The organism is Salmonella sp. HY31 (assembly GCF_042604575.1).
Taxonomy (GTDB): Bacteria; Pseudomonadota; Gammaproteobacteria; order Enterobacterales; family Enterobacteriaceae; genus Salmonella; species Salmonella diarizonae.
Genome location: NZ_CP170479.1, coordinates 2125532 through 2586904, shown reverse-complemented (window position 1 = coordinate 2586904; position 461373 = coordinate 2125532). Strand labels below are relative to the sequence as shown.

Annotated in this window: 390 protein-coding genes, 1 tRNA gene, 2 other RNA genes, 40 pseudogenes and 1 other annotated feature (2 of these 434 only partly in view); of the genes and pseudogenes, 222 read left to right on the top strand and 211 right to left on the bottom strand. The window is 50.6% G+C overall.

The features are described from left to right. The 4 genes in view from hyaD to hyaA are tightly spaced (at most 18 nt apart) and all read right to left on the bottom strand, a layout consistent with a single transcriptional unit that may run on beyond the window. Nucleotides 1-471: the 5' portion of a hydrogenase 1 maturation protease gene (hyaD, locus tag ACE15A_RS12210; protein WP_000993796.1), read on the bottom strand. Its footprint begins 126 nt before the window's first position; only the first 471 of its 597 coding nucleotides appear in the window; the start codon lies at nt 469-471; its stop codon lies off the left edge, out of view. Beyond that, nucleotides 468-1199, bottom strand: a complete 732-nt coding sequence (hyaC, locus tag ACE15A_RS12205) for a Ni/Fe-hydrogenase b-type cytochrome subunit (RefSeq protein WP_000147066.1) — start codon at nt 1197-1199, stop codon at nt 468-470. The genes hyaD and hyaC overlap by 4 nt, the downstream gene beginning before the upstream one ends. An 18-nt stretch (nt 1200-1217) precedes the next feature. Further along, complete coding sequence (gene hyaB, locus ACE15A_RS12200) at nt 1218-3011, bottom strand: Ni/Fe-hydrogenase large subunit (protein ID WP_053507891.1); 1794 nt, start codon at nt 3009-3011, stop codon at nt 1218-1220. Then, nucleotides 3008-4126, bottom strand: coding sequence for a hydrogenase 1 small subunit (gene hyaA / locus ACE15A_RS12195; RefSeq protein ID WP_001058306.1), 1119 nt, complete (start codon nt 4124-4126; stop codon nt 3008-3010). Before hyaA ends, hyaB begins: the two co-directional genes overlap by 4 nt. Nucleotides 4127-4621: 495 nt before the next feature. Here hyaA and ACE15A_RS12190 point away from each other — a divergent pair, with 495 nt between their 5' ends. Continuing rightward, nucleotides 4622-5887, top strand: a complete 1266-nt coding sequence (locus tag ACE15A_RS12190) for a DUF4427 domain-containing protein (protein ID WP_053507893.1) — start codon at nt 4622-4624, stop codon at nt 5885-5887. 266 nt (nt 5888-6153) lie between these two features. Here the strand turns inward: ACE15A_RS12190 and ACE15A_RS12185 are convergent, their stop codons facing one another. The 3 genes from ACE15A_RS12185 to ACE15A_RS12175 all read right to left on the bottom strand — a co-directional run bounded on the left by ACE15A_RS12185 (nt 6154) and on the right by ACE15A_RS12175 (nt 8785). After that, the gene (locus tag ACE15A_RS12185; protein ID WP_223232402.1) at nt 6154-6870 is read right to left on the bottom strand and encodes an oligogalacturonate-specific porin KdgM family protein; all 717 of its coding nucleotides are present in this window, start codon (nt 6868-6870) and stop codon (nt 6154-6156) included. A gap of 32 nt (nt 6871-6902) precedes the next feature. Then, entirely contained in the window at nt 6903-8462 is a 1560-nt protein-coding gene (locus tag ACE15A_RS12180) for a sulfatase (RefSeq protein ID WP_024149640.1), read from the bottom strand. A 137-nt stretch (nt 8463-8599) separates the two neighbouring features. Then, complete coding sequence (locus tag ACE15A_RS12175; RefSeq protein WP_053507895.1) at nt 8600-8785, bottom strand: hypothetical protein; 186 nt, start codon at nt 8783-8785, stop codon at nt 8600-8602. 374 nt (nt 8786-9159) lie between these two features. Between ACE15A_RS12175 and agaR the strand changes: the two genes are divergently transcribed. From agaR to ACE15A_RS12115, 12 genes and pseudogenes are all read left to right on the top strand, one after another. Then, a complete protein-coding gene (gene agaR, locus ACE15A_RS12170) occupies nt 9160-9936 on the top strand; it encodes a transcriptional repressor AgaR (RefSeq protein ID WP_023247681.1) in 777 nt (258 codons plus the stop codon). Between the two features lie 48 nt (nt 9937-9984). After that, nucleotides 9985-10089, top strand: a pseudogene (locus ACE15A_RS12165) (class II D-tagatose-bisphosphate aldolase non-catalytic subunit); the annotation flags it as partial. A 337-nt stretch (nt 10090-10426) separates the two neighbouring features. Beyond that, nucleotides 10427-10924 carry a PTS N-acetylgalactosamine transporter subunit IIB gene (agaV, locus tag ACE15A_RS12160; protein ID WP_023247680.1) on the top strand — a complete coding sequence of 166 codons (498 nt, stop codon included), beginning with the start codon at nt 10427-10429 and terminating at the stop codon, nt 10922-10924. 47 nt (nt 10925-10971) lie between these two features. Next, entirely contained in the window at nt 10972-11742 is a 771-nt protein-coding gene (agaW, locus tag ACE15A_RS12155) for a PTS N-acetylgalactosamine transporter subunit IIC (RefSeq protein WP_023247679.1), read from the top strand. Then, on the top strand, nt 11732-12622 hold the full coding sequence (locus ACE15A_RS12150; protein ID WP_023247678.1) for a PTS system mannose/fructose/sorbose family transporter subunit IID: 891 nt from the start codon (nt 11732-11734) through the stop codon (nt 12620-12622). Before agaW ends, ACE15A_RS12150 begins: the two co-directional genes overlap by 11 nt. A gap of 101 nt (nt 12623-12723) precedes the next feature. Next, entirely contained in the window at nt 12724-13164 is a 441-nt protein-coding gene (gene agaF / locus ACE15A_RS12145; RefSeq protein ID WP_053507896.1) for a PTS galactosamine/N-acetylgalactosamine transporter subunit IIA, read from the top strand. Then, nucleotides 13148-13297 carry a hypothetical protein gene (locus tag ACE15A_RS12140; protein ID WP_164984581.1) on the top strand — a complete coding sequence of 50 codons (150 nt, stop codon included), beginning with the start codon at nt 13148-13150 and terminating at the stop codon, nt 13295-13297. The genes agaF and ACE15A_RS12140 overlap by 17 nt, the downstream gene beginning before the upstream one ends. Further along, nucleotides 13290-14348 carry a glycoside hydrolase family 105 protein gene (locus tag ACE15A_RS12135; protein WP_129382434.1) on the top strand — a complete coding sequence of 353 codons (1059 nt, stop codon included), beginning with the start codon at nt 13290-13292 and terminating at the stop codon, nt 14346-14348. Before ACE15A_RS12140 ends, ACE15A_RS12135 begins: the two co-directional genes overlap by 8 nt. Before the next feature lie 337 nt (nt 14349-14685). After that, nucleotides 14686-15867, top strand: a complete 1182-nt coding sequence (locus ACE15A_RS12130) for an anaerobic sulfatase maturase (protein WP_164984591.1) — start codon at nt 14686-14688, stop codon at nt 15865-15867. A gap of 50 nt (nt 15868-15917) precedes the next feature. Continuing rightward, entirely contained in the window at nt 15918-17543 is a 1626-nt protein-coding gene (locus tag ACE15A_RS12125; RefSeq protein ID WP_023247673.1) for a sulfatase, read from the top strand. Nucleotides 17544-17731: 188 nt separating this feature from the next. Further along, nucleotides 17732-19213: a DUF2264 domain-containing protein gene (locus ACE15A_RS12120; protein WP_023247672.1), complete on the top strand. Its 1482-nt coding sequence runs from the start codon at nt 17732-17734 to the stop codon at nt 19211-19213. A gap of 765 nt (nt 19214-19978) precedes the next feature. After that, nucleotides 19979-21727, top strand: a complete 1749-nt coding sequence (locus tag ACE15A_RS12115) for a patatin-like phospholipase family protein (protein ID WP_053507899.1) — start codon at nt 19979-19981, stop codon at nt 21725-21727. Between the two features lie 495 nt (nt 21728-22222). Here ACE15A_RS12115 and fyuA read toward each other — a convergent pair whose 3' ends face one another. From fyuA to ybtA, 7 genes are all read right to left on the bottom strand, one after another. Continuing rightward, nucleotides 22223-24244 (bottom strand): siderophore yersiniabactin receptor FyuA, encoded by a 2022-nt coding sequence (fyuA, locus tag ACE15A_RS12110; protein ID WP_053507900.1) that lies wholly within the window; start codon nt 24242-24244, stop codon nt 22223-22225. A gap of 130 nt (nt 24245-24374) precedes the next feature. Further along, on the bottom strand, nt 24375-25952 hold the full coding sequence (ybtE, locus tag ACE15A_RS12105) for a yersiniabactin biosynthesis salycil-AMP ligase YbtE (RefSeq protein WP_053507901.1): 1578 nt from the start codon (nt 25950-25952) through the stop codon (nt 24375-24377). 3 nt (nt 25953-25955) lie between these two features. Continuing rightward, entirely contained in the window at nt 25956-26759 is an 804-nt protein-coding gene (gene ybtT, locus ACE15A_RS12100) for a yersiniabactin biosynthesis thioesterase YbtT (protein ID WP_023247668.1), read from the bottom strand. Beyond that, nucleotides 26756-27856, bottom strand: coding sequence for a yersiniabactin biosynthesis oxidoreductase YbtU (gene ybtU, locus ACE15A_RS12095; RefSeq protein WP_053507902.1), 1101 nt, complete (start codon nt 27854-27856; stop codon nt 26756-26758). The genes ybtT and ybtU overlap by 4 nt, the downstream gene beginning before the upstream one ends. Then, nucleotides 27853-37344 carry a yersiniabactin polyketide synthase HMWP1 gene (gene irp1 / locus ACE15A_RS12090; protein ID WP_053507903.1) on the bottom strand — a complete coding sequence of 3164 codons (9492 nt, stop codon included), beginning with the start codon at nt 37342-37344 and terminating at the stop codon, nt 27853-27855. The genes ybtU and irp1 overlap by 4 nt, the downstream gene beginning before the upstream one ends. 87 nt (nt 37345-37431) lie before the next feature. Next, complete coding sequence (gene irp2, locus ACE15A_RS12085) at nt 37432-43539, bottom strand: yersiniabactin non-ribosomal peptide synthetase HMWP2 (RefSeq protein WP_064055940.1); 6108 nt, start codon at nt 43537-43539, stop codon at nt 37432-37434. Between the two features lie 190 nt (nt 43540-43729). After that, nucleotides 43730-44689 (bottom strand): yersiniabactin transcriptional regulator YbtA, encoded by a 960-nt coding sequence (ybtA, locus tag ACE15A_RS12080; protein WP_053507905.1) that lies wholly within the window; start codon nt 44687-44689, stop codon nt 43730-43732. A 461-nt stretch (nt 44690-45150) separates the two neighbouring features. On the opposite strand from ybtA, the gene ybtP reads away from it, so the two are divergent. Genes ybtP through ybtS form a run of 4 tightly spaced genes read left to right on the top strand, consistent with a single transcriptional unit; the run spans nt 45151 to nt 51269 of the window. Beyond that, nucleotides 45151-46863 carry a yersiniabactin ABC transporter ATP-binding/permease protein YbtP gene (gene ybtP, locus ACE15A_RS12075; RefSeq protein ID WP_053507906.1) on the top strand — a complete coding sequence of 571 codons (1713 nt, stop codon included), beginning with the start codon at nt 45151-45153 and terminating at the stop codon, nt 46861-46863. Continuing rightward, nucleotides 46850-48652, top strand: coding sequence for a yersiniabactin ABC transporter ATP-binding/permease protein YbtQ (gene ybtQ, locus ACE15A_RS12070; RefSeq protein ID WP_053507907.1), 1803 nt, complete (start codon nt 46850-46852; stop codon nt 48650-48652). The genes ybtP and ybtQ overlap by 14 nt, the downstream gene beginning before the upstream one ends. Further along, nucleotides 48645-49925: a yersiniabactin-associated zinc MFS transporter YbtX gene (gene ybtX / locus ACE15A_RS12065; RefSeq protein WP_053507908.1), complete on the top strand. Its 1281-nt coding sequence runs from the start codon at nt 48645-48647 to the stop codon at nt 49923-49925. Before ybtQ ends, ybtX begins: the two co-directional genes overlap by 8 nt. Nucleotides 49926-49952: 27 nt before the next feature. Further along, nucleotides 49953-51269, top strand: a complete 1317-nt coding sequence (ybtS, locus tag ACE15A_RS12060; protein WP_023247659.1) for a yersiniabactin biosynthesis salicylate synthase Irp9/YbtS — start codon at nt 49953-49955, stop codon at nt 51267-51269. Nucleotides 51270-51420: 151 nt separating this feature from the next. Here the strand turns inward: ybtS and ychF are convergent, their stop codons facing one another. Continuing rightward, complete coding sequence (gene ychF, locus ACE15A_RS12055) at nt 51421-52512, bottom strand: redox-regulated ATPase YchF (protein WP_000505853.1); 1092 nt, start codon at nt 52510-52512, stop codon at nt 51421-51423. 116 nt (nt 52513-52628) lie between these two features. Beyond that, nucleotides 52629-53213: an aminoacyl-tRNA hydrolase gene (pth, locus tag ACE15A_RS12050; protein ID WP_023247658.1), complete on the bottom strand. Its 585-nt coding sequence runs from the start codon at nt 53211-53213 to the stop codon at nt 52629-52631. A gap of 276 nt (nt 53214-53489) precedes the next feature. Here pth and ychH point away from each other — a divergent pair, with 276 nt between their 5' ends. Beyond that, nucleotides 53490-53768: a stress-induced protein YchH gene (ychH, locus tag ACE15A_RS12045; RefSeq protein WP_023247657.1), complete on the top strand. Its 279-nt coding sequence runs from the start codon at nt 53490-53492 to the stop codon at nt 53766-53768. Nucleotides 53769-53812: 44 nt separating this feature from the next. Here the strand turns inward: ychH and dauA are convergent, their stop codons facing one another. Together dauA and prs are read right to left on the bottom strand one after the other, a co-directional pair. Further along, nucleotides 53813-55498 carry a C4-dicarboxylic acid transporter DauA gene (gene dauA, locus ACE15A_RS12040; protein ID WP_023247656.1) on the bottom strand — a complete coding sequence of 562 codons (1686 nt, stop codon included), beginning with the start codon at nt 55496-55498 and terminating at the stop codon, nt 53813-53815. Nucleotides 55499-55622: 124 nt separating this feature from the next. Then, a complete protein-coding gene (prs, locus tag ACE15A_RS12035) occupies nt 55623-56570 on the bottom strand; it encodes a ribose-phosphate diphosphokinase (RefSeq protein ID WP_001518537.1) in 948 nt (315 codons plus the stop codon). Nucleotides 56571-56668: 98 nt separating this feature from the next. On the opposite strand from prs, the gene ACE15A_RS12030 reads away from it, so the two are divergent. Continuing rightward, on the top strand, nt 56669-56839 hold the full coding sequence (locus ACE15A_RS12030; RefSeq protein WP_154707545.1) for a hypothetical protein: 171 nt from the start codon (nt 56669-56671) through the stop codon (nt 56837-56839). Here the strand turns inward: ACE15A_RS12030 and ispE are convergent. Both ispE and lolB read right to left on the bottom strand, forming a co-directional pair. Next, nucleotides 56836-57687, bottom strand: a complete 852-nt coding sequence (ispE, locus tag ACE15A_RS12025; protein ID WP_053507909.1) for a 4-(cytidine 5'-diphospho)-2-C-methyl-D-erythritol kinase — start codon at nt 57685-57687, stop codon at nt 56836-56838. The two genes, ACE15A_RS12030 and ispE, sit on opposite strands and share 4 nt — an antisense overlap. Beyond that, a complete protein-coding gene (gene lolB, locus ACE15A_RS12020) occupies nt 57684-58307 on the bottom strand; it encodes a lipoprotein insertase outer membrane protein LolB (RefSeq protein ID WP_000174489.1) in 624 nt (207 codons plus the stop codon). Before lolB ends, ispE begins: the two co-directional genes overlap by 4 nt. A 313-nt stretch (nt 58308-58620) precedes the next feature. Between lolB and hemA the strand changes: the two genes are divergently transcribed. From hemA to kdsA, 6 genes are read left to right on the top strand one after another with little or no spacing between them, the layout of a single operon-like run. Next, nucleotides 58621-59877: a glutamyl-tRNA reductase gene (hemA, locus tag ACE15A_RS12015; RefSeq protein ID WP_000173208.1), complete on the top strand. Its 1257-nt coding sequence runs from the start codon at nt 58621-58623 to the stop codon at nt 59875-59877. A gap of 40 nt (nt 59878-59917) precedes the next feature. Further along, nucleotides 59918-61000, top strand: coding sequence for a peptide chain release factor 1 (gene prfA / locus ACE15A_RS12010; RefSeq protein ID WP_000804703.1), 1083 nt, complete (start codon nt 59918-59920; stop codon nt 60998-61000). Continuing rightward, nucleotides 61000-61833 (top strand): peptide chain release factor N(5)-glutamine methyltransferase, encoded by an 834-nt coding sequence (gene prmC / locus ACE15A_RS12005; RefSeq protein ID WP_129382431.1) that lies wholly within the window; start codon nt 61000-61002, stop codon nt 61831-61833. Before prfA ends, prmC begins: the two co-directional genes overlap by 1 nt. Next, complete coding sequence (sirB2, locus tag ACE15A_RS12000) at nt 61830-62219, top strand: invasion regulator SirB2 (protein ID WP_023247652.1); 390 nt, start codon at nt 61830-61832, stop codon at nt 62217-62219. The genes prmC and sirB2 overlap by 4 nt, the downstream gene beginning before the upstream one ends. Nucleotides 62220-62222: 3 nt before the next feature. Continuing rightward, nucleotides 62223-63032 carry an invasion regulator SirB1 gene (sirB1, locus tag ACE15A_RS11995; protein WP_023185552.1) on the top strand — a complete coding sequence of 270 codons (810 nt, stop codon included), beginning with the start codon at nt 62223-62225 and terminating at the stop codon, nt 63030-63032. A 37-nt stretch (nt 63033-63069) separates the two neighbouring features. Beyond that, nucleotides 63070-63924 carry a 3-deoxy-8-phosphooctulonate synthase gene (kdsA, locus tag ACE15A_RS11990; protein ID WP_000811044.1) on the top strand — a complete coding sequence of 285 codons (855 nt, stop codon included), beginning with the start codon at nt 63070-63072 and terminating at the stop codon, nt 63922-63924. A gap of 52 nt (nt 63925-63976) precedes the next feature. Here kdsA and chaA read toward each other — a convergent pair whose 3' ends face one another. Continuing rightward, nucleotides 63977-65077 carry a sodium-potassium/proton antiporter ChaA gene (chaA, locus tag ACE15A_RS11985; protein WP_053528995.1) on the bottom strand — a complete coding sequence of 367 codons (1101 nt, stop codon included), beginning with the start codon at nt 65075-65077 and terminating at the stop codon, nt 63977-63979. A 267-nt stretch (nt 65078-65344) separates the two neighbouring features. Between chaA and chaB the strand changes: the two genes are divergently transcribed. Together chaB and ACE15A_RS11975 are read left to right on the top strand one after the other, a co-directional pair. Further along, on the top strand, nt 65345-65575 hold the full coding sequence (chaB, locus tag ACE15A_RS11980; RefSeq protein ID WP_023176685.1) for a putative cation transport regulator ChaB: 231 nt from the start codon (nt 65345-65347) through the stop codon (nt 65573-65575). A 196-nt stretch (nt 65576-65771) separates the two neighbouring features. Further along, nucleotides 65772-65849, top strand: a pseudogene (locus ACE15A_RS11975) (gamma-glutamylcyclotransferase); the annotation flags it as partial. Nucleotides 65850-65934: 85 nt separating this feature from the next. Here the strand turns inward: ACE15A_RS11975 and ACE15A_RS11970 are convergent. Then, nucleotides 65935-66288 (bottom strand): DsrE/DsrF/TusD sulfur relay family protein, encoded by a 354-nt coding sequence (locus ACE15A_RS11970; RefSeq protein ID WP_001179794.1) that lies wholly within the window; start codon nt 66286-66288, stop codon nt 65935-65937. Nucleotides 66289-66464: 176 nt separating this feature from the next. On the opposite strand from ACE15A_RS11970, the gene ACE15A_RS11965 reads away from it, so the two are divergent. Continuing rightward, on the top strand, nt 66465-67889 hold the full coding sequence (locus ACE15A_RS11965) for a YchO/YchP family invasin (protein WP_053507911.1): 1425 nt from the start codon (nt 66465-66467) through the stop codon (nt 67887-67889). On the opposite strand, the pseudogene narL reads toward ACE15A_RS11965, so the two are convergent. Together narL and narX are read right to left on the bottom strand one after the other, a co-directional pair. Beyond that, nucleotides 67890-68539 (bottom strand): annotated as a pseudogene (gene narL, locus ACE15A_RS11960) (two-component system response regulator NarL). It abuts the gene before it with no gap. After that, nucleotides 68532-70327 (bottom strand): annotated as a pseudogene (gene narX, locus ACE15A_RS11955) (nitrate/nitrite two-component system sensor histidine kinase NarX). The pseudogenes narL and narX overlap by 8 nt, the downstream one beginning before the upstream one ends. A gap of 340 nt (nt 70328-70667) precedes the next feature. On the opposite strand from narX, the gene narK reads away from it, so the two are divergent. The 5 genes from narK to narI (ACE15A_RS11930) all read left to right on the top strand — a co-directional run bounded on the left by narK (nt 70668) and on the right by narI (ACE15A_RS11930) (nt 79113). After that, nucleotides 70668-72065, top strand: coding sequence for a nitrate transporter NarK (gene narK / locus ACE15A_RS11950; RefSeq protein WP_053507914.1), 1398 nt, complete (start codon nt 70668-70670; stop codon nt 72063-72065). 388 nt (nt 72066-72453) lie between these two features. Further along, entirely contained in the window at nt 72454-76197 is a 3744-nt protein-coding gene (locus tag ACE15A_RS11945) for a nitrate reductase subunit alpha (RefSeq protein ID WP_053507915.1), read from the top strand. Next, a complete protein-coding gene (narH, locus tag ACE15A_RS11940; RefSeq protein WP_053507916.1) occupies nt 76194-77729 on the top strand; it encodes a nitrate reductase subunit beta in 1536 nt (511 codons plus the stop codon). Before ACE15A_RS11945 ends, narH begins: the two co-directional genes overlap by 4 nt. Further along, entirely contained in the window at nt 77726-78436 is a 711-nt protein-coding gene (narJ, locus tag ACE15A_RS11935) for a nitrate reductase molybdenum cofactor assembly chaperone (RefSeq protein WP_023247644.1), read from the top strand. Before narH ends, narJ begins: the two co-directional genes overlap by 4 nt. Continuing rightward, nucleotides 78436-79113 carry a respiratory nitrate reductase subunit gamma gene (gene narI, locus ACE15A_RS11930; RefSeq protein WP_023178830.1) on the top strand — a complete coding sequence of 226 codons (678 nt, stop codon included), beginning with the start codon at nt 78436-78438 and terminating at the stop codon, nt 79111-79113. Before narJ ends, narI (ACE15A_RS11930) begins: the two co-directional genes overlap by 1 nt. 226 nt (nt 79114-79339) lie before the next feature. Here the strand turns inward: narI (ACE15A_RS11930) and ACE15A_RS11925 are convergent. The 5 genes from ACE15A_RS11925 to ACE15A_RS11905 form a co-directional block, all read right to left on the bottom strand. Beyond that, a non-coding RNA gene (locus ACE15A_RS11925) (RtT sRNA) lies at nt 79340-79468 on the bottom strand. Nucleotides 79469-79512: 44 nt separating this feature from the next. Next, a non-coding RNA gene (locus tag ACE15A_RS11920) (RtT sRNA) lies at nt 79513-79643 on the bottom strand. Between the two features lie 43 nt (nt 79644-79686). Beyond that, nucleotides 79687-79771 (bottom strand) — tRNA-Tyr (locus ACE15A_RS11915). Between the two features lie 158 nt (nt 79772-79929). Then, nucleotides 79930-80772, bottom strand: coding sequence for a formyltetrahydrofolate deformylase (purU, locus tag ACE15A_RS11910; RefSeq protein ID WP_053507917.1), 843 nt, complete (start codon nt 80770-80772; stop codon nt 79930-79932). A 50-nt stretch (nt 80773-80822) separates the two neighbouring features. Then, the gene (locus ACE15A_RS11905) at nt 80823-81281 is read right to left on the bottom strand and encodes a YchJ family protein (RefSeq protein ID WP_053507918.1); all 459 of its coding nucleotides are present in this window, start codon (nt 81279-81281) and stop codon (nt 80823-80825) included. 110 nt (nt 81282-81391) lie between these two features. On the opposite strand from ACE15A_RS11905, the gene rssA reads away from it, so the two are divergent. From rssA to galU, 3 genes are all read left to right on the top strand, one after another. Beyond that, a complete protein-coding gene (gene rssA / locus ACE15A_RS11900; RefSeq protein WP_023246941.1) occupies nt 81392-82297 on the top strand; it encodes a patatin-like phospholipase RssA in 906 nt (301 codons plus the stop codon). A gap of 90 nt (nt 82298-82387) precedes the next feature. After that, on the top strand, nt 82388-83401 hold the full coding sequence (gene rssB, locus ACE15A_RS11895; protein ID WP_053507919.1) for a two-component system response regulator RssB: 1014 nt from the start codon (nt 82388-82390) through the stop codon (nt 83399-83401). 202 nt (nt 83402-83603) lie between these two features. Then, nucleotides 83604-84512, top strand: coding sequence for a UTP--glucose-1-phosphate uridylyltransferase GalU (gene galU / locus ACE15A_RS11890; RefSeq protein ID WP_000729452.1), 909 nt, complete (start codon nt 83604-83606; stop codon nt 84510-84512). Between the two features lie 131 nt (nt 84513-84643). Here the strand turns inward: galU and hns are convergent, their stop codons facing one another. Further along, nucleotides 84644-85057, bottom strand: a complete 414-nt coding sequence (hns, locus tag ACE15A_RS11885; protein ID WP_001287383.1) for a histone-like nucleoid-structuring protein H-NS — start codon at nt 85055-85057, stop codon at nt 84644-84646. Between the two features lie 537 nt (nt 85058-85594). Between hns and tdk the strand changes: the two genes are divergently transcribed. After that, on the top strand, nt 85595-86212 hold the full coding sequence (tdk, locus tag ACE15A_RS11880) for a thymidine kinase (protein ID WP_023246938.1): 618 nt from the start codon (nt 85595-85597) through the stop codon (nt 86210-86212). A gap of 195 nt (nt 86213-86407) precedes the next feature. Here the strand turns inward: tdk and adhE are convergent, their stop codons facing one another. Beyond that, nucleotides 86408-89086, bottom strand: coding sequence for a bifunctional acetaldehyde-CoA/alcohol dehydrogenase (gene adhE, locus ACE15A_RS11875; protein WP_053507920.1), 2679 nt, complete (start codon nt 89084-89086; stop codon nt 86408-86410). A 476-nt stretch (nt 89087-89562) separates the two neighbouring features. Here adhE and ychE point away from each other — a divergent pair, with 476 nt between their 5' ends. The 7 genes from ychE (at nt 89563) to ACE15A_RS11840 (ending at nt 97479) form a co-directional block, all read left to right on the top strand. Beyond that, a complete protein-coding gene (gene ychE / locus ACE15A_RS11870; RefSeq protein WP_000616775.1) occupies nt 89563-90210 on the top strand; it encodes an NAAT family transporter YchE in 648 nt (215 codons plus the stop codon). A 761-nt stretch (nt 90211-90971) separates the two neighbouring features. Next, on the top strand, nt 90972-92603 hold the full coding sequence (gene oppA, locus ACE15A_RS11865; protein ID WP_064055934.1) for an oligopeptide ABC transporter substrate-binding protein OppA: 1632 nt from the start codon (nt 90972-90974) through the stop codon (nt 92601-92603). 122 nt (nt 92604-92725) lie between these two features. Continuing rightward, entirely contained in the window at nt 92726-93646 is a 921-nt protein-coding gene (gene oppB / locus ACE15A_RS11860) for an oligopeptide ABC transporter permease OppB (protein WP_000911097.1), read from the top strand. A gap of 14 nt (nt 93647-93660) precedes the next feature. Then, nucleotides 93661-94569, top strand: a complete 909-nt coding sequence (gene oppC / locus ACE15A_RS11855) for an oligopeptide ABC transporter permease OppC (protein WP_000979653.1) — start codon at nt 93661-93663, stop codon at nt 94567-94569. An 11-nt stretch (nt 94570-94580) separates the two neighbouring features. After that, the gene (locus ACE15A_RS11850) at nt 94581-95594 is read left to right on the top strand and encodes an ABC transporter ATP-binding protein (RefSeq protein ID WP_053507922.1); all 1014 of its coding nucleotides are present in this window, start codon (nt 94581-94583) and stop codon (nt 95592-95594) included. Beyond that, nucleotides 95591-96595 carry a murein tripeptide/oligopeptide ABC transporter ATP-binding protein OppF gene (oppF, locus tag ACE15A_RS11845; protein WP_053507923.1) on the top strand — a complete coding sequence of 335 codons (1005 nt, stop codon included), beginning with the start codon at nt 95591-95593 and terminating at the stop codon, nt 96593-96595. Before ACE15A_RS11850 ends, oppF begins: the two co-directional genes overlap by 4 nt. 47 nt (nt 96596-96642) lie before the next feature. Continuing rightward, nucleotides 96643-97479 carry an ion transporter gene (locus ACE15A_RS11840; RefSeq protein WP_023246933.1) on the top strand — a complete coding sequence of 279 codons (837 nt, stop codon included), beginning with the start codon at nt 96643-96645 and terminating at the stop codon, nt 97477-97479. A gap of 47 nt (nt 97480-97526) precedes the next feature. On the opposite strand, the gene ACE15A_RS11835 is transcribed toward ACE15A_RS11840, so the two are convergent. Together ACE15A_RS11835 and cls are read right to left on the bottom strand one after the other, a co-directional pair. Continuing rightward, the gene (locus ACE15A_RS11835; protein WP_000425070.1) at nt 97527-97856 is read right to left on the bottom strand and encodes an HI1450 family dsDNA-mimic protein; all 330 of its coding nucleotides are present in this window, start codon (nt 97854-97856) and stop codon (nt 97527-97529) included. 33 nt (nt 97857-97889) lie between these two features. Further along, complete coding sequence (cls, locus tag ACE15A_RS11830) at nt 97890-99350, bottom strand: cardiolipin synthase (protein WP_053507924.1); 1461 nt, start codon at nt 99348-99350, stop codon at nt 97890-97892. Between the two features lie 142 nt (nt 99351-99492). Between cls and ACE15A_RS11825 the strand changes: the two genes are divergently transcribed. Beyond that, nucleotides 99493-99666 (top strand): YciY family protein, encoded by a 174-nt coding sequence (locus ACE15A_RS11825; RefSeq protein ID WP_023180195.1) that lies wholly within the window; start codon nt 99493-99495, stop codon nt 99664-99666. A 43-nt stretch (nt 99667-99709) separates the two neighbouring features. On the opposite strand, the gene ACE15A_RS11820 is transcribed toward ACE15A_RS11825, so the two are convergent. After that, nucleotides 99710-100006 carry a YciI family protein gene (locus ACE15A_RS11820; RefSeq protein ID WP_023246932.1) on the bottom strand — a complete coding sequence of 99 codons (297 nt, stop codon included), beginning with the start codon at nt 100004-100006 and terminating at the stop codon, nt 99710-99712. A 221-nt stretch (nt 100007-100227) separates the two neighbouring features. Between ACE15A_RS11820 and tonB the strand changes: the two genes are divergently transcribed. Further along, complete coding sequence (gene tonB, locus ACE15A_RS11815; protein ID WP_053507943.1) at nt 100228-100950, top strand: TonB system transport protein TonB; 723 nt, start codon at nt 100228-100230, stop codon at nt 100948-100950. Between the two features lie 69 nt (nt 100951-101019). Here tonB and yciA read toward each other — a convergent pair whose 3' ends face one another. The 4 genes and pseudogenes from yciA to ACE15A_RS11795 form a co-directional block, all read right to left on the bottom strand. Then, nucleotides 101020-101421, bottom strand: coding sequence for an acyl-CoA thioester hydrolase YciA (gene yciA, locus ACE15A_RS11810; RefSeq protein WP_053507925.1), 402 nt, complete (start codon nt 101419-101421; stop codon nt 101020-101022). Between the two features lie 156 nt (nt 101422-101577). Beyond that, nucleotides 101578-102117: a septation protein A gene (locus ACE15A_RS11805; protein ID WP_000808683.1), complete on the bottom strand. Its 540-nt coding sequence runs from the start codon at nt 102115-102117 to the stop codon at nt 101578-101580. A gap of 56 nt (nt 102118-102173) precedes the next feature. Continuing rightward, nucleotides 102174-102917 carry a YciC family protein gene (locus ACE15A_RS11800; protein WP_023246930.1) on the bottom strand — a complete coding sequence of 248 codons (744 nt, stop codon included), beginning with the start codon at nt 102915-102917 and terminating at the stop codon, nt 102174-102176. 25 nt (nt 102918-102942) lie between these two features. Then, nucleotides 102943-103348, bottom strand: a pseudogene (locus ACE15A_RS11795) (YkgJ family cysteine cluster protein). Nucleotides 103349-103685: 337 nt separating this feature from the next. On the opposite strand from ACE15A_RS11795, the gene ompW reads away from it, so the two are divergent. Beyond that, complete coding sequence (ompW, locus tag ACE15A_RS11790) at nt 103686-104324, top strand: outer membrane protein OmpW (protein ID WP_023246928.1); 639 nt, start codon at nt 103686-103688, stop codon at nt 104322-104324. A gap of 80 nt (nt 104325-104404) precedes the next feature. On the opposite strand, the gene ACE15A_RS11785 is transcribed toward ompW, so the two are convergent. The 10 genes from ACE15A_RS11785 to trpL form a co-directional block, all read right to left on the bottom strand. Next, on the bottom strand, nt 104405-105283 hold the full coding sequence (locus ACE15A_RS11785) for a manganese catalase family protein (RefSeq protein ID WP_000488353.1): 879 nt from the start codon (nt 105281-105283) through the stop codon (nt 104405-104407). Between the two features lie 19 nt (nt 105284-105302). Next, nucleotides 105303-105809: a ferritin-like domain-containing protein gene (locus tag ACE15A_RS11780; RefSeq protein WP_053507926.1), complete on the bottom strand. Its 507-nt coding sequence runs from the start codon at nt 105807-105809 to the stop codon at nt 105303-105305. A 73-nt stretch (nt 105810-105882) separates the two neighbouring features. Further along, the gene (locus ACE15A_RS11775) at nt 105883-106386 is read right to left on the bottom strand and encodes a ferritin-like domain-containing protein (protein ID WP_001022826.1); all 504 of its coding nucleotides are present in this window, start codon (nt 106384-106386) and stop codon (nt 105883-105885) included. An 89-nt stretch (nt 106387-106475) separates the two neighbouring features. Beyond that, nucleotides 106476-106658 (bottom strand): general stress protein, encoded by a 183-nt coding sequence (locus ACE15A_RS11770; protein ID WP_000807657.1) that lies wholly within the window; start codon nt 106656-106658, stop codon nt 106476-106478. Nucleotides 106659-107136: 478 nt separating this feature from the next. Then, nucleotides 107137-107943: a tryptophan synthase subunit alpha gene (gene trpA, locus ACE15A_RS11765; RefSeq protein ID WP_023246927.1), complete on the bottom strand. Its 807-nt coding sequence runs from the start codon at nt 107941-107943 to the stop codon at nt 107137-107139. Continuing rightward, nucleotides 107943-109136, bottom strand: a complete 1194-nt coding sequence (gene trpB / locus ACE15A_RS11760; RefSeq protein WP_023246926.1) for a tryptophan synthase subunit beta — start codon at nt 109134-109136, stop codon at nt 107943-107945. Before trpB ends, trpA begins: the two co-directional genes overlap by 1 nt. A gap of 9 nt (nt 109137-109145) precedes the next feature. Then, nucleotides 109146-110504, bottom strand: a complete 1359-nt coding sequence (trpCF, locus tag ACE15A_RS11755; RefSeq protein ID WP_053507927.1) for a bifunctional indole-3-glycerol-phosphate synthase TrpC/phosphoribosylanthranilate isomerase TrpF — start codon at nt 110502-110504, stop codon at nt 109146-109148. 3 nt (nt 110505-110507) lie between these two features. After that, a complete protein-coding gene (gene trpD, locus ACE15A_RS11750) occupies nt 110508-112103 on the bottom strand; it encodes a bifunctional anthranilate synthase glutamate amidotransferase component TrpG/anthranilate phosphoribosyltransferase TrpD (protein WP_053507928.1) in 1596 nt (531 codons plus the stop codon). Then, on the bottom strand, nt 112103-113665 hold the full coding sequence (locus ACE15A_RS11745; RefSeq protein WP_053507929.1) for an anthranilate synthase component 1: 1563 nt from the start codon (nt 113663-113665) through the stop codon (nt 112103-112105). The genes trpD and ACE15A_RS11745 overlap by 1 nt, the downstream gene beginning before the upstream one ends. Nucleotides 113666-113688: 23 nt before the next feature. Next, nucleotides 113689-113784 (bottom strand) — a sequence feature (Trp leader region). Beyond that, complete coding sequence (gene trpL, locus ACE15A_RS11740) at nt 113761-113805, bottom strand: trp operon leader peptide (RefSeq protein ID WP_010989026.1); 45 nt, start codon at nt 113803-113805, stop codon at nt 113761-113763. Its footprint overlaps the feature before it by 24 nt. Nucleotides 113806-113927: 122 nt before the next feature. Between trpL and rnm the strand changes: the two genes are divergently transcribed. From rnm to rluB, 3 genes are all read left to right on the top strand, one after another. Continuing rightward, nucleotides 113928-114809: an RNase AM gene (gene rnm / locus ACE15A_RS11735; RefSeq protein WP_074177919.1), complete on the top strand. Its 882-nt coding sequence runs from the start codon at nt 113928-113930 to the stop codon at nt 114807-114809. Between the two features lie 7 nt (nt 114810-114816). Continuing rightward, complete coding sequence (locus tag ACE15A_RS11730; protein ID WP_023246921.1) at nt 114817-115437, top strand: L-threonylcarbamoyladenylate synthase; 621 nt, start codon at nt 114817-114819, stop codon at nt 115435-115437. A gap of 100 nt (nt 115438-115537) precedes the next feature. Next, entirely contained in the window at nt 115538-116413 is an 876-nt protein-coding gene (gene rluB, locus ACE15A_RS11725; RefSeq protein ID WP_001291233.1) for a 23S rRNA pseudouridine(2605) synthase RluB, read from the top strand. 86 nt (nt 116414-116499) lie between these two features. Here rluB and cobO read toward each other — a convergent pair whose 3' ends face one another. Continuing rightward, complete coding sequence (gene cobO / locus ACE15A_RS11720) at nt 116500-117090, bottom strand: cob(I)yrinic acid a,c-diamide adenosyltransferase (RefSeq protein ID WP_053507930.1); 591 nt, start codon at nt 117088-117090, stop codon at nt 116500-116502. Next, a complete protein-coding gene (locus ACE15A_RS11715; protein ID WP_053507931.1) occupies nt 117087-117848 on the bottom strand; it encodes a YciK family oxidoreductase in 762 nt (253 codons plus the stop codon). The genes cobO and ACE15A_RS11715 overlap by 4 nt, the downstream gene beginning before the upstream one ends. A 237-nt stretch (nt 117849-118085) precedes the next feature. On the opposite strand from ACE15A_RS11715, the gene sohB reads away from it, so the two are divergent. After that, nucleotides 118086-119132 (top strand): protease SohB, encoded by a 1047-nt coding sequence (gene sohB, locus ACE15A_RS11710; RefSeq protein ID WP_053507932.1) that lies wholly within the window; start codon nt 118086-118088, stop codon nt 119130-119132. 41 nt (nt 119133-119173) lie between these two features. Here sohB and ACE15A_RS11705 read toward each other — a convergent pair whose 3' ends face one another. Beyond that, nucleotides 119174-119425 carry a YciN family protein gene (locus ACE15A_RS11705; RefSeq protein WP_000548615.1) on the bottom strand — a complete coding sequence of 84 codons (252 nt, stop codon included), beginning with the start codon at nt 119423-119425 and terminating at the stop codon, nt 119174-119176. A 402-nt stretch (nt 119426-119827) separates the two neighbouring features. Here ACE15A_RS11705 and topA point away from each other — a divergent pair, with 402 nt between their 5' ends. From topA to acnA, 6 genes are all read left to right on the top strand, one after another. Beyond that, complete coding sequence (topA, locus tag ACE15A_RS11700; protein ID WP_023246917.1) at nt 119828-122425, top strand: type I DNA topoisomerase; 2598 nt, start codon at nt 119828-119830, stop codon at nt 122423-122425. 210 nt (nt 122426-122635) lie between these two features. Then, nucleotides 122636-123610, top strand: a complete 975-nt coding sequence (gene cysB, locus ACE15A_RS11695) for an HTH-type transcriptional regulator CysB (protein ID WP_023246916.1) — start codon at nt 122636-122638, stop codon at nt 123608-123610. Between the two features lie 280 nt (nt 123611-123890). Then, on the top strand, nt 123891-124031 hold the full coding sequence (locus ACE15A_RS11690) for a YmiA family putative membrane protein (RefSeq protein ID WP_213083627.1): 141 nt from the start codon (nt 123891-123893) through the stop codon (nt 124029-124031). Continuing rightward, nucleotides 124032-124202 carry a hypothetical protein gene (locus ACE15A_RS11685; RefSeq protein WP_072158643.1) on the top strand — a complete coding sequence of 57 codons (171 nt, stop codon included), beginning with the start codon at nt 124032-124034 and terminating at the stop codon, nt 124200-124202. It abuts the gene before it with no gap. A 110-nt stretch (nt 124203-124312) separates the two neighbouring features. Beyond that, complete coding sequence (gene ymiC, locus ACE15A_RS11680) at nt 124313-124405, top strand: small membrane protein YmiC (protein ID WP_223232400.1); 93 nt, start codon at nt 124313-124315, stop codon at nt 124403-124405. A gap of 182 nt (nt 124406-124587) precedes the next feature. Then, nucleotides 124588-127263: an aconitate hydratase AcnA gene (gene acnA, locus ACE15A_RS11675; RefSeq protein WP_023246914.1), complete on the top strand. Its 2676-nt coding sequence runs from the start codon at nt 124588-124590 to the stop codon at nt 127261-127263. A gap of 56 nt (nt 127264-127319) precedes the next feature. Here the strand turns inward: acnA and ribA are convergent, their stop codons facing one another. Beyond that, complete coding sequence (ribA, locus tag ACE15A_RS11670) at nt 127320-127910, bottom strand: GTP cyclohydrolase II (protein WP_001176284.1); 591 nt, start codon at nt 127908-127910, stop codon at nt 127320-127322. Between the two features lie 195 nt (nt 127911-128105). On the opposite strand from ribA, the pseudogene pgpB reads away from it, so the two are divergent. The 5 genes and pseudogenes from pgpB to yciH all read left to right on the top strand — a co-directional run bounded on the left by pgpB (nt 128106) and on the right by yciH (nt 131756). Continuing rightward, nucleotides 128106-128869 (top strand): annotated as a pseudogene (pgpB, locus tag ACE15A_RS11665) (phosphatidylglycerophosphatase B). Nucleotides 128870-129018: 149 nt separating this feature from the next. Beyond that, on the top strand, nt 129019-129327 hold the full coding sequence (gene lapA, locus ACE15A_RS11660) for a lipopolysaccharide assembly protein LapA (RefSeq protein ID WP_000876280.1): 309 nt from the start codon (nt 129019-129021) through the stop codon (nt 129325-129327). Nucleotides 129328-129333: 6 nt separating this feature from the next. Next, a complete protein-coding gene (gene lapB / locus ACE15A_RS11655) occupies nt 129334-130503 on the top strand; it encodes a lipopolysaccharide assembly protein LapB (protein WP_023246679.1) in 1170 nt (389 codons plus the stop codon). 189 nt (nt 130504-130692) lie between these two features. After that, nucleotides 130693-131430 carry an orotidine-5'-phosphate decarboxylase gene (gene pyrF / locus ACE15A_RS11650; protein ID WP_053507933.1) on the top strand — a complete coding sequence of 246 codons (738 nt, stop codon included), beginning with the start codon at nt 130693-130695 and terminating at the stop codon, nt 131428-131430. Then, entirely contained in the window at nt 131430-131756 is a 327-nt protein-coding gene (gene yciH, locus ACE15A_RS11645; RefSeq protein WP_023246677.1) for a stress response translation initiation inhibitor YciH, read from the top strand. Before pyrF ends, yciH begins: the two co-directional genes overlap by 1 nt. A gap of 119 nt (nt 131757-131875) precedes the next feature. Here the strand turns inward: yciH and osmB are convergent, their stop codons facing one another. The 7 genes and pseudogenes from osmB to fabI all read right to left on the bottom strand — a co-directional run bounded on the left by osmB (nt 131876) and on the right by fabI (nt 139892). Next, nucleotides 131876-132094 (bottom strand): osmotically-inducible lipoprotein OsmB, encoded by a 219-nt coding sequence (osmB, locus tag ACE15A_RS11640; protein WP_000481166.1) that lies wholly within the window; start codon nt 132092-132094, stop codon nt 131876-131878. 257 nt (nt 132095-132351) lie between these two features. Further along, nucleotides 132352-133104, bottom strand: coding sequence for a DNA-binding transcriptional regulator YciT (locus ACE15A_RS11635; RefSeq protein WP_023246676.1), 753 nt, complete (start codon nt 133102-133104; stop codon nt 132352-132354). An 86-nt stretch (nt 133105-133190) separates the two neighbouring features. Then, entirely contained in the window at nt 133191-133370 is a 180-nt protein-coding gene (locus ACE15A_RS11630; protein ID WP_023246675.1) for a hypothetical protein, read from the bottom strand. Nucleotides 133371-133491: 121 nt separating this feature from the next. Continuing rightward, nucleotides 133492-135474, bottom strand: coding sequence for a cyclic di-GMP phosphodiesterase (pdeR, locus tag ACE15A_RS11625; protein WP_064055955.1), 1983 nt, complete (start codon nt 135472-135474; stop codon nt 133492-133494). 262 nt (nt 135475-135736) lie between these two features. Next, nucleotides 135737-137671: an exoribonuclease II gene (locus ACE15A_RS11620; protein ID WP_023246673.1), complete on the bottom strand. Its 1935-nt coding sequence runs from the start codon at nt 137669-137671 to the stop codon at nt 135737-135739. A gap of 244 nt (nt 137672-137915) precedes the next feature. Further along, nucleotides 137916-138905: pseudogene (locus tag ACE15A_RS11615) on the bottom strand (CMD domain-containing protein); the annotation flags it as partial. Between the two features lie 198 nt (nt 138906-139103). Beyond that, entirely contained in the window at nt 139104-139892 is a 789-nt protein-coding gene (gene fabI, locus ACE15A_RS11610; protein WP_063390489.1) for an enoyl-ACP reductase FabI, read from the bottom strand. Between the two features lie 609 nt (nt 139893-140501). Between fabI and ACE15A_RS11605 the strand changes: the two are divergent. Then, nucleotides 140502-141870, top strand: a pseudogene (locus ACE15A_RS11605) (Secreted effector kinase SteC). Between the two features lie 453 nt (nt 141871-142323). Then, a complete protein-coding gene (locus tag ACE15A_RS11600) occupies nt 142324-143031 on the top strand; it encodes an EAL domain-containing protein (RefSeq protein WP_053511130.1) in 708 nt (235 codons plus the stop codon). Nucleotides 143032-143046: 15 nt separating this feature from the next. Here the strand turns inward: ACE15A_RS11600 and sapF are convergent, their stop codons facing one another. From sapF to sapC, 3 genes are read right to left on the bottom strand one after another with little or no spacing between them, the layout of a single operon-like run. Continuing rightward, nucleotides 143047-143853, bottom strand: a complete 807-nt coding sequence (gene sapF / locus ACE15A_RS11595; protein ID WP_023246668.1) for a peptide ABC transporter ATP-binding protein SapF — start codon at nt 143851-143853, stop codon at nt 143047-143049. Between the two features lies 1 nt (nt 143854). After that, complete coding sequence (sapD, locus tag ACE15A_RS11590; protein WP_023246667.1) at nt 143855-144847, bottom strand: peptide ABC transporter ATP-binding protein SapD; 993 nt, start codon at nt 144845-144847, stop codon at nt 143855-143857. Then, nucleotides 144847-145737, bottom strand: a complete 891-nt coding sequence (gene sapC, locus ACE15A_RS11585; protein WP_053511132.1) for a peptide ABC transporter permease SapC — start codon at nt 145735-145737, stop codon at nt 144847-144849. The genes sapD and sapC overlap by 1 nt, the downstream gene beginning before the upstream one ends. Nucleotides 145738-145883: 146 nt before the next feature. On the opposite strand from sapC, the pseudogene ACE15A_RS11580 reads away from it, so the two are divergent. Further along, nucleotides 145884-146916, top strand: a pseudogene (locus ACE15A_RS11580) (tyrosine-type recombinase/integrase); the annotation flags it as partial. A 103-nt stretch (nt 146917-147019) separates the two neighbouring features. On the opposite strand, the gene ACE15A_RS11575 reads toward ACE15A_RS11580, so the two are convergent. After that, nucleotides 147020-148012 (bottom strand): M85 family metallopeptidase, encoded by a 993-nt coding sequence (locus ACE15A_RS11575; protein WP_053511134.1) that lies wholly within the window; start codon nt 148010-148012, stop codon nt 147020-147022. 269 nt (nt 148013-148281) lie between these two features. On the opposite strand from ACE15A_RS11575, the gene ACE15A_RS11570 reads away from it, so the two are divergent. The 9 genes and pseudogenes from ACE15A_RS11570 to ACE15A_RS11530 all read left to right on the top strand — a co-directional run bounded on the left by ACE15A_RS11570 (nt 148282) and on the right by ACE15A_RS11530 (nt 154729). Then, nucleotides 148282-148497, top strand: a complete 216-nt coding sequence (locus ACE15A_RS11570; protein WP_129382429.1) for a DinI-like family protein — start codon at nt 148282-148284, stop codon at nt 148495-148497. 107 nt (nt 148498-148604) lie between these two features. After that, nucleotides 148605-148703 (top strand): annotated as a pseudogene (locus ACE15A_RS11565) (hypothetical protein); the annotation flags it as partial. A 216-nt stretch (nt 148704-148919) separates the two neighbouring features. Beyond that, nucleotides 148920-149217, top strand: a pseudogene (locus ACE15A_RS11560) (phage tail protein); the annotation flags it as partial. 102 nt (nt 149218-149319) lie between these two features. After that, the gene (istA, locus tag ACE15A_RS11555) at nt 149320-150492 is read left to right on the top strand and encodes an IS21-like element IS21 family transposase (RefSeq protein WP_000952373.1); all 1173 of its coding nucleotides are present in this window, start codon (nt 149320-149322) and stop codon (nt 150490-150492) included. Next, nucleotides 150492-151289, top strand: a complete 798-nt coding sequence (gene istB, locus ACE15A_RS11550) for an IS21-like element IS21 family helper ATPase IstB (RefSeq protein WP_000544830.1) — start codon at nt 150492-150494, stop codon at nt 151287-151289. The genes istA (ACE15A_RS11555) and istB (ACE15A_RS11550) overlap by 1 nt, the downstream gene beginning before the upstream one ends. 240 nt (nt 151290-151529) lie before the next feature. Continuing rightward, nucleotides 151530-153467, top strand: a complete 1938-nt coding sequence (locus tag ACE15A_RS11545; protein ID WP_226998564.1) for a hypothetical protein — start codon at nt 151530-151532, stop codon at nt 153465-153467. Nucleotides 153468-153517: 50 nt separating this feature from the next. Further along, nucleotides 153518-153973, top strand: a complete 456-nt coding sequence (locus ACE15A_RS11540) for a hypothetical protein (protein ID WP_129382428.1) — start codon at nt 153518-153520, stop codon at nt 153971-153973. Further along, nucleotides 153970-154269 (top strand): hypothetical protein, encoded by a 300-nt coding sequence (locus ACE15A_RS11535; RefSeq protein ID WP_077950631.1) that lies wholly within the window; start codon nt 153970-153972, stop codon nt 154267-154269. Before ACE15A_RS11540 ends, ACE15A_RS11535 begins: the two co-directional genes overlap by 4 nt. Nucleotides 154270-154282: 13 nt before the next feature. Beyond that, on the top strand, nt 154283-154729 hold the full coding sequence (locus ACE15A_RS11530) for a hypothetical protein (RefSeq protein WP_053509684.1): 447 nt from the start codon (nt 154283-154285) through the stop codon (nt 154727-154729). A 79-nt stretch (nt 154730-154808) separates the two neighbouring features. On the opposite strand, the pseudogene ACE15A_RS11525 reads toward ACE15A_RS11530, so the two are convergent. Next, nucleotides 154809-155834: pseudogene (locus tag ACE15A_RS11525) on the bottom strand (ISNCY family transposase); the annotation flags it as partial. Nucleotides 155835-156954: 1120 nt separating this feature from the next. Between ACE15A_RS11525 and ACE15A_RS11520 the strand changes: the two are divergent. The 3 genes from ACE15A_RS11520 to ACE15A_RS11510 all read left to right on the top strand — a co-directional run bounded on the left by ACE15A_RS11520 (nt 156955) and on the right by ACE15A_RS11510 (nt 160772). After that, a complete protein-coding gene (locus ACE15A_RS11520; RefSeq protein ID WP_380910652.1) occupies nt 156955-157962 on the top strand; it encodes a LacI family DNA-binding transcriptional regulator in 1008 nt (335 codons plus the stop codon). A gap of 143 nt (nt 157963-158105) precedes the next feature. Further along, nucleotides 158106-159557, top strand: a complete 1452-nt coding sequence (nhaC, locus tag ACE15A_RS11515; protein ID WP_001276629.1) for a Na+/H+ antiporter NhaC — start codon at nt 158106-158108, stop codon at nt 159555-159557. Nucleotides 159558-159569: 12 nt separating this feature from the next. Next, nucleotides 159570-160772 carry a MalY/PatB family protein gene (locus tag ACE15A_RS11510; RefSeq protein WP_053509688.1) on the top strand — a complete coding sequence of 401 codons (1203 nt, stop codon included), beginning with the start codon at nt 159570-159572 and terminating at the stop codon, nt 160770-160772. 112 nt (nt 160773-160884) lie between these two features. Here the strand turns inward: ACE15A_RS11510 and glgX are convergent, their stop codons facing one another. The 6 genes and pseudogenes from glgX to ACE15A_RS11480 form a co-directional block, all read right to left on the bottom strand. Then, nucleotides 160885-162960, bottom strand: a complete 2076-nt coding sequence (gene glgX, locus ACE15A_RS11505) for a glycogen debranching protein GlgX (RefSeq protein WP_023249378.1) — start codon at nt 162958-162960, stop codon at nt 160885-160887. 56 nt (nt 162961-163016) lie between these two features. Then, nucleotides 163017-165545 carry a malto-oligosyltrehalose synthase gene (treY, locus tag ACE15A_RS11500; protein WP_064055842.1) on the bottom strand — a complete coding sequence of 843 codons (2529 nt, stop codon included), beginning with the start codon at nt 165543-165545 and terminating at the stop codon, nt 163017-163019. Then, nucleotides 165542-167326, bottom strand: a complete 1785-nt coding sequence (gene treZ, locus ACE15A_RS11495; RefSeq protein WP_053509693.1) for a malto-oligosyltrehalose trehalohydrolase — start codon at nt 167324-167326, stop codon at nt 165542-165544. Before treZ ends, treY begins: the two co-directional genes overlap by 4 nt. A 130-nt stretch (nt 167327-167456) precedes the next feature. Next, nucleotides 167457-168242, bottom strand: a complete 786-nt coding sequence (locus ACE15A_RS11490) for an OBAP family protein (protein WP_064055841.1) — start codon at nt 168240-168242, stop codon at nt 167457-167459. Nucleotides 168243-168382: 140 nt separating this feature from the next. Then, on the bottom strand, nt 168383-168712 hold the full coding sequence (gene hdeB / locus ACE15A_RS11485; protein ID WP_023249382.1) for an acid-activated periplasmic chaperone HdeB: 330 nt from the start codon (nt 168710-168712) through the stop codon (nt 168383-168385). A gap of 255 nt (nt 168713-168967) precedes the next feature. Then, nucleotides 168968-169189, bottom strand: a pseudogene (locus ACE15A_RS11480) (efflux RND transporter permease subunit); the annotation flags it as partial. Between the two features lie 301 nt (nt 169190-169490). On the opposite strand from ACE15A_RS11480, the gene ACE15A_RS11475 reads away from it, so the two are divergent. Both ACE15A_RS11475 and hlyE read left to right on the top strand, forming a co-directional pair. Further along, a complete protein-coding gene (locus tag ACE15A_RS11475) occupies nt 169491-170126 on the top strand; it encodes a hypothetical protein (protein WP_164984590.1) in 636 nt (211 codons plus the stop codon). A 133-nt stretch (nt 170127-170259) separates the two neighbouring features. Continuing rightward, complete coding sequence (gene hlyE, locus ACE15A_RS11470) at nt 170260-171171, top strand: hemolysin HlyE (RefSeq protein WP_023249385.1); 912 nt, start codon at nt 170260-170262, stop codon at nt 171169-171171. 118 nt (nt 171172-171289) lie between these two features. On the opposite strand, the gene ACE15A_RS11465 is transcribed toward hlyE, so the two are convergent. Then, nucleotides 171290-171721: an OsmC family protein gene (locus ACE15A_RS11465; RefSeq protein ID WP_053509697.1), complete on the bottom strand. Its 432-nt coding sequence runs from the start codon at nt 171719-171721 to the stop codon at nt 171290-171292. Nucleotides 171722-172236: 515 nt separating this feature from the next. On the opposite strand from ACE15A_RS11465, the gene bdm reads away from it, so the two are divergent. From bdm to adhP, 4 genes are all read left to right on the top strand, one after another. Beyond that, nucleotides 172237-172452 carry a biofilm-dependent modulation protein gene (gene bdm / locus ACE15A_RS11460; protein WP_000495700.1) on the top strand — a complete coding sequence of 72 codons (216 nt, stop codon included), beginning with the start codon at nt 172237-172239 and terminating at the stop codon, nt 172450-172452. A gap of 94 nt (nt 172453-172546) precedes the next feature. Further along, nucleotides 172547-172690, top strand: coding sequence for a stationary-phase-induced ribosome-associated protein (gene sra, locus ACE15A_RS11455; RefSeq protein ID WP_000841559.1), 144 nt, complete (start codon nt 172547-172549; stop codon nt 172688-172690). Between the two features lie 177 nt (nt 172691-172867). Next, a complete protein-coding gene (locus ACE15A_RS11450) occupies nt 172868-174565 on the top strand; it encodes an NAD-dependent malic enzyme (protein ID WP_023249387.1) in 1698 nt (565 codons plus the stop codon). A gap of 283 nt (nt 174566-174848) precedes the next feature. Then, complete coding sequence (gene adhP / locus ACE15A_RS11445; RefSeq protein ID WP_053509701.1) at nt 174849-175859, top strand: alcohol dehydrogenase AdhP; 1011 nt, start codon at nt 174849-174851, stop codon at nt 175857-175859. Between the two features lie 159 nt (nt 175860-176018). Here adhP and fdnI read toward each other — a convergent pair whose 3' ends face one another. Genes fdnI through fdnG form a run of 3 tightly spaced genes read right to left on the bottom strand, consistent with a single transcriptional unit; the run spans nt 176019 to nt 180613 of the window. Next, nucleotides 176019-176675, bottom strand: a complete 657-nt coding sequence (fdnI, locus tag ACE15A_RS11440; protein ID WP_023249391.1) for a formate dehydrogenase-N subunit gamma — start codon at nt 176673-176675, stop codon at nt 176019-176021. Continuing rightward, a complete protein-coding gene (gene fdxH, locus ACE15A_RS11435) occupies nt 176668-177552 on the bottom strand; it encodes a formate dehydrogenase subunit beta (protein ID WP_000061599.1) in 885 nt (294 codons plus the stop codon). The genes fdnI and fdxH overlap by 8 nt, the downstream gene beginning before the upstream one ends. Before the next feature lie 13 nt (nt 177553-177565). Beyond that, nucleotides 177566-180613, bottom strand: coding sequence for a formate dehydrogenase-N subunit alpha (gene fdnG, locus ACE15A_RS11430; RefSeq protein WP_077918502.1), 3048 nt, complete (start codon nt 180611-180613; stop codon nt 177566-177568). Between the two features lie 277 nt (nt 180614-180890). Here fdnG and yddG point away from each other — a divergent pair, with 277 nt between their 5' ends. From yddG to ACE15A_RS11415, 3 genes are all read left to right on the top strand, one after another. Next, nucleotides 180891-181772 (top strand): aromatic amino acid efflux DMT transporter YddG, encoded by an 882-nt coding sequence (gene yddG / locus ACE15A_RS11425; RefSeq protein ID WP_023249393.1) that lies wholly within the window; start codon nt 180891-180893, stop codon nt 181770-181772. Between the two features lie 527 nt (nt 181773-182299). Further along, nucleotides 182300-183388, top strand: coding sequence for a porin OmpD (gene ompD, locus ACE15A_RS11420; protein ID WP_023249394.1), 1089 nt, complete (start codon nt 182300-182302; stop codon nt 183386-183388). A gap of 145 nt (nt 183389-183533) precedes the next feature. After that, a complete protein-coding gene (locus tag ACE15A_RS11415; RefSeq protein WP_077918505.1) occupies nt 183534-183914 on the top strand; it encodes a GFA family protein in 381 nt (126 codons plus the stop codon). Between the two features lie 24 nt (nt 183915-183938). Here ACE15A_RS11415 and smvA read toward each other — a convergent pair whose 3' ends face one another. Beyond that, nucleotides 183939-185426, bottom strand: a complete 1488-nt coding sequence (gene smvA, locus ACE15A_RS11410; RefSeq protein ID WP_053509702.1) for a methyl viologen efflux MFS transporter SmvA — start codon at nt 185424-185426, stop codon at nt 183939-183941. Nucleotides 185427-185544: 118 nt separating this feature from the next. Between smvA and ACE15A_RS11405 the strand changes: the two genes are divergently transcribed. The 3 genes and pseudogenes from ACE15A_RS11405 (at nt 185545) to ACE15A_RS11395 (ending at nt 187563) form a co-directional block, all read left to right on the top strand. Then, nucleotides 185545-186123: a TetR family transcriptional regulator gene (locus ACE15A_RS11405; RefSeq protein ID WP_023249397.1), complete on the top strand. Its 579-nt coding sequence runs from the start codon at nt 185545-185547 to the stop codon at nt 186121-186123. A 180-nt stretch (nt 186124-186303) separates the two neighbouring features. Further along, nucleotides 186304-186561 (top strand): annotated as a pseudogene (gene narI, locus ACE15A_RS11400) (respiratory nitrate reductase subunit gamma); the annotation flags it as partial. A 108-nt stretch (nt 186562-186669) separates the two neighbouring features. Next, nucleotides 186670-187563 carry a PhzF family isomerase gene (locus tag ACE15A_RS11395; protein ID WP_053509703.1) on the top strand — a complete coding sequence of 298 codons (894 nt, stop codon included), beginning with the start codon at nt 186670-186672 and terminating at the stop codon, nt 187561-187563. 36 nt (nt 187564-187599) lie between these two features. On the opposite strand, the gene nhoA is transcribed toward ACE15A_RS11395, so the two are convergent. The 3 genes from nhoA to ACE15A_RS11380 all read right to left on the bottom strand — a co-directional run bounded on the left by nhoA (nt 187600) and on the right by ACE15A_RS11380 (nt 189878). Continuing rightward, nucleotides 187600-188445, bottom strand: a complete 846-nt coding sequence (gene nhoA, locus ACE15A_RS11390) for an N-hydroxyarylamine O-acetyltransferase (RefSeq protein WP_053509704.1) — start codon at nt 188443-188445, stop codon at nt 187600-187602. A gap of 127 nt (nt 188446-188572) precedes the next feature. Continuing rightward, nucleotides 188573-188806: a tautomerase PptA gene (gene pptA / locus ACE15A_RS11385; RefSeq protein WP_023249401.1), complete on the bottom strand. Its 234-nt coding sequence runs from the start codon at nt 188804-188806 to the stop codon at nt 188573-188575. 112 nt (nt 188807-188918) lie between these two features. After that, nucleotides 188919-189878 carry a hypothetical protein gene (locus ACE15A_RS11380; RefSeq protein ID WP_053509706.1) on the bottom strand — a complete coding sequence of 320 codons (960 nt, stop codon included), beginning with the start codon at nt 189876-189878 and terminating at the stop codon, nt 188919-188921. A gap of 384 nt (nt 189879-190262) precedes the next feature. On the opposite strand from ACE15A_RS11380, the gene ansP reads away from it, so the two are divergent. Continuing rightward, nucleotides 190263-191756, top strand: coding sequence for an L-asparagine permease (gene ansP / locus ACE15A_RS11375; RefSeq protein ID WP_129382426.1), 1494 nt, complete (start codon nt 190263-190265; stop codon nt 191754-191756). Between the two features lie 76 nt (nt 191757-191832). Here the strand turns inward: ansP and ACE15A_RS11370 are convergent, their stop codons facing one another. Then, complete coding sequence (locus tag ACE15A_RS11370; RefSeq protein ID WP_023249404.1) at nt 191833-192054, bottom strand: YgdI/YgdR family lipoprotein; 222 nt, start codon at nt 192052-192054, stop codon at nt 191833-191835. 149 nt (nt 192055-192203) lie between these two features. Next, entirely contained in the window at nt 192204-193265 is a 1062-nt protein-coding gene (locus tag ACE15A_RS11365) for a YncE family protein (protein WP_053509708.1), read from the bottom strand. 263 nt (nt 193266-193528) lie between these two features. Between ACE15A_RS11365 and pqqU the strand changes: the two are divergent. Then, nucleotides 193529-195649, top strand: a pseudogene (pqqU, locus tag ACE15A_RS11360) (TonB-dependent receptor PqqU). A gap of 45 nt (nt 195650-195694) precedes the next feature. Here pqqU and mcbR read toward each other — a convergent pair. Together mcbR and ACE15A_RS11350 are read right to left on the bottom strand one after the other, a co-directional pair. Beyond that, nucleotides 195695-196360: a colanic acid/biofilm transcriptional regulator McbR gene (gene mcbR / locus ACE15A_RS11355; protein WP_129382425.1), complete on the bottom strand. Its 666-nt coding sequence runs from the start codon at nt 196358-196360 to the stop codon at nt 195695-195697. 331 nt (nt 196361-196691) lie between these two features. Continuing rightward, entirely contained in the window at nt 196692-197729 is a 1038-nt protein-coding gene (locus tag ACE15A_RS11350; protein WP_053509709.1) for an NADP-dependent oxidoreductase, read from the bottom strand. A gap of 221 nt (nt 197730-197950) precedes the next feature. On the opposite strand from ACE15A_RS11350, the gene mddA reads away from it, so the two are divergent. Beyond that, entirely contained in the window at nt 197951-198469 is a 519-nt protein-coding gene (mddA, locus tag ACE15A_RS11345; RefSeq protein WP_023249409.1) for an L-methionine sulfoximine/L-methionine sulfone acetyltransferase, read from the top strand. After that, the gene (locus tag ACE15A_RS11340; RefSeq protein WP_023249410.1) at nt 198466-198915 is read left to right on the top strand and encodes a DMT family transporter; all 450 of its coding nucleotides are present in this window, start codon (nt 198466-198468) and stop codon (nt 198913-198915) included. Before mddA ends, ACE15A_RS11340 begins: the two co-directional genes overlap by 4 nt. A gap of 4 nt (nt 198916-198919) precedes the next feature. Here the strand turns inward: ACE15A_RS11340 and ACE15A_RS11335 are convergent, their stop codons facing one another. Next, on the bottom strand, nt 198920-199153 hold the full coding sequence (locus ACE15A_RS11335; protein ID WP_000018717.1) for a YdcY family protein: 234 nt from the start codon (nt 199151-199153) through the stop codon (nt 198920-198922). Nucleotides 199154-199376: 223 nt separating this feature from the next. On the opposite strand from ACE15A_RS11335, the gene srfA reads away from it, so the two are divergent. The 3 genes from srfA to srfC are packed head-to-tail and all read left to right on the top strand — an operon-like array spanning nt 199377 to nt 205829. Continuing rightward, complete coding sequence (srfA, locus tag ACE15A_RS11330) at nt 199377-200702, top strand: virulence-associated effector SrfA (protein WP_053509710.1); 1326 nt, start codon at nt 199377-199379, stop codon at nt 200700-200702. 4 nt (nt 200703-200706) lie between these two features. Next, nucleotides 200707-203688 (top strand): virulence factor SrfB, encoded by a 2982-nt coding sequence (locus ACE15A_RS11325; RefSeq protein WP_053509712.1) that lies wholly within the window; start codon nt 200707-200709, stop codon nt 203686-203688. Continuing rightward, nucleotides 203685-205829: a virulence-associated effector SrfC gene (srfC, locus tag ACE15A_RS11320; protein ID WP_053509714.1), complete on the top strand. Its 2145-nt coding sequence runs from the start codon at nt 203685-203687 to the stop codon at nt 205827-205829. Before ACE15A_RS11325 ends, srfC begins: the two co-directional genes overlap by 4 nt. Nucleotides 205830-205873: 44 nt before the next feature. On the opposite strand, the gene ACE15A_RS11315 is transcribed toward srfC, so the two are convergent. Further along, a complete protein-coding gene (locus tag ACE15A_RS11315) occupies nt 205874-206047 on the bottom strand; it encodes a GhoT/OrtT family toxin (RefSeq protein ID WP_002952378.1) in 174 nt (57 codons plus the stop codon). Between the two features lie 197 nt (nt 206048-206244). On the opposite strand from ACE15A_RS11315, the gene yncL reads away from it, so the two are divergent. Further along, nucleotides 206245-206340: a stress response membrane protein YncL gene (gene yncL / locus ACE15A_RS11310; RefSeq protein WP_001103198.1), complete on the top strand. Its 96-nt coding sequence runs from the start codon at nt 206245-206247 to the stop codon at nt 206338-206340. Between the two features lie 104 nt (nt 206341-206444). Here yncL and patD read toward each other — a convergent pair whose 3' ends face one another. The 5 genes and pseudogenes from patD to ACE15A_RS11285 form a co-directional block, all read right to left on the bottom strand. Next, on the bottom strand, nt 206445-207869 hold the full coding sequence (patD, locus tag ACE15A_RS11305; RefSeq protein WP_053509715.1) for an aminobutyraldehyde dehydrogenase: 1425 nt from the start codon (nt 207867-207869) through the stop codon (nt 206445-206447). Between the two features lie 150 nt (nt 207870-208019). After that, the gene (gene ycdR, locus ACE15A_RS11300) at nt 208020-209429 is read right to left on the bottom strand and encodes a GntR family transcriptional regulator YdcR (protein WP_023249415.1); all 1410 of its coding nucleotides are present in this window, start codon (nt 209427-209429) and stop codon (nt 208020-208022) included. Nucleotides 209430-209573: 144 nt separating this feature from the next. Further along, nucleotides 209574-210325 (bottom strand): annotated as a pseudogene (locus tag ACE15A_RS11295) (M15 family metallopeptidase). Nucleotides 210326-211780: 1455 nt separating this feature from the next. Next, the gene (locus tag ACE15A_RS11290; RefSeq protein ID WP_129382424.1) at nt 211781-212158 is read right to left on the bottom strand and encodes a hypothetical protein; all 378 of its coding nucleotides are present in this window, start codon (nt 212156-212158) and stop codon (nt 211781-211783) included. 447 nt (nt 212159-212605) lie between these two features. Next, a complete protein-coding gene (locus ACE15A_RS11285; protein WP_053509717.1) occupies nt 212606-213574 on the bottom strand; it encodes a hypothetical protein in 969 nt (322 codons plus the stop codon). A 243-nt stretch (nt 213575-213817) separates the two neighbouring features. Between ACE15A_RS11285 and ACE15A_RS11280 the strand changes: the two are divergent. Then, nucleotides 213818-213934 (top strand): annotated as a pseudogene (locus ACE15A_RS11280) (transposase); the annotation flags it as partial. 396 nt (nt 213935-214330) lie between these two features. Here the strand turns inward: ACE15A_RS11280 and ACE15A_RS11275 are convergent. After that, complete coding sequence (locus tag ACE15A_RS11275) at nt 214331-214468, bottom strand: hypothetical protein (protein ID WP_154707915.1); 138 nt, start codon at nt 214466-214468, stop codon at nt 214331-214333. Nucleotides 214469-215136: 668 nt separating this feature from the next. On the opposite strand from ACE15A_RS11275, the gene ACE15A_RS11270 reads away from it, so the two are divergent. From ACE15A_RS11270 to pipB, 4 genes and pseudogenes are all read left to right on the top strand, one after another. Next, entirely contained in the window at nt 215137-215331 is a 195-nt protein-coding gene (locus tag ACE15A_RS11270) for a PagK family vesicle-borne virulence factor (protein WP_071790818.1), read from the top strand. Between the two features lie 335 nt (nt 215332-215666). Continuing rightward, nucleotides 215667-216401 (top strand): non-specific acid phosphatase, encoded by a 735-nt coding sequence (locus ACE15A_RS11265; protein WP_053509720.1) that lies wholly within the window; start codon nt 215667-215669, stop codon nt 216399-216401. A gap of 423 nt (nt 216402-216824) precedes the next feature. Continuing rightward, nucleotides 216825-217243 (top strand): annotated as a pseudogene (locus tag ACE15A_RS11260) (PipA/GogA/GtgA family type III secretion system effector); the annotation flags it as partial. A gap of 437 nt (nt 217244-217680) precedes the next feature. Then, complete coding sequence (gene pipB / locus ACE15A_RS11255; protein WP_053509722.1) at nt 217681-218571, top strand: SPI-2 type III secretion system effector PipB; 891 nt, start codon at nt 217681-217683, stop codon at nt 218569-218571. A gap of 386 nt (nt 218572-218957) precedes the next feature. Here the strand turns inward: pipB and ACE15A_RS11250 are convergent, their stop codons facing one another. Then, nucleotides 218958-219353 (bottom strand): hypothetical protein, encoded by a 396-nt coding sequence (locus ACE15A_RS11250; protein ID WP_053509724.1) that lies wholly within the window; start codon nt 219351-219353, stop codon nt 218958-218960. A 147-nt stretch (nt 219354-219500) separates the two neighbouring features. Here ACE15A_RS11250 and ACE15A_RS11245 point away from each other — a divergent pair. Beyond that, nucleotides 219501-219584 (top strand): annotated as a pseudogene (locus ACE15A_RS11245) (cytochrome ubiquinol oxidase subunit I); the annotation flags it as partial. A 142-nt stretch (nt 219585-219726) separates the two neighbouring features. Further along, on the top strand, nt 219727-219957 hold the full coding sequence (locus ACE15A_RS11240; RefSeq protein WP_023249425.1) for a DUF2554 family protein: 231 nt from the start codon (nt 219727-219729) through the stop codon (nt 219955-219957). On the opposite strand, the gene ACE15A_RS11235 is transcribed toward ACE15A_RS11240, so the two are convergent. Next, nucleotides 219958-221922: a U32 family peptidase gene (locus tag ACE15A_RS11235; RefSeq protein WP_380913758.1), complete on the bottom strand. Its 1965-nt coding sequence runs from the start codon at nt 221920-221922 to the stop codon at nt 219958-219960. Between the two features lie 78 nt (nt 221923-222000). Further along, nucleotides 222001-222537 (bottom strand): helix-turn-helix domain-containing protein, encoded by a 537-nt coding sequence (locus ACE15A_RS11230; RefSeq protein WP_023249427.1) that lies wholly within the window; start codon nt 222535-222537, stop codon nt 222001-222003. Nucleotides 222538-222628: 91 nt separating this feature from the next. Here ACE15A_RS11230 and ACE15A_RS11225 point away from each other — a divergent pair, with 91 nt between their 5' ends. Continuing rightward, nucleotides 222629-223807 (top strand): benzoate/H(+) symporter BenE family transporter, encoded by a 1179-nt coding sequence (locus tag ACE15A_RS11225; protein WP_053509728.1) that lies wholly within the window; start codon nt 222629-222631, stop codon nt 223805-223807. A 53-nt stretch (nt 223808-223860) separates the two neighbouring features. Here the strand turns inward: ACE15A_RS11225 and ACE15A_RS11220 are convergent, their stop codons facing one another. The 3 genes from ACE15A_RS11220 to tehA all read right to left on the bottom strand — a co-directional run bounded on the left by ACE15A_RS11220 (nt 223861) and on the right by tehA (nt 226281). Further along, complete coding sequence (locus tag ACE15A_RS11220; RefSeq protein ID WP_023249429.1) at nt 223861-224529, bottom strand: DUF3313 domain-containing protein; 669 nt, start codon at nt 224527-224529, stop codon at nt 223861-223863. A gap of 155 nt (nt 224530-224684) precedes the next feature. Next, nucleotides 224685-225281, bottom strand: a complete 597-nt coding sequence (tehB, locus tag ACE15A_RS11215; protein WP_053509730.1) for a tellurite resistance methyltransferase TehB — start codon at nt 225279-225281, stop codon at nt 224685-224687. Then, complete coding sequence (gene tehA / locus ACE15A_RS11210) at nt 225268-226281, bottom strand: dicarboxylate transporter/tellurite-resistance protein TehA (protein WP_023249431.1); 1014 nt, start codon at nt 226279-226281, stop codon at nt 225268-225270. The genes tehB and tehA overlap by 14 nt, the downstream gene beginning before the upstream one ends. A gap of 106 nt (nt 226282-226387) precedes the next feature. Here tehA and ydcK point away from each other — a divergent pair, with 106 nt between their 5' ends. Further along, nucleotides 226388-227368, top strand: a complete 981-nt coding sequence (gene ydcK, locus ACE15A_RS11205) for a YdcK family protein (protein ID WP_053509732.1) — start codon at nt 226388-226390, stop codon at nt 227366-227368. Here the strand turns inward: ydcK and rimL are convergent. Further along, nucleotides 227365-227904, bottom strand: a complete 540-nt coding sequence (rimL, locus tag ACE15A_RS11200; protein WP_053509734.1) for a 50S ribosomal protein L7/L12-serine acetyltransferase — start codon at nt 227902-227904, stop codon at nt 227365-227367. The genes ydcK and rimL overlap by 4 nt on opposite strands. Before the next feature lie 215 nt (nt 227905-228119). Between rimL and ACE15A_RS11195 the strand changes: the two genes are divergently transcribed. The 8 genes from ACE15A_RS11195 to aac(6') all read left to right on the top strand — a co-directional run bounded on the left by ACE15A_RS11195 (nt 228120) and on the right by aac(6') (nt 234117). Then, complete coding sequence (locus ACE15A_RS11195; protein ID WP_053509736.1) at nt 228120-229238, top strand: M42 family metallopeptidase; 1119 nt, start codon at nt 228120-228122, stop codon at nt 229236-229238. Continuing rightward, nucleotides 229235-229516, top strand: a complete 282-nt coding sequence (sgcB, locus tag ACE15A_RS11190; RefSeq protein WP_000976132.1) for a PTS sugar transporter subunit IIB SgcB — start codon at nt 229235-229237, stop codon at nt 229514-229516. Before ACE15A_RS11195 ends, sgcB begins: the two co-directional genes overlap by 4 nt. 10 nt (nt 229517-229526) lie before the next feature. After that, nucleotides 229527-230840 carry a PTS sugar transporter subunit IIC SgcC gene (sgcC, locus tag ACE15A_RS11185; RefSeq protein WP_053509738.1) on the top strand — a complete coding sequence of 438 codons (1314 nt, stop codon included), beginning with the start codon at nt 229527-229529 and terminating at the stop codon, nt 230838-230840. A 13-nt stretch (nt 230841-230853) separates the two neighbouring features. Then, the gene (gene sgcQ, locus ACE15A_RS11180) at nt 230854-231660 is read left to right on the top strand and encodes a BtpA family protein SgcQ (RefSeq protein ID WP_053509740.1); all 807 of its coding nucleotides are present in this window, start codon (nt 230854-230856) and stop codon (nt 231658-231660) included. A 131-nt stretch (nt 231661-231791) separates the two neighbouring features. Then, complete coding sequence (gene sgcA / locus ACE15A_RS11175; protein WP_000606451.1) at nt 231792-232229, top strand: SgcA family PTS sugar transporter subunit IIA; 438 nt, start codon at nt 231792-231794, stop codon at nt 232227-232229. A gap of 11 nt (nt 232230-232240) precedes the next feature. Further along, nucleotides 232241-232873 carry a ribulose-phosphate 3 epimerase family protein gene (locus ACE15A_RS11170; protein ID WP_053509742.1) on the top strand — a complete coding sequence of 211 codons (633 nt, stop codon included), beginning with the start codon at nt 232241-232243 and terminating at the stop codon, nt 232871-232873. A gap of 15 nt (nt 232874-232888) precedes the next feature. Beyond that, nucleotides 232889-233680 carry a DeoR/GlpR family DNA-binding transcription regulator gene (locus ACE15A_RS11165; RefSeq protein ID WP_053509781.1) on the top strand — a complete coding sequence of 264 codons (792 nt, stop codon included), beginning with the start codon at nt 232889-232891 and terminating at the stop codon, nt 233678-233680. Then, on the top strand, nt 233680-234117 hold the full coding sequence (gene aac(6'), locus ACE15A_RS11160) for a cryptic aminoglycoside N-acetyltransferase AAC(6')-Iy/Iaa (RefSeq protein WP_000354851.1): 438 nt from the start codon (nt 233680-233682) through the stop codon (nt 234115-234117). The genes ACE15A_RS11165 and aac(6') overlap by 1 nt, the downstream gene beginning before the upstream one ends. A 46-nt stretch (nt 234118-234163) precedes the next feature. Here aac(6') and ACE15A_RS11155 read toward each other — a convergent pair whose 3' ends face one another. From ACE15A_RS11155 to ACE15A_RS11135, 5 genes are all read right to left on the bottom strand, one after another. Then, nucleotides 234164-235366 (bottom strand): lactate oxidase, encoded by a 1203-nt coding sequence (locus ACE15A_RS11155; protein ID WP_053509744.1) that lies wholly within the window; start codon nt 235364-235366, stop codon nt 234164-234166. Nucleotides 235367-235377: 11 nt separating this feature from the next. Continuing rightward, the gene (locus ACE15A_RS11150; RefSeq protein ID WP_072158735.1) at nt 235378-235953 is read right to left on the bottom strand and encodes a YceI family protein; all 576 of its coding nucleotides are present in this window, start codon (nt 235951-235953) and stop codon (nt 235378-235380) included. Between the two features lie 194 nt (nt 235954-236147). After that, a complete protein-coding gene (locus tag ACE15A_RS11145; protein WP_023249436.1) occupies nt 236148-237803 on the bottom strand; it encodes a glucan biosynthesis protein D in 1656 nt (551 codons plus the stop codon). A 220-nt stretch (nt 237804-238023) separates the two neighbouring features. Then, entirely contained in the window at nt 238024-239532 is a 1509-nt protein-coding gene (locus tag ACE15A_RS11140) for a carboxylesterase/lipase family protein (RefSeq protein WP_053509748.1), read from the bottom strand. Between the two features lie 49 nt (nt 239533-239581). Continuing rightward, nucleotides 239582-240925: a VOC family protein gene (locus tag ACE15A_RS11135; protein WP_053509750.1), complete on the bottom strand. Its 1344-nt coding sequence runs from the start codon at nt 240923-240925 to the stop codon at nt 239582-239584. A 292-nt stretch (nt 240926-241217) separates the two neighbouring features. Between ACE15A_RS11135 and ACE15A_RS11130 the strand changes: the two genes are divergently transcribed. Further along, nucleotides 241218-242141, top strand: a complete 924-nt coding sequence (locus tag ACE15A_RS11130; protein ID WP_023249440.1) for a LysR substrate-binding domain-containing protein — start codon at nt 241218-241220, stop codon at nt 242139-242141. A gap of 60 nt (nt 242142-242201) precedes the next feature. Here ACE15A_RS11130 and ACE15A_RS11125 read toward each other — a convergent pair whose 3' ends face one another. The 10 genes and pseudogenes from ACE15A_RS11125 to ACE15A_RS11080 form a co-directional block, all read right to left on the bottom strand. After that, nucleotides 242202-243827 (bottom strand): methyl-accepting chemotaxis protein, encoded by a 1626-nt coding sequence (locus tag ACE15A_RS11125; RefSeq protein ID WP_053509752.1) that lies wholly within the window; start codon nt 243825-243827, stop codon nt 242202-242204. Between the two features lie 169 nt (nt 243828-243996). Continuing rightward, a complete protein-coding gene (locus ACE15A_RS11120) occupies nt 243997-245115 on the bottom strand; it encodes an S-(hydroxymethyl)glutathione dehydrogenase/class III alcohol dehydrogenase (protein ID WP_023249442.1) in 1119 nt (372 codons plus the stop codon). A 31-nt stretch (nt 245116-245146) separates the two neighbouring features. Then, nucleotides 245147-245422: a metal/formaldehyde-sensitive transcriptional repressor gene (locus ACE15A_RS11115; protein WP_001120770.1), complete on the bottom strand. Its 276-nt coding sequence runs from the start codon at nt 245420-245422 to the stop codon at nt 245147-245149. A 222-nt stretch (nt 245423-245644) separates the two neighbouring features. Then, nucleotides 245645-246333: pseudogene (locus tag ACE15A_RS11110) on the bottom strand (terminase gpA endonuclease subunit); the annotation flags it as partial. A gap of 16 nt (nt 246334-246349) precedes the next feature. After that, nucleotides 246350-246419: pseudogene (locus ACE15A_RS11105) on the bottom strand (terminase small subunit); the annotation flags it as partial. 45 nt (nt 246420-246464) lie between these two features. Continuing rightward, the gene (locus tag ACE15A_RS11100; protein ID WP_053509754.1) at nt 246465-246653 is read right to left on the bottom strand and encodes a hypothetical protein; all 189 of its coding nucleotides are present in this window, start codon (nt 246651-246653) and stop codon (nt 246465-246467) included. A gap of 22 nt (nt 246654-246675) precedes the next feature. Beyond that, nucleotides 246676-247150, bottom strand: a pseudogene (locus ACE15A_RS11095) (hypothetical protein). Nucleotides 247151-247478: 328 nt separating this feature from the next. Beyond that, a complete protein-coding gene (locus tag ACE15A_RS11090) occupies nt 247479-247850 on the bottom strand; it encodes a lysis protein (protein ID WP_053509757.1) in 372 nt (123 codons plus the stop codon). Next, a pseudogene (locus ACE15A_RS11085) lies at nt 247847-248322 on the bottom strand (lysozyme). The gene ACE15A_RS11090 and the pseudogene ACE15A_RS11085 overlap by 4 nt, the downstream one beginning before the upstream one ends. A gap of 93 nt (nt 248323-248415) precedes the next feature. Then, complete coding sequence (locus ACE15A_RS11080; protein ID WP_226302666.1) at nt 248416-248604, bottom strand: HP1 family phage holin; 189 nt, start codon at nt 248602-248604, stop codon at nt 248416-248418. A 493-nt stretch (nt 248605-249097) separates the two neighbouring features. On the opposite strand from ACE15A_RS11080, the gene ACE15A_RS11075 reads away from it, so the two are divergent. Beyond that, complete coding sequence (locus ACE15A_RS11075; protein WP_164984578.1) at nt 249098-249244, top strand: hypothetical protein; 147 nt, start codon at nt 249098-249100, stop codon at nt 249242-249244. A 387-nt stretch (nt 249245-249631) separates the two neighbouring features. Here ACE15A_RS11075 and ACE15A_RS11070 read toward each other — a convergent pair. Together ACE15A_RS11070 and ACE15A_RS11065 are read right to left on the bottom strand one after the other, a co-directional pair. Continuing rightward, nucleotides 249632-249736: pseudogene (locus ACE15A_RS11070) on the bottom strand (HNH endonuclease); the annotation flags it as partial. 119 nt (nt 249737-249855) lie between these two features. Beyond that, nucleotides 249856-252012, bottom strand: a complete 2157-nt coding sequence (locus tag ACE15A_RS11065) for an autotransporter outer membrane beta-barrel domain-containing protein (RefSeq protein WP_053509759.1) — start codon at nt 252010-252012, stop codon at nt 249856-249858. A gap of 652 nt (nt 252013-252664) precedes the next feature. On the opposite strand from ACE15A_RS11065, the gene ACE15A_RS11060 reads away from it, so the two are divergent. Together ACE15A_RS11060 and ACE15A_RS11055 are read left to right on the top strand one after the other, a co-directional pair. Further along, entirely contained in the window at nt 252665-253351 is a 687-nt protein-coding gene (locus tag ACE15A_RS11060; protein WP_053509761.1) for a PipA/GogA/GtgA family type III secretion system effector, read from the top strand. A 336-nt stretch (nt 253352-253687) separates the two neighbouring features. Continuing rightward, nucleotides 253688-254263 (top strand): annotated as a pseudogene (locus ACE15A_RS11055) (helix-turn-helix domain-containing protein); the annotation flags it as partial. Nucleotides 254264-254298: 35 nt separating this feature from the next. Here ACE15A_RS11055 and ACE15A_RS11050 read toward each other — a convergent pair. Continuing rightward, a pseudogene (locus ACE15A_RS11050) lies at nt 254299-255015 on the bottom strand (hypothetical protein). Nucleotides 255016-255529: 514 nt separating this feature from the next. Between ACE15A_RS11050 and ACE15A_RS11045 the strand changes: the two are divergent. Further along, nucleotides 255530-256756 carry a type III secretion system effector gene (locus ACE15A_RS11045; protein ID WP_023249445.1) on the top strand — a complete coding sequence of 409 codons (1227 nt, stop codon included), beginning with the start codon at nt 255530-255532 and terminating at the stop codon, nt 256754-256756. Nucleotides 256757-256875: 119 nt separating this feature from the next. Here the strand turns inward: ACE15A_RS11045 and ACE15A_RS11040 are convergent, their stop codons facing one another. Next, entirely contained in the window at nt 256876-257220 is a 345-nt protein-coding gene (locus ACE15A_RS11040) for a DUF1294 domain-containing protein (protein WP_053509783.1), read from the bottom strand. Between the two features lie 901 nt (nt 257221-258121). On the opposite strand from ACE15A_RS11040, the gene ACE15A_RS11035 reads away from it, so the two are divergent. From ACE15A_RS11035 to ACE15A_RS11010, 6 genes and pseudogenes are all read left to right on the top strand, one after another. Further along, on the top strand, nt 258122-258883 hold the full coding sequence (locus tag ACE15A_RS11035) for a transporter substrate-binding domain-containing protein (RefSeq protein ID WP_053509763.1): 762 nt from the start codon (nt 258122-258124) through the stop codon (nt 258881-258883). 6 nt (nt 258884-258889) lie between these two features. Continuing rightward, nucleotides 258890-259538, top strand: a pseudogene (locus tag ACE15A_RS11030) (amino acid ABC transporter permease). Nucleotides 259539-259564: 26 nt separating this feature from the next. Then, complete coding sequence (locus tag ACE15A_RS11025; RefSeq protein ID WP_023249449.1) at nt 259565-260296, top strand: amino acid ABC transporter ATP-binding protein; 732 nt, start codon at nt 259565-259567, stop codon at nt 260294-260296. Beyond that, a complete protein-coding gene (locus ACE15A_RS11020) occupies nt 260293-260973 on the top strand; it encodes an amino acid ABC transporter permease (protein WP_023249450.1) in 681 nt (226 codons plus the stop codon). The genes ACE15A_RS11025 and ACE15A_RS11020 overlap by 4 nt, the downstream gene beginning before the upstream one ends. Before the next feature lie 138 nt (nt 260974-261111). Continuing rightward, complete coding sequence (locus ACE15A_RS11015) at nt 261112-262653, top strand: glycosyltransferase family 39 protein (RefSeq protein ID WP_053509765.1); 1542 nt, start codon at nt 261112-261114, stop codon at nt 262651-262653. A gap of 496 nt (nt 262654-263149) precedes the next feature. Continuing rightward, nucleotides 263150-263812 (top strand): class I SAM-dependent methyltransferase, encoded by a 663-nt coding sequence (locus ACE15A_RS11010; RefSeq protein WP_053509767.1) that lies wholly within the window; start codon nt 263150-263152, stop codon nt 263810-263812. A 286-nt stretch (nt 263813-264098) separates the two neighbouring features. On the opposite strand, the gene cybB is transcribed toward ACE15A_RS11010, so the two are convergent. The 3 genes from cybB to hrpA form a co-directional block, all read right to left on the bottom strand. Beyond that, a complete protein-coding gene (cybB, locus tag ACE15A_RS11005; protein WP_023249454.1) occupies nt 264099-264629 on the bottom strand; it encodes a cytochrome b561 in 531 nt (176 codons plus the stop codon). A 118-nt stretch (nt 264630-264747) separates the two neighbouring features. After that, nucleotides 264748-265548 carry a YdcF family protein gene (locus tag ACE15A_RS11000; RefSeq protein ID WP_023249455.1) on the bottom strand — a complete coding sequence of 267 codons (801 nt, stop codon included), beginning with the start codon at nt 265546-265548 and terminating at the stop codon, nt 264748-264750. A 75-nt stretch (nt 265549-265623) separates the two neighbouring features. Further along, the gene (hrpA, locus tag ACE15A_RS10995; protein ID WP_064055929.1) at nt 265624-269526 is read right to left on the bottom strand and encodes an ATP-dependent RNA helicase HrpA; all 3903 of its coding nucleotides are present in this window, start codon (nt 269524-269526) and stop codon (nt 265624-265626) included. Nucleotides 269527-269726: 200 nt separating this feature from the next. Between hrpA and azoR the strand changes: the two genes are divergently transcribed. Further along, nucleotides 269727-270332: an FMN-dependent NADH-azoreductase gene (gene azoR / locus ACE15A_RS10990; protein WP_023184234.1), complete on the top strand. Its 606-nt coding sequence runs from the start codon at nt 269727-269729 to the stop codon at nt 270330-270332. On the opposite strand, the gene ACE15A_RS10985 is transcribed toward azoR, so the two are convergent. From ACE15A_RS10985 to ACE15A_RS10970, 4 genes are all read right to left on the bottom strand, one after another. Further along, nucleotides 270329-270778 (bottom strand): GFA family protein, encoded by a 450-nt coding sequence (locus ACE15A_RS10985; RefSeq protein ID WP_053509769.1) that lies wholly within the window; start codon nt 270776-270778, stop codon nt 270329-270331. The genes azoR and ACE15A_RS10985 overlap by 4 nt on opposite strands. Before the next feature lie 263 nt (nt 270779-271041). Then, complete coding sequence (locus ACE15A_RS10980; protein ID WP_053509771.1) at nt 271042-271365, bottom strand: YdbL family protein; 324 nt, start codon at nt 271363-271365, stop codon at nt 271042-271044. 7 nt (nt 271366-271372) lie between these two features. Next, nucleotides 271373-271564: a YnbE family lipoprotein gene (locus ACE15A_RS10975; protein ID WP_000784063.1), complete on the bottom strand. Its 192-nt coding sequence runs from the start codon at nt 271562-271564 to the stop codon at nt 271373-271375. Continuing rightward, nucleotides 271564-274200, bottom strand: a complete 2637-nt coding sequence (locus ACE15A_RS10970; protein ID WP_053509773.1) for a YdbH family protein — start codon at nt 274198-274200, stop codon at nt 271564-271566. Before ACE15A_RS10970 ends, ACE15A_RS10975 begins: the two co-directional genes overlap by 1 nt. A 266-nt stretch (nt 274201-274466) precedes the next feature. On the opposite strand from ACE15A_RS10970, the gene ldhA reads away from it, so the two are divergent. After that, the gene (gene ldhA / locus ACE15A_RS10965) at nt 274467-275456 is read left to right on the top strand and encodes a D-lactate dehydrogenase (protein ID WP_023176388.1); all 990 of its coding nucleotides are present in this window, start codon (nt 274467-274469) and stop codon (nt 275454-275456) included. A 110-nt stretch (nt 275457-275566) separates the two neighbouring features. Further along, nucleotides 275567-275977: a heat shock protein HslJ gene (gene hslJ, locus ACE15A_RS10960; protein WP_023249460.1), complete on the top strand. Its 411-nt coding sequence runs from the start codon at nt 275567-275569 to the stop codon at nt 275975-275977. Nucleotides 275978-276020: 43 nt separating this feature from the next. Here the strand turns inward: hslJ and ACE15A_RS10955 are convergent, their stop codons facing one another. Next, nucleotides 276021-276287 carry a DUF333 domain-containing protein gene (locus ACE15A_RS10955; RefSeq protein WP_001200680.1) on the bottom strand — a complete coding sequence of 89 codons (267 nt, stop codon included), beginning with the start codon at nt 276285-276287 and terminating at the stop codon, nt 276021-276023. On the opposite strand from ACE15A_RS10955, the pseudogene ACE15A_RS10950 reads away from it, so the two are divergent. The 3 genes and pseudogenes from ACE15A_RS10950 to uspF all read left to right on the top strand — a co-directional run bounded on the left by ACE15A_RS10950 (nt 276203) and on the right by uspF (nt 281004). Then, nucleotides 276203-276503, top strand: a pseudogene (locus tag ACE15A_RS10950) (reverse transcriptase). The gene ACE15A_RS10955 and the pseudogene ACE15A_RS10950 overlap by 85 nt on opposite strands. A 60-nt stretch (nt 276504-276563) precedes the next feature. Continuing rightward, nucleotides 276564-280088 (top strand): pyruvate:ferredoxin (flavodoxin) oxidoreductase, encoded by a 3525-nt coding sequence (nifJ, locus tag ACE15A_RS10945; RefSeq protein WP_053509775.1) that lies wholly within the window; start codon nt 276564-276566, stop codon nt 280086-280088. A gap of 481 nt (nt 280089-280569) precedes the next feature. Further along, the gene (gene uspF, locus ACE15A_RS10940; protein WP_001082292.1) at nt 280570-281004 is read left to right on the top strand and encodes a universal stress protein UspF; all 435 of its coding nucleotides are present in this window, start codon (nt 280570-280572) and stop codon (nt 281002-281004) included. 52 nt (nt 281005-281056) lie between these two features. Here uspF and ACE15A_RS10935 read toward each other — a convergent pair whose 3' ends face one another. Continuing rightward, nucleotides 281057-281395: an SMR family transporter gene (locus tag ACE15A_RS10935; RefSeq protein ID WP_023249463.1), complete on the bottom strand. Its 339-nt coding sequence runs from the start codon at nt 281393-281395 to the stop codon at nt 281057-281059. A gap of 301 nt (nt 281396-281696) precedes the next feature. Between ACE15A_RS10935 and ACE15A_RS10930 the strand changes: the two genes are divergently transcribed. Continuing rightward, on the top strand, nt 281697-284165 hold the full coding sequence (locus ACE15A_RS10930; protein WP_129382422.1) for an SET domain-containing protein-lysine N-methyltransferase: 2469 nt from the start codon (nt 281697-281699) through the stop codon (nt 284163-284165). A gap of 123 nt (nt 284166-284288) precedes the next feature. Here ACE15A_RS10930 and ACE15A_RS10925 read toward each other — a convergent pair whose 3' ends face one another. After that, nucleotides 284289-287708 (bottom strand): DUF4765 family protein, encoded by a 3420-nt coding sequence (locus tag ACE15A_RS10925; RefSeq protein WP_053511190.1) that lies wholly within the window; start codon nt 287706-287708, stop codon nt 284289-284291. Between the two features lie 437 nt (nt 287709-288145). Next, nucleotides 288146-288253: pseudogene (locus ACE15A_RS10920) on the bottom strand (integrase core domain-containing protein); the annotation flags it as partial. A 36-nt stretch (nt 288254-288289) separates the two neighbouring features. On the opposite strand from ACE15A_RS10920, the pseudogene ACE15A_RS10915 reads away from it, so the two are divergent. Continuing rightward, nucleotides 288290-288385, top strand: a pseudogene (locus ACE15A_RS10915) (hypothetical protein); the annotation flags it as partial. Nucleotides 288386-288444: 59 nt separating this feature from the next. Further along, nucleotides 288445-289380 carry a tRNA 2-thiocytidine(32) synthetase TtcA gene (gene ttcA / locus ACE15A_RS10910; protein WP_023246434.1) on the top strand — a complete coding sequence of 312 codons (936 nt, stop codon included), beginning with the start codon at nt 288445-288447 and terminating at the stop codon, nt 289378-289380. Between the two features lie 43 nt (nt 289381-289423). Here the strand turns inward: ttcA and dbpA are convergent, their stop codons facing one another. The 4 genes from dbpA to smrA form a co-directional block, all read right to left on the bottom strand. Next, nucleotides 289424-290797, bottom strand: coding sequence for an ATP-dependent RNA helicase DbpA (dbpA, locus tag ACE15A_RS10905; protein WP_023246435.1), 1374 nt, complete (start codon nt 290795-290797; stop codon nt 289424-289426). A gap of 486 nt (nt 290798-291283) precedes the next feature. Then, a complete protein-coding gene (gene zntB / locus ACE15A_RS10900) occupies nt 291284-292267 on the bottom strand; it encodes a zinc transporter ZntB (protein ID WP_023246436.1) in 984 nt (327 codons plus the stop codon). A 142-nt stretch (nt 292268-292409) separates the two neighbouring features. Next, nucleotides 292410-293567, bottom strand: a complete 1158-nt coding sequence (locus tag ACE15A_RS10895) for a methyl-accepting chemotaxis protein (RefSeq protein WP_053511185.1) — start codon at nt 293565-293567, stop codon at nt 292410-292412. 412 nt (nt 293568-293979) lie between these two features. Then, nucleotides 293980-294543 carry a DNA endonuclease SmrA gene (smrA, locus tag ACE15A_RS10890; RefSeq protein ID WP_053511182.1) on the bottom strand — a complete coding sequence of 188 codons (564 nt, stop codon included), beginning with the start codon at nt 294541-294543 and terminating at the stop codon, nt 293980-293982. Between the two features lie 463 nt (nt 294544-295006). Here smrA and ogt point away from each other — a divergent pair, with 463 nt between their 5' ends. The 3 genes from ogt (at nt 295007) to uspE (ending at nt 297569) form a co-directional block, all read left to right on the top strand. Further along, nucleotides 295007-295522 carry a methylated-DNA--[protein]-cysteine S-methyltransferase gene (gene ogt, locus ACE15A_RS10885; protein ID WP_023246440.1) on the top strand — a complete coding sequence of 172 codons (516 nt, stop codon included), beginning with the start codon at nt 295007-295009 and terminating at the stop codon, nt 295520-295522. Between the two features lie 195 nt (nt 295523-295717). After that, nucleotides 295718-296470, top strand: coding sequence for a fumarate/nitrate reduction transcriptional regulator Fnr (gene fnr, locus ACE15A_RS10880; protein ID WP_000611914.1), 753 nt, complete (start codon nt 295718-295720; stop codon nt 296468-296470). Nucleotides 296471-296621: 151 nt separating this feature from the next. Next, nucleotides 296622-297569: a universal stress protein UspE gene (gene uspE, locus ACE15A_RS10875; protein ID WP_001262140.1), complete on the top strand. Its 948-nt coding sequence runs from the start codon at nt 296622-296624 to the stop codon at nt 297567-297569. Nucleotides 297570-297623: 54 nt separating this feature from the next. Here the strand turns inward: uspE and ACE15A_RS10870 are convergent, their stop codons facing one another. Then, the gene (locus tag ACE15A_RS10870; RefSeq protein ID WP_023246441.1) at nt 297624-297878 is read right to left on the bottom strand and encodes a DUF2534 family protein; all 255 of its coding nucleotides are present in this window, start codon (nt 297876-297878) and stop codon (nt 297624-297626) included. Nucleotides 297879-298116: 238 nt separating this feature from the next. Here ACE15A_RS10870 and ACE15A_RS10865 point away from each other — a divergent pair, with 238 nt between their 5' ends. Then, the gene (locus ACE15A_RS10865; protein WP_053511180.1) at nt 298117-299148 is read left to right on the top strand and encodes a mechanosensitive ion channel family protein; all 1032 of its coding nucleotides are present in this window, start codon (nt 298117-298119) and stop codon (nt 299146-299148) included. An 85-nt stretch (nt 299149-299233) separates the two neighbouring features. On the opposite strand, the gene ACE15A_RS10860 is transcribed toward ACE15A_RS10865, so the two are convergent. After that, a complete protein-coding gene (locus ACE15A_RS10860) occupies nt 299234-299836 on the bottom strand; it encodes a helix-turn-helix domain-containing protein (protein WP_053511179.1) in 603 nt (200 codons plus the stop codon). A 43-nt stretch (nt 299837-299879) separates the two neighbouring features. On the opposite strand from ACE15A_RS10860, the gene ACE15A_RS10855 reads away from it, so the two are divergent. Together ACE15A_RS10855 and ACE15A_RS10850 are read left to right on the top strand one after the other, a co-directional pair. Continuing rightward, entirely contained in the window at nt 299880-300566 is a 687-nt protein-coding gene (locus ACE15A_RS10855) for a B3/4 domain-containing protein (RefSeq protein WP_023246444.1), read from the top strand. A 26-nt stretch (nt 300567-300592) separates the two neighbouring features. Then, nucleotides 300593-300940 (top strand): antibiotic biosynthesis monooxygenase, encoded by a 348-nt coding sequence (locus tag ACE15A_RS10850; RefSeq protein ID WP_053511177.1) that lies wholly within the window; start codon nt 300593-300595, stop codon nt 300938-300940. A 105-nt stretch (nt 300941-301045) separates the two neighbouring features. On the opposite strand, the gene ACE15A_RS10845 is transcribed toward ACE15A_RS10850, so the two are convergent. The 3 genes and pseudogenes from ACE15A_RS10845 to ACE15A_RS10835 all read right to left on the bottom strand — a co-directional run. Beyond that, the gene (locus ACE15A_RS10845; protein WP_072158795.1) at nt 301046-301603 is read right to left on the bottom strand and encodes a peroxiredoxin; all 558 of its coding nucleotides are present in this window, start codon (nt 301601-301603) and stop codon (nt 301046-301048) included. Between the two features lie 95 nt (nt 301604-301698). Beyond that, nucleotides 301699-302523 (bottom strand): annotated as a pseudogene (locus ACE15A_RS10840) (ZirS family two-partner secretion-like system exoprotein). Between the two features lie 26 nt (nt 302524-302549). Further along, nucleotides 302550-303551, bottom strand: a pseudogene (locus ACE15A_RS10835) (inverse autotransporter beta domain-containing protein); the annotation flags it as partial. On the opposite strand from ACE15A_RS10835, the pseudogene ACE15A_RS10830 reads away from it, so the two are divergent. Further along, nucleotides 303529-303738 (top strand): annotated as a pseudogene (locus ACE15A_RS10830) (SDR family oxidoreductase); the annotation flags it as partial. The pseudogenes ACE15A_RS10835 and ACE15A_RS10830 overlap by 23 nt on opposite strands. A 91-nt stretch (nt 303739-303829) precedes the next feature. On the opposite strand, the gene ACE15A_RS10825 reads toward ACE15A_RS10830, so the two are convergent. From ACE15A_RS10825 to ACE15A_RS10805, 5 genes are all read right to left on the bottom strand, one after another. Further along, nucleotides 303830-304699 (bottom strand): aldo/keto reductase, encoded by an 870-nt coding sequence (locus ACE15A_RS10825; RefSeq protein WP_053511171.1) that lies wholly within the window; start codon nt 304697-304699, stop codon nt 303830-303832. A 304-nt stretch (nt 304700-305003) separates the two neighbouring features. Beyond that, complete coding sequence (locus ACE15A_RS10820; protein WP_053511169.1) at nt 305004-306617, bottom strand: ABC transporter substrate-binding protein; 1614 nt, start codon at nt 306615-306617, stop codon at nt 305004-305006. Between the two features lie 812 nt (nt 306618-307429). Then, on the bottom strand, nt 307430-308005 hold the full coding sequence (locus tag ACE15A_RS10815; protein WP_023246452.1) for a hypothetical protein: 576 nt from the start codon (nt 308003-308005) through the stop codon (nt 307430-307432). Next, complete coding sequence (locus tag ACE15A_RS10810; protein ID WP_024149535.1) at nt 308002-308829, bottom strand: cytolethal distending toxin subunit B family protein; 828 nt, start codon at nt 308827-308829, stop codon at nt 308002-308004. The genes ACE15A_RS10815 and ACE15A_RS10810 overlap by 4 nt, the downstream gene beginning before the upstream one ends. Before the next feature lie 16 nt (nt 308830-308845). Continuing rightward, nucleotides 308846-309658, bottom strand: a complete 813-nt coding sequence (locus tag ACE15A_RS10805) for a hypothetical protein (RefSeq protein WP_071891432.1) — start codon at nt 309656-309658, stop codon at nt 308846-308848. A 398-nt stretch (nt 309659-310056) separates the two neighbouring features. On the opposite strand from ACE15A_RS10805, the gene mpaA reads away from it, so the two are divergent. After that, nucleotides 310057-310785, top strand: a complete 729-nt coding sequence (gene mpaA, locus ACE15A_RS10800) for a murein tripeptide amidase MpaA (RefSeq protein ID WP_023246455.1) — start codon at nt 310057-310059, stop codon at nt 310783-310785. Here the strand turns inward: mpaA and ycjG are convergent. Then, nucleotides 310760-311725 carry an L-Ala-D/L-Glu epimerase gene (ycjG, locus tag ACE15A_RS10795; protein WP_053511165.1) on the bottom strand — a complete coding sequence of 322 codons (966 nt, stop codon included), beginning with the start codon at nt 311723-311725 and terminating at the stop codon, nt 310760-310762. The genes mpaA and ycjG overlap by 26 nt on opposite strands. 115 nt (nt 311726-311840) lie before the next feature. On the opposite strand from ycjG, the gene tpx reads away from it, so the two are divergent. Continuing rightward, the gene (gene tpx, locus ACE15A_RS10790; RefSeq protein ID WP_023246457.1) at nt 311841-312347 is read left to right on the top strand and encodes a thiol peroxidase; all 507 of its coding nucleotides are present in this window, start codon (nt 311841-311843) and stop codon (nt 312345-312347) included. Nucleotides 312348-312428: 81 nt separating this feature from the next. On the opposite strand, the gene tyrR is transcribed toward tpx, so the two are convergent. The 3 genes from tyrR to ACE15A_RS10775 form a co-directional block, all read right to left on the bottom strand. After that, complete coding sequence (tyrR, locus tag ACE15A_RS10785) at nt 312429-313970, bottom strand: transcriptional regulator TyrR (RefSeq protein ID WP_064055767.1); 1542 nt, start codon at nt 313968-313970, stop codon at nt 312429-312431. A 147-nt stretch (nt 313971-314117) separates the two neighbouring features. Further along, nucleotides 314118-315179 carry a YcjF family protein gene (locus tag ACE15A_RS10780; protein WP_053511160.1) on the bottom strand — a complete coding sequence of 354 codons (1062 nt, stop codon included), beginning with the start codon at nt 315177-315179 and terminating at the stop codon, nt 314118-314120. Next, complete coding sequence (locus tag ACE15A_RS10775; RefSeq protein ID WP_023246460.1) at nt 315176-316573, bottom strand: YcjX family protein; 1398 nt, start codon at nt 316571-316573, stop codon at nt 315176-315178. The genes ACE15A_RS10780 and ACE15A_RS10775 overlap by 4 nt, the downstream gene beginning before the upstream one ends. 151 nt (nt 316574-316724) lie before the next feature. Here ACE15A_RS10775 and ACE15A_RS10770 point away from each other — a divergent pair, with 151 nt between their 5' ends. Next, complete coding sequence (locus ACE15A_RS10770; RefSeq protein WP_053511158.1) at nt 316725-317735, top strand: LacI family DNA-binding transcriptional regulator; 1011 nt, start codon at nt 316725-316727, stop codon at nt 317733-317735. Between the two features lie 30 nt (nt 317736-317765). Here ACE15A_RS10770 and ACE15A_RS10765 read toward each other — a convergent pair whose 3' ends face one another. The 15 genes from ACE15A_RS10765 to pspA form a co-directional block, all read right to left on the bottom strand. Continuing rightward, a complete protein-coding gene (locus ACE15A_RS10765; RefSeq protein WP_023246462.1) occupies nt 317766-318671 on the bottom strand; it encodes an OmpG family monomeric porin in 906 nt (301 codons plus the stop codon). 76 nt (nt 318672-318747) lie between these two features. Next, nucleotides 318748-319827, bottom strand: a complete 1080-nt coding sequence (locus ACE15A_RS10760) for an ABC transporter ATP-binding protein (protein ID WP_053511157.1) — start codon at nt 319825-319827, stop codon at nt 318748-318750. A 10-nt stretch (nt 319828-319837) separates the two neighbouring features. Beyond that, nucleotides 319838-320497 carry a beta-phosphoglucomutase gene (gene pgmB / locus ACE15A_RS10755; protein ID WP_053511155.1) on the bottom strand — a complete coding sequence of 220 codons (660 nt, stop codon included), beginning with the start codon at nt 320495-320497 and terminating at the stop codon, nt 319838-319840. Beyond that, complete coding sequence (locus tag ACE15A_RS10750) at nt 320494-322764, bottom strand: glycoside hydrolase family 65 protein (protein WP_136058294.1); 2271 nt, start codon at nt 322762-322764, stop codon at nt 320494-320496. Before ACE15A_RS10750 ends, pgmB begins: the two co-directional genes overlap by 4 nt. Beyond that, nucleotides 322761-323816: a Gfo/Idh/MocA family protein gene (locus ACE15A_RS10745; protein ID WP_023246467.1), complete on the bottom strand. Its 1056-nt coding sequence runs from the start codon at nt 323814-323816 to the stop codon at nt 322761-322763. The genes ACE15A_RS10750 and ACE15A_RS10745 overlap by 4 nt, the downstream gene beginning before the upstream one ends. 10 nt (nt 323817-323826) lie before the next feature. Next, a complete protein-coding gene (locus tag ACE15A_RS10740) occupies nt 323827-324615 on the bottom strand; it encodes a sugar phosphate isomerase/epimerase (RefSeq protein ID WP_053511153.1) in 789 nt (262 codons plus the stop codon). A gap of 18 nt (nt 324616-324633) precedes the next feature. Continuing rightward, nucleotides 324634-325686 (bottom strand): zinc-binding alcohol dehydrogenase, encoded by a 1053-nt coding sequence (locus tag ACE15A_RS10735; RefSeq protein ID WP_053511152.1) that lies wholly within the window; start codon nt 325684-325686, stop codon nt 324634-324636. Nucleotides 325687-325714: 28 nt separating this feature from the next. Next, entirely contained in the window at nt 325715-326557 is an 843-nt protein-coding gene (locus tag ACE15A_RS10730; RefSeq protein ID WP_053511150.1) for a carbohydrate ABC transporter permease, read from the bottom strand. After that, entirely contained in the window at nt 326544-327425 is an 882-nt protein-coding gene (locus ACE15A_RS10725; protein ID WP_053511148.1) for a carbohydrate ABC transporter permease, read from the bottom strand. Before ACE15A_RS10725 ends, ACE15A_RS10730 begins: the two co-directional genes overlap by 14 nt. Nucleotides 327426-327445: 20 nt before the next feature. After that, nucleotides 327446-328738, bottom strand: coding sequence for an ABC transporter substrate-binding protein (locus ACE15A_RS10720; protein ID WP_023246472.1), 1293 nt, complete (start codon nt 328736-328738; stop codon nt 327446-327448). Nucleotides 328739-328751: 13 nt separating this feature from the next. Then, complete coding sequence (locus tag ACE15A_RS10715) at nt 328752-330434, bottom strand: sugar phosphorylase (RefSeq protein WP_023246473.1); 1683 nt, start codon at nt 330432-330434, stop codon at nt 328752-328754. A 190-nt stretch (nt 330435-330624) separates the two neighbouring features. After that, nucleotides 330625-330855, bottom strand: a complete 231-nt coding sequence (gene pspD, locus ACE15A_RS10710) for a phage shock protein PspD (RefSeq protein WP_001097606.1) — start codon at nt 330853-330855, stop codon at nt 330625-330627. 22 nt (nt 330856-330877) lie between these two features. After that, nucleotides 330878-331237 (bottom strand): envelope stress response membrane protein PspC, encoded by a 360-nt coding sequence (gene pspC / locus ACE15A_RS10705; protein ID WP_053511146.1) that lies wholly within the window; start codon nt 331235-331237, stop codon nt 330878-330880. Then, nucleotides 331237-331461, bottom strand: coding sequence for an envelope stress response membrane protein PspB (gene pspB, locus ACE15A_RS10700; protein ID WP_023246476.1), 225 nt, complete (start codon nt 331459-331461; stop codon nt 331237-331239). The genes pspC and pspB overlap by 1 nt, the downstream gene beginning before the upstream one ends. A gap of 59 nt (nt 331462-331520) precedes the next feature. Beyond that, on the bottom strand, nt 331521-332189 hold the full coding sequence (gene pspA, locus ACE15A_RS10695; RefSeq protein ID WP_000510999.1) for a phage shock protein PspA: 669 nt from the start codon (nt 332187-332189) through the stop codon (nt 331521-331523). 170 nt (nt 332190-332359) lie between these two features. Between pspA and pspF the strand changes: the two genes are divergently transcribed. The 3 genes from pspF to sapB all read left to right on the top strand — a co-directional run bounded on the left by pspF (nt 332360) and on the right by sapB (nt 336063). Then, nucleotides 332360-333340, top strand: coding sequence for a phage shock protein operon transcriptional activator (pspF, locus tag ACE15A_RS10690; RefSeq protein ID WP_053511193.1), 981 nt, complete (start codon nt 332360-332362; stop codon nt 333338-333340). A 111-nt stretch (nt 333341-333451) separates the two neighbouring features. After that, nucleotides 333452-335101 carry a peptide ABC transporter substrate-binding protein SapA gene (gene sapA / locus ACE15A_RS10685; protein WP_023246478.1) on the top strand — a complete coding sequence of 550 codons (1650 nt, stop codon included), beginning with the start codon at nt 333452-333454 and terminating at the stop codon, nt 335099-335101. After that, on the top strand, nt 335098-336063 hold the full coding sequence (gene sapB, locus ACE15A_RS10680) for a peptide ABC transporter permease SapB (protein ID WP_023246479.1): 966 nt from the start codon (nt 335098-335100) through the stop codon (nt 336061-336063). Before sapA ends, sapB begins: the two co-directional genes overlap by 4 nt. A 233-nt stretch (nt 336064-336296) precedes the next feature. Here the strand turns inward: sapB and ACE15A_RS10675 are convergent. Continuing rightward, nucleotides 336297-336511 (bottom strand): annotated as a pseudogene (locus tag ACE15A_RS10675) (DUF4113 domain-containing protein); the annotation flags it as partial. A gap of 110 nt (nt 336512-336621) precedes the next feature. On the opposite strand from ACE15A_RS10675, the gene ACE15A_RS10670 reads away from it, so the two are divergent. Continuing rightward, nucleotides 336622-337056: a hypothetical protein gene (locus tag ACE15A_RS10670; RefSeq protein ID WP_164984577.1), complete on the top strand. Its 435-nt coding sequence runs from the start codon at nt 336622-336624 to the stop codon at nt 337054-337056. A gap of 391 nt (nt 337057-337447) precedes the next feature. After that, entirely contained in the window at nt 337448-337693 is a 246-nt protein-coding gene (locus tag ACE15A_RS10665) for a PagK family vesicle-borne virulence factor (protein ID WP_077944463.1), read from the top strand. Nucleotides 337694-337824: 131 nt separating this feature from the next. Here ACE15A_RS10665 and ACE15A_RS10660 read toward each other — a convergent pair. The 3 genes and pseudogenes from ACE15A_RS10660 to istA (ACE15A_RS10650) form a co-directional block, all read right to left on the bottom strand. Continuing rightward, nucleotides 337825-338115: pseudogene (locus ACE15A_RS10660) on the bottom strand (tail fiber assembly protein); the annotation flags it as partial. A gap of 48 nt (nt 338116-338163) precedes the next feature. Beyond that, the gene (gene istB / locus ACE15A_RS10655) at nt 338164-338961 is read right to left on the bottom strand and encodes an IS21-like element IS21 family helper ATPase IstB (protein WP_000544830.1); all 798 of its coding nucleotides are present in this window, start codon (nt 338959-338961) and stop codon (nt 338164-338166) included. Further along, complete coding sequence (gene istA, locus ACE15A_RS10650) at nt 338961-340133, bottom strand: IS21-like element IS21 family transposase (protein WP_000952373.1); 1173 nt, start codon at nt 340131-340133, stop codon at nt 338961-338963. The genes istB (ACE15A_RS10655) and istA (ACE15A_RS10650) overlap by 1 nt, the downstream gene beginning before the upstream one ends. Nucleotides 340134-340438: 305 nt before the next feature. Between istA (ACE15A_RS10650) and ACE15A_RS10645 the strand changes: the two are divergent. Then, nucleotides 340439-341353: pseudogene (locus ACE15A_RS10645) on the top strand (IS4 family transposase); the annotation flags it as partial. 43 nt (nt 341354-341396) lie between these two features. On the opposite strand, the gene ACE15A_RS10640 reads toward ACE15A_RS10645, so the two are convergent. The 3 genes from ACE15A_RS10640 to ACE15A_RS10630 are packed head-to-tail and all read right to left on the bottom strand — an operon-like array spanning nt 341397 to nt 342767. Further along, entirely contained in the window at nt 341397-342005 is a 609-nt protein-coding gene (locus tag ACE15A_RS10640) for a hypothetical protein (RefSeq protein ID WP_129382420.1), read from the bottom strand. Further along, nucleotides 341992-342420: a hypothetical protein gene (locus ACE15A_RS10635; RefSeq protein WP_023247519.1), complete on the bottom strand. Its 429-nt coding sequence runs from the start codon at nt 342418-342420 to the stop codon at nt 341992-341994. The genes ACE15A_RS10640 and ACE15A_RS10635 overlap by 14 nt, the downstream gene beginning before the upstream one ends. Next, nucleotides 342405-342767: a hypothetical protein gene (locus ACE15A_RS10630; RefSeq protein ID WP_053510143.1), complete on the bottom strand. Its 363-nt coding sequence runs from the start codon at nt 342765-342767 to the stop codon at nt 342405-342407. Before ACE15A_RS10630 ends, ACE15A_RS10635 begins: the two co-directional genes overlap by 16 nt. Before the next feature lie 82 nt (nt 342768-342849). Between ACE15A_RS10630 and ACE15A_RS10625 the strand changes: the two are divergent. From ACE15A_RS10625 to ACE15A_RS10605, 5 genes and pseudogenes are all read left to right on the top strand, one after another. After that, nucleotides 342850-343683, top strand: a pseudogene (locus ACE15A_RS10625) (FAD-dependent monooxygenase); the annotation flags it as partial. Continuing rightward, nucleotides 343664-344905, top strand: a complete 1242-nt coding sequence (locus ACE15A_RS10620; protein ID WP_064055775.1) for an MFS transporter — start codon at nt 343664-343666, stop codon at nt 344903-344905. The pseudogene ACE15A_RS10625 and the gene ACE15A_RS10620, both read left to right, overlap by 20 nt. A 69-nt stretch (nt 344906-344974) precedes the next feature. After that, nucleotides 344975-346531 carry a PhoPQ-activated pathogenicity-related family protein gene (locus tag ACE15A_RS10615; RefSeq protein ID WP_072158762.1) on the top strand — a complete coding sequence of 519 codons (1557 nt, stop codon included), beginning with the start codon at nt 344975-344977 and terminating at the stop codon, nt 346529-346531. A 176-nt stretch (nt 346532-346707) separates the two neighbouring features. Then, the gene (locus ACE15A_RS10610) at nt 346708-347997 is read left to right on the top strand and encodes an MFS transporter (RefSeq protein ID WP_023247512.1); all 1290 of its coding nucleotides are present in this window, start codon (nt 346708-346710) and stop codon (nt 347995-347997) included. Then, nucleotides 347969-348994 (top strand): zinc-binding alcohol dehydrogenase family protein, encoded by a 1026-nt coding sequence (locus ACE15A_RS10605; protein WP_053510154.1) that lies wholly within the window; start codon nt 347969-347971, stop codon nt 348992-348994. The genes ACE15A_RS10610 and ACE15A_RS10605 overlap by 29 nt, the downstream gene beginning before the upstream one ends. 59 nt (nt 348995-349053) lie before the next feature. On the opposite strand, the gene ACE15A_RS10600 is transcribed toward ACE15A_RS10605, so the two are convergent. Then, nucleotides 349054-349725 carry a FadR/GntR family transcriptional regulator gene (locus ACE15A_RS10600; RefSeq protein WP_053510157.1) on the bottom strand — a complete coding sequence of 224 codons (672 nt, stop codon included), beginning with the start codon at nt 349723-349725 and terminating at the stop codon, nt 349054-349056. A 165-nt stretch (nt 349726-349890) separates the two neighbouring features. After that, nucleotides 349891-350982, bottom strand: coding sequence for a choloylglycine hydrolase family protein (locus ACE15A_RS10595; RefSeq protein WP_053510158.1), 1092 nt, complete (start codon nt 350980-350982; stop codon nt 349891-349893). 427 nt (nt 350983-351409) lie between these two features. Here ACE15A_RS10595 and ACE15A_RS10590 point away from each other — a divergent pair, with 427 nt between their 5' ends. From ACE15A_RS10590 to hypA, 9 genes are read left to right on the top strand one after another with little or no spacing between them, the layout of a single operon-like run. After that, entirely contained in the window at nt 351410-352513 is a 1104-nt protein-coding gene (locus ACE15A_RS10590; RefSeq protein WP_001194448.1) for a hydrogenase small subunit, read from the top strand. 2 nt (nt 352514-352515) lie between these two features. After that, a complete protein-coding gene (locus ACE15A_RS10585) occupies nt 352516-354318 on the top strand; it encodes a nickel-dependent hydrogenase large subunit (protein ID WP_053530075.1) in 1803 nt (600 codons plus the stop codon). Beyond that, nucleotides 354269-355012, top strand: a complete 744-nt coding sequence (cybH, locus tag ACE15A_RS10580) for a Ni/Fe-hydrogenase, b-type cytochrome subunit (RefSeq protein WP_000924456.1) — start codon at nt 354269-354271, stop codon at nt 355010-355012. Before ACE15A_RS10585 ends, cybH begins: the two co-directional genes overlap by 50 nt. Nucleotides 355013-355017: 5 nt before the next feature. Further along, a complete protein-coding gene (locus ACE15A_RS10575) occupies nt 355018-355626 on the top strand; it encodes a HyaD/HybD family hydrogenase maturation endopeptidase (RefSeq protein WP_053510162.1) in 609 nt (202 codons plus the stop codon). Continuing rightward, nucleotides 355626-355925 (top strand): HypC/HybG/HupF family hydrogenase formation chaperone, encoded by a 300-nt coding sequence (gene hypC, locus ACE15A_RS10570; protein ID WP_023247507.1) that lies wholly within the window; start codon nt 355626-355628, stop codon nt 355923-355925. The genes ACE15A_RS10575 and hypC overlap by 1 nt, the downstream gene beginning before the upstream one ends. Continuing rightward, on the top strand, nt 355922-356332 hold the full coding sequence (locus tag ACE15A_RS10565) for a hydrogenase-1 operon protein HyaE2 (protein ID WP_023247506.1): 411 nt from the start codon (nt 355922-355924) through the stop codon (nt 356330-356332). The genes hypC and ACE15A_RS10565 overlap by 4 nt, the downstream gene beginning before the upstream one ends. A gap of 17 nt (nt 356333-356349) precedes the next feature. Continuing rightward, complete coding sequence (locus ACE15A_RS10560) at nt 356350-357411, top strand: hydrogenase expression/formation C-terminal domain-containing protein (RefSeq protein ID WP_053510164.1); 1062 nt, start codon at nt 356350-356352, stop codon at nt 357409-357411. Beyond that, nucleotides 357399-358286, top strand: a complete 888-nt coding sequence (locus tag ACE15A_RS10555; RefSeq protein ID WP_053530073.1) for an ATP/GTP-binding protein — start codon at nt 357399-357401, stop codon at nt 358284-358286. The genes ACE15A_RS10560 and ACE15A_RS10555 overlap by 13 nt, the downstream gene beginning before the upstream one ends. 12 nt (nt 358287-358298) lie before the next feature. Beyond that, entirely contained in the window at nt 358299-358640 is a 342-nt protein-coding gene (hypA, locus tag ACE15A_RS10550) for a hydrogenase maturation nickel metallochaperone HypA (RefSeq protein ID WP_053510168.1), read from the top strand. Nucleotides 358641-358769: 129 nt separating this feature from the next. Here hypA and ompC read toward each other — a convergent pair whose 3' ends face one another. Then, nucleotides 358770-359888 carry a porin OmpC gene (gene ompC / locus ACE15A_RS10545; RefSeq protein ID WP_023247502.1) on the bottom strand — a complete coding sequence of 373 codons (1119 nt, stop codon included), beginning with the start codon at nt 359886-359888 and terminating at the stop codon, nt 358770-358772. A 720-nt stretch (nt 359889-360608) separates the two neighbouring features. On the opposite strand from ompC, the gene ACE15A_RS10540 reads away from it, so the two are divergent. Next, the gene (locus ACE15A_RS10540) at nt 360609-361136 is read left to right on the top strand and encodes a DUF4440 domain-containing protein (RefSeq protein WP_023247501.1); all 528 of its coding nucleotides are present in this window, start codon (nt 360609-360611) and stop codon (nt 361134-361136) included. A 55-nt stretch (nt 361137-361191) separates the two neighbouring features. Here ACE15A_RS10540 and ACE15A_RS10535 read toward each other — a convergent pair whose 3' ends face one another. From ACE15A_RS10535 to sad, 5 genes are all read right to left on the bottom strand, one after another. Continuing rightward, the gene (locus tag ACE15A_RS10535) at nt 361192-362106 is read right to left on the bottom strand and encodes a bestrophin family protein (protein ID WP_023247500.1); all 915 of its coding nucleotides are present in this window, start codon (nt 362104-362106) and stop codon (nt 361192-361194) included. Between the two features lie 251 nt (nt 362107-362357). Then, on the bottom strand, nt 362358-363809 hold the full coding sequence (locus ACE15A_RS10530; RefSeq protein ID WP_053510170.1) for a tagaturonate reductase: 1452 nt from the start codon (nt 363807-363809) through the stop codon (nt 362358-362360). A 279-nt stretch (nt 363810-364088) separates the two neighbouring features. Continuing rightward, entirely contained in the window at nt 364089-364448 is a 360-nt protein-coding gene (locus ACE15A_RS10525; protein ID WP_053510172.1) for a DUF4186 domain-containing protein, read from the bottom strand. Beyond that, the gene (glsB, locus tag ACE15A_RS10520; RefSeq protein WP_023247497.1) at nt 364448-365374 is read right to left on the bottom strand and encodes a glutaminase B; all 927 of its coding nucleotides are present in this window, start codon (nt 365372-365374) and stop codon (nt 364448-364450) included. Before glsB ends, ACE15A_RS10525 begins: the two co-directional genes overlap by 1 nt. Nucleotides 365375-365446: 72 nt before the next feature. Next, entirely contained in the window at nt 365447-366835 is a 1389-nt protein-coding gene (gene sad, locus ACE15A_RS10515) for a succinate-semialdehyde dehydrogenase (protein WP_023247496.1), read from the bottom strand. Between the two features lie 103 nt (nt 366836-366938). Here sad and ACE15A_RS10510 point away from each other — a divergent pair, with 103 nt between their 5' ends. Both ACE15A_RS10510 and ACE15A_RS10505 read left to right on the top strand, forming a co-directional pair. Beyond that, on the top strand, nt 366939-367811 hold the full coding sequence (locus ACE15A_RS10510; RefSeq protein ID WP_023247495.1) for a LysR family transcriptional regulator: 873 nt from the start codon (nt 366939-366941) through the stop codon (nt 367809-367811). Nucleotides 367812-367926: 115 nt separating this feature from the next. Then, complete coding sequence (locus tag ACE15A_RS10505) at nt 367927-369117, top strand: sugar transporter (RefSeq protein ID WP_023247494.1); 1191 nt, start codon at nt 367927-367929, stop codon at nt 369115-369117. 46 nt (nt 369118-369163) lie between these two features. Here the strand turns inward: ACE15A_RS10505 and ACE15A_RS10500 are convergent, their stop codons facing one another. Next, nucleotides 369164-369829: a MarC family NAAT transporter gene (locus ACE15A_RS10500; RefSeq protein ID WP_023247493.1), complete on the bottom strand. Its 666-nt coding sequence runs from the start codon at nt 369827-369829 to the stop codon at nt 369164-369166. A gap of 258 nt (nt 369830-370087) precedes the next feature. On the opposite strand from ACE15A_RS10500, the gene marR reads away from it, so the two are divergent. The 3 genes from marR to marB are packed head-to-tail and all read left to right on the top strand — an operon-like array spanning nt 370088 to nt 371169. Continuing rightward, nucleotides 370088-370522 (top strand): multiple antibiotic resistance transcriptional regulator MarR, encoded by a 435-nt coding sequence (marR, locus tag ACE15A_RS10495; RefSeq protein ID WP_023247492.1) that lies wholly within the window; start codon nt 370088-370090, stop codon nt 370520-370522. 19 nt (nt 370523-370541) lie between these two features. Then, on the top strand, nt 370542-370925 hold the full coding sequence (gene marA, locus ACE15A_RS10490) for an MDR efflux pump AcrAB transcriptional activator MarA (protein WP_000091193.1): 384 nt from the start codon (nt 370542-370544) through the stop codon (nt 370923-370925). Between the two features lie 28 nt (nt 370926-370953). Further along, nucleotides 370954-371169 (top strand): multiple antibiotic resistance protein MarB, encoded by a 216-nt coding sequence (gene marB, locus ACE15A_RS10485; protein WP_023247491.1) that lies wholly within the window; start codon nt 370954-370956, stop codon nt 371167-371169. Between the two features lie 96 nt (nt 371170-371265). Here the strand turns inward: marB and ACE15A_RS10480 are convergent, their stop codons facing one another. After that, entirely contained in the window at nt 371266-371877 is a 612-nt protein-coding gene (locus ACE15A_RS10480; protein WP_023247490.1) for a LuxR family transcriptional regulator, read from the bottom strand. Between the two features lie 222 nt (nt 371878-372099). Continuing rightward, nucleotides 372100-373002 carry an O-acetylserine/cysteine exporter gene (gene eamA, locus ACE15A_RS10475; protein ID WP_072158764.1) on the bottom strand — a complete coding sequence of 301 codons (903 nt, stop codon included), beginning with the start codon at nt 373000-373002 and terminating at the stop codon, nt 372100-372102. A gap of 226 nt (nt 373003-373228) precedes the next feature. Between eamA and ydeE the strand changes: the two genes are divergently transcribed. Both ydeE and mgtS read left to right on the top strand, forming a co-directional pair. Then, the gene (ydeE, locus tag ACE15A_RS10470; protein ID WP_023248380.1) at nt 373229-374416 is read left to right on the top strand and encodes an efflux MFS transporter YdeE; all 1188 of its coding nucleotides are present in this window, start codon (nt 373229-373231) and stop codon (nt 374414-374416) included. A 248-nt stretch (nt 374417-374664) separates the two neighbouring features. Continuing rightward, a complete protein-coding gene (mgtS, locus tag ACE15A_RS10465) occupies nt 374665-374760 on the top strand; it encodes a protein MgtS (RefSeq protein ID WP_000901531.1) in 96 nt (31 codons plus the stop codon). Nucleotides 374761-375109: 349 nt separating this feature from the next. Here the strand turns inward: mgtS and ACE15A_RS10460 are convergent, their stop codons facing one another. After that, nucleotides 375110-375502: a YdeI family stress tolerance OB fold protein gene (locus ACE15A_RS10460; protein ID WP_023248381.1), complete on the bottom strand. Its 393-nt coding sequence runs from the start codon at nt 375500-375502 to the stop codon at nt 375110-375112. A 426-nt stretch (nt 375503-375928) separates the two neighbouring features. Here ACE15A_RS10460 and ACE15A_RS10455 point away from each other — a divergent pair, with 426 nt between their 5' ends. After that, on the top strand, nt 375929-376456 hold the full coding sequence (locus ACE15A_RS10455) for a 2-oxo-tetronate isomerase (RefSeq protein WP_053510174.1): 528 nt from the start codon (nt 375929-375931) through the stop codon (nt 376454-376456). Between the two features lie 123 nt (nt 376457-376579). On the opposite strand, the gene ACE15A_RS10450 is transcribed toward ACE15A_RS10455, so the two are convergent. Both ACE15A_RS10450 and dcp read right to left on the bottom strand, forming a co-directional pair. Next, on the bottom strand, nt 376580-376762 hold the full coding sequence (locus ACE15A_RS10450) for a general stress protein (RefSeq protein ID WP_000807641.1): 183 nt from the start codon (nt 376760-376762) through the stop codon (nt 376580-376582). Nucleotides 376763-377105: 343 nt separating this feature from the next. Continuing rightward, the gene (gene dcp / locus ACE15A_RS10445) at nt 377106-379148 is read right to left on the bottom strand and encodes a peptidyl-dipeptidase Dcp (RefSeq protein WP_129382419.1); all 2043 of its coding nucleotides are present in this window, start codon (nt 379146-379148) and stop codon (nt 377106-377108) included. Nucleotides 379149-379285: 137 nt separating this feature from the next. Here dcp and ydfG point away from each other — a divergent pair, with 137 nt between their 5' ends. The 3 genes from ydfG (at nt 379286) to ydfZ (ending at nt 381234) form a co-directional block, all read left to right on the top strand. Next, nucleotides 379286-380032: a bifunctional NADP-dependent 3-hydroxy acid dehydrogenase/3-hydroxypropionate dehydrogenase YdfG gene (gene ydfG, locus ACE15A_RS10440; RefSeq protein WP_023248384.1), complete on the top strand. Its 747-nt coding sequence runs from the start codon at nt 379286-379288 to the stop codon at nt 380030-380032. A gap of 130 nt (nt 380033-380162) precedes the next feature. Continuing rightward, nucleotides 380163-380849: a GntR family transcriptional regulator gene (locus ACE15A_RS10435; protein WP_023248385.1), complete on the top strand. Its 687-nt coding sequence runs from the start codon at nt 380163-380165 to the stop codon at nt 380847-380849. A 181-nt stretch (nt 380850-381030) separates the two neighbouring features. After that, a complete protein-coding gene (gene ydfZ / locus ACE15A_RS10430) occupies nt 381031-381234 on the top strand; it encodes a putative selenium delivery protein YdfZ (RefSeq protein WP_000989267.1) in 204 nt (67 codons plus the stop codon). A gap of 66 nt (nt 381235-381300) precedes the next feature. Here the strand turns inward: ydfZ and ACE15A_RS10425 are convergent, their stop codons facing one another. From ACE15A_RS10425 to ACE15A_RS10405, 5 genes are all read right to left on the bottom strand, one after another. After that, nucleotides 381301-382767 (bottom strand): mannitol dehydrogenase family protein, encoded by a 1467-nt coding sequence (locus ACE15A_RS10425; RefSeq protein ID WP_023248386.1) that lies wholly within the window; start codon nt 382765-382767, stop codon nt 381301-381303. A 169-nt stretch (nt 382768-382936) separates the two neighbouring features. Further along, the gene (locus ACE15A_RS10420; protein WP_023248387.1) at nt 382937-384478 is read right to left on the bottom strand and encodes an MFS transporter; all 1542 of its coding nucleotides are present in this window, start codon (nt 384476-384478) and stop codon (nt 382937-382939) included. 26 nt (nt 384479-384504) lie between these two features. After that, the gene (uxaC, locus tag ACE15A_RS10415; protein ID WP_053510176.1) at nt 384505-385908 is read right to left on the bottom strand and encodes a glucuronate isomerase; all 1404 of its coding nucleotides are present in this window, start codon (nt 385906-385908) and stop codon (nt 384505-384507) included. A gap of 47 nt (nt 385909-385955) precedes the next feature. Further along, nucleotides 385956-387170, bottom strand: a complete 1215-nt coding sequence (gene rspA / locus ACE15A_RS10410) for a starvation-sensing protein RspA (protein WP_053510179.1) — start codon at nt 387168-387170, stop codon at nt 385956-385958. Between the two features lie 121 nt (nt 387171-387291). Next, nucleotides 387292-387618 (bottom strand): YnfA family protein, encoded by a 327-nt coding sequence (locus ACE15A_RS10405; protein WP_000921382.1) that lies wholly within the window; start codon nt 387616-387618, stop codon nt 387292-387294. 155 nt (nt 387619-387773) lie between these two features. Between ACE15A_RS10405 and ACE15A_RS10400 the strand changes: the two genes are divergently transcribed. Next, nucleotides 387774-388115: a DUF1283 family protein gene (locus tag ACE15A_RS10400; protein ID WP_023248390.1), complete on the top strand. Its 342-nt coding sequence runs from the start codon at nt 387774-387776 to the stop codon at nt 388113-388115. A 35-nt stretch (nt 388116-388150) separates the two neighbouring features. Beyond that, entirely contained in the window at nt 388151-388711 is a 561-nt protein-coding gene (speG, locus tag ACE15A_RS10395; protein WP_023248391.1) for a spermidine N1-acetyltransferase, read from the top strand. A gap of 40 nt (nt 388712-388751) precedes the next feature. On the opposite strand, the pseudogene ACE15A_RS10390 reads toward speG, so the two are convergent. From ACE15A_RS10390 to ACE15A_RS10380, 3 genes and pseudogenes are all read right to left on the bottom strand, one after another. After that, nucleotides 388752-388982, bottom strand: a pseudogene (locus ACE15A_RS10390) (YnfC family lipoprotein); the annotation flags it as partial. Nucleotides 388983-389068: 86 nt separating this feature from the next. Continuing rightward, nucleotides 389069-392026, bottom strand: coding sequence for an RHS repeat domain-containing protein (locus tag ACE15A_RS10385; RefSeq protein WP_129382418.1), 2958 nt, complete (start codon nt 392024-392026; stop codon nt 389069-389071). Nucleotides 392027-392093: 67 nt separating this feature from the next. Further along, a pseudogene (locus ACE15A_RS10380) lies at nt 392094-392349 on the bottom strand (YnfC family lipoprotein); the annotation flags it as partial. A 104-nt stretch (nt 392350-392453) separates the two neighbouring features. On the opposite strand from ACE15A_RS10380, the gene ACE15A_RS10375 reads away from it, so the two are divergent. The 11 genes from ACE15A_RS10375 (at nt 392454) to clcB (ending at nt 405204) form a co-directional block, all read left to right on the top strand. Beyond that, on the top strand, nt 392454-392762 hold the full coding sequence (locus ACE15A_RS10375) for a DUF1161 domain-containing protein (RefSeq protein WP_077918492.1): 309 nt from the start codon (nt 392454-392456) through the stop codon (nt 392760-392762). 150 nt (nt 392763-392912) lie between these two features. Further along, nucleotides 392913-395351 carry a selenate/tellurate reductase subunit YnfE gene (gene ynfE, locus ACE15A_RS10370; RefSeq protein ID WP_023249037.1) on the top strand — a complete coding sequence of 813 codons (2439 nt, stop codon included), beginning with the start codon at nt 392913-392915 and terminating at the stop codon, nt 395349-395351. A 99-nt stretch (nt 395352-395450) separates the two neighbouring features. Further along, nucleotides 395451-397886, top strand: a complete 2436-nt coding sequence (gene ynfF / locus ACE15A_RS10365) for a selenate/tellurate reductase subunit YnfF (RefSeq protein WP_064055778.1) — start codon at nt 395451-395453, stop codon at nt 397884-397886. Between the two features lie 10 nt (nt 397887-397896). Further along, nucleotides 397897-398514, top strand: a complete 618-nt coding sequence (gene dmsB, locus ACE15A_RS10360) for a dimethylsulfoxide reductase iron-sulfur subunit DmsB (protein WP_080153646.1) — start codon at nt 397897-397899, stop codon at nt 398512-398514. Between the two features lies 1 nt (nt 398515). Then, nucleotides 398516-399370: a dimethyl sulfoxide reductase anchor subunit family protein gene (locus ACE15A_RS10355; protein WP_023249040.1), complete on the top strand. Its 855-nt coding sequence runs from the start codon at nt 398516-398518 to the stop codon at nt 399368-399370. Between the two features lie 42 nt (nt 399371-399412). After that, nucleotides 399413-400027 (top strand): Tat proofreading chaperone DmsD, encoded by a 615-nt coding sequence (dmsD, locus tag ACE15A_RS10350; RefSeq protein WP_023249041.1) that lies wholly within the window; start codon nt 399413-399415, stop codon nt 400025-400027. A gap of 305 nt (nt 400028-400332) precedes the next feature. After that, nucleotides 400333-401043 (top strand): osmoprotectant ABC transporter permease OsmY, encoded by a 711-nt coding sequence (osmY, locus tag ACE15A_RS10345; protein WP_023249042.1) that lies wholly within the window; start codon nt 400333-400335, stop codon nt 401041-401043. A gap of 28 nt (nt 401044-401071) precedes the next feature. Then, nucleotides 401072-401974: an osmoprotectant ABC transporter substrate-binding protein OsmX gene (gene osmX / locus ACE15A_RS10340; protein WP_023249043.1), complete on the top strand. Its 903-nt coding sequence runs from the start codon at nt 401072-401074 to the stop codon at nt 401972-401974. Nucleotides 401975-401983: 9 nt separating this feature from the next. Then, complete coding sequence (gene osmW, locus ACE15A_RS10335) at nt 401984-402631, top strand: osmoprotectant ABC transporter permease OsmW (protein WP_000379677.1); 648 nt, start codon at nt 401984-401986, stop codon at nt 402629-402631. Then, the gene (gene osmV, locus ACE15A_RS10330; RefSeq protein WP_053508039.1) at nt 402631-403779 is read left to right on the top strand and encodes an osmoprotectant ABC transporter ATP-binding protein OsmV; all 1149 of its coding nucleotides are present in this window, start codon (nt 402631-402633) and stop codon (nt 403777-403779) included. Before osmW ends, osmV begins: the two co-directional genes overlap by 1 nt. 135 nt (nt 403780-403914) lie before the next feature. After that, the gene (gene clcB, locus ACE15A_RS10325) at nt 403915-405204 is read left to right on the top strand and encodes a voltage-gated ClC-type chloride channel ClcB (protein WP_064055874.1); all 1290 of its coding nucleotides are present in this window, start codon (nt 403915-403917) and stop codon (nt 405202-405204) included. Here the strand turns inward: clcB and bioD are convergent. The 3 genes from bioD to ACE15A_RS10310 all read right to left on the bottom strand — a co-directional run bounded on the left by bioD (nt 405160) and on the right by ACE15A_RS10310 (nt 408228). Continuing rightward, nucleotides 405160-405855, bottom strand: coding sequence for a dethiobiotin synthase (gene bioD, locus ACE15A_RS10320; protein WP_023249047.1), 696 nt, complete (start codon nt 405853-405855; stop codon nt 405160-405162). The two genes, clcB and bioD, sit on opposite strands and share 45 nt — an antisense overlap. Before the next feature lie 125 nt (nt 405856-405980). Beyond that, nucleotides 405981-407201, bottom strand: a complete 1221-nt coding sequence (mlc, locus tag ACE15A_RS10315) for a sugar metabolism global transcriptional regulator Mlc (RefSeq protein WP_053508043.1) — start codon at nt 407199-407201, stop codon at nt 405981-405983. Nucleotides 407202-407328: 127 nt separating this feature from the next. Continuing rightward, nucleotides 407329-408228 (bottom strand): LysR family transcriptional regulator, encoded by a 900-nt coding sequence (locus ACE15A_RS10310; RefSeq protein ID WP_023249049.1) that lies wholly within the window; start codon nt 408226-408228, stop codon nt 407329-407331. 119 nt (nt 408229-408347) lie between these two features. Between ACE15A_RS10310 and ACE15A_RS10305 the strand changes: the two genes are divergently transcribed. Continuing rightward, the gene (locus tag ACE15A_RS10305) at nt 408348-409601 is read left to right on the top strand and encodes an MFS transporter (protein ID WP_053508045.1); all 1254 of its coding nucleotides are present in this window, start codon (nt 408348-408350) and stop codon (nt 409599-409601) included. Nucleotides 409602-409668: 67 nt separating this feature from the next. Here the strand turns inward: ACE15A_RS10305 and ACE15A_RS10300 are convergent, their stop codons facing one another. After that, on the bottom strand, nt 409669-409761 hold the full coding sequence (locus ACE15A_RS10300; RefSeq protein WP_001068154.1) for a KPN_01571 family protein: 93 nt from the start codon (nt 409759-409761) through the stop codon (nt 409669-409671). Nucleotides 409762-409995: 234 nt separating this feature from the next. Here ACE15A_RS10300 and asr point away from each other — a divergent pair, with 234 nt between their 5' ends. Both asr and ACE15A_RS10290 read left to right on the top strand, forming a co-directional pair. Beyond that, nucleotides 409996-410259 (top strand): acid resistance repetitive basic protein Asr, encoded by a 264-nt coding sequence (gene asr, locus ACE15A_RS10295; RefSeq protein WP_129382528.1) that lies wholly within the window; start codon nt 409996-409998, stop codon nt 410257-410259. Nucleotides 410260-410530: 271 nt separating this feature from the next. Then, nucleotides 410531-411352, top strand: a complete 822-nt coding sequence (locus ACE15A_RS10290) for a serine protease (RefSeq protein WP_023249052.1) — start codon at nt 410531-410533, stop codon at nt 411350-411352. 44 nt (nt 411353-411396) lie between these two features. Here the strand turns inward: ACE15A_RS10290 and mdtI are convergent, their stop codons facing one another. Both mdtI and mdtJ read right to left on the bottom strand, forming a co-directional pair. After that, a complete protein-coding gene (mdtI, locus tag ACE15A_RS10285; protein WP_023249053.1) occupies nt 411397-411726 on the bottom strand; it encodes a multidrug/spermidine efflux SMR transporter subunit MdtI in 330 nt (109 codons plus the stop codon). Further along, nucleotides 411713-412075: a multidrug/spermidine efflux SMR transporter subunit MdtJ gene (mdtJ, locus tag ACE15A_RS10280; protein ID WP_023249054.1), complete on the bottom strand. Its 363-nt coding sequence runs from the start codon at nt 412073-412075 to the stop codon at nt 411713-411715. The genes mdtI and mdtJ overlap by 14 nt, the downstream gene beginning before the upstream one ends. A gap of 417 nt (nt 412076-412492) precedes the next feature. Here mdtJ and ACE15A_RS10275 point away from each other — a divergent pair, with 417 nt between their 5' ends. Next, the gene (locus ACE15A_RS10275) at nt 412493-413527 is read left to right on the top strand and encodes an AI-2E family transporter (protein WP_023249055.1); all 1035 of its coding nucleotides are present in this window, start codon (nt 412493-412495) and stop codon (nt 413525-413527) included. Nucleotides 413528-413701: 174 nt separating this feature from the next. Here the strand turns inward: ACE15A_RS10275 and pntB are convergent, their stop codons facing one another. Together pntB and pntA are read right to left on the bottom strand one after the other, a co-directional pair. Continuing rightward, nucleotides 413702-415090, bottom strand: a complete 1389-nt coding sequence (pntB, locus tag ACE15A_RS10270; protein ID WP_053508046.1) for a Re/Si-specific NAD(P)(+) transhydrogenase subunit beta — start codon at nt 415088-415090, stop codon at nt 413702-413704. A 10-nt stretch (nt 415091-415100) separates the two neighbouring features. Next, entirely contained in the window at nt 415101-416630 is a 1530-nt protein-coding gene (gene pntA / locus ACE15A_RS10265) for a Re/Si-specific NAD(P)(+) transhydrogenase subunit alpha (protein WP_053508047.1), read from the bottom strand. Between the two features lie 526 nt (nt 416631-417156). Between pntA and ydgH the strand changes: the two genes are divergently transcribed. Continuing rightward, a complete protein-coding gene (ydgH, locus tag ACE15A_RS10260) occupies nt 417157-418101 on the top strand; it encodes a DUF1471 family protein YdgH (RefSeq protein ID WP_053508048.1) in 945 nt (314 codons plus the stop codon). Nucleotides 418102-418399: 298 nt separating this feature from the next. Beyond that, the gene (locus tag ACE15A_RS10255; RefSeq protein ID WP_023249058.1) at nt 418400-419782 is read left to right on the top strand and encodes an amino acid permease; all 1383 of its coding nucleotides are present in this window, start codon (nt 418400-418402) and stop codon (nt 419780-419782) included. A 61-nt stretch (nt 419783-419843) separates the two neighbouring features. Here ACE15A_RS10255 and ACE15A_RS10250 read toward each other — a convergent pair whose 3' ends face one another. Further along, nucleotides 419844-420179 (bottom strand): GlpM family protein, encoded by a 336-nt coding sequence (locus tag ACE15A_RS10250; protein ID WP_000524877.1) that lies wholly within the window; start codon nt 420177-420179, stop codon nt 419844-419846. Nucleotides 420180-420305: 126 nt separating this feature from the next. Between ACE15A_RS10250 and rstA the strand changes: the two genes are divergently transcribed. The 5 genes and pseudogenes from rstA (at nt 420306) to tus (ending at nt 426938) form a co-directional block, all read left to right on the top strand. Beyond that, nucleotides 420306-421040 carry a two-component system response regulator RstA gene (rstA, locus tag ACE15A_RS10245; protein WP_053508049.1) on the top strand — a complete coding sequence of 245 codons (735 nt, stop codon included), beginning with the start codon at nt 420306-420308 and terminating at the stop codon, nt 421038-421040. Nucleotides 421041-421511: 471 nt separating this feature from the next. Next, nucleotides 421512-422663, top strand: coding sequence for a porin OmpS2 (ompS2, locus tag ACE15A_RS10240; protein WP_129382416.1), 1152 nt, complete (start codon nt 421512-421514; stop codon nt 422661-422663). Between the two features lie 151 nt (nt 422664-422814). After that, complete coding sequence (locus ACE15A_RS10235; RefSeq protein WP_072158649.1) at nt 422815-424521, top strand: amidohydrolase; 1707 nt, start codon at nt 422815-422817, stop codon at nt 424519-424521. 111 nt (nt 424522-424632) lie between these two features. Beyond that, nucleotides 424633-425934 (top strand): annotated as a pseudogene (gene rstB / locus ACE15A_RS10230) (two-component system sensor histidine kinase RstB). Between the two features lie 74 nt (nt 425935-426008). Beyond that, nucleotides 426009-426938: a DNA replication terminus site-binding protein gene (tus, locus tag ACE15A_RS10225; protein WP_053508053.1), complete on the top strand. Its 930-nt coding sequence runs from the start codon at nt 426009-426011 to the stop codon at nt 426936-426938. Here tus and fumC read toward each other — a convergent pair. Both fumC and fumB read right to left on the bottom strand, forming a co-directional pair. After that, entirely contained in the window at nt 426935-428338 is a 1404-nt protein-coding gene (gene fumC, locus ACE15A_RS10220; RefSeq protein WP_053508054.1) for a class II fumarate hydratase, read from the bottom strand. The genes tus and fumC overlap by 4 nt on opposite strands. A gap of 167 nt (nt 428339-428505) precedes the next feature. Then, nucleotides 428506-430152 carry a class I fumarate hydratase gene (gene fumB / locus ACE15A_RS10215; protein ID WP_053508056.1) on the bottom strand — a complete coding sequence of 549 codons (1647 nt, stop codon included), beginning with the start codon at nt 430150-430152 and terminating at the stop codon, nt 428506-428508. A gap of 199 nt (nt 430153-430351) precedes the next feature. Here fumB and manA point away from each other — a divergent pair, with 199 nt between their 5' ends. Beyond that, nucleotides 430352-431527 (top strand): mannose-6-phosphate isomerase, encoded by a 1176-nt coding sequence (gene manA / locus ACE15A_RS10210; protein ID WP_053508057.1) that lies wholly within the window; start codon nt 430352-430354, stop codon nt 431525-431527. Between the two features lie 102 nt (nt 431528-431629). Further along, nucleotides 431630-433138, top strand: a complete 1509-nt coding sequence (locus ACE15A_RS10205; RefSeq protein WP_053508058.1) for a YdgA family protein — start codon at nt 431630-431632, stop codon at nt 433136-433138. A 57-nt stretch (nt 433139-433195) separates the two neighbouring features. Here the strand turns inward: ACE15A_RS10205 and ACE15A_RS10200 are convergent, their stop codons facing one another. Next, the gene (locus ACE15A_RS10200) at nt 433196-434224 is read right to left on the bottom strand and encodes a Mal regulon transcriptional regulator MalI (protein ID WP_023248123.1); all 1029 of its coding nucleotides are present in this window, start codon (nt 434222-434224) and stop codon (nt 433196-433198) included. A 172-nt stretch (nt 434225-434396) separates the two neighbouring features. On the opposite strand from ACE15A_RS10200, the gene malX reads away from it, so the two are divergent. The 3 genes from malX (at nt 434397) to add (ending at nt 438389) form a co-directional block, all read left to right on the top strand. Continuing rightward, nucleotides 434397-435989: a maltose/glucose-specific PTS transporter subunit IIBC gene (gene malX, locus ACE15A_RS10195; protein ID WP_023248122.1), complete on the top strand. Its 1593-nt coding sequence runs from the start codon at nt 434397-434399 to the stop codon at nt 435987-435989. 9 nt (nt 435990-435998) lie between these two features. Further along, on the top strand, nt 435999-437171 hold the full coding sequence (locus ACE15A_RS10190) for a MalY/PatB family protein (protein WP_023248121.1): 1173 nt from the start codon (nt 435999-436001) through the stop codon (nt 437169-437171). 216 nt (nt 437172-437387) lie between these two features. Next, a complete protein-coding gene (gene add / locus ACE15A_RS10185) occupies nt 437388-438389 on the top strand; it encodes an adenosine deaminase (RefSeq protein WP_053508060.1) in 1002 nt (333 codons plus the stop codon). Between the two features lie 74 nt (nt 438390-438463). Here add and ACE15A_RS10180 read toward each other — a convergent pair whose 3' ends face one another. Continuing rightward, on the bottom strand, nt 438464-439504 hold the full coding sequence (locus ACE15A_RS10180; protein ID WP_053508061.1) for an oxidoreductase: 1041 nt from the start codon (nt 439502-439504) through the stop codon (nt 438464-438466). 207 nt (nt 439505-439711) lie between these two features. On the opposite strand from ACE15A_RS10180, the gene blr reads away from it, so the two are divergent. From blr to gstA, 12 genes are all read left to right on the top strand, one after another. Then, complete coding sequence (gene blr / locus ACE15A_RS10175) at nt 439712-439801, top strand: division septum protein Blr (protein ID WP_170963050.1); 90 nt, start codon at nt 439712-439714, stop codon at nt 439799-439801. Nucleotides 439802-440135: 334 nt separating this feature from the next. Beyond that, nucleotides 440136-440351 carry a transcription modulator YdgT gene (ydgT, locus tag ACE15A_RS10170; protein ID WP_000217947.1) on the top strand — a complete coding sequence of 72 codons (216 nt, stop codon included), beginning with the start codon at nt 440136-440138 and terminating at the stop codon, nt 440349-440351. An 88-nt stretch (nt 440352-440439) separates the two neighbouring features. Continuing rightward, complete coding sequence (locus tag ACE15A_RS10165; RefSeq protein ID WP_000214061.1) at nt 440440-440880, top strand: DUF2569 domain-containing protein; 441 nt, start codon at nt 440440-440442, stop codon at nt 440878-440880. A 76-nt stretch (nt 440881-440956) separates the two neighbouring features. Next, nucleotides 440957-441538, top strand: coding sequence for an electron transport complex subunit RsxA (gene rsxA, locus ACE15A_RS10160; protein ID WP_000133179.1), 582 nt, complete (start codon nt 440957-440959; stop codon nt 441536-441538). Further along, nucleotides 441538-442116, top strand: a complete 579-nt coding sequence (rsxB, locus tag ACE15A_RS10155) for an electron transport complex subunit RsxB (protein ID WP_053508062.1) — start codon at nt 441538-441540, stop codon at nt 442114-442116. Before rsxA ends, rsxB begins: the two co-directional genes overlap by 1 nt. Further along, entirely contained in the window at nt 442109-444127 is a 2019-nt protein-coding gene (rsxC, locus tag ACE15A_RS10150; RefSeq protein ID WP_053508064.1) for an electron transport complex subunit RsxC, read from the top strand. Before rsxB ends, rsxC begins: the two co-directional genes overlap by 8 nt. After that, a complete protein-coding gene (gene rsxD / locus ACE15A_RS10145; RefSeq protein WP_053508065.1) occupies nt 444128-445186 on the top strand; it encodes an electron transport complex subunit RsxD in 1059 nt (352 codons plus the stop codon). It begins immediately after the preceding gene. A gap of 3 nt (nt 445187-445189) precedes the next feature. After that, entirely contained in the window at nt 445190-445810 is a 621-nt protein-coding gene (gene rsxG / locus ACE15A_RS10140) for an electron transport complex subunit RsxG (protein ID WP_064055787.1), read from the top strand. Between the two features lie 2 nt (nt 445811-445812). Continuing rightward, on the top strand, nt 445813-446505 hold the full coding sequence (locus ACE15A_RS10135) for an electron transport complex subunit E (protein WP_001289628.1): 693 nt from the start codon (nt 445813-445815) through the stop codon (nt 446503-446505). Next, entirely contained in the window at nt 446505-447140 is a 636-nt protein-coding gene (gene nth / locus ACE15A_RS10130) for an endonuclease III (protein ID WP_001030318.1), read from the top strand. The genes ACE15A_RS10135 and nth overlap by 1 nt, the downstream gene beginning before the upstream one ends. Nucleotides 447141-447740: 600 nt before the next feature. Next, complete coding sequence (gene dtpA / locus ACE15A_RS10125; RefSeq protein WP_000100918.1) at nt 447741-449246, top strand: dipeptide/tripeptide permease DtpA; 1506 nt, start codon at nt 447741-447743, stop codon at nt 449244-449246. Between the two features lie 105 nt (nt 449247-449351). After that, on the top strand, nt 449352-449957 hold the full coding sequence (gstA, locus tag ACE15A_RS10120; protein WP_053508066.1) for a glutathione transferase GstA: 606 nt from the start codon (nt 449352-449354) through the stop codon (nt 449955-449957). A 58-nt stretch (nt 449958-450015) separates the two neighbouring features. Here the strand turns inward: gstA and pdxY are convergent, their stop codons facing one another. The 5 genes from pdxY to anmK form a co-directional block, all read right to left on the bottom strand. Beyond that, entirely contained in the window at nt 450016-450876 is an 861-nt protein-coding gene (pdxY, locus tag ACE15A_RS10115; protein ID WP_000789736.1) for a pyridoxal kinase PdxY, read from the bottom strand. Between the two features lie 59 nt (nt 450877-450935). Continuing rightward, a complete protein-coding gene (gene tyrS / locus ACE15A_RS10110) occupies nt 450936-452210 on the bottom strand; it encodes a tyrosine--tRNA ligase (RefSeq protein WP_053508067.1) in 1275 nt (424 codons plus the stop codon). 126 nt (nt 452211-452336) lie between these two features. Further along, on the bottom strand, nt 452337-452993 hold the full coding sequence (gene pdxH, locus ACE15A_RS10105; RefSeq protein WP_023248113.1) for a pyridoxamine 5'-phosphate oxidase: 657 nt from the start codon (nt 452991-452993) through the stop codon (nt 452337-452339). Between the two features lie 58 nt (nt 452994-453051). Next, entirely contained in the window at nt 453052-453381 is a 330-nt protein-coding gene (gene mliC / locus ACE15A_RS10100; protein ID WP_023248112.1) for a C-type lysozyme inhibitor, read from the bottom strand. Nucleotides 453382-453468: 87 nt separating this feature from the next. Beyond that, on the bottom strand, nt 453469-454590 hold the full coding sequence (gene anmK / locus ACE15A_RS10095) for an anhydro-N-acetylmuramic acid kinase (protein WP_053508068.1): 1122 nt from the start codon (nt 454588-454590) through the stop codon (nt 453469-453471). Between the two features lie 271 nt (nt 454591-454861). On the opposite strand from anmK, the gene slyB reads away from it, so the two are divergent. After that, nucleotides 454862-455329 (top strand): outer membrane lipoprotein SlyB, encoded by a 468-nt coding sequence (slyB, locus tag ACE15A_RS10090; RefSeq protein ID WP_023248110.1) that lies wholly within the window; start codon nt 454862-454864, stop codon nt 455327-455329. Between the two features lie 47 nt (nt 455330-455376). Here the strand turns inward: slyB and slyA are convergent, their stop codons facing one another. Next, nucleotides 455377-455817, bottom strand: a complete 441-nt coding sequence (gene slyA, locus ACE15A_RS10085) for a transcriptional regulator SlyA (protein ID WP_129382415.1) — start codon at nt 455815-455817, stop codon at nt 455377-455379. Nucleotides 455818-456011: 194 nt separating this feature from the next. On the opposite strand from slyA, the gene ACE15A_RS10080 reads away from it, so the two are divergent. Genes ACE15A_RS10080 through ACE15A_RS10070 form a run of 3 tightly spaced genes read left to right on the top strand, consistent with a single transcriptional unit; the run spans nt 456012 to nt 459150 of the window. After that, nucleotides 456012-456248 (top strand): DUF1656 domain-containing protein, encoded by a 237-nt coding sequence (locus ACE15A_RS10080; RefSeq protein WP_023248108.1) that lies wholly within the window; start codon nt 456012-456014, stop codon nt 456246-456248. Nucleotides 456249-456250: 2 nt separating this feature from the next. Then, nucleotides 456251-457111, top strand: coding sequence for an HlyD family secretion protein (locus ACE15A_RS10075; protein WP_053508069.1), 861 nt, complete (start codon nt 456251-456253; stop codon nt 457109-457111). Further along, nucleotides 457111-459150 (top strand): FUSC family protein, encoded by a 2040-nt coding sequence (locus tag ACE15A_RS10070; RefSeq protein ID WP_023248106.1) that lies wholly within the window; start codon nt 457111-457113, stop codon nt 459148-459150. Before ACE15A_RS10075 ends, ACE15A_RS10070 begins: the two co-directional genes overlap by 1 nt. On the opposite strand, the gene sodC2 is transcribed toward ACE15A_RS10070, so the two are convergent. The 3 genes from sodC2 to ACE15A_RS10055 all read right to left on the bottom strand — a co-directional run bounded on the left by sodC2 (nt 459126) and on the right by ACE15A_RS10055 (nt 460913). Continuing rightward, nucleotides 459126-459647, bottom strand: coding sequence for a superoxide dismutase [Cu-Zn] SodC2 (sodC2, locus tag ACE15A_RS10065; RefSeq protein WP_000826818.1), 522 nt, complete (start codon nt 459645-459647; stop codon nt 459126-459128). The two genes, ACE15A_RS10070 and sodC2, sit on opposite strands and share 25 nt — an antisense overlap. A 79-nt stretch (nt 459648-459726) precedes the next feature. Beyond that, a complete protein-coding gene (locus ACE15A_RS10060) occupies nt 459727-460623 on the bottom strand; it encodes an aldo/keto reductase family oxidoreductase (protein WP_023248105.1) in 897 nt (298 codons plus the stop codon). Nucleotides 460624-460673: 50 nt separating this feature from the next. Further along, nucleotides 460674-460913, bottom strand: coding sequence for a DUF1289 domain-containing protein (locus tag ACE15A_RS10055; protein WP_001663937.1), 240 nt, complete (start codon nt 460911-460913; stop codon nt 460674-460676). Between the two features lie 102 nt (nt 460914-461015). Here ACE15A_RS10055 and ACE15A_RS10050 point away from each other — a divergent pair, with 102 nt between their 5' ends. Further along, nucleotides 461016-461373 carry the 5' portion of a TetR/AcrR family transcriptional regulator gene (locus ACE15A_RS10050; RefSeq protein WP_023248104.1) on the top strand. It continues 242 nt past the right edge of the window, so only the first 358 of its 600 coding nucleotides appear in the window; it begins with the start codon at nt 461016-461018; its stop codon lies off the right edge, out of view.

Below are 461373 nucleotides of genomic sequence, written 5' to 3'. Positions count from 1 at the left end.
CCCCCAGGCGGCCAGTTGTTCCAGGGCGGCCTGTTCCGCCGCCGGTAGCTGGGCGCGAGCTATTTCGGTCAGGCTACCGCCGTAGTCGTCCAGTAGCGCCGGTTGCAGGCCGACTAGCGCAATGTGACAGGGTAGATGGCCGCGGATGTCGGCTAGCGCCAGGACTTCGGAAAAACTGTTTTGATGCAGGCTCATTTTTTTGGCGCTGAGATACGCCGGGATTTTCTCGCCGGCATAGGTTCGCAGACTGCCCGGCGCCAAGCCGTAATCGATCGCGTCAAGGAGCAGGAGATGGCTGGCTTGCTCAACGTAACCCAACAGGTTTAGCCCTTGCGTACCGCCGTCAACAATGTCTACCTCTTCAGGCCAGTGATACCGGGCATACAAACGCTCCGCGACCCGGATACCGAATCCTTCATCGGCCCACAGCAGGTTTCCTAATCCCATCACCACTACGCGTTGCGCATTCATGAGGTCTCCTTGTCGTGCGGTTTGGGGAATTTGTGGCTGCGGTAGCCATTGATCATGGTGGAGATCACCGTATCGTCGGACATAATGTCTTCCCGGATAGCGAGGTAAACGTGCCCGACGATGAAGGCGGCAATCAGCCACATGCCCAGTCGGTGCCAACTGTGAATATCGATGGAGTTGCCGCCGGTCCAGTAGAAAAATTCAACCACATAGCGGAACGGCGCAAAGATGGCGTATTGGCTATGCTCGCCAAACAGAGCGAAACCGGTGAGGATCATAAATACCGACAACAGGAAATAGCCGAACATCGCGGCCTGCGCGACAGGGTTATGTCCGATGTCGCTCCCCGGTTTTTTCTCCAGAAATAGATACCAGCGAACCACGGAGAAAGCGCCTTGCCACCAACTGCGACGCCAGACCGGGACGATAAACAGCTCTCGCGAATAGCGGTTGCCGACACAGGCCCAATAAATTCGCCCCAGCAGTAACACGGTAAAGATCATCGCGGCGGCAAAGTGGATCAGCCGGATATAGCCCATGTAAAACAGATAGGTCGCCTCGCCACTCACCGACGGCAGAGGTCGGCCAATGAAGTAGCCTGTTACCATCAGTACCAACATGCAGGCCACCGTTAGCCAGTGCCACAGGCGTACCGGCGCTTCAAACACATAGTGGCTGACGACAGTATCACGCGCCTCCCCGACGCGTGGAGATTGCTTTCCAGTCATCGTTCTTTTCCTTAACGCTTAGCGTACCTGGACGGCAATCAGTTCGCTGCCGTCGTCGCCAAGCACGTGGGTTGAACAGGCGAGGCAGGGGTCGAAGCTGTGCAGCGTCCTCAGGATTTCTAACGGTTGGTCGGGAATCGCCATTTGCGTTCCCATCAATGCCGCTTCATAGGCACCGATCTGTTTTTTAGGATCGCGCGGGCTGGCGTTCCAGGTGGTGGGGACCACGCACTGATAGAGTTCGATCTTCTGATCGCGTATTGACGCCCAGTGTCCCAACGCTCCGCGAGGCGCTTCGGTAAAACCGATGCCGCGGCAGTGCTGCGGCCAACTGGCCGGTTCCCATTTCTCGGTATTGGCGGTGGCCAGGTCGCCGTTTTTCAGGTTGGTCATAAGCCTGTCGAAAAAATACTGCAGCTTACTGACGGCCCATTGCGCTTCATGCGCGCGGCATAAAATACGGCCAAGCGTAGACTGGATACCGGAGAGCGGCAGTTTAAGGGCGGACATCATGCGATCCACCGACTCTATGGTGGCGGCATCCCCTTTGTGATAGGCAATTAGCGTTCGGGCAAGCGGGCCGACTTCCATGGCATGGCCACGCCAGCGCGGTGCTTTAATCCAGGAGTAGCGTTCCTGCTCGTTGAGCTGCTGGATATGCGTATCGCTGCCTTTGACATCGCCAGGGTTGTACCAGGGATCGGTAATGCCGTCAAAAGGATGACGACCCAGTTGATCGTCCGGATAGCGGTACCAGGCGTGATCCACAAACTCCTGTATCTGTTGCGGATCGGCCAAATCTACCGGCATGACATTTTTAAAATCGCCATTGACCACTGCGCCGCCCGGCATTAACAGGCTTTGCTGGCTGAAGTCGTTGGCAATGTCCGGAAACGCGCCGTAGCTCAGAACGCATTTATCCGACAGTCCGATGCCAATTTGACTCCATGCTTTATTGAACTGGCCGATAGCCAGCGCGTCCGGAACCATCACGTTGTTAATGAAGTCGGCAGTGCGGGTGATGATCGACTGCACCAGGTTGAGGCGCTCCATATTGATAGCCCCGACCGCGCCGCTTTGATCGAGATTGATCGCGCATGGCATACCGCCGACGATCCAGTTAGGGTGGGGGTTCTTACCGCCAAATATGGTATGGATTTTGACGATCTCGCGCTGGAAGTCGAGGGCTTCAAGATAGTGGGCAAAGCCCATCAGGTTAGCCTCTGGCGACAGTTTGTACTGTGGATGTCCCCAGTAACCGTTACGGAATATCCCAAGCTGGCCGCCGTCGACAAATTTCTTCAACCGATTTTGTACGTCAAAGAAGTAGCCCGGCGATGACATCGGCCAGGCGGAAAGGCTTTGCGCCAACTGCGAGGTGGCGCGCGGATCGGCTTTCAGCGCATTCAGAACATCAATCCAGTCCATCCCGGCTAACTGATAAAAATGGACCAGATGATCGTGACACCACAACGTAGCCAGCATGATGTTACGTATAATATTGGCGTTATCCGGCACCTGGATACCGATCGCATCTTCGATAGCGTACACCGACGCCAAAGCATGTACCCCGGTACATACACCACAAATACGTTCAACAAACGCCCAGGCGTCACGTGGGTCACGGCCTTGCAGAATGATCTCCAGACCGCGGAACATCGTGCCGCAGGAAACGGCATTGGTGATGACATTTTGCTCATCAATGTTCACTTCGCAGCGCATATGTCCTTCGATGCGGGTAATCGGGTCCACGATCAGACGACGGCCGGCGTTGTTAACGGTATAACCCTGGGTTTGATACTGGTTACTCATGCCTGCTTATCCTCATTGTCCGGCTGTTGTTCGGCTTGCGCTAACTGTTGTTTGTGGCGTTTACGTTGGTTGAGCGCGCTGGCGACCGCGTGACCGCCAACGCCCGCAGCGACTACGCCCAGCGCGGTCAGACCCACCGTATCGGCGGTTGAGTGGGTACCCATCTGGGGAATATCCACCACGCGGCTATAAAACGAGCCGCGATCCCAGAAACCATTTTCTGAACATCCCAGACATCCGTGGCCGGACTGGATAGGAAAGGAGACGCCGCCATTCCAGCGTGTGGAGGAGCAGGCGTTATAGGTGGTTGGCCCTTTACAGCCCATCTTGTACAGACAGTATCCCTTGCGGGCGGCGTCATCATCCCAGCTCTCGACAAATTCACCGGCGTCAAAATGGGCGCGGCGGTAGCATTTATCGTGGATACGCTGACCGTAGAACATCAGTGGACGGCCCATGCGATCGAGTTCCGGCAGACGATCAAACGTCACTATATAGGTAATAATGGCGCTCATGACATCCGGGATTGGCGGACATCCAGGGACTTTCACGATCGGCTTGTCGGTAATCACTTTGTCGATAGGCGTTGCCTGGGTCGGATTGGGACGGGCGGCCTGGACGCAACCCCAGGAGGCGCAGTTTCCCCATGCGATAATAGCACTGGCGCCAGCGGCGGCTTTCTTTAGTTTTTCAATGAACGGGCGGCCGCCGCTGATACAGAACATCCCTTGCTCTCCTAACGGCGGATTGCCTTCCACCGCCAGAATGTATTTCCCGGCGTAGCGAGTGGTAATATCGTCAAAGACTTCTTCGGCTTGTGCTCCGGCGGCGGCCATCAGGGTGTCGTCATAATCGAGGGAAATCAGCGAGAGGATCACATCTTTGGCTAGCGGGTGCGAGGAACGGATAAAGGATTCGGTACAGCAGGTGCATTCCAGTCCATGAATCCAGACAACCGGAATCCGTGGTTTATTCTCCAGCGCCCAGGCAATCTTTGGCGTCATTCCGGCGCCCAGTCCCAGCGACGTGGCGGCAAGGCTACAGAATTTGAGAAAGCTGCGTCGGGTCACTCCCTTACGACGCATGGCTTGATAAAAGGTCTCCTCGTTATTCATAACGCGTATTTTTTCTCCTTTTTGCACCACGCTCCGCCAGGGGCATAAGGCGCTTTTGCGGGTCCGTCGACGTTCTGCCAGCAAGGTAAATCATCGTGTTACGCGCGAGCGCGAAAACAATCCCGATTCACTTTGCACTGGCGTATATCGCCAGAAATAATGTGAAAAAAGCGTATCTGATTGACCGGGATAAACAATGCAAAGAGTATGGGTATAGCTTATTGCGGTATATTTATGCCCATTATCGTTTTTTCGGCGAAAGGGCGGCGGTAGGGAAGGACGGTTGAGCTTATCCCGGGATGAGGTTTTCAGCGAGGAACCTCGGGTGGATTCAGCCAGGCCTCGCCATTTCAGGGATACGTAAGTTGATGCAAAAGGAGGGGGAGATCTGATGTAATCGTTAAAAGAAGCGTACTTCGTGATGATTTTTATATAAAATAGTGGTGCTGGTTTTAAAGGAATGCAAAAAATAGAATGTTTGAATGAGGAACCCCTATGAAAAACAACATCAGATTTGACTTGTCCGATTATTTGATTCATTTTTTTCGGGATGTTGATTTAGAGACCGGTAGCCATATTTATTTGCCTGAGCACTGTGGTTTTAATAATCAGCACCATTCACGTTTCATTGATGCTAAATATTTACTTAGATTATCTTTACGTAGTCATAAAATTTTCTCGTCCTGGTCATACCGAAATGGGCAACGAACCGTATATGGTGACTCCCCGGTTGTATGCTTTACAGATATGCCGATTGCAGCTTATTTAGAAACTGGGTTGCGCCGATTGGAACGAAATGAAAAAATCGGTTTATATGCAATCGTTTTACCTAAAGAGCAAATGTTTAATTATGGGGCAAGACCAGTAATATATGGATTGGATCAGCATAACAATGCTCGATGCTCGCAAGGCAGAAACGGGGAACGTATCCTCGATGAATCTGTTCTCCCTTTGATTGAACAATATAGATATGTTACTTATGTTCCAGGTAAGATTGACTGGTCACATGAACGCGAATGGCGATGGCCATATCGTGGAGATATTAAAAGTTTCCTTAATCATATTGAAGAGTATGGTATTCCGGAAGACATTGAAAGTACTCCAGGCTTTGATTTTAAATCAAGTAAAATAAAGGGCGTGGGAATAATAGTTCCATTAGCGGAAGATATCCCTACCGTAGCTCATGATATTTTAACCTTAATTGATCGAGGTGTAATTGGGAGGGACACCTTTAGATTTATTATCGCTATTGATAATTTACAGTCATGGTCTCAGATTTCAGAACCAGATAATTTACTTTCTTATATTAATGATAATACATTCGAATTCGAAGCTTTTTTTAATTTATCTGAATCCAAAGTGAAAAATTATGCTGATTCTATTTATAATTATGTAAATGAATTGTATTCGAAAAAGGATTTTTTAAATGATAGTTATGCAATGGAATTTGGAAATGCCTGGGTCTGGATTCATGATAACCAATGCCAGGTGGTACGGGCGTTACTGCAAACTGGAATGATCAAGGTGAATAAAGAAGGAAGGTACTTATTAGATGTTAATTTGGCTTCTGTTGATTGGCCATTAAGAAGAAAAGAAGCTTTCGCAAGTTATGTCGCTGGATGGCTCAAGCATCGTTTTGGTATCGAAGCGGGAAGGTATTCTGTTTGGGGAAAAGATGATTATGATGCTGTCCCAAGTTATGAGACGCCACTAAAGGACCAGTATCCTTTTTATAATCATACAATGAATGTCGACTGGTAATTAAGAAAAGAACTTACTTTTTTAGGTTTGCGTGAAATTTAATTATTTGATTTTTAATGTAAAATTAAAAAATAGACACTAATATAAAAGAGACTGTACTTAAAATTGTGTATCTGTACTAATTTTAGACCAGGATCAATATTTTATGACACTCGCTCAGTTGTGGCAGGAAGAATGGGATAACCGATCGCCAGTTAACCCTTCTCCCACACTCTCCACAGCCGAGCGTTGTACTTATTATCTGAATTCTTGAGAATGTTTAACGGTTACCATGTATATTTGATACCTACACGATAGCGTGTTTGTCGCTCACTGGTATAACGATTCTCTTTAATGTTTCCAATTTCAATAAAAGGGCGCCAGTTCTTATCAAGAGAATACATGAGCCTAATGTTATGCTGATAATCCCATTTGCGATTGTTATAAAGAGGTAACGCATTGGAATCCATTTCCCAAAAAATATCGAACTGATACAGAAAATCCCAGCGATCATACTTATAACCAATGAAACTATCAAACTCCTGAATTTTGGAATGATAGCTATTTCCATCGGCTCCGACCATACCATAATCCCATAATTTCCATTTATAACGGCCTTGCAAACGAAAACCATTGTCAAAGGTATAGTTTAGACGAACATAAGGAATATAAACTAAACCATCAGAGTTATAGTCCAAAGAAAGGCCTGCTAAGCCGACGGTATTCTTATTTAAGTTAGTGTAATAGAAGGCTGATAGCTCAGAGCCATTTAATTGCATCTCGTCATAAGGATTCTCATCTTTATTGTTGTAACGAGCATCAAACTCTAAGCCAATATTTTTCCCTGTGTCGAGGTAGACTTTAAAGCGGTCACCATGTTTTTTAACACCATCACGATAATCATGACGATATTCAATTGTTGTTTTATAATCATTTGCTAATGCCTGTTCTGCAAAAAAAAGACATGAGGAGGCCACGATAAATTTAATAAACGTATTCATCATTATCCTTTGATATATGAAATAAAATTTAATTATTAAATATAAGCGTTTACTGCCTTGGCTGAAACTTCGGTTGGGCGCCAAACATCACCTGAATGTTCCAACCATGGAATCAGCTCTTCTGTAATCAGTTTATTCACCAGGGGCATATTGTCTGATGCGATGTTTTTCATCTGATAGGGATCATTTTTATTATCATGTAAAATATAGGTAAGTGGTTTGCCTATTTTACGGTCAATAACCAGTGTATAACGGTCGGTTCGTACACCGCGTCTACCGTAAGATTGTCCGCCGTAAGGCATAAATGTATAGAATTGTGAGGTTGGACGTTTATCGCCACCATGTCCCATAAGAGTCTTTGAGAAATCAGTACCCTCAACGTTATCTGGAATGTGCTCACCCAAGCCCATCAATCCTAGTAATGTCGGATAAATATCGGGGGCAGAGAAAAGCAAATCATCCTGACAAGCGGGTAGTTTACCGGGCCAGCGGAACATCATTGGAATACGCATGGCCTCTTCATAATGCACATTTTTAGTGGGTTGACCATTCGAACCCATACAACACCCGTGATCGGAGAAGAAGACAACCAGCGTATCTTTATCCAGTTTCAGGCGCTCCAACTCAGCCAGAATACGTCCAAATTGTTCATCGACACCATTAATCATTGCCATATATTCTTTGAAATATTCAGGTCCATAGCCTTCCTGATACGTTTTGTCCCATACTACGTTAGGGCGTTTATTCAAAGTGCGGGATGTCTGATTTTTAAAGCGATCAAGATATTTTTGTGGTACTTGATCGTACGGCGAATGTGGCGGATTCATTGAAACGACCAGCGCAAAAGGTTCGTTGTTATTACGATATTTTCCCCCTTCATTGCGTAGATATTTGATGGCCATATCTGCTTCATGTTCTGGGCTCCATTGGTTTATTTTCAACGGCTTATCACGAGGCGTATCATTGCTCCAATAAATTGGGTTGAGGTGCAAGTCGTAAGTGCCATAGCTGTACCAGAAATCGAAACCGTGGCGTTTTTCTGGTGGTGTCCAGTCATTCCAGTAACGTCCTTCTATTGGGTTATTGTAGCCTGGCACGAAAGGTGCTTCTGGCGCATCAAGGTGCCATTTACCAATGTACCCCATGCTAAACCCTTGTTTCTTAAGAATGTCAGACCAGGTTATGGCTTCTTTTTTGAGCTCAATACCAAAATCTTTCCCTCCAAAATTACCGTTTGCGCCAGTATGACAGTTGCCTTGTAACCCATTGCGATATGGGTATTGGCCGGTCATTAACATACCGCGGAAAGGTGTACATAGCGGGTAGTTCGAAACCGCTTGCCTCAATACGACACTCTGACTCGCAAATCGATCAATAAAGGGTGTAATAGATTGATCCTGACCCATAAAGCCCAGCGACTGTGCCCGCATTTCATCAGGAAAGACGATTAACAAATTAGGCTTCTTGGTTATTTTTTTAGTTGTGGCAACTGTATCGGTAGTGTGTGTAACACTTAAACCGGCAGCTGCTGCTGTTGCGCCTAATGCGCTTGAAGCTGCGAGTCCTTTGAGCAAGTTTCTTCTTGTGACTGACATGTTCTTTACTCCAGATGGATATAGGTCGTTTGTCTTTCAGTTATTGTTTTCATTTCCTTACGATATTGTTTAATCGTAAGAAAACAAAATGAAAAGTCTGAGTTTGTGATCAAGGTGAAAGTTTTTGCCAAAAATGGTCAACGATTCACCATGCATTTTTTGGCTTCTTTTTGAGCATGAGTGTAGTTTTTTTTGTTAGTAAGTTTTTTATATGATTGATTTTCATTAACTATTTTTGTTTTGTCAAAGATTTTACCCTTTAATAGTTGCGTTCTTTTTTCAGCGTAAATAATGGTATTTTCATTTTTTGCTACATTATCCATTGGTGCTATTTGGAATTTCGTTAAAAATCATCTTGTTCCAGGTAACGAACTTTTGTGTTTTTGTTACCATAAATCTGCTCTTTATCAGTAAAAATATCACAATTAACTTATTGTTTATATTGATTTTTGTTGTGGTTGTGACGGAATTGCATCTTTGATCAGATATCGTGGTAGCCGTGCTATTGGAAAGTATGTTAGCTGGCTATATGATAGGGGCCTACGTGTAAGGTTTTGCAAACATATGGTCAAACTGACGAAACTTTGTGAAAGAGATCATAACTTTTGTTTTTTCTGTTTGAAAGTAAACGTAAGTATATTAATCTTAATTCGAGCCCAAACGAATGGTATTTGTTTGGTTTCGTAAGGAGACAGAAGTGAAGGCAGCAATCGAAAGGCGTATGGAAATCCTTGAGGTGATAACCCGGCAGGGGAAAGCTCGTGTCGAAAACTTAGCCGAAAGATTCAATGTCTCAAGTGTCACCATTCGTAGTGACCTGAGTTTTTTAGAAAAAAACGGATATATCGTCAGATCGCACGGTTCGGCTATCCCGAACGTCGGCGTAATTGCTGAACTTACTGTTAATGAAAAGAGTCGTCGTAATTCTGACGTAAAATCCCTGATTGGGCGGGCTGCTGCAAAATTGATTAACAATGGTGATACGGTCATTCTGGATTCGGGAACCACCACGCGTGAAATCGCTGCCAATTTAAAATCAGTAGAAAACGTGGTGGTCATGACAAATGGGCTGGATGTGGCTGTGGAGTTAGCGTCAGCGCCTGGAGTGGAGGTCCTCATTTCCGGTGGTGTGCTACGTAAGAGTGCGATGTCTTTCTCTGGTTCTCAAGCTGAAGCCAGCCTGAAAAACGTGCGTTTTGACAAGGTTTTTCTGGGGGTTGATGGCTTTGACTTGCGAGTGGGTATCACGACACATAATGAGCAGGAAGCCAGTCTTAACCGCTTAATGTGTGATATTTCGGAGCAAGTGATTGCGGTTGCTGACTCTACGAAGTTTGGGAAACGCAGTTGCCATATGATCCGTGAATTTGGTGATATTGATGTGTTGGTGACGGATTCTAATATCCCCGAAGAGTATGTGCAACGCTTGCGGGATATGCGAATCGAAGTCATTATCGCTGAAAAAGAGAAGTAACGCTTTACTCCATAGTGACATTATTAATGTTAATTGTGGAGTAAATTAATGCCTTCGTTAGAAAAGCTTGTTCAGTGCCACAGGGCTGGGGAACAAATTGGAATTTATTCTGTTTGTTCTGCCCATCCTCTTGTTATTGGGGCTACACTGGCGACAAATAGTCGATGAAGGTGACGTAATATTTACAATTCCGCTCGAAAAAGTTGAAACATCTGCCTGTTAGTGGGGTAACGTAATAAATTAAGCAACAATCAACTTACCGGGAGAAAAAAGTGGATTGCGGAAAACAATAATACTGCAAGTAACTATTTATGGCAGAAGCTATTAATTATAGTGAATACCCTCATTATTTACTGAGTATGGTATTCCCGTTTCTTATTGTTTAGTTTTTAAAATAATACACTGAATAACCAAATGCTGACGGAAAAGCTAACCGTATGGCACAAGCTATAACGCTTTATGTTTTAAAATAAAATACAGGAATATTTTTATGACTCAGCCAAATATCGTCTGGACTCGTATCGATGAGCGTTTACTTCACGGACAAATCCGCATTACCTGGGGAAAACATACAGAGGCTAATCTGATTCTGGTCGCTAATGATGATGCCGCCGAAGGCCCAAATGCTGCTTTCATGCAGGCGGGAATGAAAGCTTCTGCGGGCGGTGAATATGCCGTACGTTTCTTCAGTATTCAGAAAACCATTGACGTGATCCATAAAGCCTCCCCACAGCAGAAAGTATTCATTCTGTGTAATAACCCAACGGATGTTGCACGTCTGGTTGAAGGTGGTGTGCCAATTAAACATTGCAATGTGGGCAATATGCATTTCCATGAAGGTAAACGTCAAATAGCCAAAACGGTTTCTGTCGATGAAAAAGATCTCGATGCTTTCAGACGCATTCTCGCCTGCGGTGTAACTTGCACCGTGCAGAACACACCAGACCAGACTCCGGTCAATGTCATAGAACTAGCCGCCAGTGCATGAGTTCATGACGTATCGCATCACGACATACGGCAATAAAGGAAGAAATTATGCTGTTTGAAGCTACTTTAGTTGCAATCTGGGCCTTCTTGTGCGGTATCGACAAGTACGACGTAGCCCTGAATATTCACCGTCCTTTAATTACCGGCCCGGTTGTAGGCCTGATTATGGGCGATATGGAAGTGGGATTGATCGCTGGTGCTACTCTGGAGTTGGCCTGGCTAGGTCTGGTGCCTAATGCTGGCGCACAGCCACCTGATGTGACCATGGGGACGATTGCTGCTGTCGCTTTTGCGGTTATGACAGGGCAGTCACCGGAAGTTGCTATGGGCGTCGGTATGCCAATCGCTGTTCTGATGCAGATGATTGTTATCGGATTCTTTGCAATGACCGCCTTCACAATGGGGAAAGCAGATAGATGTGCTGAACAAGCTGATATGGCAGGGATCTCCCGCTTATTGGTGGGAACATTGATTACGCGTTCCATGCTCTATTTCATTATTGCCTTCGTGACGGTTTATTTCGGTGAGCATGCTGCTGCCTGGATTGATGAAAACACGCCAACGGTCTTGTTAGAAGGTCTGGGGATTGGGGCGAAGATGGTACCGGCAATAGGTTTTGCTATGTTGTTGAAAATCATGTGGTCGAAAGAAGTGGCAGGGGTGTTCTTTATCGGTTTCGTGATGACTACTTATCTGAAGCTGCCAATTATGGCCGTGGCAATTCTGGGCGCATCCATTGCCCTTCTGTACTACTTCTTTAGTGGAAAAAACAGCAATAACGATACCAAACAAGCAGAGGATTTCGAAGATGGCATCTGATATCACCGCAGACAAAGGCCGCGTAGCGGAAGCCAAAACAAGCAGCCTGATAGATAACGTTGATGCTTATCAGGATACCGAGGTTCGTAAAGTGATTTCCCGTAAGGACCTATGGAAGTGTGCGATCCGCGGGCTGTTTATGGAAGGTAACTTCAATTTTGAACGCATGCAGGGGGGCGGTTTTGCGTATTCGATTATCCCGGCATTACAAAAAATCCACGGTAATAACCGTGCGGACCTGGCGAAATCACTGAAGAACCATTTGCAGTTCTTCAATGCCAGTCCAAAACTGTTCACCTTCCTGCTGGGGACAGCGGTTGCTATGGAAGAGAACAAAGAAAAACCGTCGACAATTAACGTCATGAAAGTTGCGGGAATGGGGCCGACCGGTGGTATTGGTGATGCTATAGACCATATGACGCTGATGCCATTGACGTTGGCTCTGGGGGCATCGATTGCGATTGAAGGGTCGATCGCGGGACCATTTGTGTTCTTTATACTGTATCAAATTGTCCATTTTTTGGTCTATTTCGGTTTGATGTTTATGGGCTATCGCGCGGGCACAGCGGCGATGGTGAACATGAGTGATGCCACAGAGAAGTTGGCAAAAGCCGCCAACATCATGGGGATCTTTGTTATCGGAGCGTTATGCGCCACCTTTATCAGGCTACAGACCACTGCGGCAATCGATCTTGGTGGCAAGACAGTGGAGTTACAAACTGCCCTGTTTGACAAGATCATGCCGAATTTGCTCCCGCTGGCGTTAGTGTTCTTTATGTTCAAAATGGTGAAGGGAACAGGCTTTTGGGCAAAACCCCCGGTTCTCATTTTTTCGACACTGGCTGCGGGAGTTATCGGCCATCTGTTGGGCATTGTGTAATGAATTGATTCGTGTCGCCGTATCCGCCTGTGGGCAATCGCAGCATGCGGATATGGTGTAAGTAATATGCATTCAGGATTATTAGGGTAAGGACGTTGTAAATGATTGGGATTGTTGTCTCTGGCCATATTCATTTTGCTTCCGGTATGGAATCAGCGGTACGAGCAATAGCCGGTGAACAGCCGCAAATGGTTTTCGTCGATTTCGTGGAAAATCTGTCTACAGACATGCTGGAAGAAGAATTACGCAACGCTGCTGATCGGGTTGATAGTGGTGATGGCGTACTGTTTTTAACCGACATTCCCGGAGGGTCGCCGTGTAACCGTGCGCTAAATATCCTGATGAGTGGTCGCAATGCTGAGCTACTGGCTGGGGTTAATTTACCGATGATCGCTAACGCGGCTTTTGAGCGTGATGGCGTATCGTTAGCTGAACTGGTGGACATTCTGATGGATATTGGCGCTACCAGCGTACAGAACATGCGTACTGAACTGGCTGCCGCACTGGTTGTTGATAACAGTGATAATGAAAGTGGGCTCTGATGTGTTGTTGCATCTGCTGACGCCGCAAGGCGTTGATGCGGATGCCGCTGCTATTGATTATGTCACCGGTTACATGCGGGTTGTTAATGACAGCCCGGCCTGTGACACAAGGGAGAAAATTCACCATGAGTAACATGGTACAGCAGACTCGCGCTCAGCAGGCGAGTGAAACGATGAAGCGCGTATACCGTTATCAGGCAACGCATCAGACTCGTAGCGTGATCCGCCGGAGCGGTAAAGTCCGTTTTATCAAAGATACCGATTGGGAACGTGGCGTATTTTGGTCTTGTGTGGCGGCCGCCTGGCTGGCAACAAGTGATCAGGAATATCTGGATGGCGTGATAAATTATACGCTGCACACGGGGTTCCGTCCCGGGCCAAACTTACGTTTCGCTGACGATCTAATCTGTTGTCAGGCATATCTGGATGTTTGGCCGGTGATAGCTATCCCGGAAGCTTTGGAACCCACGATTAAGGCCATTTCTGCCATCGTCAACGAACCTAAACCCGGACGTGAAGACTGGTGGTGGTGCGATGCGTTATTTATGGCGCCCGCAACGTTTGCTGCATTAAGTAAATGTACACATGATCCTCGTTATCTGGCCTATATGGATCAGGCTTTCTGGGATGCCGTGGAGCATTTGCGCGATCCTGAAACGGGACTGTTTTATCGTGATCATCGTTATATTCCTGATGGTAACGGCAGTGAATTGCGTGAAGAAAATGGTCAAAAAGTATTCTGGAGCCGAGGTATTGGTTGGGTGTTAGCGGCTATCCCACGTTTACTGGCGCGCATGCCAGAAGATTATGCGGGTCGTCAGCGCTATCTTAATCTCTTTATTGATCTTGCAGATAAAGTGATCCGTTATCAGCATGAGGATGGTTTATGGCGTACCAGTTTGCTTGATCCCCATCGTTTTCCGGCGCCGGAAAGTAGCGCGACAGCATTGTTTTGTTATGGGCTGTGTTGGGGGGTGAATCAGGGGGTGCTGCCAGTTGAAATTTATCTGCCAGTCGTCGAAAAGGCCTGGGATGCTTTGCAGGGCTGTATTCACGATAATGGTATGATCGGTTGGGTTCAATTGCCGGCGTTCAACCCACGTGATGTAAAGTTTGAGCACAATATTGACTATGGCGCCGGGGCATATTTATTAGCGGCAACCGAAGTGATGCGCTTGAAGTAAGGTATAACGAGCCTGTCTCTGATGTGAATCGTGATGAGAGCAAAAGAGACAAAACCTGCGCGTATTTTACGGTCTGTAGTGAATAATGAAATCGAACAGGTGGAATCTGCATCGTACCGTTTATCTGCGGTCAGATAGGGACCGTTAGCGTGTGTTCTATTTCGTCTGGCTAATTTATCGTTCTTCGACGAAGCGTGTTTTAATGCTTACCTTTCGTTTATTTTTGTTTTGCTTTCGTTTTATTTCATTTTTGTGATTTTGCGCATTTCAGCGGTCGTTTTATTTAGGTAAATTAGCCGATATCGTTTCATTTTTTCGGAACTCGTTTTCAATGAATATGTCACCGACTCAACGAGCCTACTTTCACATGATGGCAAAACCTGTCAGCTATCGTTGCAACCTGCATTGTGAATACTGTTTTTATCTTGAAAAGGAGACGATGCTGAATGCGCGGAAAAGCCCGGAGCAGACAATGAGCGACAGTATGTTGCGCCGCTATATCCGTGATTACTTACGTTCTCATGCCGGCGATACGGTGGATTTTGCCTGGCAAGGGGGTGAACCTACGCTGGCTGGATTAGATTTTTATCGTAAGGCTGTGGCATACCAACAGCAATATGCTGAGGGGAAAACGGTTACCAATAGTTTTCAAACCAATGCAATTGCTATTAATCGTCAATGGGCAGACTTTTTTGCCGAAAATCGTTTTCTGATTGGTGTCTCTGTCGACGGAATAGCAGAGATACATGATAAATACCGTATTGCTGTTAATGGTCAGCCAACCTTTGAGCGTGTCAAAAAATCTATTGCGTTGCTACGTGAATACAACGTGGATTTTAATACACTAACAGTCGTGAACGATCAAAACTATGATAAAGGACGGGAGACTTACCAGGCGCTCAAAGCATTAGGTTCCACTTTTTTACAGTTTATTCCCATCGTAGAAGTTGATGCCCGTTGTTTGACTCCTGCAAAGGGTCATTACTCACCACCAGCAGATGCCGTGTTATCACCTTTTAGCGTTCCGGCAGATGGTTACGGGCATTTTATGAATGCGGTATTTGATGCCTGGGTGAAAGAAGATGTTGGTTCAATCTATATACGTGAGTTTGACAGTTTACTGGGCACCTGGATGGGATATCCGGCATCAACCTGTGTGCAAGCTACTACGTGCGGTCAGGCGCTGATCATTGAAACTAACGGCGATATTTACAGCTGCGATCACTATGTCTATCCGGCTTATTTGTTAGGTAATATTGCTAACACATCGCTGGTAAAATTGGCTACATCACGCCAGCAACAGCGTTTTGGGAATGCAAAACAGGAAAAATTGACCCAAATGTGTCAGCAGTGCGAGGTCAAAGCTCTGTGTCAGGGAGGATGTCCGAAACATCGTATCGTCCCACAAGCGGGAGAAAAGCATAAGCACAATTATCTGTGCGCTTCTTACAAGCATTTCTTCTATCACACCGCACCAGTCATGCAGGCCATGAGCAAGATTATTCAGAGTGGCGGCTGACATTATGCCGTTACTGAATAAATTTAATAGCCATTAAGGAGTGAATGACAATGAAGTTATCCGCAGGAAGAAAAACCCTGTTAGCTGGCCTGATTGCCACGGTGTGTTCCACTATAGCATCCAATGTATTGGCTGCACCGACATCCGTTGTCTCAGGTAATGAAAAACCTAATGTGCTGTTAGTCATCATGGATGATCTGGGCACTGGTCAATTAGATTTCACTTTGAATAATTTGGATAAAAAAGTACTAAGTCAGCGTTCGGTTCCCGTGCGATATCAGGGGGATTTGGACAAAATGATTGATGCGGCACAACGGGCGATGCCTAATGTGGCGCAACTGGCACAAAACGGGGTCAAAATGACCAATGCGTTTGTGGCTCATCCGGTGTGCGGACCATCACGTGCGGGAATTTATACTGGTCGTTATCCGACTAGTTTCGGTACTTACAGTAATGATGATGCTATTAAAGGGATTCCATTGGACATCAAATTGCTGCCAGCGCTGTTTCAAGAAAATGGATATGCTACGGCTAACATTGGTAAATGGCATAATTCACGCATTGACAAAAAGAATTATGTTGCTGATGACGTTAAAACCCGTGATTATCATGACAATATGATTTCTGTCAGCGAACCTGGTTATGAGCCCGAAAAGCGCGGTTTTGATTATTCTTATAGTTATTACGCGTCTGGCGCAGCGCTATGGAATTCCCCGGCTATTTGGCGCAATAGCCAGAATATTTCTGCACCAGGTTATCTGACGCATCATCTTACTGACGAAACACTAAAATTTATTGATCGGGCAGGTCAAAAGCCTTTCTTTATCAGTCTGGCATATAGCGTCCCTCATATCCCGTTAGAGCAAGCGTCTCCAGCCAAATATATGGAGAGATTTAATACAGGTAATGTGGAAGCAGATAAATATTTTGCGGCAATCAATGCTGCTGATGAAGGCATTGGCAAAATAATAAATTACTTGAAAGAAAAAAATGAACTGGAAAACACACTCATTTTTTTCATTTCTGATAACGGTGCTGTAAATGAATCTCCAATGCCAATGAATGGTATGGATCGCGGTTATAAAGGTCAGATGTATAATGGCGGGGTACATATTCCGTTTGTGGCATATTGGCCAAAAAAGATCCCTGCGGGTACACAAAGCGATACGTTGATCAGCGCATTAGACATTTTACCTACCGCATTACACGCGGCAGGGATTACTATTCCTGATGAAATGAATGTCGATGGTAAAGATATTATGCCGGTACTGGCGGGTAAAACGAAGACTTCTCCACATCAATATCTGTACTGGGCTGGACCGGGAGCGAAACATTACAGTGAAGAAAATCAACCTTTCTGGTACGGCTACTGGAAGTGGATAACTTATAATAATCCGTCAGCCCCTAAAAATCCCAATTTAGAAAAACTTTCAAAAGCCTCATGGGCAATCCGTGATCAAGAGTGGACTCTTTATTTTTACGATGATGGAACTAATACTCCGAAATTATTTAATGACAAGCAAGATCCAATGGAATCGAAGGATCTGGCTGCTCAATTTCCTGAACGCGTCAAAGTAATGAAAACTGCTTTTTATGAGTGGATCAAAGATAAGCCGAAACCTGTCGCATGGGGGCAAGATCGTTTCCATATATTAGAAGAATCAGCGAAAAAATAAACGACTAATCGTCAGAGGGAAGGACATCAAGTTCTAAACTCTGATGATTTTTATTTGCCCATTTTCAGGTAGTTGAGAAAAGCTATTCCTGGAGAGTGTATCTCGTGATGCATGAGACTCGAATAATGCTAAGTTAAAAAGCAGTCTTGTCATTAATATCTTTATAATATTTTTCAGGTATGTTGACCATGAGTGTGGAAATTAGTGCTAAACCCCGCCCGATAATTCCTTATGAACATCCCGATGCAGCGATGTATTGCCTGTTATTTAAACAACACATCATTCGGCAATGGTACAAAAAATGCCCCTATGACATTCACGACACGCGGTTACAGAAGCTGTTTCAGGATTCTCAGGTTTCGTTGCAATATCAGTGTGATTATTTAGTCCGTTATGTAGCAGAGGCTTTTGATCATTATGCTGTTTGGGGACATACCCATGCCTATTATCCGGGACGCCCCAGCCAGCAAAACGCGCGTACTGATGCCTTAGAAGGCGTGAGTCGGGTGTTACCTACGCTGGCAGTGTGGTTACGAAATCAACCTGCCGGAGAGGGGCGTATGGATGATCTGAAGGGGGGAACGTTGAATATTACGGCGATCATCACTGAGGCGTTCTTAGCGGGAACCGATCCCACGCATCCAGGTTACTGGGGAAAGCTTCATGATTATGATCAGCGTATTTGTGAAAGTGCCGATTTGGCTCTGGCATTATGGCTATGTCGTGAAACAGTTTGGGAGCGGTTAACCTCCGCTCAACAGCAGCAAATTACTTGCTGGTTTAATCAGGTTAATGGTTTACAAACGGTTGATAATAACTGGCACCTTTTTCCGTTAACCGTGCAATTTGTAATGCGTGCCTTGAATGGCTCTGGGGATGTTAGCGACGAAAAATATGAACGTATAAAAGAATTCCATGTAGGTGGCGGTTGGTTTCGGGATGGGGCGCATGGTAATTACGATTATTACAATGCCTGGGGATTTCACTATTCCTTATATTGGCTTGACCAAATCAATCCTGAATATGATCCACAATTTATTCGATCCTGTATGGCGGAGTTTGTTACGACTTATCGTTATTTGATGACGCCGCAGGGCATTCCTTTTTTTGGTCGCAGTGCCTGTTATCGCCTGGCTGTTTCTGCCCCATTACTGGCGGTAGCCAGTCATTCAAAAGATGCGTTACATATAGGGGAGGCGAAGCGTGCTCTGGAAACAACACTGCGTTATTTTATTGGCAATGGGGCGATGCGTTTTGGTGTTCCAACGCAGGGATTATTTGCAGATGACGAGCGATTGGTGGACAACTACAGTGGACCTGCCAGTAGTTTTTGGTCATTACGTGCCCTGAATATTGCTCTGTATTGTGCATCCGATATTAATTTATGGTCGTGTGAAAGTCGTCAATTACCTGTAGAACTCCAGGATTTTAGTTTCACTATTGAGCCTGTAAATCTGTTTGTGATGGGAACTTGCGAAACGAAAGAGGTGGTGGCTACGTTCCGTAGTGATTATACCCAGGAGCAATCCCCATTAACGCGTGGCCTTACCACGCCATCAAGGTCCGCACGTTTTAAAGAGTGGCTTACAGGGCGCGCTGAACGGCCTAAAAATAATTTATTGCGCAAAGGTGTGACAAGTTACAGTTCTAAAATGACGGCCTTTTTTTAGTGGTATTTATACTCGTCATATTTTGCATCATAGCGGACGGATACCGCGGGGCGGGGCTGGAGACGTCTTCAAGGTATGAATCGTGCCGGGAATAATACTACGCTGCTTGCCATATTCACTGGCGTACTCCGTTTAGCTGCATTTCTACGATGCCATCTGAGATACTATGAAAGATAAAATTCACGCAATTGCGTGGATTTTATCGCTTTTTACGACTCTTGTGAGATTCAACGAAACCTCATGAGACAGCAGATTTTATTCGACGCTGAGCCGTGATTTTTTAATTATCATATTGATATTTAATATTTATATTTTTTAATGTTATTTTTATACTCATGTTTGTACTCACTTTTGTTGATGCTGTTAACTGATGCTAGTTATCACAGCAACAGTCAATTCTTGTTCACCAGGATTGTGTGGTACTGTTTTTTCTCTATATTTAGATGCTCATCCCCGAACTGCTGCAGACACAGTTGGTCATTCGTCAGTCCACGTGACTCTATGGTAAGGAGGAGGACGGCATGAATACTCAGTTAATCATGCAGCTAAATATGCTGGCAGAAAACGATGAGGCGGGATATGTGGTACTGAATTTGGCGAGTGAGAAAGTATTAAATAGCGATGTGTTGATTAGCTAATTGATCGTACAATCTTTTTTTTCGATATGTACGCGTAATGCGTAAATAATGCTTCTTCTACGTGGAAGGGGAATGTCTACCAGTCTGACAGTACGACCATGCGTTGTACCTGAGCTCAGGGAAGGTCATGAAAGTCTCAGTTTCATTATTCGCATTTTTGTTTGCATCTGCAATTTTCCTTACGGGGTGTGGACCAACAATATCCGGTAAGCCTGCCGCACGTATTTCGGGTGATTTACCCTTGGTACAACAGCCAATCTGTTCCGCCGATGGGTCGGGGAAGCGTACGGCATTTTTTATGACGATCTCTGGCGGTGGTTCTCGTTCGGCAATCTTCGGGGCGCGAGTCTTATCGGAACTTAAGCATGTTGACGGCGAGGATCTCACTCATCATATCAATGTGATCTCTTCTGTTTCTGGAGGTTCACTGGCGGCGGCGCTGTATGGAATCTCGGAAGACGTGGGGCAGGGTGAGGTGTGGCGTCCGGTTTGGAATGATAATCTGATACGCGAACGCCTGGACGCTAACCTGAGGTTGAGTGCTGCTGCAAAGTTAGCCAATCCAATATTTCTCGGCAGCTATATTTTTGGTCACCAAACCCGGACGGATGCTCTGTTCGCCGTTCTGGATTCAGATGTCTTCAATGTGCCAGGAGAACGCCGTACGCTCACGTTGGGGGATATGAATCCCACGCGCCCTCAAATCATCATTAACTCAACAATCGCCACCCGGGATGATTCTGATGCATTTCGCCCCCGTCCATTCGGTAGCCTTTTTACTTTTACGGAGACGAATCTTGGCTCAATCGGTGTTGATTATCAAAGCATGCCTATTTCCCGGGCTGTCGCCGCCTCTGCAGCCTTCCCTGGAATGATGTCGCCGGTCGTATTAAATCGTTTTCAACGAGGCACTGATGAGACGGAAGCCGGCATACCAAAGTATGTTCATCTGATTGACGGTGGTGCTTCGGATAACCTGGGGTTGCTGGCGGTGAAAAGAGCGCTCATCGAAGATTCTCACCGGATACTAACACAATGCGATCAGGTGATTGTGTTAACAGTGGATGCCTTTGGTATTCAGGGTAACCATAGGGACGATACCCCGTATATGCGCTCACCGCTGGGGCTGGTTATTGATACTAATACGTTACTCACTGCTTTTGATTCACTCCTGGCTGTAAGCAGGACCCGGGCACTGGCGGAGTTCAGGTCGCGAATTTTTGTACCGCCCGCCGATAGCGAGCAGTGCCGTAAAGATGGGCTACCTGACAACATTTGTGCAGGTGGAGTTCGCGCGAACTGGGATGAAATAAACACACTGCTTAAGCAGAAGCTATTTTTTGTCCATCTTTCGTTTGATAGTGAGGAAATAGCCGGGCCGCCACCGCCCATCTATTTCTGTGAATCAATTGATAAAAACGGCCAGTCTTCAGGATGTGACTACCCACCTATTGATTGGACCACACATCACAATGAAGTAAAAGCGCTTCAAAGGCGGTTGAAACTGATTCCAACTACCTTCGGGCTGCCACAAGACGATGTCGCCGATATTACCGCTTTTACGAAACTTCTTTTTTGGCCAGCGAATAGGTGTTTGATGCATATGCGTGACATGCTTGTCAGAGGCGTTCAGCATACGGATGTCTTTTACAAGGACGCGACTAACTCATGTGATGAAACGACATCAGTCACTAAAACACAAATGTTGCGTCTAAGGGAATATAGTGACGTAATCGGTGACAGGATCTTTGACAACAGTAATCAAAAACGGAATGCGTCACGCTCCGAAAAACCTCTGACATCGGAACAACGAGAGGTGTTCTGGAATGAGACGTTATTTTATTATGGCTGGAACGGTCGTATGTACATGCAGTAAATGTTGAGTTCTCTTATACCGCTGCCTGTGCCACTGTCGCTGCAGGATGGTGTCTATGCTGCAGGCCTGTGAGCCGGAGGTCGTAAGCCCTGAATGTCGGGGCGATGACATTGCAACCCTGGCGGAGTTGTAAAGGAGGGGAGGGCTCTGCATCGGCAAGCTTTAGGTATAAAGTTTTTTTCCAAAGCGCGTTAGAAATTCTGTGTCATTCCCGTAATATACGTCAAAAAAGGAATGACACATGCATCATCCCTTCGATTTTGACAAAGCGCTTAGGGCTTTATAACCGATCAGATATTAACAGAAAAGAATGGTAACTTAACGCTAATAAACAATGAGTTAACTCAATGGTCGCAGAACTTGACTCTCATCTGGCTGCTGATGTGGGGTCAGTCCACATAGACGAAGAGGCAGGGGGGGAACCTGGGCGGAGCTGCCCTGGGCGGGATAAGCGCATCAGGGATGCCGTGACGGCATCCCTGTTTATTTAAAGGATCAGAAGAAATCAATTCGCGTATTGATACCGACGGTGCGCCCCATATTCACCTGCGCGACGGCGCTGCTGCCGTTCATGTAGCCATAGGTACGGTAACGACGGTCGAACAGGTTATCGACATAGATGGAAATGTTCATCCGTTCAGTCGCCTGCCAGCCCAGGCTGCTGTCCAGGGTGGCATAGGTGCCTTGCCGCAACTGGTTGTCGCCATCGAAATAATGCGGCCCGACCAGATTAACCGCCAGTCGGGGCATCAGTGCGCCATAGCGCGTATCAATCACGCCGTTCACACTGCTTCCCGCGCCATAACGTGGTACGAACGGCACCCGGTTGCCGTGATACAACTCACTGTCATTGGTGAATTCGGAACGGATCATGTTGCCATTGATATCCCATGACCAGCCTGGCGCAAACCGCCACTTCGCTTCAAGCTCAACGCCGGTGGCGTCGGCTTTACCCGCATTGCTTAATGTCTGCATCCCGACCGGGCCAGAGTAGAGCTGCATGTCTTTGGTGTGGGTATAAAACGTCGCGGCTTGCAGCGTGACGTCAGCAGTTTCGTAGCGAGTGCCAAGTTCATAGTTGATGGATTTCTCGGCGACGAACGGTTTGGCATCAAGACCCGCAGTAGGCACGATGTTGTACCCGGAAGGTTTATATCCCTGGGCTACACGGGTATACACTCTCCAGTCGTCGGTCAGCATATAGCCTGCGGATAGCTGTCCGAGCACCTGATTGTCATTGCTCTTACCCTGGTCGCCAAACGGATTGCCGCGCATGCTGCCGTGATATTGTGTACTGGATTTATCATGCGAGAAGCGCACGCCGCCGCCGATATCAAAACGATCGGTTAAATGCCAGGTCAGGTCACTGTATGCGGCCAGCGTTTCAGCGGTGGTATAGCCGGCGCTGGTCAGATAACGCATGGTAGGCATGTCGTAAGTTGCCTGCATTTGCTCGCGCGTGTTCTGGCGATAGAGGCCAAACACCATATCAACGGTACGCGCATCGCCCAGGGTTGCGGCGCGCAGCTCCTGGACATCCTGATTCCAGCGCTGAGGCATATTGACGATTAACGAACCGGAAGGGAAGGTGCGCGAATAATGCTGCTGCTGCCAGGCGCTGATCAGGTTGAAAACCCAGTCGTCGGTGGTGTATTTCCCACTCAGGGTCTGGCTGTCAGTGCAGCGCCGCATGTACGGGTCTGGTAAACCATCGCTGATCGACAGCTTACGGCCCTTAATATCATTCCATCCCACATAGGCGTCCTGGGTGGCACGGGTACATTCGCGTGAGGCGGCAAAGCCTATTTCCCAGGGCTGATCGTCCGGCGCCAGACGCAGTTTCACATTCCCTATGCTGGCGCGGGTGCCGCCTAAATCATCGCTTCCCGTCGCGGGGTTAATCATGTCGCCGTCATCAACCTGGCGTAATAGGGTGACGCTGCCGTACAGCAGGCCATCCTGAATGGGGCCGCTCAGGTTGAATTTACTTCGATAACTGTCGCGGCTGCTGACGCCGCCTTCAATATAGCCGCGCGGCGTGTTGTCCGGCTGCCGGGTGACGATGTTGATGATCCCGCCCTGAGCGCTTTTGCCATATAACGTTCCCTGTGGGCCACGCAGCAACTCCACGCTTTGCACATCGGTAAGCGCCTGGATGGTGTTGGTAGAAAGCTGAGGGACGCCATCGACATACAGGGTGACGGCGGGGTTATAGAAGTCCTGCGCCGAAGAGACGCCGCGTAGCGAGATTGTCGAAAAAAGCATGTTGCCGCTATTTTCAATATTGAGCCCAGGCAAGACTTTGGGGAGTTTGTCGCTGGCGGTAACGCCGGCGTCGCTTAACTCCGGCGCGCTGACAACGGTAGACGAGACATTGTTGGCTGATGCCGAGCGGGAAGATTGTTTACTGGCGGTAACCACCAGCGTGCTTTCGTCTTGCTGTGAAGTCTGGGCATTAGCAATGGCGGGGAGCAATAATCCCCCCAAGGCCAGAGGATAAAGCCGTGTCATTTTCATTGTTGTGAGTCCCTGTAAGACGGCGAAACGCCAAAAATACCGACAATGGTGAATTGAAAATGATAACTATTTCTAATAGTGGTGCTACCCGAAACGGATTTATTTCAACCTGTTTCGGGTCGGTTTGCGCTTATTGGGCGGAATGGCGATAACGGTCGATGGCGAGAGCCGTCAGGCGTTTTTTGTCTATCTTGCCGACGGCGGTGAGTGGCCAGTGGGCCAGAAACTCGATTTGGTCAGGAATTTTCCACGCGCTGAGCCCCATACGGGTCAGTTGTTGACGCAACTGCTGATAGTCAGTTGGCACCTGCTGCGCGATGATAAACGCGCAAATCCGCTCACCAAGCAGCGTGTCCGGCGCGGCGACTACCGCGCAATCTTGCACTTCCGCTAAACGCATCAGTGCCGACTCCACTTCAGCCGCGGCTATTTTTTCTCCGGCGCGGTTGATCTGCTCTTTTATGCGCCCCTCAACGTGCAGGTTCCCCGCCTCATCCAGCCTGACATTGTCGCCTGTGCGGTAAAACCCTTGCGCGGTAAAGGCCTGCGCGTTGTGGGCAGGGGCGCGGTAATAACCTGAAATGGTATAAGGGCCGCGCGTTAACAATTGCCCTGTTTCGCCCGGCGCGACGTCGTTCTCGTCTTGATCAACGATGCGGATTTCATCCAGAGGGGACAACGGGCGCCCCTGGCTGTGGAGAATAGTGGTATGCGGATCGTCCAGCCGGGTAAAGCAGAGCAGGCCTTCCGCCATACCGAAGACCTGTTGCAGGGTACAGTCAAAGGTGGCGATAACCTGCTCAGCAAGCGTCGGGTCGAGCCGGGCGCCGCCTGCCTGAATGACGCGCAGCGACGAGAGGTCGCTGTCTTCCCACTCCCTGGCCTGCACCCATAATTGCGCCAGCGCCGGAACCAGGGCGACGTGAGTCACGCCTTCCTGCGCGATTAACGGCATCACCTCATCACAGCTGGCGCTGTCGGTCAGCACCACTTTTCCGCCGCAGGCAAGCGTACCCAGAATGCCGGGGCAGGCCAGTGGAAAGTTATGCGCCACCGGGAGGACGGCGAGATATACGCTCTGTTGACTGATGCTGCACAGTTCAGCAGAAGCGCTGAAGTTATAGCTATAGTCGGCGTGTCGGCGAGGGATGAGTTTGGGCGTGCCGGTTGTGCCGCCAGAAAGTAGCAGCAACGCGGTGGCGGAAACATCAGGCTGCGGCCACGCCTGCTGCTCACCGTGAAGGGAGAAGAGCGGCGTAAAATCGTTGCTCACGGTCTCTCCAGCGACCAGAACATGACGCAAGCAGGCGTGTTTGTGCGCCATCTGTCGGGCCAGATCTGCGTGGTTTTCCCCGTGAATAACGTAAGCGACGGGTTGCGCCAGCTCAACCAGCGCGTCGATATCCAGCGCCCGTTGGGAGGGCATCGCCAGCACGGGGATAACGCCCAGTCTTAACAAGGCGAACAGCAGGGTAACAAACGCGTTGTCGTTGGGAAGCTGCACAATCACATGCTCCCCCGAACGCAAACCCAGTGATGACAGACCTGCGGCAAGTTCGTCGACCCGTGCATCAAGCGCGCTGTAGGTTAACGACCCCTTTGCATCAACGACGGCAATTCGCGAGGCATAACGGGCCGCCCAGTGGCGCAACTGTTCGGCAATGGGTAAGGGATACTGTTCAATCAGAGATTCAAAGGAAGAATTCATGCGTCACCTTTCTGAAGTGCTGGGCTGTTTTTGCAAAGCGGTCATTGCAGAAAATGCATGGGGAAAATGGCGGATAATCTGCGTAAAAAAGGACCGGGCTTGTTGAATGGGATAGAAATGATCGCCGTCAATCACCACCGGGCCTGTAACGTGGCTCAGCCACTGACGCCAGGCATCGACCTGCTGCCAGGAGGCTTCGCGATCGTGGCTACCGCACAATAACAGCGCAGGCGTGCGCAGCGGCGGACAGACGTCGGGCGAGTCGTAGTGATAGCTCTCGGTGGCGTCAAAATCAGCGCGCAGAAGAGGAAGAAACAGCGACATTAATTCCTGGTTTTCCCGCAGTTCAGGAGAACATCCGCCAATGTCTATCAGTTCAGCGATAAAGTCGGCATCATCGCGATGGCTGAGCTGGCGTTCAGAATGCAGATGCGGGGCATGGCACCCGGAAATAATCAGTCCTTGCGGCGCATGCCCCCGTTGCTCCAGAAGTCGGCAGGTTTCAAACGCCACCTGCGCCCCCATGCTGTGCCCGGCGAGTAAAAGCGGCGTGTCAGGCGATACGGATGCTTCCAGCTCGTTCGCCAGCAGTGCCGCCAGTTGTGTAATGCTTCTGAGCGGTTCCAGATGGCGAAGGCGATCGCGCCCCGGCCAGATCACCAGAGAAAGCGCGCAATCAGCCAGTTGCTCAGCTTGCCAGTGGCGAAACGCGCTACTGCTGCCGCCAGCGAAAGGGCACATGACCAGATGCGCAGTATTGCCGTTCCGGGCGGGCCACAGCGGGATGCACATTGCAGATTGCGTCACAGCGCCTCCTTATCATCATCGTTGTAGAAACCGGCTAACCGGTCGTGGTGCGGCGGCGTCAGGCGTCTGATCTCCGCATTGCCGGTCTGACGTAGAATCTGCTGCCATAAACGTGATAACGCGATCTGATGTACGCTTTGGCAGGCCGCTGGTGGATGTTCGCCCGCCAGATGGCTGCGCAACTGGTGTAGCAACCAGCTGACACCCTCCGGCCCGACGGTTTCGCAGCAGTCACGCCAGCTCAGGGGGGCCGCGCTGCGCGTCAGACCCGGCGGATCGCGCAGGATTTCCGGTCTGCGATAGAGACTGTGAGCGTTCTCCTGATGGTCTGCGACAAACAGGCTGGATGACCAGATGACGGGGCCGTAGCTCGCCTCCAGCGAAAGATGACCTTCCGGCCAGCCCAGCAGCAGGCGGTGCATGATAAGGCTATGCATATCTGGATCGTCAGGATCGAGATAGCGCTGAAGCAGCAGGCAGGCTTCTCCCTTCGGCCAGAAGAGTCTCAGACAGTGAAAATCGCTAAAGCTGCCAACCACGTCGCACTCCACGGCGACGGCATCAACGCCCAGAGCCAGCAACAACAAATCCAGCGTGGAGTAGAGCAACTGACGGCTGGTGGTGGCGTGGACTACCGGCGGCGTTTTAGCCAGGCAGTGACGCAGTTGCTGCGCATCGCGAAGCCATGTGCGTCCCGCGCGCGTATGCGGATAAAATGTGTTTACCCAATAGCAGCAACCCTGTTTCTGCGCCAGCGTTTGTAAGGAACTGATGTCATCCGGGTGGAGGGGATGCTCCTGAATGACGTGTACGCCGCGCGCCAGAAAGTGTCTGGCAAGCTGCGTACCGGTTCCTCCGGCGACGGTCGAACGCACGACAATACAGGCGATATCCGGCATTCTGGTTATCTGTTCCGGCGAGGTATACAGCGGAATGCCAAACGCATGGGCCAGCTCTCTTGAACGGGCGCTTCCTTGCGCCAGCAGGCCAACCAGTTCCAGCCCCTCCGGGGGCTGCATAAAGGCATTCAGGTACATTTCGCCAAATTTGGCGCCCACAATCAGTACGCGTTGTTTTGGGGAGGCGGACGACATCATAACGTGTTCTCCGGTTGCGTTGAGGTTGCGCAAAGCCAGCGCGTAATGTGTTGCGCACAAGCCTGAACGTGGGGGGCTTCCATCATGATTTGCCAGTGGCTGGCTTCAATCACATAGCCGTCGGCGTTGTTTATCCAGCCCTGCCACTCGGTTTCTGCTGGCGTCCAGCGCGCGGGTCTCCCGGCGGCATACACCATGAGACAGGGGACCGGAACGCTTTCGCCCGGCGTATGCTCAGTCAGTAAACGCAGCAGATGCGCGATGTTGTCGAGCCACGTTTCTGCCGCTTGCAGCGTCAGGTTTTGCGACACCATACCGGCCGTTTTAGCGAGACCGATAAAGTCAGCAAGCTGGCTGTCGGGCGTCTGCTGGTCGAAATGTTCGGGTAGCGCCAGAGGCGTTTGTTCTTCGGCTAACAGGCGCAGCAGGGCCGCCCGGTTGTCGCAACAGAAATCCTGTCGGCACACGGGATCGATTAACACCATGCGAACCTGCTCGCCTTTGGCGTACAGGCGCTGTGCGGCACCCGCCGCGAGAAACGCGCCATACGACCAACCCGCCAGCACATAAGGGCCGTGAGGCTGCTGGCGACGGATGCACCCGACATACTCATCGATCATCTGGTCAAGCGTGGCAAAGCGCAGCGGCGATTTTGCTTGCAGGCCGAAAACGCGCCTGTTCAGCGCGCTGGCGAGCGGTAGCCAGGCGCTGATATCGCCGTCCGAAGCGTGGAAGACAAACAGGGTTTCCTCGCCGTCGCCCTGACAAAGGGGAACCGGGTTGTCCTCTCCTGACGTAGCCGTCTGTAGATGGGCGCAGAAGTCGCTCAGCGTCGAATGGCTGAACAGATCCTGAAGGTTAGCCCTGGCAATCCCTCTCCGGTTTAGCTGCGCGACCATCCTTGTCGCCATCAGGCTGTCGCCGCCCAGTTCGAAAAAGTCGTGATGCCTTGCCACGGGGCGAGACAGCAGCGATTGCCAGAGTTCAGCCACCTGTTTTTCCAGCGCCGGATTCCCCCCGGCAACTGGCGTGGGTTTGGGTGGCTCAATCAGCGCATCAGACGGGGCATGCTGCGGCGTAAATAACGTTTCTCTTTGCCGGATCTGTAAAACGGGCAGACCGATGCCAAAGCGCTGCTGTAAATAGCGGCTCACGGCTTCTTTATTCGGGCGATTTACGCCAGGCGAACGCGCCAGCAGCAGATGCTGGCGCAGCGGCGACGATTCCTGCGTGGGCCACGCCAGCTCGTTTGCAAACCCGGCCTGAACGAGAACCTCCTGCCATGCGGAGCGGGTGAGCATCGGTTTCTCATCCCGGCGGCGGAAATCGCGGTATCCGCTTAATCCCTCAATAAAGCCCACGCTCGCCAGTTGGAATACGCTGTTTCGCTCCGTCGCTTCAACGATCAGCAAACGTCCGCCGGCTTTCAGCAACAGTTTTAATCTGCGCAACGTCTGGACGACATGGCTGGCGTCGTGGAGCACATTGACGGCAACGATCAGGTCGTAACCCGCCTCCGGGTGGGCGGTGAAATCCAGCGGCTGGTTGATGTCGAATAAGGCATAAGACACCCGCGATTCATCATGGAAACGGGCTCTGGCGTCATTGAGGAACTGTGCGGAGACGTCCGTGAAGTGGTACGACTGCCGCGTGTTCCGCGTGGCCTTCAGTACCGGCGCGGTAGTGGCTGCGGTTCCGGCGCCAACCTCCAGAATCCGTTCTGCGCCGCACAAGGCGGCAATCTGCGCGATATAGCGATTCAGACAGGCGCTGGCGGGGTTGTCGCGATACAGCGCGTCGGTCACGCGATGCTGCTCGTTGAACAGCAATTCCAGCGGTGAACACTGCCCGGAGAAGAGGGCGTCGTGCCGGGCGATGCAGGTTTCCAGATACTGCGCCAACGCCTGGCTCCATTGGCTTTGCGGGCACGCTTCCTGAGGCTCAGGAATCTCGCTGAGCGGAACGCGGCAGCGCCAGCTTTCACCCTCGCGGATTAACCACTCTCTTTCCGTCAGACACTGTAGCCACTGGCGCAGCAGACGCTGGTGAGATGCTTGCGCGGACAGCGCCTGTACTATTGCGCTAAAGCGATGGGCGATCTCCGGCGTGGTAAACAGGCTGTGACGATTTAGCGTAGCCGCGATCCCCTGTAGCGCACGCGCCTCCAGCCAGCGCCAGGTCGCCTCCAGTTCATCAAGCTGCACCTGCGCAGGCAACGGCAGCGCCAGTTGGGCGAGATCGTGCTCATCGGGCGTCGCCGCTGATGGCGACGGATCATCGGCCATCACGATATCCAGCGTCAACGCGCCTTGTTCGGCTATTTCCGCTCTGGTCTGCCGGATGCCGGGGTATTCGAGCGTCGCCTGCTCAATATCCCGCAGGTCGTAGTCTGTCTGTGCGTTCAGCGGCCAGCGTCGACGGGGAATGTGCCCGGCGATGCCGCTGGCGAGAGTCTTCAGGCTTTCAGGAGCGGCAATGACGGCTTGCAGGATGGCGCAATAGTCATTAAACATTGCCTCGGCAGCGCCGGGTTCCAGCACGTTGTCCATGCAGTACCAGCTAAACATCAACTCGCCGTCGCTCTCCATGACCTGATGATCCAGCCAGACCTGCGGCGTTTGCGTGAACACATAGCAGGGTTCGCCGAACAGATGGCTCATTGCCTGATCGATAGTCATGCCTTCCAGCGTCATCCCCAGCATACTGGTAAACACCACCGGCATCAGCGGTTGACGTTGTGACCCGCGCAGGCGGCCCAGCTCACGGATCACCTCAACACCGTTCATTTCACTGTGCGCCATGTTTTGCCAGAGGCGCTGTTGGGTCTGTTGCATCTGCTCTTGCAACGTCACCGGCGTTGAGAAGTTAAAATCAACCAGCGTGACGGAGGTAAAATCACCAATCAACTGGTTGATTTGCGGATGGATCGGCTGACGATTGAAGAAAGTCAGGTTCAGCGTAAATGCCGTGGTGCGGCTCCAGCGCTCAAGGGTGGCGGCAAACAGCGTGAGCAGTGCGGCAGACGGTGTGACGCCTTGCTGCTGCCAGCGCTGTTTCACGGCCTGCCATTCTTTCTTGCCGATCGTCGATTTGAAAGTGGTGAAGTGTGGCGTTTCCGGGGGTGTTTCAACCACCGGCAGCTCTGGCGCTAAGGGCAGTTGCGGCAGTTTTTCCTGCCAGTAATCCCAGGCATCGTGCCATGCCGATGTCTGTCGGCGCGCCTGTTCAGCCATCACATAATCACGGAAGGTGATATCGAGCGGCGCCAGTGTTTCGCCGCGCCAGACTTGCGCCAGATCGTCCATCATGACTTTAAAACTCTGCACATCAAACTGCAAAAGGTCGAGGTTCATGTGCAGGCGGTAATGGCAATCGTCGATTTCGCTGACCACCAGCTCAAAAAGAGGCCACTGGTCGGCAGGCAAAACGCGATAGCTCAGTTCATGCCGCCGTTTTTCCAGCGCTATACGCTGTTCTTCCGGGGAAAGCGCGCGCAGATCGTCGCGTGGGATGTGATACTCAGGCGTTGTCGCCAGGACTCGCTGCTGCCCGTCGGCATCAACCACCATACGCAACATATCGTGGCGAGCGATGAGCTGGTTCCATGCTTTCTCCAGTATAGCGAGATCAAACTCATCGTGGCGTTTATCCCACTCAAACAGGACGTGACAGGCGACGCCGCCATAGCCAATGAGGTGGGTTCGCCCCAGCCAGTAGGCGTGCTGAATGGGCGTCAAAGGGAAGGGCGCATAACGCTCGTCGGCGTCGTGCCGCAACACTTCCGGCTGCGAAGCGGCAGGCGTCGTCTCTGGCTTAGAACAGATAAGCTGCGTGAGTCCATGAGGAGACAGATCCTGCCACGCCCGTTCCGCATTGATGCGTACGCCCAGGTAGTGCTGAATATCGCTACTGAGTTCAAGGAAGAGCAGCGAGTCCATGCCGAGTTGTAACAGATCCTGGTTTGGGCGCAGTGATGCCGGATCGCTCAGCCTTAGCTGAACCGAAATCCGCTTTTTCAGCCATGCCATCACCGCCGTTTCATCGCTCAGGCTGCCGTTAAAGGCGTTGTCATCAGCAGGAGGAATGACAGGCGTGGCGGCTTTTTCTGTGGCGCTGATGTTAAACAGAGCCTGTTGTAACGGGGGCATTTTGTCGGTAAAAACGCGCATCGCCAGTCGCCACGGGGTGCCGCGCATCACCGCCTGTTCCAGGTGCCAGCAGCCTTCGGCATCGCTTAACGCGCCCATACCGCGGTTGGCGAGCGTCGCCAGCATTTCCGGCGTGGCCGCCCGACCGCTTTCTCCCCATGCGCCCCAGGCGACAGAGAGCGTTTTCGGCGCATCAAGGGTGGAAAACTGCTGGGCCAGCCCGTCCAGGTAGCCGCAGGCCAGCGCATGGGCGCTCTGACCCGGCGCGCCGAGGGTGGCGGCAGCGGAAGAGTAGAGAATAAGATAGCGTCCGTCGTGGTTGCGCAGGGTTTGCAACAGTTGGTTTGCCGCCTGCGCTTTTACCGCAAAAACGGCGGCCAGCTGGTGGTCATCAAGCTCCTGCAAGGGCGCGTCAGCCAATACGCCAGCGGCATGAATCGCTCCGGCAATGCCGCCGTTGGCCGCCAGATCGTCAAGAACCGTGGCCAGTTGCCCGGCATCGCCCACATCACAACGGCAGACGCGCGTTTGCCCGCCCTCCACATCGCGTAGCCATGACTCATCCACGCGCGGTGCCAGCAGGGCGATGCGTCGCGCCCCTTTTTCTCTGAGCCAGTTCACGGCAAGGCGGCCTAATCCACCAAACGCTCCGGTCACCAGATGCCAGCGGTTATCGCCGGTAAACACGTTTGCCGGTAATTCGGCGGCGCATCCCGTATTGGGCGCCAGTGAAGGGAGCCAGAGGGTGTTACCCCGCGCGGCAAGCCAGCGCTGTGATAGTGAGACTGCGCTCAACCCTTGATGTAGCGTTTCCCACGGGGTGTTTTCGGCGAGATCGATGGCGGCAATCAACCGTTCCGGCTGTTCGTTGGCCGCGACGCGAAGCAAGGCCCATAGCGCGTGATGGGACGCAGAGAGCGCTTCATTTTCCTCGACTCGCCACGCGCGGCGAGTGACCACAATCAATCCGGCTGCGCTGGCGGTGAGCGCTGCTATCACTTTCTCCGCTAAGGCCAGCGTATCCTCGCTCTCCTCAACAATCATCAGTCGCGAAGAGGCGTGCGGATCGTGAATGATGCCGTATTGCGCCAGCTCGTCGCGGCGCGCAAGCATACCGGCGCTGAAGTTGAAGGTAAGCGGATGGTCAACGCTGGCGATGTTGAGGGGCGTCCAGCGCCATTGATAATGCGTTTGCGGTGCAGGAAGAGGCGCGGCGGGCGATAGCGGCAGCCACTTACCATCAGGATGACGGGCTTCAACGCGCATCTGACCGCGGGAAAAGGCTTCGTTTTGCCAGCTTAAGCGAACCTCCCCCAGCCACTCCGGGGCGGCGACGAGGGGCGGTTCCACAGACAGATCGTCGCCATGACGCTGTGAGAGCAGACGCCAGGCCTCCTGCCAGCGGGCGTTAAACTGTTCAGGCTGACCTGCGCAATCAGACCAGTCGGCAAGATAGTCACCGTTATCCGTCAGCGCCTGCCCCAACACGGGTTCTGATGGTGCGGTGAATGTTACGGCACTAACCGCCTGACCGGGCAGCGTGGCGAGAATGATATGTTCGCTCATCCCGGCGGTCGGGCTGTCGTCCTGCGGTAGCCACGCCACTTTGCTGAATCCGGCGTGGCGGCACTGTTGCTGCCACTGAGCGGTGGTGAGGAATAGCTCACCTTCGCGGGCGTCGAGATCCTGTAGCGGAAGAACCAGCGGGCCGAAAACGAAATCAAACAGACGCATTGGCTGGGTGATTTCGCGCATCAGCAGACGCCCGCCCGGCTTGAGCAGGGGGCGCAGATTATCGAGCGTGCGGCCAATATGGCGGGTGGCGTGAATCACGTTCGCCGCCACAATGAGATCGTAAGACTGTGCCTGGAAACCCTGCGATTGCGCCTCTTTTTCGAGATCCAGCTCGCTATACTTCACAAAATCATAGTCGGCGAATTTCTGCTGGGCGCGGCGGGTGAACAGCGCCGAGATATCGGTGAAATGGTACTCCAGCGCCGGAACGCCGCTGAGTTCCGGCAGCAGCCACGCGGTGGTGCCGCCGGTTCCGCCGCCAACTTCAAGAATACGCAATGGCTGGCGGGGCTGACGCGTCTGGACAATGCCGCGTAATACCCCAGCGGCGATTTGGTTGAAATAGCGACCAAAGCTGAATTCCTGATACAACACCTCCACGCCGTCAGAGGCGCTTTGCGGGAAGATAATCGCCACCGGTTCTTCCGCGCCGCTCATCATTTCATATAACCGATCGCCGGCACGGGCGATGGTGTCGGGAATAGCCTGAAAACCTTCACAATAACCGGCAAGTTCCGTCAGCAGTGATTCCCGCTGTTGATGTTCAATGGGGCGGGCGCGAGCATATCGCCCGTCGGTGCAGCGGTAATCGCCGTCGACCACGCAGTTATTCAGCAGGCGCTGGAGTAGCTGCTGGTAGCGGGGCAGCAGACGTCCACGGCGCATGATGGTCATGGCGTCCACACCGTTTTCAATGGCATCGTCGGTACAGCGTTGTACCAGTTGATCGACGTAGATGGCGTGCAGTCGCGTGGCGCACTGTTTAAGCGCTTCCAGACGGGGGAGATCGAGCGCTGTCGCGGCGCGACTCGCCACCTCCAGCCCGGCAGACAGCGCTGCGTCGGCAGGCTCGCAGGCCGGGGAGACGCGCTCTTTCCAGTAACGCTCAGTATCAAACGGATAACATGGCGCAGCGATACGTTGTCCATCGCCCGCCAGTAGGTCGGCCCACGGTAGGGCGACGCCGGCAGCGTAAAGCTGGAGCAGGGCCTGATTGAGGACATCGCTCGCCTCTTTGTTACGCCGGGCGCTGGCTATCCAGTATGCGTTATCGCGGTATTCGCGCTGCCCGGAAGCAACCAACTGGGCATCGGGTCCCATCTCCAGAAAAACGCGGGCGCCGAGCTGATGCGCCATCTGGATACTCTGGATAAAACGCACCGGCTGACGCATGTGTCGGCGCCAGTAATCCGCCTGGTTGAGCGTTGACTCATCAATGACGTCGGCGGTGAGCGTGGAAATAATCGGTATTTGCCCCGGCTCTGCGTGCAGCCCCGCGCAGGCGGCCTGGAACCGATCGAGTATCGGTTCCAGTAAAGCGGAGTGCGCCGCGCCGGTTACGCTCAGGCGACGATAGTCAATGTCATGCTGCGAGAGCGTGGCGCAAAATATCGCGAGACGGGCTTCCGGCCCGGAAAATACCGTATGTTGCGTACCGTTGTTGGCGGCGAGATCCAGCTCAAACTGACGAGCCAGCGGCATCAGCGTGTCTTCGTCTGCAAATACCGCCACCATTGCGCCGCTTGCGCACTGCTGCATCAGTGCGCCGCGTCGACAAACCAGTGGCATGACCTGTTCAATCGTATAGTGTCCGCAGACGACGGCAGCGGCAAATTCACCGACGGAATGCCCAATGGCGAAATCTGGCTTCAGTCCTTCAGCGCGCCAGTGCGCCGCCATCGCGATTTCAAACGCGACAATCGCTGGCTGCGCCCAGGCCATATTGTCCAGCTGCGCCGAATCGGGGTTAAACATCGCTTCGCGCAGTGACGGCGTGAGCATTTCGCTACAGGCGGAAAAACAGCGATCCAGCGTGTCGGCAAACGCCGTTGAGTGCCGGTACATTGTCTGACCCATAGTGCGCCAGTGCGAGCCCTGGCCGGTAAACAGCCACACCTGCTTGCCGCTGGCACCGTGGCCGCTGTAAACCAGCGCCCCCGATTTCTCACCGGCCCAGGCGCTGAGCGCCGCAGCGGTTTCACGGTTTAATGGCGCTGCCAGGCGGAAGGGAAGATCGAGACGGCGCGCGTGCAGGGCCGTGAAGGCCAGAGAGCGGGCATCCGCATTATCCCTTAGCGCTCCGGCATAATCCGTCGCCAGCCGCCGCAACGCGCTGTCGCTGGCGGCGCTGAGCAGCAACGCGGTACTTTTTCTGCCGCCATCCGTGTTGGGGAGGCGCGCGTTGAGCGCGTCGGGCAGCGAGGCGACGATCATATGGCAGTTGGTGCCGCCAATACCAAAGGAGGAGACGCCCGCATAACGCATTTCGTCCTGCCACGCCTGCGCTGACACCGGTATGGTAAAGGGGCTCTCTTCAAGTTTCAGCGCCGGGTTGGGGGTGTGAAAATTCAGTAAGGGTGGAATTTGTCCGCGGCTGACTGCCAGAACGGTTTTTAGCAGTCCGGCAATGCCCGCCGCGGTATCCAGATGCCCCATATTACTTTTCACGGAACCGAGCGCACAGCGCTGATCCTGCGGGCGAGGCGCATAGACGTTGCGTAACGCTTCAATTTCAATCGCGTCGCCCAACGGTGTGCCGGTGCCGTGGGTTTCAATGTAACCTACCTGCCTGTCGTCGATGGCCGCCAGCATTAACGCCTCTTCGATGACCGCCTGTTGCCCTGCGACGGAAGGGGCGGTATAGCCGACCTTTCTGTTGCCGTCGTTGTTGACCGCGCTGGAGAGGATCACCGAGATAATCGGATCGCCTGACAGTAGCGCATCTCTCAGGCGACGTAACACCACGCAGCCGAGACCGTTACCGGCCCAGGTGCCCTCAGCCGAGGCGTCAAAGGGACGACAGTGACCATCAGGAGAGAAAATCATTCCGGGCTGGTAGCGATAGCCTGCCTGCTGGGGGAAAGAGAGCGCCACGCCGCCGGCAATCGCCATATCGGATTCGCCTGCGCGCAGGCTTTCACAGGCCAGATGTACGGCAACCAGCGAGCTGGAGCAGGCGGTCTGTACCGATAACGCCGGGCCGTGCAGGTTCAGTTTGTACGCGGCGCGGGTGGCAATATAGTCTTTATCATTGCCCATCAGAGATTGCAGACCCTTTACCTGCGCGACTTCTGTCACGTTCAATGCTTCGCGACCGGGGTAGGTACTCATCCGGGAAGAGGCGAAAACACCGGTCTTATGGGGGACGGCGCCGGGGGCATAACCGGCATGTTCCAGCGCATGCCAGACCGCCTGCAAAAACAGGCGCTGCTGCGGGTCCATCGACTCCGCTTCCTGTCGCGAATAGCCAAACAGGGTGGCGTCGAAGCAGTCGGCGTTGTCTAACACCGTACCGATATTGACATAATGAGGATCGTCAATGGTGGCGGCATCCAGACCGACGGCCAGAAGCTCTTCGCGCGTAAAGCGTCGGCTGCATTCACGACCTTCCAGCAGGTTTTGCCAGAACGTTTCGCCATCCGGCGATTCAGGAAAATGGCAGGCGTAGCCGATAACCGCGACAGGTTCGCAGTCCGGGTAGTGTTGAGCGATCGATGCATCAATGGAATCTGCTGTCGGCGCAGAAGAGAAGCGCAAGTTATCCATAATCGGTCTCGTTTCCTAAGATTCACAAAGTCAATGGAACGCCATGCGTTCGCGATGGCGTTTTGGGGAAAATCAGTTTGCTTCGCGCTATATCCGCCGCTGACGACGGCGAACAGGGCGAGGATGTTTTGTTTTTTCCACCGTGGCGACGCCGGCCAGATAATCGGCCAGGGCGGCAGGAGAAGGGTGGGTGAAGAGGTCAAGCAACGTCAGGGTGGAAAATTCGTGACGTTGTAACAAAACGTGTAGTTGCACCAGATTCAGTGACGTTGCGCCCGCCTCAAAGAAGTTTTCTGCGGGCGTGACAGACTCGCCAACCACCTCGCGGAAGGCGTCGCAAATCAGGCTGACGGTGCTCTCGTCCGCCGCAATGTGTGGCTGAGAGTGCTCAGGGCATACGCGCGGTGAGCGCTCTGCGCATTGCCCTGCGAATTTAACGGGAGGCACCAGCACGGCGAGCGGCAGTTGCCAGCCGCTTTCATCCTCGGCCATTCGGTTTAGCAATGCGCAATACTGTTCAAACTGGCGCTCCACCTGCCCGGCAGGAAACAGCGCGGCGACAAAATCCCAGTTAAAGCGCAGTTCGCCTTCGGATTCATAAACCTGGTGATCGAGCCAGACCTGCGGCGTCTGGGAGATGCCCCAGACCGGTTTGAGCAGATTACACCGGGCGAGGAAGTTATCCTGCTCAAAGCCCAGCGCGCTGGTAAAGACGACGGGCATCGGAATGGCTGGCACGTTTTGCCGTTGCGCCAGTTGACGCATCACGCGGATGGCCGACACATCGCGGTGGTTGAGGTTCTGGCTCAGCCGCTGCTGTAGTGACTGCGCGGTGTGCAGCCAGCTTTCGCCGGGATGCCAGCTCAGCAGCATCAGCGAGGTGAAATCGCCCAGAATCTGGTTGATTTGCGGGTGCAGCGGCCGCCTGTCGAAAAGCGTAAGGTTAAGCGTGAACTCAGGCTGCGCACTCCATGCAGAGAGAACCGTTGACCACACCGATAACAGTACGGCCGACGGGGTGAGATGGGCGTCAGCCGCCCGTTTTTTCAGACGATGCCAGCGCGTGCTGTCCAGCGCGCCGTTCAGGCGGGTGAAGCGCGGTGTTTCAACCTCCTGAGGCAAGCAGCGCAGCGGCAACGCAGGCGCCGGAGGAATATCATCAAGCTGCGCCTGCCACCATGCCAGAGAATCTGGATTGGGCGACTGTAGCGAGGGGTGTTGCAGATAATCCCTGAAGGTGACGGGCAGCGGCGGAGGCAACTGCTGCGGGTAGCGGTAGCCGTGCTCCAGCTCCGCCAGCAGGATCTGCATGCTCAGACCGTCAAGCAACAGGTTATCCAGACACAGCCACAGGCGGGCGGGCATCCCGTCCACGTATCCGACCTGGAGATCGAATACCGGCCACACTTCGGGGTTGAGTACCTGATGCGCCAGTTTTTCGCGCACCCGCAACGCCTCTTCAGGCGTATGGAGGGTGTGTGCGGTTATCACCCAGTGGGGCGTCTGTTCGAGCACCTGTTGCTGTCCATCACGTACGACGGCTCGAAGCATATCGTGGCGGGCGATTAATCGGTTCCAGACCGTCTCCAGCCGGGTGAGGTCCAGATCGGCAATTTCAAATTCAACAAAGAAATGTGAGCCGACGCCGCCCAGGGCAAAGCCCGGCTGACGCCCCACCAGGTAAGCCTGCTGCACGTCGGTAAGCGCAAAGGGCTGGTAGCGATCTTCAGGGGTGTGGACGAATGGTTGTTCGACCGGAACGTCGATTTTACGCAGCGTGGCGGCAAAATCCGCCAGCCGGGGATGATTAAACAGGTCGCTTAATTGCGCTTCATAACCTGCCTGATGAAGTTGTCCGGTCAGACGGGTCGCCAGCAGGCTATCGCCGCCTTGCTGGAAGAAGTCGGTTTCTCTGGTGACATTGCCAGTCGATAAGAGTTGCTGCCAGAGGGCGGCAACCTGTTTTTCAATGTCGCCCTGGGGTAAATCCGCTTCGGCCTGGTTTTCTGCTTCAGGAGTATGACGACGCTTCAGCGCCTGATAGTCAATCTTCCCGTTAGCCGTCAGCGGTAAGGCGTCGAGGAAGACGATCCGTTGCGGCACCATCCACCCCGGCAGGCGTCCGGCGAGGGCGGCCTGAAGTTGACGGGGATCGCGGCGCACCTGGCTATCGGGACATTGTACGAGGAAGCGTTGTAACCCCGCGACCTCATCGCCATGCTGACAGTTGAAGGCGGCTGCGCTAAATAACGCCGCCCAGTCGGCACTGTTATGCAGCAGGGCCTCCGGCTGTCCATCGGTTAACAGGAGCGTGCTGAGCAAGGCGGACGGCGTTAACTGGCGAAACTCCATCACGTAGAGCAGCGCGCCGGGAACGGCAAGCTGTTGTAATGTCGCAAGGAGCCCGGGATCTTCCGGCAGCAGACGATGCAGGGCGTTATTAAGCCAGATAATGTCCGCCGAGTGAGCGTGCGCCGCCAGCGTGTCTGCATTCCAGGGGGACAGACGGGCACCAGGCCAGGGGACGAGCCTCTGCCGGGCGCTCAGGAGCATCTCCTGGCTCTGCTCAAGCCCGACATACTCAACCTGTCCGGCGTTGAGCTGTACTAACAGCGATTCTGCGGCGCGGCCGGTGCGGGTTCCCACCTCAAGCAGGCGTACCGGGCGCTGTAAGCGCTGTGCAAGCTGTTGGCAAATTGTCGCCAGTTCCTGAATATATGGGGCGCTGGCCGGATGGTTGAAGGCCAGGCTTTCCGGCGACCACTGCACGTCGTTCAGTAACGACAGTTCGTCGCGGGTGCCGCGAAGAATTTGCGATAACGTTAAATCATGTCCGCTGAAATTCGGGTGCTCATCCTTGCGTTCTTCACCAGCGCAGACCTGATAACCTTCAGCAGCGGGCTTCAGTCGCCGTTGCGTCACCAGAAATGCTAACCAGCGTTCCACCACGGCCTGCCAGCGCGGCTGGATAGCGAGTGAGTTCATCAGGGGGAGAGGATCGGTGCCAGCGGTGTGACCCGGCTTCAGTTTTAACAGGCGATGCTGAAGGAAATCGGCTACCTGTTCTGCGGAGATCTCTGGCGAGATAGCACAACAGGGCAACGTTCCCGCAAGCGTGTGCCACGCCTGCGGCAGTGCCGGGTCCCGATGATCGGTAACGCAAAAAGCCTCGCCCTGAGGAACCACGTATGCCGCCAGCGTTTTTTCTTTTTCGCCGATCGCCAGAACGGTTGCTTGTTTCACCCCCGCCAACTGGCTGAGTGCGCTTTCGATTTCGCCCAGCTCGATGCGATATCCTCCGACTTTGACCTGCTTGTCGCGACGACCGAGGAACTCTATTGTGCCGTCTGGCCAGTAGCAGCCGAGATCGCCGGTGCGATACCAGCGCTCGTCCGGGTGCGTCAAAAATTGCTGCTCGCTGCGCAGGGGATCGTTGAAATAGCCTTCCGCGACCCCGATGCCGCCAATCCATAATTCGCCCGGCACCCAGTCAGGGCAGTCCCGGCCCCGTTCATCCACCACCCGGTAGCGTTGGTTGGTTAGCGGGAAACCGTAAGGGATGGAACGCCAGTGGGCGGGGACGTCGTGAATTTCGCAGGCGTTAGACCAGATAGACGCCTCGGTAGCGCCGCCCATCGCGATAAATTGTCCTTGTGGCCGGAAGGCCCGATAACGGGCGGGGAGGTCAAGCCCGATCCAGTCGCCGGAAAGCATCACTGCGCGCAGATTTTCCGGCGTGGCGTCGGCGAAACCTTCACACCAGGTCAGCAGCATATCGAACAGCGCCGGGACGCTGTTCCAGAGCGTGACCTGATGGCGCTGGATCAGCTCACACCATGCATGAGGATCGCGCCGTTGATTTTCCATCACCATCACCAGCGCGCCGCCCGCGCGCAGTACGCCAAAAATGTCGTAAACCGATAAATCAAAATGCAGGGCGGAGAGGGCCAGCACCCTGTCACCGGGGCCAACCTGATAGCGGGTATTGATATCGCAACAGGTGTTGAGCGCTCCCCGGTGAGAAATGACCACCCCTTTCGGCGTGCCGGTAGAGCCGGAGGTGTAGATAATGTAGGCCGGTTGCGTGGGGGCGCGTACCACCGGGTTGGCGATCGGCTCCGCCTCAATGGCCTGCTGCCAGGCAAGGACGGGAATATCGTCTGACCAGGCGCTGGCGTCGTGCTGGCAAATGAGCACCAGCCGGACGCTGGCGTCAGCGTAGATTTTCTCGCGCCGTGCGGCAGGCTGGTCCAGCGAAACCGGAACGTAAACCGCCCCGGCCAGCAGGGCGGCCAGAACCGCAACAAGTTGTCCTGCGCCTTTCGACATCGTGATAGCCACATTATCGCCGGGCTGAACCCCGCACTCGATTAACCTGCCCGCGCAACGGCGGGCATAGTCTGTCAGCTCATAATAATTCCACTGATAACGCATGTCCGTTACCGCCAGCGCCTGCGGCTGTTGCAGAGCGATACGGAAAATGCCTTCATGCAGCAAGCCTTCGGGAATGGGGGCACCGGTGGCGTTGACCTGTTCGCGTATCGCGCGCTGGCGGGCGGGCATCATATCTGCAAACGGCTTTTGCCAGGCGCTCTCGTCATCGCAGAGTTGGTTAATCAACTGGCAGTAGGCGTCGAACAACGTTTCGACTAACGCCGGAGGGAACAGCGCGTCGTTGCTGTCCCATTGCAGCCAGACCTCGCCGTGATGCTCGAACGCCAGATGATCTATCCAGACCTGCGGCGTTTGCGAGATGCCCCATTCCGGCTCGCCCAACGGCGATTCTGCGCGGCTGCTGTAGAGGGAACGTCCCAGATTGCTGGTAAATACCACCGGGGCACCGTGGGGGTAGCGCTGCTGGCGTCTGAGTTCACGGAGTAATTCGACGCCGGACCAGTGGCGATGCTCCCAGTCCTCCGTAAACGTGAGCTGGTTTTTACGCGCCAGGTTGCTGACGGTATCGCCATCGCAGGCGGTATCCAGCAGAAGAATATTGGTGAAATCGGCAAGCATCGCGCCAACTGCCGGGTGCAGCGGCTGGCGGTCGAATAAGGTGATGTTAAGCAGCAGACGCGTCAGGCCGCCCCAGCGAGCCAGCACGGCAGAAAAACAGGTCGCCAGCGCCATTGTCGGCGTCACGCCATACTCGCCGGCCCGGTTGCTAAAGGCGTGCCAGCATGTTGCCGGGACAATCATGCGGCGCCGGGTATTACGGACTTCGCGCAGTGTGGCGGGTTCGCAGGCCAGCGGCAAGACGGGTGCGGGGGGAAGCGTCGATGCTTTCGCCAGCCAGTAAGCGCGTGCGTTGTCTCTCAGTGGTTGATTGATCTTCTGCTGGTGCAGCAAATACGAACGGAAATCATAGCGGGTGTCGATAGCCGACAGCGATTCTCCGGCCAGCAGGGCGTTAAGCTCATCGAAGAAAAGCGTAAAGCTGGAGGCATCCATAATCAGCAGGTCAATATTGACATGGAGGCGGTGGCGATTGTCCGGCAAGAGCGTCAACTGAAAATCAAACGTTTCGCCGATTTCCACGCGTAAAAGACGGTGGCTCAGGCGCTGGCGCAGTACTTCCAGATAGGCCTGACGGCTTTCAGCGTCGTTATGGCGTAAATCATGAACGGTGACGCCGTTCCAGTAAGGTTGCGGTAGCCAGACCTGCTGCCCGTCGGGGCGAAAGGCGATATGCAGCATTGGGTGGCGTTGCAGCAAGGTCGTGATGGCCTGTTCCAGTTGCAACGCCGTTAGACAATGGCCTTCAAACTCCTGATACAGGTGGCAACCCACGCCGCCAAGCGTCTGCCCCGGCATGCGGCCCGTCAGGTAGGCGTGCTGTACCGGCGTCAATGGGAAGGGGGTACTTTCGGTCATATTCGGCCAGGATGATTCGTCGGGCAGCGTTTCTTCTTCCGCGTTCTCCGGCGACCGGCTGAGCATTAACTGGTTCCATGCCGCCAGCGTGGGGGCGGCATACAGCTCGCGAAGGGTAAGGCGGTAGCCATTTTTACGAAACCAGTGTAACCATCTCATCAACCTTATGGAATCCAGGCCGGCCTGGATCAGATTGCTCTCTTCATGTAACTGCTGCGGCGTTAAATTCAGTTCCTGTATAAGCCGCTCGCGTAATTGTTGGTAATCAGCCGCGTGGCGGTTGTCCGGTAACAGCGAATCCTGAGATGGTGCGCCAGAAATCATTCTTCCTCCTGATGGCACGTCTTACCGAAAAGCATTGTTAATATGAGAATAATAATTATTAACAATTGGACGCTACCCGAAACGGGTTTATTTATGCCCGTTTCGGGTTGGTAACAGGCGGAAAGAACAGAGGCCCGGATGGGGTATCCGGGCCTCTGTCTGGGAGGCGTTTATGGGGGCGCGACCCAGGTTACATCACGCGTTTAAAGGTCGAAGGGGTTACGCCAAACTGTTTCTGGAAGGCGGTAGAGAAATGGCTGGCGTTGGCATAGCCCAGATCGGCCGCCACCGTCATGACGGAGGTATTGCCGTTGGCCAGGCGTCTTCTGGCTTCCTGCATTCGTTCAGCCTGAAACAGGCCATAGACGCTGTTGTTGAACAGAACGCGGAAGCCTCGCTTAATTTTGAGAACGCTCAGACCGGACTCTCTGGCCAGCTCCGCGACGCCCGGCGCTTGCGTCAGATCAGCCAGCAGCAGATCCTTCGCCCGCAGCAGTTTCTGGCGTTCCATCGGGTTGAAGTGGCAGGAGAGGCAACTGGCGTCTTCGCGATGTTCATCCAGCACCAGACTGAGCATGACCAGACTTTGCCCCTGCAACCATAGCGTCGACGGCTTTTGTTCATGGCTGAAGCCGCCGTGCATGCGCATCAGCGCGTGACGCAAAGTCTGAGCCGTTAAGTGGGTTTCAGCATTACAACGCTGCTGCTGGCAACAGCATTGGGAGTCGATCTTATTCTTAATGACCGCGTTAATATCCGGCACCCACTGCGCGAGGGTTTCAGGACTGAAGGAAAGGGTAATGCTCTCGAATCGGCCACAACAGGAGGCGCTGCCGCGGCAGTCTGGTGTATGGGTAATGTAATGGCGATTGCGCGCAAGCTCCCAGTCGGTGTGGCGCCTGAGTCCCTGAATTGCAAAGCGTGATGTGCCTTCCAGGATGCACGAGAAGTTAATCCTGCCCAGATCGTCGTGTAGCTGCAACGTCTCAGGCCGCGCAAAATGGCCCCTCCAGAGCAAAATATCCATACCTTCCTGCAACGAACAGCGCAGCAGTTCACACTGAGCAGGAATATTGCCATCGTTTGCAGGTTTCCCAACCACCAACTGGTGAATAGAGATTTCAGATTGCGTTTGCGGTGACTCCGTCATGACCTGGTTATCTCCCTGTGGCTTAGACCAATGCGGGCATATACCCGTCATATTTCAAGTTGCATGTGCGTTGGCTACGGGTTACTCGGCCCATCCCTGGGCCTCGCCCGCCCTTACGGGCCGCCGCAAGCGGCGTTCAAATCTGTTCCAGACAGATTTGTCACTCACCCCAGTCACTTACTTCTGTAAGCTCCTGGGGCTTCCCTCGCTTGCCGCCTTCCTGCAACTCGAACTATTTAGGGTATAAATAGAACCGAATGGGGTAGAAGAGTTATTGATAATGCTTATTATTCACATTAATTCTCAGAACGCCACCCTGAATTGTCGTTTTTGGCGTCCGTAAAAATTCATCAGGAAATTCAGTCACTCCCATGTCATCTCAATCATCCAACACTGAATCGCTGTCCCGATTTCCTCTCTGGCAGGTGATTACACCGGTTCGCCGGAAGGTTATTTTAGCTATGGCGCTGGCGGGGCTGGCGGCATTAACCAGCCTGGGAGCGCTCCTTTTTCTGGCGTGGAGCCTGCGCGACCTTCGCGCGACGCCTGACGCTATTCCGGCCTGGCCGCTGGGCGGCGTGATCGGCTGCGTGGTCTTAACTTTTGTTCTGCGCTTGCAGGCGTTCAACACCTCTCATTACGCGGCTTTTCATCTGGAGAATATTCTGCGCAGCAGGTTAGCCCGTAAAGCATTGCAGCTTCCGCCTGGCGTGTTACAGCAAATGGGGAGTGGGTCAGTGGCGAAAGTGATGCTGGATGACGTGAAGTCACTGCATATCTTTGTGGCCGACAGCACGCCGCTCTATGCCCGCGCGATCATCATGCCGCTGGCGACAATCGTTATCTTGTTCTGGCTGGACTGGCGGCTGGCAATCGCGACGCTGGGGGTACTGGCGTTTGGCTCGGTTGTTCTCGTGCTCGCCCGCCAGCGTTCGGAAGATATGGCTCAGCGTTATCATAAGGCGCGCGAGCAGGTCAGTGCGGCGGTTATTGAGTTTGTGCAGGCCATGCCCGTGGTGAGAACGTTTGATAGCGGCAGCACCAGTTTTTTGCGCTATCAACGCGCCCTTGAAGAGTGGGGCGATGTGCTCAAAACCTGGTATCGCAAAGCCGGTTTTTCAGCGCGTTTTTCCTTCTCGATTCTGAATCCTCTCCCGACCCTGGTTGTCCTGATCTGGTCGGGGTACGGCCTGTTGCACTATGGCAGTCTCGATTTTACTGCGTGGGTGGCCGTTTTACTGTTGGGCAGCGGGATGGCCGAAGCCGTGATGCCAATGATGATGCTCAATAACCTGGTCGCGCAAACGCGTTTAAGCATTCAGCGTATTTATCAGGTACTCGCGATGCCGGAGTTATCGCTGCCGCTGTCCGACCAGCAGCCGAAAGAGGCGAACATTACCTTTGAGCAGGTGAGCTTTCATTATCCGCAAGCGCGTACTGGCGCCGCGTTGCAGGAGGTAAGCTTTCATGTGCCTGCCGGGCAAATTGTGGCGCTGGTCGGGCCAAGCGGCGCCGGAAAAAGCACCGTGGCGCGCTTGCTGCTGCGTTACGCCGATCCAGACAAAGGCCATATCCGTATTGGCGGCGTGGATCTGCGCGATATGCAGACGGACACCCTGATGAAGCAACTCTCGTTTGTGTTTCAGGACAACTTCCTTTTTGCCGGCACGATAGCCAATAACATTCGTCTGGGCGCGCCGGATACGCCGCTGGAGGCGGTAATAGCGGCGGCCAGAGTGGCGCAGGCCCATGATTTTATTAGCGTGTTGCCAGAAGGTTACAACACGAGAGTCGGGGAACGCGGGGTATTTCTCTCCGGTGGCCAGCGGCAGCGCATCACTATTGCCCGGGCGATTTTGCAGGATCGCCCCATCCTGGTGCTCGATGAGGCGACGGCGTTTGCTGACCCGGAAAACGAAGCGGCGCTTATCAAGGCGCTCGCGGCGGCCATGCGCGGCCGGACGGTCATCATGGTCGCGCATCGTCTTTCAATGGTGACTCAGGCCGATGTGATATTGCTGTTTTCCGACGGACAGCTCAGGGAAATGGGGAACCATACGCAACTGTTGGCGCAGGGCGGCCTGTATCAACGGCTCTGGCAACACTATCAGCAGGCGCAGCATTGGGTGCCGGGTGGAACACAGGAAGAGGTGGTGGAAAATGAAAGACAATAATCCTGCGGATAACCTGGCCTGGCGCGTCATCTGGCGCCAGCTTATCTCCAGCGTTGGCAGTCAGGCCAGGATGCTGAGGCGCAGTATGCTGGCGCTGTTGCTGGCAGCATTCATGCAGGGGATTGCCTTTGCCTGTCTTTATCCGATCATTGATGCGCTGTTACGGGGAGACGCGCCGCAACTCCTTAACTGGGCTGTGGCCTTCAGCGTTGCCACTATTGTGACGCTGGCGCTACGCTGGTATGGCCTGGGCTTTGAATACCGTGGTCATCTGGCGCAGGCCACCCATGAGTTGCGCCTGCGACTTGGCGAGCAATTACGCCGCGTGCCGCTGGAGAAGCTCCAGCGCGGCAGGGCGGGCGAGATGAATGCCTTGCTGCTGGGCAGCGTGGATGAAAACCTCAATTATGTTATTGCGATAGCCAATATTTTGCTGCTCACCATTATCACGCCGCTGACGGCGTCGCTGGCGACATTGTGGATAGACTGGCGGCTGGGGCTGGTGATGTTGCTGATCTTCCCTCTGCTGGTGCCGTTTTATTACTGGCGCCGCCCGGCGATGCGGCGACAAATGCAGACGCTGGGGGAAGCGCACCAGCGACTGAGTGGCGATATCGTTGAATTTGCTCAGGGGATGATGGTATTGCGCACCTGCGGCAGCGATGCCGATAAAAGCCGGGCGCTGTTGGCGCATTTCAATGCGCTGGAAAACTTGCAGACCCGCACTCACCGTCAGGGCGCTGGCGCGACGATGCTGATCGCCAGCGTCGTGGAGTTGGGCCTGCAGGTGGTGGTGTTATCCGGGATCGTCTGGGTGGTGACGGGCACTCTGAATCTCGCCTTTCTGATTGCCGCCGTTGCGATGATTATGCGCTTCGCAGAACCGATGGCGATGTTTATCAGCTACACCTCGGTTGTGGAACTGATCGCCAGCGCCCTGCAACGGATTGAGCAGTTTATGGCGATAGCACCGCTTCCCGTCGCAGCGCAAAACGAGATGCCGGAACGTTACGATATCCGCTTTGACAACGTCAGCTATCGCTACGAAGAAGGCGACGGTCACGCGCTTAATAATGTTTCTTTGACGTTCCCGGCAGCCAGTATGAGCGCGCTGGTGGGTGCCTCCGGCGCAGGCAAAACCACGGTCACTAAACTGTTAATGCGCTATGCCGATCCGCAGCAAGGGCAGATTTCTATTGGCGGCGTCGATATTCGCCGCCTGACGCCGGAACAGCTCAATAGCCTGATTTCTGTTGTTTTCCAGGATGTCTGGCTGTTTGATGACACGCTGCTGGCGAATATCCGTATCGCGCGCCCACAGGCGACGCGACAGGAGGTGGAAGAGGCCGCCCGCGCGGCGCAGTGCCTTGAGTTTATTTCCCGTCTTCCGCAAGGCTGGCTGACGCCATTGGGGGAGATGGGTGGCCAGCTATCGGGCGGCGAGCGCCAGCGGATTTCCATTGCCAGAGCGTTATTGAAAAACGCGCCGGTCGTCATTCTCGATGAACCGACCGCCGCGCTGGATATTGAAAGCGAGCTGGCAGTGCAAAAAGCGATCGATAACCTGGTTCACAACCGGACGGTGATTATCATCGCCCACCGTTTATCCACCATCGCCGGGGCCGGAAACATTCTGGTGATGGAGGAGGGACAGGTGGTTGAGCAGGGTACTCATGCGCAATTGCTCTCCCGTCATGGACGTTATCAGGCGCTGTGGCAGGCGCAAATGGCCGCGCGCGCGTGGCGCGACGAAGGGGTTTCCGCGTCTGGAGAGTGGGTGCATGAGTGATGTTCAGTCGAATGTTAAACCGCTGACGTTGACGACCGGGCGAGTGATTTTTGCTATTGCCGGCGTCTATGTGACGCAGAGCCTGGTATCGGCGCTGTCTATGCAGTCCTTACCCGCGTTGGTGCGCGTTGCTGGCGGTTCGCTGGCGCTTGCCGGTGCGACAACCCTGTTTATGCTGCCCTGGGCGCTGAAGTTTATTTGGGCGCCGTGGATCGAACGCTGGCGGCTTCCGCCCGGTAGCCCGGAACGCCGTTCCCGCATGTTAATCCTGCGTGGTCAGGTCGCGCTAGCGGCGATCCTGACGATTGCCGCAGCGATTGGTTGGTTTGGGCGAGAACGGGGATTTCCCGATACGCAAATCGTCGCGTTATTTGTTCTGTTTATGGTGGCAGGTACGGTCGCCTCCACCATCGATATCGCCAGCGACGGCTTTTGCGTCGATCAACTGACCCGTGCGGGTTACGGCTGGGGAAACAGCGTGCAGGTCGGCGGCAGCTATCTGGGAATGATGTGCGGCGGCGGGGTGTTCCTGATGCTGTCGGCAGCATCCGGCTGGCCTGTCGCCATGCTGATGATGGCGGTGCTGATTATGGCGCTGTCACTCCCGCTGTGGCGCATTACGGAGCCGACGCGAACAGAGACTATCCCGCATGTTCCGGCGTTAGGTTATGCGCTAAGGAGGAAACAGGCGCGCCTGGGCTTATTGCTGGTATTGATGCTGAATTCAGGCATGCGGTTTGTGCTGCCTCTTCTGGCACCGCTGTTGTTGGATCATGGGTTAAGCATGTCCGCGTTGGGCGCGCTGTTTAGCGGCGGCAATATTGCAGCGGGCATAGCAGGAACGCTGGCCGGTGGATTGCTGATGAAATACACCTCACCCGGCAGAGCGCTGTTGACGGCTTATGGCGTCCAGGGGATCGCGCTGCTGGCGGTGGTGATGACGCTCATGATGGCGCCGGGTCATCTGTTGCCGCCGATTCTCCAGTGTCTGGTCATTGTCCAGTCCATTTCGCTGGCCTGCGCGCTGGTCTGTCTTTACGCCACGCTGATGTCGCTTTCATCGCCTTTGCAGGCCGGTGTCGACTTCACCCTCTTTCAATGTACTGACGCGGCAATCGCCATTCTGGCAGGCGTTATCGGTGGCGTTGTTGCTCAACATTTTGGCTATGCGGCCTGCTTCCTGTTTGCCGGGGCATTCACGTTGTTGGCGGCGTGGGTTGCTTATATCCGGCTGCATTCGGCAAGAGAACTGATGACAAGCGCAATTGATTGATCCGGGAATAACACAGAGAGGTAAGGGATGAAAATCAGTGAATTTTTACACCTGGCGTTACCAGAGGAACAATGGCTGCCGACGATTTCTGGCGTTTTACGCCAGTTCGCAGAAGAAGAGTGTTATGTCTATGAGCGCCAACCCTGTTGGTATTTAGGCAAAGGGTGCCAGGCACGGTTGCACATTAATGCCGATGGAACGCAGGCGACATTTATTGATGATACCGGGGAGCAAAAATGGGCGGTGGATTCCATTGCCGACTGCGCGCGTCGTTTTATGGCGCATCCTCAGGTGAAAGGACGTCGGGTATATGGACAGGTTGGGTTCAACTTTGCGGCGCATGCGCGGGGGATTGCCTTTAACGCCGGGGAGTGGCCGCTACTGACGTTAACCGTTCCCCGTGAAGAACTTATTTTTGAAAAGGGAAATGTCACCGTTTATGCGGACTCCGCCGACGGGTGCCGACGTCTGTGCGAGTGGGTGAAAGAGGCCGGTACAACGACGCAGAACGCACCACTGGCGGTGGATACCGCTCTCAATGGTGAGGCGTATAAACAACAGGTTGCACGCGCCGTTGCGGAGCTCCGCCGTGGCGAGTATGTCAAAGTGATTGTCTCGCGCGCTATTCCCCTGCCATCGAGGATTGATATGCCCGCCACGCTGTTATACGGGCGGCAGGCAAACACGCCTACGCGTTCGTTTATGTTCCGTCAGGAAGGACGCGAAGCGCTGGGCTTTAGCCCGGAACTGGTGATGTCAGTGACGGGCAATAAAGTGGTTACTGAACCGCTTGCGGGCACCCGCGATCGCATGGGAAACCCGGAGCATAATAAGGCGAAAGAGGCAGAACTGCTGCACGACAGTAAAGAGGTGCTTGAGCATATCCTTTCTGTCAAAGAAGCTATCGTCGAACTGGAGGCCGTTTGCCAGCCGGGCAGCGTGGTGGTTGAAGATTTAATGTCGGTTCGCCAGCGCGGCAGCGTTCAGCATCTGGGGTCTGGCGTGAGCGGTCAGCTTGCGGAAAACAAGGATGCCTGGGATGCGTTTACCGTGCTGTTTCCGTCTATTACCGCCTCAGGCATCCCTAAAAATGCTGCTCTGAACGCGATTATGCAAATTGAGAAGACGCCGCGAGAGCTTTATTCCGGCGCAATCCTGCTGTTGGACGATACGCGCTTCGACGCGGCGCTAGTTCTGCGTTCCGTATTTCAGGACAGCCAGCGCTGCTGGATACAGGCGGGGGCGGGAATCATCGCGCAATCTACGCCGGAACGCGAACTGACGGAAACCCGGGAGAAATTAGCGAGCATTGCGCCCTATTTAATAGCGGCAGAGCAGGGGTAGTCGGGCGAGATTGTCCGCCCTGGCAGTCAGTGGCTGGTTATTTAATGTGAAGTACAGCGTTATAACAAAAATCCACGCTTTGGCGTGGATTTTATAGAGTTTTACCGTTGTTATGAGATTCAGTGAAACCTCATGAGACAACAAATTTTATTTAGACGTTGAACAGGAAGTTCATCACATCGCCATCTTTAACGATGTAATCTTTCCCTTCCGCTCGCATCTTACCGGCTTCTTTCGCGCCTTGTTCACCTTTGTAGGTAATGAAGTCGTCAAAGGCGATAGTTTGGGCGCGGATAAAACCTTTTTCAAAGTCGGTATGGATTTTACCGGCCGCCTGCGGCGCGGTTGCGCCAACCGGAATAGTCCATGCGCGGACTTCTTTCACGCCGGCGGTGAAGTAGGTCTGAAGGTTGAGCAGACGGTAACCTGCACGAATAACACGGTTCAGTCCTGGCTCTTCCAGTCCCAGTTCTGCCATGAACTCATCGCGCTCTTCATCATCCAGCTCAGCAATATCGGCCTCGACGGCGGCACACACCGGAACCACTACCGAGCCTTCTTTCGCGGCGATTTCACGAACCTGGTCCAGATACGGGTTGTTTTCAAAACCGTCTTCATTGACGTTAGCGATATACATTGTGGGCTTCAACGTCAGGAAGCTTAAATAGCGGATAGCCGCTTTATCTTCATCCGTCAGGTCCAGCGAGCGCAGCATCCCCGCTTCGGCCAGGTGCGGCAGGCATTTCTCCAGCGCAGCCAGTTCTGCTTTTGCGTCTTTATCGCCGCCTTTTGCTTTCTTTTGCACGCGATGGATGGCACGTTCGCACGTATCGAGGTCAGCCAACGCCAGTTCGGTATTGATAACATCAATATCTTCTGCCGGGTTTACTTTACCCGCCACGTGGATGATATTGTCGTTCTCAAAGCAGCGAACAACGTGACCGATAGCTTCGGTTTCACGGATGTTGGTCAGGAACTGATTGCCCAATCCTTCGCCTTTGGACGCGCCTTTTACCAGACCAGCGATATCCACGAACTCCATCGTGGTTGGTAGAATACGCTGCGGTTTAACAATCTCAGCCAACTGGTCCAGACGCGGATCGGGCATCGGTACGACACCGGTATTCGGTTCGATGGTGCAGAACGGAAAGTTTGCCGCTTCAATACCGGCTTTTGTCAGCGCGTTGAACAGGGTGGATTTCCCAACGTTGGGCAGACCGACGATACCGCATTTGAATCCCATGATTTAACTCACCTTAATATCTTAATAATCAACCTGTTATAGAAAACAGATTGCAGAAATGGAAATAACTTCGCCTATTATACACGGCGTGCGGCAAAAATGCCGCACATCACTGGTTATTGCGCCTTAAAGGTATGCAAACGGCTTGTTGCTTTGGCCAGACCTTCTTTGAACCACATTTCCGTACAGCGTGCCGCTTCGTCAATAGCCTCATCAATTAATTTTTGTTCAGAAACAGGGGGCTTACCCAGTACGAAACCAACAACTTTATTTTTATCGCCTGGATGACCGATTCCAACGCGTAATCGATGAAAGTTGGGATTATTGCCCAGCTTGCTGATGATGTCTTTCAGACCATTATGGCCGCCGTGGCCGCCGCCAAGTTTAAATTTCGCGACGCCCGGTGGGAGATCCAGCTCATCGTGAGCGACCAGGATTTCGTCCGGCTGAATACGGTAAAAACTGGCCATTGCGCCAACTGCTTTACCACTGAGGTTCATGAACGTGGTGGGTACCAGCAGGCGAACATCTTCCCCTTCCAGCATGATGCGTGAGGTATAGCCAAAGAATTTAGGCTCTTCACGCAACGGTGCACGCAGACGCTCCGCCAGTAAATCGACGTACCATGCGCCTGCATTGTGTCGCGTCGCGGCATATTCCGCACCGGGATTCGCCAGACCAACAATCAATTTAATTGCCACGTTTTTTTGTCCTGAGTAGATCCATAACTGGCGCGTAGTTTACTGTCTGTCTGCCCGCTTGACAAAATACAGCGACACTCTGAAGTAAATTAAATAATTGCCAGTGAAAATTATTAAAAAAGTAAACTGTTCAGTGTGTTATTTGTAAAGTTTTGTTAAATGAAACTTTACATTTGTGATCGCACCCGCACTTACAAACGGCAGTGTTGTCTATACTTTACACATAAAGTTTAGGGGGATTTCCTTAAAACAACCCAAAAGTTCCGGAGGTGACATATGAAACGCAAAAACGCTTCGTTATTCGGTAACGTGCTGATGGGGTTGGGGCTGGCAGTGATGGTTGTCGGCGTTGGTTACTCTATTTTAAACCAATTGCCGCAGTTTAATTTGCCGCAATTTTTTGCACATGGCGCTGTACTCAGCATTTTTGTCGGTGCGGTTCTTTGGCTGGCGGGTGCTCGCGTAGGGGGGCATGAGCAGGTGAGCGACAAATACTGGTGGGTACGTCACTATGACAAACGTTGCCGCCGTAACGACAATCGTCGTCATAGCTAACCGGTTCAGGCCCGGTAAGCGTTATCGCCACCGGGCATTGCCCATTAACTGCTCAAGTCTGCTAACGCCGCTGTCCTGTTCGGGAAGAAGGTCAGACGGCCTGGAATGGGTTTGATACCGGCGCGCGCCATTGTGCGCAGTGGTTGGAACTCCAGGTTACTGATACGCAATTCGCAACCCTCCGGCAGACGTTTCACAAAACGCTGAAAAGCATCCAGCCCGCCTGCATCCAGCACTGGCACTGCATCCCATTTCAAAACCACGATACGTTTACCGTTAATACGCGACTCAAGCTCGGTAAACAGCCCTTCCGCCGCGGCGAAAAAGAGCGGACCGATAACGCGCAGCACCAGCACATCATCAGGCACATCGACATTGACTGGCGCAAGTCGTGTCATACGCGCAATACGGCGCATAAATAGCAGGGAGGCAAGAACAATCCCCACGCTGATGGCGATGACCATATCAAACAGTACCGTTAATGACATGCACAGCAGCATAACGATGATGTCATCTTTCGGCGCATGGCGTAACAGATCCACCACTTTATGGGCTTCACTCATATTCCATGCCACCATCAGCAGTAGCGCCGCCATCGCGGAAAGCGGCAGCCAGGAGAGTAGCGGAGCCAAGACCAGTAGCGCCAGAATGACCAGGATGGCGTGAATCACCGCCGAGACGGGAGAGGTTGCGCCAGCGCGGACGTTGGCGGCAGAGCGGGCAATCGCGGCGGTGGCGGTGATGCCGCCAAAGAACGGCGCGACCATATTCCCCAGCCCCTGGCCGATAAGTTCGCTGTTCGCTTTATGTTTGGTGCCGGTCATGCCGTCCAGCACGACGGCGCAGAGCAATGATTCGATTGCCCCTAGCATTGCCATCGAGAAGGCCGCCGGCAACAGCGCGCGCAGTGAATCCCAGCTTAGCGTGAAATCGGAGCCAGGAAGATTCCACGGCAGCACCAGTTGCGGCAGGAGCTGCGGGATGCCGTTGCCCCGGGTGCCGTCAGCCAGAACGTAGTGGAACTGTGAACCGATAGTCGCCACATTGCCGCCCAGCAGATTAACGATCCCCATCACGGCGCAACCGGCCAGCAGCGCGGGAAGATGTCCCGGCAGACGAATGCCGAGACGCGGCCAGAAAATCAACGTTCCCAGCGTCACCACGCCAATGGCGGCATCGCCAATATTGACGGTGGGCAACGCCATAAACAGCGCGCCGACTTTCTGCAAATAGTGCTCAGGCACATGTGCCATCTGCAGACCAAGAAAATCTTTAATCTGCATGGTACCGATGGTAATACCAATCCCTGAGGTAAAACCCAACGTGACCGACACCGGGATATATTCAATCAATCGCCCCAGTCTCGCCAGGCCGAAAAGGATCAGGAAGAAGCCCGACATCAGCGTGGCGACCAGTAGACCCGCCAGACCAAACTGCTGCGACACCGGATACAAAATCACCACAAACGCGGCGGTAGGGCCGGAAACGCTAAAGCGCGAGCCGCCGGTTAGCGCGATCACGATCCCGGCGACAGCGGAGGTATAGAGGCCATATTGCGGCGCAACGCCACTGCCAATTGCCAGCGCCATCGCCAGCGGGATAGCAATAATCCCGACGGTGATCCCGGCTATCACATCGCGGGTGAACCGGGAGGCGGTATATTTTTCTTTCCAGCAAGCATCGATGAGAGCGCGGAAAGGCATCACATGTGAGGAAAATAATTTGTTCACAATAATGTTTCATCCATGAGCGCATCATCTGTCAACTAAATGGCAGGTGAAGGAGGCATAAGTCATACAAAAGGGTATTACAGACAAAAAAACCCGCCGCAGCGGGTTTTAGATCCGGGTTCGATCAATGCTCGAACATGGCGGAAATCGATTCTTCGTTGCTGATACGGCGAATCGCTTCGGCCAGCATACCTGACAGGGTCAAGGTACGCACGTTCGGCAGTGCTTTGATTTCGTCGGTCAGCGGAATGGTGTCGCAGACAACGACTTCGTCAATGACGGAGTTGCGCAGGTTGTTTGCCGCATTGCCTGAGAAGATCGGGTGCGTCGCGTAAGCAAACACGCGTTTAGCGCCACGTTCTTTCAATGCTTCTGCTGCTTTGCACAGAGTACCGCCGGTATCGATCATATCGTCAACCAGCACGCAGTCACGGCCAGCGACGTCGCCGATGATGTGCATCACCTGAGAAACGTTCGCACGCGGACGACGTTTATCAATGATAGCCATATCGGTATCGTTCAGCAGCTTAGCGATAGCGCGGGCACGAACCACGCCGCCGATATCCGGGGAAACCACGATCGGGTTATCCAGATTCAGTTGCAGCATATCTTCGAGCAGGATTGGGCTACCGAACACGTTATCAACCGGAACGTCAAAGAAGCCCTGGATCTGTTCAGCATGCAGGTCTACGGTGAGAACGCGGTCAACGCCGACGCTGGACAGGAAGTCAGCGACAACTTTTGCGGTAATCGGCACACGGGCGGAACGTACGCGACGGTCCTGACGTGCATAGCCAAAGTAGGGGATAACGGCGGTGATACGACCTGCGGAAGCACGACGCAGGGCATCAACCATAACGACCAATTCCATCAGGTTGTCGTTGGTTGGGGCACAAGTGGACTGGATGATGAAAATATCACCACCGCGTACATTTTCGTTGATTTGTACGCTGACTTCGCCGTCGCTAAAGCGACCTACGGCGGCGTCGCCGAGAGAAGTGTACAGGCGGTTGGCAATACGTTGTGCTAGTTCCGGGGTGGCGTTACCAGCAAAAAGCTTCATATCAGGCACGAGAAGAACCTCAGGCATGCGTCCATTGGTGGAAAAGATTTGCCGAAAACTGTGCGGGCCAGGCAAAATCCTATCCAGGCGGTGTATTAAAGAGCGCGATGCAACGTCTGGAACAAGGTGACGTTGTCACCGAAGCTCAGCTTGCCCGGCTTACTCATCTTCATTCACGTTTCATGTGCGCTGGCATCGATGCCTCACACCAGTCAAATACGGCGTATATGACTGGCGACTCGTCATTTCGCCATCTTCCTGAAACCCGAATGCTTTAAAGTAACTCTCGATGCAATGGGGAGAGGTTGACACCCTTCGCCACAAAAGCATTGAGCCATTCCGGGGCTTGCTCAAGCACCTGGCGAGCACAAGACTCTGTATCGAATTCAGCAAAGACACAGGCCCCTGTCCCAGTCAGGCGCGACGGCGCGTATTCTAACAGCCAGGAAAGCGCCGCATCAACCTCGCGAAAACGTTTTCTTGCGATAACCTCGCAATCATTGCCGAATTCACATTTTAGTAACGTATCTATTGACCTTTTTGGCGTATTACGCGGCAATTGAGGATCTTTAAAGATAACCGGCGTCGGAATGCTGACGCCAGGGTGCGCGACCAGATACCATTTTTCCGGTGGATTCACCGGCGTTAATATTTCGCCTACGCCTTCGGCAAAGGCGGCGTGGCCACGAACAAAGACCGGGACGTCGGCGCCGAGCGTCAGGCCGAGCGTCGCCAGTTCATCAATGGAAAGCCCGCATTGCCAAAGATGATTGAGCGCCACCAGAACGGTCGCGGCGTTAGACGAACCGCCGCCCAGACCGCCGCCCATCGGCAAACGCTTCTCAATGCTGATATCCGCACCGCTTCCGGCGGGCAGGCGTCCACTCTCCGAGGCGGTTTTCATCAACAGCCGTGCGGCGCGGACGATCAGGTTGTCTTCATGTTCAACGCCGTTAACCGGAGTTAATAAATGGATTTCGCCATCGTGACGCGGTTCGATGTGTAGTGTGTCGCCATAATCCAGAAACTGAAACAGCGTCTGCAGCGTGTGGTAGCCGTCCGCACGCTGTCCGGTGATATATAAAAACAGATTTAATTTTGCCGGAGAAGGCCAGTGGGTCATCATTTCACAATCCAGTTATCCATTTTCAGCTTAATGCGCTGACTGCCGTCTGAAAGCTCCATATTGGCAGGCATGGCAGGCTGCGTTTTGCTGTCATAGCCACCGTACACCACTTTCCAGTTTTTACCGTCCTGGCGGTAGTTCACTTCGCTCAGGCGATACTGATCGTCCAGTTTATAGTCGGTGGCATCGCCAGGCAGACCGAGAATCCACTGCCGCAGGCTGTTTAACGGAATCGGCATCCCGGTGAGTTTGCCGATCATCTCTTCGGCGTCATCGGCGGTATAGCGCTGACCTTTGTTATCCACCAACTGGACGTTCCCCGGCTGGGCGTTAAGCTCCAGCTCGGTGCTGCCCAGCGGGTTGGTGAGCAGCAGACGGTAACGATCCTGTCCGGTCTGTTGCCAGAAGAAACGCGCATAGACTTTCTGATCATCAGATATGTAAGCAAAGGCGCCGCGCGTCTGGTATTGATTCAGATGGCGCACCTCTTGCTGATGCTGGCGCCACTGAGGGGAATCCGGGCTCTTACCCGGGCCTTTATGCACAGGAAGCGTACAGGCGGTGAGAACCAGGCTTGCTAACGGCAGTAGACGAATCAGGCGAAAATCGGGCAGGGTCATAGTGATGACGAATCCTTGTGATACGGTGCAATAATTACCTGATGGCGTTACGCTTATCAGGCCTGAAAACTGAACCTGCAGGCTGTAAAAACGTTCGCGCCGCGATTCGGCAAATTTTTGCTATCGGTTACAGTTATAGCCTTTAATGCTAGCGCCGCCTGGTAACATCGTCTACTTTCAAGTTGTCTTAAATCATCAAATTAGCGAGCGCTGCCAATTACTCCAAAAGGGGGCTCTCTCTTTTATTGACCACGCGCATCCTGTATGATGCAAGCAGACTAACCATATCAACGCTGGTACTACTCCCGCAGACATGACCCTTTTAGCGCTCGGTATTAACCATAAAACGGCACCTGTATCGCTGCGAGAACGCGTAACGTTTTCGCCGGACACGCTTGATCAGGCGCTGGACAGCCTGCTTGCGCAGCCAATGGTGCAGGGCGGGGTCGTGCTGTCAACCTGTAACCGTACAGAGCTGTATCTGAGCGTGGAAGAGCAGGATAACCTGCAAGAAGCGCTGATCCGCTGGTTATGCGATTACCATAACCTGAACGAAGACGATCTGCGCAACAGTCTGTACTGGCATCAGGACAATGACGCCGTCAGCCACCTGATGCGCGTCGCCAGCGGTCTGGATTCACTGGTGCTGGGCGAACCGCAAATCCTCGGTCAGGTGAAAAAAGCGTTTGCGGATTCGCAAAAAGGCCACCTTAACGCCAGCGCGCTGGAGCGAATGTTCCAGAAGTCTTTTTCCGTCGCCAAGCGAGTGCGGACTGAAACTGATATCGGCGCCAGCGCCGTCTCCGTCGCGTTTGCCGCCTGTACGCTCGCCCGCCAAATCTTTGAATCGCTCTCGACGGTCACTGTACTGTTAGTTGGCGCGGGCGAAACTATTGAACTGGTGGCGCGTCACCTGCGCGAGCATAAAGTACAAAAGATGATTATCGCCAACCGAACCCGCGAGCGCGCGCAAGCCCTGGCGGATGAGGTAGGCGCCGAGGTTATCTCGCTCAGCGATATCGACGCCCGTTTGCAGGATGCCGATATTATCATCAGCTCGACCGCCAGTCCGCTGCCGATTATCGGCAAAGGCATGGTGGAGCGCGCATTAAAAAGCCGTCGTAACCAGCCGATGCTGCTGGTGGATATCGCCGTACCGCGCGACGTTGAGCCGGAAGTCGGCAAACTGGCGAATGCTTATCTTTATAGCGTCGATGATTTACAGAGCATCATTTCGCATAATCTGGCGCAGCGTCAGGCTGCGGCGGTAGAAGCGGAAACGATTGTTGAGCAGGAAGCCAGCGAGTTTATGGCCTGGCTACGTGCCCAGGGGGCCAGCGAGACCATTCGGGAATACCGTAGTCAGTCGGAGCAGATTCGTGACGAACTGACTACCAAAGCGCTGTCAGCCCTTCAACAGGGCGGCGATGCGCAAGCCATCTTGCAGGATCTGGCATGGAAACTGACCAACCGCCTGATTCATGCGCCAACGAAATCACTTCAACAGGCTGCCCGTGACGGGGATGACGAACGCCTGAATATTCTGCGCGACAGCCTCGGGCTGGAGTAGCAGTACACACCACACTTTTTTACAGGGTGAATTTACGCCTATGAAGCCTTCTATCGTTGCCAAACTGGAAGCCCTGCACGAACGCCATGAGGAAGTTCAGGCGTTGCTGGGCGATGCGGGAATTATCGCCGACCAGGACCGCTTTCGCGCATTGTCGCGTGAATATGCGCAATTAAGCGACGTTTCTCGCTGTTTTACGGACTGGCAACAGGTTCAGGACGATATCGAGACGGCTCAGATGATGCTCGACGATCCTGAAATGCGAGAAATGGCGCAGGAAGAACTGCGCGAAGCGAAAGAAAAAAGCGAACAACTGGAGCAACAGTTACAGGTACTGCTGCTGCCGAAAGATCCGGACGATGAACGAAACGCGTTCCTTGAGGTTCGCGCCGGCACCGGCGGCGATGAAGCCGCGCTGTTTGCCGGCGATCTGTTCCGCATGTACAGCCGTTATGCCGAAGCGCGCCGCTGGCGTGTGGAGATCATGAGCATGAGCGAAGGCGAGCATGGCGGTTATAAAGAGATCATCGCCAAAATCAGCGGCGACGGTGTGTATGGCCGACTGAAATTTGAGTCTGGCGGACACCGCGTACAGCGTGTTCCGGCGACCGAGTCGCAGGGGCGTATCCATACCTCCGCCTGTACCGTCGCCGTGATGCCGGAGCTACCGGAAGCCGAGCTGCCGGATATAAACCCGGCGGATCTGCGCATTGATACGTTTCGTTCTTCCGGCGCGGGCGGTCAGCACGTCAACACCACCGACTCCGCTATCCGTATTACCCACTTGCCGACCGGGATTGTCGTGGAATGCCAGGACGAGCGTTCGCAGCATAAAAACAAAGCGAAAGCGCTCTCGGTGCTCGGGGCGCGTATTCACGCCGCCGAAACGGCAAAACGCCAGCAGGCCGAAGCGTCAACGCGCCGCAACCTGCTCGGCAGCGGCGATCGCAGCGATCGTAACCGGACCTATAACTTCCCGCAGGGACGCGTGACCGATCATCGTATTAATCTGACGTTATATCGCCTTGATGAAACGATGGAAGGTAAGCTGGATATGCTGATTGAGCCGATTGTTCAGGAACACCAGGCAGATCTGTTAGCCGCGTTGTCCGAGCAGGAATAATGGATTTTCAGCACTGGCTGCGTGAGGCGGTAAACCAGCTCCGGGATAGCGACAGCCCGCGGCGTGACGCCGAGATCCTGCTTGAGTACGTTACGGGCAAGGGGCGGACGTATATCATGGCCTTTGGCGAAACGCCGCTTACCGATGTCCAGCAACAACAGCTCGCGGATCTGCTGCAGCGGCGTAAACAGGGCGAACCGATTGCGTACCTGACGGGCTTACGCGAATTCTGGTCGCTGTCGTTCTTCGTTTCTCCTGCCACGCTAATCCCGCGCCCGGATACCGAATGTCTGGTTGAACAGGCGCTGGCGCGATTGCCGGTAAAAAACTGTCGTATTCTGGATTTAGGCACTGGAACCGGCGCGATTGCGCTGGCGCTGGCCAGCGAGCGACCGGATTGCGAGGTGACTGCGGTCGATCGTATGCCTGATGCGGTCGCGCTGGCGGTACGTAACGCGAAACATTTGGCTATCCGGAATGTCCGTATACTGCAAAGTTGTTGGTTCAGCGCGCTATCGGGGCAGCAGTTCGATATGATTGTCAGTAATCCACCCTACATTGACGCGCAGGACCCGCATCTTAGCGAAGGCGATGTACGCTTTGAACCGCTCTCGGCGTTGGTGGCGGATGAAAACGGTATGGCGGATCTTACGCATATTATCGACCACGCCCGCCAGATGTTAACGCCCGGCGGCTGCCTGTTGCTGGAACACGGTTGGCAGCAAGGCGAAGCGGTAAGAGCGGTTTTCAGGCGGTCTGGTTACACGGATGTGGAAACGTGTCGTGATTATGGTGGTAATGAACGCGTGACCTGCGGACGTTTTACGCTATGACAATTGCGATGTTGCTCACGTTTCACCTTATCTGCGTTGCGCTCTCCGTCAGTTTGTTTGTCGCCCGTTACTGGTGGCGCTATTGCGGTCACGCGTTGGCCGCCGCGCGCTGGACGCGAATCGCGCCTCCCGTCATAGATACCCTGTTACTGCTTAGCGGCATCGGGTTAATCGTTAAAACGCACATCCTGCCATTCACGGAGTCGGGCTCATGGCTGACTGAAAAACTGTTTGGCGTTATCATCTACATCGTTTTGGGTTTTATTGCGCTTGATTATCGTCAGGCGCGCAGCCAGCAGGCGCGTTTCATCGCCTTCCCGCTGGCGCTGGTGGTGCTGTACATCATCATTAAACTCGCCACCACAAAAATACCGTTACTGGGGTAAGTCATGAGGTCGTTAGCTGATTTCGAATTTAACAATGCGCCGCTGTGTGATGGCATGATCCTGGCATCAGAGAGGATTCGCCTGGATTTTCCTACGCAGTTTGTCTACGACGAACTGGAACGTCTGGTCAGTCTGGCGCAGGAAGAAATTAGCCAGCTCCTGTCTCAGGATGAGCAACTGGAAAAATTGCTGGCACTTTTTTACGGCGAGTGGGGGTTCACGGACTCCCGCGGCGTCTACCGTCTTTCTGATGCTTTATGGCTCGATAAAGTCCTGAAAAACCGCCAGGGTAGCGCGGTATCGTTGGGCGCTATTTTATTATGGATAGCAAACCGTCTTGATTTGCCGTTGGTGCCCGTTATCTTCCCGACGCAGTTGATTTTGCGTATTGAATCGCTGGAAGGGGAAATGTGGCTGATTAACCCGTTCAACGGTGAAACGCTTGATGAACATACTCTGGAAGTCTGGTTAAAAGGCAATATTAGTCCGGTCGCCGAGTTGTTTAACGAAGATTTGGACGAGGCCGATAACGCTGAAGTGATCCGTAAGCTACTGGATACACTGAAATCCTCTCTGATGGAGGAACGGCAAATGGAGCTGGCGCTGCGCGTTAGCGAAGCGTTGTTGCAATTTAACCCGGAAGATCCTTACGAAATCCGTGACCGCGGGTTGATTTACGCGCAGCTTGAGTGTGAACACGTTGCGCTGACTGATTTAAGCTACTTCGTTGAGCAGTGTCCGGAAGACCCGATCAGCGAAATGATTCGTGCGCAGATCAACACCATTGCGCACAAGCAAATTGTTCTGCATTAATTAACCGACATTTTACCTATAAGTGTAAGGCGATCCTATGAAACAAAAAGTGGTTAACATTGGCGACATTAAGGTGGCAAATGACCTGCCGTTTGTGCTGTTTGGCGGTATGAACGTGCTGGAGTCACGCGATCTGGCAATGCGCATTTGTGAGCACTACGTGACCGTTACCCAGAAGCTGGGTATCCCTTACGTGTTCAAGGCCTCTTTTGATAAAGCCAACCGTTCCTCTATTCACTCTTACCGTGGGCCGGGTCTGGAAGAAGGGATGAAGATTTTCCAGGAACTCAAGCAGACATTTGGCGTAAAAGTGATCACTGACGTCCATGAGGCCAGCCAGGCGCAGCCTGTGGCTGATGTGGTTGACGTGATTCAGCTCCCGGCGTTTCTGGCGCGCCAGACCGACCTGGTGGAAGCGATGGCGAAAACCGGCGCTGTGATTAACGTGAAAAAGCCGCAGTTCGTAAGCCCAGGTCAGATGGGCAATATCGTGGATAAGTTCCATGAGGGCGGTAACGATAAGGTGATTCTGTGCGACCGCGGCGCGAACTTTGGTTATGACAACCTGGTTGTGGATATGCTGGGTTTTGGCGTGATGAAGAAAGTCTCCGGCAACAGTCCGGTAATTTTTGATGTTACCCATGCGCTGCAATGCCGCGATCCGTTTGGCGCCGCCTCGGGTGGTCGTCGTGGTCAGGTGACCGAGCTGGCGCGTGCCGGTATGGCTGTCGGTCTGGCGGGGCTGTTCCTGGAATCGCATCCGGACCCGGCTAACGCGAAGTGCGACGGTCCTTCCGCGCTGCCGCTGGCGAAACTGGAGCAGTTCCTGACCCAGATAAAAGCGATTGATGATTTGGTGAAAAGCTTCGACGAGCTGGATACCGAGAACTGATTGCGGTTTTTTGCTTGTGTAGGCCGGATAAGACGCTATCCGGCTTTTTATCTCAGGCAAAAATCGTCATCAGATAGGCGGCAAACAAAGCCAGATGCGCTGCGCCGTTTAGCACGTTGGTGCGTCCGGTAGAGAACGATATATGGCACAGCACTAACGAGGCCACCATCACTACCATTTCCGGCGCGCCTAAACCAAACACCAGATCATTACCTGTCGCCCAGGCGATAAGCGTGACGACCGGCACGGTTAATGAAATCGTCGCCAACACCGATCCGAAGAATAGATTCATTGCCCGCTGAACCTGATTATTCAGTACCGCCTTCAACGCGCCCAGTCCTTCCGGCGAGAGAATTAACAGCGCGACCAGGAAGCCGGTAAAGGCGACCGGGGCGTTCATGCTGGTCAGCAGCGCCTCCAGCGGGCTGGCATTCATTTTGGTAACGGCAATGACCGCAATTAAATGAATGAGTAACCAGACAGTATGCCAGCTGCTACTGTGCGCTGAGGGTTTACCGTGGTGTGGATTGCCATCATCGCCTTCATCTTCATGTTCATAGATAAATAAGCTCTGGTGCGTTTTGGTTTGAATCAACAAAAATACGCCGTACATCGCGGCGGAAATTAACGCGACCAATAATGCCTGACCGGTAGAGAAATTGGCTTGCGGCAATGCCATTGGAAAAACCAGCACAATAATCGCCAGCGGAAACAGCGCGATAAGATACTGCTTAATCCCGAATAAATTCATATATTGCGTTGCGAATTTACGCCCGCCCAACAACAACGAGAAACCGACCAGTCCGCCGGTGACAATCATAATAATAGAGTAGAGCGTATCGCGCATAAGCGTTGGCGCAGCATCGCCGGTGGCCATTAGCGCTGAAATTAAACTTACCTCAAGAATAACGACGGACAGGCTTAAAATAAGCGATCCGAAGGGTTCGCCGAGTCGGTGCGCTAATACATCCGCATGGCGGACCACGCTAAATGCACTGCTTAAAATACCAATAAGTGCAAGGATATTGATGCCAATAACCACTGGTAGTGACTGGCTGCTTCCCCAAAGGAACAGCACTACCAGCGCAAGAACCGGGAAAATAAGCGAAGTCTCCTTATGGCGGGTTTTCACCGCCTCACAGGCATGTGTCATTAGGGTCTCCCTTGTGCAGGTGTTAATATTTTTGGAAATAGTAAAGAAGGTAAAAATAGCAGAACTTTGTATTTTTTCAGTGGTTTTTTACGTAATTTTACGGCATAGACTATCTTTTTCTTTCAAAACCCTAAAAAAAAGCATCTTGTTTTAACCGTATTTAAATAACAAAAAGTTAATTTCCGTAAAAAGCAAAAATATCCCTCGACTGGCGTGATAACGCATTGTTTACCACACTTAATGTTTTCCCTGAAGACGGAGGCGCTGATGCCGTATAAAGCCAAAAGTGATTTACCCGATAATGTGCGGAATGTTCTCCCAGCCCATGCCCAGGAAATTTACAAAGAAGCGTTTAATAGCGCCTGGGAGCAATATAAAGATAAAGCCGATCGTCGTGATGACGCCAGCCGGGAAGAAACCGCACACAAAGTCGCCTGGGCGGCGGTTAAAAACGATTATGAAAAAGGCGAGGATGATAAATGGCATAAGAAAAAATAAATGCTGCATTACTCACGTGTTAGCCTGATTTTCTTACTGAAATTCCGCTACCCGCGCGGTGCTTAACACCAGACGGCTTGCAACCTGGCGGTGAATTGCCTATGGTCCAGCAGGTGGTTGCAAAATAAGCAGCAAAAGCGCCCGAAAGGCGTCAGAAAATGTCGTGCAGGAACGCGGGCAGTGGCGGAGATGTAAGGTGTTAACGCGTGATTTTTTAGTCAATGCCGATTGTAAAACGGCATTTGGCGCGATTGAAGAATCGTTGCACTGGTCGCGAACGTTAAAGCGTTGCCTGGCGTGAAGGAAGAGCAGGGGATAGCGAGTTTATCCTGACGCGGGAGGTTTTCCCGCGTACGGATTTAAAATGTCAGCACTTTGTCCGCAGCCAGCGTCCATTGCGCCAGCTCGACCAGCGTTCCGATTTCCACACCGTCAATCAGCGGCAGGGGGGTGATACCACGCCCATCCGCACAGGTTTTGCATAATTTTACCGGCACGTTTTGTGCGGTCAGAATTTCCAGCATTTGCTGAATATTATAGCCTTCGGCTGGTTTTTGACCGCGTAACCCTGCGGTTACGGCATCTGACATCAAAAACAGACGTAAATCGAGATGGCTTTCCTGCTCGCGCAGCGCAATGGCCAGACGCAGGCTATTAAATAATGATTCGCTGCCGTAGGCGGCGCCGTTAGCGATAATGACGATATTTTGCATGGGTAACCCTCCTCCTGGAGAAATTTTGTCGGCAATGGCGTTATGTTACCTCGGGAACCGAGTGCCGCCAAATGCGTGGATAAAATCCCGGGACGCCCTGCGGAAGAAATAAGGATATTCCTGGAAGCACGAGAAAAGGCTGCAAAACCTGTCTCGACACGTTATGGTTTACTCTGATGCCATTCCTCTCATTTTTTGTTGTAGAAGTTGCCGACACGTTGAGCCGTATTGTTTTTCGTTCATTCTCACTCTCCCTTCTCTTGCTGGCTGTCAGCGGTACGATCTGTGCGCAGGCGCAAGACCCTTTCGATCAAAACCGTCTGCCGGATTTAGGCATGACGCCGGAATCCCACGAAGGGGAAAAGCATTTTGCCGAGATGGCCAAAGCGTTTGGCGAAGCCAGCATGAAAAATAACGCTCTGGATACCGGTGAACAGGCGCGGCAATTTGCTTTCGGACAGGTGCGTGATGTGGTCAGCGAGCAGGTTAACCAGCAGCTTGAAAGCTGGCTGTCGGCCTGGGGCAGCGCCAGCGTTGATGTTAACGTCGATAACGAAGGTCATTTTAATGGCAGTCGCGGAAGCTGGTTTATCCCTTTACAGGATAAACAGCGTTATTTGACCTGGAGCCAGCTTGGTCTTACGCAACAGACTGACGGACTGGTAAGCAACATTGGCGTGGGGCAGCGCTGGGCGCAGGATGGCTGGTTTCTTGGCTATAACACCTTTTACGATAATCTGCTGGATGAAAACCTGCAGCGCGCCGGCTTTGGCGCGGAGGCGTGGGGAGAATATTTGCGTTTATCCGCCAACTATTATCAGCCTTTTGCCGACTGGCAGACGCATACAGCGACCTTAGAACAACGAATGGCGCGCGGGTATGATATCAACGCGCAAATGCGGCTGCCGTTTTACCAGCATATCAATACCAGCGTTAGCCTGGAGCAGTACTTTGGCGATAGCGTGGATCTGTTTGACTCCGGTACGGGGTATCACAATCCTGTCGCGTTAAAACTGGGTCTCAACTATACGCCAGTACCTTTGCTTACCGTGACCGCCCAGCACAAACAGGGCGAGAGCGGGGTCAGCCAGAATAACCTGGGACTGATGCTTAACTACCGCTTCGGCGTGTCGCTCAAAAAGCAGCTTGCCGCCAGTGAAGTGGCGCAAAGCCAGTCATTACGCGGTAGCCGCTATGATACGCCGCAACGTAACTCGCTGCCGACAATGGAGTATCGACAGCGTAAAACGTTAACGGTTTTTCTGGCGACGCCGCCCTGGGATCTTACGTCTGGCGAGACGGTGGCGTTAAAATTACAGGTGCGCAGCGTGCACGGCATTCGCCATTTGAACTGGCAGGGCGATACACAGGCATTAAGTTTGACGGCGGGAGCGGACACCGGCAGTACCGAGGGCTGGACAATCATTATGCCGGCCTGGGATCACCGCGAAGGCGCGGCAAATCGCTGGCGTTTATCGGTGGTTGTTGAAGATGAAAAAGGTCAGCGTGTCTCTTCCAATGAGATCACGCTCGCGCTGACTGAACCGTTTATCACGATGCCGGACGATAATCCGCATTGGCAACAGTTCCGGGAGCAATAATTAAAAGATGCGTTCCTGATGCACCCAGACGGCGGCTTCCACGCGCGACTTCAGCTTCATTTTTTTGAGCATATGTTTCACATGCACCTTGACCGTACTTTCGGTGATATCCAGACGCCGGGCAATCATCTTATTCGGCAATCCCTGCGCGATGAGCTTCAGAATATCGCGCTCACGCGGGGTGAGTTGCGTCACATCGCGATCGGTGGTGGCGCGGTTGGCCCGCAGGCTGGCCGCCAGTACCGGCGTTAACGCTTCACTTAATACCATTTCTCCGGCGGCGGCCTGTTGTAACGCTTTGAGCAAGTCCTCAGGCTCCATATCTTTCAACAGATAACCATCCGCGCCGCGCTTTAGCGCCGTGACGACATCTTCTTCATGGTTGGATACGCTGAAAACGACAATACGCCCTGACAGCGCTTTTTCGCGTAATTTATCCAGCGTTTCGAGACCATTCATTCCCGGCATATTCAAATCAAGGAGGATAAGGTCGGGATCGAGCGATTCCGCCAGGTCAATACCCTGCTCACCGTTGCTGGCTTCTCCGACCACGCTGATATCGGGCCCATACTCACAAGCTGCTTTACACCCGTCCGTAGCATCGGATGGTCGTCGATTAACAGGATGGTTGCCGATTCCTGATTATTCATGGGTATCTCCCTGGGTTTCTGTGAAGTTTGTTTCTGGAATAAAAGTAACAGTGATCTCTGTTCCGCCAGTCTCACGTCGACGTACCTGGCAATCGCCGCGCAGGCTTTGCGCCCGATCGCGCATGATGATCATGCCGTAGTGATTACTGCGTTCAGCGTTTTTCGGGACGCCGCAGCCATTATCCTGCACTTTTAGTTTGACCTGTTTGTCACATTGCGTCATGTCACCACCACATCGTCGGCATGAGAGTGTTTAAGGGCGTTGCTGAGGGCTTCCCTGGCAATTTGCAGCAGGTGTATCGCCTGGTGTGACGGCACCAGACGGGGGGGAAGCTGATAATCCAGTTTTACCGTAAAGCCAAACCGGGCGCTGAACTCCTGGCAGCTTGCCTCCAGCGCCGGACGTAGCCCGGGTTCCGTCAACTGTAACCGGAAAGTGGTTAACAGTTCGCGCAGTTGCGCCCAGGAGCAGTTCAGCTCGTTGCGAATTTGGCTGAGTAACTCACGGCTGCTTTCCGGTAACGCGTCGCCCTGCATTTGAAGGCAGCTTACCTGCATCTTCATACATGAGAGCGACTGGGCAATAGAATCATGCAGTTCGCGGGCAATGGTGGCACGCTCTTCCATGACAATCAACTGCTGCTGGCGCTCCTGATGCCTGTCGAGTGCCAGAGTCGCGGTAAGCTGTTCAACCAACGTATCCACCAGTTGCTGCTGATCGTGGTTGAGATGGCGTCCATAGGGCAGCGTCGCCAGCAAAATACCGTATTGGGTGTGAGAGTCGGTGAGCCGCCATTTTAAGGTTGTGCCGCCATTTATCATCGGCAGGGCGCTACGTGGGCAAAGATGGCAGCCTTTATCATCGCAACTGATGTCCGACTGACAGGTAAATTCCTGGTGATTATCTTCATCTTCCAGGTCATAGACTCGCAGTTCAATATCATGCAACTGGGTTAAATTTTGCAGGCCATTCAGTACCGGTGAAAGACGTTCACATAGCGGAGCCTGTGAATGCAGTCGGCGGTTGGCTTGCCACAAAAACGAGAGAATCAGATTTTTTTGTTCCAGACCGGCTGTTTTTTCCTGTACGCGCTGTTCCAGTACCGCATAGCTTTCGGCCAGTTCTTCAGACATATTATTAAGCGCTGAACCCAGCGCTGCCATTTCATTGCGTCCACTGATATTGGCACGTTGGGTAAAATCGCGCTGACTGACGGCGCGCGCCATCGATAACAACTGTTTCCACGGCTGCAAAAGGCGAACACGTAGCCAGATAATCGTAAATACCAGCAATAGCGCCATAAAGATCGCCATGACCCGGTGAACTAACACCACGCGTTCGATACGCAATTCAGTAGTATGGTCAAAGGACGTCACCAGGCGATCCAGGCCCGCTACAAAGCGCGTGACATCATCTGCGACCACGTACGCGTTTTGCGCGTGCTGTAGCCCTGGCGAAAGTTCGTTATGCCAGTAATCCTGCAACGCTTTAAGCTGCTCCTGCTGCCCGTCTCGCTCAGCGGCGCGGGTTAGTTCAGGGCTGAATGCTGTCTGTTCCATCTCATCCAGCAGCTTTTGATCTTTAGCATCCAGCGGGACGGCGGCCAGTAGTCGATAGCTTTGCATACGCAATGAACCCGCTTTGTTAATCGCATGAGCGCTACCCTGTACGCCCTGAACTAGCCAGCCGGAAACCGCCATCCCCGCCACGCCGATAGCGGTAGAGAGCATGACAATAAGCGCCAGTTGGTTGACCAGCGTAAGAGGAGAGAAACAACGTTTAAACATGTCACCTTCTTTCTTCGGGGTAGTGTCGCCGAAAAACTCTGGCAAACAAGAGGGGCGTCAATCGGCTGTGCCGCTATTCTCAACGATACAGCGGAGTATACCCATACCTATAACGAGTTACTCCTTAATTGCCGCCGTAGAGAGGTATCTACGACGGGAAGGGGTAGATAGACACAGTATGGTGAAAAACCACAGCTTTTTTGCCGATAAAGCCTACTCATTAAGGGTAATAACTATTTTTAGCCGTCCGTGACGACGACTTTTCCTTTGATTTATATCAACTTACCTTCGGCAGTAAACCCTAATGTGGCAGACATCAAATCAAGAATCAGAGGTGTCTATGAGTCACTCATCCGCCCCGGAAAGGGTAACTGGCGCTGTTATCACGGAATGGCGTCCGGAAGATCCGGCGTTCTGGCAGCAGCGCGGTCATCGTGTCGCCAGCCGTAATCTGTGGATTTCTGTCCCGTGTTTACTGCTGGCGTTTTGTGTCTGGATGCTATTCAGCGCAGTGGCGGTGAACCTGCCGAAAGTGGGATTTAATTTTACGACCGATCAGCTCTTTATGCTGACTGCGCTGCCATCTGTTTCCGGCGCGCTGCTACGTGTGCCTTACTCCTTTATGGTTCCGCTATTTGGCGGACGTCGCTGGACAGCGTTCAGTACCGGTATCCTCATTGTGCCTTGCGTATGGTTAGGCTTTGCCGTTCAGGATACCAGTACGCCATTTAGCACTTTCATCATTATTTCCTTGCTGTGCGGTTTTGCCGGCGCGAACTTTGCCTCCAGTATGGCGAACATCAGCTTTTTCTTTCCTAAACAAAAGCAGGGCGGTGCGCTGGGTCTGAACGGCGGTCTGGGTAATATGGGCGTGAGCGTGATGCAGTTGGTTGCGCCGCTGGTGGTTTCGCTCTCTATCTTTGCCGCCTTTGGCAGCCAGGGTGTAGAGCAGCCGGACGGTTCTCAGCTCTATCTGGCGAACGCGGCCTGGATTTGGGTGCCTTTCCTGGCCATTTTTACGCTGGCTGCGTGGTTCGGCATGAACGAACTGGCGACGTCTAAGGCCTCGCTAAAAGAGCAACTGCCGGTGCTCAAACGTGGTCATCTGTGGATCATGAGCCTGCTGTATCTGGCGACCTTCGGATCGTTTATCGGTTTCTCCGCTGGTTTCGCTATGCTGTCTAAAACGCAATTTCCGGATGTGCAGATCCTGCATTACGCGTTTTTCGGTCCGTTTATCGGCGCGCTGGCGCGTTCGGCAGGCGGCGCAATTTCTGACCGTCTGGGTGGGACTCGCGTCACGCTTATCAACTTTGTCCTGATGGCGATTTTCAGCGGTCTGCTGTTCCTGACATTACCTACTGGCGGCGTTGGCGGCAGCTTTATTGCATTCTACGGGGTGTTCCTGGCGCTGTTCCTGACGGCGGGACTGGGGAGTGGTTCTACCTTCCAGATGATCTCCGTTATCTTCCGTAAGCTGACGATGGATAGGGTAAAAGCGGAAGGCGGTTCGGAAGAAAGAGCCATGCGTGAAGCGGCGACCGATACGGCGGCGGCGCTGGGCTTTATTTCCGCGATTGGCGCGATTGGCGGCTTTTTTATTCCGAAAGCGTTTGGTTCATCTTTAGCATTAACCGGTTCGCCGGTCGGCGCGATGAAAGTCTTTCTAGTTTTCTATATCGCCTGCGTCGTTATTACCTGGGCGGTATATGGACGTCATTCTAAAAATAAAAAGTAACATTTGATTATCCTTTGCGCGGCGTTAGACCGCGCTTTTTTTCTGTCCGCATTTAGTTACAACATACTTGTCGCAAAAAAAAGCGGTGCGGCGTATCTGACCATGTGCATCTCTACCGTCCATCCAGGGGAATACCCCTTAATACCCACTTATGGAAAATTTAACATTCGTGTCGTGCGTAAATTTAATTTTATGTATTTAAATCAGTAAGATATATAAATAAAACTCCTCCTCCAAAAGGAGTATGCAGAAGGTTTGCGCGCCATTTGCATCCCTGTCCGCCTTGATCGTTATCAATTCTCACGCCCATTCAGCGCGTTACCTTCGCCCTTAGTTAAGCAATGTCGATTTATCAGAGAGCCGTAAGGTTCCACACAGGAGAAACCCGATGAGTAAATTCCTGGACCGGTTTCGCTACTTCAAGCAGAAGGGCGAAACCTTTGCCGATGGGCACGGCCAGCTTCTCGAAACAAACCGGGACTGGGAGGACGGATACCGCCAACGTTGGCAGCATGACAAAATTGTGCGCTCAACCCACGGGGTGAACTGCACCGGTTCTTGTAGCTGGAAAATTTATGTCAAAAATGGTCTGGTGACCTGGGAAACACAGCAAACCGATTACCCGCGTACCCGTCCTGATATGCCAAACCATGAACCTCGCGGCTGTCCGCGCGGCGCAAGCTATTCCTGGTATCTCTACAGCGCTAACCGACTGAAATATCCGCTGATGCGCAAACGTCTGATGAAGATGTGGCGCGAGGCGAAAAAACTGCATCGCGATCCGGTAGAGGCATGGGCCTCTATCATTGAAGATGCGGATAAAGCAAAAAGTTTCAAACAGGCGCGTGGTCGTGGTGGCTTTGTCCGCTCTTCATGGCAGGAGGTTAACGAACTGATCGCCGCTTCCAACGTGTACACCGTGAAAACCTACGGCCCTGACCGGGTGGCTGGCTTCTCACCCATCCCGGCGATGTCGATGGTCTCCTACGCTTCCGGCGCACGTTATCTTTCGCTGATTGGCGGTACCTGCCTGAGCTTCTACGACTGGTACTGCGACCTGCCGCCAGCCTCCCCGCAAACCTGGGGCGAGCAGACTGACGTGCCAGAATCCGCCGACTGGTACAACTCCAGCTATATTATCGCCTGGGGCTCTAACGTGCCGCAAACCCGTACACCGGACGCCCACTTCTTTACCGAAGTACGTTACAAAGGCACCAAAACCGTCGCGGTGACGCCGGACTATGCCGAAATCGCCAAACTGTGCGATTTGTGGCTGGCGCCGAAGCAGGGGACCGATGCGGCGATGGCGCTGGCGATGGGTCACGTCATGTTGCGCGAATTCCATCTGGACAACCCACGCCAGTATTTCACCGATTATGTCCGTCGCTATACCGACATGCCAATGCTGGTGATGCTTGAAGAACGTGATGGTTATTATGCCGCAGGCCGTATGCTGCGCGCTGCCGATCTCGTTGATTCGCTGGGGCAGGAAAATAACCCGGAATGGAAAACCGTCGCCATTAGTAGCAATGGCGAGATGGTGGTGCCGAACGGTTCCATCGGCTTCCGCTGGGGCGAAAAAGGCAAATGGAATCTCGAACAGCGCGACGGGACTACTGGCGCAGAAGCAGAATTGCAGCTTAGCTTGCTGGGCAGTCAGGATGAGATTGCTGACGTGGGCTTCCCGTATTTCGGCGGCGAGGGTTCAGAGTACTTTAATCATGTGGCGCTGGATAACGTACTGCTGCATAAACTGCCGGCTAAACGTCTGCAACTGGCCGATGGTTCTTCAGCGTTAGTCACCACCGTGTATGACCTGACTATGGCGAACTATGGTCTGGAACGCGGCCTGAACGATGAAAATTGTGCCGCCAGTTATGACGATACCAAAGCGTATACGCCAGCATGGGCCGAGCAGATCACCGGCGTGCCGCGGGCGCAGATTATCCGTATCGCACGGGAATTCGCTGATAACGCGGACAAAACGCACGGGCGTTCAATGATTATCGTTGGTGCCGGTCTGAACCACTGGTATCACCTCGATATGAACTATCGCGGGCTGATCAATATGTTGGTGTTCTGTGGTTGCGTTGGCCAGAGCGGTGGCGGTTGGGCGCACTACGTCGGCCAGGAAAAACTGCGTCCGCAGACCGGCTGGCAGCCGCTGGCGTTTGCCCTTGACTGGCAGCGTCCGGCGCGTCACATGAACAGCACCTCTTACTTCTATAACCACTCCAGCCAGTGGCGCTACGAGACGGTGACCGCCGAGGAATTACTGTCGCCGATGGCGGACAAATCCCGCTATAGCGGTCATCTGATTGACTTCAATGTGCGCGCCGAACGTATGGGTTGGTTGCCGTCGGCACCGCAGTTAGGCACCAACCCGCTGTACATTGCGCGAGAAGCGGAAAAAGCCGGCATGACGCCGGTGGATTATACCGTCAAATCACTGAAAGACGGTTCGATTCGCTTTGCCGCCGAGCAGCCGGAAAACGGCAAAAACCATCCGCGCAACCTGTTTATCTGGCGTTCTAATCTGCTTGGGTCTTCCGGTAAGGGCCACGAGTACATGCTGAAATACCTGCTGGGTACTGAGCATGGTATTCAGGGACTTGATCTGGGCAAACAGGGCGGCGTGAAGCCGGAAGAAGTGGAGTGGGTTGATAACGGCCTTGACGGCAAACTGGATCTGGTGGTGACTCTGGACTTCCGTCTCTCCAGTACTTGCCTGTATTCCGATATCGTACTGCCGACCGCCACCTGGTATGAAAAAGACGATATGAATACCTCGGATATGCATCCGTTTATTCATCCGCTGTCTGCTGCCGTAGATCCGGCCTGGGAATCGAAAAGCGACTGGGATATTTACAAAGGTATTGCGAAGAAATTCTCTGAAGTCTGTGTGGGTCATCTGGGTAAAGAGACTGACGTCGTGACGCTGCCGATCCAGCACGATTCTGCCGCTGAACTGGCGCAGCCGCTGGACGTGAAAGACTGGAAAAAAGGCGAATGCGATCTGATCCCAGGGAAAACCGCGCCGCACATCATGACCGTCGAGCGCGATTACCCGGCGACTTACGAACGTTTTACCTCTATCGGCCCGCTGATGGAGAAAATCGGCAACGGCGGGAAAGGGATTGCCTGGAACACTCAGAGCGAAATGGACCTGCTGCGCAAGCTCAATTACACCAAAGCGGATGGTCCGGCGAAAGGCCAGCCGATGCTCAACACGGCGATTGACGCGGCAGAGATGATCCTGACGTTAGCGCCGGAAACCAACGGTCAGGTGGCGGTGAAAGCCTGGGCGGCGCTGAGCGAGTTTACTGGTCGCGACCATACGCATCTGGCAACCAATAAAGAAGAAGAGAAAATCCGCTTCCGCGATATTCAGGCCCAGCCGCGCAAAATTATCTCCAGTCCGACCTGGTCTGGTCTGGAAGACGAGCACGTTTCCTATAACGCCGGTTATACCAACGTTCACGAGCTGATCCCGTGGCGTACGCTGTCTGGTCGCCAGCAGTTGTATCAGGATCACCAGTGGATGCGCGACTTCGGCGAAAGTTTGCTGGTGTATCGTCCACCGATCGACACCCGCTCGGTGAAAGCGGTGATGGGCCGTAAATCCAACGGCAACCCGGAGAAGGCGCTCAACTTCCTGACGCCGCACCAGAAATGGGGTATCCACTCGACCTACAGCGATAACCTGTTGATGCTGACCTTGTCGCGTGGCGGCCCGATAGTCTGGATGAGCGAAACCGACGCTAAAGATCTGGGTATTGAAGATAACGACTGGATTGAAGTGTTTAACAGCAACGGCGCATTGACCGCACGCGCAGTGGTCAGCCAGCGCGTACCGGCGGGCATGACCATGATGTACCACGCGCAAGAACGTATCGTAAACCTGCCGGGGTCGGAAATTACCCAGCAGCGCGGCGGCATTCATAACTCGGTGACGCGCATTACGCCGAAACCGACCCATATGATCGGCGGCTATGCGCAGTTAGCCTACGGTTTTAACTACTACGGCACCGTCGGTTCTAACCGCGATGAGTTTGTGGTGGTACGTAAGATGAAGAACATTAACTGGTTGGATGGCGAAGGCAATGACCAGGTACAGGAGAGCGTAAAATGAAAATTCGTTCACAAGTCGGCATGGTGCTGAATCTCGATAAGTGCATCGGCTGTCATACCTGTTCAGTCACCTGTAAAAACGTCTGGACCAGTCGCGAAGGTATGGAATATGCGTGGTTCAACAACGTAGAAAGTAAACCGGGCGTTGGTTTTCCAAATGACTGGGAAAACCAGGAAAAATGGAAAGGCGGCTGGATCCGCAAAATCAACGGCAAACTACAGCCGCGCATGGGCAACCGGGCGCTGCTGCTGGGTAAAATCTTCGCTAACCCACATTTGCCGGGCATCGACGACTACTACGAACCGTTTGATTACGACTACCAGAACCTGCATACCGCGCCGGAAAGCAAACATCAGCCGATCGCCCGTCCACGCTCGTTGATTACCGGCCAGCGGATGGACAAAATTACCAGTGGGCCAAACTGGGAAGAGATTCTGGGCGGCGAGTTTGAAAAACGCGCCAAAGATCAGAATTTCGAAAATATGCAGAAGGCGATGTACGGCCAGTTCGAAAATACCTTCATGATGTATCTGCCGCGCCTGTGCGAGCACTGCCTCAACCCGGCGTGCGTGGCGACCTGCCCGAGCGGTGCGATTTATAAGCGTGAAGAAGACGGCATCGTACTGATCGACCAGGACAAGTGCCGCGGCTGGCGGATGTGTATCACCGGTTGCCCGTACAAGAAGATCTACTTCAACTGGAAGAGCGGCAAGTCCGAGAAGTGCATTTTCTGCTATCCGCGTATCGAAGCCGGTCAGCCGACGGTTTGCTCGGAAACCTGCGTGGGGCGTATCCGCTACCTCGGCGTATTACTGTATGACGCGGATGCTATTGAAAGCGCCGCCAGTACGGAAAACGAAAAAGATCTGTACCAGCGTCAACTGGACGTGTTCCTCGACCCTAACGATCCGGCAGTGATTGAGCAGGCGCTGAAAGACGGCGTGCCGCAGAGTGTGATTGACGCCGCGCAGCAGTCGCCGGTGTACAAAATGGCGATGGACTGGAAACTGGCGCTGCCTCTGCATCCGGAATACCGCACGCTGCCGATGGTCTGGTACGTGCCGCCTCTGTCGCCGATTCAGTCAGCGGCTGACGCGGGTGAACTGGGCAGCAATGGCATTTTGCCGGACGTGGATAGCCTGCGTATTCCGGTGCAGTACCTGGCAAATCTGCTGACCGCAGGCGATACCCAGCCGGTACTGTTGGCACTGAAACGGATGCTGGCGATGCGCCACTACAAACGTGCGGAAACCGTGGACGGTAAAGTGGATACGCGTGCGCTGGAAGAGGTGGGTTTAAGCGAAGCCCAGGCACAGGAGATGTATCGTTACCTGGCGATTGCCAACTACGAAGATCGCTTCGTGGTGCCGAGCAGCCACCGCGGACTGGCGCGTGACGCGTTCCCGGAAAAAAGCGGTTGCGGCTTCACCTTCGGTGACGGTTGCCACGGGTCTGACAGCAAATTCAACCTGTTCAACAGTCGCCGCATTGACGCTGTTGATGTGACCAGCAAAACGGAGCCGCACGCATGATTGAACTCGTCATTGTTTCGCGTCTACTCGAATATCCGGATGCTGCCCTGTGGCAACATCAGCAGGAGCTGTTCGATGCGCTCGCCTCATCTGAACATCTGGATAAAGAAGATGTCCGGACGTTGGTCGTTTTTCTGCGCGATTTAACCGCGCAGGAGATACTGGATGCTCAGGCAAGCTATAGCGAGTTGTTCGATCGTGGTCGTGCAACCTCATTGCTGTTGTTTGAGCATGTACATGGTGAATCTCGCGATCGCGGTCAGGCGATGGTCGATTTGATGGCCCAGTATGAGCAGCACGGCTTACAACTCGACAGCCGCGAGTTACCGGACCATCTGCCATTGTATCTGGAGTATCTGGCGCAGTTACCAAAAAACGAAGCGCTCGGTGGTCTGCAGGATATCGCGCCTATTCTGGCGTTGCTCAGTGCCCGCTTGCAGCAGCGTGAAAGCCGGTATGCGGTATTGTTCGACCTGTTATTAAAGCTGGCCAATACGACGATCGACAGCAACAAAGTCGCCGAAAAAATTGCCGATGAAGTTCGTGATGATACCCCACAGGCGCTGGATGCGGTCTGGGAAGAAGAGCAGGTGAAATTCTTTGCCGATCGGGGCTGCAATGAGTCTGAAATTGCCGCCCATCAGCGTCGTTTTGCCGGTGCCGTGGCACCGCAATATCTAAATATCACCACCGGAGGACAGCACTAATGCACTTCCTGAATATGTTCTTCTTTGACATCTACCCGTACATTGCTGGATCGGTATTCCTGATCGGTAGCTGGTTACGTTACGACTACGGCCAGTACACCTGGCGGGCGGCTTCCAGCCAGATGCTGGATCGCAAGGGGATGAACCTGGCGTCAAACCTGTTCCACATTGGGATTCTGGGTATTTTCGCCGGTCACTTCCTGGGAATGTTAACGCCGCACTGGATGTATGAATCTTTTCTGCCGGTCGACGTGAAGCAGAAGATGGCGATGATTGCCGGCGGCGCTTGCGGCGTGCTGACGCTGGTTGGCGGTATTTTACTGCTCAAGCGTCGTCTGTTCAGCCCACGAGTTCGCGCCACCACTACCGGCGCAGATATTCTGATTCTCTCGCTGTTGGTGATTCAGTGCGCGCTGGGGCTATTAACCATTCCATTCTCAGCGCAGCATATGGACGGTAGCGAGATGATGAAACTGGTCGGCTGGGCGCAGTCCGTAGTGACATTCCACGGCGGGGCGTCTGAACATCTTGACGGCGTGGCATTTATCTTCCGTCTGCATCTGGTGCTGGGGATGACCTTATTCCTGCTGTTCCCGTTCTCGCGTCTGGTACATATCTGGAGCGTGCCGGTTGAGTACCTGACCCGTAAATATCAGCTTGTTCGCGCACGTCACTGATTCCCTTTAACAGGATACTAAACCCTACTTCGGTAGGGTTTTTTTACGCCTGGTTGCCGGATGGCGGTTACGCCTTATCCAGCCTACAGGGAAGCAGGGTTATAGTTTGATGGCGCGATCAGGCGTAGCCGCCATCGGCAATGAGTTCAGGCAATATAATCCAGGTGGGGGATGAAGAAATATGATGTCGTGTGCTTAACGGGGATAACATACGCGACGGAAGTGATGGTGGTGGGGGAAGGATTATTCGTCGCTCCGCTCCTCACCCTTCGGGTCGTTGCCTGCGGCAACGCTTTCTCGCTGCGCTCGAATCGAACCTTAGTCGAAGCTTCTTCCTTCCCCGTACGGAGAGATATGAGGCAGTGTGCTTAATGGGGATAATCTACGCGACGGAAGTGATGGTGGTGGGGGAGGGATTATTCGTCGCTCCGCTCCTCACCCTTCGGGTCGTTGCCTGCGGCAACGCTTTCTCGCTGCGCTCGAATCGAACCTTAGTCAAAGCTTCTCATCCTTCCCGTACGGAGAGATATGAGGCAGTGTGCTTAACGGGGATAATCTACGCGACGGAAGTGATGGTGGTGGGGGAAGGATTCGAACCTTCGAAGTCGATGACGGCAGATTTACAGTCTGCTCCCTTTGGCCGCTCGGGAACCCCACCACGGGGTAATGCTTAATACTGGCCGGCTTCCTTTTGGGAAGCGGGGCGCATCATATCAAATGACGCGCCGCTGTAAAGCATTCCTTTGCCTGAAATGAACTGTTTGCGTACTTTTCATCCGTAACGGATTAAAGCTAATCAATTCATATTACTGACGATTAAAGAATAATCGTCCGGTTGCCGTAAACAAAGACCCGCTGCGCCAGAACCTGATACAGCGCGCGGCTTAACACGTTTTTCTCAACGTCGCGCCCGGCACGCATCATATCTTCTGCGGTGTAGGTGTGATCCACGTGAATCACATCTTGCATAATGATCGGACCTTCATCCAGATTGTCATTCACATAGTGCGCGGTAGCGCCGATGATTTTCACGCCGCGCTCATAGGCCTGGTGATAAGGACGCGCGCCAATAAACGCAGGCAGAAATGAGTGGTGGATATTGATAATTTTGTTCGGGAAGCGCGCCACAAAATCTGGCGTTAAAACACGCATATACTTGGCCAGCACCACATAGTCTGGTTGATGGGCATCAATGGCGTCCGCCATCTTCCGGTCGTGCTCTTCACGCGTTAATCCCTCATGGCTGACCAGTTCGAAAGGGATCTCAAAACGCTCAACCAGTGAGCGTAACGTCTCATGGTTGCCAATGACCGCGGCGATTTCAACCTCCAGTCCGCCATAGTTGGCCTTCATCAGCAGATCGCCCAGACAATGGGCCTCTTTGGTTACCAGAATCACTACCCGACGGCGTCCGGCGGGATTGAGTTCACGAACAGATCCTTCGGGTAAGGCGCTATCCAGATCGGCCAGGAGAGTGGAATCATTGAAGATGCCTTCCAGCTCGGTCCGCATAAAAAAGCGTCCGGTACGATGGTCAACAAATTCATTGTTTTGCACGATATTAAGCTCATGCTTATAGCAAATGTTGGTAATCCGCGCGATAAGACCTTTTTGATCGGGACAAATAGTACGCAGAACTTTACGTTGTAGTGATTGCATTGCCGGAAAAATCCTGTTGAGAGTGTTTGCTGTATCGATACTGTCAGGCGTCACTGGCCGCAGCACTTTTTAAATTTTTTGCCTGAACCGCACGGGCAAGGATCATTTCGACCCAACTGCGGGCGGGTACCGTCAATATAATACCACTTACCGTTTTCTTTGATAAAACGGGAGCGTTCCATAATCGCCCCGGTTTTCCCTTGTTCGGAAAAACGCGCGATAAAACTAACATACCCTGTATTTTCTGCTTCTGACCAGGTATGTTCAAAAATAGTCAGGCCGAGCCACCTGGTATTGGCAAATCCGGCGATGATATCATCGCGAAACGCGGCCGCATTGCAGGTTGGATGCCAGCTCTTAATTAAGTAATCTGCGTCTTTCATCACAAAAGCGCAGTAACGAGAGCGCATGAGGTGTGACGGATCGGGTGCTACTCGTTCTCCGGACACAATACGACCACAACATAGGCTATACTCGTCAGCGCTACCACAGGGACAAGGCTGAGACACAATAATCTCCCTGAATATAAAAAACGGCGTTGAACGCCAGGGTGGCGTTATGTTAACTGAGCAGTGGCGATGTTGCTACGTCTTGAAGCCAGGGGAAATCGTTAAATACGATGAGAAAAATGAAAATAGGGCTGGCGCTGGGGTCTGGCGCGGCGAGAGGATGGTCTCATATTGGGGTCATCAAAGCCCTCAAGCAAACAGGCATTGATATTGATATCGTTGCAGGATGCTCAATAGGTTCACTGGTCGGTGCCGCGTATGCCTGTAATAAATTATCGGCGCTTGAACAGTGGGTATGCTCATTCCGCTACTGGGATGTTTTACGCCTGATGGATTTATCATGGGGCAGAGGAGGGTTGCTTCGCGGCGAACGCGTATTTAATCACTATCGGGATATTATGCCCGTTACGGATTTTGACCACTGTTCAAGACGTTTTGGCGCGGTCGCGACGAATCTTAGCACTGGACGAGAGTTATGGTTTACTGAGGGCGATCTACACCTTGCTGTACGTGCGTCGTGCAGTATGCCAGGGCTGATGTCTCCGGTTGAACATAACGGTTACTGGCTGGTGGATGGCGCGGTCGTCAATCCGGTTCCTGTTTCGTTAACCCGGGCGATGGGCGCTGATATCGTTATTGCGGTAGACCTGCAACATGATGCCCACCTCATGCAGCAAGATTTGCTCTCTGTAAATGTAGGGCATATAAATGAAGAGAGTGATGATTCGCTGCCCTGGCATAAGCGTTTAAAAGAACGTTTCAGTAGCCTGACTTCACGCCGTGGCGTGAGCTCGCCTGGGGCAATGGAAATCATGACAACGTCCATTCAGGTGTTGGAAAATCGTCTTAAACGTAACCGTATGGCTGGCGATCCGCCTGATATTCTTATTCAACCTTTCTGTCCGCAAATCTCTACGTTAGATTTTCATCGCGCCCATGCCGCTATTGCGGCGGGTCAATTAGCCGTAGAGAAAAAGATGGACGAACTTATACCCTTGGTGCGTACCGTCGTTTAATGTACCTTTTACGATCACTTAAGCAAATTCTGACAGGCGTGAGCGGCAATACCATGCCACTATTGATCAAAGCCAGTCAGGGGAGAGAACATGACGCAGCCATTGGTCGGAAAACAGATTCTTATTGTTGAAGACGAGCCTGTATTTCGCTCGCTTCTGGATTCGTGGTTTTCCTCTTTGGGAGCGACAACGGCATTGGCAGGCGACGGGGTAGATGCCCTGGAGTTGATGGGGAGTTTTACGCCCGATCTCATGATATGTGATATCGCCATGCCGAGAATGAACGGTCTCAAACTGGTAGAAAACTTACGTAATCGCGGAGACCAGACGCCTATTCTGGTTATTTCTGCAACAGAAAATATGGCCGATATCGCCAAAGCATTACGCCTTGGGGTTGAAGATGTCTTGCTGAAGCCGGTAAAAGATCTCAACCGCTTGCGGGAAACCGTATTCGCTTGCTTGTACCCCAATATGTTTAATTCGCGGGTTGAAGAGGAAGAACGTTTGTTTCGTGACTGGGATGCGATGGTGAGCAATCCGACTGCCGCAGCGCAATTATTGCAAGAGCTACAGCCCCCGGTACAGCAGGTGATTTCCCACTGCCGCATTAATTACCGGCAGCTTGTCTCTGCCGAGCAGCCTGGACTGGTGCTGGATATTGCGCCGCTTTCTGATAACGAACTGGCATTTTATTGCCTGGACGTCACCCGGGCGGGTGATAACGGCGTGTTAGCTGCATTGTTGCTGCGGGCGCTATTTAACGGTTTATTGCAGGATCAGCTTGGTCAACAAAAGCACCGTTTACCGGAGTTAGGTGCCCTATTAAAACAGGTAAATCATCTGCTCAGACAAGCTAATTTACCCGGTCAATTCCCGTTATTTGTCGGTTACTATCACAGTGGACTCAAAAATTTGATTCTCGTCTCCGCCGGATTGAATGCCACCTTAAATACGGGCGCTCATCAGGTTCAAATCAGCAATGGCGTGCCGTTAGGAACATTGGGCAATGCCTATCTTAACCAATTAAGCCAGCGTTGCGACTCATGGCAGTGTCAAATATGGGGCGCAGGAGGACGTCTGCGATTGATGTTGTCTGCGGAATGACCAAACGGGAGAACGGGAGAAAATTGCTTTACCGGCCTTTCCCGACGAGTGTTACTATCTGCGGCAGATTTATAAGTATTTGTCTTAATTATACCAATATAAGTCCTTTTTGGACCTGAGGCTTGTTCTGGTACTGATATACTGGAACACGATACAGATTAATGAACACGTTCAATACATGAACAGTCCAGGAGAATTTTAAATGGCTGCCCTTAATTCGAAAGTCAAAAAAGCCGTTATCCCGGTTGCGGGATTGGGAACCAGGATGCTGCCAGCGACCAAAGCTATCCCGAAAGAGATGCTGCCGCTGGTTGATAAGCCATTAATTCAGTACGTCGTGAACGAATGTATCGCTGCTGGCATTACTGAAATCGTGCTTGTTACGCACTCGTCTAAAAACTCCATTGAAAACCACTTTGATACCAGTTTTGAACTGGAAGCTATGCTGGAAAAACGCGTTAAGCGTCAGCTTCTGGAAGAAGTTCAGTCTATTTGCCCTCCGCATGTCACTATTATGCAGGTACGTCAGGGGCTGGCAAAAGGCCTGGGTCACGCCGTATTATGCGCACATCCCGTTGTCGGAAACGAACCTGTCGCCGTTATTCTGCCAGACGTTATTCTTGACGAATATGAGTCCGATCTGTCTCAGGATAACCTCGCTGAAATGATCCGCCGTTTCGACGAAACCGGAAATAGTCAAATTATGGTTGAGCCTGTAGAAGATGTGACTGCTTACGGTGTTGTCAATTGCAAAGGCGTTGAGCTGGCGCCGGGTGAAAGCGTGCCTATGGTTGGCGTAGTTGAAAAACCCAAAGCGGATGTCGCGCCGTCTAACCTTGCGATTGTCGGGCGTTATGTACTGAGTGCGGATATCTGGGCGTTATTAGCGAAAACCCCTCCGGGTGCCGGGGATGAAATTCAGTTGACCGATGCTATCGATATGCTGATCGAAAAAGAAACGGTTGAAGCTTACCACATGAAGGGTAAAAGCCATGACTGTGGTAATAAGTTGGGATATATGCAGGCATTCGTTGAATATGGCATCCGTCATAATTCATTGGGGGCTGAATTTAAAGCCTGGCTTGAAGAAGAAATGGGTATTAAGAAGTAACGTTACGTTATAAATTTTTTAACAGAAGCGCTGGAAAATCCGGCGCTTTTTTTATGTATGTTTGCGTCAGGGGAGAACGCAGACAAAAAAAATCCCGCCAGCGGCGGGATTTTAAGCAACCAGGGAGTAAATTATTCCTTGATCAGGAAGTCTTCCAGCTGCTTACCTTGTTCTTCCATTGCTTTTTTGATTACAGCCGGTGTACGACCCTGGCCAGTCCAGGTTTTAGTTTCACCGTTTTCGTCAACATAGCTATATTTAGCCGGACGAGCTGCGCGTTTAGCTTTGGTACCGGATTTAGCGGCAGCCATGCTATTCAGCAGTTCATTCGGGTCAATGCCATCGGCAATTAACATTTCACGGTACTGTTGCAGTTTACGAGTGCGCTCTTCCACTTCAGCAGCAGCAGCGCTTTCTTCTTCACGACGCTCGTTAACGACAACTTCTAATTTCTCCAGCATTTCTTCAAGCGTTTCCAGAGTGCATTCTCTTGCCTGCGCACGAAGAGTACGGATGTTGTTCAGAATTTTAAGTGCTTCGCTCATTGTAGTAATCTCAAACTTATATTGGGGTGGTTTGTTGAGCTAATAATAGAGCGATAAATTCAGTTGTGCAATAGCCAGGAATGTAAGGAATTCAAAATTACGCTTTATTAAGTACACGTCTTAATTATCTCAACTTAAATTTTCCTTGAAGCGACGCACAAAAAAGAGCTTATTGACAGGGGGGATACTCACCTCCGGTCACTAAAAATTTAGGATTCAGGTCACATTTTATCACGATGAAATACGATCTCATTGCAGAGATATCAACCCTTTGTATTAGCTTTCCTTACAAGAAACACCTATTACTTTGCACCAAGTATGAGTAACGGTAACAATAAGTGCAAGGTTTTCATATTGGTGAGGGATGTTAAGCATTGTTGATGAATTTTAACGGCATAATTTGTGAAGGAATGTGTATAGTGAACGATGTTTGCACAATTCTTAATACTCACCGGAGCGCGAGCCGCGCTGTCGCGTGGGTAAATTATGGTACAATCCCGCCAATCTTTATTTCACTCAGGTGAGGTCCTGCGACCAATGGCACAGCTATATTTCTACTATTCGGCAATGAATGCGGGTAAGTCGACTGCACTGCTGCAATCTTCATACAATTATCAGGAACGCGGGATGCGTACCGTCGTATATACGGCAGAAATCGACGATCGTTTCGGCGCAGGCAAAGTCAGCTCTCGTATCGGTTTGTCGTCGCCGGCAAAATTGTTTAACCAAAATACATCCTTGTTTGAAGAGATTCGTGCCGAGAACGCGCGACAGACAATACATTGCGTGTTAGTCGACGAAAGCCAGTTTTTGACTCGCCAGCAGGTTTATCAATTATCCGAGGTTGTCGATAAATTAGATATTCCGGTACTTTGCTATGGGCTACGAACAGACTTTCGTGGGGAGCTTTTTGTCGGCAGTCAATACTTACTGTCATGGTCAGATAAATTGGTGGAATTAAAAACCATCTGTTTCTGCGGTCGTAAAGCCAGTATGGTTCTGCGCCTCGATCAGGATGGCAGACCTTATAACGAAGGCGAACAGGTGGTTATTGGTGGGAATGAACGCTACGTTTCGGTTTGTCGTAAGCATTATAAGGACGCGCTGGAGGAGGGCTCACTGACGGCGATTCAGGAGCGCCATCGGTACATGTGATACCAGGACAGCGTTAGGCTAATAAAATGCCCTGTAGCGCTTTGGGCGTTATTATTCAGGCATACTGGTGGCAGGGGAGTGGCGTGAACACGTAGGTCTGATAAAGCGCAGCGCCATCAGGCATCTGATAAACAGGTAAAACAAAAAAACGGCCTCAATTGAGGCCGTTATAGTCATGCTAAAGCGGATAACGAATTAAGCGGATTTTTTCGCTTTCTTCTCTGCTTTCGGTGAGGCAACGACATCTTTCTTCGCTGTAACTTCACCTTCGGTGAAATCACGACCGTAGTAGGTGTCCAGCAGAATCTGTTTCAGTTCGGAGATCAGCGGATAACGCGGGTTCGCGCCGGTGCACTGGTCATCGAAGGCATCTTCAGACAGTTTGTCCACATTTGCCAGGAAATCAGCTTCCTGAACGCCTGCTTCACGAATGGATTTAGGAATGCCCAGTTCAGCTTTAATATTTTCCAGCCATGCCAGCAGTTTTTCAATCTTAGCGGCAGTACGGTCGCCCGGCGCGCTCAGACCCAGATGGTCAGCGATTTCCGCATAACGACGGCGTGCCTGCGGACGATCGTATTGGCTGAAAGCGGTCTGCTTAGTCGGGTTGTCATTCGCGTTGTAGCGGATAACATTACAAATCAGCAGCGCGTTCGCCAGACCGTGGGGAATGTGGAACTGAGAACCCAGCTTGTGCGCCATTGAGTGACATACACCCAGGAAGGCGTTCGCAAACGCGATACCGGCGATAGTGGCTGCACTGTGTACACGCTCACGAGCTACCGGGTTCTTAGAACCTTCATGGTAGGATGCCGGCAGGTTTTCTTTCAGCAGTTTCAGTGCTTGCAGAGCCTGACCGTCAGAGAATTCAGATGCCAGTACAGAAACGTAGGCTTCCAGGGCGTGAGTTACGGCATCCAGACCACCAAATGCGCACAGAGACTTCGGCATTTCCATGACCAGGTTGGCGTCGACAATCGCCATATCCGGGGTCAGCGCGTAGTCTGCCAACGGATATTTCTGACCGGTGGCGTCGTCGGTGACAACGGCGAACGGCGTCACTTCAGAACCAGTACCGGAGGTGGTGGTGACGGCGATCATTTTCGCTTTCACGCCCATTTTCGGGAACTTATAGATACGTTTACGGATGTCCATAAAGCGCAGCGCCAGCTCTTCGAAATGGGTTTCTGGATGTTCGTACATTACCCACATGATTTTCGCCGCGTCCATCGGGGAACCGCCGCCCAGCGCGATGATCACGTCTGGTTTGAAGGAGTTAGCCAGCTCAGCGCCTTTGCGAACAACAGAAAGGGTCGGGTCAGCTTCAACTTCGAAGAATACTTCGGTTTCAACGCCAGCCGCTTTCAGAACAGATGTGATCTGGTCAGCGTAGCCGTTGTTGAACAGGAAGCGGTCAGTCACGATGAGCGCACGTTTGTGGCCATCGGTAATCACTTCATCCAGCGCGATGGGCAGAGAGCCGCGGCGGAAGTAGATAGATTTCGGAAGTTTGTGCCACAACATGTTTTCAGCTCGCTTAGCAACGGTTTTCTTGTTGATCAGGTGTTTCGGACCAACGTTTTCAGAGATGGAGTTACCACCCCAGGAACCACAACCCAGAGTCAGGGAAGGTGCGAGTTTAAAGTTGTACAGGTCGCCGATACCACCCTGAGAAGCCGGGGTGTTAATCAGAATACGCGCGGTTTTCATCTTCTGACCGAAGTAGTTAACGCGATCCTGCTGGTTGTCCTGGTCGGTGTACAGGCAAGAGGTGTGACCGATACCGCCCATAGCGACCAGTTTTTCTGCTTTTTCTACCGCTTCTTCGAAATCTTTCGCACGGTACATCGCCAGAGTCGGAGACAGTTTTTCGTGTGCGAACGGTTCACTTTCGTCAACAACCGTGACTTCACCGATCAGAATCTTGGTGGTCTCTGGTACGGAGAAGCCTGCCAGTTCAGCGATTTTGTAGGCTGGCTGACCCACGATAGCGGCGTTCAGCGCGCCATTTTTCAGGATAACATTCTGAACCGCTTTCAGCTCTTGACCCTGCAGCATATAGCCGCCGTGGCTGGCGAAACGTTCGCGAACGGCGTCATAGACGGAGTCAACAACGACCACAGACTGTTCAGAAGCACAGATTACGCCGTTATCGAAGGTTTTGGACATCAGAACAGACGCAACAGCGCGTTTGATATCAGCGGTTTCATCAATAACAACCGGGGTATTGCCTGCGCCTACGCCGATAGCAGGTTTACCGGAGCTGTATGCTGCTTTAACCATACCCGGACCGCCAGTGGCGAGGATCAGGTTAATGTCCGGGTGGTGCATCAGCGCATTAGACAGTTCTACGGAAGGTTGATCGATCCAGCCAATCAGATCTTTTGGCGCACCGGCAGCGATAGCAGCTTGCAGAACAATGTCTGCCGCTTTGTTGGTCGCTTCTTTTGCACGCGGATGCGGGGAAAAAATGATGGCGTTACGGGTCTTCAGGCTAATCAGAGATTTGAAGATAGCGGTAGAGGTCGGGTTAGTGGTTGGAACGATACCGCAAATAATGCCGATAGGTTCTGCGATGGTGATGGTCCCGAAGGTGTCGTCTTCAGACAGCACGCCGCAGGTTTTTTCATCTTTATAGGCGTTGTAAATATATTCAGAAGCGAAGTGGTTTTTAATCACTTTATCTTCGATGATACCCATACCCGATTCGGCAACGGCCATTTTGGCCAGCGGAATTCGGGCATCAGCGGCTGCCAGAGCGGCGGCGCGGAAGATTTTGTCGACCTGTTCTTGAGTGAAACTGGCATATTCACGCTGGGCTTTTTTTACACGCTCTACGAGTGCGTTAAGTTCAGCGACATTAGTAACAGCCATAATGCTCTCCTGATAATGTTAAACTTTTTTAGTAAATCATCTGCGCGATACGTGAGTATAGACAGATCGACGATACTTTGTATAAATACCTGAAATTCAGGTGGTTACTTAACGTCCGTTTCGCTCTGATTTACTAAAAGAGCTTCTGCGTCAGTATCGTTTAACGCTAACGCATTACGTCCAGGTGGCGTTAGCAAGATTACTCACTTCTGAGTAGTGATTGTGTGATCTAAATCAAGTTTACGCAAAGCTGACACCTTTCAGCAGGCCATTTCAACGTTTTACGTTAAGTGTTAATAAAATGTTGTCATGAAGAGTGGGGGGATTAGCATAACTAGTACATATTAATAACAGCGAAGAATGGATGAAATTAGGTGTAGATAAGAGGTGAACTATGCGAATAAAAGGCGTATCTTCTGCGCGTTTTGATCATTAACGAACATTGACTTCATCCGGCTAACGCTTCGGAGCTAACCGTGATTCAAACGCTTTTTGATTTTCCTGTTTACTTTAAGTTTTTTATCGGGCTCTTTGCGCTGGTTAACCCGGTGGGGATTATTCCCGTTTTCATCAGCATGACCAGCTACCAGACGGCCACGGCGCGTAATAAAACTAACCTCACCGCGAATCTGTCGGTGGCGATTATCTTGTGGAGTTCCTTATTCCTCGGAGATGGCATCCTGCAGCTATTTGGCATTTCTATTGATTCGTTCAGAATTGCGGGCGGTATCCTGGTTGTCACCATTGCGATGTCGATGATCAGCGGTAAGCTGGGGGAAGATAAACAAAACAAGCAAGAAAAATCAGAGACGGCCATACGCGAGAGCATTGGCGTTGTGCCGTTAGCGCTACCGTTAATGGCGGGGCCTGGGGCGATTAGCTCCACTATCGTCTGGGGGACGCGTTATCACAGCATCGCGCATTTGCTTGGTTTTTCAGTTGCCATTGCGCTTTTTGCGCTTTGCTGCTGGGGCGTGTTCCGTATGGCGCCGTGGCTGGTCCGTTTGCTGGGGCAAACCGGTATCAACGTTATTACCCGAATCATGGGGTTGTTGTTAATGGCGCTCGGCATCGAATTTATTGTCACAGGAATAAAAGGCATTTTCCCCGGCTTGCTCAATTAAACTCCCTCATTGATTTACAGGCGGCGCCCTAAGGGGCTGCCTTGTGACATTCCCACGTAACACTTCTTACTTTGATACGCATTCAGCATTTAAATGATAAAGAATATTAATATAGCCTAATGCTATTTATTTTTATTAATCAAATCATTATGAACATTACTCAGTCCGTGAGAAGCGGTGCGTCTGTTATTTTATTCACATCATACTCTGGGGCTTGATGAAGGATTATTGAAATGTTATTAGTTGTTTCAGCGCCATCCTAGATTAATGTGCTAAATAATGAGCATTTGTTAAATTTGTGTGTTTTTTTGAGGCGAGCATATCACTACAGAGTGATAAAGAGAGGTTTTTCTACCAACTCATTGATTAAAAATAATAAATTAAAATTTTTTAACATTTTTTAGCCGTTTTTCGGGGCAGAGAATTTTCCATAAAAGAGAATTGGTTAACAAATTTGTAAAATGAATTGGCGGTTCAGAAACGCATTTGATACTTTCCGGCCAAACATTTTGCAGAAGATTTTACATTGTTGATAACTATTTTCATTTAGATGGTTGTCAGGAATAACGTGCGACGTGGGCAGGTACGTCGTATACCGAATCGACGAAAGGCGATCGAACGAATCGTCAGAATAAATAAAGTCGGTGATAGCAAAAGCAGTGACAGACCTGGCAGTACACCACCAGTGCTGTACAGGAACCCTGACGGGATTAAACAGGCTGGTAAAAACCAGTAATTATAATGAGTGGAGTACAAACACAATGTCTAACATCACGAAAAAAAGTTTGATTGCAGCGGGAATACTCACTGCGCTCATCGCCGCCAGCGCCGCGACTGCGGCAGACGTGCCCGCCGGCGTTCAGTTAGCCGACAAGCAAACGTTGGTACGTAATAATGGCTCGGAAGTGCAGTCTCTCGACCCGCATAAAATTGAAGGCGTGCCGGAATCGAACGTCAACCGTGACCTCTTCGAAGGCTTATTAATTAGCGATGTAGAGGGACATCCTTCACCGGGCGTTGCGGAAAAATGGGAAAATAAGGATTTTAAAGTCTGGACATTCCATCTGCGTAAAAATGCGAAATGGTCAGACGGTACGCCCGTCACCGCCCATGATTTTGTTTATAGCTGGCAACGCCTGGCCGATCCTAATACGGCATCGCCGTACGCCAGCTATCTGCAATACGGTCATATTGCTAATATTGATGATATTATCGCCGGTAAAAAACCCGCCACCGATCTGGGGGTAAAAGCGCTTGATGATCACACCTTTGAAGTGACCTTAAGTGAGCCGGTGCCTTATTTCTACAAATTGTTGGTTCACCCTTCAGTGTCTCCTGTACCAAAATCAGCGGTCGAAAAATTTGGGGATAAATGGACGCAACCAGCCAATATTGTCACCAACGGTGCCTATAAGTTAAAAAACTGGGTAGTGAACGAACGTATCGTACTGGAACGTAACCCGCAATACTGGGATAACGACAAAACTGTCATCAATCAGGTGACTTATTTGCCTATCTCTTCGGAAGTGACGGATGTGAACCGCTATCGCAGCGGCGAGATCGACATGACTTATAACAACATGCCGATCGAGTTATTCCAGAAACTGAAAAAAGAGATCCCGAATGAAGTCCGTGTAGACCCTTATTTGTGTACCTATTATTACGAAATTAATAACCAAAAAGCGCCGTTTAACGATGTCCGCGTGCGTACCGCGCTGAAACTGGCGTTAGATCGCGATATTATTGTTAATAAGGTTAAAAATCAGGGCGATTTACCCGCTTATAGCTACACGCCGCCGTATACCGATGGCGCGAAACTGGTAGAGCCTGAGTGGTTCAAATGGTCCCAGGAAAAACGTAACGAAGAAGCGAAGAAATTGTTGGCTGAAGCCGGCCTTACGGCAGATAAGCCCTTAACATTCGACCTGCTGTATAATACCTCCGATCTGCATAAAAAACTGGCGATTGCCGTGGCGTCTATCTGGAAGAAAAATCTGGGCGCCAATGTGAAGCTGGAGAATCAGGAATGGAAAACCTTCCTGGACACCCGGCATCAGGGCACGTTTGATGTTGCGAGAGCCGGGTGGTGCGCAGATTATAATGAACCGACCTCATTCCTCAACACCATGTTATCCGACAGTTCAAACAATACTGCGCATTACAAGAGCCCTGCGTTTGACAAGCTGATTGCCGACACGCTGAAGGTGACGGACGACGCGACGCGCAGTGAACTGTACGCTAAAGCGGAGCAGCAGTTAGATAAAGACTCCGCCATTGTGCCGGTGTATTACTACGTTAACGCGCGCCTGGTGAAACCCTGGGTGGGCGGGTATACCGGTAAAGACCCGCTGGATAATATCTATGTGAAAAATTTATATATTATCAAACATTAATGGCAAGACATGGGACAACAGTGGTTGTCCCATAGTGTCTTTTTTCATCGCACTATAACTTTCCCTGGCGGACCTGTTTGTCACGCCCGGGAAGTAAAGGCACACGCCAGAAGGTACGGGCAATGTTGAAATTTATTTTACGCCGCTGTCTGGAAGCGATTCCGACGCTATTTATTCTTATTACCATCTCTTTCTTTATGATGCGCCTCGCGCCGGGCAGTCCTTTTACCGGCGAGCGCGCATTGCCACCGGAAGTACTGGCCAATATTGAAGCAAAATATCATCTGAACGATCCCATCATGACGCAGTACTTCAGCTATTTGAAACAGTTGGCGCATGGCGATTTTGGACCCTCATTTAAATACAAAGATTACACGGTCAACGATCTGGTTGCCGCCAGTTTCCCCGTTTCGGCGAAACTTGGCGCCGCCGCTTTTTTGCTGGCGGTCATTATTGGCGTCAGCGCTGGCGTGATTGCCGCGCTAAAGCAAAATACGCGATGGGATTATACGGTCATGGGATTTGCCATGACCGGCGTCGTTATCCCCAGTTTTGTGGTGGCGCCGTTACTGGTGATGGTCTTTGCGATAACCTTGCAATGGCTGCCTGGCGGCGGCTGGAACGGCGGGGCGTTAAAATTTATGATCCTGCCTATGGTCGCGCTTTCACTGGCCTATATTGCCAGCATCGCTCGTATTACGCGCGGCTCAATGATTGAAGTTCTGCATTCGAACTTTATTCGTACCGCGCGGGCAAAAGGATTACCGATGCGCAGAATCATCTTCCGCCATGCGTTAAAACCTGCGCTGCTGCCGGTTTTATCCTATATGGGGCCAGCCTTTGTCGGCATTATTACCGGCTCAATGGTGATTGAAACTATTTATGGCTTACCGGGCATTGGGCAGCTTTTCGTTAATGGCGCGCTCAACCGCGATTACTCGCTGGTGTTAAGTTTGACCATTTTAGTCGGGGCGCTGACCATATTGTTTAACGCCATTGTCGATGTGCTCTATGCCGTTATCGACCCGAAAATTCGCTACTGATACTGGAGCTCGCGATGATGTTAAGTAAGAAAAACAGCGAGACGCTGGAAAATTTCAGTGAAAAGCTGGAGGTGGAAGGCCGTAGCCTTTGGCAGGATGCCCGCCGACGCTTTATGCATAACCGCGCGGCGGTGGCCAGTCTTATTGTCCTGTTCCTGATTGCCTTATTCGTGACAGTGGCGCCTATGCTGTCGCAATTTACCTATTTCGATACCGACTGGGGCATGATGTCCAGCGCGCCGGATATGGCGTCCGGCCACTATTTCGGCACTGACTCTTCCGGGCGCGATCTGCTGGTACGCGTTGCCATCGGCGGGCGTATCTCATTGATGGTCGGTATTGCCGCCGCGCTGGTGGCGGTCATTGTCGGAACGCTGTATGGCTCGCTGTCCGGGTATCTGGGCGGCAAAATTGATTCCGTGATGATGCGTCTGCTGGAGATCCTCAACTCGTTCCCGTTTATGTTCTTTGTTATTTTGCTGGTGACGTTCTTTGGACAGAACATTCTGTTGATTTTCGTCGCCATCGGCATGGTCTCCTGGCTTGATATGGCGCGTATCGTGCGTGGTCAAACCCTAAGTCTTAAACGTAAAGAGTTCATCGAAGCCGCGCAGGTTGGCGGTGTGTCGACCGCCAGCATTGTGATCCGCCATATTGTGCCTAACGTCCTGGGCGTAGTGGTAGTGTATGCGTCGTTGCTGGTACCCAGCATGATTCTGTTTGAGTCTTTCCTCAGTTTCCTGGGGCTTGGGACGCAGGAGCCGTTAAGTAGTTGGGGAGCGTTGTTGAGCGATGGCGCGAATTCAATGGAAGTCTCACCGTGGCTGCTGCTGTTTCCGGCTGGCTTTCTCGTGGTGACGTTATTCTGTTTTAACTTTATTGGCGATGGCCTGCGTGATGCCCTCGACCCGAAAGATCGTTAAGGAGTACAGCCATGAGCTTATCAGAAACTGCAAGCGTGACTCAGGCGCAGCAACCGGCGAATGTACTGCTGGAGGTAAAAGATCTTCGTGTCACGTTCACCACGCCTGATGGCGATGTAACGGCGGTCAACGATCTGAACTTTACGCTTCACGCCGGAGAAACGTTAGGCATTGTTGGCGAGTCTGGATCGGGGAAATCGCAAACTGCGTTCGCATTAATGGGATTGCTGGCGACTAATGGCCGAATCGGCGGTTCTGCGACCTTCAACGGACGTGAAATTCTTAATCTACCTGAACGCGAACTGAATACGTTGCGCGCGGAACAGATTTCGATGATTTTTCAGGACCCGATGACCTCGCTAAATCCTTATATGCGCGTTGGGGAGCAGTTAATGGAAGTCCTGATGCTGCATAAAGGGATGAGCAAAGCGGAAGCTTTTGAAGAGTCCGTCAGAATGTTGGATGCCGTAAAAATGCCGGAAGCGCGCAAACGGATGAAAATGTACCCGCACGAATTTTCCGGCGGAATGCGTCAACGTGTGATGATTGCGATGGCGCTGTTGTGCAGGCCGAAACTGCTTATTGCCGATGAGCCTACCACCGCGCTTGATGTTACCGTGCAGGCGCAGATTATGACCTTGCTTAATGAGCTAAAGCGCGAATTTAATACCGCCATTATCATGATTACCCATGATCTGGGCGTGGTCGCAGGCATTTGCGATAAGGTCCTGGTGATGTATGCCGGGCGTACAATGGAATACGGTAAGGCGCGCGATGTCTTTTATCAGCCCGTTCATCCGTATTCGATCGGCCTGCTTAATGCGGTGCCGCGTCTGGATGGCGAAGGGGAGGAAATGTTGACGATTCCGGGCAACCCTCCCAATTTATTGCGTTTGCCTAAAGGTTGTCCGTTCCAGCCGCGTTGTCCTCATGCGATGGAGATCTGCAATAATGCGCCGCCACTTGAAGCGTTCAGTCCTGGTCGGTTGCGCGCCTGTTTTAAACCGGTGGAGGAACTGCTATGAGTGCTGTGATTGAACAACGTAAAGTCCTCCTCGAAATCGCCGATCTGAAAGTACATTTCGATATCAAAGAAGGAAAGCAATGGTTCTGGCAACCGCCGAAAACCCTGAAAGCGGTGGATGGCGTTACGCTACGTCTGTATGAAGGCGAAACGCTGGGCGTGGTGGGCGAATCCGGCTGCGGTAAATCGACGTTTGCGCGTGCCATTATTGGTCTGGTGAAAGCGACAGACGGTAAAGTCGCCTGGCTGGGGAAAGATCTGCTGGGCATGAGAGCGGATGAGTGGCGCGCGGTGCGCAGCGATATCCAGATGATTTTCCAGGACCCGCTGGCGTCACTTAACCCGCGAATGACGATTGGCGAAATTATCGCTGAACCGCTGCGCACTTATCATCCTAAGCTTTCGCGCCAGGACGTGCGTGACCGCGTGAAAGCCATGATGCTGAAAGTGGGGCTCCTGCCGAATCTCATCAACCGTTATCCCCATGAGTTTTCCGGGGGGCAGTGCCAGCGCATCGGTATCGCCCGGGCGTTGATCCTGGAACCTAAGCTCATTATTTGCGATGAGCCGGTGTCGGCGCTGGACGTTTCTATTCAGGCGCAGGTGGTGAATTTGCTCCAGCAGTTACAGCGAGAGATGGGGCTGTCGTTGATTTTTATTGCGCACGATCTGGCGGTCGTAAAGCACATATCCGATCGTGTATTGGTGATGTATCTCGGTCATGCGGTAGAATTGGGCACCTATGATGAGGTGTACCATAATCCACTGCATCCTTATACCAAAGCGCTGATGTCGGCGGTACCGATTCCCGATCCCGATCTGGAGCGAAATAAGAAGATACAATTGCTGGAGGGCGAATTACCTTCGCCCATTAACCCGCCTTCTGGCTGCGTGTTCCGTACACGCTGTCCGCTAGCCGGACCAGAATGTGCGCAAACGCGACCGGTGCTGGAAGGGAGTTTTCGCCATGCCGTTTCCTGCCTTAAAGTAGACCCGTTATAATCGCAAGGGCTGACAATTCGTCAGCCCTTCTTTTAGGTGAGGTTACCGTGTCACTTTCTTTGTCGTCGGTTCGCCGTCGTCTTTATCATAATCTGTTCGATCTGACTACGCGCTCAGGCCGCCGTTTTGAAGGGGTATGCGCGCTGTTTGCGCTGCTTAGCGTACTGGTCATTTTTGTTGAATCCGGCGTAGGAACGGAATATCACCTGACATTTGATGAATGGCATATTTTTGTCTGGCTGGAGCTCTGTATTACCCTGATCTTTACCGGCGAATACTTGCTCAGACTGTTTAGCTGGCCCGCCCCGGCACAATACGTTTTTAGTTTCTGGGGATTTATTGATCTGGTGACGATTTTGCCGCTGTACGTCATGTGGCTGTGGCCGGAAATTAGCCTGAACTATATGTTTGCCTGGCGCGCTATGCGAGCGATTCGCGTGCTGCGCATTCTTAAACTCCTACGCTTTATGCCATCCCTGCGGGTATTCTGGAGCGCCATTATTAGCGCGCGTCATCAGCTTATTCTGTTCTATTCATTTATTGCGATCGTGATGATTATTTTCGGTGCCCTGATGTATCTTATTGAGGGACCGAAATATGGCTTCACGACGCTTAATGCCTCGGTGTATTGGGCGATAGTGACAGTCACAACCGTGGGGTATGGTGATATTACGCCGCATACGCCGCTGGGACGTATTGTCGCGTCGGTGCTTATTTTGATTGGTTATTCGGTGATTGCGATTCCTACAGGACTGATTACCACGCACATGAGCAGCGCGTTTCAGAAACGTCACTGGCAGCGAAAATGTCCGCAGTGCCAGCAAAGCCAGCATGAACATAGCGCGCAATATTGTAACCGATGCGGCAGTAAGCTACCGGATTAAGTACGCTTGCCGGAGGGCGCAATCAGACGCCATCCGGCCTGAACCGCTTATTCGCGCCAGAGAATATGGCACAGCTTGTGGTCCTTTTCCCGGCACAGCAGAACGCGGGCGAAAATGTCGTTAATTTCGCCGTCTTCGGTATCCGCCAGGCCAATAACCACCTCGGCAAAAAAGTCTGGATTCAGGTCAAAATCGACGTGCTCTTGCCAGTCTTCTGCCGGATCAAACAATTCCGCGCCGCCGCGCTCTTCGAATTGCAAATTGAACAGAATGATGTCAGCCGGATCAAGATTATCCGCTGCCAGCTCAAGAAAAATATCGTAAGCCTGCTCAAGCGTTTCGTCTTCAGTCAGGCGATTGTTCAGATCCATTTCCATAGTGACTACCTGTTTACTCATGTTGGTCACGTTTTACAGCAATGGACTAAAGAAGTAAAACAATCGCTCGGTAATCCGCTGCCATAGCGGACGTTTTACCCACAAACGCGCATCTAACAGGCGGGAGCGCGAAATATAATCGTCCTGCACCGCAGCCAGATCGGCGCCGAAACCCGTATCATCAATGACCAGCGTAATCTCGAAATTAAGCCACAGGCTACGCATGTCGAGATTCACGGTACCGACCAGGCTCAGTTCGCCATCGACCAGCACGCTTTTGGTATGCAACAGTCCGCCTTCGAACTGATAGATTTTCACGCCCGCCGCCAGTAACTCGCTGAAAAAGGCGCGACTGGCCCAGCCGACGAGCAGTGAATCATTTTTACGGGGCAGGATAATACTTACGTCCACGCCACGCTGCGCGGCGGTGCAAATGGCATGCAGCAGATCGTCGCTGGGGACGAAGTATGGCGTGGTCATAATTAAATATTCACGCGCGGCATAGGTGGCGGTTAATAATGCCTGGTGAATGAGATCTTCCGGAAAACCAGGACCGGAGGCAATGGTATGAATGGTATGCCCGCTGGCCTGCTCAAACGGCATAATATTCACATCCGGCGGGGGAGGCAGAATGCGTTTACCCGTCTCGATCTCCCAATCGCAGGAGTAAACTATCCCCATTACTGTCGCGACGGGGCCCTCCATCCGCGCCATCAAATCAACCCATTGCCCAACGCCGGCATCCTGTTTGAAAAAACGCGGGTCTACCATATTCATACTGCCGGTATAGGCGATGTAATTGTCAATCATCACCATTTTACGGTGCTGGCGAAGATCCATACGGCGTAAAAAGACGCGCATCAGATTCACCTTCAGCGCTTCTACGACTTCAATGCCAGCGTTACGCATCATGGCCGCCCAGGGGCTGCGGAAGAAAGCGACGCTACCCGCGGAATCCAGCATAAGCCGGCAGTGGATGCCGCGGCGGGCGGCGGCCATTAACGATTCAGCGACCTGATCCGCCATGCCGCCTGGTTGCCAGATGTAAAACACCATTTCGATATTATGCCGCGCCAGTTGGATATCGCGAATAAGCGCCTGCATGACATCATCGGAGTCGGTAAGCAATTGCAACTGGTTGCCTTTGACGCCCGCAATCCCCTGACGTCGTTCGCACAGCTTAAACAAGGACGATGCGACGCTACTGTTTTCTTGCGCGAAAATGTGTTTGCAGGCTTTGAGGTCATTGAGCCATTTGGCGGTAGACGGCCACATAGCGCGGGCACGCTCGGCGCGACGTTTACCTAAATGCAATTCGCCAACGGACAAATAGGCGATGATCCCGACCAGCGGAAGGATATAGATGATTAACAACCAAGCCATTGCGGAGGGAACTGCGCGCCGTTTCATTAGAATACGTAATGTGACGCCGGCAATGAGAACCCAGTATCCCAAAATGACCAGCCAACTCACCACGGTGTAGAAGGTTGTCATAACTTTAAAAATCCTTTAGAAAGCGTGTTGTTAAGAGTTTACGCGTCAGGATTCACATGGCAAATAAAAACACGGGAAAAGCGCTGGTCTGCATCCTGCGAGGGGGTATAATGGCGCTTCTGTTACAGTGAGAGTCGTAAACATGAAGCGTAGTAGAACGGAAGTGGGGCGCTGGCGAATGCTACGTCAGGCTGGCCGCCGTAAAGCGCGTTGGCTTGAAGGGCAATCACGCCGTAATATGCGTATCCATACCATCAGGAAATGTATCTTTAATCGTCAGCGTAATTCATTACTCTTTGCGATTCACGGTGTGTAAGCCAGAAAGGGCACCGTATGCGGTGCCCAACAGACCCTTCTTTTTAAAAAACCTTCTTATACGGTTTGACCGAAACCTGCGCATAGACGCCCGCTGCGACGTAGGGGTCCGCATCAGCCCAGGATTGCGCCGCTTCTAAAGATTCAAATTCAGCGATCACCGTTGACCCGGTAAATCCGGCTACCCCAGGATCGTTGCTGTCCACCGCGGGCATCGGTCCGGCAGTTAATAATCGCCCTTCATCATGCAGAAGTTGCAGGCGCGCCAGATGCGCTGGCCGTACCGAGAGGCGTTTTTCAAGCGAGTTGGCATTATCCTGAGCGTAAATGACATACAGCACGGGTAGAGCTCCTTAATCGGTAAAAGTCGCTGATTACGTTATTGGAAAGGGCATTTGACTGCAATGTAAAGATAACGACTTTGTTAAACATGCACATTTTGTGGTGTTTATGTACGATATCATCTTTTAAATGCCTCTATCGGCAATGCCTTATTGAATATGATTGCTATTTGCATTTAAAATTCAGCTCTGGTTTTTCAACTGAAACGATTATGACTTCAATGACCCTTGATTTACCTCGTCGCTTTCCCTGGCCGACGTTACTTTCCGTAGGCATTCATGGTGCTGTAGTGGCAGGTTTGCTCTATACCTCGGTACATCAGGTTATTGAATTGCCTGCGCCAGCGCAGCCTATCACGGTGACAATGGTTTCACCCGCCGACCTGGAGCCGCCCCAGGCGGTTCAGCCGCCGCCGGAGCCGGTGGTCGAACCAGAACCGGAGCCAGAGCCGATCCCTGAACCGCCTAAAGAAGCGCCCGTGGTGATTGAGAAACCCAAACCTAAGCCAAAACCCAAGCCGAAACCGAAGCCGGTGAAAAAGGTTGAAGAGCAGCCGAAGCGCGAAGTCAAACCGGCCACGCCGCGTCCAGCCTCACCCTTTGAAAATACCACGCCAGCGCGCTCAACAAGCAGCACCGCGTCGGCGACCAGCAAGCCTGCGGTGAGCGTGCCGGCCGGACCTCGCGCTCTGAGCCGTAACCAGCCGCAGTATCCGGCGCGGGCGCAGGCGTTACGCATTGAAGGACGGGTAAAGGTGAAGTTTGACGTGACCTCTGCCGGGCGAGTGGAGAATGTACAGATTCTGTCCGCACAGCCAGCCAATATGTTTGAGCGTGAAGTTAAGAATGCGATGCGCAAATGGCGCTATGAAGCAGGCAAGCCGGGTTCCGGGCTGGTGGTCAATATTATCTTCCGTCTGAACGGTACGGCGCAGATTGAGTAACTCTGGTGCCGCCAGCGGGAATATAACATCACCTGCTGGCGGTGTAAGTATGTTACCTGACGGGCATACTTAACCCTGAACCGGGAGCGGGCGGGGTTTACCGTCCGGATCGACGGCAACATAAATGAACAGCGCCTCGGTGGCCTTGTAGCGCTGTCCAATCGGTTCTGACGCCACTTTTTTCACCCAGACTTCAATATTGATGCTAATAGACGTCGTACCGCGTTTAACGCAGCGCGCGTAGCAGCATACGACATCGCCAACCGCGACGGGGCGCAGAAATGTCATTCCTTCCACGCGAACGGTGACAACCCGACCGTGCGCGATCTCTTTGGCCAGTATCGCGCCGCCAATATCCATTTGCGACATCAGCCAGCCGCCAAAAATATCGCCGTTCGCATTGGTATCGGCAGGCATGGCCAATGTACGTAAAACCAGCTCGCCCTTAGGGGTATTATCCATTATTGTCATTGTAAACCGACTATCAGAAAAAATTACAGCCGCGATGCTACTATGAATTTTGTGTGGAGAATAGTGGGAATAAAGGTACTGAAGGGAAAGCGCAGGGCGTAAAGGCGGAAAAAATATCGCCAGACGTTCTCAGTCTGGCGATAAGTAACGGGAGGATTATGATTTATCTTCCTGTGGCAGATGCCGGTAGATATAGACGCCGCTCAGCAGGGTAAAAATGAGCGTCAGCGCCGTGAGTCCGAAGACCTTAAAGTTGACCCAGATATTTTGCGGCAACCAGAAGGCGATATAAATGTTAGCCAGACCGCACACAATAAAAAACAGCGCCCATGCCAGGTTCAGCTTTGACCAGACCTGTTGCGGCAGTGCCAGTTCTTTACCTAACATACGTTGGATTAACGGTTTTTTCATCACCCACTGGCTTATTAACAGCGCGCCGGCGAACAGCGCATAAATAACTGTCACCTTCCATTTAATAAACTCATCGTTATGGAAAAAGAGCGTCAGACCGCCGAAGACGGCAACCAGAACAAAGGTAATCAGCGCCATCTTCTCTATTTTCCGATAGCGTACCCAGCTATAAATCAGCACGATTGCCGTCGCGACAATCAGTGCGGAGGTCGCCGCATAGATGTCATAAAGTTTATAAAACGCAAAAAAGACAACCAGCGGTAAAAAATCCAGAAACTGCTTCATTCTTCGATTCCATCATCAACGAGCGTCGAATGCGCCGCGTAACGGCGCATTGCGGATTATTGGCGAATCAACATATACAGGCGGAATAAGTAGATAAGCAATACTGCGGAAATCAGATTGCTCAACGTATTCGCCAGTACAGCGCCTACATTTGGGGTCAGTACAGCGAAGCTGGGCGCGAATAACAATAGCAATGTTTTAGCCAGTAACCAGCCTATCACCGCAGGCGCGACCAGTCTCATGTTAGCCCAGGCCAAACGCATACTATTGCGCATTGCGGCAAACACGCCCATTTTCTCTTCAACCAACATCACTGGCGCAAGCGCCAGCACAATGGCCATAATAATCCCCGGAACGACAATCAGCATTATACCGATTTGCACTAACAGGGTAGTGAGAAAAATGAGAATAAACAGTTTAGGTAATGCAGGGGCGCTGGCGCCGATAGCGCGCAGCGCGCTAACCCGATGTCCCGCTGAAACTAACTGAATCATCAGGATGATACCGCCAGCCAGAATAGCGTTGCCAATAAGCCCGGAAAACGTCGAGGCGGCAGACGCGCGCAACAGGATTTGCTGCTGCTCCGGCGTCATATTTTGTACCAACTCAAACAGGCCAGCGCTGCCTGCCAAATGTTCTCCTTCACTGAGTTGCGCGATTTGCGCATCGCTGGGCGAAAAGGCATGACCTAAGATCACCGTGATAAATGCGCACAGCAACGAAACCAGCAAGATAGTAATAAATTGATTTCGGAAAAAATTTCCGGCGTCACGGTAAACGGACTTCGCCGTGATAGACATGCACTCTCCTTGAGTTTTGCAGGTGTTAATTTGCGGGCAATTGTACCCTGGATAACTCTACAGTGGCAGTATCAGCAGTTGTATGGAAAAGCATATCTTTGTAAAGCGGCGGTAATCTGTATCGCGCGCGGGCGCGATTACACGCCTCATTCACTTCGCCTCCTTCGCCCGATCTCGAAAATTCACGACAGGTTGAAGGGCGGTTTTCATAAATAGCGCAACTGACGTTGTCGCCCGGTGTTCCAGGTAGTGCTTTACAGTGCGGCTGTTTATGGTTGATGCCGGCCATACAACGTAAAAAAGGGGGTAACAGGTTCGGTTAATGACGCCGGAACGCGTCCGCTGGCATCGTCGCCTTCAGCCCAGTAAAAAGAGACACGAAAACAGGCACAACAGGCACCGCATGTCATGCATGGGTTAAGAATGCTCATGATTCACCTGCAAAAAACTCACGTATCAATAGATTACAACGGAAATTAATCTGTCCCGCAGTGTTCGCGAATCTTAACGCCACGCGCCATTGCGGAACATTGATTACCTTAGCCAGCCTTTATCGCCAGGGCAACAGGAGCAGGCAAATATTTGCATAGCGTGAATATGTCAAAATTGATCTGAATTCCTATAACCAGGATTTTTAATGCAAGTTCTAAATTAATCTGGATCAATAAATGTTAAATTATAAGAACAAATGTGATCTGTGTTAGATCACTTATTACTTCATTGTGGGTATATTCATCACGCTTTTATAACCATAACGATGGAGCGGGTATGAAAAAATTCACAGTGGCGGCACTGGCATTAACAACTCTTCTCTCAGGCAGCGCGTACGCGCACGAAGCCGGAGAATTCTTTATGCGCGCAGGCCCGGCAACCGTCAGACCTACAGAAGGGGCGGGTGGTACGCTGGGGCATTTAAACGGGTTTGATGTGAGTAATAACACGCAACTCGGCCTGACATTCACTTACATGGCGACGGACAATATCGGGGTTGAATTGCTGGCGGCCACGCCGTTCCGCCATAAGGTGGGTACGGGCACGACGGGCGATATCGCCACGGTTCACCTGTTACCGCCAACGTTAATGGCGCAGTGGTACTTCGGCGATTCCAGCAGCAAAGTGCGTCCTTATGTCGGCGTAGGGGTGAACTACACCACCTTCTTCGATAACGACTTTAACGATAATGGTAAAAATGCCGGGCTGTCCGATCTGAGCTTTAAGGATTCCTGGGGCGCGGCAGGGCAAGTTGGGGTAGATTACCTGATTAACCGCGACTGGTTAATTGGCGCCTCTGTCTGGTACATGGATATTGATACTACCGCCAATTATAAAATGGGCGGCGTTCAGCATCATGACAGCGTGCGTCTGGACCCATGGGTATTTATGTTCTCGGCAGGCTATCGTTTCTAATCGCGCCATGTTGTGATGAAAAAAGACCCCGCCAGGCGGGGTCAAAAAGGACATGACACACGGATTTTACTTGTCGGAACTCACTTGTCTTCTTTCGGTTCGCCGCAGCCTAGTTCTGCGCCAGTGAGAGGATCAACGGTGGGGTCCGATTTCGTTCTTTCTGCCATCGCTTTGAGCAGCGCCAACTGCTCGCGCGGCAATTTCACTGTCGCCAGGCCATCGCCGCCATCAACAGCAGGCATCGGTTCTGCGACATAGTTGAAGTTCTCATCGCTATTCCAGCTACCTCGCGGATCGTCGCCTTGCGACATGTTGTAGTACACGTCGGTATACTGTTCTACCGGCGGTAATTTACCCGGCGGGAAGTTGTTACGAATCGAATACAGCGCCTTTTCAAAAGAGAGCTGGTGCGCGACTTCACGGGTCATTAAGAAGCTGAGCGTGTCTTTTACGCCAGGATCGTCGGTCAGATTAATCAGGCGTTCATAAATAATCTTCGCTCGCGCCTCTGCCGCGATGTTTGAGCGTAGATCGGCTGTGACTTCGCCGATAGTATCAATATAAGCCGCGGTCCACGGTACGCCGCCGGAGTTCGTCAACGCAGGGCCGCCGCCATACAGCAGAGAGGTGATATGGCTGTCATTACCATTCTGCGTCAGCGAGCGATACAGTTCCGCTTCGCTTTCGGTGCCTTCCGCCAGCTCGCCTTTAGCGCCTTTGTTAAGCATCCCTACCAGTGAGCCGATAATTTCCAGATGACTCAGTTCTTCGGTGGCGATGTCCATTAACATCTCTCTACGACCGGCATCATCATCGCTTAAACCTTGAGTGAAATAGCGACATGCAGCCGCCAGTTCGCCCTGCGGGCCGCCAAACTGTTCCAGCAGCAGGTTCGCTAATCCAGGATTAGGCTCGCTCACTCGCACTGTATATTGAAGTTGTTTTACGTGTCGAAACATATTGCCTCCTGCTTATTATTTATTTCTTGGCTTCAACGCCATCTGTTTCAGATCGCAGTAAAAATTGTTCCGTAGTCTGCGGAATATGTTTGATAAGCCAGTCAGCCATTTGCATTTCTTCTTTCAGAATGGCTTCAATCGTCGGAATTGAAGCGGTATCGCCCGCTTTTTTTGCCGCCGCCAGCAGGGAGGTATAACAAGCAATTTCGAACTGCTCGAAAACATAACCGCTAATTGAGCCTTTGACAATTTCGTCGGAAGGGAACATGCCACCGATAGATTGTCCCATTGCTGCCATTTTACTCATGGAGTCTTTCAACACCGAACGGGAAATGCCATTACGGTCCAACACTTCCTCGAGCATGGTAATTTGATGTTTGGTTTCACTAATATGTTGTTCAATTCTGGCTTTTATATCAGGATAATTTTCAATACGGCTGGCCATAGATTCAAGCATCGATTCTGCCTGTTTTTCCATGGCATGGGCGTCACGAAGCCAGTCATGATAATGTTCAGTATAATTCATTTTAAATTCCTCAATGCGTGATAATCTGCTCCGATAATAAAATCGGAATCATGCAAGCTGATAATTAAAAATATTATTTCGATTTGCGTTCAGCACTTTTATTAACATTGCTGACTGCTAAGTCGGTAAGTTTTAAATCAGTTTGTTTTTCCTCGTCGAGGGTTTCTTTGAGCAGTTTTAATGCCTTGCTATAGCCGAGCTGCTCGGCCAGGGTAGCTAACGTGCCGTAACTGGCGATTTCATAATGCTCGACTTTTTGCGCCGCGGCGATAAGCGCTGCATCGCGTACTTCGTTTTTCTCCGTACTTTCGATGACTTCATTGGCTTCTTCAATCAGCCCTTCCATAGCGACGCATTTCATTCTTTTCAGTTTAATGCCAGATTCAGATTCGACGATCTGATCAATACGTTCAATCTGACCTTGGGTTTCTTCAAGATGAGATTGAAAGGCCTGGCTTAATTTTTCATTGGACGTGGCTCTGGCAAGTTTAGAAAGAGCCTTGGTTAATTGTTTTTCTGCACTATAGGTGTCTGAAAGTAGATGGATAAAAAGGTCTTCAACGGTTTTGATATTCATAAATCTAATTCTCCTGGGCAAAATACTGCGAGCCAGAAGACTCGCAGATTTCTTGATAAAATCACGCGATATATTTACGTTACAGTAAATCAGGAATTATCGGATTTACGTCCGCCGTGACTATTCTGGCCACCTTTTTTACCGGCTTCAGAAGCTCGTTGCGGATCGTTTTTGAAATTCCCACCGCTATGTTGACCGCCTTTGCGGCCTGCTTCAGATGCTTTCTCACGATTTTCGGCGAAATTTCCTGAACCACCACGATGTTCGGCCATATTATTTCTCCTGTCTCGTTGATTACTGAAAAATTCGGTTTTTAACCGTGTCGACACCCTATTAAAATTAGTTGGTTAAGCCGATTAGTCAAATTGGCGGAATTAGTTGTGATTTACCACGTAAATAACGTATAAAAACAGGTTTAGTGATAATATATTCTATATTTTCTTTTAGAATAAGCGATTTAAAAGAAAATGCTTTGCATTGCTATTAATAACAAGAGTCACTATCTGCGGCAATAGAAACATTAACGTATCGTTTGCTGACATTTCTTTACATAAAGAAGGGGAAACTGACGTGAAAACGATAAATTTATCGGCGTGATTAGGAGTTTTCTTAGCAAAACTTCGCTTCAGACTTTCTGAAAGCCGGACAGGGAATATCACCAAAAAGATTGATGATGTACTTCTGAAGCATGGCTATGGCTCAGCACAACCAATAATTAAGCCGCCAGCGTTATGCTGACGGCTTTACTCGTTATACGCGACTGGCGGCTTTCATGGCTGAGACAAAGGACCTGAGTTCCGCCAACATCTGCTCTGAAGACGAGTGGTTTTTCTCGATAATGTTGACAATGGCTGAACCGGAGATTGCGCCAGCCGCCCCGGCACGAACGGCCGCAGACACCTGTTCCGGCGAGGAGATGCCGAAGCCCTGTAACGCAGGCGCGGCATGGTACTCTTTAAGCTTCTCAAGTAGATGATGCAACGGCAATGCGCCACGGTTTTCTGCGCCGGTGACGCCCGAGCGGGAAAGCAGGTAGGTATAACCGCGGCCGTAAGATGCGATCTGGCGCAGAAGATCATCATCCGCATTTGGCGGGCAGATGAAGATCGGCGCGATATTATGCCGTAATGCCGCCTGGCGGAAGGGTGCCGATTCTTCAACCGGGACGTCCGCGACCAGCACGGAATCTACGCCAACCTGTTCACAACGGGCATAAAACGCATCTATGCCGTTATTGAACACCAGGTTGGCGTACATTAGCAGGCCAATCGGAATGGTCGGGTGTTTTTCACGAATCAGCGCCAGCATTTCAAAACACTGAGCTGGCGTGACGCCAGCGGCAAAGGCGCGTAAGTTCGCATTCTGGATAGTGGGGCCATCGGCCAGCGGATCGGAGAAGGGAACCCCTAACTCCAGAGCATCGGCGCCAGCATCAATCAGCGTATCGATAATTTTCAGTGACTGTTCAATGCCAGGGTCGCCCAGGGTCACGAAGGGGACAAAGGCGCCTTCCCGGCGATCGTTGAGCTGTGCAAATAATTTTTCGTAGCGTTCCATCAGATTTCCCCTCGCGCTTTCAGGATATCGTGTACGGTAAAGATGTCTTTATCGCCGCGGCCAGAGAGATTGACCACCAGTAGTTGCTCTTTTTCCGGCTGCTCGCGCATCATTTTCAGAGCGTGCGCCAACGCGTGGGAGGATTCCAGCGCCGGGATAATTCCCTCATGGCGGCACAACGTTTTGAATGCTTCCAGCGCTTCATCATCGGTAATGGAGACATAATCCGCGCGTCCGATGCTGTTCAGGTGCGCATGTTGCGGCCCAACGGACGGGAAATCGAGCCCGGCGGAAATGGAATAGGACTCTTCAATTTGCCCGTCTGCTGTCTGCATCATCGGCGCTTTCATACCGAAATAGATGCCAACGCGACCATGTTTAAGCGGCGCGCCATGCTCGCCGGTTTCAATACCGTGGCCGCCCGGTTCAACGCCTATCAGCCCGACGCTGGTATCATTAATAAAATCCGCAAACATCCCGATAGCGTTTGACCCGCCGCCGACGCAAGCGATAACGGCGTCTGGCAGACGGCCCTCTTTGTCGAGGATTTGCGCTTTCGTCTCTTCGCCAATCATGCGTTGGAACTCGCGAACGATGGTGGGATAGGGATGCGGGCCTGCCGCCGTACCGAGCATATAGTGCGCGGTTTCGTAACTACCGGACCAGTCGCGCAACGCCTCGTTACAGGCATCTTTTAGCGTGGAGGAGCCGCTATGAACCGGGATTACCTCAGCGCCCATCAGACGCATACGGAAGACGTTCGGCGACTGGCGCTCAACGTCTTTAGCGCCCATATAAATACGGCATTTCAGACCCAGCAGGGCGCTGGCGAGCGCGGAGGCGACGCCGTGCTGACCGGCGCCGGTTTCAGCGATAATCTCGGTTTTACCCATCCGCTTAGCCAGCAGTGCCTGACCCAGTACCTGATTGGTTTTGTGCGCGCCGCCGTGCAGTAAATCTTCGCGCTTTAGATACAACGTGGTACGCGTACCGGCGGTAATGTTCTGACATTTCGTCAGTGCGGTGGGGCGCCCCGCGTAGTTTTTTAGCAGATCGGCGAATTGCGCCTGAAACTCAGGATCTTTTTGCGCGCTGACGAAGGCCTCTTCAAGCTGGTTCAGCGCAGGCATCAGGATCTGCGGCACGTACATGCCGCCGAATTCACCAAAGTAGGGATTGAGAAGTGTTGTCATGTTTTTTCCTTAATATGCGCGCAGTGTCTGAAAAACCGAGGCCAGAAGACGAGCATCTTTGATGCCCGGCTGTGACTCCACACCAGAATTAAAATCGAGACCGGCACAGCCGACTTGCGCCGCCTGGACGCAGTTATCGGCCGCCAGTCCGCCCGCCAGTAAAACATTATCCAGCGGTTGCCCCTGTAGTAGCGACCAGTCGAAGCGTTGTCCGCTGCCGCCTTGTCCATTGTCGAAAATGTATTTATCGACATGGTGATAATCGCGCGCGGGAAGGGTATCGCCGACGCTCAGCGCTTTCCAGATTTGCACATCGCGCGGCAACGCCTCGCGCAATGCGTTGATATACGCCTGGTCTTCGCTGCCATGTAGCTGTACGGCAGAAAGCGACAGGACGGCGGCTTTCTGGCAAACATCGGCGATATCAGCGTTCTGGAAAACGCCGACGTACTGCAATGGCGCAGCGGCGATCGTCTCCCGCGCCTGGTCGATATTGACGACACGAGGCGAGGCGGGAGCGAAAATCAGTCCGCCGTAGACGGCGCCAGCGTCATAGGCGGCTTTGGCGTCCTGGGCGCGGGTCAGGCCGCAGACTTTATTCTCGCCAAGCAGCACGCGACGGACGGCGGCGTTAAGATCGTCATGCGCCATTAACGCGGAACCAATTAAAAAACCGTTGGCGAAATGGCTCAGCTCGCGTACCTGACCGTAGGTGTTAATCCCGGACTCGCTGATGACAGTCACGCCGTGGCCCAGTCTTGGCGCCAGCTGGCGGGTGCGATTCAAATCAATCGACAGATCGCGCAGATCGCGATTGTTGATACCTACCACTTTTGCGCCTAATGCCATCGCGCGCTCCCGTTCTACGTCATTACTGACTTCCGTGAGTACGCCCATTTTCAGACTGTGCGCGACGGCGGAGAGTTGGCGATACTGCTCGTCATCCAGAACTGAGAGCATCAGTAAACAGGCATCGGCCTGATAGTAACGGGCAAGGTAGATCTGATAGGGATCGATAATAAAATCCTTACACAGAATCGGCTGCGGCGCGCTTTGGCTAACGACCGGCAGAAAATCGAAGCTCCCCTGGAAATATTTTTCATCGGTGAGAACCGAGATTGCCGAGGCGTAATGTTTATAAGTACTGGCAATACGCGCCGGATCGAAATCATCGCGAATCACACCTTTTGATGGAGATGCTTTCTTACACTCCAGAATAAAGGCGGTACGCGCGCCCTGGAGCGCATCATAAAAATGGCGTGTACTTGGCTGGATCTCATTTTGAAAACTGGCCAGCGGCTGTTGCTGTTTGCGGGCTTCTACCCAAATCGCCTTGTCTGCGACGATTTTCGCTAAAACGGTTTGCATTATTTACCCTCTTGCCGCCAGTGCGGTGACTCTGTCATATGCGGTGCCGTTGCGTAGAACATCAAGCACGGTTTGCGCATTGGCTTTGAGATCTTCCTGACCATGCAGACGCATCAGCATCGCCACGTTGGCGGCGACGGCAGCCTCATGCGCGGCGTCGCCTTTACCTTGTAATAACCGCGTCAGAATGTCACGGTTTTCTTCCGGCGTGCCGCCAGCCAACTGCTCCTGATGGTAAGGCGTCAGGCCAAAATCCTCCGCCGTAAGTTGATAGCTTTTAATTTCGCCGTCATGCAGCTCCGCGACAATCGTCGTCGCATGGAGCGAAACCTCATCCATGCCGCCGCTGTGTACCACTGCCGCGCGCTGATAGCCCAATACCCGTAAGGTTTCCGCAATCGGCAGCACCAGTTCCGGTCTGTAGACGCCAATCAACGCCAGCGGCGGATGCGCCGGGTTGATCAGCGGGCCGAGTACGTTGAACAGGGTTCGCGTTTTTAACTGTTGGCGAACCGGCATCGCGTGACGGAATCCGGTGTGATATTTCGGCGCGAACAGGAAACAGACGCCCAGTTCATCTAACGCCTGACGTGATTTATCGGCGTTCATATCCAGATTAATACCGAACGCCGCCAACAGATCGGATGATCCCGATTTGCTGGACACGCTGCGGTTGCCGTGTTTCGCCACTTTCATTCCGCAGGCCGCCGCGACAAAGGCGCTGGCGGTAGAGATATTGATACTGTTACTGCCGTCTCCGCCGGTACCGACGATATCCGCAAACAGATAATCCGGGCGCGGGAACGGGGCGGCATTTTCCAGCAGCGCAGTGGCGGCGCCGGCAATTTCATTGGGATGTTCGCCGCGAATTTTCATGCTCACCAGCGCGGCGGCGAGCTGTTCAGGTTTAAGTTCGCCGCGGACGACCGCCGAAAACAACTGATGGCTCTCTTGTTGCGTTAGAGTTTGCGCCTGATAGAGTTTCTCCAGAATCGGCTGCAGGGTGTTTGTTGGTTCCAGCTTTTGCTGCGCCCAGGCTAATGTCTGCTCCAGCAGACGCGCGCCCTGTGTTGTCAGGATGGACTCAGGATGGAATTGAAAACCGCAAACGCGATCCGCATCATGACGTACCGCCATCACCATGCCGTTGAAATGGGCGTTAATGGTCAGTCCGGCAGGAACATTACTGCCGACCAGTGAATGATAACGCGCGACCGGCAGCGGATTCGCCAGACCGGCGAACATCGCCTGACCGTCATGTTCAATGCTGGAGGCTTTGCCATGCAGGATTTCTCCCGCCTGACCGACATAACCGCCGTAAGCTTCGACAATGGCCTGATGCCCCAGGCAAATGCCGATGATCGGTAACTTGCCGCGTAGTCGGGTCAGCAGCTCCGGCATACAGCCTGCCTCGCTGGGGACGCCCGGGCCGGGGGAGAGCATTAGCACCGGATTTTTCATCGTCGCCAGGCGATCGATAAGCGTCTGCGCCGGAATATGATTACGGTAAATCACCACGTTATGACCGTTGGTCCGTAGCTGATCTGCCAGGTTCCAGGTAAACGAGTCGATGTTATCGAGCAGCAGAATATCAGCCATCAGAAGGTCTCCTGTGCATGATGCGCGGTGGCGATAGCACGCAATACGGCGCGCGCTTTATTACGGGTTTCATCGGCTTCAGACTGCCCAACAGAGTCCAGCACAATTCCGGCGCCCGCCTGCACGGTTGCGATACCGTTCTCCACCAGCGCGGAGCGGATAACAATACAGGTGTCCAGATCGCCGTGGGCGGTGAAGTACCCGACAGCGCCGCCATAGCTGCCGCGGCGCTGTCCTTCCGCATCGGCAATCAATTGCATGGCGCGTACTTTCGGCGCGCCGCTCAGGGTGCCCATGTTCATGCAGGCGCGATAGGCGTGCAGAGCGTCGAGATCGTGACGCAGTTCGCCCACCACCCGGGAAACCAGATGCATCACGTACGAGTAGCGGTCAACTTTTGTCAGATCGGCAACGTAGCGACTGCCCGGCGTACAGATGCGCGCCAGGTCATTGCGCGCCAGATCGACCAGCATCAGATGTTCGGAAAGCTCTTTATGGTCGGTACGCATGTCCAGCTCAATACGGCTGTCGAGATCTCTGTCCAGCGTACCATCGGCGCGACGACCGCGTGGACGGGTACCCGCGATGGGGTAAATCTCAATCTGACGGCTGGCGGCGTCATATTTCAGCGAACTTTCCGGCGACGCGCCGAAAAGCGTGAAATCATTATCCTGCATAAAGAACATATACGGGCTGGGGTTGCTCTTTTTCAGCACGTAGTAGGCAGCCAACGGCGACGGGCAGGGCAGCGAAAAGCGGCGCGACGGCACCACCTGAAATATCTCGCCCGCGCGGATGGCTTTTTGTAACTGGCGTACAACCGCGCCGAACGCGTCATCGCTCTGATTGCATTCGCAGCGCATGTCCGGCACCGGCGTCACCGGCAACGGCGGCGCAGGCTGGGTTAACTGTTGGCTAAGGTACGCCAGGCGGGCGTTCAGGCGCTGTTTTTCCCGGTCGCTGGCGGTGAACAGACTGGCCTGAATACGGGTGCTTTTTTTCTGATGATCTATCACCATCAGCGTTTCCGCTAAATAAAAGCAGTAGTCCGGGCAGTTATTGCCAGCCTCAAGGTGTGGAAGCGCTTCAAAGCCAGCCACCAGGTCGTAGGCAAACAAACCGCCGAAAAACATAGCTTCCCGCTCTTGTGTCGGTATGTTCACCACCCCCTGTATCAGGCGGAACGTATCAAATACCGACAGGGAGCATAAACGGGCGTCTTCATCTAATAATGGGCTGACGGGCGGAAAGCGCAGGACGCGACCGGCAGGCAGGGCTTCGTTCTCCACGCCAGCGGGCAGGGCGGTATCCAGTAGCGGCAATAACGAGGCGCCATTATCAGACAACGCCTGAATAGTGACGGTGTCACCTAATGCGGTAATGCGCAGCGCGCTATCCACCAGCAGCAGGCTTTTTAAATCGTCTTTACTGTCGATATCCGCGGACTCCAGCAGCAGCGTTGCCGGGCGGTCGCCGCAAACCTGGTGAAAAAGCGCCGTCGGGTTTTCCCGGTAGGCGGCATCACAGGTCAACAGTTCGAGCGTAGGTTTTTGTGTTTGCATGGTTGTTCTCATTAATTTTGTTCAAAAAAAAGCCCGCTTAACAGGCGGGCCGGGTATCTTTTGGCTTATTACATCTGTTCATACACCGCCCGCTATCAGGAAGTGCGCCACCAGCCGTGTAATGCAAATGTCGCTGCCATTTTTAGATACCTCTTCATGTGAACTTTCGTACTAGTTAACTGGTTCGGTGGAATAATGTCAACACCTATTTCAGTATATTTGCCGGAACCGTTATGATGTACACGACATACCTTTTATCTCTATGGGAGCCGCCTTGAGCGACACGAATTACGCAGTGATTTACGATCTGCACAGTCATACCACGGCGTCCGATGGACTGTTGACGCCAGAAACGTTAGTACACCGTGCGGTAGAGATGCGAGTCGGCACGCTGGCGATTACCGATCATGACACCACAGCCGCGATTCCTGCGGCAAGAGAAGAAATTTCACGTTCAGGGCTGGCTCTGAATCTTATTCCCGGCGTGGAGATTTCAACGGTCTGGGAAAATCATGAGATTCACATTGTGGGTCTGAATATTGATATTGCGCACCCGGCAATGTGCGATTTTTTGGCGCAGCAGACACAGCGGCGTCAGGCGCGCGGTCGGCTCATTGCGGAGCGTCTGGAAAAAGCCCATATTCCCGGCGCGTGGGAAGGGGCATTGAGATTGGCGAATGGCGGCGCAGTGACGCGCGGTCACTTCGCCCGCTTTCTGGTGGAGTACGGCAAAGCCGCGACAATGGCGGATGTTTTTAAAAAATATCTCGCGCGTGGGAAAACCGGTTACGTTCCGCCGCAGTGGTGTACAATAGAACAAGCTATTGATGTCATTCATCATTCTGGCGGTAAGGCGGTGTTGGCCCATCCGGGACGCTACGACCTTAGCGCTAAGTGGCTGAAAAGATTAGTGGCGCATTTTGCCGACCATCACGGCGACGCGATGGAAGTGGCGCAGTGCCAACAATCGCCCAATGAACGCACCCAACTGGCGACGCTTGCGCGTCAGCATCATTTATGGGCATCGCTTGGATCTGATTTCCATCAGTCCTGCCCGTGGATTGAATTGGGGCGTAAACTCTGGCTGCCCGCTGGCGTTGAAGGCGTATGGCAGACATGGGAACAGCCGCAAATATCACAGTGAGGGAAGTATGAGCCAGTTTTTTTATATCCATCCGGATAACCCACAGCAACGGCTGATTAATCAGGCCGTCGACATTGTGCGTAAAGGCGGTGTTATTGTTTATCCAACCGATTCCGGCTATGCCCTCGGTTGTAAAATTGAAGACAAAGGCGCAATGGAGCGCATTTGCCGTATTCGTCAGTTGCCCGATGGTCACAACTTTACATTGATGTGTCGGGATCTGTCCGAACTGTCGACTTATTCATTCGTGGATAACGTGGCGTTTCGCCTGATTAAGAACAATACGCCGGGTAACTACACCTTTATTCTGAAGGGGACAAAAGAGGTGCCGCGTCGTCTGTTACAGGAAAAACGTAAAACCATCGGCCTGCGCGTGCCGTCAAATCCGATTGCGCTGGCGCTGCTGGATACGCTGGGCGAACCGATGCTCTCGACGTCATTGATGCTTCCGGGCAGCGACTTTACCGAGTCGGACCCGGAAGAGATTAAAGATCGGCTGGAGAAGCAAGTGGATCTGATCATCCACGGTGGCTACCTCGGTCAGCAACCCACCACGGTAATCGATTTGACTAATGACTCCCCGATGGTGCTGCGCGAAGGCGTCGGCGACGTTACACCTTTCTTATAAGGGCGTAAGTCTGTATACTACGCGGCCTTAAAATGGCGCGGCAACGCGCCGTTCATTCTCCTGTTCGACGCCTGTGAAGGCGACACCTGAAGGAAGCTCTATGAGCGAAAAGTTACAAAAAGTGCTGGCGCGCGCCGGCCACGGCTCTCGTCGTGAAATCGAATCCATTATTGAAGCGGGACGTGTCAGCGTTGACGGTAAAATCGCCACGCTTGGCGATCGCGTTGAAGTCACTCCCGGTTTGAAAATCCGTATCGACGGTCACCTGATTTCGGTGAAAGAGTCGGCGGAACAAATTTGCCGCGTTCTGGCCTATTACAAACCAGAAGGTGAACTGTGTACCCGCAATGACCCTGAAGGGCGGCCAACCGTTTTTGATCGCTTACCGAAACTGCGCGGCGCGCGGTGGATTGCGGTAGGACGTCTGGATGTCAATACCTGCGGGCTACTGTTGTTTACCACCGACGGTGAACTGGCGAACCGCCTGATGCATCCTAGCCGTGAAGTTGAACGTGAATATGCCGTGCGCGTGTTCGGTCAGGTGGATGAATCGAAACTGCGTGATTTAAGCCGTGGCGTACAGTTGGAAGATGGTCCGGCGGCATTTAAGACCATTAAATTCAGCGGCGGCGAAGGCATTAACCAGTGGTATAACGTGACGCTGACGGAAGGGCGCAACCGCGAAGTTCGCCGACTGTGGGAAGCGGTAGGCGTTCAGGTCAGCCGTTTGATCCGCGTTCGTTACGGCGATATCCCGCTGCCGAAAGGCCTGCCGCGCGGTGGCTGGACTGAGCTCGACCTCGCGCAAACGAACTATCTGCGTGGTCTGGTAGAGCTCCCGCCGGAAACCTCGTCGAAGGTTGCCGTCGAAAAAGACCGTCGTCGTATGAAAGCGAACCAGATCCGTCGGGCGGTAAAACGCCACAGCCAGATAGCTGGCGGACGCCGCTCCGGTGGGCGTAATAACAACGGGTAATCTCTACCGTGGCTTATAGGCCGAGAATCATCAGACAAGAGGGTTTGTGCCGGATGGCGGCGCAAACGCCTTAATCCGGCCTACGGTTAATAATCAATTCCCATCTGGGCTTTTACGCCCGCGTCAAAAGCATGTTTAACCGGACGCAGTTCGCTGACGGTATCCGCAAGATCAAGAATATCCCGGTGACAGCCGCGACCTGTAATAATCACCGTCTGGTGACCAGGGCGCGCGTTTAGCGCGCTTATGACCTCTTCCTGCGGCAAATAGTCATACGCCACCATATAGGTCAGCTCATCCAGTACCACCATATCAAGCTGCGGATCGGCCAGCATCCGTTTCCCATGCTGCCAAACGGCCATACATGCTGTAGTGTCTGCCTCGCGATTTTGTGTCTCCCAGGTAAATCCCGTCGCCATTACCTGAAATTCGACACCGTGTGGTTCCAGTAGATTACGCTCGCCGTTGGGCCAGGTGCCCTTAATAAATTGCACCACGCCCACCTTTTTACCGTGCCCTACGGCGCGGGCGGCAGTCCCGAAAGCGGCCGTGGTTTTACCCTTACCATTGCCGGTAAACACGATAATAATACCGCGCTCTTCCTGTGCCTGGGCGACACGGGTATCAACTCGATCTTTTACCTTCTGCTGGCGCTGCTGATAGCGTTCATTACTCATTGGGCGATTCCTGGTTTACGGCCCGGCTGGGCGTCAAAGGTCATACCGGTCTTACGGCGACTGTCGTCGCCCATGAGCCACAGGTAAAGCGGCATAATATCGGCAGGCGTTTTTAATTTCTGTGGATCTTCCGTCGGAAAGGCGCTGGCGCGCATACTGGTGCGCGTGCCGCCCGGGTTAATGCAGTTAACGCGCAGAGAACGGTTTTGATATTCGTCCGCCAGCACCTGCATCATTCCTTCAGTGGCAAACTTCGAGGTGGCATAGGCACCCCAGTTGGCGCGCCCCTGACGACCAACGCTTGACGACGTAAAGACCAGCGAGCCGGCATCGGATTTCAGTAATAACGGTAACAGCGCCTGGGTGAGCATAAAGGTGGCGTTAACGTTTACCTGCATGACATCCTGCCAGACCTGCGGATCTTGTTCGCTCATTGGAGAGATTTCCCCCAGTAGCCCGGCATTATGCAGGACGCCATCCAGGCGGGGGTAGTGGGCGGCGATGCGGTCGGCTACTTGTCGGCACTCTTCAGCGGTGCAGGTCAGCAGATCGAGCGTAAGCCATTGTGGTTGAACATGTTGCGCGTCGGCAATGTGCTGCGCGACCCGACGCAATTTCTCTTCGTTGCGTCCCAGGAGAATCACCGTTGCGCCGTAACGCGCATACGTGAGCGCGGCTTCCCGCCCAATGCCGTCGCTGGCGCCAGTGATCAAAATAATGCGGTTTTGCAATAGATCTTGTTTCGGTTGGTAATGCATGGCTACTCCTCAACGGCGTGGTGAACCGTCCTGCCAGGTTGTCTTAGCTTCGCGTTAACTTTTCGGGTTTATGCCTGAAAGCGCCTCTTTTTTCAATCAGCCAGGGGCGATAACGCCGTAAAATGAACACCTTGTCATACTTTTTCTTCCTCAACAGGCATACGGATGAAGAGAGACTGACTTCGATGCCTGTTGTACACTGAGCGCAAGTCGCGTTATTTAATCAAGGTGGGAGTCGTGGAATTGTTGTCTGAATATGGCTTATTTTTGGCAAAAATCGTCACCGTTGTGGTGGCCATTGCGGTCATTGTGCTGCTGATCGTGAACGCTACGCAACGCAAACGTCAGCGCGGCGAGCTGCGCGTGACCAATTTGAGCGAGCAGTATCAGGAGATGAAGGATGACCTCGCTGCGGCATTGATGGATGGCCATCAACAAAAACTGTGGCATAAGGCGCAGAAAAAAAAGCATAAGCAGGAGGCGAAAGCCGCCAAAGCAAAAGCGAAGCTGGGGGACATTGCGACATCGGACAAACCGCGCGTATGGGTGATAGATTTCAAAGGCAGTATGGACGCTCACGAAGTTAATGCGTTGCGCGAAGAGGTCACGGCGGTGCTGGCAGTGGCGCAACCAGGCGATCGGGCGGTGGTGCGTCTGGAAAGTCCCGGCGGCGTTGTGCACGGCTATGGCCTGGCGGCATCGCAATTGCAGCGCCTGCGCGATAAAAATATTCCGCTGACCGTGACGGTGGATAAAGTCGCGGCAAGCGGAGGCTACATGATGGCCTGCGTGGCGGAGAAGATTGTCGCGGCGCCGTTCGCTATTGTGGGATCAATTGGTGTTGTCGCGCAAATCCCAAACTTTAACCGCTTTCTCAAAAGTAAAGACATTGATATTGAACTGCATACCGCAGGACAGTACAAACGTACCCTGACATTGTTAGGCGAGAATACGGAAGAAGGGCGGCAGAAGTTTCGTGAAGATCTCAACGAAACGCACCATCTGCTCAAAGATTTTGTGCAGCGGATGCGTCCGACTCTGGACATTGAACAGGTCGCCACGGGCGAACACTGGTACGGTCAGCAGGCGCTGGAGAAGGGGCTGGTTGATGAGATTAACACCAGCGATGAGATTATCCTCGGTCTGATGGAAGGGCGCGAGGTGCTAAATGTGCGCTATATGCAGCGTAAAAAACTGATCGATCGTGTTACCGGCAGCGCGGCGGAAAGCGCGGATCGGCTTCTGCTGCGCTGGTGGCAGCGTGGACAAAAGCCGTTGATGTAAACGGCTATTGCCGGATGGCATTCAGCGCCATCCGGCACGGATTAATCAATCAGGTGATACTTCTCAGACAGCACATGCGCCAGGTGTTTAAACATGTTAAACACCGCAGTGCTTTTAGGGGTTGGTAATCCTTGCTCGTCTAAAAAGTAATCGCCGCTGAAAACCAGCACGCCATTTCTCTGCGTCACGCCGGTGGCGACAATACCTGCCATCGTGTCTTCATGTTCCCGAATAATTTTGTTGGCTTCAAGCAACAGTGTTTCGCGATCGATAGGTTGCGTCTCTTTATGCATTTTTTACTCCTTAAACAAGGAGATTAGTCTACGCTGAGCACTTCTGATGGGTAAATATTCTTGTAGGAAATTGGTGGATTTGCCATGTTGCGTTCACTGGCAAGATTTGTTTTTGCATGCTAATAAAGTTGCGTATCGAATTTTATCAGGTACAGTGTGACGCTTTCGTCAATCTGGCAACAGAATTGCTTGACATTCGACCAAAATTCCGTCGTGCTATAGCGCGTGTGTGCAAAAAAGCCTGTTAACTCAGTCACCTGAGTATTACATTTCGTACACAAAGCCAGTACAAGGGGTTGATATCCGCAGACGCAGAGACCATATATCGTTGTCTCGTCGCCAGTGGAAGGTGAATCAACGTGCGACGCATTCCTGGAAGAATCAACTTAGGTAAAGGTGAATATGGGTAAAGCTCTTGTCATCGTTGAGTCCCCGGCAAAAGCCAAAACGATCAACAAGTATCTGGGTAATGACTACGTGGTGAAATCCAGCGTGGGTCATATCCGTGATTTGCCGACCAGTGGCTCAGCAGCTAAAAAGAGCGCCGACTCTACCTCCACCAAAACGGCTAAAAAGCCCAAAAAGGATGAACGTGGCGCTCTCGTCAACCGTATGGGGGTTGACCCGTGGCACAACTGGGATGCGCACTATGAAGTGCTGCCTGGTAAAGAGAAGGTCGTCTCTGAACTGAAACAGTTGGCGGAAAAAGCCGACCACATCTATCTCGCAACCGACCTTGACCGCGAAGGGGAAGCTATTGCATGGCACCTGCGGGAAGTGATCGGCGGCGATGACGCGCGCTACAGTCGCGTAGTCTTTAACGAAATAACCAAAAATGCCATTCGCCAGGCGTTCGAACAACCAGGCGAGCTGAACATTAACAGGGTTAACGCTCAGCAAGCGCGCCGCTTTATGGACCGCGTGGTAGGCTATATGGTCTCGCCATTGCTGTGGAAAAAGATCGCCCGTGGTTTGTCGGCAGGTCGCGTTCAGTCTGTCGCGGTCCGTCTGGTCGTTGAGCGCGAGCGCGAGATTAAAGCGTTTGTTCCGGAAGAGTTCTGGGAAATTGACGCCAATACATCGACGCCGTCTGGCGAGGCGCTACCGCTACAGGTGACGCATCAGAACGACAAGCCATTCCGTCCGGTAAATCGCGAGCAGACGCTTGCCGCCGTCAGCCTGCTGGAAAAAGCGCGCTATAGCGTACTGGAGCGTGAAGATAAACCGACCAGCAGCAAGCCTGGCGCGCCGTTTATCACCTCAACGCTACAACAGGCGGCCAGTACCCGGCTGGGCTTTGGCGTGAAGAAAACCATGATGATGGCGCAGCGTCTGTATGAGGCGGGCTACATCACCTATATGCGTACTGATTCCACCAACCTGAGTCAGGATGCGGTCAATATGGTGCGCGGCTACATCGGCGATAATTTCGGTAAGAAATACCTGCCGGATAACCCGAACCAGTACGCCAGTAAAGAGAATTCACAGGAAGCGCACGAAGCGATCCGTCCTTCCGACGTTGCTGTCATGGCGGAGTCGCTGAAAGACATGGAGACTGACGCGCAGAAGTTGTATCAACTGATTTGGCGTCAGTTTGTCGCCTGTCAGATGACGCCAGCGCAATATGACTCTACTACGCTTACCGTTGGTGCGGGCGAGTTCCGTCTGAAAGCGCGCGGGCGTATTTTGCGCTTTGACGGCTGGACAAAAGTGATGCCGGCGCTGCGTAAAGGCGATGAAGATCGCACATTGCCTGCCGTGAATAAGGGCGATGCGCTGACGCTACTTGAACTGACGCCTGCTCAGCACTTCACTAAACCGCCAGCCCGTTTTAGCGAGGCTTCGCTGGTTAAAGAGCTTGAAAAGCGTGGTATTGGTCGTCCGTCTACCTATGCGTCGATCATCTCGACTATTCAGGATCGCGGCTATGTTCGCGTTGAGAACCGTCGTTTCTATGCGGAAAAAATGGGTGAAATCGTCACCGATCGGCTGGAAGAAAACTTCCGCGAATTGATGAACTACGATTTTACCGCGCAGATGGAAGATAGCCTGGATCAGGTTGCGAATCACCAGGCCGAATGGAAAGCGGTGCTGGATAACTTCTTCAGCGATTTTACTCATCAGCTTGATAAAGCTGAGAAAGATCCGGAAGAAGGGGGGATGCGTCCTAACCAGATGGTACTGACCAGCATCGACTGTCCAACCTGTGGCCGTAAAATGGGAATTCGTACTGCCAGTACGGGGGTCTTCCTCGGTTGTTCAGGTTATGCGCTTTCGCCGAAAGAGCGCTGTAAAACGACCATTAATCTGGTGCCGGAAAATGAAGTTCTGAACGTGCTGGAGGGCGACGACGCCGAAACCAACGCCTTGCGCGCCAAGCGTCGCTGTCAGAAGTGCGGTACGGCGATGGACAGCTATCTGATCGATCCGAAGCGTAAGTTGCATGTGTGTGGTAATAACCCAACCTGTGACGGCTACGAGATTGAAGAAGGCGAGTTCCGCATCAAAGGGTATGACGGTCCGATCGTTGAGTGTGAGAAATGTGGCTCCGAAATGCACCTGAAAATGGGGCGTTTTGGTAAGTACATGGCCTGCACTAACGACGAGTGTAAAAATACCCGTAAGATCTTGCGTAATGGCGAAGTTGCGCCGCCGAAGGAAGATCCAGTCCCATTGCCGGAACTGCCGTGTGAAAAATCGGACGCGTACTTTGTGCTGCGCGACGGCGCGGCAGGGATATTCCTGGCGGCCAATACCTTCCCGAAATCACGCGAAACGCGCGCGCCGTTAGTCGAGGAGCTTTACCGGTTCCGCGATCGCCTGCCGGAAAAACTGCGTTATCTGGCGGATGCGCCGCAGCAGGACCCGGAAGGCAATAAAACCGTTGTTCGCTTTAGCCGCAAAACAAAACAGCAGTACGTTGCGGCGGAAAAAGAGGGGAAAGCGACAGGATGGTCAGCGTTCTTCGTCGACGGCAAGTGGGTTGAAGGCAAGAAATAACCCCTGTCTGTCACCACAATAGTAAACCGGGCCGCGTAAGCGGCCCTTTTTTATAGCACCCTTATTATTTTATCGCGCCTGCTATACAGTTCAGATATAAATGATATAGTGGTTATAGTTAACATCTTTTTTATTATTAAATCGTATTAGCAGCTCAATGAAGCCTGCGGATAAACGATGGTCTGATGGCGCTAATCTGGATGATGTATTATGAAATTGCAGCAGCTTCGCTACATTGTTGAAGTGGTTAATCATAACCTTAACGTCTCCTCTACCGCTGAGGGGCTGTATACTTCCCAGCCGGGGATCAGCAAGCAGGTTCGGATGCTGGAAGATGAGCTTGGCATTCAGATTTTCGCCCGCAGTGGTAAACATCTGACTCAGGTGACGCCCGCAGGCCAGGAGATTATCCGTATTGCGCGTGAGGTGCTCTCCAAAGTTGATGCCATTAAGTCGGTCGCAGGTGAGCACACCTGGCCGGATAAAGGCTCGCTCTATATTGCGACTACCCATACTCAGGCGCGTTACGCATTGCCAGGTGTGATTAAAGGCTTTATCGAGCGTTACCCGCGCGTTTCGCTGCATATGCATCAGGGGTCGCCAACGCAGATTGCGGAAGCGGTATCGAAAGGGAACGCCGATTTCGCGATTGCCACAGAAGCGCTGCATTTGTATGACGATCTGGTGATGTTGCCATGCTATCACTGGAACCGTTCGATAGTGGTGACGCCGGATCATCCATTGGCGGCAAAGCCTTCCGTAACGATTGAAGAGCTGGCGCAGTATCCGCTGGTGACGTATACCTTTGGCTTTACCGGACGCTCCGAACTGGATACCGCCTTTAATCGCGCCGGGTTAACGCCGCGGATCGTCTTTACCGCGACCGATGCGGATGTGATTAAAACATATGTCAGGTTGGGGCTGGGCGTTGGCGTCATTGCCAGCATGGCGGTAGATCCGCTTGCCGATCCCGATTTAGTGCGGGTTGACGCGCACGATATTTTTAGCCACAGCACCACGAAAATCGGTTTTCGCCGTAGTACTTTTTTACGCAGCTATATGTATGATTTTATTCAGCGTTTTGCGCCACATCTGACGCGTGACGTGGTGGATACGGCGGTGGCGTTGCGTTCTAATGAAGAAATTGAAGCGATGTTTCAGGATATAAAGCTGCCTGAAAAGTAATGGCACCGTCGGTTTGCGTTGTATTTGCATGCCAGCCAAAGACGTCTTTTGAAATATCCCTCGAAGTATTGCGGGTAATTCTCAGCAAAATAGTGCTGAATTACCCGCCCCGCAAATTTCTTTTTCCAAATAGTTATCTTGAGTCAAAAGATTGATTTATTCACTGGAAACGATTCGTAAATTGACTGGATTTTTGACTAAAGTTTATTTAGGATTTGTCTCATCTGATGATTAATTGTACCGATTGTTTGGTGCTAAAATGATAAGTGATACCGATAGCATGAGGTTAGTAATGCCTTCTGAAAACCAGGAACCGCACCGCGACCCTGAGCTCAAACGTAAAGCATGGCTGGCGGTTTTTGTGGGTTCTGCGTTGTTCTGGGTAGTGGTAGCGCTTGTTATCTGGCATTGGTGGGGCTAAGTGAGCAGTACATCGGAACACGAGCACGTCGTCGCGTCCCCGATTCAACCTCGTGACGATGATAAAACACCGAATACGACCGTTTTCCGGTCTGTTCCGCAAAACTGGACGCTCACGCCGCAGCAGCGGGCATTTATTGATGCTTTTGCTGACGATGAACCACAAAAATAATATCCGTCTTTTTATTGGCGTTACTGTTTTTATTAACGCTGTCTTATTACACCGCAGCAACCGTGTGCTGAGCGCCTCTCAGTATTGATTAAACACAGTTGGTGTCGCCTATGTTAACGTCAAATATAAAGTATTGGTCATGGACTGGCGCGTTTATGTTATCGCTACTGTTCTGGGCTGAGTTAATCTGGATTGCCGTCTAATCTCGCCGAAGCCCGATAATGCGTTATTTATCGGGCTTTTTCATGTTCGGTTCACGCCTGTTAGGTTTCTCCTCTTTTAGCAATTTGGGTTGTTATCAAAACGTTACATTTTGTTTGTGTTATCTTTAATACAACCCTGTGGAGAATCAGGGTAACGCAACCCTGTCATTTAAGGAGGAGCTATGTCGTCAACCCTACGAGAAGCCAGTAAGGATACATTGCAGGCCAAAGATAAAACGTATCATTACTACAGTCTGCCGCTGGCTGCCAAATCCCTGGGCGATATCGCCCGTTTGCCCAAATCACTTAAAGTGTTACTGGAAAACTTGTTGCGCTGGCAGGACGGCGAGTCTGTGACTGATGAGGATATTCAGGCGCTGGCTGGTTGGCTTAAAAATGCCCATGCCGATCGTGAAATCGCCTGGCGGCCCGCCCGTGTCCTGATGCAGGACTTTACCGGCGTGCCTGCCGTTGTCGACCTGGCGGCGATGCGTGAAGCCGTTAAACGCCTCGGCGGCGATACGGCGAAAGTGAACCCGTTATCGCCGGTCGATCTGGTTATCGACCATTCTGTGACGGTCGATCATTTCGGCGATGACGATGCGTTTGAAGAAAACGTGCGGCTGGAAATGGAACGTAACCATGAGCGTTATATGTTCCTGAAATGGGGACAGCAGGCGTTCAGCCGTTTCAGCGTTGTGCCGCCCGGAACCGGCATTTGCCATCAGGTTAACCTGGAATACCTGGGCAAAGCTGTCTGGAGCGAATTACAGGACGGGGAGTGGATTGCCTACCCGGACTCGCTGGTGGGGACCGACTCCCATACGACTATGATTAATGGTCTGGGCGTATTGGGGTGGGGCGTGGGCGGTATCGAAGCGGAAGCGGCGATGCTTGGTCAGCCCGTGTCGATGCTTATCCCGGATGTCGTCGGTTTTAAGTTAACCGGTAAACTCCGGGAGGGGATCACCGCCACTGACCTGGTGCTAACCGTCACGCAAATGCTGCGTAAGCATGGCGTAGTGGGTAAATTTGTTGAATTCTATGGCGATGGTCTGGATTCACTGCCGTTGGCGGACCGCGCGACCATCGCTAATATGTCGCCGGAATATGGCGCAACCTGTGGTTTCTTCCCAATTGACGCCATCACCCTGGAATATATGCGATTAAGCGGACGTAGCGACGATCTGGTCGAGCTGGTTGAAACCTACGCGAAGGCGCAGGGAATGTGGCGTAATCCCGGTGACGAACCGGTATTTACCAGTACGCTGGAACTGGATATGGGCGATGTCGAGGCCAGTCTGGCCGGGCCGAAACGCCCGCAGGATCGTGTGGCGTTAGGCGATGTGCCGAAAGCCTTTGCTGCCAGCGCTGAGCTGGAACTGAATACCGCGCAAAAAGATCGCCAGCCGGTTGACTATACGATGAACGGACAGCCATATCAGCTTCCGGATGGCGCTGTCGTCATTGCCGCAATCACCTCCTGTACGAACACCTCGAATCCCAGTGTGCTGATGGCGGCAGGATTACTGGCGAAAAAGGCAGTAACGCTGGGGTTGAAGCGTCAACCGTGGGTCAAGGCTTCTCTGGCGCCGGGTTCAAAAGTGGTGTCTGACTATCTGGCGCAGGCCAAACTTACGCCTTATCTGGATGAACTCGGTTTTAACCTGGTCGGTTACGGCTGTACGACCTGTATCGGTAACTCCGGCCCGTTGCCGGAGCCTATCGAGACCGCGATTAAAAAAGGCGATCTGACAGTAGGAGCCGTGCTTTCCGGTAACCGAAATTTTGAAGGGCGTATCCATCCGCTGGTGAAAACGAACTGGCTGGCGTCGCCGCCGCTGGTTGTAGCGTATGCGCTGGCCGGAAACATGAACATTAACCTCGCGACAGATCCGCTGGGGTACGATCGTAAAGGCGATCCGGTATACCTGAAGGATATCTGGCCTTCGGCGCAGGAAATTGCCCGTGCCGTTGAACTGGTGTCATCGGATATGTTCCGTAAAGAGTATGCGGAAGTGTTTGAGGGCACGGAGGAATGGAAATCGATTCAGGTTGAATCGTCCGATACCTACGGCTGGCAATCGGATTCAACCTATATTCGCCTGTCGCCTTTCTTTGATGAGATGCAGGCCCAGCCTGCGCCCGTCAAAGATATCCATGGCGCGCGTATCCTGGCGATGCTGGGGGATTCGGTGACGACCGATCATATTTCTCCGGCCGGCAGCATCAAGCCGGACAGTCCCGCCGGACGTTATCTGCAAAACCACGGCGTTGAGCGGAAGGATTTTAACTCCTATGGCTCACGGCGCGGCAACCATGAAGTGATGATGCGCGGCACGTTCGCCAATATTCGTATTCGCAACGAAATGCTGCCTGGCGTCGAAGGTGGGATGACGCGGCATTTGCCGGGTACGGAAGCGATGTCGATTTATGACGCTGCGATGCTTTACCAGCAGGAAAAAACGCCGCTGGCGGTGATTGCCGGGAAAGAGTATGGGTCGGGATCGAGCCGTGACTGGGCGGCAAAAGGTCCGCGGCTGTTAGGTATCCGCGTCGTGATCGCCGAGTCGTTCGAACGTATCCACCGCTCAAACCTGATTGGGATGGGGATTCTGCCGCTGGAGTTTCCACAGGGCGTAACGCGTAAAACGCTGGGACTGACCGGGGAAGAGGTGATTGATATCGCGGATCTGCAAAACCTGCGCCCTGGCGCGACCATTCCGGTGACGTTAACGAGACCGGACGGTAGTAAAGAAACGGTGCCATGCCGCTGTCGCATTGATACCGCAACCGAGCTTACTTACTACCAGAATGACGGCATATTGCACTATGTTATAAGAAATATGCTGAACTAAGGCCGTTTATCGGGCCTGCCGTGAACAGGCAGGCCCGCGCTTTAATAAACGGAGGTTTACTTACTTAGCAGGTGGCCCATTTTGGCGGCTTTAGTATCCAGATAATGCTCGTTATTAGGATTACGGCCCACAATGAGCGGAACGCGTTCAACGATATTAATTCCCGCTTCGGTCAGTATTTCGACTTTCTTCGGATTATTGGTCAGCAGGCGAACTTCATCCACGCCCAGTAATTTGAACATATCCGCGCACAGGGTGAAATCACGCTCATCGGCGGCAAAACCGAGCTGATGATTGGCCTCCACTGTGTCATAGCCTTGATCCTGTAACGCATACGCACGAATTTTATTAAGCAGGCCGATATTGCGGCCTTCCTGGCGGTGATAAATCAGAATACCGCGTCCTTCTTCCGCAATATGCGTCAGCGCGGCTTCCAGTTGAAAACCACAATCACAACGCAGACTAAAAAGCGCGTCCCCGGTAAGACATTCGGAATGAACGCGAGCCAGTACCGGCGTTTTACCTGAAATATCGCCAAAAACCAGCGCGGCATGGTCGTGTCCGGTTGCCAGTTCTTCAAATCCCACCATCAGAAAGTCACCCAATGGGGTTGGCAGTTTGGCTTCTGCCACACGTTTAAGCTGCATGTATTTCTCCAGATTATGCTGACGCCTGCGGTGTCGTCGCCTGTTGGCCTGTATCCCACTATTTTGCCATAAGGCGGCGGACATCACCTAATCACTACCACGTAATTGCTCAGGAATGGCACAAATTTGTCAATTTTCCAGTCCGGCGAGAATTTTCAGTTATGATTGTGATACTTACTTATAAAAGGAGCATCCATGCTTTCAATTGCGAGGCGCACTGCGGCAGGCGCCGCACTGTTGCTTATCATGCCGCTCGCCGTATGGGGATCAGGCTGGCAGTGGCAGCCAGGACATCAGATCTGGTGGCTAAAAACGCTATTCCGGATAACGGAAACCGTGACCCAACCCTGGGGCGTTATCACGCATGTAATTCTTTGTGGATGGTTCTTATGGTGCCTGCGATTTCGCCTGCGCGCCGCCATTATGCTGTTTGCGATCCTCGGCGGGGCGATTATCGTCGGGCAGGGCGTGAAGTCATGGGTAAAAGAACGCGTACAGGAGCCACGGCCATTTGTGGTCTGGCTTGAAAAAACGCACCATATTCCCGTCGATGAGTTCTACACTTTAAAGCGTACAGAGCGCGGATATTTAGTGAAAGAGCAGTTGGCCGGGCAACAGAACATCCCGGTTTTCCTGCGTCAGCACTGGCAAAAAGAGACGGGCTTTGCGTTTCCCTCCGGACACACCATGTTTGCAGCGAGCTGGGCGCTTTAGCCGTTGGTCTGTTATGGCCGCGCAGACGTACTTTCACCATCGCGTTTTTGTTAGTCTGGGCGACCGGTGTAATGGGCAGCCGTTTGCTTCTGGGAATGCACTGGCCACGAGATTTAGTGGTCGCCACGCTCATCTCCTGGTTATTAGTTACCCTGGCGACCTGGCTGGCGCAGCGAATTTGCGGGCCGCTTACGCCGCCTCGTGAAGAAGCGCAAGAAATTGCTGAACGGGAGCAGGAACGCTAACAACGGTTGATTTTCTGTCAATTGTCCTTAAATCATCTGATGGCGGGCGCTTTTCCATTTCGCGCGAGGCGTGAAAATGGTAATTTAGAAGGCTGGATGCGGTAAGTTGGATACGATTTATTCGCGCAAACCACATAACGGGAAGTAATGTGAAATATCTACTCATTTTCTTACTGGTATTGGCGATTTTTGTTATTTCAGTGACACTGGGCGCGCAGAATGATCAACAGGTGACGTTTAACTACCTGCTGGCGCAAGGGGAGTATCGTATCTCCACGTTACTTGCTGTGCTATTCGCCGCCGGTTTTGCGATTGGCTGGCTGATTTGCGGCCTGTTCTGGCTACGGGTCCGCGTTTCCCTTGCCCGCGCTGAACGCAAAATTAAACGACTGGAAAACAAGCTCTCGCCAGCAACCGACGTTGCGGTCACTGCCGATTCGTCGGTTGTAAAGGAATAATCATATATGTTGGAGTTGTTATTTCTGCTGTTGCCTGTAGCCGCTGCCTATGGGTGGTATATGGGTCGCAGAAGTGCGCAACAAACAAAACAGGATGAAGCTAACCGCCTGTCGCGCGATTATGTCGCAGGGGTTAACTTCCTGCTGAGTAACCAACAAGATAAAGCGGTGGATCTGTTCCTCGATATGCTTAAAGAGGATACCGGCACCGTTGAGGCTCATCTCACCCTCGGTAATTTGTTTCGCTCTCGCGGCGAAGTCGATCGCGCCATTCGTATTCATCAAACGTTAATGGAAAGCGCTTCATTGACCTATGAACAGCGTTTACTGGCCGTTCAGCAACTGGGGCGCGATTATATGGCCGCCGGTTTATATGACCGCGCGGAAGATATGTTTAACCAACTTACTGACGAAACGGAGTTTCGCGTAGGCGCGTTACAGCAGCTCTTGCAAATCTATCAGCTCACCAGCGACTGGCAAAAGGCGATCGAAGTAGCAGAACGGCTGGTGAAACTGGGCAAAGATAAACAGCGTATCGAAATCGCCCACTTTTACTGTGAGTTAGCTTTACAGCAGATGGGCAACGACGACATGGATCGCGCGATGGCGTTGCTGAAAAAAGGTGCCGCCGCAGATAAAAATAGCGCCCGGGTGTCTATCATGATGGGGCGCGTCTATATGGCGAGAGGGGATTACGCCAAAGCGGTCGAAAGCCTGCAACGTGTTATCGTCCAGGATAAAGAGCTGGTCAGCGAAACGCTGGAAATGTTGCAGACCTGCTATCAACAGCTCGGTAAAAATGCCGAGTGGGCGGAGTTCTTACGTCGCGCCGTTGAGGAGAATACCGGTGCTGGCGCTGAGTTAATGCTTGCCGATATTCTGGAAGCGCGCGAAGGTAGTGACGCAGCCCAAATCTATATCACTCGTCAGCTACAGCGACATCCCACCATGCGGGTATTCCATAAGCTGATGGATTACCATCTCAACGAGGCGGAAGAAGGGCGGGCGAAAGAAAGTTTGATGGTACTACGCGATATGGTTGGCGAGCAGGTGCGCAGTAAACCGCGATATCGTTGCCAGAAATGCGGTTTTACCGCCTATACCTTATACTGGCACTGTCCATCCTGCCGGGCATGGTCGACCATTAAACCTATTCGTGGACTTGATGGGCAGTAGCATATAAAAAAACCTTCACTTTAGTTACAACATACTTAATGAAATATTATAAGAAACGACGCTGACATCGGCGGCCAGGGTTTCGCAGGTTGTCAATCGAACCTGTTAATTTCCCTGCACCGCAGGTAGAATGCACGCCGTTTACCCAATTTGCGCCACTCCGGTGCCCATTATCAAGAAGGTCTGGTCATGACGTTTACTGCTTCATCTTCTTCCTACGCTATTACTGAATCGCCTGTCGTTGTGGCGTTGGATTACCATGAACGCGATAAAGCCCTGGCGTTTGTCGACAAAATCGATCCTTGCGATTGTCGCTTAAAAGTGGGCAAAGAGATGTTCACGCTGTTTGGTCCACAACTCGTTCGGGATCTCCAGCAACGTGGGTTTGATGTCTTTCTTGATCTAAAATTTCATGATATTCCCAACACAACGGCCCGGGCAGTCGCCGCTGCGGCGGATCTGGGCGTCTGGATGATAAACGTGCATGCGTCTGGCGGGGCGAGAATGATGGCTGCAGCGCGCGACGCGCTGGCACCATTCGGTAAAGATGCGCCACTGCTCATTGCAGTGACCGTGTTGACCAGTATGGAAACCAGCGATCTGTGCGATCTGGGCATGACGTTGTCACCGGCGGAGCATGCGGAGCGGCTGGCGCGTCTGACGCAGCAATGCGGGTTGGATGGCGTGGTCTGTTCTGCTCAGGAAGCTGTCAGATTTAAACAGGTCTTTGGCTCTGCATTTAAGCTGGTGACGCCGGGCATTCGGCCTGCAGGCAGCGAGGCGGGCGACCAGCGACGCATTATGACGCCCGAACAGGCATTATCCGCCGGCGTCGACTATATGGTGATTGGCCGTCCGGTCACGCAATCGGTTAATCCGGCGCAAACGCTGAAGGATATTAACGCGTCACTGAAACGGGAGGTATAATGAGCGATTCCAATAGTCGTCTGGTTTATTCAACGGAGACGGGGCGCATTGAAGAACCTAAAACGGTGCTGGTTCGTCCAAAAGGGGATGGTATCGTTCGCATTCAGCGTCAAACCAGTGGCCGCAAGGGTAAAGGCGTATGTTTGATTACCGGTATTGAGAGGGATGATGCGGAGTTAACCAAACTGGCGGCTGAACTGAAGAAAAAGTGCGGCTGCGGCGGGGCAGTAAAAGAAGGGATTATTGAAATTCAGGGCGATAAACGCGACCTGATAAAATCGTTGCTGGAAGCTAAAGGAATGAAAGTAAAATTAGCTGGCGGTTAATAAAAACGCCACGGTTGTAAATTACCGTGGCGTAAAAGTCAACTTTGTCTATTTTTGTAATCCAGACCTGAAAAGAATAATCGTATTATTTTGAACCGTTCAATATTTAAACGTCTGGATTATTTTCCGACCTGGTGACCAATAACGCCGCCGACCGCCGCGCCGCCCAGGGTGCCTAAGGTACTGCCGTCTGTTAACACTGCGCCGCCCAATGCCCCAGCACCTGCGCCAATAGCCGTGTTGCGATCGCGCTTGGACCAGTTTGAGCAGGCGCTCAGAGACATTGCTACGGTGATTGCCAGCACAGCAGCGGCCATTTTTTTGCTCGTCATAAACATAATACTTTCTCCTGAATTAACGATTCACGGAATTAAGCTCACTTTAACTATAGTTAAAATAAAACCTGTTAAGAGATTTTCCGTAAAACCTGATTGCGCAGGGATATATCACGCAGGTGATAGTCACTTCCTGTTATTTCGCTAGTATTAATTTTACGATGTTGCGCTCGTTACAACAGGTAAATAGTCTTAATTCGGGGGCGGAAAAGTCTTAGAGAGAGGATGATTTGCCATAGGGCAAATCATCGGGAAATATTTTAACTGGATGAGCCAATAACATTGACTAGCAGCCCGGCATGTTCTAACTGCATTTGATCGCTGGCGGAAATTCTGGAATCTGTAATGACACGATGGAAGCGAGAGAGCGGGCCCAGGGTATAGGGATGCACGCAGCCAAATTTGGAGCTATCGGTGAGGACAATCGCTTCTGAGCCTTTTTCCAGAACCGCGTTAACCACATCCGAGCGCATCATGTCGCGTCCAGTAAAGCCGGTATCAGCCTGCCAGCCATCAATACCGATAAACGCCTTGCTGAAATGCACTTGCTGGATAAACTGTCGCGTCAACGGCCCTACCATGCTTTCACTTTTTTTCTGATAGATTCCACCGAGGAGAATGACTTCGCAAGGGGTTTCTTTAAGCAGGTGTGCGATATAACTGCTCACGGTGATGATCGTAACATCTTTTTGTTCTGCCAGCGCTCGGGCCAATAGCGCATTGCTACTGCCATTTTCAATAAAAACGGATTCTCCTGGACTGACCAGCGAGGCGGCGAACTCCGCCAGTCGGCGTTTTAGTGTGTAATTAGTCATCATGCGAGTCTCTACGTCATCGCTCTCAAGCGAAACAGCAAAACCGTGCGCACGGCGTAAATAGCTCTGTTTTTCCAGGGTATTCAGATCCTGACGAATCGTGACTTCAGATACGCCGGTAATTTTCGCCAGTTCAGCAACGCTCATCTGGCCTTTATCAACCACCATTTGCAAAATTGATTGTTGTCGGGAGTTCATAGTATTAATTTTATACGTTAAAAGGAGTTACAGACATTCAGAGAACCGGGAAGGGCTAACGGCCACCCCGGAGCAAATAATCGCTATCAGATTTCCCAGGGTGACCCGGGAGCACGGGGTGGCGAGATACCGTCTTTAACCTGATCTAACAGCTCTGCTCTCAATATTTCAAGGTTATTGATGGCCGAATGGTAATCGCCAGCAACAAGGATATCCAGCACGGTATCAATGCGTTGGGCAATTCGTTGTGCTTCGATATCAGACATGTTTGTCATCCTTAATGTCAGAAAAGGTTTAAATTCATGATGCAGAAATTAATCTGAAAAGAGAAGGGAAAAATAGGGTTAGGCCTGTCTGCATAGGCTGTTCTCTCTATTATCGCCGTCATTAACGCATTTTTTTCGTCTGATAACGTTTGTACCAGCGTTCAAAAGAAACGGCGGGCATAGGTTTGGCGAATAAAAAGCCCTGTCGTTCATTGACGCCGTTTTTTGTCAGGAAGGCATCTTCTTTAGCATTTTCTACGCCTTCGGCAATCACTTGTAAATTTAGTGCCTGAGCCACCGCGACAATCGCCCGAACCAGAGATTGCGACAGCGGTTGCTTATGGATGTCTCTGACGAAAGCCTGATCCAGTTTAACGGCATCAATAGGGAATCGGGCGAGTTGGGAAAGCGAAGAATAACCGGTGCCGAAATCATCCAGATGAATCTGAGCGCCGAGCTGACTAAATTGCTGGATAACCGATAGCGCCAGCGTGTCGTTTTCAATCAGGCAGCTTTCTGTTAGCTCGACATCGATCGGACAATACTCAAAATTCAGATCGTACAAAACCTGCTTAAGCGAGGTAAAAAGCGTCTGGTCGGCCAGTTGTCGCGCCGAAAAGTTAACGGCTACGCGCAAATTAATCCCTTTATCGCGCCATTTCGCAATCTGGCGAACCACATCCAGAATCACCCAGCGGCCCAGCGGAACGATGAGTCCTGACTCTTCGGCGTATGAGATGAACTCCAGCGGCGGAATTAATCCGCGTTCCGGCGATTGCCAGCGTACCAGCGCTTCCAGGCTACGTACTTCGCCGCGCCAGGTAATTTTGGGTTGATAGTGAATAAGTAACTGGTCGTTTTCCAGCGCTTTTCGCAGGTTTGTGTCCAGCCAGTGGTAGTCAAATACGCGCTGATTCATTTCCGGCGAAAAAACGCAAAACTGACCGCGGCCGCCTTCTTTGGCGTTATACATTGCGGTGTCGGCATTACGAATGATACTTTCGCTATCCTGTCCGTGCTGGGGGGCCAACGAAATGCCAATGGCGCATCCCGTGTAAACTTCAATGAGTCCAATACGAAACGGTTGCCGCAGTCGGGTAAGGATTCGTGAGGCTACGGCTTCCAGCGCGCCCTGAGACGTATGGGCAGCGAGGACAATGAATTCATCCCCTCCCAGTCTGGCCAGCAATTGATCTTCCTCCAGACAACTCAACAGCGCCAGTGAAACGGCCTGTAAGAGCTGATCGCCAAACATATGCCCGTAGGCGTCATTAATTTTCTTGAAGTTATCCAGATCGAGATAAACGATACCCACCTGCGACTCGCCAGCCGCGGCAATAGCATTGTTAATAAATTCATGGATAGCATTGCGATTAGGCAGGCCGGTGACGGTATCTGTATTCGCCAGTATGCGTAAACGCTCCTGAGCCCGCCTTTCTTCGGTAATATCTGTGCCGGCGCAGATCAGGAAAATTTCGTTTTTACCGCTACCGCTATGGACGAATTTATTACGAAATAAGAACAGGCGTTGGCCTTTACGGGTCTTTATCCAGCGTTCGATTTCATAGGCATTGCCATTGCGAAAAAAAACCTCAATGTAGTGCCGGGAGGCGGCAGCCTCCCGGCGACTCATAAATAATTTAAAGACGCTTTGACCAATCACATCTTGCTCTTTTAAGCCCGTGTACTCTTCGCATAACCGATTAAATCGACAGATTTTTCCCTGGCTATCCAGTATCGCAATGACTGAGCTGGCTTCTGATACGATTTGCTCGGCAAAAGAGAGTTCCTGCGCCTGCGTTGGTACGACAGCGGGCGTATCAGGCCAGGTTGAAAGGCTGCCCGCCCATTCACGTTTATTAATCTTACGGCCTACCAGGTGCGCAGAGATAGCCTGTTTTTCTATTAACAACGTTATCAGCATGCTGGAGGTAATTGCCGTCATTTCCCGGATACGCCCGGCTTGCTCCGGCGATAACTCAACCGTTTTTTCTGCGTCCGTTTCACCTGCCGGAGATAGATGCAGCACGTTGCGATCATCTACCAGGCGCCAGTAAGTATGAAGGGGACTTAGCGCCGTTTGTTCCTGAATCTGTTTGATCATGCGTACCATCCCATTTAAGCGCCAGATGCCCGAAAAGAAAGGTTAGCCATGTTATACATAAGGTTAATTATGGCTGAACGTATTGTTTTATTTATATATTCATATGTAATCCAGATTCTGGAAAAAGCATAGTCGCCAGCTAAAAATAACAAGAAATGGGGCACCTGGATAAGATTAAACGCCGAGCGTGCCGGAGGGGATAAGAGGGAAAGAAAACGGCCTTTGCTGAAAAGGCAAAGGCCGTTGAGAACGCTATGCGTAGTTACGCTGCCGGTCGGGCAATAATGCTACGTGTTTCCATGCGAACCTCGGCAATAGTGACATCAATAACATCCGTCACTTTATAAACCGTCTCACCTTTAATCTGTACCGTACCGTTTTCCTGGCTGCACACCAGTTCATCGCGGACGGCGTGCAGGAACGGGGCAGGGATAAAGGCGACAGCGCCGTTATCGACCAGTCGCACACGCATACCACCGCGGCTGACGTCAATAATTTCTGCCGCGAAACGGGTATCCGTACCCGCCTTATCGTTAAGGAAGCGCGCATATAACCAGTCGCCGACATCGCGCTCCGCCATACGGTTCAGGCGGCGGCGTTCCGCCATTTGCTGGGTGATGTCTTCCTGTGGGCGCGCAATGGTCTCACCCTTGATGACCGCTTTCAGCAGACGATGGTTAATCATGTCGCCATACTTACGGATAGGAGAGGTCCAGGTGGCGTAAGCCTCAAGACCGAGACCGAAATGCGGCCCCGGTTCGGTGCTGATTTCCGCAAAAGACTGGAAGCGCCGAATGCGGCTGTCGAGGAAACCGGAGGACTGCGCATCCAGTTCGCGACGCAGTTTACAGAAGCCTTCCAGAGTCAGCACCTCTTCGGCATCGATATGTAGACCATGCGTTTTCAGCAGCGCCGCCAGAGCGTCGGCATTAGCGGGATCGAAGCCCGTATGTACGTTGTAAATACCAAAACCGAGCTTATCGCGCAGTACGCGCGCGGCGCAAAGGTTGGCGGCAATCATCGACTCTTCTACGATACGGTTAGCGATACGGCGCGGTTCCGCCACAATATCCAATACTTCGCCTTTTTCGCCAAGCACAAAGCGGTAATCCGGACGATCTTTAAAGACTAACGCATGATGATGACGCCACTCACCGCGGCTCAGACAAATACGGTGCAACAGGCGAATCTGCTGGGCAATGCCTTCGTTATCCGGCTGCCAGGTGCCGCTATTTTCCAGCCAGTCGGAGACATTGTCGTACGCCAGCTTGGCCTTCGACTCGATCGTGGCCGCAAAAAAGGCGATATCATCGTCAATGGCGCCGTCCGCGGCGATGATCATGCGACAGGCGAGCGCCGGGCGCACTTCGTTGGCGCGCAGCGAGCACAGATCGTCAGACAGCTCACGCGGCAGCATAGGAATATTGAAGCCCGGCAGGTAGTTGGTGAAGGCGCGAATTTTCGCTGCGTTATCCAGCTTACTACCTTCGGCAATCCAGGCGGTAGGATCGGCGATAGCCACCGTTAACTGAAGTCTGCCGTCCGCCAATTCCTCGGCATAAAGCGCATCATCCATATCCTCGGTGCTGGCGCTATCGATAGTAACGAAATTCAGCGCGGTCAGATCCTGACGCTCCAACCCTTCGTCAAGCATTTCCGTCGTTACGCCATTTGGCGCTTCTTTTTCCAGGTTGTGGCGGGCAAGCGTAACCCACCAGGGAACAAAGTGATCGTCGGCAAAGGTGATGTACTGCGTTAAATCGGCGTAAAACGAACGGTCACCTTTAAGCGGATGGCGGCGCATTTCGGCAACCGCCCAGTCACCTTCTTTGAACTCATGCTGAACGCCGCGCGCGGCGCGGCAGGGAATCGCGTCTTTCAGCAACGGATGATCCGGCACGATGGATAGACGGTCATTTTTACCCTGAACTTTTCCCACAAAACGCGTCAGGAACGGTTCGATCAGTTCTTCCGGCTCGGCAGACTCACGTTCTTTTTCTGTGTGGATGACCGCGACGATGCGATCGCCATGCATCACTTTTTTCATCTGCGGCGGAGGAATGAAATAGCTTTTTTGCGCGTCAACCTCGAGGAAGCCAAAGCCTTTTTCCGTGGCTTTTACGACCCCTTCAGCGCGCGGCGTCTGGGAATGCAGTTGCTGTTTAAGCTGCGCTAGCAGCGGGTTGTCCTGAAACATATTCGTCTATTTTCGTAGCCAAAAGAGCGGCTGACAGTTTTACGCGATTCTGCCTGGCGCAGCAAGCGCTCTTTCAGTAATGGATGGGTTAATGGGTTTCGCCCAACGCGATTTTTAAACGATTTAACCATCCGCACACGCTGCACCAGCCTAACATATTAATAACCTGTTCCGATGAGCCCCCCCTATTAAGTAGCGGGGAAAAATGCACGGCGCTAAAACGATCGGGCGCTCTGGTGAGCCATTGTATCGCCTGTGTCAGTGCGGGCTCAACTGAATGTTGTCGTTCCCAACGTGCGATATCGTCTTCTTCCAGGCGTAACGTAACTACTGCGCGGCGCCACGCGCCAGGTTGGGTCGCCTGTTCATTAAAGCAGGAGGCGCTGCCGTTGATACGTGATGTGAGGAGCGTAATAAGTGGAAGTAAAGAGGGGGGTGAAGCTGTGCGTATTGTGCTGGTCAGTATGCGTTCGAGTAACGCGAATGAAGACGGATCGCGCAGGAGTACCGGCGCCAGCATTTGGCATTGTGAAGGCGAATATTGTCGGCGAACTTTGGCGTGGGCAGCGGGATATTCTACCAGACTGGCGGCGGGCCGCCATGTCGCCTGGGGGTTTTGAAACGACACGGCTCCGGCAAAGCGCTGCATCTCCAGGCCGGGCAGCTCGCGTACGGGCAGACGGCAAAACGCCTGGAATACCGCCGATACCCGCGCCTGAAAACCGATAAACCCAATGATCTGATTGATGAGTACGGTATCCCAGGCGGTTAATCCCACCTCTGCAAGCTGTTCACGGGCACGCGTATTGATAACGGAGGGGGAACCGGCAAGCTGACGGGCATATTGCGTAATTTGCGCCAGCCGTTGATTGCTCTCTCTTGAAGCGTCAGGTCCAGGCAGCGGCGCCAGACGTGCGGCATAATGACGGCATAAACGCTGCACCCCAAAAACCTGAGCGGCGGTCAGCGCGGTGCTCATACGTTCATAGGCGCTAAACGTATGAAGCCGATCGTTGATAACTGTGGGAGGAAATAAGATATTCGCCAGTTGGCGAGCTGGATTTAACCATGACTCAAAGGGTACCAACGCTGTTTCAGATATCGCTAAATCGAGTAAAAAACGATCGTTAACATACGCGGCTTCCGGCATCAGCGGAAGCGTGGTTTGTGACGACATACTGGATTGTGTTTCATGATACCAGTGGCTTTTACCCGCTTTTCGGCATTGTTCCATAGGTTTTCCCGAGGATGAAATGGCCATCGATAATGATTCGGCGTCGGATCGTTTATGCTGGCTTATCCTGCCGTATGCGGGAAAGGGGTGAAAGATTGTTAGGTGATAACAAATATCAGAACGCTATATAGCGGGATGAGCGGTGTGTCGAGAAATGGGGCAGCACAGCCATGCCGCCCGCTAATAGACTTAATGCGCTTACTTCAGTTCCAGCTCATTCATTGCCGCAATGCTGAATCCGCCGTCAACATGAACGACTTCGCCAGAAATGCCTGCAGAGAGATCGGAGCACAGGAACGCTGCTGAGTTACCCACATCTTCAATGGTAACGGTGCGACGAATTGGCGTAACGGCTTCACAATGCGCCAGCATTTTACGGAAATCTTTAATGCCGGATGCTGCCAGCGTGCGGATTGGACCCGCAGAGATGGCGTTGACGCGAACGCCTTCCGGTCCCATTGCATTTGCCATGTAACGCACGTTGGCTTCCAGAGAGGCTTTCGCCAGACCCATGACGTTGTAGTTCGGGATGGCGCGTTCCGCCCCCAGATAAGACAAGGTCAACAACGCAGACCCCGGATTCAGCATGGCGCGGCAGGCTTTCGCCATGGCAACAAAGCTGTAAGAGCTAATATCGTGAGCGATTTTAAAGCCTTCGCGGGTAACCGCATTAACATAATCGCCGTCCAGTTGGTCGCCAGGCGCGAAACCGATTGAGTGTACGAAACCGTCAAATTTCGGCCAAACGTTACTCAGCTCCGCAAACATAGCGTCAATGCTGGCGTCTTCAGCGACGTCACACGGTAAAACGATGCTGGAACCCAGTTGGGCAGCAAACTCCTCCACGCGGCCTTTCAGTTTGTCGTTCTGGTAGGTGAACGCCAGTTCAGCTCCTTCGCGGTGCATCGCCTGCGCGATACCGTAGGCGATGGACAGTTTACTGGCCACGCCAGTGACCAGAATGCGCTTACCGGAAAGAAAACCCATAGCTTTAATCCTTATAGTCATTGCTTGTTTTTTGCTTTTAATATCAGTAAGTTAAAAGCAGTATTTCAAAATTATTCGAAATTAGCCTGAAATTATATCCCACTCCCGGCCCTGTGTGTCACGCTATTTTTCCGCCGCTATCACTGAAGCGAGCCCGGCAGGCGGTGTTCTGAAACAGCACGGTAAGTCACCAGAAGGAAAACGGCGTATTAAGAGCCTAATGTGATAGACGCTAAGGTGCAGTATACCAGCTAGTGTAAGGTTCGCCTCATCCAACCAGAGGCACCGGGACGGACAGTAAGTGTTACAGCGACGTGCCTTACACCAGACAAATAACGGTAATGTCGGAAGCCTGAATATTTATCTGTATTATCGTCCCACTTTAATACCCCATCTATGGATGATGTTATAATAGATTTGTAACTTTAATAATCGAGTTCTTAACCAAAATAATTTCTTTTTTTGATATTGAGTGATTGCTTCATTTGTTGGTAACAGTATGAATGCTGTATATGAGAATTTTTGAAAATCAGGTGATTACAGTAGTTACAAATATGGTTTTTATATGTTTGTATGTATATCATAATGATCTCTTAGAGGACGACATGTATGCAGTTTGTATTTCATATTGGAAATCATAGCTGTCATATATCGGAAAACCATCTAAGAGATATTGTTGATAATAAAAGAGAATACATTTTTTCAACATGTGAGCGATTTATAGATTTTTTCAGGAATATATTCACCAATCGCAGTTTAATTTCTGAGTATAAAGAAATATACAATCTTTTGTGCCAAAATAAAGAGCATCCCGATATTAAGGGACCTTTCTCGCCAAGACCATTTTCAACACGAGATGAAGACTGTACACGATGGCGACCCCTTCTCGGATATGTTAAACTTATTGATGCCTCCAGACCTGAAACAATAGATAAATACACTGTAGAAGTATTAGCACATCAAGAAAACATGTCACTGTTAAAATTATATTACGATGGGATATTAATTTCCGAGACAGAGTGTTCTGAGCGTTGTCTCGGTTTTTTAAAAGAAACGATGTTTAATTACAATACGGGTGAGATTACGCTTGCTGCTTTGGGTAATGATAGCCTGACGCTGAGCGAAGCAGGTGGGAATGGGCGCTATGACGCTTTTGAGCAACGTTTGATAGAGTACTTGTCAACGCTGCCTGGGGCGTCAGGCGATGATCGCGGCGCTATTGATCAGGTGGATTCCCAACAACCAGCGCCGATAGAGGTGTTTATTACCTCGCAAGAGTTTAAGAAAAAGATTTGCATATCTGATATTGAAAAAAATAAAATAGGTAGCGGAAGCTATGGGACAGTTTATTTATTAAATGGTAAATATGTTATTAAGGTTCCAATTAACGAACAGGGGGTAAAAATCGATTTTACCTCTCCAGAACATTGTAATTGTCATCCAGAGCGTGTTAGTAAGTATTTGAATATAGCCAATGACGATAAGAATTTTTCTCGGTCTGCCACCATGAATATTAATGGCAAAGATGTCATGGTTTTAGTTTCAAAATACATTCAGGGTCTGGAGTTCGATATTGAAGATGACGAGAACTATAATAGGGCTGAGGCACTTCTTGAATCCAGAGGTGTTTATATGCATGATATGAACGTTTTTGGTAATATTCTGGTTAAAGAAGGGGGGCTTTTCTTTGTAGATGGTGATCAGATCGTGCCTTCAAAAGAATTCCGGCATCAGCGGAGAGTTTCTCTTGCAACAGCGCAACTGGAAGAACAAATTAAGGCCCGTCACATGGTAAAATTAAAGCAGGCCGAGACCGAAGGAAATGCTGAAGATATTGAATATTATAGTTCACTTATTACGGATATTAATGAATTAATCGGAGAGAAAACGCGCCAGGAAGACGTTTTAAACTAGCCTCGCCTGAGGAGGGACTCTTGTTGCTAACGTATTAAAAGATGAATTAAAGAATAGCATTTAGTTCAGTTCTTTTCTGCGAGTCGCCGAGAGCTCATTCACGACAAATTTACCGATCAACTATTGCGTATTGCTATTCATTGAAGGGCCGTCTGAGGAGCCCGGACAGAGTGAAGCAGACATGCTACACGTTGGTATGGCAACGCAACGCTGCCATACCTGGCGAAATGCCTCGCTATTGCGCAATAACATTGACTCGCCTTAATTTCCCCATCTGCCAGACAAGAAGAATTCGGCCTGCCGAATTTTCTCATGCTTTCACATAAGCGCTGCTTGCGTAGTGTGTGAATCTATTTATAGCAATACAAGAACATTCTCAAAACATAAAATTTACATGTTATCATCAAGTTAACATATATTGTTTTTTTCGATCATTTTTTATATATTGATCGTTTTTATTGATTGATTTGCGTTAAAAGCGCATTATCAGGGAGTTAAGAGCAAGTGGAGTGGTCATATGCGCTATTTTTTCATTGCAGAACCGATAAGGGGAATGGAAGGGGATTTACTGGGCGTTGAAATTATCACTCGTTTTGCATCGTCGCTCTCTCGTCCGCTGCACCCTGAGTTTGTTATTTCGTCATGGGACAATACGCAGAAGCGTTATTTTCTGCTCGATCTACTGCGGACTATCGCTGGCAAACGTCGCTGGTTTCTACGCCACGGCTTGTTTTGTACCATCAATATCGATCGGGATATGGCGAAGCTTGTCCTTCAGGACAAAGACATTCGCGCGTTACTACACGCCATGCTATTTATGGGGCTGCAGGTCGCAGAACATTTTTCATGTCAAGATAACGCCTCAGTCGAACCCTGGATTAACATGCTTCATAAGCAACCTAACCCATTATGGCTGGGCGACCTGGGCGCAGGGAACGCGACCGCGGCACCATTAGTTTGCGGGTGTTTTAGCGGCGTAAAACTTGATCGTAGTTTTTTCGCCTCACAAATCGAAAAAACGACGTTTCCACTGCTTGTCAAACATATCCGGAGCTATTGTGACAAAATTGTTGTGGACGGTCTGGAAGACTCACGCTATTTTCCGACGTTAAAAACGGCAGGCGTTTGGGCAATCCAGGGCACGTTGTTTCCTTCCGTTGCGTTAGAAGAGGTTGAAACACTACTGTTGGGCAGTCGCGTGAACACCCTCAGAGAGTCGATCTGAGGGTATTGGTTTGGGTTAGCGATCCTTTCGCCATGCGTCAGCAGTCAGCGCCTCGCCGAAATGGCCCGAAATTAAACGACGGGTAAGCTCATGTAGCGGAGAGGCGAGCACATCTGCGGTGCTGCCGCGTTCAACCACTTCCCCCTGATGCATCACTAATACCTGATCGCTAATATGTTTCATCATGCCGATATGCTGCGTGACATAGATATAGGAGATGCCCTGTTTTTCCTGCAATTCCAGCATCAGATTGATGAGCTGCGAACGCATGGACATATCAAGAGAAGCTAGCGCTTCGTCCGCAATAATGACCTTAGGACGTAAAATCAGCGCGCGGGCCAGGCCCAGACGTTGTTTTTGCCCCGGCGCCAGCATATGCGGGTAATAGCTAACGTGATCGGGCAATAGCCCTACCATACGCATCGTCTCGACAATCTGTTTGCGCCGCTGTTCCGGCTCCAGATCGGTATTAAGGCGCAGTGGGAAGTCAAGAATCTGTGAGATGCGTTGACGTGGATTCAGTGAGGTTGAGGGGTCTTGAAAAATCATTCGAATACGTTGGCTTCGAAACGAGTAGTCGCCGTAATGCAGGGGATGATCGTCAATAAAAAGCTCGCCATTGGTGGGTTCAACCATGCCGGCCAGCATTTTCGCCAGTGTGGATTTGCCGGAACCGTTTTCGCCGATAATGGCCAGTGTCTGGCGCTCGCGAAGCGTAAAACTCAGTGGTTTTACTGCTTCGACGGTCTGGCGACGAAACCATCCTGTCCGGTAGCGAAAGGTTTTACTCAGGTTGCGGACTTCAAGCAGAGTTTCCACCATCTCACTCTCTCTCCATATTCAGCGGAAAATGACAGGCATAGAGATGATTTTTCGCGCCGGTCAAGCGTGGCGTGATAATGCATTCTCGTTGCGCGTAAGGGCAGCGCGGCCCCAGACGACAACCTATCGGTAACTGCTCCAGTAGCGGGATCGCACCCGGCAGCGTATTCAGACGGCTTTTATGCGGCATCGCGCTGCCAAAATCCGGAATCGCGCGGATAAGCGCCTGCGTATAAGGATGGTGTGGCGTCGTCACCAAATCTTTACTTAGCGCCGTTTCTACTGTCTGGCCACAGTATAAGACGTTGATTTTGTCAGCCCACTGACTCAGCATTTGCAGGTCGTGGCTAATCAACAGAATGGTGGTATTACTGTTTTGATTCAGTCGGGTCAGCAGGCGAAAAATTTGCGCCTGTGTCGTCGGTTCCATTGAGTTGGTTGGTTCATCAGCGATCAGTAGTCGCGGCTGATTCGCCAGCGCGATAGCGATCATGACTTTCTGACACTCGCCATCGGTCAGTTCATAGGGAAAACTGCGCATCGCATCTTTATGATCTTTAATCCCCACCCGGTGCAGTAATTCAATTGCGCGCCGTTTACGCCAGCCTAAACGCTGCCACCAGCGGCCTTTATAGGTCCAGGCGGGAATATTTTGCATTAACTGGCGACCGACGCGTTCAGAAGGATCAAGGCACGACTGCGGCTCCTGGAAGATCATCGACACGTTATGCCCGACCAGCTTACGCCGTTCACGAGAGGAGAGGCGCAGCAGATCGATATCATCAAAACGCATACGGTCGGCAGTGACTCGCCAGTTGTCTTTCGCGACGCCGCAAATAGCTTTAGCAATCAAGCTCTTCCCGGAACCCGATTCACCTACCAGGCCGCGAATTTCGCCTTCGCTTAATGTCATACTGACGCGATCGACCGCTTTTACCCAACCTTCGCTGGTTTTAAATTCAATGGTGAGATTGCGGATATCCAGTAACGGCATTATTCCACCCCCGCAATAATCGCACGACGAATCCCATCTCCGAGCAGGTTCACCAGTAAAACACTGAGCGTTATCGCCGCACCGGGTAGCATAACGGTCCACGGCGCGACATAGATTAGCTCCAGCGCATCCCCCAACATGGCGCCCCATTCGGGAGAGGGAAGCTGCGCGCCGAGATCTAAAAATCCCAGCGCGGCGATGTCCAGAATCGCCATCGATAGTGCCCGGGTAATTTCGGTGACCAGACCGGCGGTAATATTCGGTAAAATGGCGAACCACAGAATATTCAGTGTTGTCGCGCCATCCAGACGGGCGGCAATGACGTACTCTTTTTCCAGTTCGTCATGCACCATGCTGTAGACGGAACGTACCATTCGCGGCAACAGGGCCAGCCAGACGGCAAACATCGCGTGTGACAGATGTGGGCCGGCAAATGCCACGACGATAATCGCCAGCAAGAGCGAAGGGATGGAAAGCAGCGTGTCCAGAATATGGTTCAGTACGGCAGAGCGTAAACCGTGCGTCGCGCCTGCTACTACGCCGAGGACTAATCCACATAGCGTAGCCGCCAGCGTTACGATAAACGCGCCGCCGACCGTGGGCGCCGCGCCGCTTAACAGGCGGCTCAGCACATCGCGCCCCAGATCGTCAGTCCCCAGAAAAAAGGAGACTTCGCCATAGCGTGACCAGGAGGGCGGCAGTAGCTGATAGCCCAGAAATTGCTGATCAATGCCATAGGGCGCGATCCAACCGCCAAAAATACACAGCAACGCCAGACCGGCACACCCATACAGGCCCACCATCGCAGGCGCGTCGCTATAAAATGTGCGCCAGGCAGTGCGCAGGGTGCCTGGCGGGCGCTTTTCGCTGTATACGCTATCGTAAGGCATATTTACTCGTTTTATTTTTGTTTACCATGCTTTATGTCTTTTTAAATTTTCAAGCAGTATCAATTTGTTATCGACCGTTGGTGTTTTAATTTTGTGTATTTTGCATTAATTTGAAGGTTATCAATTTACGCAAAATGTGTACGCTGATGTGTATATCCTCTCAGGGAGTGTACACATTGCTTACCGATACAAAATTAAGAAAGGCTCTTGGCAAAAAAAGAGACCAAATCAAGGTCATCTCAGACGCTCATGGTCTAAATGTCAGGCTCTCTACATCCGGCAGTATAACATTCTTTTACCGATACAGATGGAACGGGAAAGCGGCTTAACTGACGATTGGCGATTATCCAACCATATCACTATCTCATGGCAGGGAACGCCGGCAGCAGTTTAGATCATGGTTAACTGAGGGACTCGATCCTCGTCGCCAGGTGGTACTGGAGAAGAAGAAAACAGAAGCGTTAACCGTAAAAGAAGCATATGACGACTGGGAGTAGTATTACGGCATCCCTGAAGGCTTGGTAAAAATCAAGGTTAATCGCCGGGATTTTGACAATCATATCAACCCCGTACTCGGGAATATGATTGTAGATCAGACAACCAAGGCTCACTGGCTTAGTCTTTTTGATGGAATGGGGAGAAGGGGCGTTACCGGGCAAATGCTTGGATCAATGCAGCGTACATTCCGCTTCTGTTCTAATAGAGGAGTAATTAATGTAAACCCTATTGAGAACCTGAGGCACTCAGGCGTGGGGCTTACTGCAGCAGTTAAAGATCGCAAATTGAGCGATGAGGAAAGTAAGGCGGTTTGGAATGCGCTGTCAGAAATGAAAGACCGGCAGCAATTGATAATGAGGTTCCTTATCCTTACTGGTTGCAGGAGTACGGAAATCAGAACGGCGAAGTGGGAGTGGTTTGATTTTCAGGATAAAACATGGACCCATTCCGGCCAGTGATTATAAAACTGGAAAATCAGTCAGAAGGGCCTTACCTGACGCTGTAGTTAAGATGATGGAGTCTATAAAAGGAACAGCAGTGTCAAAGCATGTTGTTACGCTGTCACGCCATAAGGGGCCAGAGGATGATAGACCACCACTTCAACCAAATGTTGCTCTCTTTTCTGCCCAGATTATAGCCAAAGCTGGCATGAAAACATGGTCGCTCCATGACCTTCGAAGATTCGCAATAATAAATTCATCGAGAAAATTGAGGATAAACTTGATGGAGACCACTACACTATCTGTAAAAATGGATGCGTAGTGATTATAGCTGTAAAGGTATGTCAGCGCTGATTATGTTTGTCTACGAAGGTGAAAATATAAGGTTGACCATGATAAAGTTGGATCTGGTCTGGGTCTGCATCCATTGTATTATCATTGATAACTAACCCGGGAAAATCATGTGGTTTGTTCAGCTCTTTCACCATGTCAGACATAACAGGATACTCTGTGAAATCAGCGCTTGCCTCGTATCCATCGCTAATCACATCCAGCCTTTCGAAAAAAGCCACCTCATTATCTTCATGCCGTGTTGCCGTTTGGCGAAGGGTATTAAGATCGCGCGTCCTAAGATGAGCTACACGATCCGGGGAAGCATACCCTGTGAATTCAGGGATTAACCATCCCAATTCTTGTGCTACACGACGTGCCAGAATTTCAGTGGGTCCTGGCTCAATATTACCATCTTCTAATGGATCGCCGGCTCCAGTAACATGATGAATGATCTCGTGAATCAGTCCTTCCTGCCATGACGGCATCTCGCACGAGTCACTGTCTGGCGCCACACTAAAACTGATATAGGCTTCCTCGTGTTCATCTTTTCTCGCCTCGCAAATAGGCAAAATTGGCTCTTGACCAACCTCGTATTCATACAATTCGCTATGCGTCAGTAAGTGAATAGAATCAACCCCGACGGGGGAATCTTCGTTGATCTCGTATTCGTTTCTGTATGTAATGCAGCCAAGTTGCACTTCCTTATTATGGATGCCATAGATGACGGCATCACGAAAGGTCTGTGATCGGCTTAAGGCATCAAGTACAGTGTTACCGATCATATCGGCCGTGTGCTGATCGATGAGCCTGCTACGACTGCTGTGGACAGCGTAAATGACACTTTGGTAGAGGTTGCTTAAATCTGCGGCGGAAAACGGTATTCGCTTACCTGTCTCCAAAACGTAATCCGCATAGGCATTCTTTGAAGGATGCGGAACAACGGCAGCAGAATATTCTTTCTGTGGAGCAAAGTTTAAACAAGGCGTAGGAGATGAAATTTTCATGTTAAGACTCTATATGGTTTTGTACATTTCAGGTTTGCCATCTTATTCGTAGTGTTGATATGGCGTAAAAAGAGCCATGGTTATTTCTACCATACCTTCGGTGTGAATATCACAACTTAGAAACTCGAGTCCGCTGCGACGGGTTTCCCAGCCTAAAATCTGATATGAAACAACATACTAGCTTTGGCAAAAAGTGCTATCCACTTCTTGAATATTCTTTCTAACAGAGATGCTGTATTTATATACAGTAATTAAATGTAGAGGGAATTATGAGAATTGAGCTTGTTATCAGCCGGACAAAACAGCTTGCGGAAGGTGCTGTTCCTGTACTTGAAAAAGAATTAATGATTTGTCTCCAGAATTTAACCATCCGTCGAGGCAGTCAGGATGGTCTGAGTATCGTCGGTGCTGCTGATGGCGATAAAAAACGTATACAGAGCATTCTGCAGGAAACGTGGGAAAGCGCTGACGACTGGTTTTATTAACATTGCGCTTAATACTGGCATGCATTTTTCAGAATACCGCAATTTGCGTATCCCTTTGATGCTGCCGACAATTTTTAACCGCGTCCGTGTGTCGCTCAGGAGGGGGGATCGGCCCACACGGACACGTAGTTACCGTGGACGCAAACGGTAATGCGGAAACCACAGTGAAGAATATCGCGTTTAATTATATTGTGAGGCTGGCATGACTGAAAACATAAAGACATATTTTTCATCACAGACTGACTGTCCGTATTCCAGAACGAAATATATCGGTTGTGGGGAGTACAGGACATATTGCGTAAAATCAGCTAATGCAGACAGCAGTAACAAGTATTGGGATGGCTCACACACTAATATACTGCATGTCGGTTCGCATGATCATACTGTATACCTGAATACAGAATATTTATCCGGAATAAAAAATGACGCTTAAAATGAGTGATACCATACAGATAATTAAAATTTATAATCTGCGTTCAGATACAAACGAATTTATTGGCGCAGGTGATGCATATATCCCGCCGCGCACTGGATTACCGGCAAATTGTCCTTATAGCCCCTCCTGATATTCCCGCCAGTCATATTGCGGTATTTGACGCTGAAACCAAAACGTGGAGTCTACATGAGGAGCACCGCGACGAAACGGTGGACACGCAAACCGGCAACCCGATTTATATTTCAGAACCCGGCCCGCTACCTGAAAACGTCACATCAGTTTCACTGTCAGCGCCAGTGATATAAGACGGTAATTCACCATTTGGATTGTCCGCTCCACCCAACATGTTGTTTCCTTAAGGTTCTCACACCAGAAAGGACATCAACATGCTGAGCAGAGAGGACTTTTACATGATAAAGCAAATGCGCCAGCAGGGCGCGTACATTGTCGATATTGCGACTCAGATTGGTTGCTCTGAACGGACGGTCAGACGCTACCTCAAATACCCTGAACCGCCAGCCAGAAAGACCCGCCACAAAATGGTTAAGCTGAAACCGTTTATGGATTACATCGACATGCGCCTGGCAGAGAATGTCTGGAATAGTGAGGTTATCTTCGCGGAGATTAAGGCAATGGGTTATACGGGCGGACGTTCCATGCTGCGTTACTACATCCAGCCCAAACGTAAAATGCGTCCGTCAAAAAGAACAGTTCGCTTCGAAACTCAGCCTGGATACCAGCTCCAGCACGACTGGGGCGAAGTTGAGGTGGAGGTTGCCGGGCAACGGTGCAAAGTTAACTTTGCGGTTAATACGCTGGGGTTCTCCCGCCGCTTCCATGTCTTCGCAGCACCAAAACAGGATGCTGAGCATACCTACGAATCACTGGTTCGCGCCTTCCGCTACTTCGGTGGTTGTGTGAAAACGGTGCTGGTTGATAACCAGAAGGCTGCGGTGCTGAAGAATAACAACGGGAAAGTCGTGTTCAACTCCGGATTCCTGTTGCTGGCCGACCACTATAACTTCCTGCCACGGGCATGCCGTCCACGCAGGGCCAGAACAAAAGGTAAGGTTGAGCGAATGGTGAAATACCTCAAGGAGAACTTCTTCGTCCGGTACCGCAGGTTCGACAGCTTCACTCATGTTAATCAACAACTGGAGCAATGGATAGCCGATGTGGCTGACAAACGGGAACTTCGCCAGTTCAAAGAAACGCCGGAACAGCGCTTCGCGCTGGAGCAGGAACATCTGCAGCCGTTACCGGATACGGACTTCGATACCAGTTACTTCGATATCCGCCATGTGTCCTGGGACAGCTATATCGAGGTTGGTGGTAATCGTTACAGCGTTCCCGAAGCGCTGTGTGGTCAGCCGGTATCGATACGAATATCGCTGGATGACGAGTTGCGGATCTACAGTAATGAGAAACTGGTGGCCTCACATCGCCTCTGTTCGGCATCGTCTGGCTGGCAGACAGTGCCGGAGCATCACGCCCCGCTCTGGCAGCAGGTCAGTCAGGTGGAACATCGACCACTGAGTGCCTATGAGGAGCTGTTGTGATGCATGAGCTGGAAGTCCTGCTGAGTCGCCTGAAAATGGAGCATCTGAGTTATCACGTTGAAAGCCTGCTGGAACAGGCAGCTAAAAAAGAGCTGAACTACCGGGAGTTCCTGTGCATGGCGCTACAGCAGGAATGGAACGGCAGGCATCAGCGCGGTATGGAGTCCAGGCTGAAGCAGGCTCGTCTGCCGTGGGTCAAAACGCTGGAGCAGTTCGACTTTACCTTCCAGCCGGGCATCGACCGTAAGGTTGTCCGGGAACTGGCTGGTCTGGCGTTCGTGGAGCGCAGCGAAAACGTGATCCTGCTGGGACCTCCTGGTGTCGGAAAAACTCATCTGGCCATAGCTCTTGGCGTGAAAGCGGTGGATGCGGGACATCGGGTACTGTTTATGCCACTGGACAGACTGATCGCGACACTGATGAAAGCGAAACAGGAAAACCGTCTGGAGCGTCAGCTGCAGCAACTGAGTTATGCCCGGGTGTTGATCCTGGATGAAATAGGCTATCTGCCGATGAACAGAGAGGAAGCCAGCCTGTTCTTCCGGCTACTGAACCGTCGATATGAAAAAGCGAGCATCATACTGACGTCAAACAAAGGGTTCGCAGACTGGGGAGAAATGTTCGGAGATCACGTGCTGGCAACAGCGATACTGGATCGGTTGCTACATCACTCAACCACGCTGAATATCAAAGGAGAGAGTTACCGGTTAAAAGAGAAACGTAAAGCTGGAGTGCTGACCAAAAACACAACGCCAATCAGTGATGATGAAATGGTGAAAAGCGGACAGCATCAGTAACGAAAGTATCTTAGCGGGCATGAAAATGGCAAATAACGGTCAAACATCGTGGCGTTGACAGTGTACAAGCCCGACGAGCAGGATGAATCCTCCTGGCTGACGCTGTACCAGCTTTACATGCACATCGCACCATTATCAGAATTTCCGAAACGCCCCCTTTACCGCGTCACGCAAAAAGGCCACGGGGTGCGAATGCGTAAACATTCCCGCCACGATGATAACCGTGAAATCGTGCCGGACGTGCTGGCAAATAAACACGGCAACGCCAGAACGCTGATGCAAGGTGAAACGCTGGCCGTGCTGCAACAAAAATCGTTTCTGCTGGATCAACGGCTGGAGCCGTTCGCCCTGGTGCAGCGTCTTCAGAACGGTAAACCCGCAGGCGATCTGTTCTGGGTCTCGATGCGCCCGGAATATCTTGAGCTGGACGGGGAATGTTACGTGTGTCTGCCTGACTGGATGCACAGCGCCCTGAATCACGGCGTGTTTGATGATGTGGTAGTGCCTCCTGTGCCGCTGAAAGTGACGGTGAAAGCAGGGGATGCGGTCGGGTTCCTCGGCGCTCAGGATCTGGCCGACGAAGATAACCATCCGCAGATTATCACCACGGACTATAAAGCCCATATCGAGTTGCTGAGTCTCGACGAGCATGTGACGGATGTGGTGGCAAACGTGAAGGGGATCAAAACGGGCAAACAGTTCATTAAGCTGAAGCTGAAACGACCGCTGTACCTGCGAAACGGGGAGGGCGAGGAAAGTACCTTTGAGCAGATGAGCGCCATTACCCGCGCTGATGCAGGGAAAATTATTCCGCGCGATGCCACATACCCGTTTACGGATAAAACCGGGGTCACATACTTTCAGATCCGCCCGCATACGTGGGTGCACCAGGACGATGTGGAACAGCTCAGCCAGCACGATTTAGCCGGGCTAAACTTTGACTGTATTAAAGCTGAACATACAACCGATTTTACCCGCACGCTGGATGAACGCTGGGTTATTGATGCCCTGAAAAGCATCAGCTCGCACTTTGACAGCGAAAAAGGACCCGCATCGGCACAGGCAAAAATGTTTTATGACAGCCTGATCCACAACGCTGAAAACAGAAGACCGCCCGACCCGTATCCCGATAAATCTCAGGACGAACTGCTGTTCGGCGCACTGCATACGAACCAGATGAACATCCCGGAATATGCGCGGCGGCTGATAGTGAAACACGACAGCGACTGGCACAGTACCCGCGAAGATACGCGCTGGTCATCGGTATTTAAGGCCAGGGATGAAAGTCCGGTTGTGCAGCTGGCTAACGGGGGATTTCTGGACGCCACGCGCTGGATGGATAAGGTTCCGCCGTTCGCCAGTCAGCGGTCAGTATGGCATTTTCATCCGCTTGAATTCCTGGAGGCGATTAACCCAAAAGGAAATTGTGCATGTGGCAGGGATATCACTTTAGATGAATTGTGTGATATTGCCCCAAAAGCCGATAAGGACATTTTGGCTCAGTATTTGCCAGCATTTAATGATGGTTTCCGCGAGTTTGGCATTATATCTTGTAGAGAAAAAGCTCATTTCCTGGCTCAATGTTGTCATGAAAGCGGCGGTTTAACACTTACTAAAGAAATTGGAGGAACAAGAGCCAGTTATGCTCCCTGGTATGGTCGAGGATTAATTCAATTAACATGGCAAGAAGTATATACAAAGTATGGTGCATATGTTGGTGAGGATTTTGAATCAGATGACGCCTCCAGAAATAAAATAGCACAATATCCACATTGTGTCCGGTCTGCCTTTTGGTTTTATTGCGTGAATAAAAATGTATCCAAACATGCTAAGAATGATGACTTTAACATGGTCACAGCACTTATTAATGGCGGGTTCAATGGATACAATGACAGGCTTAAATATTTTAATAGAGCTGTGAGCGTTTTTAAAGCTGAACATCTTAATATTCTTAAGAAAGAGGCTAACTTCTCTTTTGAAGATAGCGAAATATATAACTATCGCGTATATGCCTATAGTTGGGGGCGATACCACGATCCGTTAAGAAATGAAAGCGGTACCGATAAGGATAAGACGGAGGCGCTAAAAGCTTACAGAAGGGCGGTAACACTCTATGAACGGCGTGGAGACGCAGGGAAAGTGACTGATATAGAAAATAAAATCAACGCACTTGGTTAACCGGGAAGGGGGTACCCCCTTCTTTCATATAGTTATTTACATTAGGATGAATGATGAAAAAAGTGGTTTTGTTTTTAGCTATTGTATCTTTCTCTTCTGTGGCTGGAATTACTGACATCACAACAAAGCCAGTTGCATTAATAGCATTGAAAAAAAACAGTGCTCAATATGTTGATGTTTGTAAAGCGGCCGATGATTCCTGTAAAGAAGGGACTTCTATCTGGAAAGAAAAAAATGCGGATGGCATCTTTTATTTAACAACATCACATCTTCAGCTAACGAAGCTGAAAAAAGATGGTGATACATATTCTAAAATAGTTTCATGGGATTTTACTAAAGAAACTAAAAATGAGTATATTCCTGATGATGAACTTACCAAAAATGATGTATATATATATCCAGCTTTATATCCTTTAAGTAAAGTTAAAATGGCCGTTGCGTTAGTATCGAAATGGTCAACAAATTATTCCGGGGGGGGCGCGAGGAAGAATACGCAAATTTCATGATGATAAATGATGATGGTACATATCAACCAGCCTTTAAAAACATTCTATTTTCATCAAAAGAAATGATAAAAGCTTGCTTTACCGAGGATGATTATGCAAAACAATCACATTGTCACGATGAGAGTTGGAGCATCCTAAACCTTAAAATCAACGATGAGTCGAAGGATTATTACTCATGGAAATTCATAACAAAATCATATAGCTGGCCTGCATTTACAGACAAAGCATCAACTAAAGTAAGTATTAACGAGAGCGTTGCATATCCATTCCAATCACAGCCACAACATAACAAATAAGCACGCATCAAAAATGGAGAAAAATTATGATTTAGTGGTGTTAATTGCAATGTTTCTATGCGGCTCATCGTTTGCAAACGATGAGTATTTTTCATGCGATACAGCAAAGGGAATCATTAAATTAGATGTAAACAAGGATGAACTACAGTACACCTTAACGAAAGGCCGCAAAAGTGAATTTACCTATGAGTCAAAAGGTAATGATTTTTCAGGATTTAAATACAATCATTATTCGCGATTTCAAACCGATTACTTAAACGTGTCGTTTGTGAATGCCGGGTATAAATACACGATGTTCAGTAATTATGAAGATGAGAATGAAAGTCGTGGGGTTAGTGTTACGAATCTGAAAACCAAAAAAGAATCTGTTTACGATTGTAAGTCCGTTGGTATTGACCGCCTTAGTGATTTGTCGTCAAAACTAGCCTGTGATAAAGACTCTGCTCTTGGTTGTGAGTAGAATCTGAGTAAGGTTCAGATGTTCAATATGAAAGGGGCACGGCGGGGAAGTCTCTCACGCAGTGACCCTTCGCAGAAAATTATCGTCCGGTTCTGGCTCTTTTGCCAAAAATCTCCTCTGACTGCGACTGGAGCTGTTTAAGCGCTTCGAGCATGTCGTCGTTATTCAATGAACGCTGAGATTTTTTCCCTTCCTCTCTGGGCCGTCGCCGGGAAGGGCCATCACCAGAAGGAACGGACTTAGAGCGAGTGTTATCCCGTTTACTCTGCACCAGATTGATAAACTCCAGAGTACGACCAAGTCGTTTATTATCCACAATCTCGCCCTGATCGACTTCTGACAGCCGGTCATAGGTAGAGTAGGGAAGTGCTGCACCATTCAGGCGTAGCTCTTTACGACCATCAGGGTAGTGATACACGTCGATGTATTTACCAATAGCACGACGGCTCAGCTCGCTGTCTTCAATCAGGTACAGCATTTTATCATACTGTATCGTCAGCGATTTTGAGACTTTGCGATGTTCCCGTACCGTGAAAATAAGATCCAGATCTTCGTCATGTTCAACCGCACGATGCACGTCAAAGTCATGTCGGGGCGCTTTACCAAAACGACGGTTATAGTCAGCTATATAGGCTTCAGCAAAGGCATTTGCAGCCTCCATTGAGTTGATACTCTGTAACCGCAGCTCTTTGACCAGGCGATCCTGCAAAGTCAGATGCGCCCGCTCAACACGGCCTTTAGCTTCACTGGTTTCCGCGCAGATAGTCTGGATGTTCAGCTCGTGCATGGCCCGCCCAAACTGGGTATGTCCTTCGCCACCGGTGGCGTGCTTATTGTTCACGCGAAAAACACCGGCTTTATCACTGTACAGCGCCAGCGGCTTGCCATGCTTATCAATATAATAGCATGTGGCTTCGAAGTAAGAAAACGTGGACTCAGATTTGACGAACAAAAGCTCCATGATTTTACTGGTTGCGTCATCAACGTAGACCAGTGCGGTGCAGGCTGGTCCTCGGCCTTCAAACCAGTCATGATCGCAGCCATCGATTTGTATCAGTTCGCCCGTACACGGACGCCGGTAACGTGGCTGAGGGATCCTTGCGGCGCTGAGCTACAGGCGGACATTACTATTGAGCCTCTACAACGTTAGTGCGCATAATGTATATTATGTTAAATATGCTGGGTTTGTAGTTAAGTTCATGAGAACCTCTCTTTCAGGAACTTACCGGCGAATCAGTCGTTTGCTAAAGTTCAGTTGTGGCTTTACGATAACTTCATAACGCAACAATTATGGGGATATCGTTAAGTTCATGACATATTCCATCTTACATTTATCTAGGAACAACCAGAGAACTCATCTCATGGTTGATGACGTGACTACCCTGCCCGTCATGTTCGTCACAATTTATGGAATGAATGAGCTGAGCAAGAAGCATCTGGGGACACAGGAAAACATTCTGACTTGTCTCGAATCTGGTGTAACTACGAGATTTAGTTCTCACAATGAGGCTATGTGTAAATAGGTCGCTGTGGTGCTCAATTCTCGCAGCGGCCTATTCAACATAACGCGTGCTACCAAAAAAAGATGCGTGTCTGGAGCTGTTGTTACGGGAGCATCGCGTCGAAATACTTCATTTCCTCTTGGTAGTATCTTACTAGATTTCTGATTAATACTCGCTAGTTGGCTATTTTCTTCCTCAGAAAATGCGGCAACACTTGCCGCAGAATATGAAGTAAACAAAATATATTTAATTTTCATAAAATCTAACTCTCCTATTACTTTAAATACAGATGATTATATGTTTTATAATGATGTTTTTGATTATGTACATCCCCAAAACCCAGAATAGTTAAATTAAAGATAGTTTTGCGAAGGCGGTCTGTATAAGGCGCTTTACTCCATCGCCCTAAAAACTCTACCCGAAATCATAGCCCTAACCTTGATCCATTTCATAGCGGGTTTCTATTCTGTTACTGAAGGCAATCATCCCGTCTTTCGGCTTTATACCTTCGTCCACGGTCGCGATAAGACCACCACGCCTGCGCACGCAGGTTTTTAAATACTTGTCGCCACGATAAGGGGCGCGGTTTGCAGTTACCGGGATTCAGGATGATTTTAACAATGTTTATAAATTCAGACTGCGCCGCAGTTATTGCACTGATTTCTACGTAACGTGATAATCATTGGCTTTGATACCCTTTAAACGTACAAATATGAGCTTAACATGGCGACAATAAAGGATGTTGCATCCCTGGCCGGTGTATCAACCGCGACTGTATCACGCGTCATTAACCAGACTGCGTGGGTTGAACCCGTCACGCGCGAACGTGTAGAGAAAGCCATGCGCGATCTCAATTATCGCCGAAACGCCGCCGCTATCGCACTGGCGAAACGCAGCGGCGATATGCTCGGATTGTTAACCGGCAATCTGGCCGATCCTTTTTTTGCCCGCCTTGCTCGCGGCGTAGAAGATGTTTCTCGTAAACAGCAGTATCGCCTGATGGTATGTAGCGGCGGCCACGATGAAGACATGGAAAAAGCGGGACTGGATTTCCTGGTTAATCAAGGCTGTGAGGCTATCGTAGTACACGCCAGTCGATTAGCGGATAAAGAGCTGCTGCGCTACGCAGCCCACTTTCCGGCGCTGGTTGTTGTTAATCGTTATATCGCTGGTATGGCCAACCGCTGTATCTGGCTGGAAAATCGCAGCGCCGCCAGGGAAGCGACCCGGTATCTTTTAGCGAACGGGCATCGGCGCATTGCCTGTGTGACATCTGACTTGCCCATTATCGATCGTCAGGAACGTCTTGATGGTTATCGTCAGGCGCTGGAAGAATATGGTATTTCGCCAGATCCCTGCTGGGTGATTAGCGTTCCGTTTAACGAAGAAGGCGGCGAGCGGGCCGCACATCAGCTTATTAATAGCGGGCTTCCCCTTACGGCGTCGGTCACGTTTAACGATGTTATGGCCGCTGGCATTATGCGTATTCTTCATCAACGCGGCGTTCACCTTCCGCAACAGCTCTCTATTGTCGGCTTTGATGATGTGGTGCTGGCCCGGTATCTTTATCCGGCGTTAACAACAATGCATTATCCGGTCGAACAAATGGCGCGTTGTGCCGCGCAACTGGCGATACAGTTATACCAGGGCATTACGCCGCCGCCCAGCAGTAACCGTTTCAATGCTGAACTGGTGATCCGAGATTCTGTCGCGCCCTATTTTTCACGTTGAATGCGTCGTCAACGGTAAAAACTGTGATGACTATCAAATTAACCCTTCTCATGTAATCGGTTACATGGACGAAAGTAATGGATCACAGTAGTGAGAAGCGTATTCCCCTACCCTTGAGCTACCTTACTGACCGGAGCTCCATTATGAGTGCATCACAAAACAAGAAGAAAACGCTGTCATTGGGTTTAGCGCTAATCCCTGTCATTTCCATGTTGTTATTGTTGATAATCGGTTACGGCATCATGGGGCTACGTATCGAACCGCTCCTTCTGTGCTCTGCGGCAGTAGCGGCAGGCATTGCGTGGTGGCAAGGATACTGCTGGGAAGACATCATCAACTCAGTGGTGGATAAACTGGCTAAAGCAATGCCGGTTATCATGATCCTGATCTGCGTGGGCGGTTTGATTGGCACCTGGATGTTTAGCGGCACCATTCCCTACATGGTGTACTGGGGGCTAAAACTGATAAGCCCGGAATATATTTTGATTGCGGCCTTCTTTTTAACCAGCGTGGTCTCCGTTTGTACCGGTACATCGTGGGGGTCCGCCGGGACGGTTGGCGTTGCGTTAATGGGGGTTGCCGCCGGGCTGGACGTGTCGCTTGCGGCGGCGGCCGGCGCCGTCGTTTCTGGCGCTTATTTCGGCGACAAAATCTCACCGTTGTCCGACTCGACTAACTTTGCCGCCATTGTCGCAGACACCACCCTGTTTGAACATATTCAGCATTTACTTTGGACGACCCTGCCAAGTTTCCTGCTAGCCGCCGTGGTTTATCTTATCGCCGGACACAGTAATATGCTGGGCGAAGTGGCTACGCCGCAGCGGGTCACGGACATCATCCACTCGCTGGAGTCGCTATATCATTTTAATATTGTTCTTATTTTGCCACCGGTGATCGTACTGTGGGGCGCAATCCGCAAGAAGCCTGTCATCCCATTAATGTTAAGCGCCTGCGTACTTGCCTTGTTCCTCGGCGTCATCATGCAGGGACTGAGCATCAAACAGGGGCTGGACGCCTTCATTGATGGATTTGATATCGCCATGTTCCCACAAGGCGCTGAAGGTGTCGTGGCCGATGTTCCACGCCTGTTAAACCGGGGGGGAATGTTCTCGATGATGGGAACGATACTGTTGGTTTTCTGCGCTTTTTCGTTTGCCGGAGCGCTAACGTTAACCGGCGCGTTAACGATCATCATTAACCGGCTGTTGACCATTATTCATAGCGTTGGTCAGCTAATTGCCGCCACTATCGGCACCACAATTTTGGTCACCGGGGCGACCAGCGACGGTAAATTGGCATTGTTAGTTCCCGCCGAATTGTTTAAAGATGCCTATCGTCGCATGGGGCTGGATACTAAAAACCTTTCACGTACGATAGAAGATGCCGGTACCGTTATCGAACCTCTCCTGCCGTGGACCTCGGCTGGCGTCTACATGGCGACTACATTGGGCGTTAGCACGCTGGATCTTCTGCCCTGGGCTATCCAGTGCTATGCAGCGATCTTCTTCGCATTAATTTATGGTTTTAGCGGAATTGGTATCGCCAGAACCGCCCCCGCCTCAGAAAAGTCGCCGCAATCGTCAGTGACGGAATAATAAGGAAACAAGATGGATTTTAACCAGATTATCAATCGCAACAATACTGGTTCGGTAAAGTGGGATTTTATTGAGCGTCACTTTGGCGACGGCGCCGGCAAACTGCTACCGATGTGGGTTTCTGATTTCGATTTTGCCTGCCCGCCTGAGGTTCAGACGGCATTGCATCAGCGAATCGAGCACGGCGTATTTGGCTATAGCGAACGTGATGAGGCATACTTTAACGCCCTGCTTCACTGGTTTTTGTCACGCCACCAGCTCACGCTAAAACAGGAATGGGTATGCAGCGTGGAAGGCGTCGTACCAGGGTTGGCACTCTTAGTGCAAATGTTGACGCATCCAGGTGACGGCGTAGTGGTACAGGGGCCATACTATGGCTCCTTCGCCAAAATAATCACGTTTAATGGTAGAAAACTGCTGGAGAATCCCCTTAGCGAGTCGCCGGACGAAGGCTACCAGATGGATTTTTGCCAACTGGAAAGGCTGTTTCGCCATGAACGCCCTCCGCTGATGATTTTGTGTAATCCACATAATCCAACCGGGCGTTGCTGGTCGGCCAACGAACTGGAGCAACTGCTTTTATTATGTGAGACTTATGATGTCACCCTCATCTCGGATGAGATATGGGCCGATCTATTGTTGCCCGGAGAAACCTTTACCTCGGTACTGCATTTAGGGGAGCGTTGGCATAAACGGGTCATCTCCGCCACTGCGGCCAGCAAAACGTTTGGCTTATCGTCGCTGCGAATTTCTAACTTTCTCATTCCCGATCCTACGCTTCGCCAGCGATTCTTATCTCGTCTGGACGCTCATGGGCTGGACGTCTTTAATGCCCTCTCCGTTCAGGCGGCGACTACTGCATGGAATGAAAGCAGACAATGGCTGGATTCACTACTGGATTACCTGGCGGAAAATCGCCGCTGGTTTGTTGAACAGGCGGCAGAGCATCTTCCCTGGGCAAGAATTGTCCCGGCGCAGGGAACCTATTTATTATGGATGGATTGTAAAAAACTGGGACTGGATGACGAACAGCTAAAATGGGTGATGGCGGATGTCGCGGGTATCGCCCCTTCAATGGGCAGCGGCTTTGGCCCGGCGGGCAGCGGATTTATCCGTTTAAATCTGGGATGTCCCCGTACCTACCTTGAAATGGCAATAGACGGCCTGAAGCGAATCTCGGTGAAGTCAATCAAAGGAGCACCAACAGGCGGATGAAATTTTGGACGGTAAACGGAGAACGGTGTTATTTCTGCGACATGATATCGCCTGAGTGGCAGTAAAAAAACCGGCCATAAAGGCCGGTTGGGTCTGGAGCGCAGTTTCAGTATCAGGGGCGTCTGAATAACACGATGCTGCGCCCGGCCAGATCGAAATCTATCTCTTCGGTAATCCGCATTCCCTGCTGCGCGTCATCGTCAGTCGTCAGCTCAAGCACCCAGCCGCCCTCTCCCCACATCGGAATACGGAACGGTACGCTGCCTTCAAACGGATTGAAAAGCAGTAAGGCGTCATGCCAGATCCCCGCTTCCGGCTGGAGATCGGGACGACTAATGCATACGCCTATCGTCGATCCCTCATCCCATTGTTCGGATTGCTGCGGTCCTCCCCCGGCGTTAAACCAGCGGATCTCCAAACCGTCACGCCAGCTCTCCCGACGCAGCAACGGCTGCGTGGCGCGCAGTTGAATCAGATGACGGGTAAACTCCCGTAGCGCATTGGCGGTTTCCGGCAAATTATCCCAGTGGACCCACGATATTTCACTATCCTGACAGTAGCCATTGTTATTGCCCATCTGACTGCGACCAAACTCATCGCCCGCTAATAACATCGGCGTGCCGTGCGAGAAAAGCAAGGTGGTCAGGAAATTGCGTTTCTGTCGCTCGCGTATCGCATTGATGCCTTCATCGTCGGTTGGCCCTTCTGCGCCATAGTTACAGGAGCGGTTATCATTATGCCCGTCATTATTATCTTCGCCATTGGCTTCATTATGTTTGTCGTTATAAGACACCAGATCGTTCAGAGTGAAGCCATCATGGGCGGTGATAAAGTTTACGCTTGACCAGGGGCGACGGCCGCGCAAATCGTAGAGATCGCCGGAACCCAGCAGGCGTGCGGCAAAATCATTTGTGACGTTGTCACCTTTCCAGTATTCGCGTACCGTATCCCGGTATTTATCATTCCATTCGCCCCACCCCGGTGGAAAACCGCCAACCTGATAGCCGCCCGGTCCGATATCCCAGGGTTCGCCAATCAGTTTCAGTTTTGCCAGCACCGGGTCTTGCGTTACCGCATCAAAAAAGCCGCCTCTCTGATCAAAGCCTTCCGGCTCACGTCCAAGAATGGTGCCCAAATCAAAACGAAAACCGTCGACATGCATTGACTCCGTCCAATAGCGAAGGGAATCCATCACCATTTGCAGTACCCGCGGATGAGAGGTATTGACGGTATTACCTGTCCCTGTATCGTTAATGTAATAGCGATGCTGATCGGGCATAGTGCGATAGTAAGAAAAGTTATCGATACCTTTAAATGACAGCGTGGGGCCAAGCTCATTCCCTTCTGCCGTATGGTTATAGACCACGTCCAGTATCACTTCGACACCGGCATCATGGAAAGCGCGCACCATATCGCGGAATCCCTGAATACCTTTTGGACCATAGTAGCGCGTCGCCGGCGCAAAAAAGCCAAGCGAGTTGTATCCCCAGAAATTTTTCAGACCTTTATCGAGCAGATGCTGATCGTCCGGGAACCAGTGAACGGGTAAAAGCTCGACGGAGGTAATACCCAAGCTTTTAATGTAATCCACGCTGGCTTTATGCCCCATACCCTCAAACGTACCGCGTAGAGGCTCAGGGATCGCGGAATTAAGCTGGGTAAAGCCTTTTACATGCGTTTCATAAATAATGGCGTTCGACCACGGTATGGAAGGCCGTTGGCTGTCCTCCCAGTTAGCCTCAGCCGGATCAATCACCCGGCATTTAGGCGTAAATGGCGCGCTATCCTGGTCATCAAAGGTCAAATCTTTATCGTCATGGAGTAATTGATACGCGAAATGCGCATCGTTCCAGTGAATATCGCCCACCAGCTCACGGGCATAAGGGTCAATAAGCAGCTTATTGGGGTTAAAACGATGACCATTTTCCGGGTCATAAGGACCGTAAACGCGGTACCCATACAGCGTGCCGGGCTGCAAATTCGGGACATAGCCGTGCCATATTTCGTCGGTATATTCCGGTAACTCCAGACGAGCGATTTCATGTTCCCCGCTCGGATCGTAAAGACAAAGCTCGACGCGTTCCGCATGGGCGGAAAAAATAGCGAAATTCACGCCTTCGCCGTCATAATTCGCGCCAAGCGTATGGCTGTACCCTGATCTGATTTCAAAAGTCCTGTTTGTTGTCATTCTCTTTCTCCACCCACGGTAAAAGTTGTCCTGTAACGGCACATCAACACATAAACTCAGTCGCTCATTAAAACCAGTACGCCGCCCTGGTGTGAGGCCAACGACAGGTGTTCATCAAGCGTTAACCTCTCTTGGGTAAGCGCATTGCGATAACGACGCTGATTAAGTTGTCCGGGTATAATAATGTCGGCTCCTGCCCAAAAACCGACGTGTGATTGCGACAATAAGCCGTCACATTCGGCGAACACCAGCCGGGGCGCAACGACAATCAGCGCGTCATTATGATTGACTCTGGCGTAAGCGATGACCTTGTCGGCGCGCTGACCAACAGCCCGCAACGGCACATATTCGCCAAAACGGAATAGATCATGATTCTGCTGACGCAGACGCAGTAATGCGGCGGTGGCATACTGATTCACCTGTCCGTTCAGCCAGCTTTCTTCACGCGAGAAAACACTCGGCGCCAGTTGGTCTAACTGCTGCGCCAGCGTGGCGAAATCCGGTTCGCGGCGGTTGTCGGGATCGACAAGGCTAAAATTCAACGCCTCGCTCCCCTGATAGATATCAGGTACTCCCGGCGCGGTTAATTTGATAACGGTCTGCGTCAGGCTGTTAACCAGTCCTGCGCGGATGAAGGGTTGCAAGGAACGATAAAAGTCCTGCAAAAATGTCTGATTATCCGGCGCCAGTAAATAACGGGCGTAATCAAGCATTGCCGTTTCGTAAGCCTCATTACTGTCCACCCAATCGGTACGCAGCTTCGCTTCACGTAACGCTTTCTCCACAAAGGCTTCAAAGCGTGTTCTCAGCGCGTTTAAACCTGTTTCGTCCTGGGGGTTTAGCATCGGGGGCCAGACGCCGGTCAGCGCCTGATATAACATCCACGTATCCGCCGATTTTGGCGCAGTGCCATCATTCAAAAATTTGACATGGGTCTGGTTCATCTGCCGCCAGCGGGCAAGGCATTCGCTCCACTGCTCCGGCGCTTCGGTAAGCGTATACAGGCGTGCTCGCGCATCTTCGCCGCGCTTGGTATCGTGGGTCGAGGTACCGGATAACGCATCAGGCTGTCGCGCCTGTCGGGTTTTCATCTCATGGTGAAAGCGTTCGATGGAGAAATGATGCGCGACGGGCTCGGCACCGACTTCATTTAACGCCAGCCCCATGTTTTGACGAAAGAAAAGCGTATCCTCTACCGATTTCGCCATCAGCGGACCGGTGAGTTGTTGGAACCGAACGCGAAACTGTGTCGCCTCCTCCTGGCTGGAGGTGGGAACATCGCCGGTAAGAAGACGGCTCAGAAGTGTAAGCGCATCTGGCTGCGGAGGGTTTTCAAGCGTCTTTACCCGCTCCACAATACGGTGTAACAGGCAAATATCGGTCGGCGGTAGTCCTTCTGCCGTGCCGTAAGTGCGATATACGGGAAAGGCAATTAATAACTCGCGTAATGCCTGCCGAACGACGCTCTCTTCCTGTGCAATCTGTAGCTCTCTGGCAATCGACAGCGCAAGCACGAGCAGCCGGGTAAATTCCCCCTCGAAATTGCGATCGACCATCAGCAGTTTAGCCGCCCGTAATTCCGCCCGCATATCCACTGGCGTGCCTTTTACGGTCTCGTAAGCCTGGCGCAGATTGTTGATCTGCTCATCGTCAACCAGCACCTCCGCCAGCGAGGCGATAAATTCATAGCCTGTGGTGCCGGAAACCGGCCAGTCATCAGGAAGTTGCTCGCCTTTAGCGAGAATTTTTTCCACGGTGATATAGCACGTCGGCCCCACTGCCTGACGTAAACGCGCAAGATAGGCTTTCGGATCGGCAAGGCCGTCGATATGGTCGATACGTAAACCGTCGACCGCTCCCGTTCTGACCAGCTCCAGAATCAGCCGATGTGTATCGTCGAAGACGGTTTTATCTTCCACCCGCATTCCCACCAGCCCTGTTACCTCAAAGAAACGCCGATACGAGAGCGAGTGAGCGGCATCGCGCCAGGACATTAATTTCCACGGTTGGCGCTCATGCAAATCAGCAATGGCGGCCTTATCGGTAAGCGCCAGTACTTCAGCCTCACGCCCCTGCCACGTCGCCGGAGCAAGCGGGTAATAATTTTCATAATAGGCGAACGCGGGTTTACCCGTAGCGGGGTCGGGCTTGATCGTAATTTCTTCGTTTTCCAGTACGGCGTCAAACGTGTCACCTAAAAAAGGCAGCGTCAGTCGGCGCGACCAGTCAATATCGAAATGGCGCGCGTAACGACTCTCCTTGCCATATTCAAGCACGTCGCGCCACCAGGCGTTTTCCAGCGAGCTGGCCATGTGATTAGGCACAATATCAATGATCAATCCCAGACCTTGCGCTTTAAGCTCGGCCACCAGTCGTTCAAATCCTTCGCGCCCGCCAATAGAAGGCTCAATCTCATTCGTATTGGTAACATCATAACCATGCGTTGACGCTTTGGTGGCGGTAAAGATTGGTGAGGCATAAAGATGGCTGATACCCAGATTTTTAAGGTAAGGCACCAGCGCCGCAGCGCGATCGAAGGTCATGCCATTGCGAAACTGAAGGCGATACGTTGCAGTTGGGATCATGATGCGGACTCTCCCTGGGCTAAGCGGACAATAAGAGAATGTTGGGAAAGCGACCCGGTGGATTCATTAGGCCAGGCGAAGAGGGTCTTACCCGGTAAATCGGGCAGCAATACCGTCGTGGCGCTAATGTTCAGCGCCAGCGACAGCGTTCCTCCCGGAAAATGCCAACTGACGGCAATAAACCCGGGCGCGGTTTGCAATACGGTTCCTGAACTCTCACGGGCAGCGAACAAAAGCGGCACGATATGCTTCTGGCGCAAAAGCAGTAGCTCGCGGGTAAACGCCAGCCACGCTTTACCCTCTTCACTGTGCTGTTGCTTCCAGTTAAGTTTTGAGCGTTGAAAGGTCTCTGGTGCATTCGGGTCCGGAACATTCTCACCCGCATGATCGGCAAACTCTTTTGCGCGACCTTCGCGAACGGCGCGGGCTAAATCCCCATGGAAATCGGTAAAAAAAAGAAAAGGACGGCTCTCGCCATACTCTTCGCCCATGAAAAGTAGCGGAATATGCGGTGAAAGCAGCAACGTGGCGAGCAATACTTTTGTTCGTTCAGCGCCTGCCAGGGTTATCAGTCTGTCGCCCTGGGCGCGGTTACCAATCTGATCATGATTCTGAATAAAATCCACAAAGGCGACTGGGGGTTGTCCGGTACTTTTTACGCCGCGAGGTTCGCCGGTTTGTGGTGAAATTTCTCCCTGATAAGCGAATCCTTCGGCCAGCGCTCTTGCGAGGTGTTTTTCCGGAGCATCAGCAAAATCATTGTAGTAGGCATGGGTCTCTCCGGTCGCAAAAACGTGGACGGCATTATGAACATCGTCATTCCATTCGGCGGTAAACAACGGCGCATTACCACCCTGCTCACGGGGATGCAGGGAGATAATATTGCGGCTATCTTCGGTAGTAAGATGAATGGGCCTGTCGGTAATGTCTTCCCGAATACGTTGTGCGATTTCAACCAACACATGCTTTGCGCTACTGTCTTCGATCTGATCGATGGCGTCAAAGCGTAAGCCGTCGAGATGGTATTCTGTCAGCCAGTATAACGGTGCCTCGATGATATAGCGCCGCACGGCGTCGACATCATAGGCGATACCATTTCCCCACGGCGTCATGCGCTCTTTGTGGAAAAATGTCGGCGCCAATAGCGGTAAATAATTTCCCTCCGGGCCGAAATGGTTCAGCACAATATCCAGGATGACAGAAAGACCATACCCATGCGCGGCGTCAATAAACGCTTTGAAATCATCCGGCGTCCCATAGGCAGAATGCGGCGCGTAAAGCAGCACGCCGTCATATCCCCAGCCGCGCTCGCCGCCAAATTGCGCAACGGGCATCACTTCAATAACGGTGACGCCGAGTTCAGCGAGATAAGGCAGCTTTGCTATTGCGGCGCGGAAGGTGCCTTCCGGAGTGAACGTGCCTGTATGCATTTCGTACACCACGGCCTGCTCCCAACGACAGCCTTTCCACCCGGTGTTGCGCCACGTGTAGCTTCCTGGGTCAACTACATATGACGGACCGTTGACGTCAGTTTTTTGGGCGCGGGAAGCCGGATCGGGGACAATCATGCCATCGCTGAGTACAAAGTTATACTCCGTACCTGGCGCTACCCCGGATACCTCCAGCGTAAACCAGCCGTCACCGCTCGCCAGCATCTCATGATCTTTACCGGCAAGCCGGAGCATAACCTTTTGCTGGCCGGTGGCCCAAAGACGAAAGCGGACAACATCAGCGGCGATATATTCAGCCCCCCAGCTTTTGCAAAAAATTTTTGAACTCATCTGTCGCTCCGTTTAACTCATAACCTCTATAGCATCCGAAGAACAAGCATAGACTATGTGGCTACTCTTTAAGTGACACTGTCACCTAATGGTTGGTCTTTTTCGTATCCGCCTGTAGTAAACCGTGGAATTATTGTCGGGATTGCTCAGATTTGCCGAAATGCGCGGTATCGCCTCGCCCGTGTTCGCCAGAACCCTGAACACGTTGTAGCTGGATAATTTCCCCCTGCTCCCAGGCGTTAGCGCCCTTAATGACGGGGTGCGCTGGCAGATCCTGCCGCGCGTGCTTAATGGCCTGGGTATCAATCCCCAGACGGCGATCGCGATCGGCCAACAGTGCCGGATCAAGCTGCCCTTCGCCAGTAAAGCCCATCATCAGCGCAGGGATACCCATCGGCAGGGTTTTATCCCGGTCAGTATGCCAGGTGTGCCAGGTTTTACCGTAGGTATTAACAATCTTACTCATTAACGCCTTATCAGCGACCTGCGGTAAGCCAGGTGCCACCAGGCTGCCGGATTTCACCTCGTACTGGTGGCTGTGCCACAGTTTTTTCTCCTCGGGTGGAAGCGTTTTAAATAAACGTTCGCTGATAATGTACTCCACCCCCATCAGGCGCGCGTTTTTAGTATTGCCGTCGTAAATTACCGCCTGCATTACATCTTCATTCAGGACGGTAACGTAATGGTGGGCCTCCATCTGTCCGTTTTTATCACCGCTATAAAAATGGAACCCGTCAAGGTAGGTACTGATGGCATCGACAGGAGGTCGGGATTGAATAGCCGCCGCGCCTGTTTCCAGGGTACGTAATTTGGTAGAGGTTTTTTCACCCGGGACAGGCGTTTTAGGCGGCGTATTATTGGCGCCGCATCCGGTCAGAAAAGGAATGATAAAGAGTGCCAGCGGTAAGGTTTTCATTAGATCTCCATATTGAAAGGGCTCTAATGAAAATAGTGCAATACCGCGCAATTGGTAGAAGAAATGGAAGATGTTATTTGTGACAGCGTCACAAACGTCAAAACCCGACACACTTGCCGGGTTTTAATATCAGTTTACTCTTATTTTGCGAGCTCTTTTTTGATTTCGTCTTTTATTTTGCTTAATTCACTCTGTGGGTTTTTCTTACAAAGTTCAACGGCTAATGGCACCGCTGTCGTTTCGGTTTCCTGGAAATCAACGTAGTCCCCGCCTTTAAAATCTTCATCTTCATTCAGCACCCAGAAAGCGACTGGCGCCATAGTTTGTGGATTGAGGTCTACAAACTCCTGGCAGCTCATACCTTTAGGCGTAACATTTGTTTTAGTGGTATCTGTTGCCGCATTCACGCTAACACTGGTTACCAGCGCTGCCACGATAATACCTGCTGTAGCAAGGGAGAATTTATTCATTGTTGTTACTCCAGTAATTATATAAATAACCTCTACATCTGCGCGTTAACCCGTTAATGTAGAACGAAGAAATAATACCCCTCTACTCCCAGGAATAAAGACTACGACGCGTGATATGGCTATTATTGATATTTACGTTGACTGATTTTGATGTTTGATGAATAAAGCAACATGGCGAGCAGATCTTAGGACGAAAAAGTATACCACGACAACAGCAAATGACGTGGTATGCACTGCGTTGAGCTGATGAAAGGGAACTTCGCGCTGACATGCCGTCGCAACGGCGCAATCGCGCGCCAGCCAGACATAAACGGTGGGCAGAACAAACATCGTAAACAGAGTGCCTGTCAGCATCCCGGAAGCAATCACCAGCCCCAGGCCAAAACGGCTTGCGGCGTCTACGCCGCTGGCGAACAGTAGCAGGGCTAAACCAAACACTATTGCCCCGGTAGTCATCAGCATCGGGCGCAATCGGATCTACAATACAATTTCATAGCATTTACAGATAGTCGGACAATTTCAGGTTTCCGTAAGCATAAAAAACACCTTTCGTACACAAACGGTATACTTCCAGTAGATTTATTGTTATTTAGCACTATAACTGCAAGTAGTTGAATCCAAAAGATAATAATTCAGGTATTATTGGGAGGGGAATTTACATAATTAAGATAAATAAATGATTATCGGTGAAGTGAGCGACGTTTACGTTTTGTTGCAACCACGTCTTTATACTTTTTATGAGTGCTATTTTTTTTGGCTAATTAAAAAGGTAAAGTTAATGAAACTATCCGTAACATTGGCGTTTTTCGGTTACATGATGGTATCCAGTATGGCACAAGCTAGCGTTATCAATATGTGGCGTGAACCCAAACCTGTTGTGAAAGAGGGTAAATATTACAGTTTAATCGTGGATCGTGGCGAGTTGCAGAAAGCAGTAAAAAGCAGCAATAACAACTATCTCTTTTCCGAAAAAGGTGCAGGAGTGAAACAGCTGGTATTGATCGGCTCTCCGGTAGAGATTATCGAATTTATGTTGCAAAATAAAACTCGCGGCATTGAAAACCACATTAAAGATCTACCTGATATTTATATGGGAGTGACAAAATATAAGCCCAAACAACGTTTTACCGGCTTATTTCCGCTACAGGATATATTGACTCAAACTGTTGATCAGGTATCGAAATTTGTGCCCGGTTCCGATATCACCGATGCGGCGGGGATCCCCTCCGACCTAAAAGCATTACAGCAAGCCATTTTGGCTATGAAGCAAAAAGATAAAACCAGCAACAATATGCTGTACGTCAAATTTAGCTACTTGCCGGAAGATGGGATGGTGAAAGTAGGAAGCAAAACAGTTTCTTTTGGTCGTATTCTGGAGAAAATGCAGCAGAGTAATCGCGCCCTGCGTAGATAAGTAGGAAGCTGCCAGTATTTCCAGCTTCTGGAATGTTAACTTAAGTACAAAAGCTGTCTGGAGGTAATAGGTAAGAATAAGTTATAAAACAGGAGCTTAATTACAATTTATATATTTAAAGAGGCAAATGATTATGACTGAAATATTTGCAAATCAAACTGTAGAGGTAGTTAAAAGCGCGATCGAAACCGCAGATGGGGCATTAGATCTTTATAACAAGTACCTCGACCAGGTCATCCCCTGGAAGACCTTTGATGAAACCATAAAAGAGTTAAGCCGTTTTAAACATGAGTATTCACAGGCAGCTTCTGTTTTAGTCGGTGATATTAAAGTTTTGCTTATGGACAGCCAGGATAAGTATTTTGAAGCGACACAAACTGTTTATGAATGGTGTGGTGTCGCGACGCAATTACTCACAGCGTATATTTTACTATTTGATGAATATAATGAGAAGAAAGCATCAGCCCAGAAAGACATTCTCATTAGAATATTAGATGATGGCGTCAAGAAACTGAATGAAGCGCAAAAATCTCTCCTGGTAAGTTCACAAAGTTTCAACACCGCTTCCGGAAAACTGCTGGCATTAGATAGCCAGTTAACCAATGATTTCTCGGAAAAAAGCAGTTATTTCCAGTCACAGGTGGATAAAATTCGTAAGGAAGCTTATGCCGGTGCTGCAGCCGGCATAGTCGCCGGTCCGTTTGGATTAATTATTTCCTATTCTATTGCTGCTGGCGTGATTGAAGGGAAACTGATTCCAGAATTGAATAACAGGCTAAAAGCAGTGCAAAGTTTCTTTACTACCTTATCGGCTACAGTGAAACAAGCGAATAAAGATATCGATGCGGCAAAATTGAAATTAGCCACCGAAATAGCAGCAATTGGGGAGATAAAAACGGAAACCGAAACAACCAGATTCTACGTTGATTATGATGATTTAATGCTTTCTTTACTAAAAGGAGCTGCAAAGAAAATGATTAACACCTGTAATGAATACCAACAAAGACACGGTAAGAAGACGCTTCTCGAGGTTCCTGACGTCTGATACATTTTCATCCGCTCTGTGTACTCTTAACGCCCGATAGCGTGAAGAAAATGAGAGGGAGAAAAAGCGATATTCCACAGCCCGATAAACGAGAGTCGTTACCGGGCTGATGGAGTTATCAGGCGTTAAGCTGGTAGTTGAGGGTAATTTCGGCGTTCAGTACCTGCGAAACCGGGCATCCGGCTTTCGCTTTCTGGATAATTTGCTCAAACGTGGCGTCATCAATATCCGGTACGGCGACATTGCTTCGTAGCGCAATTTTGCTGATGGCGAAACCCGCCTCCACTTTGTCCAGCGATACGTTAGCGGTAGTGTCAATCGATGTCGGCGTAAACCCTGCCTCGCCCAGCATTAACGACAGCGCCATAGAGAAACAGGCCGCGTGCGCGGCACCAATTAACTCTTCCGGGTTGGTACCCTGCGCGCCTTCAAAACGTGTATTAAAGCCATACGGTTGTTGGTTAAGGGCGCCGCTTTCTGTTGATACTGTCCCCTTACCTCGTTTAATGTCGCCTTCCCAGTGTGCCTGACCTTTCTTATGGATTGTCATTTCTGCTCTCCTGTTGGCTCAAAAAGGAAAGTATAGACCATCCTGCTAATCTGAGTTGATCTGCTGATGGATGTTGTCAAGCACCCGCATTTCAGATATAGAAAATGACGTTATGCTTTTTGTTTATGTATATTATACCAACAGCTTCACTCTTCTTTAAAGAATATATTCCCTCTTTTACCCTTACTTGTTTTCCTCGAAGAATATTTCTTTTTGTATATTTTTATTCACATTAACGCCTGCCGCATCTCTTTGTAATCAAAGGTAAAAATATTAAAAGTGGCATTTTAAATATATATACAATAGCTGCTATTTGCATGAGGGTATGTAATTAAAAACTCACTTTAACAAGCGCATTATATTTCCTGTCGCGGTAAATAATTAACAGAACTGCCTTGCGTAAAAATAATTCCAGGTCTAATCTTAACCACAGTCGCAACAATATTTGCCATGCTGAATACGAATTAATTTTCTGCGAGCCGTACTAAATAAATACATCTTCACGGAGGCATTATATGTTTACTTATCACTCAGCAAATACCTCAGCAGCACAACCGGCCCTGGTCAACGCAATTGAACAAGGATTACGCGCGGAGTTAGGCGTTGTCACCGAAGATGATATTTTAATGGAGCTGACCAAATGGGTTGAGGCTTCCGACAATGACATTCTCAGTGACATCTATCAGCAGACCATCAACTATGTGGTGAGCGGGCAGCACCCGACTCTGTAAAACCTGCTATGCTGTAACGGCAACCTTAGGGGTTACGTTTCTTTCGCGTAAGCGAATTTGTCCTTAAAACTAGCAACAGGATTGAGGAGTTAACATGAAATCGAACCGTCAGGCTCGTCATATACTTGGGCTGGATTACAGAATATCCAACCAGCGTAAGGTTGTTACTGAAGGCGACACCAGCAGCGTGGTGAATAATCCAACCGGCAGAAAGCGCCGCGCCGATAGCCAAAAGTAATCGTACAGTCCTGAAATGACGTTAAACACCATTGCATCTGCAATGGTGTTTTTGTTTATAGGAATGACCTTAACGTCTCACAATGCTTTATACTCAGGGCCGACTCCCTGGTGGAAAGGCAATATATGATGATAAACGACGGTACCAGGGACAGTTATTCGAAAAAGAGTGAGTGACATGGAAACTACAACCAAGAAAGCGCGTTCCCTTTATATCCCTTACGCTGGCCCTGTATTGCTGGAATTTCCCCTGTTAAACAAAGGTAGTGCTTTTAGCGTAGAAGAGCGCCGCAACTTCAATTTGTTAGGACTGCTACCAGAGGTCGTCGAGTCGATTGAAGAACAGGCCGAGCGCGCCTGGCTCCAGTATCAGGGGTTTAAAACGGAAATCGATAAGCATATTTACCTGCGTAACATCCAGGATACCAACGAAACGCTCTTTTATCGACTGGTGCAGAACCATCTTGAAGAGATGATGCCGGTTATCTATACCCCAACAGTAGGTGCGGCCTGTGAGCGCTTCTCTGAGATTTATCGTCGGGCGCGCGGCGTATTTATCTCTTATCAGAATCGTCACAATATGGATGATATTTTGCAGAACGTGCCTAACCACAATATTAAAGTCATTGTGGTGACAGATGGCGAGCGGATTCTGGGGCTTGGCGATCAGGGCATCGGCGGGATGGGTATCCCTATCGGTAAGCTGTCATTATACACCGCCTGCGGCGGCATTAGTCCGGCTTATACCCTTCCCGTTGTGCTGGATGTCGGCACCAACAATCAGCAGTTACTCAACGATCCGCTTTATATGGGCTGGCGTCATCCGCGCATTATCGACGATGAGTATTATGCGTTTGTCGATGAGTTTATTCAGGCTGTTAAACAGCGCTGGCCAGATATCCTGCTTCAGTTTGAGGATTTCGCGCAGAAAAACGCAATGCCGCTACTGGCGCGCTATCGTGATGATATTTGCTCCTTTAACGATGATATTCAGGGCACCGCAGCCGTGACCGTCGGCACGTTGATCGCCGCCAGCCGCGCTGCCGGCAGTCAGCTTAGCGAGCAAAAAATCGTGTTTCTCGGCGCGGGTTCCGCCGGATGTGGAATTGCCGAACAGATCATCGCGCAGACTCAGCGTGAAGGTTTAAGCGAAGATGCCGCCCGGCAGAAAGTTTTTATGGTCGATCGCTTCGGCCTGTTGACGGACCGAATGCCTAATTTATTGCCGTTCCAGACAAAACTGGTGCAGAAATGCGACAATCTCCAGTACTGGGATACCGAGAATGACGTACTGTCGCTACTGGATGTGGTGCGTAACGTGAAGCCGGATATCCTGATCGGGGTTTCCGGCCAAACCGGGCTCTTTACTGAAGAGATCATCCGCGAGATGCATAAGCATTGCCCTCGCCCGATCGTCATGCCGCTCTCTAATCCCACCTCTCGTGTGGAGGCCACGCCACAGGACATTATCGCCTGGACGGAAGGCAACGCGCTGGTGGCAACCGGAAGCCCATTCTCGCCGGTCATCTGGAAAGATAAGGTTTATCCGATCGCACAATGTAATAACGCCTATATTTTCCCCGGCATTGGCCTGGGGGTAATCGCTTCCGGCGCGTCGCGCATTACCGACGAAATGTTGATGTCAGCCAGTGAGACGCTGGCGAAACATTCTCCGCTGGTGAATAACGGCGAAGGATTAGTGTTGCCAGCGCTTAAGGACATCCAGGTCGTGTCGCGCGCTATTGCTTTTGCCGTAGGCAAAATGGCGCAGCAACAAGGTGTAGCGGTGAAAACCTCTGCAGAAGCACTGCAACAGGCGATTGACGATAACTTCTGGAAAGCGGAATACCGCGACTACCGTCGTACTTCCATTTAATGCGCACCCGGCGGTGAATGCCGCCGGATATCACTTTCTTCCTTAGTTTTGGCGAGTCTGCCGACACGCCGCTTATCCGCGCTGAATTCCTTATCCTGCTTATTTGTCAAGCCACTAACATTAGCTACCTTTATGTATTGAACGGGGATTTATTAGGAAAATCCTGGCTAAACTATTACATTGTATTTCTACCACCTTGCATAACTCATCAGAAATATTAATCCTAAAGAGGTAATAGCGCCTTACCTGCTATGCAGTTCACTATTAATAAAAGGAGAAGGTTATGAAAGCTGCTGTTGTCACACAAGATCATCAGGTTGATGTTACTGAGAAAACGCTGCGTCCCCTTCGCCACGGTGAAGCTTTGCTGAAAATGGAGTGCTGCGGCGTATGCCATACCGATCTACACGTGAAAAACGGAGATTTCGGTGATAAAACCGGCGTTATTCTGGGACACGAAGGCATTGGCGTCGTGGAGGAAGTCGGTCCCGGCGTCACCTCCCTGAAACCCGGCGATCGCGCGAGTGTCGCGTGGTTTTTTGAAGGATGCGGACACTGTGAGTATTGCAATACGGGCAATGAAACCTTATGCCGCAACGTGAAAAATGCCGGTTACACGGTAGATGGCGGCATGGCCGAAGAGTGTATTGTCGTCGCGGATTATGCGGTGAAAGTACCGGAAGGTCTGGACTCTGCGGCGGCAAGTAGTATTACCTGCGCGGGTGTTACCACCTATAAAGCGGTGAAGATTTCTCATATTAAACCCGGCCAGTGGATTGCCCTCTACGGTCTGGGCGGTCTGGGTAATCTGGCATTGCAGTACGCGAAAAACGTCTTCAATGCGAAAGTGATCGCCATTGATGTCAATGATGGACAACTGAAACTGGCCGAGGAAATGGGCGCAGATCTGACCATTAATTCACGCACGGAAGATGCGGCTAAAATTGTACAGGAAAAAACCGGCGGCGCGCACGCAGCGGTGGTTACCGCGGTCGCTAAGGCGGCGTTTAATTCCGCGGTAGATGCCGTTCGCGCCGGAGGCCGCGTGGTGGCAGTCGGTCTGCCGCCAGAAGCCATGAACCTTGATATCCCTCGCCTGGTGCTGGATGGCATTCAGGTTGTCGGTTCGTTGGTGGGAACACGTCAGGATCTGACCGAAGCCTTCCAGTTCGCGGCGGAAGGAAAAGTCGTGCCAAAAGTCGCTTTACGTCCGCTTGAAGATATCAACGTTATTTTTAAAGAGATGGAACAGGGACAAATTCGTGGTCGTATGGTCATCGATTTCCGTCGTTAAACGATTTGCCAGTAGCGTCTGGCTGTCCTGAAGAGTGGTTAAATATGGCGTACCAGGCATCTGTAATCGCCAGTAGGCCTGATAAGCGCCCAGCGCCATCAGGCAGATGAAAACAAGGCGCTACCGGGATAGCGCCTTGTTTATCAGAGCGTGAAAGCATTATCGAATGCCTTCTTCGCTCTCTTTTTTCGCTTCCGCCTTCTCGATTTCACGATACCAGCGTGGATGATGTTTCTTCGCCCAGCGACGGCTGACCTTCCCTTCGATCATGCCTTTAATCGAGCCTTTCACCCAAAATGCCATATACATATGGATGAGGATCGCGTGCATTAAAATAATGCCCGCCGCCGCATGAATTAACAGGCTATAACGCACCACCTGCATTGGGAAATACTGCGCGAAATACGGACGCCAGATAATCACGCCAGTCACCAGCAGCACAAAAATCATGCTCATAATTGACCAGAACATCATCTTCTGTCCGGCATTGTATTTGCCGACATCCGCCACCTTATGCTCATTGCCTTTCAATACTTCGACAATATTTTTCAGCCACGGAATATCTTTTTTATCCGGGATGTTGTGGTGGACGAAACGCACGAACATAAACATCAGCGCGATGAAGATGGCAATACCGAAGAACGGGTGCAAAATACGTCCCATCTGCGGCGTGCCGAAGGTTTGCGTCAGCCATTGTAGCGTCGGGAAGAAAAACGAAATCCCCGATAGCGCCACCAGGAAGAAGCAGATCACCACCGTCCAGTGACAGGCGCGGTCGACAAATTTCGTGCGCACAATCATTTTCGACTTACTCATGATGATCCTCCTCATCGTCGTCCGTTTCTTTATTCGGGCCAATACCGATGTAGTGGTAAATCAGACCGGCGAAAGTGGCGATAAAGCCCGCTGCGGCCAGCGGTTTTAGCGCCCCTTTCCACAGATTGATTGAAGTATCGATCTGCGGATCTTTCGGCAAGCCGTGGTACAACTCCGGCTGATTGGCATGGTGCAGCACATACATCACGTGCGTACCGCCGACGCCCTGCGGGTTGTAGATACCGGCATGTTCAAAGCCGCGCGCTTTTAACTTCTCCACGCGTTGCTCGCCCAGTTCCAGCATCTCTTTTTTGGTGCCGAAGTGAATAGCTCCGGTCGGGCAGGTTTTGACGCAGGCCGGCTCCTGGCCCACGCTGACGCGATCGACGCAGAGCGTACATTTATAAACGCGGTTATCCTCTTTGTTGAGGCGCGGAATATTAAACGGACACCCGGCGATACAGTAACCACAGCCGATACAGTGTTCAGATTGAAAATCAACAATCCCGTTCGCGTACTGGATGATAGCCCCGGCAGATGGACAGGCTTTAAGGCAGCCCGGATCTTCACAGTGCATACAACCATCTTTACGAATCAGCCACTCCAGCTTGCCGTTCTGCTCGGTTTCGGTAAAGCGCATCACCGTCCAGGACTTGGCGCTGAGATCGGCAGGGTTATCGTACACCCCGACGCAATGGCCGACGTTATCACGAATGTCATTCCATTCAGAACAGGCCACCTGGCAGGCCTTACAGCCGACACAGGAGGAGACGTCGATCAGTTTCGCGACTTCGGCTTTGTAATCACGCGCCTGCGGAGGCGGCGTGATGGCGTTTGTTGCAGACCGTTTAATAATGTCCTGCGTTTCCATAGACATATGTTCGCCTCCCCTACGCCTTCTCGATGTTAACTAAAAACGCTTTATATTCCGGCGTTTGCGAGTTTGCATCACCGACATTTGGCGTCAGTGTATTGGCGATATAGCCTTTGCGCGCGACTCCCTCAAAGCCCCAGTGAATCGGGATACCCACCGTTTCAACCTGCTGACCGTTGACATGCAGCGTGCGAATTCGACGAGTTACCACCGCGACCGCGCGAATAAACCCGCGTTTACTGCTCACCTTCACATAGTCACCGTTAGCAATACCTTTCGCTGCCGCCAGCGTCTCACTGATTTCCACAAACTGTTCTGGCTGAGCGATAGCGTTAAGTAGCGCATGTTTGGTCCAGGTATGGAAATGCTCAGTGAGTCGGTAAGTCGTACCCACGTACGGAAACTGTTCCTTCTTACCCATGCGCAGCGCATCTTCTTCATACAGACGCGCAGCCGGGTTCGAGACCACATTCGGGTGCAGTGGGTTAGTGCCCAGCGGCGTTTCCATTGGCTCGTAGTGTTCCGGGAACGGTCCTTCCGCCATCTTATCAATAGCAAACAGACGTCCCAGCCCTTCCGGTTGCATGATAAACGGATTGGTCCCGCTACCCGGTGCCGCGTTGTTAAAGTCCGGAATATCGTTCCCCGTCCACTTCGCGCCGTTCCACTGGATCAGCATCCGTTTCGTATCCCACGGTTTGCCCTGCGGGTCCGCCGAGGCGCGGTTATACAATACGCGACGGTTTAGCGGCCACGCCCACGCCCAGCCCAGCGTATTGCCAAGTCCTGACGGGTCGGCGTTATCACGCCTGGACATCTGGTTACCCTGCTCCGTCCAGCTACCGGTATAAATCCAGCAGGAGGAGGATGTTGTACCGTCATCGCGCAGTAGGGCAAAGCTATCCAACAACTGGCCTTTCCTGGCAAGCAGAGTACCGTTGGCGTCATAGAGATCTTCCAGCGCATAGCCGTTGTTCTCTTTCGCCACTTCTTCCGAATGCGGTTCATCCGGCTGCTTGTAGTTCCAGCTCATCTTCAGTAGTGGTTCGGCGCCTTTACCACCTTCTGCGCGATACATTTCACGCAGACGATGGTAAATACCGGCCAGAATCTCGCCGTCGTTACGCGCTTCGCCCGGCGCATCCTGACCTTTCCAGTGCCACTGTAGCCAGCGACCAGAGTTAGCGATAGAGCCATCCTCTTCCGCAAAACAGGTAGACGGCAGACGGAAGACTTCGGTCTGAATCGTTGTCGGATCGACATCATTAGATTCGCCGTGGTTCTGCCAGAACGTTGAGGTTTCAGTCACCAGCGGATCGATAACAACCAGATACTTCAGTTTGCTTAAGCTTTGCACCACTTTGTTTTTGTCCGGGAAGGACGCTACGGGATTAAAGCCCTGACAGAAATAGCCGGTGACTTTCCCGCTATCCATCATGTTGAAATATTTGATCACGTCATAGGACTGATCCCACTTAGGCAGCCAGGCAAAGCCCCACTCATTCTCTTTCTGCGCCGCATCGCCATAGAAAGATTTCATCAGGCTGACGAAGAACTTAGGATAATTACCCCAGTAGTTGACCTGATCGGCCAGCGTCGCTTTAGGGGTATTCGCTGCCAGATAAGTTCGCAGATCGGTCTGTTTTTCCGACGGCAGCGTCAGATAACCAGGCAGGCTGGTGGAGAGCAACCCTAAATCCGTTAAGCCCTGAATATTAGAGTGGCCGCGCAAGGCGTTCACACCGCCGCCAGCCATCCCCATATTGCCGAGCAACAATTGGATCATCGCCATGGTACGGATGTTTTGCGCCCCGACGGTATGTTGCGTCCAGCCCAGCGCATACAGGAAAGTGGTAGTGCGATCCGGAACACTGGTAGAAGCCAACACCTCACACACTTTCAGGAAGTCCGCTTTCGGCGTACCGCAGATGTTTTCCACGACTTCCGGCGTATAGCGCGAAACGTGCTGTTTCAGCAGATTCCACACACAACGTGGGTGCGTCAACGTTTCATCACGTTTGGCATAGCCGTTTTCATCGAACTGGTAGTTCCAGGAGGATTTATCGTACTGACGCTTTTGGGCGTCATAGCCGCTGAAAAGGCCGTCATCAAAGGCAAAATCATCCCGCACCAGCAGGCTGGCGTTGGTGTAATGCTTAACGTATTCAGCGTTGATTTTGTTATTTTCGATCAGGTACAGCAAAACGCCGGACAGGAAGGTAATGTCCGTACCGGAACGTATTGGCGCATAGATATCCGCCACCGACGCCGTACGCGTAAAGCGTGGATCAACGACAATCAGTGTCGCATCGTTATTATTTTTCGCTTCCATCGCCCAGCGGAAACCCACCGGATGCGCTTCTGCGGCATTGCCGCCCATCACCATCACGACGTTAGCGTTTTTAATATCCACCCAGTGGTTGGTCATCGCACCGCGACCAAATGTTGGAGCAAGACTTGCTACCGTTGGTCCGTGTCAGACGCGCGCCTGGTTGTCTACCGCCAGCATGCCGAGAGAACGCACAAACTTCTGCGTCAGCATACCCGTTTCATTGCTGGCCGCTGAGGCGCACAGCATCCCGGTGGAGAGCCAGCGGTTAACCGTGATGCCCTGCTCATTCTTTTCAATAAAATTGGCATCACGGTCGGCTTTCATTAATTTGGCAATCCGCGTGAAAGCGTCATCCCAGCTAATGCGTTGCCACTTGTCGGACCCCGGCGCGCGGTATTCCGGATAGCGTAGACGATCTTCACTGTGAACATAGTCGAGCAAACCGGCCCCTTTCGGACACAGTGCGCCACGGCTTACCGGATGGTCCGGATCGCCTTCAATATGGTAAATCGCTTCTTTCGCGTTTTTTGCCCCATCGCCCAGGCTATACATTAATAGCCCACAACCTACGGAACAGTATGTGCAGGAGTTACGAATCTCTTTCGCGCGCAACAGCTTATAGTTTCGCGCCTGAGCCAGGGCCATTTTAGGTGTAAAACCCAGCGCGGCCACCGTTGTTCCCGCCATACCGCCCGCGCAGATTTTAAAAAATTGTCTGCGGCTGACGTCCATTGTTTTCCTCTTTTTTCCAGGGATGCACACATCCATCGAACTGCATCAAGACCTCAATCCAGGATGCGCGTATAACTTCGCGAGGAAACTAACAGTAAAATCGATAACTTTTTTGCGTCAAATCAATATTGAAACGGTTCCGCTACTAAATAGCCCTATTTTTAAAGCGCAATAACTCCAGGGAGGTACTAAAAAATGACGCGGCATGGTATCACCCTCGGGAAAAGTGCTATAAGTGGCAGCTTATTTAGCGCGGTATTCAGGACAGTAACAAAGCATGACATCACAAAAAGCAACGCTAATAGGGCTTGTCGCCATCGTTCTGTGGAGCACGATGGTTGGGTTAATTCGCGGCGTCAGCGAAGGTCTCGGGCCGGTAGGCGGCGCGGCCATGATCTATTCGTTAAGCGGCCTGCTGCTGATTTTTACTGTCGGATTACCTGATATCCGTCGTTTCCCGGGTCGATACCTCATCGCAGGCAGCGTATTGTTTGTCAGTTACGAAATATGCCTGGCGCTTTCTCTCGGTTATGCCGCCACTCGCCATCAGGCTATCGAAGTAGGCATGGTTAACTATTTATGGCCCAGCCTGACTATTCTGTTTGCCATTCTTTTTAATGGACAAAAAACTAACTGGCTTATTGTTCCAGGATTACTTATCGCACTTGCTGGCGTTTGCTGGGTTCTTGGAGGTGAGAATGGTCTTAATCCAGGAGAAATTGTCAGCAATGTCGCCAGCAGTCCGCTAAGTTATTTACTGGCATTTCTTGGTGCGTTTATATGGGCGACGTACTGCACAGTCACAAATAAATATGCGCGTGGTTTTAACGGTATCACCGTCTTTGTGTTACTCACCGCCGTGGCGCTGTGGTTCCACTATTTTCTTACGCCGCAACCTGCCATGATATTTAGCCTGCCAGTGATTGCTAAACTTTTTACCGCGGCATTAACGTTAGGATTTGCCTACGCGGCATGGAATGTGGGTATACTTCATGGCAATGTCACTATCATGGCCGTAGGGTCTTATTTTACGCCAGTCATGTCCTCTGCTCTGGCTGCGCTGTTACTCAGCTCACCGCTGTCATTCTCTTTCTGGCAAGGCGCAGTCATGGTATGCGTAGGCTCGCTACTTTGTTGGCTGGCAACGCGCCGGGGCTGATAGCGACAGGCGGGCCGATGTTGATATAAAATCGACCCGCTGCAACTTGACACCCTTCATAACACAACTACGCTTTTATCTATATTGCCTGTTTCATTTGACGGTTTTGCTATTTTTTAAGTGCTAACCTTGCGCCGTACCAGGATTGCGCTGGCAAAAAATACAAATTTTACAAAATGGTTAAACATGTTAATATAATGATATCGATATGATAAAATATATAGTTAGCGCTGATTAACAACGGTATTAGTGCATATAATAATCAGTTGTTACTACCAAAAATAGAACCATAAACAGACCAATAATCCCGCCCGAAAATATATTTTACAAGACAGTCCCTATTTAAATTAATTTTCTCAGATGTATTAAGGCGATCTGGATCACACAAATTAAAATAATTTGTAATCTTATGAAACTTATTATTGAACTTATACCACTCCGTCATTTAAAAATAGTCTGCCATTGACAAACGCCTCGTTTAACAATGGTTGAGGAAACTCGCTAAGAAAATTATAAGGACTATTAAAATGAAACTTAAGTTAGTGGCAGTGGCAGTGACTTCCCTGTTGGCAGCAGGCGTAGTAAACGCAGCCGAGGTATATAACAAAGACGGTAATAAACTGGATCTGTACGGTAAAGTTCATGCTCAGCATTATTTCTCTGATGATAATGCGAGTGATGGTGACAAAACTTACGCGCGTCTGGGCTTTAAAGGCGAAACGCAGATCAACGATCAGTTAACCGGTTTTGGTCAGTGGGAATATGAATTCAAAGGCAACCGTACTGAAAGCCAGGGCGCTGACAAAGACAAAACCCGTCTGGCGTTTGCTGGTCTGAAATTCGCTGACTACGGTTCTTTCGACTATGGTCGTAACTATGGCGTTGCTTACGACATCGGCGCATGGACCGACGTTCTGCCGGAATTCGGCGGCGACACCTGGACACAAACTGACGTCTTCATGACTGGCCGTACTACTGGTGTTGCAACCTACCGTAACACTGACTTCTTCGGCCTGGTTGAAGGTCTGAACTTCGCCGCGCAGTACCAGGGCAAAAATGACCGTGACGGCGCGTATGAAGCTAACGGCGACGGTTTTGGTCTCTCCGCAACGTATGAGTACGAAGGTTTTGGCGTAGGTGCGACCTATGCGAAGTCTGACCGTACTAACACCCAGGTTAAGGCTGCGAGCAACCTCAATGCCGCGGGTAAAAATGCTGAAGTCTGGGCAGCCGGTCTGAAATATGATGCGAACAACATCTATCTGGCGACCACTTACTCCGAAACGCTGAACATGACCACCTTCGGTGAAGATTTAGCTGGTGACGCGTTTATCGCGAACAAAACCCAGAACTTTGAAGCGGTTGCTCAGTATCAGTTCGACTTCGGTCTGCGTCCGTCCATCGCGTACCTGAAATCCAAAGGTAAAAACCTGGGTACTTACGGCGACCAGGATCTGGTTGAGTACATCGATGTCGGCGCAACCTACTACTTCAACAAAAACATGTCCACCTTCGTTGATTACAAAATCAACCTGCTGGACGACAGCGATTTCACCAAAGCGGCTAAAGTGTCTACCGACAACATCGTTGCTGTTGGTCTGAACTACCAGTTCTAATCCTGCATGATGTAATGAAGTCCAGGCCAGCCCATGATGGGCTGGCTTTTTCTCATGATGTTGAACCGGTCATAAGGAGTATGCCGTGCAAACGTTCACAGGACGTTGCCTTTGCGGGCGGAGCCATTTTACCGTTAACGTCGAAATACTCGATGTCTATGCCTGCCACTGCACGCTGTGTCAAAAATGGTCGGGCGGAATAGCCATGTATCTGGAAGCCTGCGGGCAACCACAGCTAGCCCCCCTTTCCCCGGAACCGCCATACTTTTCATCCTCTTCGCGCGGCGAACGCTACTTCTGTTCCGGCTGCGGGTGTCCGCTGTGGTTTCGGCTTACCGATACCGATCGCTATTTTATTCCCTGGACCTTACTGGAACTGAACGAAGTTGATCGTCGTCGGCTGATTCTGGCTGCGGAAATTTATACCGAAACCCAACCTGCCTTCTGGCGACTGACGGGGCAATACGCACGCCTCAGCGGTAAAGAAGTTGAGGAAATGGACTACCCCTGCCAGTTAGCGCATTAAGCACTTATCTCACCAGGCTTTATGTTATCGGCGTTGGGCCTTTGCCAGGCTGAACCACATCCCTACCGCCAGTAAAAGAAGCATACTTCCGGCGCTGCTTAACGCCACGCTATGCGACCAGATAAAGGCTTGTCTGGCGGCGTCCAGTATTGCCTGCCCCAGTGTCGGCGGCAGGTTATTCGCCAACTGCACCGCTTCCCCCATTGAAGATGACGCTCTGATAATCTCTTGCGCCTCAAGCCCGGCAGGCAGACGGATAGAGGCGGAGAAGCTACGGCTTAGTAGCAGACCGAAAATAGCGATGCCCAGTCCCGCGCCCAGTTCATAAGCCATCGTTTCTATAGCGCCGGCCGCCGCCGCTTTTTCTGCCGGCGCAGCGGCCATAATTGCCGATGTGGAAGCCAGTAATGCGCTGGCGGCGCTAAATCCCAGCAGCGCCATCAGCCCCCAGGCCTGCCATTGTTGGGTGCTGAAATCCGTCATCGCCAGGCCATAAAAACTCAGCGCGCTTAACGCCATTCCGCCCGTTGCGACCAGCCGTAGTCCCAGACGCGAGACCAGCACGCCCGCAATCGGCCCGCTGAATCCGCTGGCGACCATCACCGGCAGCATAAATACCCCGGCCTCATAGGGCGATAGCCCGTGGACAAACTGTAACTCTTGCGCCATCAGTAGCTCAAAGCCCACCAAAGTGATCATCGCGGTCATTGCCATCACGACGCCGCTCAGGATAATGCGATGGGTAAACAGTCGCATATCAATCATCGGACGCGATGTCGCAAGCTGTGTGCGGATAAAGAGTCCCAGTAGCAACGCGCCGATAAGTAAGGTCAGCGAGATTACCCCCAGCGATAAATGCCCTTTCAGCGCAGTTTTAGCGCTATAGACCAACAGCAAAATGGCAATAATCAGCATCACCGCATGGCCAAGATTGAGCGGTTGATCGCGACGGCCCGCCTGACGAGGAACATAGCGGGCGGTTAAGCCCATGACGACCAGCACAATCGGCACGTTGATCAGGAAAACCGATCCCCAGTAAAAATGCTCCAGTAATATGCCGCCGATGAGCGGCCCAAACGCCGCTCCGCCCGAACCTACCGCTGCCCAGACGCCCAGCGCCATGTTGCGATGCTTCTCTTCGGAAAAGGTGGCGCGTATCCCGGCCAGCGTCGCCGGTACAATCATTGCCGCGCCGATAGCCAGTAATACCCTGGTGGCAATAAGCCAACTGGCGGTATGCGAAAACGCCGCCGCCAATGACGCCAGGCCAAAGAGCGTTCCGCCCAGCATCAGCAGACGTTTAAAACCGATACGATCGCCAAGCGCGCCCATCGGTAGCACCATGCCTGCCATGACCAAAGAATAAATATCAATGATCCACAGTAGCTCGTTGCCGCTGGCGCCCAGCGTCATACTTAATGTCGGCGCGGCGACATGCAGGACCGTGGCATCAATGGCGACAGGAATATAGACCAGTACAATAATGACTAACGTTAACCACTGACGAAACATAAATCTCCCTTCAAAAAAATCAAATTTGGACGCCTGTCCAGTTTCAGGATCGTACGGTAAGTTGAACGAATGTCCAGCTTTTTGTTACACTGCGCGCATTGGCTAATGTGGGGAAAATATGAGTTACCTTAACCGGGATGAACGCCGCGAAGTGATCCTGCAAGCGGCGATGCGCGTGGCGCTGGCAGAGGGTTTTGCTGCCATGACGGTGCGACGGATCGCGTCAGAAGCCGATGTCGCCGCCGGACAAGTGCATCACCACTTCAGCTCGGCGGGCGAGCTTAAAGCGCTGGCCTTTGTCCATTTGATCCGTACCCTACTTGATGCCGGACAAGTTCCGCCGCCCGCCACCTGGCGTGAACGGCTTCATGCCATGCTGGGTAGCGAAGACGGCGGCTTTGAGCCTTACATTAAATTGTGGCGAGAGGCGCAAATTCTGGCTGACCGGGATCCGTATATCAGGGATGCTTATCTCCTTACGATGCAGATGTGGCATGAGGAAACGGTCACTATTATCAAGCAGGGCAAACAGGCAGGTGAATTTACCTTTACGTCTAACGCCACGGATATCGCCTGGCGGCTTATCGCACTGGTGTGCGGGCTGGACGGTATGTATGTGCTGGGTATTCCGGAGATGGCCGATCCCGCGTTTGAATATCATCTGGATCGTATGATTACGCTTGAACTCTTTGCGTAAACTTACAAAAAGTTTAATAAATTAACTTTTAATCTACAAGTGGTAACAATTAAGAAACACCATATCTCTTCTTCGCGCTGGCCTATTTTTTATCTATTCTTTCACTCAACATTCTAAAAAACTTCAATAAGTTCTCAAAAGAGCGCGTAACGCTCTGTCTCTTTTTTTGTGTTTTACTGCCTGAACACCATTCCGTTTTCGGCGCAATATCCGGATGGCAGCGAAATGATGAAGCTGGTGAGCTGGGCGCAAAGTATTGTTACCTTCCGTGGTGGGTCTTCGGAAATGCTGAGCGGTGTGGCGTTTGTTTTCCGCGTCCATCTGGTACCAGGAATGGCTATTTTTCTGCTCTTCCCGTTCACCCGTCTGGTCCATGTCTGGAGCGCGTCGTTTGAGTATTTCACCCGCCGCTACCCGATTGTTCGTACCCGCCGCTAATTCTCTTTGCCCGGAGGGCGCACGCTTACCGGGCAAAGAAAAACGCATGGGCGTCGTCATTCGGCAACGCACAGGCTATGATGACTCTTCAGCCAAAGGAGAACATCAATGAAACCGCAGATTTATCATGTTGACGCCTTCACCAGCGAACCCTTTCGCGGCAACTCTGCCGGCGTTGTCTTACATGCGGATACACTAAGCGACGCGCAGATGCAACTAATTGCCCGTGAACTTCGTCACTCGGAAACCGCCTTTTTGCTAAAAAGCGAAGAGAGCGATGTACGCATACGCTACTTTACACCGACAGTAGAAGTCCCCATCTGTGGTCATGCCACCGTGGCCGCGCATTATGTTCGGGCAACGGTACTGGGGTTGGGAAACACCACCGTCTGGCAAACCTCGTTAGCGGGTCGTCATCGCGTTGAAATTCATGCCGAATACAACGACTATCGCATCACGCTGGAGCAAGGTAAGCCTTCTTTTGAACTACCGTTTGTCGGAGAGATTCGGGCTGCCATCATCGCCGCGCTGAACCTTACTGAAGATGATATCGTGCCGGGAGCGCCGATTCAGGTGGCTTCAACCGGACATGCAAAAGTGATGATTCTGCTCAAACCAGACGTTGATATTAATGCCCTTTCTCCGGATCTGGCAGCCCTGATGGCAATTGGCCAGCAAATTGGCTGTAACGGCTTTTTTCCTTTCCAGATTCGTCCGGGAAAAAACGAAACCGATGGGCGGATGTTTTCCCCGGCGATGGGGATTGTGGAAGATCCGGTAACGGGAAATGCCAATGGTCCGATGGGAGCATGGCTCATCCATCATGGTCTGATGGCGCATGACGGTAAAACGCTGCAGATTAAAGGTCATCAGGGACGCGCTTTAGGCAGAGAGGGAACGGTTGATGTTACTATCACCATTCGCGATAACCAGCCGGAAAACGTCACCATCTCCGGCCAGGCGGTCATTCTGTTTCATGCCGAATGGGCCATTAATTTTTAATCTTTGTCAGGCCAGCTAACCCTCGGCGGCAAAAAATTATTTTCCTGCCTCCGGATGAGTATCAAATCCAGCCATTACCGCAGTCAGCTCCGCCTCGGTAAAACCGTGCTTTGCATCATTTACGCAGAGACCAAACTGCTGCTGAAGTAACTGATACAACGATGGCACATCCGGTAAATTAACCTGTTCAACGGCATGTCCCAGGTGGTAACGCGTGAAGTGGAAATTCGTTAATGTCAGCTTGCCGCTCTCAGGTAAATGGCGGCACATCAACAAATGATGGCGAAAATGGGATTGCGGCCAGTGAGCCGACCAGAAATTGCCCATCACATGATCGCTCTGCTGCTGTCTCCCCAGATCAAAACAGTACATCGACTGCCAGTGCTCATGGTGGCGGAATTGTAAAATCCATGTGCCCCCCTCCTGCAGCAGGCGGTATTCGCCATGCGGTGTCTGCTGGGCAATTTCCGCCTGCAGACGAAGCGGCGCGGTTAGCGTTTGGCCGCCAAAACCCACGTCAGCGATCCACTGCTCGCCCTCAACATCAACCAGCAGCAAACGGTGCGTGCGCGGCGGTAAGGTGGCAGGATTAGACAGAATTACCCGCCCCAATAAGCTTCGGACGTTAAAACCAATGTCGCGTAGTGCGCGTTCAAGCAGGCCATTCTGTTCAAAACAGTATCCACCGCGTCGGGCATGAAGCAGTTTCTCTTCTAATGCTGTCTCATCAAGCTGTATTTCACGAGGTAGTAGTACATCCAGATTTTCAAAAGGAATGGCGCAGTTGTGCGCTAAGTGAAGCGTTCTAAGCGTTTCAACCGTAGGAACGGTCAACGGCTGACAATTTAACCGCGTAAAATAAGCATGTAAAAAAGAGGTCATCTGAGGCTTCCATTAAGGTATTCCACGTTGAGTCCCCCATCTCAGCGCTGGGGACTCATGGCATTGCGGCGTACAAACGGCAATTAGGTTCTGCTAACACACCGCTAAAACAGCGCGACGAGATAGACTATTTCGACATCGTGTAACCGGGTTTTTTAATTAGCGTTTCCATCTGCGGGGCGATTTCGGTATCCCATACCGCCTGCCACTCTTCGGGCGGTACGTGGTTAAGCGCTACGCTAATGGAACTCTCTTTGCTTTGCAAATGGCGGATGATGACATCGGTAATGTCGGCGGCCAGCGCCAATTTTGCTTCGTCGGTCAGATCGCGGGGAAAACATTTGATATCAACGTGGGGCATAATGATGTTCCTGTGAACAATAGGACGTTAACATTACCTTACCCGTTGATGGGTGTATAGAAGGTAGGGGGAATTACAGCACACCCCGTAAAAGACGAGGCGTGCCAATGAGTTAACCTGGATCTAGACGAGACGAGTCTTCCTCCCTCAGCAGTGGAATCGTCGACATGATGGAACTGGCATCGTCAGCAGGTCTTACCCCTGTTGCAATAGCGCTTCTGGCAACGTCAATGATTCTCTCTTCCAGCGGTTTAAACGTCTCATTTGTTGAGTCAAGGGCAGTAAATATTCTCTCAAACTCCTCAGAAAACTGGACAAAATTGCCCTCAATGGTAATGTCCTCTTGGGTGGCCTCGTTTGTAAGTATTACCTTTATCTGCTCCGTTACCGGGTCCGGAAATTCTATAAACTCAAGAGGGTACTGTTCGCCTGCCTCTTCGCATACGGTCATTCTCACAGTGGTTTTACCTTCAGCCGCAGCCTGGCTTAATTGCCTATGTATGTTATACATACTTCTGACATATAAGTTCTCACCATAGAACTGCGGCTCCGGACCGTTTATAATTGGCGCTATTTTGAAGGCGTTCATTTCTGAAAATGCCGCCAGAGTCTTATAACTTTCGCTAAGAGCATATAATCCTGGCGCTGTTTCAAATTCCTGTTCCAGCTTTACGCAGATCTCTTTGAACGTACCGGGAACCTCATCCGTGTGGTTGTCGTCGGATATTCTTACTACCGACTCGCCATTGGGGCCGACAGAAATTTCTTCCAGTCGCAACTGGCCGCCGCTTTTAAGATTACATTCCACCGTCTTTTTTTGTAACGCAGACGCGGCCATGAGATTAGCGTGTATACCCTCTGCATTAGCACAGAACTCGGCAACTTTAGGTCGAACATTACAATAATGCTCAATCAAGCGAAAAATTCCATAGCCAATTCCCAGCGTGAATACGCCCACCATTCCCTTGGCGAATTTAGTCGCCAGCTTATTTTCATAGTTTCCCGCAGCCTGAGGAAGATTCGTTTCTGCTTTAAATGCCCGCGCGTAGGTTCCAGCTGATGTTAATGGCATCGTAATACTCCGTTGTCAGTTCATGTTTATGCCATAGTGACCTTTAGACGATGGTGGAAACTTTCAAATAATGCCCAGGTCGTGTGCAAGGTTTAACACGGGTTATTTAGGGCGCGACACGCCAGCCATAAGTTTATAATGTCGTCTCTGCTGGCTGAATCGTGACCGCTTTACACCACCTCTGACCACACAAATAGACTCGACATCCTCATTTTGTCCTTTTCGTATATTTTGCGTCATTTAACAATTGCAGGTAGGATGCACCGCCGGCGGTTTTAACAGAATAAGGGAAAAACCGTATTCGCCATTGCAGGTAATCGATTGGTTAGCACCCGTCGCGGCATAAGGGATTTTTCTGTCAGACAGGCCATAACAGGTAACGTAATGAAAACACAGACTACGCACGCCGCAGAGCAACATGCGGCGAAACGACGCTGGCTGAACGCCCATGAAGAGGGGTATCACAAAGCGATGGGAAATCGCCAGGTTCAGATGATTGCTATCGGCGGCGCGATTGGCACCGGATTATTTTTAGGCGCAGGCGCCCGATTGCAAATGGCCGGACCGGCACTGGCGCTGGTCTATCTGGTGTGCGGTATTTTTTCTTTTTTCATTTTACGCGCGCTGGGCGAACTGGTATTGCATCGCCCTTCCAGCGGGAGCTTCGTCTCCTACGCCCGTGAGTTTTTGGGTGAAAAAGCGGCCTACGTCGCAGGTTGGATGTACTTTATTAACTGGGCGATGACCGGGATCGTCGATATCACCGCCGTGGCGTTATATATGCACTACTGGGGCGCATTTGGCGACGTTCCGCAATGGGTGTTCGCGCTCGGCGCGTTAGCCATTGTCGGTACCATGAATATGATCGGCGTAAAATGGTTTGCCGAAATGGAGTTCTGGTTCGCGCTGATAAAAGTACTCGCGATTGTTATCTTCCTGGTGGTGGGCACGATTTTTCTCGGCACCGGTCAACCGCTTGATGGCAATGCCACCGGTTTCTACCTGATTACAGATAATGGCGGATTGTTCCCGCACGGCCTGTTGCCCGCGCTGGTACTGATTCAGGGCGTGGTGTTTGCCTTTGCTTCGATTGAGCTGGTCGGTACTGCCGCCGGCGAGTGCAAAGATCCACAGACGATGGTGCCGAAAGCCATCAATAGCGTGATCTGGCGTATCGGTCTGTTCTATGTGGGATCGGTCATACTGCTGGTTTTACTGCTGCCGTGGAACGCCTATCAGGCGGGACAAAGTCCGTTTGTCACCTTCTTTTCTAAACTTGGCGTACCTTATATTGGCAGCATTATGAATATCGTGGTGTTAACCGCCGCGCTTTCCAGCCTGAACTCCGGCCTTTACTGTACGGGGCGAATTTTACGCTCAATGTCGATGGGGGGGTCCGCACCGAAATTCATGGCGAAAATGAGCCGTCAGCATGTGCCCTATGCAGGTATTCTGGCGACTCTGGTAGTTTACGTGGTCGGCGTGTTCCTGAATTACCTCGTCCCCTCCCGCGTGTTCGAGATCGTTCTTAATTTTGCCTCGCTCGGCATTATCGCGTCGTGGGCGTTTATCATGGTGTGCCAGATGCGTTTACGCCAGGCGATAAAAGAAGGTAAAGCCGCAGACGTCAGTTTTAAACTGCCCGGCGCGCCTTTTACCTCCTGGCTAACGCTGCTGTTTTTGTTAAGCGTGCTGGTACTCATGGCGTTTGACTACCCGAATGGAACTTACACTATCGCCTCGTTGCCGCTGATCGCCATTCTGCTGGTCGCCGGCTGGTTTGGCGTGCGCCGTCGCGTGGCGGAGATCCATCGCACTGCGCCAGTGACTGCGGATTCGACAGTGAGTGTCGTATTGAAAGAAGAGGCCGCGACATAACATTACCCTTCCCCGGCAGCGCCAGACCTGCCGGGGTTAATGCTCGTTGCCACCAACACCGCATCGCGCCCAATGGTTAGTCAGCCTTAATCAACTGCGCCACATCATTGCTGTTAATTTCCCGCTGGTTACCCTCCTGATCGGTATAACGAGTCATTCCCGTCTCTTTATCTAATTGCGGCTTACCCTGAGTTACGATCGTTTGCCCATTCTTCGTCGTCATCACATAGTTGGTTGTGCAACCCGCAAGCATAAAAAACATCATGCCCAAACCTGAGCATATAAATAATTTTTTCATATTTCTCTCGTGAATATAATGAGTTAACTACAACAAAAGGCAGTGTAATTCTCACAGAATCATCAGGCTATCGGCGGGGTGTAACGAGGCGTATCGGTGCGTTTAAAGAGATGACTGGAGGGGTTCCGGTTCCCCCCCTCCATATCTATTTACAGAGCAATGCGGATAACATCATCCGGCTGCGTCGCTTCCTGTTCACGCGTCGATTTCTGCTTCACGCTGACGTAGAGCGTTTTACCGTCTGCCGATAGCGCCAGGCTATTCGGGTATGTCGGCGTATCGAACGTTTTAATAACTTTATAGGTCTTCGCATCGATCACACTGACCTGCCCTGCCTGACGATGCGTCACATAGGCCTCGTTACGCATCGGGTTAAACAGGACGGCCAAAGAGGCAGGCGCCGCTATCTTGGTCAGAATATTGCCATTACGGGTATCGACAACCAGGATTTCAGCCGCCTTCGAGTCGGTGATAAACGCGCGATGACCTGCGGTATCGAGACTCAGGTTAATAAAGAAGTGTTCTTTGCCGTCATCCAGCAACTTCTTGCGGCTGAGAATTTTATTGCTGGCGGTATCGATGGTGATGAATTCGCCATCCGCATTGGTGGTGTACAGGCGTTGCGCTTTACTGTCGATCGCCAGACCCGTACTCATTTTGCCGGTATTTTCAATCGCCGTTTTCAGTTTGATGGTTTCGCCATCCACAACCCAGATGGCGCTCTCTTTACCAACACCGCTAATGTAGACCGTGTTGGTAGACGCATCGGCAACCAGTTCACGGGGCTGTAACGGACGAACCTCTTCGGTACGTTTGCGTGCATCAAGTACCAGACGGCCTTTTATATCGCCAGTTTTGGCGTCAATCGCGGTAACAGCGCTGTTAATGGTATTGCCAAACCACAGTGTTTGGGTCGCGGTATTGATTGTGGCGCCGAACGGCTTGAGATCGTTATGAATCGCTTGCGTGATTTCCAGCGTCACCGGGTCGAGACGATAAACCACGCCGCCTTTATCCAGTTTACGGCTTTGCGATGTAGCCAGCCAGAGCGCGTTTTCTTGCTGACTCCAGGCCATCTCATAAGCGCCTTTGCCTACCGCTTTACGCAGCATGTCTTCCGCCGCCAGCGTGCTAAATGAGGAGGCGACGAGGAGCGAACCTAACAATAAAGAACCACGCAGACGCGGCGAAAAAAGATGACGTAAGTGCATGACGACTCCCTTTGATAAAAACTTATATAGCTGCTTCACACTACTTCACTGTACGGAATCTTCGTTCCGCACTTATTATAAGTTGAGAATAATAATCATTATTCATCAGAAAGTGGAGCTTTTCCTCGCCTGCGAGCGTTTTAGCCCTTAAATACCGCACATTTTCTTAACTTAATGTGCGATTAAAATTTCAAAACTTTACATATTGGCTACCCTTAATGTCACGTTTTCCGTTGATACGCTTACATTTACCCGGCATTTTCATGAAAATTATTTCCGTTAGACAGCGACTTTATCCCGCCCTCTTATTTCCCCTGACCTTTTCCCCGGTCCTTCAGGCCGCCAGCGCACCCAATGAACAAACCATGATAGTCACCGCAACGCCGCAAACCGTATCCGAACTGGATACACCCGCCGCCGTTAGCGTCATTGAGGGGGAAGATATGCGTCTGGCGAGGCCGCGCGTCAATTTATCTGAGTCTTTAACCAGCGTCCCGGGATTGCAGATGCAAAACCGGCAAAACTACGCGCAGGATCTGCAAATCTCTATCCGTGGATTTGGCTCGCGTTCCGCCTTTGGCGTGCGCGGCATTCGTCTGTATGTTGATGGCATCCCCGCCACCATGCCGGATGGACAAGGCCAGATTTCGAATATTGATATTAACAGCATACAAGACGTTGAAGTGTTACGCGGCCCCTTCTCAGCGTTATACGGCAATGCTTCCGGCGGCGTGATAAATGTAACCACTGAAACCGGGAGACAGCCGCCCACCCTTGAGGCCAGCAGCTACTACGGCAGTTATGGAAGCTGGCGCTATGGGCTAAAAGCCACGGGCGCGATGGGCGACGGCACACAGCCTGGCGACGTGGATTACACGGTATCGACTACCCGTTTCACCACCCACGGCTACCGCGATCATAGCGGCGCGCGAAAAAATCTGGCTAATGCCAAACTGGGCGTGCGCCTTGACGATGCCAGTAAACTCTCGCTGATTTTTAATAGTGTGGACATTAAGGCGGACGATCCCGGCGGACTCACCGAATCTGAATGGAAAGCCGATCCGCAACAGGCGCCGCGCGCTGAACAGTACAATACGCGTAAAACTATCAAACAAACTCAGGCTGGATTGCGTTATGAACGTCAGCTCAGCGCGCAGGATGATATCAGCGTGATGGCCTACGCCGGAGAGCGGGAAACCACGCAATACCAGTCTATTCCCCTGGTGGCACAGCTAAAACCGGCCCAGGCTGGCGGCGTGATTACACTGCAACGCCACTATCAGGGCATTGATTCCCGCTGGACCCATCGTGGAGAATTAGGTGTACCGGTCACCTTCACTGGCGGATTAAATTATGAAAACATGAGCGAAAACCGAAAGGGTTACAATAACTTCCGCCTCAACAACGGCACCCCTGAGTTTGGGCATAAAGGCGATTTACGGCGGGATGAGCGTAACCTGATGTGGAATGTCGATCCTTATCTGCAAACCCAGTGGCAGCTTACGCAAAAACTCTCGCTGGATGCTGGCGTGCGCTACAGTTCCGTGTGGTTCGATTCTAACGATCACTATATCGCGCCCGGCAATGGCGATGACAGCGGCGACGCCAGCTATCATCAATGGTTACCCGCCGGATCGCTAAAATATGCGTTAACCGATGCCTGGAATCTCTATCTTGCTGCCGGTCGCGGATTTGAAACCCCCACTATCAATGAGCTTTCTTATCGCGCTGACGGCCAAAGCGGGTTCAACTTTGACCTCAAACCGTCGACAAATGATACGGTGGAAGTCGGCAGTAAGACGCGGATTGGTAATGGCTTGTTGACCGCTGCGTTATTTTAAACCGATACCGATGATGAAATTGTCGTCGCCAGCAGTATGGGGGGACGCACTACCTACAAAAACGCGGGTAAAACTCGCCGCCAGGGCGCAGAACTCGCGTTGGACCAGCGCTTCGCCGGCGACTGGCGTGTGAAAGCATCGTGGACCTGGCTGGATGCGACCTATCGCAGTAACGTTTGTCAGGGGCAAAACTGTGATGGAAACAGGATGCCTGGCATCGCCCGTAATATGGGATTCGCCTCATTAGGCTTTATCCCGGATGAGGGTTGGTACGCCGGAACTGACGTTCGGTATATGGGCGATATCATGGTCGATGATGAAAATACCGCAAAAGCCCCTTCTTATACCGTTGTTGGACTGAATACAGGGTATAAATTTAATTACAGTCAGCTTACCGTCGATATTTTTGGGCGGGTAGATAATCTATTTGATAAAGAATATATCGGTTCGGTGATCGTTAATGAATCTAATGGCCGGTATTATGAGCCAGCGCCAGGGCGTAACTATGGCGTGGGGATTAATCTGGCATGGCGATTTGAATAAACATCCGGCAATAGCGGGGGAGCCCCCGCTATTGATAAGTCATAGTTACATGACGTACTGATTTTTAATCGTCGCTATGTTTTGTTGCAAAACGTCCTGTAAACAGTGGCGGCTGGCTTCTTTATCACCGGCCACTAATGCATTAAGCAATTTCCTGTACAGATTAACGCCATTTTGATAATCATCAAGTTTAAAATTATCATATAAAAAATGCAGACTTGGCCCCAGACATACCCATAATTGCTCGATCATGGCATATAGTGTTGGCATATCCGCGTAGTGATAGATCTCAAAGCGGAATGCGCGGTTGGCCAAAAGAATTTTCTCCATAGCCCCACTTTCCAGCGCCTGTTGAAATTCCTCTAATAACGCATTCAGAGTCTGCTCGCGATCTGGGGTAATCTTACCCGCAGCAGCTACCACCGTCATCTCCTCCAGGGCAGTACGAATCGTATTAATTTCCAGCAAACGTTCCAGCGAGATCTCCGGCACCATAAACGCCTGTGCTGGCGCCACGGCCAAAGCACTGGAAGAGACCAACCTTAACAGGGCCTCACGCACCGGCGTAATACTTACACCTAACTCTTGAGCGATATTTTTAGTGATAAGCCTTGCGCCTGGCTTTAATGCGCCAATAGACAATTGATGCTTTAACCCATTTTCAACCTGTGTGGTCAGGCTTATATGTTGTGTTTTTTCCGTACCCGGCATTTTCCTTCCTTCACCTCTTGGCAGAACAACATCGCAATTGAGTCCCAAAGAAGTTTCGGAACTTAATTGTAAAAAAGATAATCCAGACCTGAACGGCCAAATAAAAGTGATAATTTACTTGCGTGATATTCTCATCTTTTACAACAATACAGGTTTCTTTATGGCAACCGTTTTATCTCCGTCCTCCCCTCACGTATCGAGATTTTTGACCGATTCAGGCTGCTGAAGGAGATAAACTGCCTCACCGCGACCTGTATGATGAATATATAAGTAAAGCCGGAATTTTAAAATTTGCACATTTTTATGGCGACATAATGCCGCCATTTTTTCTTTACGTATCGTCCGCTAAGCGTATCACAACTTTGCCAAAGTTCTTCCCCGCCAGCAGCCCCATAAACGCTTCTGGCGCCTTCTCCAGCCCATCGGTAATCTGCTCCCGATAATGCATTTTTCCTTCTTTGATCCAACGTCCCATTTCTTGCTGAAACTCATGTATCCGGTGACCATAATCCTGGTTGATGATAAATCCTTGTAGGCGGATACGCTTTTTGAGTAACGTCGCCATCAGCAGAGGCAGTCTGTCTGGACCGTCCGGCAACGCTGTCGCATTGTAGCCGCTAACCAGACCGCAGAGTGGAATCCGCGCCGAAGTATTCAGTAGCGGTAAGACGGCGTCAAAGACTTTACCACCAACATTCTCATAATAGATATCGATTCCCTGCGGGCAGGCCTGCGCAAGCTGTTGCGGGAAATCATCAGCGTGATGATCAAGGCACAGATCAAACCCCAAAAGTTCCGTCGCATGACGGCATTTTTCCGCGCCGCCGGCAATACCCACGACCCGGCAGCCCTTCAGCTTGCCAATTTGCCCAACCGTTGCGCCTACGGGGCCGGTGGCGGCTGCGACAACCAGCGTTTCGCCCTCTTTCGGCTGACCGATATCCAGTAACCCCATATAGGCGGTAAACCCCGGCATTCCTAAAATTCCCAACGACCAGGAAGGATGTTGCGGATTATCACCCAGCTTTATCAGCCCATTGCCATCTGAAATGTCATAATCCTGCCAGCCATTGTAACTCAACACCCATTCATCTGGTCGGTAATCAGGATGGTTCGACGCGACAACGCGACTGACCGTACCGCCAACCATAACGCAGCCAGGTTCAACAGGCGGCGCATAAGAAGGTTCATCGCTCATGCGGCCGCGCATATAAGGGTCGAGCGATAAAAAAACGGTACGCAATAGTACCTGCCCTTCACCGGGCGTCGCGACGTCATCTTCTTCGAGGCGGAAGTTATCCATCTGCGGCGCGCCGTGGGGGCGCGAGGCCAAAACCCAACGACGATTTCGGTTGGTGTGTTGCTTCATTCTATTCTCCTCATGCCTGGCATAATCCATCAATAATAGTCGAACATTCGCTATCTGAGGGAGTTAAACACTCTCAGATATCAGGCGCCTTTCGCCGCTGTGCGCTTTTATGAACGACTGCCTCAGCCCCTCGCCCAACGTGAATTCTTGCGCTAATCCGTTGATTTATGCCGCCTTCAATAGTATTTCTAACACTATCGTGAACATTCCCTGGAGTTCCTATGACGATACGCTTTGCCGATAAAGCAGACTGCGCCGCGATTACCGAAATCTATAACCATGCGGTATTACATACTGCGGCCATCTGGAACGATCGGACGGTCGATACGGATAATCGCCTTGCCTGGTATGAGGCCCGTCAATTACCGGGCTATCCGGTGCTGGTAAGCGAAGAAAATGGCGTGGTGACTGGCTATGCATCATTTGGCGACTGGCGCAGTTTCGACGGTTTTCGCTATACCGTCGAGCACTCGGTTTATGTTCATCCGGCGCACCAGGGGAAAGGACTGGGGCGAAAACTGCTCAGCAGACTGATCGACGAAGCCCGACGCTGCGGCAAGCACGTGATGGTGGCCGGCATTGAGTCGCAGAATGCGGCCTCAATACGCCTGCATCATTCGCTGGGGTTTACCGTCACCGCGCAAATGCCGCAGGTCGGCGTAAAATTTGGCCGTTGGTTAGATCTCACGTTTATGCAGCTCCAGCTTGATGAACGCGCCGCGCCGGACGCCTGCGAATGAACCAGTCTCTGACGCTGATCTTTTTGATCGCCGCCGGCGTCGGGCTGGTGGTACAAAACAGTATTATGGTGCGTATTACGCAGACATCATCGACGATTCTGATCGCTATGCTGTTGAACTCGCTGGTAGGGATCGTTTTATTTGTTACGATATTGTGGTTTAAGCAAGGCGCTGCGGGCTTCGGCGAGCTACTCGCCAGCGTTCGCTGGTGGACATTGATCCCCGGTCTGCTGGGGTCATTTTTTGTATTTGCCAGCATTAGCGGGTATCAGAACGTCGGTGCCGCGACGACAATCGCAGTACTGGTCGCCAGCCAGTTAATCGGCGGACTGGCGCTGGATATCGCGCGTAGCCACGGCGTCACGTTACGCGCAATGGTCGGGCCAGCGTTTGGCGCACTGTTGCTGGTCATTGGCGCATGGCTGATTGCGAAACGCCAGTTTTAATAGGTTACAGGATCGTGCCGCCTTTGGTGAGCTGTTCGCGGCGCGCGTCCCGATCTTCTTTATATTGCCTGCCATGATGCGCGATAGCCGTGCGTAAACGCTGCTGCTGCGCATAACGATCTTCGCGACGTAATTCAGCGTCATCGCTCAGGGCAATCAGCAATTCATTCATATGGGCAATAACGCTCTCTGCGATGGCGGCATCCACGCGGGCGCTCACTTCCTCCAGGTGCGACATAAGCTCTCCTACTCTTTATTCTGTAACAGCATGATTCGCCTATTATACGCGTTATTGTCGCCCGATGCGGTAATTCGCCGCCGCCAGCCTGATTTAACTTACGTCAAGTGAAAACACGGGGCTTAATAGACCGAGAATTCGCTCCTTTTTGCCTTTCTTCCGCCGTTTGCTTGCGTATAGACCCCGTAAAGTAGATGCGTGAAGAAGTCTAAGGGATAACAACGTGGCAAAAACTCTCTTGCGCAGCGGCAATCTGGATGACTATCAGGCCGTGGGCGGCGGTGGTCAGGCCGTATTTGAATCAGCATTGCAAATTCGTGAAACGCTTCGTCTGCGTAAACAGCAGGCGATGGTTGACTGTCTGGCGATTCCGCAACTTAACGATAATGGCGATCGGGTTGACTGGTATTCGCCGATTGAAGGTCAGGCGATAGCGTGGAAAGCGGCTGACGAAGAGACACGTTTTCGGGCATTACGTTATTTAGCCAGCACTTTTGAAAGCGCGGCTGCTCTCAGTCGAAAAAGCCTGCAATCCGGTAAAACCGCGCTTCAGCTATTTGGGTCGCTACTTGAAAAAGCGACGCAATTTCCCGGCGAAAATCATGTTTTCCTGGTTAACGGCAAACCGGTTATCACCTTCTGGGGATTCGTTAATCTCAACGAAAATACACGCGATGATGTACTGGACTGCCTGCGGATAACCGAGGCGATCCCTGACATCCCTCTGGTCGAGCCGGAACCGGAACCTGAAGAAAAACCGCTTGTAGAGGCGGCATTTAGTCAGGCGGATGAACCTTTGTTAACGTCTATCATTGAGCCGCCGAAAATGCCGGAAGAACCTGTTGCGCCGCAAGTTATCGCCAGCGAACCGCAGCCGGCCACTTCCATTCCGGTCGCTGAGGCGAAAAGATCTCGCCGTCTACCGCTGTGGAGCTTACCTGTCGCTGCCGTGGTGATCGCCATCGTCGCCACGCCCTTTTTCTGGCAATCCTCATCCGTTGACGGTTCCTCTCCTGCTCGCGTCGCGCCTGTCGCTATCGCGAAAACTAACGTTACCCCATTGCCTGAATTAACCGCTCATTTGCCGCTGCATCGTGCTGATGTGACGCCCGCCCCCAAAGCGGCGCCGCTGCCGGAAGCGCCTGTTATCATTGCCGCTATCCCCAAAGACGCACTGGTGATGGACAATACGCAGATGAAGCTTGGAACCACGCGCTTTTTAAACGGTAACTGGCGGGTCAGTGTGGATGTCAAAGATCCGATTACCGGCAAGCCGCCCTCTCTGCGTTACCAGATCCAAAATAACAAAGGTATCGCGCGCGTAGTACATGGCGATAACGTGGTTTGTCGGGCGGAGATTTTCTCTGGTCTGCATCAAACGGGCGAGCTGATGATTAAAAGCCGCGGCAATGCGCGCTGCACCGACGGCTCACGTTATCCGATGCCGGAAATTACCTGTAAAGCGGGCGTCAATGACGTCGCAACCTGTACCGCCCGTTATGGCGACCACACGGCAATTCCGTTGACGTTTAAAAAGATAGGTACCTGATTTTATGTTGGTCAATCTGTGTGATTACAAACAGAGCGTCACGCTCATTGCAAACAGCGGCGTCCAGTTTCTTGATTTTGGCTTAACGCCGCAAGAGTCGGCCCACTACGGACGTTTTGTGCGCAAAACGGCAAACGGTCCGCTACTGCGCCTCGATTTTGATCTGACCAGCGGGCGCTACACATTGCCAGGACGTGCTGGCGGCCAACCTGAAGTCGTGAAACCGGAAAGTACTCAGACGCTGCACTATTCTCTGGACGTACTCGATGGGATCTGGCTTCCCCTACCATTTCTGCGTTTTAATCCGCCGCGTACCTTTATTGACGGGCCGGATAACTGGGCGCGCATTCAGGTACGTAAACTCAGCGAGCCAGATAGCGCCGGAAACACACACCGGATCACCCTCGCCTTCGACAGTCAACTGGCAAAAAATATGCCTCCGGCGTTGGCGCCTTGCGAAAACGATCTGCTCAATGGCACACGTTTTGCGCTCGCCTGGCGCGATGAAGAAGTTGCCGATTTTCTTGACCAGACATGGATTGACGGCTGGTTGCGCGAGTCGTTTCTTCAGTATGCCTCACAGGTAGAAAACCGTTCGGAACAGGCCATTCAACAAGCGCTGCGTAGCTTTGAGTATCAGGCGCACTGGTTGAATTTACTGACGCTGTTAGGCGAACAGCTTACGGTGCCGGAAGTGAAGTTTGTGACACATACGTTAAGCACGCCCGCAATCCCGGTCGATCTGATTCTGGATGTCGGCAATACGCATACCTGTGGCGTATTGATCGAGGATCATGGCGATGCGAATGACGGGTTACGCCAGACGGCAGAGCTTCAGGTGCGTTCGTTAAGCGAGCCGCAGTATCTGAACGATCCTTTATTTACCAGCCGGGTGGAATTCTCAGAAGCGCGCTTTGGCAAGCAACACTTTTCGGTCGAAAGCGGACGAGATGACGCCTTTGTCTGGCCTTCCATTGTGCGTGTGGGCGACGAGGCTCGCGCCCTTGCTATGCAGCGTGTGGGCACCGAAGGCAGCAGCGGCATCTCCAGCCCGCGCCGCTACCTGTGGGATGAAACCCCCGCCTTGCAAGACTGGCGTTTTAGCCAGATGCACGGTAAAACGCAGCGCGAACCGCTTGCCACCGCGTTTCCGCTGATGAATCTGATGAACGACGACGGACAGCCGCTATTCAGCCTGCCGCATGAAGAAAGACTACCGGTTTTTTCGCCGCAATACAGCCGTAGCACCTTGATGACGCATATGTTGTGCGAAATTCTGGCTCAGGCGCTGGGGCAAATTAACAGCGTCGCCACCCGGCTGCGACTCGGCTTTCCCGCCTCGCCGCGCCAGCTACGTACCCTAATTTTAACGCTGCCTTCCGCCATGCCGAAACAGGAGCGAGAAATTTTCCGCCAGAGAATGTTTGAAGCGCTGGCGCTGGTCTGGAAAGCCATGGGCTGGCATCCGCAGGATGAGGATTTCACCACGCCTAAGCAGCGTGAAAAAAGCGTGATTCCGGTACCAGAAATACAGATGGAATGGGACGAAGCAAGTTGTGGCCAACTGGTATGGCTTTATAACGAAGCTATTTCGCATTACGCCGGGCGTACCGAATCCTTTTTTAACGCGCTGGCCAGACCGGATCGCCAGCCTGAACCCGGCGTAGAACCCGGACGCGCGCTGCGCGTGGCATCGATTGATATCGGCGGCGGCACGACGGATATGGCGATCGTTCACTATCAGTTAGATGACGGCGTGGGGGCCAATGTAAAAATTACGCCTCATCTCCTGTTCCGCGAAGGTTTTAAAGTCGCCGGGGACGATCTGCTATTGGATATCATTCAGCGCTGCGTACTCCCTTCCCTGCAAACGGCATTGCAACGGGCAGGCGTTACGGATGCCGCCGCCCTGCTGGCGACCTTATTTGGCGATTCGGGACGAATTGATACTCAGGCCATTTTGCGCCAGCAAACGGCGCTGCAATTATTTATGCCGCTGGGCCACGCGGTACTTTCCGCCTGGGAGCAAAGCGACATTAACGATCCGTTTGCCGGTTTACATGCGACATTTGGCGACCTGCTGATCCGCCGTCCAACGAATAATGTGATGAACTATATCCAGCAGGCAATCGATCATGCCTTACCGTCTGGTTCGCCGGCATTTGATGTATTCAATGTGCCGTTGCAAATCCAGTTTAGCCAGCTTCAGGAGGCGCTGCTGGCCGGCCAGTTTACGCTAACAACGCCGCTTCATGCGGTCTGCGAAGCGATCTCCCACTACCACTGCGATATCTTGCTGGTGACGGGGAGACCGACCTGTTTACCTGGCGTGCAGGCGCTCATCCGGCACTTACAACCGGTGCCGGTTAATCGCATTGTCTGGATGGATAAGTATCAGGTACATGAATGGTATCCCTTCAGTCAACAAGGGCGTATTGGTAATCCAAAATCCACTGCCGCAGTGGGCGCGATGTTGTGTAGCCTGGCGCTGGATTTACGTCTGCCGCGTTTCAATTTTAAAGCCGCTGATATCGGCGCGTATTCGACCGTGCGTTATCTCGGCGTACTGGATAATACCGTCAATACGCTTCGCGATGAAAACATCTGGTATCACGAGATCGATCTGGATAAACCCGGCGCAACGCTGGACGCTCGCCTGCATTTTCCGCTACGCGGCAACGTGACGTTGGGTTTTCGTCAGTTGGCTAACAGCCGCTGGCCTGCGACCCCACTCTATTGTCTGAGCATTAATTCCGCCGAACTGGCGAAAACCATCGCTGGCGACGGCGTACTAAATGTCCGACTGAAATTACGCGGCAGTAGCAAAGATAGCGCCCCGGAATCGTTCACATTAAGTGATGCCTGGCTCCAGGACGGGACGCCGATCGCCGCCGATGCGCTGACATTAAAATTGAATACGCTGGCTGACCGCCGCCACAGCGGTAGCCACTACTGGATAGATAGCGGGAGTGTATACCTGAAATGACAAAACCGTTAAACGCCACCCAGGCTGTTATCGAGTGGGTTAACAACACGCGCCGTTACGCAACGCGACTGGATGACGAAGCCGACGCTCTGCTGGCGCAACTTACGCTCGCCGCAGCGGATGAGTCAGCGCTCAACGCCGCCTGCGCATCACATGGCTGCGTCGGTCTGTATGGGTATGCGCAATCCGCAAAAGCATATCTGTTAACGACGCTATGCGGTAACGAGAATGGCAAGCTGGAAATTACCACGCCGGACCGTAACTATGATTATTTCAGCCACATCAATCCGGGTCATGCGCCAGCGAATATGGCTATTCGCTTTACGCGCGACGTTTGTTCAAACGAGAGTGGCTGGCCGTTGCGCCTGCGCTTGATCAGTGAAGCCGAACTGGTGCAGCTTTTTATTGCCTGGACCAGCTCGTCCTCCGTTTGTCGCCAGGTAGAAAAATCCATTATCACCTCACGCCTGGAGAAATGGCAATCGCTTCGCCAACCTCAGCCCGTCCCCGGCGTTACCGCTGAAGAGGTAGCCGCCATCGCGCGTTTCTGGCGCTCTTGCCTCCCGTCCGCCAGACAACATATTGATGATGCGACATGGCAACACTTTGCCTCGCTCTTGCCTGCGGTGGATCTCACGACACGGGCGCACGCCTGGGCATTACTGTGGGGAGAACAGCCGGAGATCACCCAGCAATGGCTGGCGCTGGCGCATATGTTGCAACAAACAGGTCATGCGGAGGAACTGGCGGCGCCGCTCAGCCTGTTGGTCGATCATTTTGGCTTACCGGCGGAAAACTTCCTGACGCAAATGGCGCTAACCGCCAGCGATACGCAAAGCGATGTGGTGGTGCATCCGGTTAAGGAGGGCCGATTGCTCAATGCGGTCAGCCTTTCGCTTGATTCTCTGGCGCTGCTTACCCGCGAACTGGTGCTAACCGTTGAAAATAGCGTACTGGATAACGTTGATTTACTGGATATTCCGGTCGCGCCAGGCATTCATCCTCATCCGTTATGGCGGGCGAAATTAGGCTGGATGCTGGCCCATTACCGTCAGCAGGTACAGCCCGATGTTCTGGTGATCTGCAATGCTCTGGCATCCCGCTCACAAACGTCCACCACCGCCCGTCACTTACTGGAGTGGGTTAACGCCACTCAGCCGCAGCGTGAATCAGCGTTACCTGGCGTCGTCTGGGCAATTACTCCACAGGATGCCCGTTTTGCCACCCAGCAAAATCTGGATGAAGCCGTCCAGCAATTGATGGGTAAACCTGGCGTGCATTGGGGAACGTTGCAGGCACTGGATAAACACAGTATGCAGCGTTTGGTAGAATGGCTATCGCAGGCGACATCGGCACCACAGCGACAGGCGCGCTTACAGGCGTTACGCGAACAACTGAGAGACCGCGTGCGCGATCTGTTACCGGTGTTTGATGACGCGCGACTACCAGTTGAAACCGTGATCCGGCGTCTTCAGGCCCAGGCCGCCAGACATGGTGACCTGCTGGCCGGGCTGTTACCACCGATACAGAATTTCGACGCGTTGCTGCGCATCCGACAGTCGCGAGAAGAACAGGTCAGCGGTTTATTTAATGACGCGATCGATCTCTTTGCCGACGAACCAACGCGCGCTTCAGCGTCAGAAGGTCACGAAACGGGCTATCAGGCGCACAAAATGTGGATCAATCATCTGCGCCAGTGGGCCCGCTGCCAGGATAATGCGCAGCGTCTGGGACTGGAACCGCAGATGCTCAACGCCGTGGCGGATATTTTAATTACCGCCAGCTATCGTCTCGGCTTACCTCTGCAGTTACAGAAAACCATGCAGCGTGAGGAGGTGAGCGGTGCTCAGCTCCATGCCATCATCGGTAACTTCATCGCCTGGCTTGGATACACAAATATCGAGGAGGCCCAACGCCCGGCCAGCCGCGTTCAGAAAGGCGCAGCCATTTTCGCCGCAACGCAGCGTTCGACAATGTTGCGTTTAACAAAGCTTGACGAACAGCCCGTTCACGCCGCCAGCCGCTATGTCTATGACTGGCTTGTTGCGCTGTATACCCTGGCCAATGAGAACGCAGGATATCGGCATCCGCAGGACATTACCGACGTAGACAGAGAGCAATTAATTGCCCTGATAACCTGATCTGGCGGAAAAACCATGCCCGGTAACGTTTATCGGGCTTGAGGTCAGAAAAGCGAAAACAGCAATGCCACGGGGAAACTTATCGGCCATGTCGCGCCAACCAAAAAGGCGCTCAGGAAACGAATTCGTTTTTTGTCATGAGTCAAAAACCAGGTGATCAGAAATGATATTACCGCCATGACGGCGTAAAAAACTAACATCTTTTGATAGAGGGACATATCAGGCATCCGCGCCAGCCAGAGGAAAAAACGCGCGCAATATGCTCTTTTTTTTGACACACATCAAGGTTTATCCGCCTTAACAGCAAAATGTTCTCAATGCACTGCTCCGCTCACAGAATGTCCTGTTTAAGTATTATTGCGGATCTCGCCAACCCGTACTATACCCATATGGGTTATGATGAAAGGTGGCAAAAATGAATGTTTCCAGTAAAACCGTAGTGCTGATTAATGTCTTTGCTGCTGCAGGACTTTTGGGTCTGATCTCGTTGAGATTCGGCTGGTTTGCTTGATGTGTTCACCCTTTGAGTACTTGCTGCGCATGTTGGCGGGGAGGTTCCCCTCTCCGCCGACACCCGCCTATTTTTTCATGACTTTTCTGAAGAGTAAATGATCCTTAATGCTTAACCATGATGTGGCGGACAATCGTGTAGTCTTCCAGACCATACAATGACATATCTTTGCCGTATCCCGACTGTTTTTGCCCTCCATGCGGCATCTCGCTAACCAACATGAAATGGGTATTAACCCAGGTACAGCCGTACTGCAATCTGGCGCTAACCCGATGCGCCCGCCCAACGTCCTGAGTCCAGACGGAGGATGCCAGACCATAGCGAGAATCGTTGGCCCACCTCAGAACCTGATCTTCATCATCAAAGACGGTCATACTGACCACCGGGCCGAAGACCTCGCGTTGAACGATGGCATCCTCCTGTTTTGCGTCTGCCAGCAACGTCGGAGCGAAATAGTAACCTTTACCTTCCATTTGATTTCCGCCGGCAATTACGCGGATATGGCCGAGCGCCTTCGCCTCCTCGACAGCCGCTGTGACGCGCGTCAAATGCGCCAGCGAACTTAACGGCCCCAGCTCTGTTGATTCATCCTCCGGCGCGCCCATTTTCAGGCTGCTCACCGCATCTCCTAGCTTTTCGATCAGCGCATCATAGATACCGCGTTGTGCGTATATACGGCACGCCGCAGTACAATCTTGTCCGGCATTATAGAAACCGAAGGTCCGGATGCCCTGCGCCACCGCATCCAGATCGGCATCATCAAAAACAATCACCGGGGCTTTACCGCCGAGTTCCATATGCGTGCGTTTTATCGCTGACGCAGTATGACGCAGAATATGCTCCCCGGTCGCGATAGCGCCAGTTAAAGAGACCATGCGTACTTTTGCATGTCCGGTCAATACATCGCCAACAGTTTGCCCTCGTCCGAACAGGACATTGATCACCCCCGGCGGAAAGATATCCTTCGCCAGCGCGGCAAGTTTAAGCGCCGTCAGCGGCGTGATTTCAGAAGGCTTAATCACCACGCAGTTACCTGCCGCCAGCGCGGGCGCCAGCTTCCAGGCCGCCATCATGAGCGGATAATTCCACGGCGCGATAGAGGCAACTACACCAATCGGGTCCCGGCGGATCATCGACGTATGTCCCTCCAGATATTCGCCCGCCGCCAGCCCATTCAAACAACGGGCCGCGCCAGCAAAAAAGCGAAAGACATCTATGATTGCCGGAATTTCATCATTGATTACGCAGTGCAAAGGCTTACCACAGTTTTGCGATTCCAGCCTGGCGAGCACAAGAGCGTTTTGCTCGATGCTGTCCGCCAGTTTTAACAGACATTCCGCCCGTACTTTGGGCGTGGTCTGCCCCCATGCGGTAAACGCGCTATCGGCGGCCAGCACCGCGTCGTCAACCTGCGCGGGCGACGCTTCCGCAATCTCAAGTATTACCTCGCCTGTCGCCGGGTTATAAACGGACTGCCTTTCTCCCTCGCCGTCCACCAGTACGCCATTAATCAGTAATTGATATTGCATAGCATTTTCCCATATCGTCGTTAATCGATTTTCCGGCGAACAGGCCGCCGCTTTCCTAAAAATAGACGGCGCGCCAGATGCTCACCCGGCACGCTCGGGAAATTTAGCCAGGTTGTGAGCTGGCACGCATTCCACCTTACGGCAAGGTATTTAGCGCAGCATCTCGCGAATCAGACAGCCAAGCTGTTTTACGGCCTGTTCTTCTCGTTCTCCCCAGTGCCATGCGGTGTTAAAACGAAAGAAACGCGTCCAGGCACCGGACGTTGAAAACATTTTCCCCGGCGCGATACTGATATGGTGTTCAAGCGCTTTAGCGCTAAGTTCGCCGGCATCAAGCTGTTCAGGCAGCTCCAGCCAAAGAAAATAACCGCTATCGTTATGGTGAATTTTTACTTCCGCCGGGAGATGGCGCAAAAGGGTTTGCCAGGCTTGCTGTTTACGTTCGGCAAGCTGCCTTCGCAATCGGCGCAGATGCGCGTCATATCGACGTGTCGAGAGATAATCCACTAACGCCAATTGCATGGGGGAACTGGTGGATAATGTGCTCATTAACTGCAAACGCTGAATTTGTCTGGCATGGCTTCCTCCCGCCACCCAGCCAATGCGAAAACCGGGAACCAGACATTTGGAAAAAGACGAACAATGCAACACGCTATCGTCGCGATCCCATGCTTTGGCGGGCAGCGGTTTCTCACGGCCAAAGTAGAGTTCGCTATAGACATCATCTTCAATTAGCATCACGTTATAGTGCGTGAGTAACGCAACCAGCCGCGCTTTTTTCTCAGCGCTCAGCGTAAACCCTAACGGGTTCTGGCTGTTGGTCATTAACCAGCATGCTTTCACCGGATACTCCTGTAACGCCTGTTCCAGCGCCACAAGATCGATCCCTTCTTTGACATCGGTGGGTATCGACAACGCTTTCAGGCGCAATCGCTCCAGGGCCTGTAGCGCACCGTAGAAACAGGGATTCTCTACCACTACCCAGTCTCCCGGCGACGTCACTGCCTGTAAACTGAGGTTCAACGCTTCCAGCGCGCCGGCGGTAATGACAATCTCGTCAGGAGAAACGGTAATTCCCTGCTGTGCGTAACGGCGTGCTATCGCATAGCGCAATTCTGCATTACCCGGCGGCAAGTTTTCGATTACGCTCATTGCCGTCGCAGTTTTACTGACCTGTGCCAGAGAGCGATTCAGTTGCGGCAAGGGGAACAGGCGCGGATCGGGAAACGCTGAAGCAAAGGGTACGACTGAGGCATCGCGGCTGGCCTGGAGCATCTCAAAAATATAGGTATTGATATCTACTGCTTCATCCCGAATAACGTGCGCCGGAGTCGCGACTGACCGACAAACCGGATGCGGCGCGACATAATAACCGGATTGCGGACGGGCGATAATCCGTCCCTGACTTTCCAGCAACTGGTACGCATGACCGACAGTCATAAAACTCATACCGCTACTGGCGACCTGCTCCCTCAGAGAGGGCAGTCGATCGCCGGGTTGCCAAACGCCAGAAGCGATTTGTTCTCTAATTTGCTCCGCCAGACGTTGATATTTTTTCATTATTCGTTCTCATTGAGCGCTACTTGCAGGTGGCAACTGCAGTGTATATCAGTTATTAAAATTAACAACGATTTGCTAACTGTTATGGTGTTTTCCAACAGGCGTAATGATCAGATTTCGCAACAAAACGTCGTTTCAGGGTCTCTACTGAACGAGAAAATCAAACCAAGTCTCCGGGTATGGCTCATTAGTAAGAGAGAAATGCCACCATTCGGTATCCAGTGACGTAAAGCCGGCATCACGCATCAATGTTTGTAATAACAACCGATTTGCGCGTTGCTGAGCGGTAAGCATAATATTATCGGGGTGGGATAACGGACTAAAACAGTCAAAGCCGGTACCAAAATCGAGACTATTATCAGGCGAACGTTGCGCCGCTGGCGCAGTACAATTCACCAGTGGTCGGCCTGGATGGTATATCGGTATCTTACTGTCGAGTGGAACGATCGTTAGATCAAGCGTGCTTCCCCGACTGTGGCTGGATTTGGCGGCAATATAACCTTCCTCAAACAGGCGACTTTTCTCTACATGCGGATAAAATTCGTTTTTCATTTGGTTTTGAGAAGGATCTTTGGCCCAGGCGATAAAGTCGTTCACTGCAGTTTGCGGACGGTAGCAATCATATATTTTTAAGGTAAGTCCGAAGGGATATAGACGATCGGCGACCTGCTTTACCGCGTTCGCGGCTGGCCGTGTTAACAGGCAAACAGGCGCTTTATAACCTTTAATCGGGCGACCAATAAAGTTATGGGAAGTGAAGTATCGCGTACGTCGGGGGCGACCGTAGTAATATCGACAACATCTTTTGGTCGGTGGGAATCAATATGGCTTTCAGCTGGCATTGCCTGAAGAGACAACAGGCTGAACAGGAGGAAAGGAGATACGCATTTTACCATATACTACACCTCGCGGAAATCACAGGGGTGATTATGTATTTGAGCAGGGAAACATTAGCGGACAGCGCTTAAACAGATGGTTAAAATAAGCATCTTTTTCATTACGTAATAATATGAGTTCGTATCGGTAGTTACAGGATAAATGCATCAATACTTTTCCTGCATAATATTAACGGACTGATAAAATAGCCATAAAAAAGCGCCACGTTTTGCTGATGATTATCGCCAGTCGGCCAGAACGGTGTTTACGCCTGGCTCGACTGGCTACAATAACTAATTAAAGGCAAAAGCTATAGGCAAGTGGTATCCAGGTCTGCCCACTGCATACCTCCATACAGAAATCTGGTGGATGCCCTTGTTCTGTACAAATCCACGCCATCGCTGGTGTTGAAAAAACTGTAGCGAACAATATTAAAACAGATGCCAGAACGATAGATTTCACTCGTTTCATCGAGCCTCCAGCAAATTTAAAAGGTCATTTTCATTACCGGATACCATACTCCCGTATAAAGCATATAAGAAATACTCAGTTTTGATAAAAAGATCAGCACATCATTGATAGCGTGTTGATATTCATCACCACCATAAAATCCTTTTGCAATATTGTGTAGGAGTCTCACCTACGCGTTGATACGTTTAAGTTGTTATGAGCCATACCTTCTTGTTAGGCGATGAGCCTGTCTTATCCCTTTGTTTACAGTACATCCTAACATAAAAACAAAACCAGCTATAACACCGTAATGCCATGTACATAACTTAAGCGTATTCCATAATACAATCGAGACATGGTTTAACTTCTCGGTGGTTGCAATAGCCTGTATGAAAGCCGTAGGGTTGAAGAGCAAAACGCCCAGCAATAAGATTCCCAAAACAATAATCGCAACCAACTGAAAAAGCAGCCATCCGATCGCGAAACGGCACAATAGCAGCAATAAAAACCGCAAAGGATTATTTATCAAATCTGATTCCAGTACATACCAAAGTGGCGTTTTTCTATGCGTATAGTTGTCTGACTTCCTCATAATTAGACATCTCATCGGTTTTAATATTTATCATCAGTTAGCTGATTAAATACAGTCAGCTAATACTTACCATTAAAACTATCAAAATTCATAGCTAAATTATAAAGTTGTTTTTAAATTCATATCACCATCCCCTCCGGAATTGGCATGGCACCTGCATCCCTTACCTACATGATATCCTTGTTAATCTAATAATACATTCAGCATTATTTTTCGCAGGGCGATATACATATTGGTTTAGTAAAAGTTTACTTTTAGGAGAAATAGTATCGAGGAGAATTAATGTGTGTAGAAGTTATAAATAAATGTTTGGGGGGGCTGTAACAAACAATAACGCTGTTAATACTTGTCAGAAAAAACATATAAACCAAGCCGTTGAGTGGAATCCTGAAAATATCGATACGTTTCGCTATTCCTGGCATCAATGATGTACTCAATCCCACAGATAGATAGGATCTTTTATTTTGTAACCAACAAGTGATGAGTTATTCAATGACATTATGATATCATTTTTAATAAATTCAGAAATCTCAGCAATTTTTTCATCTGTATCTACCGCTCGAAAAGTTTCAACGCGATAACCAGCAACTGTTACATCAAATGTGTCATAGTCGGTAACATTCATTAAAATACGGATTTTTTCGGCTTTTGGATGATGAGGATCGTCATCTGTTATTGTGTATAAATCGAAATAAGTAATATTGTCTGGCCCTGTTACGATTTCTGCAGGACTACAACGCGCATTTCCATTCGTTATGTAAACGTAGGGATGTTTATCGCCAACAGCATCACACCAATTACCAGAAGACAATTTGAGTGACCTGACATATATCAATTAACTTTTTTGCCATATAACAGACTTTATTCAGGCATGCTTGCGTACATTCTGTTGCTAACTGCTGTTTCGCTTTGATGTCTTGATACGTAATCATAATGTCACTTCTCCTGTACAAGATGATAAAAAAACAGATAGCGTAAACGTTTATAATATATCATTGAAAACCTGTGCTTATCTTTAAGATTATTGTTAACAATAAATTTACTTGCAATAAAAACAATAAGTCGTGGAATTATTAGCAGTATATGGTGAAATTTCTGCCTGTGATGGATAAAAAAGTTAGAATAGCTGTGGGACATGAAAATGAATGATTCATTTCCTCATGGTAATGATAATCCTCTATGGATATGAGCACTTAAAGATACGAAATGACTCGATAAAATAGAGGGTTATCTGTTAATTAATTATCATGCTGCGTATTCACACTTTTCTGTAATGGTCATCAACGAATTTCAGCCGCGGCGCTGATTCGTCAGAAAAATAGTCCTCTATGATTTCACTCGGAGAAATAGCCCCCGTTAAGTTTACATCATCGACTATTTCGCAGGGGTCCGTTAACTGCTTAATCCAGTCATCAACGGATTTAAAGTCATCGTTTGGGTCAAGAGTATGAAATATGGTTTCAAACTCCTGACAAAGATCGCGCAGCCCCCCTTCAACAAATTTAGTAGCTTCTCTGTTTTTAACCAGTACACTATTTCGACTTAGCGCCTCTATAAATTCAACCTCTCCTACATCGTTCAGCCCCTCATGCAACGGAACTATCACATTTGTATTGCCTTCGGCAACGGCTTGACTCAGGCGCTGATGAATAATACGCATATTACTGGTATATATACTTTTGGGACGAACGTCGGACTCAGAAAAGTTAATAACAGGGGCTATTTTGCTGGCACTCATCTCTGACAATGAGGCAAGCGTTCTGTGATGCTCGCTAAGACCATAAAGCCCCGGCATCATTTCAAAGTCTTTTTCCAGTTTTGCACAAATATCATGGAAGGTACCGACAAATTCTTCCGTGTGTTCGCCATCGGATATTCTGACATGTCTTTCGTCGCTTGGCCAGGCGGTAAATTCTTCTAACGTTAAAAGACGACCATCATTAAGCCAGACTTCTACAGTTTTATCGACACTTTGTAAGGCGACCCGTATAGCAAGTGCGGCATAAATTTTCTCTGCATTAGCACAAAACTCAGCCACTTTAGGTCTAACGTTACGACAATCTTCAATTAATCGAAAAATTCCATAGCCAATTCCCAGCGTAAATACGCCCACAATTCCTTTTGCAAACTTTGTTGCCAATGTATTCTCATAATTTCCTGCGGCGTGATGAAGATTGCTTTCTGCTTTAAACGCTCGGGCATAAGTTCCAACTGATGTGATCGGCATATATATACTCCACTATTAATGAGCTTTCTTTACATATTAATAATAGCTGTACTTGTGTGTGTAAACTTTCAAATAATGCACCAAGCCTGGTTGTTAGTCTACTATGTAAAAAATAATCATGAGCAATTTTTGGCGGAGTTTTGGGGAAGACCATGACAGTAGAATGAGCTTCTCCCTGAAAACAGTATCAGTCTAAACTGAAGTATCCGGTCTTCCTTTCACCTCACAGAGAGGCGCATTGCCATGAAAAAGACTCGTTATACCGAAGAACAGATCGCGTTTGCACTGAAACAGGCCGAAACCGGCACCCGCGTCGGGGACGTCTGCAGAAAGACGGGCATTTCTGAGGCCACTTTTTATATCTATGGACTACCTCCGTTTTGCAAGCACTGGTTCTGGTCTTGGGTCATTGCTTATATCTATCCGGCATCAGAAAAACCTGTGTCCAAATGGGTAATCGGCACACAATCACCTCAACAACTGGACGGTCTTGAAAAATCAGGTTCCGATTGTACAGGTGCAACCTGTCACCATCTATCAGTACACTGCAACTTTTCTGGCAGAGTATTAACTTCCGGTAGCCTGATACTCTGTATCATTTTTAAGCATCGACCAGATTATTCTCACGCTCTTGTTTGCTACCGCTACGGTCGTTTTATTAAACCCTCGCGCATACTGTAATGACGCAATAGAGAGTTTTATCACGCCAGGAAAATTTACATTAAGCAGATAAAATTATACAAGGCTGTTTTATGTTCAGAATGGCCAGACAAGATCAATCCTGATCCCCCCAATAAAAATCAACTCCTGCTCCAGACGATCAATTCCCACGTAATACATCGTCAATCCCCCCAGAAAACACGTCAGTAGAAATAACCAGATATACCATTTCATCCTTGCCTCCATTCATGGTAACAGTTAACTGTTGCGTGGCCGGGAGCCTCCCGGTAAATCTTTGCCTGACCCGCCGTAACCCGCGATTGTATCGGATGTGCAGGAGGATTCACCGCAACGCTATTACCATAACATGGTAGTTTACCATGTTTACTATTTTAAGAATTATCTGCTCATCCCAGACAATAAAGACGTATAAATTGTGTGGTGTTATACAGATGCCATCAGTCAGTTTCGCTCTGGTTTCTTCTGGTGAACTGATTTATCTGTGTCGAGGTCCCTTTACCTTCAGTATTTACTGCCCGCTTATTTCTCTTGAGCGGGATTTTTTTATAAGCAGCAAGTGAAAACTCACAATACATTGCCAGTGGGAGAACAAAAATGCCTGGATATTATAAAATCAATCACAGTTGGGCTGACGGGAGACGGCATACCGATGACGATGTCCTCCTTGAAGCAGTGATTACCTCATATGCTGATATTAATATATCAGAAACACTGGCTCGATGGTTGAAGGACAAACCAAAAAGTACTACCGATATTGATTATAAAAATACCATCTGCTGGTACTGTGGTGGAGTATGGTTACATTACATTACGAACAAAAACACTCTGTTTTTATATATGCACTCAAGCGGTGAAGACGCTTTTGATTTACAGGTAAAATTATGATAAATCGTATATTTTTACCATTATTTCTGTTGCCGCTGGCGATAGCCTTTTCGGCATCAGCGATAGCTGCCAGTGATATAAAATCCCCACCGGATAATAAATACCCGCCCCATCCATTCGCCCCCTGGTGTGAAAACTGGCCACCAGATATAGGGAAACCACCGGAGTGGTATCAGATTTGTGGTTGCTAATTTTTTACAAAAGTCTGTTACAGCCACATCAATACTGATGGTGTATCTGATTATTATGTTTCATCAGTTCTTCCTGGGCTTAATATTACTTCAGGCTGGTGTATTTTATTGATGCCAGCCTGATTTTTCATAACTTGATATCACTTCTTACAGGAATCCCCGCCAGTCAGGACAAGATAGCTAGTTTATGAACCATTCGGGAATCAACGAACTCTGTATCTCACCTCTATAGCCAGTAACGTTTCTTTCAGCCTTATGTTGAGTAACCATTGAGACATCCAAATATAAAATCACGCAGGCAAGAACATTCATTATTTTTTAACATGGAGTGATTTATGAAAAGCTATTACTTACTCTTTTTCCTGCCATTACTTATAGTGAAACATTCAACTGCTAACACAGTAGAACCATTTCATGAACCTGAAGAGTCAGTGAACAGTCAGTTTTATTTACCTCCCCCTCCAGGAAATGATGATCCCGCTTTCCGATACGACAAAGATGCGTATTTCAGAGGTTATGCCATGAAGGACTCTCCCCGCTGGAAACAAGCGGCTATAGATGCAGATGTGAGCGTGGAGAATATAGCCAGAATATTTTCACCAGTCATTGGGGTTAAAATTAATAAACATGACACCCCGGAGACATGGAAAATGTTACAAAATCTTCTGACCATGGGTGGCTATTATGCCACTGCTTCGGCAAAAAAATATTACATGCGCACACGACCTTTTGTCTTATTTAAACACTCCACCTGTCGCCCCCAAGATGAGGATACTTTACGAAAAAATGGCTCTTACCCTTCCGGGCATACAGCTTATGGCACACTTTTAGCCTTAGTTCTATCACAGGCCAAACCAGAACGAGCCCAGGAACTTGCCAGACGGGGATGGGAATTCGGACAAAGCAGAGTGATATGTGGCGCTCACTGGCAAAGTGATGTTGATGCTGGCCGTTATGTGGGAGCCGTAGAATTTGCGAGATTGCAAACAATTCCGGCATTTCAGGAATCATTAGCAAAAGTTCGTCAGGAGCTGAATGATAAAAATAATTTATTGAGTAAAGATGAATAATCGGCAATTACTGAGTTAATGAACAGATTATTTTATTGTCTGGTCGTACTCCAGGAAATATTTAACAGTAATCAGATGCTGGTTCTCCAGCTTATAGCGTGGATACCAGCTATCCCAGGCCAAGGGTTGCCAGTCACCTTTTTCCTCAGATAACAGCGAGTACCAGTGAAATAACAACGCCCTTTTGGATAGTTTTCAGACAGTTAATTTATTATACAGCATAGCATATGACTTCGATGGAACTCTGCCCGGACTGTGCCCGCTATGCTCAATCACTAAAATCAAAAGAATATCAGGCCTAACTCACTATCAAAGAGATATCCACCCCGGCATCCAGGCCGGATTTTAACCATTTACTCTCTTGTCTTCTCCCGGTTAAACCTGTTCTTCATGTTCTGCTCAATTATCAGCACCCTGCCAGCCCTATCCTCCGTACTTCAAAATGCGTACACCCAAAGCGAAACATTCCGCAGACTGATGAATTACGCCTATGAAAAAGAACTACATGATGTGGAGCAGCGCTGGTTACTGGGGGCTGGTGAATCCTTTGAAACTACCGTGAGTCCGAAAGATTTCAACCTTTCAGAAGGCAGGAGAGTCATATGTCTTAATCTGGACGATACTGATGAGGATTCATATCCTGAGTATTATGAAAGTAACGAAGGTCCACAACCTTTTGACGCAAAACGTTCATTTATCCATGAAGTTGTCATGCGCTGACCTATCTTCAGGATAAAGAAGAAAATCATCCAAGGGGCCCTGTTGTCGAATATACCAACATTATTCTGAAAGAGATGGGGCATTCTTCACCTCCAGGAATGGCCTACATCTTCAATAAATAGACACATCCGGAAACGCCCCCCTAAAAAACCCGTTTAGTAGCGGACTTGTCTGTACGTACTTCAATATTTTAGCTGATGGTTGTGTAAATAGACCCATTTTAGTTTCAAGCATTTTTTGAGAACCAGGAAGAATTTCCCCTGGCCCAAATTCAGTACAGTATCAGCGAGATAAATTCCGGGACTCTTATCCATGCGGATAGCCGCGAGCCTGTCACGCTTAAAGCTCGATTATGCGGGATACTTACAGCAGGAATTTCAGGAATAACTACTCACGTTCATGGTTTTTATACTTTCCACTTTATAAATCTAAAAATCAAGTCATTACCCTCCCACAAACAAACCCAACCAAAACTCTGAATACAAAAATCACCCTATATCTTTTTTTGATATTCCTTACATAATGTAGCTTGACTCACACCGATCTATAAGGAATAAAAATGCCAATAACTAACACGTCTCCAGAAAATATATTAAAATATTTACATGCGGCCGGTACTGGTACGAAAGAAGCGATGAAAAATTCAACTTCACCACGCGGTATACTGGAATGGCTTGTCAATTTTTTTACCTGTGGTGGAGTAAGGAGAAGCAACGAAAGATGCTTTCAGGAGGTAGTGGAAAAGCTGACTTCAGCGTTATCACATGTAAATAAAGATGCTTTTTATAGAGGTACCAAAATATTTATGGAGGGTATCAACGGGTGTACTACATGCCTGTCATGTGTCACAGTCCCTGAATATGAAAATAAAGCCCCCATGGTCACTATAGAAGTGAGTAAAGATGGAAAAACGATAGCAAGTGAAGTTGATGGTGATACATTTTGGAATGTCTGTCAAATGTTAAAACTGATTCGTAAATATAATATACAACATGAGGATTCACTTTTAACCGAGGAAGGTAAGCTTAACCTACGTGGAGTATACCTGGCTTATAAAGATTTGCGGGATGAAAATTTTGAAAATATAGATGCATCCTCTACAGATTTCTATGGTTCAAATCTTTCTGGCGTAAATTTTTCTGGCGCAAATCTACACGACGCAACAATGGCTTACACAAGTCTAGTTAGCGCAAACATGGCAAACACAGACATGTCTGGTGCAAATCTGACTAATGCAGACATGACCAACGCTAACATATTCTGTGCAGACTTAACTGATGCTATTCTATGCAACGCAAAGCTAACTGGTGTTAATCTAAAGGATGCAAAGGCAGTTTCAGGAAAACGATTACCCGAAGCCGGCCTACCAGATGTTCAACATCGTCTTGACACCCAGGATAACACTAATGAAACGCCTCCCTCTCTTTTGCCAATTTCAGATTGGTTGTGATAGCCGTGACTTCTGGATCACGCCATATTAATAATAAATATCCCTTGTAAAGGATTTTATAGCAAGGAGTATTCAACTAAGAGAATACTCCTTGTTTTTTATTAAAAAAATTACCGACATCTTAATTTCATTATAAAAATAACATTTTCAGCATATTTTTACATTACTGATATAAGGTGAAACCTCCAGCCTTCGCGGGTCCGGATGTACATTATATCCGTGGCCCAACGCTCATTGGGTGCGTCCGGATTAAACTGCCGCTGGAGCCTGTTCGGCGTCACGATACTGGCTTCACTTGACCGCGATTAACAATCTGTTTGACTGCTTCAACTTTAAACTCTTCGGGATAACGCTTACCGCTCATGGGCTCCTCTCTTTAAGCCATCTTAAGGGACTGACCCCACGACAGTAGAAAAACTGTTATGAAAAAAGACAGCAATACGGGTATCCGAAACGGGCGTAATTGCTGGTAATGTCACTCCCAGGTTACGTATTGTCTGAAGGTGGCCTATGGCCTGCACAAGTGATGTGGCATTCACTTTAGTGTTTACCCTCGCCACTTCCGCCAAACGATATGATTCCAAATCCATTATCAATGGAACCTGAAGGTCAGCGATCATGCGGAGAAGCTCAGGTCCGTCAGCCCTGGCACCCGATGCTTTTTCCCGATAAATACCGGCAATATAAAAACCACTGGCGATGGTCGTTTTTTCGATGTCAGCTTGGCGGGCCAAATCCTGCTCTGATGTACGGCCCCTTTCATAGATGCGAGCAATTTTCATTTACGGTAGCCCAAATGATATAGTTAAGTTGGCTAACGTAAAAGAGGTAGCTAAAAATAACAATATGCGATGTATTTGGCTGATTAATTTTTGGCTATTTAAAATGGCTACTTAACGGTGTTTACTGTTCCGTTATTCCCCAAACCCCAATTCCCGAAAGAAGATCGTCCTAACTACACGATGGGGTTCTGGTCTTTTCGCATTATGGCGGGGCTGGGAATGTTAATGCTGTCTAATCATGTACCCGGCTACGTGTTCTCATACAACTTATCGCAATTATTGACAAACCGTTTTCGCTAATTTGAAGTGTTGAATAATAACTCAAATAAATTATTGGCATCATAACCCCACGACATAACTGGAAGGTGGCATGATGTTCACAAAAGCGTTATCAGTAGTTTTACTGACCTGTGCGCTGTTTTCAGGTCAGTTACTGGCGAAACAGCAAGGCCATGAGTTTGTATGGTTTGTGACGGGAGGACACCAGCTCAAACATGAAGCCGACAGCGATGAATTACGGGCGGCAGCGGAAGAATCAGCGGAAGGCTTGCGCGAGCACCACAACTGGCAGAAATCGCGCAAACCAGAGAGCTATTTCCGTTAATTAAACGCCCCTGCGCTTCGGCAGCGTTTTCATCAGCGCTTCAGGGCTCACTGAAGCGACAACGCTGCCGGGCTGGGGCATCTTCAAAATGTGGTTTTTAATTTTACCAATTACATGCATTTCGCAAGGGCGGCAGTCGAATTTTAGTGTCAGCACCTCATCGCCATGCACCAACTGCATCGGTGTGGCTTTCCAGCTCTTAATATTTCCTTTCGCCTGTTTTGGACAAAGGTTGAACGCAAAACGCAGGCAGTGCCTGGTGATCATGACCGGTATCTCGCCCTTCTCCTGATGCGCCTCATAGGCCGCATCGATCAATTGTACGCCGTAACGGTGATAAAATTCCCGTGCTTTGTGGTTGTAGACATTAGCGAGAAAACTGAGATGCGTTTGCGGATAAACGGGCGCAGGCTGCGCCACGGGTTTCCGGCGACCTCGTTGATAATGGGCCAGACGCGCTGCATCAAGCATATCAATCGCCTCCCGACGGAACTGATTGAGCTGGCTACCTGGCACGAATAACGCCGCCGGTAATGTCACCTGCATATCACGAGCGTAGTAGAGCGTTTGTCCCAGCTTCGCCAGTCCAACTTTTAGGTTATTTAACGATTTTTCAGGGTTATTGGCTTCCTCAAACAGCCCGTCAAGTGTATGCGTAATGCAGATGCCTTCTTCACTGGTCAGCGTCAGAATAAGCTGTTCCTGCCAGCCGCCCAGCATGATATCAACCGCCACACGACGCTCACTGGAGGTTTTTGTCAGCGCTTGCTGCCAGTGATGATCCAGATTACGATTCAACGGATGATGCGGACGGACTTTATGCAGATCGGCAGGCATATCATTTGGCCAAACGCGGTAGCGGTTATGACCGGTTTTTTCCACGGTATTGGCGCGGAAACCCACCACTACACGCTTAATCAACACGTTCAGACCATCGCCATTCGCCAACGGCTCCGTAGCCTCCACATCGAGATAGTCCTTCGCCACATTCAGGACCTCGCCTACCGGTAAGCCAATAAATTTTGGTGAATCAAATGCGCCAATATCGCCTTTACGCGCGTTAACAAAATAGTCGGTGCTGCCGCGATGGAAGGTTTTCTCCGTGGAAGGAACAAAAAAGTGCTCGGTCCGACCAGCCGACGCACGCGCCAGATCGCCACGTTGCTCAATAATCGCGTCCAGCATCTGACGATAATGCGCGGTGATGTTTTTGACATAACTCATGTCTTTGTAGCGCCCTTCAATCTTGAAGGAACGTACGCCTGCATCAATCAACGCGCCGAGGTTAGCCGTTTGATCGTTATCTTTCATCGATAGCAGATGCTTTTCGTAAGATACCACCCGCCCCTGATCGTCTTTTAACGTATACGGTAAGCGACAGGCTTGCGAGCAGTCTCCCCGATTGGCGCTGCGCCCGGTTTGCGCATGAGAGATATAACACTGTCCAGAATAAGCGACACACAGCGCGCCATGAATGAAGAATTCAATTGTGGCGTCAGTAGCCTGATGAATAGCCGCTATCTGAGTCAAATTAAGTTCGCGCGCCAGTACAATCTGTGAAAAACCGACATCGGCAAGAAACTTCGCTTTTTCCACGCTGCGAATATCACACTGTGTACTGGCGTGAAGCTCAATCGGCGGGATATCGAGTTCCAGAATTCCCATATCCTGCACAATCAGCGCATCCACGCCGGTGTCGTACAAATCGGTGATTAACCGTTGTGCGGGCTCCAGCTCATCATCATGCAGGATAGTGTTCAGCGTGACAAAAATCCTGGCACCGTAACGGTGGGCAAACGGGACCAGATCGGCGATATCGCGCAGACTGTTACTGGCATTATGACGCGCGCCAAAACCAGGTCCACCGATGTAGACGGCATCCGCGCCATGCAAAATCGCTTCGCGAGCAATTGCGGCGTCACGGGCCGGACTTAACAATTCGAGATAGTGAAGTTGTTGGCGCATACGGTCTTTCTTATCCAAGAGCAGCGAAATGGCGGCTATTGTAGTCAGAAGCGCAAACTAACGAAATAGTTTTCCTGCTTAATCGCGCGGGTAATGGATCAGCGAGTGAAAATGAACCGTCTGATCACTGCTGTTGCGATAGGTATGCGCCGTATCGCCGGCAAAACGCAAACCTTTACCGGCGTCTATTGTTTGCCATACCCCACCAGTACACATGTCCAGCCGTCCCTGAATCACCACCACATGTTCGATAACGCCGGCTTTATGCGGCGTTGATTCGCTGACCGCGCCAGGTGCCAGCAATAGGGAAAAATAGTCAAAACCGAGTTCAGGGTCCCACGGAAACAGTGGTGTGATGACCATCGCTTGTTGCTGGGGATCGAAGGTCGGAGGACATTCAGCCTGCGGAGACGAAATAAACATTGAGAATGGAACATTCAGGCCCGTCGCTATTTTCCACAGCGTTGCGACTGTCGGACTGGACTCATTACGCTCTATCTGCCCCAACATGGCTTTTGATACGCCGGAGATCTCCGCCAGACGCGATAAACTCCAGCCTCGTTGATGGCGTAACGTTCTTAACGTGGTCGCCAGATAATGTGTCAGGTTATCCATTTTTTCCCCCTGTAAGACCATAGCGTATCACTTGTGCGCTATAACGCACAATGCTACATTACTTGACCGTTATAACGCACAAGAGGCGATCATGCGTCTGTTATCACTGCCGTTACCTACTGTATTATCTGGTCTGGTCGCCGTTCTGGTCGGCTATGCAAGTTCTGCGGCCATTATCTGGCAGGCGGCGCTTGCTGCTGGTGCAACTCCCGCAGAGATCGCCGGCTGGATGACCGCCCTCGGTATAGCGATGGGCATAAGCACACTGGCGCTAACCTTGTGGTATCGTGCGCCGGTTTTAACTGCCTGGTCTACGCCTGGCGCCGCTCTGTTGGTGACAGGGCTTCAGGGATTATCGTTGCCAGACGCCGTGGGCATATTCATTGTCGCCAATGCCCTGATTGTGCTGTGCGGCGTCACGGGATTGTTTGCGCGTTTGATGCGGATAATCCCCCATTCTCTTGCCGCCGCAATGCTGGCGGGAATACTGCTACGCTTCGGCCTGCAGGCGTTCGGGACGCTCAACGGAGAGTTTGTAATGTGCGGCGGTATGTTATTGGCGTGGCTACTCCTTAAGGTATTCGCGCCACGCTATGCCGTTATTGCCGCCATGGTAACGGGAATAACGGTGGCGCTCATGCAGGGTAAGATGGCGATGAGCGGTATCCATTTCGCAACTGTGTGGCCCGTCTTCATTCCCCCCCACTTTTCATTCGCTCAAAGCCTGAGCGTCGCGGTACCGCTCTTCCTGGTGACGATGGCATCGCAAAACGCCCCCGGCGTCGCCACAATGAAGGCGTCTGGCTATCAGCTTCCTGTCTCTCCGTTAATGATTTTTACCGGGTTGCTGGCGCTGCTGCTTTCGCCATTTGGCGTTTATTCTATCTGTATTGCCGCCATTACCGCCGCCATTTGTCAAAGCCCGGACGCGCACCCCGATCCAACGCGTCGCTGGTTAGCGGCCGCCGCCGCAGGAATTTTTTATCTACTTGCCGGGTGGTTTGGCAGTTCGATAACCGATCTGATGGTCGCCCTGCCGGTTAGCTGGGTGCAAATGCTTGCTGGTCTGGCACTGTTAAGTACAATTAGCGGTAGTCTGTATCAGGCGCTTACTCACGAAAGCGAGCGTGACGCGGCAGTTATCGCATTTCTCGTCACCGCAAGCGGGCTAACGCTGATGGGCATCGGATCGGCATTCTGGGGGTTGATCGCTGGCGGGATAGGCTACGCAGTATTAACGAGAACGCGCCGCCCATCGTTGTCTGGCTGATGGCGATCGTTAACCTGACGGGGTTTGCGCCATCTTGCGATGGCGCCGCAGAATTATTTTTTGTTAATGTCAAACATAGAGGTATCCGTCGCCATATCATCCACGACCTGTTTCAACGTCTCAAACGCCATTGGCGTACTGGAATTACTCAGGTCTTTACCTTCGCCCTGGCGCACTACCTTGACGACCGGCTTGTTGGTAGCGGCATCTATCAGCTCACCCTCAAAATAGAGATGGGTATCCATTGTCCGGTGGCCCGTCGCCATTTGCGTGCCCGCCACAATCAGCGCCACGGGGATCACCTCATAGAATTGCAGCCCTTCTTTGCTGGTATCCACGCCCGTAATTGCCCCGCGGAAAATCAAACTGCGCGGCCCTGGCGTCGTGACCAGCGGTTTACGCTGTTCAATCGCTGATTTTACTTTAGTGTTGGTATAAGCCAGCAGTTTATCAAGAACTTGCTGTCCGACCTGGGTCGTAGGTTTGGGGACGGGATAATACGTTATTGGATTGTAAACAATACTGTCATAGTTAGAGTCATTGAAATGTGGATCTACCCAGCGCAACACCGGTTTTCCCGTGGCGGAGGTAGTTTCCTGCAGGTCCGAATAATTTTTTAAGAATCCAGAATACTTATCCGGCTGTGTGACTTTGGACGCACAGCCGGATAACGCCAGCAAGCCAGTAAGCACTGCAACTTTAAATAAAGTATGAGTACGCATGAAACGATCCCTTTAGTCTTCGCAATGATGCAAAGGAAATAATAGCAAAACGAAATCATTCTGGATGCACTAAAAATGGTAACGACAGCACAATTTGAACGCGGCGCCCGACAAAAAAATGCCGAACGCAGCGAGACTTACAGAACTTGCATCGCTCAGGCCGTTTTTCTCGCCAGCATCGTAGCAAAGCGCAGTTTGATACGGTTGCCGTTTTCGTCCGTGCGGTGAAGCTCGCCGACATCTTCGTTGTATTTCAGCATGTCCCATCCTTCGTAATAACGGCGTAATTCGCCTTCTTTAAAAGCGAACGGGAATCCCACCGTACAGGGGAAATCCGGCGTATCCATTGCCGCGACGATCAAATTATATCCGCCGGGTTTTGTGCAGCATTGCATATTGGCGATTAAACCGGGAATGGTTTGCGTCTCAAGAAACATCATAACCACTGTCGAGAGAATAAAATCGTACTCGCCGTCAAAGGTCAATGTATTCAGATCGACGATTTCGGTTTGCAGATTATCCAGCCCTTCTGCCGCTTTAATACGCTCAAGATTAGCCATACTGGCCGGATTTTTATCCCACGCGGTAACGTCATAACCGTTCGCGGCCAAATACAGACTATTGCGGCCATTACCACATCCCAAATCCAGCGTTCGACCCGGTGCGATAACCTTTGCCGCCGCCAGCACATCCGAATGCGTGCGGGTTAAACCGTATTTCTCAGTAAAGTAATTTTCGTCACGAATGGTCATTTTTTTCCTCCGTTTTCAACAGTGCAGCGCGCTCAGTGCGAATAAGCAACTTCCCCTGCACCAGCAATAGAAATGTACGGACCAGCAGTAAAGCGATAATAGCGTTAGTGAAAATAAACAGCGGGACGGCCAGAATATGGAAAAGCCCTGATTCACTACCGTGACCAAGATGTAACCCCGTGGTCGCCAGCGCAGAAACGCCGAACGAAAAACTCCAGAAGGAAGCATTAAACGGTTGAGATAAATACCAGGGCATTAATCGCAGCATAAATAAAAGCTGTAACAGACCGTAGCCGAATAGCATTTTCGCCAACGTGTCGCCCTCACCGCCATTGACGCTCAGCCAGGCGCTACAGGCAACCAGCGCGGGCGCCAGTTGGATACCCAGTGAAGTACGCAGCACCGCCGGTAACTCGCCGCAGCTACGCAGTCGCTGCAAAATAACCGGTTCCAGACTTAACCACGAAAAGACGCCTGCGCCTAAAAACACCAGTCCGGCATCATTGTAGCCGAGTGACCCACAGGCCATAGCGCTGATGAAATTATTCGCTACCGTTGGCAGATAAAGCCCTGGGGTCGTCGCTTCTTCCGGATGCGCTCCACGCCAAAGTCCCGCCGTCTGCCAGGCGGCGTACGCCAGTTGTATGACTGCCCCCACGCTGAATAGCGCAACGGCCAATGGTCGATACCAGGGAACGAAGCCGATCGCGACCAGCATTGTGGTCGCGGGAAACAGGCTGACAAAACTGCTCATTACCGGATGTCGCACTTCAGCCAACACACTATGGGGAAAGCGCACCAGACGGCTAAGAAACGCCAGGGTCAATAGTCCCCAAATAATCATCGCCAGGATCACCATGATGTCACCGGGCCAGTGGCTTATTGCCCATATCTGGCTGGCGTAACGCCAGGCGAATCCCATACCGATAGTGCCAAGGACGATCCCAAAATAGCCCGCAGGCAGATTGAGCACGCGATCGCTCTGCTTGTGATTACGCATTTTGTTTAATTTATAAAGTATATTTGAAATGCATTTTATGGAATTTCTGGTTGTTTCGCCAGTACCTTTGCTACGGTTATCTTAATCGTTCACACGGAATTTCCCTATGACAAAATATCGACTGAGTGAAGAACCCCGTGCTTTTACTTATCAGGTAGACGGTGAGAAGAAAAGCGTCTTATTACGACAACTTATTGCCGTAACGGATTTTAACGATGTTAAAGCCGGAACCTCCGGTGGCTGGGTTGATGCCGATAATGTGCTGTCACAACAGGGGGATTGCTGGATTTATGATCAAAATGCGATGGCCTTTGCTGGCACGGAAATTACGGGTAACGCGCGTATCACGCAGCCGTGCACGCTCTACAATAATGTGCGAATAGGCGATAATGTCTGGATTGATCGCGCTGATATCAGCGATGGCGCGCGCATAAGTGACAACGTCACAATTCAGTCATCTACCGTGCGCGGAGCGTGTGCGATTTATGGCGATGCCCGCGTGTTAAACCAGTCAGAAATTCTCGCCATTCAGGGACTAACGCGTGAACATACGCAGATTTTACAAATTTACGATCGCGCCACCCTGAGCCATTCGCGGATTGTTCATCAGGTACAGCTTTATGGCGACGCCACTATCACATACGCTTTTATTGAACACCGGGCGGAGGTCTTTGATTTCGCGTCCATTGAAGGCAACAAAGACAATAATGTCTGGATCTGTGACTGCGCCAAAGTCTATGGCCATGCGCGGGTTATCGCCGGCACAGAGGAAGATGCGATCCCTACCCTTCGCTACAGCTCGCAGGTAGCGGAACATGCGTTAATCGAAGGCAACTGTGTGTTAAAACATCATGTGCTGGTAGGCGGACATGCTGAGGTACGCGGAGGCCCGATTTTACTGGACGACCGCGTGCTGATTGAAGGCCACGCCTGTATACAGGGCGAAATCCTGATTGAGCACCAGGTAGAGATTAGCGGACGGGCGGCGGTGATAGCGTTTGACGGCAATACTATCCACCTGCGCGGCCCAAAAGTGATCAATGGCGAGGATCGTATTACTCGTACCCCCTTAGTCGGTTCCCTTTAAACCGTATCAATAATGCGGGCATACATATTAACGTCGTGATAATCGCCGTTAAGAAACTCCGCCTGTTTCATACAGCCTTCCAGCGTAAAATGGTTGCGCCGTGCGACCGCATTACTGGCCTGATTATCAACCCGGCATTTAATGACAAAGCGCCGAATATCGCCGCGTCGGACATAATGTGCCATCAGCGCCTGTAATGATTGCGACATTACCCCTTGTCCCTGGAGGGACTCATCCAGCCAGTAACCGATATACGCGGCTTTGTTTATCGGCTCGATGACATTAAATGAGAGTACGCCCGCCATCTCATTCTGGCAGAAAATAAGATACATTTTGGCGTAACCACGCTGGTGCAACAGTATATTACCCTGCACATGCTTACGCGTTTCATCCTGCGACGTGACATATTGCGGCCAGTCGAGCGACTGTTGTAGCCACGCTTTATTTTTGAGTACCAGTTGGTGCAGCGCCGGAACATGACTTTCATCTGCCGCTCGCAGTTCCAGCGTCGTGCTAACAGGAATAATTTCCACCATCGCGTTGCCCTTCTTCGTTGTTGGTCGTGATCACATAAATAGCCTGGTTACCGATAACCCGCAGGTGATATGAGCGCTTTTATTGTATCGCCATCACATTATTTTTTATTGCTCATATTTAGCGCGTTTTCGCGTGACACATTTCACACTTATCCAACCATTCTCCGCCTATAAAACGCTCAACAACTGATTGTTTTATCACCACGGAGACGCCAATGACCTTTTCTGTGCAGGAAACGCTTTTTTCTTTACTGCGGCTAAACGGGATTTCAGGACATGAAAGCAGTATTGCAAACGTTATGCAGCATGCGTTTGAACAGCAGGCCAAAGACGTCTGGCGGGATCGCCTGGGCAATGTCGTCGCCCGTTATGGCAGCGACAAATCCGACGCTCTTCGCCTGATGATTTTTGCGCATATGGATGAAGTGGGTTTTATGGTACGCAAAATCGAACCCTCCGGTTTTTTACGTTTTGAACGCGTGGGCGGCCCGGCGCAAATTACCATGCCCGGTTCGGTCGTGACGCTTGCCGGACGTTCAGGCGATATCATGGGCTGCATCGGTATTAAAGCGTATCACTTCGCGAAGGGTGACGAGCGCACCCAGCCGCCCGTGCTCGATAAACTCTGGATTGATATCGGCGCGAAAGATAAAGCGGATGCCGAACGAATGGGTATTCAGGTGGGTACGCCGGTAACCCTGTATAACCCTCCGCACTGTCTGGGCAACGATCTGGTATGCAGTAAGGCGCTGGACGACAGGCTGGGGTGTACGGCGCTACTGGGCGTCGCCGAGGCCCTCGCCTCCACACCGCTCGATATCGCGGTGTTCCTGGTCGCTTCGGTACAGGAAGAGTTTAATATTCGCGGTATTGTTCCCGTTTTACGACGCGTGCGCCCCGACCTGGCGATTGGTATTGATATCACCCCATCCTGCGACACGCCTGACCTGCAGGATTACTCAGATGTGCGGGTCAACCACGGCGTCGGCATCACCTGTCTGAACTATCACGGACGCGGTACGCTGGCGGGACTGATTACGCCGCCGCGTTTGCTGCGGATGCTGGAGACCACCGCACACGAAAATAATATTCCCGTACAGCGAGAAGTCGCGCCAGGCGTCATCACCGAAACAGGCTACATTCAGGTTGAACTGGACGGCATTCCCTGCGCCAGCCTTTCTATTCCCTGCCGCTATACCCACTCGCCAGCCGAAGTCGCCAGCCTGCGCGACCTGGCTGATTGTATTCATTTACTGACTGCGCTGGCCAAAATGTCGCCAGAACAGTTTCCCATTGAGCCTGAAACAGGCGCTACACAAGAGGCACGACCATGATGAAAAAGATCCTTGTGGCATGTGGTACCGGCATGTCGACATCAACCATGATTGCACAAAAACTGCAGGACTTTCTCGCGGAGCAAGGCATTGCGGCAACCACGGCGCAATGTTGTCTGAATGAGATCCCGTTGAACTGTAACGGTATGGATCTCATCGTAACGTCCATGCGTACGCACAGTGACTATGGCATCCCGACGCTCAATGGCGCCGCCCTGCTGACAGGCATCAACGACGACGCATTAAAACAAGAAATCAAGGCGCTGTTAACACAATAAAGGGGGCATTATGTTTGATTACATCCTGTCTCTCGGCGGCACCGTATTTGTGCCCATCATTATGATTATCATCGGCTTAATCTTTCGTATTCCCTGGCTGCAGGCGGTGAAAGCTGGGGTGACGGTCGGCATCGGTTTTGTCGGTATGGGGCTGGTGATTGTCATGGCGATCGACAGTCTCAGTCCGCCGATAAAAGTGATGATTGAGCGTTTTGGCCTGACGCTGCATGTCTTTGACGTCGGCGCCGGACCCGCATCCGGCGTCGGCTATGCGACGGCCATCGGCGCGATGATCATTCCCGTTATCTTTCTGCTCAACGTCGGTATGCTGGTGACTCGCCTGACCAAAACCATGAACGTTGATATTTATAACTACTGGCACTACGCCATTACCGGAACGGTCGTCCAGTTGATGACCGGCAGTCTGATTTATGGCGTACTGGGCGCGATTTGCCATGCCGCCTTGTCGTTGAAAATGGCCGACTGGACGGCGAAACGGGTACAGAACATTGTCGGTCTGGAAGGGATCTCAATCCCGCAGGGGTATGGCTCCAGCTCCGTGCCGTTATTCGTATTGCTGGATGCGATATACGAAAAAATCCCGCTTATGAAAGGACGCAATATTGACGCTCAGGAGATCCAAAAACGGTATGGGATGGTCGGCGACCCGGTGATCATTGGCGTTGTTCTCGGGCTGATCTTCGGACTTGCCGCAGGTGAAGGCTTTAAAGGGTGCGCAACCTTAATGATTACCGTGGCGGCGATTATGGTACTGTTTCCGCGCATGATTCGCCTTATCGTTGAGGGATTAATGCCCATTTCCGACGGCGCACGTAAGTTTTTCCAGAAACACTTTAAAGGACGCGAAGTCTTTATCGGTCTGGATACCGCAGTGACGTTAGGCCACCCGACCACTATCGCGGTCGGACTGCTGTTAATTCCCATCATGTTAATTCTGGCAAGCATTCTGCCGGGCAATAAAGTCCTGCCGCTGGCTGATTTACCGGTCGCGCCGTTTTTTATCTGCATGGCCACGGTTATTCATCGCGGCGATCTGATTCGTACTTTGCTCAGCGGCATCATTGTCATGATTACCGTTTTGCTGATCGCCACCCAGTTCGCGCCGTACTTTACCGATATGGCGCTCAAAGGCGGCTTTAGTTTCGCCGCTGAAAACGCGCAAATTACCGCGCTGTCGGTAGGGAATATGTTTGGCTGGTCAATATCTGAACTGATGTCGCTGGGCATTATTGGCGTGGTTATTGTGGTCGGCATCGTCGCCAGCATCGTACTTATCTTACGTAAACGTGAACTACCGGAATAAGGAGCAACCCAGAATGAGTTGGCTAAAAGAGGTAATAGGAACGGAAAAAGCCGTTATCGCCATGTGCCATTTACGGGCACTACCGGGCGATCCCGGGTTCGATACAAAGAAAGGCATGAACTGGGTGATTGACCGCGCCCATGACGATTTAATGGCGCTACAAAACGGCGGTGTGGATGCGGTGATGTTCTCCAACGAATTTAGTCTGCCTTATTTAACGAAAGTCAGACCGGAAACGACCACCGCGATGGCAAGAATCATCGGTCAGTTAATGAGTGAAATTCGCGTACCGTTTGGGGTAAACGTGTTGTGGGACCCTGTGGCCTCTTTTGATTTGGCGATGGCGACCAACGCAAAATTTATCCGCGAAATTTTCACTGGCGCTTACGCCAGCGATTTTGGCGTCTGGGATACTAATGTCGGCGAAACCATTCGTCATCAGCATCGCATCGGCGCAGGCCATGTGAAAACGCTGTTTAACATCGTTCCGGAAGCGGCGGTGTATCTGGGAAACCGGGATGTCTGTTCAATTGCGAAATCGACCGTATTTAATAATAACCCCGATGCCCTGTGCGTCTCGGGCCTGACGGCGGGCGCTCGCACGGATAGCGCCATACTCAAGCGGGTAAAAGAGACCGTCCCCGACATGGTAGTGCTGGCGAATACCGGGGTGTGTCTGGAAAACGTCGAGGAGCAGCTCAGCATTGCCGACGGATGCGTAACGGCAACCACGTTTAAAAAAGACGGCGTCTTCGCCAACTTTGTCGACCAGGCGCGCGTGGCGAAGTTTATGGAGAAAGTACGCCATATCCGACAATAAAATGGGGATAAGCAAAATGCTTATCCCCTGCAGAGAGCGATAACCCTTCTGCCGATCTCCGTCGCCTTCGCCAAAAGACACGCCGGGGATCGGTTTCAGAGTAACCCGAACCAGCAAGGAGTCAACGATCGATGATTAATGATGTTAAGTGGGTTCAGGCGCAACGCCATGCCAACGACTGGCGACACGCGCTGGATATCGCCGTGCGTCCGCTGATTACCTTCGGCGCGGCGGCCCCCTGCTACCTGGACGGTATTATTGAGAACACCCTTAAATGGGGGCCATATTATCTTATCGCGCCGGGGATTGCACTGCCCCATGCCAGACCGGAACAAGGCGCCAACCATAATCAAATGAGCGTCACTACGCTATCAACGCCGGTCGCTTTCGGCAATGCGGATTGCGATCCCATCTGGCTGTTGCTTTGCGCCAGCGCCACGGACGCTGAAGCACATATTCGCACCATTCAACGCATCAGCCAGTGGCTCGACTCGCCGGGAAGTGTCGCGTTGCTGCAAGATGCGCCAAATGATGCAGCGCTTTTCGCGCAATTAACCGCATTGCGCTGATGGAGGTTCCGATGATCCTGCACCCTTCGCTGGCCTCCGCCGATCCGCTGCGCTATGCCGAGGCGTTGACCGCTTTACACGATGCGCCCCTCGGCTCGCTGCATCTGGATATCGAAGATACCAGTTTCATCAACAATATTACCTTCGGTATGAAAACCATTCAGGCAGTCGCACAATACACTCGCCATCCGCTCTCATTTCACCTGATGGTCTCATCACCGCAACGCTGGCTACCCTGGCTTGCAGCTATCCGCCCCGGCTGGATTTTCATTCATGCCGAAAGCGTGCAAAACCCCTCGGAGATTCTGGCGGATATTCGCGCTATCGGGGCGAAAGCAGGACTGGCGCTTAACCCGGCAACGCCGCTATTGCCCTATCGTTATCTGGCATTGCAACTGGATGCGCTGATGATCATGACCAGCGAACCCGACGGGCGCGGGCAACAATTTATCGCCACGATGTGTGAAAAAGTTAGCCAGAGCAGAGAGCATTTCCCTGCTGCGGAATGCTGGGCGGACGGCGGAATTACGCTTCGCGCCGCACGGCTACTTGCCGCCGCAGGTGCACAGCATCTGGTGATTGGCCGGGCGTTGTTCACGACGGCGAATCAAAACGTGACGTTGTCACAATTCACCGCGCTATAAAGGAGTCATATGTTGATGAGCCAACAGCGCCCCGACCGTATCAAACAGATGTTGCATTATCTTTGGCAACACCGGCACCTCTCAACACAGCAAGCTATTGAGCTTTTTGGCTATGCTGAGGCAACCGTGCGCCGGGATTTTCACTATATTGCCAGCCGTTATCCCGGTATGGTTCGCGGCCATGGTTGTATTGACTTCGACGACAGTACGGAAGATAAAGAATATGTTTTCGACGTTAAGCGAACGTTACAAAGCGAGGCGAAACGCGAAATCGCCGCCCTCGCCCGCACGTTCATCAAGGATGGAGACTGCTTTTTTCTCGACTCCGGCTCCACCTGTCTGGAACTGGCAAAATGTCTGGTCGACGCCAAAGTAAAAGTCATTTGCAATGACATCAAAATCGCTAATGAGCTAGGTGGCTTCCCACACGTAGAGAGCTACATTATTGGCGGGCTGATTCGCCCCGGTTACTTTTCGGTTGGCGAGAGTATGGCGCTGGAGATGATTAACGCCTTTGCCGTTGAACGCGCTTTTATCTCCTGCGATGCGCTGTCGTTAGAAACGGGCATCACCAACGCTACCATGTTTGAAGTGGGCGTAAAAACGCGCATTATTCAGCGCTCACGCGAGGTCATATTGATGGCCGATCACTCAAAGTTTGACACTGTGGAACCCCATGCGGTTGCGACGCTGTCCTGTATTACCACCATTCTTAGCGACAGTGCGCTCCCGTCTGCTATCGCCCGACGTTATCAGCAAGCGGGATGCCGTCTCATCATGTCAGACCTCTCATCAGGAGCGCGTTAATGGACATCAGGCAAATGAACAAAACCCATCTGGAGCACTGGCGCGGATTGCGAAAACAGCTCTGGCCTGGTCACCCGGATGACGCCCATCTGGCGGATGGCGAAGAAATCCTGCAAGCCGATCATCTGGCGTCATTTATTGCGATGGCAGACGGGGTGGCGATTGGCTTTGCGGATGCCTCAATCCGCCACGATTATGTCAATGGCTGTGACAGTTCGCCCGTGGCTTTCCTTGAAGGTATCTTTGTTCTCCCCTCATTCCGTCAACGCGGCGTAGCGAAACAATTGATTGCAGCGGTGCAACGATGGGGAACGAATAAAGGGTGTCGGGAAATGGCCTCTGATACCACGCCGGAAAATACAATTTCCCAGAAAGTTCACCAGGCGTTAGGATTTGAGGAAACAGAGCGCGTCATTTTCTACCGGAAGCGTTGTTGAGGAAAATCACACAGGAAAAGGTCGGGTATAGTACCCGACCTTTATATTACTGGGGCAGCTCTTTTTCAGTTAACAAGCGTGTCGTTTTCACTTGTTCAATATTCCTGGCACCACCCAACATCATGTTAATTGTCAGCTCTTTGTTTAGCTGTTCAATCACCGATGCCACACCCTGAGCGCCGCCAAGATTAAGACCGTATAATACAGGCCGGCCAACCGCCACAATATCCGCCCCGCTGGCTAACGCTTTGAATACGTGCGAACCACGGCGTACTCCACTGTCAAAAATAACAGGCACTCGCTTGTTGACGACTTTTGCAATCGCAGGAAGCATATCGAATGAGGATGGCCCGCTGTCTAATTGACGCCCACCATGATTAGAAACCCATATTCCTGCGGCCCCGGACTGGATAGCAATTTCAGCATCCTCCGGCGACTGAATGCCTTTTACAATAACCGGAAGACCGGAAACACGATGTACATAGGCAATATCCTCCGGCGTAAAGGCTTGTTTAGCCTGCGCGTAAATTTCACTTATCCCTGCCCCTTTGCCGGTTTTTGAACCATCGTCATTTTTTCTGGCGAACATTTCGAGGTTTGCAAAACCCAGCGGGAACTGGAAGTTATTTTTAATATCTTCTTCCCGATAACCACCGACAGGCGAATCTACGGTCAGAATAATTGCTTTAGCGCCATGTTTTACCGCTTGTGCAAGAATAAATTCGTTAAATTGATTATTCTTACTCATATAAAGCTGGAAGAAGAACGGGTTTTTCCCGGAAACGTTAGCCACCTCTTCGATGGTCTTGTTACCATAGGTGCTCAACGAGAAAATCGAACCGACCTGCGCCATGCCTTTCGCCGTCGCCAACTCTCCGGAGGCGTGGGCCAGACCCTGCGCCGCCATCGGTGCCTGGATTATAGGCGTTTTAAGCGGAATACCCAGTAGCTGCGTTGATAAATCGATCTCTTTTAACTCAATGCCCTGTAATACGCGCGGCATAATATATTTTTTGTCAAAGCTTTCGGTGTTGCTGCGAAGGTTATTCTCATCTTCGGCTCCACCGCGAATATAACCAAATGCCCCTTTCTCCATTCTGGCCTGAACGCGCGCTTCCAGTGAGGCGACGTTCGTCATTTTTATTGCTTTTTCGTCCGTGCTGGCTTTGTACTCTTCAGCATAAGCCAGGCCTGATGTTGCCAACATTGCCAGCGAGGCCACTACCCGAATGAGGTGATGAGTTTTCATCATAATCCCCTTTATTGCTTAACCGCTTCTGCCTGGATTTTTATATCGACAACTTTCGTCATCCCCATATCGACCAGATAATCTACACCCCACTGGGTGCGATCTATTTGCGTGACAAAATCACCACCGCAAACCTGCGCCTTGAATATCGGGCTCATATAACAGCCAAACTTCGTGGTGGTTAAGGTGACGGGCTTAGTTACCCCCTTCATTGTTAACAAACCGTCAATAGAAACCGGTTTATTATCTGCAAAATGCCATTTTGTCGATTCAAATACCATTACTGGATATTTTTCCGCATCCAGAATATCGCTACTGCGGATATGTTTATCAAACGCATCCACCCCGGTATTTAAGGCGCTCACAGGAATCGTCACGCGCATCTCTGCGACTTGCTTTTCCGGCTGATATTTCAGTTCGCCGCTAATGGCATAAAATCCGCCGTGATTGGTTGAGGTCTGAAAATGATCGATATTAAATACCGCATTGGTATGCGTATTATCAAATTTATATACATCTGCATGAGCAGCACTTAATAAACCCAGAGACAGGACAGCACCAAGAAGACTCTTTTTCATTATATTCACTTTATATCTTAAATAAGGTGAAGCTATCTTAATGTTCCCTGTCCGCAGGATCGAGAGGGATAAACAGGAAGGACTGTTGCAAAAATAGAACGATGGAAAGGCATGTCACAAAAACAGCGGATCACGAGTGAGTTTATGTCAGAGCTATATCCAGAACCTGTACCGCCTTTGTGGCGGTACAGAAGGCAAACTGACTAACGCATGATACGATCGTCGACATAACGACGCTTATCCGGCGCGGGCGGGAAATACTGATACAGCCAGGTTTCGCTTATAGCCTCCCCCTGGCAACGCAGGAACATACGCATATCCACTGGTGCCGTAGAATCCGAGGTCGGATACCAGTCAAACTGGATACGATAACCGTCGAAAGGCTCAACGTAGAGGATCTCAATCTGCTTCGCCTCACCGCTGGAGAGCGTAATCACCGGCTCAATGCCTTTTGGCGCGGCCGCTTTCAGATCGCCGCCGACAAAATCAATAGCAAAACGGCGCGCCCATTTATCCGGGTAATGTTCGCCCGGCGCCCAGCCTTCGGGAAAACCGCCCATCCCTGTACGGGTCGCCATAACCCGCGCAAGCGGCGATTGCACCGGCGGCTGCGCGCTCCAGTACAAACGATAATTGAACGCCAGCGTATCCCCGGCTTTGATCGCTTTTTCCGGCTGCCAGAAACAGACCACATTATCCAGAGTTTCGCCAGTAGTTGGGATCTCCATCAGGCTAACCGCGCCTTTCCCCCACTTACTGCGCGGCTCCACCCACAGGCTCGGACGTTTGTTGTACCATCCCATGACATCCTGATAATGCGAGAAATCGCGATCGAGTTGCAGCAAGCCGAACCCTTTCGGGTTGTCGTCCATATATGCATTGAACTGCAATTTCTGCGGATTATTCAGTGGGCGGCAAATCCACTCGCCGTTACCCCGCCACATCGCCAGCCGATCGGAATCGTGAATTTGCGGATGAATGGTGTCGCATACCCGGCGTTCATTATTCCCGCAACTAAACATACTGGTCATCGGCGCAATGCCGAGTTGCTTAATGTCTTTACGGACGTAGAGATGGTTTTCTACGTCCATGATCACCTGCGACTTTTCACAATGGATGACAAACTTATACGCGCCCGTCACACTGGCACTATCCAGCAGAGCGTAAACAGTAAACGTGGTATCACCCGGCTTCGCGGTGTCAAACCAGAATGCGGTGAAGTCGGGGAACTCTTCCTGACCGTCAGTATAGGTATCTATCGCCAGCCCGCGAGCCGACAGGCCATACTGATAAGTATCATCTACCGCCCGGAAATAACTGGCGCCCAGAAAGGAGACAATATCGCGCCGCGCCAGTTCCGGCGCTTTAAAGACACGGAAACCGGCGAAACCGAGATCGCTCTGCCCTTCCAGTTGCGTCGTGTCAACGCCGGCATCGTTGTATTTAAACAGTTCCGGGCGAAAATGAATCTCACGAGCAAGATGAGTTGTCGTATCAACGGAAAACATGCGCACGCGACGACGAAACCCCATCCCTACGTGGAAAAACTGAATATCGAGCTGCCGATTGGCAACATTGTTCCAGAGCGAATGTGCCGCGTCATACTGGATACTGTTATAGGCCTGCGGCGTCAGATTGGCGAGCGTATCCGGCAACGGTCTCGGCGCACCATCCCAGGGTTTCTTCGCTAACGCCTGGGCCATTGTTTGCAGACCAGCAAAATCAAAACGGACAGTTTTACCATCCGCAATATCGGATTCCGCGGCAAACGCCGCCTGAGAAAAGAGTGAAGCAATACCGCTGGAACCGCACACGGCGGCCATTGCCATTGAACCTTTAATAAATCGTCTACGATTCATACCTGAAAATGAGTCCTTCTGGTCTTGTGAATGGTCCCGCGCTGGTTTTTTTCAGCAGCAAGAGCGTGCCCGTTTCTGACCGCTCACTCTAGACAAAATTCATTAATAATCCAATTGTTGGTCGCCTGGAAACTGCGCAAAAGCGTAAATATTTTATGTCGATAAGAACCGACCGAATCGGATGTAAACCTCACGCGGCATTCTTCAGGTTATGAAAAGTTTACTCCAGACTAACATGATGTTTCATGACACGCTTAAACAGCGCCAGACGCGCACGCATAAAGCGGTTTTCCACTTTAAAACCGGCAAGCTTGTTCAGTCCAATCCGCAACAAACGATCTCGCCCCCGAATGCTGGCGGGCCAGCGAACCGGGCCGTGCAGCACATCACGCGTGCGGCTGGCATGACGAGCGAAATTCACCCAGTAATCCGCCACCTGCGAGGCAAAGGCCAGGTCATTCTCATTCACATAATGGCATGTGGGCTCAGCCCGCGTTAACGTATCGAACACATACGGTATTTCATTGCCATGACAGGCGCCATTAGCATAGGTGTTATGCTCCGCTTCGGCGACATAATCAAACCAGTAACGCCAGCACGGTTCGCCGATCCGCTGCTGCGCTTGCATGACGACATAACCCAACGTGGTAAATACCATATCCCGACAGACCTGCCGCCCTAGCGCTTCGTCGCCTTTCACACCAGGATAAAGCAGCCGGATTACCCCCAGTCCAACACGCCGCTCACGGCGCATTTTTTGAATTTGACCGGCAATATCAACGCCAAAAACCGCCAATACGCTGGCTTCATCGCTGTTCGAGCCGATCATCACCGGTATCGGATGCTGTTTAGCCGCAAAGAAGGTTTCCAGCATCGGCTGCGGCAATACGACGTCGCCGGAAATCGGCGTCGGAGCAATTTTAAAGGGCGCGTCCAGCGGCCAAAACGTCTCTGCTGGTAAAGCGCGTAGCTGTTCAGCTGTGGCATTGGCTAAGCCAACATGTTCCGCCAGCGCAACACCCTTTTTAAGCGCCACCTCGCGGGGCGTATCCGGCAGCGTATAACCACTCTGAATAATCGCTTTATGAAAAAGCCCCTTAGCCAACGGCGAAGCCATCAACGACAGCACGCTGCGGGCGCCAGCGGACTCGCCAAATAGCGTCACATTCTGCGTATCGCCGCCAAACGCGGCAATATTGTCCTGCACCCAACGCAGCGCGGCGATTTGATCGAGTAAAGCGAAATTATGAATACACTCCGCCTCTTCGCCTTCCAGCGCCGGATGCGCGAAAAAGCCCAGATGGCCAAGCCGATAATTGACCGTCACCACGATCGCGCCGCGCTTCGCCAGCGCATGACCGTCATAGGGCGGCAGACTACCCGCGCCAATGGTGTAACCGCCGCCGTGTAGCCAGACCATGACCGGCAACAGTTTATGACGTACGGCGGGAGCCCAGACATTCAGATAGAGACAATCTTCAGAAAAATTTCCCGGATCGCCGCCGCCAAGTTCGCGACACCAGGTAATGTCCTGCCAACTGGCGCAGGAGAAACAATCCGCCTGGCGCACATCCTGCCAGGACGTAACAGGCTGCGGCGCACGCCAGCGTAGCTCCCCTATTGGCGGCGCGGCATAGGGTATACCGCGCCAGATATGGATTTCTTCCTGTACGACGCCCACGATTTTACCGTGACGCGTTTGCACCAACGGGATGGAGGGATTCAACATAACGCCTTCCTTTTTACAGCATCCTCACAGCCTGTGAAGCTTACCGTTTTTAAAGCAGACCGCAACGGCGTTTACTGCGTTCTTCCGCTTCCTGATATAACGAAAACTCATCCAGTACCGAACATCCCAGCGCCTGTTCAAAGGCATCCTGGCTGGCATTACCGTGGCTTCTGGCCTGCGTTTCATTTCCCAGATTCGACTGGAAAATGCCGGCAGCGCTGACCGGGAGAAAATCTTCATAGGTAATCGGCTGCGCGATCACCCAACCACGCTCGATATGCGGCTGCGGATCGTCACCAGGATGAATCGCCTGACGATGCGCCTCACCGGAAGGCGTTAAGCGATAGCGGAACCAGGCAAGCCCCTGCTGACGGAGCAGAAATTCGCTATCCGGAAAGGCGTTAAAGACCTCCTGTAAATGGAGTTGATGCGTGAAGTTATCCTTACCCGTTTCTGCCTTTTGCAACAATTCGTCATATAACCGACGACCTTTTGGCGTCAGAGCGACGCCGCGTTGCTCAATTTCGCCGAAGCGCGCCGTGTGTGTACCCTGTTTTTCACCAACGAAGAGCACCTGCTCTTCCAGTGCTTTGAAACTGGTTTGCCGCAACAGAATGGGCACTTCGCGGCGAGGCGGACCTTCGATAAGAATTTTAGGCGTAATGCCGCACTCCGGCATCATTGCCTGTACCCGGTCGATATCCAGAGTACGTGGCGTCAGATGGTTAATGTGACATCCTGGAAAACAGACCACGTCGGCAATTAACCGATGTTCACGATGCAGGGCGCGGTACGTTTCTTCATCAACAGTAGCCTGACGATGCCAGCGAAAAGTCTCCAGCGTTTCACGGACGAATTCTTCGGCCTGGGCAGTACTGAAACCGCCCTGCTCGTCGTACTCATCCAGCAATTGTCGGCAGCGCGACGTAAAAATATCCCGCTGCGATAAGATTTCCGCCGCCCGCTGGCGTAATGCCGCATCTTCAATGAGTTCCAGGCGTAATAGCGAAGTGAACACGCGGAAGGGATTACGCGAAAGCGAAGCGTCGTCAATGGGACGAAATGCCGTGGAGTGCACCGGCACGCCCGCCTGAGAGAGATCGTAATAGCTCACCGGGTACATCCCCATGATAGCGAATATCCGACGCAAGGTAGAAAGTTCTTCTGCGGTGCCAACACGAATAGCGCCATGTCGTTCCACGTTCAACCGCGCCAGTTCATCGGCATTAGCCAACTGCTCATGCAATTTGGGATTATTTTCCAGCACCGCCAGATTCACGTCAGCGACAAGTTCCAGTAACGTACCGTACTGCGGAACTTCCTGCTGGTACATTGCCGACATTGCCTGCGAAAAGTGTTCCCGAATCTCATCTGCCGTGATGGTGTTCGCCATAATGTCATGCCTCCAGTGAATGTTACCTGGAGTGTAGAAAACCTCATCCATTCCGGGGAGAAGAATTTACAAACTGTGATCCCGCCTGAATTCATTGTGTGGAACGGATTGACACACGCTGGCGTATCCCCGATCAGAGCGCGGCTTAGCACGCTTAACGGCAGTTGAATCATCAGCAAAATAAAACAGTTGTAACTTTAAATGGTAAAATGTTAATAATATTTTGCTATCAAGTTATCAAAAACAAACAACTTTACTTGTCACCCGCATGGCTCTGTTTTTAACATCGCTTATGGAAAAAAATGGTCTGTTTAGTCAGCGCATTCGGTTGCGCCACCTTCATACGTTTGTCGCCGTTGCGCAACAGGGAACTCTGGGGCGCGCGGCTGAAACCCTTAACCTGAGCCAGCCAGCCCTTTCTAAGACGCTGAACGAACTGGAGCAACTCACCGGAACCCGTCTGTTTGAACGCGGGCGACTGGGCGCGCAATTAACGGTTCCTGGCGAACAATTTTTAACCCATGCGGTAAAAGTATTAGATGCGTTGAATACTGCCGGGCAGGCGCTGAATCGCAAAGAGGATGCCAGCGCCGATGTGGTGCGTATTGGCGCGCTCCCCACCGCTGCGCTGGGTATTCTCCCGGCGGTAATTGGGCGGTTCCATCAACAGCAAAAATCGACCTCGTTACAGGTCGCCACCATGAACAATACGATGTTGCTTGCTGGTCTCAAGTCAGGCGAGATCGATCTGGGTATTGGCCGCATGTCAGACCCGGAATTAATGAGCGGCTTAAATTACGAACTGCTGTTTTTAGAATCGCTTAAATTAGTGGTACGCCCCGGCCATCCCCTGTTACAGGAGACGATCACGCTCAGCCGGGTTATGGAATGGCCGGTAGTCGTCTCGCCAAAAGGCACGGTGCCGCGCCAGAATGCGGAAGCCCTGTTGCAAAGCCAGGGATGTAAAATGCCTGCAGGGTGTATCGAAACGCTATCCGCATCGTTATCACGACAACTGACCGTAGATTACGATTACGTCTGGTTCGTCCCCTCTGGCGCGGTTAAAGAAGATCTTCGCCAGGCGACGCTGGTCTCATTACCCGTGCCGACCCAGAGCGCAGGCGAGCCCATAGGTATTCTTACACGAGTTGATATCCCGCTTTCAACCGGGGCGCAAACGCTGATTGCGGCGATCCGTAAATCGATGCCGCTGTGATGGCGGCCGCCGGATAATAAACGCGCCCGCGGCTAAAATAGCCCGATGGCGCGACGCTTATTAAAGGAAGGATGAACGCATTGTCGCGCCAGTATCCTGTAAACGAAACGCATCAACGGCTTGCGTCAAGCGGGCGGCCTGTTCTTCAAGCGAAGCCGCCGCCGCTGACGCCTCTTCTACCAGCGACGCGTTTTGCTGCGTGACCTTGTCCATCTCAGAAATCGCCTGACTGACCTGGACAATGCCGCGACTTTGTTCATCAGAAGCTGCAGCGATATCAAGCATGATATCAGTGACGCGTTTTACGGCATCCACAATCTCATTCATGGTGCTCCCCGCAGCGACAACCTCTTCAGAACCTAGTTCAATCAGACTAACCGATTCGCCGATCAAGCCTTCAATCTCTTTTGCCGCCTGCGCGCTGCGACTGGCGAGGGTACGAACTTCACTGGCGACCACCGCAAACCCGCGTCCTTGTTCTCCGGCACGCGCGGCCTCGACCGCCGCGTTCAGCGCCAGAATGTTAGTCTGGAAGGCGATACTGTTAATGACGGCGGTAATTTCCGAGATTTTTTTCGAGCTGGTGGAGATATTTCCCATCGTTTGCACGACCCCGGAAACCATCTGGCCTCCACGACTGGCTTTACCGGAGGCGTCTTCCGCCAGTTTGCTGGCGTGATGCGCATTATCCGCATTCTGTTTAACGGTTGCCGTCAACTGTTCCATACTGGCCGCGGTCTGTTCAATGGCGGCAGCCTGCTGTTCAGTGCGAGAAGATAAATCCGTGTTACCGGCGGTAATTTCGCTGGTGCCGCGATAAATTTCCTCCGCCCCCTGACGCACCGTCCCTACCGTTTGCTGCAACGCATGCTGCATCTGCTGAAGATGACAACTCAGGCGACCAATTTCACTGCGTCCTGCGGGCTCGTCGGCCATGGTCAGATCGCCCGCCGCAATGCGTTCGATACGTGACGCGGCCTGCTGTAACGGCCGTATTACCGTACGACGCAGCACCCTAAAGGTCATTAACGTCAATACCAGCGCCAACGTAAACGCGCCAATCATAAACATCATACCAAGCCGGCTACGTTGGTAAGCCTGCTCGCTAAGCAGCCTCGCCCGCTCGGTGCGCAGTTCAATAGCTTTCAACAGGACATGGTTATATGCCGCATCCAGTTGTTTTGCCTGCTCGTTTTCATGATTAATGATCGCTTCGAACATGCCATTTTTGGCAAATTTCAGCATCGGTTGTAGACCATTGATATAGGCGTTGTAGCGGGTGTTTAACTCATTATCCAACGCTTCATCGGCTGGTGTTTTCACCGCTCTGGACATATAAGCGTTAAAACCGTCCTGAGACTGCGCGATCCGAGTTTCCGCGGCGGCAATATTGGCTTTCATTTCATCCATTTCGGCAATCCGGCTCGCCGCGCCAGCGTGGATCATATTGATACGTGCGGTACGTAAGTGGTTAGCGCTGTTGGATAATCCCATCCGTACCTGAATCTCGTCCGTTACATCACGCTGATCGCGATCGGCCTGTAACAGAAAATAGCCAGCCAGCCCGGCACTCAAAGCAAAAAGAAGAAGGATGCCACCGAGAATGGAGGAAAACAGCGGAACCAGCCGAATGTGATGCAGGAAGCCCAGTTTATGCGAGGCTTGCATCGAGAATGTGTTGCCCATGACCGTTGACTCTCTTGTAGGTTTAATGCGTAAAAACACGCCCGTTAGATAGTCATCGGCACTTCATGACGTTTGCTTATCGCGAAAAGCATCGCCTTCGTCACATTTTCACAACATTCATTCCAGAAAATTCAGATAAGCGCCAGCGGATTTTCCGCTGGCGGATGAATCAGTTATCACCAAAGTGGATAACGGTACGGATAGATTTGCCCTGATGCATCAGTTCAAAGGCATTGTTAATCTGCTCCAGCGGCAGACGGTGAGTAATAAAAGGATCTAAACGGATTTTACCGTTCATCGCATCTTCTACCATCCCTGGCAGCTGCGTGCGCCCTTTCACGCCGCCAAAGGCGGAGCCACGCCAGACGCGACCTGTCACTAGCTGGAAGGGACGGGTTTTAATTTCCTGTCCTGCGCCCGCTACGCCAATAATAATGCTTTCCCCCCAGCCTTTATGACAACATTCCAGCGCTGCTCGCATCACGTTAACGTTGCCGATACATTCAAAACTAAAGTCCACGCCGCCATCAGTAAGTTCAACAATAACGTCCTGGATCGGTTTATCATGATCATTCGGGTTAATAAAGTCTGTCGCCCCCATTTCGCCCGCCAGCGTAAATTTGTCCGGATTCGTATCAACAGCTAAAATACGCCCTGCTTTAGCCTGAACCGCGCCCTGAATGACCGCCAGCCCAATACCGCCTAAACCAAAAACGGCAACGGTATCGCCGGCTTTCACTTTAGCGGTGTTATGTACGGCGCCAATACCGGTCGTCACGCCGCAGCCCAGCAGACACACTTTATCCAGCGGCGCCTGCGGGTTCACTTTCGCCAGAGAAATTTCCGCGCAAACGGTATATTCGCTGAACGTACTGGTTCCCATATAGTGATAAACCGGTTCGCCGTTATAAGAAAAACGGGTGGTGCCATCCGGCATTAGTCCTTTTCCCTGAGTGGCGCGTACGGCCTGGCAAAGGTTGGTTTTACCGGATTTACAGAACTTACACTCGCCGCATTCCGCCGTATACAGTGGAATAACATGGTCGCCAGGTTTCAGACTGGTTACCCCCTCGCCGACCCCGACTACCACGCCGCCGCCTTCGTGACCCAGGACTGCCGGGAATACGCCTTCCGGATCATCGCCAGAAAGGGTAAATGCATCGGTATGGCAAACGCCTGTATGGGTGATTTTGACCAGAACTTCACCTTTTTTCGGCGGCGCAACGTCAATCTCGACAATTTTTAGTGGCTGACCGGGACCAAAAGCAACTGCTGCACGTGATTTCATATGTCTCTTCCTGTTACGGTGAGGGAAATTGTTATTTTAGATAAGCGCGAAGGAGATGGCCGATTTCCGCCATCCGAACAGCGCGCTGATCTGGCGTGGTTTCCCCGCTGACCAGCTCATCTTTCAGGTGGATTTCAACCATTTCACTCATCAGGCCATTAGACGCGCCGCGCACGGCGGCAATCTGTTGCAAAATCGCCAGACAAGGCTCGCCGGACTCAAGCGCCCGCTCCAGCGCTTCGACCTGCCCGCGAATACGACGAACACGGGTAAGAATACGTTTTTTATCTTCAGGTGAATGCGGCATACGCCCTCCGTATACTATAGGGGAGTATACTATCAATTTTTTTATGTAATTGTAAAATAAAAGATAATATAAAAATCAATATGTTATAACTTATTGACAAATATCTTAAAAATCAGTTCACCTTCAGCGCAATCCAGCACGCGAGGAACTTTTTCAGGCCGCAGAAAATAAACGCCAAAGTTTCTTTTTAATGATGTGATGCCCGGCTGGCGTACACAGTTAATAATGAATCACTTTTTCCAGCAAAAGCTCATGGCTGAGTTTTTCGGCTACCGCCTCTTCATAAGGCTCGCCCAGGGTGGTGTTTATAAAGGTTTTCACACCATTTGGATCTTTCAGCGCATCCAGCCAGTCATAAACAATCTGTATCCAGGTGGTAAAGGGACTGTAAGCCGTCCAGATATGAAAGGTAATGGATCGTGGCGGCGGAACCTCCTCACCGGACGCGCTGAAATAAGTCAGTCCATCACGTGTCCACATGCCTGTGTTATCGCAAATCCAGCGTCCCGCTTTCTGATCAAGTTCCGACTGACGGATCACGCATCCATTATGTTCACAAAGGTAATACACCGTCTCCGGCTTGCTTTTCTCCCATTTCAGACCGAACGGCGTACTGCATCACCGAATTTAAGGTACCGTTCTTCGCCACAGTGCGGACACGGTACATGAAAACGCATAAAATGCGCCGATTCATTTGCCCCCTTTTCAATCTGGCATGACCCTTTGACTTTTGGTGTGGAGCCCCGAATGGATTTAGGCCAGACAGAACCTTCAATACGTTTATCCCCTAGCAGCGTCGGCGAACCTTCTTTCTCGACATCCGGCTCAAAAGATGACAATTCGTCATAGCAGACCACATCCACCGATTTTTCACGGTAGTTTTTGGCTACTGCACCGCCGAGGCACCAGAACAAGCGGCAAACCCTAGCTTTGCCAGGCTGTGACAGTTCTGGCGTCACAACCAAAAATTTCAGCCAGTTTTTTTGTTCACGTTCATGGAAAAGTCCCCCGGAAACAGGAAAGTATCTGCTGGATAACGTTTTTAGCTAAAAACGTTATCCAGCAGATACTTTTTTTCTAAAAAAACCTTTAAAAACAACCAATAAACGATAAGAAGAACGGATCTGATTTTTCCCTGAAAAATTTCATAAGGAGTGAAATCCTGCGACGCTGCCGCCCCGTAATGTTCCGGACTGCCGGAAAGGACCCGTAAAGGTTGATGTCCTTCCACGGATTAGCCCCTGCTGTAATGCTTACTTACGTAACCGTTCCAGCAAATCTTTCTCAAATATCCCGGTGCTTTTACTCTCAACCGGCTTCACCTTATCGTTACCGTCGGCAGTGCCTGTCACCATTACCGAAACATTACTGCCTTCACCGGAACTCCAGACCTGCGCGACGATACGGTAATGCTCCTGGATATTTTGTGTCTGCGGTAATAGTGAACAGTCCAGATACAACGAACTCAGCTCCGGGTCATCCCCAATACCGGCGATAATCCCTGTGGTATGGTCGTTAACACTGGCTGTGATGGCCTTCTCCCTGAAATACAGCTCCACGGCATTCAGCAACTCATCCGGTTTACGATTACCGATGAATGAGGTTGATATCTGTTCGCTCATCCCTGGCTGCTGCCCGGTCTGGCTGCCCTCCCGTTTTAACCGGACCATACACAGTAATGCAGCCGCCAAGACAAAGTGCGGCAGTGGTGGCTAATATACGGCGCATAGTCATTACCGATAATAAAGCGTTGTACAACCGGCGAGGGACACACATACCAGGGCCAGTACGAATAATTTTGCCTTCATTAATTTTCCTTGTTATCAGGTTTCAGTTCTGTCCGCTCACTTTGTCCGGGGCTCGTTGACAGATGTAAAAAAGCCAGTGGTCAGACTGGCCAATATTTTGTTATGTTATATCATTTATAATCTGGAAATTATTTAACTGGTTATAAACTCCAGAAAAAACTAAATAAGATTTCATGGCGTGCTTTTAATGACGATGCTGAACATGTTTGTCTTCCGCCCGGAGATGCAGGTGTCCATCTCCGGGTCTTTTATTTCAGACACTGCGTCCGAATGTACTCCTGCAAATACTTCAGTTTTTCCTGGTCGCTGATGATCCCGGCGCGGATATCGAGAACATTCCGTCCAGAATCTGGAGAGAGTTCGACGGTGGCAGCATTGCCCACGCGGCTGGCGCTGGTGGTTGCGGTCCAGGTGGGCACTGTACAGCGCCGGCCACCAGCAGCAAGGCGGCGCTGCAAATCAGTATTCCTGGTCTGTGCATCAGCTAATTCCTTCGTGTATTTTGCATCGAGGGCGGCAACGTCACGCTGGCGCTTCGTCATGTCGGTAATTGTCGCGTTCGCCAGCGCCGCGACCACAATCAACAATGAGGCTATTACGCCCGTGGTTATGCGGTTCATTTCTGCCCCCACGTACACACTTCGCGCTCAATCTCGCGACGCGTTACCAGTCCTTTCCACTGTCTGCCACCTGCATACGTCCAGCGTTTAAGCTCGTTGCAGGCTCCGGCATGGTCGCCAGCGTTGAGTTTTTTCAGTAGGGTTGACCTGGCTAACGCGCCAGTGCCAACGTTGTACGCAAAGGAGTAGAGCGCGGCTCTTTCTCTGTTCGGGATACTGGCCTTAATCAGTGGATCAATGCGGGCTGCGACCAGTGCAAGGTCTTTATTCAGCAGTGCATCACACTCCGCATCGGTGTAGTGCTTGCCAGGTACGTATGTCCATCACATACAGTAAGTACGCCAGCCACATCCCGATAGGGTTCGTGGCGCCTGCCTTCCAGACCGTCATTACCGCCCAAAAGCGCCGCCGCTATCACTATTACACTCGCGCCACCAGCCAGAAGGGCTTTAACTTTCGTCCTTAGCGCCATCGTCTCCCTCCGGTTCTTCTGCGGTGAGTACCAGCGATTTCAGCGAACTATCCGGCCTGCTGGCAAGCTGTCTCAGTATCTGATTACGCTTCTCTATCGCTGCCACCTGGCTTTCTGCGCCTGCGCGGATTGCTGTTTGTAGTGGCGATTAACCAGAAACGTTCCGATGCCGAGGATGATGCCAATCAACGCGCCGTAGTCATTCAGCGTCCATTGAGCAAAAAGGCTACTAATAAACGCCCACAGGTAGGCCAGCCACGTAGTGTGCTTTTCGATATTCAAAATGGATGTCCTGTGAATAGAAAAAGAAAAGGCTACGCCCTGGCGCAGCCTGTTGACCTGTCTATCCTGAAATGGTTATGTTTTTACCGTCGTTCATCTTTCCATGTATGAACGTATATCCCATGGTGAATGCTTATATTGAATGATTTTACTCGGTTCTCTGACCGGGCTTTTTTTTGGAGATCTGCTATATGAACTTCTGGGAAAAAGCCCTCACCGCCATCCTTATCACTTACATTGTGTTCGAAGTCTCTTTACTGCGTAATCCTGTCTGGCTGTTCGCATAAATAAGAAAAGGCTACCGAAGTAGCCTTTAAGTACGAGTCTGATTTCTGCTGGGTGTTGCGGTGCCAGGCGCCTCCCTGTGAGTCGTTAGTTGGTTTAACCGTGACTCGCACTCCCCTGATAATCAACTATCCTGAAACCACTTCCGCCCATGCGCATAGCTGGATTCGCCGCAACGAGAAAAAAACCTACAATAAGCAGGAGGTCGATGGCAAGTTTAAAGGACAGATTTTTTCCTGATAAATATCAGAATTTATCTTATATTATCAGCCTGTTCACCATGCAACGTATGACTTTTCCTTTCGAGCAAGTCAGCTATATTGCCTGTCGTAACCCTTTTGCCATTCTCAAGTAACTGGATAACCGTATCGCCAATTTCTTCGGCCATGAAATGATTTCGCACGACTCTCAAATCATTGCCCTTTGTATGGTTATTGGTATTAACGTTGTACATCAGACAAAGAATTGAAGCTAAACAAAAGATACAGACTGGTGTACTGGTTCCGTCTGTAGGTATCACAGGTCTCATAAAGGCACTCGCTTAAACCGTCTCTTCCGGTCGCTGATTCTGCCACAATGCGGACATCTGTCAGAAGGAGATGCCATTGCCATATCGCAGTGGCACCAGATAAGGGCTTTCTTTGGTGCTTTGGCTGTGATTCTGTTTGGTCTCACGATCGCAACGGAAAGGACACTCAGCGCTGGCAGGCGATGACCACTGTGCGCATTTGGTGATCCGGTTCTGCTTCCAGCCTTCGCTTTTGTGTTGTTCGCAATAGCCTGACTGATCAGTGGTGGTATTGCGGCAATCTAGAACACGGCTGGCTTTTGGTGTTTGTTGTGGCATTGAAAGCTTCTCAATGATAGTGCAAGTACGAGGCGTGACATTTCTTTTTTGGCAGGCCCCCCCATAACAGTGGTAATAAAAAGGCCACAATCAGTGGCCTTTTTAACTTCACCTCAAGATTAGAATGCGTATTTTATACCCAACGTGGCCTGGGAATCAGAAAAGCTGTTGCTACCTACTTGCTGGGATACATTCACCCAAACATTGGTGTTTTCTGAAAGCTGTCCATTAACACCCACTTTCGCCTCAAATGCATTTCTGGCGCCAGACTGACTTACTGTCTCATTATTCATTTTGACGCTAAAGTCTTTGGTGTTATGAATGTAATTTACCTCTACATACGGCTCAAAAGTACGGCCACTATTATCATCTATTTTATTATGTCCGTTAGTATAAGCTCTTACACCTAGTCGTGACATGATATTGCCGCTTCCGTTGAATGAAACGTTAGTGCCGTTTTTTTCATTGAGGTTCCTGGTTCTGACATCCATCAGTGCAAGTTGCGCCACTGGTTGAAGCCAATAGGAAGTACGGCCACTTTCACCAACCTTGTAAGCATAACCTCCTTCAATAGACCCAGTAAAACCTTTTGAGGAATATGATTCTTCAGAAATCTGCTCCCCTTTTACTGAGTTATCAAACCAACTATATTGGCCCCAAACATCTACATAAGTCCATGATTTATCATCGTAGCCTTTAATCCAGGTGGCATATAAACCAGCACTGTATCCATTAACAGATGCCTTTGAGGAATAATCAGTAATTGACGAATGAGTACGGCTATGGTTATTACCATACCCACCCATAATACCAATACGAATTGACTCATCGTCACGACCTGCCCATTTAAATAAGTCTCCACCTAGCTGCAGAACATAACGGTTGCTTTGTGTCTTCAACTGTCCGGTGCTGTCATTGAAGCGATTATGCCCCCCCTCTTGTCGCATCCATAGGCTAGAGAACTTATAAGTACCAGATATCGGATCAAAATACTTTACTTCCCCACTTCTGTCCTGAAAATCATTCAGGAACATAGTATTGGAAAAATAATTATTGGCTACATAGCTACCAGCTTCCGGACGCAGAATATTGAAACTGGGTTTCGGTACAGGAGTTGGCTCCGGTGTAGGTGTAGGTGTGGGTTCCGGCGTAGGGACTGGATCCGGTCCCGGTGTCGGTTGTTTTTGACTGGTTAAGTACCAATGATTTTCATTAGCCCCTTCACCTCTAACCAGACTATAATCGTATGCACCAGCGACTATACGCCCAGCCTGTTTAAATGATCCATTAACATTTCCGTCAATGGAAATAATATCAATCCCGTTTAGTGTTTCAGCCCCAATCCCACCAATGTTATTCACTGCCACATTAGTGGTTCCGTCATAATTCCCTTTGATTAACAGTTTATCTATGACTGTATTATCATCAGCCAGAGCACCATTAAAAACCAACGCCCCATTATTACTGGTGTAATTACCAGAAACAGTCACCAACTTACCGTAAGTATTTTGATCTGATAAGGTAATAGTGCCGTCATTAACCAGATTATTATTAAATTTAAAATCATTTGCTGTTAGTAATGCCAGTTGGCCACTTGAAGCAATAGTTACAGAACTATCACCCAAAGCGTTATCATTTAAAACATTAAGAATACTTCCCGCACCAACATTAACCTTGCCTGACATCTTCTTATTATCACCTGTCAGGTTAGTTGTACCGTTAATAAATGTTAAATCACCCATCCCTGAGATTGGTGTTGAAAAATCATAATTATCAGAAGTGTGATTAAACCTTATCTCCCCCGTTCCCGATTTGAATACAATTTCTGATGCGTTTACATACCCTGGTGCTTCTGGCGCTGACTCATCAAGACCGCCAATTGTAATGGTTGCATTTTGCCCTGCTCTTTCGGCCAGTTCAATTTCATTTCTGACATTAACCTCACCACCATTTGAGACAACCAGTGAGGCATTACCAATATATCCCAGGTAAGCGTCGCTGACATTTAAACGGCTATCGGCACCATCAATTTTAATATATGAACTTTTATAATCATCAGCAGATGACATAAAAAAAGTATTTGCAATAACCTCAGAACCACCACTAACCAGCATCGTTGAGTTTGTGTTGGCATTAAGAACTAATGTATTTGTATTCAGCTTGGAATTACCAGAAACAATAATATGAGAGTTATCTAACTGGCTTACCACTTGAGAACCCGCAGTCAATATAGCCTTGTTATCAATTTTAAGCTGAGAGTTACGAACATACAACATCTCTTCAACATTCAGAGCGCTGCCATTACCTTCGACAGTTAAATTACTGCTTTCGATACTTACGTTGCCTGTACCTGTTAAATACGACGAATCTGCAGGATCACTATTGACAGAGACAGTGGCACCATTAGTGATATTCAGAGATGATGGTTTGGGAGTTCCACCAAAAGCGCTAATAATTTCTTATTCACAACGAATTCCTAACGAGTTAAAACGCACACAATATAGTCCATTAGGATTTTACTTAAAATCATTCCGTTATGAAACCGGAAAAACCGAGATGAAAGTTAGCCAGATAAATATAACCACAGAAAATAATAGCCGAAAAACAATCAACAACTCATTTTTAGTGATATACCACTTCATTGTTCAGATATATTTACTGACTCTTACAAAGCCATAATTGTGCTCACAGGTTATTCTGGTACGATAATTTTCGACTGATACGGGGTCTGTGATTCCTCCATTCTTCGGATACCAGCCTTATCCCGGTTACAGGTCGCCAGCGCGGAAAGCAGACTCACATTCAAATCAAATACTGCAAATTTAGCTTTTAGCTTAATTGATTGCGTGCTGAGTGAATTCTGTTTGACAAAATCATACTGCTGATAGAGTGTTAATGATAAGTAATAAAATGGATATATAACTCACCATGCCGACAGGAATTAAGTCAATATTTATCAATGACATGATATCAACCTACGGATTACCCCATCCCCATGACAGCAAGGTATTTCCAGACCTTCCTGAACACAAAGATAATCCTTCGCAATTACGCCTCCAACATGATGGTCTTGCTACTGATGATAAAGCCAGACTGGAACCAATACGCCTTGTTGAATATATGGTCTCAGGACCAGGGGGAATGGATCCCGAAGTTGAAATTGATGATGATACCTATGATGAATGCCGTGAGGTGCTATCACGCATACTTGAAGATGCATACACTCAAAGCGGGACATTCCGCAGACTGATGAATTATGCCTACGATCAAGAATTGCATGATGTAGAACAACGTTGGTTACTGGGAGCCGGAGAAAACTTTGGAACTACCGTAACTGATGAGGACCTGGAGAGTTCAGAAGGCAGAAAAGTGATTGCCCTCAACCTGGATGATACAGACGATGATTCAATACCAGAGTGCTATGAAAGTAATGATGGCCCACAACCATTTGATACAACACGCTCATTTATTCATGAAGTAGTACACGCGTTGACTCATCTTCAGGACAAAGAAGATAACAATCCAAGAGGCCCGGTAGTCGAGTATACCAATATCATTTTAAAAGAGATCGGTCACACATCACCACCAAGAATCTCCTACGAATTTAGTAATTGACACTCATCAAAAAATGCAAAATCCCACGATGCTACAACACAGTAACCAGTTCAGGTCAGCAGTCCATAGATACTGGCCCCGTCAGGACACCACCAGCCAGCCCAGTACCAGAAATCGGATCTGACATCTAACCCCCTCTTAATTGCTTTGACTCCTCTCAAGAATGAGGGGAATAAAAAAGGCCGCCATTTGGCAGTCTGATTAACCTATTAATATTGTTTTACTTTCTTAATTTGTATTAGTCGCGACTTGCTCTGATACATGGCCTTGAAAGGTTGAGAGTTACCGGTTTTGATATGGGTGTCGAATCCTTATACAAAACACGAGGTAACTCTCATGCTTCATACTAACAATCCCGTCATCAAACACAAAGCCGGTTTGCTCAATCTGGCTGAAGAACTCAGCAATGTATCGAAAGCCTGTAAAATCATGGGCGTTTCACGTGATACATTTTATCGTTACCGCGAACTGGCCGACGAAGGCGGCGTGGAAGCGCTGATAAATCGCAGCGCTCCTGACCTTAAGAACCGCACCGATGCAGCCACTGAGCGGGCTGTGGTTGATTATGCCGTCGCATTCCCGGCTCACGGCCAGCACCGGACCAGCAACGCGCTGCGCAAACAGGGCGTTTTTATCTCCGGCAGTGGTGTTCGTTCCGTCTGGTTACGCCATAACCTTGAGAACTTCAAAAAACGCCTGAAAGCGCTGGAAGAAAAAGTGGCCCGTGATGATATTGAACTGACTGACAGCCAGATCGCAGCGCTGGAGCGTAAAGCCAGTGATGACGAGGCCTGTGGTGAAATTGAAACCGCTCATCCGGGTTATCTGGGGTCACAGGACACGTTCTACGTTGGCAATCTAAAAGGTGTCGGGCGTAGTTATCAGCAAACATTCGTTGATACGTACTCCCGGAATCAGCTCATGCCCTCCCCCGGACAATCCGTTTATTAAAGTCTAACTTTTACCAACGCAATTTCATAAGAGAGCCCATCTTCTGGCCTAAAGATAATAAATCTGTTATTATTTTTAGTAAACGACTTCGACAAAACAAAACTATCATGATATCTGGCCAATACGTAGTACCAGCCGCCATCATATAATATCATTTCGTATTCTTTCTTTAATTGCGGCTTATAAAGCCCAACAAAAAAAGAAAACATCCAAAAGTATATAATAAACCCCACCATAATTATGGTAAAACAATATCTTCGCACCCAACTTAGTTGAGTAAAACAAATTACTGGTAGCAGTTTACTGTAAAACCGCATACCCACCGATAAGCATAGGGCCACCAGTAAAACGATAAAAAAAAGCTCCCACAAAAATGACTTTCTTAAGATAGAGAACTAAATAACAATTGGAATAAAGAACAAAACCGCAGCTAAAAAAAGACGTAAAAAGCTAAGATCATTAATGTGTGCTTTTCGCTTTACTACAAAAAACAATAAAATACCAATCCCCCATGCCACTATAAATATAGCCATCGGGCTAATAGCGTGGAATAAACTTCGAGCAATGTTGTCGGGACCAACGCCTACATACCACCATGGGAAACCATAGTATGCGGAGACTCCCCACCCATAAAAATAGGCGCTTCCCCATCCCAAACCACCTAAATAGGCCAAAAGCATCGAAGAGTTTTTAATGATCGAATCATCACTCATTATAGTTAACCCACTTTAAAATATTGACTATAAAAATAGAGTTTAAAAATCACCTAAAAACAACAAGTTAGCAATAACAGGCGAATGCTAAGCCTATAAACGGCTCGCCATTCCTGAGTATCAAGCCAGCTCGTGCTCACGCCAGAGCACTAAAATCAAAAATGCATACTTTTTTAAGTATTTTCCTTAACCAGGCTCACACTCAATAATGATAGCAATCAGATAATATGCACCTGACATTAACATCAGGTTGTTGATGATATATTTACTTTCATAAAAAATAATACGCACTGAATATATTTTTCTTTATTAACTGTAACCATCTGCCAGACCAACTCAATTAGTAAGAAAGCAATAAGCGTCGAGCTAAGATCTTGTAAAATTTATGGCTACATAGAGCTCTCAGCAATTCAATATACAGTATTCACCTGATTACTTTTTTTACTCATATTTGCTAACTAATGTTTTTGCTAAAGTATTTTATCTAATCTTAGTATAGAATAAGGAGGACACAATGCCATTCAGTGTTGGACAGGGTTATTTCAAATCTTCTATCAGCGCTGAAAAATTTGGCGCTATAAAAGAGAGTTCACGCCTTCCGGAAATGAATTTGTGGGAAAAAATAAAAGCATATTTCTTCTCCACATACCATGCAGAGGCACTCGAATGTATCTTTCAACTTTACCACTATCAGGAGCTTAATTTAACAGCGGTACAGGTTCGCGGAGCATACATCAAGCTCCGTGAATTAGCCTCTCAGGGATGTAAGGAACAGTTTATTATAGAATCACAGGAGCATGCCGATGAATTGATTATTAAGGATGATAACGGTATGATTCTTTTATCTATTGAGGTTGAATGTCATCCGGAAGCCTTTGGTCTTGCCAAAGAAATCAATAAATTATACCCGAAGGAAAAAAATATTTCTTTGGGCGATATTACCAGATTTGTGATTTTTGGGGACAGTTTATCTGACTCGATGGGGCGTATGTTTAAAAAAACACATCATATCTTACCTTCCTATGGTCAATACTATGGAGGAAGGTTCACTAATGGATTTACCTGGCCTGAGTTTTTATCATCCCCTCTATTTTTAAGTAAGGAGATGATTAATTTTGCCGAAGGAGGAAGTACATCGGCAAGCTATTCATGCTTTAATTGCATAGGCGACTTTGTATCAAATACGGACAGGCAAGTTGCATCTTACTCCCCTTCCCACCAGGACCTGGTCATATTTCTATTGGGCCCCAACGACTATATGACACTACACAAAGATAATGTAGCAGAGATTGTTGAGCAACAAATTGATGATATTGAAAAAGTAATTTCCGGCGGAGTTAATAATGTTCTGGTTATGGGAATTCCAAATTTGTCTGCGACACCTTATGGCAAACATTCTGATGACAAAAGAAAACTTAAGGATGATAGTATCGCTCACAATGCCCTGCTAAAAAATTATGTTGAAGAATTAAAAGAAAAATATCCACAGCATAAGATATGTTATTTTGAGACCACCGATGCATTTAAGCAGATAACCGATGTGGCTAATGGTATTGGTTATGATACGGAAAATCCTTTTACTCACCATGGCTATGTGCATATTCCTGGAACTAAAGATCCCCGACTAGATATATGTCCGCAATACGTTTTTAATGACTATGTCCATCCAACCCAGGAGGTTCATCATTGTTTTGCCATAATGCTAGAAAGTTTTATAGTTAATCATTATTCTAACGAATAAAATAAATATTTCATCTGCTACTGTATGCCATGCGTGAAACGTTGTTCAATGTCATAACACCAGTAGCACGAGAATAGGATGTTATCTTTGCTGGCGATTGGTCACATAATAGCCTGTGTTCAGTAAGACAAAAATGGATAGAGTTGATAAATCGCCGCTATAACTGAAATACTCACTATCACACTGACGATGAAATATGTTTTGAATGGCTGCTTTTGCGTTTTATGACGGAAAAGTTGTTGGCCAACAATAGCACCAAGCCACCCACCGATAACTCCAAAAACCAGCAAAGTGGATTCCGGCACTCTGCGCCAGGCCTTACGTGCCGCCATTTTGTCCATACCGTAGATCATCAGCGTCATCACGTTGGCGAGCAGAAACCACATCACGATGGGATGCGATGTAAAAATGCTTCCGACCACGGCGGAGATCAGGAGTAAATAACAAAAGCGGTTGAGATACATATCATTGGTCATGGCAATTATTAGGGGTATCGAAACCCATTATACGCAATACATATGCTATGTAGAATTTTCTTTTCACTCAGACCATGAGTCATTGAGGGTTCATTTTAATTACCATGATAATAATAAGACGATTAATGGATTGTGAAGGCGATTAAAATGGTTGAAACCAGCAAAAATGTTACTGTCTTAACCGTTGGCAAGATAACTTAATGAAAAAGCATCTATATTGCCATTTATATCCTGGAGGGAGTTTCAACTCTGGATTTATTAATCGCATGTATGTTTACATAAGATATACAATGTTAATTTAAGAATTTTATACCCACAACAGTATATATTCAGAAGTTTCTGAATGAAAATTATTATCGATTAAAACAAATTAACGTTTTGATAATCATAACAACATAGACTGGTATCTTACTTTGGTTTCGCTTGCTGATATGATAAATAACTTATACTCTTACAGATATAGATAGCGGGCAAATCAATCCAGCTCAAAAAATGTATTTGACAGGCAAAGATAAGTCTTTATATTGGCCGAGGATAGAGTGATAAGATGATAATTAGAGACATTAAAGATACCGTCACTAAAGTACTTATCGGCTTATCATGTAAATATGTATACGTAAATGGAGCATAAACTATGTCCAGTGTGCTAATGTCGATGGTATCTTTATCACAGATTTTCTGTGTTCATATCCAATTGATATATCATAGTATATTTACCTCTTCCTCTTTGATTATTACCATCATTCCTCCTGATTAAATTAGTTATCATCAGTTTAGTCATAAGCAATGAAATACATAACGTTGTGTACTTTACGCCTACAAATGTCAGGCTCGCTCCCTAATACTTAATTTATAATACGTATTACCTTACTACAGGAGAATAGATAGCATGTTATACAAAAAATTCATCTTATCAATGATAGTGTTGGGAATAATGTCATCTTCAGCTTTTGCTGATAGCGTCGTTGAAGGGAAAACACTCAACGTCGCAGTATCACCGGCTTCTCCCCCCATGTTATTTAAAAACGCTGATGGCAAATTACAGGGGATAGATCTGGAGCTTTTTTCGTCTTACTGTCAGTCACGGCATTGTAAGCTAAACATCACCGAATATGCCTGGGATGGAATGCTTGGCGCAGTAGCAAGTGGTCAGGCAGATGTAGCATTTTCGGGAATTTCAATCACTGATAAACGAAAGAAAGTTATTGATTTTTCTGATCCTTATTACATCAACTCTTTTTATCTGGTCAGTATGGCCAATCATAAAATAACCCTCAATAACTTGCATGAATTAAATAAGTATTCTATTGGATACCCTCGCGGAATGGCTTACTCCGACATTATCAAAAACGATCTGGAGCCCAAAGGATACTACTCGTTAAGTAAAGTAAAATTGTATCCAACATATAATGAGACGGTGGCTGATTTAAAAAATGGTAATCTTGATCTGGCATTCATAGAGGAGCCGGTTTATTTTACCCTCAAAAACAAGCAAAAGATGCCGATAGAAAGTCGTTATGTTTTCAAGAATGTTGATCAACTTGGCATTGCCTTTAAGAAAGGTTCTCCAGTACGCGATGATTTTAACTTATGGCTTAAAGAACAGGGGCCACAAAAAATATCTGGCATTGTCGACAAATGGATGAAATAGTAAGCTATGTCATCAAGTAACATATTGACTACCTTTTATTTCTTACTGGAAGGAATTGGTAATACGCTGCTTGGTAACATTCACATGTTTTTTCTCAGCGTTTTTTACCGGGCTTACAGTCGCCGTATTACGGCGACTATCCCCCCTCCCATTACAGAAGATACTCGACATACTGGTGTTTACTGTTCGGGGAATTCCTATACTTATTGCTGTTTTTCTTGTTTATTTTGGATTGCCATCGATTGGTATATATGTTTCGCCCCTGTTGGCTATGAATCTCAGCGTCGGCTTAATCAGCGGGAGTTACCTTGCAGAGGTGTTTAGAGGGGCCCTTAAATTAGTTGAGCCATTTGAAATTACGGCAGCGAAAGTAGCCGGATTGAGTCGGTTACAGATTATAATAAACATTGAACTACCACAGATGCTGCGCTTTTCCGTACCTGGCATTATCAATGAATTTTCTTCTGTATTAAAAGCGACGCCCTTTGCTTATACCGTGGGTATTTCTGAGATAACGAAGCAGGCAATGTCTTTGACAGCCATCACTCTGAACGGGTTACAGATATATACTCTTGCTGCGCTCTTATATTTCATTATTTATAAAATTTTTGTTCTTCTGGCTGGATTCTTTGCGAAAAAGTATCGCATTAGTTGAAGCAAAAAAAAATAGAGGTGATATACATGGCTTTAATAGAACTAAAAAAAATAAGCAAAGAGTACTCAGGAAAAAAGGTTCTTGATACGGTTAGCCTGAAAATTGAACCTGGAGAAATGAAAGTTATTATGGGGCCATCCGGATGTGGAAAAACCACGCTTTTACGCTGTCTGGTTCGACTGGAAAACCCTGATTATGGTAATATTTACTTTCACGGAAGGAATGTTTATGACAAAGAATTTAATATTCTTGAGTTCAGAAAAAAAGTCGGTTGTGTCTTCCAGAACTACGCTTTATATCGTCATCTTAATGTCATAGATAATATTACCCTTGCCCTATGCAAAGTGTTTGATATGCCCGGACAGCTAGCCCGGGAGAAAGCCTTACATGAGCTACAAAAACTTGACATGGCCTCACATAGCGCGAAATATCCTTCGCAGTTATCAGGCGGACAACAACAGCGTGTGGCCCTGGTCCGCACAATGGTCACCGACCCCGAACTCATTATTTTCGATGAGCCGACGTCTGCACTTGATCCGCTCATGACTCGTGAGGTCGGGATGTTGATCAAACAACTTCATGACAATGGCGTCACGATATTATGCGTCACCCATGATATTCGTCTCGCCAGGTTATTAAGCAATGACGTAACGTTTCTTAATCATGGTAAAATTCGGGCTGAAGGCGCTTTTTCCGATCTTGCCTCACGAGAAACAGATCCGGATATTCACTGTTTTTTTAGCGAGGCACAACTATGATCGCTGGCTGGTCTCTCTTCTTTAATGACCTGGCTGAACAGCTTCCACTTGTTGTGGACGGTATTAAAGAAACCTGTAAACTTGCTCTGATCGTTTCCATCACTGGATTTTTGTGGGGAATTATCATTTTTTTTCTGAGCCTTAGCCATCGACCAGCGGTAAAAGCCATAACTCTGATGTACATGGATTTCTTTATCGGTACGCCACTCATTCTTATTTTGTTTGTTATCTATTATGGTTTACCTCAATTTGGCATTCACCTGTCCTCTTTTACCGTAGCAGTAACAGGGTTTACCCTAAATGTCGGCGCATATAATGCCGCGTATATGACAACTGCCTATAACGCATTGAATAAATATGAAACTGAGGCGGCAATCGTTCAGGGTTTTAACAAACGGCAGGTCTTTTTGTGGATTATACTGCCTCAGGTACTGCTGTCTTCCATTCCAGCCTTAACTAATCAGGTGATTAATAATCTTAAAGACAGCACCATCGTTTTTCTTATCCAATATACAGAATTTTTCGCGCGAATTCAGGAAGTTGCTGCAACTAACTTTAAATTCTTCCATGCTTACCTTTTTGCTGCCGTAGTGTATCTTACAGGCGTTACCTTTATTGTCAGTTTAACCCGATTTTTGGAACGTAGATTGCTTCGCCATTACGCTCAGGATTACTGAGTTGAACAGTGTTATTCTGATTAATTCATCTCTGACTATTAGCAAAGTTATTTTTATTTATTGTTGGTTAAGGTTTTACCCTACATTATTGCGTTAGGTATCTATCCTGGTCTGAGTCTTACTCCATTGAGGATATTCATGGCGCTACCACAACTATCAATATGGGAGCCCGGTAATGGGTTAAGAAAAATAAAGTATAAATATCATGTTCGTCTCATTGTCATGTTCTCCGTCATTATACGGTTGTTGTTTTTAACTGACCGCTACCTTTGGTGTGACGAAGCGTCCAGCGTGCTTATTAGTCGCCATAATGTAGATAGCCTGCTCTTCCATGCCGCTTTTGACGTGCATCCTCCGCTTTATTATCTGTTACTACATGACTGGATGATATTATTGGGTGACAGCATTACAGCGGTACGCTCTCTCAGTCTACTTTTTGGGATTCTGACAGTTGCGTTGGTTATCGCACTTACACGCTGGCTGGCGAATGAACGTACAGCGTTATTGGCGGGATGGTTCGTGGCCTTGATGCCGATGGCAGTACATTACAGTCAGGAAACGCGCATGTACGCGTTATTAGGAATGCTAACGCTCGCTGCCGCGTTAGCATTGATGATGTGGGTAAAAACACCCGTAAATAATCGCTATCTTGTAGCGTATGCTTTGCTCATGACATTCAGCTTTTATACCCATTATTTCACCATATTTGTACTTATTGCCCACTGGATCGCAGTAACAATATTATCCTGCCAGAGCCATAAAACGACCTGCTACCTTAAACTTCCTGGCTGGTGGTTTGCTAACCTGGCGATTGCTGTAGTTTATCTCCCCTGGTTGCCCGTATTGTTTAATTTATTGACTCATATGGCGCAGTTGAGAGCCGGTAATGATATCGGTTGGATTGCACCCATAACATGGCGTGATCTGCCTGCTATGTACTGGCATTTTTTTACCGGAAACAACGGACAGGATTTTCCGGCGATCATTCTGTGGCTGGCGGCGGGAAGTTTTATCGGTACTGTGGGGCGAATATCTTTATGCAACGGAGAAAATGAAAGATATCGGCTGATATTATTTTGTAATTTGGTCATCCCTGTGACGCTGGTATTTCTCATTTCCTGGTGGATGCCATTATTTATCGATCGTTATTTCTTCTTCTCATCGCTAAGCATTCCTCCCCTGCTCGCGGCATTGCTCACCCGCGTAAAAAAAGCGTTTTGTGGATTCTGTTTTCTCGTATTTACTTTATTATTCGGTTATGGTTTATATCATAATAATCCTACGCGTAAAGATGAGTTTAAGCCACTGGTAAACTATATCAACACCCGCTACCAACCTAATGATGCCGTGATAGTCAGTAAAATGTTCGATTATTTAAGCTATGTGTATTATAACAGACGAGATTATCGTACGTTTCTTTATACACCGCCTAACGCAGATGGAACATCAGGCAGACCAAACGCCTATGGATTTGGCTCTCTGTTCTATGCGCAAGCCGATCAAACATATATTGATAATCTAACAACGCTTTCAAAACGTCACCATCGTGTCTGGTTGATAAGCGGCGGCAACTTCTGCCGGGATTACCCCTTGCCGCCAGAATGGAAAAATATCGCAAGCTTCAGAAGTGGTAGATTTCAGGTACAATTATTTGTAATACCGGGTCAACAAGCGCGTTAAATTCGATGATTATTGTTTTCTATCCAGTGCGGTGATATACAGTACAGTCACTGCCAGGCCGCCAAACAGTAAACTCCAGGCAAACGCGTCAAAAACCTCAATCATATCTCCTCCGGGTAGGAAATATTTAACTGCCTTATTAACTCAGGATAGGTATGTCTATCTTATCATAACGTTTAAAATATCAACACATGTGCAATAATCGTTTTATATGTGCGAATAAATACTTTCCTCCTGTATTTAATTGGATTGTCGCTGTCGCAAGGATTAATATGTGAATGATAGCGATTATTAATTATCGGTTTATAATAATATGACTCATCGATATCCCTCATCAGCAATCATTATCCTCGACCTTCTTTAAAATCAGATAACAGCTTAATTCACGATCTCGATTTCATGCTGAGTATTAAATTACTCACCCATCTGATTAATGCTTGCCTAACGATTACTTCGTTGCTTTAATCCCACCGCGAAATTATTTAGTGAGAGAACAATGAAGCATACACAACAATCAGGCGCAAAAGTCTATAACCCCTTCACGCTTAGCTTATATGACTGGTGGGTACTAAATATCTCAAACAAATATGCCTGGAAGTGTCCTACTGATACGCGACTACTTCCTTTCTTCCTGCATCACATGGGCGAGACTCACCTGGATATTGGCGTAGGCACAGGTTATTACCTGAAACATGCGCCTGCGACTCATGCCATTTCGCTGATGGATTTAAATCCGGATAGCCTGAAAATAGCCGCCAGCCGGGTGGGTAATACGAAAATCCGCGCCACGCTACAACATGATGTTTTCGACACGTTCCCGGCGGACTGGCACGGACGCTTCGATTCTGTTTCTATGTACTATCTTCTGCACTGCTTACCCGGTGAGATGACAACAAAAGCGAAAGCAATTAAAAATGCCGGTATGGCGCTTAAACCCGGCGGCACGCTTTTTGGTGCCACGATTCTGGGCAAAGAGGTTCCTCACAATGCTTTTGGCAAGAAATTGATGGCTGTTTATAACAAGAAAGGAATATTCAGTAATACCAATGACTCAGCCGATACGTTACGCAGCGTGTTGGTCGAACATTTCGCTAAGGTGACATTGGAGCAACATGGCGCCGTCGCGCTATTTTCCGCCACCACGCCACGTTCATCGTAAGAGTAGGCACTCCCGCCCGGTCGGACAGCGCGATCTTGTGGGTTTAACCCATTGATTAAACATTGGATCACGGGATAGTAATTGTTTATTTTATTTGTCATACAAATAAGTATAATACCCGCTTCCGATGTAGACCCGTTCTCCTTCGCCTGCGTCACGGGTCTCGGTTAGACGCAGGCGTTTTCTGTACTGAATACGCCATCCCCACTGATACATGCCCTGCTCGCCTAAAGCGGCAATTAATCGAAATACCAGACCCGGCGACAAACGCCATAAAAGGGAAGGTTCAGGAACGCTTACGCGGCATCATCCGTAACAACGTATTGTCTTTCCAGAAATAGTGATGTATCAGAGCAGCAACGGCATGAAGTCCAATAACAAAATAGCCCAGATTCGCCAGCGTGACGTGCCAGGATTTCAGCATATCCACACGTTCGAAGTTAGCTTCGGCGGCATGGGGCATGACAATACCAAATGCGACCCAGGGATTGCCGCGGTTATACATCATCACCAGACCAATAACAGGCAGCGCTATAAATAGCAGGTAAATCACCAGATGCCCCAAATGCGCCATTCCGGTCATCATCGGTGTTGGACGGGGAATAATGGGCGGCGTGGGATATTTCAGCCGAATAAACAAGCGCGCCACCATTAAAAGCAAAATAGTGATACCACATGAAACGTGCGTCATATTAAACCAGGGTCGGTAACTACGCGGCGCAAAACCGCGTAGCTCCATCGCGGCATAAGCCACAATAACCAGAAAAAAGACTAACCAGTGAATGCCAATTTGCAGGCCGGAATACTTATTGCCCATAACGCGTCCTGAATGAAAACCGTAAAGCGACAACATAACCAGCTTTTATAAATAATTCATCAAATTTATGAGGTGGTGGTGTCGCACTTGCCCGTTCCCCCTCACAAACGGGCGATTTTTAGCACAACGCTCGCTGATCTAACGCACTGCGCAGTGTAGTATCTGCCTGCAATACCTGCCACGCGGTTTCAACATCGCGTGGGATATCTACGTGAATAATAAAATCTTTACCGCGCGGTCCATATCCCGTTTCATCGTCGCGCAAACGTGGCAATTCGCCCGCAATCAGAGACAGATAACGCTCTACCGTCCAGACGCCCTCTTCAGCATCGGTAAATCCTGTACCGCCATTAAAATGGCGCAGTACCGGAACAAAACCAGGAAAACTCAGCCAGCGCGGCGCATCGGTGTCGTCGTTTGTCACGCGCCGGAAGGTCGCAATAGTGCGCCGCTGCATGGTGGGGTCTTGCACAACGATAGCCGTGTTAATGTTTTCTTTCGCCTGACGGAGCAATGCGCAGGAGAAACGCGCATTTTCGCCGCAATTAGTCGACTGATCTTCCAGCCAAATTCTCTCAGCCGGAATATGCCAGAACTGGTTCGCAATATCAGCGAGGATAGCGGCTTCGGCGCGTCCGGTTGTACAAATAGTGTGGTAGCGCGGATGCCGGGCGATCGCGGCGTACAAAAACGGCGTTGAATGACCAATGCCGCCGCTAATCAGTAAAGGAACACCCTGCGCTTTGGCGATGCGACAAGCCGCGTCGATAGTGGGGATCACCGCATTGCCCGCCAGGACGACGCAATCTGACGAATAAGGTTGTTCGCCGGAAAAATCATTTTGCGCCAGCCACTGTCCGACGGTATTCACCGCCAGCAATGTTGCCCCGGAGAGTACCGGAAATGGCTTTGTATTCATTATTCCTCCTTTTTGTTCCTGACAGGCTAGCGAACTCGTACCGGATCTCTTTGAAAGACGTCGTCGCCTGGCTTTTTAGGCCGTAATTTGATCCATGGCCTGTAAAATACGCTTATCGGAAATAGGATAAGGCGTACCGAGCTGTTGGGCGAAGTAACTGACGCGCAGCTCTTCAATCATCCAACGGATTTGTTTGACATCATCATCCTCGCGACGCGCTGGAGGCAGTTTGTTTATCCATTGTTGCCACGCCTGCTGGACGCTTTCGACTTTCAGCATTTGCGCCCGATCGCGGTGCGGATCGATCGCCAGTTTCTCCAGTCGCTTTTCAATTGCCTGCAGATAACGCAGCGTATCGCCGAGACGTGTAAAGCCGTTGCCAGTCACAAAACCACGGTATACCAGACCGCTCATCTGCGCCTTGATATCGGAAAGCCCCAACGCCATGCTCATATCCACTCGCCCTTTCAGACGCTTATTGATATTGAATACGGTCGTCAGGATCTGCTCAACCTGCTTCGCGATATCCACCACAGTATCATTCAGCTCGGCACGCACCTTTTCATGTAGTGCGGTGAAACCTGCTTCGCTCCACACCGGCCCGCCGTTGGCATCTATCAGTTTATCTACCCCACAGGCGATACAGTCATCAATCAACTCCAGTACTTTGCCGTACGGGTTAAAGTACAGCCCCAGTTTGGCTTTATTCGGCAATTTCTCATGCAGGTACTTAATCGGTGAGGGAATATTGAGCAACAGCAGACGGCGTAAACCGCCCCACATCGCCTGTTGTTGTTCCAGCGGATTATCGAACAATTTGATAGCGACACTGTCACGCTCATCCACTAACGCTGGCCACGCCTTCACTTTATAATTACCGCGTTTCTGTTCGTAGCTTTCCGGCAGCACGCCGAAACTCCAGATATGCAGCCCGCTCTGCTCGATGCCGTCATCCGCCACCGCTGAGAGCGTCTCCTGCACTTTACCTTTCAGCGCATTTTTAAGTTCGGCGAGCGAACGCCCTTCCTGCAGTTTCTTGTTTTTGTCATTCACGACGCGAAACGTGATTTTCAGATGGTCGGGCACCTGATCCCAATGCCAGTCTTCCCGGTCGACCGTGACGCCAGTCATCCGGCGCAGTTCTCGCTCCAGCGCATCCAGCAGCGGTAGCTCCAGCGGCGTTACGCGACCTAAAAACGCTTCAGCATAGTTTGGCGCCGGAACAAAGTTACGACGTACCGGTTTTGGCAGCGATTTAATCAACGCGATAACTAATTCACGGCGTAATCCTGGGATCTGCCATTCAAAACCGCTCTCGTCAACCTGGTTAAGTAGCGGCAACGGAATATGGACGGTCACGCCGTCAGCATCCGCGCCCGGTTCAAACTGATAGCTCAAACGCAGCTTGAGATTGCCCTGATGCCAGAAGTTCGGGTAATCCAGTTTGCTGATTTTTTCCGCGCCTTCTTTAATCAGCATACTTTTTTCAAAGTTGAGCAGGTCCGGCGTCTCGCGGCTGATTTTTTTCCACCAACTATCAAAGTGGCGGGCGGAAATAACGTCATGGCTAATACGCTGGTCATAAAAATCAAACAGGGTATCGTCATCCACCAGGATATCGCGGCGGCGCGATTTGTGCTCAAGTTCCTCGACTTCCGCACGCAGTTTTAGATTTTCACGGAAGAAGGCATGGCGGGTTTGCCAGTCCCCCTCCACCAGCGCATGGCGGATAAACAACTCGCGACACAACGCTGGGTCAATCTGGCTGTAATTCACTTTGCGCGCGGCGACAATCGGCAGACCGTAGACAGTGACCTTTTCCGTCGCCATCACCGCGCCTTGCGCCCGCTCCCAGTGCGGTTCGCTATATGAGCGCTTAATCAGGTGCTGGGCTACCGGCTCTACCCATTCTGACTCAATGCGGGCAGCGATGCGCCCCCACAAACGGCTGGTCTCCACCAGTTCTGCGACCATCGTCCATTTCGGCGGTTTTTTGAATAAACCGGAGCCGGGGAAAATAGAAAATCGGGCGTTACGCGCGCCGGTGTACTCTTGCTTATCGGCATCTTTCATCCCGATATGCGACAACAGCCCCGTTAACAACGCGACGTGAATTTCCCGATACTCTGCTGGTTGGCTGTTTACCGGAATCCCCAGTTCTTTTACCACCTGACGCAGTTGGGTATAGATATCCTGCCACTCACGCACGCGTAAATAGTTTAGATAGTCGGTGCGACACAGACGGCGGAATTGATTCGACGACAGTGCCTTTTGTTGCTCGCCGAGGTAATTCCACAGATTGACAAACGCCAGGAAATCGGACTCTTTATCATGGAAGCGCCGGTGTTTCTCATCGGAAACCTGCTGCTTATCCGCAGGACGTTCGCGCGGGTCCTGAATAGAGAGCGCGGAAGTGATGATCATCGCTTCGCGCACACAGCCATGTTTTTGCGCTTCCAGAACCATACGCGCCAGTCGCGGGTCGACCGGCAACTGGGATAATTGTCGGCCCAGCGGCGTCAGTTTATACACCGTCTGCTGTTCGTCGGCAGTAATCGCCCCCAACTCTTCCAACAAACGCACGCCATCCTGAATATTGCGCTTATCCGGCGCTTCGACAAACGGGAAGGCGGCAATATCACCCAGCCCCAGGGCGGTCATCTGCAAAATGACTGACGCCAGGTTAGTACGCAGAATCTCCGGGTCGGTAAATTCCGGGCGTGACAGAAAGTCATCTTCCGAATACAAACGAATGCAGATCCCTTCCGATACGCGCCCACACCGCCCTTTACGCTGGTTGGCGGAAGCCTGTGAGATCGGTTCAATCGGCAGGCGCTGCACTTTAGTGCGGTAGCTGTAGCGGCTGATACGCGCAGTGCCAGGATCGATCACGTATTTGATACCCGGCACCGTCAGCGAGGTTTCCGCCACGTTAGTCGCCAGCACGATACGGCGTCCGCTGTGCGACTGGAAAACGCGGTTCTGTTCGCTGTTCGACAAGCGTGCGTACAGCGGTAACACTTCGGTATGCCGTAAGTTCAGCTTGTTCAGGGCGTCGGCGGTATCGCGAATTTCCCGTTCTCCACTCATAAAAATCAGGATATCGCCGGGACTTTCACGCCCCAGTTCATCAACGGCGTCGAAAATCGCCTGTAACTGATCGCGTTCAGTGTCGTCGGCTTCTTCAACGATGGGGCGATAACGGACTTCTACGGGATATGTTCGGCCAGAGACTTCGATAATCGGCGCGTTATTAAAGTGGCGCGAGAAGCGTTCCGGGTCGATGGTCGCAGAGGTAATAATCACTTTCAGATCGGGACGACGCGGCAGAAGCTCTTTCAGATAGCCGAGCAAGAAGTCAATATTCAGACTACGTTCGTGCGCTTCATCAATAATGATGGTGTCATACTGCATCAATAGCCTGTCCTGCTGGATTTCCGCCAGCAGGATACCGTCCGTCATCAGTTTGACCATGGTATTGCTACTCACATGATCGCTGAAACGCACTTTATAGCCGATGCAGCCGCCCGGCTCCGTTTGCAGCTCTTCGGCAATACGGTTAGCGACGGTGCGCGCCGCCAGGCGGCGCGGCTGAGTATGACCAATAAGTCCTTTAATTCCGCGCCCCAGTTCCATACAAATTTTCGGCAACTGAGTGGTTTTACCGGAACCGGTTTCTCCTGCGACGATCACCACCTGATGGTCGCGGACAGCTTCCAGAATGTCCTGTTTCTTCTGGCTGACAGGCAGATTTTGCGGATAAGTAATTGAGGGCCGGGCCGCTTCGCGCAGGACGACTTGCGCCGCAGCCTGTTCAATTTCTTTCGCCATCGCCTGGTAAATGGCCTGTTGCGCATCAGGATTTTTCACTTTCTTCACGCCATGCAGGCGGCGCGCAAAGCGCTGTCGGTCGCGCAGCATCAGTGAATTCAGCCGCTGCTGTAACGCCTGAAGCGTCAACGTAGATTGTTCTGTCATAAGGATCTTGGGCAGCATTCTGCCTGTTTAAAATCGTTTTAAATGATAGGTATAGAGTACCACATTGGGGCTTGTTGTGCGTTGTTCAATAATTTCGAACAAAGGGTTCGATATATTGCGCTATCCCTGCGACATATTTGTGAATAAAGTGTCAACAAGCAACGGGGCGCGCCCCTTCAAACACATAAAAGGAAACACCCATGAGCAAGGTATTAGTTCTTAAATCCAGTATTCTGGCAGGGTACTCTCAGTCAGGTCAGTTGACTGACTATTTTATTGAACAATGGCGCGAAAAACACGTCGCAGATGAAATTACTGTCCGCGATCTGGCGGCCAATCCTGTTCCGGTGCTGGATGGCGAGCTGGTGGGCGCGATGCGTCCGGGCGATGCGCCTTTAACGCCACGTCAACAGGACGCCCTGGCACTGTCCGATGAACTCATTGCTGAACTGAAAGCCCACGACGTCATCGTTATTGCGGCACCGATGTACAATTTCAATATCCCGACGCAGCTTAAAAACTACTTTGATCTGATTGCCCGCGCCGGTATCACCTTCCGCTATACTGAAAAAGGCCCGGAAGGTCTGGTAACCGGCAAACGCGCGGTGGTTCTCTCCAGCCGCGGCGGTATCCATAAAGACACCCCGACGGATTTGATTGCGCCTTACCTGAAAGTGTTCCTTGGTTTTATCGGTATCACCGACGTGAATTTTGTCTTTGCCGAAGGCATCGCCTACGGGCCGGAAGTGGCGGCTAAAGCCCAGTCCGATGCGAAAGCCGCGATTGACAGCGTGGTGGCCGCCTAAACATTTTCACCTCCCGTTTCGACGGGAGGTGACGTCTTCGGTTCGTAGCGCAAATATCCTATCACGCCCTTACTGTCGCCATCGCTGGGATGTGTTACCCCATCATTGACGTCAACACAGGCGAAATCAAAAGGCGACACATTTTCAATACATGCCACATTGACCCCATATTGATCGGGATTGGATCGGCGCTGATGAAAAGTATATATTCCGCATACCGAACAGAAAAAATGCACCGCCTTGCCCGTATTGAATCGATATTCGGTAAGCTTATCCTGCCCCTTTACCACCTTAATGCCCGATAGCGGCGCAGAAACCGTCACCGCCCCGCGCATCCGGCAAAACGAACAGTTACAACGCCTGGCAGTATGAAAGCCATCGCTAAGCTGAACGGTAAACACGACGCTGCCACAGTGGCAGGCAGCAGATAAGTTTTCAGATGTCATACCCGGTTACTCCCGCGAATAGTGATACCCGACAACAGTATAGAAAGAGCGTTTCTGGTTTAGCTAATCTAAGTACGCCCTCCGTATGTCTGTTTTGAAGCTCAACTGAGATTGTCCATAAATTGCTTTTTTCGGGATATGAATGCGAGACACTCCATCAGAGATGACGCCGCACGGCTATCCTAATTCCGGCGCAAACGACTAAGTTCAGAGATTATCAATATAAAAATGCATTATGCGGTGAAAAAGGTGTCAGACAGCGGTTATTTACGCATCCATTTACCATTAATTCCCTGTACATATTCTCCCGGCCTGGCGCGCTCAACCAGTTTTTGCCCGGCCATCTTCGCCACCTCGTCCACGGGAAGATGATTGCTATCCGCTAACTGCTGATAACTGGCGCGACGGGCGAGATTAATCTCAAGCACCAGTTTCTGGGTTTCGGCATCATTCTTTAAGGCCACCAGATAACCATTCAGCGTTTCCCCTACCCGGCCCTGCGTGCGCGCCTCCTCCAGGGTTAAGGCCCACACAGAAGGTGTGAACAAACTCAACATCAGCCCCCATAGCATTAAATACTTTTTCATTATGGCCTCAGAATAGATCGCTGCGTGATTTCAGGAGTTCTTCAACATCTTTATCGACTTTGATATGTATTTCATGCTCGATCTTTACATTCATATTGATGGTAATCGGCTGCTCAGGCGCGGCGACTTCAATACGTGGCGTGCAGCCCACCACTATAAATGACGCAAGCGCTGACAGCATGGCAATGCTCATTTTCATTATTTATCCTCACAGTCCTTGTCTTTCCGGCAAGGCGGTTGCGGCAACGCTGTATTTTGTTCAAGCCATGCCTGTAAATTGTCGCCAAAACGCAAACTGCGCCACAGCGTAATCACATTTTCTTCATGGGTATAGTTCAAGTTAACGATCGCGGTTTTACCATCTACCCAGCTTTTGCCGGTAATGGCCGCCTGCATCGTTAATACGCCCAGGTTATCCACGTTAATTTTCGTCCACGAATGCGTAATCTCCATATAACGTAGCCAGTTAATAGCCGAGCCTGCCGTAACATTATCCTTCACCACCGCATCCGCGGTATCTTTATCGATACGCAACGTCATTGGCCCAGGATTGGTAAGCCAGCCATCTTTGATTATCCATTTTTCATTGTTCAGCCACAGCGGCAGCGCGCCGCTGATCGGACCAGACATGGCGAATTGCTTTGGATTTATGGCGCTAATCAATTCGCTGGATGAGATATTTTGTACCCGTAAAAGCGCCGGATCGTGCTGCGGCATCCGCAACTGTTTCATAATGATTTTACCACCCAGCACATCTACGCTGACATCGCTTAGCAGTAATGGATTCGACTCGCTCCAGGGATAACCGCCCTGTAAATCGGCGGTGATATTTTTCGCCGTAACCTGGTTAACTATCTCGGCAATACGCAGCGAGACGGGGCCACGCGTCCCCAATTGCCAGGCGCCCTTGTGAAAGCGAAATGGCAGAATGAAATCGACGCCGTTGATTTTATTATCCGGCATCCAGGCGCTGCCGCCTTTTAACACCCCGTGTCCACCCGCTTCAAACCCCTGCCCCTGTGCGGCGGAAAAAGCGACCTGCGCATACAGTGAGCCTTCGCGCAGCGTCATTTTCCAGTCCGGTGGGAGCAACGGCTGAAAAACGATAAGCGACTGCTTCGGCCACCAAGCCTGTCCGCGAAGGCGTTCACCATCCCAACGCCCATTCAGCCGTACCGGCCCTATCGCCCCCGCCCGAAGGTCTCCTTTAAACTGGAACAGGGTCGGCTCGCGACCTTCGATGCTAAAATTAACGGTAGAAGGCGGCAGCACGCTCCCGCTGGTAAATACGGTTTTCCCCGCCTCCAGTGACAGCGCGCCCTGTAGCGACGGCGTTGCGGCATCGCGAACCCAGACAATGGGTTTATCCAGCGCCAGTCTTGGCGATGTGACGGTCATCGCGCCATATTGCAACTGATCAAAGCCGGTAGACAGGCTGGTCAGCCTGATGGTGTTATCACGCCATTCCCCCTGTCCGGCGATATCCCAACGGGCGCGCATTGGCGTAAAGCTTCCTTGCCCCCAATAGCGCCACCGCCAGCGACCAGCATCGGGGAGAAAATCATTCGCCTGGCCATCAAGATGAAGAACGAAATCGCCCATTTCATTTTCGTGCGCTCGTAAAATAGCCTGTAACCGGCCATCAACGCCGTGCTGCGTCACCTTGACGCCCGCCAGCGGCCAACGAATTTCATCAATATCTAACGCGTCAATCACCCGTCCGCGCGAGCGCAGCAATGCGCCTGGCGCAAAGGTGAGCTGCGGGTCCGCCAGACTGCCGCGGAGCATGGCTGGCAACACGGCATAAAAGATTAAATCCTTCTGTTTAGCCTCGCCGATAAGCTGTAAAGGCATCGCACTGCTATCCATGCTGAGTTTCCCCGGCCCGATGGTCAGTACAGCGTTCGCTTTACCGGAATCGCCCTGGGTCAGAATATTCAGGCGACCGCTGATCCGCGCATTACCCGGCCCTGCCTGCCAGTTATCGATATTAAAAGCCAGACGCCCGCTCAGGGGGAATCCCTGGTATGGCCAGTTCCAGCGGCCATCGCTGATGGTAAGCTGCTGACGCGTCAACGCCCAGGGGAGATCGAGAATCGGGTCAGGATTGCCTCGCGCCATCACGATGAGCTGTCCGGCGTTATCACGCCACTCCAGTTCCGCATCCACCAGCGACGGTTTCTGCGGCAAACGCAACGTCACCGCCGCATGACCGCTGACCGGCAGGCCATCCGGTACCAGCGGCAACGTAAACTCACCCGCCAGGCTAACGGGAGGTTGGTTCGCCAGTGCGGCGATCTCCAGTTCGCTCACCGTCAACGCCTGACCGCGTAGCTGCCCTTGAAATTTTACTTTTTCGCCCTGATAACGTATCTGCTGAATGACCGGCGTCATGGCGATCGCCAGCTTGCCCTGCCATTCCGGCCAGGGTGCGAGAATGACATTATCAATGTTGATCCAGGTATTGGGCAGCATTGACTGCCACTGCGCCAGCGTACGCGGCGCGGCGGGAGATGCTTCCGAGGCTGGTAGTTTCGCCAGGCACGCGGCATCCAGTTCAAGGCTTTTGATGTTCAGCAACCAACGGCTGGGATGCGTCAGTTCCGCCTGGGTAACATGGGCTAACGGACAATCATTGACCAGATAGCGAAGATCGGGAATCACTACCCCATGACGCGTCAGGCGCGGACTTTCTTCCAGGGCGATACGAGTGCCGACGGGTAGCCAAATTCCCGCCAGGGTGGGAACCCACAGCCCCAGGGTCATCAGCAGCGTTAGCGGCACAAGAATCAGCAGTAACAGTAGCGCAAGGGCGGCTTTATATTTACCCTTCATGGGCCAATAATTTCCTGATTTAACGAAGAATTAAGTCGGCTATCTCTTTATTTTGGCATGATTGCCCGTACATAGCCTAATAGTTCATGTTGAAAACGAGTGATGCGTTATGCGCGTTGCAGGGCCACCCTCCTGCTATTTGAGGTATCCTGGAGAAGGATAGCCTAAAATTATTCATTATATGTATTGCTATCAATTATTTTTGATTTTTTGTAAAATAATTTTAATCGTATTTGTGTGATTCTAACATCACTGGAGAAGGTCATATGAAACTTGCCGTCTATAGTACCAAACAGTATGACAAGAAATACCTACAACAGGTGAACGAAGCATTCGGTTTTGAACTGGAGTTTTTTGATTTTCTGCTGACGGAGAAAACGGCGAAAACCGCCAATGGATGCGAAGCGGTTTGTATCTTTGTTAATGACGACGGGAGCCGCCCGGTACTGGAAGAGCTGAAAAAACACGGCGTGAAATACATCGCGCTGCGTTGCGCCGGATTTAATAATGTCGACCTGGATGCCGCTAAAGAGCTCGGTTTGCAGGTGGTGCGCGTGCCGGCTTATTCTCCGGAAGCCGTCGCCGAACATGCGGTTGGCATGATGATGACATTGAACCGTCGTATTCACCGCGCTTATCAACGCACCCGCGACGCTAACTTTTCCCTTGAGGGACTCACCGGATTTACCATGCACGGTAAAACCGCTGGCGTCATTGGTACCGGTAAAATCGGCGTCGCCGCGCTGCGTATCCTGAAAGGCTTCGGAATGCGTCTACTGGCGTTTGATCCCTACCCCAGCGCCGCCGCGCTTGACCTCGGCGTAGAGTATGTGGATCTGCAAACGTTGTTTGCCGAATCGGACGTTATTTCCCTGCACTGCCCGCTCACGCCGGAAAACTACCATTTGCTGAACCATGCGGCATTCGATCAAATGAAAAATGGCGTTATGGTCATTAATACCAGTCGTGGCGCGCTGATTGATTCCCAGGCGGCTATCGAAGCTCTGAAGAATCAGAAAATCGGCTCGCTGGGGATGGATGTGTATGAAAACGAACGCGACCTGTTCTTTGAAGATAAGTCAAACGATGTTATCCAGGATGATGTTTTCCGCCGTCTGTCGGCCTGCCATAACGTACTGTTTACGGGGCACCAGGCATTCCTGACCGCAGAAGCGCTGATCAGCATCTCTGAAACCACGTTACAAAACTTAAGCCAGCTTGAGAAGGGCGAAGCCTGCCCGAACGCGCTGTTCTAATCCTGTCGCTCCCCTACGCTCAGGGGAGCATTTTCGGATAACCCCTGAAGATCTATCCGGTCATATCATTACTATAGTCAGTGTTAACTATCAGATTACAGAGAGTATCAATGAAGAAAATCGTCACGCTGGTCGCCCTGAGTATCATAATGACGGGGTGTGTGAGCAGTGGAAAAGTGTCCGTCAAACGCGAACAACTGGAGCACCACCGATTTGTTCTGGAAAGCGTAAACGGTAAAACGGTCACCGGCCCGGAGCTCAGCTTTGGCGAGGACATGACGGTATCCGGCAAAATGTGCAATCAATTCACCGGCGAAGGAAAATTGTCGGACGGCGAATTAAAAGTGAAAAATTTAGCGATGACCCGAATGATGTGCGCCGATCCGCAGCTTAATGCGCTGGACGGCACCATCAGCGAGGTCTTCAGCAAAGGCGCGCAGGTCGATTTAACCGCAAACCAATTAACGCTGGCGACGGCAGAAACAACGCTAATGTATAAACTGGCGGATTTAGCGCATTAAGCCATTAAGTGAAAAGTTATACGCGCCAGGCGAAACGCCGCGCTTAATAACTCCCACAGCTTCCAGCGGCAAGCGACTGTTCGCTACAACGTTTGCCGTTGGGAAGCGCGCACATACCAATCACTGAACCATCAAGCTGCCGGGCCGCTGAAAGCGAGCCGCCAATCATCGCGCAATTCGCCTCTCCGGCGCTGGACATCGCCGCTTTCATCCCTGGCGAAACATGTGCCGCAGTTGCCTGCTGAACAGGTTCGCTACTGCAAGCCGATAATAATAACGCGGCACATCCCACCCAAAACGCTGCGCGCATTTCTCTCCCCTCTGTTTATTTATCCCAACGACACCGCCCTAAATAATAGGCAGCAGAAACTGACGCGTCGAGAGGCAAAGCACGCATTTATGCGCTTCATTAACATTTATTGGCAATTTTTTTGCGCCTTTTCGGCAAGAAACCGCCATTCTCCTCCCGCCAGGGACACAAAAGCGAAAATGGGGCTTGAAGGGCTTTGCTAAAATAAAAGGATAACTACAGGATGCGCTCACGATTAGGCGTGTCCCTCTTTTTTGCGCAATGTAAGGGTGTCATATGCAAACAATTGACGGTAATGGCGCGGTAGCGTCGGTGGCGTTCCGTACCAGCGAAGTTATCGCCATTTACCCGATTACGCCCAGTTCGACAATGGCTGAACAAGCAGATGCCTGGGCCGGTAATGGGCTTAAAAATGTCTGGGGCGATACGCCGCGTGTGGTAGAGATGCAGTCGGAAGGCGGCGCGATCGCCGCCGTTCACGGCGCGTTACAAACCGGTTCGCTCTCTACGTCATTTACATCATCGCAGGGACTGCTGCTGATGATTCCAACGCTGTATAAACTGGCCGGGCAGCTCACGCCGTTTGTACTGCACGTTGCCGCGCGCACCGTCGCCACACACGCGCTCTCTATTTTTGGCGACCATTCTGATGTGATGGCGGTTCGCCAGACAGGCTGCGCGATGTTATGCGCCGCCAGTGTTCAGGAAGCGCAGGACTTTGCGCTGATCGCACACAGGGCTACGCTGAAAAGCCGCGTTCCGTTTATTCATTTCTTTGATGGTTTCCGTACATCGCATGAAATCAACAAAATTATACCGCTAACGGATGAAACTATTCTGAACCTGATGCCGCAGGCGGAGATTGACGCCCACCGCGCCCGTGCTCTGAATCCGGAACATCCGGTGATTCGAGGAACATCAGCGAATCCGGACACGTACTTCCAGTCTCGTGAAGCGACCAATCCGTGGTACAACGCCGTTTATGATCACGTAGAACAGGCGATGAAGGCATTTGGCGATGCTACGGGGCGCCAGTACCAGCCATTTGAATATTATGGCCATCCCCTGGCTGAACGCGTCATCATTGTGATGGGGTCCGCCCTCGGCACCTGCGAAGAGGTCGTGGATGCGTTACTTGTCCGCGGAGAAAAGGTCGGCGTCCTGAAAGTCCGTCTGTTCCGCCCCTTCTCGGCCAAACATTTGTTACAGGCATTGCCGGAAACCGTTCGCGCTATCGCCGTGCTGGATCGCACCAAAGAACCTGGCGCGCAGGCCGAGCCACTTTATCTGGACGTGATGACCGCATTGGCGGAGGCATTTAATAACGGCGAGCGCGAAACGTTACCGCGCACCATTGGCGGACGTTATGGGCTATCGTCCAAAGAGTTCGGCCCGGCGTGCGTACTGGCGGTCTTTAATGAACTCAGCCGCGCGAAACCTAAGCCACGGTTTACGGTGGGTATTTATGACGACGTCACTAACCTCTCGCTGCCATTACCGGAAAATACCCTGCCCGGTAGCGCTAAACTGGAAGCGTTATTTTACGGTCTGGGAAGCGACGGCAGCGTATCGGCCACGAAAAATAATATTAAAATTATCGGTAATTCTACGCCGTGGTATGCGCAAGGTTATTTCGTTTATGACTCTAAAAAAGCTGGCGGGCTCACGGTATCGCACCTGCGCGTCAGCGAAAAACCAATTCGTTCCGCTTACTTAATTGCCCAAGCGGATTTTGTCGGCTGCCATCAATTACAATTTATCGATAAATACCAGATGGCGGAGCGTCTGAAGCCAGGCGGTATCTTCCTGCTTAACACGCCGTACGGCGCCGACGAGGTCTGGTCGCGTCTGCCGCAAGAAGTTCAGGCGGTGTTGAATCAGAAAAAGGCGCGTTTTTACGTGGTTAACGCGGCGAAAATCGCCCGCGAATGCGGACTTGGCGCACGCATCAATACCGTCATGCAGATGGCTTTCTTCCACCTGACGCATATTCTTCCTGGCAATAACGCTCTGGTTGAGTTGCAGGGCGCGATTGCCAAAAGCTATAGCAGCAAAGGTCAGGATCTGGTTGAGCGTAACTGGCAGGCGTTGGCTCTGGCACAAGCGTCGCTGGCGGAAGTGCCGTTGCAGGCGGTCAATTCCCACAGCGCACATCGCCCGCCGGTCGTCTCCGACGCCGCGCCGGATTTCGTAAAAACCGTTACCGCCGCCATGTTGGCGGGTCTTGGCGACGCACTGCCTGTTTCCGCCCTGCCGCCGGACGGAACATGGCCGATGGGCACCACCCGCTGGGAAAAACGCAATATCGCCGAAGAGATTCCTGTCTGGAAAGAGGAACTGTGTACACAATGTAATCACTGCGTCGCCGCCTGCCCTCACTCGGCGATTCGTGCGAAAGTCGTTTCCCCTCAGGCGATGGAGAACGCGCCGGCCAGCCTGCATTCGCTGGACGTGAAGTCCCGCGATATGCGCGGCCAGAAATATGTGCTGCAGGTCGCGCCAGAAGACTGTACTGGCTGTAATTTATGCGTAGAGGTCTGCCCGGCTAAAGATCGGCAAAATCCACAGATCAAGGCGATTAACATGATGTCGCGCCTTGAGCATGTGGAAGAAGAAAAAGTGAATTATGACTTCTTCCTCGACTTACCAGAAATCGATCGCAGCAAACTGGAACGGATTGATATCCGCACGTCGCAGCTCATTACGCCGCTGTTTGAATATTCCGGCGCCTGTTCCGGCTGCGGTGAAACGCCGTATATTAAACTGCTGACTCAGTTATATGGCGACAGAATGTTAATCGCTAACGCCACGGGATGTTCCTCTATTTACGGCGGTAACTTACCCTCCACGCCTTATACCACCGATGCCAACGGACGCGGCCCGGCGTGGGCGAACTCGTTATTTGAAGATAACGCGGAATTTGGTCTTGGTTTCCGTCTGAGCGTGGATCAGCATCGGGCGCGCGTTATGCGTTTACTGGCGCAATTCGCCGATCGCATTCCCGCGGAATTAAACGAGGCGCTGCATACGGAAGCGACGCCTGATATTCGGCGTGAACAGGTCGCCGCATTGCGCCAACATCTGAAATCGGTTGCAGGCGCAGATGAACTGTTAAAGGATGCTGATGCGCTGGTGGAAAAATCAATCTGGCTGATTGGCGGCGATGGTTGGGCATACGACATCGGCTTTGGCGGTTTGGATCATGTGTTAAGCCTGACGGAAAACGTCAATATCCTGGTTCTGGATACGCAGTGTTATTCCAATACTGGTGGCCAGGCGTCGAAGGCGACGCCGCTTGGCGCCGTCACTAAGTTTGGCGAACATGGCAAGCGTAAAGCCCGTAAAGATCTTGGCGTCAGCATGATGATGTATGGTCATGTTTATGTCGCACAAATTTCGCTGGGCGCGCAATTAAACCAGACGGTGAAAGCCATCCAGGAGGCTGAAGCCTGGCCAGGCCCGTCGCTGATCATTGCCTACAGCCCCTGTGAGGAGCATGGCTACGATCTGGCGCTGAGCCACGATCAGATGCGCCAGTTAACGGCTACCGGTTTCTGGCCGTTATACCGCTTCGATCCCCGCCGTGCGGATGAAGGCAAGCCGCCGCTGGCACTGGATTCCCGACCACCGTCAGATGCACTGGCGGAAACGTTGCTGAATGAACAGCGTTTCCGTCGCCTGAATGCGCAACAGCCTGAAGTGGCTGAACAATTATGGCAAGATGCCGCGATGGATCTGCAAAAACGCTATGACTTTCTTGCGTTGCTGGCAGGAAAAGCGGAAAAACCCGGCGCAGATTAAAAAACATTCTAAGGATTAACCTGGACACAAAAAAAGCCCGAACATCCGTTCGGGCTTGTCAATTTATACGCTGGAAAGCAAAGGTTAACGCAATGGCCCAACGACAAAATGAATATGTGACAATAAAGGCATATAACAGACGTAGAATATCGTAACCGAATGATATTGTATAATTTTTATTTCATATAATACGCCTGAAAGCATTCGTATGAATTATATTTATTTCACTGCGAATTATTTCATTAATTATTCAATTAAACGGTAACATCTCTTTTTAGGTATGTCCCGGCAAGGCGGAAATAGAGTCTTAGCGTCAACCCGCTGATTATTTACAGGGAATACTCTTTATATTACGCCATCATCCCTTGTTGATAGCCCCCTCAGACCACCGTGGAGCAGCACCTAAAATGTGACGTATGTCATTGTACATAAAGTGCCATTAGGGAGTAGAATTTCAGAGGATACTTAAACAGGAGGTTTTATGAACAGAACGATTCTTGTACCCATCGATATTTCAGATTCAGAATTAACTCAACGCGTAATTGCGCATGTCGAAGCAGAAGCAAAGATTGACGACGCTAAGGTGCACTTTTTGACTGTAATCCCGTCTTTGCCTTATTACGCTTCACTGGGGCTCGCTTATTCCGCGGAGCTCCCCGCAATGGACGATCTGAAAGCCGAAGCCAAATCTCAACTGGAAGCGATTATCAAGAAATTTAACCTTCCCGCTGACCGCGTACAGGCTCACGTTGCTGAAGGCTCTCCTAAAGATAAAATTCTGGAAATGGCGAAAAAATTACCGGCCGATATGGTGATTATCGCCTCGCATCGCCCGGATATTACCACCTATTTGCTGGGCTCCAACGCCGCAGCCGTTGTGCGTCATGCGGAGTGCTCCGTACTGGTTGTACGCTAAAAGTCCGAGCCCGCATAATAGAGTGCGGGCTCAAATCAACCATCATCATCGCCTAGTGACTTACGCTTTTTGAAAACAGATTGATCACAATTACGCCGCAGATGATAAGCAACATACCAACGATTGCCGGCATATCCAGTTTTTGGCCCAGAAATAACCATCCCATCAATCCAATAAGTACAATCCCTACCCCAGACCAGATGGCATAAATGATACCAGCAGGGATGGTTCGCATTGGGATGGTGAGACACCAAAACGCAATACAATATCCGATAATGGTAACGAGGCTCGGTACAAGACGTGTAAAACTATCCGATAATTTTAATGAGATCGTAGCGATAACTTCTACCACGATGGCGATAAAAAGAAAGATTACAGCTTCTTTAGTCATACATTTCTTCTTCGTTTCGGTATTTTTAGGCGATGATGATATTTTAAGTAATCCTGGTGACCATTTTTTCCCTCTTGTTCGCTATTTTGCCCCATATTTGCCACCGGGAAAAGTCTTCAACTTGCTTCATCTATGCTCTGCAAATTAGCGGTCGAAAAACATCAAATAGTGACCAGACACTCCTTTTTTGTTGAGCCCGACCGGGCCGTATCGAAGTAGTCCTGATGGTCATAATTTAAAAGAAAATAATAATAAACAATGGTAGAACACTAAAACCAGCTAAGCATCAGCAGGAGGTCCTATGCGGGGGATTGGAGCAGTCATTCATTTTCGTTCACCAACACCTGGCAGCACATCAGTCCCCGATTTCAGCGGGATGTGGAGCAGTATCAGGGACTGGTTCGCCCTGTCTGCTCAGGATGAAGCTGCACAGTGCTTTCGCGCTTTTTATCAGCCGGATGAAGGAATGTCCCCACCGGACAGGCTGAAGCACTTTTTAAGACTGAAGGCGCTGGCATCTCCGGGACGGCAGGCTAACTTCACCGCAGAGCGAATACTCGGTACCGGTGAAACCATCTGCATGATTGCCTCCGGTAAAAATAGCGACTTTCCCTCCGTCACACTTCACCTGAGCGACCAGGAATGGCATTCGACACAACACCAGAAAGAGGCTGTTGACAGCCCACGGTCCTCAGTCAGTGATGACAACCAGGCAGCTACCGTAACAGGGACAGGAGGGAGCGTCGAAGCACGCCCAAAAGGTTCCCCTATTACAAATCTGCAAATTCAGACATGGCGGGACCTGCCACAGGAAGCGAAACGCGAGGCAGGCGGCTGGAAAGTATGGGCGCAGTCACAGGGGATAAACATCGGCAGTGCCGGTGCCTGCCTGACAAACACTGGACTAAGGCCAAAGGGGGCAATACGACTACAGCCGCCCGGGGAGAGAGGTTCTTCCATTACTAACGCACAGATTCAGGTGTGGCGGGATCTGCCACAGGAAGCGAAACGCGAGGCAGGCGGCTGGATAAGGTGGGCACAGTCACAGGGGATAAACATCGGTAGTGCCGGTGTCTGCCTGACAAACACTGGACTGACGCCCAAGGGGGCAATACGGCTACAACCGCCCGGGGAGAGAGGTACCCCTATTATAAATATGCAGATTCGAGCGTGGCAGGACCTGCCACAGGAAGCGAAACGCGAGGCAGGCGGCTGGATAAGGTGGGCACAGGCACAGGGGATAAACATCGACAGTGCCAGTGCCTGCCTGACAAACACTGGACTGACGCCCCGGGGGGCAATACGACTACAACCGCCCGGGGAAAGAGGTACCCCTATTACAAATCAGCAGATTCGAGCGTGGAAGGACCTGCCACTGGAGGCGAAACGCGAGACAGGCGGCTGGATAAGGTGGGCACAGGCACAGGGGATAACCATCGGAAGTGCAGGAATCTTTCTGACCAACCGCGGGCTGACCCCCTTTGGTACAGAGCGCCTGAAACCGCCCGGGGAAAGAGGTACCCCTATTACAAATCAGCAGATTCGAGCGTGGCAGGACCTGCCACTGGAGGCGAAACGCGAGGCAGGCGGGTGGATGACGTGGGCGCAGGCACAGGGCATAGACATTAATAGTGCGAGTGCCTATCTGACAAAGACAGGACTGAAGCCCCAGGTGGTGGTACGGCTACAACCTCCCAGGGAGAGGGGCTCCCCCATTACAGAGGCGCAACTTCTGGCATGGTTGAACATGTCACCGGAGGAACGCCGGACATCAGGTGGATGGGCCACATGGGCGCAGGCCCGGGGGATATCTTATATAAGCGCAAGAAAGTATCTGGCACCGACAGACAGTGAGATGCCATCCAGAGGCACATCACGTCCGTCGCCGCCCTCAACCGTCACGAGTGACAGCCCACAGGCATCAACATCCGCAGCAACAACCACAGGCGATGAGATAGCCATCAGCATGACTGCGCCCCCGGAGCACATCGGGGAAAAACGGTCGCTTCCCTCGACCAAAGAGGATATCTCAGCCCCGCCGGCAAAACAGATCAAGGAAGAGGAAGATGACGTTACCTGGCGAACACACCAGATAAACAATAACTTACCCATTCTGCGGCACTGGCGTGACCCGGCGATATCGGTGATGACCCAGGCGGAAGGCAGGATTGAAACCTTACAGGTTACACGGTGGGGGCCTCTTTTTAACCTGTTATCCCGGCAGACCAAAGCCAGAATTAATCAGGATATTCGCTGGTTTCTGCAAAATGAAGGAAAGCATGATGCGCGAATGAATGCCATGATGTCCGTCGCTATTCCCCTTGATGACAGCGACGGTTACAGGGGGCGCACAGTCTACGCGCGAACCGATCTGGCGGCGTTTACCGTACTGGGCCCCTACTCCGGCCGCCTGCTGGACAGTGAAAAGGTACGGTGTGAATACGAAAAAGAATATGGGAAGGAAGCCGGTAATTATTATTTTGCCACGCGAAGCCAGGAGCGCCTGGTGTCCGCCTGGCCGGAAGGAAATATCCTCAGCCTGATTAACAGTCCGGCATTTACCCACCGGACAGCGGAGACAGAAGCAAGACAGAACGTCAGCGCGGTGCTTGTCGGGAAGAATATTCACTTTTACGTCACCACACGCGACATCAGCGCCGGGGAAGAACTGTGGTTTGATTACGGACCAGACTACCGGCATTTTGAGTCAGGTGAAGCACTACGCTCCGCGCAGGTTAAGGAGGAACCACCTTCACCGGAAGAGGGATAGAAATACATCATCCTGACCTGTAGCCATTCTGTACAAGCTGTTTTTCAACAGACATATACCCGGAAGTGCTGTCTGCCCTTCCGGTCACCATTTATGATGTCCATCCTGGTTCTGAGGCTCTGCTTACTTAGAAGCGTTTGCCTGTCCGATATTTTCTGCATGACCATACGTCCGGTCAATGATACCAACAGGTTCCACTGGTGCAGTATGTGGCATAACCCAACCGCTTTCACTTGTACTGCCTCGCGTAAGATATTTCACTTTTGTCTTAACGATAATAAGATGATGCTCCCTGCTAAATCTATCTGCAACACTAAGATCTGTTGTAAATTCAGGTACCACTCTTCCACTCCGAACCTGCTCCCTGGCGGTTTCTACAGAGACAGGCAATATATTTGGATCGGGCCCCTCCACACCTCCTGCTGTTTTAAACTTAACAATATTTTCAGCCTGCGGGCCAGTTGTCCCCCTGCATAATACAACTTCAATCTCACCTGCTGCAGTATCCCCACTCTGGAGTTTTTTATAGACACTTTGCACATTTTCTTCTGATGTAGGATATAATTCTTCTGACAGGGAAGGCAGCATGTCCTCCAGTAGTGGTGAATCATCGGAAATATCCAGAAGATCCTCATCATAACCAATATCTCCTTCTCTCAACTCCGAATAAGGTTTATCAACATGCCGTATAGGCCCTCCCCCTTTCAGTCCTGATACCTGATAAAATTTACCGTCAGAACTTCTGTAAAAGGTAATACCCGCATTTTTCCCGGTATCAGAAAAGGTTCCCTGATAAATTTCTGATGCAGGGTCTTTAGTCAAAACTATTTCTCTGTCATTATATCTTATTGTATTCGGATTTTCCGCGGACGACGGTAGAAATGATTTTTGCTTTCTGTAAAAGCCTTCTCCTGACTGTTTATAATAACCATGCGTTTCTTTATCAAACCCTGTAGCGCGATAGAGTCCATCACTTCCCTCTGGATTTAACTCAAGAATTTTCCGATTGCTCTTTTGATAAATAAAATCAATATCTTCTATTGACTCTATAACTTTATAATTACTACCTTTTTGAATCGGCGCTTTTATTACACCAGTCTCTATCTTACTTTCAACAAAGCGGAGACCAGTATATTTTGCATTCGACGCCCTTTCTGTAAACTTCGCTTCTGCAACAGGAGCAGCCTCCATACCAATACGTATAACATCCTGAATGTATCCACATACATCAGCAGAGTTTTCCACAATAGCCCGATTGAGAATACTGCTGGTACCAGCTAGCGCATTAAAACCAGGGACAAAACTCATTACAATATTCCAGATAGTTCCTAAAAAATGAAGCCCTGATCTTGATGCTGGACTTAGTGAGGAAACTGTTCGATGATGAGCGGTATCATCAACATCAAAACTCAATTCAATTAATCCCCATAGCCCCTCCTGAATGACTTTATTAAAACCATACACGAAAGCTTGTCCGCCATCCATGGATGAGACTTTCCTTTTGAATGCTTCGAGAGACTGAACCTGTTTTTCATGTTGATCTTCTGCTGTCAGCCAACTCGATTGTACAATATCGCTAATCTCATGAATAAGCCCAACAACTGTATCTCGCAACATTTTATTTATATTCATTAACCCTAATAGATCACAGTCTTGCATATGATCTTTGACATGTGTCTCTGCTCTATAATATTTTTCCGCCCAATTTAGTTGTGTATCGATAGCGGCCTTCATTAAAAGCTCTAAAAATCCGTTCCCTCTGGGAAACAAAGACTTAATATATCTGGAAAATTCATTATTAACCACAATTTTTCTTGATAGGGCATTTATTTTTTTATCATTAACTGGACCAGTTATCTTTGTACACAAATGAATAATATTACGCATGATGCTAAAATTATATTTTATGCCATCAGGACTAAGCAATATTTTATCACCACCATTCCTGGATAAATGATGTATTACTAATTGAACTCGCTTAAAAAGATCTTTCATCTTTTTAGTGTTAAATGTGGACATCCTTTTTTCTTTTCTGTAAAAATTCACAATATTTAATGCTGTAAAAATAGCCTCCTTGCCATAGAAAGTATCAAAGTTTGAACTCGAAACCTCTGGAAATTTTTGATTTAGTACTTTCGTATAATGGCTTTCATTTGCCAGGACAGATGCAATTTGTCTGGTTGCTAAAATTCTGGAACTAATATATAAAGGATGAACCAGCATATCACGAGCGATTAACCCATATATTTTATATTGATGTTCAATATGTTCTTTTACAAAATACTCAAAAGAAACCTTGCTTCCATTATTAAGAAGTATTTCAATCTCATTCAAATGAATTATAAGGCCCTTGAACATATATTCAGCAGCAAGTCTTCTTCCACCATGCGTCCACTGCCCTGTTTGAGAAAATACAAGTAATTCATGATAGCCTCTTTTGTAATCATTCATCAACTGCTCATCTCCAAGTTTTTTGAGCATTTCGAGAAGTGGCAATCCTGCAGCAAATGAAGAATGTTTGACTATTTCATCTATCATCTTACCTAACGGATGAGGCTCCATATTTGGGGCGGAATGATCCTCCGGGAGAGCCCTTGCATATCTCAGTTGTTCTTTATTGGATGGAAAATTATTCTTGTCTTCTGAATTATCATTTTTTAGCCCATTACCGTCTGCTATTGTTAATCTGGATGATAGTAATAAACCCGTTACTGCGATATTTTTTATATTTCTCTCCATCTTATGAACGGTGACTGGCTGAAAATTATTACTCCTTTCAAAATAGGATAAAATTTCTTTTTGTATTTCCTTTCCCTCAAATATGATTTGCTCAGTACTTTTAGGTAGAGTAGTTACGCTGTCAATATTAAATAACTCATGCCCATCGCTCACCGCTGCCTGAGAAAAACACAACGATGCATGTGCCATAGCCGTAGAATCAATTTCCTTATAAATAACATTAGAATATATATTTGTAACATCATGATCCACTTTCAAATCATCGTATAAAATATGCTTCAAAAATAAATCTAACAATACTTTTTCTGATGATATATTATTATCACAGTCGTTAGATTCAGGATCGATAGGAAAACCTTTCTTATTAAACGGCAACGATAAATACACACGACTCCCTTCAGCATTTTCATAACTATAATTTGGGGATACTATTACTTCACACTTACTGGTATCAATATCGTTATTTATACTATAATCGACTCTATAATTAACCAACCGACGAAATGTTGGACTATTCAAATAATAAAAATCTAAAGTTGATTTAATATCTTCACATATAATTTCAGACGTTGACTCAAAAAAGAACTCATAAATATTTAAGCTATATTCTTTTTCATCTCGGGCCATTTCATCCAGATGAATATACTCTTCGGGTAGATTAGATATTTGTTCATGAAAAACAGTATCCTTATGCGCTCCATCCAAAGCTGAAAGGTACTGTATGGTGTCCCAAGTTCTGATACCTTTTGTATTTAACTTCTGCTGTACCGTTCTGGAAGATACATGTTCTAATGTTACGGGCATTATTCCCTCCTGTAAAAATTGCGGATGATATAATAAGAACAAACGCCAGGTATCAGATCTAACTAGAAGTACGTTAATACACAGAGTGTTGATTGGTTTTTAAATAAAAATATCATTATGTTTATGCAATCGTACTTTAACCAACATACAGTCAACAAAAATACAACCCACTGAGTTATCTATTAGATAAACCGCCTGATTTGTTATATACATCACAAATATAAGAGAAAACAGCCATAGATTATATAGTTAACTATTAAATTACATTCAATGAAAGTAATTTAGTTATCCATTGAAAAATGTCCACACAATTAAATTAACTATCAGATTAGTCCAGTTATAAGAAAAGATGACTATCTCTACTTTAACACATTCATTTACATCACCATACTCATCAAGCGGTACTGACCCTGGCCCAAAATCAGTGTAGTGATACATCAGAGATCTTCGTCTTTCTGAAGACTTTGGATAAACCCCGTCGGAGTCATGTCATTTAATGATGAATGCGATCTCTCATGATTATATTCTCTGCGCCACTGGTCGAGAAACGTTATTTAACAGGCGAACTCCATTTTGCCTTACAGAAATCGCATTACCCGGTGAACAGGCTGGGCACCAGATGGAACGCCGCTGTAAAACGTGCTGGCATTCATCGCTGTAATCCGTACCATACGCAAATACTTTGCCTGCCGGCCATCATTTATTATGCCCATTTTTGTTCCTGAGAAAGTAAATAATGCAAGATAATCAGCAAGTTACAAAGAAAGAACAGTACAACCTGAACAAGTTGCAAAAGCGTCTGCGCCGTAACGTTGGCGAAGCGATTGCCGATTTCAATATGATTGAAGAAGGCGATCGCATTATGGTTTGCCTTTCTGGCGGTAAAGATAGCTATACAATGCTGGAAATTTTACGTAATTTGCAGCAAAGCGCCCCGATCAATTTTTCACTGGTCGCCGTCAACCTTGATCAAAAACAACCGGGCTTCCCGGAGCATATCCTGCCAGCCTATCTTGAGCAGTTGGGCGTAGAATATAAAATAGTTGAAGAAAACACTTACGGTATTGTTAAAGAGAAGATTCCGGAAGGAAAAACCACCTGCTCGCTGTGCTCGCGTTTGCGTCGCGGTATCCTGTATCGTACCGCGACTGAACTGGGCGCGACCAAAATCGCCCTGGGCCACCATCGCGACGATATTCTGCAAACCCTGTTTCTGAATATGTTCTATGGCGGAAAAATGAAAGGGATGCCGCCAAAGCTGATGAGCGATGACGGCAAACATATCGTGATCCGCCCGCTGGCTTACTGCCGCGAGAAAGATATTGTCCGTTTTGCTGAGGCCAAAGCCTTCCCTATCATTCCTTGTAATCTGTGCGGTTCGCAACCCAACCTGCAACGCCAGGTGATTGCCGACATGCTGCGCGACTGGGATAAACGCTATCCTGGACGGATCGAGACGATGTTTAGCGCCATGCAGAATGTCGTGCCGTCTCACCTTTGTGACACTAATCTGTTCGATTTCAAAGGCATCGCTCACGGTTCCGAGGTAGTCGACGGCGGCGATTTAGCGTTCGATCGTGAAGAGATTCCATTGCAGCCCGCTGGCTGGCAGCCGGAAGAAGATGACACTTCCTTAGACGCGTTGCGGCTTGATGTTATCGAAGTGAAATAATTTGCAGGCGTCTCAGCACTCCGCTGAGACGCCATGCTATCGATCATTTTAATAGTCGTACCCGGCATGACTTGCCTTTGATCTTCCCGTTTTGCAACTGCTTCCAGGCTTTTTGCGCTACCGCTTGACGTACGGCGACGTAAACGTGCATTGGATGCACGTTAATTTTGCCGATATCCGCCCCGTCTAATCCAATATCGCCAGTCAGCGCACCCAAAATATCTCCCGGACGCATTTTCGCTTTTTTACCGCCGTCAATACATAGGGTCGCCATCTCTGCGACCAGAGGAAGCAACGGCTGCTGGGCGGGCGCATTCAGCCAGTTCAGCTTGAGTTGCAACATTTCTGAAAGAATATTCGCCCGCTGCGCCTCTTCCGGCGCGCAGAAACTGATCGCCAGACCGCTGCTTCCTGCGCGCGCCGTACGGCCAATACGATGAACATGAACCTCGGGGTCCCAGGCCAGTTCATAGTTAACTACCAGTTCGAGCGATTTAATGTCTAACCCTCGCGCAGCAACGTCGGTGGCAACCAGAATGCGCGCGCTGCTATTCGAAAAACGTACCAACGTCTGGTCGCGGTCGCGTTGTTCCAGATCGCCGTGGAGCGCCAATGCGCTTTGCCCTGCCGCATTAAGCGCATCACAAACGGCCTGACAATCTTTTTTGGTATTGCAAAACACCACACAGGAGGCTGGCTGATGTTGGCTAAGCAACGTTTGCAGCAGCGAAATTTTTTCATGCGTAGACGTTTCGAAGAATTGTTGTTCGATAGCCGGTAGCGCATCTACCGTATCGATTTCAATACACATTGGCTGTTGCTGTACACGACTGCTAATCGCCGCGATAGCCTCAGGCCAGGTCGCCGAAAACAACAACGTCTGGCGCGCCGCGGGCGCAAAGCGGATCACCTCATCAATGGCATCACTGAATCCCATGTCCAGCATTCGGTCCGCTTCATCCATTACCAGGATATGCAGGGCATCCAGCGATACGGTTCCTTTTTGTAAATGATCCAGCAGGCGCCCCGGTGTCGCGACAATGATATGCGGCGCGTGCTGAAGAGAGTCGCGCTGCACGCTAAAAGGTTGTCCGCCGCATAAGGTCAGAATTTTGGTATTTGGCAGAAAACGGGCCAGACGACGCAGCTCTCCGGCAACCTGGTCCGCAAGCTCCCGCGTCGGGCACAGCACCAACGCCTGCGTCTGAAACAGGCTGACGTCAATTCGATGCAAGAGTCCAAGACCAAAGGTCGCCGTTTTACCGCTACCGGTCTTTGCCTGCACACGCACATCATTACCCGCCAGAATGACCGGTAATGCCGCAGCCTGAACAGGCGTCATCTCAAGATAGCCCAGCTCATTAAGGTTATTGAGCTGGGCGGCGGGCAGAACATTCAGGGTTGAAAAAGCGGTCACAATTTACTCTCGCGGTAACGACTTATAGTCAGCAGGCGCGTATCCTCGCAGATCCGGGCGTTTGATGCGACATTTTAATCGGTTCTTCGTCGGGCGGCGGATCGGGCATTGGTTGAGGACGAGGAAGCGGTTCGGGAATGGGAACAGGATCGGTGGGAATCGGGTCCGACAAGGACGAGTGCTGATACAATAAGGTCAAAAGATAGCTCATATTACCCTCCGGAATGTCAATCAGACTCTTAAAGGGTAGACGCTGATATCCTGCAGGCAAAAAAAAGCCGACTAATCTAAGCCGGCGTCGTACGAATCAATTGTGCTATGCAGTAATTCAAAAAAGGAAGTAAGACAATATGGAGCGCAACGCCCATCGCTTGACGTTGCATTCACCTGCGAGAGAGATATTGCCCCGAATAGGTAGATGGTTTATTGACTTCGCTCAAATTTCTCGGCCTTTTTTCATCCAGAACGGTCTGAAAAGCGCTGATGTTACAACCATTTACTGCGATGCAACCATAAAGTAACACCACCGATCAGGACAACTAACAGAATACAAAACAGCGAAAAGCCGAACCGCCACCCGCCGCCGGGAATACCGCCCAGGTTGACGCCAAATAACCCCGTTAAGAAAGTGCTGGGCAGAAAAACCATCGCCATAAGCGACATGGTATAAGTTCTGCGCGCCAGAGACTCCTGCATCACCTGGGCAATTTCATCCGCCATGATCCCAGTACGCGCGATACAAGCGTCAATTTCATCCAGCCCTCTTCCCAGCCTGTCGGCGATATCCTGCATTCTGCGCCGGTGATCGTCGCTCATCCACGGCAAACGTTCGCTCGCAAGCCGGGCGTAAACGTCGCGCTGCGGCGCCATATAGCGCCGCATGACAATCAATTGCTTACGTAATAACGCCAGGAAGCCACGCGGCGGGATCTGCTGGTCAAGAAGGTTATCTTCCAGGTCGATAATTTTATCGTGCAGTTGTTCAATAAATTCACTGGCATGATCGGTTAACGCATCGCATACATCGACTAACCAGCCACCGCAATCTGCTGGCCCGGCGCCTTCCTGCAAATCACTGACCACATCGTCCAGCGCCAGAACCTTTCGCTGACGGGTAGACACAATGAGCCGCTCATCCATATATAAACGCATTGCCACCAATTGATCCGGGCGTTCATCAGTACTGCCATTAATACAACGCAGCGTAATGAGCGTCCCTTCCCCCATACGGCTTACGCGCGGACGCGAACTTTCACCTGCCAGCGCATCACGCACGTTATTGGGGAGCAAAGGCGTTGAAGCCAACCAGCGGGCGCTGTCCGGGTGGGTATAATTAAGATGTAGCCAACAGGGATGCTGGCTATCGATCACATCATTATCTTCGAGCGGTTTTACTCCACCACGACCATCCAATAGCCATGCGAAAACGGCATCCGGCACGTTCACATCCGATCCCTTAATGGCTTCCACAGCGCCTCCACGTTACGACTCTCATGCCGTTAGTCTAGCTTTCGAGAAAGGTTAAGCAATCTCTCATTTTCTCATTGCGCAAAAAGAATGACGGGAACGTGCGAAAAAAGCACCTTAGCAACAGGCGCTTACCAAAAATGTATTACCAGGACTGACCGCGACTGGTGATGGTAGAGAGAGACGAAGCATGAGGGCGCGACAGCGCGTGTTCGCTGTAACCCGGCTGACCCAAGCGAAATTTGTTGGTTTTAGTCTGTAACTCGATCACCTGCGCCTTCAAAACATCCGAGGAAGCAGATAACGCTTCAACCATTAAAACATTGCTATGGGTTGCGCTTTCCAGATCACTCAACGCCAGAGTTATCTGGTTTATGCCTTTTTCCTGCTCCCGTGTGGTGGTGGAAATTTCACTCATCAGCAAGTTTAATTGCCCGGAGCCGCCGACAATCTCCTCCATATTTTTTTCAGCTTCCTGCACAATAGCAGCCCCCTGCCGAACATTGTCATGCGTAACGTCGATAAGCGCTTTGATACTTTTTGCCGCCTCGGCGCTACGATGCGCCAGATTACGCACTTCCCCGGCCACCACGGAAAAACCTTTTCCATGATCGCCCGCCCGCGCAGCCTCTACCGCCGCGTTAAGCGCCAGAATATTGGTCTGAAATGCGATACCGTCAATCAACGAAATAATCTCCGTCATCTGCGACGCACAGTCGGTAATAGAACGCATATTTTCTGCAACCCGCACCATTAATTCGCCGCCTTTACGGGCGCATTGAGTTGCACAATCCGCCTGAATGCTCGCCATTCGGGTATTATCCGCATTGTTTTTGGTGCTCACCGCCATTTCATCCATACTGGCGGCAGTTTGAATTAACGAGGCCGACTGCTGTTCCGTCTTTACGGATAGCGCCATACTGCGCGCCGCCAGTTGCTCAGAAAGCGTCATTGCCGTTTGTGAAGAGGATCTGATTTCGTTCACCAGCGCGGAAATATTATCTGACAGGCTATTAATACCGGGAATCAGCCGCCCGGCGCAATTATTGCCAAATTCGGATATATGAATAGACAAGTTTCCTGCCGTGACCTCTTCAATACTTTTCTTAACGGTATTAATAGGTACAACCAGATACCAGGTTATATACCACCAAAGCAGTAATATTGAGGCAAGATAGATGATATTAAACGTAATTAAAATACGAAGATCATTCAAAAAAGTTATTTGTAAAGCATCCACCAATAGAAACGTACATACCATAAATAGAATAATACATGTCCTGACGCTAATATTTCTTAACATTTTTGATAGCCTACAACCAGGATAAGAGACAGGTTTTATTTTTATAGCATTTCAGATATGTATTGCCATTCGTTTCTTTCACATTCTCCATATTCAACACCAGACCATCGCCATTTTGCTTAGTGCGACAGATAAAATCACACACCTTCGCTATACCAGGATATTCATCCATCCTCATTAACAAGTGATGCCGTTATCACCATTTTCTGCTTAACAGTTAAGCTGGATAAGAGTACGTTTTAATAGATGCTTAAATAAGCGAATTAATGTTTTCCGTGCTATTACCGCGGACAGTCTGGTTATAACCCGTTCTCTTGCAGAATCTTAAGCGTTTGGATGAGGCGTTATATCAGGCATGAAACCGGGTTTGCGCGAACCTGCGCTGGCGGTCCTGTCCGCCAGCGGCAACGATTTACCGACTGCGCTTCGCATGACGCTCCCAGTTATCCTGTTTAGCCTGCACCGTTTTACGTAGCGCAACATAACATGCCCCGCCGCCCCCATGGTGCGGCAGCGCCGAACAATAAGCCTGTACATCCTCAAACTCTGTCAACCAGCGAGCCACATAGCTCCGGATGATATTGGCATGCGACTTCGCCTCTCGCCCTTTACCATGAATGATCAGGACATTACGTAAACCTTCCTTCTGCGCCTCCAGGATAAAACGAAACAGCAGTTTGCGGCACGTTCCGACAGGCTGGCGTAGCAAATTGAGGCTGGCCTGCTGAGGGTATTTCCCACTGCGTAATTTGTCGATGACACCTTGCTGCAATCCTTCCCGACGAAATTCCAGCGGTTCATTCAGCGGCAGAATATCCAGAAATCCCGTCGTCAGGAAATTATCAAGCTGAAGCGTGTCGATACGCTGGGGCGTTTTAAGATTACGTGTTGGCTGCCAGTGTACATCAGTATGGCGTTTCAGCGGCTGGACATCCTCCATGGCGTCAAGAAACAGCGCTTTATCGTCAAGGTTCATGATTCATCCTCCAGCGTTTTGCGACAGCCGCTATCATAACCGCGCCCTGTTATACCGACAACGGTTTACAGTTATTTCCAATAACAGCGACAATGTAATGAAATAAACCGCCTCGCCCCAGTGTATTTTAACGCTAATAAAGTCATATTTTAACTCCAGTTAACTCCGTGAGTTTGAGATAAGATTTATTGTAATCAATCACTCATAGTAATAGCGAACGCTTTAAAAATTAGTTATAAATATGTTACACGCCAACCGAAAAATAGCGTGTCTATAGTTAAGGAAAGCGCACGATATCTCCTCTCGGGCCTGGACGATGTCGCCAGGCTCCATTTTTCTCCGCCAACGATATTACTGTCGCTAAATGTGTTATCCCTGACTATCTTTTAAGGAGTATGGTTGCGGGTATTCCCGGCATGATATCTTGTCTCTTACGTTAGACTAAGACGATGTGAGAGAACGGATGCTAAGATTACTTGAAGAGAAGATAGCCACGCCATTAGGTCCGTTATGGGTGGTTTGCGATGAGCAGTTTCGACTGCGGGCCGTTGAGTGGGAACAGTACCGCGATCGTATGGAGCAACTGCTTGACATACACTACCGTCACGAAGGCCATGAACGCATTTCTGCGACTAACCCCGGTGGGCTCAGCGATAAACTTGCAGATTATTTTGCAGGCAATCTCGCCGTAATTGATACCCTGGAGACCGCCACGGGGGGCACGCCTTTTCAACGAGAAGTATGGCAGGCTTTGCGCACTATCCCCTGCGGGCAGGTGATGCACTATGGTCAACTGGCGGAGCAACTGGGACGTCCGGGCGCCGCACGCGCAGTCGGTGCTGCAAATGGCGCGAACCCAATCAGTATTGTCGTTCCATGTCATCGCGTCATCGGGCGTAACGGCACTATGACCGGATACGCTGGCGGCGTAGAGCGAAAAGAGTGGCTATTACGCCATGAAGGCTATCTTTTATTATGAATATACAGGCAAAAAGTGCCTTATCGATCACACTTTCATGTAAAGCAACCACAAATAAGTTACGTATTTTCAAATAGATACAAACATTCATTAAACTTATACTTGAATTATTCCTTCTCCGGGATAGCTCAGACTTACGCGCTCACCAAAAAGATGTTAAAATTGACAAATATCAATTACGGCTTGAGCAGACCTATGATCCCGGAAAAGCGAATTATACGGCGCATTCAGTCTGGCGGTTGTGCTATCCATTGCCAGGATTGCAGTATCAGCCAGCTTTGCATCCCGTTCACACTTAACGAGCATGAGCTTGATCAGCTTGATAATATCATCGAGCGCAAAAAGCCCATTCAGAAAGGGCAAACTCTGTTTAAAGCAGGTGATGAACTGAAATCGCTCTATGCTATCCGCTCCGGAACGATTAAAAGCTACACCATTACCGAGCAAGGCGATGAACAGATTACTGGATTCCATTTAGCAGGTGACCTGGTGGGTTTTGACGCCATTGGCAGCGGTCATCATCCGAGCTTTGCGCAAGCGCTGGAAACCTCTATGGTATGTGAAATCCCCTTTGAGACGCTGGATGACCTGTCCGGAAAAATGCCTAACCTGCGTCAGCAAATGATGCGCCTGATGAGCGGTGAAATTAAAGGCGATCAGGATATGATCCTGTTATTGTCGAAGAAAAACGCCGAAGAACGTCTGGCCGCGTTTATTTACAACCTGTCCCGTCGCTTTGCGCAGCGTGGTTTTTCACCGCGTGAATTCCGCCTGACGATGACCCGTGGCGATATCGGCAACTACCTTGGCTTAACGGTCGAAACCATTAGCCGTCTGCTGGGCCGTTTCCAGAAAAGCGGTATGCTGGCGGTGAAAGGTAAGTATATTACTATTGAAAACAGCGATGCGCTGGCGGCCCTGGCCGGTCATACACGCAACGTCGCTTAAATATCAGCTAAACCATTGATGTCATCTTCTGCCATATCGTTAAATTTTTCTGATTTATTGATCTGGCAGAAGCGCTTCCCTCTGTTTCATTCACCATATTTGAGTTACTCTTTAGTTACAAACTGCGATGACAGTTGTAAGGAGACCCTGTATGGCTATGTATCAAAATATGCTGGTGGTCATCGATCCCAACCAGGACGATCAACCCGCATTACGGCGAGCAGTTTATTTGCATCAACGGATTGGCGGCAAAATTAAAGCTTTTCTGCCTATTTATGATTTCTCGTATGAGATGACCACCCTGCTTTCTCCTGACGAACGTACCGCAATGCGTCAGGGTGTAATAAGCCAACGCACAGCCTGGATACGTGAGCAGGCGAAATATTATCTTGAAGCCGGTGTCCCCATTGAAATTAAAGTGGTCTGGCACAATCGTCCCTTTGAGGCCATCATCCAGGAGGTTATCGCCAGCAGTCACGATCTGGTGTTGAAAATGGCGCATCAGCACGATCGACTGGAAGCGGTCATTTTCACCCCTACCGACTGGCATTTACTGCGCAAATGCCCAAGCCCCGTGTGGATGGTCAAAGATCAGCCGTGGCCAGAAGGTGGTAAAGCACTGGTCGCCGTGAACCTGGCAAGCGAAGAGCCCTATCACAATGCTCTCAACGAAAAGCTGGTAAAAGAGACCTTACAGTTGGCAGAGCAGGTTAATCATACCGAAGTGCACCTGGTCGGCGCCTACCCCGTTACGCCAATCAATATCGCCATTGAGCTGCCGGAATTTGATCCCAGCGTGTATAACGACGCCATCAGAGGCCAGCATTTACTGGCGATGAAAGCGCTGCGCCAGAAATTCAGCATCGATGAGAAAGTTACACATGTGGAAAAAGGCTTGCCGGAAGAAGTTATCCCGGATCTTGCCGAACATCTCCAGGCGGGAATCGTTGTGCTTGGTACTGTTGGACGTACCGGACTCTCGGCCGCGTTTCTGGGAAACACGGCAGAACAGGTCATTGACCATCTGCGCTGCGACCTGCTAGTCATTAAGCCTGATGAGTATCAGACGCCGGTTGAACTGGACGATGAGGACGATTAATCCCTCTTCCGCCCTGCCGGATGGCGCTGCCATCCGGCCAATACCTCATTAATTTTACTCATCTCCGCCGAGGAAATAGATCCCCAAAGGAATAGCCAGCAGAATAGTGAACACCAGACTGTAAACGAAAATCATTGCCGACTGGATGGCATACATGGAACTTGTCCACTCGGACAGCGGAATATGGTATTGCTCAATCACACCGCCGATAGTCGCGCGCGTTACCACCGAGGCCGCAACGATAAACACGACCAGCAGGCATAACAGAAATTTTTTCCCCTTCGCTGATTTCAGCTTCATCATGATCATAGTATCGTCCTTTACAGATGACTTTGTTACCTGATGGCAACAATACCATGACAATCACGCGATGTCTGCCCCATAAAACGTGACATTGTATTTACATAAAAAGTAAACCGCTGAAATTAAAGCTGATAGCACTACTTCTTCTTTTTACTTATCGATGATCTGCGCGTTTATCCTGGGTAAAATACCTGTTAATCAGGCCATTCTGAGCTGTTATCGTAGGAAGGAGCGGAAAACAATAATGTTCACTGAATTTTTTCTCAAAAACGCGTTTAATCTGGCGATACTTTTCAGTTGCGGCATGGCGTTACTGGTCGTGAGATTTTGGCTGAGCCGTAATGTACAGTGGAAGAAAGGATTCACGTTCCATGCTGCGCAGTTTTTTATTTACGCGATTATAATTGGAACCATTGGGAGCATCCTGAATAATGCTATTGAAGATTATAATTTGCGGTTTATCTCTTCCGGGATCATTGATTTTATCTGCACTTCGCTCATTGCGCTTATTCTGACGATAAAACTGTTCCTGATTATTAACCAGTTTGAAAAAGCACAGGTCAATAAAGGTAGAGATGTCACCAGTACCCGTATCCTGGCGCGGGTCATAAAAATTACCATTATTGTCGCGATTGTCTTACTGTATGGCGAACATTTTGGCATGAGTCTGTCCGGTCTGCTGACCTTTGGCGGTATCGGCGGTATCGCTGTTGGTATGGCGGGCAAAGATGTCCTGAGCAATTTTTTCTCCGGTATTATGCTCTATTTCGATCGCCCCTTCAGTATCGGAGACTGGATTCGCTCTCCTGACAGAAATATCGAAGGTACAGTCGCCGAAATCGGCTGGCGAATTACCCGAATTAACACATTCGACCACCGCCCACTGTATGTTCCGAACTCCGTCTTTTCATCCATTAGTGTTGAAAACCCGGGACGAATGACCAACCGTCGAATTAAAACAGTTATTGGATTACGTTACGAAGATGCCGACAAAATTGGCCTCATCGTGGATGCCATCAGAAACATGCTGCAGGCGCACAGTGATATCGATCAGAAACAGACGCTGTTGGTCTATTTTAATGAATTCGCCGACTCTTCGCTGAATATTATGGTGTATTGCTTTACCAAAACGACAGTATGGCAGGAATGGCTTGCCGTACAGCAGGATGTTTACCTGAAAATTATTGCGATTGTCCAGGAAAACGGCGCTGACTTCGCCTTCCCAAGCCAGACGTTATATATCGATGACCCAGAGGCCGCGCCTGCGATAAAATAAAAGATAGTCGGCGCCCGATAACGCTTATCGGGCGCCGAGGCTTCCCTGTCCTGGTGACGGGTTGTTAGCGCCTTCCTCACGGTGATCAACGGCTCTTTTCATTCACTGTCATGGTAAATTCAAGCACCTCCTTAGTGTCGTTAAAGTAGGCATGAGGCATATCGGTTCTGGCTACAGCGGAGCAGCCCTCCCGAATAATAAAGCGTCTATCGTCGACCGTTAACGTCAGTGTTCCCTGATTAACAAACAGTAATTCACAGGTGTCGGCCGGATGTCCTGCCGATTCAAACTGTTCACCAGGATGCATTATCCATTGCCAGAGTTCCAGCATATCCGGCCCGCTGGTTCCCGCTATCAGCTTCGCGCTGCCGCCTTTCTCGCCGCGCCACAATACCGGAATAGCATCCCGGTCGATAAGATGTACTATCGGCTCGCTGGCGACGTTGACAAAATCCGCCACGGACACCCCCATTGCAGCCGCGATCTTACACAACAGAGCAATGCTCGGATTGGCTTTACAGCCTTCAATTTCCACCAGCATTCCTTTACTGACGCAGGAACGCCGCGCAAGCTCATCCAGCGACATCTTTTTTTGGCTACGAAATTGTTTGATACGTTGGGAAACAGCTTCGTTTATTGTGCTGACGTCGGCGCCTGCCGCAGTCGATAAGTTGACTTTTTTGGTCATTGGTCGATATCATAGAATAAAATAGTCATTACAGGATTATGCGATGTCTTCTATGTTACCGTCAATCAGCCCGGAACTGGCCCTTATCGCTCCCGGCTTTCGTGCATTAAGTATTAATGTTATTGCCGCTCCGGTTCGCGATGCGCAGGTTGGAGAAATCGCGTTAAAAGAGGCCTGCCAGACCGTACTTAACGGCCAGCCTGCGTGGGGACAGGCGCATATAGACGCCTGGAATGCGGTGTTTAAAGCATTCGGCGCAAAACCAAAGCGCACCCCCTGCTCGGCAGAAGCGCTACGAAAACGCGTGTTGAAGGATGGAACAATGGCGGCGCTGGACCCGGTAGTTGATCTTTATAACGCTGTGAGCCTGCGCTATGCCGTCCCGGTAGGCGGCGAAAATAGCGCGGCTTATTGTGGATCGCCACGACTGGTTTTCGCTGACGGTAGTGAAACATTTGATACCCTGAAAGAAGGACAACCCGTCACCGAGTCGCCAGAACCGGGCGAAGTTATCTGGCGCGATGACAGAGGCGTCACCTGTCGGCGCTGGAACTGGCGTCAGGGAGTACGTACCCGACTAAGCGCTTCAGATAAAACGATGTGGTTTATCCTTGAAAGCTTGCCGGAAATGCCAGTTGATGAATTGTACGCGGCAGGAAACATGCTGACTGACGGCCTTGAAAAAATGATGCCGGGTTTACGTTTTGAATCCACGTTGATGGGTGTTTGATTGATATGCGTAACAGGAGAAATACTATGTCGCTGTTTCTGACGAGTTTTATTTTCGAAAAAAAAGAGTACGACGAAGAGTTTTATCAACTGGATGGCTGGATTGAGCGCTATACGCAGTCTATTGATGGCTATATTGGTATGGAAAGCTATACCGATGCCGCCAGCGGAAGAGTGATTAACAATTACTACTGGCAGACCCGCGAATCGATGGAGCTCTTGATAAACAATTTACAGCACCAGCAAGCCAAATCTCAAAGTCATAAGTGGCTTTCCGGCTACCAGACGATTATTGCAGAAATTCAGGGGAGCCATAACGTTAACCTGCCCCATCCGCTGGCGTCATTTTCAGTTCCTTATGGCGTTATGCAATAGTATGAGTTTACGCCTTCGTAGTACAGGAAGGCGCATATAAAAGTCTACTCCCCGGAGCTGCCGATAATCCGGCTCACCGTGCAGGAGCTATGTTCATACAAACTATTAGCAGGCAGGAATATGAGTGATATCTCGCGGTACGATGACACGCGTAACCATATTATTTTCATCGCACTCAATCAACGCTCTGGCAAAAATACTGAGCTCATTAATTTTCAGTCCTGAATTATCCAAAAACTGGCGGCAAGCGTAGTCAGAGACAAAGACTATGCCTGGATGAATATCATGATCGCGAATAAAACGGGCCTGGGCAAATGGCGTATCCATACTCAACACATACACCGCCCGATTTGAGTGACTGCCCGCTGATTTAAGGTGGTCACTATACTCTTTTACCTGCCATTCACAAACTGGCGTATCCAGTGATGGGACGACAATAATCAGTTTTTTTATACCCGGGATACAGTAATCCGGCAATAAATCATGACTCACCAGTCCCTTTGTGCAGGGTAATGGTTCACCTTCAGCCAGTATACCGGGTTTGAGCGTCAGTTGCGTTTTGCCAAAGGTCACAGAGTGCTCCTGACCCAATGAGATATAATCTTGTGTTGTTGCTGGTGTCATAAAAATTTCTCCTTTTAACGTTTGTATTATTTTAGCCATAATAATTATTTAGCAATCTGCTAAAGAACCAGGCGAACATCCATAATAAGATAAGTGAGATAAAAGCCAACCCACTATTCATTGCTATTTTCACTCTACTTTTTTATTATCCCGGAGATAGTAAATTTGTCTTTAATCAATTCCCAAAAATATCTATATGTTAATCTCAACTCTCCATTTGAACCTCCATTATAAGTTACCGTCTGAATATACTCTCCGGGATTACCCCCGGTTTTGATATCGCACCGACTATTCCAATTTCCTGTTGGAATATGCCCACACTGGAGATTGAGATTAGTTATGGGATTATTATTTATATCTTTAACAATAATTTTCACATCAGCACTCTCTCCTGGCATCAGTAAATATTTATCTGCACTAATGACAGATAAATCTGAACTCAATTTAACTATACGTTTTGTTTAAATAGAATGGAGTTCAGAAACCATCGGCACAGGCGTATATCCGGGTGCTGAGACCATATCTGTTTCGTTATAATGCTCAATTCTTATCTTCGAACCTACATTATCTTCACTGATAACAATTGCATATTTACATGGTTTTTCACGTAGAAGCTCATGCTGTGAATCATCTTTCTCAACGCGATAATACGTACATACTGTGGTGGCCGTTTCATTAGCTTGATATTTTTAAGTATCAGGATCACGGACTCTCCCAACCATTCTTGATTTTAAAAGCATGCCTGGTATAGGTATATATGATTCAACATACCCATAATACCCATTCAATTCCAACCCATAATCACTCAGCGGCGAGCCAGGTCTGTGCCCAACGCTCGGCGCCGTAGGAGGAGAAAGCATCCCGACGGTTGCCGCGGACGTTGTCGACGAATCCGCCGAGACGCTTATCGGCATAGCCGCCAGAAGTAAGCTATAAATAATAAGATTATGTTTCGACATGCGCACTGTTGATCCTTTTTAAAACATTAATTCGCATCAGAGGTTGCGGTATTACCCTTAGCATTTTCCTGATCAGAAATAATTCTGACGCGGATATATTTATTCTGTAGCGATTCTCCGTTAAGGCTATAAGGAAGAAGCCAGGTGGCCTTTGTCGCCCCCGGTACAGATTTCCAGGATTTCATTTCATCCGAGATTTCCCACTGATAATTGAACGCATCGGTACAGTCCATATTGTTTATACAAAGCGTTCTGGCTCGCATTTCTGTTCCGACGACTGGCGCAGTAACGCTTCCGGTGGCTTCATCAGTTGCCGTCAGCGAAAGTTGTGGGAGGATAAGGTCGCTGCCCAGGCTCCCCTGAAGCTGAAGTCCAGCGATAAGCTCCGCATCACCCGACCACTCAACCTTCTCGATCGGGTAACGGCTATCTACCGTCGCCATTAATGTAACCAGCGTCCCGGACAAGCCTGACACCGGCATTGCCGTAATGCGGATTTTACTGGCCTGCTCCCGATACGCCATGACGATATCGTAATTGCGATCGACAAAGGCACGCCGATTTGTCGTGTTTGACGGCGCCCCAACGTTGCGGTAATCAAGCTGTTCAGGTAACGGCGTACCAAAGGAATAGTTGACTCTCAGACCGCCCTCTGCCTGCGATCCGCCGTTACCGGCGTCCCGATATCCTGCTCTGACTTCAAGCAAAGGGACAGGATTCCAGACCAAAGCCGCACCTGCGGCGCGGGGATTCCGGCTTAACGTACCGTTACCCAACAGATCAACTTTATCCCCGTAATACTGTTCATATGTCAACTCGCCGCTGAACCAGGGAAAATCGGGGAACATGCCTTTTGTTCGCAGATCAAAACCATACGCCGGACGCTCATCATGGAATTCATGCGTTGCTGACGTTTTCCAGCCGGTAAGAGGGAAATAATAGTTGCCGGAAAAGGCCAGACTGTCTTTATAGACTTCCCCGCCAACGCCGCCACGTAAATGGGAAATTACGATAAACGTTGTGCAGCCTGGCCCCATCGATACCGACATTAATCCGGAAGATGGCCCAATGAAAGAGCTGATGTACAGTTTCATGGCGATCAAACGACACGGGAAACCTGAAGAAGTGGCAGGAATGGTGGCATGGCTGGCCGGCCCGGAAGCCTCTTTCGTCACCGGCGCAATGCACACCATCGATGGTGCCTTCGGTGCCTGACGACCAGGCGAATATCACACGGTTGCCGTCTATTCCCCGGTAACCGGTATTATGAATGGCTAATGCGAGAAAACATCAGCAAGCGCCGCGATCAGTCATGGATTTTAACGCCAAGACAACCGCGAACAAATTCAGGATTAAAATGCTTCACCGCTTCGCCAACATAGCCTAAATCAAGAGCGTTGATTTGAGCCATTTCGTTATCCGTCAGAGAGAAATCCCAGATGGCAAAGTTCTCTTCAATACGTTCCTGTCGAGTGGATTTAGGAATGACCGTGACACCACGTTGCACGTTCCAACGCAGGACAACCTGGGCGACGGTCTTTTGATGAGCATCGGCAATCCTTCGGAGCATTTCATTTTCATACGGTGTATGTCTCCCGCCGCCTAACGGTGCCCAGGCTTCAGGCTGAACGTTATAGTGCTTCATGGTTTCCAGCGCGGCAGGTTGTGCAAAGTATGGATGCAATTCGACCTGGTTTACCATTGGCGTAATTCTGACGGTTTCGCAGAAGTTTGCTAACACATGAGCATAGAAATTGGATACGCCAATGGCTCTCAGTTTACCCGCCTCCCAGGCATCTTCCAGTGCACGCCACGCGCTGAAATAGTCGCGCATTGCCTGATGCAGTAAATAGAGATCAAAATATTCTAACCCTGATTTTTTTAGCGACGCTTCAATACCTGCTTTGGCCATATCGTAGTTAGCCATATCTTGCACCCACAGTTTAGAAGTAATAAATAACTCCTCACGGGTACACAGACCTGTCGCGATGGCTTCACGAACAGCGTCACCAACGGCATCTTCATTGCCGTATACCGCGGCGGTATCGATAAGGCGATAACCGGTGCGAATAGCACTTAACACTGACTGCTTACATTCTTCTTTGTCGGTTACCTTAAAAACGCCAAAACCAACCATAGGCATTTTGAGGTTGTTACTTAGTTCTGAATATTCCACGGTAAAACACCCTTTCGTCGTAAAGACGCCATTACAGGAGCAAAATACAGGTACAATGAGTATATTAAATCCGATTATATTTATGCAAAAAGTTCATTAATAACAGTTGTACAAATTTTTTATTGCATCAAAACGCTTAACCAGCAGTGAAGGACAAGGTCGTTGGCTAGCCTACTTCTGGAAGCTGGGAAAGTGCAACGACAGGCAAACCTGTTGCTGTTCTGAAGGAGAAACTGGCGCTGTAAGCCGCGCCAGCTTTGGGTTTAGCTGTGGTCACCTTACATCATCAGGTAGCCGGTACCGATCAGTGTTTCACGATATATATTGTACGGCTATAAGCCACATCTTCCGGGTTAGTAATGGGGTATCCCTTTACCCACGGTTTAATTAACCGTCCATTGGTATACTGATAAATAGGCGCTATAGGCGCCTGTTCCGTCAGGATTTTCTCCGCTGCATTATAATCCGCGTTACGCGCTTCGGCAGTATTTTCCATCGTCGCCTGCATCAGGATTTTGTCATAAGCCGGATTAGCAAAGCGTGAAATATTCCCCGTATGTGTGGACGTTAATAAGGACAAGAAAGTCGACGGTTCGTTGTAGTCGCCAACCCAGGAGGCGCGAATAACATCAAAATTACCGGTATTCCGGCTGTCGATATACGTTTTCCATTCCTGGTTTTGCAATTTCACGTCCACCCCCAGATTTTTCTTCCACATTGACGCCACCGCAATAGCGATTTTCTGATGGTTTTCTGACGTATTGTAAAGCAGAGTTAATTTAAGCGGTTTCTGCGATCCGTAGCCTGCTGCACGAAGTAATGTTTTAGCCTGGGCGTTAAGTTCTTCCTGACTCATTTGCTCAAACGGCGAAAGGTCTGGCGTAAATCCTGCCGTGACATCCGGCGTAAAATGCCAGGCCGGTTTTTCACCGGTACCTAAGACTTTTTCCGCCATCAAACGGCGATCGATGGTCATACTTAGCGCCAGACGAACACGGGAATCCGCCGTCGGCCCTTTCTGCGTATTAAACGCATAATAATAAGTCCCTAATTGCGGCGGCGTATAAACTTGCCCGGGAATATCTTTCAATAATTTCTGGTACATATTTTTAGGGAAAGATTCCGTGATATCAATATCGCCGGCAAGGTAACGTTTGGTCGCAGCCGATTCCTGGTTAATGGGTAAAAATGTCACTTTTTGCAGTACCGTTTTCGCGTTATCCCAGTAATACGTATTAGGTATGACCACCAGTTTTTCATTTACCACGCGCTCTTTAAGCACATACGCGCCATTGCCGATCAGTTTCCCCGGCTTTGTCCAGTCTTTGCCGCTTTCGACATTCGCTTTTTGGACCGGATAAAAGGCAAAATTGGCGGTCAGACTGGCAAACCAGGGTAACGGTTTATCAAGCTGAATACGCAGAGTGTGCGCGTCTACAGCACTGACGCCAAGCTGGTCAGGCGTGGCTTTACCATCGATAATGGCTTGCGCATTGGTGATACCAGCCAGAGCGGCAAACCAGGCGAAGGGGGAAAGCGTTTTGGGATCAACCAGGCGTTGCCAGCTATAGACAAAATCCTGGGCGGTCACTGGCGTTCCATCAGCCCATTGCGCGTTATCCCGCAACGTAAACGTCCAGATACGATTATCATTGCTCTTCCATTGGCTGGCGACGCCAGGGATAATCTCACCCTTTTCGTTCTGGTTAACCAGCCCTTCAAACAGATCGCGGATCACCTGAATTTCAGGCAGCCCAACGGCTTTCGCTGGATCTAATGAGGCTGGCTCATCTTTGATATGACGCACCAGTTCTTGTTTCTCTGCCAGTACCATTCCGTCGGGAACATCCGCAGCATATGCCAGGGAAAAGCTGCTAACCAACAGCGCACAACAGGTTACTGAAACAGAATGCCTCATAGAAGTTCCTCAAAGAAGAAAGTATTTTTACTAATACAGTGAAATATAAGGATTTATCTCATCCAGTGTTTACACAGCGACCCCACTTCGGGTTAATCACTATACCATCAAAAAAGCTCCGCAGATCTTTATACCGCTGGGCTATATTTTTTTGACTTCGCTCATTCCTGTTGGACAGAACCTCTCATGACCGCTATCTTTCACAACCGAATGACTGACGAATACTGAGTGCTCCCCCGTCACTGTTTTCTATTTAACTAGATGGTAAGAACGTCATAAACTCCACGTCTCGTCATCTCATGGAGTCCTGGCATAGCAGAGCGCGCAAGGCTGAAAAAACGAAATAGGGTCTTTATTAGCAGAAGTTTTCAAACTCTTCGTCTTTCTGGCCTTTGGTGAACCTTCTATCAGTGTCGAAGATACTCAAGCATATTTTACATGTGACGACCAGACGCATTCATTCTTCCACACATCACTCTATCGCGGTGTGTAAGATTTTATAGTAGTTAGCTCGCTAATATGTGATCTAAGTCAACGTCTAAACCTTGCTGCATATGACATAAAGAAAATGGCTTTAAGTGTGAAAGCGAGAGTCCGCAGCAATATAATAATGACTCAGGCAATTAACGTTATGCTGGGACTTCGCAAGGAGTCCCTTTTTTTCTTGCTTACTTAAAGCTGTTCATCGTCTATATAATGTGGTGACATCTGTCATGGATGTAGCGGGAGTTTTATCGTCTGCAACTCCCCTTCTACTTGTTGAACAATTACTTTCGAAGGGGAATCACACAAGTAGTTTTCACTTATAAAAACTATATATTGATGGGAGCCATGGAGGATGCAGTGACTGGTGGATTGAGCATCCAAAGATTTTTTTCAGGGACTACTTGTTGTGGATTCTGGATATCAGCGACACAACGACCGAATAGAAAATGATCGGTATTATCCTGATCAATAATACACGTTTTCGAATGCACAGACTGAATTTGCACCGCACCTGTGGTAGATGGTATTAACACAAATAACGATTCTCGATTTTTTAAATCACATGTCCCTTTGGTTAAAGCGACACCGTTTATAGCATTAAGGCACTGTCTGGTAATTGGGTCATGAAATTGAATCCACCCCCCAGGGGTAGTTGCCAATACTTCTATTGGTGTTTCCTGTTGTATCAGTTCCCAGCCACTTTGTTCCCGCCCCTGTTGATCAAGAATATTAGTTATCATAAAGCCACTTTGTATATTACGAATACTAAACAACGATCCATTTTCAGCACCCGATATGTCTTCTCCAGGATTCAGAGAAACTAATCTCTCATTATTAACCGATGAGCCACAACCAGTCAGGATACTTGTAAAGAAAAATAGCATTATTATATTTTTTTTCATCTTGGTTCTCCAGGAGGTGGTAAGAAAATACCAACCGGGTAATGATCTGATGATATCTGAGTCGCTCTTTCCCCGAATAATAATCCGGCCCTCAGCACTGGCGGAATAAATGCAATCGCATTGCCTACAACAGCATAGTCCAGTATCCCTCCGCTGCGCTGCGTAGGATCTGAAGGTGCTAATACGACAGTATTATTTCTTACAGGAGTTTCGATCGCCATTCTGAGGTTATCTGGATTACGATTGAAATCGCCCGCAATCATCCAGTTTGTAGCCTGCATATCCGGCCTTGGGCTATTACGGAAAAACTCAAAAACACTATTTACAACCGCTGGAGCATCTACTCCCCTATTTGCCAGGGCGTGAATAGTGAAAAACGCATCTGAACCTATTCTTATTCCCATTATAGGACGCGATGCTGTCGAAGGAGGGGGAAGAACGATAACCTCATCTGCACGACGATGGCTTACGATAGCAAGATTAACGCGTCCAGCAAAAACATCAAGCTGTGAGAAATAGATAAAAACTTGTTGGGGACGACTGTTACTTCCTAAATTCCATGTAAGTTCACGAACCGGAATACCGGGTGAATTAATAATTCTTCCAGTATCAACCGCACTTGCTGGTGGACGTCCAGCCTCCTGAACCATTAAAATATCAACAGCTCCAGCCCCACTAATAAGTTGCCGTACATTCACATTCCATTTATTTTCGCTTCTTGTAGAAGACCCCTGTAAATTCCATGTGGCAACTTTATAATCAGTTAATGCAGCGTGCGCTGGAAAGGTAAGAAGACAGACGAAGAAAAGTAGTATATTTTTCAATTTTGCAACCTCATTTTTAATAAATTACAGGCTGAATTTGAGTGGCTGATATATTATTTGAATCTGAATCATTTATTGTTAAACCATCAACAAGTGGGGGTGGCGGAGGGGCTGGCCTAATTTCTGGCTTAGAAATAGCTGCAAGAGCAGACCGCAGAGGTTCACTAATAGACCACTGCAACTCAATATTTTTCTCCCCAGGTTTTGGACATTCTGCCTGTAATATTTCAAAAGCATATGGGGAGCTTGCTGTTCTGTCTAAAAATCTTGCCCGAATACAACGATTGAGATCTACTGACTTAATAAAGACATTGCCATTGAGTGTCGGAATTAAGTGAAAATCGAACACAGCAGAGCGTGGATCGCAAGTGGTGTGTATAAATCCACCGTCACCGCTTATTCCAACTCCCCATGTCATGCATGTTCCGGTTCCCTGATTGACGAAGCGCACTGTTCCCGGAGTCTTTCCCGGTATTATTTTCCAGTTACGTAATTCACCAAAACTGTTTGAATCCCAGGGCGTGTAACCCCATAACCATGAGTTTCTATGGCGTCCCCATACTGTCAGTACGGCCCCGCTCATACTCATGATAGATACACTAGGATTATCTTTTGGTACTGGAAGAGGTGCGTTAGAGGAAGTTGTTTGTTTATTGACGCCTCCCGGGCCAGGTATTGCCAATCCTGGCTCCTGCGGGTCAGGAGGGACAGGGCCATTACCGCCAGGTGCTGGAAAAATTTTATAAAACTCATTACCACTAACCAAAGGAGGAGAAGATGAACATCCCGTCAGAGTTGTAATAATGATTAGCCAACTACTTTTTTTCATTGCTTATCCTTATTATTAAATGGAGTTTTTTTAAACATTAATTATCTTATAGTTAATATTTAATTCGGCATTTAACATTTTATAAGTAGAATTAAACTTGTCAATTATAAAATAAGATTTAAATATGTTTATATCAGACCAGACATCTGAACAAATCTATCATTCATATATAATAACTATTGTTAATTTTTTATGTCACTGAAATCATATATAAAAATGCAATAACGTTAGTTCACTCAGCAAACCATAATAAATGATGTTTACTACGGCCAGTCTGTATCCGGCAGAAAGTTGATATAGCGCCCTATGAGATAGTAAATAGAAACCATTTGATAATCGGCGAGTTTTACACAACACTACGACGATTACCCCAATAGTTTCAGCTTCGGGAAACGCGTATGACTATCACCCGCCCCCGTGCCGAGCGCGGCGCATTTCCGCCAGGCACTGAACATTACGGACATTCAGGACTTGGCGCGCCGCTAATCTGGTTTCCGGCGCCCGCCGCCGATCGCGAAAGCGGCCTGATACTGGCTGGCACCCACGGGGATGAAACGTCCTCCGTGGTTACGCTTTCCTGTGCGTTACGAACCTTAAATCCATCGCTTCGCCGTCATCATGTCGTACTTGCCGTTAACCCTGATGGCTGCCAACTGGGGTTAAGAGCAAATGCGAATGGCATTGATTTAAACCGTAACTTTCCCGCCGCCAACTGGAAAGCGGGTGAAACAGTTTACCGCTGGAATAGCAGCACGGAAGAACGTGATGTCGTGCTGTTAACCGGCAACCATCCCGGCTCAGAACCGGAAACCCAGGCGCTTTGTCAGTTAATTCATCGACTTCAACCCGCCTGGGTCGTCTCTTTTCACGATCCGTTATCCTGCATTGAAGATCCTCGTCGCAGCGAGCTAGGCGAGTGGCTGGCTCATGCTTTTGCGTTACCGCTGGTGACCAGCGTAGGCTATGAAACGCCTGGTTCATTTGGCAGCTGGTGCGCCGACCTCAACCTACACTGTATTACCGCCGAGTTTCCTCCTATTTCCGCCGATGAAGCCAGCGAAAAATACCTGCCGGCCATGTCAAATCTGCTGCGCTGGCATCCTAAAGATAGAGTTGACCCGTCGTAAAGCGCAGCGCGGGCTCAACGTCGACCGCCAGCCATGTTGGGCCATCAAGATCGGCGAAACTCACCTGCGGCATAAGCGGCAGCGTGGCGCTAATCGCCCTTGATGTACAGAGCATACAGCCCAGCATCAGGCCGAATCCTTGTTCCCGCGCTTCTGTTGCCAGCGCCAGCGCCTCGGTCAGGCCGCCGGTTTTATCCAGCTTGATGTTGATCATATCGTAGCGCCCCGTCAGGGCTTTCAGACTACTGCGGGTATGGCAGCTTTCATCCGCACAGATGGGCAACGGATGAATAAAATTCTCCAGAGCGGCGTCATCCTGTGCGGGCAGCGGTTGTTCCAGCATCGCGACGTTCAGATCCGCCAGTAACTGACAACGCGCCGCCAGCCCCTCCGGACGCCACGATTCATTGGCGTCCACAATGAGCGTCGCCTCCGGCGCCGCCGCGCGGATCGCCACCATACGCTCGCTAATCAGACGCGCATCCAGTTTAATTTTCAGCAGCGTCGCCCCTTTTTCCCATAATGCCGCCGCACTGGCCGCCATCTGTTCCGGCGTGCCTATCACTACCGTTTGCGCGGTGGTAAAAACAGGGTCCAGCGTCACACCGAGCAACTCGGCAAGGCTTTGGTGCCGCTGGCGAGCCTGCAAATCCCATAAGGCGCTATCCACCGCGTTGCGTGCTGCGCCTGCCGGTAACAGTTTCTGCAATGCTTCGCGGGTTAGCCCATTTTCCAACTGAGGCACAATACTCATGATTTGCGCCATAACCGAGGCATCGCTTTCGCCATAGCGTGGATAAGGCGTACATTCCCCGACACCTTTTACGCCCTCGTCTTCGAGTTCGACAACAACAACGTGCGCTTCGCTTCGGCTACCACGCGCAATAACGAAAGGCGTATGTAACGGCCAGGTTTCCTCGTATACCTTAACAGCTCTCATCTCTTCCTCTCAGATAGCGCCGGACGCGGCTTGCCACAAATAGTATTTGCCGTGTTAACGAATAATGACTTAAACTGGTTTTCGACGTTAACTATAAGTAAACAGGAACATAATTATGTCACAGACTGTACATTTCCAGGGTAACCCGGTCACTGTTGCCAACGTTATTCCGCAGGCTGGTAGCAAAGCACAGGCTTTCACTCTTGTCGCAAAAGATCTGTCTGACGTCTCACTCAGCCAGTATGCGGGCAAACGCAAAGTGCTTAATATTTTTCCAAGCATCGATACTGGCGTATGCGCAGCATCAGTCCGTAAGTTTAACCAACTGGCCACAGAAGTGGAGAATACCGTCGTATTGTGCGTTTCTGCTGACCTGCCTTTTGCACAGTCGCGTTTTTGCGGCGCGGAAGGTCTGAGCAACGTAATTACGCTTTCCACTCTGCGTAATACCGAGTTTCTGAAAAATTACGGCGTCGAAATCACTGACGGTCCGCTGAAAGGGCTGGCGGCGCGCGCGGTTATCGTGATTGACGAAAACGACAGTGTTATTTTCAGCCAACTGGTAGATGAAATCACCCACGAGCCGGATTATGTCGCCGCGCTGAACGTCCTGAAGGCATAGTCCGATGGCGCTACGCTTGTCAGTGCTACAGGCGGTGCTCTTTTGTCACAAGAAGGCCTCCATTCGGAGGCTTTCTTTTCTCTACTCTTCACCTTTCTTCTGGCTCAAACCATACTCACGCAGCTTATTGGCGATGGCTGTGTGCGATACCCCCAACCGTTTCGCCAGCTTACGCGTACTCGGATAGCTACGATAAAGCTGGGTCAGAACAGAACGTTCAAAACGACTGGTAATATCATCCAGCGAGCCTTCCATCGCATCCTCGCCGACGGCCACCGTCGCGGCGTCGTAATCAGGCAGCAGAATATCCTGCGGCCGTAGCTCATATCCTTCCAGTTGCGTCAGCGCCCGATAAATCGCGTTTTTAAGCTGGCGTACGTTGCCCGGCCAGCCGTAACGAGTGAGTACCGTACTCAGATCGACAGACAGTTTCGGTCGCGGAACGCCCTGTTCGTCGGCAAAACGCGCCACGAACAGTTCCGTCAACGGCATAATATCCTGCGGACAATCGCGCAACGGCGGCAAATTAAGCGTCAGAACGTTAAGTCGATAATAGAGATCTTCGCGAAACAGTCCTTTTTGCACCAGCTCCACCAGATTTTTCTGCGTGGCGCAGATAACGCGGACATCAACATGAATTTCGTGATCTTCGCCGACGCGACGGAACGTACCATCGTTGAGAAAACGTAGCAGCTTCGCCTGCATACGCGGCGACATTTCGCCAATTTCATCCAACAGCACCGAACCGCCATTCGCCTGTTCAAAGAAGCCTTTTTTACCTTCCGGCGCATGACCGAATAGTTCGCTTTCTACGGCATCTTCCGGGATTGAAGCGCAGTTCAGCGCCAGATACGGTTTTGCTGAACGAGGGCTTGCCTGATGACAGGCATGGGCGAAAAGATCTTTGCCGGTTCCCGTATCGCCGGTAATCAGCAGCGGCGCGCTGAGCATCGCCAGTTTGCGCGCCTGCTCAACGACGTGTTTCATCTTTGCGCTCACAGCAATAATCTGACTAAACGCGCTCAGATCCTGCACGGACAAATTCTGTAGCTGCCGCCCCATACGAATCGTGGATCGCAGCATCACTACCGCCCCGGTCAACACGTATTCGTCATTTTCGTTTTGTAAATGTACCGGCGTAATCTCCATCAAGAAGTTTTGCCCGTTGATCACCACATGTTCGTTATGGGAACTTTGCGGGTTACCTTCCAGCCAACGCTGAAAATTGAAGCCGTTGATTAATTGCGCGGCGGTATGATGTCGCATTCGCTCCTGACTCTGAGCAAAGAGCTGACAACTCGCCGGGTTCGCCATCTCCACTTTACTTTTCATATCCAATGAGAGCACCGGCTCTGGCAACGCCTCAAGCAACGCGCTCAGGGCCAGATGTTCACGTTCGGACGGCATCCAGGGAACGGTACGGACATCCGTTACGCCGGAAATACGGCGGATTTCAGCCATCAGGCGGCTAAAGTCGGTGAATTCCAGCTCAGCAAAATTAAGATAAATTCGCCCAATGGGATCAATCTCGATTCCGCGTAAATCAATGCTACGTAACACCAGTAAATCGAGTAATTCGCGGGTCAGACCAAGTCGGTCTTCACAAAAGACTTCCAGACGCATGAGAACCTTCACCTGAATAATGAACCATTGAATAGATGATAAGCCACTATTCGGCTGGCAGGAAGGATTCTGTCAACAAATATTGACAGCATGACGGAGAAATGGGCGCTGCGGCGTAAAGCCAGGCAGTCAGCGCCCTGTGAAGGACTATTTTTCAGGCGACGGCTTACTCTTCTGTAGCGTCTCTTTTAGCTGACCGATAAGCTGACGGCGAAAATCGCCGAGGCGTGGTTTATCGTTGTCGATCCACGGCAATGGCCGACATAACTCCATCGCTTTTATTCCCAACCGAGCCGTAAGCAGCCCTGCGCCAATCCCCTGCGCCGCGCGCGTGGAAAGGCGTGCCGCCAGATCCTGAGACATCCAGTCCATACCGACTTCACGCACCAGCTCACTGGCTCCCGCAAACGCGATATTCAGCAACACCAGGCGGAACAGACGAAGACGGCTGTAATAACCAAGTTCAATGCCATACAGCGTTGCGATGCGGTTAATCAGACGTAAGTTACGCCAGGCAATAAACGCCATATCCACCAGCGCTAACGGGCTGACGGCGATCATCAGAGTCGACTCTGCAGCAAAACGGCTAATCTCACGCCGCGCCTGCGCGTCTAGCACCGGCTGCACCAGATGCGCATACAGACCGACGATTTCCCTGTCGTTTTGCGTTTCGTGAATAGCGGCATACCAACGTTGTAATGCCGGGTGTGATTGATCAATCCCCGCCTGCTGCGCCAGTTTTTCGCAAAACGCTCGACCTTTCCCGACGCTATGGCTATGTAACAGTTCACGCGCCTCATCCCGCTCATGCGCCCGTTGGCGCAATCGCCATAATCGTCGCCACTCTGTGACTACCGATCCGACGCCAGCGCCAATGATCAGCGCGCCTGCGGCACAGCCGCCTAAAGCGACCCAATCCTGGGTTTGCCAGGCATTCATTGTCCACTGTACGCCTTGCCCTACCACGCTCGCGCCAAACAGCGCCAGCCCTCCCATCACCATTTTACGCCACAGGCTACGTTTGGGGCGCAGCGCGGCATCGACCACCGCTTCTGCCGCGTCTTCATTTTCCGGGCGCTCATCGATAGCCGCAGGCGCAAATGTGCGCGACTCCGCTTCGCTGAAAGTTTGCTGCGCTTTGAAGGCCGACGTAGGTGCCTCCTTCAGCGGTTCTGCAAAATCAATACGCGGTTTTAACGGTTCGCTCATCGCAGCTTATCTCCTATTAAAAACTCCAGCGCAGCGTCCAGACGAATGTGCGGTAATGGTTTATCAACATCCATCACCTGCGGGCGAAATGCTTCGAACTGAAAACCCTGACTATCCCAAAATGCTTGACCCGGCAAGCGGGAAGGTACTTCGCCGGGGTACACCGTTAACGGCGTGCCGTCACTCAAACGGTTTCCACGTAAAGCCGGGATTTTTTCACCGTTGACCTCAATTACGCCGCTGGTGGTTGCCTGCACTGAAGCCAGCCCCAGGCAATCCATACTAATGCCTTCAAACGCGGCATTTTGCCAGGCGTCCTGAATGAGCTGCTGGAGTAAAGCTACCATATTGGCATGTTGATCAAGGGTAACATGGTCGGCTTTCGTCGCGGCAAACAGCAATTTATCAATTACCGGTGAGAATAATCGGCGAAACAGCGTCCGCTGGCCATAGTGAAAACTTTGCATCAACTGCGTCAAGGCGAGACGCATATCATTAAACGCCTGCGGACCGCTATTGAGCGGTTGCAGACAGTCCACCAGCACAATCTGGCGATCAAAGCGTAGAAAATGATTTTTGTAGAATCCTTTGACCACTTTTTCACAATAGTAGTTAAATCGTTCGCGCAGCATTCCGGCGTTGGTTTGTTTATCCGCCTGCGCCAGTTTTGACTCGCCGAAAGCGTCCACATCCGGCCACGGGAAAAACTGCAACGCCGGCGCGCCCGCCATATCGCCCGGCAAAACAAATCGTCCAGGTTGAATAAAATGCAATCCCTGCGATTTACACTGATGCAAATAGTCCGTCCAGGCGACGGCAATCTCCGCCAGCCGGTTTTCATCGGCGGGCGCCAGCGGATCGAGTCCTTCGCAAAGCAGCCGCCATTTCGCGGCCCACTCAGCCCGTTGCCCTTGCAACAAACCGTTCATCTGACGGGACCAGCTTAAATAATCCTGAGCCAGCATGGGCAGATCGAGTAACCATTCACCAGGATAATCCACGATCTCCAGATACAATGTTGAGGTATCTTTAAAATGGCGCAGCAGAGAGTCGTTTGAGCGATAGCGCAACGCCAGCCGAATCTCACTGACGCCGCGCGTCGGTGTGGGCCAGGCGGGAGGATTGCCATAAAGCTGGAGTACCCCCTCGTCGTAGGTAAAACGGGGAATACCAAAATCACGTTGAGGCACGCGCTTTACGCCAAGCAGACGTTCTTCGCGTACCGCGCTGAACAATGGCAAGCGAGCCCCCGCGTGAACATTAAGCAACTGGTTAACCATCGCCGTGATAAACGCCGTTTTACCGCTGCGGCTCAACCCGGTTACGGCAAGACGCAAATGCCTGTCTACCCCACGGTTGACCAGCGCGTTGAGTTCAGTTTTAAGTCGCTTCATTGCCATCCTGTTGAGCCTGAAGAGAAGAAAATTATAATGTATGCTTATAGAAATGGGGGCAGGTTGTTGATTATCAACCGCCTGTGTTGTCATCCGCGAGTGAACTCCATAAGATGTTCACTATTCGCTCTTGGATGGAGTTTTCAGGAATATGTCCCCCACTATTTATGATATCGCGCGTGTTGCGGGAGTTTCAAAGTCGACGGTGTCGCGCGTTCTCAATAAGCAGACGAATATCTCACCGGAAGCGCGCGAAAAAGTCCTGCGCGCCATTGATGAATTACAATATCAGCCAAATAAGCTTGCCCGGGCACTGACAACGTCCGGTTTTGACGCCATTATGGTTATTTCCACCCGTTCAGCAAAAACCACGGCGGGGAACCCTTTTTTCTCAGAAGTGTTACATGCGATTACCGCCAAAGCAGAAGAGGAAGGGTTTGACGTGATATTACAAACTTCACGTAGTACTGAGGATGATCTGCAAAAGTGTGAAAGTAAAATCAAACAAAAATTGATTAAAGGCATCATTATGCTTAGCTCGCCCGCAGACGAAACCTTTTTTGCACAACTGGATAAGTATGATGTCCCGGTTGTTGTTATTGGTAAGGTTGAGGGTCAATATAATCATGTTTATTCGGTTGATACGGATAATTTTCGCGACAGCATTGCGTTAACAAACGCCTTAATTAATAACGGTCATCACCGTATTGCCTGCCTCCATGCGCCGCTCGATTTCCACGTTTCTATCGATCGGGTTAATGGTTATAAAACCAGTATTACCGCACATAACCTCGTTCTGCATGAAAAATGGATTATTGACGGTGGTTATACGCATGAAAGCGCGCTGTTAGCCGCCAGAGAATTATTAAGTCAACAACCGTTGCCGGATGCCGTATTTGCTACCGACAGTCTGAAACTCATGAGCTTATATCGCGTGGCCGCCGAAAAAAATATCGCTATTCCTCAGCAACTGGCCATTGTTGGTTACAGTAATGAGATGCTTTCCTTCATGTTGACGCCACCGCCGGGCGGGATTGACGTGCCAACGCAGGCATTAGGTGAAGAAAGCTGCCGCTTACTATTTAATCTGATTGCCGGAAAAAAAACAGTCACAAATATTACCGTCAAGACACGCATTTCGTTAACAGGATCGTTGGCTTAAAGACTGGGGCATCAATCTGCCCCAGTTCAATTAAAAGGCGTAGTTAATACCTATCCCGGCATAGTGGAATTTATCGCTCTCACCTTCGTCATGGTCCTCACATTCAAAGGCATATTCCAGCGTCATTGACAGGCCGTTCTGGAAGTCATATGCATATAATAATCCCAGTCGGTTGAAGTCATGGCCTTCACGCTCAGGATCATCCTGCCAGTCCCAGTTAGTCCAGCGATCAAGCCCAATACGAGTATAGGGCGTCAATGTCGTATTGCCTAAGGAGATCGGCAAGTAAGCGCGGATTTCCTGAGTAGAGAATTCGCCGTTATTACGCGACTTATCTATATTAAAACCACGCTCAAGATAATAGTTAGTTACCATCGAGAACATATCATTGATCTTGTACGTAAAACCTGTTTCGCTCTCTACACGGCTGTCGGAATAACCCGTTATCGATAACTCATTGACAAACTGATACATAGCGAGCCAACCACCAAAACGTAAGTCGTCGCTGAGTTTAATATCCCAGTCTGGTTGTACTTTCCAGCGCTGCATATTCGCGGTATCTTTCCCGGGCTCATCTACATAGTGATAGCCATAATTACGAAAACCACCGGTCAAGCCAAAATTAACGTCGTCGCTTTCCAGTAATTGATAGCGAATTTCCAGCTCCGGACGATCAAACCAGGTACCACGTTTACCTGCACTATAATCGACCGGACCTTCCTGGTAATACGCCAGCGAAATTTTCCATGGTCCATTTGCTGCATTAAAATAGATGGAAGGTTCGCCCAGTCCATCCATATCTTCCGCCTGACCTTCGACGTTTTCTATTTCGTACATGGCACCAATATTAAAATGCCAGTCATTTTTTTCGGCAGCTTGTGCGCAAGCCATTCCTGCGCACATAACTAGCGCAGTAGAGGACAGTAAGGTTTTCATTTTTATCCCTTGTTAAAATATAAATAAAAATGACACTAAAGTTGGAGAAGCGAACTCCCCCAGAGATGTTTTATCGTTAAATGGCGACTTCAGTTTCTGCATCAAAGAAATGGCATTTCGCCATATCAAAATGGATGGTGATATTATCTCCTGCATAATAGTCATTCATTGCTCCGGCACGGACCACCAACTCGTGCCCCCCAACTATGGTGTACAACATAAATTCCGCTCCGGTAAGTTCCGCAACGCTAATTTTCGCAGTGGCGTTATTATCGCTACTGGTTTGCGGATGAATATCTTCCGGACGAATTCCCATCACCACGGCTTTATGTTCATATTCCTTCGCTTTTAATATCTGTAATTGTTCTTCAGCAATGGTTAATTTAAGCGTTTCGGTAACAAACTTATTACCGTCAATCGCGCCACGAATAAAATTCATCGCTGGGGAACCAATGAATCCGGCCACAAACATATTCGCCGGATGGTTATAGACGACTTTTGGAGCGCCAACTTGCTGAACAATACCGTCTTTCATAATGACAATACGCGTCGCCATCGTCATGGCTTCGGTTTGATCATGCGTGACATAAATCATGGTAGTATTTAGTTTTTGGTGCAGCTTGCTAATTTCCGCACGCATCTGAACGCGCAATTTAGCATCCAGGTTAGAGAGCGGTTCGTCCATCAGAAATACACCTGCTTCCCGAACTATCGCCCGGCCCAGCGCCACCCGCTGGCGCTGACCGCCGGATAAGGCGCCAGGTTTACGTTTCAGATAATCCCGCAGCCCCAGAATCTGCGCCGCCCAATTGACGCGTTCAGCAATAATCGATGGCGCGATCTTCTGCATTTTCAACCCAAAAGCCATGTTGTCGTAGACGTTCATATGCGGATATAGCGCATAGTTCTGAAAAACCATCGCAATATTGCGCGCCTTCGCCGGGACGTCATTCATCCGCTGGCCGTCAATCAGTAAATCACCTGCGCTAATTTCCTCCAGACCGGCAATCATCCGCAGCGTGGTGGATTTACCGCAGCCGGACGGACCGACAAAGACAATGAATTCTTTATCAGCAATTTCCAGGTTAAAATCTTTAACCACTTGAACCTGGTTATCATATATTTTTTGAATATGTTGCAGTGAAAGTTGTGCCATGTTGATTCCTTTATGCATTTAGCCAGAAAGCCGATAAACACGACCACGTCAGATATTCCGTCGAAGGGAGAAGCAATCCCGCTCCCGTGAGTGATTCGCCAATACCTACGGATCGCATTCCACACGCGTTAATCGCCGTTATCCCCGCTTGTGCGTCTTCAATACCGATACATTTTTCCGGTACGACGCCTAACCCTTTACAGGCGGTAATAAAAATCTCCGGATCTGGTTTTGAACGTGTAATTTGCGACGCATCGGCGCAAAAATCAAAAAGGTCTTCAATATCAAGCGCCTGTAAAATAGCGGGCGCATTAAGCGATATCGAGGCGAGCGCTGTCGGGATCTGCAACCCGGCCAGAGTATTGAGTAATTCCCGAATCCCTGGCAAAACGGAATGGGGCGTCAACTGGCGTAACGAATTGACATAAATTGCGTTTTTACGCGATGCCCAGTGCAGGCATTCACTCTCACTCAATGTCCCCTCTCTTCCGCCATGCCGTAAAATACGCCGCAATGACGCCATCCGGCTAATGCCCTTTAAACTGTCATTGAAGACTTCATCAATAGCTATGCCCATTTCATCGGCAATCTGTTTCCACGCCATAAAATGAAGATGCGCGGTATCAGTAATGACACCGTCTAAATCAAAAATGATGGCCTGAGGTTTCATTCACCCTCCATGGTAGCGGTCCCAATTACAGGTAAAATAACGTTGCGTCGGGAGAAACATTGCTCACCGTCAATCGTCGTCGGCTGGCCGCAGATCCACATCTCGACAGCGCGCGTGCTGCTAACCTGAATGCTTTCCGCGCTTATCGTGATAAAGAGTTCAACGCCTTGCCACTGTAGCGGAAAGGATAATTCGGACCACACTTCAGGCAACGTCGGCTCCAGATGCAATTCTCCCTGGCGGACGCTAAGACCAGCAAACCCTTGTATCGCCCCCAACCAAATGGCCCCCGTTGCGGCGGCATGAATGCCATCGTCACAGCTATGCGGGTCATCGCCGAGATCGATACGCGCCCCATCACGCCAGAATTGATACGCCATTACGGGGTCGCCACAGCGGGCCGCCACGATGCCATGAATCGCTTTACTTAAAGAGGAGTCATGGATAGTACGCGGCTCATAAAAACGAAGATTTGCCAGACATGTCTGCGACGTAAACAGCGTCGGCAGCATATAAGCCAGCATCACCACATCCGCCTGTTTAAGAATTTGCATCTCATTGACTTCTGCGCGGGAGTAATCCAGCAAAATGGTTTGTTTACCCGCCTTCGCTTTATATTGCGCTAAATCGATAACCGGCTTACTGAGGAACGTATCATCCTGTGGCAATACGCCATCTGGTTGAATCTCTGGTAGCCAGAGACGTTGTAAAAAATGTTCGGCGCGGTAAATAAAAGCCTCGTCCGCGCACTTCTGTGAACGGGCGAACTCCAGTGACTGTTCCACATTGTAGCGCGCCATATAATTGGTAAAGGCATTGTTATTGACGTGCTCGGTATATTCATCGGGGCCAATAACGTTATGAATTTCCAGACGACCATTCACCTCTATCGCGCGACTCATCCAGAATTTAGCCGTTTCCATTAACAGCGCCATTCCCTCACGGGACATAAAGTTGATATCGCGGGTGGCGTGCCAGTAATGAATGACCGCCCAGGCGATATCGGCGACGAGGTGATGTTCCGCCAACGCAGAGGCGACTTTTTGCCGTAACCCGGTACGGATATTGATTGCCGCGAATTCCGGCGTTTCTTCCTCTCCGCTGCGCGCGCTTTCCCACGGGAACAAAGCGCCCTGCCAGCCATTGCGCCTCGCCTTCTCGCGTGCGCCAGGCAAATTATGCCAGCGGTAGCGCAGCAGCCGCCTGGCGGTTTCTGGTGAGGTAAGCAGATGGAATGGCAGCAGGAACACCTCGGTATCCCAGAAAACGTGACCTTTATAACCTTCCCCGGTAAGCCCCTTCGCAGCAATACTGCTCCGCTCATCGTGCTCCGGCGTCATGATGCGTAAATGATAAAGCGCGAGATCAAGCATCTGTTGATCGTCACATGCTGTACTGACAACCTTCACACGGTGACATCGCCACCATGAATGCCAGTTCGCCGTTGTCTCTGCCAACAACGCGTCATAGCCCTGCCCGACACAGTTTTCCAGCAGCCGTAGAGACTGACGCCCCCAGCTTTCGAGCGAATTTCGCCTTTCGGAGCTCCAGTTAACCCACGTCAGTTTTTCCAGCACAAGCCGCTCGCCGGCTTTTACCTGCGCGTTGTTATGCTGCATCAGACGGCGATCTTTTGCCGTGAAACAACGCTGCACGCCACCTTTTACGCAGCAGTATGAGGAAATGGCAATATCGTTGCGTCCATCCTGAGTGGTGTAGATCCCCTGCAGATAATGCTGGCCAAAAACCCTGATCTGCGCCTCGTCCAGATGTTGACGACCATGATTAGTCATCGTGGCGTCAATACCGGTGGAAAGGGCGATACTGGCATCAGCGTCCAATGGCGTAATAGTCATCTCCATCGCCAATAACGATAACTTCTCAGCGGAAACGAAACGTCGGCTATCAATCGCAAAGCGCATCCCATTCGGCGCCCGCCAAATCAAGGATCGACGCAACTCACCGCTGGCAAAGTCGATTTCCCGACGCCAGCGCTCGATCGTTCCGCTCAAAAGCGAAAAAATTTCGCCATTCAATGTGATGTCGACGCCAATCACATCGGGGATATTGACCAGTTCATTTATCTCGCCGCTCCCAGCCCGATGATAGAGACCCGCCAGAAACATACCGCGAGTTTGTACCGTATACGCTTCTTCATGGCAGGCGCGAACACCTATATACCCATTGCCTGAAGCCATGAGCGTGGCATATTTATTCAGACGATGCGGGCAAAACCCCGGATCGGTTAATATTGCAGGCTTTATCATAATTCCACGCACGTTCCTGTTTCAGCGGCGTGATACAACGCTGCCACCAGTTGTTGAATGACGAATCCCTGTTCCGCATCCGCAATCATGACGAGCCTGCCCTGCACATGATTAACGAAGGCTTCCATGCTGCGAAGATGGCGATTGTCGTCCGCAGTATCTCGCCTGAACAGGACATTTAATTCGCCATTCAGGTCGTTATATATCTGTGCCGGAAAGAGCGTTGCCCCGGCTATATCGCCGCAAAAGTTCACATTCATCACGGATTGCTCCGGAATATTCAGAGCAAAGGCGGTTTCGAGACGTAAGATGCCCCCGTTGTGGAATTCAATCGTGCCGAACAGTGAATCCTCAACGGTATAAGTCGCGGGGTCCCACTCGCCAAATTGGCCGCAGTGCTTACGCGTACCAATTTTCTGATAACTGTGCGCGCAAACGCGTTTTACTGCCGGAAACCCCAGTACATACATCGCCGCATCCAGCATATGAATACCGATGTCGATCAACGGCCCGCCGCCCTGCAATGCCTTGTTAGTAAATACGCCCCACCCTGGAACGCCGCAGCGACGCAATGCCCGGACGTTGGTAACATAAATCTCGCCGAGCGTGCCGGACATTACCTGCTCACGCAGCAGTTGGGTATCCAACGCAAAGCGATGGTGAAAATCATATGCCAAAACTTTCTGCACCCGCCGCGCCGTATTGCACATCTCCAGCGCTTCTTCCGGCGTCATCGCCGGCGGCTTTTCACACATCACATGACAACCCGCCTTTAACGCCATCATGGTGTGTTCATAATGAAAACGATTTGGCGAACAAATGCTGACGATATCCGGTTGAACATCGTGCAACATTTTTTCCGGATCGTCCCAGACTGAACCGCTACCGTATTTATCTGCCAGCGCTTGCGCCTGAGACAGGCGGCTGTCACAGACAGCCACCAGTTCCAGATCGTCGCGGGTGCAGTAGTACGAAGCATGAACTTTGTCCGCTACCTGGCCTGCGCCGATAATGGCGACCCGCAGCGGAGAGCTTGTCATTGCACTTTTCACGGAGATCCTCTTAGCACGCGCGCAGCCAGGCCAATGACTTACGGTACGCTTCCGGCAGATTTTCCGCCCTGACGCGCCCTTCATACACGACATAACCCTGATAATTGTCCTGACGCAGTTGTTCAAACAGCGCGCTAAAATTCAACGTGCCGGTGCCCGGCTGATAACGATGGTTATCCGCAATATGAACATGCCCTAACAGATCGCGATTATCATGCAACGCTTTCGCCATATCATCTTCTTCGATGTTCATGTGGTAGAAATCGCCAATGATCTGCACATGCTGCAAGTCGTTTTCGACGATATAGCGGCGCGCGTCGGCCAGGGTGTTAATCATATGATCCTGATAACGGTTGAGCGGTTCCAGATACACGTTAGTGCCAGTACGTTCAGCAACTTTATCGAGGTAACGCAGCGAATCGCTTACCGCTTTACGGTCGCCCTCCAGACTGCGTGGCGAGGTCATTGGCGGCAGGCGGAAGGTAAACATTCCCCATGCGGCTGGAACGATAATGCCCTGACCGCCCACATCCGCCAGCGCTTCCAGAATGCGCTCAATCTGCTTCAGGCCGTTCAGGCGGCGCTCTTCAATGAAATCGCCAATCCAGCCATCGTAGCCGCCACAGGCCGTTGTCACCGGCAGCCCTGTTTCTTTAATGGCCGCTTTGACTTCGTCGAGATTATTGACCAGCAATTTGCCGTCTATCTCAAAACCATCAAATCCCATCTGTTTGATATAACGAAATTTCTCCAGGATATTTTCCGGAAAGAAAGCCTGATTTTGTGTGCCAATTTTCATCTTCGACATTCCCTTGAGTTAAAACGTTACGCCCATCTTGATGCTCTTTTCCGGATGCCTGTCGACATACTCCATATAGCTTTCCGGGCTGGAGGCAAATGTCACGACCGGGTCAATGATTTCTTCGCAGTCGAGATAACCGTTCATCAGCAGTTCCCAGCAGGTCTCTTCAATACGCTTACGATTCCAGCGCGGATAGTCCGGATTCGGCTCGCTACAGGCGCGAGCGAAAACAATTTTGGCGTTATTAAAATGTGCTTCGCGTCCCAGGTTGAACCCTGCCGCAAACGGTTTAGCGAAAGCCACGTAAGAGATGGTGCCGCCGTAGGCCAGACCACGAAGGGCTGATTGCAACGCATCCGCATATCCGCTGGTTTCGATGATCACGTCTGCGCCCTGCTTAGCGGTCAGTTTTTTGATCTCCATGCCGACATCGGTTCCGCCAGGGTTGAGGCAGAAATCAGCGCCATGACGGCGTGCGATATCACAGCGATGCGCAATAGGATCCACACCAATCACCACAGATGCGCCGGCTTTTTTCGCCAGTTGTACCGCGATTTGTCCAATAGCGCCTAAACCGACAATGACGACAAAATCGCCCACGCGTACGTTGGCATCCCTAACTCCGCTCATGGCGAACTGGGCCGGGTCATAGCAGACCGCGTTTTTCCACGAGCCGCCTTCCGGCATCTTGCGCAGTTTGTAGTTATTCACCGCGTTAATAATGACCGTCTCAGACAACGGGCCATAACCACATACCCGATCGCCAACGGCGTACTCGGTTACATCGCTCCCGCATTCAATAATGTCGCCTACCACCATGTTACCGAGCTGGAACTTACCGAATTCGATGCCGCGCGGCGCGCCTTCCGGTCTCGGCATAAACATCTGCCACTCAGGGTTGAAGTCTTCATCAATAAACGGGCTGGCGGCGCGGAAATCGACCACCTCGGTTCCATGCTTCGGCGCTCCGTACAGTACGCGAATTTTTACTTCATTCGCTAAAATGGTACGATCTTCATACTCCACCAACGCCGCCACGCGCGGTTGTGTGGCGATTAACTTTTTCATCTATAACTCCTTGTTTAAAATGGCCGCTTCAGCCCTTCACGCCGCCAGCGGTCAAACCACTCTTAATAAAACGTTCGGAAAGCGCGTACATCACCACCACTGGTAATGCTGTCACCAACGACGCCGCCATCATGCGGCCCCAGATATAGTCAGGCGTACTGAACAGCGTGTTCAGACCCACCGGCAACGTGAAGTTGCTGGCGCTGGAGAGAAAAATTGACGCAAAAAGATAGTCGTTCCAGGCCACCATGAAGCAATAGACAAAGACCGATACCAACCCTGACATTGCCAGCGGCACGGTGATGCGAAAGATAATTTGCAGGCGATTCAGCCCATCCATCATCGCCGCTTCTTCGATCTCATCCGGGATGGTGTCGAAGTAGCTTTTCAACATGAACACCGCTGTGGGTAAGGTCTGAGTGACCATGGTGATAATGAGCGCCATTTCGGTATCGTAGATGCCAAGCGCGGTGATAATTTTGAACAGCGGCACCACCAGCAAAATGCCGGAAAACATATACACGGTATAAAAGCTGGCGTTGATGGTCATCCGCCCTTTAAAGCGTAAGCGGGACAATGCATACGCCCCGAGCGTACCTAAAAATACCGCGACAACCGACGACACGACCGAGACCACCATACTGTTGCGGAAGTAGTCGACGAACGGAAAAATCAGCGGGTTAAAAATGTCGACATAGTGTTCCAGCGTCCAGTGCTGCGGGAAAAGCGTCGGATGTAATGAAATGGCTTCTTTTGCGTTCTTAAACGACGTCATCAGCATCACAAAAAAAGGAAAAAGCGTGATGATAAGAAAAACGATCAATCCGCAATAAAAACCGATCTGCCCAGCTTTACGTTTATTTGTTGCCATTGAGATTCACCCGTTTTCTGGTCAGCAAGATGACAGCAAAAATGATGATGAAGAGTACGACGGAGATCGCAGCCGCTTTTCCTAAGTCATTAAATGCAAATGCTGTTTTGTAAAGATATACGCCGAGAATATCGACCTTCGTGGTCAGCAGATAAACATCGGCGAACATATAGAACATCCAGATGGTACGCAGGGTTACAACGGTCGCTAATACCGGCATGATGGCGGGCAGCGTGACGATGCAAAAGCGTTGCCAGGCATTCGCGCCATCCATTTCCGCGGCTTCATAGAGCGATTTATCAATGGTCTGCAAAATCGCCAGAAATGAAATAAAGGCATACGGGAAATAACGCCAGATCGCGAACAACACCACTAATACGAAGCTGCTGCCTGGATTGTCAAACCACAGCGGCGCGCGCTCGTAGAGGTGCAGCAGATCTACGCCAAGATAGTTCACGATGCCGTAGCCGTTGTTGAACATGTATTTCCAGGCAAAAACCAACGAGATTGACGGCGTTACGTAGGAAAGAATCACCAGTGAGCGCGCCGTTTTACGCAGACGGAACTCTCGGTTGAAGAACATCGCCACGCCCAGCCCCAGCGCCGTACTGCCTGCCACCACCAGCGCGGTGTACCAGACTGTCATCCATAACGAATGCCAGAAGCCAGGATCGGAAAGGATGCTGATATAGTTGCTTAACCCGACAAAAGTAGACGCAATCTGCGGATTTAGCGGCAAACGCAAGAAACTGATTTCGATATTCGATATCATCGGCCATGCGACTAACCCGCCCAGCAGTAACAAACTGGGCGCCAGTAGTAACATCGCGAATGGCATATCGGAACGAGCGGAAAAAAACCTATTCATAACAGCTTTCTACGTCCGTGTTAGCGTTGTTCAACAAGGGCATCCAGTTTTTGCTGGCTTTCCTTGATAGTCGAAGACAAACTGGCCTTACCCACCGTCACGTTATGCACCATTGAGCTCACCACGCCCGAACCGGTGACATCGCCCATACGAGTAAAGTTCTTATCTCCTACTGCGCCGAATACCTGGATATTAGGTAGCTCGGCAATCAACTGGTAAGGTAGGTCGCCCAGCGCTTTGATCACCGCGTTTTCCTTCCAGGTTGCCGTATTTACTACGGCTTTATTCACTGGTAATGCTGCCCCCGGCGACATCATCACCCAATCGGCGATGTTGTCCGCCTGCTCCATAAAGGCGACAAATTTTTCTGCTGCCTCCGTCTCCTCTTTTTTCTGCCCCGTGGTAATCGTCAGCGATGTCAACATGCCGTACACCGCGGACGTTTTTTCAGTGGGAACAACAAAGCCCACATTCTGCGGATCGCCCTCTTTAATGACCGCCGGGAGAATATAAGTGGAGTAAATCGCCATCGGCGCCGTACCATTCATAAAAGCATCTTTAACTTCCATAATGTCGTTCGAGCCCGGCATAGTGTTGTCCGCCAGGGAACGGTAATACTCCAGCGCCTGGGACATTTCCGGCGTATCGAGAGTAATCTTACCTTCGGCGTTAAAGACGTTGGCCTGGTTGGATAAGGCGAACTGCGAGAAGGACTGTTCTGTCAATACACTTTCCGCCGTCGGCAACGCAATACCGTATTTCTTATGCGCGGGATCGTTTAATTTCTGCGCAACATTCAATAACTGCTGCCAGTTTTTCGGCTCTCCCAGCCCGGCTTTCGCCAGCACATCTTTGCGATACCAGATACCGCCAATCCAGGCGCTGACCGGAACACCGGTCCATGCGGCACCATCTTCAGTGCGCACAATGCGCAGCACGCCGTCATAGAAAGTATTTTTCCCCAGATGCTGAATAACACTTGCCACGGCGTTACGATCGATCAGTTGCTCTTTATCCATCACTTTGGCGTAATCGTGACTGGTCTCAATAACCTCCGGCAGCGAGCCGCTTCGCGCCAGCGTGATGACTTTGGTGTTATAGGCATCTTCTTCAACAGGAACTTGTTTTACAGTAATATCCGGGTTTTCCTTTTCGAAGCGGGCAATAAGTTCACTAATAACGGCCTGACGCTCTTGCTCCACCGAAGAGTGCATAAACTCAATAGAGACATTCGATTTTTTCTCGTCATTGCATCCTGAAATCAGGGCGCAGGAAACCAGTGCTGATAACAGCACAATTTTAGTTTTGAGCATAAAATGTTCCTTGTTATTTTTTAATCCACAGAACCTGCCAGGGGTGTAGCGTTAATACCTCGCCAGTGAGATTCGTTTCGCTAATTAAATCAGTACCGTAAAACTTTTTACTATTAACAGTATTTATGTTATCGCTGACATTAAACAAAGCGACAACAGACTCTCCTGTTTTTGCCACTCGCTCTATTTGCATAACACAAGGTGATAAATTTTTAATGGAAAATTCGCTTTCCGGATGAAACGCTTTATTGTTACGACGAATGGCAATAAGTCTGGATAAGGCATGATAGACGCGGTGTCTTAACGTAGTCTCATCCTTTAATTCGGTTTCAATTTCCGCGCGCTGATATTTCTTTCTATTAATCGCCCGGTTATACCCCAGTTTTTCCACGCCGTCATAATCATTACGGGAACCCAGAATACTTTGTATATATATTGCCGGCACGCCTGGAAAAGAGAGTAAAATAGCATGGGCCAGAATAAACCTGGCGAGGCGTTGATCGTCAGTACTGTCACGATCGCTAAGCGCATCCATATACGTCACGTTTATTTCATAAGGGCTGCGGCTACCATCCGGGTTATTTTTCCAGTTAACTAGCGCGCCTTCTTGCTGTAAGTCCTCTACCAGCTTCAGGATCTCATCTTCCGGCAGAAGACCGCGCAATGGATTAAGCCCGATGCCGTCATGAGACGCCAGGAAATTGAACCAGGTGGTATTTTCCGAAGGTAGCGTCAGGGATTGAGCCCATGAGCACAGCGCCTGGACATCCTGACCGTGGATAGCATGAAGCACCAGCGGCGGCAGGGAAAATTGATAGACCATATGCGCTTCATCCTCGCCGTTCCCCAGGTACGCAATATTGTCTTTATGCGGCACATTGGTCTCGGTGATAATGACCGTGCCCGGCGCGACGGCCTCAGTAATGGCGCGAAATAGCTTAATCAGCAGATGCGTTTGCGGAAGATGAATACAGGAGGTTCCGGGCGATTTCCACATAAACCCTACCGCGTCCAGACGAATATAATCTGCGCCCTTCTCTAAATAAGTCAGCAGTACGTCGACCATCGCCAGCAATACTTCCGGGCAACGATAATTGAGATCAATCTGGTCATCGCTAAAGGTAGTCCATAGATGATGAACAGAATTGTCTTGCAGGGTAAATGGTGTAAGCAGCGGTAAGGCGCGTGGTCGGGTTACCGCGCTAAGATCGGTTAATGGTGCTACGGCAATAAAAAAGTTTTCAAAGCCTGGTGTTTGTCGCAAATAATGGTTAAACCATTCACTTTTGGCCGACATATGATTGCAAACAAAGTCAAACATAAGTTGACTGGTCTGGCTAAGCGCCCTGATATCCTCCCACTCGCCCGTTTCAGGCGCGACCTGATGATAATCTACGACTGAAAAACCGTCATCCGAAGACCACGGATAAAAAGGTAATAAATGGAGATGAGAAAAAATGGTCGCCAGCCATTGTCGATGAAATTGATTAAGCGTTGGCAACGGTTTGGATGTGTCGCTGTGAAATTGATCGGCGTAAGTAATGAGCACCACGTCCCTTTCATCCCAGTGCGCTTTACGCTGCTTTGAAATTAATAACCGTGCTTTTTCGATACGTGAATTCAGAACCTCGTAATGCCGTGGCGTAAATGTTTTTCCATAGACTTCTGACAGGTATTTCTCGATTTTTTGGTTCACTTTCATTTCTCATGGTAGCGGTCCCATAAAACAAAAGACTACGCCGCGAAAAATAAGCTGTCAATCTGGATGATGCGACGAAAAGTCGCTATAAAAGACTTTTGGCAGCCCAAAAATCATATTTGTGAGCTGCCGCAAATTAAGGAGGGATTTGTGATCTAACTGTTACAGCTAATATCTATTCTGGTAATCAGGTACGATTTCCCCTGTAGCGTTTTGCTATTTTAGCGGCCGCACGATTCAATAACGGCTCCAGTGCAAACGCCAGCAACATTTTCAGCGGACGACGGGCAACGGATTTTACCGCCCATCCCGCCACGCCGGCAGGCCCGTAGCGTAGCGCGGTCAACAGAACCAGCTTACCTGCTATTTTGAAGCCGGGCTTCACCTTCTGCCCGGCGCGTTGCCAGCGAGTATTCATCTTCACCCTCCCGATATATGCCTTACAGTTGACGGAAACGACTACGCAATGTGAACGTATCTGACGTTACGTAGCGTTCCATTTCTCGCAAGCGCTTTTCGCCTGCGGCAAGCTCTCTGTCTACGGTATCCAGCAGTTCGCCGCTGGTCGGCGGCGATTCGCCTGCGGCCAGATTATCCGGCATAGGGTCCAGTACAAAAGAAAGGACGATATAGGCCACTACGGTAAAAAAGGCCAGACCAAAGAAAATCGACAACACGACCAGAATACGCACCAGTTTTACCGGTACATCAAGATAGTCGGCGATCCCGGCGCAAACGCCCCGCACCATGCCCTTTTGCGGAATACGCCATAGTTTTTTATTCAGATTGATTCCACCCATTAGCGCTCTCTCCAGTTCGGATGCTCTGCATCAAGAATGTCTTCCAGCGCCTGAATGCGCTCGCGCATACGTTGCGCGTCGTCTGTCAGTTGCAGTAAGCGTTGCTGCTCGCTTTGCGGCAGTTCTCCCCGACCGGCGCGGTTGCTGTAATGCAGCCACAGCCAAATCGGTAACACAAACAACACAAAAATGGTTAACGGGATGGCCAGAAATAGCGCGCTCATGCGTTCTCCTTACACCTAAAGCTGATGAGCGGCGGCGCGTACCGGCGCCGCCATTGTCGTTATTGATTATCTTGCTTCATTTTGGCTTTTAACTGCGCCAACTGCTCGCTGATTTCATCATCGGCTTTCAGGTTGGCAAACTGTTGGTCCAGCGATTGCTGCTTACCAAAATGATGACTTTCCGCTTCCGCTTCCATTTGATCGATACGGCGTTCAAAGGATTCAAACCGCGCCATCGCTTCATCCAGTTTGCCGCTGTCAAGCTGACGACGGACATCGCGGGAAGAACTTGCCGCCTGATGACGCAGCATCAGCGCCTGCTGGCGAGCGCGTGTTTCGCTGAGTTTGTTTTCCAGCTCGCCAATCTCTTTCTTCATGCGCGCCAGCGTGTCATCCACCAGCGTGACTTCCTGTTCAAGCGTAGCAATTAAGTCGGTCAGCTTCTGTTTTTCAATCAATGCGGCACGCGCCAGATCGTCTTTATCTTTGCGCAGAGCCAGTTCCGCTTTTTCCTGCCACTCGGTCTGCTGAGCCGTAGCCTGTTCGATACGACGGGATAACTGTTTCTTTTCCGCTAACGCACGCGCGGAGTTCGAGCGAACCTCAACCAGCGTATCTTCCATCTCCTGAATCATCAGGCGCACCAGCTTCTGCGGATCTTCCGCTTTTTCCAGCAACGCGTTGATATTGGCATTCACGATGTCGGCAAAACGAGAAAAAATACCCATAATTCAATCCTCACATAATGTTCTGATAACGGGCGATGCCCTGCTACGTGATTAATACAATTTGCGTGCCAACTTTTTATGTTATTGATAATAAAGAAATTGTATTGTTTTACCTCGTCAGTAAAAAAGGATAAAGTGGTGAGAAACACTAACATGTGGCGATTTTCATCATGGTTGAATTTAAAGATAACCTGCTCGGCGAGGCAAACCGTTTTCTTGAGGTCCTGGAACAAGTTTCCCGGCTTGCGCCGCTGGATAAGCCAGTTCTGATTATTGGCGAACGCGGTACGGGTAAGGAACTTATCGCCAATCGCCTGCATTATCTCTCTTCACGCTGGCAGGGACCGCTTATCTCGCTTAATTGCGCGGCGCTTAACGAAAACCTGCTGGACTCCGAACTGTTTGGCCATGAAGCGGGCGCTTTTACCGGGGCGCAAAAACGCCATCCCGGTCGCTTTGAACGCGCCGATGGCGGCACGCTGTTTCTGGATGAACTGGCGACAGCGCCGATGCTGGTACAGGAAAAGCTGCTGCGGGTGATTGAATATGGCGAGCTAGAGCGTGTCGGCGGCAGCCAGCCGTTACAGGTTAATGTGCGATTAGTATGCGCCACCAATGCCGATTTACCCGCCATGGTGAAGGAAGGGACATTTCGTGCCGATCTGCTAGACAGGCTGGCTTTTGATGTTGTACAACTGCCGCCGCTGCGCGAACGCCAAAGCGATATCATGCTGATGGCCGAGCATTTTGCTATTCAGATGTGTCGTGAGCTACGTCTGCCCTTATTTCCCGGTTTTACCGATCGGGCAAAAGAAACGTTGTTGCATTACGCCTGGCCGGGTAATGTCCGCGAGCTGAAAAACGTAGTTGAACGTTCAGTGTATCGCCACGGCAGCAGTGAACATCCTTTGGATGAAATTGTTATCGATCCTTTTCAACGCCATCCCGACGAACCGCCCGCGCCCGCCCAGCCAACGGCATCCGCCACGCCCGCCCTGCCGCTCAAGTTGCGTGAGTTTCAACTACAACAGGAAAAAGCGCTGCTGCAATGTAGCTTACAGCAGGCGAAATTTAACCAGAAACGAGCCGCCGATTTACTGGGACTCACCTACCACCAATTTCGCGCCTTGCTTAAAAAGCATCAGCTTTAGCTATTTCTCCTGCTAATTGACGACATTTACGCCAGTTATCCACCGACATTTTTACGTGGCGGGCCGAAGTGCGATACACTTTGCAAATTGAACTTCAAAAACTTAACTATTATGCGCCTGGTTTTATCGTCTCTGATCGTGATCGCGGGTCTACTGAGTAGTCAGGCTACGGCTGCGACTGCGCCCGAACAAACTGCGAGTGCAGATATTCGCGATAGCGGCTTTGTGTATTGTGTCAGCGGGCAGGTCAACACCTTTAATCCGCAAAAAGCGAGCAGCGGCCTCATCGTCGATACCCTTGCCGCCCAGTTATATGACCGCCTGTTGGATGTCGATCCCTATACGTATCGTTTAGTACCAGAGCTGGCAGAAAGCTGGGAAGTGCTGGATAACGGGGCAACGTACCGTTTTCACCTGCGCCGCGACGTCTCCTTTCAAAAAACCGCCTGGTTTACGCCGACCCGAAAACTCAATGCTGATGATGTCGTCTTTACCTTTCAGCGGATTTTCGATCGTCAGCATCCGTGGCATAACATCAACGGCAGTAGCTTCCCCTACTTTGATAGCCTACAGTTCGCCGACAATGTAAAAAGCGTGCGCAAGCTGGACAATAACACCGTTGAGTTTCGCCTGGCGCAGCCAGACGCTTCCTTTTTATGGCATCTGGCCACGCACTACGCTTCCGTCATGTCCGCTGAGTACGCCGCGCAGCTTAGCCGTAAAGATCGTCAGGAACTGCTTGATCGCCAACCGGTCGGCACCGGGCCTTTCCAGCTTTCGGAATACCGTGCCGGGCAGTTTATTCGTCTACAGCGCCACGACGGGTTTTGGCGCGGCAAACCGCTGATGCCGCAAGTGGTGGTGGATTTAGGCTCCGGCGGTACCGGGCGTTTATCGAAATTACTGACCGGCGAATGCGATGTTCTGGCCTGGCCCGCCGCCAGCCAACTGACCATTTTACGCGACGATCCGCGTTTGCGCCTGACGTTGCGCCCGGGGATGAATATCGCCTATCTGGCCTTTAACACCGATAAGCCGCCGTTGAATAATCCTGCAGTGCGCCATGCGCTGGCATTATCGATCAATAACCAGCGCCTGATGCAGTCGATTTATTACGGCACAGCAGAAACAGCAGCCTCTATTTTACCGCGAGCCTCATGGGCTTACGATAACGATGCCAAAATTACGGAGTACAATCCGGAAAAATCGCGCGAACAGCTAAAAGCGCTGGGCATTGAGAATCTTACGCTGCATCTCTGGGTGCCGACCAGCTCTCAGGCCTGGAACCCAAGTCCGCTAAAAACGGCGGAGCTTATTCAGGCGGATATGGCGCAGGTTGGCGTAAAAGTGGTCATCGTGCCGGTTGAAGGTCGTTTTCAGGAGGCGCGCCTGATGGATATGAATCACGATCTGACCTTATCCGGCTGGGCCACGGACAGCAACGATCCGGATAGCTTTTTCAGACCGTTGTTAAGCTGTGCGGCCATCAATTCGCAAACCAATTTCGCCCACTGGTGTAACCCTGAATTTGACAGCGTCCTGCGTAAGGCACTGTCGTCGCAGCAGTTGGCTTCGCGCATAGAAGCGTATGACGAAGCGCAGAATATCCTGGCGAAAGAGCTGCCGATACTACCGCTGGCGTCATCACTACGCTTACAGGCTTACCGCTACGATATTAAAGGACTGGTGTTAAGCCCGTTCGGTAATGCGTCTTTTGCCGGCGTCTCCCGCGAAAAACACGAAGAGGTGAAAAAACCATGATTATCTTCACCCTGCGTCGGTTATTGCTCTTGCTGGTGACACTATTCTTCCTGACCTTTATCGGCTTTAGCCTGAGCTATTTTACGCCGCACGCGCCGCTACAGGGCGCATCATTATGGAATGCCTGGGTTTTCTGGTTCAACGGTCTGCTGCACTGGGACTTTGGCGTGTCCAGCATTAACGGCCAACTGATCTCCGAACAGCTTAAAGAGGTGTTTCCCGCCACGATGGAACTGTGCATTCTCGCCTTTGGCTTTGCGCTGATGGTTGGCATTCCGGTCGGGATGCTGGCTGGCGTGACGCGTAGCAAATGGCCGGATCGTTTTATCAGCGCGCTGGCGCTATTAGGCTTCTCAATTCCGGTTTTCTGGCTGGCGCTTCTGCTCACACTGTTCTTTTCGCTCACGCTGGGGTGGCTGCCGGTATCCGGGCGATTTGACCTGCTTTATGAAGTTAAACCGGTTACCGGTTTCGCCATTATTGATGCCTGGATTTCAGATTCGCCGTGGCGCGATGAAATGGTGATGAGCGCCATACGACATATGATTTTACCGGTGCTCACGCTTTCCGTCGCGCCGACCACAGAAGTGATCCGCCTGATGCGAATCAGCACTATCGAGGTCTACGATCAGAACTACGTTAAAGCGGCGGCCACGCGCGGCTTGTCGCGCTTTACGATTTTACGCCGTCACGTGTTGCATAATGCGCTGCCGCCGGTCATTCCCCGTCTTGGCCTGCAGTTTTCAACCATGTTGACGCTGGCGATGATTACCGAAATGGTCTTTAGCTGGCCTGGGCTGGGAAGATGGTTAATTCACGCCATTCGTCAGCAGGACTATGCCGCTATTTCCGCCGGCGTGATGGTCATTGGGTCGCTGGTTATTGTGGTCAATGTGATTTCCGATATTTTGGGTGCTATGGCTAACCCTCTGAAACATAAGGAATGGTATGCCTTGCGATAGCAGCTACAGAAATAATAAAAAACAATATTAAATCAATATGTTATGATTTCATTTTTGTGGAAAATTTGTTTTGTAGCACACAAATATATACACATTGTTTCCTACTTTCTCCGGCAGTCCATGTTTCGATGATGATTGCCGGAGATTTACCTTCTCTATCAGAGTCTCCGGGTTACACTTCGTGATGCCTGCAGAAAATGTGAAAAATCAGGAAGCAGATTTAATTAAACCTGTCATTTAACCTGAAGTAGGTCTTCATAGCGGGTGCGAGGCGAAAGCATCTCTCGCTTCATAGCCCACTGTTGCGGTATCCCCTGCCCGGCGAAGTACAGCGTTCCCTTCCAGGATGGCCCAGCACTCCCATCAGCTTCTCGCTACCGGCGCGCGGCGCGTTATCATCGAAAAGGTTGAGTTGCGCTACGCCCTGGCTGAAGAAGTCACCCAGCAGGTTTTCCCTATCATGGTGGCCATCTTATTCTACTACCTTTTAAAGGTTCAGCTTTTTACCCCATTCACAACATGTTTATAGTGACTATCGTGGTTGTCCAGGCACATTTGTTGAGTGAGGTTATAATGCCTTTTTATGTAGGTTCAAGCTGTTTTCCTGCTTGCATAAGCAAGCAAAAAATTACTGATATACTCAATTCGGATATTCCCCTTAAGATGAGCTTATGGGATAGGATTAAAGAGTTTTTCTTTACCACTCATCAGGCTGAAGCACAGGATTGCCTTTACCGGATCTGCCATCCATCTGCTGGAACGACGCCAGATGATGTGAGGAAACTGTTTGAACGTCTTAAGGAATTAGCCCACCCGGGCTATGCGGATAATATTCAGAGTCATCGGTATGGAGGGAAGAGTTTCTGTATCATGGACAAAAATGGCGATGAACTTCTGTCGGTAAGTTTTGCAGATGATTATACTGTTACAACAGGAACCAGGGGGGCATTCTTTGCTGACGGTACTACGCGCATTTATCCTTTACATCCTTAGTTTCCTTTTCAGTGAGGGGGACTGTAAATAACTGGCGAAAAATCCACATTCAGCCTGCCGTAATGAAACATCACTACCACTTTGAACTGTTCCCTGTATACCCTTTTCTTATCAAAGTAATTATTCAGGCCACCGCCAACATATCGCACCGGCCTGAGCTGTCAAAATAATTCAATTCATAGATGATTGTCAGGTTTTTGCGGCCAGTCAGGATTTGAAGAGCACATGAACTCACTCTCATATGAATTAATTTATATAGAAATTAAAATATAGCATTGCTTATCATTTTTATTTAAAGTAAATATTTTTTTAAATGGTTTTTATTTACTCGCCAGATTGTAATGAATAACGTTTAATATCTGTAATAAAGGATGCGGTAACAATAAGGATAATGATTCGCTACTTAACAGGTGATATTATGAAATACGTTAAGAATATATTTTTAATCCTGGTCTTTGCATTGTCGGCTACGGCTTTTTCGACATCTGCGATGGCTGCCAGTGAGACTAAAGCCCCTCCAAAATCGGATGATCTCCCGCAACCTAATCTTCCCGAAATGCCTAAGTGGTGTAAGAAACTGTTAGAAAGTGGAGGATTGTTACCACCTGACTTTTATAAGCTATGCTGGGGACGTTAACTGAGAATTAGTATGTTAGATGCAACTATACTTTATGGTATATGGTTGCGATAACCTTATCAACCAGTAAAATGATTATTCAGACCACCACAATATATCGAGGTGGTCTGAGTTGTCAAAAAAAGTGCAATTTATAAATTACTGTTAGGCTTTTGCGGCCAGTCAGGATTTGAGATATCCACCCGGTTTACCAGTACCCTGTATTTTTTCCATTCGTCAAGCCGCGCTTTCTCATCATCTGTTGCGATTCCAAGATCAACTGCATCCTGCAATGGCGCGATTTTCCCCGATGCCATTTGCAAAAGACGGCTTTTGGTCCCTTCAACTTCAAGAAGTCTGGCCGCTGTTTCCGCAGCTTCATCCTTTACCCACGCCTTACCATCCCATTTCTGGTATTCACCGTCTGGTGATGTCAACGCCACGATGTTTGACCGTTATTTGCCATTTTCATGCCCGCTAAGATACTTTCGTTACTGATGCTGTCCGCTTTTCACCATTTCATCATCACTGATTGGCGTTGTGTTTTTGGTCAGCACTCCAGCTTTACGTTTCTCTTTTAACCGGTAACTCTCTCCTTTGATATTCAGCGTGGTTGAGTGATGTAGCAACCGATCCAGTATCGCTGTTGCCAGCACGTGATCTCCGAACATTTCTCCCCAGTCTGCGAACCCTTTGTTTGACGTCAGTATGATGCTCGCTTTTTCATATCGACGGTTCAGTAGCCGGAAGAACAGGCTGGCTTCCTCTCTGTTCATCGGCAGATAGCCTATTTCATCCAGGATCAACACCCGGGCATAACTCAGTTGCTGCAGCTGACGCTCCAGACGGTTTTCCTGTTTCGCTTTCATCAGTGTCGCGATCAGTCTGTCCAGTGGCATAAACAGTACCCGATGTCCCGCATCCACCGCTTTCACGCCAAGAGCTATGGCCAGATGAGTTTTTCCGACACCAGGAGGTCCCAGCAGGATCACGTTTTCGCTGCGCTCCACGAACGCCAGACCAGCCAGTTCCCGGACAACCTTACGGTCGATGCCCGGCTGGAAGGTAAAGTCGAACTGCTCCAGCGTTTTGACCCACGGCAGACGAGCCTGCTTCAGCCTGGACTCCATACCGCGCTGATGCCTGCCGTTCCATTCCTGCTGTAGCGCCATGCACAGGAACTCCCGGTAGTTCAGCTCTTTTTTAGCTGCCTGTTCCAGCAGGCTTTCAACGTGATAACTCAGATGCTCCATTTTCAGGCGACTCAGCAGGACTTCCAGCTCATGCATCACAACAGCTCCTCATAGGCACTCAGTGGTCGATGTTCCACCTGACTGACCTGCTGCCAGAGCGGGGCGTGATGCTCCGGCACTGTCTGCCAGCCAGACGATGCCGAACAGAGGCGATGTGAGGCCACCAGTTTCTCATTACTGTAGATCCGCAACTCGTCATCCAGCGATATTCGTATCGATACCGGCTGACCACACAGCGCTTCGGGAACGCTGTAACGATTACCACCAACCTCGATATAGCTGTCCCAGGACACATGGCGGATATCGAAGTAACTGGTATCGAAGTCCGTATCCGGTAACGGCTGCAGATGTTCCTGCTCCAGCGCGAAGCGCTGTTCCGGCGTTTCTTTGAACTGGCGAAGTTCCCGTTTGTCAGCCACATCGGCTATCCATTGCTCCAGTTGTTGATTAACATGAGTGAAGCTGTCGAACCTGCGGTACCGGACGAAGAAGTTCTCCTTGAGGTATTTCACCATTCGCTCAACCTTACCTTTTGTTCTGGCCCTGCGTGGACGGCATGCCCGTGGCAGGAAGTTATAGTGGTCGGCCAGCAACAGGAATCCGGAGTTGAACACGACTTTCCCGTTGTTATTCTTCAGCACCGCAGCCTTCTGGTTATCAACCAGCACCGTTTTCACACAACCACCGAAGTAGCGGAAGGCGCGAACCAGTGATTCGTAGGTATGCTCAGCATCCTGTTTTGGTGCTGCGAAGACATGGAAGCGGCGGGAGAACCCCAGCGTATTAACCGCAAAGTTAACTTTGCACCGTTGCCCGGCAACCTCCACCTCAACTTCGCCCCAGTCGTGCTGGAGCTGGTATCCAGGCTGAGTTTCGAAGCGAACTGTTCTTTTTGACGGACGCATTTTACGTTTGGGCTGGATGTAGTAACGCAGCATGGAACGTCCGCCCGTATAACCCATTGCCTTAATCTCCGCGAAGATAACCTCACTATTCCAGACATTCTCTGCCAGGCGCATGTCGATGTAATCCATAAACGGTTTCAGCTTAACCATTTTGTGGCGGGTCTTTCTGGCTGGCGGTTCAGGGTATTTGAGGTAGCGTCTGACCGTCCGTTCAGAGCAACCAATCTGAGTCGCAATATCGACAATGTACGCGCCCTGCTGGCGCATTTGCTTTATCATGTAAAAGTCCTCTCTGCTCAGCATGTTGATGTCCTTTCTGGTGTGAGAACCTTAAGGAAACAACATGTTGGGTGGAGCGGACAATCCAAATGGTGAATTACCGTCTTATATCACTGGCGCTGACAAGGCATCGTTGCTTTTACAAAACGAGCGGAGGGCGCGAAAGTTAAAGGCATAAAAAAGATCTCAAGAAGATCCTTTTGTTTCATCAGGCAGCCCCCTGTAAGTCTGAGGAATCCCCAGAAAAAAAGACAGGCATAGAGTTTTGTGATCTACTGATTGCGCTAACAAATTCAATGAGATCACCTCTATGCCTGCCCGAACATTTTATCGCTGTCGACTGGAGCGGTTACCCGTCCCAGGAATATCACATCCTTCGTGCCAGTCTTATCTGTGATGGGCGTTCAATCCCTCTGCTTAGTCGGCTTGTATCTTCAGCAAAGCAAAATAATTTGCTGATACAAAAAGCATTTCTCGATGAACTTCACCGGCGCGTAAATCCCAAAGCAAAAGTCATACTTATTACAGATGCGGGGTTTCAGAGTGCATGGTTTCGGCACATAAAATCACTGGGGTGGGACTTTATTGGCCGCATAAGGGGAACGGTTCAATTCTGTCTGCTGCATGATGACGAAAGATGGCTGAAAATAACGGATGTTCGGGGTAAAGCAAGCCCGGAATATCCGGGAGCAGGATGGCTTGTCCGGGCGGAATATGCCCGGTGTTCAGGCCATTTTTATCTTCATAAAAGGGAAACCAGAGGACGTAAAAACCAGCGTTCCAGAGGGCGATTATCCAGCCCAACGACAGAAAAGGAAAAACAGGCCTCAGCGAAAGAGCCCTGGCTGATATTTACCAGCACAGAAGAGTTTAAGCCGCGAGAAATCATGAAGTTATATAGCAGAAGAATGCAAATAGAGCAGAATTCCCGTGATGAGAAAAGTGAACGCTTCGGATTCGGCCTGCGGGCCAGTTACAGTCGTTCTGCCGGGCGGCTGTCAGTCCTGAGCCTTCTGGCGACACTGAGCACAATCGTGCTGTGGCTTATAGGATATCATGCTGAAAACACAGAATTACATCTGAGATACCAGGCCAACAGCATTAAATCACGGCGTGTTATCTCATATCTGACATTAGCGGAGAATGTCCTGCGACACTCTCCGCTAATTTTGAAGCGAACAGCATTAGACGTCGTTCTTCATCATCTCGCCAGAACCTACCGAAGTATGGTGCTGGTTTATTAGCACTGGTTTTGTGGGGATCTCTCAGCCTGTAAGTGGTTAAATATCAATCAACGGAACACCCTTGCTTATCCTCAACCACTTTAGAAAATTGGTTATTTTTCAAAATATAATAGGTCGTCTGACACGGATTAGTTATCGGGATACCATTTTCATCGTGCTCTATTTTTTGAGGGATCGCCTGGCCGGTTAATATCATCAAATAGCTACTTTTCCGAGTATCTATCCTGAAATCTTCACCAACAGGAGTACCGTTATCAGCAACTTGCTGATAAACATTGGTTCCAGCAACAGCAGGAAGCTGCACAACAACCGTCCCTGATAGCTTATCTATAACCCAGCCACACACGCCACCTTGATGATCGAGACATTCATTTCCAGTGCTCTTATCATCAGTATATATACGATAATGCCCAGCGAAATTTACTGGTTTTTTTAATTCACTGTTTGTTATTTTCTTCCAGTAACTGGAGTATTTCTCCTGCTCACTAGAAAGATCTAACCTGGTGGTAAATGGGCCTTTGTTTATATCAGCCGGATAATCTTTAAATTCAGGCATACCTTTAACATGCAACTCCGCTGCATGAACAAAGGGGATCATCAGACAGGCTATTCCACTAAGTAAATAGGGAAAAATTCTGTTAGTTAGCGCCACTTTTCGACGCCCTCAATATATTAATCATTTGATTAGGTGTCAGATGTGCATGATTAAGACCATCACCAGAGTAATAAGAACCTCCTTCTACCTGTGCAATCCGCCCTTTACTAATAGTATTCCCCTTGCGAACTCCAGCAGATGCAAACTCTTTAGCCCAGTCATATATTGCATCTTCAACACTACCATTGCCTTCCAAATAGGCAATAATCGCAGGCCGTTTAACCTTAATTATGTACTCCTCAAAAATCTGATCCTGGGCTGCCTCATCATACAAGGAATTAACGTCAAGCTTGAGCCATTTCACCGCATCTATTAACGTTCCCGGTATGATCTGAAAACGACCAGTGGCAAACATAATATTCGTATGCATTTGATTTTGCATGACTTGCTTAATGGTCATAGATAGTAGCATAAATCCCCCCAGTACCACGGCACGCTGAGGTAATCCCGGTTAATCCGGTAGGCCACCACCTCACCGTCCGCCATGCTGCGCACGGCCTGCTCCCCCGGAAACGGTACCGGGAAATCCACCGCCTCATTCATCGCCTGACCGCTGAGCGCACACCACGGCGTGGTGGTGTCACTGATGTGAATGCCGCCGTGCCACATGCCATTGCGGCCGATAAGCCAGTGCCCGGCGGCCTCGCCCTCCAGATGCGCCAGCATCTCCTCCAGGTTACTGAACTCCCCGCCCCGGTTATTTTTCGGCACCGGCCAGCGAATGACCGGGAGCTGCGGGCCGTTTTCCGGATTCGACATAGAAAATCCTTTTAGTTTGTCTGGTTAAGTATCGGTCCATCATACACCGCAGGCATTTTACCGCCGTTTCCGGAGGGACAAACAAATCCAGGCGCCGTTGACCCCGGATGACTCGCAGGATTTCTCAGCCGACGCGCTCACGGCTTTTATCACTGAACGAATCAGGCGGACAGATGTTCGCATCCTTTCAATTCCCTGGGTATCGAAGTACCAGATGAATGCGCGTATAGCGGAACATTACCGCGTAGGTAAAGTATTTTTGGCCGGTGATGCCGCTCATGTGCATCCGCCAACGGGTGGGCAAGGGTTAAATACCAGTATCCAGGATGCCTATAACCTGGGATGGAAAATGGCAGCCTCGCTGCGGGGCGCAGGAGAAGAACTTCTCGATAGCTATGAACAGGAACGTCGCCCGGTAGCCGAATCGCTGCTCCACCTTTCTACCCGATTGCTTGAATCTCAAAAACAGGGCGGCATCAAACGAGAACGCGATGTCCAACAACTTGATATCCATTATACCAACTCCCCCTTAGCCCACACGTTACCCGGACGTCAGCATGGGTTACAAGCGGGAGAAAGAGCTCCGGATGCTCCTCTTTTGGGAGCAGGCGGCCAATCATTACGGTTATTTCAGTTACTACAAGGTCCGGACTGGAATCTGTTGGCCTACGAAACCCGCGGAAAGGTAATCGACGCGCGGCAAGGTCTGCGTATTCATCATATTGGCGAGCAGGACGAGCTCATCGATACCATGGGGCACTTGCGGGAGTCCTATCATCTGGCGCCGGGTGAATGCGTGCTGATCCGACCCGATGGCTATGTCGGTGCATTCTTTCACAGCAACCAGATCAACGATATTGAAAATTATCTCTCTCGTTTTGCCATAGGGATTAAAGATGAATACCACTATCTGTGAGAACACTGACAGTGAAACTATCAAGCCGCTTAACAAGCGGCGGATTTTTCCAGTTTTCCTGATTGTCGGCCTTTACGCCGCCAGTACAGCGGCTGTGATGTCAGTACTGCCTTTTTATATCCGCGAGATGGGCGGTTCGCCGCTTATCATTGGAATCATCATGGCCACTGAAGCTTTTAGCCAATTTTGTGCGGCTCCCCTGATTGGCCACCTTTCCGATCGCGTTGGCCGCAAGCCAATACTGATTGTCACGCTGGCTATTGCGGCGATGAGTTTACTATTACTTGCCAGCGCGCAATGCATCCTGTTTATCCTGCTCGCCCGTACGCTTTTTGGCATTAGCGCCGGGAATTTGTCAGCCGCCGCAGCCTATATTGCCGATCATACGCACGTCAGAAATCGGCGTCAGGCAATCGGCATCCTCGCAGGCTGCATTGGCTTAGGCGGTATTGTCGGCGCGGGAGTTTCAGGATGGCTATCGGGTATCAGTCTGAGCGCGCCAATCTACGCCACCTTTATACTCGTCCTTGCGTCTGCCCTGGTCGCGTTTTGGGGGCTAAAAGACCATTCCACGACATCACTTACCACAGATAAAATAGCGGCGTGCTCTGCCCGCGTTATTTTAAAGATGCCTGTCCTTCGCGTATTAATCATCGTAATGCTTTGTCATTTCTTCGCCTATGGCATGTACTCTTCACAATTACCTGTTTTTCTTTCTGATACCTTCATCTGGAATGGGCTTCCCTTTGGGCCAAAAGCGTTAAGCTACCTTTTAATGGCAGACGGAGTCATTAATATTTTCGTTCAGCTATTTCTGTTAGGTTGGGTGAGTCAATATTTTTCGGAGCGAAAGCTAATTATTCTAATCTTCACCCTTCTTTGTGCTGGATTTCTCACTGCGGGTATCGCCACGACCGTGCCAGTGCTTATTTTTGCTATCGTTTGCATTAGCATCGCCGATGCGCTGGCCAAACCCACTTATCTTGCCGCCTTGTCCGTCCATGTCTCGCCTGCCCGACAAGGTGTCGTCATCGGAACGGCGCAGGCATTAATCGCAATTGCTGATTTTATATCCCCCGTACTGGGTGGATTTATCCTGGGATATGCCCTGTATAGTGTCTGGATCGGTACGACTATCGCTATCGCCATTATTGGTCTGGCGACAGCAATGACTTATCTTTCAAAAAGTTCACCGCTAATAGTGAATCCAGAAACAGAATGAGGTGGCAACGTCACAAATAGCGTCACTCTCTTCTGCAATTATTTATCAAAAGCATTGTACTTATATTGAATGTTTAAGAGGTATTTATGGAAATTACGCTGGTTGACATTTGTCTTTGTAAAGCGCGGGGAAAGCATGAAAAAAAGATATCTCGTTGTTATAGCAGTGCTTTTTATTTCTACAAATGTTTTTACACTACTTCATAACAACATATTATTTTGCCGAAATAGCCCGGAGTGTGATTTGTCTCATGTGCTCCCCGACTACCGTGATCAGATTTCAGGTACACCACTGAAATATACCTTAATTAGTACAGTTCAATTAGCACAAGTGGTGCTCAGACACTATGAGTTATTATCGCAGCACTGGTCGCCAGATGACATGGTAACCCCTGCGCAATGGCGACATAACGTTGATATTTATATCCCTGAAACGGCAAAAGAACGCCATGCCCTGGTGGTTGTAAACAATGGAATTAATTACGAAAAAGGCGTGCAAATCCCTAGCAAAGCCGTTGATTTTACTCAGGAAACACTGGCAAACATTGCCCGTGATACAAATACTATTGTAATATCAGTTAGTGATATACCTAATCAATATTTAACCTTTCAGGGTGACAAAAAACCTCTGAAAGAGGATGAGAGTGTTTCCCGGAGTTGGGCATTATTTATGGAAGCGCCGGAGCAACGTAAGTTAATGCCTTTAAATATTCCTATGGTCGCAGCCCTGTCGCAAGCGATAAGATTAGCAAAAAAGGAATTAACGCAATGGAATATACATTCTTTTATCATTACTGGCATTTCAAAACGTGGATGGACCGCCTGGTTGTCAGCTATTGCCGATCCTGATGTTGAAGCAATTGTTCCCTTCGCTATTGATCTACTTGATATTGATGCTTCGCTTGAGCACATTTATCAATCATACGGCGGGAACTGGCCAATTACATTCTATCCCTACTATCAGCAAGGCATAGATGAAAAAATAAAATCTCCCCCATTTAGCCAGTTAAGACAAATAATAGATCCTTTAAGATATCTCAACACTATTTATCAGCCCCGCCTTGCAATACCGAAATATATTATTAATGCAAGCGGCGATGATTTTTTCGTACCAGATAACACTCGCTTTTATTATAGTAAACTCCCTGGAGTAAAATCATTACGTATAGTGCCCAATATGAGCCACTATTCAATTAAACAGATTACTGAAGAAAGCCTCGTTCCATTTATTAACAGATTTCAAAGTAAAAAAACATTACCACAGTTGATCGGCCTTATTCATCATCATCTTCTTACGATCTATTTCTCAGAAGAGCCGATAAAAATCGTTCGCTGGACAGCCAATAATTCAAATGCACGTGATTTTCGTTATGCCTGTGGTATCCGCTACCAGCCATTTACGATAGATATTCCTATCAATAATAGAATCACTATTACGCTAAATGAGCCTGAAACTGGTTGGGAAGCTACCTATATCGAAGCAACCTTTGATGATGGTTATGTCGCAACGACCCAGGTTTATATTACGCCCGATGATAAATATCCACAGACAGCGCCGCCATCAGCCAACGCCGCATGTCAAACGTTGCCGGGGCGTGGATTAGGGGAAAACGATCGCCTCGATTAAATCTTCAAATAATTAATTGATTTTAAAGAATTTAATCCCTCACGCTTACGATGGATAGAAATCCTATGTGATAAATTTTCGTTACATTGATCACGTTCTAATCACAAGAGAGGTGATTTGAAAATAACCTTAAAATATTGTGGTCAGGCCGCTAGACCACAATAAGAGGATAAATCATGAAAAGAAAAACAATGGGATGGCTTATCGTTTTTCTTCTTTTTATAGTTTACATGCTTAACTATATGGATCGTTCAGCATTGTCGATAACCGCCCCCTTGATTGAAAAGGAGTTAGGATTTAACGCCGCGGAGATGGGGATGATCTTCAGCGCATTTTTTATCGGATACGCCCTGTTTAATTTTATTGGTGGCTGGGCCAGCGACAAAATTGGGCCAAAAACGGTTTTCCTTATCGCAGCGTTACTATGGTCTGTTTTTTGTGGGTTAACCGGTCTGGTCACCGGATTGTGGACAATGCTTATCGTGCGCGTTCTTTTCGGTATGGCTGAAGGACCGGTCAGCGCTGCCGGAAATAAAATCATCAATAACTGGATTTCCCGAAAGGAGTCTGCCACGGCGATCGGAATTTTTAGCGCTGGTTCCCCGCTCGGCGGCGCGGTGTCCGGGCCGATAGTGGGACTGCTGGCGTTATCATTAGGCTGGCGTCCCGCATTTGGCATTATTTTCTTATTTGGCCTGGTATGGGTACTACTGTGGTACTTTATCGTTAGCGACAAGCCAACAATGAGTAAACGCCTGGCGCCGGAAGAACGCATTGATTTTGAAAATCATGAGGACATTATTTTATCTGATGATGGTCGGGCTACGCCTTCGCTCGGCTATTACATGAAACAACCAATGGTATGGGCGACAACGCTGGCTTTTTTCAGCTATAACTATATTCTTTTTTTCTTCCTGACCTGGTTCCCAAGTTATTTGAACCATTCATTACATCTGGATATTAAAGAAATTAGTATTGCCACGGTAATTCCCTGGGTTATCGGCGCCATTGGTATGGTGCTCGGCGGCGTCTGTTCTGATGTAATTTATCGGATTACCGGTAATGCTCTGCTCTCACGTCGACTTATTCTGGGCGTATGTCTGGCAGGTGCGGCGGTATGTGTTGCGGTTTCCGGTACCGTTAGCACTATTGGTAGCGCAATTACGCTCATGTCAGTTTCACTCTTCCTGCTCTATTTAACTGGCCCAATTTATTGGGCAGTTATTCAGGATGTTGTTCATAAAGATAAGGTAGGGAGCGTCGGCGGAGCCATGCATGGTCTGGCTAATATATCCGGCATTATCGGTCCGCTTGTCACAGGTTTTATTGTTCAATTTAGCGGTAAATATGACTATGCGTTCTATCTGGCTGGTGCTATCGCTATCGTTTCAAGCCTGTTGGTCTTCGTATTTGTAAAAAGTAAAGGATTCAAAGCCAATGAAAGTCAAAGCTGTGTTCATCAATAAGCCCGGTGAAGTTGAAACCCTCTGGGTGGATTATCCACATAAGAAAGAGAATGAAGTATTAATTAAAGTTGATGCTGCAGGAATTTGCGGATCGGATATTGGGGCTTTTCGTGGAACGAACCCACTTGTTACTTACCCAAGAATTATCGGGCATGAAGTGACCGGAATTGTTCTTCAGGAAGGCGCAGGAATGCCGGACAATATTAAAAAAGGCGACCGCGTGATTGTTGACCCTTATATTTATTGTGGTCACTGCTACCCTTGCTCTGTTGGCAGAACTAACTGTTGTGAAAATTTAAAAGTCATTGGCGTGCATATCGATGGCGCAATGCAGGAGGTGGTTACTCATCCCGCACATTTAATTCATAAAATACCAGATAATGTGCCTTCTGAAATGGCGCCGCTGGCAGAACCGCTCACTATCGCTCTGCATGCGCTGCATCGGGCAAACGTTAAGGCCGGGGAATATGTTGCTATCATCGGCGCGGGAGCAATTGGTCTTATGGCGGCATTAAGCGCGCGTCATTACAAGGCAACGCCTATTCTGATCGATATTGTGGAAGAACGGTTACGCTATGCGCAAAAGCTTGGCGTTCCCTATGTGCTGAACGCCACTGACGGTCAGGTTATCGACGCTATTAAAGACATCACACACGGCACCATGGCGCAGGTCGTTATAGAAGCCTCCGGCGCAAATAGCGCTATTCGAAATACGCTTGATTTAGCATCGTTTGCTGGTCGCATTTCTTTCACTGGATGGCCAAAGCAGGAAACGTCGCTGCCGACGAACCTGATCACCTATAAAGAACTGGATTTACGCGGTTCCCGCACCAGTGCCGGTGAATTTGACGAGGCATTACGCATGCTATCCGCGCTGGAGATTAATCCGCAAGATGTTGTCAGTAAAGTCGTCAATCTTGATGAGATCCCTGATGCAGTTAAAGAACTTGATCGCTATCCGGAGCGCTACTTAAAGATTAATGCTGTTTTCCATTAATTTTACAGCGAGTTCTACCGCATGGTATGGTCGCCATGCGGTACTATTCACCGACAAATTTAGCCGCCAACAATCTCTCTCACATAGCGTAAATGTTCCAGAGATTCCTGATAGGCGCTGTCAACATCAGACTGGCGCATCGCTTCCACTATCGCTTTATGTTGTTTGTTGAGATTAAGTAAAACATTTCTGTCTCCAGACCGCTCATCAAGCCCGGCATAAGGGATATTAATCCGCTGTTCCCATAACATACGGGACATATCGAACAAGACCCGGTTACGGCTGGCTTCAGAGATCGCCAGATGAAACTCTTTATCCAGCGAGTAAAAGCCGTGGACGTTATTATCGTTAATGGCTTGCTCCATACGATGATAAATCATCTCTATTTGGCTGATGACGTCATCGTTATCGTTTTGCGCTGCTAAGCGCGCGCAATGGCTATCAACCAACTCGCGAGTAGAGAGGATCTCTTCGATGGTATAGTCGCTGGAAGAGTGTTTTTTATCTGAAACGATAACTCCATTCCCAGACTGGATCACGATCCATCCGGAGATCTCCAGTACAATCAGGGCTTCTCGCAAGGAAGCGCGGCTAACGCCAAGCTGTTTTGCCAGTTCGCGTTCTGGCGGTAAAAAACTTCCCGGTGGAAAAATATTATCATTGATCAGCTTAATGATGAGGTTGGCTATCTTCTGATAGAGCCTCTCCTGCCTGACCTCAGGTATAACCATGCGCCCTCCAATCCATATCCAGGGGATTTTGAATGGATTTAGCATACCACCCCGGCGCTGATGATCGTGATAATTAATTACCTCGCACGGCAAAGAGAAGCAACCATCGGTAGTCTCGTATTCCCTTCGCTGAGACTACCGAGGAACCTTACCAGGACGAACGATTTATCCTTTAACGTTGATTTTCTCGAACACGGGCGCAGTCGCATTCTTAAACTGAGAAAGAGACCAGGTTTTATAGTTGATATCATTGTATCCGCGCACCATCATATCGCCGTGCGTTAAGTCAGATAGCGTCGTCCAGACCGTATATTCTGAGACCGGTTTGCGGGTGGCGTTGCCTTCCCCTTCACTCCCCATATAATCAACCGTAATATTTTTCGGACGATCGAAACGGCTCATAATATGCGCAAGGGTATTCATTGCATCGTGGGCGGATGTCGCCTGCGGCGCATATGTGGTGTAATAAACGCCGCGTATAAAGCGGGAAACCGAAGTATCGGATGACGGCAAGTCTGCAATAGCGATCCCGCTGTCAGGTTGCATAACTTTTATCCCGCCCAATGTGCCTGAAGAGCGGTCCACATTGGTTAACTGCGTATAATTATTCAGATTTGTAAGATGCCAGGGAAATGCAGGACCATTTGTCATTACGCGAGTGGGATTGTCATAGACATGAAATTCGCCATTTTCCACTTCAACGACAATGCTTCCCCCTTTCTTGTCATAAAACGCATAATGAAATGGCGATTTCAGATCGCCAAACCGATGCAGTTCCGGTGACCAGAATTTGCCCTCTTTTATCGCCTGTTTTACCTCGCCGACGGTAGCAAAACGGGCCAGCACCCATTCTCCCAGTGAGGTGACAGGAATTGCCTGTTTATATTCACTCGTGGGCAATGGCGGCAATTGCGCATCCATGATCATGTTTTCACTAAATGACAATCCCGCGCTGTTCATGCCTTCAAGTATGTCCCTGCTATCACCATCAGTGATGGTGGACGTAATGGCCAGTATTGGATACTTCGCCTGATAACTTACTCCCTGGCTGCCATCCGGCGTTTTTTTAACAAACTGCGTTCCCGCTGGATAATATGTTAACCATGATGGTAAATCCTGCATATATTCCAGCGTGCGTCCATGAAAAATATCGCCTTGTTTATCCTGAATGGCAAGGGTTGTGCAGGCCTGTGAAGCCAGGGCGTATGAAAACAGCGCCGGAGCGATAAATAACATTGCTTTACTTTTTTTCATCATGCTCTCCTTGTTTGTAAAATAGATTGGATGAATATATTAAATTAAACCTATCAATGGTTATTCGGTACGTAATTTATTGTGATCTTATTTTACAAAAAATAAATTTAACTGACGGATTGAGGAAGAGTTAAACACAGCGAACTGGCTCGAAAACGGGTTATCCATGCGACTATATTTAAATATTTCCATCGCGTTATAAATAAAAAACGAGGTTTTTTATTGACATTAAGATATACCATCACAACGTTATATCTACTCTACATCGGCAATAACATTAAATTAATTTATGTTTTTGAGGCATGGTAGTAGCACACATGTAATCAGTTGTTACGAATTAGAAACATAATTGCTACTAAATCAAGTTGAGAAAGACAAGATATGCAACATATTATGCCCACACTAACTATAGTGGTTTGGGATAAACGTTATGCAAACACAAGATACATTCTATCAAGTTATGCGTAGACACGGCGTGACAAGGCGTAGCTTCCTCAAGTTTTGCAGCCTTACCGCAACGTCTTTAGGCCTGAGTAGTTCGATGATTCCTCAGATAGCTTACGCCCTGGAGAATAAACCCCGTACGCCAGTGATATGGCTGCATGGTCTTGAATGTACCTGTTGTACCGAGTCTTTCATTCGCTCTGCGCACCCACTGGCAAAAGATGCCATTCTGTCGCTCATTTCCCTGGATTATGACGACACCATTATGGCCGCCGCGGGGCAACAGGCCGAGCAGGCGTTGGCGGATGTGATGCGTGAATACAAAGGAAATTATATCGTTGCCGTGGAAGGTAACGCGCCGCTGAATGAAGATGGGATGTTTTGCATACTGGCGGGCGAGCCGTTCCTGGAAAAGTTAAAACGCGTCAGCGCGGATGCTAAAGCTATTATCGCCTGGGGGTCCTGCGCGTCATGGGGCTGCGTGCAGGCAGCCCGTCCAAACCCAACTAAAGCTACGCCGGTTCACAAATTAATTACCGATAAACCCATTATTAAAGTGCCTGGCTGCCCGCCTATACCTGAAGTGATGTCCGCCGTTATCACCTATATGCTGGCATTTGATCGTATCCCTCCCCTTGATCGTCTTGGACGACCCAAAATGTTTTATGGTCAGCGGATTCATGACAAATGCTATCGACGCGCGCATTTCGATGCCGGTCAGTTTGTGGAAGCGTGGGATGACGAAGGCGCCAGAAAAGGGTATTGCCTGTACAAGATGGGCTGTAAAGGCCCAACTACCTATAACGCCTGTTCAACCGTTCGCTGGAATGATGGCGTTTCTTTTCCTATCCAGTCGGGTCATGGATGCCTCGGATGTTCGGAAGATGGATTCTGGGATTATGGATCGTTTTACAGCCGGGCAACGGGCATTCCGCAAACCGGTATTGAGGCTACCGCCGATAAAATCGGTCTGGGCGTTGCCGGCGTCGCGGGCGCTGCCGCCATCGCTCACGCCACGGTCAGCGCCATAAAACACGCCCGTAATAAAAACAACACGTCATCAGAAAACGCTCCGGAAGAGAAAAAATAATTATGTCATATCCTTATCAGACTCAAGGTTTTACGCTGGACAATAGCGGACGACGAATTGTGGTCGATCCGGTTACTCGCATCGAAGGACATATGCGCTGCGAAGTGAATATCGACAGTAATAATATCATTACTAATGCCGTGTCGACCGGCACCATGTGGCGCGGCCTTGAGGTTATCCTGAAAGGCCGCGATCCGCGAGACGCCTGGGCATTCGTTGAACGCATTTGCGGCGTCTGCACCGGTACACACGCTCTGACCTCAATCCGTGCCGTAGAAAATGCGCTGGGAATCGCGATTCCAGACAACGCAAACTGTATCCGTAATATGATGCAGGCTACGCTACACGTTCACGATCACCTGGTGCATTTTTATCATCTGCACGCGCTGGACTGGGTCGATGTGGTTGCCGCCCTGAAAGCCGACCCGCATCAGACCTCCGCCATCGCGCAAAGCCTTTCCGCATGGCCGCTGTCCTCGCCGGGATATTTCCGCGATTTACAAAATCGTCTGAAACGGTTTATCGAGTCCGGTCAACTTGGCCCTTTCCGTAACGGCTACTGGGGACATCCGGCTATGAAACTTCCACCGGAAGCCAATTTGCTGGCGGTCGCCCACTATCTTGAAGCGCTCGATTTTCAAAAAGAGATCGTAAAAATTCACACCGTTTTCGGTGGTAAAAACCCGCATCCTAACTGGCTGGTGGGCGGCGTTCCTTGCGCTATCAACCTTGATGAAACGGGCGCGGTCGGCGCAGTGAATATGGAACGTCTGAATCTTGTCAGTTCCATCATCAAAAAAGCTCGCCAGTTCTGCGAACAGGTCTATCTTCCGGACGTCTTGCTGATTGCCAGTTATTACAAAGACTGGGCAAAAATCGGCGGCGGGTTATCGAGCATGAATCTGCTGGCTTATGGCGAGTTTCCGGATAACCCTAACGATTATTCCGCCAGTAATCTCCTGCTTCCGCGTGGGGCTATCATTAATGGTCGTTTCGACGAAATTCATCCTGTCGATTTAACCGCCCCCGATGAAATTCAGGAGTTTGTCACTCACTCCTGGTATACCTATGGTAACGGCAATAATGATAAGGGCCTACATCCGTGGGATGGTCTGACCGAACCGCAACTGGTCATGGGCGAACACTATAAAGGCACAAAAACCTTTATCGAACAAGTGGATGAGTCCGCTAAATATTCATGGATAAAATCGCCGCGCTGGAAGGGACATGCTATGGAGGTAGGTCCGCTGGCGCGTTATCTGATTGGATATCATCAAAATAAACCGGAATTTAAAGAACCCGTAGATCAACTGCTTAGTGTATTAAAGCTGCCTAAAGAGGCGCTCTTTTCTACATTAGGGCGTACTGCCGCGCGTGCGCTGGAATCCGTATGGGCAGGCAATACACTGCAATATTTCTTCGATCGCCTGATGCGTAACCTCAAGTCCGGCGATACGGCGACGGCAAACGTCACGCTCTGGGAACCCGATACCTGGCCTACATCTGCAAAAGGCGTTGGTTTCAGCGAGGCTCCGCGCGGCGCGCTGGGCCACTGGATAAAAATTGAAAATCAGAAAATCGACAGCTATCAGTGTGTGGTACCGACGACCTGGAATGCCGGACCACGTGACGATAAAGGTCAAATTGGCGCGTACGAAGCGGCGTTAATGGGAACTAAACTCGCCGTTCCCGATCAACCATTGGAGATTTTACGTACTCTGCACAGCTTCGATCCCTGCCTGGCCTGCTCCACCCATGTTATTGATAATCATGGAGGGGAGCTGGTCAGGGTTCAGGTACGATGACGACGATTCGGAGGTCTCAATGCATCTCAAAGAAATAACCAGCCAGGGGTACTATATCTATGAAGCGCCGGTACGTTTATGGCACTGGATCACGGCGTTATCCATTGTCGTTCTGGCTGTTACAGGATATTTCATTGGCCGCCCCCTGCCATCGATTCAAGGTGAAGCGACCTTTATGTTTTGGATGGGCTGGATACGACTGATCCATTTTACCACGGCGTATATTTTTACTGTCGCTCTGCTGTTTCGTATTTACTGGGCATGTGTCGGCAATGAGTACGCCAGAGAGATGTTTCTGGTTCCGTTCTGGCGCCGTGCCTGGCGCAAAGGCGTTATCAGCGAAATCCGCTGGTATTTTTTCCTCGAAAAAGAGGCCCATCGTTACTATGGACATAATCCGGTGGCGGGACTGGCGGTAATGTTCTATTTCTGGATGTCCGTACTGATGGTGTGTAGCGGCTTTGCGCTCTATGGCGAAGGGCTTGGAACGGACAGTTGGGCGTATCAATGGTTTGGCTGGATGATTCGCTTGACTGGCAACGATAGCCTCGCGCTGCATTTCTGGCACCGGCTGGGCATGTGGTTCATTATTGCATTCGTCATTGCGCATGTTTATACCGCTATCCGCGAAGACATTATGAGCCGACAAAGCGTGATTTCCGTCATGATAAGCGGCTGGCGCTGGTTCAGGTGATAACAATGGCAGAAGTAACAATCTTAGGGCTTGGCAACCTGCTTTGGGCAGATGAAGGGTTCGGCGTCAGAGCGGCGGAAAAGCTGTTTGAACAGTATGCCGATAACGAGAAAGTTGACGTTGTTGATGGCGGTACGCAGGGGCTGGCGCTGCTTCCCTGGCTACAACAGACCGAAAAACTGTTAATCATGGATGCTATCGATTTTGGTATGGCGCCAGGTTCGCTGGCGATGTTTCGTGATGAACAGGTTCCCGCCTATCTGACGGCGAAAAAACTCAGTTTACATCAGACCAGTTTTTCTGAAGTGCTGGCATTGCTGCAATTAACCGGCTGCCCATTAGCGGAGATTGTTCTGATCGGCGTGCAGCCGGAATGTCTGGATGACTATGGCGGAAGTCTCACGCCGCAGGTAAAGGCGCAACTGATGCCCACGGTCTATCTCGCACAGCAAGTGCTGGCGCAATGGGGTATCACCGCCTCTTCAGCGGCCTTGACCACTGAAAGACTCAATCATTATAGCCTGTGTATGGAACGCTACGAAGATGAACGGCCAGATGCGCAAAGCGCTTGCCGGGTCGGTGATATTCGGGTGCTACAAAGAGAGAAATCATAATGTGTATTGGCGCTCCTGTGCAGGTTATTTCACCAGGTCAGTGGTTCGCCAAATGCCGCGACCGACACGGCGATCTTATCGACGTTGATATTCGGCTTGTAGCTCCCCCATTAGCTGGCGCATGGCTGCTGACATTTGGCGGCGCAGCACGACGGGAAATGGACGAAGCGGAAGCCATTGAGGTACTGGCAGCGCTGGACTCGCTGGAACAGGCCATGCGCACGCAAAGCGATCCGCTGGCCGGTTTTGCCGATTTATTATCTCGCACGCCTGAATTACCGGAGCATTTGAAAAAATGACTATCTCACCCCAAAAACCTGTTTGTCCTCTGGCGAACAAAGGCTTTCTGATTACCGATGCGCAAACGCTCCCGTCGTTGATTAATGCGCATCCGACTCTTCTGGTTTTGCTGCAAAGCGACCCAAACAAACACCCGGAAGTCGCCGACAGTTGGGTTATTATCCCGGAGATCCTCAAGCAATTTCCGGCGACGTCTTATACCGCGGCATTTGCGGATAGCGAACAGAGTGAACTGATCGCCCGGGAGTATCGCATTCTGAAATATCCGGCACTGCTTTTCTTTCGCCAGCACCGTTTTGTCGGCAGTCTGGCGGGATTATATAGCTGGCAAGAATACTCTCAGCGGGTGGCCGCATTGCTGACCACACCGGGCTATCGTCAGGATATTCCCGTTATCACGCAATAGAATGAAAGGTAACACACGTGAATCATTCCAGAACTATTCCAGTCGTTAATATTGCCGGACCAGGCTCGCAGCCAGAAGAGGAAGACTTTAACTTTCTTCCTATCCCCGCCGGCATTAATCTCCCGCTGACGCCGGTTTTACCGGAACAGGCGCTGCCCGCTGAGCTTCATGTAGCCAGACACGTCCTGACTACGCTTATTGGCGATATGGATACCCCAGTGGCAAGACTCTCATTTCCCCTGATCTATAAGCTGAATGCTTCTGAGCAACAGAATAGCGGTTTGTTGGATCAATTGCTCGGCGAAGGTGAAATATCCGCCCGGGTGCTGTTACCCGATGGAAAAGAACAGCGTATTCAGGAGACGGTTTTTACGGGCGTCTGGCGTATACGTGAATTTAACGCTGACCAGCAACGGGTTGCCGATGAAATTATCATTGGCCCGATCCCTGAGAGCATCTGGCGGACGCATCCGCAACCGCCGATTACGCCAGAATTGCCGCCGCAACCGACGGGATTGATGAATGGAGCCTTTATCGCGCATGAAATAGCCGAACGCGTAAAACAGCCGGTAAAAGAACCGCATATCATTAACTTAACGCTATTACCAGTAAACGATGCCGATCGCGAGTATCTGGATCATTTTTTAGGCGAAGGCTGTAGCGCTATTTTTTCACGCGGATATGGTAAATGCCGGATTGTAAGCACACATTTTCCCGGCGTATGGCGGGTCAATTATTTCAATGATATGAATACGTTACTGCAAGATATGATTGAGATAGCGGATATTCCTGATATCGCCGTCGCAGGTATAGACGATATTGAAGATGCCTGCGCGGGGCTGAAAAATACGCTGGAATGGTTGAAAGAATACCCTGTTACAGAAAATGAGCCAGTGGTGCGCATGGAGTGCAAAGTATGTTGGTGGGTTTACGATCCTGAACTGGGCGATGATGTCTGGCAAATCCCACCTGGCGTGCCCTTCAACCAATTACCTGATTACTGGTGCTGTCCGGTTTGCGAAACCAGTAAATCCGGGTTTATGGTGATCGATGAAGGTAATAATTCGTGCAAAGATTGACCGTCTATTCTCACCCGCTACGGATTATCTGGCAGGAGCCGCCGATCGGTCGTTTGTTACAGGGCGCAACGCCGGTATACGCGAAAACGCTTATTTCACGTTTGTTTACGTTGTGCGCTCAGGCGCACAGCGCGGCGGCGGCTTTACTGCTGTTTCCTGAAGAGGAGCCAGATATGCAGGCCGCACAACAAGAGCTGGCGCGAGAAACGCTCCGGCGCGCGTTGACCGACTGGCTCCCCCTATTTAGCCACCGACAGGCAACCGTTGAAGAATGGGCGTTGTTACGTCGCGGAGACTTATCCCCGCTGGCGAGCACAATCTTTTTCGACGATGATCCTCATATCTGGCTTGCCGCTGGCGTACAGGGCTGGGAAGCATGGTTTTTGCAAGAGCGTTCTGAAGCCGCCCGCTGGCTGGCGGCATTACAGAATATTATTACACCTACACTACCGATGGCGTCGTCCCCGGACCATACGTTAATAACCCATGCTCCCCTGGATGTCTCGCCTCTGGCTATCGAATATCCGCTGCTGTCAGCCTGTTGCCTTAGCGGAAAACCGATTGCGCTACGTCTGCTGGCCCGCTGCATTACGCTCGCCCGAAGTTTGAGCGCCCTTCCCACCCTGCGCTGGAATCGTTTTGATGATGGCGAGTGGAAAATAGCGGTAGTGGAAACCGCGCGAGGATGGTTAGTTCATCAGGCCAGACTGACGACGTCAGGCAATATTCTTGATTACCGTATTATTTCGCCTACCACTCGTCACGCCCAATCTGACGGAGTCATTGCTCGCGAACTGTCTGCTATTCCTGTCTCATTGTGGTCGCGACAATTACAGGTTATTGATCCTTGTGTCGCCGTAAATATTGTTGAATAAAGGACCTGGCCCATGCATGAATTAGCCCTGGCGCAAAATATTATCGAATTGCTGGAGGAACAGGCAGTAAATCACCAGTTCAGCAAGGTAAAGCAAGTCTGGCTGGAGATTGGCGTCATGGCCTGTGTTGAAGTGCCGGCGCTGCATTTTGGCCTGGGTATCGCCGCTCGTCATACTCTTGCGGAGAATGCGCGTTTCCACATTACTATCGCACCGGCGCAAGGTTGGTGTCTGTCCTGTAATCAACCCTTCACCTCGCAAACATCTACACTCTGTTGTCCCTTTTGTCATTCAGGTAAGGTGCAGATAGATGACAGTAGCAGAATGCGTATTCGGGAAATCGAAGTCGAATAGCCAATAAAAAAGGACGCCAGAAGCGTCCTGAAATAATAAAAGAATAAATTAACAATAATAAAGGTTAAGCAGTGACACAGTTTTGGGGAAAGGAGGATATCCCTAAACTGTCTTAATCAGCAAGTTTTATCAGAACTCGTAGACTAAGCCGAGCGCCACGGTGTTGTCTGTATTAGGATTCGATGGGTTGCCATCTTTTAGCAGATTGATTTTATAGTCAACATACGCGGACATATTTTTATTGAAGTAGTAATAGGAACCCACATCAATATATTTCACAAGGTCGAACGATCCGAGACCATTAACATCGTTGGCTCTGGATTGCAGGAACGCCAGTGATGGGCGTAAGCCATTATCAAATTGATATTGCCCTACCATTTCCCAGTTATCTGTTTTATGTGCAAAACCGCCCAATGTATCGCCCATATAGGTCATATCATAAGTACGGGTATAGTTTGCCGCCAGATAAATATTATTGGCATCATACTTCACACCACCAGTCCAGGCTTCAGCGCGGTCGCCATTATCGTATTTATCTTGCGTAATCTGATCAAGCGTGCGTTTGGAACTGGTATAGGCTGCCCCCAGGCTCACCCCCATGCCCAGATCATATGTCGCTGATGCCCCGAAACCATCGCCATTCTGGTACGCGATACTTTTTCTGGCATTATTGCTTAAAGGATCGCCTTCTTTCGACAGGCCGTCATTTTTACCCTGATACTGCAACGCAATATTCAGACCATCAACCAGACCAAAGAAATCATTATTGCGATAAGTCAGAACGCCATTCGCGCGTCCGGTCATAAAATTATCGGAAGCTTCATACGAATCATTACCAAATTCAGGCAGTACGTCAGTCCATGAACCAATGTCGTATAACACGCCATAGTTACGACCATAATCAACAGACCCCATATCGGCAAATGCCAAACCAGCAAAACCGAGACGCGTCCAGCTTTGCGGGGAACCGCTGGAGTCACCATCTTCCGGACGATTGGCGTTGACCTGATACTCCCACTGTCCAAAACCGGTTAGCTGATCGGTAATTTGGGTCTCACCTTTAATACCCATACGGATATAAGATTGATCACCATCCGTACTATGATTACTGGAAAAATAATGCAGGCCGTCGACCTTGCCATACAAATCCAGTTTGTTGCCATCCTTGTTATAGATTTCTGCTGCGTTGGCGGCTCCAGCCATCATTACGGCTGCGGCTACCGCAGATAACACCACTACTTTTTTCATTTTATATGCCTTATTTGTCTTATTTTTGGACTTTCCGCAAAACCTGCTCGCGGAACTGTCCAGGACAATATCACTAACAATTACCGTGCGTTAAGTTTCAAAGTGTAATATTAGCTTGCTATTCATTAGTGATAGTAAAATGCAAGTTAAGCATCACTACATTAATCGGTGCACTATTTTCTGCTGTAATAACAATGGGTTTGCCAGTAGAGAGCGGGCTTAACGTCCGGGATGGCGAGGCCAGAATGGCGCTGAGCAATCTGCTGACGTTGGTTAAGGTGGAGTCACTATCAGGAGAATTCCACCCTTAGTTTTCTATATAATTTGTTACGTTTACATTTATTTTTAAATTAGCGTTATAAAAAATACCGTACTACTGAAATAGCACTTCATCGCTTTGTATATTTTTACCATAGTTAATTATCACATAGCGCAAACGGTCATTTGTGTATCACTATTCATAAGATGAACTGTTTACCGGCGGTAATAAACACAAAAACAAATCAAGGGACAGCAACAATACTGAAACTCTAAATTTTCATATTTTGAGTCATGCCGTTACAAACAAATACGATATTCTTAATTGCGTCATTCCCTTTTCGGGGTAATTCTGTAGAAGAATATTTTTTATTGTTCGTGAGCAATGTCCCCTTTAGCACAAATGTGAACGTAACAGGAAAAATAAAGCGACTTAAAAACAGACTTTATGGGCTAAATATTATGCAAAAAACGTCACTATTTTTCCCAGCCGCCGCGATAACGTTAACTCTAATGGCGTCATCGGCATCGGCGGCAACGCCAACCGCCGCGCAAAATGAAGCTACGTCGGCCGTTAAACAACAAATTACAGAAGGCATTAACCGTTATCTTTATTCAATAGATAAGGCAGATCCAACGTTGGGTAAGCAGCTTTTTTATGTTTCACCGGAAACCAGTTTTATTCATCCACGCGGCCACGAACGCGGATGGCCCCAGATCGCTGAAAATTTTTATGGTACCACTATGGGTAAAACGTTCAGCAAACGCACGTTAAAACTGGACGCTCCCCCTACTATTCATGTGTATGGCAATGCCGCCGTTGCAGAATTCGACTGGCATTTTACCGCGGTACGCCGTGATAATGGACAAACTCAACATACGACAGGCCGCGAAAGCCAGGTGTGGGCGAAGATACCAAACATAGGATGGCGAATCGTTCATATCCACTACTCTGGTCCGGCCAAAACCGGCGTTGGAGAAGGCTATTAAGCTTTGCTCTTCAGGTTATGGCGCAGATGAACATTCTGCGCCAGTTAAGACGAGCTCAGGTCAGTTGATAGCGCTTATCCGGTATCCGTTTTGCCGGAATATCCCTTTCATCATTCATTTGCAGTAAATCGATTTCTATCGCATTGCATATCGCATCCAGCGGTAAATCATTATTTTCAGTACCGAACGGATCTTCCAGCTCTTCCGCTAACGCATCCAGCGCGATAAACGTATAAGAAATAAGCACCGAAATAAAGGGCGTCATATAGTGCAGATCAACCACCAGTGCAAATGGCAACATAATGCAGAAAAGATAAACCGTACGATGCAAAATTAACGTATAGGCAAAAGGCACCGGTGTGTTGGCGATGCGCTCACAGCCGGCCAACACTGACGACATATCATTTAATCGGTTGTTGAGACTATGAAATAAGATATCGGAAAGTTTTCCGCTGCGGCGACGAATTGCCAGCCACTCTCCCATCAGCAATAAGATACGGTTAGCGGGCGAATGGGAAGCGACAACTTTCTGTAACGCGTCCTGGTCAAGATAGTTCCCCAGAACTTGCGTTTGAGGCTGTCGACGCAATGTCATACGCAAACAGTGGGCAAAAGCGATTTGTAAACGAACAAAACCCTCCATACCACGTTCATCAGGCAAGGTTGTTTTCACCTCTCGCAGTATTGAGCGTGAAGCGATCATCAACTGCCCCCACAAATGTCGGGCTTCGACATAACGCGCATAGCAGGCATTATTGCGAAAACCCAAAAAAATGGCGATAGCAACCCCCAGTATGCTAAACGGCGCAAGGGTAAATTTAATACCCAGCATTGTGTACCAGGGCAGCATGATAATAACGGCGATAGAAAGAAGAAAATTAAGTAGCAGCCGTGAAAAGATTTTAGATAGCACGGAACCATGCCAGACAAATATCAGGCGAATCCAGTGCTGTTGTGGTCTAACGATCATGATTATCTTCAGCAGGTGAAAAGCTCTGTCATTAAACGTGATCCAGATCAAGGTTGCAAGCTTCTGTGATACAGGGATTCTCTGCCCTGTTGAGCATTTATTTGCACGGTGCTGACAGGTATTGAAAAAAACAAATAGTATGTATGTTGTAACTAAAAATACTCTTCAGCGCATGAGAAATATGACGGTCAACGGCTTCTATCTGTGGAATATCGCGGTCAATAGGCCCGGCGTCCGCCGGGGCTTTCTGCTTAACAAAGCGGTTTCACTGCGTTACGCATGCCATTTTCGAGGATAGTATCCAGATAGGTTGTAACCTGCTCAACCAAACCAGTGATACACGTCAAATCCTGCCCCCAATGCCCTTTTTCAGCCAGCACGGATTTCACTAACGCCGCGGTGTCGATCGTCTGGTCGCGATGTTGACGCCATAACTGCGCGTAACGTTCGATCCAGAATGCATCATCCTGAATGGGATAGGATTCGCCAGACCGCTCGCCGCGATAAAAAGCAAGTAATGCCGCTAAGGCAAATGTCAGACGCGCAGGTAACTGCCCATTGGCCTGCTGCCCTTCCAGTAACTGCGGCAAAATGCGGGTACGGAATTTCGTCATACCATTCAGGGCGATAGATAATAGTTGATGCTTAATATAAGGATTGCGGAAACGGCCAGTCACTGCGCTGGCGAACGATTCCAGCGCTTCACGAGGCAAATCCAGAACTGGAATAATTTCCTCATAAATTGCTTTTTCGACAAAGGCGCAAATTCCGGCATCGTTCATCGCGTCGCCAACGGTATCAAGGCCAGCCAGATACGCCACCGGAACCAGCGCCGTATGTGCGCCGTTAAGAATTGCCACTTTACGCGCTTTATACGGTTTAATATCGTCAACAATCAGTACGTTTAACGGGTACTTATCCAGACGTAGCTCCTGAGCCAGCGACTGAGGTCCTTGAATCACAAACAGGTAAAAGTGTTCTGCCGTATCCAGAAACGCATCGTGATACCCCAGTTCCGCTTCCAGTCGCGTGGCTTCATCACGCGGATAACCGGTAACAATACGATCCACCAGCGTAGAGCAGAAGACGTTAGCCTGATCCAACCACTGCAAAAATGCAGCCGGTAATGCCCACTCTTCGGCATAACGCACAATTAATTCACGCAGCGCCTCGCCGTTGTAATCAATCAACTCGCAGGGAATGATAATCCAGCCTTTATCCGCCGCCCCGCTAAAATGGTGGTAACGTTCATAAAGCAGTCGGGTTAGCTTAGCCGGATAACTCACCGCTGGCGCATCATCAAATTTATCGCCCGCATGGTAGCTGATGCCCGCTTCGGTCGTATTTGAGAAAACAAAACGGATATCCGGATTATGCGCCAGTTTGAGAAACGCCTCATACTCACCGTAAACGCTAATTTCACGATTAACAGCACGAATAAGCCGCGCGTCACTAACGGCCTCCCCTTTATCATTCAGACCACGAATAATTGTTGTATAAAGGCCATCCTGCGTATTTAAGGAAGGGGGAAAATCGCTTTCTATAGGGCGCACAATAACCACGCCGGCATCAAGATCGGTATGTTCATTAAGCAGCTCGACCTGCCAGTCCACAAAAGCGCGTAGAAAGTTTCCTTCGCCAAACTGAATGATGCGTTCAGAATGCCGCGCACCGGGGAAATCACGACGGTTTAACGTTTTCACAACGGGTTCCCTTTTAAATTAGTCATACAAGATGATTTATTGGTCCAACAGGTTAGCAAACTTTACGACTCTGAACCCCTGTTTTGATCAAGACGTCGTGACTATTTTTGCCCGATTGGTATATCCAGTGAAATGGCGCCGCTCCGACGTCGATAAGAAAACGGCTTCATAGGAGATATGCCCACGTATAGCCCGCAGGACGAAGAGAAAAAAGAAAGGATAAACCGGGAGAGTATTAAGGTAATTCAATCATGAAGCGTCGACGGCAACAAACGTCTCCTACCGCTGATTCATTTGTATAACCAGCCAGTAATGGATAACGCTGACAATATACTGTTGCTGCGCTTCGCTCAGTGCTTCGCCCTGGGGAATGTGATGCCACTTTGCCAGACATCCACGACAGCAGGTCGCCGTCGCGTGTTGCGCGATAAACACCGGGTGTCCCCGCATCGGCGTTTGCTTACCATCATTCGCCGGGTGAGCTGATGCCAGTCGTTGGGCGATAAAATCGGCGGCGTGTTTATCAATCACCTCCGCGCCTTTATCCCAGCAATATTGTCTTTCTTTTACCCTGAGACGAAAACGCGAACGAAATGTCGATCGCGCCAGGCGGGCAAAAAGCGGTTCAAGCGCATTCATCAGTATACCGAGCGTCCTAATGTTTGTGTTAATTGTTCAAGCGCGGCAATACCCGCCAGAGAGTTTCCCGCAGGGTCCAGCTCCGGACTCCAGACGGCAATCGCCATTTCATGCGGCACAATGGCGACAATACCGCCACCCACGCCGGACTTAGCGGGCAATCCTACACGCCAGGCAAACTCTCCGGCGTTCTGATACATACCACTGGTCGCCATCAGCGCGTTAATCTGCCGGGCCTGCATAGGTGTAACTACCGGCTCGTCGAGATGAAATGCCTCGCCCTGATTTGCCAGAAAGACAAACGTCCTCGCCAGTTCCATGCAGCTCATTTTCAACGCGCAGTAGTGGAAGTAATTTTGCAACACGGTAGGCACATCATGATGAAAATTACCGAACGATTTCATCAGCCAGGCAATAGCGGCGTTACGGGCGGAATGCTCAAATTCAGAGCGAGCGACCGTAGTGTCATACGTAATATCCGATACGCCGCAAAGCGCGCGCACAACTTCCAGCATCCGCTGACGCGGCGCGCTAAGCCGTCCTTGCAACATGTCGCATACCACCAGCGCGCCCGCATTAATAAATGGATTACGCGGGATACCTTGTTCCATCTCTAACTGAACCAGCGAATTGAACGGCGAGCCGGAAGGATCTTTTCCGACGCGCTGCCAGATCTCCTCTTCTGGATAATGACGCATCGCCACCACCAGACTGAGCACTTTCGAAATAGACTGAATAGAGAAGCGTTCGTGCGCATCGCCCGCCTGATAATGCTGCCCGTCCACGGTACAAATCGCTATTCCCAGCTTTGAACCCTCGACGGACGCTAATGCCGGAATATAGTCAGCGACTTTGCCCTGGCCAATAAGGGGGCGAACGCGCTGTAAAATCGTCTCTAAAATTGCATTATCCATGGCCCTGGCCACAACATGCTCCTTGCTCGCAGGTCTGAAAAGGCCTGCGAGTATAGCAGAGGGCACGACGCGACGTCAGGACGATTAGACACGGTTCTTCCAAACGGTCTGCACATTGCAAAATTCGTGTAAACCAAAGTGCGAAAGCTCGCGACCGAAGCCGCTTTTCTTCACCCCGCCGAATGCCACACGCGCATCGCTGGCGCTGTACCCATTAATGAATACCCCACCGCACTCAAGACGCACCGCCATCTCCGCGGCCAGCGTATCGTTGGCGGTAAAGATCGTCGCCGACAGGCCAAACTCACTGTCATTCGCCAGCGCGAGGGCGTGCGCCGCATCTTTTGCAACGGTAATGGCGGCAACAGGCCCAAAAAGCTCCTGACGAAATGCAGTCATGTCAGGCGTGACATCAGCCAGAACGGTCGCAGCATAATAGTTGCCTTCCCCGGCGATTTTCTCGCCGCCCAACAGTAGCCGTGCGCCTTCGGCGACAGAAGCCTGCACCTGTTGATGGAGTTCATCACGCAGATCAAAGCGCGCCATCGGTCCCAGGTCATTCTCTTCAACCAGAGGATCACCTATCTTTAATGCCGCGGCAGCCGCCACAAATCGCTCGGTAAACGCCTGTGCAATGCCCTCTTCGACAATAAAACGTTTGGCGGCGGCGCAGACTTGTCCGGTGTTTTGATAGCGTCCTGCAACCGCAGCGTTTACCGCCAGCTCAAGATCGGCATCATTAAGCACAATAAACGGATCCGCCCCACCCAGTTCCAGTACGCATTTTTTCAGCGCCGCCCCAGCCTGAGCGCCAATCGCCGCGCCGGCGCGCACGCTGCCTGTCACCGTCACCGCCGCGATTCGCGGATCGTTAATCATCTGACTCACGCCCTCATTATTAGCGTTCACCCATCCATAGACGCCAGCGGGAGTACCGGCTTCCGTCAAGATTCGGTCTATCATCTGCGCGCAACCAGTGACATTGGGTGCATGTTTTAACAAGTAGCTATTCCCCGCCAGCAGTATCGGCACTGCCCCGCGTAACACCTGCCATAAAGGAAAATTCCACGGCATTATCGCCAGAATGACGCCCAGCGGACGGTATTCAATCACCGCCTGCTGATTTTCTACCAGTGTAGGCTCAGGATTCAGCATTGCCGGACCATGTTCCGCATACCAGTCGCATAACGCGGCGGATTTCATCACTTCCGCACGCGCCTGTTTTATGGGTTTACCCATTTCACGCGTAATACATTGCGCCATCTCTTCTGCATGAGCGCGAAGCGCCTGACCAATATCGCGTAATGTTTGCGCCCGTTGCGCTACCGACGTCATTTTCCACTTTTTGCAACCATTCGCCGCCAGATTCAGCGCATATTCAATCTCTTGCGCGTTAGCCCAGGGCCTTGTCGCCAGCGTCTGCCCGGTCGCAGGATTCATGGATAGCGCCTGTGTTGCAGTCATCATGGTCATGTTCCTTTCTCTCGTTATCAGGGAAGTCATACCATCATGACGCCCTTTACCCTTTCCGAGAAATGAATAATATTAACCAGAACATTCACGAATTGAGAAAACCATGGACCTGACGCAACTGGAAATGTTTAACGCTGTCGCTCTAACGGGTAGCATTACGCAGGCGGCGGCAAAAGTGCACCGCGTTCCGTCTAACCTGACCACGCGTATCCGCCAGCTTGAAGCCGACCTTGGCGTCTCTCTGTTTATTCGCGAAAACCAGCGTCTCAGGCTGTCGCCAGCCGGACATAACTTTTTACGTTACAGCCAGCAGATCCTGGCGCTGGTCGATGAAGCCCGCATGGTGGTCGCCGGAAAGGAACCGCAAGGACTGTTTTCACTCGGCGCGTTAGAAAGTACTGCCGCCGTACGTATCCCCGCGCTGCTGGCGGGCTATAACCAGCGTTACCCTAAAATTCAGTTCGCGTTAACGACAGGTCCTTCCGGCGCCATGCTGGATGGCGTGCTCGAAGGAAAGCTGAACGCCGCCTTTATTGATGGCCCGCTAATGCATCCGGGGCTGGAAGGTATGCCGGTTTACCAGGAAGAGATGATGATCGTCGCGCCGCACGGCCATCCCGTCGTTTCGCGCGCAAGCGAGGTGAATGGTTGTAACATATATGCTTTTCGCGCCAACTGTTCTTACCGGCGGCATTTCGAAAGCTGGTTTCATGCCGATGGCGCGACCCCCGGTACGATTCACGAAATGGAGTCATATCATGGAATGTTGGCGTGCGTAATCGCCGGCGCAGGTATTGCGCTGATGCCAGCAAGTATGCTCAACAGTATGCCAGGACATCATCAAGTGGAAGCCTGGCCGTTGGCGGAGAAGTGGCGCTGGCTTACCACCTGGCTAATTTGGCGGCGCGGGGCGATGACGCGCCAGCTTGAGGCCTTTATAGAGCTACTTAACGCCCAACTGGCGAGCGTCGACTGAAGACGAAACGGCCTGCGAAGTAAATGAGACGCAGGTCACAAAATGATTGTCTTTTCGCCAGTAAACGTTTTAAGATCGCGGCCTCACCTTCTCGCAACTAACCCGAAATATTTTTATGACTATCAATCCAGTTTCCCGCAAGGTCGCGTGGCTACGGGTAGTTACGCTTGCTATCGCCGCTTTTATTTTCAATACCACGGAATTTGTGCCGGTTGGTTTGCTGTCAGACATTGCCGAAAGCTTTCATATGCAAACCGCGCAGGTCGGCATCATGCTAACCATTTACGCCTGGGTAGTTGCCGTCATGTCGCTACCTTTTATGCTTCTTACCAGTCAAATGGAGCGCCGTAAGCTACTCATTTGTCTGTTTGTTCTGTTTATTGCCAGCCATGTGCTCTCCTTCCTGGCGTGGAGCTTTACCGTGCTGGTCATTAGCCGTATCGGCATCGCTTTCGCCCACGCTATTTTCTGGTCGATAACCGCGTCTTTGGCGATCCGCCTGGCCCCTGCCGGGAAACGCGCGCAGGCATTAAGTCTGATAGCGACCGGAACCGCGTTGGCCATGGTGCTTGGGCTGCCGATAGGTCGCGTTGTTGGTCAGTATTTTGGCTGGCGCACCACCTTTTTTGCCATCGGCATGGGCGCATTAATTACGCTGCTATGTCTGATTAAGCTTCTACCGAAATTGCCGAGCGAACATTCCGGCTCACTAAAAAGTTTACCTTTGCTATTCCGACGCCCGGCGCTGATGAGCCTCTATGTACTGACCGTCGTTGTGGTGACTGCGCATTACACGGCTTATAGCTATATTGAACCGTTCGTTCAGAATGTCGCCGGGCTCAGTGCGAATTTTGCTACCGTCCTGTTACTGATCCTGGGCGGCGCCGGAATCATCGGCAGCCTCGTGTTTGGTAAACTGGGTAATCGCCATGCCTCGTCGCTCGTCAGTATCGCTATTGCCCTGCTGGTTGTCTGTCTGCTTCTGTTGCTGCCTGCGGCGGATAGCGAAGCGCATCTGGCCATACTGAGCATTTTCTGGGGAATCGCGATTATGGTGATAGGGCTCGGTATGCAGGTGAAAGTACTGGCGCTGGCCCCGGACGCGACCGATGTCGCAATGGCGCTATTTTCAGGCATCTTTAATATCGGTATTGGCGCTGGCGCGCTGGTAGGAAATCAGGTGAGTTTGCACTGGTCAATGTCGGCCATCGGCTATATTGGCGCCATACCCGCCTGTGCCGCGCTGGTATGGGCTGTGCTCATATTCCGTAAATGGCCAGTGATGCTGGAAGAACAATCGCATTAAGACATTCGTCTGCCGGGAACGCCTTTCCGGCAGACAAAAATGCGCCTTAGTGGTACGTTTTAATAATTTCTACCACGCCGTTGATAATAAATTGTACGCCCATACACACCAGCAGGAATCCCATTAAGCGGGAAATCGCTTCAATCCCCCCTTTACCCACCAGCCGCATGATAGCGCCGGAACTGCGTAAACATCCCCACAGGATCACCGCCACGGCAAGAAAAATAATCGGCGGCGCGACCGTAATGACCCAGTCGGGAAACTCGCCGCCATGACGCACTGTGGAAGCGGAACTGATGATCATTGCAATAGTCCCCGGTCCTGCGGTGCTTGGCATAGCCAGTGGAACAAACGCAATATTGGCCGTCGGTTCGTCCGCCAGCTCCTCCGATTTGCTTTTCGCTTCCGGCGACTCATGCGCCTTCTGCTGCGGGAAAAGCATTCTGAAGCCGATAAACGCTACGATTAACCCACCGGCGATCCGTAGCCCTGGAATCGAAATACCGAAGGTGTTCATGACTAACTGCCCGGCATAGTACGCCACCATCATAATGGCGAAGACATAAACCGAAGCCATGTATGACTGTCGGTTGCGTTCCGCACTATTCATATTGCCCGCAAGGCCAAGAAACAGCGCCACGGTGGTTAGCGGATTGGCTAAAGGGAGCAGTACGACCAGTCCCAATCCAATCGCTTTAAACAAATCCATCATAATACTATCTCTTACCCATCAGCGTTTCATGAACCGGAAGTATAAAGTGAAACTGCCCCGGCGCGCCATTTTGCCAGTGCGTAAGTCAATATCCTCCGTAACCTATAACCTGTAATTATCAATTAGTTACAGGTTATCACAACACATTACCTTGTACGCCTTTTAGCAAATCGTGGCATCGGTTAATTCATTCAGTTGACTTATACTTGCCTGAGAAATAGTATCTGACGAAATTAATTACTTGCCGGGGCAACCATTTTGAAAAGCACCAGTGATCTGTTCAATGAAATCATTCCGCTGGGTCGCTTGATCTACATGGTAAATCAGAAAAAAGATCGCCTGTTAAATGACTACTTATCCCCGCTGGATATCACCGCATCACAGTTTAAAGTGCTTTGCTCGATACGCTGCGCGGGATGTGTTACCCCGGTTGAACTTAAAAAAGTGCTGTCTGTCGATCTCGGCGCATTGACGCGGATGCTCGACCGCCTGCTGTGCAAAGGCTGGATCGAAAGACTGCCGAATCCTAATGACAAACGCGGCGTACTGGTGAAGCTAACGCCGGACGGCGCGGCAATTTGTGAGCAATGTCATCAACGACCAGGGCAAGACCTGCATCAGGAATTAACAAAAAACTTAACGGCGGACGAAGTGGCAACGCTTGAGTATTTGCTCAAGAAAATTCTGCCGTAGACAAAAAAGAGGTATGACGATGTCCAGACGCAACACTGACGCTATTACTATTCATAGCATTTTGGACTGGATCGAGGATAACCTGGAATCGCCGCTCTCACTGGAAAAAGTGTCTGAGCGTTCAGGGTACTCCAAATGGCACCTGCAACGGATGTTTAAAAAAGAGACCGGTCATTCATTAGGTCAATACATCCGCAGCCGTAAAATGACGGAAATTGCGCAAAAATTAAAAGAGAGCAACGAGCCCATCCTCTATCTGGCGGAACGCTATGGCTTTGAGTCACAGCAAACATTGACCAGGACGTTCAAAAACTATTTTGACGTGCCGCCACACAAATACCGGATTACCAATATGCATGGCGAATCACGGTATATGCTGCCGCTGAACCATGGCAACTGCTAGTTTGTTTATGCGCCACGCGAAGGGCACCATGAAAATACTGTTTCCCGTCCTGCCGGGTCTGTTACTTATCGCCTCCGGATATGGCATCGCAGAACAAACACTGTTACCTGTGGCACAAAATAGCTGTGATGTGATGCTTCTGCCCTCCGTGGGCGTTCCGCCAAATGACCTTCACCCCGTGAGCGTGAACAGCGATAAGTCAGATGAATTAGGCGTGCCCTATTATAACGACCAACGCCTTTAACCTATTTGCCCCGTTTAACGGGGCATTTTTTGAGTACCTTCTGGCTATGACGAGTCCGCCGTTATCGCTTCGCGGCGTGGTCTGAAGCCAGTGAGATTAGCATTTATCTTCAATCTTATAATAAAGACCTGCCAGATTATTGACCTGAAATTTCTTGTAGATACTGCGCCGATAGTGGCAAATCGTCTTTTCGCTTAGATCAAGATGCCGCGATATCTCTTTGTTTTTTTTGCCTGTCATAATAAAAGGCAGTACGTTCACCTCTTTTTTCGATAGATTCACCTGTTTTTCAAGGCAATAAAGATTGCTGTTTTTAGTAATCACTCTATTATGTTTAGCCTCTCCATAATTCGCGAGGAATCCGCTAATTTTCTTCAGCGCATCCTTACAATCCACGCTAAAATCGGATAACGCATTAATAAGAATGTTATCAATAGTACTCTCATAGCAAGTATCTCGCGTAATGAGAATAATATAGCTATCAGGGTGATGGGTTTTAAATTCAAACAGCGAGCTTAGCAAATGTATATCTGCCTGACCATAATCAACAATAATCGCTTTCACCCTTTGCAGGGTTTGCTTATTTACACATCCAATGTGCTTAGCATAGACGACCTCAGTAAATGAACAGTACTCCCTCCGGATATCATCAACGATATAACCAAATCCTTTTTTAAAGTATTCACATGTGGTGATGACAATAATCACTATTCCTTACCTTTATCATGGTTTATTTCATAATTCTGACGCATAAATTAAATTCAGAGCAATTCAGAAAAACGCTGCAATGATAAGAAAGTTCTTATCACATTTGTCTCATTTTGTGCGAAAGCGCACAATTTAGAATTTAATTAAAAATATATCCCTATAATAACAAGTCATTAGCCAGTGAATAAGACTTTTCTTAACTCGCAATATGATGCCAATACCTCATCCCCTGACGCACGCAGTACGGCGCACACGAAATCCAAACACATTGATATAGAGTCCAGCCATAATCAGTACTGCGCCTGCAAGTTGCATTGCGGTCAACGTTTCTCCGAGTAATACCGCGGCGCTCGCCAGCCCGACTACCGGCACCAGCAATGATAACGGCGCCACGCGCCAGGTCTCATAGCGTCCCAGTAACGCGCCCCAGATGCCGTAGCCAAGGATAGTGGCGACAAAAGCCAGGTAAAGCAGCGACAATATCGTCGTCATATCAATGGTAATAAGGCTTTGCGTAATGTGATCCGCCCCTTCCAGTAGCAGCGACGACAGCAGGAACGGCAGGATCGGGATCAGCGCGCTCCAGACCACCAGCGACATCACCGCCGGACGCGGGCTATGTTGCATAATTTTTTTATTAAAAATATTGCCGCAGGCCCAGCTAAATGCCGCCGCCAGAGTCAGCATAAATCCCGACATCGCTATATGCTGTCCGTTCAGACTGGCTTCAATCAATACCAGTACGCCAATAATCGCCAGGGTAATCCCCGCCAACTGCTTACGTTGGAACCGCTCGCCAAAAACAAACGCCCCCAATGCCATGGTAAAAAAGGCCTGCGCCTGTAATACCAACGACGCCAGTCCTGCGGGCATACCAAACTTAATCGCGCAAAAGAGAAAGGCGAACTGCCCAAAGCTTATCGTCAGCCCATAGCCCAGCAACAGCGCAAGCGGGACTTTAGGCCGGGCAACAAAGAAAATTGCCGGAAACGCCACCAATAAAAACCGTAATCCTGCCAGCAATAATGGCGGCATATGGTGCAGACCTACTTTGATGACAACAAAATTTAGCCCCCATGCGACAACCACCAGTAACGCCAAAAACCCGTCTTTTCGCGACATCATCGGCCTCTGTTATTATTAAAATTTTGTAAAGAGGTAAGTTATCGAAAATCAGTGCACCATAACAGAACTTTTCTTTTTACCGCGAGCAGGGCATTGAACAACACACGGTGGGCAAAATCCTGCGCTATGGTATGTTAAGGCTGTACTGTAGCGCATAAACATCATGCTTTTGCGGGCACGGAGATTAAAACGCCCCGAAACGTAACCTCCATTTCAGGCAGGAAAAATGAATTCAGGATTGAGACGTTCAACGCTGGCTTTACTCGCCTCATCGCTGTTATTGACGATTGGACGCGGCGCCACACTCCCCTTTATGACCATCTATCTTAACCGCCAGTACGGTTTGGGCGTGGATCTGATTGGTTACGCGTTGACCAGCGCGTTAACAATCGGCGTCGTCTTTAGTCTTGGATTTGGGATTCTGGCGGATAAGTTTGATAAAAAGCGCTACATGCTACTTGCGATCATCGCCTTCGCCTGCGGATTTATCGTCATCCCAATGGTGCATAATGTCGTACTGGTTGTCCTGCTTTTTGCGCTCATTAACTGTGCCTATTCGGTTTTTTCTACCGTCCTGAAAGCCTGGTTCGCCGATAACCTCACCGCCACGACAAAAACGCGGATTTTTTCGCTCAACTATACCGTACTCAATATCGGCTGGACGATTGGCCCACCGCTCGGCACGCTGCTGGTCATGCAAAGCATCAATTTACCCTTCTGGCTTGCCGCCATCTGTTCCGCATTCCCGCTGGTTTTTATTCAGGTATGGGTTACACGATCGGTTGCCGCCAGCGAGGGAAAAAACGCCGCAATCTGGTCTCCCTCCGTTCTGCTGCGCGACAAAGCATTATTGTGGTTTACGTTTTCGGCATTTCTGGCCTCCTTTGTAGGAGGCGCATTTGCGTCCTGTATTTCACAGTACGTTATGGTCGTTGCCGATAGTGGTTTCGCGGAAAAAGTGGTAGCCGTCGTCCTGCCGGTTAATGCGGTTATTGTGGTCAGTTTGCAATACGCCGTGGGCCGCCGACTTACCGCCGTCAATATTCGACCGATGATGACGACAGGCACCGTATTTTTTATCGCCGGGCTCATCGGATTTATTTTTTCAGGCGACAATCTGCTTTTTTGGGGGCTTTCAGCGGCGATATTCACGATTGGCGAAATTATTTATGCCCCTGGCGAATATATGTTGATTGACAACATTGCACCTGCCGGCATGAAAGCCAGCTATTTTTCAGCGCAATCGCTGGGCTGGCTGGGTGCGGCAGTAAACCCGCTGGCCAGCGGCGTGATCCTGACGACGCTTCCCGCCTGGTCGCTTTTCGTTGTCCTGATCATCGCGATTGTATTCGCCTGGGCGCTGATGTTAAAAGGAATGCGGATTACCCCTACGCAACAGGCTATCGCCTGTTAATTATCTGCAACCGATGATGTGCGCAGTTTCTGGCGCACCTGGTTACCCCTATATATTGCAGGCTAATTATCTGCTATTAATGCAGTAATTCAGGAATATTCCTGGGCGCTGACGAAAATATTCTAATACTTTACCCTTCCAGTAAAATAAATAAGTAATTCAGACTTTGTTTAAGTATAAATTAGTACTATAGTCACTACGAGGTTTTTTTAGAAAAGAGGATGCACGCAAAAATAAGGAGAAACGAGATGTTAGGCAGTATCAACCTTTTTATCGTTGTATTAGGAATTATTTTATTTTCCGGATTTCTGGCCGCCTGGTTCAGTCACAAATGGGATGATTAATGAACGGAGATAATCCCTCACAGAGCCGGCCCCTTGCTGCATCGCTGCACAAGGGGCCGATTTTGTCTGGATTTCGGGCAAAAAAAAACCGCCGGTTCACCAGCGGTAAATGCTTGCATGGATAGATTTGTGTTTTGTTTATACGCTACCGGGCAAATTCTTGCGAGGATAACGGATCGCTAATGACTGTAGCACCGTCAATATCAATGAAGGTTAAACAATACGTAACCAGGCCTGAATAAAACATTATGAAACCTTTTGTCCCCCCTGGCGCATTTTACAAGGCCCATCGTATCAGGCCAGCCGCGTCCCCTGCATAACTGACCTGGAGATTGCCGGTTAGCGCGCGTTACTTTTGCAGCCGGTTCACGCGAACAAGCGATTCCTTCGCTTTCTTGTCCAGACTACCGTTTATGTTGATCATTTGATCCGGCTGAACTTCCCGCCCATCAAATACAGCGGAAGGGATTATCACGTTAATCTCGCCGGATTTATCGCGGAACACATAGCGATCATCGCCTTTATGATCAATAAGGTTGCCGCGCAGCGAAACGGTCGCGCCATCATGCAGGGTTTTTGCCTGTTCGATGGTCATTTTTTCTGCATCGTCCGTACCGCGATAACCATCCTCAATAGCATGAGGCGGCGGCGGCGCCACGTCTTTTTTTAATCCCCCTTGATCATCCGCTAGCGCATAAGGCATTATCAGAAAACTTAAAAATGCAGCCACCTGTAGTTTCATGCTCTCTCCTTAATAACGTCCATTTGACGTATTAAGTCTGGTCGCTATTTTTAATTTTTACAAACATGAATTTACCAGCAGAATATTAAGTAACAAAATCAACCCACCCGGGTTAATACACAACAAATATCAACGCGGGTTAACGCTAAAACGCAACGGCGAAATATAGAGTTGGCCACATAGCTGGGGTAGTATACTTCAATGTCTGGATGACAATTCAGAATAATCGGCTTTATTTTTTGAAGATAATGATTTTACGCATACTCAATGACATTTATCACCGTAGAAAAGTAAGCATGTTATGGAGAGGCTGGTTTGCTGGTGACTGGATAAAATGATCACTCGCTGACAATGTCACAAAGTAAATATGCCATACTTGAGAAGAACGAACAGGTTTCTTTTGTCTCTGTAACGGAAAAATAAACGATGAGATTAGATCAGCACGATATTGCCCCCCTTGATGAAGCCGAATCCGTCGATAGCCTGACAAAAAAACTCGGTGATTTACTGGTTAACCAAAAACTCCGTCTGACCACTGCAGAATCCTGCACCGGCGGGAAACTGGCTTCAGCATTGTGCGCAGCGGAAGATACGCCCTCTTTTTACGGTGTAGGTTATGTCACTTTTACTGATGAAGCCAAAGCAAAAATCTTACGCGTACAACGCCGCAGTCTTGCCGAACATACCGCCGTCAGCGAAGCGGTCGTCATTGAAATGGCTCAGGGAGCTAAAGATCAGGCTGAGGTCGATATCAGTATGGCGATCAGTGGCTATGGCGGTCCGGAAGGCGGCGAAGATGGCACTCCGGCGGGAACCGTTTGGTTTGCCTGGAACATTAACAACATAACCTTTACAAGCCGACAACATTTTAGCGGAGATTGTCAGGAAGTATTAGAAAAATGTGTACGATTTGCCCTCGCTGAATTGCTCTTTCTGTTAACAAAGAAAGCATAAAGAATAATTGCACCTGACCGGCCAGAATAACTCACGGTCAGAATAAATAAAAAAATGCGAGCCTTAGGCCCGCATTGTCTACGCAATATTTCAGAATATATTTACAAGATATCAGGAGTAAAATTAATTGTCGGATTTACGTCCGCCACTGTGGCTATTCTGCCCACCTTTTTTACCCGCTTCAGATGCACGCTGTGGATCGTTTTTAAAGTTCCCACCACTATGCTGGCCGCCTTTACGACCTGCTTCTGAGGCTTTCTCTTTATCTTCTGCAAAGTTACCGGAACCGCCGCGATGTTCTGCCATAATATAATCCTCATGATGATGTTGCGTTTTAAATATGATATGTCTTCTCATATCATGTGATACAGTTCTAAATTTAGTCGCCCTGCGCGCAGTGTCAAATTCATTTCTGCATTATTTACATAATACCACCGCTTGCCGGAAAATATATTTTTAAAAATGTTAATAGCGAAGCGGTAATAAATCTTTGGCAATCAATCCACCACGGAAAAATAAGTAGAAAAATCCGAATGCACGTCCTCTTTATATTCAGACAATTTGCCCCCATAAATTTAATTGGCTGTCGTCAGGAGTGCAGGATTCATTTTCAGGCGGTTGTTCGACAATGCCGAACAACCGTATCAGCTTAGTGATCAAGTCCGCGATATTGCAACATGGGATCAATATGCGGCTCATGTCCACGCCAGGCTGAATAAAGCGTTTCTAAATCAGTACTATTCCCCCGGGAAAGGATGTCATCACGAAAACGCTGCCCGTTTTCACGCGTCAGGCCGCCCTGCTCTACAAACCATTGATAACCGTCATCCGCTAACATTTGCGTCCACAGATAGGCGTAGTATCCCGCTGCGTATCCGCCGCCGAAGATATGGGCAAAGTAACTGCTGCGATAGCGGGGCGGCACTGCCGGTAAATCAAGATGCTCAGCGGTCAGCGCCTGCTGCTCGAAATCAGCGACAGACTGCTCCGCTACGCTCTCCTCCAGCATATGCCAGTGCATATCCAGCAATGCGGCGCCGAGCAATTCAGTCATATCGTAACCTTTATTAAATAAACTCGCCTTGCGCATTCTTTCCTGTAAATCAGCAGGCATTTTTTCACCGCTGTCGACATGACGCGCATAACGTTCGAATACACGCGGATGACTCGCCCAATGCTCATTAATCTGGGAGGGAAACTCGACAAAGTCACGGGGCGTGTTAGTCCCTGAAAGCGTGGCATAACGCTGCACGGCAAACAAACCGTGTAACGTATGACCAAACTCATGGAAGAGCGTAATAACGTCGTCCCAAAGCAGTAATGCAGGCTGCCCATCGACAGGTTTCTGATAGTTACATACATTGTATATAACAGGCCGGGTTTCGTTGAGGGGGGATTGCTCTACAAAATTCCCCATCCACGCGCCGCCACTTTTCGAGTCCCGCGCGAAGAAGTCGCCATAAAATAACGCCATACCGACGCCATCGGAATCGAAAATCTCCCACACCCGAACATCAGGATGGTACACCGGAATGTCAAAACGCTCGACGAAGGTGATGCCGAATAGCTGGTTGGCGGTCCAGAAAACCCCCTCTTGCAACACCGTATTTAAGGCAAAATAGGGCTTCAGTTGCGCTTCATCCAACGCATATTTTTCCCGCCGCACCTGTTCGGCATAGAACATCCAGTCCCAGGCCTGAACGGTGTAACCGCCCTGCTCATCATCAATGACGTGCTGAATTTCCGCCTGTTCATTGAACACACGCTGACGCGCTGGCGGCACAATACCACGCATAAAGTTCAGCGCGGCTTGCGGAGTTTTCGCCATCTGATCGGCGATTTTCCATGCGGCATAATTGGGGAACCCCAGCAGTGTAGCCTGACAGCGACGAATCTCTACCAGACGCTGAACGATCGCGCGGGTGTCGTGGGCATCCCCTTTTTCCGCCCGAGTCCATGACGCTGTGAATAAATTTTCGCGGGTCTGGCGATCGCGCAGCGCAGCAAGCGCAGGCTGTTGCGTCGTATTAAGGAGCGGAATGAACCAGCGATTCTCGAGGCCTTTTTCACGCGCCGCATCGGCAGCGACGGCAATATCTTCCGGGCTTAATCCTTCCAGGCAATACGCATCATCTACCGCCAGCCCGCCCGCTTTACTTGCCGCCAGCAGGCGCTGATTAAACTGGCTCATTAAGGTCGCGGATTCGGTATTCAATACTTTCAGTCGCGCTTTATCCTCTTCGGCAAGCTGCGCGCCTGCCAACACAAAACGCTGGTGGATAACGTCGACCAGCCGTAGCGATTCATCATCCAGCCCCAGTGAATGACGCTGCTGCCAGACGGCATCCACGCGAGCGAATAACGCGCTATTCAGATAAATATCGTTGGAGAGCGCCGCCAGTTCGGCAGAAAACGCCTCATCTAACCGCTGGAGTTCATCGTTAGTGTGCGCGGCGGTCATCGCGAAAAAAACGCTGGTGACGCGTGACAGTAACGCCCCGCTTTGCTCCAGCGCCAGAAGCGTATTCGTAAAGTCAGGGGCCGCCGGATGATTGACGATGGCCGCGATTTCCACGCGTTTTTGTCGCACGCCCTCATCAAAAGCAGGACGATAATGGCAATCTTTGATCCGATCAAAACGCGGCGCCTGATAGGGCAACATACTCTGGTCTAAAAAAGGATTCGTCGACATTCTTCACTCCTGAAAATAGGTTGATCATAAGAGTAAGCTTCCCCTATGCTGACCGCAATCGTGTTAACCAGGATTACCCTTTCATAAACGCCGCGTGCTATGGTAATACAACACAAAAAGCGTTGAGGAACAGTGTGATGATCGTTTTAGTAACTGGAGCAACCGCAGGGTTTGGCGAGTGCATTGCACGCCGTTTTGTTGAAAATGGACATAAAGTCATTGCCACGGGACGTCGTCATGAACGCCTGCAAGCGCTAAAAGATGAGCTTGGCGATAACGTATTGACCGCCCAACTGGACGTGCGCAACCGCGCGGCCATTGAAGAGATGATGGCCTCTCTGCCCGCGCAGTGGCGCGATATTGATGTGCTGGTCAATAACGCCGGCCTGGCGTTGGGTCTTGAACCGGCGCATAAGGCCAGCGTGGAAGACTGGGAAACTATGATCGATACCAATAATAAAGGCTTAATTTATATGACCCGCGCCGTGCTGCCGGGAATGGTCGAGCGTAACCGCGGTCATATCATTAACATCGGTTCGACCGCCGGTAGTTGGCCTTATGCCGGTGGCAACGTCTATGGCGCGACGAAAGCCTTTGTGCGTCAGTTTAGCCTGAATTTGCGCACGGACTTACACGGTACGGCGGTTCGCGTGACCGACATTGAACCGGGTCTGGTTGGCGGTACCGAGTTTTCCAGCGTGCGTTTCAAAGGCGACGATGAAAAAGCGGGTAAAACCTACGAAAATACCACCGCCCTCACGCCGGAAGATATTACCGAAGCGGTATGGTGGGTGGCCACACTCCCCGCGCATGTGAATATTAATACCGTTGAAATGATGCCCGTTACCCAATCCTTCGCAGGACTCAGCGTCCACCGTAGCTAAGGGGTTATACCCGGTCTACAGGCCGGGTAATCCATGGCAAACGTATCTGCAACCAGAAACATGATCGGTATGGACCACAACGGAAAAGTGATAGAGTATCCGGGTCAACCGCCTAAAAAAGTAAGAATGAATGACCGTTGAAACGCAGCTTACCCCTACACAGCCTGTCAACCAGCAAATTTACCGTATTCTTCGACGTGATATCGTGCATTGTCTGATCCCGCCTGGCACGCCGCTATCAGAAAAAGAGGTCTCAACCCGTTTTAACGTTTCGCGTCAGCCGGTACGCGAGGCTTTTATAAAGCTGGCGGAGAATGGGTTGATTCAGATCCGCCCTCAGCGCGGTAGTTATGTGAATAAGATTTCGCTTTCTCAGGTACAGAATGGCTGCTTTGTACGGCAAGCTATCGAATGCGCGGTGGTCCGCCGTGCGGCGTCGATGATCACCGACAACCAGTGCTATCAACTGGCGCAAAACCTGCACCTGCAACACATTGCCATCGAGCACAAACAGATTGATGATTTTTTCCAGCTTGATGACGATTTCCACCAAAAGCTGGCGCAGATCGCCGATTGCCAGTTAGCGTGGGATACCATTGAAAATATCAAAGCCACGATTGACCGGGTTCGCTATATGAGTCTGGATCATGTTTCTCCGCCGGAGATGTTGTTGCGCCAGCACCATGATATTTTCTCCGCGCTGGAAAAACGCGACGGCAATGCGGTTGAGAGCGCAATGACTCTGCATTTGCAGGAAATTAGCGAATCCGTCCAGCTTATCCGTCAGGAAAACAGCGCCTGGTTTAGCGAAGACTAACCCCCCTTTAACTTCGGGGTGAGACTCCTTCTCCGCTCTCTCACCCTGCACATTCCTGCTTAAAAAGCCGTGAGCTTGATCAAAAACAAAAAAAATCCGCAACGATAAGCGTATTTATATGTCGCCCGTCATGTGGGGAAACCCACGGGCTTTGGCAGTAAGTTTGAAAGGAGAAAACACCATGATGACATACGATCGTAACCGTAACGCAATCACTACCGGTAGCCGGGTCATGATAAGCGGCACGGGCCATACCGGGATTATCAAAGCCATTGAGAGCGAAGGTCTGGATGCTGGACAAATTCGCCGCGGCAAAACGGTGATTGTCGAAGGCTGTGAAGGTAAATTCGCGCCAGTCGAACTGATTCGTCTTGGCATGAACTGATACCACTGGCCGCTAAGATCCGCCCCGGCTTTCCCGGTAGCATAATGCTACCGGGTACCTGTTGCGCTATTTCAACCGTTCGGCATATTTCGCCACGCTCGCTTTCGCTCCATATGTCAGTAACCTGTCATAGGCTTCTTGCACTTTTTGCGTAAACCGCGCCGCCTGCGGTAAATCGTTGCCGAAAATTTCTGCCATTCCCAGCAGCGCCTCAACACGACTTGCGCCTTCTTCACTGTTTGCCACGGCACGCTGAATAACCGGCAATAGCGGATCGCTGACGTCGATCGCCTTGCCCTGCTCATCCACGCCGCCAACGTAACGCATCCACCCCGCCACGCCCAGCGCCAGCAAATCAAAATCGCTATGATTAGCAAGATGCCAGCGAACGGAGTCCAGCATACGCTGCGGAAGTTTCTGGCTGCCATCCATCGCTATCTGCCAGGTACGATGACGCAGCGCCGGATTACGGTAACGCGCAATCAACTGATCGGCATAACGCTGTAAATCTACCCCCTGGACTTTCAGCGTTGGCACCTGCTCGCGTAACATTAACGCCTGCGCGGTCAAACGATAGTTATCGTCAGCCATACAATCATTAATATGCAGATAGCCGGCAAGATACCCCAGATAAGCCAGGAAAGAATGACTGCCGTTAAGCATTCGCAGTTTCATCTCTTCAAACGGAATCACGTCGGCGACCAGCGTCGCGCCCGCACTCTCCCATCGCGGACGACCGGCCACAAACGTATCTTCTATCACCCACTGACGAAACGGTTCGCAGGCAACGCCCGCCGGATCGCGCACACCGGTCAAATGCGCCATTTTATCCAGCGTCTCCGGCGTGACCGCAGGGACAATCCGGTCAACCATCGTTGACGGAAATGTCACATTTTGCTCGATCCATATCGCCAGTTCCTCATCCACCGCCCTGGCGTAAGCCGTCACCACATGACGCGTCACTTGCCCGTTTTCCGGCATGTTATCGCAGGACATCACGGTAAATGCCGGTAAGCCTGCAGCTTTACGACGCGCTAACGCTTCGACAATAATACCCGGCGCCGTTACCGGTTGATGCGGATTTCGCAGGTCGGCGGCAATCATGGGATGCTCCAGCAGAAGCTGGCCCGTGGCTGGCGAATGACAATACCCTTTCTCGGTAATGGTCAAAGACACAATCGCTATCTGCGGTTCACACATCGCCGCCAGCACACGTTCCAGGCCATCAACCTGTACATGCAACGCCGCTTTGACGACGCCCACCACACGCGCCGTCCAGGCATCAGCCGACATCTCCGCCACGGTATAGAGGTTATCCTGCTGCTTTAGATCGGCAATCTGCTGTTCGCCGCCAATAAGGTTAACCTCATAATAGCCCCAGTCGCTATGATGCTCCGCGGCCAGAATATCTGTATAAACGCCCTGATGCGCGCGATGAAACGCACCAAAACCGAGATGGACAATGCGCGGCACCAATGTGCTGCGATCGTAGGTCGGGAGAGTTGCCTTAGCGGTTAATAGTTTATTCTGCATCTTTTGACTCACTGTAGAGAATGGTGATTGCCATACCTGATTAACGAGTTCAACACGAAAGATTCTGATTTGCATTAATATATGCAAAATTGGTGTGACATTATTTTCAGGCTGTGTAACAGCATAAACAAAAGTCGGCGACCGTTGTTTATGCCGTCACGTCAGGTTGTTAGTTCACTTGTGCCGGTCGATAAAGCCTGGATTCCGCTTTTTGCGGTTCATTCCACAGATTTTCATAAGCGTAACCGGTCAGGTCTTCCACCACACGGCGCGTCTCCGGGGTGACGTCCTGTTTTGAACCGTGCGCTTTCAGACGATCGACCTCGTCGACAAAAACCTTGTGAGTACGCTTGTTGAGGTGAAATGTTACCGCCTGCCACAGTGCAATCAGCAGCAGCCCAGCAGTACCAACAAACAGCAGGATTGCGATGGTGTTTACGGCGCTCTCCGGCTGGATCTGGCTCCCCTTCACAAATCCGCCTTCCTGCAACATAACGCCCACGATAAAGGTTGCAATCGCCACCGTCGTTTTGCGTGAGAAAGTCATCACCGCCGCGAACAGCCCTTCACGACGCTGGCGGGTGATCATTTCATCAATGTCCGGAATGAACGGGAACACATTCCACGGCGTGAACTCCAGAACACAACGCCCCACCTGGTACAGCGCAGCCAGTACCAGCAGAATGGTGACGTTATTGTCGGTCGGGAAGTGGTAAACCATAAACAATCCGGCCAGACACAATATCATCAGGGTATAAGCAAATACATACAGACGCGACGGACCAAATTTAATGATCGCGACACCGGCTAACAGCGTGACCGGCAGGCCGACAATGCTCATCGACAGCAGGGTTCCTGAAAGCGAAGACGGCACGTTCAGGCAGTAAACACAAAAGAAAACGAAAACGGTGTTATAAACATCTTTCGCGGTAAAGGAGAACAGATAAATCGCCAGATGTTTACGGAACGCGCGCACCTTCAGAGTGGAGTAGTACTCTTTAAACAGTTTCCCGGTCGCCACAACCTTCGCCATAAAGGACGTGGGTTGACGAGTGTTTTCCAGCTCGACGAGCATCTCCGGCGTCAGTTCGCGCTCCCAAGTCACCTTCCAGGAAATAAACACGCAGAACATAAACAGCACTGCAAAGACGACGCCATTAATAAAGTACGCATGCGGATCGTGTTCACCAAAATAGCTGATTAACAGGCCCGGAATAAAGGTCGCCAGGAAAGTCCCGGATGCCGACAGGAACATACGACAGGTTGATAATTTAGTACGAGAGTTAAAGTCCTTAGTCATTTCTGACGGCAGCGTTTCCCATGGAATGAGCACCATCGCGGCAATCACTTCGAAAGCCAGATAGACAGCCAGATAGAACCAGAAGCTCATGCCTGTGACCCACAGCAGGATATACACCAGCATCAGCGGCGCACCGGCTAATAAGAAGAAGCGGCGGCGACCAAAGCGTTTGCCCAACGGGTTTTTATAGAAATGGTCAGTAAAGCTGCCCATAAACAGGCTGACGACCGCATCCACAATACGGGCGATGGCGACAATGGATGCTGCTTCGACTGGTGACAAACCGACGAAGGTGGTGTAAAAGAATAAAAGCCAGGCACCAATGACGGTAAACGCGCCGCCCCCCATGATATCTGTTAAGCCATAGCCAATACTGACCGGAATGGTTATTTTTTTATTAGTACGAGACATGTTCTACCCTCATTTAAGGAAGGACGTTAGAATCTGAAATAATTAACTGCATTATCGTGACATATATTTTTAACCATCCGTGTCAAGATCCGCTTATTATCAGGGATTTCACCACGCTCAACCCAGCCACCAATCAAATTACAAAGGATGCGGCGGAAATAATCATGACGCGGATAAGAAACCAGGCTGCGTGAATCCGTCAGCATACCGACGAAGTGCATTAATAACCCCTGATCGGCCAGACTATTTAACTGCTTTTCCATACCACGGCGAGTATCGTTAAACCACCAACCGGAACCAAACTGCATAGGCGACTTCACGCCGTCCTCGCCGGACTGGAAATTAGCAATTGTCGTGGCGACAATGTCGTTATAACTACCATTCAGGTTATAGAGGATGGTTTTAGGCAACCCGTTGCTCTGCAGCATCGCATCCAGCAAACGGTTAAGGCCCGCCGCCAGATTGTTCTGGTCGGTGATGGAATCAAAGCCGGTATTGATTCCCAACTGTTCACACATTTTTCTGTTATTGTTGCGGAGCGCGCCGAAGTGAATTTGCATTGCCCAGCCGCGTTTTTTGTACTCCCGCCCCAGCATGACAAACATGGCGCTGTTAAGCTGTGCCGTCTCGCCGTCGGTGAGCTCGCCACCGCGCCGCTTCTGAGCAAACAGCGATGCAACAGTCAGCGCATCGGCAGGTTGATACTCAACGGCTACCGGGCCGTGGTCGGAGATACGGCAGCCTACTTCGTGGAAGAAATCAATACGTTCGGCCATCGCGGCGGTAAAGTCGGCGTAGGTATGAATATCACGCCCCGTCACCTGCGCCAGCCTATCAATAAAGGTAGCAAGCACCTGTCCTTCGGCAAAAATATCGTCAGGGCGAAAGGTCGGCAGCACCCGTGTGGTAAAGGTCGGGCCCTGTTGCAGCAGGCGATGATATTCCAGCGTATCCAGCGGCGCATCGGTAGTACAAATGACTTCAACGTTGGAGCGCGTAATCAGGCTACGGGGTTTAAAATCTTCTCCACCAATAAGCTGATTACAATGATTCATTATCTCTTGCCAGTTATCACTGTCCAGCATTTCGTTACAGGAGAAATATTTATTTAATTCTAAATGTGTCCAGTGATAAAGCGGATTACCAAATGCCGCTTCAACCGTTTCAGCATAAGCTTTAAATTTCTCTTCTGGCGTAGCGTCTCCGGTAATATAGCGCTCGGCAATACCGTTCGCGCGCATAGCGCGCCATTTATAGTGATCGCCCGCTAGCCATAATTGGGTGATATTATCGAATTTTTTATTTTCGTAAATTTCTTTTGCGTCAAGATGACAGTGATAGTCGATGATCGGTAATTTTGCGGCAACTTCTTTATATAACCGAACACCGACTTCACTATCGATCATGAAACGATCGGTAATGAAGTCCATATTATTTCTCTCGTTAATATAAAATTTATTTCAGGTCGATGATATAATTACCAGCTCCATAACGTGCCGTCTTCCAGGCGGGCCACCGGCAAACAGGCTGGATCGTAGGGATATTTCCCCGCCAGTTTTTCATCGAACTCAATACCCAACCCTGGCTTGTCGCCCGGATGCATATAGCCCCCTTCGAACGTCCAGTTATGCGGGAAGACCTCCAGCATCGGCTCGGAGTAGCCCATAAACTCCTGCACGCCGAAGTTGGGCACCCACAAATCAAAATGTAATGCAGCGGCCATGCAAACCGGCGACAGATCGGACGGCCCGTGCGAACCGGTACGCACCTGATAGAGCGAGGCGAAATCGGCGATACGGCGCATCCCGGTAATGCCACCGGCATGGGTAATCGTGGTGCGGATATAGTCAATTAATTGCTCTTCAATGAGCTGTTTGCAATCCCAGATACTGTTAAAGACTTCGCCTACGGCAATCGGCGTGACCGTATGCTGGCGGATCAGGCGGAAGCACGCCTGGTTTTCAGCCGGCGTCGGATCTTCCATCCAGAACAAACGATAGTCTTCAATACGTTTGCCAAAGCGGGCAGCCTCAATGGGTGTCAGCCGATGGTGCATATCGTGCAGAAGATGTTCATTAAAACCAAACGTATTACGCACGGCGTCAAACAGCTTTGGCGTAAAATCGAGATACTTTTCCGTTGACCACAGTTGCTCTTCCGGCCATTGCCCTTTTGTCGCAGGCTCATAAGCCAGCCCCTTGCTTTTCGCCATACCGTAGGTAGTTTTCATCCCCGGAACGCCGCACTGCACGCGGATAGCTTTAAATCCCAGCTCTTTATGACGCGCATAATCTTCCAGCACATCATCGATGGTGTGGCCTGTAGTATGGCAATACACCATAACGCCTTCACGAGAGGCGCCGCCAAGCAACTGGTACAGCGGCATATTGGCGGCTTTGGCTTTAATATCCCATAGCGCCATGTCCACGGCGGAGATGGCTGACATGGTGACAGGCCCGCGACGCCAGTACGCGCCTTTGTAGAAGAATTGCCAGATATCTTCGATGCGGTGAGCATCCCGTCCAATCAGTTGCGGGCACAGGTGATCGGTAAGGTACGAGGCCACCGAGAGCTCGCGTCCGTTCAGGGTGGCATCCCCCAGACCGGTGATCCCGTCTTCTGTGGTTATCTTTAAAGTGACGAAGTTACGTCCAGGACACGTAACAAAGACTTCAGCCCCTACAATCTTCATTTTTATTCCTTACATCGCATTATGGGATGCAGAAAATTTACCCAACCAAGCTACTACCATACAAGTATGTTTATCAAAAAAGCGATACCAGATCACAAAATGTTCTGGTCGCACGGCAACGTTAAGTACGTCCCCATCCGACGACGATAATCAGCATGCCGCACAGCGCGATCAGCGCGCCGCACCAGTCATAAACCGTGAGCCGGACGCCATCGACAACGCGTAGCCAAAGGAGCGCAGTACAGACATATACCCCACCGTAAGCCGCATAAACCCGCCCACTCGCAGCCGGATGCAAGGTCAAAAGCCAGACAAATAACGCGAGTGATGCCGCGGCGGGCAGAAGCCACCACACGCTGGCGCCGCGCTTAATCCATAGCCAGGGAAGAAAACACCCTATGATTTCACAGAGCGCGGTGACAAAGAAAAGCAGCGTCGTCTTTAGCATGAGATTCATTTGATTACGAAAAGATAAGTGATAATACGACAGAATATCGCTACACGGTTATCCCGTCATTCTTGTGTATATGCCAGGCATAAGGATTGGTGTAGAATTTAAAGGTGTTTTACCGCTTTTTTCCCCTCTTATGAAAGGATATTGTGATGAACAATACGCTGAGCAAACGCCTGTGCCTGACGGCAATGCTTACGCTGGCTGCCGTTGTGTATACCACTTCCGCATTCGCTGAAACCAGTAAACTGGTGATTGAATCGGGAGATAGCGCACAAAGTCGTCAGGAAGCGGCGATGGAAAAGGAACAATGGAACGACACTCGCAGTCTGCGTCAGAAAGTGAATACCCGCGCAGAAAAAGAGTGGGACAAAGCCGATGCCGCCTTTGATAGCCGCGATAAATGCGAGCAGAGCGCCAACATCAACGCCTATTGGGAACCCAATACTCTGCGGTGTCTGGATCGTCGTACAGGTCGCGTTATTACGCCCTGATGCAGGATAACGAAAAAGAAGTGTAAGGATACAGTATGACAAGCGACTACAACGTTAGACTGCGCCCGCTTGAGCGGGAAGATTTACGATTTGTCCACCAGCTTGATAACAATGCCAGCGTCATGCGGTACTGGTTTGAAGAGCCGTATGAGGCTTTTGTCGAACTGTCGGATCTCTATGACAAACACATCCACGATCAAAGCGAGCGGCGCTTTGTCGTCGAATGCGACGGCAAAAACGCCGGGCTGGTGGAATTGGTTGAAATTAACCATGTGCATCGTCGGGCTGAATTTCAGATTATTATTTCGCCGGAGTACCAGGGGAAAGGTCTGGCGTCACGCGCGGCCAAACTGGCGATGGATTACGGATTTACCGTACTCAATCTCTATAAATTGTATTTGATCGTCGATAAAGAGAATGAAAAGGCTATTCACATCTACCGTAAACTCGGGTTTAGAGTAGAGGGTGAGCTGATACATGAGTTCTTTATTAACGGCGAATACCGTAACACCATCCGCATGTGTATCTTCCAGCAGCAGTATCTGGATGAACATAAAACGTCCGGTACTACGCTCCTGAAACCCACCGCGCAATAAACGCGGCGCGGTAGTCACGGAGAGTCGCACAACACCCAGTTTAATAGTAATCGATACGGTTTTTAATTGTGTGATGGTGGGACACTGTCGGCTTAACGCTCTCATCGACGATAACAAGCCGGCAGTCAACGGGATTAGCGTTGGCATCATATTCGCTGCTCTGTCTGACGTTGCCGGCCTGCCGATCATCCACCCAGCTTACTGCCGTATAATCCAGCTTTTTACGGGGGGCCGCGGAGGGTTTTGCCGTCACAGATAGCGTTTTATATGAGACAAAAGCACTCGGTGAGACAGAAAAACTGTCTCACCGGGTTGCCTGCTTTGGGTTTACCTTAATAAGGCATAAAGTCGTTATGATTAATGCATGTTTCGCCGTTTATCAAGAAGTTCAGCGTGTCGGGGAGTTGCAACCATTCCTTTCCCTCTATCAACAAAATCCTGGGACCAGTGTTCAGGAAGAGGGGTGTTTGTAGATTTATAAAAATTAAACAGTTCCTTACTATTGTCAAAAACAGTCCATTCGCCCTGATGTACCATTGCCACAGGGAATGGCCCCGGACGAGCTACCACTCCCAGATAACCATTATCCTTTACAACTTTATCGTGCTCATGTTCCCACATATAGGGAACAAAGTTTACCTGAGGACCATGGCGAATAACGTTCATCGCTGTATACTCAAAGGGTCTGGAAGGATCGACTTTCGCAATACCTTTATTAATTAAATCCTTTACTCCTCTTTCCTCATTACTTTCCGCCATGGGGACATGCCCTTTCCCATGAGAGAATTTAATAATATCGTGCATGTCATAATCACCGGTATAGGGCGTGATGATTTTAAATTTTATCCATGCATTAACAAGTTCATTAGCAAAAGTATTTTCCAGGCTGACTGGATAAGCCAAATCCTCACCACCCAGTCTGTTGTGTGCATAAATTCCCCGTACGCCAGATGCATCCCACTGACCTACTCGGCCAACGAAACCGCTACGTTTTGCCTGACCAAGAATAGATTCAGCGTTATCACTATAGATAGCCTTTAGTGAACCAGGTTTAATAGTCTTCTCAAGAATATTATGGCCTTTTGCTGCCGCACCTTCACCGAGTGCTGAAATAGTATAAATGCCCGCCTCCCTTACGCTCATTGAAAGATTTTCCTCTAAAGAAATTCGTTCAAAGACAGGCATATGCAAAGGGTGAACAAATGCTTCGCCCACTAATTTTCGGGCTTCCCGACCAGTACTGATCAACCCATTGCTGTCAATCAACGTGACGGGATTATTCCGTACCATCCTGAACAGGTTCAGCCCGTCCGCCGTCCCCGCCGGGTCTGCGCCCAGCCAGCGTCCCGCCCACGGCTGGTAATAACGGTATCCGTAGTAATACAGCCCCGTCGCGTCACGCTCCTTGCCCGAGTAACGCACGGTTTTGTAATCCGCCCCGGTCTGGCTGCGCGCCGTCAGAACGGCCGTACCGCCGTACGGATAATACTCTTCCATGCTGATGATATTCCCGTCGCCGTCCAGCTCCAGACCGCTGCTCCCGGTCAGGTTGTCATAGCTGTATCTGGTCTGGTCGCCGGTGAGTTCCGCCGGCCTGCCTGCTGTCCAGTGCAGTACCCGCACCTGCGCACATCCTGCCTCGCCCACCGTGATTACCTCCAGACTCTCCGTTTCCTTACCGCCGCTGACTGTGGTCCGCAGCTCCAGCCCGGGCAGGTACAGCGTACGCTGCGTCTGCGTGCTGCTGCCGGTGTTCTGCACACTCACCTTCAGGCATCGCTGGCTGCCACCGTCATACCGGTAGCTCTCCCGGTCATCCGTACTGCCGTCACGCACCACCGGCGTCACCTTCAGCAGCTCGTTGCGCGGCGTCCAGACCAGGTTCTGCCCCGGCTGGAGCTGCTTCTGTTGTCCCCCCGCAGTGAACAGCGCATCCACCCCTGACGGATTTTCCGTCAGCGTGCTCAGCACGCCCCGGTTGCTGCGGTCGCTCACCGTGATGTCCGTGGTGTAATTGTTGCCCGTGGCCGGGGCGCTGTGGCTTATCTGCGTCAGATTTCCGGCGCTGTCGTAGGTATAGGTACGGGTGTAGTTTGTGTATGCGGAACTGTCTGCGGGAAGGGGAATGGTGGCTGAGGGGAGATTACAGCCCTGCCGACCGGCGTTTGCCATTTCGCGCCCGGTGGCGCTGACCAGCCGGTACAGGCTGTCACAGGTATACCTGTTCTCCGGCACCACTTTCTGGTTGCGCCAGAAGCGGGTCTCTTCCGCGTCGTTGCTGATTTTCAGCACGTTGCCCACCGGGTCGTACTCGTAGCGCAGGTCCTGCAGTACCTTTGCGCCTGCGGCGTGGCCGGCCGGACGTTCCGTTTTAATCCCGACCAGGCGCTGCGTCTGTGGCTCGTATTCGTACGTGGTCACCACGCCGTTGCCGTGCTCCCCGCGCAGCTTCTGCCCGGCGGCGGAATACGTCAGGGACTTCACGATAACCTGTTCCGTACCATCCTTCAGCGTCAGCCATCTGCCCGGGAGCAGGCCTGCCACATCGTATGCCACCCGCTGCCTGTTACCCTGTGCATCCGTCGTGGTCAGCACCGCCCCGGTGGCGTCAGTGGTGGTCAGGGTGGTGACCCCCCCGTCACCGGGCAGCGTGTTCCGGACGGAGGCATCCGTACCCTGCCAGTCGGCCACGATATCGGGGTTGTCCGCATCCTTCAGCAGACGGCGGGTGACGGAGAGCGGTACGCCGGTCAGGGCCACGCTGTCAGTCTGCATCAGGCCTGCGGTGTCGTAATGGCTGACACACTGGCCCGCCAGATTCAGCGCCTTCTCCTCAGGAGAGTTGCCGGCCCAGACGAAGCGCTCCGTGATACGCGCGGCTTCGCCGGAGACCTGCTCCGTAATGCCCACCGGGCGGCCCGGCAGGGAGACACCTTCATACTGCCAGGTGCGGGTCATTGCCTGACTGGCGTCTTCCGTGCCGTCGTCAGCAGTGCCGATATTACTGACGGTCATAAACGGCCGGCCTGCGGCGTCGTTCAGCGCCACAGTGATGCCGTTATCCACCCCGTGCGTGCGCAGGACGTTGCCGGCCAGGTCCGTGAGGAAACTGAAGTTTACCAGCCCGGCCTCATTCAGGCGCGGGTCGGCGCTCTGCGTCAGAAAGCCGCGGGCGTCGTACTGATGGCGGGTGATGCGCTCACTGGTCACATGCGGGGAGTCGGGGTGGCGGTAATACGCGTTGTCGCGCACGGTCAGTCCGCGGTTGTCGAGGACCGTGACCGTCGGGGTGTTACTGAACAACGAAGTGCTCATGGTATTCTCCTGTTTAGGTTATGTTGCCAGTCAGACTGACTGGGCTGGGAATCATAACGCAATCAAGAGAATTATTCTCCAGCTCGTGTAACTCAAGCGTATCAAAACAGCCGTCCTGTGAAAGCGTACCGGTGACCTGCTTCGCCACCTCGCCGTTCTCATTCATCAACGTCTGGCTGAAATCCTTTACCGGACCACGTTGGATCAAAATCAAATTCATTCGAAAAACGGGCCATTTCCGGCGTATAAGACCCAGAGGATTTCGGGTTATCTCAACCTGCTGGCATCATGAACAATAACGTCAGTAAAATGGGTTTCTTCACGCGTGTCACCAGGATGAAACGATATTTATCAATCATATTAGTAAATACAGTTATTTACACGAAAAATGCTAAGCTTAGAACATCGTCATTAATCACAGGAGTTCATGATGAAAATCGCAACTGCAATAGCCGCTCTGGCGTTAATTAGCGCCCCCTCGCTGGTGATGGCGGCACCGGGATCGTGCGAGAGAGTAAAAAGTGATATTGAACAACGTATCATCAATAACGGCGTACCGGCGGATAATTTTACGCTCACTATTGTTCCTAACGACCAGGCCGATCAGCCGGATTCACAGGTGGTGGGTCATTGCGCGAACGACACGCATAAAATCCTTTATACCCGCACCAACAGCGGCAATGCGCCAGCCAATACCCCACCCGCTCAGGACGGTTCATCCGCCGAACCGCAATAAAATCCTCCTACCCTCCGGGTCCGGAGGGTAATGCTCTTTGACATGGATTAATAACCCTTACTCCCAAAGGGGTAAACTCATTATATAATTAGCATGATAATAATTTCGCTATAGATATCAATATATAGCGAAACGATAATGGAGTGAGTGATGCCCGGAGAAAAGCAACAAACAGGCGTTAGCCGCAGGACGTTAGTGAAATCAGCGGCGCTTGGCTCACTGGCGCTGGCTGCCGGAGGCGTATCTTTGCCGTTTGGGATGCGTACCGCGGCCGCAGCAGTACAGCAAGCAGTGCGCGATGAAAAAGATAAAATCGTCTGGGGCGCCTGTTCTGTCAACTGCGGCAGTCGCTGCGCCTTGCGTCTGCACGTAAAAGATAATGAAGTCTGGTGGGTTGAAACTGATAACACTGGCGACGATGTTTACGGCAATCATCAGGTTCGCGCCTGTCTGCGGGGCCGTTCAATCCGTCGGCGTATTAATCATCCGGATCGCCTTAACTATCCCATGAAACGCGTTGGTCGCCGTGGCGAAGGTAAATTTGAACGCATTAGCTGGCAGGAAGCGTTGGACACCATTAGCGCCAGGTTGAAAAAAACGGTGGAGACCTATGGCAATGAAGCTGTCTATATCCACTATTCATCCGGCATCGTAGGCGGCAACATAACCCGCTCGTCACCTGCCGCCTCGCCGGTGAAGCGTTTAATGAACTGCTACGGCGGTTCGTTGAATCAATACGGCTCATACAGTACCGCGCAAATTTCTTGCGCCATGCCCTACACCTATGGCTCCAACGACGGCAACAGCACGTCTGATATCGAAAACAGTAAACTGGTGGTCATGTTCGGCAATAATCCCGCTGAAACTCGCATGAGCGGCGGCGGTATTACCTGGTTTCTGGAGCAAGCGCGTGAACGCTCAAATGCGCGCATGATCGTGATAGATCCGCGCTATACCGATACCGCCGCCGGACGTGAAGACGAGTGGATACCGATTCGCCCTGGTACCGACGCCGCGCTGGTGGCGGGAATTGCCTGGGTGTTGATTAACGAAAATCTCGTCGACCAGCCTTTTCTCGACAACTATTGTATCGGCTACGATGAAAAGACCCTTCCGGCTGACGCGCCTCCAAATGGCCATTATAAGGCTTATATTTTGGGCCATGGTGAGGACGGCATCGCCAAAACGCCGCAGTGGGCATCACATATTACCGGCATCCCCGCCGATCGGATTATCAAACTGGCGCGCGAGATAGGCAGCGTTAAGCCGGCCTACATCTGTCAGGGTTGGGGGCCGCAGCGTCAGGCGAACGGCGAACAAACCGCTCGCGCTATCGCCATGTTGCCGATTCTAACCGGCAACGTCGGTATTCATGGCGGTAATAGCGGCGCACGCGAATCCACTTACACCATTACTATTGAACGTCTGCCTGTCCTGGACAACCCCGTTAAAACCGCCATCTCCTGCTTTAGCTGGACAGACGCCATTGCGCGTGGCCCGGAAATGACCGCCCTGCGCGACGGCGTACGCGGCAAAGATAAGCTGGATGTCCCGATCAAATTTCTATGGAACTACGCTGGCAACACCCTGACTAATCAGCATTCGGATATTAATAAAACCCATGAAATTCTTCAGGATGAAGCGAAATGCGAAATGATTGTGGTCATCGACAACTTTATGACCTCTTCCGCGAAGTACGCCGATATTCTGCTGCCGGATCTAATGACCGTCGAACAGGAAGATATCATCCCCAATGATTACGCCGGTAATATGGGATATCTGATTTTTATCCAACCGGCGACGACGCCTAAGTTCGAGCGCAAGCCCATCTACTGGGTACTCAGCGAAATCGCCAGACGTCTCGGCGACGATGTGTATCAGCGCTTTACCGAAGACCGTACACAGGCGCAGTGGCTGCAATATCTGTACGCCAAAATGCAGGCAAGAGACCCGGCATTACCCGCTTATGACGAGCTGAAAAAAATGGGCATCTATAAACGCAAAGATCCCAACGGCCATTTTGTCGCCTATAAAAAATTTCGTGAAGATCCGCAGGCCAATCCGTTAAAAACACCGTCCGGTAAAATCGAAATCTACTCCAGCAAACTCGCTCACATCGCCAGTACCTGGGAGCTGGCGGAAGGTGATGTGATAAGCCCTCTGCCGATTTATACCCCCACCTTTGAAGGATGGGACGATCCAAAACGGAGCACCTTCCCGCTACAGCTGTTTGGCTTTCACTATAAATCCCGTACCCATTCAAGCTACGGCAATATTGATGTTTTGCAGGCCGCCTGTCGCCAGGAAGTGTGGATAAATCCGCTTGATGCGCAAAAACGCGGCATCGCGAATGGCGATAGGGTTCGCGTCTTTAACGATCGTGGAGAGGTACGTCTATCCGCCAAAGTCACGCCACGTATTCTGCCGGGCGTCAGCGCGATGGGCCAGGGCGCATGGCATAATGCGGATATGACTGGCGATAAAATTGACCACGGCGCCTGCATCAATACGCTCACGACGCAGCGTCCTTCCCCCCTGGCAAAAGGGAATCCTCAACATACAAATCTGGTGGAAATCGAAAAAATCTAAGCCGCCTGCTCCGGGGCGTTTTTGCGCTCCCGGAGCTCCCCGTTTTGCGAACACAACAACATTTAAAACTCTTTTTTTGGATGAGCATAGTGAGCTGTTATGAAAATCACCACCCCTGAGGCATTAATGGCGGCCAGTATCAGCCGACGAAGCCTGGTGAAAACCTCCGCCATCAGTAGCCTTGCGCTTGCCAGTAGCGCTTTCACCCTTCCGTTCTCCCGCATCGCCCACGCCGCAGCAGGCCTCGCATCCGGCAACGTTGCAGAAAAAGCGGTCTGGAGTTCATGTACCGTTAACTGCGGCAGCCGCTGCCTGCTGCGCCTGCACGTAAAAGATGACACCGTATATTGGGTTGAGTCGGATACCACGGGCAACGATGAATATGGCAACCATCAGGTACGCGCCTGCCTGCGCGGTCGTTCTATTCGTCGCCGGATGAATCATCCCGATCGCCTGAAATATCCGATGAAACGCGTTGGTAAACGTGGAGAAGGCAAATTCGAACGTATCAGTTGGGATGAAGCGTTGGATACCATCGGCGATAACCTGAAACGTATCCTCAAGGACTACGGCAACGAAGCGATACATGTGCTTTACGGTACCGGTGTGGACGGCGGCAATATTACCAATTCTAACGTACCGTATCGCCTGATGAACGCCTGCGGCGGCTATCTCAGCCGTTACGGTAGCTACAGCACCGCCCAAATCAGCGCGGCCATGAGCTATATGTTCGGTGGCAATGACGGCAACAGTCCGGATGATATCGCCAATACAAAACTGGTGGTGATGTTTGGCAATAACCCCGCTGAAACACGTATGAGCGGCGGCGGCGTGACATACTATGTCGAACAGGCGCGCGAGCGCTCCAGCGCCCGGATGATCGTGATCGACCCGCGTTATAACGACACTGCCGCCGGTCGCGAAGACGAGTGGCTGCCGATTCGCCCTGGTACCGATGGCGCGCTGGCGGCGGCAATCGGCTGGGTGCTGATTACCGAAGATCTTATTGATAAACCGTTTCTGGATAAATACTGCATCGGCTACGACGAAACCACTCTGCCCGCCTCAGCCCCGCGTAACGCACACTATAAAGCCTATATTTTGGGTCAGGGCGAAGACGGTATCGCGAAAACGCCGCAATGGGCCGCGCAGATTACCAGTATTCCGGCGGAAAAAATCATTCAACTGGCGCGGGAAATCGGCTCGGCGAAACCGGCTTATATTTGCCAAGACTGGGGACCTCAACGCCACTCTAACGGCGAACAGACCGCACGCGCAATCGCCATGTTGTCTGTACTCACCGGTAACGTCGGCATAAATGGCGGTAATTCCGGCGTGCGCGAAGGCACCTGGGATCTGGGCGTCGAATGGTTTTCTATGCTGGAGAACCCGGTAAAAACCCAGATTTCGGTCTTTACCTGGACCGACGCTATCGATCATGGCGCGGAAATGACCGCCACACGCGACGGCGTGCGCGGAAAAGACAAGCTCGACGTGCCGATTAAATTTTTATGGTGCTACGCCAGTAATACGCTGATCAACCAGCACGGCGATATCGCCCACACCCACGAGGTGCTTCAGGACGACAGTAAATGTGAAATGATCGTCGGCATTGAGCACTTTATGACCGCATCGGCAAAATATTGCGACATTCTGCTGCCTGATTTAATGCCGACCGAGCAGGAAGATCTGATTTCCCACGAATCCGCAGGCAATATGGGATATGTCATTCTTGGTCAGCCCGCCACCTCGCCGAAATTTGAAAGAAAGCCCATTTACTGGACGCTCAGTGAAGTGGCTAAACGGCTTGGTCCGGACGTATACCAGACCTTCACAGAAGGCCGCACGCAGCATGAGTGGGTCAAATACCTGCACGCAAAAACCAAAGCGCGTAATCCGGAAATGCCGGATTACGAAGAGATGAAACAGACAGGGATTTTCAAGAAAAAATGCCCGGAGGAGCACTACGTCGCTTTCCGCTCATTCCGCGAAGACCCTGCCGCAAATCCACTGAAAACGCCGTCCGGTAAAATCGAAATCTATTCCGAGCGGCTGGCAACCCTCGCCGACACGTGGGAGCTGAAGAAAGATGAGATTATCCATCCTTTACCCGCCTATACGCCAGGCTTTGACGGTTGGGACGATCCGCTTCGTCAGCGCTACCCGCTACAGCTAACCGGCTTCCACTATAAAGCGCGTACCCACTCCAGCTACGGCAATATCGACGTCCTGCAACAGGCATGTCCGCAGGAGATCTGGATCAACCCGATTGATGCGCAAGTGCGCGGCATTCAGCACGGCGACACCGTGCGGGTCTTTAACCAGAACGGACAGATGCTCATTCCGGCAAAAGTCACGCCGCGCATATTGCCTGGCGTCACCGCTATCGGCCAGGGCGCCTGGTTAAATGCCGACATGTTTGGCGACAAAATCGATCGCAGCGGCTCCATTAACATTCTGACCTCGCACCGACCTTCCCCGTTGGCGAAAGGCAATCCGTCGCACAGTAATCTTGTTCAGGTTGAAAAGGCGTAAGGAGTAACCGATGACAACCCAGTATGGATTTTTTATTGATTCCAGCCGTTGCACCGGTTGCAAAACCTGCGAACTGGCCTGCAAGGACTACAAAGATTTGACGCCGGATGTCAGCTTCCGCCGCATTTATGAGTATGCGGGCGGCGACTGGCAGGAGGATAACGGCGTCTGGCACCAGAACGTCTTTGCCTATTATCTCTCCATTTCGTGCAACCACTGCGAAGACCCGGCCTGTACCAAAGTCTGCCCGAGCGGCGCGATGCACAAGCGCGATGACGGTTTTGTGGTGGTGAACGAAGAGGTCTGTATCGGCTGCCGCTACTGCCACATGGCCTGCCCGTACGGCGCGCCGCAGTACAACACGGCCAAAGGTCATATGACCAAGTGCGACGGCTGTTATGACCGGGTGGCGGAAGGCAAGAAACCGATTTGCGTGGAATCCTGCCCGCTGCAGGCGCTGGATTTCGGCCCGATAGACGAACTGCGTAAAAAACACGGTGAGCTGGCCGCCGTCGCGCCGCTGCCGCGCGTGCATTTCACGAAGCCGAATATTGTGATTAAACCCAACGCCAACAGCCGCCCGACCGGAGACACCATCGGTTATCTGGCCAATCCGAAGGAGGTATAAGATGGGAAGTGGATGGCATGAATGGCCGCTGGTCCTGTTTACGGTGCTGGGTCAATGTGTGGCCGGGGCGCTGATCGTGAGTGGGTATGGCTGGTTAACCACCAAAGACGATGTGGCAAAACAACGTATCGTGCGTAGTATGTTTTTTCTGTGGCTGGTGATGGGACTGGGGTTCCTCGCGTCGATTATGCATCTTGGCTCGCCGATGCGCGCGTTTAACTCGCTTAACCGCGTAGGCGCTTCCGCACTGAGTAATGAAATCGCCGCAGGATCGGTGTTCTTTGCCGTAGGCGGCATCTGGTGGCTGGTGGCGGTACTCGGTAAAATGCCCCCGGCTCTGGGTAAAGTGTGGCTGCTGGTCAGTATGGCGCTCGGCGTTGCATTCATCTGGGCAATGACGCTCGTTTATCAGATAGATACCGTGCCGACCTGGTATAATGGCTACACCACGCTGGCCTTTTTCCTCACGGCATTCCTGTGTGGCCCTGTGTTTGCGGCGCTACTGCTACGCATCGCGCGCGTCCCATTTTGCAGCGTGACGTTTGCCAGTATTAGCGGCCTGGCGTTGGTGGTGTGCGTGACGGTCATCGTCCTACAGGGACTGTCCCTCTCAACCCTTCACAGTTCCGTGCAACAGGCCAGCCATCTCGTACCGGATTACGGTATGCTACAGGTCTGGCGCATTGTCTTGCTTGCTGCCGGATTAGGCTGCTGGCTATGTCCGCTAATCCGTCGCCGCGAACCGCATACTGTTGGTTTGCTGCTCGGTGTCGTGCTGATGCTGGCGGGCGAAATTATTGGCCGCGGACTTTTTTATGGCCTGCATATGACCGTAGGTATGGCCGTCGCAGGTTAATTTATGCGTGCGGGGCGACCCGCACCTTTCGGGATTGTTTGAATGACCACTTTTTTACAACGTGATGATTTTGCAGTAACGGCGCGTGTTCTTGGCGCGTTGTTTTATTATTCGCCGGAAAGCCACGAAACCGCTCCTCTGGTTCAGGCGCTATTAACCGACGACTGGCAGGCGCAGTGGCCGCTTGATGCCGATACGCTTGCGCCTGTGGCGGCTATGTTTAAGACCCACAGCGAAGAGTCGTTGCCACAAGCCTGGCAGCGCCTGTTTATCGGCCCTTACGCTCTGCCGTCTCCGCCGTGGGGTTCCGTCTGGCTGGATCGTGAGAGCGTATTATTTGGCGATTCTACGTTGGCGCTACGTCAGTGGATGCGCGAAAACGGGATTCAGTTTGAAATGCAGCAAAACGAGCCAGAAGATCATTTTGGGTCGCTGTTGTTGCTGGCGGCCTGGCTTGCCGAGAATGGCCGTCATCATGAATGTGAACAACTCCTGGCCTGGCATCTGTTTCCGTGGTCGTCCCGCTTTTTGGACGTATTTATCGATCATGCCGGGCATCCGTTTTATCAGGCGTTGGGGCAACTGGCGCGTTTGACTCTGGCGCAATGGCAAGCTCAACTCATTATTCCCATCGCCGTAAAACCGTTATTCCGTTAATCCCCACAAAAGGCAGGATTTTACCTGCCTTTTCGCCCATTGCGGCCTATTTTCACCTACAATAAGTGACAACGTCACATAGCCATTCTATTTTTAAGATAATTCTTTATCGTGAATGGTCACGCTAAGCCGCGTAAGGGCAAAACACAATTGTTAATAGATGTTTAACAGTGTTAAAAATCACGCCTCGCTGGAATCCTTCCCAACCTGTTGCTATAGCTCAAAGCACCCTGCCGGAACATGGCATAACAACACGCGACGTCTTTACGTCGCCATAACACATGCAAACAGGGAGACACACCGCAATGCACACCTTCACCCTAAAACGCGTACTTGGGTTCACTATCGTCATTTTGCTGTTACTGGCGCTGTTTATCTGGGGAATCGGTCTGGAGACGCTGAAAGCGCGTCAGGTCGATCTGCTGTATCTGGGGCAACGACATTTGATGCTGGTCTTTACGTCCATGTTTTTTGCTTTATTGGTCGGCATCCCGAGCGGGATTTTACTCAGCCGTCCTGCGGCAAAAGGATTTGCTGAATATGTCATGCAAATTTTTAATGTCGGCAATACGTTGCCGCCACTGGCCGTCCTGGCCTTAGCGATGGTGATTATCGGGATCGGCGATACCCCCGCCATTGTCGCGCTATTTTTGGCTTCACTTCTGCCTATCGTCCGCAATACCTATGCGGGTCTCTGCTCCGTTCCCGCCTCACTGATTGAAGCGGCGAACGGGATTGGGATGACAAAATGGCAGCGGCTTCGCCAGGTAGAGCTACCCAATGCGTGGCCGGTAATGCTGTCCGGTATTCGCATCGCGACCGCCATCAATGTCGGCACCGCGCCGCTGGCCTTTCTGATCGGTGCCAGCAGCTATGGCGAGCTGATTTTCCCGGGGATTTATCTCAACGATTTTCCTACGTTGATTCTGGGCGCAACGGCCACGGCGTTATTCGCGCTGGTTCTTGACACCCTGCTTGCCTGGCTTGGGCGACGTCTTAGCCCTCATACCGCCTGAACGCATAAATAACAATAAGGAGCGTTAAATGAGATTCAAAAAACACCTGCTGGGATGGCTTGCCGCAACGCTGTTGTTCAGTAGCCAGACGCAGGCCGCGCCGCTGGTTCTCGCCACTAAAAGCTTTACCGAGCAGCATATTCTCTCGGCCATGACCGTGCAGTATTTGCAGAAAAAAGGCTTTCAGGTTCAGCCGCAGACCAATATCGCCGCGGTAATTTCACGTAATGCGATGGTGAATAAACAGATTGATATCACCTGGGAATACACCGGTACATCGCTGATTATTTTCAACCGTATCGATAAGCGCATGAACCCACAACAAACCTACGACACGGTAAAACATCTGGATGCGAAGCTGGGTCTGGTATGGCTCAAACCGGCTGACATGAATAATACTTACGCGTTCGCGATGCAGCGCAAACGCGCCGAGGCGGAAAATATCACCACCATCTCGCAAATGGTGGCAAAAATCGAACAGGTCCGACAGAACGATCCTGACCACAACTGGATGCTCGGTCTCGATCTGGAATTTGCCGGGCGCAGCGACGGGATGAAGCCCCTTCAGCAAGCCTATCAGATGCAGCTCGATCGCCCGCAAATACGACAGATGGACCCGGGGCTGGTCTATAACGCCGTCCGGGATGGTCTGGTTGACGCCGGGCTGGTCTATACCACCGACGGACGGGTTAAAGGATTTGATCTGAAAGTGCTGGAAGATGATAAAGGCTTCTTCCCAAGTTACGCTGTCACGCCGGTGGTGCGTAAAGAAGTGCTGGAAGCCAATCCTGGCCTTGATGATGCCTTAAACACCCTTTCTGGCCTGCTCAATAATGATGTGATATCGACCTTAAACGCCCAGGTCGATATCGATCATCGCACGCCGCAACAGGTAGCCCATCAATTTTTGCAGGACAAAGGTCTACTGTAAGGAGCGCCTATGGATACGATACATTATATGCTGGATAACGCCGGCTACCTCGCCAGCCTTACCTTTCAGCATCTCTGGCTAGTCGCGTTGGCCGTCGGTCTGGCGATTATCATCGGCGTACCGTTAGGCGTTTTGATTGTACGCCACAAATGGCTGGCAACGCCGGTATTGGGCGCCGCCACGCTACTTCTTACTATTCCGTCTATCGCGCTGTTTGGGTTAATGATTCCGCTCTTTTCGCTGATCGGACATGGTATTGGCGTTCTGCCCGCCGTAACGGCCGTTTTTCTCTACTCTTTACTGCCGATTGTCCGTAATACCCATACTGCGCTTGATAGTCTGCCGCCCGGTCTGCGTGAAGCGGGACGCGGCATTGGTATGACTTTCTGGCAACGGCTGCGCTGGGTCGAAATTCCAATGGCCCTACCGGTTATTTTCGGCGGTATCCGCACCGCGGTAGTGATGAATATTGGCGTGATGGCGATTGCCGCGGTTATCGGCGCCGGCGGTCTGGGGCTGCTACTGTTAAACGGCATTAGCGGCAGCGATATTCGCATGTTAATTGCCGGCGCGCTGATGATCTGTCTACTGGCGATTGTGCTTGACTGGCTGTTGCATCGTCTGCAAGTCGTACTGACACCTAAGGGGATACGATAATGATAAAACTGGAAAATCTCACCAAACAATTTGTACAGAAAAAGGGTCAGCCGCTAAAAGCCGTCGACAACGTCAACCTGAACGTACCGGAAGGCGAAATGTGCGTATTGCTCGGCCCCTCCGGCTGCGGCAAAACCACCACGTTAAAGATGATCAACCGGCTGATCGCGCCCAGCAGCGGTAATATTCTTATTAACGGCGAGAATACCAACGATATGGATACGGTAACGCTACGCCGCAATATTGGGTATGTTATCCAACAGATCGGCCTGTTTCCTAATATGACGATTGAAGAAAATATTACCGTTGTGCCGCGCATGTTGGGATGGGACAAAGCGCGATGCAAGCAACGCGCCGAAGAGTTGATGGACATGGTGGCGCTGGATGCCAGAAAATTTCTGCATCGCTATCCAAAGGAAATGTCCGGGGGACAGCAACAGCGTATTGGCGTGATCCGCGCTCTGGCCGCCGATCCGCCGGTACTGCTGATGGATGAGCCCTTCGGCGCTGTGGACCCAATTAACCGCGAAGTGATCCAGAACCAGTTTCTTGATATGCAGCGTAAGCTAAAAAAGACGGTGATGCTGGTCAGCCATGATATCGACGAAGCGCTAAAGCTCGGCGACCGTATCGCCGTGTTCCGTCAGGGGCGAATTGTACAGTGCGCCAGTCCTGATGAACTGCTGGCCAAACCGGCTAACGAATTTGTCGGGTCGTTTGTCGGCCAGGACAGAACGTTAAAGCGTCTGCTACTGGTCTCCGCGGGCGATGTTACCGACCAACAGCCAACCATTACCGCGCGGACTTCCACGCCGTTAAGCGAGGCGTTCGGCATTATGGATGATCACGATATTCGCGCGATTACCGTCATTGACAACGACGGTAAGCCACTGGGATTTGTGAAGCGCCGGGAAGCGCGGAACGCCAGCGGAACCTGCGCCGATATCACCCATCCTTTCCGTATTACGGGCAAAGCGGAAGATAACCTGCGTATTGTGCTGTCCAGATTGTACGAAAGTAATACTAGCTGGATGCCGATCGTTGATGAAGACGGACGCTATAACGGTGAAATCTCTCAGGATTACATCGCCGATTATCTCAGCTCAGGCCGCACGCGTCGGGCGCTAAATATTCACGAAAGCAGCTAACGCCGCCGCCGGATGGTGTCTCGCTATCCGGCAATATCATTATTGTACGCAATATTATATCGCACATAGTGCTTTTGCGTCTGACGCCATTTCCCCGCAGAATAGGCTATCCTGAAACTCCCTGTTTACCCGCTCATGCATCGTTTACACGCTTACCCGGATCTGCGCGCGATGTTTCGTCGCCTGCTGATCGCTATGCTCATCGGTATTCTCGCGGCGCTGGCTGTCGCCGCCTTCCGTCATGCGATGCAATTGCTGGAGTGGATTTTCCTGAGTAATGACACTGGCAGTCTGGTGAATGCGGCTGAGGGGCTTTCGCCCTGGCGACGGCTGATTACGCCTGCGCTTGGCGGCCTGGCCGCTGGTCTGTTGCTGTGGGGGTGGCAAAAAATGAACCAACAGCGTCCCCATGCGCCCACTGACTATATGGAAGCATTGCAAACCGACGGGCAATTTGACGTTGGCGCCAGTCTGGTGAAATCGCTGGCCTCGCTGCTGGTCGTGGTCAGCGGCAGCGCAATTGGTCGCGAAGGCGCAATGATCCTCCTCGCCGCGCTGGCGGCATCCGGCTTTGCCCGACGCTTCACGCCGCGCGAGGAATGGAAATTATGGATCGCCAGCGGCGCCGCTGCGGGCATGGCGGGCGCTTACCATGCGCCGCTGGCGGGCAGCCTGTTTATCGCAGAAATCCTGTTCGGTACCTTAATGCTGGCTTCCCTCGGCCCGGTTGTCGTTTCCGCCGTCGTCGCCCTGCTAACCACCCATGTATTAAGCGGTAGCGATTCACTACTCTATACCGTACATCTGAACGTTGATCTCCACGCGCGGGAGTACGTCATGATAGTCAGTACCGGCCTGGTCGCCGGTCTGTGCGGCCCGTTGCTGATGTGGCTGATGACGGCCAGCCATAATAGCTTTTTACGCTTAAAACTGTCGCCGCCCTGGCAGCTGGCGTTGGGCGGACTTATTGTCGGAATACTGTCGTTACTGACGCCCACGGTATGGGGAAACGGCTATAGCGTCGTACAATCATTTCTGCTCTCCCCGCCGCTATTCTCTCTGATTGGCGGAATTTTTGCGTGCAAAATTCTGGCTGTGCTCGCCAGCAGCGGCTCTGGCGCGCCGGGCGGCGTCTTTACGCCAACATTATTTGTCGGATTATCAATTGGAATGTTTTTAGGGCGGATATGGGGATTCTGGCTGCCAGGCTCGAATGAAATAGTGATTTTATTGGGACTGGCGGGTATGGCGACGCTACTGGCGGCGACAACCCATGCGCCGATTATGTCTACCCTGATGATTTGTGAAATGACCGGCGAGTATCAGTTGCTCCCCGGTCTGCTGATTGCCTGCGTAGTCGCGTCAGTACTCTCGCGAACGTTACGCCATGATTCTATCTACCGCCAGCACGCTGCCGAGCATTGACAAACGAATATACTGCCCCAGTTCACGCTGCTCAGCGCGCGGCAGGTATGGCAACTCGCCAATCAGCGGCGCTGGCAGTTTTTTTCCAAGTACATCAATAATTTCAGCATAATGCGCCAGGCCAGGATTAATGCGATTCGCCACCCAGCCAATTAATGGCAGTCCATCGTTAGCGACAGCTTGCGCAGTCAGTAGCGCGTGATTAATGCACCCCTCCTGAATCCCTACCACCATCAATACCGGTAATTGTTCCTGTACCACCCATTCGGACAACGGACGTAAATCATTCATCAGACTACGCCAGCCGCCAGTGCCCTCCACAACAACGTGATCCACTTTATCGCTCAGGCTTGCCAGCCCGTTGGACAGCAAGGTGTAATTAATAGGACAGCTATGCGCTACGCTGCTTTCCTCTTCGCTTAACGCGATCGGATTAATCGCCTCATACGGCAATTCCAGAGAAGAGACGCTTTGCAATACCAAAGCGTCTTTGTTGCGCATCCCTTCCGGGGTCTCTTTGCTCCCTTTGGCGACAGGTTTATATCCTGCCACGCTCTTACCACTCGACGCTAACGCTTGTAGTAATGCGCGGGAAACCACCGTCTTCCCAACAGAAGTGTCTGTACCTGTAATAAAGAAACGCTTCAGCATCACTAACTCCACCGTTATGCTTCGAAAATATAAGTCAGGAAAATAATACAGTGGAGAAAGTCTAAGGTATGGCAAGGGCAATCAGCTTGAGTTAGCGCAAATTTTTGTACAACAGTTAAAAAATGTTAACCCTGTAATAGACGAATCAACAAAGAGCCGTTATACATCGCATCTTTTACCAACGCCGCCCCCGCCATCGTGCCCTGGTTGGTAAACTGCGTGCTTTCCACTACCGTGTTCTTACTGTAGGCGGGCAGCGCCTGCTGACGAATACTGTCGGCAATCGCCGGAAAAAGGATATCGGCCGCTTTACTTAGCGGCGAACCAATAAGAATTTTTTGCGGATTAAATAAATTCACCATAATAGCCAGAATGCGTCCAACATGCGCGCCAACGCCGCTAATGATATCTTTTGCTAATAGATCTCCCTGTATCGCTGCCTGACACAGTGAATCTACCGTTAACGGCTGGCCGTGTAGCATTGAACTCATAGACTGATTAAGCCGAAGCTGCGTAAGCTCCAGTACGCTATCGACGCTGGCTATGGTCTCCAGACAGCCATGATTACCGCAATAACAGCGCTTACCATAAGGATCGACCTGGGTATGCCCAATCTCCACCAGGCTGCTACTGCCCGCATGAAGCAAATGGCCGTCGGTGATAACACCCGCCCCCACATTATGATCAATCACCACCTGGATAACGTCGCGCGCACCGCGTGAGGCGCCAAAAAGCGCCTCCGCCATCGTCCAGGCGCTGATATCATGCTGAATGTAAACCGGTACGCCGGTATGACGCTCCAAAGCATCACCTAAAGGCATTTCTTTGACATCCTCATAAAACGGCATCCGATGCACAATGCCGTTTTCGGTATCGATAATGCCCGGCAACGTAATCGCAATAGAGGTCAGACGCTCCAGTTTTTGCTGATGGCGGGTAAAAAACCGATCAACGTGCGTGATAATTCGCTCAAGCAACGGCGTAGCTTCGGTTAACGGCAGCTCCAGACACTCTTCTACCACCAGCTTGCTACTAAGATCGCGCAGCGCAAGGAAAATTTCGCCACGGCTAATACGAATAGATAAATAGTGCCAGGCTTCAGTTTCCACTACCAGCCCGACGGCGGGACGGCCACGACTGCCCACCTCTTTAATTTCAAGTTCCTGAACCAAATGCGCTTCCAGCATTTCGCGGACAATTTTCGTAATACTGGCAGGCGCCAACTGCGCCAGACGAGACAGGTCAATTCGCGATACCGGTCCGAGCTGATCAATCAGGCGATACACTGCGCCAGCATTGGTCTGCTTAATTTGATCGATATGCCCAGGCTGACTATCAGCAACCACCGCTCACTCCCTTTATTTTCGCGCTCCGAAATAATCTGTGTGCTATGGTGAAACACTTCAATACTCGCCGTCAACTTTTTGCTTAGCCGTGTGATTAACTGCACATTTTCACCCTTTTTAAGTAAAATTAATCCTGCCGGGCAGCCATTAATAGCAGTTGGCAAAACCGCTGTACGGCATGACTCTGTTCATGATGCTTTGGCCATACCAGCCACATTTCAGATACGGCGTCTTCTTCCGCCAGAGGGACCCAGCGCATCTCACTCATCTGCACGCGCTTAAAGGATGCCGGCAGAATCGAGACGCCCAGTCCCGCCGCCACCAGACCGATAATGGTCATTGCCTCGCCAACCTCCTGCGTGATGGTCGGCGTCAGGTTATAACGCCGCATCAGGCCGAGAATATCGTCGTAAAGGCCCGTCCCGACATGCGGATCGAAAAAGACGAAAGGCTCTTTCGCCAGCTCTGTCAGACTGACGACCGGCTTTTGCGCCAGCCGATGCTCGCGCGGGATCATTGCCATAAGCGGCTCATGCAAAATCACCTCGCGATTAAGCGTGTCGGGCAGCGGCGTATTACGTAGCAAGCCAATATCAAGTACGCCTTCGTTGAGCGGCGCGATTTGCTCACGCGTATTCATTTCACGCGTTTGCATATGCACCCCCGGGTAGGACTGGCGGAACAGCGAAAAGGTATTCGATACCGCCCGAATAAAAGGCGCTGAAGACGTAAAGCCAATACGGATTTCTCCCGCTTCTCCCTGATGCAACCGCTCGGCGCGAGCGGCGGCGTCGTTTACCAGACTCAGGATCTGTCGGCTATCCGCCAGAAACTGTCGCCCGGCGGCCGTTAAGGCTACGCTGCGGTTGGTCCGCGCCAGTAATCGCGCGCCGACCTGCTGCTCCAGAATTTGTATCTGCTGACTCAGCGGCGGCTGCGAGATATTGAGGCGCGCGGCGGCGCGACCAAAATGCAGCTCTTCTGCTACCGCCACAAAGTAACGTAAATGACGTAATTCGATATTCATATTTTTAACGTCTTATTTGAGACAATTAATATATTAGACAGAATATTTTGCTTTTTCTATGCTTTATCTGTCGGTTATACCCGTCTCCTGTTTACGGAGATGTAAAGCAAGGATTTAACGTGAGTCGTACAACTATTCTCGATGACGCCACGGCGAGCGATATCGATGAACAACGCCCTTCTCAGCCGGTTCAATTTATTAAACGCGGTACAGCGCCTTTTATGCGCGTCACGCTGGCCCTTTTTTCCGCGGGTCTGGCGACTTTCGCGCTTCTTTACTGTGTTCAGCCTATATTACCGGTACTTTCCCAGGAGTTTGGCGTCTCCCCCGCCAGCAGTAGCGTGTCACTTTCTATTTCTACCGCCATGCTGGCCATCGGCTTACTTTTTACCGGCCCGCTTTCTGATGCGATAGGCCGTAAACCGGTGATGGTCACCGCCTTGTTATTAGCCTCCTGCTGCACATTGTTATCAACCATGATGACCAGTTGGCATGGTATTCTGATTATGCGCGCGCTGATCGGTCTATCGTTAAGCGGCGTCGCCGCCGTGGGAATGACCTACCTGAGCGAAGAAATCCATCCCAGCTTTGTCGCCTTCTCCATGGGGCTCTATATTAGCGGTAATTCCATCGGCGGGATGAGTGGGCGTTTATTAAGCGGCGTCATGACCGACTTTTTTAACTGGCGAATCGCGCTGGCGACCATCGGATGTTTTGCGCTGGCGTCTGCGCTGATGTTCTGGAAGATTTTACCCGCCTCGCAACATTTCCGTCCCACGTCGTTACGACCTAAAACGTTATTTATTAATTTCCGTCTCCACTGGCGCGATCGGGGACTACCACTGCTGTTTGCCGAAGGCTTTTTACTGATGGGGGCGTTCGTGACCCTGTTTAACTACATTGGTTATCGCCCGATGCTCTCCCCCTGGGAATTAAGCCAGGCCGTGGTCGGACTGTTATCAGTAGCCTATCTCACCGGCACATGGAGCTCACCGAAAGCTGGCGCAATGACCTCGCGCTATGGCCGGGGACCGGTCATGTTGTTCTCTACCGCGATAATGCTGTGCGGGCTTTTACTGACGCTTTTTACCTCGCTTTGGCTGATTTTTGCCGGAATGCTGCTTTTTTCCGCCGGCTTTTTCGCCGCGCACTCCGTGGCCAGCAGTTGGATTGGCCCGCGTGCGCGTCGGGCGAAGGGACAGGCCTCGTCACTTTATCTTTTCAGCTATTATCTGGGTTCCAGTATCGCCGGGACGCTAGGCGGCGTATTCTGGCATAGTTACGGCTGGAACGGCGTAGGCGGTTTTATCGCGCTAATGCTGGTGCTGGCCATCCTGGTCGGGACGCGGTTACATCATCGTCTTCACGCCTGAAAGAAAGTCACCCGGCGATAGCAACGTACGCTATCGCCGGGCTGGTTTTCACTCCACGACTCACTGTTCACCATAGACCTGTCAGGCTTGATACGCCCATCACTTCTCTGATTGCATCCAGCGCCAGAAGCGTAAATACCACCCAGATTATTGGATTCATATATGGTGTGCTTTTTATTCTGGAGGGCAGATATTACCGTCTCTGAGACTAAAAAAGGGAACGGCAACAAAAAACTACCCATTATGGTGGGCTTACGCCGCGTTATCGCTGTCATTGTACATATCGTTACATGCCGATACCAATCACTCACGGAAGCCCTTTGATAACAGCGATATAGTTATTTCACCGGCCCCGCAGTGGGGTTGAATGAAAAACCAAATCGAGGGTATCAAAATGAAAAAAGTATTAGCTCTGGTTGTTGCCGCTGCAATGGGTCTCTCTTCCGCAGCATTCGCGGCTGAGACTGCGACGCCTGCGAAAACCGCAGCGTCAGCCAAAACAACCCAGCCCACCCAGCACCACAAAAAACAGCATAAAAATACGCATAAGAAACCCGTTGAGCAAAAAGCGCAGGCGGCTAAAAAGCACCAGAAAAAAGATGGCAAAAAAGCCCCAGCCAAATCTACATCAAAAACAACTTCGCAGCCGGCTGCGTAAGTCGTCATAACATGCTGTGGCGCGCCCCCGCGCCCGTTTTTACGGCGCTAGATCATTCTGGTTTAGCGCCGCCGTTTGGGAGGGCAAAAAAGTGTCTCGCTACCGCTTTGAGCTCATTCTTATCGCGCTTATTTTATGCGCCGTTATTGCCACGCATTTCTATCTTTCCTGAGTGTAGTTATCTGATTTTACTCCCACTTTCTTACCGTCACGTCTATAGTAATACTGAGGGTTTGTTGTTAATAATCATAATTACCCACCAGAGTGTGATATGCATAAAACCATTGCTGTATTACTGGGCATAGTGTGTTTTTTACCGGTCATGGCGGATGCCAACGAGTCTGATACCAACGCCACGGATGCCAGCGACGTCAAAACGCTTTTTTTTAACCATGACGATCGGGTGCCCGTCGCCGATCCCACCCAATCGCCGTGGGATGCCATCGGGCAACTAGAGACCGCCAGCGGCAATTTGTGTACGGCAACGCTTATCTCCCCACATATCGCCCTAACAGCAGGCCACTGCCTGCTAACGCCGCCAAAAGGAAAACCGGACAAAGCGGTTGCGCTGCGTTTTGTGGCGCAAAAAGGAATATGGCGCTATGAAATCCACGGCATTGAAGGCCGCGTTGAACCGTCGCTGGGCCGGCGCCTGAAAGCGGATGGCGATGGCTGGATTGTGCCGCCTGCCGCGGCAAGCTGGGATTTTGGTCTGGTAATATTACGCTACCCACCTTCCGGTATCACGCCAGTGCCTTTATTTACCGGCGATAAAGCGGCGCTCACTGCGGCGTTGAAAGCCGCAGACCGAAAAGTCACGCAGTCCGGTTATCCGGAGGATCATCTGAATGCGCTCTATTCCCATCAGGATTGCATCGTGACCGGCTGGGCGCAGAATGCCGTACTCTCACACCAGTGCGACACGTTACCTGGCGACAGCGGCTCGCCGCTATTATTGCACACGGATAGCGGATGGCAGCTCATTGGCGTACAAAGCTCCGCCCCTGCGGCTAAAGATCGCTGGCGCGCCGATAACCGCGCTATATCCGTCACCGGCTTTCGCGATAAGCTGAAAGCGCTGGCGCAGGATTAATATTGTGAGTCGCGGGAATCGCTGCCTAACCGGCAGCGCGTGTATCAGGCAAGTTTTATCATAATCATCCCGGCGAGCAGCAATATCACGCCAACCCAGCCTTTGGGATTTAAGCGCTGGCCGAAGAGCACCCAGCCAGCCGCCAGCGTGGCGGCGATACCAAAACCGCCCCATAACGCATACGCCACCGACAGATCTATCCCTTTTACCGCCTGGGAAAGCGCACTGAAGGCGGCCAGAACAGCGGCAAGCGATAAGATGCCATAGCATTTACGGCGAAAACCGTCCGAAAATTTCAACAATACGTTAGCCGCGATTTCCAGCATTATTGCCAGCCCAAGCCAGGCGCCGTGTACCCATTCAAATTGTTGCACGGGTCGCCTCCTTCACCGGTTTACCGGGTTTACGTGTCCCTGATTTGATCAATACGATGCCGGCGACCAGCGTCAGCAAGCCAGCAATCTTCATGGTTGATAATGCTTCATCAAATAACAGCACGCTAAAAACGGTAATAAATAAAATGCCGATCCCTTCCCATAAGGCATACGCCACACCCAGGGCAATCCTTTTTACCGCAAAAGAAAGAAATATATATGACAGCGTGATCATCACCAGCATTAAAATAAAACCCGCATTACCATTACCCACGCTGGCCCATTTCATTGAGAGCGTGCCGGTAATTTCAGTCGCGATAGCCAGAGCTAATAAAATCCAGTAAAACATGACACTTCTCCTGCATGAGAATATACTCTTTCGAGTCTGCTGCACGCAGCAAACTAAAAAATAAAATCAGTTAGCACAGCGCGTTGCGCCAGCTCAGGCAGAAGTTAGAGACTAAAGCGCGTTACGCCAGTGCTGCTCGCCGATCAGCAGGAAAAAGGAGGTAGAGTGAAGATGCGTTTGAGTGGAGAAAAAAGCGCTGAACATATTGTCCATAATATTACAATTATCCGCAGTGTTGCTTCTCGTCATCGCGGATGATAATTGTCCTCGGTAGTTGAACACGCCTGATTTGTATCATAAGCCAGGAATTAACTCAAAATCTTTTCACTTCTTTACCTGAAGTGTTTGATTTTAACCAGAACAGGTCGACCGGCATCACATTATTATTCGTGTCGGCATCAGAAAACAGGGAATGATATGACAAAACCGATCATCACGCTCAATGGTCTAAAAATCGTCATTATGCTGGGAATGCTGGTGGTTATTCTGAGCGGTATCCGCTTCGCCGCAGATATCATTGTTCCCTTTATTTTGGCGTTATTTATTGCAGTAGTTCTCAATCCTGTTGTGCAACGGATGACCCGATGTCGAATTCCGCGCGTTATCGCCGTGTCATTGCTTATTGTGATTATTGTTATGTTAATGGTACTGCTGCTGGCCTATTTGGGCACATCATTAAATGAACTGGCCCGTACCCTGCCGCAATATCGCTCCTCATTGGTCATACCATTGCAACGTATTGAACCGTGGTTACAGCGGGCAGGCATTGGCGTGTCGGTTGATGAGCTGGCGAAATATATCGATCCAAACGCCGCCATGACTCTGGTAACGAACCTGCTCACCCAATTGTCCAATGCCATGTCGTCTATCTTTTTATTGTTATTGACCGTGGTATTTATGCTGCTGGAGGTTCCACAACTGCCTGAGAAACTGCAGCAGATGATGAGCCGCCCGGTGGAAGGCATGGCGGCGATTCAACGCGCGCTTGATAGCGTTTCCCATTATCTGGTGCTAAAAACAGCGATCAGTATCGTGACAGGGCTGGTCGCATGGGGAATGCTGGCCGCGCTGGATGTCCGCTTCGCCTTTGTCTGGGGGCTACTGGCCTTCGCGCTGAACTATATTCCTAATATTGGATCGGTGCTCGCTGCCCTGCCGCCCATTATTCAGGTGCTGGTGTTTAACGGGTTTTATGATGCGCTGCTGGTGCTGGCGGGCTATCTGCTGATTAATCTGGTCTTCGGCAATATCCTTGAACCACGCATTATGGGACGTGGTTTAGGACTTTCGACCTTAGTTGTATTTTTGTCGTTAATTTTCTGGGGCTGGCTATTAGGTCCGGTGGGCATGTTGCTCTCCGTTCCGTTAACCATCATTGTCAAAATCGCCCTGGAACAGACCACTGGCGGGCAGAGTATCGCCGTTCTGCTTAGCGATTTAAACAAAAGATAAAATGCAATATATACACAAAATCATTCAAGATGCATCGCGGCGGCAAGGGAAGAAATCCCCGGGAGCATAGATAACTATGTGACCGGGGTTTCTGAGCGCAGCCAACAAAGAGGCAGCTTAAAGGATGAAGTGTATAAAAACGGCCTCCAAAGAGGCCGCCGCACATTGAAAAGATTAAAGCGCTTTCAGAATCGCATCCACGCTAGCTTTGGCATCGCCAAACAGCATTTGCGTATTCTCTTTAAAGAACAGCGGGTTCTGTACACCAGCATAACCGGTATTCATTGAACGCTTAAAGACCACGACATTCTGCGCTTTCCACACCTCGAGAACCGGCATACCGGCAATCGGGCTGCGGGGATCGTCTTGCGCCGCCGGGTTCACCGTATCGTTCGCGCCAATCACCAGCACGGTATCGGTATCCGCGAAATCATCATTGATTTCGTCCATTTCCAGCACGATGTCATAAGGTACTTTCGCCTCCGCCAACAGCACGTTCATATGCCCCGGCAGGCGACCCGCCACCGGATGAATGCCGAAACGCACGTTGATACCGCGCGCACGCAGTTTTTCGGTGATTTCCGCCACCGGATACTGCGCCTGCGCCACCGCCATCCCGTACCCCGGCGTAATAATGACGGAGTGGGAGTTTTTCAGCATCTCAGCGGTCTCTTCCGCCGTGATTTCGCGATGTTCGCCAGCTTCCTGATCGTCGCCCGTTGAGGAGCCGTCAGTACCGAACCCACCAGCAATAACGCTGATGAAAGAGCGGTTCATCGCTTTACACATAATGTAAGACAGGATCGCACCTGATGAACCGACCAGCGCACCGGTCACAATCAGCAGATCGTTGCTCAGCATAAAACCAGCCGCCGCGGCAGCCCAACCGGAATAGGAGTTCAGCATTGAAACAACCACCGGCATGTCCGCCCCGCCGATAGAGGCGACCAGATGCCAACCAAACGCCAGCGCGATAATGGTCATCAGCAGCAGCGCCAGAACCTGTAGACCCACGCTTTCGGTGCGGACAAAAACCAGCAGCAACAGGAAAGAAACAACCAACGCCGCCAGGTTCATTTTGTGACGGTTAGGCAACATCAACGGCTTAGAAGAGATTTTGCCGCGCAGTTTACCAAACGCCACGATCGATCCGGTGAAAGTGACTGCGCCAATAAAGATACCGAGGAAGACTTCGGTCAGATGGATATTCACCAGCACCGGCGCCAGACTGGCGTCATGGTACAGATAGCTGTTAAAGCCAACCAGTACCGCCGCCAGGCCCACGAAACTGTGCAGGATCGCGACCAGCTCCGGCATCTCGGTCATCTCAACTTTTTTCGCCATGCGGATGCCAATCGCGCCGCCAATAATCATGGCGACCAGAATCCATGCCACGTTGCCGGTATCCGGCCCGAAAATGGTCGCCAGCAACGCGATCGCCATCCCGGCAATACCGAAGTTATTTCCCTGGCGGGACGTTTCATGCTTTGAAAGCCCGGCAAGACTGAAAATAAACAGGATCGCGGCAACAATGTATGCAGCTATAACTAATCCTCCAGACATGTGTTACCCCTTAGTTTTTCCGGAACATTTTCAGCATACGCTGAGTCACGGTGAAGCCACCGAAAATATTAATGCTGGCGATAAGCACCGCGATAAAGCTCAGGAAGCTGACCCAGCCGCCCTGACCAATTTGCAATAATGCCCCGACAACAATAATCCCTGAAATCGCGTTGGTCACCGACATTAATGGTGTATGAAGCGCATGAGACACGTTCCACACCACGTAATAACCAACCACGCAGGCGAGCGCAAATACGGTAAAATGGCCGAGGAACTCTTTTGGCGCGACATCGGCCAGCCAGCCAAAAAGAATGATCGCCAGCGCCATTAACGCATACTTCCGCCAGGGTGAAGCGGGCTTTTCCGGCTCTTTTGGCGCAGGGACTGCTTTAGGCGCGGCCTGTGGCTGCGCGGAAACCTGGATTGGCGGCGCAGGCCAGGTAATGTCGCCGTCGCGAATCACCGTCACGCCACGGATCACGACATCGTCAAAATCCACGTCAATATTGCCGTCTTTCTCTTTGCACAGCAGCTTCAGCAGGTTAACCAGGTTGGTGCCATAAAGTTGGGATGACTGCGTCGGCAAACGCCCCGGTAGATCGGTGTAGCCAATCACTTTCACGCCATTGTCCGTCGTCACAACCTGATTGGCGACGGTATATTCGCAGTTACCGCCATTCTGCGCGGCCAGGTCGACAATCACGCTGCCGGCCTTCATAGAATCGACCATATCGCGGGTAATCAGCTTCGGCGCAGGTTTGCCCGGAATCAATGCGGTGGTAACAATGATGTCGACCTCTTTGGCCTGGGCGGCAAAGAGCGCCATTTCCGCTTTGATAAACGCCTCGGACATCACTTTGGCGTAACCATCGCCGCTACCGGCTTCCTCTTTAAAATCCAGTTCGAGGAACTCTGCCCCCATACTCTGGACCTGCTCTTTGACTTCAGGACGAGTGTCAAACGCGCGGACAATCGCCCCCAGGCTGTTTGCTGCGCCGATAGCCGCAAGACCCGCAACCCCGGCGCCGATAACCATCACCTTCGCAGGCGGCACTTTCCCGGCGGCGGTGATTTGCCCGGTAAAGAAGCGCCCAAATTCATGCGCGGCTTCTACAATGGCGCGATAACCCGCGATATTCGCCATTGAGCTTAACGCGTCGAGCGACTGTGCGCGGGAAATGCGCGGCACGGAGTCCATTGCCATCACCGTGACCTTACGTTCGGCGAGTTTCTCCATTAACCCAGAATTTTGCGCGGGCCAGATAAAACTGACCAGCGTAGTCCCGGGGTTAAGTAAAGCGATTTCATCTTCTTCAGGCGCATTAACCTTGAGAATAATTTCCGACTGCCAGACGGCATTGCCGTCTACAATATCCGCGCCAGCCTGCGCAAACGCTTTGTCGTCAAAACTTGCCAGTTGACCCGCCCCGCTTTCGATAGCGACGCTAAAACCCAGCTTCAGTAGCTGCTCTACCGTTTTCGGCGTCGCAGCGACACGGGTTTCATTGGGTAACCGCTCTTTTGGTATGCCAATTCGCATAAATGTTCCCTTCCATCGGTATTTTTGATGATGGTTTGTCAGTAAGCGCGGGAAGCGTACGCCTGCCCGCGTTTGAGGTAAATGTTACCCCAGCAGAATAAAACCGTTACAAACTCTCTATAACCTACTGAAAATAACGCCTGTGATCTAGCGCCAAAAAACAGAATTTTTTATCAAATTTGCAAAATATGAACGATTCAGCCGCTAAACAGCCATAATGCCTTGAAAACGGCCTGCGAGGGCTGATAATTCGCTCAAATTTGACAACAAAACATAATTAAACCCCGGGCGCGATCAAGGAATTAACATTAAATTAACTTATTAAATTCATGTGCTTCATCAGCTTAGCCACCCAGCCGCCGTTTTTTTCGACATAGGGATAAATGTTATCATCGAAGATACGGTACATGACACGATGCGTGAAAAATCCCGCAGACATCCATACGGTTTAAATGCAATAATCAGCCACGTTTCTAGTCAATAACAATACCAGTACCTGGTTTGCGCAAGGCGAAGGATTATTTTTATGAAGCTTAAGAACACTCTCCTGGCGTCGGCACTGCTTTCTGCGGCTGCTTTTTCTGTCCATGCAGCAACAGAACTGACGCCGGAGCAAGCGGCTGCACTAAAACCTTATGACCGCATCGTTATTACCGGTCGTTTTAATGCTATTGGCGATGCGGTCTCCGCCGTGTCCCGCCGCGCGGATAAAGAAGGTGCAGCCTCCTTCTATGTTGTCGACACCTCGGAGTTCGGCAATAGTGGTAACTGGCGTGTTGTGGCGGATGTGTATAAAACCGACGCGCCGAAAGCTGACGCGCCCAAAAATCGTGTCATTAATGGCATCGTGGAATTACCAAAAGACCAGGCCGTGCAACTGGAACCATACGATACCGTCACCGTTCAGGGCTTCTACCGTAGCCAGCCGGAAGTCAACGATGCCATTACGAAAGCAGCGAAACAGAAAGACGCATACGCTTTCTATATTGTTCGTCAGGTGGATGCGAACCAGGGCGGGAACCAGCGCATCACTGCGTTTATCTATAAACAAGATGCGAAAAAACGCATCGTCCAGAGCCCGGACGCTATTCCGGCAGATTCTGAAGCCGGTCGCGCCGCGCTGGCTCAGGGCGGCGAAGCTGCGAAGAAAGTCGAAATTCCAGGCGTCGCCACGTCAGCCTCGCCGAGCGCCGAAGTAGGCCGTTTCTTTGAAACGCAATCCACCAAAGGCGGACGTTACACTGTCACACTTCCGGATGGCACAAAAGTTGAGGAGCTGAATAAAGCGACCGCCGCGATGATGGTGCCTTTCGACAGCGTTAAGTTCACCGGCAACTACGGCAATATGACAGAAATCTCCTACCAGGTCGCCAAACGCGCGGCGAAGAAAGGCGCGAAGTATTATCATATTACGCGTCAGTGGCAGGAGCGCGGCAACAACATCACCATCAGCGCCGACCTCTATAAATAAGACGCGCGTCGCCATCAGGTTTTCTCGCCGGATGGCGGCATAACTGCCTTATCCGGCCTACACGATCGTTCAACGGTAGGCCTGATAAGCCACCATCAGGCATTTTCTCGCGGGATTCCAACTCCGTCAAATATCGCGATGAATCTCACTTTTCGCTTTTTTAGCGATAAATCTTATCCAGGCCGTTGCATGCGGTCCCTTCTCTCCGTAAAATCCCGCGCCTTAGTGGCTTTCACCATTTTTATGCGTTTTGCCATAATAATTATTCTTCCAATTTCATTTTTATAGCTGGATACCGATGGAAAAAAAACTGGGACTGAGCGCGCTGACCGCGCTGGTTTTAAGCTCAATGCTTGGCGCAGGTGTTTTCAGTCTGCCCCAGAATATGGCCGCCGTTGCCAGTCCGGCTGCGCTGTTAATTGGCTGGGCCATTACCGGCGTAGGGATACTTCTACTGGCATTCGCCATGTTAATCCTTACGCGTATTCGTTCCGAACTTGACGGCGGTATCTTTACTTACGCCCGCGAAGGCTTCGGCGAACTCATTGGCTTCTGTTCTGCCTGGGGCTATTGGCTGTGTGCGGTCATCGCCAACGTATCGTATTTAGTTATTGTCTTTTCAGCGCTGAGTTTCTTTACCGATACGCCTGCGCTGCGTCTGTTTGGCGACGGTAATACCTGGCAGGCTATTGTCGGCGCTTCAGCCCTGCTCTGGATTGTCCATTTCCTTATCCTGCGCGGCGTACAAACGGCAGCCAGCATCAATCTGGTCGCGACTCTGGCGAAACTGTTGCCGCTCGGCGCGTTTATTGTGCTGGCTATCATGTTGTTCAAACTTGATACCTTCACACTGGACTTTACCGGTGTTGAACTCGGTATCCCTGTATGGGAACAAGTCAAGAACACCATGCTCATTACGCTGTGGGTATTTATTGGCGTTGAAGGTGCCGTCGTCGTCTCGGCCCGAGCGAAAAATAAACGCGATGTAGGCCGCGCCACGCTACTGGCGGTCCTCGCGGCGCTGGGAATATATCTCCTGGTCACGCTACTTTCTCTTGGCGTCCTCGCCCGTCCGGAACTGGCGGAGATGCGCAACCCGTCGATGGCCGGTCTGATGGTGAAAATGATGGGGCCGTGGGGCGAAATTATTATTGCGGCGGGACTGATTGTGTCTGTCTGCGGGGCTTATCTAAGCTGGACTATCATGGCGGCGGAAGTGCCGTTTCTGGCAGCAGCCTATAAGTCCTTCCCGGGAATCTTCGCGCGACAAAATGCGCAAGGCGCGCCTTCTGCGTCGCTATGGCTCACCAATATCTGTGTGCAAATCTGTCTGGTGCTAATCTGGCTTACCGGTTCGGACTACAATACGCTATTGACGATTGCGTCAGAAATGATTCTGGTGCCCTACTTTCTGGTCGGCGCATTTCTGCTGAAGATTGCAACACGTCCCCTACATCGTGCGGTAGGTATCGGAGCCTGTATTTATGGCTTATGGTTGTTATACGCGTCGGGCCCCATGCACCTGTTGCTCTCGGTCGTACTGTATGCGCCTGGATTACTGGTTTTCCTGTATGCGCGTCGGACGCACAAGCATGACAACGTATTAAATCGTCAGGAAGTCGTGCTGATTGGTTTATTGCTGATCGCGGCGGTTCCGGCTACGTGGATGCTGGTGGGATAAATGCTTCCCCATCGTAATACATACGGATATTACGATGGGAAAACCACTGTCTTTGCCAATATTAATGCCATTTAATCCAGCAAAAAATCAGCAGCCACGCGCTTAGCCCCCAGCAGACCACCGCACCACCAAGCGCGACAGGCAGGCGCATCACGCCGCTGAAATACCATAGCGTTGCAAGATAAATAAAATAAGGAATGATCGACCACATACTAAAGACGATGGTGGTACGCATCGCGTCGATGCCCCGCTCGCTGGCAACGATATAGTGCGCGATAAGCGCAAACGTTGGAAACAGAGGGATTAATCCGGCGATATAATAATTTTTCGTTTTTGACAGCAGACCAATCAATACGACAACCAGCGCCCCCAGGGCAGCTTTAATCACGAGTCCCATTACCTTGCCTTAACACGTTAATAACAACAGCGTGTAGCATAACGGAACCGCTCTCGTTTAGAAAAGATTTATGGAAGGGAAAACAGAGGCGGTGTATGTTGGCGTTTTCTATTCTCCATTTATAATATGAACCGCATTGTATTTGTTGAAGACGACGCTGAAGTAGGTTCTCTCATTGCCGCTTATCTGGCGAAACATGATATTGATGTCATTGTTGAGCCGCGTGGTGACCAAGCGGAGGATCTTATCCTCACCACTCAGCCCGATCTGGTTTTACTGGATATTATGCTTCCAGGTAAAGATGGCATGACGATATGCCGCGATTTACGCCACCGCTGGCAAGGCCCGATTGTCTTGCTCACCTCGCTGGATAGTGATATGAATCATATACTGGCGCTGGAGATGGGTGCCTGTGACTATATCCTCAAAACTACGCCTCCGGCCGTTTTACTGGCGCGCCTGCGCTTGCACCTGCGGCAAAACGAACAGGCGCAACAGACAAAAAGTCTACAAGAGCGCGCGCTTACACCGCATAAAGCGCTGCGTTTTGGCGCGTTAACCATCGATCCCCTTAACCGGGCGGTCCAGCTCAATGGCGAGCTCATATCGCTTTCTACCGCCGATTTTGAGTTGCTCTGGGAGCTGGCGACACACGCCGGACAAATTATGGATCGCGACGCGTTGCTAAAAACGCTACGCGGTGTCAATTACGATGGTCTGGATCGCAGCGTGGATGTGGCGATTTCTCGCCTGCGTAAGCAACTGCTGGATAGCGCTGCTGAACCCTATCGTATAAAGACCATTCGCAATAAAGGCTATCTTTTTGCCCCTCACGCCTGGGACGAGACGACAACGGAGTAAATTAGCCGTCAGGTTTTACCCGCCTTTCTCAAGTTATAGTGGCGATGCACGCCGCCACTACTCAAAAAAACACCGTATATATGAATGCGCTTTTTATTGGTCGAAACAGACTCTTTATTAGCATTTTCTCAGCCCTGCGCTTCAGCATTACGTCGTTTTTGCCCCCAGATTTAAATAAAAAAACTCAAAGCCGACTCACAAATTTGATAATAGAATGGCTGCCTTTCAATATATTGCCGTTTTTTCCCGCAAAATGTGAAACCAAAAAAATCATATATATGAATATATTGTCACTAATGTATTCATATAAAATATATTCATTTCCAACAGTAACTTTCGTATTAATTAATAACATATAAAAAAAGTTAGCGTTTGCTGAAATAATATTATTCGGATTAGGATGCCTTTGATTCAACGAATCTGTAGAAGTTCAATCTTTTGCAAAAAAGTTAAGTTTTTAAGGATAAAAAAATGAAAAGAAAAGTATTGGCACTTGTCATCCCGGCTCTGCTGGCTGCTGGCGCGGTACACGCCGCTGAAGTTTATAACAAAGACGGCAATAAACTGGACCTTTATGGTAAAGTAGACGGCCTGCACTATTTCTCTGATGACTCTTCTAAAGATGGCGACCAGACCTATGTTCGTTTCGGTTTCAAAGGCGAAACGCAGATTAACGATCAGCTGACCGGTTACGGCCAGTGGGAATATAACGTACAGACGAACACTTCCGAAGGCGATGGCGCTAATTCCTGGACTCGCCTGGCATTCGCTGGCCTGAAATTCGGTGACTACGGTTCATTCGACTACGGTCGTAACTACGGCGTCCTGTACGACGTAGAAGGCTGGACCGATATGCTGCCAGAGTTCGGCGGCGACTCCTATACTTACGCCGACAACTATATGACCGGCCGTGCTAACGGTGTGGCAACCTATCGCAATGCTGATTTCTTCGGTCTGGTAGACGGTCTGAACTTCGCGTTGCAATATCAGGGTAAAAATGAAAGCCAGAGTGCTGACGATGTAAATATCGGTACCAATAACCGTAATGATGGTGACGACATTCGTTACGATAATGGGGATGGCTTCGGTATTTCCACTACCTATGATATTGGCATGGGTTTCAGCGCAGGCGCTGCATATACCACGTCCGATCGTACTAATGAGCAAGTCAATGCCGGCGGTACTATTGCAGGCGGCGACAAAGCTGACGCGTGGACAGCAGGTTTGAAATATGATGCCAACAACATCTATTTAGCCACTATGTATTCCGAAACCCGTAATATGACGCCTTATGGTAAAACGGATGCAGGTTACGCTGGCAGCGTAGCAAACAAAACGCAAAACTTCGAAGTTACAGCCCAATATCAATTTGACTTCGGTCTGCGTCCGGCAGTTTCCTTCCTGATGTCTAAAGGTAAGGACCTGACCTATAACAACGTTAATGGCGATGATAAAGACCTGGTTAAATATGCTGACGTAGGTGCTACCTACTATTTCAACAAAAACTTCTCCACCTATGTTGATTATAAAATCAACCTGCTGGATGACGACGATCAATTCTATAAAGATGCTGGTATCAGCACTGATGATATCGTCGCGCTGGGTATGGTTTACCAGTTCTAATTTTTATTAATTATTCTCAAGCCCGCTATTTTGGCGGGCTTTTCTATTTTTGTCACTACTGTTCTAAAAACAGAACGCACCGTTCCCCGGGCACGAATTGAACAATTTTTGTTCACCCCATATCTTTTGCTCATCGCCCGAAAAAAGGAACATGCTAATGCTCAGTCTCGTCCCATCTCTGATTTCCAGAACCGCTCTCCTTTTTCTGCTCACGGCCACAGGCGCAGCCGCCGCCGCCCGCCCCGCAGCCGATATTATTTTGCATAACGGTAATATCATTACTCTGAATGATGCCCAGCCGCAGGCCAGCGCGCTGGCGATTTCCGGCTCGCGGATTGTGGCGATTGGCGATGATACGGCGACAGATGAATGGCGCGGCAACCATACCCGTACCATCGATCTACAGGGTAAAACCGTGATACCCGGTCTGACAGATACCCACATCCATGCCATTCGCGGCGGACAAACCTGGACATTCGAAACCTACTGGTACGACAGCCCTTCGCTTAAAGACGCGCTGGATAAATTACGCGCGGACGCTAACCGTCGTCCCCACGATCAATGGGTAGCCGTAGTGGGATCGTGGATACCAGCGCAATTTGCAGAAAACCGGGCACCGACGGTAGCCGAACTTAACCACGCTCTTCCCGAACACCCGGTTTATATCCAGTATCTTTACGACTATGCATTGGTGAATCAGCGCGGTATAGACGTACTTGGCCTTAACGCCGCCCCTCCTCCTGATTTAGCGGGAATCCGCGTAGAGCGCGACGCAAAAGGTAGCGCCACAGGGAAATTATTTGGCGATATCGCCGCATTTAACCAGCTTTTTGCCAGCATAAGTAGTGATGCCGATCATGAGGGCGGTCTGCGGCAATTTTTCGCTGATATGAACGCGCGCGGCGTGACCGGCATCATCGACCCCTCTGCCGGACCTGCCGCCGCTTATGAGCCATTATTTGCAATGCGAAACCAGGGGGATTTACCGCTGCGCGTGGGGTATCGCATTCCGGTACAGCCGGAAGCGAAAGGTCATGAAGCGCAGTGGTTCAGCAACCTCATGGCCTTTCGCCCGCCGCGCGCCGATGATGGGCAACTGGCTTTTCTTGGTCTGGGGGAAAGCCTGGTGGCCGGAATGAATGACGGCGTGCGGATGGCCCCAGGATTTTCTTCCTCAGAGCAGGACAAAACCGCACTTCGCCAGGTCGCGATGTTTGCGGCAAAACGGGGAATACCGCTTGAGATCCACGCTTATACCGACGACAGCGCCGACACGATATTGACGATTTTTGAGCAGGTAGCGCAGCAGTACGATCTGCGCCCTCTCCGCTGGTCTATTGCGCATCTGAATACCGGCTCGCCACAGACACTTGAACGAATGCGTAAGCTGGGCCAGGCATACACTGTGCAAATGGGGCCTTACTTTGAGGGGCTTGCCATCCGCGACGCCAACCCACCCTACGCGACAGACAATTCGCCGCCGGTTCGACTGGCGCTGGATAAAGGGCTTGTCGTGGCTGGCGGCACCGATTCGACGCGTATTGGCATTGCCGGCGTCTGGCACGCTATTGAATATCATATCACGGGCATAGCATCAGGCGGTTCCGTGCGTAAACCCGCCAGCGAACGGCTCACGCGTCTGGAAGCGCTAACGTTATATACACGCCATGCCGCCTGGCTCACCTTTGCCGAACAAAACCGAGGGCAGCTTAGCATCGGCAAACAGGCCGATCTGGCGGTACTCAATCAGCCATTTATGACGATGCCGGAAGACAGAATTGATACCATCCGCGCTCTTTTGACGCTTGTCGATGGACGCATTGTTCACGAAAGTCCGGACCTTAACACCGGACAATGAGGTTGTCAGTTGACGCAAAGCCTGCTTTTATAACCCACCAGCGGCACTGACGGGAAATCTTTTCCGCCAGCGCCGCGATAGAGTTAATGTATTGATATCCGGTGGGTGTTGATGAAAAAGCTGTTTGTGCAGTTTTACCTTTTGCTGTTCGTCTGTTTTCTGGTCATGACATTATTGGTCGGGCTGGTGTACAAATTCACCGCCGAACGCGCGGGCAGACAATCGCTTGACGATCTGATGAAAAGTTCGCTTTATCTAATGCGCAGCGAACTGCGGGAAATTCCGCCGCGTGAATGGGGGAAAACGCTGAAAGAGATGGACCTGAACCTCTCTTTCGATTTACGCGTTGAACCGTTAAATCACTATAAGCTTGATGCCGCTACCACTCAGCGACTGCGTGAAGGCGATATTGTCGCGCTTGACGAGCAATACACCTTTATTCAGCGTATCCCGCGCAGCCATTACGTCCTGGCAGTCGGCCCTGTTCCCTATCTCTATTTCCTGCATCAAATGCGACTGCTGGATATCGCCTTAATGGCACTCATCGCGTTTTCTCTCGCCTTTCCTGTGTTTATCTGGATGCGCCCGCACTGGCAAGAGATGCTCAGGCTCGAATCCGCCGCGCAGCGCTTTGGCGAGGGTCATTTGACTGAACGCCTGCATTTCGATAATGGCTCCAGTTTCGAACGTCTCGGCGTAGCGTTCAACCAGATGGCGGATAATATTAATGCCCTGATCGCCAGTAAAAAACAGTTGATTGACGGTATCGCCCACGAGCTTCGCACACCGCTGGTACGTTTACGCTATCGGCTTGAAATGAGTGAAAATCTGACACAGCCGGAATCACAGGCGCTCAATCGCGATATTGGTCAACTGGAAGCGCTGATTGAAGAGTTGCTCACCTATGCGCGCCTTGACCGACCACAAAATGAACTGATGCTGACCGAACCCGATCTCCCCGCCTAGTTGAGCGCGCATTTGCAGGATGTGCAGAGCGTGAACCCGGAACGCGCCGTAAACCTTCTTACCTGTGTAACCGGCGATTATGGCGCGCTTGATATGCGGTTAATGGCGCGAGTACTGGATAACCTGCTGAATAATGCGCTGCGCTACAGTCGTACCACCGTTCAGGTCAGTCTGTTACTCGACGGTAGTCAGGCAACGCTGATAGTCGAAGATGATGGCCCCGGCATTGAGGCGGATGCGCGAGAGCGCGTATTTGAACCTTTTGTCAGACTCGACCCCAGTAGAGACCGTGCGACAGGCGGCTGCGGGCTTGGGCTCGCCATCGTACACTCTATCGCGCTGGCGATGGGCGGTAGCGTCGCCTGTGACGATAGCGAACTGGGTGGCGCAAAATTTAGCTTTCGCTGGCCGGTCTGGCACGCGATTCCCGGTATGACCACTGCCTGACTTTTTTGCACGCTGGTTGAGCTGCGGAAATTGTGCTATACAGATAGTATGTTGTAACTAAAGTGAATGATACAATGTCCCGCTACGATCTCGTTGAACGCCTGAATGGCACTTTTCGCCAGATAGAACAACACCTGGCGGTGCTGACAGATAATCTACAACAGCATTCGCTACTTATCGCCCGTGTCTTTTCACTGCCTCAGGTGACCAAAGAGGCGGAACATGCGCCGCTGGACACTATCGAGGTGACGCAACATCTGGGGAAAGAGGCCGAAACGCTGGCGCTACGTCACTATCGTCATTTGTTTATTCAACAGCAGTCCGAAAACCGCAGCAGTAAAGCCGCCGTCCGCCTGCCTGGCGTCTTATGCTATCAAGTGGATAATGCAACGCAGTCAGATCTGGAAAATCAGGTACAACGCATTAACCAGTTGAAAACCACCTTCGAGCAGATGGTTACGGTAGAGTCCGGCCTTCCCTCGGCGGCGCGTTTTGAGTGGGTGCATCGGCATCTACCCGGCTTAATTACGCTGAACGCTTACCGCACGCTGACGCTTATCAATAACCCCACCACCATACGTTTCGGTTGGGCAAATAAACATATTATTAAAAACTTAAGCCGGGATGAGGTTCTGAGCCAGTTGAAAAAAAGCCTCGCGTCGCCGCGCAGCGTCCCGCCGTGGACGCGCGAACAATGGCAATTCAAGCTGGAACGGGAATATCAGGATATCGCCGCCTTACCGCAGCAGGCCCGACTCAAGATTAAGCGCCCGGTTAAAGTACAGCCGATCGCCCGCATCTGGTATAAAGGCCAGCAGAAACAGGTGCAACACGCCTGCCCCACGCCGATTATCGCGTTAATCAACACGGACAATGGCGCTGGCGCGCCGGATATTGGCGGGCTGGAAAACTATGACGCAGATAATATTCAGCACCGTTTTAAACCACAGGCGCAGCCGCTGCGACTGATTATCCCGCGACTGCACCTGTATGTGGCGGATTAACGTCCCGGCGTCATACTGCCAACCATCAACTCCGGACGTACCCAGGCGTCGAACTCCGCGTCGCTAAGGTACCCTAATGCCAAGGCTGAGGCTTTGAGCGTCAGCCCTTCTTTATGCGCCTTCTTCGCAATCTCCGCCGCTTTATCGTAACCAATGTGCGTATTGAGTGCAGTGACCAGCATCAGCGACTCATTCAGCAACTGCGTAATACGCTCGCGGTTTGGCGCGATTCCTGACGCACAGTGTTTATTGAAACTCTCCATGCCATCGGCCAGCAGGCGCACCGTTTGCAGAAAATTATGAATAACCATCGGACGATACACGTTGAGCTCAAAGTTGCCTGATGCGCCCCCCATATTGATGGCCACATCGTTACCCATCACCTGGCAGCATAACATCGTTACCGCTTCACACTGGGTCGGGTTCACTTTACCAGGCATGATAGAGCTCCCTGGCTCATTCTCCGGGATAGCAATCTCGCCAATGCCGCAGCGCGGGCCGGACGCCAGCCAGCGAACATCGTTGGCGATTTTCATGAGCGAGGTCGCCAGTCCTTTTAATGCGCCATGCGCCTGTACCAACGCGTCACAGGTTGCCAGCGCTTCGAATTTATTGGGGGCGGTAACAAACGGCGCAGCGGTAATTGTCGCCAGTTCCTCGGCGACGCGCCGGGCATATTCCGGGTGGGTATTGAGCCCTGTCCCCACTGCGGTTCCGCCGAGCGCCAGTTCCGCGACATGCGGTAAACTGTGCTCAATGTGCCTGAGGTTATGTTCCAGCATAGCTACCCAACCGGAAATCTCCTGGCCTAAAGTGAGCGGCGTCGCATCCTGCAGGTGAGTACGGCCAATTTTGACAATATCGGCGAAAGCGTGGGATTTATCGCGAAGCGTATCCGTTAATGCGGATAATTGCGGGATGAGGTGTTCGCGTAACGCCAGCAACGCCGCTACGTGCATCGCGGTTGGGAAAACATCGTTTGAGCTTTGACTCTTATTGACGTCATCATTGGGATGCACCTTGCGTTCCATACCGCGAACGCCACCCAAAATTTCACTGGCGCGGTTCGCTAACACTTCATTCATATTCATGTTGCTTTGCGTACCGGACCCGGTCTGCCAGATCGCCAGCGGAAACTCATCAGCGTGTTTTCCCGCCAGCACTTCATCAGCCGCCTGGATAATCGCGCTGGCTTTTTCCGCCGCCAGCAACCCTAAATCCTGGTTGACCTTCGCAGCGGCGCGCTTGGTCAACGCCAGCGCGTGGATGAGCGAGACGGGCATTTTCTCCGTGGAAATCCGAAAATGTTCCAGCGAACGTTGAGTCTGCGCCCCCCACAGTTTATCTGCCGGGACTTCAATCGCGCCCATTGAATCTTTCTCGCGGCGTACCGTTACCATTACCTGCTCCTTACTCAAGTTGATGAGGTCATGTGTCAACATTGCCCACATGTTTGCGGTCTTATGAGTATTAACGATAACAACACAACGGTGTAGACCGGATAAAGCGCTTGCGCCGCCCTCCGGCAAAATAGCGAATAATGTTACCGCCCCGCAGGGCGGCAATGTTACTTAACGCAGCGTGCGCACTGCGATGTCTGAATCTGCTGGAAGAAATCGTTGCCTTTATCATCCACCAGAATAAAGGCCGGAAAATCCTCCACTTCGATTTTCCAGATAGCCTCCATGCCCAGTTCAGGATATTCCACACACTCCAGGCGCTTGATACTGCCCTGCGCCAGGACGGCTGCCGGGCCACCGATACTGCCCAGGTAGAAGCCGCCATGTTTCTTACAGGCATCGGTTACCTGCTGGCTACGGTTGCCTTTCGCGAGCATGATCATACTGCCGCCCTGCGACTGGAGCTGATCAACATAGGAGTCCATCCGCCCTGCAGTAGTCGGCCCAAGCGACCCGGAGGCGTAACCTTCCGGCGTTTTTGCCGGCCCCGCATAATAGATAGGATGATCTTTGATGTACTGCGGCAAACCTTCGCCTCTGTCCATCCGCTCTTTCAGTTTAGCGTGCGCGATGTCGCGGCCCACAATAATCGTGCCGTTCAGCGACAGGCGCGTTGATACCGGATACTGCGACAGTTGTTGCAGTATCTCGCTCATGGGACGGTTAAGATCAACGCGCACCGCCTCGCCCTCTCCCGCCTGGCGCAGCGCCTCTGGAATATATTTACCGGGATTGCGCTCCAGCTTCTCGATCCAGATCCCTTCCCGGTTGATCTTCGCTTTAATATTTCGATCCGCGGAGCAGGACACGCCCATACCTACCGGACACGATGCCCCGTGACGCGGCAATCGGATAACACGAATATCGTGAGCGAAATACTTGCCGCCGAACTGCGCGCCTAAGCCAAGATTTTGCGCCTCAAGCAACAATTCTTTTTCCAGCTCAATATCGCGGAATGCCTGCCCGTGTTCATTTCCTTCGATCGGTAGCGCATCATAGTATTTTGCCGAGGCCAGCTTAACGGTTTTCAGATTCGCTTCCGCCGAGGTGCCGCCAATGACAAACGCAATGTGATACGGCGGACAGGCGGCAGTGCCCAGCGTACGCATCTTATCGACGAGATAATTTTTGAGCTTACCCGGCGTCAAAAGCGCTTTTGTTTCCTGATAGAGGTAGGTTTTATTCGCCGATCCGCCGCCTTTAGCGATACAGAGGAATTTATATTCATCGCCATCGACGCTGTAGAGATCGATCTGCGCCGGCAGGTTGGTACCGGTATTGACCTCTTTGTACATATCCAGCGCCGCGTTTTGCGAATAGCGCAGGTTGTCTTCGATATAGGTGTTATACACGCCACGAGCCAGCGCCGCTTCATCACCTCCGCCAGTCCAGACGCGTTGGCCTTTTTTGCCGACAATAATGGCCGTACCGGTATCCTGGCAGGTGGGCAACACGCCCTTAGCCGCGATATCGGAGTTTCGCAGGAATTGCAGCGCGACATATTTGTCGTTTTCACTGGCCTGCGGATCGCGCAGAATATCCGCCACCTGCTGCTGATGCGCCGGACGTAGCATAAAAGACGCATCATGGAAGGCCTGACGCGCCAACAATGTTAACGCTTCCGGCGCGACTTTCAGGATCTCTTGTCCTTCAAATTCAGCGACAGAAACATGTTCGCTGGTCAACAAATAATACTCGGTAGCGTCCTTTTTGAGGGGAAAAGGGTCTTGATAAAAGAAGGGTTTGTTTGACATTGTGCTCTCACTTACCGCTCGGTATGGTTATTCTCTGGGCAGGTGTTCCATTGCCCGACTAAAAGCGAGTTACACTATCCTACACAATTTTTTAACAAAAACTGAGACAAGTACGACTTTTTACGCCCGGAGGTTACTTCATGCGGGTTTCTTGGTTTAATACCTCCCATTGATTTCCACATTGAAACAGGGCTTGATAATGCAAAAACTCATTAACTCAGTGCAAAACTATGCCTGGGGAAGTAAAACTGCGTTAACGGAACTTTATGGCATAGCAAATCCGCAGCAGCAGCCACAGGCTGAACTCTGGATGGGCGCGCATCCCAAAAGCAGCTCGCGAATCACCACCGCCCACGGCGAAACCGTCTCCCTGCGTGACGTCATCGAAAATAAGAAAACCGCCCTGCTGGGCGAAGCGGTCGCCAACCGTTTCGGCGAACTGCCGTTTCTGTTTAAAGTACTGTGCGCCGCGCAGCCGCTCTCTATTCAGGTGCACCCGAATAAGCGCAACTCCGAAATAGGTTTCGCTAAAGAAAATGCGGCGGGTATACCAATGGACGCCGCAGAGCGGAACTATAAAGATCCTAACCATAAACCAGAGCTGGTTTTTGCCCTGACACCTTTCCTTGCGATGAATGCGTTCCGCGAATTTTCTGACATTGTCTCTTTACTGCAACCTATCGCTGGCGCGCATTCCGCTATCGCCCACTTTTTGCAGGCGCCGAACGCTGAACGTCTGAGCCAGCTTTTCGCCAGCCTGTTGAATATGCAAGGCGAAGAAAAATCCCGCGCGTTAGCCGTACTCAAAGCGGCACTTAACAGCCAGCAAGGCGAACCGTGGCAAACGATCCGCGTGATTTCAGAGTATTATCCTGACGACAGCGGGCTTTTCTCTCCTTTGTTGCTGAATGTGGTCAAACTGAATCCCGGCGAGGCGATGTTCCTGTTTGCCGAAACACCTCATGCTTATTTGCAGGGCGTTGCGCTGGAAGTCATGGCGAACTCCGATAACGTTCTGCGCGCCGGCCTTACGCCAAAATATATCGACATCCCTGAGCTGGTCGCGAACGTGAAGTTCGAACCTAAACCTGCCAGCGAGTTGCTGACTGCCCCGGTGAAAAGCGGCGCGGAGCTGGACTTCCCAATTCCGGTTGACGACTTTGCCTTTTCACTGCACGACCTGGCGCTTCAGGAGACGAGCATCGGCCAACACAGCGCCGCGATTCTGTTCTGCGTTGAGGGTGAGGCGGTGTTACGGAAAGATGAACAGCGTCTGGTACTGAAGCCGGGTGAATCTGCCTTTATCGGCGCGGATGAGTCTCCGGTTAACGCCAGCGGCACGGGCCGTTTAGCGCGTGTTTATAACAAGCTGTAGCAACATACTGAATTTTTTAACAACTCTTGCTAAGCTTATAAGAGACGTAAAACTCCTCCAGGCGGTTTAATCCGCCTGGTTTCATTTTTATGGACAATTGATATGAAAAAAACACTGGTAGCTGCAGGTGTAGTGATTGCACTTGGCATCGTCTGGACAGGCGGCGCCTGGTATACGGGGAAAAAGCTGGAGAACCATCTTTCAGAAATGGTGACTCAGGCCAATGAACAGCTCAAGCGTACTGCGCCGGAGGCCGGTGTTGAATTAAGTTATCAAAACTACCAGCGCGGCGTGTTCAGTAGCCATCTGCAACTGGTCATCAAACCGGTTGCCGGCGCAGACAATACCTGGTTGAAACCCGGGCAAAGCATTGTGCTGGACGAATCTGTTTCACATGGCCCCTTCCCGCTCGCCCAGCTCAAAACGCTCAATCTGATCCCTTCTATGGCATCGGTAAAAACCACGCTGGTGAATAACGATGCGGCAAAACCCCTCTTTGATATCGCGAAAGGCGACGCGCCCTTTGTCATCAATACCCGCATTGGTTATGGCGGCGATACCCGCTCCGATATCTCTCTCAAGCCGTTAAACTACGAGAATGCCGGTGAAAAGGTCGCCTTTAGCGGCGGGGAGTTCCAGCTTAACGCCGATAAAGACGGTAATGTGGTTTCGCTGTCAGGCGAAGCGCAGAGCGGTCTGGTCGATGCCGTTAACGAATACAATCAAAAGGTGCAACTCACCTTTAATAATTTGAAAACAGACGGTACCAGTAAACTGGCAAGCTTTGACGAGCGTGTAGGCGACCAAAAGTTAACGCTGGATAAGCTGTCCATCGCCATTGAAGGTAAAGAGATGGCGGTGCTGGAAGGGATGGAAATTGCCGGCAAGTCCGATCTGGTCAATGACGGAAAAACCATTAATAGCCAGTTGGATTACTCGCTTAACAGCCTGAAAGTACAGAATCAGGATTTGGGCAGCGGTAAATTAACGCTGAAAGTCGGTCAAATCGACGGCGAAGCCTGGCACCAGTTTAGCCAGCAATATCATGCGCAAACGCAGGCGTTGCTGAATCAGCCGGATGTGGCGCAGAATCCTGAGCTTTATCAGCAAAAAGTCACCGAAGCGTTCTTTAGCGCCCTCCCCGTGCTGTTAAAAGGCGATCCGGTGCTGACCCTGGCGCCGCTTAGCTGGAAAAACGCCAAAGGGGAAACCACGCTGAATCTGTCGCTGTTCCTGAAAGATCCGGCAACCACAACGGCACAACCGCAAACGTTGGCGCAGGAAGTCGACCGCTCCGTGAAATCGCTGGATGCGAAACTGGCAATTCCGATGGACATGGCGGTCGAGTTTATGACGCAGATAGCAAAACTGGAAGGCTATCAGCAGGATGATGCGGAAAAACTGGCAAAACAACAGGTGCAGGGGCTGTCTGCAATGGGTCAGATGTTCAGACTGACAACGCTGAAGGATAATACCATCGCCTCCAGCTTGCAGTACGCCAATGGCCAGATCATGCTCAACGGACAAAAAATGCCGTTGGAAGACTTTGTCGGCCTGTTTGGGATGCCGGCGCTTTCCGTACCGGACGTTCCGGCGTTGCCGCAACAATAATCGCCTTGCCGGGTGCAGCGACGCTGCACCCGGTCTACGCCGAACAACGCTCAGCCTCTACTTTTGCGTCACCAGGCGAGCGGCTATCGTTTGACTCCGCAAATGGTGCTCGTCGTGAGCAATACGCTGCAACATTCGTTCGGCCAGGGTATAGCCTATTTCTCGCGCCGGCGTACTGGCCCAGATAATCGGCAGGTCGTCGAGGGCATTCTCCGCAACATCAGCAAACGCCGCCAGCGACACCTGCTGCTCAAAATAACGATCGACACCGCTCTCGCCACTCTGTCGTCCTGCTCTCAGTAGCCCAAACCACGCCCCCATCGCAATGGTTTCGTTGTAACAAACGACAGCGCTAATGGTCGGATTGTATCGCAACAGCGCGGTAATACTTTCTGCAGCCTGTTTCTGACTGGAAGTGCATTCCACGACCCACTCGCTGTGAAACGGTAGACCGTATTTTAACAACGTCGCGCAATAGCCGCCCACGCGCTCCGCGCGGGTTAAAGATGCGCTTTGCCCTCCCAGCCAGGCGATGCGCTGATGGCCCTGACGAATAAGGTATTCCGTCAGGAGCTGCGCTGCCTGCATGTTATCAGGCCGAACGATATCCGCATCATCAAGATAGCTGGCGCGTGACGCAAACACGACGGGAATCCCTTGTGCGTCGGCCTGGGCTCTCAGCGCTTCGCTACTGCCCGCCACACCGGCGATCACCACGCCATCCACCCCCTGATTGAGCAACATGGTAAAACGTTGGTTTAGCTGTTCGCCATCTTTACCCCCGTGCAGGAGAAAAACCATACGGCCTTGTGCTTCCAGTGCTTCCGTTAATCCTGCGGTCAATTCGGCATAAAACGGTGCCGATAAATCGCGAACGATCAAACCGATAACGCCGCTTTGCCCGCCACGCAGCGCGGACGCCTGGCGGTTACGCACAAAGCCCAGTTGTTCAATTGCCGCGTTCACACGCTCGCCGGTCGCGGACGATATTCGCCCCTTGCCGCTCAGCACTAAGGAAACGGTGCTCACCGACACGCCGGCCGCCAGCGCAACATCGTGGATAGTGATTTTTTTGGCGATAGCCATGGCAACAAATCGCTCCGGAGTCTGACAGATAAAACGTTTTACCTATCTGTTATCTTTATACGCGTTATTATCGGTCAGTAATGTGATTAATGCCGCACTAAAATCTGGTAAAACGTTTTATCTTCTCGCCATCATAACCTGACACCGGTCTTTATTAACAAGGAGTCGTTAGATGACGACGAAAACCACACCAAGAATAACGCTATGGGAATTTTTCCAGCAATTGGGCAAAACGTTTATGTTGCCCGTCGCCTTGCTCTCGTTCTGCGGCATTATGCTCGGTATCGGCAGCTCGCTCAGTAGCCACGACGTTATTACCCTGCTCCCTGTGCTGGGTAATCCATTGCTACAGGCTATCTTCACCTGGATGAGTAAAGTAGGTTCTTTTGCCTTTAGCTTCCTGCCGGTGATGTTTTGTATCGCGATTCCGCTCGGTCTGGCGCGAGAAAACAAAGGCGTCGCCGCGTTTGCCGGGTTCGTCGGTTACGCGGTAATGAACCTTGCGGTCAACTTCTGGCTCACGGCAAAAGGCATTCTGCCGACCACCGATGCGGCGGTGCTGAAAGCCAATAACGTACAAAATATTCTGGGCATCCCCTCGATCGATACCGGCATCCTCGGCGCCGTTATCGCTGGTATTATTGTCTGGATGCTGCATGAACGGTTTCACACCATTCGTTTGCCGGATGCGCTGGCCTTTTTCGGCGGTACGCGTTTTGTACCTATCGTTTCCGCCGTCGTGATGGGGCTTGTCGGCCTGGTTATCCCGCTCGTATGGCCAGTTTTTGCGATGGGAATTAGTGGACTGGGTCATATCATCAATAGCGCCGGCGACTTTGGCCCGATGATTTTCGGCACCGGCGAGCGCCTGCTGTTGCCTTTTGGTCTGCACCATATTCTGGTAGCGCTGATTCGCTTCACCGAGGCGGGCGGTACGCAAGAAGTGTGCGGGCATACCGTTAGCGGCGCGTTGACTATTTTCCAGGCTCAGCTCAGTTGCCCAACGACGCACGGCTTCTCTGAAAGCGCCACTCGCTTCTTATCGCAAGGCAAAATGCCGGCGTTTCTCGGTGGTTTGCCGGGCGCCGCGTTGGCAATGTACCACTGCGCCCGTCCAGAAAACCGCCCTAAAATTAAAGGATTATTGATTTCCGGTTTAATCGCCTGCGTTGTCGGCGGTACAACGGAGCCTCTGGAGTTCCTGTTTCTGTTCGTGGCGCCGGTACTGTATGTTATTCATGCTCTGCTGACCGGGCTGGGCTTTACCATCATGGCGATTCTCGGCGTCACTATCGGCAATACAGATGGCAATATTATTGACTTTGTGGTGTTCGGCATCCTGCATGGTCTGTCAACAAAATGGTATCTGGTGCCGGTAGTGGCAGCGATGTGGTTTGCGGTTTACTACGTCATTTTCCGCTTCGCCATTACACGCTTTAACCTCAAAACACCGGGGCGCGAGGCGGAGATCGCCACCAGCATTGAAAAAGCGATCGCTGGCGCGCCAGGAAAATCCGGCTACAACGTGCCTGCTATCCTGGCGGCATTAGGCGGCACAGAAAACATCGTGAGTCTGGACAACTGCATCACCCGCCTACGTCTGTCAGTGAAAGATATGTCGCTTGTGGATGTCCAGGCATTGAAGGACAATCGCGCGATAGGCGTCGTACAGCTCAATCAGCATAATTTGCAGGTCGTTATCGGCCCGCAGGTTCAGTCTGTAAAAGATGAAATGGTTGGTTTGATGCATACCGTTCAGGCATAAGGAAGAGATATGTTCGATTTTTCACAGGAAGTTGACCGTCGCGGTACATGGTGTACGCAGTGGGATTATGTCGCCGATCGTTTTGGCGAAGCCGATCTGCTCCCCTTTACTATTTCGGATATGGACTTTGCCACCGCGCCATGTATCCTGGAGGCCCTAAACCAGCGCCTTTCCCACGGAGTACTAGGCTATAGCCGCTGGAAAAATGAGGCGTTTTTAGGGGCGATTTCCCACTGGTTTGCGACACGTCATCAGACCACGATTGATACACGCGCCCTTGTATACGGCCCTTCCGTTATCTATATGGCGTCCGAGCTTATCCGCCAGTGGTCCGACGAAGGCGACGGCGTGGTAGTTCATACTCCCGCTTATGATGCTTTTTATAAAGCGATTGAAGGCAACCATCGCATCGTCACTCCCGTCCCGCTGGAGAAAGAAGGCAACGCCTGGCATTGCGATATGGCAAAACTGGAGACGGCGCTGGCGCGTCCGGAAAGCAAAATCCTGCTGCTGTGCAGTCCGCAGAATCCCACCGGTAAAGTGTGGACGCGTGACGAGCTGGAAACGATGTCAGCGCTGTGCGAGCGCCATGGCGTACGGGTGATTTCCGATGAAATTCACATGGATATGGTATGGGGAAACCAGCCGCATATTCCCTGGAGCAATGTCGCGCGCGGAGACTGGGCGCTGCTCTCCTCCGGTTCGAAAAGCTTCAACATCCCGGCATTAACCGGCGCTTATGGAATCATTGAAAATAGCGCAAGCCGTGAACGCTACCTGGCCGCCTTAAAAGGTCGTGACGGCCTCTCCTCGCCAGCGGTGCTCTCGCTCACGGCGCATATTGCCGCATATCAGCACGGCGCGCCGTGGCTGGATGCGTTACGCGTCTATCTGGCGGCTAATATGCGCTATATCGAGCAGGCGCTGAATGACGCCTTTCCGACGTTGAACTGGCAAGCGCCGCCATCGACCTATCTGGCCTGGATTGATCTCCGTCCGCTCGGCATTGACAATCAAAAATTACAGAACGCGCTCATTCACCGGGAGAAAGTCGCCATTATGCCCGGCGATACCTATGGCGCAGAAGGCCGGGGATTTGTACGTCTGAATGCCGGATGCCCTCGCCTGAAACTTGAAAAAGGCGTCAACGGATTAATTAATGCTATCCGCACCGTTCGCTGATACCGTCTACAAGCGGGGGGTTGACCCTTTATCCTAAGATGCGATGACAGCAACTCCCCCTGTGAGCTGACCGGGGCGCGATAAAGAAAATGGTACAAAATTTCTCCCGCGCCCTCGCGAAGTTGCAACGTAATGGCTCCGTTTTTCCAAAATCTCCAGAGGATTACCAATCTGTAGTATAATGGTGCGCACTTTTATTAAAAATTGAGTGCGCCCATGATTGATATTACGCTTCCTTTGACTGACATCCACCGCCACCTTGATGGCAACATTCGCGCCCAAACAATTCTGGATCTTGGTCGCCAGTTCAACATCGCCCTTCCCGCCCAAACGCTGGAAACGCTGATTCCGCATGTTCAGGTCACCTCAACCGAACCCGATTTAGTAAGCTTTCTCTCTAAGCTCGATTGGGGGGTAAAAGTCCTGGCATCGCTTGACGCCTGCCGTCGCGTGGCCTTTGAAAATATTGAAGATGCCGCACGTAACGGCCTGCATTACGTCGAGCTTCGCTTTTCGCCCGGTTATATGGCGATGGCGCATCAGTTACCGATTGCAGGCGTGGTTGAAGCCGTTATCGACGGCGTACGCGACGGCTGTAACACGTTTGGCGTCGAGGCGCGACTCATTGGCATTATGAGCCGTACCTTCGGCGAGGCGGCATGTTTACAGGAGCTTGATGCGCTGCTGGCGCACAGAGAGAAGATCATCGCGTTGGATTTAGCCGGTGATGAGCTGGGCTTTCCCGGCAGTCTGTTTTTGTCGCACTTTAACCGGGCGCGCGATGCGGGCTGGCATATTACCGTTCACGCTGGCGAAGCCGCAGGACCGGAAAGTATCTGGCAGGCAATTCGCGAACTGGGGGCCGAACGTATCGGACATGGCGTAAAAGCCGTTGAAGATCGCGCGTTAATGGATTTTCTTGCGCAGCAACGTATCGGTATTGAATCCTGTCTGACCTCGAATATTCAGACCAGTACCGTCGCATCGCTGGCAGACCATCCGCTCAAAATCTTCCTTGAGCATGGCGTTCTCGCTAGTCTTAATACGGACGATCCGGCTGTTCAGGGCGTAGATATTATCCATGAATATCACGTTGCCGCGCCCGCGGCAGGCTTGAGCCGCGAACAGATTCGCCAGGCACAGATTAACGGTCTGGAAATGGCGTTCCTGAGCGATGGCGAAAAACGTGCGCTGCGCGAAAAAGTGGCCGCGGCATAAGATTGCTTTATTGACGCTAACGCCCTCTCTCCGCCTGCGGTTTAATGCTATCCCAGGCGGAGAAATGCTAAATCTCAGGCAAGACACAGCGTCGCGCGATGTTTTGCCGATTCCATGCCTAGTTCAATTAACTCCATAATTTGAATCGCCTGACTTGCCGGCACGGGATTTTCACCATTACCGTTTAACGCATCGCGGATGGCGGCATAATATGCCGGATAGTTACCCGGCAACGTAAGCCAGTTCTCTTCTTTGCGTGTCTCTCCCTCAACCAGGGTCAATACGCCGTCACGCATATCATATCCCCAGTCTTCCTGCGGTAAACGCTCGCCGTTTTTTAGCCGTTCTTCCTGGGGATCAAGGCCATATTTTACATAGCTGCCGCGCGAACCATGAACGATGTATCGCGCTGACTCCGCTGCGGCAAGCATCGTACCGTGCAAAATCACGCGGCGCTGAGGATAAGATAAAATCGCGTGGAAATAGTCCGTAGATTGCGCGCCCGGACGCAGTTGCGCTAAATCCACCGTCATGCTGACCGGCAGACCAAAAAGTTGAATGGCCTGATCCAACAAGTGCGGCGCCAGATCGTACCAGATACCACTTCCCGGCCCGCCTTGCTCGCGCCAGCGGTCGCGCACCTGAGGACGGAAACGATCAAAGTGGGATTCAAACAAAGACACCTCGCCGAGCACGCCATCCGCCAACAAGGCTTTCAGCGTCAAAAAATCGCTGTCCCAGCGGCGGTTATGGAAGACTGAAAGTACCCGGCCGGTGCTCCGCGCAAGCGCATCCAACTCTCGTGCCTGTGACAGTGTCACGGTAAAGGGCTTATCAACCACCACATGCTTACCGGCTTCCAGCGCGGCTTTCGCCAGCGGGAAATGGGTATCGTTGGGCGTCGGGATCACAATCAGGTCGATATGCGGATCGCTAAATAAATGTCGGGGCTCAGAGACCACGGACACCGCCGGCCAGTCTGCTTTCACTTTCGTTTCATCGCTGCTGGATACCGCCGCAAGTTCTAACCCTGGCGTTCCCATAATTAAGGGCGCATGAAAGGTTTTACTGGCGTAACCATAACCTATTAACCCAACGCGGATTTTGTCATTCATCTCACTGCCTCCGGTTTTAGATATCGCTATTCCACACCATCGTACCATTAGCCGCAATAGCGTCCTGACCAACAACGTAGCATCTGATGATTAACTTGTTACAGAACAGAGTTTGAAATCGTTCCCATCCCTCTTGCCGACCGTTCGCCAGGAAAGTAACATTTACTCTCTGTGTTTATGGATAGATCAAAGCAAATGTCGTCAATAATGAATCGTCTAATTGAATTAACAGGGTGGATAGTTCTCGTTATCTCGGTCATTCTTTTAGGTATTGCCAATCATATTGACAATTACTAACCGCCAGAACCCGTTGCTTCCGTTCAGAAGAAGTAAGCATCAGATAACGCAAAGGCGTTTTCGCACGGCACGGTGAACGGTGTCGTAAGGCGTGCCGGGAAAAGTCAAAAATCGGCCAAAAAAACGAAATATGTTCTATCCTGGTCTGACGTTTATTGCCTGTTGTAGGAAAGCGCGTTAACCTTTCGCCCCAGGCGCCATTTGGCGCCTGACTCTTTACCGGTAAGAATATTCCCGTTTTACCTGCACCCCTGACCTCTCACTGGTGCGATTTTGTTTATTTTTTATCAGTGACTACTCCGTTGGCATTATATTTAATATGGATCAACTTTATATGACTGTTCAGGATTATCTATTAAAATTCCGCAAAATTAGTTCGCTCGAAAGTCTGGAAAAACTGTTCGACCACCTTAACTATACCCTTACTGATGACAGGGATATTGTTAATATGTATCGCGCTGCGGATCACCGCCGTGCCGAACTGGTCTCCGGAGGACGCTTGTTTGATGTAGGTCAGGTCCCGCAATCCGTCTGGCGCTATGTGCAATAAAGAAAGTAGCGTTTGACATTAAAAACCTTATAATATTTGCCCCAAAATGAGCGGCATAACCGTTAACGCGCGTAACCCCGGAGAAGATATGACCACAACACCGCCACAACGAATCGGAGGCTGGCTTCTTGGCCCGTTAGCCTGGCTGTTAGTCGCGTTGTTGAGCGCCTCGCTGGCGTTATTACTCTACGTTATGGCGCTTGCCACACCGCAAACGTTCAAGACGCTTAGCGGACAGGAAACCGGTAATTTACTGCTATGGGGCATTTCATTTATTACCGCTATCGCTATGTGGTACTATACCCTGTGGTTGACGATTGCATTCTTCAAGCGCAGACGCTGCGTGCCGAAGCATTACATTATCTGGCTGCTGGTGTCGGTTTTACTGGCGGTTAAAGCATTTGCCTTTTCGCCCGTATCAGATGCCTTTGCCGTGCGCCAGCTACTCTTTCCACTGTTGGCGACGGCGCTCATTGTACCTTATCTCAAACGTTCAGCGCGCGTCAAAACAACGTTTGTTAATCCGTAATAACCCTACAGTTAACCTGTTGTCGCCTGTGGTAGTTTGACAGATAATAGGCGGCTTTTTTATTTCAGGCCGAAACATGACTGATTACCTGCTGCTCTTTGTCGGAACTGTACTGGTCAATAACTTTGTACTGGTCAAGTTTCTGGGCCTTTGTCCCTTTATGGGCGTATCCAAAAAGTTGGAAACCGCCATGGGGATGGGCCTCGCGACGACCTTTGTCATGACGCTGGCGTCGATATGCGCCTGGCTTATCGACACCTGGATACTTATTCCGCTGGATCTGATTTATCTGCGGACGCTGGCCTTTATCCTCGTCATTGCCGTGGTCGTGCAATTTACCGAAATGGTTGTACGAAAAACCAGCCCGGCATTATACCGCTTGTTAGGCATCTTCTTACCACTGATTACCACTAACTGTGCGGTTCTGGGCGTAGCGTTACTGAATATTAATCTCGGTCATCACTTTCTTCAGTCGGCGCTGTACGGATTTTCCGCCGCCGTCGGTTTTTCATTGGTAATGGTTCTGTTCGCCGCCATCCGCGAACGCCTTGCCGTGGCGGATGTGCCGGCGCCTTTTCGTGGTAACGCGATAGCGTTGATTACCGCAGGATTAATGTCTTTGGCCTTTATGGGCTTTAGTGGTTTGGTGAAGTTGTAATGAATACTGTCTGGATTGCCGTTGGCGCCCTGACCTTTCTGGGCCTGGTGTTCGGCGCCATTCTGGGTTATGCCTCTCGCCGATTCGCGGTTGAAGATGACCCGGTAGTTGAAAAAATCGATGCAATTTTGCCACAGAGCCAGTGTGGTCAGTGCGGCTATCCCGGTTGCCGTCCCTACGCCGAAGCCGTGGGTCTCCAGGGTGAGAAAATCAATCGTTGCGCGCCCGGCGGCGAGGGCGTCATGCTGAAAATTGCAGAGCTGCTAAACGTAGAGCCGCAGCCATGCGATGGTGAAGAACAGCAGGCCGCGCCGGTACGTATGCTGGCAATTATTGATGAAAATAACTGCATTGGTTGCACAAAATGCATTCAGGCCTGCCCGGTTGACGCTATCGTTGGCGCAACGCGCGCCATGCACACGGTCATGAGCGATCTCTGTACCGGCTGTAATCTGTGTGTCGCTCCGTGTCCGACGCACTGCATCGAATTACGTCCGGTGAATGAGACGCCCGACAGTTGGAAATGGGATTTGAACACCATTCCCGTTCGCATCATTCCCGTGGAACAACATGCTTAAACTATTTTCTGCTTTCAAAAAAGATAAAATCTGGGATTTCGACGGCGGTATTCATCCTCCCGAAATGAAGGCCCAGTCAAACGGCACGCCGCTGCGCCAGGTGCCTTTAGCACCGCGCTTCGTTATCCCCTTAAAACAGCACATTGGCGCTGAGGGCGAGCTGTGCGTTAGCGTCGGCGATCGCGTGCTGCGCGGCCAGGCGCTCACCCGTGGACGTGGGAGAATGCTGCCGGTACACGCGCCCACCTCCGGGACGGTTATCGCTATTGCGCCCCACTCGACGGCGCATCCTTCGGCGCTGGCGGAGTTAAGCGTCATCATTGATGCCGACGGCGAGGACCGCTGGATTGAGCGCGAGGGCTGGTCTGATTACCGTGCCCACAGCCGTGAAGCGCTCATTGAACGCATTCATCAGTATGGCGTTGCCGGGCTTGGTGGCGCAGGGTTTCCCACCGGCGTTAAATTGCAGGGCGGCGGCGATAAAATCACCACGCTTATTATTAATGCCGCAGAGTGCGAACCTTACATTACGGCGGACGATCGTCTGATGCAGGACTGCGCCGCGCAGATTGTGGAAGGTATCCGCATCCTGGCGCATATTCTGCAACCGCGTGAGGTATTAATCGGCATTGAAGATAACAAACCGCAGGCTATTTCCATGCTGCGCGCCGTACTGGCTGACGCCCACGATATTTCGTTACGCGTTATCCCAACCAAATACCCTTCCGGCGGTGCAAAACAGCTCACTCAGATACTGACGGGAAAACAGGTTCCCCACGGCGGGCGCTCCTCTGATATTGGCGTGCTGATGCAAAACGTCGGTACGGCTTATGCCATTAAACGCGCCGTGGTTGACGGCGAACCGATCACAGAACGCGTCGTCACCTTAACGGGTGAAGCGGTAAGCCGTCCGGGTAACGTCTGGGCGCGGCTCGGCACTCCCGTTCGTCATTTGCTTAACGATGCCGGTTTCTGCCCTTCCGCCGACCAAATGGTCATCATGGGCGGTCCGTTAATGGGATTCACCCTTCCCTGGCTTGACGTACCGGTTGTAAAAATCACCAACTGCCTGCTGGCGCCATCCGTGACTGAAATGGGAACGCCTCAGGAAGAGAAAAGCTGTATTCGTTGCAGCGCTTGCGCTGACGCTTGCCCTGCCGACCTTTTACCGCAGCAGCTTTATTGGTTCAGCAAAGGGCAGCAGCATGACAAGGCTACCACTCACCATATTGCCGATTGTATAGAATGCGGTGCCTGCGCCTGGGTCTGCCCCAGTAATATTCCGCTCGTCCAATATTTCCGTCAGGAAAAAGCGGAGATTAATGCAATAAGGCTTGAAGAAAAACGCGCCGCCGAAGCAAAAGCGCGTTTTGAGGCTCGTCAGGCAAGACTGGAGCGCGAAAAAGCCGCCCGCCTTGCACGCCACAAGAGTGCGGTCGTACAACCTGCGGCAAAAGATCAGGATGCCATTGCCGCTGCGCTGGCACGGGTAAAAGAGAAACAGGCGCAGGCCACGCAGCCGGTGATTATTCAGGCTGGTAGTCTGCCGGACAATAGCGCCGCGATCGCGGCCCGTGAAGCACGTAAAGCGCAAGCACGCGCTAAACAAGCCGGTCATACGATGGCTGACAGCGCGATATCTGGCGACGATCCGCGCAAAGCCGCAGTGGAGGCAGCTATCGCCCGCGCCAAAGCCCGTAAGCAGGAACAGCAGGCCGTAAAACCTGTCGAACAGGTCGACCCGCGCAAAGCCGCGGTGGAGGCAGCTATCGCCCGTGCCAAAGCCCGCAAGCAGGAACAGCAGGCCGTAAGTGAACCTGTCGAACCGGTCGATCCGCGCAAAGCCGCGGTGGAGGCAGCTATCGCCCGTGCCAAAGCCCGCAAGCAGGAACAGCAGGCCGTAAGCATTCCTGTCGAACCGGTCGACCCGCGCAAAGCCGCGGTTGCTGCGGCGATCGCCCGCGTCCAGGCAAAAAAAGCATCACAGCAGCAGGTTGTTAACGAGGACTAAATGGTATTCAGAATCGCAAGCTCGCCTTATACCCATAACCAGCGCCAGACATCGCGAATCATGTTGCTGGTGTTAATCGCCGCTCTGCCGGGGATTGCCGCGCAGACGTGGTTTTTTGGTTGGGGAACGCTTTTCCAGATCGTTCTGGCTGCCATCACGGCGCTCGTCGCAGAAGCCATTGTCCTTAGGCTGCGCAAACAATCGGTCGCCAGTCACCTGCAGGATTATTCCGCGTTATTGACGGGGCTTTTGCTGGCGGTCAGTATCCCTCCGCTCGCGCCCTGGTGGATGGTCGTGCTGGGAACGGGATTCGCCATTATTATCGCCAAACAGTTATATGGCGGGCTGGGACAAAACCCCTTTAATCCGGCAATGATCGGTTACGTGGTGCTATTAATCTCCTTTCCGGTGCAAATGACAAGCTGGTTGCCGCCTTATGAAATAGCCGCAACAACGCCCGATATGCTGGACACGTTGCGGATGATTTTTACCGGGCATACCGCCAGCGGCGGCGATATGACGCTGCTACGTATAGGAATTGACGGTATCAGCCAGGCGACGCCGCTGGATACGTTTAAAACGTCCTTGCGCGCCGGGCATTCCGTTGAGCAAATTATGCAGTACCCGATATACAGCGGCATGCTGGCCGGCGTAGGCTGGCAGTGGGTTAACCTCGCCTGGCTTGTCGGCGGCGTATTCCTGCTGTGGCAAAAAGCTATCCGCTGGCATATCCCGGTCAGTTTTCTGCTCACGCTGGCGCTATGCGCCGCGTTAGGTTGGCTTTTCTCGCCCGCTACGCTGGCCTCGCCACAGTTGCATCTTCTGTCAGGCGCCACCATGCTGGGCGCGTTTTTTATCTTAACGGATCCGGTTACCGCCTCCACGACCAACCGTGGTCGTTTAATTTTCGGCGCGCTGGCTGGGGTATTAGTGTGGCTGATTCGTAGCTTCGGCGGTTATCCGGACGGCGTTGCTTTTGCTGTCCTGTTGGCGAATATCACGGTTCCTCTGATCGACTACTACACGCGCCCCCGCGTCTATGGACATCGCAAAGGATAAACCATGCTGAAAACGATTCGTAAACACGGTATTACGCTGGCGCTTTTTGCCGCAGGCTCTACGGGATTGACCGCGGTGATTAATCAGATGACCAAATCAACCATTCACGAACAAGCGCTGCAACAACAGCATGCCTTGTTCGATCAGGTATTGCCGCCAGATCGTTACAATAATAATCTGCAAGAGAGTTGTTATCTGGTTGATGCGCCCACTCTCGGCAAAGGCATACACCGTGTTTTTATCGCTCGCAAGGATGATAAACCCGTAGCGGCCATCATTGAGGCCACCGCGCCAGATGGCTATTCCGGCGCTATCCAGCTTATCGTCGGCGCAGATTTCAATGGTACCATCCTGGGGACGCGCGTGACGGAACATCATGAGACGCCAGGATTGGGTGATAAAATTGAGCGCCGTTTGTCTGACTGGATTACCCACTTTAGCGGTAAAACCATCAGCGGTGAAAATGATACGCACTGGGCGGTGAAAAAAGATGGCGGTGATTTTGATCAATTTACCGGGGCGACAATAACGCCGCGCGCCGTGGTGAATGCAGTTAAACGCGCCGGGCTGTACGCCGAATCACTGCCCGCTCAGCTCCCCCATTTAACCGCCTGTGGAGAATAACCATGAGCGAAATAAAAGATATTGTTGTTCAGGGGTTATGGAAAAATAACTCCGCTCTGGTGCAGCTACTTGGCCTGTGCCCATTACTGGCGGTGACGTCTACGGCAACCAATGCTCTGGGGCTGGGTCTGGCCACGACGCTGGTATTAACGCTGACCAACCTGACGGTTTCCGCACTACGTCGCTGGACGCCGGCAGAAATCCGTATCCCGATTTACGTTATGATCATTGCCTCGGTGGTAAGCGCCGTACAGATGCTGATCAATGCCTATGCATTCGGTTTGTATCAGTCTTTAGGGATTTTTATTCCGCTGATTGTAACGAACTGCATTGTTGTCGGTCGCGCCGAAGCGTTTGCCGCGAAAAAAGGACCGTGGCTTTCCGCGTTGGACGGTTTTTCCATCGGCATGGGCGCGACAGGCGCGATGTTCGTGCTGGGCTCGCTGCGCGAGATCCTCGGGAATGGCACGCTTTTCGATGGCGCGGATAGCCTGCTGGGAGGCTGGGCAAAAGTATTACGGGTCGAGATATTTCACACCGACTCGCCTTTCCTGCTGGCGATGCTACCGCCAGGCGCGTTTATCGGCCTGGGACTCATGCTGGCGGTAAAATATCTTATTGATGAAAAAATGAAGAAACGCCGCGCCGAAACCGCGCCTTCCGCTGTTCCGGCAGGTGAAACAGGGAAAGTCTGATGAACAAAGCAAAAAGGCTGGAAATTCTGACGCGCCTGCGCGACAACAATCCGCACCCCACAACAGAACTCAATTTCACGTCGCCGTTTGAGTTGCTGATTGCCGTGTTGCTTTCCGCCCAGGCAACTGACGTCAGCGTGAACAAGGCTACCGCCAAACTTTACCCGGTTGCCAATACGCCAGCCGCGATGCTGGAACTGGGCGTAGAGGGCGTGAAATCCTATATCAAAACCATCGGCTTATTTAACAGTAAAGCGGAAAACGTGATTAAGACCTGCCGTATTTTACTGGACAAGCATAATGGCGAAGTGCCGGAGGATCGGGCGGCGCTGGAAGCGCTTCCCGGCGTGGGACGTAAAACGGCTAACGTGGTGCTGAATACCGCCTTCGGCTGGCCAACCATCGCTGTTGATACGCATATATTTCGTGTATGTAACCGAACGCAGTTCGCGCCGGGTAAAAATGTCGAGCAGGTAGAAGAGAAGCTACTGAAAGTGGTGCCGAATGAGTTCAAAGTGGACTGTCATCACTGGTTAATTTTGCATGGACGCTATACCTGTATCGCCCGAAAACCCCGCTGCGGCTCCTGCCTCATTGAAGATCTTTGCGAATACAAAGAAAAAGTCGATATTTGATATTGTCGGAGTGCGTCCGTCACGCCAGCGCACTCCCACCTTCTGCCTGGATCTATTTTAGCCATTAATCATTCCAGTCTCTGTCCTTTTTCTGATGTAATGTGCTTTCGTTTTCCCCCCACGTCAGGTTAATCATTTTTTAATCGCAAAAATTTCTATCTATCCGTGATCAGGATCACTTTGATAACTTCATGTGAAATTTAGTGACATCTAAGGTTACATTTACAACCGGATAGACTGACGCCCCGTTTTCACTACAAAACATTACTCTGCCATTTTTTCAGATAATGGCCTATATCACTGCCTTTTACCTTAAATAGCAGAAGATATCGCCTTTCACCCAAAATTATGGCCTTTTCGCAGTGTAATAATCTGCCATTCTTCAAATGAAAAAATTTAACTCTGGATAACATTTCTGACGCCGGACGATTCAACCAGAGGAGTTATATGTAACAGATTATTACAAAGGTCTTGTCTGGAGAGGAAAGATAGTGAACATTACCTGCCGTTTCCCCTCCAATATAACAATCGGACGGATGAGTCTGACTCATCACGCGCCAGACAATCCCTGTTAATACGGGGCGTAAAAAAGAGGTAAAAGTGTCTACTGCAAACAATAAACCAACTGAAAGCGTCAGTTTGAACGCTTTCAAACAACCGAAGGCGTTCTATCTCATCTTCTCGATAGAGTTATGGGAGCGTTTTGGTTATTACGGCCTGCAAGGCATTATGGCCGTCTACCTGGTAAAACAACTGGGTATGTCAGAAGCGGATTCCATCACCCTTTTCTCTTCCTTCAGTGCACTGGTGTACGGCCTGGTCGCGATTGGCGGTTGGTTAGGTGATAAAGTTCTGGGTACCAAACGCGTTATTATGCTGGGTGCCGTAGTGCTGGCTATCGGTTATGCGCTGGTCGCATGGTCTGGCCATGACGCTGGCGTCGTCTATATGGGCATGGCGGCTATCGCTGTGGGTAACGGTCTGTTTAAAGCTAACCCGTCTTCCCTGTTGTCTACCTGTTATGCGAAGGACGATCCGCGTCTCGACGGCGCTTTTACGATGTATTATATGTCCGTCAACATCGGCTCCTTCTTCTCTATGCTCGCGACGCCGTGGCTGGCGGCGCGTTATGGCTGGAGCACCGCGTTTGCGCTTAGCGTCGTCGGTATGCTGATAACCGTCGTTAACTTTGCTTTCTGCCAGCGCTGGGTGAAAAGCTACGGTTCCAAACCCGACTTTGAACCGATCAACTTCCGTAACCTGCTGCTGACGATCGTGGGCATTGTCGTGCTGATTGCGGTTGCCACCTGGCTGCTGCACAACCAGGATATCGCGCGTATGGTGCTGGGCGTAATCGCTCTTGGCATCGTCATTATCTTCGGTAAAGAAGCGTTTTCCATGCACGGCGCGGCTCGCCGTAAAATGATCGTCGCCTTTATTTTGATGCTGCAGGCGATTATCTTCTTTGTACTGTATAGCCAAATGCCGACGTCGCTGAACTTCTTTGCCATTCGTAACGTCGAGCACTCTATTCTCGGTATCGCTTTCGAACCGGAACAGTATCAGGCTCTGAACCCGTTCTGGATCATTATCGGCAGCCCGATTCTGGCCGCTATCTATAACAGGATGGGCGATACGCTGCCGATGCCGATGAAATTCGCCATTGGTATGGTGCTGTGTTCCGGCGCATTCCTGATTCTGCCGCTGGGCGCCAAATTTGCGAACGATGCTGGCATCGTATCCGTAAACTGGCTGATCGTGAGCTATGGTCTGCAAAGTATCGGTGAGCTAATGATCTCCGGTCTGGGACTGGCGATGGTCGCACAGTTGGTTCCGCAGCGTCTTATGGGCTTCATCATGGGTAGTTGGTTCCTGACAACGGCAGGCGCTAACATCATCGGCGGTTATGTCGCCAACCTGATGGCCGTGCCGAGTGACGTGACTGACCCACTGATGTCCCTGGAAGTCTATGGTCGCGTATTTATGCAGATTGGCGTAGCAACCGCAGTTATCGCCGTCCTGATGCTGCTAACAGCGCCTAAGCTGAACCGTATGACCCAGGACGATGATACCGCTGAGAAAGGCTCTAAAGCCGCTACAGTTTAATTTTCCGGGAAACAACATTCAGGCCGCTAACTGTGCGTTAGCGGCTTTTTTTTTTGCCCGTCCCCGCACTACCATACTTTAAACCTCAGCAAAAAGGAGTTACCGATGAAACTGTTCTACAAACCGGGTGCCTGCTCTCTTGCTTCCCACATTATCCTGCGCGAAATTGGCAAAGACTTTACGCTTGATGGCGTCGATCTCGCAAAAAAACGCCTGGAAAACGGTGATGATTACCTGGCAATAAACCCTAAAGGACAGGTTCCGGCTCTGCTTCTGGATGACGGCACGCTGTTGACTGAAGGCGTCGCCATTATGCAGTACCTCGCCGACAGCGTCCCCGACCGACAGCTTCTGGCGCCTGTAAGTAGCCTTACTCGCTATCATACGCTGGAATGGCTCAACTATATTGCAACGGAACTGCATAAAGGTTTTACCCCGCTATTCCGCCCTGACACGCCGGAAATGCTTAAACCCGCCGTTCGCGCCGATCTGGAAAAGAAATTTCAGTATGTTGATGAGTCGCTTTCAGACGACCAGTGGATTTGCGGCCAGCGTTTTACCATCGCAGACGCTTATCTGTTTACCGTATTGCGTTGGGCATATGGCGTAAAACTGAATATGGACGCGTTAACGCATATTGAAAGTTATATGCAGCGTGTCGCGGAAAGACCGACCGTTGCGGCAGCGCTTAAAGCGGAAGGACTGAATTAATGTCATGTTGCCGGATAGCTCGCAGTACCGCCATCCGGCATCTTTTCAGCAGCAATAATTACAGCCGCGTTGCGCTGAAGTAATGTTCAGGATTAGCGATCCGATCCTGGGCCGCCACGACCTGCAGTTCGTACTCCTGCATCGTTTTGGTGGCGATCATAATCTCATATACTGCCGCCGTAACGTGCTCCAGCGCCTGCTGCAACGTCGCGCCCTGCAAAAGTTTGACCAGCAATAAACCACTGGTGACATCGCCAACGCCAACCGGCTGACGTGAGCCGAAATCCACCAGCGGACGGCTAATATGCCAGGCTTCCTGCGCTGTCACCAACAGCATTTCAAAGCGTTCTGAACTGTAACCGGCACGGGCGAGATGTTTTACCAGTACAATCTCTGGCCCCTGAGCAATCAGTTCACGCGCCGCCTGCACGGCGTCATTCACATTATTAACGCTATGTTTGCTGAGAATTTCCAGTTCAATCAGGTTAGGCGCGATAATATCGCTGGCGGGTAGCGCATAACGCACATGGAACTCTGCTACGCCGGGCGCCACGATACAGCCCTTTTCCGGATGCCCCATCACAGGATCGCAGAAATATTTTGCCTGCGGATTTGCCGCTTTAACCTGGCGCACAATACCGAGAATGTGTTCTCCCTGCTCGGCAGATCCCAGGTAACCGCTAAGTACGGCGTCGCAGTGCGCTAACTGGCCAATGTCCGCAATCCCCTGGACAATCTCAGTCAGATGGCTGGGCGGCATGACACAGCCGGTCCATTTACCATATTGCGTATGGTTAGAAAACTGAACGGTATTCAGCGGCCAAACATTCGCGCCAAGACGACGCATGGGAAATTCGGCAGCGCTGTTGCCCGCATGTCCGAAAACAACATGGGACTGGATAGCGAGGATATTCTTCATTTTTTTACCTGAACATCAAAAATAAGGGAGTGATTTCTCACTCCCTGTTACTTAATGCCTTATTTCCAGCAAATCAGACAATAGTTCTTTTTGCCGCGACGCAATAAGGTATAGCGGCCAAACAGACGGTCCTCATCGTTAAAGATGTATTCAGGATCGGATTGTTTTTCACTATTGATAGTGACTGCGTTGGAGGCGATAGTCTTACGCGCCTGACCACGCGACGGCTGGAGTTCGGCGTCTACCAGCGCCTGCATCAGATCGGTGCCTTTTTCCAGTTCGATCATCGGCACGCCGTCCTGAGCGAGTTGCTCAAAATCCGCTTCGCTCAGTTCGCCCAGGTTGCCGTTAAAGAGGCTTTCAGTAATACGTTTTGCCGCAACCAGCCCCTCTTCGCCGTGAACCAGACGCGTCACCTGCTCGGCCAGCACATACTGAGCGCGCGGCGCTTTACCGCTGTTTTTATCTTCTTCTTCCAGGGCATTGATCTCTTCAATGTCCATAAAAGTGAAGAATTTCAGGAAACGATAAACATCGGCATCCGCGGTATTAATCCAGAACTGGTAGAATTTGTACGGACTGGTTTTCTTCGGGTCCAGCCAGACAGCGCCGCCTTCGGTTTTACCAAATTTCGTGCCGTCAGCTTTGGTGATCAGCGGAACGGTCAAACCAAATACCTGATTCTGGTGCAGACGACGGGTCAGGTCGATACCGGAAGTGATGTTCCCCCACTGGTCAGAACCGCCAATCTGTAAGGCAACGCCGTGCAGTTTATTCAGACAAGCGAAGTCGTACCCCTGTAGCAGGTTATAAGAGAACTCCGTGAAAGAGATACCCTGATCGTCACGGTTCAGACGCTGCTTCACCGCTTCTTTGTTGATCATCTGATTAACGGAAAAATGTTTACCGATATCGCGCAGGAAAGTCAGCACATTCATGCTGCCGAACCAGTCATAGTTATTGGCCGCGATGGCGGAGTTTTCGCCGCAATCAAAGTCCAGGAATGGGGCAACCTGTTTACGAATTTTCGCCACCCACTCCTGAACGGTCTCTTCAGTGTTCAGTTTACGCTCGGCGGCTTTAAAGCTCGGGTCGCCAATCAGACCGGTCGCTCCGCCTACCAGCGCAACAGGTTGATGCCCTGCCTGCTGGAAGCGTTTCAGGCATAACAATGGAACCAGATGCCCCAAATGCAAGCTGTCAGCGGTAGGATCGAAGCCGCAATAGAGCGCGATCGGGCCTTGCGCCAGTCGCTCTGCCAACGCGTCTTCGTCCGTCACCTGGGCTACCAGCCCCCGCTCTTGCAATTGTTTAATCAAGTTACTGCTTGCCATCAAAATCTCCATGTATAAAACGACTGCACCTTTGCCGGTACACGACTTTTCGCCAGACGCGAAAGAGACATAGCATAAAACGGCGGATTCATCCGCACCAGTGCTTAAAACAAGAATTTTGCATCTTTAGGGCGCAAGACGGTCGATTTTCCACGCGCCGTCGTCGCGTTGGTATAAAAAGCGATCGTGCAGACGATGTTCGCCGCCCTGCCAGAACTCCATCTGTTCGATACTCACGCGAAAACCGCCCCAGAAGCTGGGCAACGGAACTTCGCCCTGTTGAAACTTCTGCTTGAGCTCCAGGAATTTGCTTTCAAGGATACCGCGCGCGGAAATGCGGCTGGATTGTTTAGAGACCCATGCGCCGATCTGGCTATCACGCGGACGGCTGTGGAAATACCTCACCACCTCAAGTGTGGAGAGACGCTCGGCTTTGCCTGTCACCATCACCTGGCGTTCAAGCATATGCCAGGGAAATAACAGACTGATACGCGGATTGTGCTCAATTTGATGCGCCTTGCGGCTTCCCAGGTTGGTATAAAAGACCAGGCCTTTTTCGTCATAATGCTTGAGCAACACAATACGCTGGTACGGTTGCCCCTTGTCATCTACGGTCGCTACAACCATTGCCGTCGGATCGGCCAGTCGGGCGTCGCACGCCTGCCCAAGCCAGCGCTCAAACAAGATTAACGGTTCAGCGGGTAAATCGCGGCGACGCAAGCCGCCTTTCGTGTATTCACGGCGCAGATGCGCGATCTGCTGCAATTGGTCGTTATCAGACATGGCGTTGATCAGAAATAATCAGTGGGTGGCGCTATTGTGCGCCCCCATAATGAAAATCTCAACGCTTCGGATTTTGTAACTGACAGTTATTTAGCACAATTCTGTCTCGTTTATAGACTGTGGCGCGCTCACCTTGCGACCAGAAAACATAAATCCCGTCGGTATAACGCGCGCCCGAGGCCGAGATTCCTTGTTTCAGGGCCAGCAGCTTATTGTCATAAACAAAACTGACTTCTTCACGCGGGTTATTGACTTTAACGGTAAGCGGCTTCTCATCACACTGGTATTCCAGTGTATCCGTTTGCATACGTTCAACAAATTGTTGATAAACGCTACAGCCGGTCAGAAGCACAGGTAAACACATTATTACTATCTTTTTCATAGGCATATCCCGAAAGCTCTCCTGCTTCTGGAGGGGCAAACGCCCCTTCCTGACCTTCCTAGTTTACCGATATATCGTCCGGGAAAAATTCAGTTAACTCTGAGTTCTTGGGTTAGCAGGGTAAACAGCGCCTAAAACACTGGCTTCTGTAGCGCCCGTCACGGAAGGTAAATTTCCCGGCAGGCCCGCGAGGGTTCGCCATGCAAGCCATGCAAAGGCCAACGCCTCCATATCATCGCCACTGATCCCCGCCTTATCGGTGGTCGAAACCTCGATACCCGGCAACAGCGCTGCCAGACGAGCCATCACTAACGGATTCCGGCTTCCGCCGCCACAGACCATCAGCCTCTCGCAGCCGCCGTTGAGCAGCACCTGTTGGGCGATGGAGACCGCCGTCAGCTCAGCCAGCGTGGCCTGTACATCGCGCGCGCCTGCGCCGGGGAAAGCCATAAGGTGACGCTCTAACCAGCCATAGTTGAAGTACTCACGTCCTGTACTTTTGGGCGCCGACGCAGCAAAGTACGGATCGCTCAACATCTTTTGCAGCAATGGAAGAATAACCTGACCTTCTTTCGCCCATGCCGCGTCTTTGTCGTAGGGCTGCGCGCATTGCCGCCAAATCCACGCATCCATCAACATATTGCCCGGCCCCGTATCGTATCCGCGCACCGCCTGCCCGGGGAAAAGCAGAGATAAATTGGCGATACCGCCGATATTCAGGACCATCCGTTTTTCCGTCGGATGTCCCAACAGCGCGTGATGAAAAGCGGGCACCAGCGGCGCGCCTTGTCCGCCCAGCGCAATATCCCGCCGCCGAAAATCGCCGACCACCGTAATCCCCGTATGGGCGACGATATGATTATTATCGCCAATTTGCAGAGTATGCGGGGCATCTCCGCTCGGTTCATGCCAGACCGTTTGCCCATGACAACCAATGGCGACGATATCCCGCGGCTGCAAACGTTGTTGCGCTAACAGCGCATTAACCGCCTGTGCAAAAAGCCGGCCTAACTGGGTATCAAGCTGACCGAGTTGCGAGAGCGTAAGCGGCTGCCCCTGACAAATATCAAGAATGCCTTTTTTCAGATGAACGGGAATAGGCCAGGTGAGACTTGCCTGTTGCGCAACCATTGTTTCATCAATTGCCGCCAGTACGACATCAACGCCATCAAGGCTGGTTCCGGACATAACGCCAATAAAACGGCCCGATTTCATACCTCTTCCTTTTAAGCTGGGTTAAGCCTTAACACTCGGCATAACGTATTTTGACATGCTATGCCTGCGTCACGTTTTTTGCCGTGCCGTCCACGGATATCAATAACCTATCTTTTCTTGCTTCCCACTTCGTTTAAGGTTAGTTAATGAACTTCTGATTATGATTTTTACATTCTTTCAGCAGAAGATATGACCTTAACTGCATAAATGCCATATAATTTAGCTATAGGGATGCTGAAATAGCGTTTCGTGAAGAACAGGAGATTGGTAAATGATTAAACGTGTACTGGCCGTTTCACTGATGGGGTTATCCTTAGCTGGATGTGTTAACAATGATAGCCTTTCGGGCGATGTGTATACCGCATCCGAGGCTAAACAAGTTCAGAATGTAACGTACGGTACTATCGTTAACGTTCGTCCGGTTCAAATTCAGGGCGGTGATGATTCTAACGTGATTGGCGCTATCGGCGGCGCGGTGTTGGGCGGATTCCTCGGCAACACTATCGGCGGCGGTACTGGTCGTTCACTGGCGACCGCGGCAGGCGCGGTGGCTGGCGGCGTAGCGGGCCAGGGCGTCCAGGGCGCAATGAATAAAACCCAGGGTGTGGAACTGGAAATTCGTAAAGACGATGGCAACACCATTATGGTTGTGCAGAAACAAGGAAATACGCGTTTCGCGGCAGGTCAGCGTGTCGTGCTGGCCAGCAACGGCAGCCAGGTTACTGTCTCTCCACGCTAAAACAGGCTTTACGTGTGGTCACATGACCACACGTATGCCCCTGCGCCTCAATCGTGAGAGTGCAATTCCATAATGTTGTGTTCAAGTTTGGCGATAAGTTTAATCAGAAGCTCAATCTCCTCTGAAGAAATCCCGTCCAAAATTTCACCGCGCGTTTTATGAATGACCGCTTCCATCTCGGTGATCAGCGGCTCCGCTTTCTCAGTCAGTTTAATGCGCTTAGCGCGACGATCGCTGGCGCAGGTTTGCCGCGAAATTAGCCCCTTATCTTCAAGTTGATCCAACGTGCGTACCAGCGATGGCTGCTCAATGCCTATCGCTTTAGCCAATTGAATCTGCGACTGGTCAGGCGGCAATTGATGAATATTGTGCAGCGTGACCCAATGTGTCTGCGTCAATTCCAGAGGCTTGAGGCGATGGTCAATCAGAGCACGCCAAATGCGCACCAACCGTGCCAGATCAGAACCTAGTGGCGATTCCAATTCCATCTCCTTATAATTAGCTTGCTAAGTTATTATACTGATTTTAGAATAGTGTGCAGTATTTGCATTCTCAAAACAAATGTATTGCTAAATTTGCTTACCAATAGACATTTTTTCAGACATAGTGCGCAATCGGCACCTATAGCTTCGGTTTTGGCTAAAACTAAAGCATCGTCGTCTGACGCAAAGGAACATTGCTTGTGAAGTGTATACTCAACGCCACAGGATTGCCCTTACAAGATCTCATGTTGGGAGCATCTGTTTACTTTCCACCGTTCTTTAAAGCCTTCGCGCTTGGATTCGTTATCTGGTTGTTTATTCACCGACTCCTGCGTGAATGGATATACTCTGGTGAAATCTGGCATCCCCTGTTAATGGATCTCTCCCTCTTTACGCTTTGCGTGTGTCTGGGCCTCGTTTTACTGATCGCGTGGTAAATATGTCATTAAAAACAATAAAATATTTTTCTACTCTCATTGTCGCCGTCATCGCCGTTCTGGCCGCGTGGTGGTTATGGAATTACTATATGCAGTCGCCGTGGACGCGCGATGGTAAAATCCGCGCGGAACAGGTCAGCGTAACGCCGCAGGTCTCTGGCAGCATTACCCAACTCAATGTCAAAGATAATCAGTTCGTCAACGCGGGGGACGTTCTTTTTGTCATTGATAAAACGCCCTTCCATATTGCGGAACTTAACGCGCAGGCGCAGTTGGCCAAAGCGCACTCCGATCTGGCAAAAGCGAATAATGAAGCCGAGCGACGTCGACATTTATCGCGTAACTACATTTCTGCTGAAGATCTGGATAGCGCCAATCTGAATGTTAAAGCGATGCAAGCCAGCGTAGATGTCGCACTGGCAACGTTAAAACAGGCGCAGTGGCAGCTTAGCCAGACAGAAGTAAAAGCGCCGGTATCCGGCTGGGTGGCCAACCTTTCCACGCGTACCGGTGATTATGCCAGTACCGGTAAGCCGCTTTTCGCATTGGTAGATAGCCATTCATTTTATGTAATGGGATATTTCGAAGAAACCAAACTACGCCATATTCACGAAGGGGAGCCAGCATTAATAACGCTGTATAGTGGCAATATTAAGTTACAGGGTCACGTTGGCAGTATCGGGCGCGCTATTTACGACCAAAGCGTGGAGAGCGATTCCGGTTTAGTACCAGATATCAAACCCAACGTGCCGTGGGTACGTCTGGCGCAACGCGTTCCGGTGCGTATCGAATTTGACGCTTTGCCGCAGGATATCACGCTGGTCTCCGGCACTACCTGTAGCGTGGCGATTGGACACCGGTAATGAAACTCTCCCTGCCGGCACTGCGAAATACGCCCTGGGTTAAAGCAACCTCCGGCCAGTGGCGTTACGCGTTGCGTAATACTATTGCCATGTGTCTCGCGCTGACATTCGCTTATTATCTCAATCTGGATGAGCCCTACTGGGCGATGACTTCGGCCGCAGTGGTGAGCTTTCCGACCGTAGGCGGCGTAATCAGTAAAAGTCTGGGGCGTATTGCCGGGAGTTTACTCGGCGCGACCGCTGCGTTGATTATTGCCGGCCATACGCTAAATGAACCCTGGTTGTTCTTGTTTAGCATGGCCGCCTGGATCGGTTTTTGTACCTGGGCCTGCGCGCATTTTACCAATAATGCCGCTTATGCTTTCCAGTTGTCCGGCTACACGGCGGCGATCATCGCGTTCCCGATGGTCAATATTGTAGAAATCACGCAGTTGTGGGATATCGCCCAGGCGCGCGTATGTGAAGTTATCGTCGGCATCCTCTGCGGCGGCATGATGATGATGATTCTGCCCAGCACGTCGGATGGCACCGCCCTGCTCACCGCGTTGAAAAACATGCATGCGCGCTTGCTGGAACATGCCAGTCTACTTTGGCAGCCGGATACCACCGACGCCATCCGCTCAGCGCATGAGGGCGTCATTGGGCAAATCCTGACCATGAACCTGTTGCGTATTCAGGCTTTCTGGAGTCATTACCGTTTTCGCCGCCAGAATGCGTTGCTCAATTCATTGTTACATCAGCAATTACGGCTAACCAGCGTGATCTCCAGTCTGCGTAGAATGCTTTTAAACTGGCCGACGCCGCCGGAAAACAGCCGCGAAGTCATTGAACAACTCTTAGCTGCGCTGGCGAAACCGCGCGCGGACAGCTACACCGTGGCGCGGATTATTGCGCCGCTACGCCCGCAGGATGAACAGGATTATCGTCGCCTCGCGTTCTGGCAGCGATTACGCTATTTTTGCCAGTTATACCTGCGCAGCAGCCGCCAGTTATATCTAATCGAAAACGGTGCGCCGGTGGATAAAATCAACATCCGCCGCACTCCTGGCCTTGCGCGGCATACGGATAACGCAGAGGCCATCTGGAGCGGTGTGCGTACCTTTTGTACGCTCACGGTTATTGGCGCCTGGAGTATTGGCGCACAATGGGAATCAGGGTCCGGCGCATTAACACTGGCGGCGATCAGTTGCGTCCTCTACTCCATCGTCGCCACGCCGTTTAAGTCGCTCTCCTTATTGATGCGAACTTTAGTGCTGCTGTCCTTATTCAGTTTCGTGGTGAAATTTGGCCTGATGGTGCAAATCACCGATCTGTGGCAATTCTTACTTTTCCTTTTTCCGCTGTTCGTCACGATGCAACTGCTTAAACTGCAGATGCCTAAGCTGGCGGGACTGTGGGGGCAGCTTATTGTCTTTATGGGCTCGTTCATCGCCGTGACCAATCCGCCAGTGTACGATTTCGCCGACTTCCTTAACGATAATACCGCTAAGATCGTCGGCGTCGCGATTTCCTGGCTGGCGTTTGCGATTTTGCGTCCCGGTTCCGATGCCGTAAAAAGTCGCCGCCATATCCGCGCGCTACGCCGGGATTTCGTCGATCAGCTTAGCCGCCACCCTTCCCATAGCGAAAGCGAGTTTGAATCGCTAACCTATCATCACGTCAGTCAGCTCAGTAACAGCCAGGATGCGCTGGCGCGCCGGTGGTTATTACGTTGGGGAGTGGTATTGCTGAACTGCTCGCATGTGGTGTGGCAGCTACGCGCCTGGGAGTCGCGTTCCGATCCGCTTTCCCGGGTGCGGGATATTTGTATCTCCCTGCTGCGCGATGTGATGAGCGAGCGCGGCGTGCAACAACGTCCGCTTGCCGCCACGCTACAGGAATTACAGCGTATCTGTGACACGCTCGCGCATCATCATCAACCCGCAGCGCATGAGCTGGCGGCGATTATCTGGCGTTTACACTGTTCGCTGTCACAGCTGGAGCAGGCGTCAGCGCAGGGAACGCTGTCTCCGGGTTATTTAATGACGCCGCAGGCGTAACGCGTCCCGCCGCCGCCAAGCGGTTTCGGTTGATCGGACATATTATCGCCGCCCACATGGATCATTAGCGCTTTATCTTTCACTTCATCAAGAGACTTCAGACGCGGCGCAGTAACCGGTTCGGTAGCGATACCATCATTATTAACGACTAACACCGGGAGATCGCCCAGATGTCCCTGGCCCTCCGGTCCTTCATGCTTGCCGGTATTTTGTGGGTCCAGATGACCACCAGCGGCTTCTGCCGCAACCGCTTTGCCATCTTTAATCGCGGGCTGGCAGCTACCTTTGGCATGAATGTGAAAACCATGCTCGCCAGGCGGTAACGCTTTAAGGTGCGGGGTAAATTTTAAGCCGCCTTCGGTTTCATCGATGACCACGGTGCCGATAGACTGTCCTACGCCTTGCGCCGTCACCAGATTCATCTCTACTTTCTCGCTTGCGGCCTGCGCACCCGCACAGGCCAGCAGCGTCACCATTGCTAAACTTAATCGCTTCATAAAACCTCCGTTACAAGTGGTAGCCTGTTAAGTGTAAACCACTGGCGGAAACATGAACGGAAAGTCAACGAGTTGGCGATTACGGCACGTCATAGCCCAATGCCGCCTTGCGGATTCGGAACCACTGTTGACGCGACAATGACAGCGTTTCCGCTTCTACCGCAGCGCGTACGCGTTCGATTTTACCCGAGCCAATAATCGGCAGCGGCTGCGACGGCAAACGTAAAATCCAGGCATAGACCACCTGTTCAATAGAACTGGCGTTGAGTTCTTGCGCGATAACGGAAAGCTCCTGTCGTAATGGCTGATAAGTCTCATCATTAAACAGCCGACCGCCGCCAAGACATGACCAGGCCATCGGACGAATACGCAGTTGCTGTAATTGATCTAATGTGCCGTCCAGCAACAAAGGCTGGTGAACTGGCGAGATCTCCACCTGGTTGGTCGCCAGGGTAAAAGGCAGGCGCGATTGCAGCAACGTAAATTGCGCTGGCGTAAAATTAGAGACGCCAAAATGGCGTACTTTGCCGCTTTGGTGCAGATGTTGAAACGCCTCGGCCACGTCATCCGCATCCATTAACGGATCGGGACGGTGGATTAGCAACATATCCAGATAATCTGTCGCCAGATTTTTTAATGATTGTTCTGCGCTCAGAATAATATGGTGGCGATCGGTAATATAATGACCGAGTTTATTTTCCGCTCTGGCGGTGGTCGCAATACCGCATTTGGTAACGATTTGCAGTCTTTCCCGCAAATACGGCGCCAACGTTAACGCCTCACCAAACGCTGCTTCGCACTGATAACCACCATAAATATCCGCATGGTCAACGGTAGTGACGCCCAAATCCAGATGTTCTTCGATAAAACTCACTAACTGACGCGCGGACATATTCCAGTCCATCAAACGCCAGTAACCCATAACAAAACGCGAAAACTCCGGGCCTTGTGGAGCGATGGTGACACGCTGAACCATAACAGATTCCTCATAGAGAATAATGAGGTTGAGTATACGCAATTCCGCGTTTAAAAGAGTGAGGGTTGTTGAGGATCTTCCGCTGGGAGGGGCTTGTTTGCGCGTATTTTACGCAAGAAACGCTGGCGACAAAGCCGCAGTACATTTTGTTTCTCGGCATCGCTCATTTTTTGCCAGTTAAACCGTTCGTCGCGACTGCGCATACATCCCCGACAAAAGCCACGCTCATCAGACTGGCAGATACCGCGACATGGGCTTGCTACAGGAAAAAACTCCAACTGCTCGGCCACATCCCCTCCTCAACGTTTGACGCTTATGACTATTGAAGACGCTAACTGGCATTATGGCAACTCTGCTTGCTGTAGACCGACTGGTCTACTATACTGCCTGTCATGAATAAGCAAACCGAATACGATACTCGCGAACATCTGCTGGCCACCGGTGAGCAACTATGTATGCAACGGGGTTTTACCGGCATGGGTCTTAGCGAGTTACTCAAAACCGCTCAGGTGCCTAAAGGATCGTTTTATCACTACTTTCGCTCGAAAGAAGCCTTCGGCGTCGCCATGCTGGAGCGACATTACGCCTGCTATCATCAGCGTCTTACGGCGCACTTTACCTCCGGTCCCGGTAATCATCGCGATCGTCTTCTCACCTGGTATCAGGAAACGTTGAATCAGTTTTGCCAGCAAGGCACCATCAGCGGCTGCCTGACGGTGAAACTGTCAGCGGAAGTCTGCGATCTGTCGG

Excerpts from the sequence above, each read along its gene's own strand:
- ACE15A_RS10250 (WP_000524877.1), bottom strand. The coding sequence starts at position 420,179 with ATGGGACTCGTGATTAAAGCTGCCCTGGGGGCGCTGGTTGTCGTATTG.
- ACE15A_RS10615 (WP_072158762.1), top strand. The coding sequence starts at position 344,975 with ATGTTTAAGAGGTATTTATGGAAATTACGCTGGTTGACATTTGTCTTT.
- ACE15A_RS10740 (WP_053511153.1), bottom strand. The coding sequence starts at position 324,615 with ATGAAAATTGGCACACAAAATCAGGCTTTCTTTCCGGAAAATATCCTG.
- ACE15A_RS10505 (WP_023247494.1), top strand. The coding sequence starts at position 367,927 with ATGACTATCAATCCAGTTTCCCGCAAGGTCGCGTGGCTACGGGTAGTT.
- ACE15A_RS12120 (WP_023247672.1), top strand. The coding sequence starts at position 17,732 with ATGAGTGTGGAAATTAGTGCTAAACCCCGCCCGATAATTCCTTATGAA.
- pdxH (WP_023248113.1), bottom strand. The coding sequence starts at position 452,993 with ATGTCTGATAACGACCAATTGCAGCAGATCGCGCATCTGCGCCGTGAA.
- ACE15A_RS10735 (WP_053511152.1), bottom strand. The coding sequence starts at position 325,686 with ATGAAAAAGTTAATCGCCACACAACCGCGCGTGGCGGCGTTGGTGGAG.
- ACE15A_RS11025 (WP_023249449.1), top strand. The coding sequence starts at position 259,565 with ATGGCTTTAATAGAACTAAAAAAAATAAGCAAAGAGTACTCAGGAAAA.
- ACE15A_RS11600 (WP_053511130.1), top strand. The coding sequence starts at position 142,324 with ATGCGCTATTTTTTCATTGCAGAACCGATAAGGGGAATGGAAGGGGAT.
- ychH (WP_023247657.1), top strand. The coding sequence starts at position 53,490 with ATGAAACGCAAAAACGCTTCGTTATTCGGTAACGTGCTGATGGGGTTG.
- ACE15A_RS12030 (WP_154707545.1), top strand. The coding sequence starts at position 56,669 with ATGCAACGTCTGGAACAAGGTGACGTTGTCACCGAAGCTCAGCTTGCC.
- yciH (WP_023246677.1), top strand. The coding sequence starts at position 131,430 with ATGAGCGATTCCAATAGTCGTCTGGTTTATTCAACGGAGACGGGGCGC.
- ydeE (WP_023248380.1), top strand. The coding sequence starts at position 373,229 with ATGAATTCAGGATTGAGACGTTCAACGCTGGCTTTACTCGCCTCATCG.
- ACE15A_RS11315 (WP_002952378.1), bottom strand. The coding sequence starts at position 206,047 with ATGTCCCTCTATCAAAAGATGTTAGTTTTTTACGCCGTCATGGCGGTA.
- ydfG (WP_023248384.1), top strand. The coding sequence starts at position 379,286 with ATGATCGTTTTAGTAACTGGAGCAACCGCAGGGTTTGGCGAGTGCATT.
- ACE15A_RS10165 (WP_000214061.1), top strand. The coding sequence starts at position 440,440 with ATGACCACAACACCGCCACAACGAATCGGAGGCTGGCTTCTTGGCCCG.
- ACE15A_RS10750 (WP_136058294.1), bottom strand. The coding sequence starts at position 322,764 with ATGATAAAGCCTGCAATATTAACCGATCCGGGGTTTTGCCCGCATCGT.
- ACE15A_RS10845 (WP_072158795.1), bottom strand. The coding sequence starts at position 301,603 with ATGGCTAAAATAATACAAACGTTAAAAGGAGAAATTTTTATGACACCA.
- sgcB (WP_000976132.1), top strand. The coding sequence starts at position 229,235 with ATGATGAAAAAGATCCTTGTGGCATGTGGTACCGGCATGTCGACATCA.
- cybB (WP_023249454.1), bottom strand. The coding sequence starts at position 264,629 with ATGGGCAATAAGTATTCCGGCCTGCAAATTGGCATTCACTGGTTAGTC.
- sapB (WP_023246479.1), top strand. The coding sequence starts at position 335,098 with ATGATTATCTTCACCCTGCGTCGGTTATTGCTCTTGCTGGTGACACTA.
- ACE15A_RS11165 (WP_053509781.1), top strand. The coding sequence starts at position 232,889 with ATGAGCCAACAGCGCCCCGACCGTATCAAACAGATGTTGCATTATCTT.
- agaF (WP_053507896.1), top strand. The coding sequence starts at position 12,724 with ATGATTGGGATTGTTGTCTCTGGCCATATTCATTTTGCTTCCGGTATG.
- pptA (WP_023249401.1), bottom strand. The coding sequence starts at position 188,806 with ATGCCCCACGTTGATATCAAATGTTTTCCCCGCGATCTGACCGACGAA.
- ycjG (WP_053511165.1), bottom strand. The coding sequence starts at position 311,725 with ATGAGAGCTGTTAAGGTATACGAGGAAACCTGGCCGTTACATACGCCT.
- mdtJ (WP_023249054.1), bottom strand. The coding sequence starts at position 412,075 with ATGTTTTACTGGATTTTATTAGCTCTGGCTATCGCGACTGAAATTACC.
- pipB (WP_053509722.1), top strand. The coding sequence starts at position 217,681 with ATGCCAATAACTAACACGTCTCCAGAAAATATATTAAAATATTTACAT.
- eamA (WP_072158764.1), bottom strand. The coding sequence starts at position 373,002 with ATGATGTCGCGAAAAGACGGGTTTTTGGCGTTACTGGTGGTTGTCGCA.
- ACE15A_RS11630 (WP_023246675.1), bottom strand. The coding sequence starts at position 133,370 with ATGTCTGATATCGAAGCACAACGAATTGCCCAACGCATTGATACCGTG.
- ybtU (WP_053507902.1), bottom strand. The coding sequence starts at position 27,856 with ATGATGTCGTCCGCCTCCCCAAAACAACGCGTACTGATTGTGGGCGCC.
- ACE15A_RS11370 (WP_023249404.1), bottom strand. The coding sequence starts at position 192,054 with ATGAAAAAATTATTTATATGCTCAGGTTTGGGCATGATGTTTTTTATG.
- istB (WP_000544830.1), top strand. The coding sequence starts at position 150,492 with ATGCATGAGCTGGAAGTCCTGCTGAGTCGCCTGAAAATGGAGCATCTG.
- ACE15A_RS10540 (WP_023247501.1), top strand. The coding sequence starts at position 360,609 with ATGCAAAAAACGTCACTATTTTTCCCAGCCGCCGCGATAACGTTAACT.
- pntB (WP_053508046.1), bottom strand. The coding sequence starts at position 415,090 with ATGTCTGGAGGATTAGTTATAGCTGCATACATTGTTGCCGCGATCCTG.
- smvA (WP_053509702.1), bottom strand. The coding sequence starts at position 185,426 with ATGTTTCGTCAGTGGTTAACGTTAGTCATTATTGTACTGGTCTATATT.
- irp2 (WP_064055940.1), bottom strand. The coding sequence starts at position 43,539 with ATGATTTCTGGCGCACCATCTCAGGATTCGCTGTTACCGGACAACCGC.
- rnm (WP_074177919.1), top strand. The coding sequence starts at position 113,928 with ATGGGAGCCGCCTTGAGCGACACGAATTACGCAGTGATTTACGATCTG.
- ACE15A_RS10815 (WP_023246452.1), bottom strand. The coding sequence starts at position 308,005 with ATGAAAAAAAATATAATAATGCTATTTTTCTTTACAAGTATCCTGACT.
- ACE15A_RS11745 (WP_053507929.1), bottom strand. The coding sequence starts at position 113,665 with ATGCAAACACAAAAACCTACGCTCGAACTGTTGACCTGTGATGCCGCC.
- ymiC (WP_223232400.1), top strand. The coding sequence starts at position 124,313 with ATGTTAACGTCAAATATAAAGTATTGGTCATGGACTGGCGCGTTTATG.
- osmX (WP_023249043.1), top strand. The coding sequence starts at position 401,072 with ATGAGATTCAAAAAACACCTGCTGGGATGGCTTGCCGCAACGCTGTTG.
- fumB (WP_053508056.1), bottom strand. The coding sequence starts at position 430,152 with ATGTCAAACAAACCCTTCTTTTATCAAGACCCTTTTCCCCTCAAAAAG.
- ychF (WP_000505853.1), bottom strand. The coding sequence starts at position 52,512 with ATGGGATTCAAATGCGGTATCGTCGGTCTGCCCAACGTTGGGAAATCC.
- ACE15A_RS10780 (WP_053511160.1), bottom strand. The coding sequence starts at position 315,179 with ATGAGCGAACCGTTAAAACCGCGTATTGATTTTGCAGAACCGCTGAAG.
- ACE15A_RS11335 (WP_000018717.1), bottom strand. The coding sequence starts at position 199,153 with ATGTCGCACCTGGAGGAAGTGAGCGCCCGCGTGGATGCCGCCATCGCA.
- ACE15A_RS10665 (WP_077944463.1), top strand. The coding sequence starts at position 337,448 with ATGATTCGCTACTTAACAGGTGATATTATGAAATACGTTAAGAATATA.
- ACE15A_RS10405 (WP_000921382.1), bottom strand. The coding sequence starts at position 387,618 with ATGCTAAAGACGACGCTGCTTTTCTTTGTCACCGCGCTCTGTGAAATC.
- nhoA (WP_053509704.1), bottom strand. The coding sequence starts at position 188,445 with ATGACCTCTTTTTTACATGCTTATTTTACGCGGTTAAATTGTCAGCCG.
- ACE15A_RS11540 (WP_129382428.1), top strand. The coding sequence starts at position 153,518 with ATGATGAAAAAAGTGGTTTTGTTTTTAGCTATTGTATCTTTCTCTTCT.
- ACE15A_RS11325 (WP_053509712.1), top strand. The coding sequence starts at position 200,707 with ATGTTGGTCAATCTGTGTGATTACAAACAGAGCGTCACGCTCATTGCA.
- ACE15A_RS10450 (WP_000807641.1), bottom strand. The coding sequence starts at position 376,762 with ATGGCAGAACATCGCGGCGGTTCCGGTAACTTTGCAGAAGATAAAGAG.
- ACE15A_RS11170 (WP_053509742.1), top strand. The coding sequence starts at position 232,241 with ATGATCCTGCACCCTTCGCTGGCCTCCGCCGATCCGCTGCGCTATGCC.
- osmW (WP_000379677.1), top strand. The coding sequence starts at position 401,984 with ATGGATACGATACATTATATGCTGGATAACGCCGGCTACCTCGCCAGC.
- rsxC (WP_053508064.1), top strand. The coding sequence starts at position 442,109 with ATGCTTAAACTATTTTCTGCTTTCAAAAAAGATAAAATCTGGGATTTC.
- ACE15A_RS11705 (WP_000548615.1), bottom strand. The coding sequence starts at position 119,425 with ATGCATAAAGAGACGCAACCTATCGATCGCGAAACACTGTTGCTTGAA.
- oppF (WP_053507923.1), top strand. The coding sequence starts at position 95,591 with ATGAGTGCTGTGATTGAACAACGTAAAGTCCTCCTCGAAATCGCCGAT.
- trpCF (WP_053507927.1), bottom strand. The coding sequence starts at position 110,504 with ATGCAAACCGTTTTAGCGAAAATCGTCGCAGACAAGGCGATTTGGGTA.
- rsxB (WP_053508062.1), top strand. The coding sequence starts at position 441,538 with ATGAATACTGTCTGGATTGCCGTTGGCGCCCTGACCTTTCTGGGCCTG.
- ACE15A_RS10730 (WP_053511150.1), bottom strand. The coding sequence starts at position 326,557 with ATGGCAACAAATAAACGTAAAGCTGGGCAGATCGGTTTTTATTGCGGA.
- ybtX (WP_053507908.1), top strand. The coding sequence starts at position 48,645 with ATGAGTGATGTTCAGTCGAATGTTAAACCGCTGACGTTGACGACCGGG.
- ACE15A_RS10820 (WP_053511169.1), bottom strand. The coding sequence starts at position 306,617 with ATGAGGCATTCTGTTTCAGTAACCTGTTGTGCGCTGTTGGTTAGCAGC.
- pyrF (WP_053507933.1), top strand. The coding sequence starts at position 130,693 with ATGACGTTTACTGCTTCATCTTCTTCCTACGCTATTACTGAATCGCCT.
- adhE (WP_053507920.1), bottom strand. The coding sequence starts at position 89,086 with ATGGCTGTTACTAATGTCGCTGAACTTAACGCACTCGTAGAGCGTGTA.
- ACE15A_RS10200 (WP_023248123.1), bottom strand. The coding sequence starts at position 434,224 with ATGGCTATCGCCAAAAAAATCACTATCCACGATGTTGCGCTGGCGGCC.
- azoR (WP_023184234.1), top strand. The coding sequence starts at position 269,727 with ATGAGCAAGGTATTAGTTCTTAAATCCAGTATTCTGGCAGGGTACTCT.
- rspA (WP_053510179.1), bottom strand. The coding sequence starts at position 387,170 with ATGAAGATTGTAGGGGCTGAAGTCTTTGTTACGTGTCCTGGACGTAAC.
- tpx (WP_023246457.1), top strand. The coding sequence starts at position 311,841 with ATGTCACAGACTGTACATTTCCAGGGTAACCCGGTCACTGTTGCCAAC.
- sra (WP_000841559.1), top strand. The coding sequence starts at position 172,547 with ATGAAATCGAACCGTCAGGCTCGTCATATACTTGGGCTGGATTACAGA.
- ACE15A_RS11220 (WP_023249429.1), bottom strand. The coding sequence starts at position 224,529 with ATGCGTACTCATACTTTATTTAAAGTTGCAGTGCTTACTGGCTTGCTG.
- blr (WP_170963050.1), top strand. The coding sequence starts at position 439,712 with ATGAATCGTCTAATTGAATTAACAGGGTGGATAGTTCTCGTTATCTCG.
- hdeB (WP_023249382.1), bottom strand. The coding sequence starts at position 168,712 with ATGAATAAATTCTCCCTTGCTACAGCAGGTATTATCGTGGCAGCGCTG.
- bioD (WP_023249047.1), bottom strand. The coding sequence starts at position 405,855 with ATGCTGAAGCGTTTCTTTATTACAGGTACAGACACTTCTGTTGGGAAG.
- yncL (WP_001103198.1), top strand. The coding sequence starts at position 206,245 with ATGAATGTTTCCAGTAAAACCGTAGTGCTGATTAATGTCTTTGCTGCT.
- fdxH (WP_000061599.1), bottom strand. The coding sequence starts at position 177,552 with ATGTCTATGGAAACGCAGGACATTATTAAACGGTCTGCAACAAACGCC.
- ACE15A_RS10970 (WP_053509773.1), bottom strand. The coding sequence starts at position 274,200 with ATGAAGGGTAAATATAAAGCCGCCCTTGCGCTACTGTTACTGCTGATT.
- ACE15A_RS11065 (WP_053509759.1), bottom strand. The coding sequence starts at position 252,012 with ATGTTGTATGTTCGTAACTCTCAGCTTAAAATTGATAACAAGGCTATA.
- cybH (WP_000924456.1), top strand. The coding sequence starts at position 354,269 with ATGTTATTGATAATCATGGAGGGGAGCTGGTCAGGGTTCAGGTACGAT.
- rssA (WP_023246941.1), top strand. The coding sequence starts at position 81,392 with ATGAGAAAAATGAAAATAGGGCTGGCGCTGGGGTCTGGCGCGGCGAGA.
- hemA (WP_000173208.1), top strand. The coding sequence starts at position 58,621 with ATGACCCTTTTAGCGCTCGGTATTAACCATAAAACGGCACCTGTATCG.
- ACE15A_RS10420 (WP_023248387.1), bottom strand. The coding sequence starts at position 384,478 with ATGTCTCGTACTAATAAAAAAATAACCATTCCGGTCAGTATTGGCTAT.
- pspD (WP_001097606.1), bottom strand. The coding sequence starts at position 330,855 with ATGAATACTCGCTGGCAACGCGCCGGGCAGAAGGTGAAGCCCGGCTTC.
- oppA (WP_064055934.1), top strand. The coding sequence starts at position 90,972 with ATGTCTAACATCACGAAAAAAAGTTTGATTGCAGCGGGAATACTCACT.
- ACE15A_RS12150 (WP_023247678.1), top strand. The coding sequence starts at position 11,732 with ATGGCATCTGATATCACCGCAGACAAAGGCCGCGTAGCGGAAGCCAAA.
- ACE15A_RS10925 (WP_053511190.1), bottom strand. The coding sequence starts at position 287,708 with ATGCCCGTAACATTAGAACATGTATCTTCCAGAACGGTACAGCAGAAG.
- ACE15A_RS11380 (WP_053509706.1), bottom strand. The coding sequence starts at position 189,878 with ATGCCATTAACATCAGCTGGAACCTACGCGCGGGCATTTAAAGCAGAA.
- ACE15A_RS11475 (WP_164984590.1), top strand. The coding sequence starts at position 169,491 with ATGAAACTATCCGTAACATTGGCGTTTTTCGGTTACATGATGGTATCC.
- ACE15A_RS10605 (WP_053510154.1), top strand. The coding sequence starts at position 347,969 with ATGAAAGTCAAAGCTGTGTTCATCAATAAGCCCGGTGAAGTTGAAACC.
- ACE15A_RS10075 (WP_053508069.1), top strand. The coding sequence starts at position 456,251 with ATGTCATTAAAAACAATAAAATATTTTTCTACTCTCATTGTCGCCGTC.
- ACE15A_RS11075 (WP_164984578.1), top strand. The coding sequence starts at position 249,098 with ATGGCAAGTTTAAAGGACAGATTTTTTCCTGATAAATATCAGAATTTA.
- ACE15A_RS11780 (WP_053507926.1), bottom strand. The coding sequence starts at position 105,809 with ATGAATTATACTGAACATTATCATGACTGGCTTCGTGACGCCCATGCC.
- hns (WP_001287383.1), bottom strand. The coding sequence starts at position 85,057 with ATGAGCGAAGCACTTAAAATTCTGAACAACATCCGTACTCTTCGTGCG.
- cobO (WP_053507930.1), bottom strand. The coding sequence starts at position 117,090 with ATGAGTAATGAACGCTATCAGCAGCGCCAGCAGAAGGTAAAAGATCGA.
- ACE15A_RS11020 (WP_023249450.1), top strand. The coding sequence starts at position 260,293 with ATGATCGCTGGCTGGTCTCTCTTCTTTAATGACCTGGCTGAACAGCTT.
- ACE15A_RS11970 (WP_001179794.1), bottom strand. The coding sequence starts at position 66,288 with ATGCAAAATATCGTCATTATCGCTAACGGCGCCGCCTACGGCAGCGAA.
- tehA (WP_023249431.1), bottom strand. The coding sequence starts at position 226,281 with ATGCGTAATCACAAGCAGAGCGATCGCGTGCTCAATCTGCCTGCGGGC.
- clcB (WP_064055874.1), top strand. The coding sequence starts at position 403,915 with ATGCATCGTTTACACGCTTACCCGGATCTGCGCGCGATGTTTCGTCGC.
- ACE15A_RS10855 (WP_023246444.1), top strand. The coding sequence starts at position 299,880 with ATGTCTTCTATGTTACCGTCAATCAGCCCGGAACTGGCCCTTATCGCT.
- tehB (WP_053509730.1), bottom strand. The coding sequence starts at position 225,281 with ATGACCATTCGTGACGAAAATTACTTTACTGAGAAATACGGTTTAACC.
- ACE15A_RS11715 (WP_053507931.1), bottom strand. The coding sequence starts at position 117,848 with ATGCATTACCAACCGAAACAAGATCTATTGCAAAACCGCATTATTTTG.
- rstA (WP_053508049.1), top strand. The coding sequence starts at position 420,306 with ATGAACCGCATTGTATTTGTTGAAGACGACGCTGAAGTAGGTTCTCTC.
- tdk (WP_023246938.1), top strand. The coding sequence starts at position 85,595 with ATGGCACAGCTATATTTCTACTATTCGGCAATGAATGCGGGTAAGTCG.
- ydgT (WP_000217947.1), top strand. The coding sequence starts at position 440,136 with ATGACTGTTCAGGATTATCTATTAAAATTCCGCAAAATTAGTTCGCTC.
- ACE15A_RS11535 (WP_077950631.1), top strand. The coding sequence starts at position 153,970 with ATGATGATAAATGATGATGGTACATATCAACCAGCCTTTAAAAACATT.
- rsxD (WP_053508065.1), top strand. The coding sequence starts at position 444,128 with ATGGTATTCAGAATCGCAAGCTCGCCTTATACCCATAACCAGCGCCAG.
- ACE15A_RS10565 (WP_023247506.1), top strand. The coding sequence starts at position 355,922 with ATGACTATCTCACCCCAAAAACCTGTTTGTCCTCTGGCGAACAAAGGC.
- ACE15A_RS10355 (WP_023249040.1), top strand. The coding sequence starts at position 398,516 with ATGGGAAGTGGATGGCATGAATGGCCGCTGGTCCTGTTTACGGTGCTG.
- hslJ (WP_023249460.1), top strand. The coding sequence starts at position 275,567 with ATGAAGAAAATCGTCACGCTGGTCGCCCTGAGTATCATAATGACGGGG.
- purU (WP_053507917.1), bottom strand. The coding sequence starts at position 80,772 with ATGCAATCACTACAACGTAAAGTTCTGCGTACTATTTGTCCCGATCAA.
- sgcA (WP_000606451.1), top strand. The coding sequence starts at position 231,792 with ATGATTAATGATGTTAAGTGGGTTCAGGCGCAACGCCATGCCAACGAC.
- srfC (WP_053509714.1), top strand. The coding sequence starts at position 203,685 with ATGACAAAACCGTTAAACGCCACCCAGGCTGTTATCGAGTGGGTTAAC.
- ACE15A_RS10865 (WP_053511180.1), top strand. The coding sequence starts at position 298,117 with ATGTTCACTGAATTTTTTCTCAAAAACGCGTTTAATCTGGCGATACTT.
- ACE15A_RS11035 (WP_053509763.1), top strand. The coding sequence starts at position 258,122 with ATGTTATACAAAAAATTCATCTTATCAATGATAGTGTTGGGAATAATG.
- asr (WP_129382528.1), top strand. The coding sequence starts at position 409,996 with ATGAAAAAAGTATTAGCTCTGGTTGTTGCCGCTGCAATGGGTCTCTCT.
- agaW (WP_023247679.1), top strand. The coding sequence starts at position 10,972 with ATGCTGTTTGAAGCTACTTTAGTTGCAATCTGGGCCTTCTTGTGCGGT.
- ACE15A_RS12130 (WP_164984591.1), top strand. The coding sequence starts at position 14,686 with ATGTCACCGACTCAACGAGCCTACTTTCACATGATGGCAAAACCTGTC.
- ACE15A_RS10205 (WP_053508058.1), top strand. The coding sequence starts at position 431,630 with ATGAAAAAAACACTGGTAGCTGCAGGTGTAGTGATTGCACTTGGCATC.
- topA (WP_023246917.1), top strand. The coding sequence starts at position 119,828 with ATGGGTAAAGCTCTTGTCATCGTTGAGTCCCCGGCAAAAGCCAAAACG.
- ACE15A_RS10765 (WP_023246462.1), bottom strand. The coding sequence starts at position 318,671 with ATGAAAACCTTACTGTCCTCTACTGCGCTAGTTATGTGCGCAGGAATG.
- ACE15A_RS11060 (WP_053509761.1), top strand. The coding sequence starts at position 252,665 with ATGCCGACAGGAATTAAGTCAATATTTATCAATGACATGATATCAACC.
- ybtQ (WP_053507907.1), top strand. The coding sequence starts at position 46,850 with ATGAAAGACAATAATCCTGCGGATAACCTGGCCTGGCGCGTCATCTGG.
- osmY (WP_023249042.1), top strand. The coding sequence starts at position 400,333 with ATGCACACCTTCACCCTAAAACGCGTACTTGGGTTCACTATCGTCATT.
- fabI (WP_063390489.1), bottom strand. The coding sequence starts at position 139,892 with ATGGGTTTTCTTTCCGGTAAGCGCATTCTGGTCACTGGCGTGGCCAGT.
- pdxY (WP_000789736.1), bottom strand. The coding sequence starts at position 450,876 with ATGAAGAATATCCTCGCTATCCAGTCCCATGTTGTTTTCGGACATGCG.
- ACE15A_RS10975 (WP_000784063.1), bottom strand. The coding sequence starts at position 271,564 with ATGAAAATGAGCATTGCCATGCTGTCAGCGCTTGCGTCATTTATAGTG.
- ACE15A_RS10635 (WP_023247519.1), bottom strand. The coding sequence starts at position 342,420 with ATGCTACTATCTATGACCATTAAGCAAGTCATGCAAAATCAAATGCAT.
- ACE15A_RS10310 (WP_023249049.1), bottom strand. The coding sequence starts at position 408,228 with ATGAATATCGAATTACGTCATTTACGTTACTTTGTGGCGGTAGCAGAA.
- treY (WP_064055842.1), bottom strand. The coding sequence starts at position 165,545 with ATGATCCCAACTGCAACGTATCGCCTTCAGTTTCGCAATGGCATGACC.
- ynfE (WP_023249037.1), top strand. The coding sequence starts at position 392,913 with ATGCCCGGAGAAAAGCAACAAACAGGCGTTAGCCGCAGGACGTTAGTG.
- mddA (WP_023249409.1), top strand. The coding sequence starts at position 197,951 with ATGACGATACGCTTTGCCGATAAAGCAGACTGCGCCGCGATTACCGAA.
- ACE15A_RS11240 (WP_023249425.1), top strand. The coding sequence starts at position 219,727 with ATGTTCACAAAAGCGTTATCAGTAGTTTTACTGACCTGTGCGCTGTTT.
- mliC (WP_023248112.1), bottom strand. The coding sequence starts at position 453,381 with ATGCCTATGAAAAAGATAGTAATAATGTGTTTACCTGTGCTTCTGACC.
- uxaC (WP_053510176.1), bottom strand. The coding sequence starts at position 385,908 with ATGGACTTCATTACCGATCGTTTCATGATCGATAGTGAAGTCGGTGTT.
- ACE15A_RS11520 (WP_380910652.1), top strand. The coding sequence starts at position 156,955 with ATGGCGACAATAAAGGATGTTGCATCCCTGGCCGGTGTATCAACCGCG.
- ACE15A_RS10510 (WP_023247495.1), top strand. The coding sequence starts at position 366,939 with ATGGACCTGACGCAACTGGAAATGTTTAACGCTGTCGCTCTAACGGGT.
- ACE15A_RS11800 (WP_023246930.1), bottom strand. The coding sequence starts at position 102,917 with ATGTCTATCACGGCGAAGTCCGTTTACCGTGACGCCGGAAATTTTTTC.
- ACE15A_RS12185 (WP_223232402.1), bottom strand. The coding sequence starts at position 6,870 with ATGATGAATACGTTTATTAAATTTATCGTGGCCTCCTCATGTCTTTTT.
- uspE (WP_001262140.1), top strand. The coding sequence starts at position 296,622 with ATGGCTATGTATCAAAATATGCTGGTGGTCATCGATCCCAACCAGGAC.
- prfA (WP_000804703.1), top strand. The coding sequence starts at position 59,918 with ATGAAGCCTTCTATCGTTGCCAAACTGGAAGCCCTGCACGAACGCCAT.
- ACE15A_RS11155 (WP_053509744.1), bottom strand. The coding sequence starts at position 235,366 with ATGAAAACTCATCACCTCATTCGGGTAGTGGCCTCGCTGGCAATGTTG.
- prmC (WP_129382431.1), top strand. The coding sequence starts at position 61,000 with ATGGATTTTCAGCACTGGCTGCGTGAGGCGGTAAACCAGCTCCGGGAT.
- rimL (WP_053509734.1), bottom strand. The coding sequence starts at position 227,904 with ATGGTGGAAATTATTCCTGTTAGCACGACGCTGGAACTGCGAGCGGCA.
- cysB (WP_023246916.1), top strand. The coding sequence starts at position 122,636 with ATGAAATTGCAGCAGCTTCGCTACATTGTTGAAGTGGTTAATCATAAC.
- narH (WP_053507916.1), top strand. The coding sequence starts at position 76,194 with ATGAAAATTCGTTCACAAGTCGGCATGGTGCTGAATCTCGATAAGTGC.
- ACE15A_RS10870 (WP_023246441.1), bottom strand. The coding sequence starts at position 297,878 with ATGATCATGATGAAGCTGAAATCAGCGAAGGGGAAAAAATTTCTGTTA.
- smrA (WP_053511182.1), bottom strand. The coding sequence starts at position 294,543 with ATGAACCTTGACGATAAAGCGCTGTTTCTTGACGCCATGGAGGATGTC.
- adhP (WP_053509701.1), top strand. The coding sequence starts at position 174,849 with ATGAAAGCTGCTGTTGTCACACAAGATCATCAGGTTGATGTTACTGAG.
- ACE15A_RS10290 (WP_023249052.1), top strand. The coding sequence starts at position 410,531 with ATGCATAAAACCATTGCTGTATTACTGGGCATAGTGTGTTTTTTACCG.
- ACE15A_RS11130 (WP_023249440.1), top strand. The coding sequence starts at position 241,218 with ATGGAAAAAAATGGTCTGTTTAGTCAGCGCATTCGGTTGCGCCACCTT.
- nth (WP_001030318.1), top strand. The coding sequence starts at position 446,505 with ATGAACAAAGCAAAAAGGCTGGAAATTCTGACGCGCCTGCGCGACAAC.
- ACE15A_RS11015 (WP_053509765.1), top strand. The coding sequence starts at position 261,112 with ATGGCGCTACCACAACTATCAATATGGGAGCCCGGTAATGGGTTAAGA.
- ACE15A_RS10850 (WP_053511177.1), top strand. The coding sequence starts at position 300,593 with ATGTCGCTGTTTCTGACGAGTTTTATTTTCGAAAAAAAAGAGTACGAC.
- manA (WP_053508057.1), top strand. The coding sequence starts at position 430,352 with ATGCAAAAACTCATTAACTCAGTGCAAAACTATGCCTGGGGAAGTAAA.
- fyuA (WP_053507900.1), bottom strand. The coding sequence starts at position 24,244 with ATGAAAATGACACGGCTTTATCCTCTGGCCTTGGGGGGATTATTGCTC.
- ACE15A_RS12140 (WP_164984581.1), top strand. The coding sequence starts at position 13,148 with ATGAAAGTGGGCTCTGATGTGTTGTTGCATCTGCTGACGCCGCAAGGC.
- hyaC (WP_000147066.1), bottom strand. The coding sequence starts at position 1,199 with ATGACTGGAAAGCAATCTCCACGCGTCGGGGAGGCGCGTGATACTGTC.
- ACE15A_RS11965 (WP_053507911.1), top strand. The coding sequence starts at position 66,465 with ATGCCATTCCTCTCATTTTTTGTTGTAGAAGTTGCCGACACGTTGAGC.
- pspC (WP_053511146.1), bottom strand. The coding sequence starts at position 331,237 with ATGGGTGGAATCAATCTGAATAAAAAACTATGGCGTATTCCGCAAAAG.
- ACE15A_RS10070 (WP_023248106.1), top strand. The coding sequence starts at position 457,111 with ATGAAACTCTCCCTGCCGGCACTGCGAAATACGCCCTGGGTTAAAGCA.
- ACE15A_RS11490 (WP_064055841.1), bottom strand. The coding sequence starts at position 168,242 with ATGAAAACCTTACCGCTGGCACTCTTTATCATTCCTTTTCTGACCGGA.
- galU (WP_000729452.1), top strand. The coding sequence starts at position 83,604 with ATGGCTGCCCTTAATTCGAAAGTCAAAAAAGCCGTTATCCCGGTTGCG.
- ACE15A_RS11510 (WP_053509688.1), top strand. The coding sequence starts at position 159,570 with ATGGATTTTAACCAGATTATCAATCGCAACAATACTGGTTCGGTAAAG.
- ACE15A_RS11570 (WP_129382429.1), top strand. The coding sequence starts at position 148,282 with ATGAGAATTGAGCTTGTTATCAGCCGGACAAAACAGCTTGCGGAAGGT.
- ACE15A_RS10255 (WP_023249058.1), top strand. The coding sequence starts at position 418,400 with ATGGAAAAAAAACTGGGACTGAGCGCGCTGACCGCGCTGGTTTTAAGC.
- ACE15A_RS10400 (WP_023248390.1), top strand. The coding sequence starts at position 387,774 with ATGAACAATACGCTGAGCAAACGCCTGTGCCTGACGGCAATGCTTACG.
- yddG (WP_023249393.1), top strand. The coding sequence starts at position 180,891 with ATGACATCACAAAAAGCAACGCTAATAGGGCTTGTCGCCATCGTTCTG.
- ACE15A_RS12180 (WP_024149640.1), bottom strand. The coding sequence starts at position 8,462 with ATGTCAGTCACAAGAAGAAACTTGCTCAAAGGACTCGCAGCTTCAAGC.
- ACE15A_RS12115 (WP_053507899.1), top strand. The coding sequence starts at position 19,979 with ATGAAAGTCTCAGTTTCATTATTCGCATTTTTGTTTGCATCTGCAATT.
- ACE15A_RS10535 (WP_023247500.1), bottom strand. The coding sequence starts at position 362,106 with ATGATCGTTAGACCACAACAGCACTGGATTCGCCTGATATTTGTCTGG.
- oppB (WP_000911097.1), top strand. The coding sequence starts at position 92,726 with ATGTTGAAATTTATTTTACGCCGCTGTCTGGAAGCGATTCCGACGCTA.
- sapA (WP_023246478.1), top strand. The coding sequence starts at position 333,452 with ATGCGCCTGGTTTTATCGTCTCTGATCGTGATCGCGGGTCTACTGAGT.
- nifJ (WP_053509775.1), top strand. The coding sequence starts at position 276,564 with ATGCAAACAATTGACGGTAATGGCGCGGTAGCGTCGGTGGCGTTCCGT.
- rsxA (WP_000133179.1), top strand. The coding sequence starts at position 440,957 with ATGACTGATTACCTGCTGCTCTTTGTCGGAACTGTACTGGTCAATAAC.
- ynfF (WP_064055778.1), top strand. The coding sequence starts at position 395,451 with ATGAAAATCACCACCCCTGAGGCATTAATGGCGGCCAGTATCAGCCGA.
- ydgH (WP_053508048.1), top strand. The coding sequence starts at position 417,157 with ATGAAGCTTAAGAACACTCTCCTGGCGTCGGCACTGCTTTCTGCGGCT.
- pdeR (WP_064055955.1), bottom strand. The coding sequence starts at position 135,474 with ATGATCAAACAGATTCAGGAACAAACGGCGCTAAGTCCCCTTCATACT.
- narJ (WP_023247644.1), top strand. The coding sequence starts at position 77,726 with ATGATTGAACTCGTCATTGTTTCGCGTCTACTCGAATATCCGGATGCT.
- ybtS (WP_023247659.1), top strand. The coding sequence starts at position 49,953 with ATGAAAATCAGTGAATTTTTACACCTGGCGTTACCAGAGGAACAATGG.
- rsxG (WP_064055787.1), top strand. The coding sequence starts at position 445,190 with ATGCTGAAAACGATTCGTAAACACGGTATTACGCTGGCGCTTTTTGCC.
- ACE15A_RS10630 (WP_053510143.1), bottom strand. The coding sequence starts at position 342,767 with ATGTCGAATCCGGAAAACGGCCCGCAGCTCCCGGTCATTCGCTGGCCG.
- ogt (WP_023246440.1), top strand. The coding sequence starts at position 295,007 with ATGCTAAGATTACTTGAAGAGAAGATAGCCACGCCATTAGGTCCGTTA.
- pspA (WP_000510999.1), bottom strand. The coding sequence starts at position 332,189 with ATGGGTATTTTTTCTCGTTTTGCCGACATCGTGAATGCCAATATCAAC.
- ACE15A_RS10460 (WP_023248381.1), bottom strand. The coding sequence starts at position 375,502 with ATGAAACTACAGGTGGCTGCATTTTTAAGTTTTCTGATAATGCCTTAT.
- ybtE (WP_053507901.1), bottom strand. The coding sequence starts at position 25,952 with ATGAATTCTTCCTTTGAATCTCTGATTGAACAGTATCCCTTACCCATT.
- oppC (WP_000979653.1), top strand. The coding sequence starts at position 93,661 with ATGATGTTAAGTAAGAAAAACAGCGAGACGCTGGAAAATTTCAGTGAA.
- ACE15A_RS11285 (WP_053509717.1), bottom strand. The coding sequence starts at position 213,574 with ATGCCGATCACATCAGTTGGAACTTATGCCCGAGCGTTTAAAGCAGAA.
- sad (WP_023247496.1), bottom strand. The coding sequence starts at position 366,835 with ATGACCATGATGACTGCAACACAGGCGCTATCCATGAATCCTGCGACC.
- kdsA (WP_000811044.1), top strand. The coding sequence starts at position 63,070 with ATGAAACAAAAAGTGGTTAACATTGGCGACATTAAGGTGGCAAATGAC.
- rluB (WP_001291233.1), top strand. The coding sequence starts at position 115,538 with ATGAGCGAAAAGTTACAAAAAGTGCTGGCGCGCGCCGGCCACGGCTCT.
- ACE15A_RS11045 (WP_023249445.1), top strand. The coding sequence starts at position 255,530 with ATGCCATTCAGTGTTGGACAGGGTTATTTCAAATCTTCTATCAGCGCT.
- ACE15A_RS11235 (WP_380913758.1), bottom strand. The coding sequence starts at position 221,922 with ATGCGCCAACAACTTCACTATCTCGAATTGTTAAGTCCGGCCCGTGAC.
- patD (WP_053509715.1), bottom strand. The coding sequence starts at position 207,869 with ATGCAATATCAATTACTGATTAATGGCGTACTGGTGGACGGCGAGGGA.
- dmsD (WP_023249041.1), top strand. The coding sequence starts at position 399,413 with ATGACCACTTTTTTACAACGTGATGATTTTGCAGTAACGGCGCGTGTT.
- istA (WP_000952373.1), top strand. The coding sequence starts at position 149,320 with ATGCTGAGCAGAGAGGACTTTTACATGATAAAGCAAATGCGCCAGCAG.
- ACE15A_RS10720 (WP_023246472.1), bottom strand. The coding sequence starts at position 328,738 with ATGCTCAAAACTAAAATTGTGCTGTTATCAGCACTGGTTTCCTGCGCC.
- ACE15A_RS11395 (WP_053509703.1), top strand. The coding sequence starts at position 186,670 with ATGAAACCGCAGATTTATCATGTTGACGCCTTCACCAGCGAACCCTTT.
- ACE15A_RS11805 (WP_000808683.1), bottom strand. The coding sequence starts at position 102,117 with ATGAAGCAGTTTCTGGATTTTTTACCGCTGGTTGTCTTTTTTGCGTTT.
- ACE15A_RS11530 (WP_053509684.1), top strand. The coding sequence starts at position 154,283 with ATGGAGAAAAATTATGATTTAGTGGTGTTAATTGCAATGTTTCTATGC.
- ACE15A_RS11120 (WP_023249442.1), bottom strand. The coding sequence starts at position 245,115 with ATGAAATCACGTGCAGCAGTTGCTTTTGGTCCCGGTCAGCCACTAAAA.
- sodC2 (WP_000826818.1), bottom strand. The coding sequence starts at position 459,647 with ATGAAGCGATTAAGTTTAGCAATGGTGACGCTGCTGGCCTGTGCGGGT.
- tonB (WP_053507943.1), top strand. The coding sequence starts at position 100,228 with ATGACCCTTGATTTACCTCGTCGCTTTCCCTGGCCGACGTTACTTTCC.
- sirB1 (WP_023185552.1), top strand. The coding sequence starts at position 62,223 with ATGAGGTCGTTAGCTGATTTCGAATTTAACAATGCGCCGCTGTGTGAT.
- ttcA (WP_023246434.1), top strand. The coding sequence starts at position 288,445 with ATGCAAGATAATCAGCAAGTTACAAAGAAAGAACAGTACAACCTGAAC.
- ACE15A_RS12190 (WP_053507893.1), top strand. The coding sequence starts at position 4,622 with ATGAAAAACAACATCAGATTTGACTTGTCCGATTATTTGATTCATTTT.
- ACE15A_RS10600 (WP_053510157.1), bottom strand. The coding sequence starts at position 349,725 with ATGGTTATACCTGAGGTCAGGCAGGAGAGGCTCTATCAGAAGATAGCC.
- ACE15A_RS10455 (WP_053510174.1), top strand. The coding sequence starts at position 375,929 with ATGAGATTAGATCAGCACGATATTGCCCCCCTTGATGAAGCCGAATCC.
- ispE (WP_053507909.1), bottom strand. The coding sequence starts at position 57,687 with ATGATGACCCACTGGCCTTCTCCGGCAAAATTAAATCTGTTTTTATAT.
- tyrR (WP_064055767.1), bottom strand. The coding sequence starts at position 313,970 with ATGCGTCTGGAAGTCTTTTGTGAAGACCGACTTGGTCTGACCCGCGAA.
- ACE15A_RS10725 (WP_053511148.1), bottom strand. The coding sequence starts at position 327,425 with ATGAATAGGTTTTTTTCCGCTCGTTCCGATATGCCATTCGCGATGTTA.
- ybtP (WP_053507906.1), top strand. The coding sequence starts at position 45,151 with ATGGCGCTGGCGGGGCTGGCGGCATTAACCAGCCTGGGAGCGCTCCTT.
- sgcQ (WP_053509740.1), top strand. The coding sequence starts at position 230,854 with ATGAGTTGGCTAAAAGAGGTAATAGGAACGGAAAAAGCCGTTATCGCC.
- ACE15A_RS11275 (WP_154707915.1), bottom strand. The coding sequence starts at position 214,468 with ATGAAATGGTATATCTGGTTATTTCTACTGACGTGTTTTCTGGGGGGA.
- ACE15A_RS11040 (WP_053509783.1), bottom strand. The coding sequence starts at position 257,220 with ATGTATCTCAACCGCTTTTGTTATTTACTCCTGATCTCCGCCGTGGTC.
- narI (WP_023178830.1), top strand. The coding sequence starts at position 78,436 with ATGCACTTCCTGAATATGTTCTTCTTTGACATCTACCCGTACATTGCT.
- hrpA (WP_064055929.1), bottom strand. The coding sequence starts at position 269,526 with ATGACAGAACAATCTACGTTGACGCTTCAGGCGTTACAGCAGCGGCTG.
- tus (WP_053508053.1), top strand. The coding sequence starts at position 426,009 with ATGTCCCGCTACGATCTCGTTGAACGCCTGAATGGCACTTTTCGCCAG.
- pntA (WP_053508047.1), bottom strand. The coding sequence starts at position 416,630 with ATGCGAATTGGCATACCAAAAGAGCGGTTACCCAATGAAACCCGTGTC.
- osmV (WP_053508039.1), top strand. The coding sequence starts at position 402,631 with ATGATAAAACTGGAAAATCTCACCAAACAATTTGTACAGAAAAAGGGT.
- ACE15A_RS10935 (WP_023249463.1), bottom strand. The coding sequence starts at position 281,395 with ATGACTAAAGAAGCTGTAATCTTTCTTTTTATCGCCATCGTGGTAGAA.
- fdnI (WP_023249391.1), bottom strand. The coding sequence starts at position 176,675 with ATGAGTAAGTCGAAAATGATTGTGCGCACGAAATTTGTCGACCGCGCC.
- sapC (WP_053511132.1), bottom strand. The coding sequence starts at position 145,737 with ATGCCTTACGATAGCGTATACAGCGAAAAGCGCCCGCCAGGCACCCTG.
- ACE15A_RS11620 (WP_023246673.1), bottom strand. The coding sequence starts at position 137,671 with ATGTTTCAGGACAACCCGCTGCTAGCGCAGCTTAAACAGCAACTGCAT.
- marB (WP_023247491.1), top strand. The coding sequence starts at position 370,954 with ATGAAAATACTGTTTCCCGTCCTGCCGGGTCTGTTACTTATCGCCTCC.
- agaV (WP_023247680.1), top strand. The coding sequence starts at position 10,427 with ATGACTCAGCCAAATATCGTCTGGACTCGTATCGATGAGCGTTTACTT.
- gstA (WP_053508066.1), top strand. The coding sequence starts at position 449,352 with ATGAAACTGTTCTACAAACCGGGTGCCTGCTCTCTTGCTTCCCACATT.
- ACE15A_RS11115 (WP_001120770.1), bottom strand. The coding sequence starts at position 245,422 with ATGCCGCATTCACCTGAAGATAAAAAACGTATTCTTACCCGTGTTCGT.
- ACE15A_RS11140 (WP_053509748.1), bottom strand. The coding sequence starts at position 239,532 with ATGTTGAATCCCTCCATCCCGTTGGTGCAAACGCGTCACGGTAAAATC.
- irp1 (WP_053507903.1), bottom strand. The coding sequence starts at position 37,344 with ATGGATAACTTGCGCTTCTCTTCTGCGCCGACAGCAGATTCCATTGAT.
- ACE15A_RS11575 (WP_053511134.1), bottom strand. The coding sequence starts at position 148,012 with ATGAAAATTTCATCTCCTACGCCTTGTTTAAACTTTGCTCCACAGAAA.
- pgmB (WP_053511155.1), bottom strand. The coding sequence starts at position 320,497 with ATGAAACCTCAGGCCATCATTTTTGATTTAGACGGTGTCATTACTGAT.
- ACE15A_RS11265 (WP_053509720.1), top strand. The coding sequence starts at position 215,667 with ATGAAAAGCTATTACTTACTCTTTTTCCTGCCATTACTTATAGTGAAA.
- mcbR (WP_129382425.1), bottom strand. The coding sequence starts at position 196,360 with ATGCCGGGTACGGAAAAAACACAACATATAAGCCTGACCACACAGGTT.
- hypC (WP_023247507.1), top strand. The coding sequence starts at position 355,626 with ATGTGTATTGGCGCTCCTGTGCAGGTTATTTCACCAGGTCAGTGGTTC.
- lapB (WP_023246679.1), top strand. The coding sequence starts at position 129,334 with ATGTTGGAGTTGTTATTTCTGCTGTTGCCTGTAGCCGCTGCCTATGGG.
- ACE15A_RS11230 (WP_023249427.1), bottom strand. The coding sequence starts at position 222,537 with ATGGATAACCTGACACATTATCTGGCGACCACGTTAAGAACGTTACGC.
- anmK (WP_053508068.1), bottom strand. The coding sequence starts at position 454,590 with ATGAAATCGGGCCGTTTTATTGGCGTTATGTCCGGAACCAGCCTTGAT.
- ACE15A_RS12175 (WP_053507895.1), bottom strand. The coding sequence starts at position 8,785 with ATGGATAATGTAGCAAAAAATGAAAATACCATTATTTACGCTGAAAAA.
- rssB (WP_053507919.1), top strand. The coding sequence starts at position 82,388 with ATGACGCAGCCATTGGTCGGAAAACAGATTCTTATTGTTGAAGACGAG.
- speG (WP_023248391.1), top strand. The coding sequence starts at position 388,151 with ATGACAAGCGACTACAACGTTAGACTGCGCCCGCTTGAGCGGGAAGAT.
- nhaC (WP_001276629.1), top strand. The coding sequence starts at position 158,106 with ATGAGTGCATCACAAAACAAGAAGAAAACGCTGTCATTGGGTTTAGCG.
- ACE15A_RS10180 (WP_053508061.1), bottom strand. The coding sequence starts at position 439,504 with ATGAATGACAAAATCCGCGTTGGGTTAATAGGTTATGGTTACGCCAGT.
- ACE15A_RS11785 (WP_000488353.1), bottom strand. The coding sequence starts at position 105,283 with ATGTTTCGACACGTAAAACAACTTCAATATACAGTGCGAGTGAGCGAG.
- slyA (WP_129382415.1), bottom strand. The coding sequence starts at position 455,817 with ATGGAATTGGAATCGCCACTAGGTTCTGATCTGGCACGGTTGGTGCGC.
- narK (WP_053507914.1), top strand. The coding sequence starts at position 70,668 with ATGAGTCACTCATCCGCCCCGGAAAGGGTAACTGGCGCTGTTATCACG.
- ACE15A_RS11195 (WP_053509736.1), top strand. The coding sequence starts at position 228,120 with ATGACCTTTTCTGTGCAGGAAACGCTTTTTTCTTTACTGCGGCTAAAC.
- uspF (WP_001082292.1), top strand. The coding sequence starts at position 280,570 with ATGAACAGAACGATTCTTGTACCCATCGATATTTCAGATTCAGAATTA.
- ydfZ (WP_000989267.1), top strand. The coding sequence starts at position 381,031 with ATGATGACATACGATCGTAACCGTAACGCAATCACTACCGGTAGCCGG.
- ACE15A_RS10235 (WP_072158649.1), top strand. The coding sequence starts at position 422,815 with ATGCTAATGCTCAGTCTCGTCCCATCTCTGATTTCCAGAACCGCTCTC.
- ACE15A_RS11270 (WP_071790818.1), top strand. The coding sequence starts at position 215,137 with ATGATAAATCGTATATTTTTACCATTATTTCTGTTGCCGCTGGCGATA.
- ACE15A_RS11250 (WP_053509724.1), bottom strand. The coding sequence starts at position 219,353 with ATGAAAATTGCTCGCATCTATGAAAGGGGCCGTACATCAGAGCAGGAT.
- sapD (WP_023246667.1), bottom strand. The coding sequence starts at position 144,847 with ATGCCGTTACTGGATATCCGCAATCTCACCATTGAATTTAAAACCAGC.
- ACE15A_RS11690 (WP_213083627.1), top strand. The coding sequence starts at position 123,891 with ATGAGGTTAGTAATGCCTTCTGAAAACCAGGAACCGCACCGCGACCCT.
- istB (WP_000544830.1), bottom strand. The coding sequence starts at position 338,961 with ATGCATGAGCTGGAAGTCCTGCTGAGTCGCCTGAAAATGGAGCATCTG.
- ACE15A_RS11850 (WP_053507922.1), top strand. The coding sequence starts at position 94,581 with ATGAGCTTATCAGAAACTGCAAGCGTGACTCAGGCGCAGCAACCGGCG.
- lolB (WP_000174489.1), bottom strand. The coding sequence starts at position 58,307 with ATGACCCTGCCCGATTTTCGCCTGATTCGTCTACTGCCGTTAGCAAGC.
- ACE15A_RS10060 (WP_023248105.1), bottom strand. The coding sequence starts at position 460,623 with ATGGTTCAGCGTGTCACCATCGCTCCACAAGGCCCGGAGTTTTCGCGT.
- hypA (WP_053510168.1), top strand. The coding sequence starts at position 358,299 with ATGCATGAATTAGCCCTGGCGCAAAATATTATCGAATTGCTGGAGGAA.
- ACE15A_RS11225 (WP_053509728.1), top strand. The coding sequence starts at position 222,629 with ATGCGTCTGTTATCACTGCCGTTACCTACTGTATTATCTGGTCTGGTC.
- chaA (WP_053528995.1), bottom strand. The coding sequence starts at position 65,077 with ATGACACATGCCTGTGAGGCGGTGAAAACCCGCCATAAGGAGACTTCG.
- ACE15A_RS11000 (WP_023249455.1), bottom strand. The coding sequence starts at position 265,548 with ATGAATACAAAGCCATTTCCGGTACTCTCCGGGGCAACATTGCTGGCG.
- dmsB (WP_080153646.1), top strand. The coding sequence starts at position 397,897 with ATGACAACCCAGTATGGATTTTTTATTGATTCCAGCCGTTGCACCGGT.
- ACE15A_RS11730 (WP_023246921.1), top strand. The coding sequence starts at position 114,817 with ATGAGCCAGTTTTTTTATATCCATCCGGATAACCCACAGCAACGGCTG.
- ACE15A_RS10435 (WP_023248385.1), top strand. The coding sequence starts at position 380,163 with ATGACCGTTGAAACGCAGCTTACCCCTACACAGCCTGTCAACCAGCAA.
- ACE15A_RS10895 (WP_053511185.1), bottom strand. The coding sequence starts at position 293,567 with ATGTTAAGAAATATTAGCGTCAGGACATGTATTATTCTATTTATGGTA.
- ACE15A_RS10805 (WP_071891432.1), bottom strand. The coding sequence starts at position 309,658 with ATGAAAAAAAGTAGTTGGCTAATCATTATTACAACTCTGACGGGATGT.
- ACE15A_RS10575 (WP_053510162.1), top strand. The coding sequence starts at position 355,018 with ATGGCAGAAGTAACAATCTTAGGGCTTGGCAACCTGCTTTGGGCAGAT.
- ACE15A_RS11945 (WP_053507915.1), top strand. The coding sequence starts at position 72,454 with ATGAGTAAATTCCTGGACCGGTTTCGCTACTTCAAGCAGAAGGGCGAA.
- ldhA (WP_023176388.1), top strand. The coding sequence starts at position 274,467 with ATGAAACTTGCCGTCTATAGTACCAAACAGTATGACAAGAAATACCTA.
- ACE15A_RS11825 (WP_023180195.1), top strand. The coding sequence starts at position 99,493 with ATGAAGCGTAGTAGAACGGAAGTGGGGCGCTGGCGAATGCTACGTCAG.
- ACE15A_RS10620 (WP_064055775.1), top strand. The coding sequence starts at position 343,664 with ATGAATACCACTATCTGTGAGAACACTGACAGTGAAACTATCAAGCCG.
- ACE15A_RS11090 (WP_053509757.1), bottom strand. The coding sequence starts at position 247,850 with ATGAACCGCATAACCACGGGCGTAATAGCCTCATTGTTGATTGTGGTC.
- ACE15A_RS11145 (WP_023249436.1), bottom strand. The coding sequence starts at position 237,803 with ATGAATCGTAGACGATTTATTAAAGGTTCAATGGCAATGGCCGCCGTG.
- ACE15A_RS10190 (WP_023248121.1), top strand. The coding sequence starts at position 435,999 with ATGTTCGATTTTTCACAGGAAGTTGACCGTCGCGGTACATGGTGTACG.
- istA (WP_000952373.1), bottom strand. The coding sequence starts at position 340,133 with ATGCTGAGCAGAGAGGACTTTTACATGATAAAGCAAATGCGCCAGCAG.
- mpaA (WP_023246455.1), top strand. The coding sequence starts at position 310,057 with ATGACTATCACCCGCCCCCGTGCCGAGCGCGGCGCATTTCCGCCAGGC.
- ACE15A_RS11835 (WP_000425070.1), bottom strand. The coding sequence starts at position 97,856 with ATGGAAATGGATCTGAACAATCGCCTGACTGAAGACGAAACGCTTGAG.
- ACE15A_RS10760 (WP_053511157.1), bottom strand. The coding sequence starts at position 319,827 with ATGGCACAACTTTCACTGCAACATATTCAAAAAATATATGATAACCAG.
- osmB (WP_000481166.1), bottom strand. The coding sequence starts at position 132,094 with ATGTTTATGACGAGCAAAAAAATGGCCGCTGCTGTGCTGGCAATCACC.
- ompW (WP_023246928.1), top strand. The coding sequence starts at position 103,686 with ATGAAAAAATTCACAGTGGCGGCACTGGCATTAACAACTCTTCTCTCA.
- ACE15A_RS11635 (WP_023246676.1), bottom strand. The coding sequence starts at position 133,104 with ATGAACTCCCGACAACAATCAATTTTGCAAATGGTGGTTGATAAAGGC.
- dcp (WP_129382419.1), bottom strand. The coding sequence starts at position 379,148 with ATGTCGACGAATCCTTTTTTAGACCAGAGTATGTTGCCCTATCAGGCG.
- ACE15A_RS10500 (WP_023247493.1), bottom strand. The coding sequence starts at position 369,829 with ATGATGGATTTGTTTAAAGCGATTGGATTGGGACTGGTCGTACTGCTC.
- sapF (WP_023246668.1), bottom strand. The coding sequence starts at position 143,853 with ATGGTGGAAACTCTGCTTGAAGTCCGCAACCTGAGTAAAACCTTTCGC.
- fnr (WP_000611914.1), top strand. The coding sequence starts at position 295,718 with ATGATCCCGGAAAAGCGAATTATACGGCGCATTCAGTCTGGCGGTTGT.
- acnA (WP_023246914.1), top strand. The coding sequence starts at position 124,588 with ATGTCGTCAACCCTACGAGAAGCCAGTAAGGATACATTGCAGGCCAAA.
- ACE15A_RS11340 (WP_023249410.1), top strand. The coding sequence starts at position 198,466 with ATGAACCAGTCTCTGACGCTGATCTTTTTGATCGCCGCCGGCGTCGGG.
- ACE15A_RS11450 (WP_023249387.1), top strand. The coding sequence starts at position 172,868 with ATGGAAACTACAACCAAGAAAGCGCGTTCCCTTTATATCCCTTACGCT.
- ACE15A_RS11465 (WP_053509697.1), bottom strand. The coding sequence starts at position 171,721 with ATGACAATCCATAAGAAAGGTCAGGCACACTGGGAAGGCGACATTAAA.
- ompC (WP_023247502.1), bottom strand. The coding sequence starts at position 359,888 with ATGAAAAAAGTAGTGGTGTTATCTGCGGTAGCCGCAGCCGTAATGATG.
- treZ (WP_053509693.1), bottom strand. The coding sequence starts at position 167,326 with ATGAGTTCAAAAATTTTTTGCAAAAGCTGGGGGGCTGAATATATCGCC.
- bdm (WP_000495700.1), top strand. The coding sequence starts at position 172,237 with ATGTTTACTTATCACTCAGCAAATACCTCAGCAGCACAACCGGCCCTG.
- fumC (WP_053508054.1), bottom strand. The coding sequence starts at position 428,338 with ATGGTAACGGTACGCCGCGAGAAAGATTCAATGGGCGCGATTGAAGTC.
- ACE15A_RS10955 (WP_001200680.1), bottom strand. The coding sequence starts at position 276,287 with ATGCGCGCAGCGTTTTGGGTGGGATGTGCCGCGTTATTATTATCGGCT.
- hlyE (WP_023249385.1), top strand. The coding sequence starts at position 170,260 with ATGACTGAAATATTTGCAAATCAAACTGTAGAGGTAGTTAAAAGCGCG.
- ACE15A_RS11770 (WP_000807657.1), bottom strand. The coding sequence starts at position 106,658 with ATGGCCGAACATCGTGGTGGTTCAGGAAATTTCGCCGAAAATCGTGAG.
- ACE15A_RS10980 (WP_053509771.1), bottom strand. The coding sequence starts at position 271,365 with ATGAAAAAGTATTTAATGCTATGGGGGCTGATGTTGAGTTTGTTCACA.
- ACE15A_RS11125 (WP_053509752.1), bottom strand. The coding sequence starts at position 243,827 with ATGGGCAACACATTCTCGATGCAAGCCTCGCATAAACTGGGCTTCCTG.
- pspB (WP_023246476.1), bottom strand. The coding sequence starts at position 331,461 with ATGAGCGCGCTATTTCTGGCCATCCCGTTAACCATTTTTGTGTTGTTT.
- ACE15A_RS10300 (WP_001068154.1), bottom strand. The coding sequence starts at position 409,761 with ATGAATCCAATAATCTGGGTGGTATTTACGCTTCTGGCGCTGGATGCA.
- ybtA (WP_053507905.1), bottom strand. The coding sequence starts at position 44,689 with ATGACGGAGTCACCGCAAACGCAATCTGAAATCTCTATTCACCAGTTG.
- tyrS (WP_053508067.1), bottom strand. The coding sequence starts at position 452,210 with ATGGCAAGCAGTAACTTGATTAAACAATTGCAAGAGCGGGGGCTGGTA.
- ansP (WP_129382426.1), top strand. The coding sequence starts at position 190,263 with ATGAAAACACAGACTACGCACGCCGCAGAGCAACATGCGGCGAAACGA.
- ACE15A_RS10595 (WP_053510158.1), bottom strand. The coding sequence starts at position 350,982 with ATGATGAAAAAAAGTAAAGCAATGTTATTTATCGCTCCGGCGCTGTTT.
- ompD (WP_023249394.1), top strand. The coding sequence starts at position 182,300 with ATGAAACTTAAGTTAGTGGCAGTGGCAGTGACTTCCCTGTTGGCAGCA.
- ACE15A_RS11135 (WP_053509750.1), bottom strand. The coding sequence starts at position 240,925 with ATGGCGAACACCATCACGGCAGATGAGATTCGGGAACACTTTTCGCAG.
- ACE15A_RS10610 (WP_023247512.1), top strand. The coding sequence starts at position 346,708 with ATGAAAAGAAAAACAATGGGATGGCTTATCGTTTTTCTTCTTTTTATA.
- ACE15A_RS11365 (WP_053509708.1), bottom strand. The coding sequence starts at position 193,265 with ATGCACTTACGTCATCTTTTTTCGCCGCGTCTGCGTGGTTCTTTATTG.
- ACE15A_RS12125 (WP_023247673.1), top strand. The coding sequence starts at position 15,918 with ATGAAGTTATCCGCAGGAAGAAAAACCCTGTTAGCTGGCCTGATTGCC.
- trpA (WP_023246927.1), bottom strand. The coding sequence starts at position 107,943 with ATGGAACGCTACGAAAAATTATTTGCACAGCTCAACGATCGCCGGGAA.
- ACE15A_RS10985 (WP_053509769.1), bottom strand. The coding sequence starts at position 270,778 with ATGACATCTGAAAACTTATCTGCTGCCTGCCACTGTGGCAGCGTCGTG.
- ACE15A_RS10275 (WP_023249055.1), top strand. The coding sequence starts at position 412,493 with ATGACAAAACCGATCATCACGCTCAATGGTCTAAAAATCGTCATTATG.
- ACE15A_RS10385 (WP_129382418.1), bottom strand. The coding sequence starts at position 392,026 with ATGAGCACTTCGTTGTTCAGTAACACCCCGACGGTCACGGTCCTCGAC.
- ompS2 (WP_129382416.1), top strand. The coding sequence starts at position 421,512 with ATGAAAAGAAAAGTATTGGCACTTGTCATCCCGGCTCTGCTGGCTGCT.
- hyaA (WP_001058306.1), bottom strand. The coding sequence starts at position 4,126 with ATGAATAACGAGGAGACCTTTTATCAAGCCATGCGTCGTAAGGGAGTG.
- ycdR (WP_023249415.1), bottom strand. The coding sequence starts at position 209,429 with ATGAAAAAATATCAACGTCTGGCGGAGCAAATTAGAGAACAAATCGCT.
- yciA (WP_053507925.1), bottom strand. The coding sequence starts at position 101,421 with ATGACAATAATGGATAATACCCCTAAGGGCGAGCTGGTTTTACGTACA.
- trpD (WP_053507928.1), bottom strand. The coding sequence starts at position 112,103 with ATGGCTGATATTCTGCTGCTCGATAACATCGACTCGTTTACCTGGAAC.
- ACE15A_RS10860 (WP_053511179.1), bottom strand. The coding sequence starts at position 299,836 with ATGACCAAAAAAGTCAACTTATCGACTGCGGCAGGCGCCGACGTCAGC.
- ACE15A_RS11350 (WP_053509709.1), bottom strand. The coding sequence starts at position 197,729 with ATGAAGCAACACACCAACCGAAATCGTCGTTGGGTTTTGGCCTCGCGC.
- malX (WP_023248122.1), top strand. The coding sequence starts at position 434,397 with ATGACGACGAAAACCACACCAAGAATAACGCTATGGGAATTTTTCCAG.
- trpB (WP_023246926.1), bottom strand. The coding sequence starts at position 109,136 with ATGACAACACTTCTCAATCCCTACTTTGGTGAATTCGGCGGCATGTAC.
- sgcC (WP_053509738.1), top strand. The coding sequence starts at position 229,527 with ATGTTTGATTACATCCTGTCTCTCGGCGGCACCGTATTTGTGCCCATC.
- glgX (WP_023249378.1), bottom strand. The coding sequence starts at position 162,960 with ATGACAACAAACAGGACTTTTGAAATCAGATCAGGGTACAGCCATACG.
- ACE15A_RS12135 (WP_129382434.1), top strand. The coding sequence starts at position 13,290 with ATGAGTAACATGGTACAGCAGACTCGCGCTCAGCAGGCGAGTGAAACG.
- ACE15A_RS10135 (WP_001289628.1), top strand. The coding sequence starts at position 445,813 with ATGAGCGAAATAAAAGATATTGTTGTTCAGGGGTTATGGAAAAATAAC.
- ACE15A_RS10775 (WP_023246460.1), bottom strand. The coding sequence starts at position 316,573 with ATGAAGCGACTTAAAACTGAACTCAACGCGCTGGTCAACCGTGGGGTA.
- add (WP_053508060.1), top strand. The coding sequence starts at position 437,388 with ATGATTGATATTACGCTTCCTTTGACTGACATCCACCGCCACCTTGAT.
- ACE15A_RS11775 (WP_001022826.1), bottom strand. The coding sequence starts at position 106,386 with ATGAATATCAAAACCGTTGAAGACCTTTTTATCCATCTACTTTCAGAC.
- sirB2 (WP_023247652.1), top strand. The coding sequence starts at position 61,830 with ATGACAATTGCGATGTTGCTCACGTTTCACCTTATCTGCGTTGCGCTC.
- ACE15A_RS10930 (WP_129382422.1), top strand. The coding sequence starts at position 281,697 with ATGCGGGGGATTGGAGCAGTCATTCATTTTCGTTCACCAACACCTGGC.
- slyB (WP_023248110.1), top strand. The coding sequence starts at position 454,862 with ATGATTAAACGTGTACTGGCCGTTTCACTGATGGGGTTATCCTTAGCT.
- marA (WP_000091193.1), top strand. The coding sequence starts at position 370,542 with ATGTCCAGACGCAACACTGACGCTATTACTATTCATAGCATTTTGGAC.
- ACE15A_RS10375 (WP_077918492.1), top strand. The coding sequence starts at position 392,454 with ATGATGAAAATCGCAACTGCAATAGCCGCTCTGGCGTTAATTAGCGCC.
- cls (WP_053507924.1), bottom strand. The coding sequence starts at position 99,350 with ATGACAACCTTCTACACCGTGGTGAGTTGGCTGGTCATTTTGGGATAC.
- mgtS (WP_000901531.1), top strand. The coding sequence starts at position 374,665 with ATGTTAGGCAGTATCAACCTTTTTATCGTTGTATTAGGAATTATTTTA.
- ACE15A_RS10585 (WP_053530075.1), top strand. The coding sequence starts at position 352,516 with ATGTCATATCCTTATCAGACTCAAGGTTTTACGCTGGACAATAGCGGA.
- ACE15A_RS11010 (WP_053509767.1), top strand. The coding sequence starts at position 263,150 with ATGAAGCATACACAACAATCAGGCGCAAAAGTCTATAACCCCTTCACG.
- ACE15A_RS10770 (WP_053511158.1), top strand. The coding sequence starts at position 316,725 with ATGTCCCCCACTATTTATGATATCGCGCGTGTTGCGGGAGTTTCAAAG.
- ACE15A_RS11405 (WP_023249397.1), top strand. The coding sequence starts at position 185,545 with ATGAGTTACCTTAACCGGGATGAACGCCGCGAAGTGATCCTGCAAGCG.
- pspF (WP_053511193.1), top strand. The coding sequence starts at position 332,360 with ATGGTTGAATTTAAAGATAACCTGCTCGGCGAGGCAAACCGTTTTCTT.
- chaB (WP_023176685.1), top strand. The coding sequence starts at position 65,345 with ATGCCGTATAAAGCCAAAAGTGATTTACCCGATAATGTGCGGAATGTT.
- hyaB (WP_053507891.1), bottom strand. The coding sequence starts at position 3,011 with ATGAGTAACCAGTATCAAACCCAGGGTTATACCGTTAACAACGCCGGC.
- ACE15A_RS10590 (WP_001194448.1), top strand. The coding sequence starts at position 351,410 with ATGCAAACACAAGATACATTCTATCAAGTTATGCGTAGACACGGCGTG.
- ACE15A_RS10525 (WP_053510172.1), bottom strand. The coding sequence starts at position 364,448 with ATGAATGCGCTTGAACCGCTTTTTGCCCGCCTGGCGCGATCGACATTT.
- ACE15A_RS10425 (WP_023248386.1), bottom strand. The coding sequence starts at position 382,767 with ATGCAGAATAAACTATTAACCGCTAAGGCAACTCTCCCGACCTACGAT.
- ydcK (WP_053509732.1), top strand. The coding sequence starts at position 226,388 with ATGACAAAATATCGACTGAGTGAAGAACCCCGTGCTTTTACTTATCAG.
- ribA (WP_001176284.1), bottom strand. The coding sequence starts at position 127,910 with ATGCAGCTTAAACGTGTGGCAGAAGCCAAACTGCCAACCCCATTGGGT.